Raw genomic sequence first — 384,114 nt, 5'->3', positions numbered from 1 at the left:
ATTACAACTGGGAAAGGCCTCATCAAGGTATTAATGGTAAAAAACCTATTGAAATGTGCACCCTAAACAACAAAAATTAAAACCGCTAATCTGTCATCGAATTACTAAACCCTTACAGCAATGACGTGATGGTTTCTACAAAGTAAACGTAACCTTCGCCAGCATAAACCTGCCCGGGATGCTGTAAGTACTTGAGGTAAATGAGTTTGCCGACAGGTACAGCGCGCTGTAGGTTTTGGTATTGAATAAATTTTGAGCGCTCAACTCTACATCCGCTTTTACTTTTTTGAATTTATAACGGATGCTGGCATCGGCAAACATATACTTCAAATCGTTGGCTTGCTGCTGGTGGGTGTAGTAATGGTCGCCCGAGATGGCGAAAAACACATTATCCGTTGGGTTATAATTAACCGATGCCTGCTGTATCAGCCGCTCGAATTTGCTTTTTGATGCCACCACTGTGGATTTGCTGGTGGTTTGGTCGTATCCTGCCTTATAGCTAAAGTTCACCTTGCTGCTCACTTTGGTATCGGCACCAAAATTTACGCTTTTAGACAGGGTGTTGTAGGGCAGTATAATATTATTCAGGATCTGGTTTAGCTTGGTGGTTTGTATGGCCAGCCCCGCGCTGAAAGTGGTGCGTAAACTAAAGGCATACTTACTGATATTACCCGATAGCCCCCACGAATCGATATTGTTATCATAAGGCAGTACGATGCGTTGCTGAATATTATTGGTTAACACGCTGGATGCAATATTATTGGCATTTTGATGGGTATACGAGGCATTGATGCTGAAAAAAAACAGCTGAATTGCCCTGCGGAAGTTGAACCCAAGGTTGGCCGATTGTGTTTTACGCTCCGTCAGATCCGCGTTATTGGCGTACAGGCTGCGGTAGTTTTTGAGGATATAGCCGTTATACACATCCTGTATGCTACCGATATCGTTACGGAAGCTGTACCCCATGGAAAAGTAATTCTCTATCCCGCTTTGGTATTTTACATACAACCTTGGGTTAAAGTAAAGGCGACTGAGGCTTTTATCGAGGCTGTAGTAACCATCTTTATAGGCAATATTAAGATAGTTTACCGGCAGGTTTATATTCACCTTTAGGATGCTGCCGGGGATATCGTAACCTGCTTCCGCATAAATTTTCCGCCGCTGCCAGGCTAAATTGTTTACCGCGCTATCTGCCACCAGGTTTGTGCTGTTATTCAATTGTGTAACATTTAAATCCGACTTCAGCGTTTGCGATTGCAGGCTGAACCCCGCCTTATAACTTTGCGTAACGTTGTTACCCGGTATTTTGTAACCCACATAGTTGTTGGTGAACCAAGTGGGGATGTCGGCATTTTGGGTAAGTTGCTTATATGCAACGCCGTTATTGAAAATATCAGGGTTCAAACCCGGGTCTATCACACGTTTCTCGGGCTCGGTACTGCGGTTGAGGTAGCTGTACAGCTCGATGATCTTATTGGTTTTAAAGGTTTTCATATAGTTGAACTCGTTGGAGATATCCATCAAATTATCCTTAAAAACCTGGTTAACGGGTATGCCATTGGTTACCAGTGCCGAGTACCCTGTGCTTTTGCTATAATCGGCTATAAAATTATCAGATAAGTAAAACTTGTTCTGATTAATGTTGAGCCCTAACTGCGCATGCATATAATCGGGACGGCGTTTGTTGTTTTGCACCTCGGCGTAGCGGATGGTATCCGCAGGCAAATAAAACTCGCTGAACTTAGTATAGCTCTGCTTCTGGGTATCGTGCAGGTACGACAGGTTGGCACGCAGCTGCACATCGTTTTTCAGGTTAACCAAATTATTGAGGTTGATGATACCTGCCTGATTAAACAGGTAGCGGTTGCGCGGCAGGTCGGGGTCGCCGGCGGTACCTAAAGAGAGCACCGTAGCAGGCTTATCGTTATCCAATCGCGATAAATAGCTCGAATTGTTGTGTGCTACCAAATCGCCGGCCACATCAAAATTGGTATTGTTTACCTTGAGGTAGTTTATTGCTTTGTACTTATCCTTAAACATCATGGCGTTTATATCGGCATAATATTTATCGGGTAAGCCAGCGCCTAAGGTTTCCTGGCCTACTACCTGCATTTTGGCATCCTTTTTCATGCTGAGGTTAAGGGCAACATCCTCGCTCACTACCTTATCCTTCAGCATTTTTATGGGCTGGTGGTTTTCCATCACTTGCACCTTATCTACCACCCCATTGGGGATAGAGCTGGTGGCAATGTTATACTTATCATCCAGCAGGTTATCGCCGCCGATGTAAAGGTTGGATATGGCCTTGCCGTTGTAACTGATCTTGCCATCCTTATCCACCGTTACGCCGGGCAACTTTTTAATTACATCGCCAATTACCCTATCCTGCGGACTGGCAAAATCAGAAACCTTATAATCCAGCGTATCGCCATGCGCCCTAAGCCGTGGATTTTTGTCCTTTATGGTAACGGTTTGCAACTGGTTGGAGGCTCCGGAGAGCTTAAAGTTATAGGGCGCCTCAAACCCATCAACCTTTCTTACCTCTTTTTTAAAGCCAACACAGCTTACCGCCAGTTGCAAACTGGCCTTATCCGCATCGGCGGGCACAGTCAGTGTATAAACACCTTTGGCATTGGTAGTGGTATACGCCAGGATAAGATTACCGCTTTTAAGGTTAACGCTGGCAAAGGAAACTCCCTTCCCCAGGCTATCCGTTACCGTACCCTTTATGCTTTGAGCAAGGCACGCGGCAGAGCATAGCGTACATAAAATGAACACTACACCTATTTGGTATAGCCTTATCATTTCTTTTCGGGTAACTCTAAGGGGTTATTGATCACAGCAGGTGAGCCGTTGTTTACTACAACCGAGCGTACCATTCGGTCGCCACCACCGGGGCCACCGCCTGTAGCCGGCCTTATTGCGCCACCGCCGCCGCCCATAGCGGCCATAAAGGCCTGCGGATCTTTACGCATGGCCTCCTGTAGTTTATTGAACTCTTTTTCTGAGGTTTTTACCGCATTGGCGGGCAGGGCAATCAGATTGGGGTCTGCATTATCATCGGGCCCGCCAAACCTTACCACGCTGGTGCCGGGGGCCGGGGTTGGTTCGGCCGCCTCTACAGGTTTATCAGATGGCACAACCTGCTCCATGCCATCAAATTTAAATTCTACCTCTCTGTTGGTATCATAGGCCTCTACAATAAGGCCGGGCAAGCCGTTCAGCTTCCATGGACCTGCGCGGAAAGGCAGGTCGGGGCAAAACCAGGCGGTATAATCGCGGCCCTTAAAATGCCCGGTTGCTTTTTGGCAAAGCAGGGTGCCAAAACTGGCCGTATCGGCACTTACTTTCCAGGCGATGGCAGGCATTGGCTCTTCTATCAGGTAGGGGGTTATCAGGTTTTCCTTGCGCACTAACTTGTTTGTTGCTGCAAACTGGTAGTATTCTACCCGGGTGGTTGGCTTGCCGCCGGTTACTTTAATATTTACGTTGCCGCTGCCCTTTTGCTCGGCCATTTGCGCCTCTATTTGCTTTTTCATCAGGGCATCCTGCAGTTTGCGGTCGTAGCTTTTGTAGGCGCTTGACGATTGACCCAAAAACAGGATCATGTTTTCGGTATATGGTTTATCCCTTGCCGTAGTATCGCGGATGTGCGAAAACTTGTAGCGAACGGTTGCCTTTGCCATTTCGGGACTTTGGGCTTTAGCGTTAAAAACGATAATACCGAAGGTGAATAGTAGAAATAAGCTTTTCATTTTAATGTGATATGAGTATTAATAATTAAGGTTGAATTCGATTTACAAAACAAACATAACTATTATATTAGTTATTCTACGATAGTTTCGTAGAATTTAACACATTTTAACAGTAGGCATTTCAGTTTGCAGTTAACAGTGGGCAGTTTGCTTTAGGATAATACCGATCGGAGGGTTAAGAAATTGAAGAGATAGTGGTTAAGCGGCTATAGCGCGAAGGGTGGCTGATAATCAGTTACTGGTGCTGCTAACTGCCCACCGCCAACTGAAGTTACCCATCCAGCCTGTCTTTAATAACCAGGGTATCGGCCAGCATATCGTGCAGGCCTTGTTGTTTTTTGGTGAAGAAGATGATGAGATAGCCTACAAAAAACGTGGCTACCGAGAGGATCTTTGCTGCGTTGCGGGCAAATGCCCTTGAAGCGTCTATACGTTCGCCATAGATATCGCACACGCGTATTTTTAGCAATTGCTTGCCGTAGGTTCCCTGTTTGGGGCCGCTTTCCATTATTATGCTGTAAATAAGCCTGGCGGGGATAGTAAGTGCCACGATGCCCCCGGTTATACCTATGCGGATAATTTTATTATCATCGCCGGGGAGTATCAGCAGCAGGAGCAGCATTACCACAAAAGAAGCCACGACAAATACGCCCAAAACAATAAACCAATCTACTACCGAAGCGGTTGCGCGTTGATCGAAACTGCCAAAGTATTGCAGGGGCACCGGCTGCCTGCTAAAGCCAAAAAGTTGCCGTAGTTCGGCAACTTCATGGGCTTCTTTATAATCGTCCATTGCCGGGGTTTTTACAAAATCGCCCGGCTTTACTTTTTTTGCTTTTAATTCGGCTATGCTAAATGGCCCTTCGGGTTTACCGGATACTACCAGCACATATTTATTGGCGGCAGCATTTGGTGAAGTAACAGGGCCGGGAGTTTGCATCATCAAATTTAAACATTAATCATTATACACTCCCGGCCTTGTAAAAATTAGTACCGTTTTACTTCAAAGCCCGATAGGCCCCCTTTTAATTTAATATACATTTTGTTTTTGGCAGCAGCAAAACCAGGGGTTTCGTAGTGGTTGTTACCGTTATCTGTAAAGCCTTCAAAATCGTTTGATGACAAGCCCGAGCTGGTTACAATGCTGCAAGCTGCATCTTTAGGGATTTGGATGGTAACACCTGATACGCCGGTGTTTACTTCTATGTTGGTTGTTGCAAGCGGCTGGCCCATTTTAACTTCGAATGAAGCAGCACCTCCGTTGATGGTCAAATTCTTTATTTTGAATTTGGTCAGATCAAAGTCAAGCGCGCTGGCGCCGGTTTTGATATTGATATCCCACTCAGGCGCAGTATTTAACTTAATTACTGCCGAGTTCATTTTATCGCTGTCCCAATGGAAATCTTTCCCTTTCTGATCGCGCATTTTCAGGTTAGCTACAAAAGTGCCGCTATCCAGGCTGTGGGTGTACTCATATTTATTGTAAAACTCCTTTGTTACGGCGTTAAACAACTCGCCGGTGGTATCTTTTATGGTATACTCTGATGCACCGCCGCTGATGTTTAAACGGGCTGTTTTAATAGCTGCCGCGTATGGCTCGCTGTAGGTGCTGGCACCTTCTACTTTGATAACGCCTCTTGAAGAGGTGGTATCATCATCGTCGTCATCATTATCGAAATCGTGATCGCTAAAATTCCAGTTGCCATTGTGGTGGTTCCAAAAATAGTTGCGGTGGTTTGGCACAAATACCAGCAGGCAAAAACATCCTACTACTACGGCTACTTTTACCGCAGTGGCCCAGGCTTCGCGGTTGTTGGCCAATACCAGGTTTACACCACCCATGATAAGGAACACCGGCCAAAGGGTGAAAACGTTGCCCCAGTGGAAGTTGATAACATTGTAGTTATGTAGTAAAAATAAAGCTCCAAGGAGCACCAGGATAACACCCGGCATTATTTTATTGCTTTTCATGATTATATAGTTGTAGGGTTGTCGGTTGATTGATCGTCGCTTTTCTTAGTCAGGTCGAAGCCTGGTGTTTTCTCGGCAGAATTGCTTTCTGTTGCTGGCTCTGCAGCGGTTGTGTTTGTGGTAGCGCTCCAGTCTTTTTGTTCCCATGGCTGTTTCTTTTGCCCGGCAACCAACAGGGCTGCACCTGCTGCCACGATGATCAGCGGCCAAAGCCTGTCGAAATCCCAATCGGGGATGATATCAAACTCATCTATCAAAAATATGGTACCCATTACTATCAGTATCGCGCCGAAGATCACACCTACATTTGATGCCTTTTTTGGCGGGATGGGCGGGTATGCAAAGGGCTCGCCGAAAGGCTGCATTGGCGGCACGCGGTAATCAACACCCGGTTTAAAATTAGGGTCGTTAAACATGGCGTTGCGTTTTGGCAATACCACCAGTAAGATGATGTATATCAAAAAGCCTGCTCCGTGGCCAAAAAATAATACCAGGAATATAAGGCGTACAATTGTTGGGTCGATGGCAAGGTAATCTGCTATGCCTGCACAAACACCGCCTATCATTTTGCCGTGTTCGTTTCTATAAAGTTTCTTTTCCATTGTGTTTAGTTTTTTAATTGCGTTTAAATAATTAGATCTGTCCAAATTTTGGTGTAACGATCATCTCATCTACATTGGCGCCGGCGCTCATGTTATAAATTGTGATGATAGCTGCTGCGATATCTTCAGGCAATACCATCTTGTTTTTATCCACTTGCATCCCCGCCCATGAGTCTGTCAATGTCGAGCCGGGGATTATTGCTGTTACCTTTACTCCGTGTGGCTGCATTTCGAGTTTCATTACCTTATTAAGACCTAACAACGCATACTTTGTTACGCTATACACCCCCGCCTCGGCTATAGGGTTTATAGCTGCAATGGAGCATATATTGAATATATGCCCTTTACCGACAGAAACCATACTTTTACCGAAGAAACGGTACAGTTCATAGGCCGGCATCAGGTTGGTATCTATCTGTTTTTGGAAGGAATCTTCGCTGTCATCAAGTATAAACGAGTGCTTGTACATACCCACGTTATTCACCAAAATGTCGACGAAACCCATGTTTTTCTCGGTGAATACGGCAAATTTTTTTACATCGTCGCGTTTACTGCAGTCGGCAACCAGGGTAAACACCTGTATACCGGGGGCTATCTGTAATATTTCTTCTTTAAAATCTAATAATTCTTGCTCCTTGCGAGAACAAATAGACAGGTTTATTCCTTGTTTAGCGAAAGCTATGGCCACTGCACGGCCCATGCCTTTTGTTGCCCCGGTTATTAATGCATTTTTCATGATAAGGATGTTTTTTACAGCCATCGCCGCGTAATATTCTTATTAAAAGTAATTCAATTATAACAAGCAATAAAGCTTAAAATTAAAAAATGTATTTTTAACCAGTTTTAATGGCCACTATGTTTTATAGTTTAGGAAAATATATACTCTTACTGCGTTTAAGTTTTAAACGGCCCGAGAAGTTCAGTGTTTACTGGGCCGAGGTAATGCGCGAGATGGTTTCCGTAGGGATTGGCTCGTTGGGCATCATCAGCATTATATCAGTGTTTATTGGCGCGGCAACTACCATACAGGTGGCATTCCAGCTTTCCAGCCCGCTGGTACCGCTTAGTACTGCCGGCAAGATCGCGCGCGACTCTACCATTCTGGAGTTTAGCCCAACCATATCGGCCCTGGTGCTGGCAGGCAGGGTAGGCTCCAGCATCGCATCCCAAATTGGCACTATGCGTGTTACCGAGCAGATAGATGCCCTGGAAATCATGGGTGTAAATGCGCCCGGGTATCTTATTGCACCAAAGATCATCGCCTGTATCACCATGATCCCGATGCTGGTGATCATCTCTATAGCCCTGGGTATTACCGGTGGGTACATTGCTTGCTTATTTGGGGGCGAAGTTACACCGGCAGATTACATCATGGGTTTACGCGATGGCTTTATACCGCTTACCATCCGTGTGGCGTTGGTTAAGGCTTTCTTTTTTGGATTCATAATAGCTTCTATTTGCGCATATCAGGGGTTCTACACTTCAGGCGGTGCGCTGGAGGTGGGGCAATCGGCCACGCGGGGAGTTGTGTTTAGTTGCGTAATGATATTATTTGCCGATTTGGTTATCACCCGTTTAATGCTATGATCGAGATAAAAGACATTTACAAAACATTCGGCGATAATGATGTGCTTAAAGGGATCAGCGCTACCTTTCAAACGGGGAAGAACAACCTCATTATCGGTGGCTCCGGCTCGGGTAAAACTACTTTGCTAAAATGCATTGTGGGCCTGCACGAACCCACCAAGGGTAAAGTGTTTTTTGAAGACGAGAACTTTACCGACATGGATTTTACCGAGCGCGTACCTATCCGTACGCAAATTGGGATGCTTTTCCAGAACTCGGCCCTGTTCGATTCTATGACCGTGGAACAAAACATCATGTTCCCCCTCAACCTGTTTACAAAGCAATCGCTTGCAGAAAAACGCGAGCGCGCCAATTTTTGCCTGGAACGTGTAAACCTGCAAGATAAGAACAAGCTATACCCTGCAGAGCTTTCGGGCGGGATGAAAAAGCGCGTGGGTATTGCCCGGGCTCTATCCATGCAGCCAAAATATTTGTTTGTAGATGAGCCAAACTCAGGCCTCGACCCAAAAACGTCTATCGTAATTGACGACCTGATAAACGACCTCACCAGCGAATACAACATGACTACCATCATCGTAACGCATGATATGAACTCGGTAATGGGAATAGGCGAAAACATCATATTTTTGCACCAGGGCCAAAAATGGTGGGAAGGCAGCAACAAAGAAATTGCCCATACCGATAATAAGGAACTAAACGAATTTGTATTCGCCAGTAAATTTATGCAGGCGGCGAAGGGGAAGCTCTAAAAAGTCGGAAAGTCTGATGTCCGAAAGTTCGAAGGAAGCTACTATCTTTGCGGTAAATACAATCTTCCGGACTTTACTAACTTTCGGTCTTCCGGACTTTGCTGACTTTCGGACTAAATTAAAAAAATGATCCAACTTCTCACACCAACCCACTGGAAAGATTACGAGCTGATTGACTGCGGCGACTTTGAAAAACTGGAACGGTTTGGCAATATTGTACTGATACGCCCCGAGCCGCAAGCCGTTTGGGGCAAAACGCTGAGCGCCGACCAATGGCAAAAGATCCATCACATAAAATTTAAAGGCCGCTCGGCAACGGCGGGCGACTGGGTGAAAAAAGACCCTAAAACACCCGACCGCTGGCACATCGAATACAAGAACAATGATGTGGCTATCAAATTCCGCCTGGGTTTAACCTCGTTTAAACACCTGGGCATTTTCCCCGAGCAGGCCGTTAACTGGGATTTTATATCTGATAATATTAAAAAGTTTAAAACACCTGCCCCCAAGGTGCTTAACCTTTTCGCGTACACAGGCGGGGCTTCTTTAATAGCTAAGGCAGCCGGTGCCGATACCACGCACGTAGATTCGATAAAACAGGTGGTTACCTGGGCAAACGAAAACCAGGAATTATCGGGCCTTAAAGATATCCGCTGGATGGTAGAGGACGCCCTTAAGTTTGTAAAGCGCGAAGTAAAGCGCGGCAAAACTTACAACGGTATCATCCTCGATCCGCCTGCTTATGGCAACGGCCCTAACGGCGAGAAATGGAAACTGGAAGACAGCATCAACGAGATGATGACCGACGTGATCCAACTGCTGGATCCCGAGGAGCATTTCCTGATATTAAACACTTATTCTCTTGGTTTCTCGTCGGTAATTATCGAGAACCTCATCAAAAAAGCTTTCCCCAAAGTAGAGAACCTGGAGATAGGTGAACTGTACCTGCAAGCCACCGCCGGCACCAAGTTGCCGCTGGGGGTATTTGGCAAGTTTTATAAAAATAAATCCTGATAGGGTAAGTATTTCTATCTTTACAAGCATTATATTTAGCTAATTATTAAATAATACGCGGCAATAAGCTGCATAACGTTCCAAACATCGCCACATCTATGAAATTTAAAAGTGTATTGTTCTCTGCCATGTTCGTGCTGTGCACGGCCGTATTTTTCACCAGTTGCACATCCGATGGCGGAAAAGCTGCTGATAAAAAAGCTGATACCGCAGCCAAAAAAGCAGCCGGCGATGAACCGGATACTTTAAGCGTAGTAAAGTCAACCTACCCTCCTACGGATAAGGCGCTGTACGATTCCCTTTTAAAATTCAACGCCCATGGCGATACCAGCGGCAGGTGGCCTGTAAAAAACCAGCCTACCCCACTTGGCGGCGCTATTTTGCCATTTAAACGCGTAGTAGCGTTTTACGGTAACCTATATTCGAAAAAAATGGGAATTTTAGGCGAATTGCCGCCGAAGGAAATGCTTGCCAAGTTAAAAGGCGAAGTAAAAGCCTGGGAAAAAGCAGACCCAAAAACACCGGTACAACCAGCGTTGCATTACATAGCTGTAGTTGCCCAGGGAGCAGCCGGAAAAGACGGCAAGTACCGTTACCGCATGCCGTTTAAACAAATAGACAGCGTTTTAGCCATGGCAAAAACCGCACATGCGCTGGTTTTTTTGGATGTACAGGTATCGTTAAGCACCATACAACAAGAATTACCTTTATTTGAGCCGTATCTAAAAATGCCACAGGTGCATTTTGGTATGGATCCTGAATTTTCTATGAAGGATGGCAGCAAGCCCGGGAAAAAAATCGGCACATATGATGCTTCCGATATCAACTATGTATCGAACTACTTAGCTGGTATTGTTAAAAAGAACGGCTTGCCTCCAAAGATCCTGATCGTACACCGCTTTACCAAAAAGATGGTAACCAACTACCAAAACATCAAACTCCGCCCCGAAGTGCAGGTAGTAATGGATATGGACGGCTGGGGCGAACCCGACCTGAAGACTGGTACCTACCGCTACTTTATTGACCGGGAGCCGGTACAATTCACAGGCTTTAAGTTGTTCTACAAAAACGACATCAAGAAAGCGCCTCACCACCTGCTTACACCAGAGGAAGTATTATCGAGGTATAAACCACAACCTATTTACATACAGTACCAATAATATTTTAGCATTTATATAAATGAAAGCCTTAGGTTGTATAGCAGCCTAAGGCTTTTTTAATTTTGAATTTTTAATTTTGACTTATGATCAAATGGGGCATTATTGGCTGCGGGCGCATTGCGCATCGTTTTATGCTGGGATTAAATTCACTGCCGGGTAATGTGCTGGCGGCGTCATGGTCGCGCAGGGCAGAAACGGTGGATGCCTTTGTGGCCCAATATGGCGGCAATGCCTGCACCAGTGTTGACGAATTGCTTGCAAGCGATATTGATGCCGTTTATATTGCTACGCTTCCCAATAGCCACGCCGAATACTGCATTAAAGCTTTTAATGCCGGCAAAGCGGTGCTTTGCGAAAAGCCGGCAACCCTAAACCTAACTGAACTTGACCAGGTGCTTGCCGTAGCACGTGAGAAAAAGATCCTATTTATGGAGGGGATGAAGCCGCCTTTCTTTCCGCTTTACCGCAAATTGCAGGATTACCTTGAGAAAGACCCCATCGGTCGGGTGGGCTATGTGCGTGCAGGGTCTTCCGTGGCCGATATCGACCGTGACCACCCCAACTTTAGTTACGAACTGGCAGGCGGCAGCCTGATGGGTATTGGCATTTACGAGGCCTATCTCGCCATCAGCTGGCTTGGCGCAACGCAGGAAGTACAGGCCATGGGTTATATCGACGATACGCGGATAGACATGTTCAGCATCTTCCAAACCAAACACCAGCATGGCTATGCGCAGGTTTACTGCGGATTCGACCTGCATGGCAAGGGCGATGCGCTCATCTGCGGCACCCTGGGCCATATCACCATCCACAAAAACTGGTGGAACCCGGCTAAAGCCACTATTGATTACCTCGACGGCAGAAGCGTAGAACTCAGCGAGCCTTTTACCGATGGCGGACTAAATTATGAAACGGCCCACTTTGTGGAGCTCCTCCGCAACGGTGACCTGGAAAGCTCGATACTACCCCACGAAATGTCTCGCGGGATGATAGCGATGATAGATGAAGCAAGGAAGCAGGTGGGGTTGAAGTTTATTGGGGAGTAATAATGACCGTCCCATCACCTAACGTCCTTGCGAGCGATAGCGCGGCAATCATCGGCAAGCAGGTCGGCGAATTTGTTTAAAGGCTAATTAAACTATTCGTTTAGTAAGCCCTCGTATAGGTCGTCCCAGTTGGGATTCATTGCATTAATTAATGCTATCTTCTTTTGGCGATTGCCGGCCTTTATGGATTTCTCTGCGGCTATTGCTTCCTCAATAGTGGAATAGAAACAATAATAAACAAGTTTATCGCAATTATATTTAGCCGAAAAACTATCAGGATAGTGTTTGTTTTTATGCTTCCACGCACGTTCCAGCATCTCAGAGGTAACTCCAGCGTACAAAACAGAATGTTGTTTGTTAGTTGTTATGTAAACGCAGCCGCCCCGTTGAAATACCATAATGCAAAATAAGTATTCGAGATGAATATTTGGCGACCTTATGAAGCTACTCAGCTAACCGATGATTGCCGCGCTATCGCTCGCAAGGACGAGGTGGTGAGCGCGCACAGGTATCGGCATTGAACAATATTCGTCGATCTTCCTACCGATGATTGCCACGCTATCGCTCGCAAGGACGACGTGGATATAAAGAAGGGCTGCTCGTGTGAGCAGCCCTTCTTTATAAATTCTTATTCTATCCCTCTGAACAACCTGCTCCAGCGGATCTTGCTGAAGAAGGACGCATTCTCGTCCCAACTCATCCAGATGAACAGGGCCTTGCCTACAATGTGGTCTTCGGGTACAAAACCCCAGTAGCGCGAATCAGCCGAATCGTGGCGGTTATCGCCCATCATCCAGTAATAATTCATTTTAAAAGTATAGCTGGTAGTTTTCTGGCCATTTATCATGATCTCGCCATTAACAATCTCCAGTTTATTGCCTTCGTACACTTCAATAGCGCGGCCGTAAACGGGTAGTGTAAGGCTGTCTAATTTAACTGTCCAGCCTTTTTTAGGGATAATGATAGGGCCGAAGTTATCTACGTTCCAATTAAAATCCCTGTTCTTAGGGTCGAGCTTATACTTTGGCGTAGCAGCCGGGAACACCGGATTAAACGGATCGGCAGCACCGGGTTGTTTAATATTAGCGGTGATAGATTTGATGTTTGAATAGGTTTTTATTTTGGCAGCCGCTTCCTTCGTCATAGTATGGTTAGGGTTGCCCTCATAATCAGAAACCTTCAGCTCATCCAAAATATCCGGATTTAGGGGCGTCCCGTTGTCTGCAATAATATAATCCAATTGTGAGCCCGGCGGGTTTGGCATGGCTTTGCCATTAACATATACCTGGGCGTGCAGCAATGCAATGGTATCGCCGGGAGCACCCTGGCAGCGTTTAATATAATTCTCGCGCTTATCCACAGGTCGGTTAAGCGGTGCGTCGGCTTCCATCGGGTAGTTAAAAACCACAACATCGCCTTTTTTAACTTCGCTTAAACCCGGCAGGCGGTAATAAGGCAATTCCAGTCCATCCCAGTATGCCTTAGTGCCCAATAATGGCATGGTGTGATGCGCAAACGGGAAGGCTACGGGCGTCATCGGCGTGCGTGCACCGTAGTTCACCTTGCTTACAAACAGGAAGTCGCCTACTAATAACGAACGCTCCATGGATGGCGTGGGGATGGTATAAGCCTCTATAAACAGCGTGCGGATAAGCGTAGCTGCTACAACGGCAAAAATTATAGCTTCGGTCCACTCGCGGCCCGATGATTTTGCCAGTTTCTTTTTATGCTTTTCTTTAAACTCGGCGCTTGCAGATGGGCCCCAATAGGTGGTCTCTTTATCAAAACCCCATTTGGGGAAGAAAACAAACGACAAAACTACGCCGCCAAGTATCTGCCCAAGGCTTAATTTGCCGTACGACTTAACAAAATCGATAGTGATACCAATAGCAACTAAAAAGTTTAATCCCGGTATCAACAATAGCAGCATCCACCAAGTTGGCCGGCCGCTCAATTTCAGCATTATAGATATATCGTATATTGGTATTATCGCCTTCCACCCGGGAACGCCTGCTTTCTCAAATAATTTCCAAAGGCCTATATAGGGCAGTATAATGAGTAAAAAAAACGCAATAAAAAATCCTGCTAAATTCACAATATGTATTGTTAAACGTTAAAATTAAACATGTCTTCTACCGAGTAGAAACCTTTTTTATCCTGCACCCATTCGGCAGCCAATACCGCGCCTAAGGCAAAGCCGTTACGGTTATGGGCGGTGTGCTTAAACTCTATGCTATCCACTTCCGAATCGTATATCACGGTGTGGGTCCCCGGCACGTTTTCAATGCGGTGGCTTTCTATCAGCAGCTGGTCGGCAGTTACCGTGTTGTCTTCTGCGGTTGGTGCGTTGGTTAATAAGTTCACCCATTCTTTTTTGCTTTCCAGGTTATCCAATATCCCTTCGGCAATGGTAATGGCTGTTCCGCTCGGCGAATCGAGTTTTTGCGTGTGATGGATCTCTTCTACCTGCACCTCGTAGTACGGATAGTTGTTCATCAGCTTTGCTAAAATTTTATTTACATGGAAGAAGATGTTCACCCCTACGCTAAAGTTGGTGGCATATAAAAGCGTACTACCGCTTTCTTCGCAATTGGCCTTTACCGAAGCCATCATATTATGCCAGCCCGTGGTACCAACAACAACAGGTACGCCGGCACTAAAGCAGGTGCTTATGTTATCTAAAACGGTACCGGGGGTACTAAATTCTATGGCAACATCGGCTTTTTGCAGGTTTTCTACTGTTAGGTCGTGTTGATTGTCCTTATCTATTTTTAAAACGATTTCGTGTTGGCGGCTAAGGGCTATACCTTCTATAATTTTGCCCATTTTACCATAGCCTAATAATGCGATCTTCATCCGTATAAATTATTGCAGCTTACTATTTAAGCGTAAAGGTAATTTTTATACCCGGAATATACGAACTGTTAAAATTTGATGCATACACCGGCTGGCCGATAAGCCCCGGGGTAACTTTTATGGAAAGATCGTTATCAACCGTGTAAGAGCTGATGAACTTGGCATCGATGTAGGCATCTACAGCCTGTATACCCCAAACCGCTAAAACACCCAAAATGCTCAGGTCGCGGTTACGCAGGTACCCGTCAGATGCATCTGCCAGTGTTTGATAGCCAAAGCCTTTATAAAGCTCGTACTCGGCCTTGTATTTTACATAATCCGGGTAATACTTATCCCCGACTACCGGGACTTGTCCTGTCTTGCTAATATGTGCGAGCGCCAAAAACTGTTTAAAATAGCCCTGGTTGTAGATAACCGCGGCACCCAGCAAGCCTAAACCGCCATAAATAAGCGGCACTTTCCAGTACTTTTTGTTGTACACCTGCCCCCAGCCCGGTACAAATAACGATCGTTTTACGGCAAGGCTGGGTATATGTGTACTATCGGGATGGTACGTTTTTTCTTTTTTTATTTTTGGGGCGAAAGAACTGCGTACTACGGTATCGCGCTTAACAACTGCCGTGGTATCTTTAGTTTTTGCAAGGGTATCGGGCTTTTGTGCTACACATACCGATGCAAAACTCAAAAAAAGTAGAATAACAAACAGTTGCTTTAGCATAATTTACCAATCCAGCATTTCCAGTATACGGCCCAGATCATCTTCTGATAGGAACGGTATTTCTATAGATCCATTGCCCTGGGTATTAACTTTTAGCTTAACCCTTGTGCTGAATTTGGAAGCAAGGTCGTCCTGGATCTTTTGCATCTGGAAAGTGAGCGTTTCGGGCTGCTTGCCTTCGCGTTTGTTGGGGGCGTGCTGCATATCCCTTACCAATTCCTCTACCTTACGTACCGATAGGCCCTGCCTTATAATTTGCTGGTGGATGTATAGCTGCGTAGCCGGGTCTTCTATCGCCAGTAATGCTTTGGCATGCCCCATGCTTATTTCAGCATCGCGCAAGGAGATCTGTATAGATGGCGGCAGCTTTAGTAGCCTTAAGTAATTGGTAACGGTACTGCGGTTTTTGCTTACACGATCGCCCAGCTCTTCCTGCTTCAGTTTCAACTCGTCTATCATCCGCTGAAAGCTGAGGGCAACCTCAATAGCGTTAAGGTCTTCGCGCTGGATGTTCTCTATCAGTGCCATCTCCAGCATTTGCTGGTCGTTTGCACTGCGGATGTATGCCGGTATTTGCGTAAGGCCCGCCAGTTTACTGGCACGCAGCCTGCGCTCGCCCGATATCAGCTGGTAGCTGTGCGAATTGATGCGCCTAACGGTAATAGGCTGTATAAGGCCTTGTAGCTTGATAGATGCACTCAGGTCGGCCAGCGCCTGGTCGTCAAATTCGGTACGGGGCTGAAAAGGGTTTACCTCAACCTCGCTTATCTTTACTTCGCTGATAGACCCAAGGCTGTTAGTTTCGGATACCGAACTGCCCTGCTGGATGGTTGTTTTATTTTGATTTACGCTGGGCGAATCGTTCAATAGCGCGCTTAAACCCTTACCAAGGGCATTTCTTTTCTCTGCACTCATATAGCTTAAGCAGTTTCGATAGTTGCCAGTTGTTCATCCTTCACCAGCCCGTTCTTACGAAGGATCTCGCGGGCAAGGTTAAGGTAATTAACCGCACCCTTACAGTTTGCATCGTGCATAATTACCGATATACCAAAGCTTGGCGCCTCGCTTAAGCGGGTGTTACGCTGTATAATGGTATCAAAAACCATGTCTTCAAAATGCGTTTTCACCTCATCAACCACCTGGTTAGAAAGGCGCAGGCGTACATCATACATGGTTAGCAATATCCCCTCTATTTCCAGGTTGGTATTTAGGCGGGTTTGTACAATTTTAATAGTGTTAAGCAATTTACCCAAACCTTCCAGCGCGAAGTACTCGCATTGTACCGGGATGATCACCGAATCGGCAGCGGTAAGCGCGTTGATGGTTATTAAACCTAATGACGGCGAGCAATCGATAATAATAAAATCGTATTCGTTACGGATGCTTTCCAACACCGCTTTCATTTTATACTCGCGGTTGGTAAGGTTTATCATTTCTATTTCGGCACCTACCAGGTCGATATGTGCAGGCAGCAGGTCGAGGTTTGGTGTTTCGGTTTTTTGGATAGCCTCATGCGGGTCGATATCATTGATGATACATTCGTAGATGCTATTTTTGATATTACGCGGATCGAAGCCGATGCCCGATGTGGAATTTGCCTGCGGGTCGGCATCAAGCAGCAGGGTTTTAAAATCCAATACTGCCAAACTTGCGGCCAGGTTGATAGATGATGTAGTTTTCCCGACGCCACCTTTTTGATTGGCTAAAGCTATAATTTTACCCATTATATATATTCAAAAATTAAATTAAGCGGTTTATTTGAAACGAAAAACAAGTGCAGAAATTTTTATGTTTGCAATGTTTTTTATCCGCGATAAAGATACGCATTAAAATAATTCAGAAATCCACAGCATTTGCCAACTTACAAACAAATTTAAGGTCGAATGAGTGAATGTTGAGGAGGAAATTAGTGAATGAGCGAAGGAGTGAATGAGTGATTTCGCTATCACGCGATAACACTCTCTTTTCTTCATTCATTAACTCACTAACACATTCATTCAAAATTCACTCCTTCGCTCATTCAAAATTAACTGCATGCTCACTATCATATCAGGTACCAACCGCCCAAATAGCTCCACATTTAAATTAGCCAAATACTATCAAAAACGATTAGCCGAAAAAGGGCAGCAATCGAATTTATTTTCGCTTACGGATCTGCCTCCAAATTTAATAGAGACCGACCTGTACGGTAAGCGCAGCCCCGAATTTGAAAAGATACAGCAGATGGTTACCGCTACCGATAAATTCTTATTTGTAATACCCGAGTATAACGGCAGTTTCCCCGGCGTACTAAAAGTTTTTATAGATTGCTGCGATTTCCCGGATAGCTTTTACGAAAAAAAGGCGGCGCTGGTGGGCCTGTCGTCAGGCAAGTATGGCAACATCCGCGGCATCGATCATTTTACCGGCATCTGCAATTACGTGCACCTGCATGTATTGCCGCTAAAGATCCATATCGCGGCCATTAAACAGGAGCTTGATGCCGATGGTAATTTGTTTCTTGCAGATACCCTCAAATTTACCGACGAACAAATAGATAAGTTTATCAAATTCTGACAGCAGCACGCCCTTCTTAGCGCTGATAATAAGTTTTTTTGGTTTATACAATTTGTGTATATTGTTGCCACCAATTATAAACCTAAACTCAAGAATGAGATATCTCTACGCACTCTCCCTGCTTTTCCTTTTTATTTCTTCAACATCATTTGCCCAAAGCTATAAAGATGCTTACGCCATTACACAAAAAGGCGATACGCTGAGAGGCTATATAGACCATAGCGGGCTGGACCGCAACCCCAGTGTAGTTAAATTTAAACAAACCGGAGTTGGCGAGGTGCAAAAACTTCCCATCAGCCAGGTACGCTCATTTGCGTTTACCGGGCTGGAACAATACGAGCGCCATGTGGTAAGCATCAGCCTTGATGAGACCAATGAGCACCGGCTAAACAGCGGGCGCGATACCACTTTTAAAATTGATACCGTATTTTTAGAAGTCCTGCAAACCGGAAAAAATGCAACTCTTTACGTCTACACCGATGATATTAAAAGCAGGTTTTATACCAGTGATGCCATAGATAAAACCCCTGCAGAGCTGATTTTTAAGCTGTATTACCCTGCCGTATCAGGCAGCTATAATCGCGAAACCAAAAGCGAAACTTCCTATAAAAAACAACTCTCGGCGCTGGCGTTAAAAAACAATATGCTTAGCGATGATATGAAAAAAATGATAAATAAGGCCGAATACACGCAAACCGCCATGCAGGAGATAGTGGGTAAAATAAACGGCACCCCAAAAAGTGAAATAACAAAGAAAACAAACAAGCCCATCGGTACTATCGGCCTTGTGGTGATAGGAGTGTTTGTGGTGCTGGCTATTTTAAATGCCGCTTTTTAATGGGGGCCTGGCAACAAAAACTTATCACAATTATCAATACCTGATTATGAAGCTACTTTACCTAACGGTCGCAACTTTATTATTACTCTCATCATTAGCGGTAGCACAAACCCATTTTGAGCCGGGTTATGCAGTTACCTTAAAAGGCGATACTTTATATGGCACAATTGATTCCCGCGATCTGCATGGCAACCCCCGGCAAGTAAAATTTAACACAGCCGCAGGGAATAACGCAATGGTTTTAACGCCGAATAATACGCAGTATTTAGAAGTTAAAGGACGCCAGGCATACCAGCGCTACGCTGGATTTATTACACTTGACCACATTAGTGAACAACAGGTATTAAACGAACGGGATACATCAATGAGGCTTGATACGGTATTTTTAAAAGTGCTGCAAAAGGGAGAAAAGCTCTCCCTCTATTCGTTTAGTGATCATATAAAAAACCGTTTTTATATCACCGAAAAGGATGGTGAAATGCCGGTAGAATTGGGATACCGCCTTTACTATGATTCGGGGAAGGTAAACGTATATACAGGCAAAGGCCGCACGGTAAGCGAAGATACATACATGACGCAATTGTACAACATTGCCCTTAAACACGATTTGATGACACCCGACATTCAACACAAAATAGAATGGTTACGCTATACGAAAAGCTATATCCTTGAAGTGGTAAATAAAATAAACGGTGTAAAAAAGTAAAAAAACAACTACTATCTAATAACCCTAAGCCCCCTTAACTATGACGAAAATTTACTTATCACTATTACCTGTATTTTTATTTACCACGTTCTCTTTTGCACAAAGTAATTTTAAAACCGGCTATGCGGTAACCTTAGCCGGCGACACTGTAAAAGGCGAAATAGACTACCAGGAATGGGGCAGCAACCCTGCAAGCATCCGTTTCAGAACACCGGATAACAAAATCCGCAACTTCACTACAGCCGAAATTAAATATTTCAGCATTGATAAGCTGGATATATACCAGCGCTACAGCGGGCCAATTAGCCATGACGAAACAAATAACAACCGCATACTTGGGGGCCGCGATACCAGCTTTACCGTGGAGAACGTTTTTTTAAAAGTATTGCAAACCGGTAAAGTGATAAACCTTTATTCGTATTTAGACGCTATAAAACCCCGTTATTTCTACAGCGACCCGGGTACCGATAACGCCGTGCACGAGTTGATCTACAGGGTTTATTATAACGGTAATACCAGCGAAATACAAAAAGGCAACACAACCACAGAAGCCACTTATCTGCAGCAGCTTACCGCTGTAGCTTTAAAAGCAAACATACTTGATGACGGCCTGCAGCAAACAATGGATGGTACCGAATATACAAAACCCGATCTGCTGAAAATTGTGACCAAAATGAACGGCTATACAAAAGCACAGGTTGCTTTAACCCAGCCAGGCGGCAGCGACGATAGTTTTGACCTGTATGCCGGGCTTGGACTAAATGCAACTAAAACTACCTCGCGCGACCAGAACGGCAATGCGGCGGGCACGCCATACAATTCCGTTTTACCGAGAGCTGTGTTCGGTTTTAATGCTTACGTTAACCCCAACACACGCAGGCTGGTATTTTCGGTAGAATTGTCGGCGACGGATATTAAGTATAAAAATACCTTTTCCAATACATCATACAGTTTCGATCAGGTGGTAACTTCTTTAACGCCCTCCGTTTCTTACCATATTTATAACGGCGACAACTTTAAATTCTATTTATCATTGGGATACGGCATAAGCAAGTATACTTTCTTCAATAAGAAATTTGTGAAGTATGATGGAACACCATTACCAAACGAGTACCTGCCATTTTTATTCAGTAGTTACAATAATGCCATAACCTATAAAGTTGGGTTTTTGATTCACAAGAAATTTCAGATATATGCCGAACATTTATCCGGCAACCCAATTGCCCGCGATAGTTATTATGGCTTTAAACAAACCAGCAACAACTTTGGCGTAAACTACATCTTAGGGAAACAGAAATAGTTAGCGTACCAACAGCACCCAGCCCGATAGCATTGGGGCGCCGTTCTTCAGGTCAATCACATAATAATAAGTGCCGGCAGGTAGTTGCTTACCTTTAAAGTTACCGGTCCAGGGTTTGGCGTAGCCTATATCGTAATACACCTGCTGGCCGCTTTTATTATAAATGGTGATGGTACTTTGGGCATAGGTTTCCAGGGCCTCAATGTTCCAGATATCATTAGTACCATCATTATTAGGCGTAAATGTATTAGGGATAACTATCTTTTTATAAACCCGTACAAAAACCTGGTCCTGGGCGGTAAAGCAGCTATTTAGCGAGGTAACGGTTAGCGTATAGGTAATATCATCTATTGGATTTGCAGTTGGCGTTGCCGAATGCGGATCGGACAGGTGATCGGCCGGTGTCCACTCATAACTCAATATTTCGCCGTTCCCCTTGCCATCAAGGGTTACCGATTGCCCTTCAAAAATCTTTTTATCTTTCCCGGCGTCGGCAACCGGGCGGTCTACAACCTTTACTTCAACCTGCGCGGTATTGCTGCAATCGTTGGCCCCCACTACCGTTACCGTATATACCGTGGTTTGCTGCGGACTCGCAACCGGGTTCTGCGAATTAGGGTCCGACAAGCCCGTTGCAGGCGACCAGCTATACGAAACCGCACCCGGCGCGTACGCGGATAAGCTTGTACTGGCGCTTTGGCATATCGCAACCGGCGGGCTTATGGTAATAACAGGTTTTGGTTTAACCGTTACCTCTACTGTACCTGGCTGTGGGCAACCTGCCGCAGATGTTACTATCACTTTGTATTGGCCGGCCATAGCCGCTGTTACATTCGGGATAACCAATGGGTTTTGGGTGGTAGCGGGGAGGTTTGGCCCCGTCCAGCTATAGCTTGCGCCGCCACTTGCCGTAAGGGTAAGTACATCACCCTCGCAAACAGAGGCCGGGGGAATGACCGGCACATCCGGGTACTTTGTAACCTCGAGGGTAACCGGGTTAGAATACACCCTGCAATTTAAAGATGCAATGTTATCGCCCTCTGCAACGCCCTGGCGGTATTGGTAATTGCCCAATTGACTGCTCGGGAACGATACATGATACGATGTGCCCGTTGCCCCCGGAATATCTATCCAGCCGTTGCTGCCGTTAAAATTACGCTGCCATTGGTACTGGGGTGCTGTATAGCCTTCGCCCTGGATCGTCGTAATATCGTACTCTGCCGGCTGGCCCTCGCATACATTTTGGCTGGTGACGGATGCCTGCCCGGCAAAGTTTGCCTGTACCACAGGGCCGCAGGCCCTAAAGCTGATATCGTCCAGTAAAAGATCGTTACCGCAACCGCCCGGCGCATTGTTTACCATTCTTACCACTACCTCAGTCACGCCCGCTGGTGTGGTAAAAAAAGTTCCCTTTTTTACCCAGGTAGGCGAGCTGGTTGGGAATATATCCCCGGTGTTAGCATCCGGACCGGGATTTAAAACCCTTCCGTCAACTGTCTCAATTGAGAATGTAATGTTTGGCCTGCTACTTTGTCCACCGCATGTTGGTGGCAAAATAAGGTTGAGTATGTAGGCCGAAAACTCATAGGTTGTGTTTGGGCATAGCGCGCCTATTTGAGTTTGCTGCCTGAAAAACTGCCCCGGGTTGTTTGATGCGTTGATGATCATCATATAACCATTCGGGTTACCCGTATGGTCTTGCAGTACGGTATGCCAGCTATTGCCAAAGCACCCGCTTGTGCCGGTGGCTATGGTGTAACTTCCATCGGGCGGGCAGGTATTGCTGGTATAACTGTAATTGGTAACCGTACCGGGCAAAGCCGGGCCATAACCCGTGCCCGATCCAAAATCCTGGCTAATAACCGCGTCACCCAAACCACCCTTACATTCCTGGGCGTTGCTTTGCGTGGCAGCGAAAATTAAAAACAAGAATAAAAGTACCTTTAGTCTGATTGGTTGCATCTTTACACTGCTGTACAACAGTTATTTGCCAAAAATAATCTTTTTAAGATACCGTGCATGTTTATTATTGCTTAATCTCGCTATAATCTAAAAGCATCTTCATTCCGAAACAAAAACGCGGCACCAAAAGTTAATTTATTTATCCAATAAGATAAAATGAGGTTCAAATTCATATACATCGTATTCACCGCAACAGTTCTATCAGCCTGTTCTCAAAATAAACCCGACCCCACAAAAAAAGACGCTTTGCAAACGCCGGAGAAGCAGGACGTGGCTTTACCTGCCCCCTTCGAAACAAAATCGGTACGGAGCTACTGCAGGGTGATAGGTTGGCCAAAAGGCAAAACACCCGTGGCCCCCGCCGGCTTTAACGTAAGCCTTTTTGCAGATAGCCTTAAAAATCCGCGCAATATTTACATAGCACCCAACGGTGATATATTAGTATCGGAAGCCAACACCGAAATGAAGGGCATAAAAAAACTGGGCGCGAAGATCATCGGCGCAGCCGGTTCACAAAACCTGGGTAAAAGCGCTAACCAAATCACTTTGCTGCGCGATGCGAACGGCGACGGCGCGCCGGAGGTAAAAACAACCTTCCTGGATAAGTTGAACCAGCCTTACGGCATGCTCATCATCGGCAATTGGTTTTACGTAGCCAATACCGACGGGCTTTGGCAATATAATTACAAAGCCGGCCAAACCAAAATTGAAGGCCCCGGCAAAATGATACTGGCGCTCCCCGCCGGTGGATATAATAACCACTGGACCCGTAACCTGCTTGCTAATGCCAACGGCACCAAGATTTACGTATCGGTAGGCTCGGGCAGCAACGTTGCCGAACATGGCATGGAAAACGAGTTGCGCCGCGCCAATATCTTAGAAATAAACCCCGATGGGAGTGGCGAGCGTGTTTACGCTTCGGGTTTGCGCAATCCGGTGGGCATAGATCTGCAACCGGGTACAGGCGTATTGTACACCGTAGTGAACGAGCGCGATGAACTGGGCGACGACCTGGTGCCCGATTACCTCACCAGCGTTAAGGAAGGTGGTTTTTACGGATGGCCCTGGGCATACTTTGGGCAGCACGAGGACCCGCGCTTAGAAGTGAAGCGCCCGGATATGGTGCAGAAGACCATCACGCCCGATTTTGCTTTGGGCGCTCATACGGCATCCTTAGGCATAGCCTTTTACGATGGCAAAAAGTTCCCGGCACGATATAACGGGGGCACCTTTATTGGCCAGCACGGCTCCTGGAACCGCTCGGTATTATCGGGGTATAAGGTTACTTTTCTGCCCTTTATTAATAACAAGCCCGTTGCCAAAATGGAAGATTTTTTAACCGGCTTTATTGCCGATAATGCCAAAAAAGAGGTGTACTGAAGGCCGGTTGGGGTTACCGTTGCCAAAGATGGCTCGCTATTGGTGGCCGATGATGCCAGCAATAAAATATGGCGCGTGGCCGCTAAGTAATATTGTTGTAAATCTTTACCACAGATAGCCCTTTTAGTTTTAAAGGGCTATTTTTGTTTCATACCCGCTATGAATAAATTCTACCTCAGCCTGCTTTCCCTTTTTGTATTAACCGGCAGCGCTATCGCCCAAAATAAAACCCAGCCTAAAGCCGATACTCTAAAGCAACTGCAAACGGTTACCGTAAAAGGTTACCTTACCGGGCAGCCTTTGCTCGGCGTGCCCGCCTCGGTAAGCGTGTTGGGTGCGGCGCAATTAAAACTGCAGCCCGATAATTCCTTTGTAACCGCCTTAAATACCGTACCCGGCATCCGGGCAGAAGAACGCTCGCCGGGTAGCTACCGGCTGTCTATCAGGGGGAGTTTACTGCGATCTCCGTTTGGGGTGAGGGATGTAAAGATTTATTTTGATGAGATCCCATTAACAGACGCCGGTGGCAATACCTACCTGAACGCTATCGATATCGGCAACATCCGCCATATCGAGATCTTAAAAGGGCCCGATGGCAGTTTATTTGGAGCCAATAGCGGCGGCGTGGTTTTGTTGAGCCCGGTAAACCGTTTGGATAGCAGCTACCTATCGGCAGGTGTAAACGGCGGCTCGTATGGCTTATTTCATCAAAAGGTCTCCCTGCAAAAAAGCAGCGGCAATAACCGGTTCAATTTTAATCAATCCTACCAAAACTACGACGGTTATCGCCAAAACAGCCGCATGCACCGCACTTATCTGCAAGCCGGCGATGCCTGGCAGTATGCCAAAAACAGCGAATTACGCGCTACCATACTTTACTCCGATTTGGACTATCAAACACCGGGCGGATTGAACCTTGCCCAGGTAACCGCCAATCCACGTTCGGCCAGGCTGCCAACTGCAACACTACCGGGGGCTATCGATCAAAAGATCCGTATCAATACCAAATTACTTTTGGGCGGCTTAACCAACGATGCTAAAATAGCTGATGGCGTACGTAATGTGCTCACAGTATTTGGTAACCATGTAGATTTTGCCAACCCCTTTATCACCAATTACGAGCAGCGGGACGAAAACACCTACGGCCTGCGTACTTATTTCCAATTCTCGGGCAAGCAAACGGGCAATTTTGATGGCAAGCTGAATGTGGGGTTGGAATGGCAGCAAACCAATTCGCTCATTAGCAATTATGATAACAACAAGGGTGTTAAGGGCAACGTGCAAAAGATAGATAAGATCAACACCAATCAGCACTTCTTTTTTGCGCGGTACGCGGCTGATATTTACAAACGCTTGCACGCCGAAGCTGCCCTCAGCCTAAATTACTACCATTATAAATTCAGGAACACGGCGCCGTTAAACGAGGCTGATTTTACTAACCGCGATTTTGCACCTCAACTGATGCCGAGGTTTGCGCTATCGTACCAGGTCACTAATGATTTTATATGGCGCGCATCGGTTAGTCGCGGTTACTCCACCCCCACCACTGCGGAAGTGAGGCCAACAAATAATATTGTAAATACTGGCCTGCAGGCACAGTTTGGCTGGAACTATGAAACGGGTTTCCGCCTGCGGAATAAAGACGAAAGCATGTTACTGGACGCCTCCGTATTTTACTACCGCATCAACAATGCCATTGTGCGCCAGCTAAACCCAAACGAAACTGAGTATTACGTAAATGCAGGCGGCACCAAACAGCCCGGCTTCGAACTGGCCTTTACCGATTGGCTCATCAGGCAGAATAGCACACATTTTATCCGCGGCCTGCAATTTAATACCTCGGTTAGCATCAGCCGTTTCAACTTTAGGGATTATGATGTGGCCGGGAATAATTACTCGGGCAATAAGTTAACAGGGGTGCCTCGTGAGGTTGTGCTATCATCTTTACAGGCTATATTCCCACAGGGATTTTCGGCTTTTGTACAGCACAATTACACCTCCAGTATCCCATTGAATGACGCGAACACCGTGTATGCAAGCAAATACCTTTTGCTGCAGGCCAAAGCATCGTGGCAGCACAAGCTCGGTAAAACAAGACTGGAAATTTATGCCGGTGCTGATAATTTGCTGAACGAAAAATACAGCCTGGGTAATGATCTGAATGCCATTGGCAACCGGTATTATAATCCATCACCTCCAAGGAACTATTATGCGGGGATGGGTGTCTCGCTTTAATTTAAGATACTAATTTTCTGAAGCACAGGTGTCCCACTTCTGTTTCTTTATGAATTTTTATACCGATTAGCCAGTACTTTATAACCGACTAATTTACAATTATTTGCGGTAGTTAATTAAACAACAGGGGTATCCCAAAGTGTTTCACTAAAATACTGTAATTAATTGATAAACAATATATTGCAAAAAACAGGTGTCCCACTTTTAAAAGTGGGACACCCCTGAAACACTTTGCCTGATTTGAGAAGGGCCTTATACGCTGTGACCCCCTATCTATAAATCAAAAATTTATTAGATTTATAGCAAAATCTCTTGCCATCATGAAATTAAAAACCTTTATCCTTTCTGCGGTTATTGCTGCCGCGGCCTGCGTATCTGCCTGTGTAAGTCCTGCTGCCAAACAATACGAAGAGCCTGCATTGGCCGACTATTTTAAAGACACCACCTCGGGCGTAAAGAACGGCGGCGTGCAAATGGTTACCATCAATACGCCCAAAGGCAAGTTTAAAGTGTGGACGAAAAAGCTGGGCAACAGCCCGACCATGAAACTGTTGCTGCTGAACGGCGGCCCCGGTGCTACGCACGAATATTTTGAATGCATGGAGAGCTTTTTACCCGGCAAAGGCATCGAGCTGATCTATTATGACCAGCTGGGCTGCGGCAATTCTGATAACCCAAAGGACACGTCGATGTGGGACTTGCCGCGTTATGTGGAAGAAGTAGAACAGGTAAGGCAGGCGCTGCATTTAGATAAGGATAATTTTTACCTGCTGGGTCATTCCTGGGGTGGCATTTTGGCTACCGAATACGCTTTGAAATACCAGCAGCACCTTAAAGGGCTTATCATCTCCAACATGATGGTAAGCTGCCCAGATTATGGCAAATACGCCAACGAGGTTTTAGCCAAACAATTCGACCCGAAAGTATTGGCCCGCATCCGTGAGATAGAAGCCAAAGGTGATTTCGCTAACCCGGAATATATGGGTTTACTGATCCCAAACTTTTATGAAAAACACATTTTGCGGATGCCCGCAGCTGAGTGGCCCGAGCCGGTTAACCGTGCAATGGGTAAGATAAACCAGTCGCTATACGTAACCATGCAGGGCCCAAGCGAATTTGGCATATCAGGTAAACTTCTAACGTGGGATCGCAAAAAAGAAATAAAAGGCCTGTCGGTACCAACTTTAAGCATCGGCGGCGAATATGATACCATGGACCCAAAACACATGGAATGGATAGCCACCCAGGTGCAAAACGGCAGCTACCTGTATTGCAAAAACGGCAGCCACATGAGCATGTACGACGACCAGCACACCTACATGCGCGGCCTCACCCGGTTTATCAAAGCGGTTGACGCCGGCGAGAAAAAGGTGGAATTGTAGTTAGTTCGGTTCATAGATCATAGTTGATAGTTCATGGCAGAATAATTCCGCTACTATGAACTATCACCCATGAACTATCAACTACTTAAATTGTCGGCTTCGGATTACTGGCCGGGCCTTCGGCAATGTTGCCGCCCCGCCCTTTTTCATCAAACGCGCGGAATTTTACAACGCCTTTTGCATTTACCGGGGCGGTGTAAACTTTGCTGTTTGCTGTAGGTTCGGTACCATCTGTGGTGTACCTGATGGTTAGCCCGGGGTATTGAATATTGCTGAGGTATTTACCATCCTCTAAAACAACACCCGGTTTTGGTATGCGGAAACTGTAGCCGCCGTTATAATAAGCCAGCCGTGGCAGCTCGCGCTTACCCAGGATATTGAGGAATTTACTCCAGTCTTCATTGTATAAAACACGGGCCTTGGCGGTATCTCTTTCCGTCGTCCAGGATGGGTCCTTCGCCCAGGCACGCTCGGCAAGGCCTATCAGTTTAGGGAAGATCATATAATCCATCCGTTCGGCGCTTTTTACGGTTTCGCCCCATAAGGCACCTTGCAGGCCAATGATATTTTCTTTGCCATAATCGGTGAGCCGTTGCTTGCCCACAAACAGGTTGCGGTTAATGGGGATGCCGTTCTTATCCACGTCGGCATTTTTAAAGTAATCGTAAGGGATAAACGAGAAGAATTTATCGATACCCAAATAAGCGCCCCAATAATAGCCCGGCTCATCAAAAGATTTGTAGTTGGCCATATCAAAATACAAATTGGTAGCGCAGGTAAGCACTACCTTGTAACCACCATTTGCCAGCTTGTAGGCCAGGTCTTCCTGTCCGTCGCCCAGTACGTTGTTCCAAACATCCACCTGCATACCTTCGTTTACAAACTGCGGGTTTGGTACGTAGGTGGCATGCCCGTCTACATTGGTTTTGCGCAGGGCCATTTCTTCCCAGCCCGATAATTTGATATTGCGTTTTTTCAGGATCTCGTTCACTCTGCCGTAAAAGTAGTACCAAAGGTCGCCGGTGTTTTGTATCTCGGGATGGGTAGCTTTCAACGCCAGGTAAGCAGGTGATTTTTCCCAAACGTGCGCCGGCACCTCGTCGCCACCAAAATGGATGGCAGGCAGCGGGGCATTAGCTTCTTTGTAGATGTTCACCAGGTCGCCCACAACGGTTTCGATATAATTGTAGGTTGATGGCAGCGATACATCTATCACGTTATCATTCCAATATTGCACCGAGCGGTAATCAGATTTGTCGTTCAGGTCGCGCAGCAAATTACGCTCCGCACCGGCTTTATCACCGGCGGCTAATAAACGTTCGTAGCGTGCATCCATCGCTTTAATGGAGGCACGCGCATGGCCCGGGGTCTCGATCTCTGGAATAACGGTTACGTGGCGTTCGTTGGCGTATTTCAAGATCTCGATATAGTCGGCTTTGGTATAAAAACCGGTACCGGCTGTATTGCTAAAATCAGGACCTGAGCCATGCGATGCAGGCAGGTTTGTTTTGCTATCCAGCGAGTGACCGCGTTTAGAGCCGATGGCGGTTAACTCGGGTAGCGACGGGATCTCTATTCGCCAGGCTTCATCGTCGGTAAGGTGCATGTGCAGGGTATTCAGTTTATAAACGGCCATCAGGTTTATCAGCTTTAATACCTGTTGTTTACTTTGAAAGTTGCGGGCCACATCCAACATTACGGCGCGGTAAGGAAAACGGGGCGCATCGGTAACCTCAACACAAGGAACGGTTATGGCTGCCTGTGCTTTTGCCCAGGGCGCGGCGCTAAGCGATGTTTTAAACGATTGGATGCCGTAGAACAAACCGGCGGGAGTAGCGGCACTTATGGTCATGCCATCGGGGGTTACATTAAGGTTGTAAGCTTCGGCACCAAGGGAGGCATCTTTTTTAAAGACGATCTTTTTTGTGTTCGATGTACCTTTTAATTTGCTGCCCAGCAATTTTTCCAGCCCATTAATAAAATAGCGCTTCTCGTTCTCAAACAATGGGTCGCTTATTATCGCAACAGTATTGTTGATGATAAAATTGCCGGCATTTTCCTGGTAATTTACGGGCGTTGGGATGATTTTTTGTAACGATGCAGCCGGAATATCCAAAATAGTTTTGTTCTGGTTGTAGATGATCTCGGGGGTTATCAAGCCCTGGTAGGTGGGGTTGTAAGGCTTAATTGTAAAATCGCCCAGGGCGTAGCCTTTTGCAGGTTCGTTATCCCAAACCAGGTACGGGCCTTCAATGGCATCGGTAAAATTTACCACCGGCGATTCACAAACGTATTCAATACGCCCGCTTTCACCGGGTTTTATTTCTTTGAAATTGGAGGTTGGGGTAATGCTGTACAGATCACCGTTTACCTGGGCGATGGTGGCATTACCCGTAGTTGCATTGGGTAAAAAGTTGCGCGAAGAGTTAAAGTAGAACTTCCATCCCGAAGCAGGTAAAGCCGTTTTGCCTTTGTTGGTGATCACAATTGCAGTAAGGGCCTCGCCTTTATTCTGATAGTTATTATCAACAACCTCCCAGCTAATGTGCAGGTTTTGCGGATCCACCTTTGGCTCATCGCCGGTAAGGGCAAATGCTTTTATGCCGACAACAGTAACAAGAAACAGAATGATAAAACGACGCATGGCAATTATATTAGGTTGAGAACCGTAAATATAATTAAAATATCGATTTACAATGTTTGGTAAACTTTTTAAAATAATTTTTAAAGTGCGAATTTTATCCAGCCTTCGCCCTCGTAGCCAAATATAAATTGTTTGGGGTGGATGATCTCCGCCAAGATCTCTACCGAATCAACAATCCTTGGACCGGGGCGGTTAAAGTATTGGTTACCATCGGCAATGTAAACGCGGTTATTTTTCACCGCCTTCATTTCGCTGAAGCCGGGTAGCTGCAGCAAGAGGTCTATTTCGCGCATGGTGCGTTCGATGGAAAAACCGCAAGGCATCAGTAATAGCACCTCAGGGTCCTGCGCCTGTATCTCGGTCCAGTTTACATAGGGCGAGTGCTTGCCCGGCTGCGTAAGGATAGGAACGCCGCCTGCAATAGCAACCAGTTCGGGCACCCAGTTACCCGATAACATCATCGGCTCCAGCCATTCTATACAGGCTACAGTGGGTTTATTGTCCATAAACTTTAGCTTATGGCGAATGATATCTACCCGCTCCTGCAGGTCCTCTAATAACTGATCGCCTGTTTGGGTAACTTCAAGGGCTGACGCAACGGTGGCGATATCTTTGTAAATATCGTCAAGGCTATTGGGCTGCAAGGATACAATTGCCGCGGGTTTATCCAAATAGTTTTCCAAAGCCTGTTCCACTTCCGGCAACGACACCGCGCATACTTCGCATTGTGCCTGGGTTATCACAACATCGGGTTGCAGCTCTTTTATCACTTCGCGTTTTACCGTATAAACCGACAGGGCATCTGCCAGGACCTCCTTCACTTTCACATCAATATCGGCGCTGCTTAAGCCATCGGGAAAGTTCGCTTCTGAACATACCGGCAGGGCTTTTACCGTTTCAGGGTAATCACATTCGTGCGAGCGGCCAACCAGGTTACTTTCGAGGCCGAGCGCGCAAACAATTTCGGTAGCGGCAGGCAATAAGGATACTATTTTACGAGCAGGCATATTTCAGTTTGCTTGGACAGTTGGCTTTTGCAAACCCTCCGTTAAAAATGCAAATATGCGAAATTATGAGTTTGCATTATTCATGATCAGCATCATCGTTATCTCCTGTTTTATTGATAGCTAAAGTATTATCTTTGCCCCCGATGATATTCCTAACCTTACTTGCCGGGGTGATAGCCAATTTTATAGGCTATGTACCGCCAGGAAATGTGAACCTTACACTTGTACAAATAACGATAAACCGCGGTATGAAACAAGCCCTGCAGTTTATCGTGGCATTTTCATGCGTAGAATTTTTCTTCACTTATGTGGTGATGCTGGGCGCCAAATGGCTATCAGAAGAAGTGCGGCTGGATACCATTATAGATTGGGTGATGGTAGTGTTGTTTGGCACAATGGCTGCCATAACCTGGCGCAACCGCAACAACCCGCCAAAAACTACTTACAGCCAGCACGCCAGCATCAAATACGGCATCCTTTTAGGCTTTTTAAACCCCATGCAGATCCCCTTTTGGATGGTGACCGGCACCTACCTCATTACCCACGAATGGATAGACGATAAACCGCTCGACCTGGTATTCTTCAGCATCGGCTCTGCTATGGGCGCTTTTATCGCCCTATTTTTATATGCCAAATTTGCCAGTTACCTGCAAAAGAAATTTGCGTTAAGCACAAAGATCATTGATACCTGTATTGCCATCCTGTTTTTTGGGTTTGCGCTGTACCATGTTTTTAAACAGATCTATTTAGTGTGGTTTAAGCACTAAGCCGAGCCCCCTGAAGGGGGAGCTTTTGAAAAATCGCTTTGCCAAAAAATTCCACTCCCCCTTCAGGGGGTTGGGGGGCTGTTAATATTCCAAATCTTCTCCGCCTTGCGCCCTATCAGCCAAAAAGACAATGCCAGGATAGAAAAGAACAGCGTTTTGTTGGTGCCATCCCAAAAGTATTCGAAGTATTTGGTGTAGAGGAAAATGATGAGGAAGGTAATGCCAAACTCCCGGGCTATTACATCCTTGTTTTTTAAGCCATATAGCAGAAAAGCACCTGCCACTACAGCCGAAATAATACCCCAGTAAAAAAGGCTGATCTGTTTGATGGTCCACCAAACATCCAAACTGCCGTAGTTGCCAAAGATGCTGAGTAGCCAAAGCGACATAAACAGGTATAACATCCCAACCACGTAGGTGAGTTCCCAAAAAAAGCTGAACCATTTTTTGTTTTTAAGGATGTGACAGGCGACAACCGACAGCAGGCCGAACAGCACGAAACGCAGCGGGTAGTTCATCCCCAAAAAGTAAAGCGCCCACTTGGTTTGATAGCCCGTTTCGGTACCGAACCAGCTACCCAGCGATACCAGCGCGAAAAGCCATATCAATCGTGAGCCCATTCGCCAGGCTAAAAAACCGTACACAAATACCGATACTAAAAATAAAAGGGAGTAATGGCCCGAACCATTATCGAATGTTTTGCCCAGGTAAGCTATGCTGCAGGCTGTGGATAACACGCCTGTAAAAATAACAGCCTCGTTGCTGAAGATCTTCTCGGGATATAGTTTTTCGCGCCGGCGGCCAAGGTAGAACAAGCCCACTGCCGCAGCGGCCGAAAGTATAGCAATCACAATATCCGGCGTATCGTACAGACTTTTTAGCCAGTTGATAACCGCGTCATCGACAATAAGCGAGCCTACCGCTACCACCCCGCATATGAGCGCTACCCAAAACGAATATTTGGCCAGCCGCATCCAGTCGAAACCTTTTACTTCATAAGAAGCCCGGAGTTTTTCCGCTTGTTCGCCGTCAACTAAATGATGTTTTTCCCAATGGGAGATGGTGTTGTTTAAAAATTCGCTTTCCTGCCTGTCGAGGTTAAGTTTAGCCATACCGCACGTTACGCCCACTTTAGATTAGAGCAGTACGAATTAAATTAATTAACGCGATATTAACAAGCGGGTATTTAACCTTATCTTAAACATGTTTTGTTGGCAAGCTTGGGGCCTTTAGGTATTAAACTGCGGGTTATCCAAAACCAGCAGCGCCAGCACGTCTTCTTTATCCTTGCCCAATTGTACCACTAATTCGTCCAGAGACGCAAAGCGGATATCCTCGCGCACAAAGTGTAAAAATTCCATGCGGAGTTGTTTGTTGTAGATGTCGGCATTAAAATCGAAGATGTTCACCTCGATGTTCCTGGTCATGCCGTTAACGGTTGGGCGGTGGCCGATGTAGGCCATACCTTTGTATTCCTTGCCTTCTACCTTTACCCTAACCGCGTAAATACCATCAGACGGGATCAGCTTATAGCGCTCTTCCAGCATCAGGTTGGCGGTGGGATAACCCAGCTGACGGCCCAACTGATCGCCGCGGATAACTTTACCGGTAATAAAAAAGGGATAACCCAGGCATTCGTTAGCGATATCTATCTGCCCGTCCAGCAATGCCGTACGGATACGGGTAGAGCTGATGGCCACATCATTGATATCCTGTTCGGGGATCTCCAGTACTTCAAAATCATACTCGGATGCTAATCTTAGCAGGTCGTCCAACCCGCCTTTGCGGTCTTTGCCAAAACGGTGATCGTACCCTATTACAATAGTTTTGATGCCAATCTTTTTCACCAGGATATCGCGGATATATTCCTCGGCAGACTGGTTACTGAAATCGCGGGAGAACGGGGTGATGATCAAATGGTCTACACCCAATTGCTCCATCAGTTCCGCTTTTTCGGCAATGGTGGTAATGAGTTTGATGTTCTCATCTTCGGGATGCAAGATCATCCGCGGATGCGGAAAAAAGGTTAAGATAACCGTTTCACCACCAGCTACTTCGGCCAGTTCTTTTAAACGGGCAATAATTTTACGGTGCCCTATATGTACGCCATCAAAAGTACCGATGGTAACCACGGCATTTTTTAAGGGCGTAAATTCATCTATGTGATGGTAGATCTTCATTTTTAGAATTTCACAAAGGTAAACGTAGAAAGTTCAATGAAAAATCTTTTTGTTACCGCCCCCAATTAATGACCCGTAGTTGATGAATCACCTGCTACGTCTCCGTTTTTAAGATCGCGTATGGTATTCACAAGTTCAAGCACTTCATGCGCATCTTCTATCCGGTAATTGCCGCTACGTGTTCGGCGCAGGCGCGAGAGGTAGGCCCCGTTGTTTAAAGCCGCACCGAAATCATTAACCAGCGAGCGTATGTAAGTACCCTTGCTGCACACTACTCTAAAGTCTACTTCCGGCAATTCTATCCGGGTTATTTCAAACTCGGTGATGGTAACGTTACGCAGGCGCAGCTCCACTTCTTCGCCGCGGCGGGCCTTTTCGTAAAGGCGCTCGCCATCAATTTTTATGGCGGAATGGGCCGGAGGGTATTGCTGTATATCGCCTGTAAACTGTGCGCATGCTGCTTTTATCTGTTCTTCGGTAAGATGGCTGGTTTCAAATTTTGCTTCGGGTTCACTCTCCAGGTCGTAAGTGGGCGTGGTTGCGCCGAGCACCATAGTACCAGTGTACTCCTTCTCCTCGGCCTGGAAGGTATCTATCTGCTTGGTCATTTTACCGGTGCAGATGATGAGCAGCCCGGTAGCCAATGGATCCAACGTGCCGGCATGGCCTACTTTAAGTTTTAAGGGCTTAAAGGCGTTGCGGAGTTTGCCAACCACATCAAAGCTCGTCCACTTGTAGGGTTTGTTTACCAGCAAAAGCTGCCCTTCGGCAAATTGCTGTATATTATTGAAAGATAGTTTGCTCAAAACAAAAATTTAAGGGGCAAAGGTAAGGTTTTTATCAGCGAGTAGTAAGCCCACTAAAAACCCGCCTCTTGCAAACAGAAATAGCGATGGCTTTCGGCGCATCGCTATTTTGTATCGTGTGAAGAATATTGTTTAAATCACCTCCAAATTATGGCCCGTCAGGAATAGGATAATAATAACCCCTCCTACCAAAATTCGGTACCAGCCAAATAACTGGAAGCCCCGTTTCTCTAAAAAGGTAATAAAGGTTTTAATTGCCAATAACGCAACAATAAAAGCAATAACGTTACCTATCGCCAGTAGCTTTATTTCCTCGCCGGTAAAAACGTGACCATCTTTAACAAAATCATACAACTTTTTTGCGGTTGCGGCAAACATGGTTGGTACCGCCAAAAAGAACGAAAATTCCGCCGCAGCCTTGCGGCTTAGCTTTTGCGACATACCGCCCACAATAGTTGCGGCAGAGCGCGAAGTACCGGGTATCATAGATAAGCACTGGAAGAAACCGATCTTAAGCGCCGTAAGGTAGCTGATCTCCTTCTCTTCTTTAGTGTCGGAGTTGTTAAACCATTTATCAACAAATAATAAAATAACACCGCCAATAAATAAGGTGATGCCTACGGTTAGCGCGCTTTCCATCAACTCATCTATCTTTTTGCTGAATAGCAGGCCAAATACCGCAGCCGGTAAAAAGGCAACAAATAGTTTGTAATAAAAATCGAGGGTTTGAAAAAAGCGCTTCCAGTACAACACTACTACCGACAGGATTGCACCCAATTGGATGGCCACGGTAAACAGCTTTACAAAATCGTTGCTTTGGATGCCCATCACCGACGAAGCGATGATCATGTGCCCGGTGGAAGAAATAGGCAAAAACTCGGTGATGCCTTCTATTATCGCCAGGACAATTACTTGTATTAAATTCATACTTTATCGGCCGGCTTTTTCAGGATCGCGTAAAAACCTAAACCAAAGCCTGCCAATACAACTATTGGCGCAATAACAATTTTTGTAGTGCTGTAAATATCAGTAGTGCCGCTCATCAGCACAAAACCAAAAGCTACTACAGCTATGCTGATAATTAACCAACGGTAGTTTTCTTTTCCGAACACAAACTGGGCCGGGGTGGTGGTTTGCAGCGCCGCTGGTTTGGGTGCTGTTTTAACCGGGCCGGCCGGTTTAGATTGCAATGCCATATATTTTACTTATTGAGTTTTTTAATTATTATTTAGTAGATATTACCAATGAACTATTGAACAAATGAACCAGTGAACTACCTATATAAATCGTATATTTTTAAACGTAAGAATTTGTTTACTGCCAGGTAAGTACTCACTGCCGACATGATAACCCCAATACCGATAACACCTAAAAATACGATGCCAAACTCGGTGTAGTTACGCAGGATCACCAAGTCGGGAATTTGCTGGTAGGCCAGGTAAAGGGTACCTATCAGTATCAACACAGCAATTAAGCCGCCTAATAAGCCATGCCAGATGCCGTAAAGCAAAAACGGCTTGCGGATAAAACCCTTGGTAGCCCCAACCAATTGCATCGATTTGATGAGAAACCTTTGCGAGTAGATAGCCAATCTGATGGTATTGTTGATCAACGCTACCGACAGCACCACAAATATGGCGGCGAAGGCGAGGATCACCAATATGATGGATTTAAGGTTCTGGTTCATTTGGTCAACCAGCGATTGCTGGTATTTTACCTCTTTTACCAGTGGGTTTTTCATCAGTTCGGCCTTAAATTTATCGATACCTGAATTATTGGCATAGTCGGCTTTCAGGTATACATCCAGCGATTGTGATAGCGGGTTATACCCCAGGAATTTTACAAAATCCTCGCCCAGGTCTTTTTGCAGATTGCGGGCCGCCAACTCTTTACTCACATACTGGGTTTGCTTAACCATTGGGTTGCCATCCAGCTGTTTTTGAAATTGCAGCACGTCGGTTTCGTGGGCGGCATCGTCCATAAAAATATTAAGCACGATGTTTTCTTTTACATAGCGCGACAGGTTGTTTGCCTTTACTAATATTAGCCCCAGCAGCCCTATCATCAATAAAACCATAGCAATACCAAAAACGGTAGATATGTATATCGTTTTGGTTTTCTTTGCCGATTCGCTTGCTTCAAATTCTTCCATGTGCCCTTCTTAGATATGAGATTTGAGACGTGAGATATGAGATAGCCTCCATCTACATCAATTCTTATAGTTTGCGAAAATAACAAACCTGCCCTAAAGGTAAAAGTTTATGCGGGATAATTAACAATTATTAACTACACGAAGGGAAACGATTGAGCGATTGACAAGAATGAACAGGATTTGGATTGAAGGATTGAACAGTTTTTTTTTTCTGAACCCTGATTTATAGGATTAGAGGATTTCTTGATGCTTTACGAATCACAGAATCCTTCAATCAAGCGAATCATGGTTCAGAATATTATGGCGTTCCCTTCGGGCCAGGCTTTCCGCTCATACTGCACAGGCATTAGCCACAAGGCCGGTATCCGCTGCAATCCTTAACGCTGGAGCCACACCAAATAAATCATTTATCATCTGTCAACAAATTAAAAGTAGCGATGTTAATCATGTATGACAACTCCAGCTAACGACCACGATAAACCCTCCCCATCGGATACGCCTACCAACAGGCCAAACGACGAAGGGCATAAAAGCGTTGTAAAAGACAGCGATAAACAATATCATGCCGACGAGCCGCAGCAGGAAAATGTGGCTAAAAATTATGAAAACCGGGAACAACCTGTGCAGTCTGTTAAAGACGCGCCTAAAGAAGACCAGCCGGATACAGCTGCCAATGATGCCCGCAGGCTGGAATCAAAATAGCTCAAATTGGCTTTGCTATCCCTGCCGAGTTGAATTGAAGATCGTACAGTTTGCGGTAATAGCCATTCTCTATGCGCAGCAACTCCTGGTGGGTGCCGCTTTCCATAATTTCGCCATGATCTAAAACGATGATCTTATCAGCATTTTGTATGGTAGATAAACGATGGGCTATTACAATTGCTGTGCGCCCCTGCATCAGTTTGTTAATGGCGGTTTGTATCAGCAGTTCCGTTTCGGTATCAACCGATGACGTGGCCTCATCCAAAACCAATATCGCCGGGTTATAAACCAGCGCTCTGATAAACGAAATGAGCTGCGCCTGCCCCGCCGACAGCGTAGCACCGCGTTCCATTACATTATAATCATAACCGCCGGGTAAGCGCTCTATAAATTCATGCGCGCCTACATCTTTTGCTGCCGCGATAATTTCCTCACGGGTTATTTCGGTATTGTTGAGGCTGATGTTGTTGCCAATGGTATCGGTAAACAAAAACACATCCTGTATCACCGTTGCAATTTTCGAGCGCAGGTAATCCACCTTGTATTCGCGGATGTCGTGCCCATCCACCGTTACCGTACCTTTACCGATATCGTAAAAACGGTTGAGGATGTTGATAGTCGATGATTTCCCGGCACCCGTTGCCCCTACCAATGCCAGCGTTTCGCCGGGCTTAATGTGGAAGTTGATGTTTTTCAATACCCAGTTCTCGTCGTTATAAGCAAACCAAACGTTCTTAAATTCGATATCGCCTTGTAATGCCGGCGGAGCGAGTTTACCATCGTCTATCGCCACTTCGTCGGTATCCAGCACTTTAAAGATCCTGTCGGCCCCTACCATGCCCATTTGCAGGGTATTGAATTTATCTGCCAGTTGCCGAATGGGGCGGAACAGCATGTTAAGCAGTACGATAAAGCTTGTAATTAGCCCTGGGGTAATGCCACCCTCGGCGGCAGATATGGCATGCATTTGCTGGTCGTTCAGGATCCGTTTACAGCCGTACCAAACCAGTAAAGCCATACAAACGGCAAACAAAATCTCCACCACCGGGAAAAAGATAGAGTAGTACCAGTTAGAGCGAATATTGGCATCGCGGTATTTAAGGTTAACCGCTTTAAACTTGCGCATTTCCTGTTCCTCACGCGAGAAGTACTGGATAATACTTATCCCGCTGATGTGCTCTGCAAGGAAAGTATTTAACTGTGCCACCTGTGTGCGCACCTCCTGGAAGGAAGATTTAATAGCTTCCTTAAACACATAGGTAGAAGCAAACAGGAAGGGCATCGGGATGAGCGTGATGAGTGCCAGTTTCCAGTCCTGCCAAAGCATGTAGCCGATAACGGCGAATACCAGTAACATGTCGCCCATAATGGAGATGAGCCCTTCCGAGAAGATATCGGCAATGGTTTCCAGGTCAGACACCGTACGGGTGATGAGCATCCCGATAGGTGTACGGTCGAAATATTTCAGGCGCAGGCTGGTAATGTGGTTAAAAACATCCTTCCGCAAGTCGCGAATAACCGACTGGCCCAGCGAGTTGGTTAAATAGGTTTGGTAGTACTGCGCAATGGTTTGGATGATGAGCTGCCCGATCATCAGCTCTACCATAAACACCAAGCCATGATAGTTGTTGGCGAGGATGTACTTATCCAGTGTGAGCTGGATCAATATGGGCTGGATCAAAGCAATAACGGCCAAAAAAATAGTGAGGAACGCCGCTATCACGAAAACCGACCTATACGGTTTTACATAATGCATGATCCGCTTAAGCAAATGCCAATCGAAAGCCTTACCGGTAACGGCCGAGCCCCCCCCGCCTCCGTTGGCTAACGGAGGAGCTTTTGAATTGCTATCTTTTGATTCCTTTGCCATTTAGCTAATAATCTATTTAAATTCTGTTCCCCCTTCAGGGGGCTGGGGGGGCTAAGTAACTATACTTCACCTCCGTTAAATATAAGCCGCATGCGGGTACACTTGTGCCGGCCTTACTGCGGTTTTTGCTTTGGATGATGTCGCGGATACCCTCCGGCGGCATTTCGCCTTTGCCTACCGATAAAAGCGTACCTACAATCGCCCTTACCATATTACGTAAAAAGCGGTCGGCAGATATTTTAAATACAATGCCTTTTTCGGTTTGTTCCCAAACCGCTTTTACAATTTTACAATTATTGGTTTTAACCTGCGTATTCGATTTGCTGAAACAGCTAAAATCTGAATATTCCATGATAATAGTTGCAGCCTCGTTCATCAGCTCCAGGTTTGGCCTGTCGCGCAGCAGCCACGAATAACCGTTTAAAAAAGGGTTCTTCTCAAAATGGATATGATATTCGTAAGAGCGCAGTGTGGCATCAAAACGGGCATGAGCCTCCGGGTGCACAGGGATGATGTTTTTGATGGCGACATCGTGCGGAAGCAGGGCGTTTAACCCCCTAACCCCCTGAAGGGCGAACTTTTGATTTGCATTCTCCGCATCATCATCGGGCAATTCCACATCTAAATGCGCAAAATATTCTTTTGCATGTACACCTGTATCGGTTCTGCCGCATCCGGTGGTTTCTATCGGCTGGCGCAATAAAGTGGATAGCGCTTTGTTCAGTAATTCCTGCACACTCACGGCATTTTGCTGCACCTGCCAGCCGTGGTATTTAGTACCATCGTAAGCGAGTTCGAGAAAATAGCGTTGAGTAGTTGCCACGGGGACAAAGGTATAAAACTACTGTTATGTAGGCAGTGCCCGGAGTGATTAACTGCTATGGTTGGTTTTGTTAAATATCAATTTGTTCCGGTAGGCGATGTAAATAGCAACAGCAATTGTAAAAACAATACTGAACAAGGTTACAGTCGTCCAATAAACTAAGTTTGTGCCAGGTGAATTTGCGACTAATAAAAAGGGGCTACCTACTAAAGGGAGAGAAATTAGTACTCCCAGTCCAATAAATCCCCAGGCTACCGGGTTACGCTTAAGCCTATACCCTAAATGCGAGTAAACTAAAAAAGCCACCAATGCTATAAAGCCCATGCCAATGTTTTTATAAATGTAAATATTGTAAAATAAAAAGATGCTGCACAATAAACTATATCAGCATTTATTAAAAGATATATCTTTGCTTCTCTTAATTAAAAAAAATGCTACAAAGAATACAAAGTATATACCTCCTTGCCGCGTCTGTTGTCATGTTCGGGCTGTTCCTGTTCCCGCTTGCCCATAATATTTATGCAGAAGGCAAACTGGTTAATGTAACCGTTACCGGCGTTTATGAAATTGTAAACGGACAAGAAAAACATATCGAAAATTTTACCGCCTTAACTGCCGTAACTGCCATTATAGCCTTAGCTCCGCTGGCTGTTATTTTTATGTATAAGAACCGTAAAAAGCAAATAAATTTCTGCTATATAGCTATACTGGCCTTAATAGGCTACAGCTTCTGGATGGCGCAAACCGTTAAAGCAGTTGTAGGTGCCATTACTCTTGAGTATCAGAATATGGGCGTTGGCCTATTTCTAACTTCACTCAGCATCATCCTCATTATTTTTGCGTTTAAAGCGATACAAAGAGATGAGAAATTGGTGAGGTCGGCTGATAGGCTTCGTTAATTTCGGATTTCGATTTGAGATTTCGGATATCAGTACAAACCGTATTTGGTTCGTATGTCTTCCATAACTTTATAAAGAGGCTTCCCTAATCCGGCTTCTGCCTGTCTGAGGCCTTCGTTAATACGATCCTTCAAAAACTGCGGCATTGTGTCCCATTCTTCCGCATTATTTTTGTTTAAATTAAAATAATCGGTAATGAGCACATTCAAATCTCTTAGTTGGTCGTCATTTGCCTGCCTTATTATATGAAATAGCTCAATCCTTAATCTATCTGCATCCATTATAAAATCCGACTAAATATATATGGGAAACAGAGCGAGCCTTCCAATTGGAAAGCTCGTTCTTCTTATAACATCGCTGGCATTAGCTTATTGCATGGTGGCTAAACCCCTCCCTGCCTTTGCGCTCGTCCCATCTGCACCCCTCCCAAGGGAGGGAATTTTAAAAATCTAAACTTCCGCCAGGCTATCGCCGGTTACGGTTGCTTTAATCTTAACTTCCAGTTCTTCCATCAGTTCCGGGTTATCCAATATCAATTGCTTAACCGCGTCGCGGCCCTGGCCAAGGCGGGTATCGCCATAGCTAAACCATGAGCCTGCCTTTTTGATAATGTTATATTCTACGCCTAAATCGATAATTTCGCCGGCTTTGGAAATACCTTCGCCAAACATAATATCAAACTCGGCTATACGGAATGGCGGAGCTACTTTGTTCTTCACTATCTTCACCTTAACGCGGTTACCAGATACCTCGTCGGTATCTTTAATTTGCGAGATGCGGCGTACATCCAAACGTACCGAAGCGTAGAATTTTAAAGCGTTACCACCTGTAGTTGTTTCGGGGTTACCAAACATAACTCCAATTTTATCGCGCAGCTGGTTGATAAAGATACAGCAACACCCGGTTTTGCTGATGGTACCTGTTAACTTACGCAATGCCTGAGACATTAACCTGGCGTGCAAACCCATTTTAGAGTCGCCCATTTCGCCTTCTATCTCGGCTTTTGGAACCAATGCAGCAACAGAGTCGATCACTAATATATCAATAGCGCCCGAGCGAATCAGGTTATCAGCAATTTCCAGCGCCTGCTCACCATTGTCTGGTTGAGAGATCAGCAGGTTCTCTACATCAACACCCAATTTTTTGGCGTAAAACCTGTCGAAAGCGTGCTCCGCATCAATAAATGCAGCAATGCCGCCTTTCTTTTGCGATTCGGCAATAGCGTGAATGGCCAGGGTTGTTTTACCCGAAGATTCCGGACCGTAAATTTCTATCACCCTGCCTTTTGGCAAGCCGCCTACACCCAAAGCGATATCAAGACCCAATGAGCCTGTTGATATTACTTCTGTTGGCTCGATAGCTTGTTCGCCCAACTTCATAATGGTGCCTTTACCGTAAGATTTTTCCAGCTTATCAAGGGTAAGCTGCAGTGCCTTCATTTTATCTGTATTGCTCATCTCTATTTTTTTCGTGAAACAAATATAAATAACATCTTTATTATTTGCTAATTTTTTTAGTAATTATTTTAATTTATTTTAGGCTTGGTTATTCCCTGTCCGGATTGCTTGAAATTACTTAACTAAGCGTGCCCTATCAAATATCTTTATCAACACTGCGCTTTACCAATTCCTTCACTATCGCCTTCTGTATCTTCTTCTTTTTAGCGTCTTTTGATTTTCGGAATTTTAAGGCTTCGGCTTTTAACAGCGCTGTTTCGGTATTTTGCTGCGCATAGTATTTACAAAACCAGGTAAGCGGGCAGATCTCGCATTTGGGCGTGCGGGCCACGCAGATGTAGCGCCCGTGCAATATTAGCCAGTGGTGCGCTATGGCCAGCGTGTTTTCCGGCAGGTTTTTCACTAATTGTTTTTCAACCGCCAATGGCGTGCTGGCACGAACAAGCCCCAGCCGGTTGGCCACCCTAAAAACGTGGGTATCTACCGCAATCGCTGGCGCATCAAAAACTACCGAGGCAATTACGTTAGCCGTTTTGCGGCCAACTCCCGGCATTTTCTGCAGGTCGTCTAAATCCGAAGGCACCTCGCCGCAGAAGACTTCCGTCAGCATTTTCCCCATGCCTGCCAGGTGTTTTGCCTTATTGTTGGGATAGCTTACACTACGAATGTAAGTGAAAATCTCATCCGCATCAGAAGCAGCTAAAGCCGCAGCATCCGGGAAGCGCTCGAATAACTTAGGCGTAACCTGGTTGATGCGCTTATCGGTGCATTGGGCGGATAATATAACCGCTACCAGCAATTGATACGGGTTGTCGTAATGCAGCTCGGTTACTGCATCGGGCTGGTTCTTAGAAAAATATTCAACGAAATGGCGGTAGCGTTCGGCTTTTAGCATTAGTTCATGGTTGATGGTTCATAGATAATAGTAAGAACCATTTTGGCAAAAATCCATAAATATTCGCAATAGCTAAAATGAATTTCACCATGAACTATCAACTATGACCCATGAACTTCTTTAAAAATAGAAAGGTTCATAAATCAAACTATCGGCCTTGCCAATATGTATGATCTATGAACCAGTTTCGGGGGTGCGTAGTACCTAACGTAAACTCTTGGAGTAATCAAGTATCTGGTGGATGGTTTGTAGTTTTGGCTTCTTTTTCAGAAGATCCAATTCGGCATGGATAGAGTGATAGAATATCACTGAGTCCGCATCCAGATTTTCAAGTGTTCCTGACTCTTTCATCTGAGTTTTGTTAGTGACCGCGTAGAAATTTGTTGTAAAGGTTTCACCCATAAGCTATTTTTTTGTTTAGATAAATAACGACAGTTAAACCCGAATATTTTACGAAGATGAAAATTAAATGAAATTTTTTTCACTTACTTAACCGCCTGATAATGTTTACCTAAGCACACAGTCATTGTGTTTAACCGACACAAATAAAACGCAGTAATTTGCAGGATATTTCACCGTATAAAAAAGAAAAAGCCACCCCTAAACGGAGCGGCTTAAATGCATTTTTCCCTGATCTCTAACCTCTATTCAACCAACCTCTGCCCTAATTCTTCAAACTCAGCTCTTTAGTCTGCATCATTTTGCGCAGATTATTAAGCGCGTAGCGCATACGGCCAAGGGCGGTGTTGATGCTTACATCGGTTACATCGGCAATTTCTTTAAAGCTCATATCGCCAAAGTGGCGCATGATCAATACTTCCTTTTGCTCGGATGGCAGCAGTTGTATTAGGGATTTTAAATCCTTGTGCGTTTGCTCGCGCACCAGGCGGTCTTCCGCGCTTTCGTCGTAGTTACCCAATACTTCAAAAATATCAAAGTCGTCTCCGTTGCTTACCATAGGCGCGCGTTTTTCGCGGCGGAAATGGTCTATCACCAGGTTGTGCCCAATACGGGTTACCCATGGTAAAAACTTGCCCTCCTCATTATACTTGCCGGCTTTTAGCGTATTAATAACCTTAATAAACGTGTCCTGGAAAATATCTTCGGCCAATGCTTCGTCTTTAACGAGCAGGTAAATAGAAGTATAAATTTTTGATTGGTACCTCCGGATGAGCTCAACAAGCCCTGCTTCGTCACCGGCGATATAAAGATGGATTAGATCCTGATCACTTTTCAATTGAAAATCCATAGAAAGCTACTAATAAACTAAATTAAATGTTTTGTCGTTATTACAAGTAGAGTTCTATCTATAGCGTTTCTTTTAGGGGTTAAAAAATGTTACCCTCAAATATAATAATCTTCAAAATAAAAACAAATATTTTTTAGAGGTGGCATTGTCATGCCTGCATCATAAAGTTTACGTGTCAGTATATTGCAAGTATTCATTTATTCTGCCTACTATTCTTAAACCCGCTTGCAAAAAGCTAAATATTTTAGGATTTTTGCGGTTGGGACAGAATCATGGTTCATCCATCATGATTCATAGTCCCGAAAAACTCAGTTAGTGGCTCTTTAGTATTATTGTTTAGACGCTGATTTTCATGATGGTTTAATAGCCCGTCAACTAAATTTCAGCTCTTTTCTATCATCCATGAACCATCAACTATGAACAAATAACAATGATCAAAGAAGCCGAAAAAGATCCGCAGAAACATATCATCATAAAAGGGGCACGGGTACACAACCTAAAAAATATGGATGTGGCCATCCCTAAAAACAAGCTGGTGGTTATCACGGGCATGTCGGGCTCGGGTAAATCCTCGCTGGCTTTTGATACCCTGTATGCTGAAGGGCAGCGCAGGTATGTAGAAAGCCTGAGCAGTTACGCGCGCCAGTTTTTGGGCCGGATGAATAAGCCGGATGTTGACTATATTAAAGGTATAGCCCCGGCGATAGCTATAGAGCAAAAGGTAATTACCAGCAACCCGCGCTCAACCGTGGGTACCAGTACCGAGATCTACGATTACCTTAAACTGCTGTTCTCGCGCATTGGCAAAACCATTTCGCCCATATCGGGCGGTATTGTAAAAAAGGACAGCGTTACCGACGTGATCAATTTCATCATGACTTTGCCGCTGGATACGCAGGTAACCATCCTGTGTCCGCTGCACCCGCATAATAACCGCAGCCTTAAGGAAGAGCTTGCGGTGCTGATGCAAAAAGGTTTTATCCGTGTGGAATATAAAGGCCAGCTATCGCGAATCGAAGCTTTATTGGAGGACGAAACCGTAGATAATAATTTGCTGATAGTAACCGAAGAGGAAGACGTAAAGCCAAAAGCTAAAACCACCAAAAAAGCCAAGGCTGAGGCGGATGCTAAGGCAGAGGCCGACCGGGTACAGGCCGAGAGCGTGGAAACCGCGCGCAATATGTCGCTCACCACGCATAATTTGCCGGTACGCATTGTAATAGACCGGATCACCAAAAACGACGAGGACGAAACCGTGAGCCGCCTGGGCGATAGTATCCAAACCGCGTTTTTTGAAGGTAAAGGCGATTGCTATGTACGGTATAAGCTCCCGGAAGAAGCCTCACCTAAATCCTCTCCAGAGGAGAGGATTTCTGAAAATGTAGAGAACGAACGTTTCTTTTGCGACCGCTTTGAGCTGGACGATATGCGCTTTGAAGAGCCATCACCAAACTTCTTTAGCTTTAATAACCCTTATGGGGCGTGTAAACGTTGCGAGGGTTATGGTAAGGTTATTGGCATTGATGAGGACCTTGTTATCCCGGATAAGAGTAAAACCGTTTACGAGGGCGCTATTGCCCCCTGGCGCGGCGAAAAAATGCGCGAATGGAACGATAAGCTGGTAAAAAGCTCGCTGAAGTTTGATTTCCCTATCCATCGCCAATACAATCAACTCACCGAAGAGCAACAACGCTTGCTTTGGACGGGTAACCAATACTTCCAGGGGTTAGATGCCTTTTTTAAAGAAATGGAGGAGCAAACCTATAAGATCCAGTACCGGGTTCTGCTATCGCGATACAGGGGCAAAACTACCTGTCCGGAGTGTAAGGGCAGCCGTTTGCGTAAAGACGCATCATACGTTAAGGTGGATAGTAAATCCATCACCGATGTGGTGCTGATGCCTTTGGATACCGCGCTGGCATTTTTCAGTAGCCTTAACCTCAACCCTACCGATGTTAAAATAGGTAAACGCCTGCTGTTAGAGATCGTAAACCGCCTGCAATTTTTAAATGATGTGGGCTTAAGTTATTTAACGCTTAACCGTTTATCAAACACCCTTTCGGGCGGTGAATCGCAGCGTATTAACCTGGCTACTTCGTTGGGGAGCAGTTTGGTAGGATCGGTATATGTATTGGATGAGCCCAGCATTGGCTTGCACCCCCGCGATACCCAGCGTTTGGTTGGTGTATTAAAATCGCTTCGTGATGTAGGCAACACCGTTTTGGTGGTAGAGCATGAAGAAGAGATCATGAAAGCTGCCGACCATATCATCGATATCGGCCCCGAAGCCGGTACACATGGCGGTAATTTAATATTCACCGGTACTTATGAGCAAATCATAGTAGACGATAATAGCCTTACCGGGAAATACCTGAGTGGCCGCGAAGCTATCGCCATCCCCGCTCAGCGCCGTAAATGGAACGATTATATTGAAATAAAAGGCGCACGCGAGAATAATCTAAACCATGTGGACGCCAAATTCCCCCTGGGTGTGCTTACCGTAGTAACGGGGGTCTCAGGCTCGGGTAAAACCAGTTTGGTTAAACGGGTGCTTGCTCCTGCTCTGCAGAAAATATTAGGGAACTATAACGGTGAGCAAACCGGCAGCTTTGATAGCATAGAGGGCGATTACGCAAAAATTGAGCAGGTGGAACTGGTGGACCAGAATCCTATCGGCCGCTCGTCGCGCTCTAACCCGGTTACTTATGTAAAAGCCTGGGACGAGATCCGTAACCTGTACGCTGCCTTACCTGTTGCCAAAGCAGCAGGATTAAAACCATCCGCATTCTCCTTTAACGTGGAGGGTGGCCGCTGCGATGTTTGCCAGGGCGAAGGCGAGGTGAAGATAGAGATGCAGTTTATGGCTGATATTTTTCTCACCTGCGAGGCCTGCAACGGCAAACGCTTTAAACAACATATTCTGGACGTTACCTATAATGAAAAGAACGTATCCGAGGTATTAGAGCTCACTATCGATGAGGCTTTGGAGTTCTTCGCCAAAGAGCCTAAGATCCTGGCCAAGATAAAACCATTGGTTGATGTTGGCTTGGGTTATGTGCAGTTGGGGCAATCCAGCAATACCCTATCCGGCGGCGAGGCGCAGCGTATCAAGCTGGCTTCCTTCCTGGTGAAAGGCAACAATACGCATAAAACCCTGTTCATTTTTGATGAACCGACAACCGGCCTGCACTTTGCCGACATTAAAAAGCTCCTGAAATCTTTCGACGCGCTTTTAGACCACGGCAATACCATTATTGTGATTGAACACAATATGGATGTGATAAAATGTGCCGATTGGGTGGTAGATATCGGTCCCGAAGGTGGGAACCGTGGCGGTAACGTGGTATTTGAAGGAATACCGGAAGATTTAATCAAAAAAGCGGATAGCTTTACCGGGGAGTTTTTGAAGGAGCGGTTTGTTTAATATAGACGAATATTATCGTCAGTCGTCATGCTGAAATCTTTTCGGCACCTCATCGTAAAAGTCGCCACATAAACAACAGCTTTGCAAGCTATCCGTCCCATGAATGGGACGGCAATGAAGGTGTTTTAAATGCCAAACTACCTTCATTGCCGTCGGTTTTAACCGACGGTAGGCGGCATGATCTGAAAGGCGAAATATCGGTATGGCGTTATTGTTGAAAAAGACCGGACAAAAAAATTGCCCTTAGCGGGCATCTAAATACTCTGCCAAGCACAGGCAGAAAAAAATAAAAGAATAATCAAGGGTTAATCGCCACCTCCGCCGCAGCCACTGCAACCAGAGGAAGAGCATCCCGAGCAGCCGCTGTGCCCGCTATCTCCCCCATGCCCGCCGTCGTGGCCTCCATGGTGCCCTCCGTGATGAGAGGAGCCAAAGTCGCCGCCGCACCCTGCAGTGCTGCAACCACTGCCGCTTCCATCCTTATTGTCTTTTCCTTTATTAGGGTTCGATTCCCATTTGTAAACACCAAAAACCACAACTGCTACAATACCAAGCATCAGCAACGGTGCACCAAAAGATGCCTGTATAAAAGTAGTGCAGGCCACCAATAGCATCAAAAACGTTAGTCTTGCGGTTGAGATCTTCGGCTTTCTAATCAACCAGTACCGACCAACATTCACCCGCTGAAAATCGATATCCGAGAAACGCTGCTGGTTATTATGCCAGATATCCTCCGGCGGCGCCATACCGAATTTATCAATATAAAGCGTTTGCGATGAGGTGTAAAACCTATCGAACTTCTTCGCTTCCTGAGCGCCGCCTTTGGTAGGGTTGTGATGGATCTCCTTCCCAATGGTGTCCCTGCAAAGATCAACCCAGTAGGAACGGGTAAAGGTTAAGTGCAGGTGCCATACCTGGTCCACCGGGTCGGACGGGGTTACGCCGGTTTCGGTGATGCAGCACATAAAAATAAATTTCTTGTATTCTTCAATCACCCGGAGTGTGTAACCGTGGCTCCAGCCATTCTCCCTGGCGAGCCTGGCAGAAAACTGGAAGCCCGCATCCGGGTCATCCAGCCGGAACGCTTCAATTTTTTGCCATAATGTAATTTCTTCTTTCGTCATTATTGTATGTATAAATTAGCTAAAGCTAATGAGAAAGAAGATAGCTTGGGTGAATTAAATGTTAAGTAATTGTTATTTTTCTACTGGTTAATATTAAGGGAATCTTTGGTAAGAATTTAATTATTCTATCGTGCAATGAGAGCATTGGCATTTGAAAAACTCAATCGTTTTTTCAGACCAAACGTTAGTTTAATCAAGTGAATCGAAGTAATTTTTAATTGCTTTCAAACTCTCGTTATATTGTTGAATGTACCGCTCGATTTCATTTATTTCATCGCTCAATTCGCAGTAATCTTTGCTGTTTTTTTTATACTTGATTTCAAATCCATTATACTCGGGATAGCGCTCGGCAAAAGTATTATCCAAAATTTCAGAAGAAAATATTTTTTGTTGAAATAGCTCCTTTTGCATTAGCTGCCGTTTATTGTAATACGCTGTGTTCTCCTCATGTAATTCATAGTGGAGTATTTTAAATCCTTTCATTCGCCGCGTTTTCAATTCTAAAAGCGATTCCAATCGTTCCCTGGCTCTTTCAATGACAGGCTTTATCTGATGATTCAATTTCTCTATTTCTTGAACAATTGCATTTATATCTCGAATGTATCGAAGACTATTAATATGTTCAATAAACGCTAAACTACCTGAAATTCTATCAGCACGATAAGCAATTAGTTCATCCCCCGAGAGAGTTTTCGTTTCTTTTGCAACGACAAAGTGATAACCGGATGTGATAAATTCGAACGTAGATTTAGTTGCAATACTTTTAAGCCCCTCTACCAACCGACTACACTCTCCAAGTAAATAGTAATTTACAAATCGCGATTCACTTTGCCTAAACATGTTACACGCTGCCTTAACGTAATCTATTGCCTTATACCAATTTTCATTCTGCGGATTATATGTTTGAGTACACCTAATAATTTCCTCTTTGTTAACTATTCTGTATCGAATCCAATGTGTTAAGGGCAATATATCGACTCCTTTATAGCTAAGTTTTATACAAAAGAAAGTAGAATTGCCGAACCCGAAATTGCTAACAAATTCCACGTTGAAATTCGCATCAATTTGATGTGGGAATGTTTTCCAGCCAATCAATCTATGTGAATAAGCAAGTACTCCTTCATCTTGTCTACATTTATGATAGGTATGATGCAATTTATGAGCTAAAATTGCCATTTTCAGATGCTGTACCTTGTCTACATATTTACTGTCAAATATCTGCTCCAGTCGTAATTTTGAATTGTCTTCCTGCCAAGGTTCCCAAAGATTATCGCAGAAACTGCTTCTTGGACCAAAAATTATTTTTAAAACATCGTCATTTAGTATAGTTTCAAAAACAGCTTTTGCCTGGTCCTGTCTTGTATGTCGTAAGATATTTTCAAGTTGCGTTATAGCTTCAGGTATTGGACTTACCAGAGGTTCATAAGTTATGATCAATTCACCGTTATCCTTCTTTCGGAGAACACATAAAGCACTACTATTAATTTGGTTTGGTTGATAAAAGCTCATAAGTAAATGTAGGCTTCACTTTTCAACTAAACAATGAAACCATTACACCATTATCAAAAAAGAAGCAAAAGTATGGATGCCCATCTACTGTACAATTTTCAATAAAAATCAAACTTCTCAACTTAATAAAAAAGCCTCCCCAATTGGGAAGGCTTAATCTAAAATCGTAATTCTAATATCTAAAATTAAGAAGCCATTTGCCTGCGGATGATGTTTAGGGCACCGCCTGCTTTAAACCACTCAATTTGTTGTGCGTTGTAGGTATGGTTCACCTGGAAGCTTTCGCTGGTACCATCCGCGTGGTGCAATACCACGGTTAACTGGTGGCCCGGCGCGAAGGTGGTTAAACCTGTTACGTCGATAACGTCGTCTTCCTGAATTTTATCGTAGTCGTTGCTATCGGCAAAGGTGATGCCCAGCATACCTTGTTTCTTCAGGTTGGTTTCGTGAATACGGGCGAATGATTTCACCAATATAACACGTACACCTAAGTGGCGCGGCTCCATTGCGGCGTGCTCGCGTGATGAACCTTCACCGTAGTTCTCGTCGCCCACTACTATACTGCCTATACCGTTTGCCTTGTAATCGCGCTGGGTAGCAGGTACCGGGCCGTATTCGCCTGTCAGCTGGTTTTTAACGCTATCAGCATTCAGGTTAAAGTAGTTGATGGCACCTATAAGCATATTGTTTGATATATTATCCAGGTGGCCGCGGAATTTCAACCATGGGCCGGCCATCGAAATATGATCGGTAGTACATTTGCCTTTTGCTTTGATCAACAGCTTTAAGCCGGTGATGTCGGTACCTTCCCATGCAGAGAATGGATCTAACAATTGCAAACGTGCAGAAGTTGGACTAACCTTAACTTCTACCTGGCTGCCGTCTTCGGCTGGTGCCTGGTAACCTGCATCTTCTACCGCGTAACCACGTACAGGCATTTCTATACCCAGTGGCTCGTCCAGCATCACCTGCTCGCCATCCTTATTAGTTAAGGTATCGGTAAGCGGGTTAAAGGTAAGGTCACCGGCAATAACCATTGCGGTTACAATTTCCGGCGATGCAACAAACGCGTGTGTGTTAGGGTTACCGTCCTGGCGTTTTGCAAAGTTACGGTTGAACGATGTAATGATTGAGTTTTTGCGGGTTGGATCATCAGTATGACGAGCCCACTGGCCGATACACGGACCGCAGGCATTTGCCAATACCACACCGCCCATGCTCTCGAAGGTACCTAAGTAACCATCGCGCTCTACGGTATAACGCACCAGTTCCGAACCCGGAGTAATGGTGAATTCTGCCTTAGTTTGCAGGTTTTTATCGATAGCCTGTTTGGCGATAGAAGCCGAACGGGTAATATCCTCATAAGATGAGTTGGTACAAGAACCTATCAAGCCAACTTCCAGTTCAACCGGCCAGTTGTTCTCGCGAACAGCGGTAGCGAATTTAGAGATAGGCCATGCCAGATCCGGTGTGAAGGGACCGTTGATATGTGGTTCCAATTCCGATAAGTTGATCTCGATAACCTGGTCGAAATAAGCAGCCGGGTTAGCGTAAACTTCGTCATCACCTGTTAAGTGTTCTTTAACGGCGTTTGCCAGTTCAGCAACTTCTGCACGCGAAGTACCGCTTAAGTAGGTAGCGATCTTTTCGTCGTAACCGAAGATAGATGTGGTTGCACCAATTTCGGCACCCATATTACAGATGGTACCTTTACCGGTAGCAGAAAGTGAACGTGCACCTTCGCCAAAATATTCAACAATAGCGCCGGTACCACCTTTTACAGTAAGGATACCTGCAACTTTCAAAATAACGTCTTTAGCTGAAGCCCAGCCCGATAACTTACCGGTTAATTTAACACCGATGAGTTTAGGGAATTTTAGCTCCCATGGTAAACCTGCCATTACATCGCAGGCATCGGCACCGCCAACACCAATAGCAACCATACCCAAACCACCCGCGTTAGGGGTGTGTGAATCGGTACCTATCATCATACCACCCGGGAAAGCGTAGTTTTCTAACACTACCTGGTGGATGATACCCGCACCGGCTTTCCAGAAACCGATACCATATTTATCAGATACCGAAGAAAGGAAATCGTAAACTTCTTTATTGATATCAACAGCAGTGCTCAGATCTTCAATAGCGCCAACCTTTGCCTGTATCAGGTGATCGCAATGTACGGTTGATGGCACAGCAACCTGCGGGCGACCGGCTTGCATAAACTGCAAAAGGGCCATCTGCGCCGTAGCATCCTGCATGGCTACGCGGTCTGGTGCAAAATCAACGTAGTCGGTACCGCGTTCAAAAGCTTTTTTAGCATCGCCTTCGGAAAGGTGAGCGTATAATATTTTTTCTGTAAGAGTAAGATGTTTACCGGTCGCTGTACGTGCAGCCGCAATACGGGTGCTGTAGCGATCATAAACTTTTTTGATCATGTCTAAATCAAAAGCCATAATGTTTGATTTTTTAGTGGGTAAAACGGGATAACCATTCGTTTCCGCTGGTTAGCGGCGAATTTACAAATTATAAACTTTATTCACAGTCAAGCCATTGTCCAAATGCTATTTAGATGCGATATAAATAAGAGCCCTTATCCTTCAATAATATTGAGCTAAATATCAGCGAACAAAATTGCAGACCTTTGCTAAAAAGTGTAAACCCTCTTATTTAATTAAAATACTGATTATCAAATACTTAAATAAAGTTTACATTGAAAAGTGTAAACTTTTGTAAACTTTTTGCAAACAGCTTGTAACGAAAAAGCGTGATGCAAGGGATTATACTTCGTATCGCTTACTCCTTACTCACTTTGATGATCTTATCTGCTCCCCCGCCATTACTCGTAATAATATAAACCACACCCTGCGGCGATATAGCCACATCGCGCATGCGGCCATAGGTACCTTTATAAAAGGTGTTCACTACCTCAACTTTATCGCCGGCGGCGTTTAATTTGAGTTGCAGCAATTCCGAGTCTTTCAGCACAGCAAGCAGCAGTGAGTTCTTCCATTGTGGGATGGCATCATTATTATAATAGTCTATGCCGGATGGGGCGATGGTAGGCGACCAGGCAAAGATGGGCTCAGCAACATTATTAGCGGCGCAGAAGGTTTGCTCTGAGGAGGTGTTGCAAAAACCCTCGATATTTGGCCAGCCAAAGTTGCGGTTTTTTTGGATGATGTTTATTTCGTCGTCGGTACTCTGGCCGTGTTCGGAGCTATAGAGCCTGTCGCCCACAAACACCAAGCCTTGTGGGTTGCGGTGCCCAAACGTCCAAAGCGAGCTACCTGCTACCGGGTTATCGGCAGGGATGCTGCCATCCAAATTGATGCGCTGGATTTTACCGGCGGGGTTTGTTTTGTCCTGCGCACGTGATGATACCGATGCATCGCCACTGGTGATAAAAAGCTTTTTATCCGGCGATATGGCCAGGCGGGTACCATTATGGATATTTGATGCAGGGATATTATCCAGCAGAACCACGGGGTTAATAAGCGTAGTGCCATTATAGGTAAACTTCACTATCTTTTTGGTGTAGACGCCCGCCTTGTTATAATTATAGGCTACAAATACTTCGGGCGTAGTTGCAAAATCGGGGTGCAGCACCATGCCTAATAAGCCACCTTCGCCATTGGATACTACTTCGCTGATGGTAATTACAGGTGTTACAGAACCGTCTGCCGGGTTAACCCTGCTTATTTTACCACCGCGTTCGGTTATCCAAAGCATGTTATCGGGCCCCCAAAGTATTTCCCATGGGAAGTTGAGGTTCTGGGTAAGCACGACATCGGTAAGTGTAGCGTCGCCCGGCTCAATGGGTGGCGTGGTGGTTGAATTCTTTTTACAGTTAATGAAGCAAAATATGCCCAGGGCAAATATTGCAGCTGCAATCCATTTTCTCATATCCTTGAAAGTTTATACCGGGGCTGGTAACTGAATAACAAGGATTTAGTTGATTTGTTGCAGTAAGCTGAACCCTTTAATTAACAAGCCAGGCGTAAAAGGATTTAAAAGAGGCTTTCCACTGTGCTTCGTTATGTTTACCGCCTTTAATGATCAAAGGTGCCGGCACGTTTTTCCGACTAAAGCCCTTGCTTACCAAAATCGAATCCATTTTAATAACATCACCTGCTTCGTTGTCATCTTTGTCACCTTCCTTATCACCGCAGGATAGGAAATAGCGTTGTTTGGTATTCATTTTTGTGTTCGCCACCAGCGTATATAACTTTGGCGCTATCCAAAACGATGGGGAAAAAACACTGGCCGTACCAAATACATCCGGGTATTTTACAGCAGCATACATGGATATCAGCCCGCCCATCGAGCTGCCTGCTATGGCGGTGTGTTTAGCTTCTCTTTTTGTGCGATAAAGGCTGTCGATATACGGCTTAAGTGTTTTTACAATAAAATCCGCATACGCATCGCCCTCCGGTTTGGCGTACTTGCTTTCGTAAGCGTTGTATTCGGCCATACGGTATTTGCCGCTGTTATCTATGCCTACAATAATTACCTGCTTATTTAAAGGGAAAGTTTTCGCGGTAGAATCTACCAGCCAGCTGCCGGCAAAACTGGTATTACCGGTAAAGATGTTTTGCCCGTCGTGCATGTATAAAACGGGGTATTTTTTATTAGATGAGTTGTAACCGGCAGGCAAGTAAACCCTTATGGTACGCTCCCTGCCCAATTGCGGCATTTTTATGCTGCTTACGATAATGCGGGAAGTGTCTGCATTATCCACCTGCTGCGCCCGTAGGTTTTGGGTGGAAAGCAAGACTAATAAACTCAGTATTATTTTAGATAATTTGTACTGCATGGCGAAAGGTATAAAATAATTGGTGATTTCCTGTCCTCTTGTTCGCGTTCGGCATGTAGCGCGAACAGCCCGAACAAAGTTTAAACACATAAATTCTTTGTGACGAGTTTAATATCGAACACCGAATATCCAATATCGAATAATGAAGTAAAAACTTCGGTGTTGGGCATTCGAAATTCATTATTCGATATTGAAAATATCTGTTTATTACCTTAATGATATTGGGCTTAGGGCACTAAATGTGTACCCCAGCTTACTCCAATGCTCCATTGCCCGCGGTAGTACATACTGCAGCCTGTCGAAAGCTTTTAAACTATCATGAAACACCACTACCGACCCGGCTTCGGTATACTTTAGCACATTTTTAAGGCAGGCTTCGGGTTTAAGGTTTACGTCGAAATCGCCGCTCAGTACATCCCACATCACAATTTCCAGCGCGGGTTGTGTTTGCTTCAGCAATGCTATTTGCGCCCTTTTTATTCTTCCGTATGGAGGACGGAAAAGGTTAGACTGCACCAATTTATCAGCCCGCAGAAAATTATTAAGGTATACTTCATTATCCGTATCCCAGCCTTTTAAATGATTGTAAGTATGGTTCCCGATGGCGTGCCCGGCGTTTTTTACTTCATCAAACACATCGGGGTGTTTGCTGATATTATCGCCAATGCAAAAAAAAGTTGCCCTGGCATTATACTGTTTTAAAATATTTAACACAAATGGTGTAACAATGGGTATAGGGCCGTCGTCAAAAGTCAAATAAATACAGCGGGCACCGGGCGCGGCATCCCATACCAGGTTAGGATATAACCATTTAAGGAGCCGGGGAGTTTTTACCAGGTACATGCGCAAAACAGGTTAGATCGTTCCATATTTTAACAAACAAAAAAGGCTTGCAAAGTAATAGCATTACTTATACATTGTATACCAATATTATGAAACTAAAATTTACAAAAACAAAAGTAACCATTGCTTGCCTCATATTACTTTCTGCCATAAACATAACTGCCAACGCACAGGAAGTTATCACCCTGCAAAAAGCTGTTGACCGCGCGCTGGAACGTAACCTAACCATAAAACAGGCACAATACAGCGAAGCTTTAAGCACCGAAGATTACAACCAAAGCAAAAACAACCGGTTACCGGCCATAAGCGCAAACCCACAAGCCGGTTTCAACTTTGGCCGTAATATCGACCCAACTACCAACCAGTTTATCAACCAACGTACTTTTACCGTAAATGCCGGGATAAATGCACAGGTAACGATCTTCCAGGGCGGGCAATTACGTAACCAGATCATTCAGAACCGTATTTTGGTTGATGTAGATAAAAGCAGCACTGCTAAAATAAAAAATGACCTGGTACTAAGCGTGGTTACCCAATACCTTACCGTATTAACCAACCAGGATTTGGTGACAGCGGCTCAACAGCAAATAGATATTTCGAAAATTGCTTTAGACAGGGCGCAGAAAAACTTCGACGTAGGTAACCAAACCCTTGCCGATCTTTCGCAGGCCAAAGCACAACAATCAACTGCTGATCTTAATTTAACGACCGCGCAAAACCAGTTAGATCTATCGTTACTGGTATTGAAGCAATACATGGAGATGAACCCGCTGGAAAAGATAACAGTGGAGAAGCCCGACATCAGCAAATTTAGCAATGTACGCACCGATTTTGATGGCGCATCCGTGATAACAACCGCCCTTGAAATAAACCCCGATATAAAACTTGCCGAAACCAGGCAGCTTGCAGCGCAACAAGGCATAAAAGTGGCCATGGGCGCCTATTATCCAAGCCTGGTGTTATTTGGTTCGGGAAACTCACGGTACTCAGATGCAAGCGTAAGGTTTAGCAACCCTACCGCCCCCTATACGTTTTTCGATCAGTTTAAAGATAACTTTAACCAGTCAGTCGGCTTGTCGCTCCAGATACCTATCTTCAATCGATTTACAACCCGCACTTCGGTACGTAAAGCCCGGATACAGTTTGAGAATGCCCAGGTAAGCACACAAATTTCAAAAAACAACCTAAGCAAGGTTATCATACAGGCGGTATTGGATGTACAGGCGGCTAATAAAAAACTGGCGAGTAACGAACAAACCTACCAGGCAAACAAAGAAGCCTTTAATGTGATACAACAAAGGTATAACGTAGGGCTGGTGAACGCGCTGGATTACAACACCTCGTTAACAAATCTGAATAAATCTCAGTTCGACCTGATACAGGCCCGTTACGAGTTGATATTTAGAAGTAAGGTAATTGATTATTACCTTGGTAACCCTATAACACTCTAAACTTTAAATAAATAAAATCCTGAAAAAATATCATGGGAAAGACTACTAAATATATCCTTATCAGCTTAGGCGCACTGGCCGTATTGCTTTTTATATTGAAAGCTACGGGCGTAATTGGCAAACCTAAACTAACGCAAGTTGCAGTTGAAAAAGCCGATACGCGCGATATAAACGAAAACGTATCTGCCAGCGGCAAAATAAAACCACACATCGAGGTAAAAATAAGCCCCGAAGTGAGCGGCGAGGTAGTTGAACTACCTATTAAAGAAGGCGACGTGGTGAAAAAAGGCCAGCTGCTTTGTAAGATCCGCCCGGATATCTTAAAATCTGGTTACGACCGTGCGGTTGCTTCTTATAACTCACAAAGGGCAAGTGTTGGTAATTCATCGCAAATGCTTAAACAATCTGAAGCCACTTTTGCCAACCAGGCATCTATATACAAACGCAGCCAGGAACTTTATAAAAATAAAGTACTTACCGCCGCCGAGTTTGAACAGGCAAAAGCAAATTACGAAGGCGCGAAAGCTTCTTTAGAGGCAGCCAAACAAAACGTTATCGGCTCTACCTACGGCCTGGCCCAGTCGTCTGCATCTGTTAAAGAAGCGCAGGATAACCTTGCCAAAACAACTATTTATGCACCGGTTGATGGCGTGGTATCAAAACTTTCCATAGAAATTGGCGAGCGTGTTTTAGGAACCCAGCAGTTTGCCGGTACCGAGATCATGACCATATCCGATCTTAACAAAATGGATGTGAACGTAGATGTAAATGAGAATGATATCAACCGCATAGCTGTTGGTAACCCATCGCAAATAGAAATTGACGCTTTCCTCGGCAAAAAGTTTGAAGGCCAGGTGATAGAGATAGGCAGTTCGGCAAACGTGGTTGGTACCAATGCCGACCAGGTAACAAACTTTACCGTAAAAGTGAGGATCACCGCTCAATCGTACATGGATCTGTTGAAGAAGAATGCTGCAAACCATTCGCCTTTCCGCCCGGGATTAACCGCTACGGTTGATATCCAAACAAACCATGTAAAAGCTTTATCGGTGCCTATACAATCGGTTACTACCCGCGAAGAAAAGAAACCTGCAGCCAATGGCAACGGAACCGACGATGCCAAGAAAACAGCAAGCACACCAATAGCTAAAGAATATGTTTTTGTGCTTGATAAAGCCAACAAAGTAAAACAAGTGCAGGTAACTACCGGCATACAGGATGATAGCTACATACAGATCCTTACCGGCCTTAAAGGCGGCGAAGAAGTAGTATCTGCACCGTTTGCGGCTATCTCTAAAGAACTTAAAGACGCCCAGGTAGTAGAGAAGGTTGACAAAGCCAAACTATTTACAGGCGACGCTAAGAAGAACTAACCTAAGGTAAAAGCTGAAAGGGTAAAGGTGAAAGGTTAAAATCTTTCACCTTTTTTTGTTTTAAACCAATTTCCTAACGGGAGTTACCTTTTACCAGAGAAATCACTTTTAAACAAATTGATGAACAGGAGGCACCTACGGAGCCTTCAGTGCTTTTCTTTTGATGCTATAAACACGGGGCTCCGCTGGAGCCGATTTGCGTTGTCAATAAAAAACCGGACTAAACTATTATTCACAAATTTTGACACTCCGTTAGGAGTATCGTGTTTATAGAAAATAAAGCAATGGGGAAAGCTCCGTAGGTGCCTCCTTTTTAAAAGCGATTCCCCTGCTCCTTTTACTCCTAACCTTTTACCTGTCGCCTTTTTTTCATTTATTTGTACCGCCGGGGAAAACCAATTACCCTGGTAGTACATTATATCTGTAATGCTTAAGCAAATACATAAAATTACCGTTGTTGGCGGCGGAAGCTGGGCCACAGCCAATATTAAGATGCTGACGGATAATGCTGTTGAAAAAGAAATTTTTTGGTGGATGCGGAACGAGCAGGCGGTGGAGCACATCAGCAAATTTCACCATAACCCCAATTATTTAAGTTCTGTAGAAATTAAAGTGCCGGGGGCAAATATATCTGCCGAACTGAAGCCATTGATACAGGTTGCAGATTGTATCCTGCTAAACGTACCGGCTGCCTTTTTAAAGGAAGCATTAGCAGGAATAACGCCGGAAGACCTTGCAGGGAAGAAAATAGTATCGGCCATTAAAGGGATAGTGCCCGATGAGAACCAGATCATCGGCGAGTTTTTGAACGAAAAATACAATGTATCCTTCAGCAATTTTATGGTGATAAGTGGCCCATGCCATGCCGAAGAGGTTGCGCTGGAGAAATTATCCTACCTTACCATAGCATCGCAGGATGTTGACCTGGCCACCGAATTTGCCGCCATGCTGAACACCCGCTACATTAAAACCATCGTATCCGACGATATTTACGGCACCGAATACGGCGCTGTGCTCAAAAACGTTTACGCCATTGCCAGCGGTATTTGCCACGGGGTGGGGTATGGCGATAATTTCCAGTCGGTATTAATATCAAACGCCATACGCGAGCTGGAACGCTTTGTAGACGAGGTGCACCCTATAGACAGGGATATTAAAGAATCGGCCTACCTGGGCGACTTGCTGGTTACCGCCTATTCGCAATTTAGCCGTAACCGTACTTTTGGCAATATGATAGGCAAAGGCTATACCGTAACATCGGCACAACTGGAGATGAATATGATAGCCGAGGGCTACTATGCAGTAAATTGCCTACACCAGGTAAACCGCCAATACAAGGTAGATATGCCTATATGCGAGGCCGTTTATGCAATTTTATACAAAAAAGCTTCCCCTGCAGCAGAAATGCGCAAACTGGCAGAGAAATTGAGTTAGCTGGTATAGTTAATTCAATTAAACACTACCATGAAAAAATTATTCAGCACAGCAATGTTTGCGGCGGCAATGTTTGCAGCCTCTACTACTTTTGCGCAAGATACTACTACCGTAGCCCAGAAAGTTGGCACCACAGTTAAAAAAGGCTGGAAAGCAACCAAAAAAACAGCCAGCAAGGTTGGCAATAAAACCGCCGAGGTTGCATCAAAAGGTGCAGCGGCAGTTGTAGATAAAAAATACGATGGCAAGGTTGGGCCACAGGGGCAAACCATTTACATCGATAAAAACTCTTACTACTATTACGTAAACAAAAAAGGCCGCCACGTTTATGTGAAAGAATCGGCTTTGGTAGCCAAACCATAACTCAAAATACCGTTAAAGTACCTGTTGCAAAGCAGGTACTTTTTTGTTACCTTATCATCATCATGAAAACCTACGCTTTAACATTTATATACCTGGGCTGCGCATGTGTGCTGCTTATAGCCGCCTGCCATAATAATGGCCAGCCCAATAAAAAACTACAGGGCAGCTGGAAATCCAAAGACGGTATCACCAACTTAAAGATCACCGATAAACAGTTTACGCTTGATAACGAGGCCGAAGACTACTTTTTAAAAGGCGATACCATTTTTACATCCTTCGAAGGCAACCTACCCTACACCAAATTTGTGATCCAAAAACTGGATGAGAAGCAGTTGAGCCTGCTGTTCCCGGATTCGGTAGCGGTTGAATTTAGCCGTTAAACAAAAACCTCCCGGATGCTGGTGCAAACGAGAGGCTTTGTAAACAAAACTAAACTAAAACTATGCTTTTGGGTAAACTACCCCCCAAAAGCTCTTATGAAAACTAACTAAATTAGAATCTTCTGCGGCGCTCGGGACGTTCCTCGCGGGGTTTGCCAGAGAAATCACGGAAACCACCGCCACCGGCGCTTTTGTTCCTGTCCCTGTTAAAACCACCTTCGCGTCTTTCGCCACCACCACTTCTTTCACGGTTGAAACCGCCGCCGCCTTCGCGTCTTTGGTAACCACCTTCGCGTCTTTCGCCACCACCTGTACGGGTTGTGCTGGTACCTTCGCCAGATATTTCTATCCTAACTTCGCGGCCTTTAAATTCAACGCCTTTAAAGTTGTTCACTACCTGGTCAACATCGCCGTTGCTTACTTCAAAGAAAGAGTAAACACCTTTAACATCAATTTTACCAACAGTACGGCCGCTTATTTTAGAGTTGTTGCAAATGTAACCCAGCAGATCGCCGCGGTTAAATTCATCAACACTACCTAAATTAATAAACAGGCGTGTATATTCACTTTTGCCACCAGCATCGCGAGCTCCGCGCTCACCCCTTTCGCCGTCTCTGCGGGAATCATCTGCAGGTGCGTTAAGGTCTGGTGCATTTTTATAATAATCTAAAAAGCGGTTAAACTCTAAAGATGCAAAGCGTTTGATCACTTCTTCCTTGGTCAGTTCGGCAAACTCCAGCATTATACGCGGGATGTATTGCTCTATCTGGCTTTCGTTAACCTCTACTTTATGTACTTTATGTACCAATGCAAAAAGTTGTTTTTCGCAAACATCAAAGCCTGTAGGAATTTCGCCCTTAACAAACTTTTTACCAATGGTGCGTTCTATCTGGCGAATTTTGCCAAGCTCTTTGCTGTTGATGATAGCGATAGATACACCTGTTTTACCTGCACGGGCTGTACGGCCGCTACGGTGGGTGTAATTCTCAATCTCATCAGGTAAGCTGTAGTTAATAACGTGTGTAACATCATTAACATCAATACCACGTGCTGCAACATCAGTAGCAATTAACAATTGCAAGCTGCGTTCGCGGTAACGTTTCATTACCTTATCGCGTTGTTGTTGTGATAAGTCGCCGTGTAAAGAATCGGCGTTGTAGCCATCTTTAATAAGCGCTTCGGCAATTTCCTGGGTCTCAATTTTGGTACGGCAAAATACAATACCAAAGATTTCCGGGTTGTTATCAACAATACGTTTAAACGCTGCGTATTTATCACGGGCACGTACAACGTAGTACTCATGGTCGATATTCACATTACCTGTATTTTTCTCGCCCATAGTAAGCTCGAAAGGGTCGGTCATGTATTTTTTAGCGATCCTTCTTACTTCAGAAGGCATGGTGGCCGAGAACAGCCAGGTTTTTTTCTCGTCGGGAGTGGTTGATAAAATACTGTCAATGTCTTCCTGGAAGCCCATGTTGAGCATCTCATCAGCCTCATCCAATACTACAAACCTTACCTGCGAAAAGTCTATCGCCTTACGGTTGATAATGTCGAGCATACGGCCTGGTGTGGCCACAACGATCTGCACGCCGCGTTTGATAACGCGAAGTTGATCCTGAATGCTTGCACCGCCATAAACGGCAACAACATTAACGTTGTTCATTTTTTTGGCGTAGTTCTTAATGTCGTTCGTGATCTGTAAACAAAGTTCACGTGTTGGGCATAAAACAAGCGCCTGCGGATGATTTACTTCGAAATCGAGCAGTTCTAATAGCGGCAGTCCAAAAGCAGCTGTTTTACCGGTCCCTGTTTGGGCTAATCCGACAAAATCGTTGCTGCCTGTTAACAATACCGGAATTGACTGTTCCTGGATTGGTGTAGGATTTTCAAATCCTAACTCAGAGATGGCATTAACAATATCATGACGGATTCCCAGATTGATAAATGGGTTCATGAATTAAAATAACGTATTTGACTACATCGTCAAATCGAGCGCAAAAGTACGTTTTATATTCTATTAATCCAATACCTTTTTGCTTATTTCAAATAATGGCAATTTTAAACATCTGCGAAGCTGTAAAATGCTTAAAATCAATACGTTTTTTATTCTAATTATTAAAATTTGGCAATGGCCACAAAAATCTATACTAAGGGTCGGCTATAAAATTACGCTGAAGCAATAAAACAACGATTAAAAAAATAACGGAATTTTATATCTTTAATGCACAATACCTTAAACCATGAAACACCTGAAAAACCTGCTCGCCATTTTCTTGATAATCTCAACCGGCATAGTTTATGCCCAGCAAAAAGAAACCATTAAGATGGATACGGTTACCTACGGAAAGAATGCCGCAGTAGGTAAATACGCTGATATTCGCGGCTTTAAAATGTATTACGAGGTTTATGGCAAGGGCGAGCCATTGCTGATCATCCATGGCAACGGCGGGTCGATAAAAGATTTCAGGTACCAGATCCCCTACTTCGCCAAAAAATACCAGGTAATATTGGCTGATAGCCGCGCACAAGGCAAATCCAACAACGACAAAGATACCCTCAGTTACGAAATGATGAGCGACGACCTGAACGCGTTGATGGATGTGCTTAAAGTTAAAAACGCCAATGTAATTGGCTGGAGCGATGGCGGGATAGAGGGCTTGCTATTAGCCATGCGCAACCCCGATAAAGTAAAAATGCTTGCCGTAACAGGTGCTAACCTTTGGCCGGATAGTACTGCCGTTTATCCTTACCTACAGGATTTTATACTGAAGCAAAACGTCTTTACCGCCGACTCGTTAAAAAAAATAAAAAATCCTACAAGGCAAATAAAAGACCAGGTATTACTATTGCACCTGCTTAGCTACGAACCGCATATAAAAGCAGAAGCGCTGCACAAGATCAGCTGCCCCACCCTTGTTATAGGTGGCGACCATGATGTTATCCAAACCGAGCACACACTGCTGATAGCGAAAAATATCCCGAGATCGTATTTATGGATATTGCCAAACTCCGGGCATTCCACGCCCATCTATTACCGGGATATGTTTAACCAGGTAATCGGCGATTTTTTTAGCAAGCCTTACCGGAAGATAGAGAATTGGGACGTGTTAAAGTAAGAGGCCGTTAAACTTTAAAAGGCTATTTCCGTAAACGTACGCAAGCATAACAAATTCCAATCAGAGCTCCAAAAAAAGGCTGAGGCCTTTATATTGGCGCATGCTCAACAGATTGTTATTGTGGTAAAGGCGTAGTCGCTCCATTCTGGAACATATGGTTCCAGTACATATAAATAATAACGCCAACCACAATTACGGTTAGCACAATCAGGCCCAATTTGCCTTTGCGCTTATCCTGGCGCATTATCCAAACTAAAAATGCAATAAGCGGCAATACAAAGATCGCCCAAAAAATAAGTGATGCTGGAGTCATAGTGTTACGTTCATGGTTAATAGATCATGGTTCATAGTTCCTGATCTAATTCGTTAAATCTTTGCCCATAGGTTATGGCTCATTCCTATTATTTGGTTATGAACTATGATCCATCAACCATGAACCATTAGCTATCAGCCAAACGGCATCCTCGCCAGTGGCGCTACGTCCTGCCCTACAAATTCGCCTTTTAAATATTTGTAGTACCCGGCAATGGCAATCATAGCGGCATTATCGGTGCAATATTCAAATTTCGGGATAAAACAGTTCCAGCCTTTTTCGGCGCACAGATGGGTAAGCCCTTCGCGCAGGCCGGTGTTGGCAGATACGCCGCCGGCTAAAGCTATATCTTTTATGCCGTACTCTTCGGCGGCACGTTTTAATTTATTAAGTAAAATAGTAGCTATACGTTTTTCTACCGATGCGCAAATATCCGACAGGTTTTCCTGGATAAAGTTGGGATTTTTGGCAACGTTATCCCTAATGAAATACAGGATGGCGGTTTTTACTCCGCTAAAGCTAAAATTATAGCCGGGAATCTGCGGCTCGGGAAATTTATAAGCATCGGGGTTACCGCTGCGGGCATGTTTATCTATCAGCGGCCCGCCGGGATAGGGTAAACCTAAAATTTTGCTGGTTTTATCCATCGCCTCCCCGGCAGCATCATCCAGTGTTTGGCCGATGATCTCCATATCGAAATGATCTTTCACCAGCACTATCTGCGTATGCCCGCCTGATACCGTAAGGCACAGGAAAGGGAACGTTGGTTTATGATCGCCAATAAAATGCGCTAAAATATGCGCCTGCATGTGGTTAATATCAATAAGCGGCAGGTTTTTAGCCAGCGCGAACGCTTTGGCAAACGATACACCAACCAATAAAGAACCTAAAAGGCCTGGCCCGCGCGTAAAAGCTACCGCATCAATATCATTTTTGTTTACTTTTGCGTTCAATAAGGCTTGTTGTACAGCAGGGACAATATTTTGCTGATGAACCCTCGAGGCAAGCTCGGGCACAACACCTCCGTAAGCTTCGTGTATGGTTTGGTTGGCAATAACATTGCTCAATATCTCACCATCTACACAAACCGATGCAGAGGTTTCATCACATGAAGATTCGATTCCTAATATTACTGGCAAAGCTTTTTTTAATTAGTGAGTTAGCGAATGAGTGAATGAGTGAATTTAAGTTCGATAGTCGCAAACCATTCCGTTGTTGAAGCGTATAGGTTGTGGTTTAATCGCTCATTCACTAATTCATTCATTCACTAATTGAAATAAACCGCAAAGTTATTAAAAAACTACTCAAAATAGCGTTAGGCATTGTATTGGTACTGTTGTTGTTTGTCAGCATAGTGTTAATACTGTTCCAGTATAAGCCGGTGCAAACCTGGGCGGCCAAAAAAGCTACCGCTTATTTATCAAAGGAGCTTAAAACTACGGTTGATATAAAAAGCCTTTACATCGTGCCGTTTAAATCGGTGGTGCTGGAGGATTTCTATGTTTTAGATAAGCAGCAGGATACCTTATTAAGCACGCCAAAGCTGGCCGTAGAGCTCAGCGGCTTCTCTATTTTCAGCAGTATTAAAAAACGGGTTATCGATTTTAAGTCCATCCAGCTGGATAACGGCACCTTCTACCTCAAAAAGCAAAAAGACAGCACCACCAATCTTAAGTTTATTATAGATTATTTCAACTCCGGCGGTAGCGACACTACCAAAAAACCTTCGGCAAAACCATGGACGCTCAATTTTGATAAGATCGCGGTAAACAATTTCCATTTTAAATATAAGAATAAGTTGCGTACAGCCGTAATAAGCGGCGTTAACTTCGATGATCTCGACGTAAAGCATTTCAGCATCGTAGTACGCAATATGGACCTGAAAAACCACCTGTTTAAAGCCAATGTAACCGGGCTCACCCTGCAGGAACAAAGCGGCTTTATTGTAAAGAATTTTAATTCCAACGCCACTATTGATACTACCCAGATACTGTTACAAAATCTGGACATCATCACGCCAAATTCTAAAGTGCGCAATTTCTTCCGGATGAAGTTTAAATCTTTTGACGATTTTAACGATTTTGAGAACAAGGTAACCATGGATGCCGATATTAAAACCTCACATCTTTCGTCAAAGGATGTGGCTTATTTCACAACTTCATTAGGTAAAATAAATTTTGAACTTGGCGTAGATGGCCGCATCCGCGGGATGGTAAATAATCTGAAGGCTAAAAACCTTACCGTAACCGCGGCCCAGGCCACTTTTATAAAAGGCGATTTTAATATAAACGGCCTGCCCGATTGGGAGAACACCTTTCTGCAGCTAAAATTTGAGCAGGTAGCCACCAATAAAAAAGACCTGGATTACCTGTATAAAAATTTCACCGGCAAGCCAACAGCCAAACTGCCGGCCATTGTGGGCAAATTCGGTAACGTTAATTTCAGCGGCCGGTTTACCGGTTTGCAGAATGATTTTGTGGCATTCGGCACGTTTAAAACCAAACTGGGCCGCTTTGATCCGGATATCAACCTTAAAATAAACAAAAAGGGCGTGCCAAGTTATAGCGGCAAGCTTACAGCTACAAATTTCGAGTTAGGCACCTTACTGGATAACAAGGATCTTGGCCGTACTACCCTATCGGGCAACCTAAGCGGCAGCGGCGACGACCTGAAGACCCTTGCTATTAAAGGCAGTGCAAAGGTTAAGTATATTGGCTTTAAAGGCTACAATTATAGCAACCTGGTAACCAGCGGCACCTTTATAAAAAAGGTGGCGGCCGGCAAATTATCCATCAACGATAAGAATGTAAAGCTGAACATTGCAGGCAGCGTGAACCTTAACCCAACGTTACCGATTTATGATTTTACCGGCAACGTGGATAATGCCCGCCTGCGCGAATTAAAACTGATAAAAGATACTGTTACCGTTACAACCCAAATGAACACCAATTTTTCGGGCAATAACCTGGAGAATTTGGATGGGCATATCCTGCTTACCTCCATCAGGGTAACAGATCCGCACCACAGCTACGTGGTAGATACCGTGGCTATAAATGCAGACGGCAAAGGCGACGCGCGTACCATATCACTGCACTCTGATATAGCCGATGGCAGCATAAAAGGCAGTTTTAACCTGGCCACCCTGCCATCTTATTTTAAAACGATTGCCAAAAAATATATCCCTTCGTTAAAAACAGAAATTTCTGCACCCAAGCCACAGAATTTCGATTTCAATTTAACCTTAAAAAACCTCGACCCGGTTTTAGCTATCTTCCGGCCCGACCTGAAAATACCAGACCAGGGCACGTTTGTGGGTAAGTTCAATTCCAACGATAAAACCGCGACGCTAAGCGGGTTTATAAAAACCATTAAGCTTGGCAAAATTGTTTTTCATGATTTCATTATAGATGAAAGCACCAGCGACGATATGCTGAGCTTAAACGTATCCTTAAACCGGGTGGATCTTACCGATAGCTTATATATCAAGAATATTAACATTGCCAACTTCCTGAAAAACGACAGCCTTAACTTCAACGTTAAGCTATCTGATAAAAACGCCACCAACCAGCTGGATCTTTACGGCTTGGTTGAGTTTGGGCGCGATACAACCGCCAAGCTTAAGCTGCTGCCATCGGATGTGGTACTGGAAAATCAGAAATGGAAGATCCAGGACCAGGTACGCATCCGGTTGCTTGATGGCAAAACGCAGGTATCGGGCTTCGAGCTTTCCAGTGGCGTGCAAAAGGTAAGAATAAACGGATTTATATCTGATAACCCGGCTGATGAGCTGAAGTTGACTTTCCAAAAATTCAGCATGGCCACGCTTAACCAGCTTACCAAGTCATCCGGTGTGTTTTTGAAAGGGGCGCTTAACGGCGATGTGGTGTTTACATCGGTTATTAAAAAGCCGGGCGTTGATGCCAATTTAACCATCGACTCGTTAACGATGAATAAAACGCTGATAGGCGACGTAAAGATCAAATCGAAACTGGATAACCAGCGCGAGCAGGCCGATGTAAAAATAAACATAACCCACCAGGGCTTAGAAACCATGAACCTGGCGGGCGTTTACACCTTAGGGCACGACGCGGGCGACAACCTGGACTTTGATGTAAAGATGGACCATACCGAAGCTATCATCTTCGAGCCCTTTGTAAAAGGCCTGGTATCCGATCTTAAGGGGACGGTATCTGCCAACCTTAAACTCTCCGGCTCGCCATCCAACCCTCAATTGAACGGCGACCTTACTTTAAATAATACCGGCGTTACCGTTGATTACCTTAAAACCGCTTATACGGTAACGCATAAATTAAGTGTAAACAACAGCGTTATTGGCATAGACAACATGGTGTTGAAGGATTTTAGAGGCGGAACCGGAACCGCTAATGGCAAGGTAGACCTGACCAATATCAGCAACCCTACTATCGATATTACCCTGGAAGCGAAAAACCTGCTGGCGCTAAACTCTACCTTTAAAGATAACCATCTTTATTATGGTACAGCTTACGGCACGGGTACTTTTAAGTTTAACGGCCCTGTGGATAATATGAAGATAGATATTACAGCAAGCACCGAGGCAGGTACCATATTCAACATCCCGCTTAATACCTCATCAACCGCTGCCGACTATGATTTTATAAAATTTGTTGACCATAACGACACCACAAGAAAAGTTGACACCAAGGTAAATGCCTTTAACGGCGTTACCCTAAACTTCGACCTGACTATCGATGAAAAAACCATCGTACGCATCAGTACAGATTACGGCGTATTAGAAGGCACCGGCCAGGCCCGTAACCTAAAGCTGAATATAAACAGCCTGGGCGATTTTGAGATGTTTGGCGATTTCCTCATTACATCGGGTAAGTTTGAGTTTACCGCGAAGGACTTTATCAGTAAAAACTTTGTGGTGAGCCAGGGTGGTACTATCCGCTGGACGGGGAACCCATCCAACGCAGAGATCAATTTGAAGGCCCTGTACGAAGTGCGGACAGATATTGCACCGCTGTATAACGCGGCCGGTTTAACATCGCCCTACGGCGCTAAACAGGTACTGGTGCAGGCCGAATTACTGATAACCAAATCGCTGATACAGCCTACCATCGATTTTAATTTTAATTTCCCGGTAGATCCTTCCATTAAAGACGACCTGAACACCTACCTGGCCGACAATAATAACCGTAGCCAGCAGGCGCTAAGCATCATTGTGCGCCGTGCCTTTGCATCGGGCACGGGCAGCAACATTACCAACCAGGTATTCGGCACTGCTACCGCGGCTGTAAGCGAGTTTGCTTTTAACAAACTGAACAGCTTTATCTCTCAATCCAACATCAAAAACTTCGACCTGAACATCCGCTCGCTTAATGATGCCAGCCTTGGGTTCAGGTTTTTGAATGACCGCCTGTTGCTAAACGGCAGTTTTTACTCCAATACCGGCACCAGTGATATTTTTAATACCAGCAGCAGTTTATTCAATGCCGACTTCAGATCACTTAATAAGGATTTTGAAATTCAGTACCTGATACGTAAAGACGGTAATTTGAGGGGCAGGTACTCCTACCGTGCACTGAACAGCACCACGCTAAACTCGATAAACGACCAATTGGGAGTGCAATATGTTAACGGTATAGGTTTGGTTTACCAACGCGATTTTGACAGTTTTGGCGAATTTATCCGCAACATATTCAGGCAAAGCAGGCGCAATAAAGTGCCAACAACGCCCCTACCAGTTCCGGCTGCCACTATAGCGCCAACGGTAACCAACAGCGCCCCGGATGATCAAAATGGAGAAGATAATTTAGACGATTAGTGTTCGCGCATAATAGCGTGATCCATTTTATCGCGTTTGGTTTTCAGGTAAACCTCGTTGTGCGGGTTTGATGCAATCTCGATAGGAATATTCTCCACAACCTCTAAGCCGTAACCAATAAGGCCTGCACGCTTTTTAGGATTATTGGTCAACAAGCGCATTTTTGAGATACCCAGGCTGCGTAAGATCTGCGCGCCAATACCATAGTCGCGCTGGTCCATACCAAAGCCAAGCTTAATGTTAGCTTCAACAGTATCAAGCCCGTTTTCCTGTAGGTGGTAAGCCTTCAGTTTGTTTACCAGCCCAATACCGCGTCCTTCCTGGTTCATGTAAACAATAACACCTTTACCTTCTTTGCTGATGATCTCCATCGCTTTATGCAATTGCGGGCCGCAATCGCAGCGGCAGGAGCCGAATATATCACCGGTAACGCATGAGCTGTGCACACGCACTAAAACAGGTTCGTTTACACTCCACTCGCCTTTTACAAGTGCCAGGTGGTTTTCGCCGGTATCCAGTTGGGTATAGGCTATCATATCAAAATCGCCCCATTGGGTAGGCATCTTTACAGATACCTCTTTACGCACCAGCGATTCGGTATTTAAGCGGTAAGCTATCAAATCTTTTATGGATACAATAACCATATCAAATTCTTTCGCCATCACCAGTAATTCTGGCAGGCGGGCCATATCGCCATCCTCCTTCATTATCTCGCAGATAACGCCTGCAGGTTCAAAGCCTGCTAAAACAGACAGATCGATAGCCGCTTCGGTATGGCCCGAACGGCGCAATACCCCACCATCCTTAGCTATCAGCGGGAAAATATGCCCCGGGCGGCCTAAGTCCGACGGTTTTATAGCAGGATCTATTAAAGCAATTGTTGTTTTAGAACGATCTGTAGCGGAGATGCCGGTTGTGCAACCGTGCCCCAACAGATCTACCGATACTGTAAAATTTGTTTCGTGCGAGGTTGTGTTATGGCTCACCATGGGCTCCAGCTCCAGTTCGCGGGCGCGTTGTACGGTGATGGGCGCGCAAACCAGTCCACGCCCGTAACGTACCATAAAATTGATAGTTTCGGGTGTTGCGTTGCGGGCGGCGGTTAAAAAATCGCCTTCGTTTTCACGGTCTTCATCATCAACCACAATAATGGTTTTCCCAGCTTTTATGGCTTCTATCGCTTCCGGTATGGTGTTCAGCATTGTATGTGTATTTCGGGGGCCTTTATTTTGTTAAAAACAGGGGATCAAAAGGCACAGCAAATTTAAATGATAATTAAATGAATATGGTCGACATTGTGTAAAACTATACAGGTGGGTTAGCTTTACGTAAGCGGAAACGTTTAAAGTAGCGCTTGTAAATATCCATATCAAATAAGGCCGAATCGGTAGCGGCTTTGTACGTAAGGAAAATCCCTATGGGTAAAAGTACCAAAATAGCTATCCAGGAGCCAACAAGTGGCGACAGATCGCCCTCTTTGGCAGATTTTTCGCCAATGGTGCCAATAATATGATAGATGAGGAAGAAGACAACCGATACCACAACCGGCAGGCCCAGGCCACCTTTACGGATAATTGCACCCAGCGGGGCACCAATTAAAAATAAAACGATACAGGCGGCACCAAGCGTAAATTTCTTTTGGTACTCCATAATATACCTCCGTATACTTTTGGTTGCATCCTTATAGTTATCAGTACGGTTGCGAAGCATATCCTGCACCTGGCGTACCTCGCTTGCCGCATTATTATAGGCGTTCAGCTGGTCGTTAACGCCATGCAGCAGCGCACTATCGGCCCGTATAACCTTTTTAACGGAGGCCGATTTGACCGGTACCGAAAAATATTTGATATAGGGTTTTATCAGGGTGTAATTGGTATTTACAGTACTATCAACATTACGGTTAGCCGAATCTACGTAGTGCTGTATCTGCTTCAGGTTCATCATCATAGATGCGCTCCTGAACTCGTTCTCATCGGTACGATGCACCGAAAGTTCAGAAAGAGGGAACCGCTGTTCGGTTTCCTTAAACCTAAACCGCGTAAGTTTTTGCCGCTGAAAGTAATTATTTTCGCTGGGGTCCTCCTGGTAACGTACCCCATCCTTGAGCTTTAAAATAAGATACAGGTCATCCTTACTCCGGTACATCAGCCCCGATTTGGCAAAGGTGACACTTTGATTTACTTCCAGTGTCTCCCTTTTGTATATCATGATATCATTAAGGGTTTGGCCGTCTTCGCCTTTACTTTTTACACGGATAGAATATCCCGGAAAACGGTTACTGAAAATATTCTCGGGCAAAAAGTCGGCAGATTTTTGCTTACGTACATCATAAAGCAACGAGTAATATTTCAGGTTGGCCCGGGGCAGCATCCAGTCGGAAAAAGCGAATGCAGCGATACTCAAAACAACTACCACAACCATCATAGGGTACATGGCGCGGCGCAGGGAAATACCGGCAGATTTAATGGCCACCAGTTCGTAGTTTTCGCCAAGGCTACCGTACGTCATGATAGAAGAAAGCAGAACCGAAAGCGGCAGCGCCATAGCCACGTTGGTTGCCGAGTTGTACATCATTAACTCTAAAATAACATACCACTGGAAGCCTTTACCAATGAGGTCATCAATGTATTTAAACAAAAACAACATCAGCAGCACAAACATCACTATAAACAAGGTAACGATAAACGGCCTTATAAATGATTTGAGCAGTAAGAGATGTATTTTTTTCATCGGGGCGAATTCGGCAGCGCAACAACTGCATAATGCATAACTGTAATTACCAATGCATATTGTAATTAAGCGCGCAAAAATACAGAAATTAAAATTCGTTTACGCGCCAAGCACGCCAATAAGGTAGTCGATCTGGTTATCCCAAATTTGCTTTCGCTCGGTAATGGTTTCCTCCGTAGCAAAATCGGTAATGCTCAAAGCCACGTCGTTGGTAAGCTCATCCTGGATGATCTCCATCTCAAAATAGGCCTGCGGTTCGTCGTCCAGCCATTTAAAACGCACCAATTTGTTCTCTTTTATGGCTACCAGCTTGGCATTTTGTTTCTCACCATCCCAGGTAAAAGTGTAGATCTGGTCGCGCACGCTCACATCATCGGCAAACCATTGGGTTAAGCCATTGGCCTCATTTAGAAAAGTATACAGTATCCTTGGGGAGGATTTTATCTCGTATTCTATGTTGAATTTCTTCTTCTCGGACATGTGCGGTTTAATCGTTAGCAACCCTTAAGGATGTAAATGTTAACATTTTTTCTAAAGAAAACGAATTTCTGCTATATTTGCAAACCTTTTTCAGGAACCATCAAAATATATCCCGAAAGAGCCGCTCATTTATTTGAGCATTTAAAAACAACAAACCCGGCGGGGTAGCTCAGATGGTTAGAGCGTAGGATTCATAACCCTAAGGTCGGCAGTTCGATCCTGCTCCCCGCTACTTTTCAAATAAAAAGCTTCAAGTCGAAAGATTTGAGGCTTTTTTTTGGGGAATTGCAGATTAATGGTGCAGTGAAAACACCCCCCATAAACAGATAATACCGTTTAAAAGACCATTCTACTTATTGATTTATTTTTTTGATAAACTTTACTTTTGTTACCGGTTTACATTTGCTTTTAAAGCGGGTACTGGTATTAGCAAAGTGAAATATATCTTTGCATTGGGTTCAATTTAATAATCATTAAAATCAATGCACCAAAACCTATTAGCATACATCAACCAACACGCTGCCTCGCCACTTACAAATGATGAAGAAGCGTTAATTGTAGCTGCTTTTCGCCCCAAAAAGCTCAGAAAAAAGCAATACTTTTTGGAAGAAGGCTATGTGTGTAAATACGTTGGTTTTATTGTAAAAGGTGCCATGCGACAATACAGCGTAGATGACAAGGGTGTGGAGCATATTGTACATTTATACATTGAAAATTACTGGGCAAGCGACCGTGAAAGCGCGGTTATGCTCACTCCAACAAGATATAATATTGATGCCTGGGAAGATACCGAACTACTTGTTGCTACAGTAGCAGACATGCTGGATCTGATAGAAAAGGTACCTTCATTTGGACAAATGACAAGATTAATGGACCAAAGAAGTTTTATCGTTTCTCAACGAAGATTGAATTCTACCATTAGTAATTCAGCAGAAAAACGCTATGAAGAATTTGCCGATAACCACCCTCAATTTATTCAACGATTTCCACAACACCTCATTGCTTCTTTTTTGGGCATAACCAAAGAAACTTTAAGCAGAATTAGAAAACAAGCAAGTAAATAACTTCTATCTTAATTTTTGATTTTATAAAAGCGTTGATAAATATCAACGCTTTTTTTTATCATATCTCATCGTTCTAAGGTATGCTATTGCTGCAATTTTACATTATAAAATAAACAAATGGAAAAGCAAACAATAGTAGTAATTGGAGCAACAGGCTCACAAGGTAAGGGTATTGTAAATGCCCTTGTAAACGAAGGCTCTTTTAATGTAAGAGCAATAACCCGTAATCCTGAAAAATATACAGGCAAGGCAGATGAAGCAGTTTATGCAGATCTTTCAGATCTGCGATCATTAAAAGATGCTTTTACAAATGCTTATGGTGTATTTGCGGTAACCAACTTTTGGGAAGGTGCAGACGAAATTGCTCAAGGTAAAAATGCCATTGAAGCGGCAAAAGCAACGGGAGTACAACATTTTATCTGGTCAACACTTCCGGATGTAGAGATCATTAGTAAAGCAGCATTTGAAGTCCCTCATTTTACCGGCAAAGCAAAGGTGGATGACCTGGTGAAAAGTGCGGGGTTTAAATACTCAACATTGGTTCAGCCCCCATTTTATTATCAAAATTTTGTTGGAATGCTGGGTCCACAGCCAAAACAAGATGGCACAACCGGTTGGACATTACCGATTGATCCCACAAAAAAAGCGATCCATATGTCAGACATCAACGACCTGGGAAAAGTAGTTGCCGGTGCATTTTTGCAGCCTGAAAAAGTTGGAAATGGCAGTTACCTTTCAGTTGCCACAGAGTTGAATAGTTTCAATGATATTATTAAGGCATATAAAGCCAATGGCAAAGAGTACACCTTCTCACAGGTACAGGTTGAATTGTTCTCGACTTTTTTTGATGGAGCAAAGGAACTCGCTGAGATGTTTGGGTATTTTGAAAAACACACTTACATGGGGCCAGGTTCAGAATTACGGATTGAATTGGCAAAAGAAATTGCCACAGGCGAATTTGTGTCTCTCCAGGAATGGTTGAGTAAAAACAATTAAGAAAATGAAAAAGAAAACGAGTTTCTCAACAAAAGGCAATAATGCTGCGGTGGGCCCCTTGTCTATCCAGCGGATGTTACCCAATCGGTATGCTAACAAAGTTGGCCCGTTTGTATTTCTGGATTATGTAGTGCCCGTCGTTAAAGAAACCATTACCAGGAACGGTATGGGAGCTCATCCACACAGGGGCATTGCAACTTTAACCTATATTCTTCAGGGCGAAGTAGAGCATTTTGATAGTGCAGGAAATGAGGCGATCATTCGTTCGGGAGGTGCACAATGGATGAAAGCAGGTACTGGCATAATCCACGATGAAAATTTAAATTATGACTCTCAGACAGAGAGCAAATTTATTCAGGGTTTTCAATTTTGGATAAATTTACCTGCCAAAAATAAAGCAGAAAAACCTGCACATATCGCTGTACAAGCTGGCGAAGTCCCCAAAAAAGAATTGCCGGATGAAAGTGGCTGGTTAAAGGTTATTGTTGGGAACTATGAAGAATTGAGTTCGAAGATCCCGAATTATTCCAGGCAGTTTTTGTATCATATTCAATTGAAAGCAGGCAAAAACCTATCGATAGAAATTGAAAACGAAATCGAAGCTGCAGCTTTTCTGCCCACGCAAAATGCGATGCTAAACAACACCGAATTTGAAAAAGGAGAGTTTGTAGAATTTGATAGAAGTGCAGGAGAAATTGAAATAAAAAACACGGCTCAAACAACAATTGATATCCTATTATTTGGTGGCGAAGAATATAAAGAACCTGTGGTAGCCGAAGGCCCTTTTGTGATGAACACACAAGCCGAAATAGCAAACGCTTATCGCGATTTTTATGCAGGGAAATATGGGGAAATAAAATTAGCCGAACCCAAATAAATTAGTTCGGGATGAATATCATCATAAAGCAATAAATGAATTCTATTATGAATAACAACACAAACATCGCCAAAGGCTTTGCCACAACCGCAGGCGAAGGCGAGCGCATTTGGTTTGTCGCCGATACTTTGACGCTTAAGGCGACCGCTGCGAGCACCGGTAAAAGCTATACCGTGGTTGAGTGCCTGACCTCCCCCGGCGGCGGGCCTCCGCCACACATCCACACTAACGAAGATGAATTCTGGTATGTGCTCGACGGGACCTTTGAAATCCATATCGGCGATGAGGTGCATGCCATCGGGCCGGGTGGGTTCGCCTTCGGGCCACGCGGCACGCCGCACCACTTTCGCAACACCGCAACGACCCCGAGCCGGATCCTCCTGGCCTTCACGCCCGGCGGGATCGAGGATTTCTTCCGCGAGTCCGGTCAGCCAGCAATCAACGACGGCCCTGCGCCGTCGGTCGACGAGGCCGAAATTGCCCGCATGACAGCGGCAGCACCGAAGTACGGCATCCAGCGCGCCGCCGCCGAGAACTAAGCATGGGCTCCACTGGCAGAAAGCCCCTTTTTCAAGGGGCTTTTCTTGTGTTGTCTCTTTATTGCAGAGGTTTGCATGCTCATCCACTTTCACGCGGTCTTTTCAAAAGGAGGCATTTGGAAAGTCCCCGCTAAGTGATAGGCATTATAATTAAACATTCACCGGTTTAGCATATGTAACCGGGTACAGCTTGCGGAACATGATGTAAGTTACGCTTATGATGGTGAACGCTATCATCGCATCAATAGTGGCAGGGAAACCGAGCACCGCGATCTTGGAGAAAAAGGCAAAAATAATATCGAAGAAAATCCCCGCGAATACCCATTCTTTTAAACGCAATAGCCTGTTCGGGGTCAGCAGCACAGCCACCCCAGAAAGTTTTGCGACGCCCAGGATATAAATAAAATGCGCCGGATACCCCAGTTTAACGGTGATATCCCAAACTATTGGGTTTTTGGTTAGTTCGCAAAAACCGCTTAAGCCAAACCATAGAGAGATTAATGATGCGCCTGTCCAATAAATTGTTTTTGTTGTTTTCGAGTTCATGATCGTTTTGTTTTTATATGATTATGAATCAAAAATGCGCTGCACAGGCAATTGATAACAGGGATATAAAGCCGAAGCGGGCAAATCGACAAATAAGTTAGACAATAGCCGTGGCGAATATGCAGGGGGCAGTAAACTATTACCCGATGATCTTGACAAAAAAAACCGGCAACTCCTTTAGAAGTTGCCGGCGCCTCTTAATATTGATTATTAGTTCAAAAAGAAATCCAACAAGGCTTTTTGCACCTGGGCGGTTTGTTCCTGTACCACCCAATGGCCCGAATCTTTGATGATGGATTCGTGTACATCTGTTGCAACAAGTTTGGAGTGCCCGGCCAAAAACGAACCGGCAAAATGATCGGAACCCATGGCCAGTAAAGGCATTGTCAATTTTGTCTTAGCAAATTCTATGTTGTCTTTACCATCATTGGCAAATTCGCCGAACCAATGGAAAGCACCAGTGGTTGCACCCGGCACCGAATAGGCCCTGATAAATTCATTTTTTTCTGCCTGGGTGAAAGAGTTATTCTTATATCCTACTGTCGGCCAAAAATCGGTGAAGAACATGCCTACTTTACCAGATACCAACTCACCCGAATGTGGTTGGGCAAAAAAACCAAACCACCAGGCCTGTGCTTTAACCTGGCTCCAAACCGGCTCAATGCCCGGCAGTAGTGCATCCATTAAGGCTATTTTCTTTACATCGGCAGGAAATTGTGCAGCATAAGCATAGGCTACCATCAGGCCAATATCATGCCCGGCAAGGTTGATGTGCTGATAACCCAACTTTTTCATCAGTTCGTGCATATCAACGGCCATGTTTTTCTTGCCATAGCCGCCCGCAGGTTTGCCGGATTCGCCAACGCCGCGCAGATCGGGTGCGATAACGGTAAAGTGTTTAGATAGCTCGGGCAGTAAACGGTTCCACATGTACCAGTTTTGGCCAAAGCCATGTACCAGCAGTAAAGGCTCGCCCTTGCCGCCTATTACGTAGTGGATCTTCACGCCATTAACTGTGGCGTACTGGTTTTTAAAGCCCGCCGGCGGCGCCGCTGGTTTAACAATGGCGGCAAAGCTTACAGTAGTTAGCAATGCGAAAAGGAACATTAATGCGATGTGTTTGATGTTGTTTAGCGTTTTCATGATCGTGATTATTTGTGTGTTGTGATTATTATGTGTTGATTGTGATTATTTTTTCTTGTTATCGCTGATGTCTTTATAGGCATTAGGCAGGTTAAAATTGAAGTGCAGCCAGTTGAACAATACATAGCCCTTATTAAATTCATCCATCTTAACCGCCGCTTTGGTTTGCTCCAGCGTAAGGCCTTTGGCTACTGCGGCTTCTACCTGCTGCTTTAGTGCGCTTACGTAATCAATAGTGTATTTAATACCTGCTTTATTGGTTACCCTGCCATGGCCGGGGATGATGACGGCATCGGCGGGTAAAAAATCATATACCTTTTTTAGGTTATTGGCGGGTTCTAAAAAATACCCGTCGAACAGCCATGGGATAGCCGGGCTTTCGGCAATGAAGGGGTTACCTGCCCAAAAGATCTTCTGGTTTGGCATCCATACAAACAGGTCGGCCGGAGATTGCGCGGTACCTACATTCAAAAACTCTACAACTTTGCCATCACCCATGTCCAGTTTAAGGTTGTTGTTCTTAGGGATAATAATATCCGCAGGGCGGTAAACCGAGCTTTCGATACCCCTGCCAGCTCCGAATAATCCCACCATAAATTGCTTAATGCCTTCGTAGTTTTTTGCCAGGTTTTCCTTTGCAAACTCATTTTGGATGATAAGTGTAGACGCGGGCAACAGGTAATTGCTGAAACAATGGTCGCCATGGTCGCTGGTATTTACGGCATAGATGATCGGTTTATCAGTAACCGAACGGATCAGCGCTACTTCCTGGTCGTACAGGCGCTTGCTCAGCATAACTTCTATCAGCAGCACGCCTTTGCTGCCAACAATAAAGCCACCGGTAGTAGCCTGCGGGATGCCTTGCGTGGTTTCCTTTTCGGCAGTGGTGGGCAGGATGGCGTAGATGCCGTCGCCCAATTTTTGCGATTTTAATTCAACCTTATTGGCATCCCAGATAGGGATCTGCGGTGGTGTTTGCGCGGATGCACCAAGGGAACAGAGCAGCAGTAAAAAAGCAGCTACTATGCTTATTCTTTGAGTTTTCATGATCTGTTGTTTTATGAGTTATTAGTGCTTGAGTTTTATTCTTGATAGCCGCCATAGTATTTTACCGGCGACCAGTTTGGGATAACCTCCTGGATAGCCGGATTTTGCGCAGCGTATTTCCCCGATGCGTAAACGATCTTTCCGTTTACTACGGTAAGTAAGGAATTGATCTGCTTAACTTTTTCCGGGGTGGCGCTGAAGTAATCGGCGGAAAGGATCACCATATCGGCGTACATACCTTTTACCATTTTGCCTTTCACCTTTTGCTCGCCCGAGAACCAGGCGCTGCCGGATGTGTAGAGTTTTAGTGCGGTGTATTTATCCAGCACCTGTTCCTTTGGCCAAAACTGCGCACCACCGATGGTTTTGCCGGTAAGCAGCCAGTGCAGCGCCATCCAGGGATTGTAGGTAGATATCCGTGGCGCATCGGTACCCATCCCCACAGGGATGCCCATGCTCAGCATTTTTTTGATAGGCGGCAATTGCGTTTTTGGCTGGCCGTACATTTTTGTATAAAGTTCGCCCTGGAAATACATGCGGAATTGTACTGCCACGCCACCGCCCAATGCCTTCACTCTTGCCAGTTCAGCATCGGTAATGGTTTCGGCATGGTCAAAGAACCAGCGCAGGCCATTGAAGGGGGTATCTTTATTCACCTTTTCAAAAACATTCAGCATCCTGTCGATAGATTCGCCGTAGGTGGCGTGCAGGCGAAACGGCCACCTGTTTTTCACCAGCAGGCGTATTACGGGCTCCAGGTCGGTTTCCATACTGTCGGATAGTACTATCCTTGGCTCCAGGAAATTCTCGAAATCCGCGCCCGAGGCGATCAGGTTTTCTCCGGCACCTTCCATGGCGTACCCGTTAGCCATCAGGATATGGTCGTTTTTATTGGGATAAGTTTGGGTTATCCATTTTTCATAATCCTGAAACTCACGCCCCTTTTTCTGCGCAAACAAATAATATGCGGTACGTACGGTAAGCTTGCCTGCTTTAGCCAATGCCAGCGATGCCTGGTAATCGGCATCATAATTTTGCGATCCGCCGGCAGCGTCTATCACGCTGGTGATACCGAAGCTATTTATTTCCCTGTAGAAATGTTCGGAGCTGTTTATCCGCTCTTCGGGTGTGAGCGTGCCGGTAAGCGCCAATGTTTTGTAAATGGCCATTGGGGTTTCTTTGGCGTAGAGCAGCCCGGTTGGGTTGCCGTCCTTATCAAGTTCTATTACGCTGCCGGGGTAGCTGGTATGCTTATCGTACCCCAATACTTCAATCCCTTTTTTATTGAGGAAGGCTTTGCCATACAGATAAGTAATAAAAACAGGTTTATCGGGCACCGCGGCATTTATCTCATCAATAGTTGGCTGCCTTTTTTCTTCAAACTGAAACTCGTTCCAGCCGCCTACTACTTTTACCCATGCACCAGGCGGCGTTCTGGCGGCTTGCTCTTTAAGCATTTCCATAGCGCGTTTCAGGGTTTTTACACCATCCCAGCGCAGCTCCATATTGTAGTTGAGTCCTTCGCGCACGGCATGCATATGGCTATCGTTTATGCCGGGGATAACCGTTTTGCCATCGGCGTTAATAAGTTGAGTATTTGTAGCCTTATAAGCCGCCATTACAGCAGCCGATGAGCCCGTGCCCAGGATAATACCATCCTTCATGGCTACCGCTTGTTTAAATTCGCCCGGTTTGGCCATGGTTGCTATTTTGCCGTTATAAATGATCAGATCGGCCTTTTGCTGTGCACGGGAAGTAGCCGCCATAAATACCATTGCCATGATGGTAAATAGCAAGAGCAGATATCTTGCTGCGTTTGTGTTAGTTTTCATGATCTTATTGTGTTTTTGGTTATAGTGTTTTTATCCAGTTTAAAATGTAGGCAGCCTTTTCCTCCCATTCGGGTTGGCCCAGCACAAAGTGATTGGCGTTATCGAATTCCTTATAATCGGTAATGGAATTGCCGTCGCTATATTTTTTGAAGTTGGAATAGTTGAGCGATGCGGGTATAAAATTATCTTTACCCCCGGCCAGGAATAAAAGTGGCGCGTGTGGTTTAGCGAAATCAACTTTGGCGGCGCTGGTGATGGCATCGCGCACTACCAGTTTCGATTCGGGAACCGCCAGGTTGTAATACGCTTCCTTTTGGGCCTCGTATTCCATACCGTTGGTAAAGGCATACTGCCATTCGGTGAACGACATGAGGTAGGATTTTTTAGCAGAGGTAAAAAAGCCCAGCGGCCCCCACCCTGCTTTATAAAAGGAAAACTTAAAGGTCATAACACCCTGCGGCTGCAGCGAATGAACGGCGATACCTGCTTCTGCAAGCCCGCGCTGCAGCAGTATTTGTGTAATAAGGCCGCCCATGGAGTGGCCAACGAGGATAGGTTTTTCGGGCAATTGCCTAACAATAGTGTCGTAATATTCGATAAGATCGGCAAGGCGCTGGCTGGCAATGGCCGCATCCGGATGCCTTTTGCGCAGGGTACATGCCGATGCATTTTTATGTGGCCATGATGGTGCGATGGTGGTGTATCCGGCCGCTTCGAAATAAAGTTTCCATTTATCCCAGCTGGTGTTGCTTACAAAAGCGCCTGTTATAAATAATATGGTTTTGGCGCTTAAACCGTTTGCCTGATTATTTGATGTGTTCATCTGTTGTTAAATTGATATGACCCATTAAAACAATGGCAATACCAATTAATCAAGTAATTGATATACAGCTACTTGAAATTAAAGAGGCAAAACTGGTTACTTTATGTCGTTATCTTACGACGAAAAGCGGCGAGATAAGGTAATGTGGGATTAGCAGTTAAAAGGAGAGCCCTTTTCGTCAAATGGCGATATATCGTCATCAGCTGCGATATACGGTAAACACAGGATGCTCCTATTATATAAAACACTAATAAACAATTGTTTATATTTAAGGCTTGCGTTTTGAACCTTATCGCGCATGGTAGTAACGAGATAATGAATAAGATAACTTACAAGCGGCTTTTAGCATTTTTTGTTCTGTCGTTCGTCTGCCTGCAAGCCTGGTCACAAGCGGCCCAGCCCGCTGCAAAAAGTGAAGGCGACCGCTACATGGCATCTGCCAAAGCCTGGACGTTGAAAAACGACAGCGTTAAGTGCAATGCTGATATACGCACAGCCATATCCATCTATTTAAAAAAAGGGCAGGTAAGAGAAGCCGCCGAAGCCTGGCTTAAAATGGAGGAATACTATCAGTTCTTTCACGGCACCGGCTACGATAAAAGGATCGCTTATTACGAACAGGCCCTTGCTTTATTTACCAGTGCTGGCGCTAACGACAGAGCTGCCGCCACGCTTAACATTCTGGGCGATTTTTACCAGGTTGAAAGCAATTTTCCAAAATCGTTGTCTGCACTAAAAAAGTCGCTGTTATTGTATCAATCTACCAATAAAAAGGACCTGCAAGGGTTATATGATCTAATAGGTAGTGTGAACTCCCGCCTTGGGAACTACGACGAAGCATTGAAATATGGGTTACTTGCTGTGCGTACAGCAGAAGCCGTAGGCGATACTTCCTTAATGCTGTGCACTATTTTTAACCGCCTCGGGGTTACCTATTATACCATCAAGCAATACGATCAATCGCTTATCTATTTTCAAAAATCATTATTAATAGCGCAAAAAAATCACGATGTTAATTCTGTCATCCTACTGGCTTATAATGTTGCCAACACCTTAAAGCTTTTACACAAGCCCCGGGAAGGTTATTTACTGATGAAAGAGATGGAAAGGCAGTACCATCCGAAGGACCTGGAAAACAAGATCTTTGTTAACATATGTTATCTTAATATGCTTGTGGCATTAAAACAGCCTGGCCCGGCAAAAAGGTTTTGTGATACTTTGCTTCGTTTCGCATCGGCGATGAATGAGAACGATAGGAGCCAGGAACTTATTCAACAAACCGCCGCTTTATATTTTATGGCTGCAGCAGATTATAAAAATGCAAAGATACATGCCACCAAATACCAGGAAATAGGCAGAAGAACATCTAATAATGCCGTACTGAGCAACGCTTATAAAACGCTGTACCAAATAGACTCTTTAGCAGGTGACGAAGTAAGCGAGCTAAGGAATTTTAGAAAATATACCGAACTAAGGAACTTGCTCTTTAATGAAAAAACAACCAAGCAGATAGCCCAGTTAGAAATTCAATATAAAACAGAAAAAAAAGACCAAGAGCTTAAATCTAAAGAAAGCAATATCGCCATACTAAAAAAACAGGCTCAGCTACAGGCAACTGCACAAAAACTTTACATTGCCGCCACCATATTGTTGGCCCTGTTGCTCGGCCTCAGCTATAACCGCTATTTGCTTAAGCAGCGGGTTAACCGCAAGTTGCAGGTACAGCAAACCGAGATCAACCTGCAAAACCGATCGCTTACCAACCTGATTGCCGAGAAAGATAACCTGCTCGAGGAAAAGGAGTGGCTGATGAAAGAGATCCATCACCGGGTGAAAAACAACCTCCAGATCGTGATCAGCCTGCTTAATACGCAATCGTCATACCTTAGTGATGATCTTGCCTACAAAGCCATCAGGGAGAGCCGGCACCGGATGCAGTCTATTTCGCTTATCCACCAAAAACTCTATCAATCTGAAAACCTGGCGCTGGTAAATATGCCGGCCTACATTGGCGATCTTGTTCAGTATTTAAGCGATAGCTTTGATACAGCATCAAGAATTAAGTTTGATGTTGATATAGCACCTATAGAATTGGATGTAACTAAATCTGTACCGCTGGGCCTTATCTTGAATGAGGCCATCACCAATTCCATCAAATACGCTTTCCCGCAGGATGCCGACGGTAAGATAAAGATCACTTTAGCGGATCTGGGAGAAGGTAACTACGAATTACAGATAAGCGACAACGGTATTGGCACCACGGCAGCGGCCAGCCTCTCTAAAAGCAAAACCTTAGGTATGAGTTTAATGAGGGGCCTGAGCAAACAGCTCAGCGGCACCTTTACAGTTGAGAATCGCGACGGCCTAACCATCATCATCAAATTTATCAACGAGAAGCTTTCAAAACCTATTAAAAACCACCAATCCTTATCATCATGAGCAAAAAGATACTAATAGTAGAAGACGAGTTTATTGTAGCCAACGATCTATCTATGATGCTGGAAAAAGCCGGTTACGATATTTGCGATATAGCCGATTCGGTTGAAGAGGCCAGGGAGATCATTGCCCGCCAAAAGCCGCAGCTGGTACTGTTGGATATTCACTTAAAAGGTAAACTTACGGGTATAGACCTGGCCAAACAACTGGCCGAAGAGCAGATAGCTTTTGTTTACCTATCGGCCAATTCTAACCAGAAGATATTAGAAGAGGCGAAAGCCACCCAGCCCTATGGCTTTATGGTAAAACCCTTCCGCGAGAAGGATGTACTGGTAAGCCTGGAAATTGCCCAGTATTTGCACGAGCAAAACATGCTGCTAAAGCGAAATAACGAGCAGATGCTGCAAAGCGCCCTGATAGATATCCTTGGCGAAGAAACAGAATGGAGCCAGAAATTCTTAAAGATAGCTAAAACCATACAGCCTTATGTACCTTTTGATTACCTGGCAGTTGGCATGAAAAACCTGGATAGTTTACCCTATGACGGCGTCAGCTTTTTGCGTACCAGCTTTAACGATTACCAAGTAATTGGTTTTGATGAGCTGATGAATATATCCGGCTTAAAAAAGGCCGATCTGCTTAAACTCCAGGAACCATCTACCGATGATACCTTTTCTGCGGTGTACAACGAAGATGATTTTACAGACCGTTGTAAATATAACGTGGCCAAACGATTTGTAGCGAGGACGTTCCAAATGAAATCGAACCTCGTGATGTACGTACCCGTTACCGGCAGGCCCGGCTTTACGTTTTCGTTCTATAGCCGTAAGGATGATATTTACACCAGCAGGCACCTCGCCCTGATCAACAAGCTCCAAAAACCACTGTCGATGGCTATTGATGGCCTTTTTGTAAGCCATAAAAACGCGAAACCAACCTCCCCGGCCATAAAGCCAAATGCGGCGCCCCAACAAAAGCTTCACAAGGGTTTTGATGGTATGATAGGCAGCAGCCACCTTTTGCTTACCGCGCTGGACCACCTTACACTGGTTGCCCCTATGGAAACCTCTGTTTTGATACTTGGCGAAAGCGGTACCGGGAAAGAGCGGTTTGCCAAATCCATCCATTCACGTTCGGCGCGCAGTAAAAAACAGATTATCGTAGTGAATTGCGCGGCCCTGCCCACGCATCTTATCGAATCGGAATTGTTCGGCCACGAAAAAGGGGCCTTTACCGGGGCTGTTGAAAAGCGTGTAGGCAAATTTGAGCAGGCGGCAGGCGGCACTATATTTTTGGATGAGATAGGCGAGCTGCCCTTAGAAGCGCAATCTAAACTGCTGCGGGTATTACAGGAAAAAGAAATAGAACGCCTTGGTGGGAAAGAAACCATCCGCGTAGATGTGCGGATAATAGCCGCAACCAATTGCAACCTGGAGAAAGAAGTGGCCGCAGGCAAATTCCGGCTCGACCTGTATTACCGTTTAAACATCTTCCCGATAGTGCTGCCTGCCCTGCGCGAGCGGAAGGAGGACATACCTGAGCTGGCTGAACATTTTGTTGCAAAATATGCCGAGCGGGCAGGCAAAGCCGGGATGAGTATATCGCCCCAGGCCTTAAATGATCTGGCTCATTACCACTGGCCCGGTAACATACGGGAGCTGGAACACCTAATAGAGCGCAATGTGCTGCTAAACCGGGGCAATGTGATAGAGCGGATAAGCCTGCCTTCGGCAAAACCGGAAACAGATGTTGCCGTTAGCGACGCAAAAGTGAAAACCATTGACGATAATGAACGGGAGTACATATTAACGGTACTTAAAAAATGTAACGGCCGTATTTCGGGACCGGGCGGCGCGGCGGAGCTGCTGGATGTGCCGTCAACCACCTTAAATTCAAAAATGAAACGGCTGGGCATCACCCGTAAACACGTAGGTGGCTGATTGGTAGCCACTTTATATCGTATTTAATGAAGGGTCGAATTACGATATAGCGTAGTTCGACCCTTTTCATTACAAACAAAATACTGTAAATCAATAACTTAAATAAACGGCCTTTGCTTTGGCTATTGTTTTACATGAAAACATTTAGCATAACCCTGGCCATCATCCTGGCATCGCTTACCTGCTTTGCACAAACAGGCGCTTTTAAATCATCACGGTTCGACGAGAACTATGCCTACCTCGCAAAGGATACCACCACCAATTGGTATCATCAGCTTAAATTTAACCCGGTATCGCGCAACAAACAAACATATTTTAGTTTGGGCGGCGAGGTGCGTTATCAATACTTTTATTACAAAAACCCCGACTGGGGCTCCTCGCCTGCCGATAATGATGGCTTTGTGCTTTCCCGTTACCTGGGGCACGTTGATTTTCATGCGGGCAGGCATTTCCGCACATTTGTTCAACTACAAAGCAGTTTAGCCAACGGGCAGGCAGAAGACCCGTCGGCTGTAGATAACAACCCGCTGGACCTTCACCAGGCATTTGCCGACCTCTCCTTTCCTTTCAATAAAAGCAATAGCCTCACCCTAAGGTTTGGCCGCCAGGAATTATCCTACGGCTCGCAAAGGCTGGTTGCCGTACGCGAAGCGCCAAACAACAGGCAATCGTTTGATGGCGCGAAAGTGATGTTTGGCAGCAAGAAAGTAAAACTGGATGTTTTTTACAGCCACTATGTGCAGGCAAAACCCAATATATTTGATGACGCGTTTAACAGCAACGTAAAATTCTGGGGTAGTTACGCGGTGATCAATAAAGTACCAGTGTTGCAAAATGTAGATGTGTATTATCTTGGCATCAATAAAAAAACAGCCTCGTTTGATGATGGCAAAGGCCGCGAGATGAGGCATTCCATTGGTACCCGTATCTGGAAAAATTCGCCAACCTGGCAGTACGATTTAGAGGGTTTATATCAATTTGGAAAGCTTGGCAACAGCACGATAGCTGCCTGGACAGCATCCGCCAATATATCTTACACGTTTGATAAGGCCGCTTTAACACCATTGATAGGCTTAAAAGCCGAAGCCATAAGCGGCGACAAAAACTACAACGATGGCAAACTGAACACCTTTAACCCGCTTTTTCCAAAAGGCTCATACTTCGGGCTCGCCGCCCTGATCGGCCCCTCAAATTTACTGGATGCGCACCCGTATGTGCAGGTATCGCTATCAAAGACGCTAACCCTTTCCGAAGATTACGACCTGTTTTGGCGTATGAGCAAGAACGACGGACTATACGCGGTGAACAGCAAATTACTCTACTCGGGCAAAAACACCCGTTCAAGGAAAATTGGCGGCCAGCTGGGTACGGCCCTTGAATATACGCCAAACAGATATCTGTATTTCAGGCAGGAGATCACCTGGTTTAGCGCCGGCGATTATTTAAAAGAAAGCGGGCCGGGTAAGGATATTATTATGGTTGGCAGTACCATTACGTTTAAATTTTAAATTATGTGCAATAGAATGGGATGTATGCCGATTATACAGAAAGGGCCGTCACTATAAAATAGCGACAGCCCTTTTATTATGCTTTGATTTTTACTTACGATTTAATAAAAGCCAAAAGATCCTTGTTAATAGTTGCAGCCTCGGTGGTAGGCATACCATGCGGGAAACCCGGGTAAGAAATCAGGGTGCCGTTTTTCAAAAGCTTTACTGCCTTTGCTCCCGTAAGCGGGAACGGAACGATCTGATCGTCATCGCCGTGCATTACCAGTACAGGCACATCTACACTTTTAAGATCTTCGGTAAAATCTGTTTCCGAAAAAGCTTTGATACAGTCATAATGTGCCTTTATACCGCCCATCATTCCCTGGCGCCACCAATTGTCTCTAACCCCTTGTGATATTTTAGCTCCTTCGCGGTTATACCCGTAAAAGGGCAAGGTAAAATCCTGGAAATATTGGGGCCTTTGCGATGCCGTACCTTCGCGGATCCCGTCGAATATTTCCAATGGGATACCATCAGGGTTATCCTCGGTTTTCACCATGATAGGCGTAACCGCGCTGATGAGCACAGCTTTGGCTACACGGCCTTTTCCGTACTTAGCTACATAACGTATTACTTCGCCACCACCTGTAGAGTGGCCAATATGCACGGCGTCTTTTAAGTCGAGCGCTTCGGTAAGCTCAGCCACATCGGCCGCGTAGGTGTCCATTTCGTTCCCGGTATCAGTTTGGCTCGATCGCCCGTGCCCGCGGCGGTCATGGGCAATAACCCTAAACCCCTGTGCAAGGAAAAACATCATTTGCGCATCCCAGTCATCGCCGGATAAAGGCCAGCCATGATGAAAAACCAGCGGTTGCCCTGTTCCCCAGTCCTTGTAATAAATTTCGGTTCCGTCTTTTACTGTGATTTTACTCATTGCTTGTGATTTTGATTATTGTGATTCATAAATTAGGGGCAACGTTGTTTGAACAGTGTAACAGTAGATATAATCTCTTTCACGCCATCAGAAAACAACCTTGTAAGCAATCTATCTGCAGGTAGTGCAGAGATCAGCTTTAGAACCAAGGCCGTTTGAAGGACTAAAAATAAGAAATAAAGTGGAGTTGTAAATCTGCCAAATCAAAAAATAGCCGAAATTTAATATTGACGAAACACGCTGATCTGAGGAGATGAGACCGAAAACCTTGATGTCCAGTTATTACCCGCGGAAATAGCAGGCCGAAAAAAAAGCAAGTTTATTTAACATCAATCCATGCAGCATTGCTGATATCTGCATTGCTTACATCCGTAAACCGGTATAGTTTATTACCAGCAACCTGCGGTACCTTAAACCTGTCTATTTCCAGGCCATCAACATCGTTTAAAATTAACGCAGGCCTGTCGTCGCGGGTTTTAGTGGTGAAGGATAAATTAAACAGGCGAAGTCCTTTTACATGCCGGGCAAACAAACCGTAAGCCGGGTTTGGCCCTAACAGGAATGGTTCGGGATAGCCACGTTCCAGTTCGGGGAAGGGCTTTTCGCCTTGCTCTTTTGTACCGCCGCCTTTGTATTCTACCGAGATATTTTGCAATGTGATATTCTCCAGTGGATAACCCGGCGAACCGGTTATTTGGATGCCGCTCATGGCATCGGCACCGGTAACTGAAATGTTGCTGATCAAAATATTTTTGGCTACGCCCATTTTGGTTGTAGCCTTTGGCCCGCGGTTGCGCCGGCCAAGTGTTACGTAGATGGGATAGTGCGAAATATCCATCATGGTGATGTTGGATACGATGATGTTATCCATAATACCGCCGTCAACCTCTTCCAGCGCGAGCCCGTTGCAGGCGCGAAAGGTGCAATTGGTTACCACACAATTACGAAACCCTCCGTTAGATTCGGTACCAAACTTGATGCGCCCGTTAGACCAGCCCGCCTTTTGCGGTATCATGGTGCCATCAAGCAACGTACCTTCCTTAAAACCCGATACCTGGCAGCTAACTATCGTGAGGTTTTCGGTAATAAAAGGCCGGTTTAGGGCATAAGAGCTTTTAGGGCAAATGGCATCGTCATTGGGCGAATTTACCCGGCAGTTGGATACCGTGGTATGGGTGCAGCAATCTATATCAATACCATCGCGGTTAGTATCAATGGTAAGGTTATCCAGCGTTACCATGTTGCAGCCTGTAAGTAAAATGGCAAAATGCCCGCCATGAAAAATGGTAACATCCCTGATGAGGATATTGCTGGATAATTTAATAGCGATAGCTTTATCGCCGGTACCTATTGCACCGCCTGTTGGGTTGCCCATATGCTCGTGGTCTTTACTGGTAAGGCCGCCGCCATTGATCATCCCCCGCCCGGTGATAGAAACATTGGTGAGGTTTTCGCCCCAAATTAAGCTGTTATGAAAATAAGTATGCCCGCCATCCTGGTAAGCGGTATCGGTAAACGGTTCGGCATCGTCATAAGCTTTTAATTCGGGCGGAGCGCCCAAAATGGTAGCACCTGCATCTATAAATAAATTGATGTTACTTTTTAAATGGATACTCCCGCTTAAATAGGTACCGGCCGGCAAATAAACTGTACCGCCGCCCGCCGCCGCACAGACACTAATAGCTTTATCAATTGCTTTGCTATCTAATTGCCTGCCATCTCCTTTGGCACCGTACGCCCTCACATTAAAAAAAGTTTTGAATGACACAGGCATTTGCTGCGCGTTCGCTACCCCACTGAAAGCCAGCAGGCAACATACCAGGTATCTAAAAAAATTCTTCATGGCAATATATTGGTTCCGGTTAACAATGGGTGGGGTATCTAAAATACGATATTAATGATTTTACCGCGCTTACCTGTAATACTTAACGCGCAAAATCTACGCAATCGTTGCCAGCGTTTTGCCATTCCTTAATACTAACCCGGAGAAGTCAATTTTACAATAAACCACTAACGGTACCGGGTTTTGGCAATAATTTCAATTGCTTGTTCGGGCTGTTCGCGTTCGGTATGCGGCGCGAACAGCCCGAACAAGCCCGAACATGGTGATTTTATCAACCTACAACGGCTAAATGAACAAATTTAAAATTCCATCCTTATTTAGACTAATTCTTATTAACTTTGCGTTCCGCTTTATAAGAGCTGCAAATTGTATGAAAAAACTCGTTACATCCGTTTTTCTATGTCTATTTATCATCTCTGCGCAGGCACAGCAGAATAAATTACTGGACCAGGCATTTTGGAAGACCTCGCCTGACGTAAATGCGATAAAAGCCGAAATTGATAAGGGCGCAAGTCCCTCACAGTTTAACGCAAATAGTTTCGACCCGGTGGTGCTGGCCATCAATTCGGGAGCACCAAACGCTGCTATTGAATTTTTGTTAGCCCAGCCCGGCAACGATGTAGCTAAGTTAACACACGATGGCCGCATATATCTGCATTGGGCCGCCTATCGCGGCAATGCCGAAGTAGTAGAATACCTGCTTAATAAAGGGTCGAAAATTGGCATCGAAGATAGTCATGGATATACGCCGGTACTTTTTGCGGCAGGCAGCGCACAGCAAAATACAAAGGTTTACGATCTGTTTATTGCACGCGGCACCGATCTTAAAAAAGAAGTTACCCAGGAAGGCGCAAATGCTTTGCTTTTGGCAATTGCCGGCGATAAAGATTTTGCCCTAACCAACTATTTTGTATCTAAGGGGCTGGATCTGAATAGCACCGATGCTGCCGGTAACAATGCGTTTAGCTATGCAGCCAAGGCCGGGAACATTGAAACATTAAAATTGCTTGTTCAAAAAGGGGTAAAACCTACCGCTAATGCCATGCTCATGACTGCACAGGGTGGCGGTGGCCGCCGTGGCGGGCCAGCCATTGGGTTGCCTGTTTATCAATACCTGGAAAGCCTGGACATTAAGCCAACCGTAACTGATAAAAGCGGCAAAAACGCTTTACATTATATTGTGCGGACACCCAACCAGGGAGAAGTTATACAGTACTTTCTTTCGAAGGGGGTCGATGTAAACCAGGCCGACGAAGATGGCAATACCGTATTGATGAACGCAGCCGCTTCCAACCGCGATACTGCCGTAATTTTAACGCTGTTGCCGAAGGTTAAAAACATTAATCAACCAAATTTAAAAGGGTTAACCGCCTTAGCAATGGCTGTTCGTGGCAACTCGCCCGATGTGGTGCGTTTGCTTATCGCCAAAGGAGCCAACGTAAACGTATTGGATAAAGCGGGTAACAACCTGGCTTATTACGCAGTTGAATCATACCGCCCTCAAACAGGGCCGGGTGGGAATGGCCCGAGGCCGGAAGATTTTGATACCAAGCTTCAGATCCTTAAAGACAAAGGCCTGGATATTACAGCCGCGCAAAAAAACGGCAATACACTTTACCACCTGGCGCTGGCCAAAAATGATATTTCGCTCCTGAAACGTTTAGAGCCTTTGGGCATCGATGTGAACGCTAAAAACAAAGAAGGTATGACGGTATTACACAAGGCTGCTTTAGTAGCCAAAGATGATGCGGTGCTAAAATATCTTTTATCCATAGGTGCCAAAAAGGATGCGGTAACAAATTTTAAAGAAACCGCTTTCGACCTGGCGACCGAGAACGAATCGCTATCAAAAAACAACGTATCTGTTAACTTCCTGAAATAAATATATGTCTAAAATATCTTCAATAGTCTTTTTTGTACTGGCGCTTACCTTTGCCGGTGCATCCGCCTCATTTGCGCAAACCACCAAATATAAATGTATGATCCAGATGACCAATTACATGGGAGAAGGCGCGTACATCTCCATTTCGCTGGTGGATAGCAAAGGCGCTTACGAAAAAACGCTTTACGTACTGGGCTCTGATAAAAAATGGTATAAAACGCTGAAAGAATGGAACAAGTTCTACCTGAAAAATCAGGCTGGTGTTAGTGCCATTACCGGCGCTTCGGTAACCGGCGGCGACCGCAGCGTTAACGTTATCGAGATAGAAAATTCAAAGATAAACACGGGCTATAAACTACGTTTTGAGAGCGCTGTGGAAGACAAAGCCTATAATGTAAAGGACCTGGAGATACCATTAACTACAGAAACCCTTTCGGCCAAGAGCGAGGGTACCGGGTATATCCGCTATGTAAGGTTCAGCGCTAATTAACGTTATTTCTAATTATGACCATTTCGGTATGGAGATACAGCCACTTAGCCCTGGCTGTATCTTCTTTTCTTTTACTTACGCTTGCCTCCGTTACCGGTATCATCCTCGCTTTTCAGCCGGTTGCCGAAAAAATAAAACCTTACCGTGCCGATAGTTTTAATAAAGTAAGCCTCGCCTATACATTACCCGTTCTGCGGCAAACTTACCCGGGTATTACCGAACTTTCGGTAGATGCCAATCATTTTGTGCAGGTTAAAGGCACAGATGCCGAAGGGAAAAAGCTGCTGGCTTACGTTGATCCGCAAACCGGCAAGATCATCGGTACCCCCGGCAAACAAAGTGAATTCTTCCAATGGGTAACCGCGTTACACCGATCCCTTTTCCTGCACGAAGCAGGGCGTTTCTTTATCGGGCTTACGGCATTTTTACTGATGCTGATCACCGTATCGGGCACCATACTCATCATACAGCGGCAACGCGGACTTAAACGTTTTTTCACACGGATCGCGCGGGATAATTTTGCGCAATACTATCATGTAGTATTAGGCCGGCTATCGCTGATACCAATATTTATCGTCGCGCTTAGCGGCACCTACCTTTCTTTAGCCCGGTTCGGGCTGATAGAAACGCCCAAACAATCGCCGAAAATTGATTTTGACGCGATCAGATCCAAACCAGAAAAAAAAGCGGCCGACTTTGCCATCTTTAAGGAAACAAAGCTCTCTGATGTTGAGTCGGTTGAGTTCCCGTTCTCTGAGGATGTAGAAGATTACTACACCCTGAAACTTAAAGCCCGCGAGGTAGCGGTTAACCAGGTTACCGGCGAAATATTGGCAGAAGTAAAATACCCCGTTTCGGTAATGCTTACCAACCTGAGCCTCGACCTGCATACCGGCCGGGCCAGCGGGATTTGGGCAGTTGTGTTAGCTGTAGCTTCGGCAAATATCCTGTTCTTCATCTATTCGGGCTTTGCCATCACTTTAAAACGCAGGGCAAACCGAACCAAAAATAAGTACAAAGCCGGCGAGAGCAACATTATTATACTAGTTGGCTCCGAAAACGGTAACACATTTGGTTTTGCCCAAGCCATCCACCAGTCGTTACTTAAGGCCGGCGAAAAATCGCACATAACGGAGTTGAATAATTATACCGTTTTCCCGGAGGCAAAACATCTCATCGTTGCAACGGCAACCTACGGGCTCGGTGATCCGCCTACAAATGCTACTAAATTTGCCGCGCTTGTTAAAAAGCATCCACAACAAAACCCGGTTCATTATTCGGTATTAGGGTTTGGCTCGCACGCCTACCCCGATTTTTGCAAATTTGCTTACGAGGTGAACAGTCTGCTCTCCCACCAGGAATGGGCAAGCCCGCTTACCGATATTCATACTGTTAACGACAGGTCGCCCCAGGAATTTAGCTTATGGGCCGAAGCGTGGTCGCAACAAGCAGGCATCCCGCTAAACGTATTGCCCCAATTGCAAAATACGCAACCTAAGGATCTGGATACTTTTACCGTAACTGCCACCACATCTGCCACCCGTACCGACGGCACCTTTACCATACAACTGCAGGGGAAACGCAGGCTGCGTGTAAATTCGGGCGATCTGCTGGCTATATACCCAATGAATGATCACCGCGAGCGGCTTTATTCTATCGGTTTGATTGCAGGCCAGGTGAATTTAAGCGTAAGGCTGCAGCCTGATGGGCTGGGTTCCGGTTTTCTACACCGCTTGAAGGTCGGCGAAAAAATTAGCGCGCGCATTGTGGAGAATAAGCACTTCTATTTTCCGCAAGAGGCTAAAGAAGTCATCCTGATATCCAACGGGACGGGAATAGCACCATTTTTGGGTATGATAAGCCAAAACACCAATAAAACACCTTGCCGGTTATATTGCGGGTTTAGGCAACGTTCTTCTTTTGAGATGTATGAAAGTTTGTTGTTGGAAAACCACGCGTCCGGGCAACTCTCTAGCATCCATACCGCGTTTTCGCGCGAGGGGGAAAAACAATACGTTAGCGATCTGATAGAAAGAGACGCCGGGCTTATCTCCGCGGCGCTTGAAGCCGGCAGCGTACTGATGATCTGCGGTTCGCTGGCTATGCAAAAAGATGTAATGGAACTATTGGAGACCATCTGCAGCAAAAAAGCCGGCAAAAGTATCAGCTACTACCAATCGCACAACCAGGTACTGTCTGACTGCTACTAAACGCGTTACTTGTTCAGCCGGAGCTTTTTAAGATGAAGCCCGGGCGATGAAAAGATCCGGCCGGTATCTGTAATAATAATATACCGGTATGCCGGGAATTTTTTAATGAATTTTAAGGCCGCTTCCCTGCCCAGAACCATCATAGATGTGCTGAAACCGTTGGCCTTTTCGGCGCTGGGGCCAAATATCGTCACACTGCACAACCCGGTGGCCGGGTAACCGGTGGCGGGGTTAATAATGTGCGCGTAACGCTTGCCGTTAAACACCACAAATTTTTCATAACTGCCGGATGTTACTACTGATCCCTGCCTCAACGGCACCACGGCGATAATGGTATCTTCTTTAAAGGGGTTGGTTACGCCTATTGTCCAGTCGCGGCCATTGGGTTGTTTGCCCCAGGTGCTCATATCACCCGATCCATTTACAATTCCGGCCTTAATCCCGCTCGAAAGCATCATTTCACGGCACTTGTCGGCAGCATAACCTTCTCCAAGGGCACCAAAGCCTATCTTCATTCCTTTCAACCTTAAATATATAGTGGAGTTTACGCTATCCAGTATAATGTTTTTATAGCCTACCTTCTCTACCGATCTTTCAATAGCCTCAGGTGTGGGCATAGCCGTCATGGAGCCATCAAACTTCCATATCCTATCCATCGCCGCAAAGCTGATATCAAAGGCGCCACCGGTGATGCGCGATAACTGAAGCGCCCGTTTGGTTAGCTCAAACACCTCTTTATCTACTTTAACCGGGCGGATGCCTGCGTTGGCATTCACCTGCGATACCTGTGTTTGGGGTTTCCAGTCGGATATCAGGTATTCGATGCGACTAACCTCGGCTATTACGGTGTCGATGTTCTGCTCAGCGGTAATGGAATCTTTAGCTAAGATGCTTATTTGCCAGCGGCTGCCCATCAACTTGGTTACCCGGTTACGCAATACCTGTGCATTGGCAGTAAATGCCGATAACATAAAAACAACGAGGAGGACTCTCTTCATAAAATTTAAAATTCGCAAAAAAACCGGGCAATAAAGTACCCGGTTTAATTAAATATAGGTTAGTTGTGTTTTTAGAATTTGTATCCTAACGTTGCTGCGAACATGCGCGGCGGGATAGGGTTAAGGCTGTAACGATCATGTACGATATAATTCATGGTATCGAAGATATTGGAAACTTTAGCCAGTACTGATACGTGCTTAAAGCTGTAACCCGCAGAAAGATCGACGGTTGCAAAGCCTTTTAGTGGTAGTAAAGCGTTGTATGATGATGATTTAACATCCACACCCGTTGTTGGGTTTCTTGTAACAGTACTGTTAAGTTCACCAGGATCGTAACCAACCGTATTGTTGTTGCCGCCCATTCTCTTACCGGTATAGAAAGCAGAAGCGCCTAATTTAAAGCCTTTTATGCTACCCTTGTCAAATGTATAAAATATAGAACCATTGGCAGTATGTGCAGGGTTGTTGATCAGGCGCTCGCCTTCAACCTGTGAACCCCGGGCACCCGTGGTGTTGGTATAGCGCATAAAGTTATAACCATAACCCGCAATAAAGTAAAAGTTTTTAGACAATGCTCCGTTAACGTCTACCTCAAAGCCATCGCTGGTGGTTTCGCCGTTTAGCTGCCTAACGTTGGTGTTGGTGTTCGGGTTACCATTCTGATCAACCAATGCGGTTTGGGCCAGGTTACTGTTTTGAATGCGGTAAAGGCTTACATTGGCTGATAAACGGCCGTTCAGGAACTCGTTCTTCATACCCAACTCATATTGGTTGATGTATGATGGTTTAAGGTTATTGCCAAAAATATCCGTGCCTGTATTGATGGTGAAATTGTTGGTATAGCTGGCGTAAACCGAAGTAGTTTGTTGCGGCTGGTAAATTAAAGCCACTTTAGGAGAGAAAGCCTTGTCGGTTTTATCCGCGGCAGTGCCTCTTCTTTCTAACTGCTTATCGTAGTTAAATATGGTAGACTGGATAGCCTTTTGGTACGACCAGCGTACACCGGCCAATACTTTAAATTTACTGGTTAAGCTGATCAGATCCTGGATATAAATGCCGGCACGGTTCTGCGGTGTAATAGTGCGCGCTGTATCAGTAATAGAAGGAATATCGTTACGCACGTTAAACGTCGCCGGATCGTAGATATTGATCTTATCGTAAGCGGTACCTATAACACCGGCAGCCGAGGTATATTTAAAGGTGTTACCCTCGGTTACAATGCGGGTAAAATCTGTTCCGAACAGCAACTGGTGCTGAAAACGGCCCGTTTTGAAGCTTCCGTTTAAATTTAATTGGGCAGAGTAATCTTTTTCACCGGATTTTACCGCGCTAAGTGCCCGGTTCCAATCGCCGTTTGCGGCAATGGTAGTAGGTACGCCCACCCCAAAGCCGTTTACACGGGTATTTTGTATAGCGCCAATAGCGTTCAGTTTCCAGTTATCGTTGAATTTATGGTTCACCGTTAAATAACCGGCGGTTTGTTTTGTGTTGTTATAGGCCCAGTTAGGGTAAATAAAACGGTTACGCGGCTCGTTCGGTACTTCGGTTACGGTGATACGATTGTTGGGTATGCCAACGCCGGCATCGGGCACCAAATCTGATTTCAAGTAATCAAACTGAAAAAGCACATCGGTTTTTTGGCCTATTTTGTAAAGTAATGATGGGTTGATATAAGTACGGTGCGTATTCACTACATCGCGGTAGCTGTTGGCATCTTCATGGGTACCCACCACACGGAAGGCCAGGTTTTTGGTGATAGGGCCATAGATATCCAAAGTTGGCTTGTATTGGTTGTAACTACCAAGCAGCATGGAAACCGATCCGCCCCAGTCGAACCTTGGTTTTTTGGTAACCATATTGATCACCACCCCGCCAGATACGTTACCGTACAGCAACGCAGAACTGCCTTTAAGCACTTCTATCGACTCGAGGGTACTGGCATCAGGGAAACCCTGTGTATTGGATATAATGCCGTTTTTAAAGATGCTGCCACCAGAACCGGCCACACCAATACTGTAGCCACGGGCCGAAAAAGTTTCGGCTACGCCGTTACGTGTTTGTGTAAGCGAAACACCGCTTACGTTCTTAAGCACATCGCCCAGGCGAACCGCTTGCTGATCGGCAATAACCGTGCTGCTGATAACGCCGGTACTTTGCGGCAGATCAAGCGGGCGGATATTAGCTTTACCTAAGGACACCGGTTTGTTGAGTGTTTGCGAGCCGGTAATAACAACTTCGGTAAGCTGAGACGCACTCTCGGTTAAGTTAAAATTCAAGCGGCTGGTGTTACCCGCGGTTACGGTTACGGGGCTTTCCTGTGTTTTTAAGCCGACAAACGAAACTTTGAGGGTGTAGCTGCCGGGTTTAATATTTTTAAGTTCGTATTTACCGTCTTCATCTGCTGTGGTGCCTTTATTAGTACCCGCAAGGCCTACACTTACGTAAGCAGCGGGTTTGCCATCACTGGTTTTTACTGTACCCGCAACATTTCCGGTTTTAGATTGTGCGAGAAGTAGCGGCGCATATAGGTTGATCGAGAGTATAAGCAGTAGAATCGGATAAAGTTTTTTCATGCTGTTTTTATTTAGATTAATTCTAATCAGCCGCAAAAATAAAAACTTCACTTAAATTTCACAATCTTATTTAGAATAATTTTAAATAGCTTTCAAGGCGGGAAATGCCTGGAATTTTAAACAATTGGTTTCAGGAAATAAAGGTACGGGCCCGGGATTATTTTAGTCCGTCGGGGAGAATACTTACAGCCGTCCATCCACCATCTACCAGCAGATTTTGGCCAGTAATTTGCCTGGCTTCGTCGGATACTAAAAACAAAACCGTGTTAGCAATGTCCGAAACAGAGTTGGGGCGACCCATGGGTGTGATGCTTGCCCAGATGCGTTCGTAATCGGGTTCCTGCATGGTACGTTCTGTTACGGTGGCACCCGGCGCAACTGTGTTTACGTTTATTTTGTATTGCGACAACTCAATAACCAGGTTTTTAGCCAGCATTTCTAATGCGGCCTTGGTCATGGCGTAGGCGGCCAAACTTTTAAGAGCCTGGTGCCCCACTGCAGATGACATGAATAAAATTGACCCTCCCGTACCCTGCAGTTTCATTTGTTTTGCAGCAGCCTGCGTCAGGAAGAAAGTACCTGCCAAATTCACGTTCATTACTTTTGAAAAGGCTTCTTCCGAATAGGTGAGGAAATCGCCATACAGCGTTATCCCCGCGTTTGCTATCACAATATCCAAACTGCCATACATGGTAACCGCCGTGTTAACCATTTCATTAATAAAGCCTACATCGCTGCAATCGCCCGGCATTGGGTGGCAATTATTGCCCTTGCTTTGACCGATCAGTGCTGCGGCTTTAACGGCAAGCGCCGGATCAATATCGTTCAGGATAACCTTAGCACCTTTTTCTACCAGCATGCTGCAAATTTCAAACCCAATGCCCTGGCCCGCCCCCGTTACAATGGCTACTTTATTTTTAAAACTCATGATGTATAATTAAGCTTCTTAGGTTTTGCTCCGCCAGTTCATTGCTGTGTGCTGGCTAAGGCTACAGGTTATCCGGCTTCATTGCAGATTAACCTTTTATCAAATGTATCAAACGGGTTGTAAAAAAGCGTAAGGCGGGCCATTTTTTTAAACTGAGGGGCGCAAAAAAACCGGGCACAGGTTTCCCCTGCCCGGTAATATTGCCTGGACTATTTAACCTAACAAAAGATACGCGCTTAATTCGTCAGGCTCATTCTGATGGTATCTGCCTGCATCGCGGCAAATATGCCATAGCCGTTTGTAATATTCCCGGGTGGATTATTCAGTTGCTGCGAATTGGTGTTGGTATTGGTGGTGAGGATATCGCTGTACTCCTTATTTACAGTATACAATATGGCGCTGTACCCCCCGGCGTACCTGAACGGCCTGTACGGCACATCATAATAATCAGCCATTTTGGCATTGACGGTAAAATTCGAGGGAAAGTTACCGCTTCCATTGGCGTAGGTGTTGGCTTCGTCATACTTAAACACCAGTACATGATACAACGAATCGGGGTTATTCCAGCTAAACCTAACCGCGGTTGAATCCGATTCGGCAGGTGTTACGCCCACCCTTATGGCAAATTTGGTACGGGATGCCGCGTAGCCCGAAGTAAAGGCCGGCATTAAACTACTGGCCGTTATCACCGTGTTTTTATAGGTGAATTGCAAGGTGTACGTTTTGCCGGTTTGCAAAAAAGTGGAATCGACATAAGTGTAATTGCCGGTTGTGGTTTCGGTGAGTTGTACGGTTTGCGTCCCGTCAGATAGTGCTAACGCTAAACCGCCTATACGCGGGCCATAAGCCGCGGTATCGCTAAAGGCTTTTTGCTCATACACATTCACTTTAACCGGGTGCCCTATCAGCAGGTAGCTGATCACTACGGGCCGCTCGGCTACGGTGGTGGTGCCATCCTTTTTACAGGATGAAAGTATAGTGCTTATAAAAAACAGGCTATATAGAATTCTTTTTACCATTATTTTAGTTTTAGGCTAAGGGTGATGTTGGGGGTTAGGCCCAGGTACTTCACTGTTGTGGTAACCACCTGGTTGCCGCGGATATAATACTCGTTGTACCAGGTGTTGCGGTGGTTATACACGTTGAACAGCGAAAAGCTAATACTGCCTATTTTGGTGGCATCGGTTTTAAGCAGATCGTAGGTGGCAGAAAGATCCAGCCTGTGGTAGGCCGGTAAACGCTCACCATTTTTTTCGCTTACCGATAGGTAGCTTATTTTATTACCATCCAGCGTGTTGATGTTATAAACCCCGGCAGGCGCGGTATACGGGTGCCCTGTGCTGAATATAAACGTGGCCGCAAAGCTCCAGCGCTGCAGGTGGTACATGTTTACCGATTTAAACTCGTGCCTGATATCCTGCGCGGCCGAAAAATAGCTGCTGCCGTAAGCATCAAACTTATTCTTAGCCTCGGCAAGCGTATAGCTTAGCCAGCCGGTGTAAATGCCTGTTTTCTTTTGCAACAGAAATTCTATCCCTTTTGCATAGCCGCTGCCATTATAAAAATTTTCGGTAATGGTTGTGGTTGCAGCTGCCCCGCCACCGCCCATTGGGGCACCACCACCCATTGGACCACCACCCGTTGCGCCGCCGCCAAGCTGACGGATAGAATACTCAGTAAGCCCATTCAGCCTTTTGTAATAACCTTCTACATCAAATAATAGCTTATCAGTTTCGTAGCTGGTGCCGAAAATAAAGTGGTCTGATACCCCTACCGGGATGTTGCTGTTATTAGCCAGCACCCAAAAATTACGGTCGCCCCCGGCTACGTCTTCGCGTATTACACGGTCGGTAAACTGGTAAAACCTGCCTGTGGCACCTTTCAGGTTAATATGATCGGTAAGGTGATAAATGGCGGATAACCTTGGCTCGTAATAAAGCTTGTTGGTTGGCGAAAAGTAAGTGGTACGGAAACCCGGCTGAATATGCCACCTGCCATTCGGCTCATACTCCAGCTCGGTATAAGCACCCGTGGTTGAGCCAGAGTTATGCTGATTGATGAGCGTTGTAGTGTCGTTTTGGGTGTAGGTGTAATCTATTTTAACATTGGAGTTAAAGCCACCAAACAGCAATTTTAGTTTTGATGCCGCGTTCCACTCCCAGTCAGATTTTATGCCCGCATCTTTTAAACGGTTGTTCTCCAATATCCCGTTATTGATGGTTGTGGTAGTCGCACTATCGGTTATGGTACCGGTGGTACCACGGTCGCGGTCACTAAAGAAGCTGGAATAGCTCAGCACCGTACTACCGAACAGCTTTTGGCTTGGCGTAGTGTTCCATTTCACACTGGTACCTAAGTTGCCATAATGCGTATCATCGGCAATATTTAGCGTACCGCCCGATGAAGTGAGGAATGATGGCAGGGTCATCTCGCGGCTATTATCCAACCTGTCAGCACCTGTGTAAAGGCTCCAGCTAAAAGTATTTTTAGTAGATGGTGCGTAGGTGAACTTGGTATTCAGATCGTAAAAGTACGATGATGGTGTGGTTTGATTATTAAAACCACCACCGCCAAAACCACCGCCACCACCACCAGGGCCGCCCCGGATAGCACCACCACCAGTATTGGCGGCGCTGGAGTTAAATTGCCCAAACAGCTTATTATACAACGGTCCCTGGTACGAACGCCTGATAGCTATTAACGCAGAGGCATTTGAGCCAACAGGTGTTTCGGCATAAACATTGGTACTTAGCAGGCTGATATCGCCTCCAATATTGGCTTCCTTTTTATTGCCATCCTTGCCACGCACCTCGGTAACGCTGGAGAGCCGGCCACCGTATTTGGATGAAAAGCCGCCTTTGTACAGTTCCACATCGCGCACGGCATTACTGTTAAAGGCACTGAAAAAACCGTACAAGTGATCTACCTGGTAAATGGTGAAGCCATCAAACGTAACCAGGTTCTGGTCCGGCGTGCCGCCGCGTACATAGATGCCCGATGATGATTCGTTGGTAGCCGCAACACCCGGCATCAGCTGAAAGGAGCGCATGATATCCTTTTCGCCAATGTTGGGCAATTTATCAAGTAACGCGGGAGTAAGCTGTATTACGCTCACTTTTTTGCTATCGGTATTCAGCACGCCTTTTTTGCGGCCGGTAATTACCACCTGGCTCAGCGAATTTAACGATGGGTAGAGCGAAAAGCTGATGTTGCCCTTCACGCTGTTACTATCCAAACGAAATATATCCGGCTGGTACCCAATGAATGACACATCCACTACCGAGGTATCCGAAGGGATATTAAGGATGGTAAAATTACCGCTGGTGTTGGTGAGGGCACTCAGGTCGGTTCCACGGATGCGCACACTGGCACCTGGCAGCGATTCGCCCGTTTTTTGATCGGTAACGTGCCCGGTTAAAGCAAACATAAAATGTTTGGGTGGGTCGGCAGGTGGAGGCAATATTACCGGCTTAAAGCTCCGGGCGGTTTGGTTAAGCTCGTAGCGTTTTTTGAGGCGGGGCAGGTCATCCGGATTTTGCAGAATGTAGAGGGTACCATCGTTCTCTATCCAGTATTGCAGCCCGTTGGCCTTACAGGCAAATTTTAAAACTTTCCCCAATGGTTCATCAAAAAAGTGCTCGGTAATATCCATCTGCATCAGCGAATCGCGCTCAAAAACAATGGGGATATCGTACGCCGCAGCGAGGGTATCCATCAACTGATCGAGCGTACAGGTAAAAAAGTGATCTACCCGTATTTTTTTAAGTTTCTCACGTGTGCTTTGCTGCCCGTAAGCAACCCCGCTCAGCAAAATAAACAGGAATGTGTAACGTAGTTTTCTATCCATCAAATTAGCATGATGCCGCTAATTTGGATGATGAGAAACGGGCTATCAAATAAAAGAGATGAAGGCTACTTATGTATAGACCAACGCACTATATGTGCAGTAGTTCTTATCGCCGGACGAGGGACTCACCCCGACTTCGCTACGCTGGTCGCCCCTCTCTGCTCCGCAAAGAGGGTGAAGAAAAAGAAAAAAACGAAAACTCCCCTCTTTCCGAAGGAGAGAGGGATTGGGGGTGAGTCAACTCGCGACGCGGACATTTGCGCCACGCCTCGAATATTTTTATTTTAAATAGTCTTCCCCGTCATCCGGCTGATAACTTCGCGGTAATTATCGGTGTAAGGCACTTCGGCATCCTCCAGCTTAATACGGCCCTTGCGTACCGATTGTACGTAACCCAGGTTAACGATGTATGATTTATGCGTACGGAAGAACTGGTGCGCAGGCAGCTGTTCCTCCAATGCCTTTATGGTTATCCGCGATAATACCGGTTTGGCAATTCCGTTGCGGTGCAGTTTTACGTAATCTTTCAGCCCTTCTATATAAGTTATCTCGCCATGATTTATCCTGATGAGGTTGTAATCGGCATAAACGAAAAGGTGGTCGCGGCTGGGCTCCGGCGCAATTGCAGCAGGTTTATTTTCGATATCGTGCAAATGGAGTGCCTTATTACAGGCTTTTAGAAATCGCTCCAGGGGCACGGGTTTTAGCAGGTAATCTACCACGTCCAGCTCAAAGCCGTCCACGGCAAATTCATGGTAGGCGGTTATAAATATCACCATGGGCTTTTGGGCAAGGCTTTTTACAAATTGCAACCCGCTAATGCCCGGCATTTGTATATCGCAGAATACCAGGTCGACCGGCTCGGCATGTAAAACCTGCATAGCCTGTGCTGCCGAGCGGCAACTGGCTACCAATTGCAGGCGTGGCACCTGTTTTATATTATCTGCTAAAAGTTCAAGCGCAAGTGGCTCATCATCAATAATTATACACCGCATATCTACCCGGGCAAGCATTAGGGGCTTCCACTATTCAAAGAAACATCATGTGGCACACATTATTATTTTTTTAACATTATTTAACGCGTTTGGTCTCGTCATTAAGGCCATTGGTCGAGTATTTTTGCACATTATTGCATTTTAAACCTCTTTTGCCACATGAACAAGCCAAGCTATAAACCCTGGGTGTACAATTTGCTACCGGCATTGGTGTGGTTCCTGTTATTGGTGCTGCCGTTTGTAAGCTCGCCGCCCAACATCCCCGAGTGGATGCATCATCGCTTTATAACCAATATTGTTACCTCCAATATCATACTACTGGCGCTGTTTTACATTCATACTTACCTGCTTTACCCCCTATTGCAAAAACGCGGATGGTTAATTTATCTAACATCGCTAACTGCTTTACTGGCTTGCTACTGGCTATACTGGTGGTTTTTTAGAGGAAATCCTCCACGCCCCCCGGCAGGTAGCTTTCCGCGCGACTGGCACGATTCCGTCCCCTACCGGCCTGGCGAAACAAACCACGGTCAGCGGTCATTTGGGTCGCCAATGGGCAGAGGGCCGGGCATATTCATGCCTATCCTTTCACCATTTATCGCACTGCTATGCAGCTTTTGTTACCGCATAATACTGGATAACAATGCCCGGCAGCAACTGCTAAAGGAAAGGGAAACCGTGCACCTGCGCACCGAACTCAACTTTTTACGTTCGCAGATAAACCCGCATTTTTTGTTCAATGTGCTCAATAACCTCACCTCGCTCGCCCGCAAAAAATCCGACCAGGTGGAACCCGCCATCATGAACCTATCGCATCTGATGCGTTACATGCTGTACGAAAGCGACGACAACCGGGTACCGCTGGATAAGGAAATAGCTTACCTGAATAGCTATATCGAACTGCAATTGCTGCGATTTGGCAGCGAATTAAAGGTTGAAGCCGATATGGCAGGCGACTACTCTTCCTACCATATCGGCCCTATGCTGCTTATCGCGCTGGTAGAAAATGCTTTTAAACACGGCACGGATACACTGGGTCAAACCACTATTCACATCGCTTTGAAAATACCAGCATGCGGGCGTAGATTATACTTCAGCATTGTTAACGATATCCAGCAACACGACAATGCATCCCGCCCCGGCGAGGGCATCGGACTAAAAAATGTAAAGCGCAGGCTGGATATACTTTACCCCAACAAACACCAGTTAATTACCACCAACACAGGCACCCTATTCTCTGCGGAATTGAATATAGAACTGGATTAAGCGCTTATTTTAGCTAAAAGCACTGCCAAAACGAACCTTTCTTGTTTTATATTGTGATATCTTTACCGTTAAATATAACACCATGAAACACGATGAAGTTGTTGCCGCACTAAAAGTAATTTCCGAGAAGGGCATGGCGATAAATATAAGCAAGGATGACCTGCAAGACCTAAGATTATACAACCTGATAGAGGTTGCCAAAGGCGCGGAAAAAGAAAGATCGCCGGCCTGTACTTTAACCAAAAAAGGCCGGGTAATGCTTAAGGCCAATTTAAAGCCAAAAGCTTAAACATCTAATCCTTTATAAAACCTACCCCCTGGGCATACTCCGGTTTTTTCAGCTGCTTTTTTAATCCCTGGAAACTCCTGGTGGGGCCCTCTGCGGCAAGCATGTTGATGAGCCAGGCGGGGATGTTCCCTCCGGGATCTACCTGCAGGGTGTACACTACTTTTATCTTATCTTTCTGGAGCGGTGTGATGATCCATTCGCCTTTGGAGGCAGTTATTCTCACGATATCGTCCTTCACCGGTACAAAACCCGGTACGGCAGGGCCATCTACTGTTACCACTTTTGTTTCGGGGTTTTGGTGAACAATGAGGTGGGCAACAAAATCGCGGTTGGTGGCGGGCCAGGGTACATCTATCTCCGAATAATAATACAATTCTGATGGCGATACCTGTTTTAGCAGGGTACAAAGCTTGGTATGAGAAACCCACTCGGTACAGCCTTTTACATCCAGCAGCACTTTTACCAATTGTGCAGCGGTGGCATCCAGATCGGCCTCCACTTTTATGGCTTTAAATTTTGAGCCGGGCACCAAACTGGTAAAAACCTTTATCCCATCCTTATCTGTTTTGGGTGACCATTTATATTGGGCGGAAGTGGTAGATATTTTAAAAATGAATAAAAATAAAAGTAACTTTTTGTACATGGATAAACTTTAATACTGCTAAACGCCGCAAAATAGAAATTATTAAGCTGATGTATTATTCCTGATACAATTATGACAATTTACAGGTAAATCGCCCGTAATGGAGCCGGAACCATACTGCATCAAGTGTCCATACCATTAAATTTCATAGCGTTTACTTATGGATGCGCGCTAATAAAACAGCCTACCCAAACAAGGGGTAGGCTGCCCTCACCACATCACAATTAACATTCTTAATTTATGCCCGCACGTTTAAATTGGTGCCGGAGATCACCACATTGTATTTTTTGAGGGAGTTTACTGCCGGCCCCTGCAACACAGAACCTTCTTTACTGAAACGGCTGCCATGCAGCGGACAAATGTAGATCCCCCCGGCCTGGTTATAATTGATAAAGGTGCCTTCGTGCGTGCAGGCCACCTGTACGGCAGAAAATGCATCCGCGGTGTTACCTGCCGCGGTACGGGCTAAAATTACACCGTTAGATACCTTGGCATCGCCAATGTTAAGCAGCTCGGTATTCAGGTTGGTGGTAAATATATTGCCATCGCTGCCCGGCGTGGGGTCTTCGTTTTTGGGGTTACTGCCGCAAGATACCAAACTGCATCCCGTGCAAACTGCCGCCAGGCCAATGCCCAGCTTCGCTAAAAATTCATGTCTTTCCATGTTGTTGTATTTTTGTAGGGTTAATAAAAATCAGTGTCTTAAACAATGCGTAAATGTCCTCCTGCCGAGTTGACTCACCCCCTGCCCCTCTCTGCTGTGGGGAGGGGTGATTCAAATATGCAAGCGACAAAACGCGACTATTTTAAAAGCTTTGTTAATAAGCTTTTTTTGCTTTTTTATTGAAGCTGAACATTCTCGAAATAGTAAAACCTAAGCGGAACTGCCCCTTGCCCCAATCGCTTTGGCTGGCGCTGAGGTAGCTGGTTTCGGTTATCGCTTTGGCATTGCTGAACACGATGGTGAACACGTGCCCACCGGTTTCAATCTCAATACCTATACCCAGCGGGTCGTAAAAGGCGTTATCCCCGGTTGCGTTGCTGCGGAACGAAGAGAAGGGGTGTGCGTAATCCACCACTATGCCCATCCGCTTGGTAACCTTTAAGCGGCCCGCTATGCCCATGGCAAAAAAGCTGCGCTCGTTCCCCGCCAAAAACGGAAAGGGTGAATTATTGCGCACATAGGTTGGCGTTAACTGCAGGGAAAAGTTGGATGAGAATTTACGGGCGATGATGGCCTGCGCCACGTAGGCAAACCTATCCGCAAAAGTTGGGAACTCGCCCTGGTCGGCATGATAGGCTTTTATGCCTGCCTTGCCTAAAAGCGTTACGGCAAATGGCGTGGCGTTATCTGATGTTTGGTGTACTATGGCGTATTTAAGCCCCAGATCTACCTGCTGCGCGAATTTGCTGCGGCCAAAATCAATATCCAGGTTATCGCTAACACCATATTCAAAACCGATATAGATATCACTGGAGTTATCAAGCCCAAGTAGCGTTTTACCCCCACCTTCCGAACCGCCGATATCGCCGAAGCGGTGGATCACCAAAAAGTTGAGGTTATTCTTTTTAACGGTTTCGGTAGTAGCACCTAAAATTAACCGGGTGGATTTAAAGGTGGCGATAACCGGCTCGGCCTTGGGGGTGCTGTCCATGCTGTTGAGCAGGGAATCGGCCGCGGTCTTACTTTCCGCGGGCTTGGTTTGCGCCCATACGGCGGTACTAATTACAGCGCAGGCTGCAAGGGATATTAGCTTCTTCATGATATAAATTGTTATAGGGTTTTAGCTGCTTTTTACCGCCGTATAAGTTGCCGATACGTTCATTTTGATACTCTCGGCAATCTTCTTGAATACCAGTGTGGGGATGTCGATCTTATGATCGGCACATTTCACCATAAACTCTGATGTCATGCTTACCGTGCCGTTGTTCACCACCACCGTGCCGGTGATAGTGCGGGTTTGCGTAACGCCATGAACGTTCAGTTCGCCGGTTACGTTTACCGGGTAGCTGCCGTTTTTGGTGATGTCCACAGGTTCCTTTATCTTTCCTTTAAAGGTGGCTTTGGGATACTTATCGCTCTCCATATAATTCTCGTTAAAATGCTCCTGCATCAACGATTTTGGGAACTGGAACGAGCGGATACCCACGCTAAAGGCAAGGTCGCCGGTGGCAGGGTTGTAAACCGATGTGCCACTGCCGCTCGAGGCCTGGATATCTTCCAAGGGGGCGCTCGAGAATAAACTGATCTTCGCGTTTTTACAGGCATAGAAATCCTGCCCTGCCTGGTTTTTGATGCTTAACCAGGCAAGTAAAATAATACAGATGTACTTCATGTTACTTTGGTTTGGTGATTGAATTTATGTTCCAGTTGAAGCCAACGGCTACCCCCGCGGTATGCAGGTTTACCTGGCTATACCCCACCGGTTTCAGCGGCAGTTTCATGTACGGCTGTACACTTAAACTGAATTTTGAATTTACCCGGTGCTCGAACGTTGCGTTTAAATTAAGGTTGCTGAATAAATAGTTTTGCGGGTTGGCAACAACATAGTTTGCCGGCCCGTTAGGATATGCCGAACTGTAAGTATATTTATAATTCTCGTGCAGCATAAAGTACGATGACAGCCCCGTACCCAGCGAAAACTTGTTTTTACCTTTCTGATAAACCTGGTAACCAATGTTGAGCGGGATATCCAGCATGCGGCAATCGGCGACAACGTTTGTTGGGTCCTGCTTGAACTGGTAGCCGGTAGTGTAATTGGCAAACGTAGTTGCATACGGTTTAACAGAATAAGTTGCCCCCGTAGTGATCGTCCATTTCTTAATGCTTACCGAAAACATCGCCCCAAAATTGCTGCCCACCTTGCTCTGCTGAAAGGAGTTAACCCCGTTGATATCCGAAGAGGCAATTACGCTTAAGGCATATTGCGGGCGGTTGGCACCAAAAGAACCTGCCTTTACTTTTACCTTCGCGGGTGCTTTGGCGGGTTGTACCTGTGCCACTGCGGTTTGCCCCGCATCTGCAGCAGCGCCGATTTTAGCAGGCGATGTGGTATCCTTCTGTATGGCAACCATATCCGCTTTCGCCGGTGGTACGGTATCCTTCTGCACGGGTGCTACAACCGTATTATTCTTCTGCGGTGTGTTTATCCCGCTTGCGGCCAGTATGGTAGCCCCTGCATTTTCGGTTGAGGTAGTTCCTCTTTCGGCCTCTGCCTTTCTCTTTGGCAGATAATTACCTCCCTGCTTTTTATCTGATGTTGCCGGGGTGACCGCTATATTATTTGCAGGAGCCACTACAGGTGCCTGTGGCTTATTATTGCCGCTGGTATCGCTGTTTACATTATGTGGCACCTGTTTAACTACAACTTGCTGGGTTGGTTTAACCGCTGCCTGGTCGGCTTTAAATAACCACCAGCCTATAAATAATAACAACAGGGCGGCTATGCCGCTTATTATTGGCAGCCAGTAGGCAATAATGGGGCGTTTTTTGCCTTTATCCAGCATTTGTTCAAGGGCATCCCAATCATCCTCGTTGTAAGCGAGGTTGTTCGCCGGGTCGTCCAGGCGCTTTTTAAATATGTTATCTATTTTCTCCTCCCCCTCTTTCATTTCCGGATACCGTTATTAAAAAAAGCGTTTTTGATATCGCTGCCGCATATCGCTACAATGGGGTTGTAATCCATTCCCCGGTTATAGTTTTGGTTGTTGCCAGCATCGTCTGCTTTTAATATCATTGTTTTTAATTTTTGTCGTGCTTTGTGCAAATTCGATTTTGATGTACCCGGGCTGATGTTCAGCATATCGCCTATCTCCTCGTGCGAGTACCCATCTATCGCAAAAAGGTTAAACACGGTACGATAGGCCTGCGGCAATTGCTGCACCATACGCAGCAGGTCTTCATAGTTTAAGTTACGGTCTACCAGTTCGCCATCTGTTAAATGCTCGGCCTTGTCCAGATCGTCGGTATACGCCATTTTAAGGTTGGCGCGATAGTAATCGATAGAAACATTCATCATAATACGGCCCAGCCATGCTTTAAAAGGCCGCGTTGTATCAAACCTGTCTATATGCGTATAAACCTTGTAAAAACCCTGGTTCATTACCTCGGCAGCCTCATCCCGGTTGTTGGCATAGCGCAGGCAAATGCCCATAGAAAAGCCATAAAATGCCTTATACAGCATTTTCTGACATTTCCTGTCCTGCTTTACACAGCCTCGTATCAGTTGATGTAACTCTTCGTCGCCCATGCGGGTTATTAAACTATATGCCTATAAATTTAACCTTATCTTTCTACATCACGTAATTGCAGGTTTAAAGGTTGCCTGTTTATTTAAAAAATATTTTAGCGTTGTTTAAACATTTGATTTTAAAGCATTTAAATTCTTGAAGCAAAATCGTTCAATATTTATTTCTCCTGTGCCTTTACCAGTAGGCAACCCCTGCCCCATTGTAAACGATATAGTATATAACCAGCCACAATTAAAAGGCGGGTTACACCCTATTATTCATCATACAATATCCATAAATGATACCGGTTTCCATCGTAATTATTACCAAAAACGAAGCGGCTATATTGGGCAGATGCCTTAAAATGGCAAGCTTTATCAGCGATGATATCGTAGTGGTAGATAATGGCAGCACCGATGGTACCCTAAAAATTGCCGAAGCTTACGGCTGCCGCGTTTACCATAAAAGCTGGGATGGCTACGGTGCCAATAAAAATAAAGGCGTTGCGCTTGCCCGGTACGAATGGATATTGAGCATAGATGCCGATGAGATAGCCGATGTACAACTCATTAACACCCTGCACGGCTTAACATTTGATAACCCTGATGTGGTGTACGATATCCAATTCCGATCGTACTTTGGGGATAAGCTAATTAAATACGGCACCTGGGGCCGCGACCACCACCGCCGCCTTTTTAACCGCACCCGGGTAAGATGGTCGGAAACGGAGGTGCACGAAACTTTACTGCTGCCGCCCGGCACAACAGTAAAAAAGGTAGGCGGCTATCTGCACCATTACTCGGTACAAAATATAAAAGAGTGCGATAAAAAAGCGATGCATTACGCTCGATTAAGTGCGATTAAATATTTAAACGCGGGCAAAAAGTCTACCTTTTTTAAACTCTACTTTTCCCCTGTGTTTGGCTTTCTTGTTAGCTACCTTTTCCGCCTGGGTTTTTTAGACGGGCTGGAAGGAATGGATATCGCCCTGATGCTTTATAAGAACACCCGGCTTAAATATCATTACTTAAAGCTTTTTGAAGAAGGCAAATACCTACCTTCGGGTAAGTTACCGGCACCCAAAAAACTGGTGGTTGAATATTGATCGTTTTGAAAAGCAAATTATTTCAAAATCTTTCGGCAAATACCCTGCAGCTGGTTATTAATCAACTGGCCGGACTGGTTATTTTTTACCTGCTCTCTACCGGGCTCGATAAAAACAGCTTCGGCCAACTGAACCTCGCGCTGGCTATCCTGATGATGGCCTTTAACCTGCTCTCATTAGGTATCGACCAGGTCTCTATCCGCAAGATCGCTTCAGGCGAAGATACCCGGGAGGTGCTCTCGCTTTACCTTTTCCATGTATTGCTAACCGGTTTGCTGTTTTACGGCGCTTTGCTGCTGGGCAGCTTATTCATCAGCCAAACTAACGGCGTTTACCCGCTGCTTTTACTGGTCGGCGCGGGAAAGCTGATGATCTACTTTTCCACCCCATTTAAACAAGCCGCCAGCGGGCTGGAACGTTTTAAAATGCTGGGTAGCATGCTCGTGGTATCTAACCTAATACGAAGCGTGGCTTTATTAGTGCTGGCTATTATACACGTTATTTCATTGCAAAACGCCGTTATTATTTTTGTAGCCGGAGATGTGCTGGAGCTACTGATCACCGGGGTGATTTTCAGTCGCGGCACTAAGATCTCTTTTAATGTTTTGTGGCACAGGGCTAAATATGCTGCCTTGCTTCGCGAGGCGTTGCCGCAAACCGGGGTTAATATCCTCACTTCTGCCATGGCGAGGTTCGATTGGGTGTTTATCGGTTTTATGGCATCGGCGATAAAACTGGCCGAATACAGCTTTGCTTATAAGGTTTTTGAGATGAGCACACTCCCGTTGCTGGCCATAGCGCCGCTACTGATACCCAAATTCACCAAAATGTTTAAGCAGGATGCGGTGGATATCGCGCCCCTTCAAAACCTGGTACGTGCCGAAATGGGCATCGCCGCTTTTACCGGGCTGGCGCTTAACATCCTCTGGTCGCCAGTTGTGGATGCGATCACCGGCGGCAAATACGGCGCTGTTAATGCCGGCACCGTATTCATCCTTTCGCTTTGCATCCCCTTCCTGTACCTCAATAATTTTTTGTGGACCATCTTTTTTGCCAAAGGCGAAATGAAGTTGATATTGAAAGGGTTCATCATTACGTTTTTGGTAAACGCCGGGCTGGATGTTGTACTGATACCCATTTTTGGCAACGAGGGTGCAGCCGCCGGATTCCTGGCATCGTACCTGGTACAGGCAGTATTTTATTTAAGCCATAATCGCATTAAACCGCTAAATACCATTTGGCAAAACCTGGCGCTGTGTACGGCTTGTGCTTTGGCAAGTGGTGCGGCCATGAAATTTTGCGCAGTTAATTGCTGGCTGGCATTAGCGCTGGGCGCAGCAATTTATGTTATCCTCCTTTACTTAACCCGCCAGCTAAAACTTAGCGACAAGGAAACCGTGGCGGCAGCTTTTTCGGCATAAATTTTTGGTGTTCGAGACTTTAAAATTCGTTTCTGATCGCTCGCAGATTTTACTCACCCCGACATCGCTTCGCTTGTCGACCCTCTCTACCTGCGGTAAAGAGGGTGAGGAAGTGAAGTCCCCCTTCTTTGCCCAATAGAAAAGTTTTCTTTTTTCTTCACCTTCTTTGCGAAGCAGAGAGGGTCGAACAGCGGAGCGCATTCAGGGTGAGTAAAATCGCGACCTAGAAATATCCACGATATTCCAATATAAATATCCTCAACCATCTCTCCCCACAGGCAACCATTCCAAATTCCAAAGCGTAATGTTTTTAGAGAATTAACCCGGACGAATTATAATTCTTTCTGGATAAACGGCCGCTGCCGTTTGCTCCCCAACTCAGCTAAACTATAATACGCAATGGCCATAAGCCCCATCAACATCAAAAAATGGAAGAGTTATGCAGACTGGAAACTGCTTGCCTTGCTCCTGCTGTTTTTAAATGTAAAGCTGGCAATAAAGATCCCTGCCATAGCGCTTATCTACCTCTTACAGTTCGATTTTAAGTTTGGCTTCAGCTTAAAAAATTCGCGGCTGCCATTATTCTACCTGCTTATTATTCCTTTATCGTTTGTTGGCCTGTTCATCGGCAAAGGGTATCAAAACATCAATTACCTTATCGTTTTTGCAACGGGGCTGTTTTTTTGGCTGCTGTGCATCCTGGCTATCCACCAGATAAAGCTCTCGGTAGAAAAGCAAAGCGCCGAAGTACTGCACAACACGCTCCTCCTTTTTTTTGCTATCAATGCAGGCGTATCGGCTATTAATTTGCTCCGCATCATCATCGAAACGCATGCCCTTAACCCCTATACCTATCAGGGCAACTATCAAAAATATTTCATCGGAACGGGCGACTATATCAAGGGCGTAACCTTTGATACCAGCACTACCAATGCCGCCATTAATGCTATGGGCGTTATCTATTTTTTGGTGCGCCAAAAACCACTGATGCTGATAGCCTGCATGGCTACCCTGCTTTTAACAGGCAGCAACTTTATCAATATTGTTTTATTACTGGTCCTCGCCTTGCTGTTCATTTTCAGGAGCACCCGCATGCAGAAAAGCCTGGTGGTTATCTGCCTTATGTTGCTGGTTACTTTTATGGTGAAGGTATCGCCGCAAAACAATACCTATGTTGCCGAAACCATCAAGAACACCCTTGAAAAACCGGCGCGCCGTACTGTTTCGCAAACGGTAGCAATACCCTTAACCCTACGCCCCGATTCGGAACTTAACCCGGAAGAACGGAAGGAGAAATTCGCCAAACTGTACCTGGATAGCCTGAGCAGTGCCGAGTATTTAAAAGACACCAAAGGCAAGTTGCCCGTTGTAAAAAAAGAGGTCATCCGTAATGATGACGGGCGTATATTGTTGCCGCAGGCCAATATCCACTCGGCCAAATACCAAAGCATTAAAGTACCGCAAGCGGCCCAGCAGCCCCTTATCCGGTTTATCAACACGCATGATACGGCGTTGCCCATTTCTGCCAAAACCATCCGGGTACCCACGTTGCCGGGCAAAGCCATCAGCGTTTTACAAACGGCCAAATTCCTGGTACAGCACCCGGCCAAAATACTTACCGGCGATGGCATGGGGAATTTCTCGTCCAAGCTGGCCTTCCGGGCAACCGGGCTGGGTATAGCGGGCGGCTACCCGCATCAATACGCCTACATCAATCACGATTTTTTAGAGAACCACCTGGATGTGTACCTCGATTTTTTTAGCAAGCAAACCGGGCTGCATTCGCTAACCAACAGCCCTTTCTCGGTTTACGACCAGCTATTAGCCGAATACGGCCTCATTGGCTTAGTTCTATTCTTTATCTATTACCTGTGGTTTTTCGCCAGGCATTACCGCAAGCTTACTTACGGGCTGCCCATTTTATTGCTGTTGATGGCGGTGCTGTTTGTCGATTACTGGTTTGAGCAATTATCCATCATGGTGTTTTTTGAGCTGTTGCTGTTCCTCAATATAAAGGAAACTGCCGAACAGAAAGGAGAGCTTACCCATGCCTGAGCCAAAGATCACCGTTTTAATGCCGGCCTATAATGCCGGTAAATATATTCATGAGGCCATCAGTTCGGTATTGGGGCAAACGTTTGGCGATTTTGAGCTGATGATCGTAAATGATGGCTCTACTGATGATACGCTGGATATCATCAGTTCGTTCAACGATGCCCGCATCGTGGTGATCCACCAGGCTAACAAAGGCGTGGCTGCGGCCCTTAACACCGGGTTAAAATATGCACGTGCGCCTTACATCGCCCGTTTTGATGCCGATGATATTTGCTACCCCACCCGGCTGCAGGTGCAGTACGATTTTATCAGCAGCCATCCCGAATACAGCATCATTGGCTCCGAGGCGGATTATATTAATACCGAAGGTGAATTTCTGTTCAAACATCAATTGGCCGGTTACAGCTATGATGAAATTAAACAGTTAGATGTAAGCGTTTGCCCCATGATCCATTCCTGTGTGCTTTACAAAAAGGATGTTATTGTTAACGCCGGCGGGTATAACGAGCACGCCTATACTTTTGAAGATCATTTTTTATGGGCCAACCTGCTTAAAACAGAAATGGCCTGCAATCTGCAGCAGTCGCTGATAAAAGTACGCCTCAACCCCGAATCGGTTACTATTGATGAGAAATGGCATACGCGCAAATTCCGGTTGATAAAGTATACTTCGCTCAAAACCCAGCGCATTACGGCATCCGAAGGGAAAGAATTACATGCGATAGGCAGCACCCAATACTCGCCAAAAAACAAGCAGGGGGCCTACTATGCCCTGTGCGGTAAAAAATTTTTGCTGAACAATTACCAGCCGCAGCGTGCACGGCGCAATATGGTTAAAGCTATTGCGCTGCAACCTTTACGACTGGATAATTACCTGCTTTACACCATAAGCTACCTGCCCGAGCGATTGATAAACTGGCTGCACCTAAACCTGGCAAAATAATGAGAGTAGCGTTTATCACACGGTCGACCTTATATACCGCCCCCGGTGGCGACACGGTACAGGTGTTGCAAACTGCCCGCCATTTGGCGGAGATAGGCGTGGCAGTAGAAATAAAATTATCCTGCGAGACCATCCGCTACGAGGATTTCGACCTGCTGCACTTTTTTAACCTTACCCGCCCGGCGGATATCCTGTACCACAGTCAAAGAGCTAACAAACCTTTCGTGGTATCAACCATCCTGTGCAATTACAGCGAGTACGATAAGTACGAGGCCAAAGGCTTAAGGGCGCTGATGGGTTTCCTGCCGGCAAACAGTATCGATTACATTAAAACCGTTGGCCGCTGGCTGCTCGGTAAGGACCATCTCTCGGGGAAGAGCTACCTATGGATGGGGCAGCGTAAAAGCATCGAAAAAGTATTGCGAAAGGCGGCGCTGATACTGCCCAACTCCCTGTCGGAGTATCATCGCATTATTGCCCAATATACCTGCAGCGCAAAATTCCAGGTGGTTACCAATGGTATCGATCCAAAGCTTTTTACCTGCGATAAGGAACTGAGCAAAAATAAAAACCTGGTGCTTTGCGTGGCACGAATAGAGGGTATTAAAAACCAGCTGAACCTTATTAAAGCACTAAATAATACCGGCTTTACGCTGATGCTGATCGGTTCGCACGCGCCAAACCAATTGGCGTATTACAACCGGTGCAAGGCTATAGCGGCAGATAATATCCGCTTTATAAACCACCTGCCGCAGCACGAACTGGTGGATTATTACGGCCGGGCAAAAGTACATATCCTACCCAGTTGGTTCGAAACCACCGGGCTAAGCTCCATAGAGGCGGCCGCCATGGGTTGCAACATTGTAATAACCGATAAAGGCGATACCCGCGAATATTTTGCAGATGATGCCTTTTACTGCGACCCCGGCCAGCCGCAAAGCATCCTGGCCGCGGTGCAAAAAGCAAGCGAGGCGAATTTCGACGAAGGTTTTCGCCGCAAAATATTAAAACAATTCACCTGGCAACAGGCAGCCATACAAACATACAAAGCATATCAATTAGCATACTCAGCATGAAACTACGAATTGGCATTTTAGGCACGCGCGGCATCCCCAATCATTACGGCGGCTTTGAGCATATCTCCGAATATGTATCAGAAGGGCTGGTGAGAAAGGGGCATTCGGTTACGGTTTATAACTCGCACAACCACCCCTACACCGCCAATAACTGGAACGGCGTAGATATTGTACACTGTTACGACCCCGAATATTTAATAGGCACCGCCGGCCAGTTCGCCTATGATTTTAATTGCCTGGCCGATGCCCGCAAACGAAAGTTCGATGTGGTTTTACTGATGGGTTATACCAGCAGTTCGGTTTGGGGGAAGTTGTACCCAAAGGATAGCGCCATCATTACCAATATGGATGGGCTGGAGTGGAAACGATCCAAATACGCTAAACCCGTGCAGCGCTTTTTAAAATATGCAGAAAAACTGGCGGTAAAACACAGCCAGTATTACATTGCCGATTCGCGGGTAATTAAAGGCTACCTAAAAGATAAATACCATATCGATAGCCGCTACATCCCCTACGGTGCCGACTTATTCTCTGAGCAGGAGCGCGAGCAGTTTGATAAAAGCGAGGCACAAAAAGAAGATTACTTTTTGTTGATGGCCCGCATGGAGCCCGAGAATAATATCGAAAGCATTTTAGAGGGCTTTAATAACAGTACATCGCGTAAAAACTTTAAGGTGCTGGGCGATACCGGCAACCGCTTTGGCAAATTCATCACCCATAAGTTTAAGAACGATGAGCGCATCCAGTTTAAAGGATCAATATTTGATAATACGGCGGTGCGGTCGTTGCAAAATAACTCTTATTTGTATTTCCACGGGCACAGCGTTGGCGGCACTAATCCTTCGCTTTTAGAGGCGATGGCCAGCGAGGCACTCATCGCGGCGCACGATAACCCTTTCAATAAATCGGTACTGAGTTCTGATGCTTTTTATTTTAACAATGCCGCCGAGGTGCGCAACCTGGTGGAGAATGTGCAGCGCCACGATACCGAAAAAACGATGGTAAAAAACAACCTCCACAAAATACAATACCAGTTTAACTGGGAAAAGATAATAGACGAGTACGAAGAATTTATAATGGAATGCCACTATGCCCGCCAAATTGAAAAAATTGTTCCCGGCAGCAGATAGCCTGGCCAACCAGATCAGCTATTACCATTTAATGCTGCTGCTCATCAGCCTGCCGTACGACAGGTTTTACAGCCATTTGATCCTGATCAGCTACATTCTTCACACGCTAATAAACCTGCGGAAGGCAGAGATAAAACCAATGCTTACCATAACCAACATCGTGCTGGCATCGGTGTTTTTTGTTACGGTTGCGGGTACACTATACAGCATAAACAAACCCGAGGCCTTTAACGAATGGGCCAAGCAGATCACTATTTTGCTGTTCCCGCTGGTGTTTTGCCTCAACCCTATCGACATTAAAAAGTACCGCAACAACCTGCTTTTGGTGTTTGCAATAAGCAGTACGGTAGCTATTCTTTTACTTTATCTGCAAGCATTAAGGACCATCCGGTTTTACCATTTCCCATTGTCCGCCCTGTTTTCTGCGGATTTTACCAACCATAATTTTTCGGGGCCGCTGGAGATCCACGCCACTTTCTTTTCCATGCAGATGGCCATAGCCCTGGTGTTTTTAATAACAGAACTGTTAAAAGCCGAAACCGCCCGCTATAAAGCGTTATGCTGGTTTTGCTGCGCGATATTGGCGGCCGGTATTATTCAGCTGGGCTCTAAATCGGTATTTGTTTCGCTGCTGGTTATCATTAATATCGCCATTCCGATTTTTTTATTGAAGGGCGCCGGACGGATAAAATATACCGCCGTAACGCTTTCGCTTTCGGTCCTTATCATCACCGGCATCTACCGGATGGATAATTTGAAGGAACGCTATATTACCGACCTGAAAACCGACCTCGGCAAAGCCAAAGCTGAAGAACTTTTCGACCCTCGACTGGCGCGCTGGCAGGTTGCCTGGAAACTGGCGGTACAGTCGCCCGTTATCGGCCATGGCTCCGGCTCGGAAATTGGGCTGCTGAAGGAGCGTTTTTTCGAGGCCAGGTTCTACCGCTCGTACCTGGCAGGCTTGAACGCCCATAACCAATTCATCAGTTTTTTCATCAAAACAGGTACCATCGGCCTGCTGGTTTACCTGGGCACACTTTACTTCGGTTTTCGGAAAGCGGTATTCAGGAGGGACGTTCTGTTGTTTGCTTTTATGGTGATCATTGCAACCGTTTCCTGCTCCGAGAATTTTTTAGATGTAGATAAAGGCATATTCTTTTACAGCGTTTTCTTTTCGCTGTTCATCTTCTCCGGCAGGGATAAAACAGCAGTTGTTACCGCATAAATAGTTTAAAAACAGGCAACCAAACAGGCTTTTACGCCGTCATCATTATATACAATAGCAGATACGATACCGGCTAAAGCCGGGATAAACAATATCAAAAAGCAACCCGTGTTAACCATCAACAGAAATATCTTAGCCGCCCTCGCATACTTTGATATGTTTGATTATCCCCTTACCTACGGCGAGATCTACCTGTTTTTGGGCGAAAAACATTGCCAGGTTGCGTTTAACGAGGCTATCAATTACCTGGTTGCCGGCAAAATGATCTATCAGTTTGATAAGTTCTACTCCTTAAAAAACGACTACCTCATCATTATCCGCCGTAACAGGGGCAACCAAAAAGCTGCCGAAATGATAGCGAAGGCTAAAGAAGTGGGGCGGTTACTCATCAAATTTCCGTACGTGCGCGGCATTGGCATCTCGGGTTCGTTATCAAAAAATTTCGCGGATGAAAGATCGGATATCGACCTGTTTATCATTACCGCCAAAAACCGCCTTTGGGTGGCGCGTACGCTGATGCACTGTTTTAAAAAGCTCACGTTTTTGGTAAACAAGCAACACAATTACTGCATGAATTATTATATAGATGAGCAGCAACTGCAAATTGCCGAAAAGAACATCTATACCGCCATCGAAACCGATACGCTGATCCCCTTGGAGGGCGATGTGGTGTTTGAGAAATTCTACGCCGCCAACAGCTGGACACGCAACTTTCTGCCTAATAAAACCCTGCGCCTCGCTTCGGCGAAGCCATTAAAAACCCATGCGCTTAAAAAACTGGTAGAATTCCTGCTGAATAACAGGCTGGGCGATATGCTGGATGATGTTTTCCTGAAGATCACTTCTAAACGGTGGAGTAAGAAAACCATGCAGAAAAAGCTGAACCTGCGGGGGATCGTGATGGGCATGTCGGCAGGCAAGCACTTTGCCAAGCCCGACCCGGTTAATTTTCAGCACCGTTTGATAGAGCGCTATAAAAACAAACTCACCTATGTGCTGCGGCATACCGAAGAACGGGTAGCGCAATAATTACAGTTTCTTTTTTAGTGAAATGATGTAGTAGTCGCCCATGTATTTCCAGGGCCATGTGCTTTTCCATTTGTCCTCCAGCCTGCACAGGAATTTATAGGCGGAAGGACGCTTTTCCGCGAAACCTTCTATATACGATGGCGGCACAAGGGTGCATAAACCCTCGACGCTTAAAACATCAAATTCATTTTTCAGCTGTTTAACAACATATGACGGGTTATAATACCAGCACTTAAAATGCACACCCTCCACATGCGCCTTGCGCCCTTTACCGCTAAAAAACCTGCGAAACGCGGTTTTGAACTTTCCTTTAAAAACCAATAAGGTTTCCCATAAACAAAATTTGGGGAGGATAACGAGCGTAGCCACACCGCCCGGTTTTAATAACGCCGAAAACGAGGCCAGTACTTTATCCAGCTCGCCGGTGCAATTTAAGCCCGCAAAATTGGAGAAGATGAGGTCGTATGGGCCTGTGTTTTTTAATTCGCTTAATTGGGTGTATGAGCAAATTTCATTACTGACCTTTTCTGCCATCCCATACAGCTCCGCCTTGCGTTTCAGTTCGGCCTGCATCCCGGCAGAGATGTCGGTAGCATGAACTTTAAAGCCATTCTGCGCGAAGAACAAGGCATCCTCGCCGGTACCACTGTTTAATTCTAAAATGCTGCTGCCGGGTTTGAGGTATTGCAGCACATGATCGCGCACACGCTTTCGCTTGTAATTGATAATGGTATTGCCGGAGTACAGCCCATCAAACACAACCGATTGATTGCTGAAGGCCGCTTCCGCCAATTGCTCATTTGGATAGATCGCTTCCGTCATAACGCGTTCTCCAATCGGTTCAGCTTTAGTTTTTCAATAAAGGTGCGCGGGGTATGATAAAACACCGAGAGCGCTTTCCTCAGCGTATTTCTTGTTATAGCCGAAGGCTCTTTCAGTAGCTTCAAAAGGCTGTTTTTGGCCAGGTGTTTATGATAGTTTTGGTGCACATAACTATGCAGCTGCTTGTAATATGGTGCCGGGAAGGTGTTGGTAAACATCAGCGCCATCTCGTCAGAATCGGCCCAGTTGGTTTTCTTTTTCAGCTCGGCCTTTACCTTTTCGTAAAAACCAGTGCCAGGTAAAGGGTATGATACCGAGATGCCTATCTCAAATGGCAACAGGCGGTTGATCATATCGATGGTAAGCCCGATATCGCTCTTTGTTTCGCCGGGGTAACCAAACTGGATAAAGAACGATGGTTTGATGCCATGCTTTTTCATCAGCCCGGTGGCTGTTGCTATCTGCGCCGTGGTGATACCTTTATCCATGGCATCCAGGATCTTTTGCGAGCCGCTTTCTGCTCCTATCCAAACATTTTCGCAACCCGAGCGGGCGAGGGCGGCAACTAATTCCTCCTCTACCAGCAGGTCGGCGCGGGATTGGATTTTAAATTTTATGCTGATACCCTCTTCCTCCAGTAGGCGCGCAAACTCCAACACCCAACCGGGTTTCAAGCCAAAAATGTCATCGCAAAACCAAATGTGGTCCATCCGGTAATTTTGTTTCAGCAGCTTAATTTCTGCCACCACATTTTGCGGACTGCGAGAATTATAGCGATTGCCGTAAATAGGCTTGGCGCACCAGTTACATTTAAACGGACAACCGCGCGTAGTGCCGATGTTGATAGAGAAATACCCCGCGTGCTGCATCCACATGTCACGGTATCTTTCCATATCTACCAGGTCCCAGGCGGGCAGGGGAAGGCTATCGAGTTCTTTTAATACCGGTCGGACAAGCGTTTTAGTAATTTTATCGCCGTCATAAAAGGCAAGCCCCATGATGCCTGTATAGTTGGTCGACCCGCTTTTGATGTGGTTACATAATTCAAGCAAGGTTTGCTCCGCTTCGCCGATGATTACAAAATCGGCGCCTTCGGCCAGGTATTCGGCATAGTGGTCGGTAGAATCGGAACTGGATACGATAACGGTACAGCCGCGTTCTTTAGCCAGCTTGCACATTCTAAATGCTGCCTCGCGCATGTTGGTGAGGCACATTTTAGTGAGGTAGTTAAAACCATCGTCGTAGATCACAAAAAATTGGGGCACATGCGCTTCAATAGCCGAGATCACCTCATCCGCACTGTGTGCAAACATGGTATCGTATAAACTTGTAGCATATCCATGCTGCCGCATTAGCGCGGCGGCATACAAAGTGCCCAGGGGCGCATAAGGCTGCCCCATCGCCCATTGCTTTGGGTCGAACCGTAAAAAGTAGGAATGAGTGAATAATATGCTGCTCATACAATTATCATTTTCTTATCGCTCTTCCGCTTTCGGAGAGGGTACTCTTCTCTTTATTCTCACCCTCTTTACCGCAGGTAGAGAGGGTCGGGCAGCGGAGCGCACCCGGGGTGAGTCAACTCGCCGGTTTGCATAGTTCGCTATTTAACTCACCCCGACATCGCTATCGCTTGTCGACCCTCTCTGCTCCGCAAAGAGGGGGATTTGATCCTATTTGCGACTTGCAACCCATTTTAATTAAGCCTGGCCAACGGCGATAAATTCAACGAACACACACATTTTACACAGGTTGGGTTGCTGCCCAGGTCCAGTGTTCTGCGGAAGTTTACTGCGGCCTCGCTGTTCAATATTTCCGCCAGCGACGAATCCCTGATATTCCCGGTAGCTTCATGGAAAAAGCAGGGGCGCACGCTGCCGTCCGCTTCGATTACTGCCGACACCCAGGGCGCATTACATTTTTTAAACGGGAAGGCATTCAAGCCATAAAAAGCGGCGTAATATCTATAGATGTCGCGCAGCTTTTCGGGCGATTCCGCAATAAAGTTGTTAGCGAAGTTGTCTTTATCAGCAATTACAGCCTCAACTATTTTCTCCAATTCATTTAACTCGTTTTCGGAAGGCAGTATCTCATGCTGTTTGGGTTCGCTCCAGGCGGTTTGGCGGTTAAAAGCGTGACTGCTTACATCGGCAGGTAAAAAACTTACCTGGTTAATCCCCATGTCTTTTGCCGCGTTTATAATGGCCTGCCAGTTGCGAAAGTTTAAACGATGGATGACCGTGCGAGCGGTAATGGGGTAGACAGGCTCTACCGAGCGAATTTGTTCCACCCCTTCCCTTAATTTTTTAAATGCCCCGGGAATATCGCGGATAGCATCATGCAGGGCCTCATCGCCATCCAGCGACAGGATAAGATCATCCACCCATTGTATAATTTCCAAAGCATGCCTTTTGATGGATAGCCCGGTAGATAACAGCGTGATCTTTATACCCTGTCTTTTCAGGATGCGGCAAAGGCCGAAGAAGTTGGCATTCAGCAAAGCCTCCCCGCCCGACATCAGCACCTGCTGCGTGCCCAATTGTTTTAAATTAGCCAGCAATCCCTCAACATCCCGCTCGGTTAGCTGCTTGAGGTTTTTGTTATCCTTCCATATATCGCACATTACGCAACGGCAATTGCAGGCGCTATGAGGCATTAATATCACCACCGGCAAGGCTGTTATCCTGTGCGTTTGCAGCGTTCGGTAACGCTTAAAAGTATGGTATAAACCCTGCCCTATCATGCCGCGTCTTTATTGATCCGTACCCAATAAAACGGACTGCCTTTAAGCAGTCGGTTTTTGATGCCATTCGGGTTACTTAATATCCGGTGATTAAAGCCCGCCAATTCATCCAGCCGATGGTGGAAATAATGGGCAGCCAATTGGGGGTAGCTAATCTTTTTGTAGTAATCAAAAGTACGCTGCCTGGCCCCCTCTGTCGTTTGCTCTGTATAAAAATTACTGTCGATGATATGGATCTCACCCCCATCTGCCAAGTACCCCTGCATCTTTGTCAGTATATCTTTCAATGGCGAAAAATATTGGATGGATGCCGCAAATACGATAACATCAAACTTTAGCCCCACAAAATATTGATTGCTAAAATCCCCCTCAAAAAATTGCAGGTTGCTTTTTTTGAAAACGCGTTTGGCCTGTTCCAATTCCACGGCGTTTACGTCCAACGCAAATACGCGGGCATCTTTTAGCCCGGCCAGCTTTGCCGCAAGCCAGCCATTGCCGCAGCCTATCTCCAAAATGGCCAGGGATTTTTTCTTTTTGGCGAGATAACTCACCAGCCGCTCTGCTGACCGCTTCCTGATCTGCCATTCTTTATAATGAACATGCGATGGCGCTATCTCCGGCAGTTGCCGCAGTTGCTCATCAGTATAGATGCGTTGCTCCAGCCCGCGTACGGCAAGGTATAGCGACTCGAAATCAGGCACTGTTTCCGCTGTTGGCAATATGTAGGTTTCCTGCTGGATCATGCTCAAAAAAATTAAAACCCTTGTATCTCGGGCTGGCGATAGCGCCAAACTTTTTGCAATAGCTTTATTTCGTACGGGTAATGGTACAGGTCGGTTTTATAGCGTAAACCGGCTATCAGTTTTATCGCCTTGCGCTTTAACCAGTTGAGGCGGATATCGGTTACCGTTGGGTACACACCGTTCAACACAGTTTCAAAATTCCTTATCTTATCAATCATCTCCGGCGTAAGCCATGGCGTAAGCGGATTTTTGCGCAGGTCGAAACTTTCCCAGGCCGGGCTTATCCAGTCTTCCAGTGTTTCGGGGAAGCGGAAACCGCTTGATAAAACCTGTTTATACAGCTCCGAACCTTCGGTAGGTACGGGACTGTAGGTGTATATCACTATCTCGGTTTTGGGGTTTACGGCTTTTACTTTTTTGATGAAATCTATCTCAAAATCTATCTGTGCCTGCACCTGCTGCTGGGTGGGCGCGGGGGTGCCTAACACAAAAGAATACTCAGGGATAATATCGAATTTCTTCAAGCGCTCGGCAAACTCAATGATCTGGTCGCCGGTTTGGGTGCCGCCTTTATCCATTTGTTCCAGTATGGCGTTGTTACCGCTTTCTGCCCCAAAAAAGATGATCTTACAGCCCGATTCGCGAATGGCCTGCAAGGATGAATCTTTAAACTTATGCATGGTATCGATGCGTGCCATGCCCCACCACGTCATGTTCTCCGGTTTGATAAGCCGGGCAAATTCCACGGCGCGCTTTTCTGATACGAAGAAGTTGTTATCATGAAATTCGATGGCATCCGCCCCCCATTTGTCCTTAATGTATTTAACATCATTATAAACTGTTTGGGCCGATTTTGCCTTCCACCTGGCCTCGTAAATAGGCACTACCGCGCAAAATGAACAGGTAAATGGGCAGCCGATGCTGGAGTGGTAGGCCAGTGTTTTCTCGCCCAAATAGGTTTTCCCTAAAAACTTTGGGATAGGGTAAAAATCAGCCAGTTTATCGTAAGGTAATGCGGGCAACGAGTCCTGGTCTATCAGGTCTTCCTTGGCTGTTTTAAAGATGCGGCCATCGGTGGCTTTATAGATCAGGTTTTTAATGAATTCGAAAGGCTGGCCGTTCTCCAGCGCATCTATCAATTGCGGAAAGGCGTGGTCGCCGGGGCCATTGATTATAAAATCTACATAGCCGGAATACAGCACCGCATTGGGCTGATTGGAGGGGAAGTAACCACCCCAGATCATTTTTGTATGCGGGTATTTGGCCTTAACCGATTTGGCAATGGTAATGGCCTGCTTTAACTGCGGCCCGGGCATCACTGTAAAACCAAGGTATTTTATGGTACCGCCGCGCATGTAGCTGTCTATTTTCGCCAGGGGATCGGCCTCGCAATTACCATCTACTATCACCCAGCCATATTTCCCTTCAACCGAGGCTGCAATGTTTAAAATGGAGTTGGGGATCCGGTATTTGTTTATCGAGCTTTTGGGGTTAAATAATAATATCCTGTCCATTAGGGGTTGCCCGGCTTTTACTTACTGCTATCAAAAATCTCCCGGTGATGAGGTTTTACCCTCACCACGTTTAAACCGGGAGATGCCCATATCACAAAAAACTTTTAATCTGTCGGCACTTATCATCCCGCACATTATAAATACGCCGTGCCCGGCCTGCCCGTTGCCTCGGCACATAAATAAAACAGCGCTGGCAACCATTGCAGGCAAATAACCGTAATTATTATTAACCAGGTTTTAACACTCATCAACCGTGATAGCAACGCTTAAAAATTATGTTAAACAGCACCTTTTCCCTTCGGCCATAAAGGAAAAAGATTCGGTTGAGGCGTATGATATCTGGTCGAAAAATTACGATGAGCAGCCGGATAACCTGATGCTTGACCTGGATGAGGCCGTGTTTACCAAGCTATTGGCCAACCTCCCCATCCAAAATAAAAAAGTAGCTGATATTGGCTGCGGAACCGGCAGGCACTGGCAAAAAATACTGAACCTTCGCCCGGCAAAGCTTACGGGTTTTGATGTATCATCGGGCATGCTGCGCCGGCTGGAGCAAAAGTTTCCTGAGGCCCAAACTTACCAGATCACCGATAACCTGTTTAAGGATATCCCCCCGAAAAGTTACGATACCATTGTTTCTACACTTACCGTGGCGCATATCAAAAACATTGAGGAAGCGCTGAAGGCCTGGTGCCGCATCATCAAAAATACCGGCGATATTGTAATAACCGATTTTCACCCCAGTACGCTGGCCTACGGCGGCAAGCGCACTTTTAAGCACGATAATGCTTACATAGCCGTGCAAAATTTTGTGCACCTCACCAGCACCATCAAAGAGATCCTGCTTCAGCACAACTTCCGGCTGATAGCGCAGGAGGAAATGAAGATAGATGAATCGGTAAAGCATTACTACGAAAAGCAGAAGGCCCTGCACGTGTACGAAAGCTATAAAGATTTCCCCATCATTTACGGGATGCATTTTGGGAGGAGAAATGATACTAAATAATGTGCAACTTATTAATGGTGCAACCGTAAGCATCCGCATCAGCGAAGGCAAAATTGCCGCGCTATCTCCCCTGCCTTTGGTAGAAAAAGGGCATCCGGAAGTAATGTTTTCGCAAGCCCGCGCCTTCCCCGGGTTGATCAACTCGCACGATCATCTCGATTTTAACCTCTTTCCCCAATTAGGCAACCTTACCTATAAAAGCTATACCGAATGGGGGGAGCATATCCATAAAACCTATACGGATGAAATTGCCGCGGGGCTTAAGATCCCACTTGCGCTGCGCGAGCAATGGGGGATTTATAAGAACCTGCTTTGCGGCGTTACTACGGTGGTAAACCATGGCGAGCAGCGCGGGCCGGATAACGCCTTGATCAGCATTGTAGAAAACAAGCAGGACCTGCATTCGGTAGCCTTTGAAAAGCAATGGAAAAAGCGGCTGAATAACCCCTTAAAAATAAGGCAGCCGGTTGTGATGCACATAGGCGAGGGCACCAACGCCGCCGCGCACACCGAAATTGATGAACTTATCCGCTGGAATTTCTTGCGTCGCAAACTTATTGGCATCCACGGGGTAGCGCTTAGCCCCGCGCAGGCGAGGTATTTTAAAGCGCTGGTATGGTGCCCGCAGTCGAACTATTTTTTACTGAATGCAACCGCGCCGGTTAACCGCTTAAAAAAGTTCACCCGTATTTTATTCGGTACGGATTCAACCCTTACCAGCGACTGGAACATTTGGGAGCATATTACCATGGCCCGCGAAACGCAGATGCTGAGCGATGAGGAGTTATTCCGTTCTCTTACCAGCGATGCGGCTAATGTTTGGAAACTAAACTGCGGCAGCATCAGTGAAGGCCTGGATGCCGACCTGCTGCTTGTTAAAGATACCGGCAGCAAAGGCCTGGATGCCTTTTTTAATACCAGGCCCGAGGATATTTTGATGGTGATAAGCAAAGGAAACATCCGGCTTTTCGATGAAAGCCTATACCACCAGTTGGGCGATATTCCATTACACCCATTCGGTAAAGTGTATAGCGGGAGGAGTGTTAAATATGTGCAGGGGGATATACATGGGCTGATGAGCCAAATACGGCAGTACAAAGCCGACATTCAATTTCCTGTTTACATACCCTCCAAACCCGCCGCCTGACCATGAGCGTATTAGAAAAAATAATAACCAAAACCAGCCGAAAGGCACGCTACATCCAGGGCGATATCTCACATTTTATCGGAGCGGATAAAAGTTATTACGAAGGTGCCCGCGGCAGTCGCATATTGGCCTATCATGGTATTTGCCAAAATGAGCCCACCAAATTCAACACTCTTTTTGTTACCCGGCAAACTTTTGAGGATCATCTTAGTTATTACAAGAGATACTTCAATTTAGTTTCTATGGACGACTATTACATGCAGCGTTTTTCTGAAACAAAATTTAATATCTGCCTCACTTTCGACGACGGATTTGCAAATAATTACGCCTACGCGCTGCCTCTGCTGCATAAATACCAAATACCCGCAACATTTTTTGTAACCGCCGCCAATGCCGCCGGCTACGATATTTTATGGAACGATATGCTGAGCATTGCCGGCAAATACGGCCCTGCGGCTTTAACGTTTAAAGATCAAACTTATCATAAAAATAACAATCGCCATTACGTAGACGCGGAAGGCATAAGCCTGAATATAAAATTACGGCAATGCGGCTTTTGCGAAAAAGCGGAGCTGATGCGCCTGCTTGATAAACTTTGCCCCTTCCGCAAGAATGGACAACACCAAGACTACTGGCTGCAGATGACGGCAGAACAGATCAAGCAAATGGCGGCATCTCCCTATGTAACCATTGGCTCGCATGGCTATTACCATAACGATTTGGCGGGAATAACCGCTGCCGAAGCCGCGAAAGAGTTGGCACAAAGCAAACAATACCTGGAAAGTGTAACAGGTAAGGCGGTTAACAGTATCGCCTTCCCCTATGGCAGTTATAACCAGGCTGTTGTTAACGCGGCTAAAGCCTGCGGGTATACACAATTGTTGGCCACCGATTATAACAGCCCCGGCGACGGCGCAGAGCCTGCGATGCGGGAACGCCTCACCATCAACCCTTTTATATCAACCCCAAACCAAATGCATGCAAACGTTAGAGGCACATACTGAGGGTAAAACCATAGCAGGCGGGTACCGGGTAGAACGGTTTAACGTAGATAAACTAAATGACCTGGTTTATCTGCACATGGCTGTTTACGACAAGCTGCTGGCCCGCGATTTCTTGTTGAAAAAATACAATACCGCATTTACCGTAGTAACCTACGTGGGCTATCTGGCTTACGACCAAACCGATCTGCCGGTTGCTTTTTATGGAGTACTGCCCTGCTTTGTTGAACATGGCGGGCGTTTAACGCTGGCCGCGCAGTCTGCCGATACGATGACACACCCCGCGCATCGCAATAAGGGGCTGTTTGTCGCACTGGCTGAGCTAACTTACAACTTGTGCCGTGCGGAGGGCATCCGGCTGGTGTTCGGTTTTCCGAATCAAAACTCGCTGCCAGGTTTTATTAATAAGCTTGGCTGGGAGACTGTGGGGTGCCTGGAGCGCTTTACCATCCCCGTAAAAGCCATTCCTTTAGAAAAAATCGCTAAGAAGTTTACCGCGGCAAAACCGGTTTACGACGCGTATTTGAACCTGGTCATACAAACCGAAAAACAGCCGTCGGGCATCTGCAATTCGGTACTGGGCGAGGGTTATGGCGGAGTGTACCGCGACGACGAATTTTTAACCTATAAAGGTTATACATACACCCACACGGTGCAAATTGGGCAGGCCAGGGTATGGTTCAAAATAAAAAACGGACTGATAGTTGGCGATATAACCGGGCTTACCGATAATATGGATGAGGTAATGGCCAAGCTGCGAAAACTTACTCATCGGTTGGGCCTGCAGCAACTGCAATTCCAGGTATGTGCAAAAAGCCGGCTATACACGCTATTGAAAAAATATGCTGAGCCGGCGCCTTCCTTTACCATTGCTATCAAGGATCTGGGCTCGGGCATCCCTGCGGATAAACTGGCTTTTACTTTTGCCGATATTGATATTTTTTAACATGCCCTCTTGATGAGATTTGTTTTTGCAAGCTACGTTTATAGCCCTAACTTTCATGAGCCCGAGGCGTGGCTAAAACGCATAAACGCTTACGCCGGCATACAGGAAGCCCTTAGCCGCACCAACGAGGTAATAAGCATAGAGCAAATAAATTATAGGGGCCGGCATCTTAGCGGCGGGGTTGATTACCGTTTTAAACAATATTGGGCGGTCGCCTTACGGTTTTACCCCCGAAAGTTAAACCGGTTTATTAAAAGCCTGCAGCCCGATGTAGTTGTTATCCAAAGCCTTAATTTCCCTTTACAGGTAATGTTGCTACGCCTTATATTGGGCAGGCGGGTAAAAATTATAGTACAGAACCATGCCGAGCGGCCCGCAACCGGGCTAAAAAAACAACTCCAGCGCTTAGCCGATAACTATATAGATGCTTATGTATTTGCCTCCTACGCCATGGGGGTAGAATGGGTAGCCGCAGGCAACCTGGCATCAGCAGCCAAGATCCACGAGGCGATGGAGGTATCCTCGGTATTTTACCTGGTAAACGCGGAGGTGGCTAAACAGCATACGGGCGTTACAGGCAACCCTGTGTTTTTGTGGATAGGTCGCTTGAATGAAAATAAAGATCCGTTGAATGTGGTGAAGGCGTTTTTGCGGTTTACCCAACAGGAGCCAAACGCCAGGCTTTACATGATCTATCATACCGATGAGTTATTGCCGGCCATCCGGGCGATGCTCGATGCCAATTCCCACCTTGGGCATAACATAGTATTGGTTGGCAAAGTGCCGCATCACGATCTTTTATACTGGTTCAACAGTGCCGACTTTATTATTTCGGGTTCGCATTATGAGGGGAGCGGTGCCGCCATTTGCGAGGCCATGTCCTGCGCATGCGTGCCGGTTGTCACCGATATCCTTTCTTTCCGGATGATCACCAATAATGGTGTTTGTGGCATCCTTTATCCGCCCGGCGATGAGAACGCCTTACTGGAAGCTCTTTATAAAACCAGGCAAATAGATCTTTGGGATAAAAGGAAACGCTCACTGGAATATTTTAAAACGAACCTCTCCTTTGAGGCCATTGCCCGGCAAATAGAGCGGATAGCTCAGTCCCTGTAATTAAATAAGGCCATCATCGCTTTCGCGGAGTTATTGACAGAATAGGGTAACAACGACTGGTACTCCCGCGCGGAATTGTTTAATAATTCCCGTACAATCCCATGCATTTCTTCGGATGTTTTAGCGATATGCCAGTTTGGTATATCGGCATCCATTGCTTTGATGAAGCTAACCACCCCGGCGCCTGCATCAAGCGCTTCCAGGCAAACGGTACTAAAACCTTCGTATTCGGATGGATGCACAAATACCTTTGCATGCTGCATCAGATCCAATACCTGCTGATGCGGCAGCTCCCCTTTTAGTATTAAATTATCGTTCAGTTCATGCTCTGCTGCCAAAGCACGAAGGCGTTCCATTTCGGGGCCGGCCCCGCAGAGGACAGCGCGGATATTTGGATGCTCTTTTTTTAATTCGTTTACCAATTCTACAAACAAATGGTAGCGCTTTAAAGGAATGAGCGAGCCTGCCGCCAGCAGATCTATATCCCTCGTGTCGCCAGTCCCCTTAAAAGGCTGCGGGGAAACACCCACCGGGATCACATGTCCCGGCGTTATCCCATAATTTTGATGATACCGGTCTGCAATAAAATCCGAGATCGCAATGAGTTCGGTGTTTCGTGGTTTTATCCAGCGGGGATATTTGTTTCCTGCTTTTGCATCCTGGCCAAGCAGCCAGCTGTAGTGTTTCAGCTTGTTTAGTTTCGCAAAAAGGCTACCCACAAAAGCTACTTCGCCCAGCCAAAAACTGAGGATGCCAAGGCAATTATGCCGCTCCCTTATCGCCCGCAAACATTGCCACGCTTTAAACCAGATCAGCATCCTGCGCGCGCCACCCTTCCCCTGCCCGCCAAAGGCAATCACCTTTATACCATGCCACACATATTCCTTTTCTTCGAAGGGGTATTGAAAACTCAGGACGATAATTTGAAGCTTTGGATAATTCTCTTTTAGTGCCCTTACAAAAACCTGCTGCGGGGGAATGCAGGTGGTATCCGTTTCATCCGCAGGGAACCCAGGCGTGAGGATGATCAGTGTATCAGGCATAGGCCCCCTCTAAAGAAATTACTTTATTACAAAAGCCGAGGCTTGCCTTATTATGTGTTATCAGGATGATCATTTTACCCTCTTTGGCCAGCTGGTTTAGCTTCGCGAGGATCTCCTGCTCCCCCTTACTGTCCATTTCGCTAAAAGGTTCATCCAATATCAGCAGGTCAAAATCATGGTATAGTGCTCTTGCCAGCATCAGCCGCTGCCTTTGCCCCCCGCTGATGTTCTTGCCGTTCTCGGTTATCATATGATCTATCCCTTCCGGGTATTTTGCCAATAACTCATCCAAGCCACAAAATTCCACAGCATAATCAAGCTTGGCCTGGTCGGCAGTGCTATCGTTTAGTGTAATGTTTCTCTGGATAGAATCGTGAATAAAAAAGGGTTGCTGTTTTACCAGGGAAATATTTTTGCGGTAGGCCTGCAGGCTTTCGCTATCAGCAATACTGTTATTTATACTGATGGAGCCCTTATCGTACTTTAAAAACCCGAGCAGTAAATTGATGATAGTGGTTTTGCCTTTACCCGAGTTTGCAGAGATACCCATCATATCGCCCGATGCTATTTCAAAGCTCAGGTCGTCCAGCACCAATCGGTCCTGGTAAGTAAAACTGATCCTTTCAAATTTAACTTGCCGGATAGTCTTAGCCTTTTCGCATGGTTCAGCGCGTTTTATTTCGTTACCGGCAACCAGGTCCTCCAGGATAAAGGCATAGGTTTTCATTTGCCCGGTACTGTTCATTATTTTAACAATGCCCGGTATTACTTTATAAGCCGCGGCCATAAAAATGCCAATAGTTAAAATACCGATGCCCGGCGCGTTGGTAATATACTTATTAATGGCCACCAGTATTAAAAAGCCCAGTACCGCAAAAACCTCCATTAAACGCCCGGGCAGGCTTTGCCAGGTTTGCTGGGCGGCAATGGTATTATTCAGTTGCTGCTGGTAGCTTAAATACCGGCTGCTGAAGAAATCATCCTTATCATACATATTGCTTTCTACATAGCCGGATAACGATTCGTTCAGATGCTGGATAGTTTTAGCACTGGCAGTTTTGGTTTGATACCGCAGTATTGCCTGCCGTTTGCGGGTATAACGGCCCAATAACCCAACCGGTGGCAGTAGCAGCAACAACATGATCAAAAATAGCGAAGGATGATAAAACAGGATGGCAGCAACGGTAAAAGTGATCAGCAACGTTTGCGATACCAGCTGCTGAAAATTAGTTAGCAGGTAATGACTAAACTCGATAGGCTGATTGCTGATACGGCGTGTTTGTACCGATGAATTGGTATGTACAAATTGCAGGTACCCCCCGCGCAAATAATTACGGATATTCCGTGCGGACAAGCGCGACGCTACCCGGTAAAAAAAATGATGCTGCGCCCTTTGCCCAAAAAAACCCAAAGCATTTTTGCAGGCAAAAAGCAATAAAAACAAGCCGATCAATTTAAGGGAGTTATTATCGCCCAGCCAAACGGGTAAAAAAGCAAGCCTGTTTGCACCGGATACCTGCGTATAAAAATTGATGATCACCAGCAGCAGCGCCAGGAAAGCGATATCCAGCAGGGCTATCAGCACATCAAAAACGATAAGCTTAAACAGCTTACTTTTCTCCTGCTGGATGAGGATGAGGAAAATGCTTTTTAAAATTTGTTTCAATGGCGCGGGGTATCTAAACCAATTACGCTTGGTTACCAATGATGGTTGCCTGCCCGGTACTAAACAAAAAATCCCCCTTTGCAGGAGGATCTTAATTTTAATACCAATGGCGCTTATTTTGTAATGAGGTTATACAGCTCATCCAGTTTCGGCGTTAGCACAATTTCTATACGGCGGTTTTTGGAGAGCGATTCCGGAGTATTTCCGGCATCTATCGGCTGAAACTCGCCTTTGCCTGTCGCGGTAAGCCTTTTAGGGTCTATCATTTCTACCTCGGTTAAATAACTGGTTACCGATGTTGAACGCAGTACGCTCAAATCCCAGTTATCTTTTATCTGGCCAAGGTTCTTTACCTTCTTATTATCGGTGTGGCCTTCTACCGCTATGTTAATATCGGCTTCTTTATTTAAAACGGCCGCAAGCGATTTCAGGGCTTGTTTACCCTTATCGTCAATAACGATACTGCCCGACGGGAACAGCAGCTTATCCGTCAGCGATACATACACCTTGCCATTGCGGATATCTACGCTCAGGCCGCTTTGCTGGAAGCCCAGCAGGGCCTTCTGCAGTTTATCCTTCAGCGCGTTGGTGGCTTCATCGCGTTTGCGTAAAATTTCTTCCACCTCTTTCAGGCGGGCCTCGCGTTTTTGCAGGTCGGACGATAGCTCGCTTACTTTTGTGGAAGTAGCACTGTAGTTCTTATCTAAACTATTGTATTTTTTATCAAGTTCGCTGTAGCTGCCGTTCAGTTTGGCTATCTGGCTATGCAGGCGGGCGGTATCGGTCATCAGCCGTGTTCTTTCATCTTCGAGGCTTACGGCACGGGTAGAGAGCGAATCGCGTTCGGCTAACAGCGCTTTATACTTTTTGGGTGATAATACCACGCAGGAATGCAGTGCCATCATCAGTGTTGCGGCTAATAAGAGGTGTTTAATTTTCATGATATTATTTAATTTAGGTTAACCGATGGCATTCTTCAGAAAAACATTCAGCGGGTAGATCTTACTGCATAGCCCTGCTATATCCTCTGCCGCTGTAGCGCTTTGCACTTCCTTATCGGTAAGCGGGTGAAACACTACAAAGCTTTTCAGCTTTAGCAATTCGATATTCTCGTTATCGGCATTGTAATCGCGCGGAACGGTTTTCAGCTGCTCCTGCTTCCTGAACTCGCCAAACAGCTTTACAAAACCGGGCTCGTCTATTATTTTCTTCAAATCGGCAGCGTTATAATCAATTTCCTGGCGAATAGCTTTTAGGTGCTCAGCTTCGGGCATCCAGTAACCACCGGCGATAAAACATTTGCCGGGCTGGATTTGTAAATAGTACTCTACGCCGCCCAGTTTTAAGCCATGCGATGGGATACTAACGCCAAAATTGTTTTTATAGGGTGTTTTGTTTTTGCTGAAGCGGATGTCGCGGTAAATGCGCATCACACTCTTTTTGGGGTCGAGATCCGCACTAACACCCGGGTCTATCTGGTGTACTTTGCTGATGAGACTGGTAGTAAGTTCGATGAGATTTTCGCGCGCCTTGTCGTACCGTTCTTTATTTGCCTGGAACCACTCGCGGTTATTATTATCTACAAGCTCCTTTAGAAAATCGAGCGTTTGTGCCTGGATCATGCCTTAAAATTAATAATTACTAAACAACGGTGCAGCTGTAGTAAAGTTTAATTTAAGTTGAGCTTCTCGCTGCGCATATCAAGGGCAACATTTTTACGGCGGTATTTTTTATACCAGATGAAACCGCAGGCGGCTACCGCTAAATACGGGGCGGCCAATAAATATAAAATACCGCTGTTTAGCCCCTTGGTTGCGTGGTTACCACTTTTTGAGTTAGACTCTACCGTAGCAGTACACATGGCGCATTGCGCTTTGGCGGGCACTACACTCAAAACCATTAAACCGAATGCTATAGCGAAGAATAAATAAGTAACCCTTTTCATGCTTTTCAAAAAATTAAAAGTGGTAGTAAGGTTTGATCATCAAATATACAACAACTCCGGATACTGTAACGAATAACCATATAGGAAACGCCCATCTTACCAGTTTCTTATGTTTCTCTACCTGCATTTGCAAGCCATAGTTAAAACTGAGCAGTATGAGAGGCAGCACACCCGCTGCTAAAACAATATGCGGAACAAGTATAGACAGGTACAATTTACGCAACCCGCCTACAGCTGTACTTTCATCTAAAGATAATACACCATCTCCGTTGGCATCGCCATAGAACGTATCGGTACGCATCAGGTAATGAAACAAGATGTAAGACACCAGGAAGAGCGACGACAGGCAAAAGGTTAAAATATTAAGCCTTTTATGCATCGTAATATTCCCCTGCTTAATAAAATACAAGGACACCAACAGCAGGATGCTGCAGGTACCGTTAAGCACGGCATTCAGCATAGGTAAATACGGTGTAAACGATGGGGCAACCGCCGGGCCGGGTATAAGGTGGCGATTAAGGATAATTACAACGGCTATTACAAAAACGGTAACGCCTGCAACAAAACGGAATATGAATTTATCTGTCATTTTTAATAAGAGTCAGGAATCAAGACTTCAAGAGCCAAGACTCCAATTATACTATTCGCAAGTCATCTTGATTTCTTGCTTCTATTTCTAATAGAGCGCTTTATCAACCTTACGCAGCTCTTCAGATATCAGTACTTTTATTTCATCCTTCAGCTTCATCACATCAGCGCGCGATGTACCGGAGTAATATCCACGAATGCGTTTCTCCGCATCTACCAGTATCAGCTTATCATCTAAAACAAAACTGCCGTCGCCGGTTTTAAGGGCGTTTACCAACAGGCCATCGTGGGCCAGGTTGTATATGGTTGTGGTATCCCCTGTTAAAAACAGCCACTTATCGCTCGGTTTAAATTTGGCGGCGTATTGCTTCAAAACGGGCTGCGTATCATGCTCGGGGTCCACCGTGATGGAGACAAAATGCACCATCTTGTTTTTGCGGTAGTTGATGTCGAGGCTATCTACAAAACTGTTAACCGTATTGCAAACCTCCGGGCAGCGGGTATAAAAAAAAGCCGCTACAAATACCTTTTTGTCAAAGTTTTTAAACGATACCGGTTTGCCGTTCTGGTCGGTTAGTTTAAAATCATCCAGCTTATGGTAAATGGTATCGGGGATATCCTTACCATGCACACGATGGCTGGTTTTGGCTACCGTTTTACTGCCGTAAAATGGCAGTAGCGTATACCTGTTTTTACCCTTTACGGTTAGCAAATAATATAAAAATCCCGGTAATGCTAATATCATTACCAGGATCACGATTTTTTTTAGAATGCTTGCCTTGCGCATTACAACTTAGGCCGCAGGTCTACCCAATAGTGGCTTTCGTTTGTAAGTACCAATATCAACCCTATAATAAACAGGATAGGCACAATAATAGCCAGGGCTAAGCCTATTTTCTCAAACTTAAGGTGCATAAAGTATGCAACAATATAAAAGGCTTTAAGCAATGTTAAAACGATGTATATCGGGTTAGCCCAATGCAAAGGGATATGGCCTTTAGGCACTAACCAAAGTGCTATAATAAATTCTATTACAGTAATACCCAATAATACTCCAAAGATCTGGATGATCTTTTTCTTGGTCATTCCTTCGTGCTCGCCGTGCTCTGCGTGAGCACCTGTTGGTTCTGATGACATATATTTGATCAGTTAAATTTTTATACTAAATAGAAGAAGGTAAATACAAATACCCATACCAGATCCACAAAGTGCCAGTAAAGGCCTACTTTTTCAACCATTAAATAGCTGCCGCGTTTTGCGTAGGTACCAACCAGCACGTTTATAGTGATGATGATATTGATAACAACACCGCTAAATACGTGGAAACCGTGGAAGCCTGTTATAGTGAAAAACAAGTTTGCGAATTGCTGTGCATAGGTGCCGTAAGTAGCTTCGGTACCGCCTTTAAACAGGTGCTTAAGCTCTTCTGCATTGGGGATGCTTCCCCACCAAAAACCTTCATGGTGTAAATGCGACCACTCTAACGCCTGGCAACCTAAAAAGGTAAAACCACCTATGATAGTTGCTACCATCCACCAAAGCACTTCTTTTTTGGCCATCCGGTGACCGGCCTCAACAGCCAATACCATGGTTACCGAACTAAGGATAAGGATAAAGGTCATTAAGCCCACAAAAACCAAAGGCATGCCGCTGTCATACAACCCCGGTACCGATTGAAATACCAGATCGGGAGCTGGCCAGCTGGCAGAGCTAAAACGCAATGCGCCGTAAGAAATTAATAACGAAGAAAAGGTAAACGCATCCGACAGGAGGAAAAACCACATCATCATTTTACCGTACTCCACGTCAAACGGTGATTTTCCGCCCGACCATGGTGTGGTTTTTACTTCATCAATAGGTGATACTTGTGCACTCATGTGTTTGTTAATATTGGTTCAAAAGTAAAAAAACATACAGATAAATCCATATAATATCGACAAAATGCCAAAAAATAGAGGACATCTGCATTCCAAATAAATTTTTAACCTGCGGCTTGTTCCTGTAAGTACCCCAAAGCGTATTAGCTAAGAGCAAAACACCGGCTAAAATGTGTAATAAATGCATCCATATAAATACATACACAAAAGATTGTGATGCATTTGGGTTGCTGAAATAAATGCCCATGCCGGGCAGCAATACTAACCACGCGTAGGATTGTATAGCGAAAAATGCTACACCCAACAATATGGTTATGGTTAAAAAAAGACGTTGTTTTCCAAATTGAAGCTCGCGCGCGGCCTTGGATGCCAGGTACATGGTAATACTGCTTGCTACTATAACTATAGTGCTGTATGTAAAAATAGCGGGTAATTTAATGTCGATACCTGTACCGTGGCCGCCGCTGTATACGATAAAACCGCTGGTAAGCGCAGCAAAGAACATAAACGATGTGAATACAAATACCCACATATTGAATTTCTTCGGCGCAAACTGGTGTTTATCTTCCTGTTCTATATTAGCCATCATTTTACTTTTCCTATAAAATCAAACAAAAACATTAATTGCACTACCGGCAAATAATAAAAAGAGCCAAACATTAACTTACGGGCGGCTGTAATTTCCAGCGTGCGTAAAAGGTTAAAGGCCTGGTATAAAAACAGCAGGCTCATCGCTAATGATACACCGCCTACGTAATAACCGCCGTAACCATAAATAGTTGGCAGCAAACTCACCGGCACCATTATAATGGCAAATATAAAGGTTATCACCGCACTGGCTTTATCTCTTTTACCCGTAGGCAATAAACGAAAGCCCCCAAGTTTATAATCATCATCCAATACCCAGGCAATGGCCCAGAAGTGAACAAACTGCCAAATGAACTGAATGCTGAATAATATCAGCGCGATTTCGTCGATACGACCGTGTGGCTGCCCTGCTACGTAGCCAATTAAAGCAGGCAACGCGCCAGGAATAGCACCGACAACTACTGCCGTTACACCCGATCTGCGTTTCAACGGCGTATAAACAAACGCGTATAACAGGATAGAGAATACCGACAACAAGCCGGTAAGGATGTTTAAGCTACCCAAAAGATAAGTGCCCAACATGCCCATCCCTAAACCTAAAACCAGGCCTTGGCCGGTAGTCATGCGCCCGGCAGGCATAGGCCTGTCCATGGTGCGTTTCATTAACTTATCCGTTTTAACTTCTATAACCTCGTTAAAGCTGTTTGCTGCCGAGGTTACCAGGAAACCGCCGACAACCAGTTTTACCCAATTGATCCACATGGTGCTGCTGTAAAGCGAGCCCCACGTATCGCCACCATTGGCCTTAACAGCTATAATAAATGATATGGATGCCGAAAACGTTACCAAAAAGGTAAGCCTCAGTTTGATCAGTTTACTAAAATCGCTCCACTTCATCTGCCCGCCCCCTGTAAATTAGCCGAACTGTATAAATTCAGCAGTAAATAAAATTGAGCGCCAAAAACCAAACTTGCCAGTACAATATGTGCCGCCTGCGCGTAAGGCGGTAATGCCCAGTATGATAATACAATCCCTGTAACGATCTGCAGCATCAGCATTAAAAAGGTAAAGCTCATCAGCTGCTGCTGTAGAGAATGCCTGTTAAACGTACGGCGGATCAAGGCGTACAAAACAACGTTCAGTATCAATACCACCATAGCCATATCCCTGTGCTGCGAAAATATTTCGCCTGCGCGGCTTGTCCAGCTGTCGCGGTAACTGCCTTCCAGGTGACTGGCTACAGCGTCTATCTTTTCGCGCACCTCGGTGCCAAAGGTTATCTGCAATATGCTTAAAGCCAGTACCAGTAACGTAAGTATAGCAATGAACGGCTTGGTACTTAATTTATACCGCCCGTTAACCTTTGCCATATGATATGTAGCTATGCTAATAGCCAGTATAGCTAAAGCCAATAACATATGCACCGTAACTATCCAGGCCACCAGGTTGGTTGATACTACGATAGAACCTAACCATCCCTGGAAACCTACCAGCACCAGGTTTAATACACTCAGGATAACTATCAGTTTACTGCTCTTCCAATATTTGAAAGAGTAAATAGCTGTAAGGAATAAAAATATGCCGGTGATAGCGCCTATCAAACGGTTGATATATTCCGTCCAGGTGCGGGCGCTGTTAAATTCCTCGGGCACAAGTATCGATCGGTCGTTACGAATGCGCATAGCCAGCTGGCTGTAACCAAATATGTCCAGCATTTTTGCAAACTTCTGGTTTTTGGCCAGGCGTTTATCAGCATAAACTTGTTTATAATTTGCAGGCAATTCTGATATGCTGGTTGGCGGCACATACTGCCCAAAACATTTCGGCCAATCCGGGCAACCCATACCAGAGCCTGTGCTGCGCACAACCCCACCTGCCAATATCAATACAAACAGCAGGATAATAGTAAGTAAGTTTATTTTTAAAAATCTGTTCCCGGGTGCGTTACTGCTCATTCAAAATATTTCTAACAAATTAGGGTACCTGTTGTGGATTTATAATCCGGCACAGATACCCTAAAAGATCAGATCAGTATAAATTATTTTACTTCTTCGTTGCTTTTTTGAGTGCTGGTCCATTTAGCATGCGCTTCTAACCCGGCTGGATTATCTTCAAAATCATGCGGCAGGTTAGAACTCATGGTTTGCGAAAGCGGAACGGTTTGTGGTATAAAGTCCTCTTCGGCACCAGGCTTGCTGTAATCATATGGCCAACGGTAAACGGTTGGGATCTCCCCATGCCAGTTGCCGTGGAAATGCTCGATAGGTGCTGTCCACTCCAAAGTATTAGCTTCCCATGGGTTTTGTACAGTTTTCTTACCCCAGAACATGGAGTATATAAAGTTAACCAGGAACGCAACCTGTGCACAAGCCGCCATAATAGCCGCCCAGGTGATAAATGTATTTACTGATAACCAGCGTTTCATCGATTCAAACTCGGTGAAAGCATAGTAACGGCGGGGTACGCCATCAAGCCCCATAAAGTGCATCGGGAAAAACACCAGGTACGCACCTATAAAAGTTAACCAGAAGTGCAGGTAACCTAACTTCTCGTTCATCATGCGGCCATACATTTTAGGGAACCAGTGGTATACACCGGCCAACATACCAAATATAGCAGCCGAACCCATTACCAGGTGGAAGTGGGCAACCACAAAGTAAGTATCGTGCAGGTTGATATCCAGTGCGGCGTTACCTAAGAAGATACCGGTTAAACCACCAGAGATGAAGAAAGAAACCATCCCGATAGCAAACAGCATAGCTGATGTAAAGCGGATGTTGCCTCGCCACAAAGTAGCCAGCCAGTTAAATGTTTTTACTGCCGATGGTACCGCGATGATCAACGTGGTGATCATGAACACACCACCCAGGAACGGATTCATACCCGTTACAAACATGTGGTGGCCCCATACTATGAACGACAACACGGTGATACCTATTAAAGAGTAAACCATGGCGTGGTAACCAAAGATTGGTTTACGCGAGTTTACCGACATAACTTCCGATGATATACCCATTGCAGGCATAATTACGATGTACACCTCGGGGTGACCCAGGAACCAGAACAAGTGCTGGAACAATATCGGGCTACCGCCTTCGAATGGCTGTGCGCTACCGCCCAGTACGATCTCTGAAAGGTAGAAACTTGTACCAAAGCTACGGTCGAATATTAATAATACCACACCGGCAACCAGTACCGGGAATGCAAGGATACCAAGGATAGCGGTTAAGAAGAACGCCCAGATAGTTAAAGGCATTTTCCAAAGGTCCATACCTTTTGTACGCATGTTTAATACGGTACTTACGTAGTTGATGGCGCCCATTAATGATGATGCGATAAAGAGCACCATACTGATGAGCCACAAAGTCATACCCATACCAGAACCCGGCATTGCCTTTGGCAGGGCAGATAACGGAGGATAGATTGTCCAGCCACCGCTTGCAGGGCCTTTTTGTACCAGGAATGAAGAGAGCATAACAACACTGGCGGTAAAGAAGAACCAGTATGATAGCATGTTCATAAATGGCGACGCCATATCACGTGCCCCTAATTGGAGTGGTATAAGCAGGTTACTAAAAGTACCGCTTAACCCTGCTGTAAGTACAAAGAATACCATGATGGTACCGTGTATTGTAACCAGCGCCAGGTAAAAATCGGCATTTAAACGGCCACCCGGCGCAAAACGGCCTAATAAGGTTTCCATTAAAGGGAAAGCTTTATCCGGGTAAGCTAACTGGATACGAAATAATATGGATAATATCATCGCGATAACCGCCATAGTAATACCTGTTACCAGGAATTGCTTCGCGATCATCTTATGATCCATGCTAAAAATGTATTTACTCAGGAACGTTTCTTTATGATGATGGTGTCCGTGATCCTCTTCGTGATGTGCTCCTTCGTGACCGTGAACTGATAATGTAGACATACTCGCTAATCTTTTTGAATTAATTGTTTAACGCTAACCTGTTTTGTTTAGCAACTGGCTTTACTTCGGCAAATTTCAGATCTTTTTTGATCTGATCTGTCAGGTAAGGTTTTTGCTGTGCTAACCATGCCTGGTATTCTGATTCTTCAACCACACGTACCACTCGTTGCATGTTGTAATGTGCTGCACCGCATATTTTATTACAGTACACAATGTACTCGAATTTAGGATCGCCCACTTTGCGGCGCATCTCTGCAGTAGTGATGGTTGGCGTAAATTTAAAGTAGGTTGGCAAGCCCGGAACCGCGTTCAACTGAACACGAAAATGTGGCATGTAAACACTATGGATAACGTCTTGCGCGTGGATATTTAATTTGATCGATTTATGAACCGGCAGGTACATGGTATCGGCCTGCAAATCATCGTAGCTAAATTTATCTTTAAAATCAACCCCTACCTTGTTTGAACCACTCACCAATTTGTAGTTGGTTTCGCCTAAACGGCCATCGGTACCAGGGTAACGCAATTCCCAGGCAAACTGGTGGCCGGTTATATCTACGTTAATAGAAGCCTGCTCGCCTTTAGCATCAATAGTGTTGGTAATCTGCTGCCAGGTAAAGAAACCGAAGATAACCAGGATGGTTAAAACGATAGCCGGTGCAATGGTCCAAACTTTCTCGATGGTATTGTTATGCGGCAAAAAGTGCCCGCGGCGTTTCTCTGAATAACGGTAACGGAACAGAAAGCCAAACAGCAAGATCTGGGTAATTACAAATACGATAACGGTAAGTACGGTGGTAGTCCAAAACATCTCGTCTATCTTCACACCATGTGCAGAAGCCGATTCAGGCAAAATCATTGCGCCTTGTACCGCAAAGGACCAGTATGCGCCGTACATACCCACAATAAGGAATATGATACAGCAAATGCCCATTACATTGTGCCAGTTGATAGGCTTTTTGTTTTGGATCTGCTGCGTAAGATCATACACACGCAGTATTTTGCCAACGATGCCTACAACAAAGCATACAATTACAAATAGCAATATATAATAACCCGGGGCAAGCCACACGCTTGGTGTAGCATCGCCACTTGAGGCCGTTGCTGCCGTATCTTTGGTTGCATCCTGGGCCATAAGCATGTTGGTGCCTAAAAGCAGGAATGCAGCTAGAACCGAGAGCATTTTTTTAGAACTAATTAAACTTTTAAATCCCATTTTATTGGTGGTTTTGAATGCTGTATTCTGTTGCAAATTTAATAATTATTATATGTGATGATGCAGGCTCTCTTGCAGGAACGGGTGCTTTTTAGGCACAAGCGATTTGAACTTGCTTAACTGAGTCAGCATCATGAAAGTAAATAAACCTGCAAATCCTAAAAATATACCTATCTCCTCAACACCAAAGCCGCTATGTTCTGAAGGGATAGTGCCCGGCATTGTCATCAAATAATAATCAAGCCAGTGGCCGGTTATAAGTATTATACAGGTCCACATCATGCGATTAGTTAAACGTTTCGCATCACGAGACATCAGTAATAATAGCGGTGCCAAAAAGTTAACTACAATGTTTAACCAGAATAACCATTTAAATTCCGGCTCCCAGCGCCTGAAAAAGTAAACCGATTCCTCGGGGATGTTGGCATACCAGGTAAGGAAGAACTGTGCAAACCATACGTAGGTCCAGAAGATTGAGAACCCGAACATCAATTTACCTAAACTGTGTAAATGGTTTTCTGATAGCCATAAAAAATTGCCTTTCTTTCTTAATAAGATGATCACAAGGGCAATAATGGCCAGCCCGCTTACGTGCATAGCTGCTAAATTGTACCAACCAAACATGGTAGAGAACCAATGTGCTTCTAACGACATGATGGTACCGAAAGCAAATATTGGGAAAGTGAAACCAAAGATCACCAGGAATATGCAGGATAACTTGAAGCTTTTATCGTAGTTGCTCATGCCGCCTACGGTATCTTCATTTTCTGAGGCTTTGGCCAGCGCTAAACCTAAGTAGCTATAAGCGCCAAGCAATACGATAAGCATACCGTAAAAGAAACCTACGTTCAAAAACGCCGACTTCCCTGCGATAACCGCGTTATAATTTTCTTCGCCTACTATGGTTAAACCATGTGTTGCCCATGAAGCATATAAATAAGGTACAACTTGTTTGTGGCCTTCAAACTCAATTTCGTGAGTAGTGAACAAACCTGCGGTTACCACTAAAATTAAAATTAAGCTTGCAAATGGCAATACTTTAGCAAAGGCTTGTGGTATGCGGATCAACGAAGCCGACCAGCCCGCCTGTGCTGCATATTGGTATGCACAAAAGAACACACCCGCTGTACAAACACATACAAAGTAGTACGACATCAGCAGCAAATTGGTAAATGTACGCTGTACATGTACGCCGCCCATCATCAATCCAACTACAATTGCTACCACACCAAGTACAATAGCAATTAAACTAACTGTTTTGGCAGTGCCTGTAAATTCAAATTTTTCTTCTAAACTATTATGAGTCTCCATTAACCTAAGCTTATAATTTTTGTAATTGGTGAACATACATAACTATTTTCCAACGATCTTCAGGTGCTACCTGGGATGCGTATGAACCCATCGAGTTTACTCCATAAGTTATAGTATGATAAATTTTACCGTCTGTAAGATCCTTCATTGCACCACCGCGTGACGACTGCCCTTTAGAATATGACGGCGGCGCAGGATAACCATGCGCTACAATAATACCATCACCCTGGCCGGTTAAACCGTGGCAAGGGGCGCAAAAGGTTGTAAACAACACTTTACCTTCGGCCAAATGCTTTGGGGTTTGTGCAATCAGGCTGGCAACTTCCAGGCTTGCTTTATCATAACCTTCGCGTGTGTTTGGGTAATCAAAGCGTTTAAAACCTACAGGGATTGTACCTGCCGGCGGAAGTTGTGCGGTTTTGCCATCCTTAAACTGACTGTTAGGTTGGTCGGGGTCGTATGCGGTATGTTCGTACATATTGGGAGCATATTCCCAGCCGGTACTGCGTCTATCCTTGCATGATGTGATAACGATCGATGCAGCGATAACGATAGCCGTTGTGCCCAATATTCTAAATTTATTCATAGCTAACATATTTTCTGTTGTTATGCTTTACTTCTACAGCGCCTGCTTCTTTTAACAAATTAGTGATATCCTCGTGTGGAATGTTGCCTTTTGCATTGATGGCGATAACAAAACGGTCATCAGTTGCACGCAGGTCCATTACCCTTGGCGCGCGGCCCGGGAAAAGGTGGGTAGCGGCAAAAAAGGTAAGCGTCATACCAAACGCGGTGAATAATATGGTCCACTCAAAAGTGAACGGTACAAAGTTTGGAATAGCGAAGTTTGGTTTACCACCAACGTTCATTGGCCAATCGTGCACCAGTGTATAATATAATATGCTGAATATAACGCTTGCACCAAGGCAGCCAAAACAAAATGCCGCGTAGCCAAGCCTTGATTCTTTTACGCCCAGTTTATCCTCTATCCCGTGGATAGGCATAGGAGTGTAAACATCGTAGATGGGGATACTGTTCTTTTGCAGCTTTTCTATCCCGTGCATCATGTCATCGGGATCATCAAATAAGCCTAATATAAATTTTGTACTACTCATTTTTATATTTTTTCGTAATCAGACATGTCAACACTATCGTATTTAACTAACGACTCTTTGTAATACTGCACTTCTACAGGATCGAGGTGTCCTTCCTCTATTTCCTTCTTCTTAGATTGCTCACTGGATGTTTTCAGCAATAATTTCACTTCCGCTATAGCTACCGATGGTAACACCCTGATGAATAACAGGAACATGGTGAAGAAGATACCGATAGAACCGATAAACACACTTACGTCAACCCAGGTTGGGTAAAACATCACCCAGCTTGATGGGATATAATCGCGGTGCAGGGAAGTAACGATGATCACGAAACGCTCGAACCACATACCTATGTTCACGATGATAGACAGGAACCAAGAGAATTTGATGCTCCTGCGCAATTTGCTCGACCAGAATAACTGCGGAGAAATTACGTTACAGCTCATCATGCTCCAGTATGCCCACCAGTACGGCCCGGTTGCACGGTTGATAAAGGCGTATTGCTCGTATTCTACACCAGAGTACCAAGCGATAAAGAACTCGGTGATGTAAGCCACACCTACAATAGAACCTGTAAGCATGATGATCTTATTCATCGATTCGATGTGGAACATCGTGATGTAGTTTTCTAAACCTAATACCTTACGGGTAACCAGCAATAGTGTTTGCACCATGGCGAAACCCGAGAAGATAGCACCCGCAACAAAGTATGGCGGGAATATGGTTGTGTGCCATCCCGGTTCGAGGGATGTAGCAAAGTCGAAGGATACGATAGTGTGTACCGAAAGTACCAGCGGTGTAGAGATACCGGCTAATATCAGTGATACAGTCTCAAAACGCTGCCAGGTTTTTACCGAGCCTGTCCATCCAAAAGAAAGGATAGAGTAGATGCGGCGGCGTAAACCGGTAGCACGATCGCGAATAGAAGCGATATCGGGCAGTAAACCTGTGTACCAGAATAACAGTGATACAGAGAAGTAAGTTGATATCGCGAACACGTCCATCATCAGAGCCGAGTTCCAGTTTACCCAAAGTACGTACTGGTTTGGCAGTGGTAGGGTAAAGTATGCTAACCACGGGCGGCCCATGTGCGCCACAATATAGGTGGCCGCGCAAATTACCGCGAAGATGGTCATCGCCTCGGCCGAGCGGTTGATGGAGTTACGCCAGTTTTGGCGGAATATTAAGAGTACCGCAGAGATAAGCGTACCGGCGTGGCCAATACCTACCCACCATACGAAACCGGTGATATCCCAGGCCCAGCCTACTGTTTTGTTTAAGCCCCATGCTCCTAAGCCGAACCAAAAGGTGTAGCTGATAGATACAACCCAAAGTAACGAGCCTAAAGACGCAACGGTAAAGCCTATCCACCAGGCTTTGTTAGGTTTATTTTCAACAGGGTTTAAAACGTCGTTAGTGATCTGAGCATAGGTAATACCTTTGCCCGTAATTAACGGTTCCCTGATTATCGATTCATTGTGAGATGCCATATATTATAAATCTCTTGTAATAATTAAGCCTGTAATTCTGATAATGTGTTCCTTACTTTTACCTGGTAACCAATGCCCGGTTTTACGTTAAGTTCTTCCAACACGTAGTAGGTCCTTTCGCTGTTTAAAGCTTTTGAAACTTCAGAGTTAGGATCGTTACGGTTACCGAATACTATAGCGTTTGCAGAACATGTTTGCTGGCAGGCAACTTTAACCTCACCATCAGCCAACGGGCGTTTCTCTATCTTAGCCTTTAACTTACCGGCCTGGATACGCTGAACGCACATCGAGCATTTTTCCATTACCCCACGGAAACGGGTGGTAACATCAGGGTTCAATACCAATTGTGTGTGTTCGTTGCTTAGGTAGTTGTCAAAGCGGCTATCGTTCCAGTAGTTAAACCAGTTAAAGCGGCGCACTTTGTATGGGCAGTTGTTTGCGCAGTAACGTGTACCAACGCAACGGTTGTAAGCCATTTGGTTTAAGCCTTCGCTTGAGTGTACAGTAGCTAATACCGGGCATACAGTTTCGCAAGGTGCGTGGTCGCAGTGCTGGCAAAGCATAGGCTGGTGAACTACCGATACATTCTCAAAGTCTTTCAACTCATCAATTTCTTTCTCTTTGGTAACGTTAAGTTCGCCTTTACCGTTATCGTAGCTATAATAGCGGTCAATACGGATCCAGTGCATTTCGCGGCGGCGGCCAACTTCGTCTTTACCAACAACAGGAATGTTATTCTCAGCGCTACAAGCTACAACGCAGGCACCGCAACCGGTACAGGCGTTAAGGTCGATAGCCATAACCCAATCGTAAACAGGGCGCGAGTGACTTGCGTCATCTACGCTCTTTTCCCAAAGGTCATATTTTTCGTGCTCTTCGTCTTTACCACTGCCCGCTGCTGCGTTCTTTTTGTATTCGGTAAAGGTTGCTTCGCGGATCACATTACGGCCCTCAAAAGAGTGGTGCGTTTGTGTTTGCGAAAGCGGGAAGATATCGCTTGTTACGTCTACAGATACTGCAGAGGTAGTTTGGAAAGTACCATTAAGCAGATTGTAGAAAGGATAGGCGTTTTTACCAACGTTGTTACCAACAAGGCCAGCTGCAGTACGGCCGTAACCTACGGCTACTGATACGGTGCCCCTTGCCTGGCCCGGCTGTGATAACACCGGTAAGCTTACCGAGTATCCGTTGCCGCTTTTTATCGTTACTACCTGGAACTCATCAAGCCCAAGCTCTTTGATATCAGATGGCGACATGGCCGCAAAGTTATCCCAGGTAACTTTAGTTACCGGATCCGGCAACTCTTGTAACCACGGGTTGTTTGCTTTTTTACCATCGCGCATGGCTGGTGTTTGGTACACCTGTAATTCGTATTTACCACCAGCGGCAATTTTGCTGCTTTGGCTCAATATGGTTTGTGCAACCGCGTTAAGGTCTAAAGCGAAGCTGTAAGTGCCTGCTGCAACTGGCGCAGCGTTTATAAAGCCTTTTTGTAAAAGAGCTTCCCAACCAGCCTGGCCGGCTAAACCGCCTTTGGCTAATAAATTGGTTTCCCAGTTGGCTCTTAAATAAGTGTAGTAAGTTTTAACCGCGTTATCGCTCCATACCAACAGGCTTTCTTCGGCCTGGCGGGTATTGTTAACCGGGTTAATAGTTGGCTGTACTACGGTGTAGTAACCTTCTATCGCGCTATCATCACCCCACGATTCGAGGTAGTGGTGGTTAGGCGCAACCGCGTTACATAAAGCAGCGGTTTCGTCGTCCTTATCTGAGAACGTTACTTTAAGGCGAATCTTTTTAAGGGCAGCCTCAATATCTTTAACGTTATAATAATCGTAAGCAGGGTTTGCATCCAGGAACAAAACCGCATCTACCAAACCAGCTTTAGCATCAGCTACAAACTTGGTCCAGTCGGTATCGTTACCGGCGTACTGGCGGGATGGGTTATCCAGATCGATAGTAGTACCGTAGCTACCCAACAGCGAGTTGATGGCATTCACTAGTGTTTGTACCGATACATCGTTAGAGCCGGCGACAACCAGCGATTTGCCTTTGGCGGCTAAAAGCTCTTTTGCTACCAGTACGATCGCTTTATCAGCATTCGCGTTAGTAAGCTTTTTAGAACCCGGTAAAGTAGTACCTGATAATGCATTGTATAAGTTCATCAGCGCGATACCATCCTCAGAAGGTTTTATCGGCATACGAACATCGGCATTGGTACCTGTCAGGCTCATCCCACTTTCGAACTGGATGTGGCGCGACATTTTCTTTGCTTCCAGGGATTTGTTATTCCTATTTTTAACGTATTGCGATGTAAATTCTTCGCCAGAGATCCATGTTCCAAGGAAATCGGCACCAAAACTTACAATTACGTCTGCTTTATCAAAATAGTAGTGGGGCAATACGGCTTTACCAAAGCTGTTTTTATTTGCCTGGATAATACCTGTGTAAGATACTGCATCATAAGTAACATGGCTTGCAGTAGGGAACGCAGTAATAAAATCAGCAATAACAGCTAAAGTAGATGGGCTGTGTACGGTTGATGATACGATGCTTATTTTTTTACCACCAGCTTTAATAGCTGTAAGCTCATCTTTAACAAATTTATCAAGCTGTGGCCAACCGGTTGGGTTGCCATTTAATTTAGGATCTTTTACGCGGCTGGTATCGTACAGTTCAAGTACCGAAGCCTGCGCCTGTGCACTTAAACCACCTTTTGATAAAAGGTCACCGGGGTTACCTTCAACCTTAATCGGCCTGCCTTCGCGGGTTTTTACAAGTATCGCACTGCCTTCGTATGTTGATGAATAGTAGTTAGCGATACCCGGGGTAATTTCCTCGGGTTTTACAAGGTATGGTATAGATTTGTGTACCGGTACTTTTTGGCAAGCTGCCAAAGTAACCGCACCCACACCAAAGCCAAGCGCCTTTAAAAAGTCGCGGCGTGGTGTTTTTGCAGACAACCCTCCCCCGCTTAAAACCTCTTCAATAGGGATCGGCTCCGCAAACTCGTGTTTATTTTTCTCAACAAATTCTGGCGTTCTGTTTAGTTCCTCTAAACCTTTCCAGTATTTTTTATTGCTATCCATTTAAGTTATATAAACTGTAATGCTAAGTTCTGTTCTGTTTATTAATAATGGCACTTGGCGCACTCAATACCACCCAATACATCAACCGTAGGTTTTTTGCCTTTTTTGATAGCATCGTGCAGGGCAAGTATCTTATCGTAGTAACCGTTTCCTTTGTAGTTAACGTTGGTACGTTTGTGGCACTGTATACACCATTTCATGGTAAGCGGCGAGTATTGGTATACTTCCTGCATTTCCTGTACCTCGCCATGGCATTTCTGGCATTTGATGGCACCTACAACGGTGTGCTGCGAGTGGTTAAAGTATGCCAGGTCTGGCAGGTTGTGGATACGCACCCACTGTATAGGATGTGCTTTTGTAGTATCGTATTTCGCCGTTGCAGGATCGTAACCCAAAGCATCGTAAATTTTGTGGATCTCCGGAGATTCGGTTTTAACGGCCTTGTGGCAATTCATACAAACGTTTAACGATGGAATAGAAGCGTTTTTAGATTTGAACGCGCCGGTGTGGCAGTACTGGCACTCCAACTTCATGGTGCCGGCGTGCAGCTTGTGCGAATATTTAATTGGCTGTACCGGCTGGTATCCCTGATGAACGTTGGTGTTCCACATGGTAACCCAGCTCCAGCTGCCCATTGCTACCGTGCCGCACACGATGATAAAGAATACCAATTTTTTATTCTTCAGCGCTTTTTTAACAACAGCAAATTTATCGCCTTTTACTGCTTCTTCGGTTTCTTCTTCTTCAACCAGTAAACCTTTGTTGCTTAACAACAAACGCTCCAGCGTTGCTATAACCTTGTTTAAAACAAGTATTACAATAAAGGCGATAAGGATAACGCCTATTAAACCAAAGATAACCAGGTTGCTTGGGCCTGCATCGGCAGTAGCGGCTTCACCACCGGCAGGTGCTTTTGCTTTATCAGCCTGAACTTTTTTCCAGTCATCGCGCACATAAGCAATAACGTTGGCAACGTCAGCGTCGGTCAATTCGGTAAAAACCGTCATGCCTGCCTGGTTGTACTCGTTATAAATTTTGAGTGCTTTTTGGTTTTTTGCAGCAATTAATGCCTGGTTGTTCTGGATCCACTTGGTTAGGTAAGCATCATCTGTTTCCTGTGTAAGCTGCGGACCCAAAGCAGGGCCGGTCATGCGCACGTCTATTTTATGACATGCTGTACATTTGGCTTTAAAGATGGCTTCCCCCTTAGCTGGATCGGCTTGTGCATTTGCAGTAAGCCCGCATAGCGCCATGCCTGCTACCAGCAAAACCGACTTAGAGAACTGTTTAAGAATCAATGAGATATTTCTCATAAAGTGTATTTATGCTAAATAATTATGTAGTTAATGTGATAAACTGACGTAAAGAAGTATGTTTTACCCGCTTTTTCAGCCACAAAAGTAAAATTTATTACAGTATGACTGACAAATTAATGACAGTAATATCTAATTTATAATCGTTCTAAACAAATTAAAAAAGGCCTTTAAATAGCTGAAAAGGGCCTTTTTTGAGATTTGGAACGATATTTAAAAAACAAACTTTTTTTGAAATATTTCAAAAATTCGTTATTGTTTTAATATCCAGGCAAAAATAAGTGGTGCAACAATGGTTGCATCAGATTCTACAATGAATTTTGGAGTATTGATATCCAGCTTGCCCCATGTTATTTTTTCGTTTGGTACAGCGCCTGAGTATGAGCCATATGAGGTTGTAGAATCAGAGATCTGGCAGAAATAACTCCAAAACGGAATTTCGGGCATTTCCATATCCTGGTAAAGCATCGGCACTACACATATCGGGAAATCGCCCGCGATACCGCCACCTATCTGGAAAAAGCCAATACCTTTTCCGGTCGAGTTTTCGGGGTACCAGCCGGCAAGCCAGGCCATGTATTCGATACCGCTTTTCATGGTAGTGGCCTTTACTTCGCCTTTTATAACGTAAGATGCAAAGATATTACCCATGGTAGAATCTTCCCATCCCGGTACTACGATATGCAGGTTTGCTTCGGCAGCGGCCAGCATCCAGGAGTTTTTAGGGTCTATCTCGTAGTATTGCTCCAACTCGCCGCTCAGCAAGATCTTGTACATAAACTCATGCGGAAAATAACGCTCGCCTGCGGTATCTGCATCCTTCCATATCTTGTAGATATGCTTCTGTAACCGGCGGAACGCTTCTTCTTCGGGGATACAGGTATCGGTTACGCGGTTGTAATGGTTCTCTAACAGATCCCACTCATCCTGCGGGCTCAGGTCGCGGTAGTTGGGTACGCGCTTGTAGTGCGAGTGCGCTACCAGGTTCATGATATCCTCTTCCAGGTTGGCGCCTGTACAGCTGATAATGTCTATTTTGCCCTGGCGGATCATCTCGGCCAGCGAAATACCAAGCTCGGCAGTACTCATGGCACCACCAAGGGTAACCATCATTTTGCCGCCTTCGGTAAGGTGGGTTTCGTAGCCTTTAGCTGCATCCATTAACGCTGCTGCATTAAAGTGCAGGTAATTTCTTTCGATAAATTGTGATATAGGGCCTCTTTCTGTGCTCATATTTATTTATGCTGATTATTTCGCAAAAGTAGGTATTTTGAGGTTAACAGAATTTTAAATTGAAAATTGGGTAAAACAAATGCTTAAACTTTACCTTTAGCACAGGGAAAAGGCGTTTTAAATAGCAGCGCCGGCAAGATGTATTTTAGCAAATTGATCTGTGTTTCGGGGTATGTTCGCGTTCGGTGCATTGCGCGAACAGCCCGAATAAGCCCGAACAATGTTTAAACATTTATATCCGTTGCTATGAAAAGGCATTTGTAAAATCCTAAAAGCCATTTGCCCGACCTTTAGCATCAAATTACCTTATGAAAAAACTTATCCCTATACTGCTCCTGACAGCGTTTTTACAGCCCGTGTTCGCGCAAAACAGCTTCCTGCCAAAATTTATCCGCAAGATGTATTTTGATAAAGATACCACCAAAAAAAGCAGTTTTGTGATTCTGCCTGTATTAAGCACGGCACCCGAAACCGGCCTGGAGCTCGGCGGAGCCGGCCTGCTTTCTTTTTATACCGATACCACCAGCCGAGGCAATACCCGGGTATCAAACATATTTGCTTACGCTACCATTACCACAAAAGGGCAAAGCCGCTTTAGCCTGAGCACCAATTACTGGACACCGCAAAACAAATACCACTACATCGCGGCCGTCTCTTACATCAATTTCCCCTTCGATTTTTATGGCACAGGTAACAATACGCTAAAAAGCAATGCCGACCGCCTGGGCCTGAAACGATTTAAACTGGCCATGACCGGCGAGAAAAAGATCTCCCAAAACCTGTACATCGGCCTGGTAGCAGGCGGCTTTGATTATCGCTTTACCGATGCAGACAAAACAGGCGTATTTGAAACCGACCCAACTATTGAAGACCGCCACGGCGGAACAACCATTTACGCAGGGCCAACCCTGATATTCGACAGCCGCAACAACAATACCTATACCACCAAAGGCGCGGTGATCACCAGCTACCTCGACCTGATGAAGGGCATTGGCAGCAACAGCGGTTACAGTGGCGGGCTGTTAAATATCGAGTACGCGCAGTTTTTCTCGCTAAGCAAGCGTTTTGTTTTGGGTTTTAACGCGCAGGAACAAAGCCTTACGGGTAGCCAGTCGCCATTTTATTTGATGCCGGCTTTAGGGAGCGACGAGATGATGCGCGGCTACTACAATGGCCGTTTCCGCGACCGCAACCTTATTGCCGCCCAAACCGAACTGCGCTACCGCCTTAGTGACCGCATTGGCATCGTAGGTTTTGTTGGAACCGGCCAGGTTTGGAACAGCACCTTCAGCTTTGATGAACTAAAACCCAACTACGGCGGCGGGCTCCGTTATTTCTTCGATACGGAGAAGGGCCTGAGTATCCGTGTGGATTATGGTGTTGGGGAAAAACGGGCTAATGAGAAAAGGTTGAGTGGGGTATATATTGGGTTGGGAGAGGCGTTTTAGTTAGTTGATGGATGATAGTTCATGGTTCATAGTAGCTTCCTCTTCGGCTATGAACCATCATCCATGAACTATGATCTACCTAAAATCTTATCTTAAAATCTTCCTTCACCCTACCAGTCTTAAAAAACACAAGCCCTATCCAAAACAAATCTACCGTTACGGTTACCTGCGGGTTGGCTTTTATTTGTGCCCAGGCTTGTTTCATGCCTTCGCTCCAGTAGATATCATCAAATATCAGCATGGTGCCTTCGTGCACTTTGGGCAGGCATTGTTCAAAGTAATTTAGGGTTGCCACGCGCTGATGGTTCCCGTCTATGTACACAAAATCCAGCTTTTCGTGTTTGCCTAACACGCCCGCAAGGGTATCGTCGAAATTGCCGGTTACCAGGTTCACATCCTGCAGGCCGGCGCTGTTAAATACTTCTGTGGCTACCTTAGCCGTTTCGGGGCAACCCTCCAATGTATACACTTTTGCATCAGGGGCGGCCTCGTGCAGGTATAGGGTGGTAATGCCCAGGCAGGTGCCTAATTCAACAATATTCCTGGGTTTGGCAAAGGCCGCGAGGCGATAAAGCAACTGCGCCAGCTTTGGCGGTTTTAGCGCATTGATGGTGATATCGCTTATCTTTTTCTGGTTGCTCTTGTTCACCCGGGAGCCGGCACCAAGGTCGGTAACGGTGATCACTCGGTCATCAATCAGGAGGTTATCGCGCTCCTTCTCTATTTTATCGTAGGCGGGTTTGTGCTTGCGGTCGTAAATAACTTCGTCAACCAGTTTGTAAACAAACGGCGAGTGCAAACCATGACGGTTTTTTGACGTAAGCCTGTGAAACAAGAAATCTTTAGTGAACGTTAGATTAGACATTGGTTTAAATTGGTGTAAAAGTATACAAACTTTAGTATTTTAGCGGATAGTGATATGATAAATCCTACAGAAGTAAATTCCCTCATCAGACTGCTGGACGACCCGGACATGGAGATCTACGAGCATGTGCATGAAAAATTACGCTCTTACGGTACCGAAGTTATTGAATATTTGGAAAGCGCCTTCGAGCAGGCTTTTGACGCCATCCAACAGGAGCGGATAGCTAACCTGGTGCACGAGATCCAGTTCGGCACCGTAAAAAACGACCTGCAATTATGGTTCCATGGCGGCGCGTTCGATCTTTTGCAGGGCATCCTCATCATCAACCGCTACCAATACCCCGACCTGGACGAGCAGAAAGTGATTAACCAGGTAGAGGCTATTAAACGCGATATGTGGCTGCAGATGATGAACGAGGCCAGCCCGGTGGAACAGATAAAGCTGATGAACCATGTGTTTTACGCCATCCATGGCTTTAGCGGCAATACCACCAACCACCGCGACCCACAGAACAGCTACATCAGCCAGGTGTTGGAAAGCAAGAAAGGCAACCAGATCTCGCTGGCGATCATCTATTCTATCATTGCCCAAAAACTGGATATCCCGGTTTACGGCGTAAACCTGCCGCAGCACTTTATTTTGGCCTATATGGACGAGAGCCAGGAAACCGAATTTGAAGGCGGCATCCTGTTTTACATCAACGCTTTTAACAAAGGCTTTATATTCGGCAGGCGCGATGTGGATATGTTTTTAAAGCAGCTGAACCTTAAATTCGATAAGCAGTTTTACGAGCCCTGTTCCAATGCCGATATCATTAAACGCGTATTGCGCAACCTCATCAGCGCCTACGAACACGCCGGTGCATCCGAGAAAGTGGATGAGTTGAATGAGCTGCTGGGAATACTGGAAGCGCCAGCCGCCTCCGCTGGTTAGCGAAGGTGCTTTTGATTTGCATATTCGCTGCAATACCCGTGACATGTCCGCTTGGCGAGTCGACTCACCCGGAATGCGCTGCGCTGTTCCACCCTCTCTGCTTCGCAAGGAGGGTGAAGAAAAAAGAAAAAAACTCCCCTCTTTCCGAAGGAGAGAGGGGCAGGGGGTTAGTCAACTCGCGACGCGACATTCAACCCGCAAAGCTCATTCGTCCCACCACATTCCTATTTCGTCCCATTTGTTTTAGCGGTATAATTACCGGGGTTATCTTGCGGCATAATTTAAATCACCATGATCACCCTTATCCAAAAACCTGTCGACCTTAAAAAAATAGAAATCTGGGGAGCCAGCCTTATTTACGGCTTTGTTTTATTGCTGCTGTTGGCACGTGTTGCCGAAAGTAATGTAAACGTAATATGGACGCCGTACCGGTATATGTTTGATGAGTATCACCTGCATTACTCCTACTCCAAATATTTCTTCTTCCCGATGGTGGCGCGGTACACCCTTTACTTCTTTTCATTCTTACTCTGGAATTTTGTCATCATCCCTTCGCTCATAGAAAAACGCAAAACCACCCTGATGATCGTATTGGCGGTTGCCTTATTTGGTGCCATATGGCTGTTTTGCGGCATAACCGATACCTGGTTAAAGGGCTACCTTTTTTACAAACACACACCGGAATATGTAAATAACATCATTTTTAAAACAAACCTTATTTATGCCATATGGGTGACCATGATGCTTACGCTTTACAGCCTGATAAAGCATGCTGCCAATTATTTGCTCAACAATACCGACCGGATCCAATCGGAATATAAGGTACTCACCCGTGATAGCATTATTGCATTAGTGGTTTGGATGTTATTGATCTTTGGATTACTGTTGATAGATGCCAATATTGATGTGATCGCCCTGTTTTTTGTGACGATACCTGTGGCAATAGGCGTATATGGCCTTTCTACCTGTAGCCTTATACCCACCACTCTTGCCAATAAAAAACGTTTTTTAACTTATTGGCTAAAGGTGGTTTGGGTAACCACAGCTGTTTCCATCCCTGTGCTGTTTATTTCGGCAGCGGCTTTACACAGGCACGAGGCTGTAGCAATTATAGCAGGCTTTAGCGCATGTTTCCAGCTTTTGGTGGTGGCGCCATTCTCCTGGATCACCTACAAACGCCGCATGGCAGGCACCGCCGAGATCCTGAACCTGAAAACCGCGCTGGGCACCTCTGCCGCCAATCTCGACTTTCTGCGTTCGCAGATAAACCCACACTTTTTGTTCAATGCGTTAAACACCCTTTACGGCACCGCCCTGCAGGAAAACGCCGATCGCACCGGCGAAGGCATCCAGCGCCTGGGCGATATGATGCGCTTTATGCTGCAGGAAAACATGCACGAAAAGATACTGCTTACCCGGGAAATAGATTACCTGAACAACTACATTGCCCTGCAAAAGCTGCGTACGCAAACCTCGCCGGATATTAATATCGATGTGCAGATAGAAGATCATATCCTGGGGCTGCAAATTGCGCCCATGCTGCTCATCCCTTTTATAGAGAATGCCTTTAAACACGGCATCAGCCTGCGCGAGCCATCGCACATAAAAATAACCCTGCAAACCAAAGAGAATACGCTGTACTTTGATGTACATAACAGCATCCACATCCGGCCCGATAACGACCCCGAAAAAGGCAAGAGCGGCATTGGGCTGGTAAATGTAAAGCAGCGGCTAAAATTGCTTTACAACAACAAGCACGAACTCATCGTCCGCGAAAACGCAAGCGAATTTTTTATACATTTAACCATTAATCTGGCCTGATATTTTGATAACCGCTGTAGCCATAGACGACGAACCTTTAGCCCTTGGAGTGGTGCGCTCCCATGCGGCTAAGGTTCCGTTCGTTGATCTGAAAGCCGAGTTTACCGATGCCTTTAAAGCCATGGAATACCTGCAGCATAGTCCCGTAGACCTGCTGTTCCTCGATATTAAAATGCCCGATATCTCGGGTATCGACCTCCTCGCCTGCCTCAGCAAAAAACCGCTGGTAATTTTCACCACAGCCTACACCGAGCACGCCGTTACCAGCTTTGAGCTGGATGCGGTGGATTATCTATTGAAGCCCTTCTCATTGGCCCGGTTCACTAAAGCGTGTAATAAAGCTTACGAGCTGTACAATTTCCGCAATACCAGAGAAGATAAAAAGGATTACCTGTTCCTGAAAACCGGGTATGAGCAGGTGAAGGTAATGTTTGATGACATCTGCTACCTGGAAGCCACCGGCAACTACGTGAATTTTGAACTAAAAGATAAGCAATTGCTTTCCCGCATGACGATCTCCGAAGTGGAGAACCTGCTCCCTGCCGACCAGTTTATCCGCATCCACCGATCCTTTATCGCTGCAGTAAATAAGGTAGAGAAAATAGAGCGGCACCAGTTGGTGGTAAACGGCGCGGTGCTACCTGTGGGGAGTTCTTATTACCAGAATTTGGCGGCGGTGAAGTAGCACCATTTATTTTAAGCACGCCTGCAATCAGGGTTTACAAAAGTTTACACCTTTCAAAAGTAAAATTCATAAACAATTGATTATAAATTATTTACACACAAACAAGGGTTTACACTTTTTGCCGATATTTAAGTAACTGAAAGCCAAATTGGGTGCCGCTTAATTAAATAATATCAGGAGTTCCGGGCTAAAAAATCCCCATCCACTATCAAAAGCTTCACCCCATTTTTTGAGATAGACCGGTGCGAACTTGCACCATCAGAAACTACATAACTCATCCCTACGGTTAGGGTAAATATCTCGCCCGTTTCCAGCTCGCTTTCAAATTCACCTTCGAGGCAATGTACGATGTGGCCTTTCTGGCACCAATGGTCGGCAAGGTAACCGGCGGAGTATTCTACCAGCCTTATCCTCAAGCCAGGCAATTGCAGCACCTGCCAAAAGGAGGTACCGGAAATACCAGGGTGCTCCTCTTTGGGGATGTTATCCCATTGGATGGTTTGGAATGGAATGCTCACTGCGATTTGATATTAAAAAGTTTTTCGCTGAGTGTATTGATAGTGGATAAAAACCCGTCAATTTCTACTTTATAATTCCAATTAGAAAAATCATTAAAGCAAGATATCGTTGTTTCTCCATTTATCGGTCCGATAAAAACATCATCAATATCAGTACCACGCATGGCAAATCTTAAACCATGTCTTACGCGATAATTATAGACTAAATCCAATAACTCATCTTCTTCGATGCTGTCGCCGTCTAAATCCAAACCTTCATAAAAATTGTGTAAACCTTCAGCAACTGATGATTCTTGCAACGAGAATGGGTACTCTTCAGCAAGCAAATAGACCTGGTTTTCTATAACCCAAGCAACAAGTACCTTAACGTCCCATTGAGTATCAAATATTATCTTTTCAGATTCGCCATCGTCGTTACATATTTCCAATCGCATCCGTGCCCATTGTTCAAACACCGAAGATGGTTCATCAGCATAGGGATGATCAAGTATTTCAATGTTGAAATTTAAAAACATATTTTACTTCTTCAACCACCCATTAGCATCCATCCACGCGGCTGCCCAGTCAAACCATTTCTCTTTGGTGGTTGGGTTTGGCATGCCGAAACCGTGCCCGCCGTTTTGAAACAGGTGCATCTCTACCTTAACCTTTGCATTGGTTAGGGCTTCATACATCATCAGGCTGTTCTCAACAGGTACCGCGCCGTCATCCTGCGCGTGGATCAGAAAAGTTGGTGGAGTATTGGTCGTTACCTGCTTTTCGTTGGAGTATAGGTCGATCATCGCCTGGGACGGATTTTTACCGATCAGGTTATCGCGAGAGCCGGTGTGCGCCTTTGGCCCGAACGTGATCACCGGGTATATCAGCATCATAAAATCCGGGCGAACGCTGATGTTATCTTTATTGTCGATTACTACTTTATCAAAATGTGTACCTGCTGTTGAAGCCAGATGCCCGCCCGCAGAGAAACCGATAATACCTATGCGGTTGGGGTCCACGCCCCATATGGCTGCCCCCTGCCTTACTATTTGTATAGCGCGCTGCGCATCCTGTAAGGGACCGATAGTTTTATCTATCATGATCTCGTCTGTAGGCAATCGGTATTTTACCAAAAAGGCGGTAACCCCGATACTATTGAATGCTTTTGCAATGGCCATCCCCTCGTGGTTGTTGGCCAAACCGCCATAGCCACCACCCGGGAATATTACTATCGCCGCGCCGTTTGCCGTGCCTTTTTCGGGCAGATAAGGCGTTATGGTGGGGATGCTTACTTTGCTTATCCAGTTATTTTTATCGGTTACTTCAACATAAGTAGCCGGTGTTGGTTTGGAGTTGGGTATGCCTTTAGGATACAAAGGCATAGGGCTTTGCTGGCTGTAAGCGGTAAATGTAGCAGTTATCAAAACGAGGGCGATTAAGATGCTTTTCATAAATAGATCAACGCAATTGGTTGCCGCAAGTTACACATCCTGAAATAAAAAACGATGCTGTGTTTGCAGCATCGTTTTTTATAATCAAACCCCGTGACAAGACGGCTGAGTATGTTAGTTCTTCGGCCCGCCAAATTCCATCAGGTACGATTTTAGAAACTCATTCAGGTCGCCATCCAATACGGCGGCGGCGTTGGAGGTTTCATGATCGGTACGCAGATCTTTCACCAGCTTGTACGGGTGCAGCACGTAATTGCGGATCTGCGATCCCCATTCTATTTTCTTCTTGTTGCCCTCTACCGCGCTCGATGCTTCGGCGCGTTTGCGCATCTCGGCCTCGTATAACTGCGATTTTAGCAAGCGGATAGCGTTCTCTTTATTCTGTAATTGCGAACGCGATTCCTGGTTTTTGATGATAATGCCCGATGGCTTGTGGTATAAACGCACCGCGGTTTCTACTTTGTTTACGTTTTGCCCGCCAGCACCACCAGCGCGAAAGGTTTCAAATTCGATATCCGCATCTTTCACTTCTATCTCTATGGTATCATCTACCAACGGATAAACGTATACCGATGCGAACGAGGTATGGCGCTTAGCGTTGGCATCAAACGGCGATACGCGCACCAAACGGTGTACACCATTCTCGCCTTTTAAGTAGCCATAAGCAAAATCGCCCTCCAGCTGCAGGGTAACGGTTTTTACACCGGCTACGTCACCCGGCTGGTAATCCTGCTCGGTAACTTTGTAGCCATTTTTTTCGCCCCACATAATGTACATGCGCATCAGCATACCGGCCCAGTCGCAGCTTTCGGTGCCGCCGGCGCCTGCGGTAATTTGCAGTACGGCGTTAAACTGGTCTTCCTCGGCGCTAAGCATGTTTTTAAATTCCAGCTCTTCCACGGCGGTTGTCGCGGCCTGGTACTGCTCGTTCATCTCTGCCTCGGTGGCATCGCCAGCCTGGAAAAACTCAAACAATACGCCCGTATCTTCCACTACCGATACTACTTTCTGGAAAGCGTCGGTCCATATTTTTTTTGTTTTGATGGAAGCGAGTACCTTTTCGGCCTCTTTAGGATGATCCCAAAAATTGGGGCCTACGGTTATCTCCTGTTCCTTTTGCATCGCATCGAGTTTGGTATCGATGTCAAAGATGCCTCCTCAGGGAAGTTGTTCTATCCCTTAAATCCTGTATATTCTCTTTGGTCATGCGGCAAAGGTAGTTGAAAGGTTGGAATGTTAAAAGGTTGAAACGTTACAGATTAGTAATGAGTGAAAACTTTCAACTTTAAAACTTTTCAACCTTTCAACTTTCGCACAAAAAAAAAGCCTGCATTGATTGAACAATACAGGCCTTATATGTAAGAGTTTAGTTTGTTAAGCTATTTTAAGCTGGGTTAAAAGCATACCCATATCGGCAACATTGCCGCTTATTTTTGATAAAAGGGTATTTAAGGCAAATTCTTTGTTTTGTTCGGTTTTGCTTTGGCGAATTAGCTCCAGCATTACCGGGCGGATAAGTTCGTTGGAAATACGTTTTGCATCGACCGAACTGATATCGTAATATTTATCCAGCTTAATAGCGAATTTATTCACGGCACTATTGATAAGCGGATTATCATATACACCTGCTATTTCAAAATACTTCACCAGGTCTTTTAATTTACCACTCTCCATATGCGCCTTTATTACCTCGATGATAGAACTCGAAGCATCATTCATTACCGCTTCGTGATATTTTGAAGCAATTAAAGGGTTGTTGATAACGGCCGTCCCGGCGTTATTTTTTACGAGCAAAAAGAGTTTTTCGAACATAAAAGTAGTGTTTTAAAAGTAGATTGATGATTTGATGACAAACAACCGATTTATTTACCATCCCAACAAATATATCAAATATTTATTTCGATTTTAAAAAATATTTGATAATTATGTTAAAATAATGACAATTAAAATAGTGTAAATCAAACACTATGCTCAATGTGTTGAAAAGACACAAAATCACATAGTTAAGACATAATTTCAATTTTTATTTATCGCCCTAAATTAACTTGTTACTTTTACCAAAAATTATTCCGTTATGCTGCCATCTACCGACTTTACCGCCACCCAATCGTTTAACTATTTAACAGATCATTACATCGATATCGTATCCAAAAACCTGAAGGATCTTTTTGATGCTGATGCCCAGCGTTTTGAAAAATTCTCGCTGCAGTTTGAGGATATCCTGGTTGATTATTCTAAAAACCGCATCGACGAGGAAACCCTTGCCCTGCTGATACAACTGGCCCGCGAGTGTGGTGTAAATGATGCAATTGCTGCCATGTTTTCTGGCCAGACCATCAACGTTACCGAAGGCCGGCCTGTTTTACACGTTGCCTTACGTAACCGCAGCAATACGCCGATTTTAGTTGATGGTAAAGATGTTATGCCCGACGTGAACCGCGTACTGGATCAGATGAAAGCTTTCAGCGAAGCCATCATCAGCGGTAGCTGGACTGGTTACACAGGCAAAGCAATTACCGATGTGGTGAACATCGGCATCGGCGGGTCGGACCTGGGGCCGGTAATGGTTACCGAGGCATTAAAAGCTTATAAAAACCACCTTAACCTGCACTTTGTATCCAACGTGGATGCAACCCATATTGCGGAGACCTTAAAAACGGTAAACCCGGAAACCACGCTGTTCCTCATCGCCTCTAAAACATTCACTACGCAGGAAACCATGAGCAATGCCCACAGCGCGCGCGATTGGTTTATTAAAAGCGGCGGCAAGGATGAGGATGTGGCCAAACACTTTGCGGCGCTATCTACCAATAGCGAAGGCGTTGCCAAATTCGGTATCGATACCAAAAACATGTTTGAGTTTTGGGATTGGGTTGGCGGCCGCTACTCGCTTTGGAGCGCCATTGGCCTATCCATAAGCCTGAGCATTGGTTTTGATAATTTTATAGAACTGCTGGATGGCGCACACGCGATGGATAACCATTTCCAATCTACCGAACTGGAAGAAAACATCCCGGCCATACTAGCATTATTGGGAATTTGGTATAACAACTTCTTCGAAGCCGAAACGCAGGCTATTTTACCTTACGACCAATATATGCACCGCTTCGCCGCCTACTTCCAGCAAGGCGATATGGAAAGTAACGGCAAACATGTAGGCCGCAACGGCAAACATGTAGATTACAGCACCGGCCCCATCATTTGGGGTGAGCCGGGCACCAATGGGCAGCACGCGTTTTACCAGCTGATACACCAGGGCACCAAACTCATCCCTTGCGATTTTATAGCCCCTGCGCAATCACACAACCCGCTTGGCGAGCATCACAACATGCTACTATCCAACTTCTTTGCACAAACCGAAGCGTTGATGAATGGCAAAACCGAAGAAGTGGTGATTGATGAATTGAAGAAAGCCGGAAAATCTGAAGAAGAAATAACCAAAATAGCGCCCTTTAAAGTATTTGAGGGCAACCGCCCAACAAACTCTATACTGGTTAAAAAAATAACCCCGCGTGCCTTAGGTTCGCTGATTGCCATGTACGAGCATAAGATATTTGTGCAGGGCATTATCTGGAACATCTACAGTTTCGACCAATGGGGTGTTGAGTTAGGCAAGCAACTGGCCGGCAAAATATTACCGGAGTTGAAAGGCGACGAGGAAATCAACTCACACGATTCATCAACCAACGGGCTGATAAACCAGTATAAGGCCTGGAGGTAACGGCAGTGGGAATCTAAAAGGCGGCGGCCCGTGCGATTCCCCTCTTGAGAGGGGTGGAGGGGTGTGTTAGCCATTATCCATTGCGTTAATGCGTAGTGGCTAACACACCCCTGCAGCCGCACTTGCTTTCGCGCCCCCTCTCAAGAAGCATAGCCGCCAACTTAAGGAGTAAAGCAGACGCGTAGCGTCGACCGATTTTGTAGCAACGGATTTTAATCCGTTGTCGCAAAAGAACACCAACGTAAAAAACCGTCGGTTCGGTCGATATAAATCGCAAATAGGGGTCGTACCTACGGCACTCATCAAAACCCTCGGCTGCATCGGCGAGTTAAAACCCGCTGCTACAACATTTATCGAGCCGATGGCTCTTTTAAAATTCAAAACCTTAAGTTGACGGCTATGCCTCTCAAGAGTAATAGCCCATCATAAGACAGATTCCATAAAACGTTCCGCTGGAACGTAAAAATTGCTGTTATTTTTTTCTACCCATAAGACGTTCCTCTGGAACGACTTTGTTTTTCTTCATCCCTTCGGGATGTTTTATGGGTAGAAAATGCCAAAGACCCCTTTTACGTTCCAGCGGAACGTCTTATGAATTACCCGCCTGTCAAGTTATGGGCAGTTACTCTCTCAAGGGGGAAAAGTTATTGCAAACTTCAATACTGCGGGTCTTCGGGGCGGCGGTAGTTGTAGGGTTTGTCGTAAGCTTCGTCTACCTCTTCGTATGGTGCTACTTTGGGGTCCTGGCCATATTGGTTCACACCAACATTCCCTTTTTTAAATATCAGCCAAAAAATGTAGAATGGTATTAGTTGCCACCAGCCGCTTTTATCAATATCATGGCAGCGTTTGGTTCCTTGTGCCAGGGCAAACCATAGCATGGGCACCACCAGCATAACTGCAACGGCACCGCCTCCGCGCCCCTCGTCCATACCCCAGATAAAATAGTAGCACAGTAGATATGCTACGCAGCTAACAGCGTATTCTGCACGCCGGATACGGCCGCCGAACGAGAAGAGATTCCAGAGCATGGCAATTGAATAAGGCACCCTAAATTACAATTTATCTTATTTAAAATCAATATTTTGGATCACCGGCTCCCGGTGGCCCCATTGGCTCTTTATAATTAGGGTAATTGGGATAGTTGTCCCCCTTGGGGTTCTCGCCGTATTGGTTTACGCCTGTTTGGCCATCTGCCAGCAGCATCCAAAAAGTATAAAAGGGTATTAACTGGTACCAGCCGGTGTTGCCCAGGTCGTGGCTCCGTTTAGCGCCCTGTGCAAACCTGAACCAGGCTAAAGGGAAAAGTGCCAGCAGATAAATCTCTTTATGTCTATCGGCCGCCTGCACAATAATAAAAAAGAACACAACCATGTATATCAATAAGCTAAGCCCAAATTCCATCCGCCTGATGCGGCCATAAAATACAAACGGGTTGCTAAACATACTTCTTGATTAAGGTTGCTCTAAAATACAAAATAGTTACTTACATCTACAAATTTGCTTTATAACTCATCAGTACCACACCTGTATCAAATGTGATCTTCCCGGTAAATTGCAAGGCTGTATTGGTTTTAAACAACGCCCTGCCCCTATGTATCACCACCGGGTGTACCCAAAGCCGGTATTCGTCTACCAAATTAAGCTGGGTTAAGGCGGCAACAAGTTTACCGCTGCCATAAACAAGGATATCTTTACCATGCTGCCGCTTTAGTGCCCTTACTTCTTTGGCAACGCTCCGGGCCACGCGGCTGTTTTGCCAGTAAGCGGTTTTCCGGCTACGGGAAAACACCACCTTGGCGCAATGGTTTATCATCGCTGTAAAATCAGAATCTTCCCTCGGGCCTAAGGCGTTGCTGCCTTTGGCCATCCAATAGCCAGCCATGGCCTCATAGGTTATCCGCCCCAATAAAAGGGTATCGGCTTCGCCCAGGTGCAGCGATGTTACCCGCGCCATAGCTTCGTCCCAGCGGCTGTAATGCCAGTCGAGTTCGCCATTTGGCCCGGCCATGCACCCGTTTAGGGTTACATTCATCGATACAATAAGCTTTCGCATGGGCACCTCTTATTTTTCTACAGGATTATAAACCAGCACATTTATCCCGCAGGGGAACGAACGGGTTTCTACCAGTTTCAGGTTCAGCCTGTCTTGCAGATCGTTGTATATCGTCATCCCGCTGCCTATTACCACGGGGTTCACAAAAATATGGTACTCATCAATCAGGTTGTTTTTGATCATGGCCGATGCCAGGCGTGCGCCGCCGTAAACCATAATATCGCCGCCGGGCTGGCTTTTAAGCTTGCTTATTTCTTCTGCAATGTCACCTGTTGCCAACGTAGTGTTTGCCCAGGGATTTTCTGTAAGTGTTTTAGTAAAGACAACCTTATGAGTATTCACCATTTTGTCTGCCCCTTCCTCACCTTCACCGAGAGCCCCGGTCCAATACGGGATAAAGCCTTCAGCCAATACACGTCCCAAAATAATCAGATCCACCGGTTCTGTTATAGCGCCAACATATTCCTTCAGCTCCTCGTCCCAGTTCCAGGTCATCCAATCCATTTCGCCTTCGGGGCCGGCAACGTATCCGTCCAGCGTTACCTGCATCTGAAATTTTATCTTTCTCATCTTTGCTTTATTTACCCATCAAAGGTATACTAACTATTAGCGCCCGCTAAGGTGCGAAAATGACTTTTTAGGGGCGCTTTGCGACTTTACCTTCATTATTTAATATGGCTTGCCTATATTGCGGTACCAAATAAGCCAGCTATTATGAAGCACGTATCAATCCTCATTACCAACGATGCCGTTTTAGCAAGCATTGTAGACCCGCGCATTATATTTACCGGTGTAAACGATTTTTTGGCAGCTGCCGGTAAACCACCTGTGTTTAAGGTGCAGCTGATAGGGCTTGCACCCGAGGTGCGCCTTCATAACGGCCTGTTTTCGGTGCATACCGATGCCTTGCTGAAAGATGTGCCAAAAAGTGATATTGTTATTATACCCGCAATGGGTGGCGATATGCCCGCTGCTATTAAACGCAACGAGGAATTTTTACCCTGGATAGCTAAGCAATACAGCCAGGGCGCCGAGGTAGCCAGTTTATGCGTTGGCGCTTTTTTACTGGCCGCCACGGGTTTGCTTAACGGTAAGGAATGCAGCAGCCACTGGCGTTTTGCCAACCAGTTTAGGGAGATGTTCCCGGAGGTTACTTTGGTAGACGACAGGATTGTTACCGAGCAGCAGGGGCTTTACAGCAGCGGTGGCGCAACCTCTTACTGGAACCTGCTTTTGTACCTGGTAGAGAAACACGCCGGCCGCGAAATGAGCATCCTTGCTGCAAAAATGTTCGCGCTGGAGATCGACAGGAAGAGCCAGTCGCCTTTTATTATGTTCAACGGGCAAAAAACGCATGAGGACGAACCGATAAAAAAAGCGCAGGAGTTTATAGAAGCAAATATTACCGAGCGCATTTCGGTGGAGGACCTTGCCGATAAATATGCTATTGGTAAACGCCATTTTGAGCGCAGGTTTAAAAAGGCTACCAACAATACACCCGTAGAGTATATTCAGCGGGTGAAGATAGAGGCCGCCAAAAAACATTTGGAAAGCAGCCGGAAAAACGTAAACGAGGTAATGTACGATGTAGGTTATTCGGATACCAAATCATTCCGAAGCGTTTTTAAAAAAATAACGGGTCTATCACCGGTAGAGTATCGCAATAAGTACAACGCTATTACGCTTTAAACTAATAGCATAACTATCGTGACCCTCAAAATAATACCAAAAATTTAATTAATTACCCCTGTAACCCTTTTAGGCATGATAATTCATTTGCTTAAAAGAACTTATAAACAGATATTTACCGGCAGCAATATAAAACCCCTAAGGCGACCCATTTGCCCTGATTAAAACATAAACATAAATTGAAAGCGTTTGTAACCAAGTATCCAGTTTCCTGTTTTATCGGGCTTGCGTTTGCTATTTCGCTATTGATAGGCTTCCCATTAAAAAATTTAATACTAAATGATGTTTTTGCCGGTTCGGAGATCGGCATGGGCTATTTGTCTAAGATCCCGGTGGTTTTTGGCCCGGCTATCGCAGCTATTATTGTTACCTATGCAACGTTGGGCGCTGCTGGCCTTAAGGCGCTCTTCAGCAGGCTAACGCCTTATATCGAACACATCATCTGGTGGTTTGGCTTGCCTTTTGCCGGTTTGGCCATTACAGCTATAGCATTTGTTGTGGGTGGCTTTACGTTTGGCGAATTAGTTGCCATGGCCACATCTGTAAGTCCAATGGTGTTAACCATGCACCTGGCCGGCTCCATAGTTATCATAGGCCTGGGCGAGGAACTTGGCTGGCGCGGATGGCTGTTGCCAAAACTGGCACAAACACGCACTTTAAAAAACGCTACAATATTGGTGTTCATCACATGGGCACTATGGCATTTACCCCTCTTTTTTGCAGGCTACCGGGTAGCTATACCGTTTACCGTGATAGTGCTGGCATTATCCATCATATTTACCTGGCTATGGAACCGCGTTGGCGGCAATGTTGTTGTTTTAATAATTGCGCACGCTTCAGTAGATTTTTCGGAAGCGTTTTTTGAGGAGCGCATAGGCCCAAACCACAGCAACCAGGTACTTAATGCCTGGGCCGCATTGAGCGTAATTTACCTTGTAATAGCAGCCGTATTGTTTTTTGCCGACAAGAAAACCTGGAATACCACCCTACAGCCCGACGACGAGCGCCTGGTAGGCACAATATCCCCCCAAGCCGCGAAAGCGCCGGCAGAATAAACCCGGCTTTACTTCTTCACAAACTTTACCTGGAACAACTTATCCCACTTTTTACCGGTTACAAAGATGCGGCCGGTTGCCTTATCATAAGCTATGCCGTTTAACACATCCGCGTTGGCATTGCGGTTTGCTTCGGGGTAAAGGGCTTTCATATCTATCTTTTGTAGCACCGCGCCGGTTTTGGGGTCTATCACTAAAATATCGTCGGTTTGGTAAACGTTGGCGTATAGCTTGCCGTCTATCATTTCCAGTTCGTTCACCTGGTTTATGGCACCTTTATCGTCGTATACATCAATATAGCCAACCTGCTGGTAGGTGTCTTTATTTAAAAAGAAAATGCGGTTGGTTTTATCATCCATGTACAGCTTATTGCCGTCGAAGGTCATCCCCCATCCCTCTATACCCACGTTGTTATCAAATGTGCTGAGCAGCTTAAAAGTATCTTTATCGTATACAAAGCCTTTACGCTCCATGTAGGTAAGCTGTATCAGTTTGTTGCCCACAATGGAGATCCCCTCGGCAAATACCTTCGGGTCTATCATGATCATCCGCTCGGCTTTGCCGGTTTGCAGGTTTACTTTTTTCAGGCGCGATTGGGTTTCCTTCGACTGGCCCGGTGGGGGATCGAGGTAACCGCCGCCGCTTTCGTACAAGGCGCCGTCCTGGTAAAGCAATCCTTCGGTATAGGTTGCCGTATCATGCGGAAACACCTTCTCTACCTTAAAAGTTAATTCTTCGGGAGCTTTGGCAGCCAACAGCACAATGTTGGTGGTAAATTCCTGCGGCTGACCCGCCTGGTAAACCTTGGCGGTTATTACACGCGCACCTAACACCAGCGTATCTGTTTTAAGCGTTACAGCGGTGGAATCTTTAGCCGAGCCTATCCGCATGCCATCCATCAGGTACACTACCGAATCGGGCTTAAGATCCGCCGGGTATTTTACGCTGAAATTTACCGGCTCGCCGGATTTGTAGGTAGTGCCTGCATCGGGACTAACGGTAATGTAATCATCTTTTTTGGTGTCTTTACAGCCATTGCACCCGCAGGCTAATAATGCTACTATGGCAAAGTAGAGTAATCTTTTATTCATTTTAGGTGGCAGAAGGCCAAAAGGCATCTTCAATATGTTTTAAAGTATAATTGTTAGTACGGTTGAACAGGATAGATATTATATCAAAGCGAACTTCGCCCTGGTGGTTCATCAAATAAATGTACTCGTCGGCAGCATCTGCCAGCAAACGCTGCTTGCGGGCGTCCACAAAATCCTCGGGCAAGCCAAAGCCGGTGCCGGTTCGGGTTTTCACTTCGGCGAATATAATAGTTTTGTCTTTATAGGCGATAAGGTCTATCTCGGCTTTGCCGAAAACCCAGTTCTCGTCCATTATCTCGTAGCCGTTGGCTTCGAGGTGGGCTTTGGCTATTGCTTCGCCCTGCCGGCCGAGATCGTTGTGGGTTGCCATTAATTATTTACGGGTGAGTTGAACGGCATAGAATTAATATTTGCATGTACAACCCTTAAAATTATTAAAATAAATAACCCGCCTGCTTACAGATGGATAAACTTTTAAATAAACCACGCAAACTGTATCGCCAATTTTATTGGCATCCGTCACAAGCGAGTTGCCTGTAAATGCCCGCCCTGCAACTGAAAATTGATATTTATAGTCTGCCATTTGATATCTAACGCGCGTGGATTCATTAGTAATGGATGCGTTAGCGCATATACCAAACGACTTAAGAAAAAAATCTTCGGCAAATGGTTTTAATAAAAAGTACAACAAAGTTCCAAAAAACAATATAGCTAAAACACGCTGCTTCATCTTTTTAGTTATATTCAATTATTTTAATATCACAGAACCTAAATAATCTGATATACTTTTCTCCACCTTTTTCATGTGCATATACTGGTTCAGCAAAATATCCTGGTCGGCATCAGAGGTGGCATTCTGGAGCTCGTTGCGCAGGTTTTCCAAGATCTTGCCAACCATGTGCATTTTAAGGTGAAAAATAGCGCCTAAAATAGTGGCTTTCATGTTGGCCTGCTCATCGGTCACTAAAATCTTATGCATCTCGTACCAGTTCTCGCTCAGTGTATATTTAGTGGCCAGCAGGGTAACCACCAGGTCCACAATTCCCTTATCGGGGTGGTGGATAAAATGTTGTTCATCGGGCAATACACCGTTCTCCACCTCTTTTTGATACATCTCTACAAATTGCTTGCAGGCGGGTATCTCAAATTCTACATCGCTCAGTTCGGCTATCATAAAAGGCCCGATGTAGGTATTGGCAATGCCGTCCCAATCGATCATTTTATTGCCATACAACAGCAGCAGGCGAACGATCTCCTTCTCCTGGGTATCAATTACCTTATCTTTCGTCCCGGCTTGCTCTTCGTAATACTGCAGCTCATCCGGTGGTGCCACATCATCGTACTGTTGCTGCTGCCGGTTGCTTTGCTGCTGGCTATCCTTTTTGGCCTTGGCCAGGCGCATCTTATTCAATTCGGAAAGCAACGCGCGCTCATCAATTTGCATGATGTGGCTGCACTCCTTAATGAATACGGAGGCTTTTATCGAATCGGGGATCTTGGCGATGCTTTCTACCACTTCGCGGATCACATCGGCCTTTTTTATCGGGTCGCCGCCTGCATCCTTAAGCAGCAGGGTGGTTTTGTACAGGATAAAATCCTTCTTATTTTCTTCGATGTGCTTTTTAAAAGCATTGGTGCCCAGTTTGCGCACATAGGAATCCGGGTCGTGCCCATCGGGGAAGGAAACCACCTTTACGTTGAGCCCCTGCTCCAATATCATATCCAGCCCGCGTAAGGATGCCTTGATACCCGCCGCATCGCCATCATACAAAATAGTAATGTTTTTGGTGAACCGGCTGATAAGTTTGATCTGCTCCACGGTAAGTGATGTACCGGATGAGGCCACCACATTCTCTATCCCTGCCTGCGAAACCGACAGCACATCGGCATACCCTTCTACCAGGTAACAGTTATCTTCCTCGCGGATGGATTTTTTGGCGAAGTACAGTCCGTAAAGGATATTTGATTTATGGTAGATCTCCGACTCAGGCGAGTTGACGTATTTGGGGACGTTCTTATCCGTCTTCAGCGTACGCCCGCCAAAGGCTATTACTCTGCCGGTGAAGCTATGGATGGGAAACATCACACGCCCGCGATAGCGGTCGTACAGGGTACCGTTCTCCCGCTTTACGGACAGGCCGCTCTCCACCAGAAATTCTTCCTGGTAGCCATTGCGGATAGCGCTGGCAGAGAATGCTTCCCATTGATCGGGCGAGTAGCCCAGCTCGAACTTTTTAATGGTATCATTGGTAAAACCGCGCTCTTTAAAATAGCTCAGGCCGATGCTTTGGCCTTCGTCGGTATCCAATAAACTTTCGTGGAAAAATTTTGCGGCGTAACCCGATACGATCATGAGGCTTTCGCGGCGGTTGTCTTCGGCTTTATCTTCCGCCGACATTTCCGTTTCCTCAACCTCTATTCCGTATTTTTTTGCCAGCCATTTCAGTGCCTCGGGATAGGTGAATTTCTCCAGCTCCATTAAAAAAGTAATGGCGCTGCCGCCTTTGCCGGTAGAGAAATCTTTAAAAATCCCCTTGGCCGGCGATACCGTGAACGATGGCGTGCGCTCATTAGCGAAAGGGGAAAGGCCTACGTAATTGGCGCCCCGCTTTTTTAATTGTACAAATTCGCCAATCACCTCCACAATATCTGTGGCTTCCATTATACGGTCGATGGTGGGTTTGGTGATCATATTTAAAAAAGCGTGAGCCTGCAAAAGTAAGGGTTATGGGCCTTAGTTCTTCTTTAAAGGTAGAAAATTATCATTCAATAATTAGTCGTTGGTTTAAAACTGCGGCGATGACATACTGGCTACCCATAAAATGTTCCTAACGGAACATCGGGAATATGGACGCTCTTTTTCTACCCATAAAATGTTCCTAACGGAACATCGGGAATATGGACGCTCTTTTCTACCCATAAAATGTTCCTAACGGAACATCGGGAATATGGACGCTCTTTTCTACCCATAAAATGTTCCTAACGGAACATCGGGAATATGGACGCTTTTTTTCTACCTATAAAATGTTCCTAACGGAACATCGGGAGGCACCTTTTTGCCCTGCGTTCCAGAGGAACGCCTTATGGGTAGAAAAAGGTTAGAAATATACATATTCCATCGGAACATCTTATGGCCGTCACCATGCTATTCCAGTTCCTTAAAGATATATTGCTCCTCCCATTCGATCTCAAATTTGGTTAGGAACTCGCGGTATTCTTCCAGAAAGGTTCGTTTCTTATGATGTTTTTCCTGATTTTGAATATACCTGATCACATCCGGCACCTGGCTCTTTGCATACGAAAATCCACCGTACCCCTCCTGCCAAGCAAAAGGTACCGAACAAACATTTTGCGCCTTAACCCATTTGCTGCTTTCTGTCTTCACATTTTGAATTAACGCGGATATCGATTGATGAGGCCGCATACCAATAAAAATGTGGATGTGGTCTGGCATCGTATTTATTTGGAGCATCTTGTGGTTGTTCTCCTGGAAAATACCGGTAATAAATCTCATCAACTCATCTTTCCAATCGTTAGCAATTAAGGCAGCACGATATTTCACGGCGAAAACAAATTGGATATGGACTTGGGTATAGGTATTCGGCATAATCTATTGCTTGCTGCAATTTAATTATTTTTTTCATATGAGGGATGAGCGTCAATTATTAAGCCGCTACCTTCGGCTTCAAAAACGTTACCGCAATACCTGCCAGCACAATTACACTCCCGATGATTTCCGTTACAGATAAATGCTCATCCAATAAAAATGCCGCCAAAATACCCGCGAAAACGGTTTGGCTAAGTAAGGCAATGGCTACCCTGGTAGACGGCAGATACCGCAACGAGTAGTTGATAGTGAGCCAGCCGGTAAGCTGGCAAATAATGCCCATACCGATAAAGCAGAGCCACACATTCAAGGAAAAATCCACCATGTTATCGCCGGTAAACACACTTACGGCAAACAGGAAAATAGCCGCGCTCAGCATACTGTAAAACATAAAGGTGAACACATCTATGCCCGCCATCACGTTTTTGGTGATAAGGATATAGCTGGCGTATAAAAAGCTTGCCAACAGCGCCAGAAGGATACCTGCGTTAAACTCAAGATGTATGATATGCTCGTACCCTACCAGCACTATCATACCAATAATGGCAATGAAAGTACCAATCCAAAACAACTTACCCGATTTTGCCTTAAACAGCAAATAGCCTATCAGTCCCACCCAAACAGGCGCCAGGTTGGCAACAAGGGTAGATACCGTAGCGCTGATCTTTAAAAGCGATACATTCCAAACCGCAACATCCGATGCGAAAACGATGCCCGCAGCTATGGAAATAAGAAGCTGCTTCCGTTCTACCTTCAGCTTGTTTTTGATGATGCAATAAGGCAGCAGGCAGGCCCAGGCTATAGCCACCCGGTAAAAAGCAGCGCCAAGCGGCGATACCCCCGCCAGCTTTACAAAAATGGGCGAGAACGAGATACACAATATACCGATAACAAGACTTACCCTTGGATTCATGCCACAAACTTACGGAAGTCCGAATCAGAATTTACAGAATTAAAAGATTCACAGAATTACTTGGCATATGGCAATTCAAACGGCCGAAGGACACGGGAAAGCTGAGGATTAACCCAATCGCGTTGCTTGGCTTTAAATTAACATAATGATAACACACGTTTTAGTTACTTTACTGTAGCACCCCAGGCAATTGCCCGTAATAGATATAAAACGTCACCTATGAAAAAACTTACACTACCCGCCTTAATTATTCTTTGTTTGTTCACCGCCGCATGCTCTAAGCGCAATTGCTGCGTACCGCCTGTTATTGCGCCTTACATTGGAGCCGACAAAAATTCGGTAAAATGGACCGCCGAGGCCACCGCCGAAAAACAGGGAACGGATACATTATTGATAGTTGGCTCGCAAACCGAAGAGCGGCTGATCATGCGCTTAAAGTTCACCGGCAAAGGCACCTATACGCTTCAAAACACGCAGGCTTTTTATTTTACAACTATTGGCGGTGATGTTTTTACAAGCAGATATAACGTTGACAATACCGCCGCGAGTACACTAACCGTTACCAACTACGACGAAGCAACCAAACTGGTTAGCGGCACCTACAGCCTTACGCTTAAAAAAGAGTATCCAAATCCTTCCTCAGCTTACCCTGAAACCGTAAAATTTGCTAACGGCATGTTTCATGTTTACCTGCCCAAATAAATTGGTTGTTGCGCGTAGCCTATAAGCTACGCGTTTAAATTATGCAATTTCGGGTTCATCCAACCGATGATAAATTGTATTTTTGCCGCTCAAATATATATTATATGGGTCAGCGGATTAAAATTAAAGCACTACTGCAAAGCGGTGAAACCGGTACAGAGGTAACAGTAAAAGGATGGGTAAGGGCTTTCCGCCAAAATCGTTTTATTGCTTTAAATGATGGCTCTACCAATAGCAACCTGCAAATTGTGGTTGATTTTGAAAACACCGACCCTGCATTACTTAAACGCATCACTTTTGGCGCGGCGGTAGCTATCACCGGCACCCTTGCACCATCTTTAGGCCAGGGGCAGTCGGTAGAAGTTATAGCAGGCGAGATTGAAATTTTAGGCGATTGCAACCCGGAAGAATTTCCGTTGCAACCCAAAAAGCAAACTTTGGAGTTTTTGCGCGAGAACGCCCACCTGCGTTTTCGTACCAATACATTCGGCGCGATATTCCGTGTGCGGAACACCTTATCGTTTGCGGTGCACCAGTTTTTCCAGGAGAAGGGCTTTGTGTACCTGCATACCCCGGTGATCACCCAATCAGATGCTGAAGGTGCCGGCGAGGCATTCCATGTAACCAATTTCGACCTGAACAATGTACCGCGTACCGATACCGGCGAGGTGGATTATAAGCAGGATTTCTTCGGAAAATCTACCAACCTTACCGTTTCCGGTCAGCTGGAAGGTGAGCTGGGTGCTATGGCCCTGAGCGATATTTATACTTTCGGCCCAACTTTCCGTGCGGAAAACTCCAATACCACCCGTCACCTTGCGGAGTTTTGGATGATTGAGCCGGAGATGGCTTTTTATGATATCCACGATAACGCCAACCTGGCTGAGGAACTGCTGAAATATGTGATCAGCTATGCTTTGGATAAAAACAAAGAAGACCTGGAGTTTTTAACCCAGCGTTTATTAGAGGAAGAAAAGCAAAAGCCACAGAACGAGCGTTCGGAACTTTCTTTGCTGGACAAGCTGCAATTTTGCCTCAACAACGATTTTGAGCGCTTAACTTATACCGAAGCAATCCAAATCCTGCGCGAATCTACCCCGAACAAGAAAAAGAAATTCGTTTATCCTGTTGAGGGTTGGGGTACCGATCTGCAATCGGAGCATGAGCGTTACCTGGTAGAAAAACACTTTAAAAAACCAGTGATCCTGACCGATTACCCTAAAGAGATAAAATCCTTTTACATGCGCCAAAACGATGACGGCAAAACCGTTGCCGCTATGGATATCCTGTTCCCGGGCATCGGCGAAATTATCGGCGGCTCGCAACGCGAAGAACGTTTGGATAAACTGGAAACCCGTATGGACGAACTCGGCATCCCGAAAGATGAGCTTTGGTGGTATTTAGATACCCGGAGGTTCGGTTCTTGTCCGCATGCCGGCTTTGGCCTTGGCTTCGAGCGTTTGGTGCTGTTTGTTACCGGTATGGGTAATATAAGGGATGTGATCCCTTTCCCAAGGTTCCCGAAGAATGCGGAATTTTAATTGACGGGATTACACCGATTTTTAGGATGATTTCACCGATTTGATTTGCCAATCGGTGGAATCATTGTCACTGCTTTATTTTTCCGAATTCGTAGGTATGGCGCTTATCTCTACCCGAATAGCTATTAATTATCTCAAAAGTATTGGGGTCTGCACCCTTTAGAATTGTATTTTCTTGTATTACTTTACTTTTGGTTCTTCCCCAGTCTTTGTCAATGGGCTCAAAATCGCTGATATCTGATAGTTTAATGGTATCATATCCGTGTATTAAAATATCGCCCGCCTTCGACCATGGATATTTAATCAATTGTAACCTCTTTAAATCTATCCCTTTTATCGCACAGTTATTTATGTCGTTATAGAACCCAAAAAAATAAGCTGAATCTTTATCGGCGAATACGTAATTCCCAAGAAACTTAAAACTATGAGGGTCGATGTTTTTCACAGGCACACCATCTATAAATAGATGGTTTTTGTCTTTCCCAAAGTTAAAGTTGCAATCGCATTTAAAACCAATACTTTCGAAAGTCTTGGCATTTGCACTTGGCATAAGCAATTTACCATGCCCAACCGCCTCGTTCCAATATTCATAATATACCTTGTCATTTTCAATTTTATAGCCTTGCCTACAACTGAAAAGAAGACAAAAGGCAGCAAAAACCAATAGAATTTTAACTATTTTCATCATTAAAACGCCGCGTGTGGGAATTTTGCTTTCCCCTTTTATACAAACCAATGCAAGTTAGCATATTAAACTTAAGCCTACTCCTTCTTATAATCCTTATGCACAATCAAAAAACTGGCTCGTTCTTCTTTGTGGAGAGGGATGTCCCAGTTGCCCTGGTAGGTGATTTTGGTGGGGAGCAGTTCGCCGTCGAATTTATTGAGTTCAATGTTCATCTGCACATCAAAATCGAAGAACATGTTACTGTATTTCATATCAATGTAGCGCCCTAAGATCTGGAACGTACGTTCATCAAAAATGGTGGTCATCTCCTGTATCATCACATCATCTACGCTGCTGCTTGGCTTGCGGATCACTTTAAAGCGGTACACCGGGATGGTATCGAGGTACTTACCCCTTGCAAATTCATAACGGTAAAACTGCCGCAGGTCGGGGCCAAATATTTCTGTCTTGCTGCTGATGAACGGGATGCCGCTCACCTTTCGGCCGGGTGTGAATATCAATGTTTTCAGCTTAGCCTTGTAACCTTCATTTTTGGTTTTAGCTTCGCCGGATGCTGGCGGGCCGGCTACAAAATCGGAATTGTAGGCATTCATAAAAATGTAATCGAACATCTCTACGGTATACAGCTGGTACTTGCCGTTCTTCTTTAACACGTTGCCGCTATCCGCTTTAGCAAGGTATTGCAGCTTATGGTCACCGGCTACATTGCTGTGCAGTATCTTCCGGTAGATCTTTCCCTCTATCTTGTTCTTTTTATTATAGGTAAAAACGCGGTTCTCGGCGGTAAAGGCATAGGCTTTCATATTACGGAAAGCGAGGTAAAAACTGGTATCCTGCATCACCGCATCAATAAAATCCTGCGCACGCAAACGGTGCGACCGGATATTCACCGGGGAATCGATAACGATAGTACGGAGCGTATCGGGATTAAACCTGTCGATCTGCTGGGCTTTTAAGCCGAAAGCGGAAAGAATAAAGCAGAAAGCGAGGAGAAATTTTTTCATTAGATATTCTTACACCATGTCATTGCGAGCGCAGCGCGGCAACCGCACGCTATACAGAGCGGCCTGCAAAGTTCGCGATTGCCGCGCTGCGCTCGCAATGACAAGTTTTTTTAATTCCCCAATTGTTTAACAGCCAAATAGGCCATCAAACCGGTGCTTATTTTAAAGGCGTCCTCTTCCACATCAAAGGTTGGAGTATGTACGGATGAGGTGATGCCGCGGGCCTCGTTACGGGTACCTAAACGGTAAAAGCAGCTGTCTGCTGCCTGCGAGTAATAGGCGAAATCTTCTGCAGCCATCCAGATATCCAGGTCGAGCACGTTCTCTTTCCCTAAATAATCTTCGGCATGGCCGCGGGTTGCGGCGGTAAGCACTTCCTCATTGATGAGGAAAGGGTAACCGCGCATAATATTGAATTCGCAGCTGCCGCCCATCGCTTCAGCAATGCCTTCGGCCATTTTCTTGATCTTGATATGTGCTTCGCTGCGCCATTTTTCATCCATGGTGCGGAAGGTACCTTCCAGGTAAACCTCGTTGGGGATAACGTTGGTAGCGCCATTAGCGATCACCTTGCCAAAAGATAGTACCGACGGACTCTTAGGATCGGCAGAACGGCTTACAATAGTTTGCAGGGCCGTTAATATATGAGCGGTAATAATCACCGGGTCAACATTTTGCTGCGGCTGGGCACCATGGCCGCCTTTGCCCCTAACCGTAACGTACAGTTCATCCGTAGAGGCCATATATTTACCTGCGCGGAAACCTACCTTACCAGCATCTATCAGCGGCATTACGTGCTGGCCCAATACGGCCTGCGGTTTTGGATTTTCCAGCACACCTTCTTTGATCATCAGGCTGGCACCGCCCGGCAGCTTTTCTTCTGCAGGTTGAAAGATCAGCTTTATCGTTCCGCCGAACTCGCTTTTTAATTGCGTTAATATTTTGGCGGTACCCAATAACGATGACGTATGCGCATCGTGTCCGCAGGCGTGCATTACGCCCGGGTTTTGCGATTTGTAGGGCACATCGTTAGCTTCCAGTATCGGCAGGGCATCCATATCGGCACGCAGGGCAACCACTCTATCAGATGGCTTATCGCCTTTTATCAGCGCCACCAAACCGGTATCGGCCATTTTATGGTATTCCAGTCCCAGTTCTTCCAGTTTATTGGCAACAAACACAGAGGTTTCCACCTCGTGAAAAGACAGTTCGGGGTGCGAGTGCAGGTGGCGACGGTTGGCCACCACATCGTTAAAAATATCTGCTGATAGCTGCTGGATCTTTTCCTTAATCATTATTGGTAACGGTTTTAGGGGGATTGATTCTTTCTGAAACGATAAACATTGCCGAGAACGTGGATTGCAGCTGCGCTTTCATTTTCTCCGCCTCCAGGCGCGACCGGAAGTCGCCCGCCTTTACTTTAAAGTTGGGTTCGTGGTAACTGATATAAGTACGCATTTCGGGGAATTCGCGGTTGAACCTGGCCTGTGCCGTATAGGCAGCGTTGCGGTTGGAGCCGCTATAGATCTGCAGCCGGTAACCATAGTTAGACACGTACCCGCTACCACCGCCTGACGACGAACCGCCACCCCTGTTAAGCAAAGCGCGCTTGGCCAGCAGGGTATCAAACAATGGGTCGCGCACTACTACAACTTTGCCTTTGCTTTGTGCCGAGGCGGCTGCCGACAAAAGTATCAGCATAAAAAAAGAGCAAAATTTGATGAGGCTTAACTTAGCTTTACTATCAAATATTGCTCTTTTCATTTATCGATGTTTTTAAACCGTCATTGCGAGGCACAAAGCAATCTCCCTATAACATAGCGTTTATGCACAGTTCAGAGATTGCTTCGTTCCTCGCAATGACGCGTTAGGTTTTGCTTCTTAAGCCCTCTCTTTGGAGAGGGTTTGGGTGAGGCCTAATTCTGCCCTACGCCGTGGCAGTTTTTAAACTTTTTGCCACTTCCGCATGGGCATGGGTCGTTCCTGCCTATTTTTTGCTCCACCTTTACAGGGGTAGCTTTTTGTATCTCGCGGGTATCTTCAAACGGCATCCCGTTGTTTTCGCCAACAAGTTCCGGTTTGGAAGTACGCATTTTCTTCAGGTCGAGCTTGGGCTCAGGTTTTGCTTCGCGAACCTGCTCCGGCTCCTGCTGCACGGCAATACCACCACGGAACAGGAAGCTCACCAGCTCTTTGTTCACGTTTGATAACATCTGGCGGAACAGGTTAAAAGCCTCAAACTTATAAACCAACAATGGGTCTTTTTGTTCGTAAACGGCGTTTTGCACCGATTGTTTTAGCTCGTCCATTTCGCGCAGGTGCTCTTTCCAGGCATCATCTATCAGGTAAAGGGTTACGTTTTTCTCGAAAGATTTAAACACCTCGGCACCTTTATTCTCAACCGCCTTTTTCAATGGTACAGCAACCTGTAAGCCATGTACGCCATCGGTAAATGGCACTACAATATTCTCTACATACTGGCCGCGGGTATCAAACACATCTTTTAGTACCGGGTAAGCCTGCTGGGCCACCTGTTCAGATTTGCGTTTGTAAAACTCTATCACCTCGTTAAAGGTTTTATCAACCAATGCATTCAGCGACGTGCCGGTGAATTGCTCTTTGTCGGTGTCCGGATCAACAGAGAACAAGCGGATGATCTCCAGCTGGAAACCATCAAAGTTGTTGGCCTCTTTGTATTCGGTAACCACATCTTCAATTACATCAAAAATGGTGTTGTTCAAATCAACCTCAAGGCGCTCGCCAAACAAAGCGTTCTTACGTTTTGCGTAGATAACGGTACGCTGCGAGTTCATCACATCATCATACTCCAGCAAACGCTTACGGATGCCAAAGTTGTTCTCTTCAACTTTCTTCTGCGCACGCTCGATAGATTTGGAGATCATCGAGTGCTGGATCACTTCGCCCTCTTCGATACCCATGCGTACCATCAGGTTGGAGATTCGCTCGGAACCGAATAAACGCATCAGGTTATCTTCCAGCGACACAAAGAATTGAGAAGAACCCGGGTCGCCCTGACGACCTGCACGACCACGCAACTGCCTGTCAACACGGCGTGATTCGTGGCGCTCGGTACCTACAATGGCCAAACCGCCAGATGCCTGTACACCTGCACCCAATTTTATATCCGTACCACGGCCTGCCATGTTGGTAGCGATGGTAACGGTACCAGCCTGACCAGCTTCAGCCACAATATCGGCCTCTTTCTGGTGCATTTTGGCGTTCAGTACGTTATGTTTAATGCCGCGCAGTTTCAGCATACGGCTCAATAATTCCGAGATCTCTACCGATGTGGTACCCACCAGTACCGGGCGACCGGCCTTTGTAAGTTTTTCAATCTCTTCGGCAACAGCATTATATTTTTCGCGGATAGTACGGTAAACCAAATCCTGCATATCCGAACGTGATGTCGGGGTATTGGTTGGGATCTCTACCACATCCAGCTTATAGATCTGCCAAAACTCGCCTGCTTCGGTAACGGCAGTACCCGTCATACCGCAAAGCTTGTGGTACATCCTGAAGTAGTTTTGCAGCGTAATGGTAGCAAACGTTTGGGTAGCATCTTCTACCTTCACATTTTCTTTTGCCTCTATTGCCTGGTGCAAACCATCGCTGTAACGGCGGCCATCTAAAACACGGCCGGTTTGCTCATCTACAATTTTAACCTTGCCTTCGTCCAGGATGTATTCGGTATCTTTTTCAAATAAGGTGTATGCTTTTAATAATTGGTTAACCGAGTGGATCCGCTCCGATTTAATAGAGAAATCGCGCATCAGCTCATCCTTCTTCGCAATTTTTTCCTCTGCAGCAAGGTCAGATTTCTCAATACGTGCTATCTCGGTACCTACATCAGGCATCACAAAGAAACTTGCATCCTCGCCCGAAGCGGTGATGAGTTCGATACCTTTTTCTGACAATTCTACCGAATTGTTTTTTTCGTCTATAATAAAGAACAGTTCAGAATCTACTTTCGGCATATCCTTGCCCTGATCCTGCATGTAATGATTCTCTGTTTTCAGCAATACAGATTTGTTACCACCTTCGCTCAGGAATTTTATTAAGGCTTTGCTTTTTGGCAAGGCACGGTGCGCACGGAATAAGGCTAAACCACCTTCGTCAACACCTGTCTTGCCATCGTTTATCGCTTTCTTGGCTTCGTTCAATACCGTATTCACATAAGCTTTCTGCGCGTTAACCAAACGTTCGATGCGTGGTTTCAGCTCATAAAACTCGTGCTCGTCGCCGCGTGGGATCGGGCCGGAGATAATCAGCGGTGTACGCGCATCATCAATTAATACCGAATCCACCTCATCCACCATGGCGTAATGCAGCTTACGTTGCACCAACTCTTCGGGACTACGTGTCATGTTGTCACGCAGGTAATCAAAACCGAACTCGTTATTTGTGCCAAAAGTGATATCGGCCAGGTAAGCCTTGCGGCGTTCTTCCGAATTTGGCTCGTGTTTATCAATACAATCTACCGACAGGCCGTGGAACTCGTACAAAGGACCCATCCACTCGCTATCGCGGCGTGCCAGGTAATCATTCACGGTTACAATGTGTACACCCTGCCCGGCAAGCGCGTTTAAGTAAGCAGGCAGCGTGGCTACCAGCGTTTTACCTTCACCTGTTGCCATCTCCGAGATCTTCCCCTGGTGCAAAACGATACCGCCTATCAGCTGCACATCGTAGTGTACCATGTTCCAGGTAACCGGGTTGCCGGCGGCAAGCCAGGTGCTGCTGTGGGTAGCTTTATCGCCCTTGATCACCACATTATTCTTTTTGGCCGCCAGTTCGCGGTCGAAATCGGTTGCGGTAACCTCTATGCTTGGGTTCTCAGCCAAACGTTTCGCAGTTTCTTTAACTACGGCAAACGCGGTGGGGAGAATATTGATCAGGATATCTTCCAGTTCTTTATTGCGGTCTTTCTCCAGCTTATCCAGCTGAGTATAAAGCTCTACCTTTTCACTTACTTCCATATCCAGCTCGTTTTCGGTACGGTCCTTAATGGCCTGTATTTCGCTATCGATGCCGGAAAGGCCTGTGGCGATGGTTTCTTTAAATTCTATGGTTTTAGCCCTAAGCTCGTCGTTGCTCAACCCGCCCAATTTGGCAAATTCAGCCTTTATTTTTTCAACTATAGGCTGTATGCTTTTTACATCCCGTTCTGATTTGCTTCCGAAAAGCTTACTAAAAAAGTCTAACATGTTGTTTGTATATAGTACACTGAACTCAACAATTGCGCCAGTGCAATTTCAAAGTCATTTTGACAGGCAAAGGTACGGATTTGGGCTGAAAGGAGAAAGGTAAAAGGCGAAAGGTGATAGTAGGGCTTTATGATTTAGGGTCATCACTGCCACTTTCGCCACCGCCTGGCGAAAAGCCGATGGATCCATCGTCGGATTCTTGGTGATGCAATTTGCCGTTTCTCTATTCATTCTGTAATCTCCGAACAGGCCTACCGGCTTCAATTTTTCTGTACGTGATTAAACGGACATATTCCGTTATTTCATCCCAATTAATTTGTGAAAGTTTGTTTGTTCGCGGTAAATACACAGTAAGACTTTCCTGATTTTGATTCGGTTCAGGTACATCTTTCAATAAGATATAATATGCCTCCTTTTCACTCTCGATATACTTGACCAACAACACAACTCGTAAGTTATCCCATAGATAGTTGTAGGTCGAAACATTTAAGGATTGTCTTTCGTTACCATTAAGTTCGTTGGAAGCCTGTGAGGCTTTAAGTTGTACAATAAATTCTAAACCCCGATAGCTGCCGTGCTCAGCAATTTCGATATTCATATCTTGACCGTAATCCCTGTCAATAGAATTGACGTTCCAATCCGCGGGTAAATACTGACGAAAAAATACAACTGAGGTTTCTTCGAGTGAATGGTTACCGTGCCTGATTGGATATTTCATTATTTATAATATGACAATGTAAACTTACCAAATCCCATCCAAAAATCATCTGCACATTTGAAATCCGCACACCTGCACATTTATCTCCACATTAAGTATATTCGCCCCATGAATATCCTGATCCTTGGTTCGGGCGGAAGGGAAAGCGCCTTCGCCTGGAAAATTGCCCAAAGCCCCAAATGCGAAAACCTTTTTATTGCTCCCGGCAATGCCGGTACCGGGCAATACGGCACAAATATTAACCTAAAGGTTACCGATTTTGCCGGCATCAAAGCATTTGCATTAAGCAATGCGATCGACATGGTTTTGGTTGGCCCCGAGGAACCGCTGGTAAAAGGCATCCACGATTTCTTTTTGGCGGATGATGAGCTTAAAGGCATCCCGGTTATTGGCCCCCAGGCCGAAGCGGCGCAACTGGAAGGCAGTAAGGATTTTAGCAAGGAGTTTATGCAGCGCAACAACATCCCCACCGCTGCATCAAAAACTTTCACCAAGGATACCCTGCAGGAAGGCTTTGATTACCTGGCAACCGCAGGCCTGCCGGTAGTTTTAAAGGCCGACGGATTGGCCGCAGGCAAGGGCGTTTTAATATGCCTTACCCTGGAAGAAGCCAAACTGGAACTTGCCGAAATGCTTACCGAAGCCAAATTTGGCGATGCCAGCTCCAAAGTGGTGATAGAACAATTTTTAACAGGTATCGAGCTTTCGGTTTTTGTGATGACCGACGGCACCAACTACAAAATACTGCCCGAAGCCAAAGATTACAAACGTATTGGCGAAGGCGATACCGGCTTAAACACTGGTGGTATGGGTTCGGTTTCCCCGGTTCCGTTTGCTGATGCTGAATTTATGGCGAAGGTGGAGCAAAGGGTGATTATCCCAACTGTGGAAGGACTGAAAAAAGAGGGCATTCCCTACAAAGGCTTTATTTTTATCGGCCTGATGAACACTGAGGGCGAACCCTGGGTAATTGAATACAACTGCCGCATGGGCGACCCGGAAACAGAAAGCGTTATGCCACGCATCCAGTCGGACTTTGTGGACCTGCTGGAAGGCGTAGCTCAGGGCAACCTGAACGAGAAAGAGATCATCATCTCTGATAAAGTAGCGGCCACCGTAGTTTGCGTTGCAGGCGGTTACCCGGGCGAGTACTTAAAGAATAAAGCCATCAGCGGGATAGAGAACGTTCGTGGTTCGCATGTATTCCATGCGGGCACTACCTTAAGCGGCGAAGAAGTTTTAGCCACCGGTGGCCGCGTTTTAGCGGTGACAACTTTACAGGATAACATGTTTAATGCGCTACAGCAAGCCACCGCCGATGCCGCCCGTATTTACTACGACGGCGTGTATTTTAGGAAAGATATCGGGTTTGATCTCCTATAGTTCATTAGTTCATTGGTCGCATAGTTTGATATTAATAAAGAAGCCGTATTGCAGATTTGCAATACGGCTTCTTTTATGCGATTAGACTATTGAACTAATGAACCATTGAACAGTTGTGCAAGCTTATCGTTCAAATCGTCGCCCCTGAGGTTTTTGGCGATGATCTTGCCGTTGGGGTCTATCAAAAAGTTTTGGGGGATGCCTTTTACCGCGTACATCGCAGCGGCTTTGCTGTCCCAGAATTTAAGGTCGGAGAGTTGCGTCCAGGTAAGGCCGTCTTTGTGGATGGCTTCCAGCCAGGCTTTTTTGGCGGTTGGCTTATCTAATGATACCCCTACGATGGTGAAGTTTTTGTCTTTATATTGGTTGTATGCTTTTACCACATTTGGGTTTTCGGCACGGCAGGGGCCACACCACGATGCCCAAAAATCTATCAGCACATATTTCCCGCGGAAGGATGACAGGCTCATCATTTTACCGGCAGTATCGGCTTCGGCAAACTCAGGGGCCGTTGCGCCCAGGGCAACAGCTTTTAATTTCGGCATAAGGTCGCCAAATTTTTTACCAGCCACCGACTCTTTGATTACCGGGGTAAGCGATTCGTAAAGCGGTGCAATATCTGCATAATCGGCACTGTAAGCGTACGACTGCAGCGCAGTAAGGCTGATATACGAATCGGGATGATCTTTTATAAATTGCTTATTAATTCCGTTCCACTGATTGGTAAGGGCTTTTTCTTCCTTGCGTATCCCCTTTTTAAACTCCTCGGATTTAGCAGCCTCACCTGCAGCTTTTTCTTTGGCATCCAATGCATCGTAACCATCATCAACCGGTTTTAAAGCTGCGCGGTATAGTTCGTTTTCCTGGTTGGTTTTGGGGCCATCCACTTTGGCGTGGGCCAGCAAATCGGTAGTAGTTACAGTGATTACACCCGGTTCCAGGTAAATTGAATGAGAATCTTCGGCTGCGCCCATACCCGATGCTTTAGGATTAAACCAAAGCCTGGCACTGGTTGGGGTAGCACCCGCATCGCCTTTAAACGCAAACTTACCGTCCTTTAGCGTAACCGAATCGCTTACGGTTTTGCCATCCTTACGGTATTGCAGGTAAACTTTGGCAGGCTTATTCAAGGTGCCAATGTTGCCCTGAATGGTATATTTAGTATCCTGTGCAAAAAGTATGGCAGGTATAAATGCCGCAGCACTTAAAAATAATTTCTTCATAAATTATGAGGTAGCTTTAAAACCCTAAGATGTAATTATCTAGCTTAAAATCAAAGCAGGAGCTTAAACTGTAACACAATACTGACAAAGAAGACCGAAAGTCCGAAAGACAGAAAGTCCGTAAGAAGGGTGCATAGTGCATAATTCTTGCGGACTTCTTTTTTTTGTTGCTTAGTATTTCATCTTTTGGATATCCGTCTTCGGACTTTTCCTCCGTCTTCCGGACTTTCGGCCTTCCCTGACTTCCAGACTTAAATTATATCTTCCCTAACAACTCTTGCAATTTATCATCCAGCGCGTCACCTCGCAGGTTTTTGGCTACGATCTTTCCTTGCGGGTCTATCAGGAAGTTTTGGGGGATGGAGTGCACGCCATAAAGTGTAGCGGCCATGTTGTTCCAGAATTTAAGGTCGGATACCTGGGTCCATTCCAGTCCATCGCTTTTAATAGCTGCCAGCCAGGCATCCTTAGCGGTTTCTTTATCAAGCGATACGCCTAATATGGTGAAGTTTTTGCCTTTGTATTTATGATAAGTACGTACCACGTTAGGGTTTTCCTGGCGGCAGGGGCCGCACCACGATGCCCAAAAATCTATCAATACGTACTTACCCCTAAGCGATGATAGCTGCACCGGCTTGCCGTTCACATCGTTCTGTATAAAATCGGGCGCAATGGAACCTATGGCCGTGATCTTTAAATTATCAAGCGAATATTTTAACTGCCTGCCCTGGTCGGAGTTTTTCAATTCATCCGTCAGCGAATTAAACAGCGGCTCTACCTCGGCCACATCCGGCGAGGGGCCGCTAACGCTGGTTAAAGCCAGCAGGCTAAGGTAACTATCGGGGTTGGCGGAGATAAAGGTTTTCAGCATGTTGCGCTGCTCATCCTGCAGGGCTTTGTATTTAGCCGTCATGCTGTTTTGAAATGCGGCCGATTGCTGCTGCACGGGTGTCGCTGCCTGCGCTTCTTTTGATATGGCCTGCGCTTTTGTAAAAATGGGTTTTAGCTGCGCCTTTAATTTGGCATCATCATCATTTACTTTTGAACCTGTAATTTTTGCCTGCTTAAGCGAATCGGCAGATGTTATGGTCACTACCCCCTTATCAACATAAAATCCCAGGTAATCGGTTGCTTTTGATGGCCCTGTACTTTCGTTAAAGTTTTGCGATACAAATTTATTAAACCCGATGCCTTTCGAATCGATAAACAACGTTGCGTTAAGCGGGTTGGTGATGGTACCGGTAAAAGTAAATTCGCCGTTTACAATAGCGGCCGAATCTGTAACAGTATTGGCGCCTAAACGGTAGGCCAAAAACGCCTGCGCAGGTTTATTGTACTTGCCCACCTTTGCTTTTATGGTAAAAGACTGTGCAGTTTGTGCAAATGCAAGCGCCGGCAAAAGAGCCAGCAGGCATAAAAAAAATCTTTTCATTTATAACAATAGTAAGTTTACATAACGGCAAAAAGGCTAATGAATTGCCAATCAGTTCAATTTTTGGTAGGTGCGCCACCACAGGTCGGGCATATCGCCGGAGCGGGCGGTCTTATAATCCTCGTACCGGCAGGGCACTAAATGGTAGCGCTCGTTCTTCGATCCGCCCGTTGGGTAGGGTACCTGCATCCACCAGCGGTCGCTTTTTTTGCTTTTTACAAATACCAGTTCGTGCTCTTCGTGCTTCAGGCTGGTTTTGTAAATAAGGTATTGCGATTTGGGGTTAAGCGGAAAATCTTTCTTACGGTTATAAAAGCCATCAATAAAATACCAGATCATTTGCGAGAGCAGCATAGCGGTTTGCCCGTTATTATCGTAGGCAGGGTTAAACTCATAAAACCCTATGGAGGTGAGCTTATCGCTGAAACCTGCGTAGCGGCATACCTGGCAGGCATCTTCGCCATAAAAACCGTTTGGCTTGGCATTGGCATTACCCACCGCATCTGATGAGCGGATAGCCCCCATATCAAAGCTCACCATGTTGGCGTTGCGGATAACCGGCTCGGTAACGCTGATGTTGCCCGCCAGTTCGCCCAGGCGGTGTACATCAAAGTACAGCTTATCCATCACCCGTAAACTTTCCTGACTGGCAAAATAGGTTTGATACCCCAGGTTGCTAAAATTGAACAGGTAATTGGGTTCGTGCAGGAAGATCTTATTGAGGTAGGCTATGGAATTGGTTTCGATGCTGGCGCCAAAGCCGTCATCATCCAGGTCGAAATGCGAATCAACCACCAGCACATCCACCTTTTGTTCCAGGTTTTCGTAACCCATATACTGGGCGTAAGTAAGGTCCTGCCCGCCGCCGATAATTACCGGAACGATATCCTTTTTTATCAATTCCTCTACCACGGTTTTTAGCGCGAAGTAGGTATCGGTAACTTTATCGCCGCGTTTAATATTACCAAGGTCAACTATTTTGGTGGTGTAGCCACCCTCGTTTAACTGGTATAGTTTTTCGCGCACATAATCCGGACCCAGAGCGCAGCCCGGGTTGTTTATAGCGTTACGATCTTCCAGCACACCGATGATGGCGATATCGATTTTTTGTTCCAGGTCGGGGAAGGCAACCGAATGATGATCTATCCTGTCGCCCAGCTGGCTAGTATAAAACCCATCTTTAGGCGTTATTTTCTTAAGATCGATAGGGGTGAAAAAATCGGCTAAAGACATGGGGTAATTTGAAAATGGGGTAATTTGAAGATTTGAAAATTCCGATATATGTTAGAAGTGACAAACATATTAATTTTAGTAATTTGAAAATGGTTTGATTTGAAGATTTGAAAATTAAAAATACAGCTTAGCCAAATACAGTTGCAGAAAATCGCGATTTACTCCGTCTAAAATTTACTTTTGCATACATTTTCAAATTAGCACATTTTCAAATCTTCAAATTAAATGATTCTCGTAACCGGTGCAACAGGTTTTTTAGGGGCCGAACTGGCGAAGGAGCTTATCCTGCGCGGTAACAGTATCCGTTGCACTAAACGCGCTACTTCTACTATTCCCGAGATCCTGGTTCCCTACCCTGCCAAAATAGAATGGGTAGAGGCTGATCTAATGGATGCCTTTGCTTTAGAGGCTGCGCTGGATGGTGTAACCCAGGTTTACAATTGCGCCGCATGGGTATCGTTAAAAGCGGCAGATAAAGCGCCGATGATCCGTACCAACGTTACCGGCACCGGCTACCTGGTTGATCTCTGTACCGAAAAAGGCGTCCGCGTGGTGCATACCAGTTCGGTAGCCGCCGTGGGCGAAGCAAAACCCGGCGAGCTTATTACCGAGAACCATCACCTCGACCCAACCCTTGAACAGGACGGCTACGCCATATCAAAACTGGAAAGCGAGATGGAAGTGTGGCGCGGCATTGCCGAAGGGCTTGATGCGGTTATTGTAAACCCGTCTATCATCATTGGCCCAAGTGCGGGTATTGAAGGCAGCGGGCAGATCTTCGAGACCATACTCAAAGGCTTAAAGTTTTATACCAAAGGCACCATGGGTTTTGTAGATGTGCAGGACGTAGCCAAATGCATGATAGCCCTGATGGAAAGCGACATCAGCGGCGAGCGTTACATCATCAATGCCGAAAACCGGCCTTATCAGCAAATATTTACCGAGATAGCCGGCAAGCTTGGCGTACCTGCCCCGGCAAAACTGGCCCAACCCTGGATGATGGAACTCGCCTGGCGCGGCGCATCCCTTTGGGGCGGCCTAACCGGGAAGAGCCCCGCCATTGATAAAACCAGCGCCCGAGCCGCATCGGTAACCCGCGAGTTTGATAACAGCAAAATTAAAAAGGCGATAGGCTTTGAGTTTAAGCCGCTGAGCGAAACGATTGGGGAAGTTTGTAAGGCGTTAAAACAGTAAACAGCCAACTACGGTAGCTATGAGTATTTTCAGAATCTTCGACTTTTTTAGGCTCAATACTGATGCAGCAAAACAGGAAGCGGATACGGCTACCCTATGGGAGGACGATTATTTACAGGTGGAGATAATCCCTTCGGATAACCTTGCCTTCCTGCAACAACAACTCAAAATTTACAGCGCGTTTGGAGAAGCGCACAGGACAGAGGAAGGCTTTTATACTGATATAATGGCAAGGCAGAGCAACCCGGTGCCCACTACTGATAAAGAATTTCGTGCAGATACACTGGAAAACATTTTATCGGGCCATGGGATGCCAAAATACAGGCGCGTAGAATATGGTAACGATTATTTCTTTGAGCAAAAAGAGGTGAAAACAAAAGCTTATGGATTTAAAAGTTTCACCTTATTTTTTGATGTAAAAGGCGAGTTTATTGAAAACATTTGGATAAACATCAAACAGATCACCTCCCCTGCTCAATTAAAGATTATCACATCCACGTTGTACGATTTGGGAGAAAGTTACAATTTGTTACTGGTTGATTGGAATACCGATGAACTGATAGATTTAAAAGACAAACGCCAAATTAGCGCTTATCTCCGGTAACTACAACGGTCACGTCGACTAAATCGACGGCGATGCAGATACCGAACTCACTACCGCAACTTCAGCAATACCACATTCTCCACGTGCTGGGTATGCGGGAACATATCTACCGGTTGAATTTTTACGGTGTCGTATTTCTCCTTTAGCACCAGCAGGTCGCGGGCCTGGGTGGCGGCATTGCAGCTTACGTAAACAATTTTTGGCGCTTCAATTTCCATCAGGCGGGCAACTACATCGGCGTGCATGCCGGCGCGTGGCGGGTCGGTGATGATCACATCGGGTTTGCCATGCTCTGCCACAAAATCGGCTACCAGCACATCCTTCATATCGCCGGCAAAGAATTTGGTATTGGTGATACTGTTGATCTGCGAGTTCACTTTGGCATCCTCAATAGCGGTTGGTACATACTCCACGCCTACAACTTCGCGTACCTGGTCGGCAATAAAATTGGCAATGGTGCCTGCGCCGGTGTAAAGGTCATAAACCAGTTCATTGCCTTTAAACTGGGCAAAATCGCGGGTTATTTCGTAAAGTTTTAAAGCCTGTATGGAGTTGGTTTGATAGAACGATTTCGGACCCACTCTAAAACGGATCACTTTGCCATGCCCGTTTGCCATTTCCTCGTGGATGTATTCCGGGCCTTTCCAGCTCAGCACTTCCTGGTCGAAAATGGTATCGTTCATTTTGGTGTTGAGGATATACAGCAGCGAGGTTATCTGCGGGAAGTTTGCATCCACAAAACCCATCAGCTTGCTCACCTGCTCCTCATCCGCGTGGGCGAAAACCACGATCACCATAATTTCGCCGGTAGATGAGGTACGGATGATCAAGTTACGCAAAGCGCCGGTGTGCTGGCGCACATCGTAGTAACTGATGCCCAGCTCTTTGGCGTATTGGTTGATGCTGTTGCGCAGATCGTTTGATGGTTCGGCCTGCAGGTAGCAATGGTTAATATTTAATATCTTATCAAACCTGCCCGGGATATGGAAACCGAGGGCGTTCATATCCAGCGCTTCATCCTCGCGGTTCTCGCCATCGTACAGCCAGCGTTTGTTGGAGAAGGTGTATTCGAGTTTGTTGCGGTAGTAACGGTCGGCGGGGGATGGCACAATGGCGTCCATGTGCTCCACCTCTATCTTGGCAATACGGGTAAGGGCATCGTGTACGGCCTTTTGTTTGAATTTTAGCTGGGCATCATAAGTCATGTGCTGCCATTTGCAGCCACCGCAGGTACCAAAATGCTCGCAGAAAGCTTCTGTGCGGTATTCTGATGGCTGGATGAGGCGGGTGATCTTGCCTTCGCCAAAATTCTTTTTGCTGCGGTAAACCTCAATATCGGCAATATCGCCCGGGACGGCTTTTTCTATGAACAAAACAAAATCGTCGGCTTTGCCAACACCTTTGCCTTCTTCGGCTATATCAATTACCGTAACGTTCTCAAAAACTTTATTTACCCTTGGTTTACCAGATCTGCCCATAAGGATGCAAAGGTAAGGCTATTTCTGAAATCATAAATTCTTTTACTTGTTTACAATCAATTAAAAGAATATAGATTCCTTTAACTTTTTAAGGCTGTACGCCCTTTGCTCTGTGATCTTTTTTAAGTTCGGATCAGGAGTTTCACTTGCAGGAACTTTTTTTGAAATATATACTCTGTCGCCTTTGCACTTGGTGGTGATAAATTCGCCTTCGGTGTCATAAGTCCCCAGGAATTTTCTGAAGTTGGTAGAATCTGTAAGGTAAACCGAATTGAGGTCAGTGGCCATAAAACTTTGCAATACGAGATAATACTCCCGGTATAACTTCACCGGGCACCCCTTATCGCCATTGTAACGATTAACGCTGACTGTTAAAATATGATGCGTTCTGCTCCAGGGGCTGCAACTGCGGTAACCGCAGAATAATAGCAGCAAAACAACGACGGATACCAAGCAAAAATTTTTCATAACTATTTTCTAGCATTTGCTGAGCATATAAGCTGCTACCCCAAAACAAGAGTACGGAGTAACCTTGTTAAAAGCGTTCCCTACAAAAATATGCTCAACAACTTATCGATATAAACTTCGATGGTGATGTCTTCCATCTCGAATTGCTCATCAATAAGTTCCGAAAACTCCATTAATTCTTCACTCATGGCGGTAAATTTTACTATGCAAACATAGTATTATTATACCAAAAACCAAAACGGTATTTTGATTTTATTTCGGCTTCATTTCCACGATACGCTATTTTGCTGCTCTTCGGTTATCATTTTTATGGTTTTACGGTACTTATATATCATCTTCCGGGTGAAAGAATTAAAGGTATTGCCGCCTGCTTTAAATAAAGTGCGGTGTGCAAACCATACCAGGCAGGATGTTAAAAAGAAGAACGCCTTATAAACAAAGTTTCGCCAGGCTTTCGCGGTATCCGACTTACCCTCATAAATCATCGCCAGCCGCTCGGTTTGGAAGGTAATATGATAAGCCTCATCTATCAATATATCGGTGCAGATGGACTGTAAAAGTTCGCAATCTGTAGCATCTTTTAGTGCCTGGTAAAATATCTGCGCCGTGCTTTCTACCACAATAACAGCCACCGTCCATATTTCCATATTGGTATTGTAGTACCGCACTTTCCTAAACAGCGTATCGCCCCAATCTTTGCTAATACGCGTTTGCCCGATGCCGTCGATATACCGGCCAAGGTTATTGCCGTGTTTTTGCTCCTCCTTTATAAAAAGCTTAACAGCTTCCACATAGTCGGTGTCGCCTATTTTGTTGGCATACTTGGTGGAAGCGGCAATTAAATGTGCCCCTTCCGAGGTTTCGCCCAGTTGCCAGGCCTGCAGCGACGGCAGTATAATTTTCACCTCTTCAGCGGTTAACGATGGAAATAGGTTCCAGTCGATGCGTTTTTCGCGGGCATTTGCCTTGAAATGCCCTATCCAATAATTGCTTGTGTGCATGCTGATTTGGTTTAAAATCCGCCGCATGCATAATTACATGCGACGGATATATGTGGTGAACAGGTTTAGGTGAAAATTTTAATGGCTATCCCAATTGATCTTTCTGGAGAAATACATCAGCGCTGCTACAATAATAAACAGGGCGATACCACCAACTAACAATGAATATTCTTCCAATTGTATAATGATAAAAATGAAACCGTAAAACACCGTGAGGATAAAGGCAAATAATGCAGCGGCTGCCTTATTATTCAACAGCGACGCGGTAAAGAAGGATATGAGCCCAATAGTTGCCGTGGAGGATAGCAGGTAGGCGTAATTAAACCCTATTTGCTCGGCGAAGGACAGTAACAGGATGTAATATACGATCATGGCTGCGCCTATCAGCGTATAGTTGAACAGGTGAATGCGCTGCTTGCGAATCAGCTCGGTTAAAAACAGGGATACAAAAGTGAGCAGAATGATAAGCGTAGAATACTTATTGGTACGCATTACCTTGCGGTATTCATCAATGGGCAATTGCAGCTTTACGCCAAAAGTAGCTTCGGCAAGGGCTTTGGGGCTATTCAAAACACTATCGTCATTGAGCCATTGCTGCGGGAACGGCCTGTTATAATACAGCATATGCCATTTGGCGCTGGAACCACTGGCAGTGGTGTCGCGGGTATCGGGCAGGTAACGGCCATTGTACTTTGGCGTTTTCCAATCGCTGGTGTATTCAACTTCGGTAGTTTTGCCGATATGCAGAAAGTTGATATCATTGCTCCCCTTCAGATCAAGATCGTAACTAAAAGCAATGCTGCCTGTAGCGGGCAAAGTAAAGCCTACCTGCAACGATTTTTCGAAAGGATTTACCTCGCCTGATGTTGGTTCGGGAACGTAGCTTTGCCCCTGCACTTTTACAGATGGATTATTCTTAAGCCCTTTAAGATCGGAGATACTGAAGAGCAACCGCGCTTTATCATACATCACCAACGCCGGGTCGATGCCGAGCTTAACCAGGTTCGGCTGCGAAAAGCTCCCCTGCACCCCAACTTTAGAATTGTATACTGTAACATCAAAAACACCTTGCTTAAACAACTCCGTTTTAAGGTTTGCCTTTATCCTTACATCCTCGGGCAGTACATAAATGTAGCCTAAACTTTCCTTGCCTGCTGCCAGCTGTTTTTTATAGGGTAATATTAATACCGGCCCTTGTACCAGTTGGCTACCCGACCAGCGATCGGAAACCTGGTTGCCCATTTTTATCTGGCTTTCCTGCCGCTCATCTATTAGTCCCTGGATCCAGGACGATGGGATGAGTAATAAAAGGATCAAAAGCGTAATAACGCTTAGTTTCACCAGGATGGAATCCTGATACCATTTTTTGGGTTGTTGTGGGATTTGGTCTATCATGTTTTTAATTAAAAGTTCTTTGTATTTCAAAGTAAATATTTAAAAAATAACGCTGGATCTTTTGCCAGCGGTCATCTCGTCTCTATGTTTAATTATAAAGTACTTTGAATAACAAAGTAAATAAATTGAATTTATCATTCCAAATAATTCTGTTTAATTATTTTGTGAATGAAATGCTTACTACATTTACCTATCGAAACCTTATCAAAAGATGATTAAAAACTTCCTCAAAAAAATATTCAATCCCCAACCCAGAAAAGAAAACTATATAGTTGCGCAATTGAATGATAAAGTAATGCCCATTGACCGCGGCGAAGTGTACGAAGACCCGTTGGATAGCTTTTTAAAAATGAAATACTACGGAGAAGTAACCGGTGGCGGGACATTATTGAGCGAGACCAATGAAATTGAATATTGCGATGTAGAGATTAAAGTAGTCGACAGTAATTTCAATGATCAGAGTGTTAAAGAAATCATTGAAAAGTTGGAGGAATTGGGGGCGCCTAAAGGTTCGAAACTAATCATCGAGCAAACCGGCGAAAAGATAGAATTTGGAAAATTAGAAGGGTTGGCAATTTACCTTGATGGTATTAACCTTTCTGATGAAGTTTATAAAAATTCAGACTCCGAAGCGTTAGCCACCCAAATCAGGGAATTGACCGGCATAAAAAGCGACGTTGTCAGATACCACCAGGGTAATACAGAAACTGCCTTGTACTTTTATGGCACATCGTTTATTGCCATGAAAAACGCTATTGCTGATCTTGTAAATAACCATCCGGAATGCGAGAACGCGAGGATCGTTCAGATTGCCTAAACCAGTATTGCCGCCTTCACCAAATAAGGCAAGATCTCTTTTTGGAAGGATACAAAATTTTTGCGCACGTCGCTATCGCTTACCGAGGTAAAGGCGAAGCTGAATACGATGCTTTTGCTGCATTTAATTAAAAAACGCAGGCGCTGCTGGTAGGTTTCGTGCTTGCGGATGCCCTGCAATTGGGTAAACGACTGCACCAGCAATTCTTCCAGCTCGTTGCTCAAGTTCTTTAAAAAATCCTGGGAGTTGGTGCTTTCGCGGATAAAATCCCAGCCTATAAATTCGTTGCAAACGGTGTAAGAGAGGCGGCAGGTTTTCATGATGAGGTTATTGAGGTGTGCCTCTTCATCCAGTTCGGGTACGTTGGTGTTTATCAGTTCGTCTACACTCAACTTAATATAGTCCATCAGCAGCACGTGCAAAATGGCCTCTTTACTCTCAAAATACTTATAAATAGTGGCCTTGGCTATCTTGGCGCGCTTGGCTATTTCGTTTACACTTGTTTTATGGTAACCGAATTTGCGGAACAGATCCTGCGCTGCCCGCTTAATACTATCTTTAATTTTATCGGCTTCCATGTATCAGTTTGACACAAATATCTCAAAATTACTCACATTTACGGTATAAGCCCGCAGGGATTTTACCGCAGGTGCCTTTACGGGGCTACCGTCTGATAGCGAGAACTTTGCACCGCTGCATGGGTCGGTAGCGGTAAAGCCGGTTGCATCCGGGCTTACAGCGCATAGTTTTTCGGGCTGGTAGCTACTGCACCTGTCGTAACACGAGTATGTGCCATCTGCCTGGCGATAAAGCAACAGCCCGGCCACGCCGTAACCGGATATAACTACCGAACCGCCGGCACTATTAAGCGCCGCCAAACGCGGATCGGTTTTGGATGCCCTGAAATTTACCGGCACACTTGGCACTACACCTTCAATTTTGCCGCAGCCCATAAAAGTTAATGCGGCAAAAATGATGATAAGTGTATTCCTCATATGATCTCTGATTGAAACTGCTTTAAGAAACGGACGTCGTTCTCAGAGAATAAACGCAGATCGCGGATCACATATTTTAGGTTGGCAATTCTTTCCATACCCATGCCAAAGGCAAAGCCGGTGTATTTTTTGCTATCGATACCGCAATTTTCCAAAACGTTAGGGTCAACCATACCGCAGCCCAATATCTCTACCCAACCGCTGTATTTACACATGTTACAGCCCGAACCACCACAAATGGTACAAGAGATATCCATCTCTGCCGATGGCTCCGTAAATGGAAAATACGACGGGCGGAACCTCACTTTGGTGCCTTCGCCGTAAAGCTCCTGCACAAAGTGATAAAGCGTTTGTTTCAGATCGGAGAAGGAAACGTTCTCATCCACATACAAGCCCTCCACCTGGTGGAAAAAGCAATGCGCACGGGCAGAGATAGCCTCGTTGCGGTAAACACGGCCGGGCATAATAGCGCGGAAAGGCGGTTTGCCGTTCTCCATCATACGCACCTGTACCGATGAGGTATGGGTACGCAAAGCAATATCTCCCTGCTCTTTATCGCCCTTGCGGATAAAGAAAGTGTCCTGCATATCGCGCGCGGGATGTTCCTCCGGGAAGTTTAGTGCCGAGAAGTTATGCCAGTCGTCTTCGATCTCCGGCCCCTCGGCTACTACGAACCCAAGACGTTTGAATATATCGATGATCTCGTTACGCACCAGCGAAAGCGGATGGCGCGAGCCTATCTCTAAGCCATCACCCGGCAGCGTCAGGTCGATATCAGATTTGGTATCTACCGTAGCAGAGCCAAGCGATTCTTTGATCTCTTCGTAACGTGCTTCGGTTAGCTGTTTAAACTGGTTCAAAACTTTACCGAAAGTGCGTTTCTCATCGGCACTAACGGTTTTAAATTGTTCAAACAGGTCTTTAATAATCCCTTTTGTACCTAAAAATTTTATACGGAATGCTTCCAGTTCTTCGGCCTTAGCGGCAGTAAACGCTTTTATCTCGTCGGTATATTGATCTATTTTTGATTGCATTATAGTATTGTTCTTAAAAATTGTTCGGCAGTTAATACCGGGATGGTGGATTGCTTGTAATCTTTTATGTTACGGGTGATGATAATGTCGCAGTTGTGTTTAATCGCGATATGATTTTGAATGGCATCTTCAAAATCCGCAAACGGGCTCGATAATGCCCAATCAACCGAATCGCCTTCAAAGGGTAAAATATTTATCAAACTCCTCAGCGTACGTAAGCTTTCCTTTGCTGCCTGGGCTCCATTTTTCTTTGATAAAATGTAGTTCATATTGGCAAAAACTAATGCAGATGTCCGTAATTCCAGTTTACGCTTTTCACTCTCGTGCAATAGCAATTGAGTATAACCAAAAAAGGGAGTTCTTAATAACACCAGATCAAGTAGCACATCACTATCTACGTATAAATATCTATAAGCCATACCTATCTTTTAGGTATTCATATTTCATGTCCTTGTAGTCCATGTCGTCAGGATATTTGCCTTTTAAAACACCCGTTAGGGCTTTAATATCATCAGATAGTTCGATATTCTTTAACCTTTCAAGCAAAGGATCTTCTTTCTTATCTTTTTCCACAATCTCATCAAAAAAATCCTGAACCAATTTAGAAACGCTTGTATGCTTTTCCTTTGCATATTTTTTTATAGCTGGCAAAGAGGCTGACTTAACGCTCAAAGTTAATTTTATGCTTTCCATAATAAATTGATTATACGTACAAATATAAAAAACTTATACGTAACATTTATTTTATCACCGCTAATTCCTTACCTACCTTGGTAAAGGCAGCAATGGCTTTATCCAGATGTTCCCTATCATGTGCGGCAGAGATCTGTACGCGGATCCTTGCTTTGCCTTGCGGCACTACCGGGTAGTAAAAGCCTATCACATAAATACCTTCTTCCAGCATTTTGGCGGCAAATTCCTGTGCAAGCTTGGCATCATAAAGCATCACAGGTACTATCGGGTGTACGCCGGGTTTAATATCGAACCCTGCCGCAGTCATTTTCTCGCGGAAGTATTGGGTGTTGGTTTCCAGTTTATCGCGCAGGTCGGTGGTTTCGCTCAGCATATCCAGTACCGCTATAGATGCCCCTGTAATGGCCGGCGCAAGTGTATTGCTGAATAAATACGGGCGCGAACGCTGGCGCAACATATCGATGATCTCTTTACGGCCGGATGTAAAACCACCCGATGCACCGCCAAGCGCTTTACCTAAGGTACCGGTGATGATATCTATCTTGCCCATTACATTGTGATGCTCGTGCGTACCGCGGCCGGTTTTGCCCATAAAGCCGCTGCAATGGCTCTCGTCTATCATTACCAATGCATTGTACTGCTCTGCCAACGCGCAAATTTTATCTAATTGGGCTATGGTGCCATCCATAGAGAATGCGCCATCAGTAACAATAATGCGGTGGCGGAGGCTTTGTGTTGCTTTGAGTTTTTCTTCCAGGTCGGCCATATCATCGTGTTTGTAGCGCTGGCGCTGTGCCTTACACAAACGCACGCCATCGATGATGGAGGCGTGGTTCAACTCGTCGGATATAATGGCATCCTGCTCGTTAAACAGCGGCTCGAATACGCCACCATTGGCATCAAAAGCTGCCGCGTAAAGAATGGTGTCTTCGGTGCCTAAAAAATCGGCTATCTTCTGCTCAAGCTCTTTATGTATATCCTGCGTACCGCAAATAAATCTAACGGACGACAAGCCATAACCGTGCGTATCCATTGCAGCCTTGGCCGCATCTATCACTTTTTGGTTGCCCGATAAGCCCAGATAATTATTGGCACAAAAGTTTATCACCTCTTTACCGCCCTGCACAGTAATATCTGCCCCCTGTGGCGAAGTAATTATTCTCTCCCGTTTATATAGCCCCGCTTCTTCAATACCGGCAAGTTCCTGCTGTAAAACCGGCTGCAATGTTTTATACATAATATAGCTGTTAAGGCTGCAAAATTAAACATTACCGCCAAATGAACACTTACCTGCAACATTTTTAATATATTACAGCAGTAAACAAACATTTTGGCCTGAAAATTATTATTTGTAAAACCTATGAAAAGATATTTACCCCTTCTTGTTTTTTTACTTACAGCCGTTAGTGCTTCGGCACAGCAATATATTTTATCAGGTAAAATTACCGGGCAACAAAATGAGCCGGTGCCCTTTGCTTCCGTGTATATCCGCAGTTCTACATACGGCACTACGGCCAACGAAGAGGGCATTTACCACTTTAAGCTAAGCCCGGGCACTTACAATGTTGTTTACCGTTTGGCGGGCTACACCGTTCAGTCAGAAACCGTTACCGTTACCGATCATGATGAAGTGCACAACATTCAATTAGCACCCGAAGAATTCAAATTTAGCCAGGTATCCGACAAATGGAGGCGCAACCTGGACCCCGGTGATACTATTATGCGCATGGTGCTTCAAAAGCGCGAAGCACATTTAAACGAATTGAAAGGCTATTCTTGTGCGATATATATCAAAGGTGTACAAAAGCTTTTAAGCACCCCAAAATCGTTACGCAGCAAAGCAGTTACCCGCGCGCTCGACCTCGATTCGCTGGGCCGCGGTATCCTTTATCAATCCGAATCGTTATCAAGCTTTAACTATCAATCGCCGGATAAAATAAAAGAAATAACCATAGCTTCCAGGAATGCGGGTATTAACACCGCATTTGGATACAATAAAGCATCCGATCTGCAGGTTAATTTTTATAATAATGTTTTCACTGTACCCGGGCTAAGTACCCGCGGTTATGTATCGCCGGTAGCATCAAACGCATTTACCTTCTATCGCTATCAGCTTGTAGGCAGCACCATACAAAACGGGCAAACGATATATAAGATACAGGTAATCCCTAAACGCGAGTACGGCCAATATTTTACCGGCAGCATTTATATTGTGGAAGGCGACTGGCGTATCTACAGTGTCGACCTGATGCTTAAAGGGAGATCCAATTCGCTAAACCTGGTTGATACCCTGCAGGTGCGGCAACAATATATCCCTATTACTGATAGTGTATGGATGCCGGTTTCGGTATTGTTCAATTTCAAAGGCTCTGTATTGGGTTTTAAATTTGGCGGATACTACCAGGGTATTTATAACAATTATAAGTTAAACCCCAATTTCCCCGACAAGTATTTTACCGGTGAGATCCTCAAAATTGATACAGCTGCCAATATTAAAACTCCAAATTACTGGGCAGCAAATCGTCCTGTCCCCCTAACGCCGCTGGAAATACGCGATTACGAGAAAAAAGACAGCGTTGCCGCCTACCATAAAACGGAGGCATACCTGGATACCCTTCAGCATACCAAAAATGGCATCAATTATCCCGGTTACTTGATATTTGGCTATAGCGCCAGCGACCGCACCGAACGCGACTCGCTTTATATTTTCCCTTTCCTCCAAACGTTTTACTACAATACGGTAGAAGGTTTTGGTATAAACGCCAAGGTACGCTACACCCGCACTATAGATGATTTCCATTCGCTGGCTATAACACCCGCCCTGCGGTATGGCTTTTCCAATAAATTATTCAGCGCGAATATACTTACCGAATACAAAAACGATCCTTTCCACAACGCAAAATTCTGGGTGAATTTTGGCAGCGACGTGCTGGATCTGAACAACGTAGGTACCCGCTCGCTTTACTTTAATACCCTGAGTACCATCTTGAGCGAAAATAACTACGTAAAATATTACCGCTCCCAATTTGGTGCTTTTGGTTATCAACGCGAGGTTGCCAATGGCGTATTATGGAGCGCAAACCTGAGCTACTCGGGCCGCCGCCAGCTTTATAATACCAATTTAGGGCATTTGGTTGATGTGAAAGACAAGGAGTTCACCTCCAATAACCCATTGGCCCCGGCAGGCACACCGCCGGACGACCGGTCCTTTTTGTTCCCAACACACCAGGCGTTATCTTTTACTACAGCTGCTACCTTTACGTTCGATCAGCAATACATTACACGCCCAACAGGTAAGTTCAACCTGCCATCTAAATACCCAACGCTTACCGTTACCTACCGCAGGGGCTTTGAGGGTGTGCTGGGCTCTGATGTAAATTATGATTTTGCATCCGCAGATATTTCGCAATACAATATGCGTATAGGCCTGTCTGGTTATTCGTCATTTAAATTGACTGCCGGCGGTTACATTAACAACAAGAAACTATACTATATGGATTACTACCACTATTTAGGTAACCAGGGTACCACTTTCGATCCTACCTACATCGGTAGCTTCCACTTCCTGCCTTTTTATACGTATAGCACCAACGGCGGCTTTTTAGAAGCCCATTACCAGCATAATTTCGCAGGTTCTTTACTAAATAAAGTGCCTTACCTGCGCCGCCTGAAACTGGAAGAAGTAATAGGCGCCAACTTTTTAACCACCAAGGGCAACCCTAACTACCGGGAATTTTACGTAGGTGTGCAGCGCCTCATCTTCCGGGTTGATTATGGTATCTCCTACGCCGGCAACAAAAAGTACCTGCAAGGCTTCAGGATCTTTTACGGGATACGATAAGTGTAAATTTTTTTCAGGACGATACAGGGTGTCCCACTTGCAAATGTGGGACACCCTGTTTTTACATATAGTTAACTATCAGTATTTTACATAGAATTAGTGAAACACTTTGGGATACCCCCGTTGTTTAAATAACTACCACAAACTATTGTAAACTAAATGGTTAAATAAATATCAGCTCATTACATAAAATTCAGTGAAACACCTAAGTGGGACACCAAAGCCTCCTTAAAGAAATCGGCGGGTCGCTCCCCTCTCTTTGTATTCGTTATACACGTCAATGCGGCCTTTTACCTTTCCGCTCAAATTCTTATCTTTGCACCTCATTTAACACTGTTTGCAACAGTATCAATGGTTTATGGCAAAATATAATACACTACTGTACTATTGTTATTCAACAATAGCCGATGCGGAGCAATTTGCTGCCGATCATTTAAAATTCTGTAAAAATTTAGGATTAACCGGCCGCATTATTGTTGCCGAAGAAGGTTTGAACGGTACCGTTTCGGGCTCTGTGGAATCCTGCAAAACCTATATGGACACCCTGCACGCCGACGAACGCTTCGCTGGTATCGATTTTAAAATTGATGAGGTGGATGAGCCATCGTTCGTTAAAATGCACTGCCGTTATAAATCGGAGATCGTGCATTCGGGCCTGCGCGATCCAAACATGATCAACCCGCAAAAACAAACCGGCAAACATTTGGAACCCGCGGAGTTTTTGGCCATGAAAGACCGCGACGATGTGGTGGTGCTTGATGTACGGTCTAATTACGAGCACAACCTGGGCAAATTTAAAAACGCGGTTACACTGGATATCGAGAACTTCCGCGATTTCCCGGCCATGATAAACGAGCTGGCCCAGTATAAAGATAAAAAGATATTGACCTATTGCACCGGCGGCATCAAATGCGAAAAAGCATCTGCCCTGCTGTTGCACGAAGGATTTACCGATGTTTACCAGCTACACGGCGGTATCATTAAATACGGCAAAGAAACCGGCGGCGAGGACTTTGAAGGTAAATGCTATGTTTTCGATAACCGCCTTTCGGTTGACGTGAACAGTGTGAACCCGGTAGTAATATCAACCTGCCTTAACTGTGGTAAAACCACGCCGAAGATGATCAACTGCGCCAACCCCGAGTGCAACGAACACTTTACCCAATGCGATGAATGCGGTACCGCCATGGACGGCTGCTGCAGCGACGCCTGTAAAGAACATCCGCGCAAGCGCGTTTACGATGGTACAGGGTATTATGTAAAAGTACCGCAGCCGGTTAATACCGCTAAAAAAGGGAATTTGCAATTAGCTTCTTTAGAACAGGAATAATTTTTGGCTAAGCCAGAATTATTCCTGGTTATCCGCCCCATAAATGGGACGGCAATGAAGGTGGGGTTCTGTGTACTGTGTAGTTCAGCCGGTTTCAGCTGACCAAATATTAGCCACAACATCAGCTTCATTGCATCGCTTTCAACCATTATCCATCCCATAAATGGGACGGCAATGAAGGTGGGGTTCTGAAGAAATAGGTCCGCCTACCCACCTTCATTGCCGTCGGTTTCCAACCGACGGAAGGCGATACAACCCCACCCATAAGCTTATTTCTTTTTATTCAATCCCAAAAATGTATTTTCGTACAAATATTTGGCGGCTACCTATCGCTATCCATCATCCTATGCGTAAATACGTTCTGCTGGCTTCCCTACTGGTTTTTATAAATATTGGCGCTTTCGCGGCCGATATTAAAAGCATAGGGGTGCCTTATGTTCAAAATTATACCAAGGCGCAATACCAGTCGGGCAACCAAAACTGGTCGATAACGCGGGATGAGCATGGCGTAATGTATTTTGGTAACGATGAGGGCCTTCTTTCCTTCGATGGGAAATACTGGCAGCTCAACCGTATGCCTAACGGACTCATTGTACGCTCGGTAGCGGCGGATGGTAAAGGCAAAATATACTCTGGCGGTTTTGGTGAGTTTGGTTACTGGGAAAACCGGAACGGCTTTTTAAAATACCGCTCGCTCATTCACCTGGTGCCCAAAGAATTCCAGCCTATAAACGAGGAAACCTGGAAGATCTACATCGAGAAAGACCGCGTTATATTTCAATCCTTCGGCTCTATATATATTTATGCCAAAGGGCGGGTTGCTGTCATCAAAGCGCCAAAGCCTTTCCTGTTCCTTTTTCGCCCGGGCGGGCGTTATTTTGTAGAGGAGGTTGATGCCGGCCTGTTCGAACTAAAAGGCGATAAGTTAAATTTTATAGAAGGCAGTAATATCCTGGGCAGCCGTGTGCTCTCTGTGCTGCCCTTTCAGCGTGGCAAATATTTAATAGGTACGGCAAAAAACGGCCTGTTTATTTACGATGGCAAGCAAATTACGCCCTGGCAAAACCAGGCGAACGATTTCCTTAAAAATTACCAGCTGAACAACGGCGCGGTTATATCGGGCAAGTACTTTGCCTATGGCACTATTTTAAGCGGAATAGTGGTTGTAGATACCGCAGGCAACGTGGTGCAGCATATCAATAAATCAAGCGGGCTGCAAAACAACACGGTGCTGAGCCTTTATACCGATGCGCAGCAAAACCTTTGGGCGGGGCTCGATAATGGTATCGATCGTATAGAAGTAAATTCCCCATTGTATTTTTATTTCGATAAAACGGGGCGCTTCGGTACGGTATATTCCAGCATCATTTTCAACAATAAAATTTACCTGGGCACCAACCAGGGGCTGTTTTACGCAGATTGGGTAATACCCGGCTCCAAGCATTTATTCCAATCCTTTGATTTCCGGCTGATCCCCGGCTCGCAGGGGCAGGTGTGGGAACTTTCCCTGCAGGATGGGCGCCTGCTTTGCGGCCATAACGATGGCACTTTCCAGGTAAATGGCAGTAGTATCACCAAAATAACCTCGCTCAGCGGTGGATGGACGTTAAAAAAATTCAATACCAACCGGCTAATACAGGGCACATACACCGGGCTTATTATTTACCATAAGGATGCCGCAGGCAATTGGGTGTTCGAAAACAAGGTGGAAGGCTTTGGCGAACCATCGCGGTATGTAGAGCAGGACAGCAAGGGGCAGATCTGGGTGAGCCATGCTTATAAAGGTATTTATAAAGTTACCCTCACGCCCGATTTGAAGCGGGTAGCATCCAAAAAATACTATGATAAAAACTCGGGCCTGCCGGATAGCTACAACATCGGCGTTTTCAATTTAGATAACCGGGTGGTTTTCTCGTCCGAGTCGGGCTTTTACGTGTACGATGATATCACCGACCGATTTTATAAATACACCCAGTTAAACAACAGCCTGCACACCTTCTCCACATCCAATAAGGTGATAGCGGCGGTGGGCAAAAAGTATTGGTTCATCAATCATGGCAAGGTTGCCCTTGCCGATCTGTCGGTACCCGGCAAACTCACTATCGACTCTAACAGGTTCAGTATGCTTGATGGGCAGATGTTGCGCAATTACGAAAACATCAACCTCATTAACAACCAAATTTACCTCATCAGCGTTGATGATGGCTTTGTTATCCTTAATGATGAGGATGCCCGCCAGCAGCAAAGGCAAAAGCTGCCTCTGGTGCTGATAAGGCAGGTAGAAAACATTACGGATAAGGTGTCGGTCATCAGCGATATCAGTACAGATAATAACGATCTCGAGCTCCCCTTCAACCAAAATAATCTTCGTATTTCGTACAGTTTGCCCTATTACCGGCAGGGAAAAATAAAATTTCAGTACTTCTTAGACGGGTACTCCCGCCAATGGTCGGATTGGAGCCTGCAGAGCCAAAAGGAGTTCACCAACTTAAACCAGGGCACTTACATTTTTAAAGTACGCGCCAAAATAAACGACGAGAACGTATCAGAAATAACCGCCTTTACTTTTAAGGTGCTGCCACCATGGTACCTCAGCAACCTGGCCTTTTTATTTTATGTGCTGCTGGTGATACTTGCTTACTATGTCATCAGGCATTATTACCGCCTTAAGCTGAGCCGCCACCAGGCCGAGATACAGGAAAAACTGCAGCGCGAGAAAGAAGAGTTCCTTCGCCGCGAAGCTGTTGCCAACGAACAGCACATCGTCACCATAAAAAACGAACAATTGCAGGCCGACCTGGCCAGCAAGAACCGCGAGCTGGCAAACAGCGCCATGAACATTGTTTACAAAAACGAACTGCTGCAAAAGCTAAGCGATGAGCTGAACAACTTTAAGGATAGCGCCGGCAAAAAAATCTCGGAAGAGCAGCTGAAGAAGATCCATAACGTGATAAACGATGGCATGAGCGATGAACGCGACTGGAATATTTTTGAGCGCAGCTTTAACGAGGCGCACGAGAACTTCTTTAAAAAACTAAAAACCGGCCACCCGGACCTGGTGCCAAACGACCTGAAACTTTGCGCGTACCTGCGCATGAACATGAGCAGTAAAGAAATGGCATCGTTGTTAAATATTTCTTTGCGCGGGGTGGAGATCCGCCGCTACAGGCTCCGCAAGAAGCTCAACCTCGAGCATGATAAGAACCTCGTAGAGTTTCTCATCGAGCTATAACACTACATCATTACCTCTCATAAGCCTTAGTGTATCCCGTACCCCTTTTAAGAAGTTTGTAGTATGTAAAAAATACACTATCTATAATTCAACCATCTAAAATACAGTCGTTTATATTTTTGATGAAATTTTTATGAGAAAGTGTTTTTGGATTGATGTAATAATGTAGAGTTATATTATTTGTTAAAATTGTATTAACTCCGCAATTTCGAGGCTTCAAAAAACCAATTAATCCAAGTACTAACAAATCACTACCCACTATGAAGAGAATTTATACAATCTCAGGGTTACTTCTATTGTTTACTTTTTTCTCAACTTTCGCGTTAGCGCAAAACATTATCGTAAAAGGTAAAGTTAGCGATGCTAAAACAGGCGAGCCGCTTATCGGCGTAACAGTTGGGGTACAGGGTACAACAGCAGGGTCCCAGACAGATGTTAACGGCGCATTCTCAGTAAATGCCGCATCAAACGCAATATTGCAGGTTTCTTACATAGGCTACACTACACAGTCTATCCCCGTAAACGGGCAAACCGCTATCGATATCAAATTACAACCCAGCACAAACGAACTGGCGCAGGTTGTAGTAGTTGGTTACGGTACACAACGCAAGCTGGATGTAACCGGTTCGGTAGCATCAGTAAAAGGTGAGGAGATCTCCAAACAAGCATCGGTAAACCCGGTTTCTGCCCTACAAGGTAAAGTAGCGGGCGTTCAGATCACCAACTCCGGTGCACCGGGTGCTTCTCCCGAAATTAAAATACGTGGTACAGGTACCATCTATGGTAATACCAATGTGTTATACGTTGTTGATGGTGTTTGGTATGATGATATCAGCTTTTTAGCGCCAACCGATATCGAAAATATGAGTATCCTGAAGGATGCATCAAGCACTGCCATCTACGGTATCCGTGCTGCCAACGGCGTTGTATTGGTATCAACCAAACGCGGTAAAGTTGGTACGGCTACAGTTAACTATAATGGTTACGCCGGCTGGCAAACGGTTACCAATCAAATTAAAATGGCAAATGCTACCGAGTATGCTACAGCTATCAACGAGTTAACTGTATCCGCAGGTGCAGCTCCGTTATTTGCAGATCCAAATAGCTTTGGAACCGGTACCAACTGGTACCAGCAAATTTTACGGGATGCATTTGTAACTAACCACAACGTATCTGTTAATGGTGGTACCGATAAATCGAAGTACAACTTCTCTATAGGCATGCTTAACCAGGATGGTAACGTTAAAGGGAACAATTACAAACGTTACACAGCCCGGTTAACCAACGACTACACGCCATTCGCTGCAATTAAACTGGGTTATAACGTAAGCGGCTTGTACAGTAAGTCAATCGATATACCTAACAGTGTCTTTCGCCAAATGTATGCAGCAGGCCCTGTATTGCCCGTATATTATGCTGACGGCACTTACGGCGACCCAAATGACTACAACTTAGGTGGTGGTAATAACTTTAACCCGCAAGCCACACTTGATTTTTACAATCAGCGTTCACAAAACTACCGTTTCACCGGTAACGCGTACGCGGAGGTTAATTTCTTAAAACACTTTAAGATCCGTACAAGCTTTGGTGGCGATATAGGCCAGGCCGAAGCGCGCAATTACAACCCGGTTTACACCGCTACCCTTGCACAGCGTAACGCTTTAAGCGTACTATCGGTAAACCGTACCGAAACCCGCAACTGGATCTGGGAAAACACCCTGACCTATGAAAATACCTTTGCTAAGGATCATAGGGTAACGGTTTTATTGGGCCATACCGCACAGCGTTATAAATCTTATAACTTCAACGCTACCGCACAAAACGTACCTTACAGCAATGGCGATGCCGACCTTTACCTGAAATTGGGTAGTACCACAGGCCGTAATGTAACCGACGGTGGCTCATTAAACACTGCTTTATCATATTTTGCACGTGTAAACTACGCTTTTAAAGATAGGTATTTGTTAAATGCCTCTATCAGGCAGGATGGTGCTTCGCAGTTCTACGGTAACAACGTTTGGGGTTACTTCCCATCAGTTGGTGCTGGCTGGGTTATCAGCAATGAACCTTTCATGAAGGATCAGCACATCTTCGATAACTTAAAACTACGCGGAAGCTGGGGTAAAGTAGGTAACTCAGGCGTGCCGTTCAACCCAACGCAGCTCAACGTTACCCAGGCAGCTTACCTTACCGCTATTTTTGGTGGCCAGCCATACACTGGCGCAAGTGTTAATTCAGTTGTGCCCCCAACAATTGTTTGGGAACGTGGTGTTGGTACCGACATTGGTTTAGAGGCCAGCGTACTAAACAATCGCTTAAGCTTTGAGTTAGACTATTACAGTCGCAAAACACAACAAGCTATATTTGCTATTCCCATCCTAACATCGGTAGGTACGGGTTCGGCGTCCATCGTTGGAAACCAGGCCGACTTCCAAAACAGCGGCTTTGAGTTTTCTGCTACCTGGAGAGGCAAAGCAGGTGCCGACTTTAGTTATACAGTAGGCGGTAATGTTGGCTACAATAAAAACAAAGTATTATCGGTTGTCACAGGTGCCAACCCTATTTACTCAGGTGGTGGTGGTTTAGCTAACGGTGCTTTATCAACCCGTACCGTATTGGGCAGCCCAATAGGCGAGTTTTACGGCTACAAAGTTGATGGCGTTTTCCAAACGGCTGCTGAGGTTGCTGCATCGGCGCAGGCCGCAAGCGCTAAACCGGGCGACTTTAAATATGTGGATCAAAACGGCGACAACCAAATTGATGGTAAGGACCGCATATCGCTTGGCGACCCTAACCCAAGGTATACTTTCGGTTTAAACACTTCCTTCAACTACAAAGGCTTCGATTTGGCGATTGATGCACAGGGCGTAGCAGGTGTAAGCATTTATAATGCAAACATCGCTTACCGCTTCGGTAACGAAAACTTTAGCAAAGATTTTTATGATAACCGCTGGACCGGTGCAAACAGCACCAATACCTACCCTTCGGTAAACGTTGGTTCAACAACCAACTCGGCACCAAACTCTTTTTATGTAGAAAGCGGTGCATACGTAAGGATCAGGAATATTCAATTAGGTTACACCCTGCCATCTCCATTGGCTACAAAGCTTAGGATGCAGCGTGTAAGATTCTTTGCCAATGCCCAAAACCCTATCAACTTCTTTAAATATCGTGGTTTTAGCCCCGAAATTGGTGGAGCACCTTTAAATGCAGGTATCGACAATAACGTATATCCGTTATACGCAACTTATAATTTTGGTGTAACCGTTACTTTTTAAATTGATAAAAGATGAATTTCAAAAAATATTATGTGCAAAAAGTAACAGGGATTGGCCTTTTTGCAGCACTGCTTATTACCGCCCAATCGTGTAAAAAAACGTTCCTCGACGAACCGCAGCAGGCAATACAACCGGCAGTTAACTTTTGGCAAACGCAGGATGATGCTACCAAAGCCGTAAACGCCATGTACGCTAACCTGCGCGAGTGGAAAAATGTATCCTTTGCCCCTTTGGCTATCGAAAGCATCCCATCTGACGATGCCGAAAAAGGAAGCAGCGTAAACGATGCATCGTTCTTTAACAATTTCGACAATTTCACGGCCTCTTCAACTGAAGGCCAACTTAGCGATTTTTGGGCAGGACAATACCAAACTATCAACTTTGCTAACCAGGTTTTGGATAATGTACCAAACATTAACATGGATGGCAACTTAAAAAACAGGTACCTGGCCGAGGCTAAATTTGTGCGCGCTTATGCTTATTTCAGGCTGGTACGCGCTTTTGGCGATGTACCATTGCGCCTTAACGTACCTAAAGATGCCACTGAATACAATATCCCGCGTACGCCGAAAGCCCAGGTGTGGGCTGCTGCAGAGCAGGACCTTACAGATGCTGCCGCCGTTTTGCCTCAAAGCTATGGTGCTGCCGATGTTGGCCGTATAACTAAAGGTGCTGCACTGGCATTACACGCTAAAGTGGCCATGTATCAGCAGAAATGGAGCGATGTATTAACCTATACTAACCAGGTAATGACCTTAGGCTATTCTCTGTTCCCTAATTACGAGCAATTGTTCCGCACCAATAACGAGAACAATTCAGAGTCGGTATTTGAAATACAAAGCGACCTTATTGCCGGTAACCCGGATGCCTCAAACTCCCAGTACTCACAAATACAAGGCGTAAGAGGTTCTAACGGCGGTGGCTGGGGCTTCAATGTACCAACACAGGATCTGGCCAATGCTTTCGAAACAGGCGACCCGCGCCGTGATGCTACCATCATTTTCCGCGGTGAAACTACCCCCGAAGGCGATGCCATCCCTGCTACAGGTGATAACCCAATGTATAATCAAAAATCGTACGTGCCATTTAACATGTGGGTATCTGGCTACAACGAAGGTGTTCAGCAGAATATCCGTGTTATACGTTATGCCGATGTATTGCTGATGAACGCCGAAGCTGCCAACGAAACAGGTAACAGCGCACAGGCAATCGCTTCGCTTGAATTGGTTAGGGCACGTGCCCGCCAGGGTAATGCAGCTATCTTGCCAAAGGTAACTACTACTGATAAAGCTGCTTTACAAGCCGCCATCTGGAAAGAAAGGCGCGTAGAACTCGCCATGGAATACGACCGTTACTTCGATGTTATTCGCCAGGGGCGCGGTACTGCCGTGTTTGGCCCTAAAGGATGGAAAGCTGGTAAAAACGAAGTTTGGCCTATCCCACAGTCAGAAATTGACCTGAGCGCAGGCGTATTAACTCAAAACCCAGGTTACTAATCAAATCACAGAACGTCATGAAAAAAATCACATATAAATTGGTAGCGGTGTCGGCATTAGTGCTTGGGCTATCAGCATGTCAAAAAAAATTCGATCCATCATCTTACGCTCCGCCCTTATCTATAGGCGGGTTCACCAGCACCAAGGAAATAGCACCATCTAATTTGGTGGCTTACTACGCATTCAACGGTAGTGCCATAGATAGCGTATCAAACACAGCGGGTACCGCAACAGGCATTGGCTATAGTGCAGGTATTAAAGGCCAGGCTATGCAAGGTGCTTTAAACGGGTACATTGTGGGCACGCCACCCACTTCGGTAGCCGGCCTTACCAGTTTCACGGTGACAGAGTGGTTTAAAACTCCTGCGCCATCTACAGGTATCATTGGCTTGTTTTCACTTGCAAATACTACCAACTTTTGGGGTAATATTGAATTTTTTATTGAAAACGGCAGTACCAATGATGCCGGCAAGCTCCGTATCCACGTATTCAACGGAACAGATGACAGAACCCTTGAGATAAATAACGCGGTAAATCTGTTTGATAAATGGAACAGTATGGCCGTTACTTACAATCAGGAAAATTCAACCGTTAGCGTATACTTAAACGGATCGCTTTTAAAGGCAGGCACGCTTGGTGGGCTGGCCGGCCCGCTGGCCTTAAAAAACGTTGGCAAGTTTGTATTTGGCACCGTTCAGTTCATGACAAGCCCGAGCCAAACGTCATCTCATAATTCTGAGCCATGGGCAAGTTTCTTAACCGGCCAGCTTGATGAAGTAAGAGTATACAATAAAGCTTTAACTATTGACGAAATAAGCGCCCTCGTTAAACTCGAAGGCAGAGGAAAGTAATATTTGATTGGGGTTGAGGTTGCCTGGCGTAAAGCCGGGCGGCCTTTTTTTATGATTATACAGGCTGTTAGCCAAAAATAAGTTAGATGAGAGATTTGAGAATTTATACTGGGATGTGCTTGTTTTTTTTGCTATTCGCCTGTGGTAAGAGCAAAACGCCGGATCCTGTTCCGCCGGCGCCGCCACCTGCGGCATCCTTCAGTTTTAATGCTTTGAAGGTTGACGGCGTATCCAGCGGGTTTACGTATGTAAATGTAAGCAGTGCTCCTTCAATTAAGCTGTCATTCCTGGCGGCCGTTAACCGCAATTCCGTAACAAATGCGCTTACTATCAGGGACCGCTCGGGTTCGCTCGCCCCTGCTGCTATAACCTACGAGAATAACGACAGCACCATTGTGGTTTCTCCCGGGCTAAACGCCATCCAAAAGTACACCCTGAGCGTTACTACGGCGCTTAAATCTACCAAAGGTGGTAATTTACAGTCGGGGGTAGATGTTACTTTAACCACGGCTATCGATCCTAATGATAAATTCCCGGCCATTTCCGATGATGCCTTGCTTGATCTTATCCAAAAACAAACATTTAAGTACTTTTACGATTTTGGGCACCCAACAAGCGGCCTCGCCCGCGAGCGTAACAGCAGTGCCGATATCGTAACCACCGGCGGATCCGGCTTTGGCATTATGGCCATGGTGGTAGGCGTAAATCGTGGTTTTATTTCACGTGCCGATGGTTTGGCGCGGATGCAGAAGATAGTGGGCTTCCTCAAAACAAAGGCGGCTACCTTCCATGGCGCGTTCCCGCACTGGCTTAATGGTGCAACGGGGGCCGTACAACCCTTCAGCGCACAGGACAACGGTGCCGACCTGGTAGAAACGGCGTACCTCGTACAAGGCCTCCTTACTGCGCGCCAGTACTTCAGCGGCGCAGGTGCCGACGAAACTACACTGAGAGCCGATATCAACACCATTTACAATAACGTGGAATGGGACTGGTTCAGGCAAGGCAATCAAAACGTTTTATACTGGCACTGGAGCCCGAGCAACGCCTGGGCCATCAACATGAAGATCACCGGCTGGAACGAGGCCCTCATCGTGTACGCGCTGGCAGCTTCGTCGCCTACGCACAGCATCCCCAAAGAGGTTTATGATAATGGCTGGGCCATTAATGGCGGCATGAAAAACGGCAACACTTATTACGGTGTTAAATTGCCTTTGGGTATTGCGCAGGGCGGCCCACTGTTTTTTGAGCATTACTCCTTCCTTGGTATAAACCCCACGGGGCTTACCGATGCTTATGCCAATTACGAAGAACAAACCAAAGCGCATACGCTTATCAACTATAACTACTGCGTAGCTAATCCAAATAACAATAACGGCTACAGCGCCAATTGCTGGGGATTAACGGCAAGCGACATTGAGAACGGATACACCGCAAGTTCGCCTACAAACGATGTTGGGGTGATATCGCCAACTGCGGCTATATCATCTTTGCCTTATACGCCCACACAATCTATGGCGGCTATACGCTTCTTTTATTATAAACTGGGCGATAAACTTTGGGGCACTTATGGCTTTTACGATGCCTTTAATTTAACCAACCCATGGTTTGCCAATTCGTACTTAGCGATAGACCAGGGGCCCGAAATTGTGATGATAGAAAATTACCGTACCGGGCTGCTGTGGAACCTGTTTATGAGCTGCCCCGAAATAAAAACCGGCATGAAAGGCCTCGGCTTTACCAGCCCCAACCTATAACAATTTAAACTGATCGAATGAAAAAGATATACTCCCTCTTGCTGTTAGCCCTGATAACAGTAAGCGGTTTTGCACAAAAAACCAGTAAGGCCACCGAAGGTATCAAGCCGGTTGGCATTATCAAAAACCTAAGCGATAGCGCCCTTTTAGATGTGGTGCAGCGCCAAACCTTCCGTTACTTTTGGGATTTTGGGCACCCTACCAGCGGCCTCGCGCGCGAGCGCAGCAACGTGGCCTTTGATTATGGCAACGAGGTGGTTACCGTAGGCGGCTCGGGCTTTGGCATTATGGCGCTGATAGCAGCCGACAGCCGCAAATTTATCCCGCACGACCAGGCGGTAAACCGAATGGTGAAAATAGTAGACTTTTTGTACAAAGCGGATGCTTACCATGGCGTTTTCCCCCATTGGCTAAATGGCGAAACCGGTAAAACTATCCGTTTTGGGCGCAAAGACGATGGCGGCGATCTGGTAGAGACCTCTTATCTGTTCCAGGGATTATTGTGCGCCAAGCAATACTTTACCGCCAATACACCACAAGAGCGCCGCATACGCGATGTAATTAGCTGGCTGTGGGGCGAAGTGGAGTGGAGCTGGTACACACAAGGCGGTCGGGATAACCTTTACTGGCACTGGAGCCCAAACAACGGTTGGGTGATGAATTTCCCTATCCGTGGGTTTAACGAGTGTTTGATAACCTATATCCTTGCCGAATCTGCCGAGCGGTACCCGGTTAGCGCGGATGTTTACCACCGTGGCTGGGCGCAAAGCGATTTCTTTAAAAATGGACAAACCTTTTACGGGTACAAACTGCCGCTCGGTTTTGATTACGGTGGCCCGCTGTTCTTTTCGCAGTACTCGTTCCTCGGCCTTAACCCAACCGGGCTAAAAGACCGCTATGCCGATTACTGGGAGCAGAATTTGAATCATACCCTTATCAACCGCGCTTACTGTATTGATAACCCTAAAAAGTTTAAAGGTTACGGTGAAAACTCGTGGGGACTAACCGCCAGCGACAATTTTGAGGGTTATAACGCCCATTCACCCACTAACGATCTGGGGGTGATCACACCAACCGCGGCTATATCGGCTTTTCCGTATACGCCAAAATATTCGATGCAGGCGCTGCGCCATTTTTATTATGACCTGGGCGACAAGATCTGGGGCGAATATGGTTTTACAGATGCCTTCAGCGAATCGAAGAACTGGTACGGTAAATCGTACCTGGCGATAGACCAGGGACCCGAAGTTGTGATGATCGAAAACTACCGCAGCGGTTTGCTTTGGAACCTGTTTATGAGCTGCCCCGAAGTACAAAAAGGCCTTAAAAAACTGGATTTCCAGAGCCCGTACATCGGCAAAAACTAACTCGGGATAAGGTATCGCGAAGCAAAATATTTTGGGCGGCGTAAATAGAATTTAATTTATTTACGTTTACATAACAACCCAATAGATAACGCTTACCTTAAACTGAAAAAATGACGTTAAAAAAAATACTGATAACAGGAATGCTGGGTACTATGTACCTGGCATTTCCTTTTTTAAGCTTTGCGCAAGTAAATTCCGCTTTCGACAGGGGATCGTTCATCAACAAAACCGATACCCTGCCTTACCGAATCCTGTTCCCCAAAAAGTTTAACCCTACCCAAAAGTACGCGCTGATATTTGTACTGCATGGCGCCGGCGAACGCGGCAACGATAACGATATACAGCTGGCCTACGGCCCCAAATTATTCCTTAACGATACCATTCGCCAAAAATACCCGGCCATTGTTGTATACCCGCAGTGCCCAAAAAACAGCTATTGGAGCAACGTAAAGATAGACACCAATGAAACCGGCAAACGGCAATTCCATTTCCAGGAAGGCGGAGAACCTACCAACGCCATGAGCGCGTTAGTTGCACTGGTAGACCAAATGCTGGATAAACCCTATATCAACAAAAAACAGGTTTACATTGGCGGGCTGTCTATGGGTGGTATGGGTACGTTTGAAATATTAAGGCGCAAGCCAAAGATCTTTGCAGCGGCCTTTAGCATTTGCGGTGGCGATAATACTAATAACGCAAGCACTTATGCCAAAAAAGTGCCGATGTGGATCTTCCACGGCGGCAAGGATAATGTGGTACCGGTAGATCACTCGGATGTGATGGTAGCCGCCCTTAAAGAGGCCGGAGCCGAACCCAAATACACCATTTACCCCAACGATGGGCACAACAGCTGGGACGACGCCTTTGCCGAGCCGGAGCTGATCCCATGGCTATTCTCGCACAGCAAAAAGTAAAAAAGCAAACGGCCCCAAATTGGGGCCTTTTTTTACATATTACTATTCAAAATTAAATCGGTGTTCCTATCGTTTTACCAGCGTTCCTTTAAAAGTGCCGTTCTCTACAAAAGCATCCTTACCTGCCGAATTATGGGCGACAATATAAAATGTACCCTCGGCAGATGTGCTGGTTAAGGCAGTGATCTTAACCTCTCCACCGCCCTTCATACCACCTGTAGCAGGCAGGTCTGTACTATAATTGAGTGCGCCGTCGGCCGGTTTGGTGTAATCTTTAGCCATGATAGCGCCATTGCCACTTGCATTATCTTGCAGCAAATCGAAAGTACCCGTACCGGTAACATTTGGAAGCACAATGGTAATGGATTCGTTACTGCCATCTTTAACAGCTGTGAGCGTCCACAAAGTGCCTACCTGTACAATACCTGCGGCGGTGCTTTTAAAGGTTGTGCCGCTCGTCCCGTCAAAGCCATATAAGCTGGCCTCTACTGTGGCTTTTCCGGAAGCACCTGTATTGTTGGAATCTTTTTTGCAGGAAGATATACCTGTAACTGCCAAAATCATTGCCAGTAAAATTGCCCCTTTGATCTTTTTCATCGCGTTTTGTTTTGGTATTCGTATGAAACAAAATTGGCGAAGAAACAAGCGCGGCACAATCCCGCTATCAAGGCATATATTAGTACGTATTAATACGCAGGCGGCAATGAGTTTTAGATGATCTTACGCTCGTAGGCATATTTAAGCAGCCCTACAACAGATTGGGTGTTTGTTTTGCGGAGGATGTTTTTGCGATGGGTTTCAACCGTGCGCTCGCTGATGAAAAGCATATCGGCTATTTTCTTATTGCCGAAATCCTGCTCTATCATTCTGATGATCTCAATCTCCCTATCCGTAAGGCGCGACTCTTCCTGGCTGCGCTTAAAAGATTTCATCAGCTGCAGGGTAATATCGGGCCCAAAATAATTTTCGCCTATCGATACTTTATACAGGGCCTCTATCAGCTCCTGTTTGCCAGTATTTTTAAGAATATAGCCTGAAATGCCGGCATCTATCATCTCGGCAACTACCTGGCTTTCGCTAAACATGGATAGGGCAAGCACCTTTATCTGCGGGTATTTCTTTTTTACAAGGCGGGTAAATTCTATGCCGCTCATTTCGGGCATGCTCACATCGGTAAGTAATATATCGGGACTTGCGGCGGCCAGCATATCCAGGGCACGTACCGCGCTAGTACTTTCTCCAATAATCTCGAACCCGGGGATGGTGCTTATGATCAGCTTTAGTCCGTCTATCACCATCTGGTGGTCGTCTACAATAAAAATAGTTTTAGTGCTGCCCATAGTTTAAGTTAAAGGTATTAAAATAGCTACCAGTGCCCCCGTCCCCGGCGACGATGAAATATCCACCGTCCCTTTTAAGCACTCCACCCTCCATACAATATTCTTCAGCCCTGTCCCCTCAAACTTCGTCCTGTCGCTGCTGTCGAAACCAACCCCGTTATCCTCAACGGTTACCGATATCTCGTTGCCCTCCATCATCAGCTGTATATCCAGCACCGATGCCCGGGAATGTTTTACCGCATTATTTACCGTTTCCTGTATCACCCGGTAAAGCACCGCCTCAACATTGCTGTCCAGTCGTTTATCCAGTCCGGCGGTTTCCAATACAATTTTCAAGCGCTGCGAATCTATCTTGTTCACAAAATCGCGCAGCGCGGGTACCAGCCCCATTTTCAGCAATACATCCGGCATCATCTGGTGGGCAATGGTGCGTACCTCCCTGCAGCCTTCATCAACCATGGCCATGGTTTTGCAGGTCAGTGCCAGGTTATCCGCATCTGTTTGCTTCAACCGCCCTAATAAAATATCCAGGTTCATCCTCGCGGCTGATAACAATTGCCCAACGCCATCATGCAAACCGGCGGCTGTGCGTTTACGCTCGTTCTCCTCCGCAGCGATGATTGCCTTTGTGACTATATTCTGCTGTTTTATTATCCCGGCTTGTAATGCGGCGACTCGTTTTAATTGGCTATGGTTGTAAGAAAGGCAACCATAGGCGGCCAAGACAATAAATATAATGCAAATTAAAGTAATTGCGAACAGGTTATCCTCTATTTGTAAAGGACGCAGCAATAAAGGGGGGATTATTCTATACATGTTTTAAGCAACACTTTTACGGGCCATGCGACGTGCCTCACCGCATTATGAAACCATTATAAAAGTAAGCCCCGGCATTTTTTTACATATACCGTATTACACGTATTTATTTATACGTAATGTTCGCTATCTAACGCGAGCCGCAAATTAATTTACAACCGGTTCGTCGCCATTGGCATCATCGCTGTTGGTTATACCCCGGTCGGCATTGAGGGCGGTGGATGGTTCAGATTCGCTTAAGGTAGTTTCAATTCCGTCCATATCAGCAACAGCATCATCGGTGTTTACAATTTTGTTTGATTCGTCCGTATTGGTGATCACATCCTGTTCGGCGGCATCTACTTTTGGTTCGCCGGTTGGCTGCTGTGCGGGAGATTTATCTTTTGGATCGCTCATGGGTTCTGTTATTTTTTAGGATAACAGATGGCGGGAGGGGTTGTTTGGACGAAAGCGATGTGGTCAATGTTTCGTTATTAACAGGGAGTGAATCAGGTAATGATATTGCCATACTTATCAAGTTTCGTTTGACATTTTGGGCAGTTTGTTCCACCCCACATGCCCTGTTCGATACTTTTGGGCATTCTAATGATTGGTTGTTTGGTATGGCACACCGGACAAACGACGCGCGTTAAATTAACGCCCCATTGCGATTTATCTTTACTGGCCTTTCTGAACCAAATGATGAGTCCTATTGCTATAATGGCGTAAATAATAACATTTAACATGGCGCGTATATATAAGGTTTGCCCATTAAAGATACGGAATTTACTTCAAAAAGTGCTCAAACGTATCGCTCCTGATCCCCAGCCGAAGAGTTTCCAGCGGGATGATATCCGCGGGTGCGATGTTTCCTAAACTTACGTTTGCGCCGATGAGTTTGATGAACCAAACCTGTTGCGCCTTTTGGGGGGCTTCCCAGATGATGGTTTCTTCGGGGATCTGGGTGAGGATCTCATCTACCAGGCCCTGCCTTACTTCGCCAGAGTCGCGGTAAATGCCCACGTTGCCGCTTTCGCGTGCTTCGGCAATTACCTTCCAGCTTCCTGCTTCAATTTCGGCATTCATCAGCTTGATCCACTTATAAGGGGCAAAGATCTTTTGGATATCTTTTGAACCCACCTCAGATATTACGGTGATCTGTTTGCTCAGCTTGCGGATGTACTCGCATTTTTCGTCGTGCTCCAAGTTGATGGAACCGTCGGATACTTCGCAGTACTCCATCTGGTATTTATCCAGCAGGCGGCAATAATCATCAAACTGTCCGCGCACGATCATCGCCTCGAACAGCGTGCCACCAAAATACACCGGCAAACCGGCATCTTTATACAGCTTCAGCTTGGCATCAAGGTTTGGGGTAACGTAGGAGGTTGCCCAGCCCAGTTTTATAAGATCTGAATACGCCGCACCCATTTCAATAAAATCTTCCACCTGGCGCAGGCTGAGCCCCTTATCCATCACCATGGTAAGGCCTTTATTGCGGGGTTTTGCGGTACGTTCGGGGAGATCGTTTATATGATAGTTCATGTGTAGATGCGCGTTTCGTTATAGCTTATAACTAAAAGTATTAACGCCGCAAAGGTAAGCGAAGATGTGCAGATTTCAAATGTGCAAATTTCAGATGCCGGAACGATGTGCAGATATGCAGCTGGGAGAAATGTTAATGCAAAAAAAATGTGCAGATGATTTTTCATCTGCACATCTGAAATCTGCACACCTAAAATCTATTTAGTGTACCTATTGATAATATCCACGATCACCTTGTTCTCCTGCAGCTGTGGCAGGTAATCAAACAGGATGTAATGTTTCTCCGGATCGGAAGTGAGCGCCATTTCTAAAAAGCTCAACGCCTCGTTGTACTCGCCTTTTGCAAACAAGTAGGCTACCATGCGGTAATAAAGTTCCGCTGCTTCGGGGTTGTTTTTTATGGCCGAGGAGATGATCTCGATAGCGGTAACCAAACGTTGCTGCTCGTAAAGTATCGATGAATAATCCAGCCAGGCATCTACATCAAGCGGGTTCAGCTCCACTACCTTCTCGTAAGCAGATTCCGCTTCGGGCAGGTGGCCCAGCTTATATTCAGCATCGGCAATAGCAAACCAATAATCGGCATTGGCAATATCCAGATCAAGCGCTTTTTTATAAAAGTGCAGGGCCTCAAAATAGCGTTCTTCAAAATCAAGGGTAACGCCGATCCCAAACCAGGCATCTGCCAGTTTAGGATCCATCTTAACCGATTTTTTGTAGAACGACCGTGCCTCGTCCATCTGCTCCAGCTTTTCGTAGCACTCGCCAATAGCGCAATAGGTATCGGCATTAGGTTGCTCGTACTCAAAGGTTTCGCGGTAAACGTCTATCGCTTCGGCATACTTCTCTAAATTAACCAACGCATTACCCTTATTGAAATAGGCGGATGCAAAGCTGTCTTTTATCAATATAGCGTAATCGTAAGCATCAATAGCTTTCTCAAAAAGGCTCAACTTAGTGTAAGCGTTGCCGAGGTTATACCAGGCCGCGTAGCTGTAAGGCTCGTTATCAATATACTGCTGGTAAAACTGTACGCTTTCCTGCTGGTTATCCAAAACATCATAACAAAACGCCAGTTCGTACAGGGCGTCCTGGTTTTCCATATTTTGTTTAAGGCACAGCTTAAGGTAAGTTATAGCCGTATCGTAATCGCCCATATTTTGGTAAACGTAGGCTATATGCAGTAAAATTTCGTCGGTCTCTTCGGCCAGGTCAAGCGCCTTTTCGTAGTTCTCCAAAGCCTCGGCATTGCGTTCCATACTCTCGTACAGGTTACCGCGGATGATGTAGATATCCGCATCGCTGGCTTCCAGCATGGCGGCTTTATCAAGGGCGGCAAATGCCTCGGTCGATCGGTTGGTTACCACCAGCAGCTGCGCCTGTTTTATTAAAAATACAGCCGCGAAGGGGTGTTGGTTACGTGCATATTCTGATACCTGCAAGGCTTTCGCCGGATCGTTCTTTTCGATGTAGTAGTCGATGATGTTTTCAAAAGCCTGCGCATCAAAGAAGTACTGATCATGGTTGCGGATCATCTCTTCGTACCGTTCTACCGAAAACTTTGGATCTTCGGTAAAACCAAATTCAAATTCTTCTTCCATTCAAGTTTATTTGCAGAACACAATCCCCTGGGAGGTTTTAAATCCCGCAAGGCTTAAAACATGTGTTCAAATTACAACAATAAGCAGCTTTAAAACAAATAAGTTTTCAACATACACACATTCTCAACACCCTTTTATACAAGTGCCTGATAATAAATAGGAAGCATTTGAGTGGGTGGGCTGCGGGTTGATTTAATTTGCCCTAAAGATTTTTACCTTTGACAAAAGTAACAATTATGAGCTTAGTAATTTCTGATATCTTAAATCATTTACATATAAACGACATAAACGAGGCCTTTAGTACCGGCAGCAATTGGGGCAGCAGCCCTGATACTGAGGTAAAAGACATCTTTTCACCAACCGACGGAAAAAAGATAGCCTCAGTAAAATTTGCTACCGCTGATGACTATAACAGTGTTGTAGAAACCGCAGCAAAGGCCTTTAAAACCTGGCGCACCATCCCCGCGCCAAAGCGTGGAGAAATTGTAAGGCAGATTGGCGAGCAGCTGCGTGCCAACAAAAAAGAGCTGGGCACCTTAGTATCCTACGAGATGGGCAAAAGCCTGCAGGAAGGCTATGGTGAGGTGCAGGAGATGATAGATATCTGCGATTTCGCCGTGGGTTTAAGCCGCCAGCTATACGGCCTTACCATGCACAGCGAGCGCCCCGAGCACCGCATGTATGAGCAGTATCATCCGCTGGGCATCATAGGCGTTATATCAGCCTTTAACTTCCCGGTGGCGGTTTGGGCCTGGAACGCCATGCTGGCCTGGGTTTGCGGTGATGTGTGCATCTGGAAACCATCCGAAAAAACACCCCTTACGGCCATTGCCTGCCAGCACATAGCACAGGAAGTTTTCAAAGCGAACAATATCGAAGAAGGTGTAAGTTGCCTGATCATCGGCGACCGCGAGGTTGGCGAGTTAATGGCAAATGATAGCCGCGTACCATTAGTATCTGCAACCGGTTCTACCCGTATGGGCAAGGCAGTGAGCGCGGCAGTTGGAGCCCGTTTAGGCAAGAGCCTGCTGGAGCTTGGCGGCAATAACGCTATTATCATTACCGAGAATGCCGACCTGGATATGTCGCTCATTGGGGCAGTCTTTGGCGCGGTGGGCACCGCCGGGCAGCGTTGCACCAGCACCCGCAGGTTAATTATCCATGAGAATGTTTACGAGGCATTTAAACAGAAATTAGTTAGCGCCTACTCGCAAATAAAAATTGGCGATCCGCTAAATGAGAACAACCACATGGGGCCGCTGATTGACCAAGACGCAGTTAATTTATATCTTGATTCGATAGAAAAATGCAAGGCCGAGGGCGGTAAATTTGTAGTTGAAGGCGGCAAGCTGGAAGGCGATGCATATCGCTCCGGCTGTTATGTAAAACCTTGTATTGCCGAGGTGGAGAACCATTACCAGATCGTTCAGCACGAAACCTTTGCGCCGATACTGTACCTCATTAAATACAAAACCATCGAGGAAGCTATCGAACTGCAGAATGGCGTTCCGCAGGGCCTGTCATCGGCCATCATGACTAACAACCTGCGCGAAGCGGAAACATTTTTATCCTACGCCGGTTCCGATTGCGGCATTGCCAACGTAAACATCGGTACATCCGGGGCAGAAATTGGCGGGGCTTTCGGCGGGGAAAAAGAAACCGGCGGCGGCCGCGAATCGGGCTCGGACGCCTGGAAAGTGTACATGAGGCGCCAAACCAATACTATTAACTACTCAAAAACGTTGCCATTAGCACAAGGTATCAAATTCGACCTTTAACATTTTTAACCCAGTATTTTATATATGCACAAATTTGGTAAAATTTTTTCGGGCGCGGTTCTGTGCAGCGCTGTATTAGTCGGCTATAGTGGTTTTGCGCAGGTAGCACCTGTTAGCACCCCCGAACCGCCAAAGGCCTGGCACCTGATGGATCTTAAAACCGATGGTTATTTCGGTATCAGCGCCAAGCAAGCTTACCTGTTTGTTGCCGGCAAAAAAAGCAAACAAGTGGTAGTTGCCACTATTGATAGCGGTATTGATACCGCCCAAAACGATCTGAAACCTGTACTTTGGACTAACACAAAAGAGATCCCGGGCAACGGCATCGACGATGATAAAAACGGTTATGTGGACGATATTCACGGTTGGGATTTCCTGGGCGGCCCGGGCGGTAAATGCGATTTTACCGAAACCACCGAGGAAGTACGCGAGTATAATAAGCTAAAACATAAATACGCGAATTTAGTGAGCCCCCCCGCCGGCAGCGAAAAGGAGTTTGCTTACTGGGAAAAGGTAAAGCTTACTTATGAAACTACCGTAAAAAAATCTAAAGAAGAAATTGAGCAGCTGCAACCTGCCATGAACGCTTTAATGGCCACCAGCGGCTACATCAAACGCGCGCTGAATTTAAAAACGGATGCCTCTTTTACCGCTAAAGACCTTATCCGTATTAAAGCCAGCAACGATACACTAAACCAAAGCAAGTATGTTTGGCAGTCGGTTTTTGACCAGGAAGGCGGTGGCGCTACCAACGCCAAGATCATAGCCGACCTGAGCGAGTACCTCGCCAAGTTAAACAACGATGTTAACCCCGACCTGGATGCCCGTAAACGCATTGTAGGTGATAACCCGGATGTACAGGATGGCAAACCATATGGCAGCAATGTTCTTAAATTTGCCGATGCATCGCATGGTACCGGCGTTGCCAGCTTAATTGGCGCGGTACGTAACAACGGTTACGGTATTAATGGCGTGGCCGATAATGTGCGGATAATGGCTATTAAAGCCGTACCCAATGGCGATGAGTACGACAAGGATATTGCTAACGCGATAAGGTACGCGGTTGATAATGGTGCGCAGGTGATCAACATGAGTTTTGGTAAAAAGCTGTCGCCCCATAAGGATTGGGTAGACGCTGCTTTTAAATACGCGGCATCGAAAGATGTGCTGCTGATACAGGCTTCCGGCAACGACAATCTGGATATGGATGCGAAGCCGGAATACCCCAACGATATTTTTGCAGATGGATCGGGTACAGATGCCGATAACGTGATCAGCGTAGGTGCATCTGCTGCCAAATTTGATGAGAACCTTGCCGGTACCTTCAGCAACTATGGCAAAAAGAATGTGGATGTATTTGCACCCGGCGTAAAAGTTACCATGGTAGATACCGATGCCGAGTTTAATACCGCCGACGGCACCAGCTTTGCCTCGCCAATTACAGCCGGCATTGCAGCGCTTGTTTTGGAATATTACCCCACCCTGAGCGCTAAACAGGTTAAACAGGTTATACTGGAATCGGCAACGCCACTGCCGGGCACTATGGTGCTTAAACCAGGCGAAAAGGTGAAAGTTGATTTCACGTCGCTGTCAAAAACTGGCGGTGTTGTAAATGCTTACAAAGCGTTGGTTATCGCCTCAAAATTAAAAGGCGAAAGAGGGGGGATTTAAACATTATCCATAAATGTTGGGGCGCCGCGTTCGGATCCCAGCGAGATTGCAAAAGCCCACCAAAATCGATGATTTTGGTGGGCTTTTATTTTTATTACCATTTACAAAGGAACAATATTATTTCCCCACAATTTTCTTTCGGTGTACAATTCCCCAATCTGTAAGGTTGGTGATTATGGTTTGTCCCGGTTCATTGTCATGCTTCAATTTTACGCTAACTGGCATAATTACTATATTTTTGATCCGTCTATTTGGGTATCGGGACTATCTCATATTTTAAATTCCATTCTTTAATGTGTTCTAAAATCGGCAAAAAAGCTAAGCCTTTTTCAGACAACTTATATTCTACCCTTGGTGGTAGTTCCTTATAGGCCAATCTTTCCAATAGTCCATCTTCTTCCAACTCTTTTAACTGCTCGGTGAGTACTTTCCTGGAAATGTGAGGTACTATGGCATCCAACTGACCAAAACGAATGGTACGGGTAGCAATTACATTGATAATTATCGGCTTCCATTTATTACCAATAGTGCCAATGGCTCGTGTAAACGGGCAATTCGAATTGCAAAATCTTTCGTCTTTCATATTTAAAAATTTGCAGTTACCTAATGGTAACCAGAATATACTATGATAGTTACAAATATAAACTATTGATAGTACCTTTGCGAAACAAATTTAAATATAAATTAAAAATGAGCAGATTAAAAAATAAAGTAGCCGTGATTACAGGCGGCAACAGTGGTATCGGGTTTGGTATTGCTGAAGCATTTAAAAATGAAGGTACTAAAGGAGTGATTGTCGGTAGGAACCAGGTCACGTTAGATCGTGCTGTGGCTCAACTTGGAGATAACTTTATAGGTATCAATGCAGATGTAACCAATGTTGCCGACCTGGAAAGGTTATTTAAGCAAACAACTGAAAAATTTGGTAAAATAGACGTGATCGTAGCCAATGCGGGTGGCGGAGCCGTAGGAACGGTGGCAACTACCAGCGAAGCCGAATTTGACCAGGCCATTGATCTGAACCTCAAAAGTGTCTACTTCACTGTTCAAAAAGCACTGCCCTATATGAATGATGGCGGTTCTATCATTTTGATCGGGTCAAATGCAGCACACCGGGCTTATGCGAATTTTACGCTATATGGGGCTGCAAAAGCGGCCGTGATCTATTTAGCCAAAGCATTTTCAAGCGACCTTTTAGATCGGAAGATCAGGGCAAATGTGATCACACCAGGGACAACAGATACCCCGGCGTTTGACAAGTTTGTTCCCATAGAACAAATGGAAGCGGTAAAAAAACACTTTGCAGATCAAATGCCGATCGGCAGGATCGGGCAACCTTCCGATATTGGTAAAACAGCGGTTTTCCTGGCTTCCGATGATTCTTCTTTTATGCTTGGCGCCGAACTCCTTGTTGATGGTGGTATGACCTATTTGTCAAAATAATTTAAAAAAAAACAATATGAATAATTCACAAAACCACGTAGCGAGCTACGCCATTATCGGCTTCGGCAAGATCGGGAAGGCCCTGGCCAAAGCATTCGCCCGTAAGGGTATCGAAGTAGCCGTTGCCACCACACGCGACCCGGAAAGTTTTGCATCCGACGCGACCGCGATAGGCCCGGAGATCATTCCCACAACACTGGCAGAAGCCGTTAAGGCGGACGTTATCTTTTTGGCTGTGCGTTTTGAAGCGCACCCGGATGTAGCAAAGGCGCTGGCCAGCTGGCAGGGGAAGATCATCGTAGATGTGACCAATGCCTACGGCGTTCCCCCTGAGAAAATGGAAGGATTGCCTTCTGCAAAGTTCGTAGCGCAGGCATTCACCGGTAGTAAACTGGTTAAGGGCTTCAACCATTTGGGCGCTGCCATTCTTGAACAGGATCCGGCCGTACATGGTGGCAGGAGAGTGGTGTTCCTCGCGAGCGACGACGAGGGCGCAGCAGCGGAGATCGGCGCGCTTGCGGAAAATCTCGGTTTCGCGCCAATCAAACTTGGCGGGCTTTCGGAAGGCGGTCTGCTTGTGCAGGCGCACGGAAATACCTGGGGTAAACTCATCTTTCAGGATTTGTTCAAGTTCGATTGATGAATCGTCATAGCCAATAAGTATATTTTCTTTCAAATCCCTGTTTCCTCCGGAAGCGGGGATTTTTGTGAGTGTCTGAACCTGTGGCAAATCCAACACCTCGTCAATTTTTTTGCCTTTTGTCGTACAGCTTGAGTAAATTGCGAATATTATATACTTGAACGATGTCCAATTTTGAAGTGTTTTTCGATTACATTCAAGAAATATCAGGCAAACTGCTTTCAGAGGATGATAAGCGTTTGTTGATGGCGCATTTCAAACCCAGGAAACTTCGAAAACGACAATACTTTTTACAGGAAGGAGACGTATGCAAGTATATTGGGTTTATTGTAAAAGGATCTGCCAGGACCTTCACGGTAGATGAAAAAGGACATGAACACATACTGAAATTGTCTTTGGAAAACTGGTGGCTGGCCGATTTTGAAAGCTTTTACCTGTTAAAGCCAAGTCGCTTTAATATCGAAGCGCTGGAGGACTTGGAGGTTCTGCAATCAACCAATGCTCAAATTGAGGAGTTTCTTAAGCAGATCCCTGCCTTCTCCGCGATGGCGAACGTAATCAGTCAAAATTATACCATTGCAAACCAGAAAAGAATGCAGGCCGCTATGAGCTATACGGCTGAAGAACGTTACGAGGATTTGATCAGCAATTATCCGCAATTTCTACAACGGTTCCCGCAAAACATGATCGCTTCCTACCTGGGTCTATCTCCGGAAACTTTGAGCAGGATAAGGAAAAACTCTTTTAAATAGATCTTTGTAAAGATCGCCGTTTCGCCCCCCCCCAATCAATATATCTTCCTGAAGCAAAAAAGTCCTCGGCAACTCAAAATATGCCGGTGTGATCTTTCCTGCTTTTTGCTACCCGGATTTTTTTTATTGTCATAAGTTATTGTTTTATAGCTTATTATCTGGATAATTTGATTTAAATCATCATCGTGAATTGACCTATATCAAGTGCATTTAATGATTCATGTCAATACCCAGTCCGTTACGAAACAGCATCTTTGGATACGCTTCAGAACGAAAAAAGCCTGAAGAAATTAAATATCGATAAGTAGGAATCATGAGTAAATTAAAAAACAAGGTAGCGGTAGTTACCGGTGCTTCAAAAGGAATAGGTGCATCTATCGCAAAACGCTTTGCTGCGGAAGGCGCAAAGGTAGTTGTGAACTATGCTTCAAGTAAAGAAGGCGCAGATAGAGTGGTAAAGGAGATAACTGATAATGGAGGCACAGCCATTGCGGTACAGGCGGATGTATCGAATGAAGCCGATGTAACCAGGCTGTTTGAAGAGACGAGGAAGGCCTTCGGCACGTTGGATATTTTAGTAAACAATGCGGTCTTTCAGCAATTTTTGCCTATTGAACAGGCATCGGCAGAAGCTTTTCATCAGCATTTCAACGTCAATGTTTTGGGCCCTGTACTTACTATCCAGGCATCTTTGAAACTGTTTGGTGATAAGGGCGGCAATATCATCAACATCAGTTCGGGTGCAAGCAAATCGCCAATGGCGGGAGTTTCGTTATATTCTGCAACTAAAGCGGCATTAGATGCTATTACGGTCTCCTTGTCGAAAGAACTGGGTGCAAAAAACGTTCGTATCAATTCTATTTTGCCTGGCGCTACGGAAACCGAAGGTGCAACCAGTGCGGGCGTCACAGCCGGCAGTGAATACGAAAAAATGTTTGTCGAAAAAACACCGCTTGGCCGCAGGGGCCAGCCCGAAGATATTGCGAAAGCTGCCGTATTTCTTGCTTCGGATGACGCAGCCTGGATCACGGGAGAGCAAATTTCCGTTTCGGGTGGTATGTATGGTTTTTAAGCTAATTTAGCTGTTACGGAAAGCAAACGGGCCTTCAAAACTAATGATTTGAAGGCCGTTTTTGTTGCCTAAAATATTGCTTCGGCAATCCTTTTTGTTGGGCCAGGATTCCCCATGGTATAAAAGTGCAGTACCGGGGCGCCGAATTTCACCAGCTCTTTGCACTGGTTTATCATCCATTCGATACCGATATCTTTTACGTCTTTTTCCACCTTGCAATCGTGAATAGCATCGCTCAAATCCTCAGGAATGTCGATATGGAAGGTTTTGGAAAGGTTAACCAATTGCTTTGATGTGGTGATGGGTTTTAAGCCCGGTATAATAGGCACATTGATACCGTTTGCACGACAGCTGTTTACAAAATCGAAGTACTTCTGATTGTCAAAAAACATCTGAGTAACAATAAAGCCTGCGCCCATATCTACCTTTTGCTTCAGGTATTTAAAATCGGTCTTCATGTTCGGGGCCTCGAAATGCTTCTCGGGATAACCTGCAACACCAATGCAGAAATTCGTTTTCAGGATACCTTCGTGGTTCTCATGCAGATAAATGCCATTGTTCATGTTCACCACCTGCTGCAGCAGGTCGGTAGCGTAGCAGTGGCCATTGGGCGTTGGTACAAATGAAGCATCGCCACGGCGCGCATCACCGCGCAATACCAATACGTTCTCAATACCGAGGAACTGCAGGTCGATCAAACCGTTCTCAGTCTCATCCTTAGTAAAACCACCGCAAAGCAAATGCGGAACGGTATCTACCTTGTACTTATTCATGATAGCCGCGCAAATGGCTATTGTACCCGGGCGTTTACGGTAGGCTAATTTCTCCAGCAGGCCGGTTTCGTGCTGCTTATAAATATAATCCTCGCGCAGCGAAGTAACATCTATAAACGGCGGCTTAAACTCCATCAGCGGGTCGATAGCGTTATAGATACCCTGGATACTTTCGCCCTTTAAAGGTGGTATCAGTTCAAAAGAGAATAGTGTTTTGCCGTTGGCGTTTGCGATGTGTTCGGTTATTTTCATTACAAATTATGTCTTTCCGTTACGTCATTGCGAGGAACGAAGCAATCTCTAAGCTATGCATTCCGCCCTGCTTATCGGGAGATTGCTTCGTTCCTCGCAATGACGCGTGGTTATTTATTGTCTCTTTCTGTTCTCCCTTCAGGGGGTTAGGGGGCTTCGCCTAATAATTTATGTTCGGCCCCAGCCATCTTTCTACATCTTCCAGCGGCATATTCTTCCTTACCGCATAATCCTCCACCTGGTCCTTACTGATCTTACCAAGCCCGAAATACCTTGCCTGCGGGTGCGCGAAGTAGAACCCGCTTACTGATGCTGCCGGCATCATGGCCAGGCTTTCGGTAAGGTGCATATGGGCGTTATCTTCGGCTTTTAGTATCTCAAACAACGTAGTTTTCTCGGTGTGGTCCGGGCAGGCGGGATAACCCGGTGCCGGGCGGATACCCTGGTATTCTTCTTTAATCAGTTCGTCGGTATCCAATTGCTCGCCTTTGCTGTAGCCCCAGTATTCTTTACGCACAAGTTCGTGCATTTTCTCGGCGAAGGCTTCTGCAAGGCGGTCGGCAAGGGCCTTGGCCATAATGCTGTTGTAATCATCGTGGTCGGCCTCAAATTCGGCAACCAGCTCATCGCAGCCTATACCGGTTGTTACGGCAAAGCCTCCCCAATAGTCAGGCACGCCGCTTTCCTTTGGCGCAATGAAATCTGACAGCGCATAGTAAGGCTCATTCTTAGCCTTCTCCGCCTGCTGGCGAAGCGTATGAATGCGTGTTAGCAAGGTTGTGCGGGTGTCATCGGTATAAATTTCGATATCATCCCCAACGCTGTTTGCCGGCCAAAAACCGATAACGCCATTGGCGTGCAGCAGTTTATTATCTACAATGCGTTTCAACAGCACCCGTGCATCATCGTAAAGCTTTTTGGCTTCGGTACCAACGTACTTGTCGTTGAAGATCTTTGGGTAGCTGCCACGCAGTTCCCAGGTGTGGAAGAAAGGCGTCCAATCGATATAGGGAACCAGTTCTTCCAGCGGGTAATCTTCAAAAACCTTGGTGCCGGTGATTGCTGGTTTTGGCGCCACATCACCATCCAGACTGATCTGGAACTTACCGGCGCGTGCTTCTTCTATGCTGATAAAGCGTTTATCGTTCTTTTTATTGGCGTGCGCTTCGCGGGCCTTTTCATATTCGTCTTTAATGCCCTGGATATAAGCATCGCGGTTGTCGCGGTTCATCAGGCTGCTGCAAACGGTTACGCTGCGCGATGCATCCAAAACGTGGATAGCAGGGCCCGAATAATTTGGCGCTACCTTAACGGCGGCATGGATCCGCGATGTGGTTGCACCACCGATAATGAGCGGAATAGTGAATCCCTGGCGTTCCATCTCTTTGGCAAAATGCACCATCTCATCCAGCGATGGAGTAATCAAACCACTTAGCCCAATAATATCTACATCCTGTTTTTTTGCTTCCTCTATAATGCGTTGGGCGGGCACCATTACCCCAAGGTCTATCACCTCGAAGTTGTTACAGGCCAGCACCACGCCAACAATATTTTTGCCAATATCGTGTACATCGCCTTTTACGGTGGCCATCAACACCTTACCTGCATTGGCGCGACTGCCGCTGCTATCTTCGCCGGCATCAATTACGCGCTGTTTTTCCAGTTCGATGAAGGGTAACAGGTAAGCCACGGCCTTCTTCATCACACGGGCCGATTTAACCACCTGTGGCAGGAACATTTTACCGGCGCCGAATAAGTCGCCCACTACGTTCATGCCGTCCATCAGGGGGCCTTCAATTACTTCCAGCGGCTTGGCGAATTTTTGGCGGGCTTCTTCCACGTCCTCATCCAGGTATTCGATGATCCCTTTTACCAGGGCGTGCGATAAGCGTTCCTCCACCGGGTTCTTGCGCCATTCCTCATCGCGGACGATCTCTTTACCTTTACTTTTGATGGTATCGGCAAATTCAACCAAACGCTCGGTGGCATCGTCGCGACGGTTAAGCAGTACATCCTCTACCAGCTCCAGCAGGTTTTTGGGGATCTGCTCGTAAACTTCCAGCATCCCGGCGTTTACAATACCCATATCCAACCCGGCCTTAATGGCGTGGTAAAGGAATGCCGAGTGCATGGCCTCGCGAACGGTGTTGTTCCCTCTAAAGGAGAAGGAAATATTACTTACCCCGCCGCTAACTTTGGCATAGGGCAGGTTTTGTTTTATCCAGCGGGTAGCCTCAATAAAGTCTACCGCATAGTTATTATGTTCTTCCAAACCGGTTGCTACGGTAAGGATGTTCGGATCGAAAATGATATCCTGTGGCGGGAACCCAACTTCATCTACAAGGATCCGGTAACTGCGTCCGCAGATCTCCTTACGGCGTTCTAAGGAATCGGCCTGGCCTGTTTCGTCAAAGGCCATTACCACGGCAGCGGCACCATAGCTTAAGATCTTGCGGGCGTACTCTTTAAATTTCTCTTCACCTTCTTTCAGCGAGATGGAGTTTACGATACCTTTCCCCTGCAAGCACTTTAAACCAGCTTCAATAACCGTCCATTTACTGGAATCGATCATGATGGGTAGCTTGGCAATATCAGGTTCAGATGCAACGAGGTTCAGGAATTTCACCATCACGGCTTCCGAGTCTATCATCCCCTCATCCATGTTAATGTCGATCACCTGCGCGCCGCCTTCTACCTGCTGCAGGGCAACGGTTAGGGCAGCCTCGTAATCTTCTGCCAGGATAAGTTTGGAGAATTTTGGAGAACCCGTGATATTGGTCCGCTCGCCTATATTTACAAAATTTGTTTCGGGTGTAAGGGTTACAGATTCCAAACCACTAAGGCGCAGAAACGGCGCTATCTCCGGTTTTTTTCGGGGTTTATGTTTGGCAGCCTTATCAGCGATGCACCGGATATGATCCGGCGTGGTGCCGCAACAGCCACCCACGATGTTCACCAACCCGGCTTTAATAAAGTCATCCACCTGGTGGGCGGTTTCGTGCGGGGTTTCGTCGTACGCGCCAAACTCATTTGGCAAACCGGCATTAGGGTAGGCAGAAATATAAACACCAGCCTTTTCGGATAGTTCCTCCAAATGCGGGCGCATTTCGCGGGCACCCAAAGCACAGTTCAAACCAACGGAAAGTAAGTTGGCGTGACTGATAGAATTCCAGAAAGCCTCCACCGTTTGGCCCGAAAGGGTACGGCCTGATGCATCGGTAATAGTACCGGAGATCATCACACCGCCGGTATCTCTGAATGCAGGATAATCCTTACCGGCAGCTTTACATTCGTCTTTATATCGTTGTATGGCAAACAGGGCTGCCTTAGCGTTTAGGGTATCAAATATGGTTTCAACCAGCAGCACGTCCGAACCACCATCAACCAGGCCCCGCACCTGCTCGTAATAAGCTTCGGCCAAATCATCAAACGTAACGGCGCGGTAACCCGGGTCGTTCACATCGGGCGATAAAGATGCGGTACGGTTTGTAGGACCAACAGCACCGGCCACAAAGCGCGGTTTTGCCGGGTTTTTGGCGGTGTATTCGTCCGCTACTTCGCGGGCTATGCGGGCACCTTCGTAGCTCAGTTCGTAATCAAGCTCCTCGAGGTGGTAATCGGCCAGGGAGATCTTTTGTGTACTGAAGGTATTGGTTTCAATAATATCCGCCCCGGCATCCAAATATTCGGCATGGATAGCCTTGATCACATCGGGTCGGGTGATATTCAGCAGGTCGTTATTGCCTTTCAGGTCGCTGGCATGATCGCGGAAACGCTCGCCGCGGAAATCCTCCTCGGTAAGTTCGTACCGCTGTATCATGGTGCCCATTGCCCCATCAATAACCAGGATGCGTTTTTCTAATTCTTTTCTAATATCCATACTATGATTTCACCGATTATTTGATGATTTCACCGATTTCCTTCTTGGATTTCACCGATTATTTTTTGATGATTACACCGATTATTTTCTGCAAAAATCGGTGTAATCTAAAGCTAATCGGTGTAATCAACCAAAATCGGTGTAATCCCAAAAACGTAGCTTATCTCGAAAAGTCAGGGTATAACTAAATGACCTTCGCTTATCTTTCCTAACCGATTTCTCCCGGCTAAGTAGAATGTAGCACCTTGTAAGCACAGGTTGCCAAGACATCGCAGGGTCTAATCCCTCCGCCTTTCTCCATAAGCATTACAAATATGAATATTAATGTTGTAATGTGCAAGGGAATGCGGGTTGGAGGAAAATGAAGTTGTCTTAGGGCAAGATTTAGCCCACTATCGTCGGTTGAAACCGACGGCAATGAAGGTGGGATTCTGGGGCATTGGGTGTATTTTACCGGTTTACTTATCTGCTACCCCACCTTCATTGCCGTCCCATTTATGGGACGAGAGGCAAGCTTAAATAAAAAAAGCCGCACAAGGCGGCTTTTAAAGATCAGTATCAGCTAGTCTCATTATCTCCTGTTGCCGCCAAACACGCGCAGTAACATCAGGAAAAGGTTCACAAAATCAAGATATAAGGTCAGCGCGCCTAAAATGGCCATTTTCTTGGTAGATGCAGCGCCATACTCTAAACCTGCGCCGATGCGTTTCAATTTTTGCACATCATAAGCGGTTAAACCAACAAAAACGGCTACACCTACATAGCTGATGATCAGGTCGAGGCCGCTGCTGCCGATGAAAAAGTTAAGGAAGCTGGCTACGATGATACCTACCAACAGCATGATCATGATAGAACCGAATTTGGTAAGATCCTGGTGGGTGATGTAACCGCCTACTGCCATTACGCCAAATACAATAGAAGACGTTACAAAAACGCCTGATATGGTACCGATAGAGTAGATCAAAAATATGTAGCTGAGGCTTATTCCCATTACCGCCGAAAAAGCGAAGAATAAAAGCACCGCTGTAAAATAGCTCAGTTTATTAAATCCAAAAGAGATCACCATTACAAAGGCAAGTGGCGCAAACATTACCACTGTACCCAAAAGGTTATTTTTACCGGTGATATTATTGCGAAGCATCCCGCTCAACTCGGGCACAAAAGCGAAGGCGTAAGTACACAAGGCAGAAATGCCCAATGCCACAAACATCCACATAAATACGTTTGCTATAAATTTACGAGATGCGTCTGCGTTTTCAATATGGCTGACGTTATCGTAAACGAAGTCTGAAGTTTTAGTTTCCATTTTTTTATAAAAAATTATTTAATACGAATATAGTGATTGTTGAAACGTTTTAAGGTTTAAAAGTTGTAATGTTTAAACGCCGTTTTTATACTGATGTTACGATTGCAACATCATCTCAATTCAATCTTTTCATTAGCTGCTCTTCTACTTTTTTAAACAGCTGCACGGGCTTTAAGGTGCGCCAGTTTAGTTCATCCAACTGCCCGCCAAAGTTGATGTAGTAATCGATGTTGCTGTTCTTGAATTCTTTGATCACGTGTTCCTGAAAATTGACACCGGCTATCCAGCCATCTTCCACATCCTGAAACCATTCTTCGTAATAGCTGTCATCAGAGTGATGGAAGTTTAAAACATTCTCGCCTATCAACACAAATTTGTTGATGCCCTGGTCTATCATCAGCTCCAGGATCTCGCGCTTCAGCAGCATGATATCGTTATTGATGGCATCGTTCCATTCGCCTATCAGTTCGATGATGCTGTAGCCCCTGTCGTAATCAACAAACAAAACTTTTAGATACAGCGTGTTGGAGCCAAAGGAATCCCACTGCGGGTGCAGCAGGTAATTGTATATCTGTTTATCAAATTCAAACTCGTTGTACGTAGTGGCATAAAAAGGCGAGTACTCGTCTTCCGCCGCTATGTAATCATCTCGCCATTTGTAATATGGTTCTATCTCGTGCATTCCCCCTCCAACCTCCCCCTGAAGGGGTGAGGCTTTTTGATTTTTTTGTTCTTATTTCTTTGTTGCTTCTACGGCCTTTCTAACACTACCGTGCTGTTTCAATAACGCTGCTGCGGCTGCATGGCTCAGGCCGGTTTCGCTCATTACCATGCGCGCGCCGCGGTCTACCAGTTTGTTATTGCTTAACTGCATATCCACCATTTTATTACCCTTTACACGGCCCAGCTGTATCATCACGCTTGTGCTCAGCATATTTAAAACCAGCTTTTGGGCGGTGCCTGCCTTCATACGGGTGCTGCCGGTTACAAACTCGGGTCCCACTATTACTTCCACAGGGTACTGCGCTTCTGCAGCAACCGGGCTTTTGGCATTGCATACAATACAGCCGGTGGCAATATTATGGTCGTTGGCTTTTTGCAAACCGCCGATAACATAAGGCGTAGTGCCCGATGCCGCTATGCCTACCACCACGTCCTTTTCGTTAATGTCAAACTCCATCAGGTCTTCCCAGGCCTGTTCGCGGTCGTCTTCGGCAAATTCTACTGCGCGGCGGATAGCATTATCGCCGCCGGCAATGATACCAACCACCAGATCGAAGGGTACTCCAAACGTGGGTGGGCATTCCGATGCATCTACCACGCCCAGCCTGCCGCTGGTGCCGGCGCCAATGTAAAACAACCTGCCGCCAATACGCATTTTTTCGGTAACGATGGTGGCCAGGTCTTCTATCTGCTCCAGCGCTTTCTCAACTGCCAGTGGCACGGTTTTGTCTTCGTTATTGATATTTTGGAGGATCTCTAACAGCGGCATTTTCTCCAGGCTGTTGTATTTCGAATCCTTTTCGGTAGTAATTTCCATTTAGCGCAAAATAATTTTAACAAAATTGAATAAAAAACATCAAAGCAAAGAAGATGCGGCATTATGGTTTAAAATAATCTTCCGCGGGAAGTGCTTATGGAGTCCAAAAAGCGTATAAATACGTAGGTATAATTAGGCATTCGCACTTAGCCTCACCTAAACGGCGAAGCCCTCATGGAATAATCCTCTCCAAAGGAGAGGATTTTAATTTAACGGTTGTTTAAGCCCTTCTCCTTTGGAGAAGGGTTGGGATGAGGCTTCGGCGGAGCTTATTTGAACCAAAGCGTTAACAAAGAAGATGATATAAATTATAGGCTATAAAGCTTATTGATTAAATTTGCAAGGCAATTACTACATGAAACAAACTGCGGGCGTTATTTTCCGGACCATCATCCTCTTGCTTATCGGGGTAACCATCGGCATCATCATTACTGATAATAATTTTGCCGGCCGCCATTTTGGCCTCAGTTTTTCGCGCAGCGATGATAAGATCTCCAAAGTGCTGGCGCTGGTCAATCAAAACTATGTAGATTCGGTGGATGTGGACAGCATAGCGGGTGTTACGGTAAACGATATGCTGCAAAACCTCGATCCGCATTCGGTATATCTGCCGGCGCAACAGGCGCAAACCATTAACGAACGGCTGCAGGGCGGCTTTAACGGCATCGGCCTGGAGTACCAGATACTCCGCGATACCCTTTTTGTTACGCAGGTTTATCCCGGCGGCCCGGCGGCAAAAGCCGGACTGAGCACGGGCGATAAAGTGCTTTTGGTAGATGGCGCACCGTTCTCGGGCACTAAACTTACCCAGCCACGCATCAGCAAGACATTCAGGGGCGAGAAGGATTCGCAGGTAACGCTCACTGTAGAAAAAAACAACGGACTAAAGAAAAACTACCTCATTAAACGCGGGCGGGTAACGCTCAGCAGCTTGGATGCCTACTTCATATCGGGCACTACGGGCTACATCAAAATAAGCAAGTTTGCTTCTACTACCGATAAGGATTTTAGGGAAGCGCTTACCAATTTAAAGCTGGACGGGATGCAAAAACTGGTGTTGGATCTGCGCGGCAACGGCGGCGGCTACCTCAATACCGCAACCGCCATGGCCGATGAATTTTTGCCAAAAGACAAACTGATCGTTTACACCAAAGGCGCCCACGAACCCCGTACAGATTATTTCGCTACCGATTCGGGCAGTTACGAACAGGGTAAGCTCAGCATCCTTATCGATGAATACTCGGCCAGTGCGAGCGAAATATTGGCGGGCGCGTTGCAAGATCTCGACCGCGCTACCATTGTAGGCAGGCGTTCCTTTGGCAAAGGCCTGGTTCAGCAGCAATTCCCGTTTGGGGATGGCACGGCCGTTAACCTTACCGTTGCCAGGTATTACACCCCATCCGGCAGGTCGATACAAAAATCTTATAAAAACGGCATCCGGAGCTATCATGCAGAACTGGCCAACCGGATACGCAAAGGAGAGCTATTATCCGCAGGCAACAGTCTTGCCGATAGCGCCTTTGTTGGCGCATCTACTTATCATACATCCAACGGGCGCAAGGTGTTTAGCTCGGGCGGCATTATGCCCGATGTTTTTGTACCTGCCGATACCACCCGCGATACGCAGTTATTATCGGACCTTGCCGATAAGCAGTTATTTACCGCTTATGTAATAGATAAGATGCAGCCGACGCTAAAAAACTTTAGTACCGAAAAAGACTTTGTAAAACAATTCAACATAACTGATACTGAGTTTAACGCCTTTATCCAGTACTCGGCAAAAAGTTTGGAACAGGTAGACCCGAGGGAACTGCAGCTATCTGCCAACATCATTAAAACCTTGCTTAAGGCCAACACCGCGCGTTTTAAATGGGGCAATAACGCGTACTATCGCGTACTGAACGAGGGCGATAACACCTTTAAAAAAGCTGTGGAACTATAACTGGTTCTGCCCCGTGCCGGTTGGGAAGAATGTATTTACGCTTACGGGTAGTTTGCCGGTTGGCTTAATTTGCCCGGTTATGGCTTTTACCGCCGCACGCTGCATCGCATCATCCTTTTGATATGCCACTAAAATAGCCCCGCTTTTTTCTATCCCCGGCAGGCCGGCAATGGTATAGGCATTGGCAAAAACACTTATTACCGAATTATTTTTAGCGGCCAGCTCGGCAATCAGCAGCTTTACGTCGCTACTGTAGTCCAGCTTGCTTGCGGGGCGCAGGCGGGTATCGTGGATGCCTACAAACACCTGGTCGTACTGCTTTATCGACTCGAGCATTTTGTTTAAGGCTGATACTGGTGTATCCTTGCCAACCAAAAACAACATGCTATTAGGATATTTTTTGGAAAGTTCCTGCTGAAAAACCGTTTGCCCGGTTACGCCGATGCTTACAATGGCTGTTTTCTTAGACGTATCCTGTTTCAGCAGGCGGCTATCGCCTTTTATCAGCGTAATGGCAGCATCGCTTAGTTGCTGTACCAGTTCGGTAGCGGCTGGGCGGTTAAGGTCCTGCAATAAATTTTCGGTAACAACGGGCGTGTAGTTGCTTAATCCGGCCCAGTATTTGGCAGCTAAGATCTTTTTAACCTTCGCCTCAAATTCTTCGGGGGCGATGTGTTTTTTACGCACTTCCTTGCGGATGAGCTTGGCGGCGTTTTTGGAGTTCTCCGATAGTTCTATCAGGTCCATACCAGCCATAAAGGTTTTCAGGTCGGCCTCGCCGTTGGGGAAGTATTTGGTTACGCCTTTCATCTCCATCGCATCAGATGCCACCAGGCCTTTAAACATCAGCGAATCTTTTAATATATCGGTAATAATGGGGCGCGATAAAGTGGACGGGAGGTTCTTAGTGGTATCCAGCGCGGGAATGGCCATATGGGCTATCATTACGCCGCCAATGCCCGCGTTGATGGCTTCGTGAAAGGGGTACATTTCCAGCGAATCCAGCCTTTCGCGTGTAAAGGGCAGCAAAGGCAGATCGAAGTGCGAATCTACATTGGTATCGCCATGCCCCGGGAAATGTTTTGCTATCGCGATGAGGCCGGCATCCTGCATCCCTTTGGCATAAGCTATCCCCTTTCGGGCCACATTGTATTTGTTATCGCCAAACGAACGGTAATTGATCACCGGGTTATTGGGGTTGTTGTTCACATCAAAATCGGGCGCGAAGTTGATCTGCACCCCAAGTCGTTTAAAATCATAGGCTACCGCCTGCCCCATTTTGTAAATAAGGTTATTATCCTGTATGGCACCAAGCGCCATCTGGTATGGGTATGATATGGTAGAATCCAGCCGCATGCCCAGGCCCCATTCGCCATCCATAGCAATAAGCAGGGGGATGCGCGAGATCTGTTGGTATTGGTTAACCAAATTGGCCTGCCTGCCCGGCCCGCCCTGGAAAAACACCAGCCCCCCAACATGTTCTTTTTTGATCACCTTCCCCACCGAATCGGAATAGGCCTGCCCGCGGTTGGTATGGGCGCGCACAAAAAATAGCTGGCCAATGCGCTGCCTGCGGTTCAGTTTATCGTAAACAGAATCTACCCATTGGTTTTGCTGCGCGAGCGAACTGATGAGGCTGGCCTTTTGCGCAAAACTGCTATCGGCTATTAAAACAAGGGCGAAGACGAGGGTATGGCTAAAGTATTTTTTCAACTGCATTGTAATGGTAAATGTAGCTTAAATCTTAAAAACGGGTAATTGTTTTTTTAAGAGGGTAATATTACGGTAACGTGATGCCTCCGGGTTGAAACCTGCGATGTCCGAAACATGGCGCATATGCCGCCTGGCGATTTGACTCACCTGGTCATTGCTACGCTCAACCACCCTCTCTGCTGCGCAAAGAGGGTTCAAAAAAGGTATTTCTTCCTACCCTCGTTACCGAAGGTAGAGAGGGTCGACCAGCGAAGCGTAGTCGGGGTGAGTAAATTCACCGGGCGATTTAGCCGCACTTGTAAAAAAGCCGATACAAACACCGGCCCGCTCATATTTATCGCAACACAAAATAAACCTTAACGAAAAAAATCACTCTATGGAGTATAAAAAATCAACATAACCAGTAAGCGGCGCGGGCAGCTTATGCCTTAACAGCTTCAATAAACATCAAAAAAACATGAAAAAATTACTCTTTTTAGCGATAGGCCTGCTTACCATTGCGGCCTCGGTGAATGCGCAGGATGGCCCCCGCCGTTACCCGCGCCGTGTCGTAAGGCACCTGCCACGCCAGGGACAACCGCAACGCTACCGCCAGGTGGATGATTGGTACAAACCCAAGGTGGGTATTGCCGGTGGTTTAAACATCAGCAATACGGTTGATGCCTACAACGCCGATTTTAGCACCAGCAGCGTAGCAGGCGCGCATATCGGTTTAACATTTGAAGTACCCATTGCTTACCCGCTGTCATTCGCGCCGGAATTTTTATTCTCGCAAAAAGGCTACAAGGCCGAAACACCGGATGGTACCTTCCGCCAGCGCACCAATTTTATCGATATTCCCCTGCTTGCCAAGTTACGTATAACCCGGGGTTTTAACATTGTAGTTGGCCCGCAGCTTACCTTCCAAACATCAACCCGCAATACTTACGATGATGGCTTTAGCACCATTTACCGTGATAATTACGACGGCCTGCGCGACAAAAGTTACCTATCGGGCTTAATTGGTGTTGGTTTCGATCTTAACCGCAACGCCGAGCTCCGTTTCCGCTACGCGCTTGATTTTAACCAGAACCGCGGCGACGCAAACTCCGGCATACCCGATTACCGTAACCAGGTTTTTCAGATTGGTTTAGGGTTTAAGTTCCAATAAAAATAGCAGATCGATAATAGATCAAAGCCATCTGGTTAAAAGGGTGGCTTTTTTTATTTGAATAGCGTTTTAAACCAGCGCTTAATTCTCCGGTTAGGCCTTTTGTTGCGCCTCACACGTTTGGCGATACTCAGGTCCTGGTCCATTGTAAAAAAATCGGCTTGCTTTTCGGGCAGGAAATATTGCGGGTGCGTAAGGCTACCGATTTCTTCAGTCGGGATATTTGCGTTGGGGTTATTCGCGTCGCTGGTATGGGTAGAGTTTGCACCGAAGCCTATATTGCTAATGAGGTTTTGGTTGGGGATGATGCAAAGGCTATTGTTAAAATAATTAAGGAAACCGTATTGGTAATCCCAGGTATCAATTTCGCCGGCCTTTACGCGCTTAAAGGTATTTGTCCAGTCTTCTACCACCATGGGGTGGCTAAATATATTTGCCAGTTGGTGTTCGGCCTCGCTTTCGCTGTACTGGCTTAGCTCCTTATCGTATCCATCCCATACCCTGCGCCAGCCTGCCCAGCCCCACACATGGGTAATGTTAGAGAAATAGTAGCTGGCGGCGCCCCATTTTTTTCCCCGCTGCAAATTGCAGCCGGTGATGTGGCGGATGCGGGTATCATGGCGATAAAGTTCCAGCAATTCGTCGCAAAATTTAAAAAAGCCGTTCACGGGCAGGCAGTCGTCCTCCAGTACTATCCCTTCTTCTTCCTGCTGAAAAAACCAGGTCACGGCAGATGATACTGCCTCTTTGCAACCCAGGTTATTTTCCCGGTAACACGTTTTAACCTCACAGGGCCAATCTATCTTGCTGACTACTTCGCGGGTTTGGCGGCATAGTTCATCCTCTCCTTCGCGGCTATTGCGCGCACCATCTGCTGCAATATATAACTTCGCCGGCTGCGCCTCTTTTATCTTCTCAAAAACCCGCGCAGTAAGCCCCGGGCGGTTAAATACAATAAATAGCACCGGGGATTGGGTATAATATGGCGGATGAATCTCACTCATAAATGCAAAGGTATTTATTTAAGCCGGGAGGCTAATTCAATTAACAGCGGAATATTTTTTCGGAATTGGTACCCTGTCGTGCCAACAACCCTAATCTGTCAATTTCTATATGCCTGTCTTTAACCATTAAAAAACTTTTCATATCCCATTCTATAGGCCGGTTGTTTTCTACCGAGAAATCAATATTGCCAATAGCATCAAGAAACAGCTTTTTTTTCATGTAATAAAAAAAAGTATGATAGCCATTACCTACATAAACATCATTGTCGTTTTTAAACATGCTATCATACTCGTGGTGCAACTGGTGCAGCGTCTCAAAAAAGTACGGTTCTTCAATAACATACTTTCCTGATAACTTTATTATGGAGTCATCGTCAGCCAAAGGAGATTGCTCCAGAAATGCACGCAGATGGTTCATTTCATTTAGCCCTTTGTCACGATAAGGGTTACCCTCCCGGCTGTAAAAGGTATTGTATTTATCCAGGTACGCTTCTTTTTCCGAAAAACACTCCAAAATGGTATAAGTATCAAAAAAGGCAGCATACTTTAAGGCAGCCTCTATCGATTCAACGTACTGTTGTTTCCGCACCCCAAAAGCTTCGGTAATGTTTGCGGTTGTAATGATCAGATGAACCATACTTGAATGGCAATTAGTGTTTAATCGGCGTTAAACGTTTGCATATCTATCAGCTTGCGGTACAGGCCGTTTTGCGCCAATAACTGTTGATGCGTGCCTTCTTCTATCACCTTGCCTGCCTCCAGTACGATGATCTTATCGGCGTTTTGGATGGTGCTTAAACGGTGCGCGATGATAAGCGATGTACGGTTCTTCATCAGGTTATTCAACGCATCCTGCACCAGTTTTTCCGATTCGGTATCCAGGGCCGAAGTGGCCTCGTCCAGCAGCATAATAGGCGGATTGTTGAGCACCGCGCGGGCGATACAAATGCGCTGCCTCTGTCCGCCGGAGAGTTTGGCTCCCCGGTCGCCCACGTTGGTTTGGTAGCCGTTATCCGTTTCCAAAATAAAATGATGGGCATTGGCAATACGGGCTGCAGCCTCCACTTCTTCGGGCGTAACATCTTTTTTGCCAAAGGCGATGTTGTTGTAAACAGTATCGTTAAACAGCAGCGATTCCTGGTTCACCACGCCCATTAAGCCGCGCAGCGAGTTTGCCGTTACCTGTTTAATATCCTGGCCATCCACAGTTATCGTACCCTCCTGCGGATCCATAAAACGGGGGATGAGATCCATCATGGTAGATTTACCACCACCTGAGGGGCCAACCAGGGCTACCGATTTACCTTTGGGGATAGTGATATTTACGTTGGATAAAACCTGTTTTTCCTGGTACGCGAAAGTGACGTTCTCGAATTGGATGGCATCGTTGAAACTGCTTAAGACTACAGCGTTTTTGGCATCGGTAACCGCGGGTTTTTCATCTATCAGTGCCAGCACGCGCTCACCGGCAGCAATGCCCGAGTGGATGTTGCTAAAAGAATCGGTAAGCGCTTTTGCAGGGCGCATCAGCTGCGAAAACAGGGCGATATAGGCCACAAAATGCCCGGGATCAAGCTCGGACGTATTGTTGTAGATCATATAACCGCCATAAAGCATGATAAATGCCACCATGGTGATAGATAAACTCTCAGATACCGGCGACGCCAGTTGCTGGCGCTTAGCTATCGATTTGGATATTTTTGAATACTTTTTATTCTCGTTATCAAACCGGTCCTTAATAAAATCGGTAGCGTTAAAAGCCTTGATGATTTTTATGCCGGATAGTGCTTCATCCAAATAACTGATCATGTTGGCGTAAGATTCCTGCCCTGCCACCGCCTGCGATTTTAGGCGTTTCACAATACGGGAGATAATAAAGCCCGATATAGGGATAACCAGTAGCGAAATGAGCGTTAGTTTTACCGATATTAAAAACAGTGCTACGAGAAAGGCGACCAGTTGCAAAGGCTCTTTAAAAGCAACCTGCAAAGTGCTGGTTACAGAAAATTGCACCACCTGCACGTCTGATGATACCTTGGTAATGATATCGCCTTTACGCTCGTTATTAAAATAAGCCATGTGCAGGTTCATCACGTTATTAAATACGGCGCGGCGCAAATTAAGCAGGGTGTACACACGTAAATTCTCCATAATACGCTGCGAAATATAACGAAAAAGGTTCCCCAGGAACACAGATACCACAATTACGGCGCACACAAATTTGAGGGCCGCCCACCTATCGTAATTGGTTAAAAAATATTGGAGGTAATATTTAAACCAGCCGGAAAGATCAAGCATCGATGGCTTCTTCAAAACTTCTGCAACTGCGTGGACGCTATCTTTACTCACATCAAACAGCGTGTTCATTAACGGCCCCAGCAAAACCAATACGCTGGTACTGAAAATTACGTAAAGTACGGTGGATATGATATAAGGAACAGCAAACCGGGCAATGGGGTTAGCAAAAGAAAGCAGACGAAAATAGGTCTTCATTAAAAATAATATAGAGGTGCAAAGTTAGCAGTAATTAGCCAATTACCCGTATGGTGCATTTACGGGCGCAACAAAGGCTGCATAACCTGCCATGCCATATCAACCGTAACAATACTGATGCAAGGGAAACGCTCCTGCGGTTGGGTTTGGTATATGCAGATCCAGTTGCAGTAGTAGCAGTCCATTTTTTGGTAAACGCAGGCAGGGCCGCCCGCAATACCGGCTGGGTACGGCACAAACCTGTTGAAATGCCCACCGCCGGTAATACAAACCGAAGGCGTATCCACCGAAACAGCCATGTGGATGGCGCTGCTATCATTAGCGATAACTAACGAAGAAACCGCAACCTGTTCTATTAATTGCGGCAGCGTGGTTTTACCGGTGATATCAATTACGTTATCCGACGCAGCCATGTGGCAGATGAGCTGGTTCACGGAGGTTTCATCCGGCCCTCCGGCAATATAAATAGCTGCTGTGGTTTGCTGCCGGATGAGTTTGATCAGGTTGGCAAATTTTTCGGGTTCCCAGCCCCTTTTTTTTAAGCCCGCACCGGGGAAGATCATAATGCCTGTACGGGCCTTGCTTTCAAATGGTATGACGGGCTTTGGAAGCGCTATTGTTTGATGCAGCACGGTTGAAAAATAAAAATTATTGCGATGGAACTCGTGGTAAACACCCGCAGGCAGCAGTAATTTGGTGGTATAGAATTTATCCGTTTTTACTTTGTACTTTTTCGGCATCCCCTCAAAATCGCTTTCGAAACCGATAATTTGCCGGGCGGAAGTTAATCCGGCAAAGCCATCGGCAATAAATGTGCGGGTGCTGGATGGGTTGAGTACGACGGCATAGTTCCGTTTGAACAATGCCCAACCCAGTTTAATAATAGCCAGGGGTTCATACGCTATTTTATTGGGGCTGATGAAGTAGCTGTTAGCTAAATCCTTGCTATCGTAAACCATCGCGAGGCTTTCCCAGGCTGTGTTGCCCAGCAATTCAATCTCGTGATCTTTGTATTTGGCTGTTTTTTTTACCTGCTCAATAAAATTGCGGAACAGGATATAATCGCCAATGGCATCTGCCTTGATAATGAGCAGGCGTTTACCGGGCGTTTTTCTGACCAGCGCCAAAAACCTGAACAGGTAGGGCAGCTTTAATAAAATAAAGCGGGTAAGCCTGAATAAGTTCCGGTTTTGGGCCATTAATAATTATAAAATTAGCTTAGTGAACTAACGATTTTTTCTCTCGCAAAACCGCTAAGGCGCAAAGTCAAAGTTCGAAATCTTCGCGGTTCCGCGTCTTTGCGTGAAATCATTTTTCTTTCTTTAATAGCTTAAATATTTACTTTGCACAAAGAAGGGCAAATATAACAGGATTAACAAAGCCCCGTAAAGCGCATTGGAGAATAAACTGAGCATAATTATTGTTACTTATAATGCCGCTGCAACCCTGCAGGCCTGCCTGGATAGTGTATTTGCGCAAACGTACCCTAACCTGGAACTGGTGGTTATAGATGGCAACAGCAGCGATGGCACACAGGATATATTAAAGGCAAATAGCTTAAGGATTACCTTTTGGAAAAGCGAGCCCGACGATGGCATTTACTACGCCATGAATAAAGCGTTGCAGCATACAACAGGAGATTTTATTTATTTTTTAGGAGCGGATGATGAATTATTACCCGGTTTCTCTGCCATGGCCGAGGAGTTGAAATCTCCTGATACTGTTTACTATGGCTCGGTACTTACACGTGGTTTGCCTCCGCTGGGGCCGGTAAGCCGGTATTATCTGGCCAAGGTGGGTATTATCCAGCAGTCGATATTTTATCCAAAGGTGGTATTCGAGAAATATAGCTACAATTTAAAATACCCTACCTCCGCCGATTTCGCGCTGAACATGCAATGCCTCGGCGATAAGGAGCTTAAATTTGTGTACCGCCATCATACCATCGCCAATTTTGCCTATACCGGAGCATCCGGTCAATCGCTTGATAAAGTTTTCGAGGCGGATAAATCGGCGCTGATATTCAAAAACTTCGGGCTAAAGATTTGGCTGCGGTACCGGTTCCGGCTGTTTAAAGATAGTTTGAGGACCAAAAAAAGGTTAAATTAAGCTACAAGGCCAGGCATTCGCTGTAAAGGGCGAGGTATTGCCGGGCCGTATCATCCCAGTTATATTTTGCCGCGTTGGCCATGGCTTTTTCGGCACCCTGGTTTTCAGCAAAGTGCTTTAAGCCATTTTGCATTACCTGACGCATATCTTCAGCATCGAAACTCTTAAAATAAAACGCCGCATCACCGCCAACTTCAGGCAACGACGTATGGTTAGATAAAAATACGGGCTTGCCAAAATGCATGGCTTCTACCACCGGCAAGCCAAAGCCTTCAGCCAGCGATGGAAAAACGAAAGCTTCGCAATGCTGATAATACCAAGCTTTATCAGCCTCGCTTACCGGGCCTGTTAGCTTCACCCGATCAAGGCAGTTATATTTTTTTGCCTGCGCAAGGATGTCCGCTTCGTATGGGCTTTTAATACCGGATATTATTAGCTCGTAATCATTACCTGCGAGCAAAGCAGGCAATACATGAAAATTCTTTTTTGCCGATAATATGCCCAGCGCAAATAGAAATGGCTTGGCCGGAACGTAGGCCGGCTGGTGGCCGGGTGCAGGGATAAGCTTATCCGCGCCATTATATATAACGCTTAGTTTACTTTCAATATGCGGGAAGTACTGAAGCACATCCTTAGCCGCGAATTTGGAAATAGCTACAATTTTATCGCAGGCAGCTATCCGGCGGCCAAGCTTTTGAAGATAGGCCGCCTTTGCTTTACCGCCGATATCTTCATGCATTTGGTTAAGGTCGTGAATGGTGAGAATTTTTTTACCGTTTACTTTATCAGGACTAAGCCGTGGTATCTGATCTGTAAAGTGGAACAGGTTGATGTTGCTGCTGTTGATGTAAAATAGCTTGTGGTACTTTTTAAGGTATTGCTTCTGCACATTAACGTTGTCAAACTCCGTGGTTGAGGGGTGTAGGAAAAATGTCAGGTCGAACCGATCCTCATTATTCTTCAAAAGCGCACTCCCTAAGCTCTTACCGAAATAGAATAGCCCGGTATTGGGATATCTCATCGAGTCGAATGCAACTAATATGCGTGGTAGGCTCATATCCAACTATTTATTTTATCAGCAACCATCGCTACCGAAATACCGTCCAAATTATCGGTGCCGCTCTCCATATACTCCGCCTTTACACCAACAGGTGCCCATCTCCCGGGATGTATAGGCCGTTCAGACGGGAACAACCCCAGTGCATGCACACTCAATGCCGCCGCCAAATGCAAAGGCCCGGTACCCGATGCCAATAAACCATCAGCCCTGCCGATGAAAGCGATCAGTTCATCAAGCGTCATCTGCCCGGTTAGGTCCATCACGTTCACAGGGAGGGTTTTTACCCAGGGTTTCAATAAAGCTTGTTCTTTATCAGAGCCGGTAATAAATATCTTATAGTTGTTAGCGGGCAGCGTTTCTGCCAGTTCTTTAAATTTATCCAGCCCCCACTCTACCCCGCTGCCGTGCGATTTTGGGTGGAGGATAAGGTTGAATTTTCCCTCATCCAACAGTCCCGCAAATTTTGAAGGCAATTCAACAACAGGCGCAAAATTATTATGCCGTATAACTTCGGCAATCGGCTGCACCTCCTTTAACCCCAGCGGGTTCAAAAGAATTAAATTAAGCTGCGCTTCGTGCAGGGCCGATTTCTTTCGGCTCAGCTTCACCAGTTTATTACAAGTGTACCAATGGAACAGGCGGTTAGTAGTGCCTATACGCGTTTTTATGCCCGCTTTTTTTGCCAGTGCCGCCACATGCTTATTGGGGAACACGTGGATAATGGTATCAATATCCTTCGCGCATAAGTAGCTGGCCTGCTCCTTATCGCTTAGTGATAAAAGTTGGGTGTAATCAATAAATTCATCAACAAATTCGCTGCATTTAATAACCGGCCCCGTATAAGCTTTCCCCAAAAACGACACCTTTGCAGCTGGAAAGAGTTCTTTTAAATATCCTGCCATTGGCAAGGTTAGCACCACATCGCCAATTGCATCTGTACGGTTAATGAGGATATGCTTATTCATATTTGCGATGTGTACTTAAAATATTTCTGCAATACCAGTAAGGCTATTAGTCCTTCCTGTTGCTTGTTTAGAAACTGCTTTACGTATTCGTTTGCATTAACGATTATGGCCTGTGCAGCATCGGCATTAGCAATATAATAGTTTAGTTGTTGTTCCAGGTCGGAGTAATCGTCTTTTATTTCGATGTAATGATAGCCAGGGATAAGGCGCCCTTCCATAAACCAGGTTTCATATTTTGGCTTGGGCATAACTGCAATGGAATTCGTCGACATTATCCACTTCAGGTTGGTTGCTACGTCGTTCCCTTCCAGGCTCAGGATAAATTTGTACTGCAAATGTTCCTGTATGCTGAGCTTGGGTTTACTCCAGGCGGTATTGTACGGCCTTTTATTTACATCTCCCAAATCGCACATTGGGTTACCAAAATACATTTCCATAAACCTTTTGCGGTGTGGTTGGCTTATAACGCCTCGCCCTACAAGAATATCTTTTTTACTGGTGAACGGGATGCTGTCTTCTAAAAAAACAAAATGACGCTTTTTATCCAGTTTTAATAAAACAGCATTTCGGTTATCGCCAAAAATCGGACGGCTTTTTTGTATGGAAGGCTCTTTTGCCACATGGGTTATATCTCCAACCAAAAAGTTGGCCTTGAAATTTTTATCAAAGTAGCGGGTATATTCAAAGGTATCAAAGTTATAAGCTTTGGGGCTTTTGAAAATAGGCATGTTGCCCAGGGTAATTGCCGCTGGCCCTAATTCTGACGCTTTGTCGAGCTTGTTATAATAGTTAACTCTATCTGCAATGGCGCCGGGGTTGTAATTTTTTATAGATCGCAATTTACGGCTTAAGGCCTGCTGGTAAAACAATATGGGAATACCCTGCCTGATGATATTTCTTACATAATACCATAGCTTAGCATTTTTTACCTTATTTAAAATAGTTGCCATTAGGGTTGAAGGTAGCGCCTTAATATAAGCGGCAAATATACTTATCTCTAATTTATCTGCTTGTTTATTAGTCTAACTTCATTTAGATGGTTGCAATAAAAACAAAAAAACCGGGTAAGTCGCAACTTTGCGATTTACCCGGTTTTAGCAAATAATACTAAATCAGTTTTTTGTTAGTATTGAAACGGATAAACTCCGGGTCCGGGATTTGCGGTATACAACTTGAAAAAGCTACCATAATTAGGGCTTTGAACGCCACCTTCTGTCCGGGTGTCGCCTAAAACAACCGTGCTGTTTTGGAACCCATCGGCAATAATTTGTAATGATCCCTGGTTAGTAAGAATCAGCCTTGTGTTTCGAGGGTTTTGACTGCCACATTTAAAATAATAAGTCTGCGATTCAAAAATTGCCGTATTCCCTTGATAAACCACCAAGTTAAGGTCTGATTGTAATTGTAAATGTGTAGCAGCGGTGGTGTATTTGTTACTTGCCCACAACACTTTGCCGGTACTGGTTTTGTACACAACCAGGTTCCCATCGGTTTGATTGTTAAAGTTATAATCACCTGAATACCATATGCCTTTTGGAATTTGGGTAGATGGTATTGCATCTGACGAAGGAAACGTGCCGATTACAGTATAATAACTTGGTGCGTAAGCATTCACGTTCCCTATTTTCGATAGCTGGCAAGAGATACTGTTTAAGGTTTTGCGGCGCTCTGCCTGAATTTGAGTGGCCGCGCTATCGGCGGTGATTGTGTCATTTGCCGTGTTAATTGTTTGAGCGGGATTAACTTTTTGTTCCGCTGTGTTATCAACACGGGTAGGACCTTGATTTTTTGAACAGCCTAAAATTAAAAAAAGTCCGATAAAAAATAGTGTGTGTTTCATAATGATGATGTAAATTACCTTGTGGTTAAGATTTAGATTATTTGCACCCGAATATCGGCAATTAAATTAAACCTATACCTAATTTTTTATTAAATAATAGTTAATTATTTCGTTGCCTCACTATTTTAGTTCCCTTTTATCTTTTAACGATTTGCAATAGTGATTCGTTAAAATCACCCTTGTTCGGGCTTGTTCGGGCTGTTCGCGCCCCATCCCGAACGCGAACAAGCCAAAAAAAGCAATTGAAATTATTGCCAAAATCCGTACTGGTAATGGTTCGGTTTTAAAAGCGACTGCCCCTGCTCATTTTATATAAGCTTGTTTAATTAAATCTATTTTTTGTTACTTTATAGGCAGAGGCAAATGGCAAAACCCAAGCTACATAACAGTATCGATTTCCGAAAGGTAGCGCGCGATCTCACCATTGTGGAGAACAACCTGCCGGGCGCCGTGGAACTATTAAAGCAGTTGCCCTATAATACCACACCCGTAACCGGTATCACCGGGCCGCCGGGTGCAGGCAAAAGCACGCTGGTAAACGCCATCATCAGCGCCTTATTAGCCGAAGGTAAAAAAGTAGCCATTTTAGCTATCGACCCCACATCGCCTTTTAATTTTGGCTCGCTGCTGGGCGACAGGATCCGTATGGCTACGCATTTTAACCACCCGGATGTGTTTATCCGTTCGCTGGCCACACGTGGCTCGCTGGGAGGCTTGTCTGCCAAAACTATCGAGATGGCTGATGTGCTGCGTGCCGCGGGGTTTGATCATATCATTATTGAAACGGTGGGGGTTGGCCAATCGGAGGTAGAAATTGCCGGCCTGGCCGATCAAACCTTTGTGGTGCTGGTACCCGAGGCGGGCGACGAGATCCAAAACATCAAATCGGGCCTGATGGAAATTGCGGATGCCTTCATCATCAACAAGGCCGACAGGGATGGTGCCGACGGGTTCATCAACAACCTTAAAAAGATCATCCACCAAAAAGAAGGCGCGCAGATCCCGGTGCTCCGTGCGGTTGCCACCAACAACGAGGGGATAGCAGAAATAGCCCGAATGATTTTATCCCCGCCCAAAATAACCAACAGCCGCCGCGAACTGCTGCTCACCCAAAAAGCCTACAACCTCATCCAGCAAAACCGTATGGCCGGTGTCGACAAAAAAAAGCTTCAGCAATTACTTGCCGAAGCTTTGAAAGAGGAAGGGTTTAACCTTTATGTATTTATTTCGGATTTCGAACGTTCGATTTCGGATTCAAAGGACCAATAGCAACAAATCCCAAATCGAAATTCCGCGATCCGAAATCTTAACTATTCATTATCTCTTCAATATGCTCTGCCTCCACCGGTATATCTGCCATCAGGTCGATGTTGCCACCCTTGGTAATGAGGACATTATTCTCTAAGCGGATGCCCAAGCCTTCTGCGGGGATGTAGATGCCCGGTTCGCAGGTGAGGATGTTGCCAACCTCGAATGGTTTATAGCGGCTGGCATAATCGTGCACATCCAACCCCAAGTGGTGCGAGGTGCCGTGCATAAAATATTGTTTGTACAAAGGTGCTTTAGGGTCCTGCTTGGCAACGTCCTGCTTATCCAGTAAGCCAAGGCCTATCAGTTCGCTCTCCATTATTTTGCCCACCTCATCGTGGTACTCGTTCCAAATGGTGCCCGCTACTATCATGCTGGTGGCGGCTTTCATTACGCGCAATACCGCATTATAAACATCACGCTGGCGCTGGGTAAAGCGGCCGTTCACCGGGATAGAACGTGTCATATCCGCATTATAGTTGGCGTACTCGGCTCCAAAATCCAGTAATATCACATCGCCATCTTTACAAACCTGGTTATTATCTATGTAATGCAGCACATTAGCGTTGTTACCCGATGCGATGATTGGGTTGTAAGCATGGCCTGTTCCGCGTTGTTTGATAAATTCGTGGATGATCTCGGCCTCAATTTCGTACTCTGCCACACCCGGCTGTACAAATTTTAGTACACGCACAAAAGCATCGCGCGTGAGCCCGCACGCGGTTTTGGTGAGTGCTATCTCGGTATCAGATTTTACTACACGTAAGTCGCGCAGTATCAGTGCCGACCTTTCGTAATGGTGCAGGGGGTACTTCAGCCGCAGGGCTTCGTACATTCGCATATCGCGGTACGGAACGGTATGTGCGTAGCGGTCGTTCTCGTTGGTATTAATGTAAACATTATCAGCATAGTTAATAATACCATGCAAAATAGTGTCATAATCCTGCAGCCAAAAAATGGTTTGAATGCCCGATGCGGCCCTTGCTTCGTCCTTGGTGTACTTATGACCCTCCCAAATAGCTATATGTTCGCTGGTTTGTCTTAAAAACAGTACTTCTTTGTATAACGGATTAGGACAATCGGGAAACAAAACCAGGATACTTTGCTCCTGATCGATACCCGAGAGGTAAAAAAAATCAGGATTTTGCTTAAATATAAAGTTTTGGTCGCCGCTACGCAGAAACTCATCATTTGAGTGGAAAATAGCTATAGAACGAGGCTTAAGTCGCGAAACGAAATTTTTTCTATTAATTGTAAATAGTCGCTCATTTACAGGTAGATATTTCATAAAACAGGAATATATGTTTTAATAAAAACAATTTATTTTTATTATTTGTAGTAGTTATTATCAATTTTGGAACAAAGTTTGGTAATCGTTTCAAACATAATTACTAATTTTGAAAAAAAATCACAATTAAATCGTTTAATCTTAAAACTATGAATTATTCTACATTAAAGAAAACAGCTGCCTTGTCGTTTGCTGCTTTGTTGACTGCTGGGATGGTTAGTGCGCAAGACACCACTAAAACCGTTACCACTACAACAACAGTTTCAGACACTACAATGTCATCTGGCACAACCACCGCCAAGGTATTTGGTGGTAGGGGACAGTACAAAACTTTTAGCATCGGTATCAACGGTGGTGTTACATCACCATTTGTTGCAATCGGCGGTGTTAACGACTGGGAAAAAGCACAATTAGGTATCGGCTACGGTATTTCTTTGCGTTCTCAGTTAGCTCACTCATTCGGCTTACAATTAGATTTACACGGCGGACAAGTTAAAGGCAGAAATGACGATAACGGTAACCCACAACAAATCGGCAGCAGAACTGCTTTCGCAACTAAATTTTACTCTGCTACTTTAAGTGGTGTTGTTAACGTTGCTACTATCGATTACATCCGTCGTAAAAACGCAATTAACTTCTTCATCACCGGTGGTGCTGGTTTAGCTTTCTACAAACCAAGCTACGCAGAAACTGTTGCTCAGTACAATGCAGGTACAGGCGCTTACAATTTCTACTTAAACGATGCTAACGGTAACCCAACTACTCCTGGCCAACCAGGTAGCGGCACCTCTAAAAGGACTGTTAAGGAATTAATTATCCCTATCGGTGCTGGTGTTAAATTTAAATTAACCGATGCGGTTGCCCTTAACTTAGGTTACACCATGAACTTTATTGATGGTTACAACTTTGATGGTACTGCTACTCAGCGCGATACAAGAGATAAATTCTCTTACGGTTACGCTGGTTTAGAGTTCACTTTAGGTGGCAAAGGCAAACCAAACTTAGACTGGGTTAACCCTGTAGCTATGATGTACGACGAATTGTACGACGAACAACTGCGCAGAGAAGTTGAAGCTCTTAAAACTCGTGTAACTAACGTTGAAAACGCTGTTACTGATTTGAAGAAAGATTCTGACGGTGACGGTGTTGCTGATCAATTCGACAAATGCCCTAACACTCCTGCCGGTAGCGTAGTTGATGGTTCTGGTTGCGTTATCGTGTTCCCAGCTGCTGCTGCTCCGATAGATTCAGCTAAAGGTACTGCTTACTCAAACATCCAGTTTGAATTTGACAGCTCAGTATTACGTACTTCATCTTACCCTGCATTAGATGCAACTTCAGCTGACTTACGTGCTTCTGGTGCAACTGTACAGGTAAACGGTTACGCTTCATCTGAAGGTACTGCTGCTCACAACATGTCGTTATCACGTGACCGTGCTAACTCTGTAAAAACTTACTTAGTTAACTCTGGTGTTACTGCATCTAAAGTAAAAGTTAAAGCTTACGGCGAAACCAGCCCAATTGCTGATAACTCAACTGAAGAAGGCCGCGTACTTAACCGTCGTGTGTCATTCACCAAAAAATAATATTCCTTTAGAATAATATTATTAAGCGAAAGCCCCGGATAACCCGGGGCTTTCTTTTTTTTGTTAAATTTGCACTATGTACTTCTTCCGAAAAAAGGACCCTAACCGGCCTACCAGTTTTAACCTTAAGGTGATGCATATTATCAATGCTATTGCTATCAGCATGTTTTTGCTGGGCATCATCTATAAGCTTATCTATTGGTTTATTCTGAAGAAATAATCTTTTACCTAACCCGCGCTTTTAATAATTATCCTAATGAAAACGATCATCAATACTAAAAATGCCCCGGCCCCTATTGGCCCATACAGCCAGGCAGTAGCCGCAGGCGGTTTGCTTTTTGTATCCGGGCAGATCCCCATGAACCCAGCCACCGGCGAAATTGTAACCACCGGCATAACCGATGAAGCAAAACTGGTTATGGAGAATTTGAAAGGCATATTAGATGAAGCCGGCGTTGGTTTCGACAACATTATTAAAACAACCATTTTTTTAACCGATATGCAAACCTTTGCGCAGGTGAATGAGGTGTACGGCTCGTACTTTACCGCAAACTTCCCCGCCCGCGAAACCGTGCAGGTAGCTGGCTTGCCAAAAGGTGTTAATGTAGAGATCTCGGTAATTGCGTTAAAGCCCTGAATTAGTAAAAATTGAACAGTCAAGCTTTTCAAACACCCATCGAGTATTTAAAAGGTGTAGGCCTTGCCCGAGCGGAGGTGCTTAAAAAAGAGCTGCAAATTTTTACGTTTGAGGATCTGCTCAAACACTTTCCGTATAAGTATATAGACCGTACACGGTTTTATAAGATAAAGGATATCCAGCCGGATATGCCTTATGTGCAGGTGCTGGCACGGCTGGCCTCGAAAGAGATCATAGGCGAAAAGCACACTAAACGCCTGGTGGCACAAGCCAAGGACGATACCGGCATTATAGAGCTGGTGTGGTTCCAAAGCATTAAATGGGTAGAGAAAAACCTCATCCCCGGTAAGGTATATGTACTGTTTGGCAAGCCCGGCTTTTTTAACGGCAAGGCTCAGATGGCTCATCCCGAAATGGAGCTTTACAACTCTGGTGCAACCCAGCAGCGCGGTGCACTTACCCTGCAACCCGCTTACAACTCTACCAAAAACCTTGAGCAATTTACTTTAGACAGTAAAGGGCTGCAAAAACTCATTGCGGGCTTGCTGGATCAGTGCGCGAAAGACATTCAGGAGAACCTCCCTGCCTACCTGTTAAACCGCTTTAAGCTGGCGCCCCGTGCCGATAGCTATCGTAATATTCACTTCCCGGATAATGCCGCTCAGCTGAATGAAGCTATCCATCGCTTAAAATTCGAGGAGCTATTTTTCCTGCAATTAAAACTGCTGAAAAACAAACTTACGAGGGCATCAAAGTTCAAGGGCAATATTTTTGGAACGGTAGGCAATTACTTTAACGAGTTTTATCACCATAAACTACCTTTTGAGCTTACCAATTCGCAAAAACGTGTTTTAAAAGAGATCCGTATAGATACGCAGCGCGGCGTGCAAATGAACCGCCTGCTGCAGGGCGATGTAGGCAGTGGCAAAACGGTGGTAGCGCTGATGAGCATGCTCATCGCCATAGATAATGGCTTTCAAACCTGCATTATGGCGCCTACGGAGATACTGGCCAACCAGCATTATCAAACCATTAAAAGCCTGGTGGGCGATGACTTTGTGGAAGTGGCGCTGCTTACCGGCTCGGTACCGCAAAAAAAACGCAGGGTTATTCACGAAAAGCTGGAAGATGGCAGCCTTAAAATACTGATAGGCACCCACGCCCTTATAGAAGATAAAGTACAATACCAAAACCTGGGCTTGGTGGTGATAGACGAGCAGCACCGTTTTGGTGTGGAACAGCGCGCAAAGCTTTGGCGCAAGAACATCATCCCCCCACATGTGCTGGTGATGACCGCTACCCCCATCCCCCGTACCCTGGCCATGACATTGTACGGCGACCTGGATGTATCCGTAATTGATGAATTACCTGCCGGGCGTAAGCCGATAGAGACTAAACACTTTTACGAGGCACAGCGCCTGCGCATGTTTGGTTTTATGAAACAGGAGATAGCCAAAGGCCGCCAGGTGTACGTAGTATACCCCCTGATACAGGAAAGCGAAAAACTGGATCTGAAAAACCTGATGGATGGCACGGAAACTATGAGTCGCGAGTTTCCTTTACCGCAATTCCGCATCAGCGTTGTGCATGGAAAAATGGCCGCAGCAGATAAAGATTTTGAAATGCAGCGTTTCATTAAAGGCGAAACGCAGATAATGGTGGCCACCACTGTGATAGAAGTTGGCGTAAATGTGCCCAATGCATCGGTAATGATCATAGAAAATGCAGAGCGCTTCGGGCTGTCGCAATTACACCAGCTCCGGGGGCGTGTAGGGCGAGGCGCCGAGCAATCGTACTGTATCCTGATGACCAGCCCAAAACTCAGTAACGATGGCCGCGTACGCATCAACACCATGGTAAAAACCAATAATGGTTTTGAGATAGCGGAGATAGATATGCAGCTGCGCGGCCCCGGCAACATCGAAGGCACCCAGCAAAGCGGCGTGCTCGACCTGAAAGTTGCCAACCTCGCTACCGACCAGGAACTGTTGATAAAAGCCCGCAAATGCGTAGAAGGTATCCTGGAGAAAGACCCTCAGCTTGCCCTCCCCGAAAACCTGCTGCTCAACCAGCCCTTCCAAACAAAAAATGAAGGATTAAGCTGGGATAAGATCTCGTAACTGAGGTTTTTCCAATACAAATACTATTTTTGTTCAAACACTCTTTTCCATGAAGAAATCCATACTGCTCCTCTCTTTATTTTTTGCCGCTACCACTGTAAAAGCACAGGACTCGTTAATGATACGCAAACTGTATGACGAGGCCCTTGTAAACGGCCAATGCTACGAAAACCTGCGTTACCTGTGTAAAAGCATCGGGCAGCGCTTAAGCGGCTCCGCTGGTGCAGAAAAATCTGTAACGTGGAGTAAAAAGCTGATGGATAGCTATGGCTTTGATAAGGTTTACCTGCAGGAAGTAATGGTGCCGCACTGGGTTCGTGGCGCAAAGGAGGAAGGCTTTATTATTGATGGCAAAACACGCATTAAGGTGCCCATAGCGGCGCTGGGCATGTCGGTTGGTACGCCTTCGGCTGGTATCACCGCCAACATTGTTGAGGTGAAAAGTCTAAAAGAGCTTGATGCTCTTGGCGAAAGCGTGGTAAAAGGCAAGATCGTTTTTTTTAACGGCCCCTTTGATCCGCGTTTTATAGAAACAGGTGCAGGTTACGGCGCAGCGGGGATTCAACGCTTTGCGGGCCCATCGGCAGCTGCTAAATACGGCGCTGTTGGCGCCATCGTACGCTCCATAACCCCCGCGCTTGACGATTACCCGCACACAGGCGGCACCGTGTATGCCGAAGGCGGCCGTAAGATCCCAGCAGCGGCTATCTCTACCCTGGCGGCAAACAAACTTAGCGCTATGTTAAAATTACGCAAGTTGCCTTTGATAAAATTCTATTTTAAACAAAGCTGCCAAACCTTGCCCGATGTAAAATCATACAACGTTATCGGCGAAATTACCGGCAGCGAAAACCCCAATAAATTTATCACCGTTGGCGGCCACCTCGATTCGTGGGACCTGGCCGAGGGCGCGCATGATGATGGTACCGGCGTAATGCAATCTGTAGAGGTACTGCGCATATTTAAAGCCGTTGGTTACAAACCCAAAAACTCGGTACGTGCGGTGTTTTTTATGAACGAGGAGAATGGCCACAAAGGCGGCCTTAAATACGCCGAAGTTGCCGCCCAAAACAAAGAAGAGCACATTGCCGCTATAGAGACCGACGAAGGTGGTTTCACCCCGCGCGGTTTCAGCTTCCAGGCAATCCCGGCGGCACAGTTAAAGGCTATTAATGATAAATACAAAGCGCTTTTTGAACCCTACGAAGCCGACAGGCTGGTAGCCGGCGGCGGCGGCACCGATATAGGCCCGCTGAAGGAAACCATACCATCCATCGTCCTGATCGGTTTCCGGCCCGATTCGCAACGGTATTTCGATATCCACCATACGCCAAACGATGTGTTTGAGAACGTAAACAAACGCGAACTTGAACTGGGTGCAGGCGCCATAGCAGCCCTGGTTTATTTGATAGACCAGCACGGCTTATAAACAAAGCATACGAGGCGCGGCATACACCGCGCCTTTTTTGTTAAATTAAAGCCACAATACCATTACAATTACCATAATAAAACACAGGTTTGTAAATTGCAGGCCTCAACACAAATACCTCATAAATGCCCGAAGAAGATAGTACAAGCCCCCGGATAGAAACTTTTGCAGCACTACGATACAAGGATTTCAGATCTTATATCGGCATGCGTTTTTGCTTCACTTTTGCTTACCAGATGCAGGCCGTTATCATCGGCTTTTATATTTACCATCTCACTAAAGACCCCTTCGCCCTTGGCCTTGTTGGGCTTTGCGAAGCTATCCCCGCGGTTGGTATAGCGCTTTACGGCGGCTACATAGCCGATAAATCCGAAAAGCGTAAAATGCTGTTGCTGATATTCATCGGTGTGTTTATCTCTTCGCTGGTGATGTTTTTAATTACATTAAAGGGCGCAGGCAATTACATCCACACAAGCTGGGTGGTGCCAACCATTTATGTAATGATATTTTTTAACGGTGTTGCGCGTGCATTTTACGGCCCGGCCACCTTTGTTATTTACACGCAAAGCGTGCCTAAAGAAATTTACACCAACTCCGCTACCTGGAGCAGCAGTACCTGGCAGATTGCATCAATTTTGGGGCCGGCCGCGGGCGGGCTTATTTACGGCTACCTGGGTATCTCGGTCACGTTTGCGGTTATCCTTGTTTTCCTGGCTATATCGCTGGTGCTTATTTACCTGCTTAGATCTTACCCGCCTATTTTTGTGCCCAAGGAAAATATTTGGAAAAGCCTGTCGGAAGGGATAAAGTTTGTATTCAACAGCAAAATGATGATAGGCGCCATGAGCCTGGATCTGTTCTCGGTATTTTTTGGTGGCGCTGTCGCGCTTCTGCCCGTTTTTGCCAACGAGATATTAAAGGTTGGTGCCGAGGGCCTGGGCATTATGCGCGCCACCACATCGCTGGGCGCGGTATTAACCATGCTGGCTATGGCCAGGTTTTCGCCTATGGGCAGGCCATGGCGCAATTTGCTTATTGCGGTAACCGGCTTTGGCCTTTCCATCATTTGCTTTGGTTTATCACGCAGTTTTTACTTGTCGCTTATCTTTTTATTTACCGAGGGCGCTTTTGATAGCGTAAGCGTAATTATCCGTGGCACCATTATGCAGCTGTTAACGCCCGATCATATGCGTGGCCGGGTATCGGCAGTAAACGCAATGTTCATCGGTTCGTCTAACGAAATAGGTGCTTTTGAATCGGGCACGGCGGCGCGATTGCTGGGCACTATTCCGGCGGTAATATTTGGCGGCAGTATGACTTTGGCCATCGTAACTATCACCTACCTCAAAACCAAAAGCCTCATACCGCTATCGTTAAATCAAATACAAACACCCGCTGCGGCTAAGGAAGCGTAATATTAAACCATTCTTAATTATAGGTTTAAACAATTGCTAAAATGCCTAATAATTAGAAATCGATTGAATTTCCAGTTTCGGGAGGGCCGTAAAATGCTTATATTTAGTTGCTCAACTGAACTACACATTGACCCCTAAATGTTTAAATAGATCAAAAGGCGCTCTGCTGGTATTGGCATTGTTTTTTGCCGCGCTTTCTCTATCCGGTTTCAAAGCTGCCGTTCAAAATAAACCATCAGCCTACATACCTGGCCTGTTTGCCCCCATCAAAAACCTGCCCGAAAATAAACGGGTTGACGAGGCGCGCCTGCGCTACAAGATCAATTGCCGTAATATGGCCGAACAGGACGCCATGAAAAGCCTGGACAACCTTACCGGCATAGCCAAAGAACTGGCCGATCTGCCGCTGGAGTGTGCCATATTTGATATGCGTGCCGATTACTATTCGGTAAACCGCAGATATAATCCATTAAGTAATTCATATTACGAGAAAGCCATATTATTTGCCGAGGAACATGCACTGCCTCTTGAAACCGCCATATATATGCACCGCAAAGCGGTTTACTTGTTCATCTACAAACAAAACATCTCCGCCTGCCGGTACTTTTTATTCTCGCAGGAAAAATTCCGCGAAATTGGTTTTGACAAGGTGCCGGATATGGGCGCCTACTTTTCTGAAGTAGCCGATTTTTACTACGCCATTGGCGATTATGATAACGCCCGCGAAAACCTGAAACAGACCTTAAAGTATCAGCAGCCGTCGTCCCGATCGCGCATAAACACTTTAAACACCATGGGCCTTACCTACCGGAGTACGCAGCAGTTTAAAACCGCAATGCAGTACTTTGATGAGGCTTTAAGTATGGCGAAGGCCGCGCACGATACGGTATGGGTAGGCATCACTACAGGCAACATAGGGTCGATATATTTTATGCAGAGCCAGTACAAAAAGGCTCTGCCACTTATCCAAACAGATTACAAAGTATCGTTACAATACAACCAAATTATTAATGCAGCTACGGCAATGCTACGCCTGGTAAAAATAAGCCTGGAGGCCGACAGCCTTGGCCGGGCATCGCAACAGCTTGCCCTGGCCTACGATCTGCTGAACCAATCGCGCGAGGATGTGTTGCGATACCGCGTTACCTATTACGGGTTGAAGGCATCGTTGTATGAAAAACTTGGCCAAATGGCCCAATCTAACCTGTTCAATAAAAAATATAGCGCGGCCAAGGATAGCCTGGAAAACCGCGATAACCTTGCCGAGGTTGAGCGCGTGCGTTTGCAATGGGAGCTGGATAAAAGCAAGGCCCAACTAAACAAATTAAAGATAAACGGTGAAATTGGCGCGTACAAACGGAACACTGTTATTATTGTGCTATTGCTTTTGATGGTGATCAGTATCCTCATTTACAACAGGCAGCGGCTAAAAGCCAAAAAGGATCAGGAGCTACTGACATCAGAAAAGTTACGGCTTGATGAGGAGCTGAACAACGCCGCGCTTGCCCTGCATGGCTACACCGAAAACCTGATGCAGAAGAATCTATTGATAGAGGAGTTTAAAACCGAGGTGGAGAAACTGCAACTAAAATTCAGCAGCGAAGGCGACGCACGAGAGCTGGATAATATGATGAAGGCCCATATCATGACGGATGAAAACTGGGGCGAATTTAAAAAGCTTTTTACCAAAGTGCACCCTGCGTTTTTTTATCGCCTGCGCAACAAATACCCGCACCTTACCGGGACCGACACCCGGCTGATGGCCCTTATAAAACTTAACCTTAATAACCGCGAAATGGCCGGCATGCTGGGCATTACCACCGATGGGATAAAGAAAGCCAAACAGCGCTTGCGCAAAAAAATGGAGCTGGAGGCCGGTAACGAAATTGAAGATACCATAGCAAAATTATAAAGTCGCTTTACTTGGGGCGTCTCTATTTGTCCTGATTTTGTCCACCCCTCAAATTTTCGTTTTAGTTACATTAAACCCATATTTGGTTTCTAACCGGTAGTAAAATTCGCTTTTTGCACTGCTATAAATTAATTAAAATACCGGTTAACTAATACGCAATAAAACTGTATCTTTATCGTATAAATAACAACTCCCGGCTGCACTCACCGCACAAGGAGTTGGGTATCACTAATACGGTTTTGCAAGTTACTGCGATTACGCACGGGCTGCAAAATATTAAACGAGTGCTGGTTTCCATTGGGAAAAGCATCGTTTTAACGGCGAAGAGCAGGGCTATGGCCTTGCCCGATATATCTATCGCCATCTGCACTCCATTTATTTTTCTGTTGTATGCAAACGTGCTGCAACGTATCGAAGCAGGCTACTACCTGTAAAACAATTTCTTTTTAATTGCTACGAGGCAATGCGGTACTACTAAGCCCATTGCAAGACGTTGGCAACTGGTGATAATAATTAAAGTTTAACGTTTACAAAGACCCCTTATGGAAACAAAGAACAACAAGATCAAATGCCCCAAATGCACCGTGGGCATCCTAAACCGAAGGGCAAAGAGGCCGTTTTGGATGAAAACATTGCTTTTTTTTCTACCTGTAAAGCGGTACGAATGCGGCAGCTGTTACAAGCGCTCGTACGTGTTAGGCTCATACGGCACGCGCAACGTATTGGGAGTGTAGGTTTTTACATGGCTCTTAGCCTTACCGGCGAAGCATTGGCATAGGCTTTATACAGCACGTAACGCGCGGCCCCGCCCTGCTGCGCAACCGGCACAACCATACTTGTTTTAGTGCCCTGGCTTACCTTTACTTTTTTCCAGCCTGCGGGTACATACGTTTTAAGGGTAAGCGGCAGGTTGTACATAGCTTTATTTAACGGGTGGCTAAGGCTTACCGTTATGCTGCCATTATTGCCAAAGGATTTAACGCTTGCACTCTGCCGTTCGCGGATATAACGCGTTGCATCGCCAAATGTGGCTACCCATAGTTTATCTTTGGCCTTAATGTAGCTAAAGTACTCGTCAAGCTGTTGGTGGGTTAACGCTTCCCAGCCAATGCCGTCAACGCCGTGGAAGGTAAGCACCAGCCAGGTATTATCTTTATTTGCGGTGGTATCTACCCAGGCCTTCATCATGGGCATGGGTGTTTTGGTAGTTGCCCCGCGCTGAAACTGGATATATTTTTTATCGGTACTACCCGGGTTACTGCGGTTGCCCCGGCTGATCTCCTTTAACCAGGGCTCGGGCATCCGGTTACGTAAGGCGGGGTAAACCTTGTACAGGTATTGCATCACCCGCTCGTTCTCGGTACCAAAAGGGCCTTCGGCAGAAAAGGTGTACCGCGCGCCCAATTCCCTCAAAATGTCCAGGCGGCTGCTTTGCATTTCGTAAAGCATATTAGCTTCATCAAGCGCGGCCAGGCGGGGATGAGTTACCATGTGGCTGGCAAACTCGTGCCCCTGCTTAGCGTACCGGCGTATATCTGCCCAGGTTGTGCCATGGGCATCAATATACTCGGTATTATGCTGAACGCCGGGCTTAAATTCGTTGTTACGTACTTTTTGGTACAGCTCATCCATCACCGTATAAGCTTCGGTTAGCTTACCGGCATCTACCAGCGAGCCGGCCTTGTAATGGTAATCGAGCGGGCCTATCAAACCCAGGTAGCCCGCCGCCGAGGCACGTTCATAAAAATTATCCTTATCGGTTGGCACTGTGGCAGTTTCGGCAATAATGGTTTTTACGGGGCGGCCAATAAACTTACCGGCGTACCTGGATCCGGGTATCTGCCCCGTAATAATAAAAAAGGTGGCCTTCAGGTTTAACCTGTTCAGCACGGGTAAAGCCTGCTTAAACTGGTTTACAGAACCATCATCAAAGGTGATAGACACAGCGCCTTTCTTATCATCCGGCCAGCGGGTGATGATAGTTTCGCCGGGCGACTGCGCTTTTGCAAGGCCTGCAAATAATACAAGCACGATGGCTGGTAATAATAGGTGTTTCATTTAAGGTTGATGGTTAGCGGTTTATAAAGCTAATATAAGGCGAAAGTTTAAAGCAAAGTACAAACCCGGGTAATTGTTACAAAACTACTTCTACATTTTATTTGATATTTCATACCGTGTTTTCACCCTAAAAAAAGGGTGAAAATCGGGTACTTCTACGTATTTTTTATTAGCCAAACGTAGCTTATCTTTATTGCGCCCCTAAACCTTATCACAATCAATAGATAGCCCGCGTTGGTTATCCGTGATACTTAATTTAAAATGATCATCCGTATTTTAATCGCTCTCATTTTACTTTTATCAGTTTTAAATATTGTTGGCCAACCAGCCCATACCCGCCACCCCGGCAAGGCAGCACAACAAGCCACGATACAACAAACACCTCCCAGCCTCAGCCCTATTATTGAAATACTATCTGCGCTAACCGTTTTATTGCTCTGCCAAAATTACCTTAACCGGCAGCTAAATAAAATTAAAGCCTCGGCGCTTAAAGCCAAATTAAGCAGGCGGCTTTTCAATCACCGCATAAATCCCGGCGTCTCGCTTTACGGCAATTCTTTACAGCAGGTGTAATTCATCTTTTCTTATCCTTATTTATCAAAAAGGTTAAAATATATTTTATAAATAAATGAATATTCATTTATATTTGTAGCGTATTAAACACCGTATGCGTACAAGAGATAATAGTAAAGAACAACTTGTTAGAGAAACCGCGATAGAGATGATCGTAAAAAGCGGCATGGAGGGCTTCAGCATGAATAAACTGGCCAAAGCCTGCGGCATATCGGTAGCTACCCTTTACATTTATTATAAGGATAGGGATGACCTGATCATCAACATAGCATCAGATGGCGGCAAGCTTTTTAGCGACGCCCTTATTAAAGGTTTCGACCCGGACGCATCATTTGAAGAGGGCCTTCGCGTGCAATGGAAAAACCGTTACCGGTTTATGAAAGAGCAACCCAACCTGAGTATGTTTTTTGATCAGCTGCGCAGCTCCAGCTACCAGGAAAGGTTCCTTGCCGGTTTTTTGAAGGAATTTAAACAAATGATGGGCAAGTTTATGCATAACGTAATAGAACGCGGTGAGATAGAAAAGGTGCCTTTTGAAACCTATTGGTCGGTAGCGTTTTCGCCGCTTTACGCGCTGGCCCGGTTTGATTATGAAGGCCAAAGCCTGGGCGGGATGCCATTTAAACTAACCGATGAGGTGTTGTGGAAAACCTTCGACCTGGTGGTGAAGGCTTTAAAAAAATAAAATTGCCCGGTTGTCCAATGTTTTGCGGTCTCAATCGTCAACACAAACAGCGGGCCTGCAAAAAAGATAAAATGGAAGATTTTAATCACATATTGCTTTTTAAAACCAACATCAGCCAGGATGCAGATAAGGCCCTGGTATGTGCCATGCTAAGCAATACGCCGGGAGTAGAAAAATGGAGCGTTGATACCGAGGATGAAGATTGCGTGCTGCGGGTGATATCGCGCAACCTTTGCCACACTCAAATTATAGAACTGATAAATTATCACGGCTACGAATGCTGTGAACTAACATAACCAAACATGCAAGCACGACAACCTGCGGTACCGTTTAGCGGCTACCAAAAATTCGTTATATTTATTTTAGCCATTACCCAGTTTACGGTGATACTTGATTTTATGGTGATGTCGCCGCTGGGCGATATGCTGATGAAATCGCTCAGTCTTAAACCACAGGCTTTTGGCTTCGCGGTATCGGCCTACGCATTCAGCGCCGGGATCTCGGGCCTGCTTACTGCCGGTTTCGCCGACAGGTTCGACCGTAAAAAACTGCTGCTGTTCTTCTACTGCGGCTTTATCCTCGGTACCATCTTTTGTGGCATGGCACAATCGTACGCCGTATTGGTAGCGGCACGTATCATCACCGGTTTATTCGGCGGGGTTATCGGCTCTATCTCTATGGCTATTATTACCGATATGTTTGCACTGCAGCAACGCGGCCGGGTAATGGGTTTTATACAGATGGGTTTCGGCGGGAGCCAAGTTTTGGGGGTACCTATCGGCCTGTACCTTGCCAACCTTTGGAGCTGGGAAGCACCGTTTTGGATGGTGGCGGGCCTGAGTGTTGCCATTGCCATCGCGATAGCCTTATACTTGAAACCTATCACCGCTCACCTGGCGGTACAGCGCGACAAATCGGCCTTTGAACACCTGCTTCACACCGTTGCTAAGGCCGATTACCGGGTTGGTTTTACCGCCACGGCCCTGCTATCCATAGGTGGTTTTATGATGATGCCCTTCGGGAGCGCGTTTGCTATTAATAACCTGGGGATAACCAATCACCAGTTGCCTATGCTGTTTATGGTATCGGGCGTAAGTTCGCTGTTTATTATGCCGTTAATTGGCAAGCTGAGCGATAAGATAGATAAGTTTAAGATCTTCGCCGTAGCATCGGTTTGGATGATGGTAATGTGCGTAGTATATACCAACCTTACCGTTACCCCGCTTTGGCTGGTGATGGCGCTCAACATCCTGATGATGATGGGCATCATGAGCCGCATGATCCCATCCAGCGCCCTTACCAGCGCCATCCCCGAGATGGCCGACCGTGGCGCTTTCATGAGTATTAACGCATCGCTGCAGCAAATAGCCGGTGGTATAGCCGCGGCCGTTGCCGGGACCATCGTATCGCAGCCATCAAAAGGCGCGCCGCTGGTAAATTACAACGTAGTAGGTTACGTAATTGTAGGCATCTCAATGCTCAGCATCTTCACCCTCTGGCGGGTAGATCAGCTCACTAAAAAACGAATGGAAAATAAAAAGGTAGTGATACCGGAGGGCGAAGCGGTCTTGAGTGAGGGGTTTTAAGAAACCGCAAAGTATATTAGTCTGTTAAACCCCTTTCGGCGCATGCCAGAGAGGGGTTTAATAATTTACCCGATACCAATTCGTATCTAATTTTGCAAAGCCTTTGTGTTTGCCGGAAGTTATCCTTTCTTGTACTGACTTCATTTTTTCAGGATCGTTGGTGTATAGAAATGCAGAGTAATGATCAAGAAGTCCGGGGTTAATGAAAAACGTAACTGATACTGTTTTATCGATTAGCTTTTCTACAACTATGTTGTTGCCACCGTTAGAAATTGGCGGAAAATAACCGTCGTTTAAATGCCCTCCGCTACGTTTTTCATCTTTCACCTGCTTAACTATTTGATCCCTCGTCCCTCTTCTTAAAGTCCAGTCGAGGTATTCAATCACATCTTCACTAAGCAACGTGGCAATACCCAATATAATCCCAGTGATGCAACCTATCTTAATGAACAGCGTATTTGATTCCTTATGATTTAGTTTTACGAAAAGGTAAACTGACAACAAAAACCCGGCTAACATGTACGGATACAAAGTCAAAAATCCACCAAAGCCATTGGCATAGTAATATATCAACGGCCCCTGTAGCAGGGCCATAACAAGAATCAGGCTGGTGATAATGGTTTTAGTTAGTCTCATTTGGTTTCTGAAGATAGGGTTTATCCCAACAACACTACCTCCCCATCATCGCCCTCACATCCTCCGCTGTCCCTTTAAACGGCCCGGCGTTCTCTATCTTTAATCCTGCCATGGCAGAGGCGAATTTGCCGGCCTCGTACACATCGTCGCCTTTAATGCGGCGGTACAGGTAGCCGGCCATGTAGGTGTCGCCGCAGCCGGTGGCATCAACCACTTCAGTAGGTTTATAGGCGGGGATCTCGTAAAAGGTACGGTCGTAAAAAATTACCGAGCCCATGCTGCCGAGGGTGATCACCACTTCTTTTACACCCCATTCGTTCAGGATCTGCGCACCTTCAACAATATCTGCGGTGCCGGTAAGCACCTCCAATTCGTGCTCGTTTACTTTTAATACGTCAATATATTGCAGGGCTTCTTTTTTATCCGCCCAGTCGATAGCGTGTACGCCTTTTTCAATAACCTCGCGTAAATAACCCTGTGCATCACAGGAAACATTGCCCCGGCCAAACAGGTTTTTAATAAGCTCGGTAGGGATATCATCTGCCAGTAAAGGGCCAAGGTGGAAGATAATGGCTTCGGTATCGGCCAGGTCGGCAACGCTAAAAGCATCCGCTTTTTGCAGCACGCGCTGGGTACGGTTGTCCTGGTTCTCGCCGTAAATATTTTCGAAATAAACGGTGTGTTTGCTTGGCAGGGCCTTTACTTCAATGCCCAATTCCTGTAAGTCGGTAACGCTTTGCATTTCGGTTTTGGCAAGGGCGGTAACCAGGCTATACTTCACATCCATATTACGCATAGCATGCGAAAAGTAAAAAGCGGTACCGCCGGCCATGTGCATCACCGCGCGTGGGGTTACAACTTTATCGAGCGTAATGTGGCCTATACAACAGATATCGAGCATAAAATATTATTGAGGGGGTAAAGATAAGGTTGTCAAGCATTTGTTACTATACCCAAAAGTAAATCCTGCGCCATAATTCTTAAATTAGCCAGCAGTATCTCACATCTGCCTTATAATGAACATCAATATCTCTCAAAAAATCAGGATTTTATCCGCATTTATTGCCCTCTTTGTTTTTTTACAGGTTAATACGGCATTTGCCCAGGCCGTTGCCGATGACCCGTATATGGGCATCATTCCCGCTCCGGCTTCGCTAAAAAAAGCAGCGGGCATGTTCCGCTTCAATGCATCAACGCAAATAAAAGCAGATAAACCTACCGATAAAACCATTTTGTTCCTGAAGGATTTCCTGAAAAACAACCGGCACTTTACTAACAAGATCTCCAAATACAACCGTAAAGCAAAAACGGCTACAGGGCTTATACTAACTTCAGTTGGTGCCGATAAACTGCCTGCCGAGGGTTATAAACTCAGCATCACCCCAAAAAAGATAACGATTATTGGCAAGGGTGCGGGCTTGTTCTACGGCGTACAAACGCTGATACAGTTACTCCCCGCAGAAACCTCGCCTACCGAATCGCTGCCTTGCGTAACCATTGAGGATGCCCCAAGGTTTGGCTACCGTGGCATGATGCTGGATGTATCACGACATTTTTTTAACGTAGCGCAGGTGAAGGAGGTGATAGAATTGCTGGCCGCTTATAAGCTCAACACCTTCCACTGGCATTTGGTAGACGGGCAGGGCTGGCGCATCCAGATCAAAAAGTATCCCAAACTAACCGAGGTTGGCGGCTACCGCCAGCAAACCATGTATGGCAACAACCGCGACTGGCCCGACAGCCTGAGCTACGGCGGTTTTTACACACAAGACGAGATTCGCGATGTGGTTAAATTTGCCGCCGACCGCTACATCAACGTGATCCCCGAAATTGAAATGCCTGCCCACTCAGATGCGGCATTGCGCGCTTACCCCGAGCTACGCTGCGAACCGGCTGACCTTAAGAATCCGGCGCGCAGCATCAACGGAATCTACTGCCCTACCGAAGAAACTTTTACCTTTTTAGAGAATGTGCTTACCGAGGTGATGGCGCTGTTCCCGAGTAAATATATCCACGTGGGTGGCGATGAGGCCAATAAACAGCCCTGGAAAGAATCGGCATTTGTGCAGAATTTGATGAAGGAGAAAAGCCTGAAGGATGAGAAGGAGGTGCAAAGCTACTTTATCCAGCGGATGGAGAAATTCATTAACGGCAAAGGCCGCACCATGATAGGCTGGGACGAGATCCTGGAGGGCGGACTTGCCCCAAATGCCGTAGTAATGAGCTGGCAGGGCGAAGAAGGTGGCATTGGGGCAGCACGCCAGCATCACAACGTGATCATGACGCCGCAAACCACCGGCAATTATTTCGACCATTACCAAAGCGGCTCGCCGCAGGAGCCGGTGTCGTTCGGCAGGTACGCCGTGCTGAAAGAAACCTACGAGTACGACCCGGTTTCTAAACAGCTCACGCCCGATGAGCAGAAATATGTAATGGGCACCCAGGGCAACCTGTGGACGGAGTATGTACCCACCATGGCCAAGCTGCAGTACCAAATCCTGCCGAGGCTGTTTGCCTTATCCGAGGTAGCATGGACCAAACCGGAGAATAAGAATTACGACAACTTTGCCGATGTACGCCTGGCCAATCATTTTGCCCGGTTGGATGCTAAGGGTTATAATTACCGCGTGCCCACACCTTTTGCCGTGATAGATACCATCCTCTTCGGCCCTAAATTTACTTATACGCCAACATCAGTTGTGCCGGGCGCTAAAATATATTACACCCTCAACGGCCGCGACCCGCTGGATACCGACCTGGAGTACGTTTCCCCGGTAACCATCATTATCCCTGCCAACGAGAAGCGGGAGTTTAAGGCGCGTGTTATAACGCCGACCGGCAGGCGCAGCATTGCTACCCGTGTGCTGATGTACAATCGCCCGTTGATACCTGCTACCACCTATGCCAACGGCAAACCGGGCCTCAAGTACAAACTGGTAAAAGGCCGTTTTACCTCGCCGGACCAGCTGGATTATGTTATGTTAACAGATTCGGCAACGGTGGATAAACTAAACGCAGAGACCTTTAAGAAGGATAACCCATACTTCGGTATTGTGTATGATGGCTATATCGATATCCCCGAAGATGGCAGCTACAATTTTTCGCAGGCATCCTACACCGATACGCAGCTATTTATCGACGGCGAAAAACTTACCGAAACCGAATACATGCTGCCGCTGGCCGAAGGCCTCCACAAAATAAAGGTGAAATATATTTACCAGGCACCAGTACAAACGCCGGGCAGCAGGGTAAAGCAAACACCATTACGGATATATATGACCGAGCCGGGCGATGCCGCCAAAGGTGAAATTGAAGCTACAAGTTTGTTTTATTGAGACAGACATCCCGCGTTTTTCGCGGCAAACGCGTTTAAAATTAGGGTGAAAAAGTTTACAAAAGTTTACACAATTCACATGTTAACTTTATAAATATCTATAAATCAATTAGTTGCTTTTTTACAGGGTTTACATAAAAAACGCCTTTTTAAGCAGTTGATGTGCCGGGAAACACAAACCAGGATAAGACGCCCTGAGCGTTCGGGACGGCTTTTTACCGGGCCTTTTTATTCAGGGCCAGCAAGGCTTCATAAACGGCATTGTGCAAAATGGTGAGATGATCCTCTTTAGGGAGATAGCTATAGGTGGACTTTAAATCCCTGTCGGCCTTTAATATTTGAGAGAGCTTCTTAGCGTCCCCTATCATTTGCGGGCCTTCGCTACCTACGGCCAGGTACGCTTTGATGCCTTTGTAGGAATGCGAGCGGCGCATGGCAACAGCGCCGTTCAGCAGGGTTTCGGTATCCCACCAAAGGCTTGGCCTTACAATGATGTATTGGTTGAACAGCGATGGTTTCTTTAGTAGCACCTCTGTTGCCAGTAAGCCGCCGAGGGATTGCCCGATGAGGGTTTTACTGCTGCTTACCTTATAAAACTTTTGGATATGCGGCTGCAGTTCGGTCTCTAAAAAAATCATGAACTTTGCCGAACCGCCAGATGTGGGCACCAATTTCACGTCGGCCTTGCTGGTAGATGGGTAGGTAAAATCGCGCTTGCGGTCTACATTGGCTATGCCCACTACAATGCTATTGGGCATGGCTTGTATCATGGTTAAAAACTGTACAACGCCAACCACATGGATAAAATCCTCGTCCTTAGAGCCGTCCAGCAAATAAATTACCGGGTATTTAGTGGTGGTGTCTTTATCGTAACCATCGGGCAGGTAAATATTAAGCGTACGGCCTTCATTAAGCACCGCCGATTGCACATGATCAATAATACCAATATTAAGCGGGTAACGCTCGCCCTTGGCAATGGAAGCAACCTGGGCATTTAATAAGTTGCAGGTAAACAATACGGCAAACAACAGCAGCAATTTTCTCATATTCAAAAATAAAACAATCAGCTTAAAACCACGCCATTTTTAAGTGCCTCATCATAGCGTTCCTTATCAAAGCTGTACAAATGCGGCGAACGGTGCGGACCAATGCTGCGCTTTTCGTCGAGCTTGATCAGCAGCCCAAGCGCTATTAATTTCTTGGGAAAATTGCTGATATCGAGTTTTTTACCCAGCAGGGTTTCGTACAGCGCGTGGATCTCGGTCAGCGTGAATTTCTCTGGGAGCATATTGTAACCGATGGGGTAATGGTACAGGTGTATGCGCATGGTGTGCAGGGCTTCGCGTACCATCTCGTCGTGGTCGAATTCCAGCGCAGGCAGGTTATCTATGTCAAACCATTCGCAATCTATGCTCATCATATCGGGCTGTAAAACCGTCCGCGAAAAATCGGTTATCGAATAAAAACCAACGGAGATGGTTTGGTCTATCAGCCAGTTGTTGCGGCTCACTTTTACGCCTAAAATTTGCCCCCACTTTTCCTCGTCAAATTCATCAAATTTAGCGCGGTTTGGGTCGCCAAAGGTTTTAAACTGCTGCAAAAAAAGGTTATCCACGCCGGTGCGTTCCTTCACGTTTCGGGCGGCGGCCTCTACCAGTTTCTCGGTGCGTTTAATATAGCCGCCGGGCAGGCACCAGCCGAATACAGCTTTGTGTTTTATCAGCAACAGTTTTAGCTGCTGTTCGTGGTAACCAAAAATCGCGCAATCTAACGATACATGCGGAACGTACTCCTTATGCCCGTTCAGTATAAAATCTTCTATCTGCTCCTGCGTAACCATGCGCTAAATTAACATTCCTCCGGTTTAAATTTGGCTTAAAATTTATTTAGTAAATTTCACTAAATAATAAAATATTGTATCTACCTTCATTTTTATAAACCTACTAACCAGTAAGCCAACATCATGAAAACCAACCGCAGAGACTTTATCAGGCAAACCGCTATGGGCGCGGCCGGCCTTGGCCTGGCAGCCACCCTGCCCGAATATTTGTATGCCAATACCAGCAAAGAACTGTTCTTTAAGATTGCCGTTTCGCAATTCTCCTTCGCCAGCCAGTTTTGGACAGGGAAATTAAAACCGTTGGATTTTGCGGCAAAGGCAAAAGAGCTGGGTATACCCGGTTTAGATTACTGCTCGATGTTCTTCGCCAATAAAGCAACGGACGCGCAATACCTGGCCGACCTGAAACAACGCGCCGCGGATAATGGCAGCTATAACCTGCGCATTATGATAGATGGCGAAGGCGTACTGGGCGATCTGAACGAAACAGTCCGTTTAAAGGCCGTTGAGAACCACTATAAATGGATAGATGCAGCCGCCACCTTAGGCTGCCCCATGATCCGTGTAAATGTGGAAGGCGATGGCAACCCTGCCGATGTTGCTAAAGCAGCAGTAGACAGTTTAGGCAAGCTAATAGAGTACGGCAAAAAAAGCAAGATAGATGTTATTGTAGAGAACCACGTGGGCATCTCCTGCAATGGCGCCTGGCTGGCAGATGTAATGAAACAGGTGAACAGCAAGCACTGTGGCGTGTTAGCTGATTTTGGCAATTTCTGCATCAACCGCACCAAACCAAAAACCAACGACATTGCCGGATACATGGAAACCAAGTGCCTGGAAGAATACGATAAATACAAAGGCATAACCGAACTGATGCCCTACGCAAAAGGCGTACATGCCAAATCGCACTTTTTTGAGGCGGATGGTAACGACCCCGAAACCGATTTTTACAAGATGTTTAAGATCATCAAGCAATCGGGCTTTAAGGGCTGGGTGAGCATTGAGTACGAAGGTGGCCTGCTGAAAATGTACAGCAAAGACGCTAAGTATCCAGACGATTACGCAGGTACAACCGCAACCAAAAACCTGGTTGAAAAAGCAGGGCGCATGGCATAAGTATTATTTGGGGAATACGGTTTTACAAGCATTTTCAAAAAAAACGCCCGGCATAAGCCAGGCGCTTTTGTATAAAATGTTATTGCTTTATTTAGAACGCGTAGCGCAAGCCAAACTGCATCTGCCAGCGCGAAGCAAACAGGTCTACAGAATATGGCACACCCGGATCGCTGAAGGTGTACTTAGGATATGTTGACGCTACCGAACCAAAGGCCGGTGTTGTTTTAGGCGTTAAGCCCACACTCGCAGTTGAGTTGAACGTATTGGCCGAGAAGTAATATTGTCCCCAGTTTTTGTTCAGCAGGTTGGTTAAGTTCACAATATCGTAAGTAAAGGTGATCACCTGCTTACGTTTACCTTTCCCGAATTTAAAGTCCTGTGAGAAACGGAAATCAAGGTTATTGTTCCACGGCGTAAACGCAGCGTTACGCTGGGTGAACTGCCCACGGCGGGTAGACAGGTATTTATCCTTATCTATAAAGGCATCAAACGCAGCTGCCTGTTGCACCGCGGTTTGGCCACCGGCAACGTCGCTAAAGAAGTTGACCGTTTCGCCTGTTTTAGGGATGTAGGCTAAGCTAACCTGCTGGCCAGTACCGTCTATAGCACTTGGCAGGAAGCCGTACGAATACGGGTTACCCGATTGCGCACTCAGGAAGAAGGTAAAGTTGGCGGTTAAGTTTTGATTGCCACCCCAGTTAACCATATAGTTAAGGGTTGATACGATGCGGTTACGGATATCGAAATTAGAGTTGGCTAACACAGGGCTGTTTGGATTAAGCGCCTGATTCAGCTGCCAGTTGCTTTCCATGGAGTTACGGATACCGTTGGTGATATCTTTAGAGTGTCCGTAAGTATAAGCTACCGATGCATTCAAGCCAAAAGGGAATGTTTTGGCTACCTGCGCAGTTAAGCTGTAACGGTAACCCTGGTTGGTGTTTGATAACAGGTAGGCATTGGTGTACGATGGGTTAACGCCTTTGTTCACAAATATCGGCTGCTGTTTATCTACGTCATACGGGTAGTAAGTTACCTGGTCGGTAATGTTTACCTGCTGGAATTTCAAATCGCGGATAACTTTGGTGTAGATCCCTTCCACCGTAAATTTCCATTTATCGGCAGTGGTATAATCGTAAGCTAAGTTAGTACGCCATACCTGCGGCATTTTAAAGTTATTGTCAATTAAGTCAACCTGGGTTGGGCCGGTGGCGCTTACGTTTGGTGCCGGGTTGGTTTGTTGTGTTACATAACCTAAGCCGCCATTAACCGGTGCCTGTACAGGGTTGGTACCCGGGGTAATGGGTGCTGCTGCGGTTGGCTTTTTATCGTAAGCGCCGTAAGTATCGCCATTGTTATAAAACGCGTAACCAAACCAAGCGAATGGTACACGGCCGGTAAAGAAGCCTGTGCCACCACGCAATATAGCTGTTTGGTCGCCATTGATATCATAGTTAAAAGATACCCTTGGGTTTATTTGCACGTTGCCCAAGTAGTTGTTTTTAATATCAGCAGGTTTTGTATAGGTAAAAGTGTTGCCGTAATTTACATCAACTGGTGCATTGGTTGTTTTGGTGCTTAGCGGCTGTGTGTTTGGCACATCGGCATAGTCAAAACGGATACCCGCGGTAAGCTTAAAGTTATCGGTAAGGTGTATCTCGTCCTGGCCGTAAAGGCTAAGCAGGTTTACTTTAAACCTTGCCGATGGGTTGGCCATAATATAATCGCGGGTGTTGTTTATGTAATTATAATTGGCACGTGTACGTGAAGGGTTATTGGCCAGGAAGTTAGCGATGCTGCTGTAAGCGATACGGCCGTTCCAGGCGTTTACAAAATTGTAGGTGATATCGTAAAACTCGTTGTGTGTACCAAAGGTAAAGGTGTGCTTTCCCTTTATTAAGGTAAGGTTATCGGTAAACTCGGTAGTTTTTTGGCGCATATCAAATATGGCAGCCTCACGGTCGGTACCCAAAAAGATGGTGGTACCCGGTGTGTTACCGGTAATTTCTATCTGCGGCAAAGCGGGGTTAGAGTTCGGGTCGCGGTAGTCATGCACGTTTGAGTAACCCAATACTAAACTGTTGCTTACATTGTTGCTAAAACGAGATTTCAATTCGGCAACAGTTGAGCTGGAGTTGTTATGCGATGTATAGTCGATGCCGCCGAAACGGAAGTTCTGCTGATCGCGCTCTAAGTTAGTAGCGGTTGACGAGATAGTGTTGTTACGTAGGGTTAACTGGTTTTTATCGTTGATGTTCCAGTCGATACGGTTAAAGTATTTGTTGCTGCGCGAGAAGATAGATGTGTTGTTATACGTTCCCGGGTCAATGCCATTTGGATGGGCAGCATCGGTAGTAAATGCTTTAAATGCAGTAACAATTTTATCACCATCAGCCTGGCTTAATATATTAGCTGAACCGTTGTGATCAAGGCCCCTGATAACGGGATCCTGCCGGCGGGCAATTTCTTCGTTGGTGAAGAAGAATAATTTATTTTTGATCAGCGGGAAACCTAAGCGGATCCCGGTTTGATAATCGTGGAAAGACGATGGCAGGCTTGAGCCATCGCCACCCAATGCAACTTTAGAATTGTTTGGGCCTACCAGGAAGGCACCGCGGCCATAGCCGTAAATAGAACCGGTGACATCGTTTGTACCGCTGCGGGTTACCGCGTTGATACTGCCGCCCAAAACGTTACCAATTTTTATGTCATATGGGGCTACCAGCACCTGTATATCCTGTATCGCATCTAACGATACCGGACTGGTACGGGTACTGCTGCCCACCTGGCCCGAAGCGTTAGACTGGCCGCCTAATGACGGGCTAAAGCCTATCGCATCGTTGTTAATGGCTCCATCAAGCGTTACGTTATTGTAACGGTAGTTGGCACCCTGGAACGAGTTGTTATTGCTTTGCGGTGTAGTACGGGTAAGATCCTGCAGGCTGCGGTTGATGGTAGGCAGGTTGCGGATCTGATTTGCGCTGATGCGTGTGCTTGCGCCTGTTTTGCTTGCACCGTTTGTGGCAACAACCTTTACTTCTTTAAGCGAAGTGGTTTCATCTACCAGTAAAAAGTTGAAAGTAGCACTGCCCAATTGTAAGTTGATATCGGTGCGTTCATCCTTTTTGTAACCGATAAAGGTAGCACTAATGGTGTAGGGGCCACCCGCGTTTAAGTTGGGGATGGTGTAGCGCCCTTCGGCATTTGTTTGTGAGCCGTAGCGTGTGCCCGTGCTGGTGTTTATAACCGAGATAGATACACCCGGTAAAGAAATTCCTTTTTGATCTACCACCTTACCGCTGATAACGGCAGTAGTTATTTGTGCGTTTGCGGCTGTGGCAAAAAGTAAAGTGATCAGTATAAAGTATAGCTTTTTCATTTGTGTTATTTTAACACCACAAAGGTTCGGCTACAATGTTAACCCAATGTTATGGGAGGATTATATTTAACTACGCTGTGTACATGCGTGATCCGTTCTTTTATTAATTCAATGTTAACAAAAGATGGGTCTAAAGTGAATTACTGTTCTTTTCAAGCAGTTCCCTTACTCAATTTATGTTCTGCATCCCTTAATTCATCAACATCGAGGTAAAGTGCTTTGGCAAGCAATGGTAACCTATCTGTATTCAGCTCTTTTTTCCCTGTCTCTATCCGGCTGAGCAGGGCGCGGTCTATGTTTATTTTTGCTGCGAGGGTTGCCTGCGAGAGGTTCAGCTCCAGTCGATGATCTTTGATATAAGCACCAAAATTGGTAAAATTCATTAAATCCGACGGACGGGCTACCGCCTGGGATGGGTTTGCGTTTGCCGGATCCTCACCCGGCAAGGCGTTTTGCTCAAAGAACGTACTAAAGTTGGCCGACATTTGCCCGAACAGCTTTTCGTCGATACAATAAGTTACCTCGGCTTTTACGGTTTTGGCTTTGATGATGCCCAGCCCGCGCAATTCCTGTATGTGCTTGTTTATGGTTTTTGTATTAAAGGCGGTGGTATAAAAAGCCTGCTTGCTTAGGCTGTTGCCGTTCTCGGCTATCATCCGCAGGATAAAAACGCGTATAGGCAAAGCAATGGCCCTCGCAAACTGCGATATCTGGGTATCTATCTCACTAAAATGTACATGTAAAAAACTCATCTATTCAACTGCGCTATCTTTTATTTAAGTAAAAAAGCTGCCTCATATGATGAGGCAGTCTTTTTGTGATATTTTATTGCGATTATTTTACAGCACCCGGAGGTGGTGTAGGGCATAACCTGTGGGTTAAAGTTAGTCTAAACGATATTACAAATCAATTTGGTTAACTAATGAAACAGCAGCCATCCACCAACGGCCAATATTGTGTGTAAACATCTATAAGTCTTCAATATAAGTGAGCGCTAATCTACTTGCATATCATAAGTATCAGAAAAATCAGAAATGGCCGTGTTGCTATCTGAAATAATTTTTAACGACACATTTTCAAATGTATGAGCATTAGGAGCATGTAAAGTTAAGTATGGCGTAAAATCTAAAAATGCGTGCCCTGTGTTTGGAACCCCTGTGGCTACAACGCCTTTAAATACCCCACTTTGGTAAACTTGTATAGTAACAGTAGTCGTAGCGACTAAGTCTTTATTCCAATACATGTCGGTTGACCAATCACTTCCATTGTATCTCATAGAATGATCCCAACTCGTAAACCAATGACTATAATCTATAAAACAAGAACCGTTTGCATTAGCCTGCGCTTGTCCATTAGCATTAATCTCATTTTGAGCCTTCTGATCGGCATCCGCTTGAGTGGTTGAGTTGTATTTATTTGCAGGTACGCTATATGCAACACTGGTTCCCGTGTACCCTGTACCGCAATTATTTTTCGTAAAAAACTGTGTTTTAGCAACGTTATAGAAAATTGCCGCCTTAGGCTTTACATTAACGGTAAACGTCAACTTTTTTGAAGGTATGCCTGGGCCACTTACATTAAAAGAAAATGTAACCTGCATATTTATAGTGTTTACGTTAGTTACTTTAAATGTAAATTGGGTTTTGCTCGCAGGAACTTGGTATTGCATAAACAGATTGGTTTGACCAATGCCATCAGCAGTTAAATAATTAGTACCATTGAATGTTGGCGAAGTGTTGTCTGTTCTGGGGTATGAAATATTATTTAAATACGCAGAGTTAGTTTCGCCATTCACTGTGATAGTGTAATAGGTGTCCGACTCAAACGTTGAAGCTGACGGAGATAAAGTCTGCGCAAAGCTACCTGCGTAACAGATTAGTAAAGCAAAGAGTGATAAGATTTTTTTCATGGTTATATTTAAATATTTAGTCAAACTTAATGTTTAAACAATTCGCTTTTCATTAAAATTAATAACATAACAATTAATTAATATTATTAACCTTTAAAATTAATCCCACGATAATATATCGATTTAATCCGGCGAATTTTGCGGTTTGCACGTAATTAGCGCCAACATAATTACTGTAATATTTAAATGAATTGAAGATGTCGTACCCTCTTAACCAAATGGTGCCGCGCTTTTTAAGTATGTTCATATTAACATCACTATTTAATGCCCACGTAAAAGATTTATTAATCCCAGCGTTATAATTGAAATTTGATACGGGGTATAAATTAAGCTGCAAGCTTTTAAAAGAAAAAGAGAATTTATCGCTATAGATAATCGTCAATATTTTGGAGCCGCCGTTTTGATATGTATAGTTATTAAAAGTAATATTCAGATTTGGCGCAATATAAACGTACTTTTTAATTATTGTAAAGGATGTAGTAATGCTTTGACCTATATATTTATTTTTATTGCTATAGCGCTGCTGATTTACGATAACCGGCAATTCCTCATAGCCTACTTTGGTTGTGTAGCTGTAAGCACCAATCGTTTTAAAGGTCTTATTCCATGTAACCGATAGCTGACTGGATATTGAATTCCCAATATTGTCAACAAATCCAATCTGATAAGTATTGGGTTTAATTATCACATTATCGCCGAACTTAGCGCTATAATGCTCAACAAAACCGCTAATACTCAGGTTCAGCGAATCCGATTTCCTCGCATTGTATGCGATATTAAAGCTGCTCTTCAACTCAGGCTTAATGCCGGCGTTCCCTTGCCGCTGGCTGATCAGATCAAAACTATTTCCAATACCTGTTAGTTGATTAACCTCTGGGTAAACAGGGGCTACTCCAACGTTAACAACAAAATCGTTCTTCTTATTTATTTTGTAGTTAGCCTTAACGTCGATAACCGGGTGTGCAAAATGATATTCCCGGGTTGCAATGAATTCCTTAACAACCCGGCTGTTAAAGCTCCCACTTATCAACGCATCAATTGTAATAACATTAAATATTTTATAAAATTTAATCCCCGATTTGTAAATATTATTAAGAATATTTGTAGGAAACTCGTTACTTATTTTTATTGTATCCGAATCTAAATTAGTAGTAAAATTTAACCGTTCGGTTTTAAATGCCGCAGAGAATTGCAGCGAGCCATCTTCTAAAACAGGATGATGGTAATCAATATTACCGGCAAACCCCAGTGTGCTTAATTGCCTTTTTCCTTGCACGTAGTATGTATCCATTCCCTGGCCAAGTAAAGCAAATACCCGGCTATTTTCGTTAACGGTATTACGCTCACTGTTGTAACCTATACCTAAACCTATAAAGCGTCCTTTTGCACTTATAAACTGCTTTTGATATTTTAGGTCACCCGTTAATGCATACCCGTAAGTTGCTCTGTTTTTATTTAATATTGATAAGCTTTGTGTGTTGTTAGCGTCAATTAAATACTGCGATGAATCTATTTGTCGATTGTCGTTATACGTAAAATTTTGGCTATAGCTTAAATTACTGCTTTCATTTATCTTATAATTAATTATTGCCCCAGCCCGCTGTATATCAAATTGTTTAAAGTTTGAAACAACGCTTGTGGAAGACACCTGATCGATCAGTTCATCTCGTCGTTCAGTTTTAAGGTCAGAAGTTCTATTCTGCATTACCCCTTTTGCAGAAAACCTGAATTCAATTTTCTTCCGGATAAAATTTCTGTAGCTAAGGTCTAAAAAGTTTGTTTTAGAATCGCTACCATTAGCCGTAAAACTTACATTCCGGTCTAAAAGCGTGTTATCAACCAGGTTAATATTATTAGCATTCGCTGCTAAAGATATTTGCTCATTCCCATTATATTTAAATAATTCCGCATAACCGAGGTATCTATCTGATGTTCCGACCCCAGCGCTTAGATCGCCAAAAACCGCGCTTCTATATTTTTCTTTCAACTTTAAATCCACTTTAATTATGGGATTTAAAACCGTTGCGTTAGTTAAACTATCAATGTTTGTTTCTGTGATCTCGATATTACCAATTACCAACGCAGGTAACGTTTTATATACATCCAAATTCTTTTTCCCAAAAAACTCACCTCCGTTTACGCTTATATCGCTTACTATCTTACCGTTATAATACAATGTGCCGTTACTGCTACTAAATCCACTCTTACCGGCAAATATCTCATTTACCATAGTAAATCTCTCGAACTTTTCCTTTGAAAAATCGATTCTAACCGTATCTCGATACCTCTTTGTTGCCTTAATAACAACCTCTTTCAGCGCAGTTACTTTAGGCGATAGGTTAATAAATTTAAAATCCAATGTGTCACTTTTTAACCTACTGGGTTTTATCCTTTTGTACTGGTAACCGTTTACCCTAAATTCGAATTGAGTAAAATGGTCGGAACTTACGTTTGAAACAAATTTGCCTTGGCCGTCAGTTCTTAAACTTATCAATTTGCCATTTATATCAACATTAAAATATTCCTTAGCAATAACTTTATCATTAGTAGAATCTCTAAGCGTACCTTGTATTAGTAATTTCTTATCATTTTGTGCAAAAACAGTACTTACGTTAATCAACCATAATAAAACAAAAAGCCACTTGTGCATAAGTATTTATAATATAAATATTAATAAATAAAAATGGCCTCCCGGATTGGAAAGCCATTTTTATCAATTTTAAATTTCTACTATTATTTTACAGCACCAGGGGTGGTGTAAGGCATAACCTGTGGGTTAAAGTTAGTCCAGCCGGCAGTCCAGTCGGTATCACCAACAGCACCACGGAAAGTAACTTTATCAAAGAATGCGATATTAACTTTTGCATTAGTAAATAATGCACCTGAAGCCGATGGCGAACCCGCTACATCCTTAAAATCCGGAGTGCCTGCGTTAGCAAAGTCAGATGAGAATTTAAACGGCGATGTGATCAATGCATCAGCAAATGAAGTTGCAAGGAAAGTGTTGTTAGCTCTCAAAGTTGCTTCGAAGATGGCTTTTTGAACAGCGTTGTCGCCTTTTACTTCATTGCTCTTCCTGTTACTACCGTAGATCAGGTTGTTTTCGAACACTAAACGACCAGCAGTATAGTTGGTTGAAGTTGAACCAGCAGTTGTTACTTTGGAATCGTCAATGTAGATACCTTCCATAAAACCTGCGAATACAGAGTTTAAGATGCTCTCTGCAGTGTTACGGCGAAGCTGTGCACCATGCTGAAAGTTAGCACTGATGTTTGAAGGAGTTGCAGCACCTGATGCTGGGCCTAATAAGGTCATGTTTGAGAAAACAGCCGAAGTTTGTGGTACTTTATCAGAACCAGAACCATCATTATCCGACTCGAACGCGTTTGAACCAGAGTTATCAGCGATAGAAGGGTAACGCTGAGCGATACCAAACTGCACCTTACCCGAGTAACCAAAATCGGTATCAAAATCATCATCTAAAGCACCGATAGATAATAAGTGTTTAGCGTTTACCGAGCCACCAAACCACTCAAATGAATCATCGCCCGAGCGGTAGATCTGGATATAATCAAGTGTTGTACCTGAGCCAACACCACCCATTGTAAGGCCGTTGATCTCATTATCTGGTGAAAAAGGGATACCTGCGTACTCAATACGCACATATTTTAAAGTACCTGAGTTGTCAGCAGCATCAGTACCGCCGTACTGGATGTATTTGGCAGCGTCGCCTTTTGCATCCAAACCACCTTCGATAGGCGTGTTATCGCTCTGGTTAACCGGCGCTTTACCCAACAGGATGATACCACCCCAATCACCAGATGAACGAGTGCCCACAGCAAATGATGAAGTAAATACAATTGGTTTATCAACAGTACCAATAGCGCTGATCTTTGCGCCGCGGGTAATGATCAAAGTACCTTTGCTTGCTTTATCGCCTTTAACAATTGTACCGGCTTCTATAGTAAGTGTTGCGCCGTTTGTAACGTACACAAAACCTTTAAGTGTATAAATTTTGTCAGCGGTCCAGGTAGTGCTGGTAGCAATGTCGCCAGTTACTTCAACAGCGGTTGTTGGAACAACTACAATGGGAGGATCCGGATCGATAACTGCTTCTTTTTTACTGCACGATGCCATCAATATGGTGGTGCCAAGTACTAAAAATAATAATGATTTTTTCATAACTGAACTCTTTCGATTTTTAACAAAGTAATAGATATGGTGTTAACACTGTGTTAACTAAATAATAACAAATGGCTTATTATTAAAACGTGTAATTAAATGATAATGAGTAACTTGTGCCTGGCGTGTACCTTTTGAAAGTGGAGCCCGTTCCAGAGAAATTATATGGCTTTCCATCCAGTTGGTATTGGAAATTATACTTCGCATTCAGCAGGTCGCTACCGCCTAATTTAATCTCTCCTTTGCTTTTCAGAACCTTGTAACCCACCTGGAAATCGAGCACGCTTCTTGGTAACTCGTACACGCTGCTAAACCTGGTTCCGCCTGCATAAAATATCCTTTTGCCTAACCTGTTGAACAGGAGATTGAATGATAATTTGTTATCCAATTCGGTATGGGTTAAACCAGCATTAATCACGTAAGGCGATTGGCCAACCAGGGCACGCTTTGTTTCTAAACGCGGCACGCCATCATTTGGGTTTGTTACTCTTGACTTGGTGAACGACGCATTTACATACGCTGTACTGTTTTTAAAGAAATTGCTGCCATCAATAAAATCAAGCGCTTTACGTGCCTCTAATTCAACACCATATACATAGGCCGATTTGGAGTTGAAGTAGCTAATGGTAGTTGATGAATTCTCATCCGAAATTAAGGGCTCTATTGCGTTTTGGAATTTTTTATAGAACGCCGATACCGAGAATATTTGGCCGGCAGAAGGATAAAACTCATACCTCAAGTCGGCATTGTCAATTACAGTACGTTTTAAGTTTGGATTACCCTGTACCGAAGCCAGCATCTCGTAATCGTAATAAGAGAATAAAGAAAGCTCCCTAAACTCCGGCCTTGCAACTGAACGGTAATATGATGCTCGGAAGTTTGCCTTTTTAGTAAGCGCGTAAGTAAAGTTTACCGATGGCAGGAAATCGGTGTTATCCAATTTCACTTTCGGCTGGTTAGGGTCTTCTGTCTCTACATTCAGGTTAAACTTCTCTACCCTTAAACCGTAAACTACGCGTACATTCTCTCCAATTTTGCTATCCAACATGGCATAACCAGCATTGGTTAGGCTGTTTGCAGTGTACCTATCGGTAAGATTGGGGATCTCATCCAAATTATAAAGGCCCGCTTTGATCAAATTAGGGCCAAACAGCGTTTGGATAGGCCTTTGCAAAATAGCGTTGATATCGTAATTGTCGTTATTCTCGTCTATTACTAAACCTATAAACCTGGCATCGAATTTCCTGTCGCGGTATTGGGAGCTGACACCTATTTTCAAGTTACTTTGTTTAAACAAGCTCACCGGCAGGTTGTAATCTACCTTGCCCGAATAAATATTTTCTGTTAAGTGAGAGAACAAACGGGCGTTCTCTTTAGCCAGGCTGCTCACTGTAGCATAATACGGTTCGCCCGGGTTGCCTTGCTTGTAGTTTATTTTTTTCTGATCGGGCTGATCATTCAGTATGTTACTGAAGCCCAGGTTCCATTTAATTTTAGAGGTTTTTGCGCCCAGGCCGTGCTCGCCTTCCAGGGTTGTTTTAAACAAGCCTTTCTCCAAAAGATCGAAAGCGTAGAATTTATTATCAGACGATGTGGTTCCCGAGTTCGAACCTGTACGGTAAGTGAACTGGTCGTCTAATATACGATTGTACAAGTTTTTAAAGGTGATCTTGTTTTTACCGAAGCTGTAAGCGAAGTTGGCTAATGCCCCAATATTGGTTGAAAACTTGTTTTGTTCGCTATGATAATCGTAGTTATCAAATTGTTGCTGCAAATCCGGAATAATGGTTTGGCTGTTGCGGTATGTTAAAGCAACGGTAGTACCAAAACGGTTTTTGTTTTTGCCTATCTCGGCAACGTTACCCCAGGTTATCTGGTAGTTTTGGCCCGGTAAAGCTTTGCTTTTATAAATACTGAAATCGTTATTAAGGCTTTGGATAGCTTGTATGTTGCGGGGCTTACTTACCTGATTGTTTAATATTTCGGTGCTGGTGGGGAAATTGCTTACCAGCTTACGGGTACCATCATCAAAAGCGAAATAATCGCTTGTGCTACGGAAACCGGCCTGAAAATCTTTAAAAGTGCTTTGGGTATTGTATGAATAGCCAATGCCTACGGTTAAAAAGTTATTATCGGGGATGTCTTTGGTCAGGATCTGTACGTTACCGCCAGCAAAATCGCCTGGAAGATCCGGGCTGGCTGTTTTGCTGATGATGATATTATCTATCAGGCTGGATGGCACGATATCAAACGAAAACGCTTTACGGTTTGGCTCGGTGCTTGGCAGCGGCGCGCCATCTAACGATGCACTGTTGTAACGATCGCTTAAGCCGCGCACTACCACAAATTTATTATCCTGTATGGTGGTGCCGCTTACGCGTTTTAATACATCGCTGGTGTTTCTGTCCGGCGATCTGCGGATCAGTTCCGAAGAAATACCATCAGATATGGATACACTGTTTTTTTGAATAGCGTACAGCGCGTTCACCGATTCCTGGCGGTAGGTAGCTTTAATAACGACCTCGCTTAGGGCCGTTGTTGCCGATGGGGCAAGAGTAACATCAAGCGGGGTGGCAACGTTTGCCTTCACTTCGATATCAGAAATAGATTTTGTGGAGTACCCCATGTAACGTACTAATATGGTGTAGCGGCCTGGAGCTATGCCACCCAAAGAGTAATGGCCGTCCACATCAGTAGCAGCACCTTTGGTGGTGCCTTCTATACTTACGGTAGCGCCTATTAAGGTTTCGCTTGTTTTTTGGTCAATTACCTTACCCACAATTTTGCCGGTGTTTTGAGCCAGCAAAGTGGTTGCAGAAAATGTGGCAAGGACGAATAGAACTGTTGCGTATATAATTTTTTTCACGTGACTTAATTTATCGTAACAAAAGTATTACGTCCGTGTTAGCCCAGTGTTACCAGTGTATTACCATAACAAAGCGTTTATGTTACCCCTGTGTTAAGTACCCCGATTTATCCTAACACAACAACCAACTATACAGCGGTTAATACATTTTTGCCGGCTAACGCATCAACGTCATCAAAATAGGTTGCCGCCAGTTCATCCCAACTAAATTTACTGCTATACTGTAGCCCCTCCTCAATAAACTGGGCCCGCATGGCATCGCTGGCCAATAACAGGCGTATTTTGCCGGCGTATTCCTTGGCATTATAGGGCTGGCATTTAAAGCCATTTACGCCCTGGTCAATAAAATCTTTAGAGCCCCCTCCATCGGCTATTACGCAGGGCAGGCCCGAAGCCATGGCCTCCAGCACTACGTTTCCGTAAGTTTCGGATACAGAGGGGAACAGAAAAACATCCGCAGAGGCGTACAATACCGCCAGCTGGTTATGATTAACCTTGCCGGTAAAAATGGCCTTGGGCATCCGGGCTTTACAGGCCTTTAAAGCTGCGCCGTCGCCCGCAATTATAAAATTTACAGGTGGGCCCTGGGCTTGCAGTTCGTCGTATATTTCAAACAGGGTTTCCAAATTCTTTTCCCAAACCAGCCTGCTGGCAAACAAAATACCGGGGTTGCCGTTCCCGGTAAGTTTATGCAAGGTGTTCTTGTTTTTTTTATAGGGCGAAAATAATTTTGTATCGATGCCGCGTTTCCACAACTGCATCCGCTGCGGTGCTATACCTATGGCGCTTAGTTCTGCTTCGATACTTTCAGAGGGAACGTAAACCTTGTGGCATTGGTTATAAAACGCCTTATGGTTGGCCGCCAGCAGCTGCTTCATGCTGTTTATTAAAAACGGGGCACGTTTAAAGTAATAATCTATATAGGAGATAAAGTGGGTGTGATAGATGGAAATTACCGGCAGTTTGTGTTGCACCGCGTAATTCAAACCAAAAGTACCCAACAGCGATGGCGTTGCAATATGCACTACATCGGGCGCGAATTGCTGCAATGCATCCCTCAACCTGCTTTGCGCGAAAACAGGCAGCGCCATAGAATACCCCGCATTTATGGGCAGGTTTAGGGTGGGTACCTTAATGCTCTCAAATCCGCGGATGTTTGCTGGCCCATCGCCATAAACAAACAAAAACTCAAACCTTCCCCGGTCAATACGGTCGACAAGCTGATACATGGTACGTATGGCACCATCCAGTCCCTCCGTTAATATCTCCGCAAAAAAAACCACCCTAACCTTGCGTTCGATAACGGCCGGCTCAAAATCCGCGTATTGGCTCATCATCGCTTACTCAATAAGGAACCGGGTGACCGCGACGGCTTTTGCGTTTTATTTTATACTGAAGTTTCTCTTCTTTTGATATGCTTTCCCTTTTTGGCGTGCGCATGGCTACCCAAATCACAAATGCTGCTATAGCCAGCATCACCAGGTCAATTGTGCTGTATCCCGCTTCCATAGTTTTCTTTTTTGATACTATAAAGCTACGGCCTTAGTTTAACCGGTATGTTAAGTTGTTATTATGATACGGCTTTATCAAAAAGCGCCATTAATACGGGCGGGCGCTGCTGCCGGGCAATACTTTTTGGCGATGCACCGGCCTTGTTCTCCTGGTTAGGATCTGCGCCGTATTTCAGTAGCAGTTCAATAATTTTTGGCGGATATTTCCTTTTTACCGCCTGATGCAGGCAGGTATTACCGTCCTTATCTGCGGTATTGGCATTCGCTCCGTTTTTTAAGAACCATTCGGCTACCGCAAATTTTTTCCAGTTAATAGCGGCCATTACCGGCGTTTCGCCGATAGAGGCATCATCAATATCAGCCCCATGATATTTAAACAGCTCCGCAGCCTCCGCATCATCATACCAGGCTATGGCAAACATACAGTTACCCGGGTTGGCGCCATTATTTAAAAGCCAGGTGTAGAGCGTTTTGTTGCGCCCGCGTGTATAGGCATACCAAAGCGGCGTAGCGGGGAAATAGCCGCAGCCATCCTTTATCCGGTGAATGGCATTAATATCCATGCCGTTCTCTACAAATAGCCGAAGTATTTGTAAGCTCGCTTCCTCCTTACCCGGGCGGCTGGCAATAACAACGCCGCCTAAATAATGCAAGGCATTTTTACCATCCTCTTCTGCCCAGGTAAGCCATTGTGGCTCCTTCGTCAGCAACCTTTCAATAGCTTCAATGTCGATATTTTTTATGGCGGTGATGAATTTGTTCATGATCAAACATTTGTAGCTTTAACAAACAGCGGTCAGTTTATGGAGGTCGGTAACCCGTTAGGGCATTAAAACAGGTTTTGTTTCATCATCCGCTTATTTAAGGTACATCATACCAATAGCTACCCGGTGGTAAACCCTTCGGCAACTCTTATATAATATCCGTTGATATCTACAAATGCAAACTCTTTTAAGCCGTAAGGGTGCTGTTTCAATTCATCGGCTAATACAATACCTCTTTGTTTAAACTCCGCATAAATATCTTCAATATCCTCCACAAACCACATCAGCGGCAGCCGGTGCGTCGCGTTGTTTATGTCTGCTGTAAAGTTAGGGTCCTCGGCAAAAAGCAGCCGCATCTCATCGCGCCGGACGCCGCCATCCTTATCGCCAAAGCTCCATTCATCGTAAAAGCCCAGCACATCGCGATACCAGGCGATGGTTTCGCCCAGGTTTTTTACCGGCAGGTGCGGCCCGTTGCGAATAAACTTTTTTACCTTCATATAACCAGTGCATATAAAATGGCTGTATAAAAGTAAATACAAAGTAGCTATTAATAAAATAGCACCTGAACAATAAGCTATTAGCAGCCTTTTGCAATAGAAATAAATTTGGGGGAGAAATTTTATTTTACCAGGGCCAGGGGGAATTTGCCGCTGATGTTGATTTATTGATCATTCCGGCAGCCGTGCCAGGTAATCAATAAATCGGTTGTAAAAGTTAATCTTCGGGGGATGAGATCAACCTGCCAGGCAATGGCGCTCTCTTGTTGCTAAGCTGTTCAACTTGTCTTTTAAAATGGCACGGGCACGGTGCAGTGTGGTGCGCGATAATAATTCAGACATACCCAAACTGCTGCCTATTTCCTGGTGCGAGTAACCTTCAATTGCGTACATATTAAATACAGAGCGGTAGGTTTTTGGCAGCTCCTGTACCATTTGCATCAATTCCTGCGCTTCTAAACCATTTGCGTTGTAGCTGTTACTCACCGGGATGTTCTGCTCGGCAAAGTCATCAACCAATACCATAGTTTTTGCTTTGCGGTAGCGTGATATAGCGCTGTGTACCATAATACGGCGGATCCACCCTTCCAGGCTGCCTTCGCCGCGGTAGTTTTTCATGTTTTTAAACATTTTTATAAATCCTTCCTGCAGGATATCCTGGGCCTCATCTTTATCTTTTGCATAGCGCATACATACGGCCAGCATTTTAGGAGCAAGCATTTTATACAACTGTTCCTGTTGCTTTCTGTCGTTCTGTAAGCATCCTTCCCAAAGGGTGCTTAATTTTGTGTCGGTGTTCGGTGTCATAGTGATATTGTCGTGATTCGGTATATGCCAAAACTCAACCATTTTTGCAAGTTGTTGAATTTCAGCTAATTAATTTTATAAGCGATTTTAAACTGTTCGCTTCCGTACAGTTAGCGTTCTTTAGCGTACGTTATTTTTTTGTGTACCCTTCACACTAAGTAAACAGCCTTACGGAAGCGAAAATAATTGTGATACAATGGCGCGTTAAAAAATTGTAAAGTGGGTGTTTTCACGGTGTAATGTCCCGCCAAAACACCTTAAATACGCTTGAAATACGCTTGGAAAATGCATGACTAAAGCAAACTGCCCGCTGCAAACTGCCAACCGAAAAAACTATCTTTGCAGCATCCGGGATAAAAACCCGGCGAAAACCATGATAAAAGAAGCAGAAATTGTTTGCCCGCCCGGGCAGCAGGAAGACGAGGCGGTTTTAACAGCCCTTGCATCGGCAGCCATTAATATCCCGCAGAAAAGAATAAAGGGCATTAAGGTGCTCAAGCGCTCAATAGATGCGCGCGGTCGCAAGGTATTATACCGGATGCAGCTGAGTATTTATATCGACGAGCCGTACTTGCCCGAGATCTACAATCATCAATATAAAAATGTAAAGGATGCCAAACCGGTTATTATAGTAGGCGCAGGCCCGGCTGGTTTGTTTGCTGCGCTGCAGTGTATAGAACAAGGTTTAAAACCCATCATATTAGAACGCGGTAAGGATGTTAAACAGCGCCGCCGCGACCTGGCCAATATCAACAAGCAAGGCCTGGTAAATCCCGAATCGAACTATTGCTTTGGTGAGGGCGGCGCGGGCACTTATTCCGACGGAAAGCTTTATACCCGCAGTACCAAGCGCGGCGATGTTACAGGCGTGCTAAAAACCTTTGTGGCTCATGGCGCTACCGAAGATATTTTGGTGGATGCCCGCCCGCACATCGGCACCAACAAACTTCCGCAGATCATCACCGCCATGCGCGAAAGCATTTTGAATGCAGGCGGCGAGGTATTGTTTGATACTAAAGTAACTTCTTTATTGGTATCGTTCGGAAAGATACAAGGCGTGCAACTGGCCAATGGCGAAAAGTTAATGGCTGATGCGGTGATACTGGCTACCGGCCACTCCGCGCACGATGTTTTCCGGATGTTACATGCGCAGAATATTTTGATAGAGGCCAAACCCTTCGCCCTTGGTGTGCGGATAGAACACCCACAAGAAATTATCGACCGCGCCCAATACCATTGCGAATACCGCGGACCAGACCTGCCGCCTTCTTATTATAATTTAGTAGAGCAGGTAGACGACCGTGGCGTATTCTCCTTTTGCATGTGCCCGGGAGGTATCATAGCCCCATGCGCTACCGCTGCCGACGAGATAGTAGTAAATGGCTGGAGCCCAAGCAAACGAAACAATCCTTTTGCCAACTCGGGCACCGTGGTACAGATCAATATGGAAGATGTAAAAGGCGATATGGCCGACCCGTTCCGCATGCTGGACTTTCAGCAGCGGGCGGAGCACCTGGCCTTTAAAGCAGGCGGCGGCAACCTGGTGGCACCGGCTCAGCGTATGGTTGATTTTGTGGAACGACGTGTATCTGCCGATCTGCCCATAAACTCTTACTTGCCTGGCTGTAAAAGTGTAGATTTAATTGAGGTACTGCCAGATTGGATCCACGCGCGCCTACGCAAAGCCCTCCCCGCCTTTGGCCGCAAAATGAAGGGCTACTATACCAATGAGGCTATTTTGGTGGGTGTAGAATCGCGCACCTCATCGCCCATAAAAGTACCGAGGGACAGGGAAACCTACCAGCATCCGCAAGTTGCCGGCTTATTCCCATGCGGAGAAGGCGCGGGTTATGCCGGGGGGATTATTTCTGCCGCGATAGATGGGGTGAACTGCGCTAATGGGGTGCGGAAGTATCTTGATGTTTAGAGAGCGTTACGTGATACAGTTAATCAAGCCTCCGGCAAACTTAACCTGATATACATACGTTTAACCAACCATGAGCACTTCCCAAAAACTAAACGCATCGCTGCAAAGCATCCTCAGCGGCGACCCATGGTACGGGCCAAACACGTATGACATTATTGATAACATCTCCTTTGAGGCCACCTATGAAACGCCGCCGGGCTCTGTGCATAATATAGCAGGCATAATCCTGCACATGCTGGGCTGGACTTTAGAAACCACCGCCCGAATGCAGGGGCAGCTTGCCGGCGAACCCGCAGGCGGCGACTGGCCAAACCCGGGCACGCCCGACGAACGAAAATGGCAGCAGCTTATCAACAGCTTTAAACTGGCCAACGTTACTTTAGGCGGCGTGATAGAAGATTTTCCGGAAGATAAATGGGATGCGCCTACCAATGATAAACGCAACCGCGAACTGGGTACAGGCGTCAGTTATCGCGCGCTTATAGAAGGATTGATACAACACCACGTTTACCACAGCGGGCAACTGGCTCTGCTGAACAGGATAGCGGGCTGAGGAAGTTGGCAGTTTGCAGATAGCAACAGGCAGTAAAAGAGAAGACTGCAAGTTTTAAGCCGATATTGGTAGCCTCACCCTGCCCTCTCCAAAGGAGAGGGCTCAAATCTACAGATGCATCTCAAAGTCCTCTCCAAAGGAGAGGATATTTCATGACGGCTTCGCCGTTTAGGTGAGGCTCTTACCGCAGTTTCAAACCAGCTCCTCGCAGCTAAAGCCCGCCATCCTCAGTATGTGTTTAATGGTTTGTGGTTCGATTCGGCTACTTACGATGCGAGCACGCGGTCGCAGTCTTCCAGATCGAACGTGTATCTTTTAATATCCGACAGTGCGCTTAACAGCGGCTGTAGGCGGCTTGCCTGCCCCGGCGTAGCAACACTCGTTTTAAATATCAGCACATCCATAGGTTTGTTGTTTTACTTTAAATTATGCCGAACTTGTTTTAGTACCCCAACTGGTAAGCACTACGCATGCCTGTAGCCGGCATACAATGGGGTGCCAAACAAGTTCGGCATAACGGATTGTTTATTTAGCCTCTTCTTTAAAATCAGCCTCCGGTTTATCGCCCTTGATATCATTTTTACCCATCCAGCCTTCGCCTTTTCTTCCCCAGCCACAGCGGTCTTTCCATTGAGCTTTAAAATGGTCTCGTTCTTCGGGGGTCATACCTTTAAAGCGTTCTTCCATCATTTGCTTGCGGCGCATCCATGGGGGCCCACCGCCGGGGCCGCCTTTTCCGCCAAAACCAAAGAGTATTTTACTCAGTATAAATATACCCATGGCCTGCCAAAAGGTAATAGTGCCTACGTGCAGTATCCCTGGCAGCAAGTGGTTCCACAGCTGCATTACTACATAACTTACAAGGGCTAATATCGCCGCTATTCCCAATGGAATTAAGAATAGTTTATTTCTATATTTTATATTCATTTCAATAGTTTTTATCAATAATCATTAATTTCATCATACAATTGCTTTAAACGCCCGCGTAAATGCAGCACCGCATATCGCTTGCGCGACACCAGCGTGTTGATGTTTTCGCCTGTACGCTTAGCAATTTCTTCGAAGGGAACACTATCCAGTTCGTGCCAGATGAATACCTGCCGCTGCAGCTCGGGCAATTCATCAAGCGCTAAAAAGAGTTGTTCCCAAAACAGGTTGCGTATGTACTCCGTCTCGGGCGTGCGGGCCTCGGTGAGCAGGATGTCGCTAAAGTCCGGCGCGTCATCGTCATCCCCGGCATCGTTGCCCAGCATATCGTCCAAAAGGGTTTCGGTATGCTTTTTATGCTTATCCGTTATTTTGTTGCGTGCAACACGGTACAGCCATGCGCTTGTTTGCTCTATCGGCTCCGAGTTTACCACATTGCTAAACTGGTACCAAACATCCTGCAGAATGTCTTCGGCATCGGCATCGCTTTTCACCCGCTTACGAATAAACCCCAACAGACTTTTACCATACGCTTTAATAGTGTGTATGATGTGGCTGTTTTTATCCTGGGGCATTACTACGCTTTGCAATTGTATGAGTGTTTAAATATAAAGACGACTGTGCCCGAAAAACATTTTAAACTATTTTTTATTTTTTTTGATGGCAAGAAAGTGCAATCCATATTAAATGCATTTTTCGCCCTCGTCAGCGGCTACACTGGCTGCACATTACGTGGTATTTTATTACTTTTATATCATTAATATGGAAAATATGGCTTTATTTCATGGTGTTATAGTTTATGATATTATCGTCGATAATATGCGAGTGCTAATATTGAGCGGAATATATGCAAGTTCAGATGATTTTAAAATCAGTAATGAAATTGCAAAAAGAGGACCTCTCAAGGAAGGAGAAAAGGATATTGAAGGACACTATAAATCCAGGTATATTGAGACAATTGGAGAACCCGAGAAGGCGATAGAATGTGATTTAATAATTACTGAAAATAAAAATCATGAAGCATACGAATTTGAATGGAAAAACACTGATGGCTTACATCAGACTGGCATCGGAATAAAAATAAATAGTAAACAAATTGCGGTATCTTATATTAACGTGTAGCAAATATATTGCTTAACGTTCAAACTGAGACACTACCGAAAATATCCAAGTAATAAAAAACAAAAGGGATAAGCTATCTAAAGCCTATCCCTTTAAAGCCATGTTTCGCAACAAGGCCTGAATGTTTTATTTAATATTTATCGTAAGGCGCGGTAATAGGTACAGCTATCTCTACCTTAGGCTCGGCTGCCTTTTTTGTGAATTTACTAAATAGTGCTTTGGCTTTACCCCAAATCCCGGTAACGGAATCTTCGCTAATATAGTGTGATGCTTTTTGCGATAAAATCCCCACCAGCGTTTTCACCAAAAAGTTCGAATGCTTAAATATGGTTTTGTTTAACGTTAATGGCAATGCTATCCTGGAGATGAGCCCTAAAAAATCCTGGCTAAAAAAGCTTTCGCTTTTAACCCCGTCAACCGTCGGAGATTTTGGAAACAGCGACATGGCTGTGGAAAAAATAGCTGCCGGGCTGCTGAAGCGTGCCTTTAAAGCAACAGCCTGGTCAACCTCCAGATTTTTCAATCTTGCTATCTCCACCTTCAGGTCGTTTACATTTTGTATCAGGATGTCCATATCTTATTTAAATAGCTTTCTTACCAATATGTTAACAATAGGGCGCTCAATTGGTTTTTTAGCCACCATTAAAATCACTGCAATAAGCAGATATAACAGCGCCACCAAACCAAACCCTTTCCAGTTGGAATGGAACACGTCGCCAAGGAACAGCGCCAGCGTAAAACTTGCGAACAAAAATGTAAGCACAAGAGTAACAACAACGATAAGCTCTACAACAACGTTAGCTATTATTGATGTGCTGCGTTCAATCACTTCTAACTTTAAAAGCTTTAAGCGCGTGTCAACGTATTCTGTCGCCTGTTCAATAATCGGGCGAGCCTGTTCTTTCTTTGTTTCCATAGATCGGGATAATGTTTAGGGCCTAAATTTTAACCCGCAAAGGTAATTATGCGTGCTCCAGGTCGTCCTGGTACTCTTCTTCGGTAGATTTTACTTTGCTTTTAATGTTCTCTACCACGGTATCTTTCAGGTTCAGCAACCTGTCAAGCTCGTTAGAGGCGGTTTCTTTTATGGTATCGCCCAGGTTCTTTAATGAGTCTGAAAGTTTGTCACGGGTCTCTGTACCTCTTTCGGGTGCAAATAAAATTCCAAGTGCCGCTCCTGCTGCTAATCCTGCCAGCAGCGCGACAACTACTTTTGTGTTATCGTTCATATTGTATTAATTTTTAAGTTGAATATTTGTTTTATTAATTATCAAATTTATTTGCTGCGATAGTTTAAAACGCATTTTTTGCAATATACTAATAACGTTCAACAGCTATATATTGTTACGTGTCCACCCCGGTTCTTATTCGCTCCAGCCTGTCGGCAGCAAGTCTGTTGGTTTCGTATATCTCCAGCAATAATAAGAAATAAGACAGCAACACAGGCCCAAAAACCAGGCCAAGTATTCCAAAAAGTGGCAATCCGATAAATACTCCTATCACCGAGATAATAGGGTGCGTATTACCCACCCTCTTGTTGATGATAACGCGCAGTACATTATCTACGTTGCCTATAAACAACAGGCCATAAGCCAGCAGCAGTACTCCTTTTAAGTTATGCCCGTCTGCAAAAAATATGATACTGGCGGGTATACACATAGTGGGTGCGCCAACAACCGGTAAAAACGAGAGGAATACACCTATTACACCCCAAAAAATAGCATCGGGGATCTCAAAGGCGTAAAAACCCATAGCCAGCAATACGCCCTGTGTTATAGCGATGATACCCTGCCCCAATACGTTGGAGAAGGTAGAATCGCGCAGGGCCTGGGCAAATTTAAGCGCGTGTTGTTCGCGAAAGGGAGCATATTTAAGCAGCCCGGTTTCAAATGCGCGCATTTGAGTAAACATAAAGTACATTAAAAAGTACATTACCAATAAGGTAAGTATAATGCTCACGGCGCTGCCCAATATCGATGGGAACAGATCGGCACCGTAAGCGCCCAGTTTTTGCAGGGTCTCCTCGGCAAAATGCGGCTGGTTTAAATTGGCGCCGGTAAAGGCATCTATCTTAGCGGTCCATTGGTCGATATGGATAGCATCTTTATTGATGCTGCCTATCTTCCCTATCACCATAATACTTAACGAGAGGAAAGGGATTACAATAACAATAAGCGAGATGAAGATAATGATAAGCGCCGCGAATGTGGCATTGAGGTTCTTCTTCTCCACCATCCACAAAAAAAACGGGCGGAAGATGGTGAACAGCACAATGGCTCCCAGGATAGAACTGAACAATTCGCTTAAAGCGTAAAGCAAAAAGCAGCCAAGCACAATGATGCTTACCAATACGATGTTATTGCGCTGCTTATAGTTAAAGATGGACATGCCCGTGAAAAGCCTTAAGTGTGCTATATAAACAAACAAAGCCTAAAAAGTTTTAGTAGTGAGGGCCTATTTGAAATTAAATATCTGTTTGTATAATATCCAGCAGCTTATCAATCTTTTGGGCCGATGATAACATGCTTTGGATATACAGGCCGGTATCGCCATCCAGGTCCTCAACCTCATAACGTAAACCCTCTATTGCCAGGTGGATGTTAGATAGTTGATTTTTGATATCGTGCTTCAGCATCAAAAGCGTATCAGCATCGGGCGTGTTACCGGTAGAGGCTGCCATAAATATTATTTAAGGTTGATGGCCTTCATTTTATTGTAGAGCGTTTTACGGTCGATGTTTAAGATCTCGGCAGCCTTTGTTTTATTAAAGTTCACTTCGCGCAGCACTTTTAATATGGTATCGTGCTCGGCACCAAGCGCCGCGTTTTTAAGGTCGTGCTTAGGCGCCTCCTTTACATCGGGCTGTGGCTGTGCCGACGCCCCATTGCCATAGCCGTTATTCCCCTGAGATTCGTAAGCGGTAACTTTAAAGTTAGAGATCTCCAGCGGGAGGGTTTTCATCCCCACTTCAGTTCCCTCTGTTAATAAAGTTGCACGGCGCACTACGTTCTTCAGTTCGCGTATGTTGCCCTGCCAGCGGTAGTTCATAAAGCACTCTATCACCTCGGGCGAAAAAGTGGTTACGTTCCTGTCCAGTTCGCGGTTAGCTATTTTCAGGAAGTACTCGGCCAGCATCATAATGTCGTTACCACGATCGCGCAGCGGCGGCATCTGAATACTAAATTCGTTAAAACGATGGTACAGGTCCTCGCGGAACCTGCCCTTGGCAATGCCATCCTGTAAATTCTCGTTGGTGGCTATTATAATGCGCACATCCAAATCTATCTCTTTTGTGCTGCCTATGCGTTTTACCTTGCGCTCCTGTACGGTACGTAATAAAGCAGCCTGTATCTCGTAAGAAAGATTACCCACTTCATCTAAAAAAAGCGTGCCGCCATTGGCCATTTCAAAGTGGCCTATCTTAGTTGCAAAAGCGCCGGTGAACGAGCCCTTTTCGTGCCCGAAGAACTCACTCGCGGCAAGCTCTTTGGTGAGCGAGCCGCAATCCATCGCTATAAATGGTTGGTTGGCGCGCAGGCTGTTTAAGTGGATACTCTTGGCAACAGACTCTTTCCCTGTACCGCTTTCACCCAATATAATAACGCTGTAATTGGTTGGCGCAACCAGTTCTATCTGTTTTAATAATTCTTTAGAAGCACGACTGGTACCCACAACAAACTCGCCGGATAATATTTGTTTCTTGCTTTCCTTTTGAGGCTTATCGCTGCTGTAATCGTTACCTGCCATTTCCTGCAACGCATATTGCGTTTCGATGGCTTTGTTAATCGTGTTTAAGATCTCGTCGGGGTAGAGGGGCTTGGTGATATAATCGTAGGCCCCCATTTTAATAAGCTCTACCGCCATTTTAATATCCGAGTAGCCGGTGATGATAACTACGCCTGTTTTTGGATACAGCGCTTTGATGTTTTTGAGCATTTCGCGCCCATCGGTATCCTCCAGCCTAAAATCGCAAAGCACCAGATTGTATTCTTTGTTCTTCAGGCACTCCATTCCGCTACCGCCGTTGGTGGCAGTATCTACATCGAAACCGTTGCGTTTTAAGAACTTAGAAAGCAACAGCCCTACATTAACCTCGTCATCAATGATGAGAATCGTCTTCATATCGGAAAAAACAGTTGTTAGGTAGCGTAATAGGTAGGTAAGGTACAAATAATTGTTAATTTTTTCGAAATAATTAAATGTTGCCGAAAAAAAATTGGAATAAGTTTAATAGCGAAAGCCCCCTAAAGGCCGTTCACAATCATCCCTGTAAAAGCTTCCTTATTGCCTTTCAGTTAAAACCCATAGGCTACACACCGCCCCAGGAAGCCATACTTGCTTGCGGGGTCCTCCGCATCGTATTTACCGGTTGCCCGGTACCGGATGCCCGGGCCTATAAAGTTTTTTGCTCCTGCCGCAAATAATACCCCCATTTGCGGCGAATAAGTAAACCTGCTGGAGTAGGTGTAACTAAGATCGGCCCTGTTCAAGATGATGGCAACACCGGCATCTCCCTGGATATAAAAATTGGGCTCTAAAAAATACCGGAGATCGGCCTTTATTGGAAGCACCTGCAGATCGGCAGATGTAGCATACGATGGCGCATCCTTTAAACCAGTAAAAACAAAAAACGGGGAAGCTGTTGAGCCTCCCCGTTTTTATTGTTTTTCGGTGATAGTAAATGTAGGGCGATATTAGAAACCGTAAGCTAAGCGTACACCTACAAAGTTTACTTTGCTGGCATCAAATGCACTGCTGTATTTGGTGGTACCTTCGTAACGGATACCGGCATCAATAAAATTGCCATTTGCACTTACCGGGAACTGTACACCAATTTGCGGAGCGTAAACAAATGCTACAGATTTATCGTTGTAGAAATCTGATTTGTTAAGCAAAAATGCCGCGCCGGCTTCGCCCTGGATGTAGAAATTAGCTACCGGGAAGAATTTTAAACCGGCTTTAACAGGCAGTAATTGCAGGTTTGGAACCTCTACAGTGCTCGACGGGCCTCCAACTAAACCTGTGATGGTTTCGCCGAATACGTTGTTGTAGCCCGCATTAATGGTTACAAATAACTGGTTTGCCACAGGGATATCCGCCTGTACCGAACCGCCTAAGTTCCATTTAAAAGCGTCGTTGAATTTGCCCGTTGGGACACCGGCATCAACGCCAATGCTGTAGCGTATGCCGCCCGAAGTTGTTGTTGAAGTTGTGGTAGATGTTTGTGCTTTTGCAGCAAATGATAATCCGGCGAAAGCTAATGCAAGTGTTGTGATTTTTAATGCGTTTTTCATGATCTTATAAATTTAAACCTGTGCTTTTTTGTTTGGCACAGGGCAAAGTAAGGAATGAAAACATATACGATTTTTCATCCTATTGTAAGGTTAACCCAATCGTTTGATTAACAATAATTTATTTTTTGACCCAATGGAGCAAATGGTCAGGATAGTGTAAAGAAGAGATGGAACGGTTGTTTTTGGGTAATATTTATGAGGGGTACAATTAAACTGTTGGGACGCGCTTTGGGGTGAAAAATGCGTAAAAAAGGCTACTGGCTATTTATTTTGGTTTGAATAACTATGAATCTGCCTTCTGTAAGCAGCTTACTTAAAAGCAAAAGCCCGCATGCAGCCCCAGGAAACTTACTTTAACTGCATTATTTGCTTTGGGGAGAGTGGATTGGTAGCGTAGTGATGCTATAATGCGATGGCTGCCTGCAGGCAACTCCACTCCAATTTGAGGCGAATACACAAAAGCCGTTCCCGCTTCGTACGATGTGCGCGGGGTGCCGGAAAAGAAAGCTGCCCCTGCTTCGCCCTGTACAAACCATATCGAACTGAGATAATACTTTAACCCTAGCTTTGCCGGCACCGACTTTACACCGATATAATTTACCTCCGGAATGTTTGGCGGTTGTGCCTCGGATTGCCTTTTGCCCAAAAAGTAATTATAACCACCATCAATAGTAAAATAAAGCCTTCTGTTGAGCGGCAACCCTACCTGCACCGAACCGCCAAACATTGCAGTATGGGTATTGGCAAGCGTGCCTGTTACTACACCAACATCGGGCCCGATGCTGAATTGTACTTTGCTGGTGAATTGCGCACATGCTGCACCTGGCTCCATACACAAAAAGGACATTATCGCAAGCACCGCAGCGATTGAGCGAAACATCTTATAGTTTAAAATTAGCCGGTAATCTTGCATCAGGTTCTTACTTTCCTTTAAATTCGGGTTTGCGTTTGCCTATAAATGCTGCAACCCCTTCGGTAAAATCTTCGGTGCCGAAGCAATTGGCAAACTCGGCTATCTCTACTTCAAAACCGTTAACACCATCTATCGATGCCGCGTTTACGGCCTTTATAGCCGACGCCAACGCCAGGGGTGCGCGGGCAAGTATTTTATTAAGAATTTCTTCTGCTTTGGGCAGCAGATCGTCCTGAAAAACGACGTGGTTCACTAAGCCTGATTGTAATGCTTCGGCAGCGGTTATCATATCCGCCGTCATGATCATCTCCAGTGCTTTGCCGCGGCCAACCAGTTGGGTTAAACGCTGTGTACCGCCGTAACCGGGGATCAAACCCAGAGTAACTTCGGGCAGGCCCATTTTGGCGTTATCGCTTGCTATACGGATGTGGCATGCCATGGCCAGTTCCAAACCTCCGCCCAAGGCGAAACCATTTACAGCGGCAATTACCGGCTTGTTCCCATTGGCAATTACATCAAACACACTGGTTTGCCCATCTTGCGCTATTGCACGGCCGCCCTCAATATTTACACCGGCAAATTCGGCGATATCTGCACCAGCAACAAAGGCCTTTGGGCCGGCACCGGTGATGATAATGCCACCTACTTCAGCATCATTAAAAGCAGCCGTAAACGCAGCGTGCAGTTCCTGAAGGGTTTGTTTATTGAGGGCGTTGAGTTTGCTTTCGCGGTTGATGGTGATGTATTGGATGCGCCCTTTGGTTGTTATCAGTAGATTTTGGTAGTCCATGTTGGTGGTATTAAAAGTTACGGTTGGCGTGTACCCAGTTTGTAATGTATTTTACAATATCTGCCGTGCTGGTGCCTGGCGGGAAGAGTTCGCCTACGCCCAATTTCTTTAGTTCGGCCATATCATCGGCAGGGATAATGCCGCCGCCTGTGAGCAGTACATCGTCCATCCCTTTTTGTTTAATGAGCGCCAGCACTTTGGGAAAAACTGTCATGTGTGCACCGGAGAGGATGCTGATGCCGATGGCGTCCACATCTTCCTGCAGGGCGGTGTTCACCACCATTTCCGGTGTCTGGCGCAGACCGGTGTAGATCACTTCCATGCCGGCATCGCGCAGGGTGGTAGCGATAATGCGGGCACCGCGGTCGTGCCCATCCAGCCCTACTTTGGCTACTAAAACACGAATGGGGCGGTTAAATTGGGTATCGCTCATGGTAAACGGCGGTTGGTTGGTGTAAAAGTAAGAAATTGTTTCTGTTTACATCATTGGCTATAAACGCGTTTTTTAACCACAGAGGGCACAGAGAAGGCGCAGAGAGGCACAGAGCTTTGCAGGTTCTTTTGTCTGAAACGTGATTTACAGGATGAAGGGATTTTCGTGATTTTAAAAACTAAAGAATCATGAAATCCTTTCATCCTGTAAATCATGGTTCAGACAATCAACGAAATCATTTAATCAGTAAAATCAACGGTTCAGAAAAAATGCGATAGGGATAGGAGCGGAAACCCCGGAATGGAGAGTTGCTTCTATCAGCAACGCGAAATGAGGAGTTGCAGCGCATAGCCCGGGCCGCAGGCATCGCCATCATAGTCAGAACCGGGATTAAGCGGATTTTCGGATGTATCAGATTTTGAATATCTCCAATACCAAAAATCCAACTAATCGCACAAATCGGTTAAATCCCGGTTCAGACATATCCGCAGCTTTATCTGCACATCTGAAATCTGCACATCTGCACATCGCTTTCCGAAATTCTCCGTACTTTTGCAGCCTGTTTGATACACCATGAGCGAAGAAAGATCACTGAATTTTATAGAGGAAATTGTTGAGGGCGATATTGCCGAAGGTAAGAACGGCGGCAGGGTTTTAACCCGTTTCCCGCCCGAGCCTAATGGCTATTTGCATATCGGGCACGCCAAATCGATATGCCTTAACTTTGGGCTTGCCCAGCGTTACGGCGGCAAAACCAACCTGCGTTTCGACGATACCAACCCTGTAAAAGAGGATGTGGAATATGTTGACAGTATTAAGGAAGATGTAAAATGGCTGGGCTTCGACTGGGCCGAAGAACTTTATGCATCTGACTATTTTGATAAACTATACGACTTGGCCGTCGAGCTAATTAAACAAGGCCTTGCCTACGTGGACGATAGCACCGCCGAGGAAATTGCCGTACAAAAAGGCACCCCTACCGAACCAGGCGTAGGTAACGAATACCGCAACCGCAGCGTGGAAGAGAACCTGCAGCTGTTTGCCGATATGAAGGCCGGTAAATACCCCGATGGCGCGAAAGTGTTGCGTGCCAAGGTTGACCTTGCCGCACCAAACATGCAACTGCGCGACCCATTGATGTACCGCATTAAGCATGCCCACCATCACCGCACGGGCGATGCCTGGTGCATTTACCCGATGTACGATTTTGCACACGGGCAAAGCGATGCCATTGAAGAAATTACGCACTCTATTTGCACGGTGGAGTTTATCCCCCACCGCCCGCTGTACGAGTGGTTTATAGAGAAACTGAACCTGTTCCCGAGCAAGCAATACGAGTTTGCCCGTTTGAACCTGAACTATACGGTAATGAGCAAGCGCAAGCTGCTGCAACTGGTAGAGGATGGCCATGTAGACGGTTGGGACGACCCGCGTATGCCTACCATAAGCGGTTTGCGGCGCCGTGGTTACACGCCTGCCAGCATCCGCGAGTTTTGCGAGCGTATTGGCGTTGCTAAGCGCGAGAACATGATTGACGTGGGCCTGCTGGAGTTCTGCATCCGCGAGGATTTGAACAAAACCGCCTGGCGCCGTATGGCCGTTTTAGACCCGGTGAAGCTGGTAATTACCAACTATCCCGAAGGGCAAACCGAAACCTTCCACGGCGAGAATAATCCCGAGGCAGAAGGTGGCGACGGCAGCCGTGAGTTTCCGTTCGGCGGAGAGATCTGGATTGAGCGCGAGGACTTTATGGAAGTGCCTGCCAAGAAATATTTCCGCCTGAGTATTGGCGGGATGGTGCGCCTCAAAAACGCTTACATCATAAAAGGCGAAAGTGTGGTGAAGGATGCGGATGGCAATATTACCGAGATCCATTGCTCGTACATCCCCGAATCGCAAAGTGGTAACGATACCAGCGGTATCAACGTTAAAGGTACCATCCATTGGGTGAGCGTAGAACACGGCAAAACTGCCGAAGTGCGCCTGTACGACCGCCTTTTCCAGGTAGAAGACCCGAGCAGCGAGGACGGCGATTTTAAAGATTATATTAACCCCAACAGCCTGCAGGTATTAACCACGGCCTATATAGAACCCGACCTGGCCAACGCCAAAATTGGCACCCCGGTGCAGTTTATGCGTAAAGGTTATTTCACGCTGGATAAAAATTCAACCGCCGATAAACTGGTATTTAACCGTACGGTTACGCTGAAGGATGGGTGGGTGAAGAAATAAGGTGAAAGCTTAAAGGTAAAAGGCGAAAGGTTTGAGGACTTTTCGCCTTTTTTGTTTTACAAGACCCGAAGCTACCTTTAACCTTTCGGCTTTTACCTTCCGTCTCAGTACTTCCTATACACATTATACAACACATCCATATCGCAGCAACTTAGCACAGGCAGATCATCCGTTTGTACAAAATGGCGTTTAAAGGCGCTGATGGCGGCGGGGAGGTTGCTGGTATCGTACCCGATGAGGCGCAGGGCGGTAACGTAATCAAACCCTTCGGGAGCGGGTTGCTGCTCCACATCTGCCCATTGGCCGAAACCTTTTTTGGCCAGCAAAGCCCATGGGAACAGGATGCCTGGGTCGGGTTTGCGGGGAGGGGCAATGTCGGCGTGACCGATGAAGTTAGCTGCGGGAATATTGTAGGTTTTCTTCAGCTGCGCCAATAGCACCAGCAGGCTGTTCATTTGCGCCTTCGCGAAGGGTTCTTTACCCGTATTGTCAAGTTCTATCCCTATCGAGCAGCTGTTCATATCGGTAACGCTGCCCCATTTGCTGATGCCGGCATGCCAGGCGCGCAGGTAATCGTTCAGCATGTGTACAATTTTGCCGTCTTTACTGATCACATAATGGGCGCTCACCTGCGGCTTTACCAGCGTGAAGGTTTTTAGCGTTTGTGCCAGCGAATCCTGCGCGGTATAGTGGATGATGACGTAGTTGGGTTTGCGCAGGTTAAAATTCACGGTGGCCACCCACTCGCTGGCGATGGGTTTGCCCAGGCTATCCAGCAGGGCAACCGTGTCTTGCTTTTGCACTACGGCTATCAGGCTGTCGGTAGTGGTAGCGTAAACTTTGTTGGTAGCCTCGAAGGGTTTGATAACCTTGGGCGAACAGGACGACAGGATAATAGCGGCGAGAAGGAGGAAGTAAGTGTTTTTCATGCACGGTAAAAATAGGGAAATATGGTTAGTAACATACAATGCCGGTTTCTGTTCGCGGAGCGCTAAAAACAGGGTTGGGTGGCGCGCCGGGCCCGGACAAAAAGTTTACAAAAGTTTACACATTTTCATGTTAACTTTTATTAACTATTTAAAAATCAATTATTTATAAAAAATGAGGGTTTACACAAAACCGGCTTGTTTAGTTGCCGGCTTTAACGTCGCCGCAGGGTCTCTCGCAGAGGACCCTGCGCTTCAGGACGGCCGCTTATTGGGCAAGAACGAGATCACGCTCCGCAGGGTCCTTTTCAAGAGACCCTGCGGGGACGGCAAAAAAAGCGGAGTGGATGTGCCCTCCCACGTCATGCCGAATTTATTTCGGCACCCCACAGGACAGGTTGTCGGCATGCAAAGCGGATAAGCATTTGGCTACTTTTATGATGGGGTGTTGAAACAAGTCCAACATGACGGTTACATAATTTGATCATTTTCGTGGCACCACGAAAATGATTTGGCCGTTCCCCTACTTATTCTTTTTTACAAAATCCTCCAGTTCGCGTTTGCTGGCTTCGTCGCCAAAGAGGTCTTGTATTTTGTCGTACTTTTTATAGTTTACGGTGTAGGCAAAGGCAAACTTGGCACAGGTTAATTTGCCTTCGTCTGCCGAGAACTGGTTGAGCAACAGCATGAGTTGCTCTACCGTGATGCCCTTATCCTTTACCCCCGCCTTTAGCGCCTCTACCTTTTCGGCGTCGCTGCCTTTTTGCTGCATGTCGGCAAGGATGGCCTTTGCCTGCGCATCCGTCATGGCTTGTTTGGGATGCTGTATCTTTTGCGAAAAGGCAAGGGTGGATACGCTTAGCAGCAGAGCGACGATGCAAAATAGTTTTTTCATGGCAAACCGGGATTGGTTAATGCTAAAGTAAGGAATTTACCATGTAAATGGTTTTACCTTTTTTATGATGGCCATAAATCCGGTTAAATTGAATTTTGCATTCGGTGCTTCGTTGGTGTATTCGATAGATTCGAACTCGTGCCAGGTGTGGTCTAATTGGTTATTCCATGTGGAGAAGTGGAGATCGGGCAGTTGCCATTGGTCTACGTAGAAATAGGTACTATCGATGATTTTGGATTGGATAAGCTCCTCTAAAGCTGATAACTCTACATTATCGGGATCGGCGAAAATAACCCAGCTATGATTTTTATAGTTTCCGGCATCACGGTACCGGTAGGAGAATTTAACATTTGGCATAAGGCTAAATTAGCCGGATGTGGGGAGGTGGGCAATCGGAGATAAGTGAAGTTTTAACCAATAGCCAATTTCCCGCTTTCTTTCCAAATGTATGCTGGCATCGGTTCTTTTAATTCCCATTCGATATTCATTGGCTTTGATCCACTCGATTTTATATAGTCCGCCGCACCTAAAAACACATAGGGCATTGTAAAGCCGTATTCATCATCATTCTGCTCGCGAACAAATAGCAATATAACTTTATGCTGAGAGCAATGATTAATATATGAAAGCCCTTTAGGCGACTCAGGTGCGGTTGCATTTTGCGATTGCCAATGAAATAGCTTTTCGTTAATGGCATAATCATCGTACAAGGTAGATGGCGAATATTCTTTTTCAGATTTTTTAAGCGTGATAAATAAAGACTCTATGTTCAACGCTTTATTTGCTGCAACTCCTTCTCTGTTAGATGATGCTTTATCAAATGTATGCAAGCCCGTTGCCACTAATATTTCACTTCTATTATATCTGCTATGGATTTTTAATGGCAACTTGAAAGTCAAGTTAACCGACTTTTCTATGAAGTCAATTTTTGAGATTAAATAGTTTATCACTTCCAAAAGCTCTGATAAGACTACTGGATTTTGGGCAATTTGATCCATGCTTTCATTTATAGACTCTAAGTCCAATTGAGATCCAGCTTTTTGCCAAACATCATAATGAAACATCAATAACATTAAATCCTCTTCTTCATTTAATGCGTTTATTCTGAAATTATTTTCAATCAAATTCTTTAAAAATCTCAGATAGCTAATTGAATTGCATCTCAACAACCTTTTGATACATCCAGTAATTTCAGTTTCATTTGGTTCGATGAAATTATTAATCATCCCAGCTTCTACACATAGCCTGTTCCAATTATCCTTTTTATAGATTAATTGAACGTCAATATTTTGAAATTCAATAAAGTTTTTGAGCGATAACGACAGCGTTGATTGATGTTTAAAGTTTTGAATTTTATTGACTAATTGCCTTCTATTAAATCCAATTGCCGCCCTTATGTTTTTTAGGATTACTTCTTTTGCCTTCTTTTCTAAAACAATTGAGCACCCCAGCGGCAAGTGCGGGAATTCGTCTTCAATTTCTTTAATTATAGATGTTTGAGTCTTTCCAACTAAAGCTCTAAACTTATGCTCAAAGTCATATTCTGGTCGTGCGTTGCCTACAAAGTCAAGCACCGTTAAACAATCTTTATTGGGAGCGAGGCGAAGACCTCTACCTAATTGTTGTAAAAAAATAGTTAAACTTTCTGTAGGGCGGAGGAATAACACCGTATCAATTTCGGGGATATCAACACCTTCATTAAAGATATCCCTAACAAATAAATAATTGATTTCTTTAGTACGTAGTCTCTCCCGTATCTCGGCACGATTAATAGAGTTTTCACTTGTTAAATAATCGGCTTTTAATCCTGCAACAGTAAATTGTTCAGCCATATATCGTGCGTGATCTATACTGACACAAAACCCTAAAGCTCTAACGTCATGAACATCTGTTAAGTACTTATCACAATTAGCTAAGATGTCGCCTATTCGCCTGTCATCTTCTGTATAAAGCCGCGATAGTTCATTGATTTCATACCGTCCATTTTTCCAAGATAATTTTGATAAATCGACACTATCCGACAACGCAAAGTATTGAAAAGGAGAAAGCAATTTTCTATTCAGTGCTTCGGGTAGCCGAATCTCCGCTGCTATTACGCCGCAAAAGTCTTTCAAAATATCTTCGCCGTCACCACGCTCTGGAGTTGCTGTTAAGCCCAGCAAAATTTGAGGTTCAAATTGGGCAAGAATAGGGCGATAACTTGATGCTGCAATGTGATGAACCTCATCGATAATTATAAAATCATAAAATGCGGGTGATAATTTAAGCTTACTGATTTGATTAGTTAATGTTTGAACAGACGCAAAAACAAAGTCGTAGTTTGTAGGCTCTTGGCCGTCAACCCATAATTCTCCAAAATTTGCATTCTTTAATACATGCTGAAAAGTGTTCTGAGCCTGTTCGAGTATCTCTTTACGATGTGCAACAAACAGCAGCCTTGCCCTTGAATGATTGTTCTTAAAATTCCGGTAGTCAAATGCGGATATAACAGTTTTACCCGTTCCTGTAGCTGCTACCAGCAAATTTTTAAACCTATCGTGCACTATCCTTTCAGATTGTAGTTTTTCTAAAATTTCCTCTTGATAAGGAAATGGCTTTAAGTCGAAAAAAGTGGTTATGCTTTGCTTATCAGAAGAACGCTGCTGTTTTAGCGCCGCGGTTAACCGTGGCTTATCTTCTCCAAATACATAATTTTCAAAATCTTTATCTACCCAATAGGTTTCAAATGTCTTTTTGAATTTATCAATGATGTGATTTATCTCTCGAGATGTTACTTTTAAATTCCATTCCAAGCCATTGGTTAATGCCGATCTTGAAATATTAGAAGAGCCTATGTAACCAGTCGTAAATCCAGTATTTCTTATGAATAAATATGCTTTTGCATGCAGCCGCTCGTGGTCAGAGTTATAAGATACTTTTATCTGAGTATTTTTCAGGTTTGAAAGAAATTCAATCGCTTTTACATCAGTAGCCCCCATATAAGAAGTGGTTATAATTCTCAATTTTCTACCACTATTAGTAAATTCCTCCAGTTCTTCCTTAAAAATACGAATGCCAGAATACTTAATAAATGAAACCAGCCAACAGATCTCATCGGACGAAAGAATTTCTTTTTTAATTTCACTTTCCAACGAAATCCCTACATTATTCCCTGTAAAAAGCTCACTTTGGCTTAGCCGGGTATATGGGGTGATTTCTTTGATTCTATTGTTAAAGTCGGCAAAGGGAGAGTCTAATTTTGAAAAAACAGCGTCTAATATTTTGCCCTCATTATCAATTAAATTATCAGAAAGATTAACGCCCGGGAGTTCGTTAATCAATAGCTGAATAATTTTATTAGATAATTCGATTTGCTTAAGCGTTTTATCATCGTCCTTTATTTCATTCAATGCGAACTTTATCGTTTCGGACAAATACAGACTTAAATATCTTGCGGCCTCCTCTTTATCAAGCATAGTGCTTTTTATAAAAAAGGATTCGGTGCTTAACAGGCTTAATTTATTTGCAATAAGTTTGTTAATTAATTGCTCGTAAAGCCCTAACTCAACTTTTGGCATTTATAAGGTTTAAGTAGTGGTGTAAAATTGGAATATCGGCTTCCGCCCAATCCAAATCTAACAATTCATTTTTATGAAGCCATTTAAATTGAGCATGCTCTTTTAAAATTAATTCGCCGCTAACATAATTACAAACAAAAGGAATAAGCGCTATCGCAAAGGTGGGATAATTGTGGATATTGGTAGGTAAGTCTTTCACAATCTTTATTGTGATGTTAAGTTCTTCAAAAATCTCTCTAATCAAACATTCTTGTGTTGTTTCGTCGGGTTCAATCTTACCTCCGGGAAACTCCCACTTTAAAGGCAAGTTCATACTTTCACTACGCTGAGCAGCAAATAAACGATTTTGATCGTCTACAATTAATGCACAAGTTACTTGTATCACATTCCTAATGTACAAATATTCTTATAGCGTTTCTAATTCAGAAACAGTGTATGCCGGGTCTATGCCTAAGGTTCGCTCACATAACGCCTTTACCCCTCTCAATACTGCCCAATACTCAGCAGCACCAGCGTACAGGCATAGTCGGTAGCAATGCCGTGCTCGTGTGCCATGCGGCGGAGGTCGGCGTTTTCGGTACCGGGGTTAAATATGATGCGTTTGGGTTTGGTGTTGAGGATATAATCGTACAGGGGCGGCTGATTTTGCGGGCCGACGTACAGGGTTATGGTATCAATATCGGTGTGGATGGTTTCGGGCTTCTCGATGGGGACGCCGGCTACTTCGCCGGTTTTGATGCCTACGTTTACAATGCTGTGGCCGCGGCTTACCAGTCGGTTAGCGGCCAGGTAAGCGTATCGGCTTGCGTCGGGCGTGGCGCCCAGTATCAATGTTTTTTTATCGGCCATGGTGGTATAACGTGCAAGGTAGGGATTTGGTTTTTCAGTAGCGATGGGTGGTTGGCTTTTTACAGGGGGTTGACTGAGGGGCTTGAATGGGTTTATGCTTAAATGAAAGGATCGGCCCGCTCATTCGCCGCGGGAGGGCTGTTACTTTTTTCTTGATAAAAAAGTAACCAAAAAATCAAGACAGCAGAGAGGCTTCTTTGCCGCACGGGCCTTTGCCCTGCAAATCGGGCAGAACTCACGGGCTGCAAAATCTTGCCCTGCTGTCGCGCCCCGCTTGCCCCACCCTTCTGCGAGTATTGCTATGCCCTTCCCGCCCACTGTCCACCACGTTCTGCCCGCTTTCGCCCGAAGCTTTTCTGCTGCCATTGTCTGAACCGGGATTTATGAGATTTATACGATTAATCGGATTTGATTTGCACGAGTAATATAAACAGGCCCAACAAAGCCCGCAAAAAAACCGGCCTCGGGAACGCACGGGTGGCACAGGCACTGCAAAATCACTAACTTTCATAGGGCGGAACCAAGCCGGGAGTTTATTCACGGTTGTTTATTTTTAAGGTGTTCATGAGGTCGCTGCGCTAAGTTTCTTTTGGTTACTTTTCTTTTGCGGAAAAAAAGAACGGCGAAGCCCTCTTGAGCGCTTTAAAAAATAAACAACCGCGAAAAACGTAACATCCACAGGCTTGGCATAAACCACACTCCGCTCCTAACAGCGCACTACAGAACCTTAACCCATTATTTTTTTTATTTTTGCCTCTTTATGGGAAAAGACAAAATTAGGCGCTTTGCCGAAATAGATACGTTTAGCAATGTACTACAGTTAGACGCCGGCAAACCTTACCAGGGTAAATGGGCTGCCGACTTCTTTAAAAACCAAAACCCCGTGGTGCTGGAGCTGGCCTGCGGTAAAGGCGAATACACGGTAAACCTGGCGCAACTGTTCCCGGATAAGAACTTCATCGGGGTGGATTATAAGGGCAACCGCATTTGGCGTGGTGCCAAAACCGCGCTGGAGGATGGCGTACCCAACGTGGCTTTCCTGCGCATACAGATAGAGAACCTGAGCGATTACTTCGCTCCCGGCGAAGTGGACGAGATCTGGATCACCTTCCCCGATCCGCAACCACAGCTAAGTCGCGAAAAGAAAAGGCTGACTTCCCCACGCTTTTTGGATAAATACCGCGTGCTGCTAAAACCCGGCGGCTGCGTAAACCTTAAAACCGATAACGACGGCCTGCACGCTTACACTGCCGATAAGATTGTGGAACTAAACCTTCCCCTCCATGCCAGAACCGAGGACCTGTACCATTCGGAATTTGCGGATGAGGTGCTCTCCATTAAAACCTATTACGAGAAAAAATATTTAAAGCATAACAAAAACATTAACTACCTTAAGTTCTCGTTTTAAACCCAACAGATGCCCGATTATACCTTTTACGATAACGTGTACGATGTAGTACGGCTGATACCCAAAGGCAGGGTAACCTCCTACGGTGCTATAGCGGCGTATTTGGGCAGCAAGCAATCATCAAGAATTGTGGGCTACGCCATGATGGCCTGCGGAACTGCAAACCCGCCGGTACCCGCGCACAGGGTGGTAAACAGGCAGGGGTTGTTAACAGGCAAGTTCCACTTTGGTGGCGATACCATGGAGCAGATGCTGGCAAACGAAGGCATAACGGTAATAGATAACCAGGTGCAAAACTTTAAAGCGCTGTATTGGGACCCGGCAATCGAGCTGAGCCTTTAAGCCTCCTGGCTACTTTGCTTTCCGATCCGGTGTAATCCGTCACCAAAAAAAGCACCAGCAGCAATACGGCGTAGGTAAGGAAGAAAGCGCGTGCGCGGTCGTCGTACTTAAAAATGGTGTAGCTGATGGTCACCAAAATTATGCTTACAGAAAATTTTATCAGCCCGTGCAACGGCATGGAAAAAAACCTGAATATGCCTGAGGTGGTATTGGTACAAACTGTTAAAGCCAAATGTGCTATCCCCAACAAGTAGGCAAAACGCCCCAGGTCATCGGGCAATACAAAAAATGTTGGGGCCGACCACAGGAACAGCACCATGAGGTAATCTGCAGTTCCATGCATTGCCGGGGTAAGTATTTTCATAACCTTTAAAGGAAAAGCAAGGTACTAAAGTTTTAGCGCTTGGTGTAATTCCTACAACTATAAGTGGTTATATTATTTGCAGCAGCTCCATGCGGTTGCCAAACGGGTCGATAAAGGCAAAGCGGGTTCTGCCGGGGATGATGGGCTCCTCCACTATCTCCACGCCATTGCTTTCCAGCTGCACCCTTGCTGCCGCGATATCTGTAACCTCCATAGCCACATGGCGAATGGTGCGCGGCAAAGCCGGTTCCACCCCAATATGCAGCTGCACACTGCCAATATTAAACCAATACCCTGCGGAAGAAAACAGGTCATCGGGCCGGTAGATCATCTCCAGCCCGATAACTTCGGTGTAAAATAAGCGTGCTTCCTCCAGCCTTTCGGGCGGTACACAAACGTGAAAATGGTCGAGCCGTTTAAAGGTTATCATTCCGCTTCGTCTTCGGCAAAGGTTAATACGTAGCTATTATTATCGAGGATGGAGAACTCGGTAGCGCCGTAAAAGGTTTTCTCCAGGCCTTTCAGTACGGTAACCTTTTCTTTAATATCCTCAAAAAAGGCACGGATACCGCTCAGTTTGATGTACAACAGCAGCGAGCCGCCGTCGGTACGCTTTATTTGGGGCAGTTCCTCGCCCAGGCTTTCCATGCTTTGGAACATCATGGTAACATTGCCTTTCACCATCATAGCCCACACCAGGCCGGGCCCGGTTTCGGGTACGCTCATGGCCACTCCAAAGCCTAAAAGGGTGTAAAACTCAATGGTTTTGTTAATGTCGGTTACAAAAATGTTTGGGGATAAGCTTTCCATAAAATAATTGATATTAAAATAAATAATTAAACCCTGCCTGGTATGCACTCATGGAGAAAGCAACATTCGTACTTGCAGACAATTCCGATTTAGTTACATAACCTAAGTTAAGTTCGAAATGCTTATTTATCACAACACCGGTTTTCAAAAGAATATGCACGGATGATTTTTCAAAGGTAAGATAAGGGCGTTTTTCTTTTACCGGCGGGTTGTTAGAATAGGTATAAATGTCGTAGTTATTATAATTATAATAGTTATACAAAAAGCCGGCATCTATAAACACCTTCAATTTATCCTTCGAGTACACATTGTATATAATTTGTGGCTGTAACGATATTGCTTTTTGATTGATATAATAGGCCAGCGACGAAAACGAATTTTCTGCAATGGTAAAGTTATACTTATTCTCGCTGTAGCCGGCTTCTATCCTAAAAAACACTTTCTGGGTGTTTTTATTGAAGATCAGGTCGATACCTGCGCCAATTTTAGGCGCCGAATGTTTGAGTGTATTTTCATTAAACGGGTTTGCAAAACTGTAACCTAATGCGCTGTTTACAAAACTTAAGCCCACGAAAAACCGGGTGGTAAACAATTTCTCTGCAGTAAAAGTGGCTCCTTTTTCCTGGTTGATAGTACGCACAATGCCTACCAGATCGTTTTGTTCGTACTGTGCATTTTGAATTTTGTTCGTAAGCGAAGCATTGTCCATTTTAGCATTTTGGGCTAAATATTGCAATTGCGTTTTGTACCGGGTTACTTTTTTCAGAAAGCTTACGTTCTGGTCGGTGTAAACATGGTAAACCAATTCCTCTGCATGTTTAGCAGCATTATCCTGTAGAAAGTACCGGGTTTTAATAAGGTCGGTATAGCTGTACAAGTTAGCAACATTACCAGTTGTTAATACTTTCAGAAACACGGTACGAACAACGCTGGTATCTTTTAAAAGCGCTGATGCTTTTGTCACATCAACATAATCTAAACTTACCGGCACTTCAACTTTTTCGAAATAAGCATTGCCTGCTACGCCAAATGCTTTGATATCAGCAACCGCATAGGTTTTTTCCTGGTTATCATTAGCCGACCTGAAAATAACAGTGGCCGGGTTAATATCCCACTCGCGGGAATCAACAGAGCCCCTAATAGTATCCCCTTTCAAATCGACTATATACCCGGGTTTAAAGTTGCTTTGTGCGTAAGTAGCCGCAGATGATGTAAAGATTAATAGTAAAAGCAGGTAAAAATATTTCATGTTTATGATTTAGGTTTGTATAACGGTAAAGGTAAAAATTTCCGCTAAAACACACTTTTGTTTTTATACTTTATAACCATCTATGGGACAATTAATAAACGATTTTGAAGCCTATCGCACCAAAATGAACGATAGGATAATGGAAACAGCCAATACCAATATCAAGCGGTTCTTCGCGCTTGATACCACCACTTATGCCGATGGCGCGCTGGACGTAAAAACCAAGGAAATGCTGGGCCTGGTAGCCAGTATGGTGCTACGTTGCGACGATTGCATTAAATACCACCTGGGCAAATGCCACGAAGCCGGCGTAAAGCACGATGAAATGAACGAGGTATTTATGATAGCCAACCTGGTTGGCGGCTCGATAGTGATACCTCATTATCGCAGGGCTGTGGAGTATTGGGATGAGTTGAAGTCAGTTGGCGGTTTGAAACAATAACAATTAATGTATCTTAGTATATGCTCATTAAACTCTTGTTCGGCATTCTCATAGCTTTTGTACTGCTTGTAGTTGGTTACGTTGCTTTTTTTAATGCGTTTGCAGATGGCTTTGCCGGGCATAATTCAGATTTGAGAGACCCAAGCTGCGGTATCCACGAAAAAGGGCGTATTTTTTTTAATCGGGAAAAAGGCCTCGATTTGCAGAGAATGATTGACTCATTTAAGGTTTTGCATCCAAAATATGTTATTGCAAAAGAGTCCTCTTCATTTACCGACCTTGGTAATGTAGATAAATGTTCTTGCTGTTGCATAGATGAGGGCGAGGACATTTTATTTACTCAGAGCCCAGTAGAGATTTACAGGATAAATATCCAGAGGTATCGGTACCATGCGGGCTTTGAAGGTCAATATAACGGGGATATCGGCTACATTGATATTGTTTCGACTTTAAATAATGGCAAATGGCGATGCGCTGTTACGTCTAAATTGGATAGCCTTGAAAAGAGAAGAGTTATAAAGAGATTTAATACAGAGGTTCTATTACGATTACCCATAGTCCGAGACACATCCTCCCATAATGATGAACTAAAACTTTAATACGCTACATGACAATCGACTTACACCGCTGCAGCTGGTGCGGAACCGACCCTCTTTACATGGAATACCACGATAAAGAATGGGGAAAAACCACACACGATGACAAGATACTCTTCGAATTCCTCACCCTCGAAGCGGCCCAGGCCGGTTTAAGCTGGATAACTATTTTGCGCAGGCGCGAGAATTACCGCAAGGCCTTCGCAGATTTTGATGTGCACAAAGTAGCGGCTTTTACCGTTGCTGATAAAGAACGCCTGATGAACGATGCAGGTATCATCCGCAACAAGCTAAAAATAACCGCTGCTATCCGCAACGCGCAGCTTTTTATAGATGTGCAAAAGGAGTTCGGCTCGTTTAATAATTACCTGTACAGTTTTATGCCGGATGGAAAGCCTATCGACAACCATCTTAAAAACGGCCCGCAAGCCACCTCGCCCGAATCTGACGCAATAAGCAAGGACATGAAAAAACGCGGCTTTAACTTTTTTGGCAGCACAATTTGCTACGCGCACATGCAAGCCACCGGCATGGTGAACGATCATACGATGGAATGTAGTTTTAGATGATTACACCGATTATTATGGGATTACATCGATTGGAGGAGGATTACACCGATTAAAAAATGATTGTTTAGATTTTGGCTGGAGGGAAACATTAATTGTATTTTTGAAAACACACATCGGCAACCAATCTGTGAAATCATTTTTAATCAGTGTAATCACAATCAATAATCGGTGTAATCAAATATTATGAAGAAGCTTTTTCTATTGGATGGCATGGCCCTTATTTACCGGGCGCATTTTGCATTAAGTAAATCGCCGCGCTTTACGTCGGGCGGCTTAAATACCTCTGCCGTAATGGGCTTTACCAATACCCTGCTGGATGTATTGAAGAAGGAAAAACCCACCCATATGGCCGTGGTTTTTGATACCGATGCCCCAACCGAACGCCACGTAGAATATGAAAAATACAAGGCCCACCGCGAAAGCATGCCCGAGGACCTGAGCAAGGCCCTTCCCTATATATTTAAGGTAGTACTTGGATTCAACATCCCGCTCATCACATCTGATGGTTACGAAGCAGATGATATCATAGGTACTCTCGCCAAAAAAGCCGAGCAGAAGGGCTTCCAGGTTTACTGTATGACACCCGATAAAGATTTCGCGCAGCTGGTATCAGAAAATATCCGCATCTACAAACCGGCCCGTATGGGTAACGACATGGAGATATTGGGCGTAAAGGAAGTGCTCGCCAAATGGGAAATAGAGCGCCCCGAACAAGTGATAGATATACTTGGCCTCTGGGGCGATGCGGTAGACGGCATTCCCGGCATCCCGGGCGTTGGCGAAAAAACCGCAAAGACACTTATCAAACAATACGGCTCAGTTGAAGAGATCATAGCCCACAGTCACGAACTGAAAGGCAAGCTGCGCGAGAATGTGGAAGCGTTTGCAGAGCAGGGACTGATGTCGAAACGTTTGGCTACCATCAACCTGAACTCTCCTGTTGAACTGGACGAGGCCGGACTGGAAATGTGCGCCCCAAGCAAAGACTTATTAGAACCGCTTTTTGCCGAACTGGAGTTCCGTACCCTTGGTCGTCGCGTTTTTGGCGATGACTTCAGCATTACCGAAACCCGCGCCGTATCGGTACAAACCGACCTGTTTGGCGAGCCGGTCGCCGGTGCCCGCACCACGCTAACCGTAGAGACGCAAGATATTTACGAAGCGCCTAACCAGCCAGAGGTAAAAAACATTAACACCGTACCCCACGAGTATATCCTGGCCGACACCCTCGAAAAACGTGCCGAACTGATCAGGATCCTGAGCGAACAAAAAACTTTTTGTTTTGATACCGAAACCACCGGCACCGATGCTAACCAGTGCGAACTGGTGGGACTGTCCTTCGCGATAAAACACAACCATGGCTGGTATGTGCCGGTACCTGCAGATGAGCAGGAAATCATGAAAATAGTAGCTGAATTTAAGCCGGTTTTTGAGGATGAGAAAATTGGCAAAACAGGGCAGAACCTGAAGTTTGATATCCTGATGCTGAAGTGGTACAACGTGGAGATGAAGGGCGACCTTTTTGATACCATGATGGCCCATTACGTGATAGACCCGGATACCCGCCACGGGATGGATATCCTGTCGGAAAATTACCTGAATTACAAACCGGTATCCATTACCGAGCTCATCGGCCCCAAGGGTAAAAACCAGGGCAATATGCGCGATGTGGAGATAGAAAAAATAAAAGATTACGCCGCCGAAGATGCCGATGTTACGCTACAGCTGAAAACCATCTTCGAGCCGAAGATAAAAGAAGTAGGTGCCGAAAACCTGCTGCACCAGATAGAGAATCCGCTGATATATGTACTGGCTGATGTGGAGCATGAAGGCGTACGAATAGACCATGAAACCCTGAAGGAATTCAGTAAAGAACTGGAAGTTGATATTGCCAAGCTGGAGAAAGTAGTTTTTGAAAAAGCCGGCGTAAGGTTTAACATCGCATCGCCAAAACAACTGGGCGAGGTGCTTTTTGAAAAACTCCTGCTTGACCCTAAAGCCAAAAAAACAAAAACCGGCCAATACCAAACCGGCGAGGATGTGCTGTTATCCCTTGCTGCCAAAAGCGATATTGTTAGGGATATCCTGGATTTCCGCCAGCTGCAAAAGTTGAAGTCTACCTATGTAGATGCTTTACCAACCATGGTGAATGCCAAAACCGGGCGTATCCATACCAGCTATAACCAGGCGGTGGCAGCAACCGGGCGTTTAAGCTCCAACAACCCCAACCTGCAAAATATCCCTATCCGCACCGAGCGGGGCAGGGAGGTAAGGAAAGCCTTTATCCCGCGCGATGAGAATCACGTAATTGTATCTGCGGATTATTCGCAGATAGAACTGCGCATTATCGCCGAGATCAGCAAAGACCCTAACATGCGCCAGGCCTTTGTTGATAATATTGATATCCACACGGCCACGGCAGCCAAAGTGTATGGTATCGGTTTGGATGAGGTAGACAGCACCCAGCGCCGCAATGCCAAGGCGGTGAATTTTGGTATTATTTACGGCCAATCGGCATTTGGGCTTTCGCAGAATTTAGGCATCCCGAGGAAGGAAGCTGCCGAGATCATCGAAAACTACTTTGCCCAATACCCGGGCATCAAGCAATACATGGCCGATACCATGAACTTCGCCCGCGAAAATGGCTACGTAACCACCCTGATGGGCCGCCGCCGTTACCTGCGCGATATCAACTCTGCCAACCAAACCGTACGCGGCTTTGCCGAACGAAATGCCATTAACGCCCCTATCCAGGGTTCGGCTGCGGATATGATCAAAATAGCCATGATCAACATTCACCGAGAGTTTAAGGCCCTAAAGCTGGATGCCCGCATGACCATGCAGGTGCATGATGAGTTGGTTTTTGATGTACCGCATTACGAAGTGGAAATTGTGAAGCCCATCATTTTAGAGAACATGAAGAACGCCATTAAAACCGAAGTACCTATTATGGTAGAAATTGGCACGGGGGTGAATTGGCTGGAAGCGCATTGATAGGATAATTTGCTTTAGGATAGTAGTGGAAACCCCGGAATGAAGCGCCGCTTCTATCAGCGGCGCGAAATAAGGAGTTGTAACAGATATAGCCCGGCCCGCTGGTAAGCGGGAACGCCCAAAGTAAACCCATGGAAGAAATAGCAAGCAATAATTCAGATTGGTTTGACGAATTAAGCGAATTGCAACAACAAGATATTTTGGAGGGAATTGCCGAAGCGGACAGAGGCGAGGTATTTCTGCACGCTGAGGTTGTGAAAATTTTCGAAAAGTGGGGATTAAAATAATTCCCCCATAATGGTTTAATTATTGCAATCGTTATATTTGTGTAAAGCGCTTTGTTAAAAGGTTATGGATGAAAAGCATAAATATCAACAGGTAATACCAGAGATACCGCGTACAGCGGTAGATATTTACCGCATGTTGCCGGAAGGTACGCGCTGTGAAGTGATTTTTAACGAATTGATTATGTCGCCAGCACCATCCCGGGAACATCAGCTTCTTGTAATTAAACTTACTTCTTTGCTATTTCAGTTTTTGCAGGATAACCCGGTTGGAACGTTATTAAGTGCGCCTTTTGATGTTTATATCGGAGAGCAGCAATCTGTGGTTCAGCCTGATCTGTTCGTGGTTTTAAATGATGAAAAGGAAATCATGCAAACAAATGGTGTTCATGGTGCGCCCGCGCTGATCATCGCAATCCTTTCTTCGAATCGCGCATACGACACCAAACGCAAGCGTGCCTTATACGAGAAAGCAGGGGTTAAGGAATACTTCATGATAGACCCTGAAAACAAAAACACAACCCTGCTTACGCTTGATGCATCCGGCGTTTACCAGCAAACTTACGAGCAAACCGGCGTACTAAAATCGGCGCTGCTTGCCTGCGATATTTCTTTTTAAGCAGGCATTTTTAAAAACGCCATCCCCCCAATATAGCTTCATTATCAAAATCGCAACAAAGGCGTTCGTCTATTTCAGATAAATACCGAAATGGTAATCAACAGCGTGTTTTAATTAAATAATAACACCATTTCAAACACATTTTTCAAATTATATGTTTGTTCTTTTGAGGAAATGTTTAGTACCTTAACCAAACATAATCCCGAATGAGAATCTTCCACCTGAGTGCCGAATGCTATCCTGTTGCCAAAGTTGGCGGGCTTGCAGATGTTGTTGGTGCATTGCCTAAGTATCAAAACCAGGCAGGGCAAAACGCAGCTGTAGTAATGCCCTTTTACAACCGAAAGTTTGTTCACGAAAACACTTTTGACATGGTTTTCCAGGGCACCACGCTATTGGGCACCCGCCGGATCTATTTTGAGGTACTAAAAGAAACCACCGATAAGCTGGGCTTCGAGCTTTTTTTAATAAAGATACCGGGCTTGCTGGATAGGGAAAACATTTACAGTTACCCCGATGAGCAGGACCAGTTCATGGCCTTCCAGATCTGCTTTTTGGATTGGATAAACTGGAGCGGCCAAACACCCGACCTGGTACATTGCCACGATCATCACTCGGGCTTGGTGCCATTTATGATGTACCACTCGGCTTTATATACCCGGCTGGCACACATCCCCACCATATTTACTATCCACAACGGGCAATACCACGGTGCTTTTGGCTGGGAACGGTTAAACCTGTTACCCGAAATTGACTTTTATAAAACCGGCCTGCTGGACTGGAACGGCGGCATCAACCCGCTTGCATCGGCTGTAAAATGCTGCTGGCGGTTTACCACGGTATCGCCCAATTACTTAAGAGAGTTATCCATCAACTCCAACGGGCTGGAGTACCTTTTCTATGTAGAGAGACATAAAGGCTACGGCATCATCAATGGCATAGATACCGAGGTTTGGGATGCCAATGCCGATCCGATGGTGCCTAACAAATTCACCGCTGCCACGGTAAATAAGGGCAAGCAAAAGAATAAAGAATTACTGTGTACACGATTCCATCTTTCGGCTGATAAACCGCTTATTGTGTTCATTGGCCGTTTAGTTGTAGAAAAAGGTGCCGATGTACTGCCCGCAGCCATCGAGCGCAGCATACAGCGGCATGGCGATAATGTTAACTTTTTGATACTGGGCACCGGCGATACCGTAACCGAAATGGCCCTGCAAAAGCTGAAAGATCTTTACCCGCAAAACTGTAACGTATTTATCGGGTACGATGAATCGCTGGCGCATTTGATATACGCCGGGGCAGATTTCCTGCTGATGCCATCGCGCGTGGAGCCTTGCGGCTTAAACCAATTGTATGCCATCCGTTACGGTACTATCCCGGTGGTACGTACCACGGGTGGCCTGGCCGATACTGTAATTGATTTTGGCGATGAAGATGGCTACGGCATCCGATTTAATAATGTTAGTGTGGATGATATCAGCAATTCGATAACCCGCGCTGTTGAATTATACAGCGACGCTAAAAAAATGCTTTTACTGCGTAAGCGCATGATGGGCCTCGATTTTTCGTGGTACCGGTCGGCAAAAGAATATATTGACCTTTACGAAAGTTTAACTCCTACGATATGACATCAAAAGTAATCAGCATTGTACTTGGCGGCGGCCAGGGTAGCCGTTTAGCACCGCTAACCCAAACACGTTCGAAACCGGCAGTGCCTATTGCTGGCAAATACCGATTGGTTGACATCCCCATCTCCAACTGTTTACACTCGGGTATCGACAGGATATTCGTGTTAACACAGTTTAACTCGGCATCGTTAAACAAGCACATCAAAAACACCTACCACTTCAGTACGTTCAGTACCGCTTTTGTGGATATTTTGGCTGCCGAGCAAACCCCTACCAGCGCCGGTTGGTTCCAGGGGACAGCAGATGCGGTTAGGCAAAGCCTGCATCATTTGGGCGTACACGATTTTGAGTACGTGCTTATCCTCTCGGGCGATCAGCTGTATCAGATGGATTTTGATGAAATGATAAAACAGCACATCGAGAAAAAGGCGGATATCTCTATCGCTACCATCCCGGTGCATGTGAATGATGTTCCCGGTTTCGGCATCCTGAAAACGGATGACGAGAACCTGATCACCTCGTTCATAGAAAAACCAAAAACAGGTTTCGAGAACTGGGTATCGGAAGTTAGCCCCGAGATGAAAGCCCAGGGCAGGATTTACCTCGCTTCAATGGGCATTTACATCTTCAACCGTAAACTTTTATACGACCTTTTAGAAGGTAACGACCATACCGATTTTGGTAAAGAAATTATCCCGCAATCGATAGAGGGCCATAAGGTAGTAAGCTATCAGTACGAAGGGTACTGGACAGATATTGGTACCATCCCATCTTTCTTCGACGCCAACTTGGGCCTTACAGATGATATCCCGCAGTTTAACCTGTTCGATAAAAACCACATCTACACCCGTGCGCGCATGTTGCCGCCTACCAAAATATCGGGCACCCATTTGGATAGATCGATCATTGCTGATGGCTGTATCATCAACGCGAGCTTAATAACTCGTTCTATCGTTGGTATCCGTACCCGTATCGGGCTTTACACCACCATAGATAGCTGCTACATTATGGGTAGCGATAATTACCAAACACTGGATGAAATAGCCGCCGCCAAAGCAAACGGCGAACCAATTATGGGTATAGGCGACAGGTGTACCCTGCGAAACGCGATCATAGATAAGAATACCTACATCGGCGATGATGTGAAGATCAACTGCGGGGGCAATTTACCTGATGGAGATTTCCCAACCTATACCGTTGTTGATGGTATTGTTATCGTGAAGAAACGCGCGATTATCCCGGCCGGAACAGTGATCTAAGCAAACAGTATGATAAAAGAACGGCCCCGAAAATTTCGGGGCCGTTTTGGTTTTACAGATCTAAGCTTTCGCCTATGGCAGGCAACTTAAGGTTAAGCCCTGCTTTAATAAATTTCTCTTTAACTTCTTCCTTATCTATCTTAATAACCGGGAACGAATCGTAATGGATGCCGATAATGTTTTTACAGTTGATGAATGCTGCTGCTTTTATGGCATCATCCGCACCCATGGTGTAGTTATCGCCAATAGGTAAAAACGCCCAGTCGAGGTTTTCATCCTCCAGCAGTTTCATATCGTAGGTAAGCGCGGTATCGCCGGCGAAGTAGATCTTCTTTCCTTCCGAGGATATCAGAAACCCTGCGGGGTTTCCGCCGTTGCTGCCATCAGGCAAAGCGCTGGAGTGTACCGCGTTCACCATCTTCACCCGGCCAAACTCGAAGTTGAAGCCGCCGCCGATGTTCATGCCGTGTACATTATCAATATCCTGCTTACCAAGCCAGCCAGCAATTTCGGCAATGCAAATAACTTTTGCACCGCTTTGTTTTTGCACCTGTACCAGGTCGGCAACATGGTCGCCGTGCCCGTGCGATACCAGGATGTAATCGGGTTTAAGGCTTGCAACATCAACAATGCCTTTGGCCAGATCGTTATAGGTGATAAACGGATCGAATAATAATTTTTTTCCGGCAGCCTCCAGCTCAATGGTCGACTGGCCTAAATAGGTAACTTTCATAAGCGATCAAATTAAGTGCTCAAATTACAAAATAACCGGGTAGATGTTTAAACGTGCAACCTATTTAACGGTAATATTACATACCCGCAATACTATTTGCCAAATAAGCCTCCCATGCCGCCAAACATAGCGCTGGTCATGGCAGCCATTTCACTTTGGCTTACGTTGTCGGCCTGCTCCATGGCTTTGTTGATGGCAATAACCAACAGCTCCTCCAGTTCCTCTTTATCAGCTTCCTTCAAAAAAGCCTCATCAATAGTCACCGATTGAACCACCTTATTACCATTAGCCTGCACGGTTATTTTACCACCTTCGGCAGTGCCGGTTACACTGATCGCGTCCAGCCTTTGCTTTACTTCACCAGCCTTTTGCTGGGCTTCCATTAGTTTATCGAACATATGTTTTTGATGTGCGGATTTCAGATTTCAGATGTGCAGATGAATTGCAAATCTGAAATCGGCATCCAATTAAACTTATCTGTTATTATTTTTGTATTTCCTATTTGAAATTCCTCATTTGCATATCTGCACACCTGAAATCTGCACATCCATTAGTCCTCCTCCGTATCACCGGCACCATTGTAGGCACCTTTGCGCACTACGGGCATACCGGTCATTTTATACAGATCGTCCAGGTGCAGCAGGCTGCCATTTACCATATTCCCTAACAAAACAATGGTTACATCGTTTTTCAAATCGCGCAAATAAATATGGCGGAAACCGTGCCACCATCCGGTATGGTAAACCACATCCTGCCCCGGCGCTTCAAATATACGCCAGCCGTAGCCATAACTAAAATGGCCACGCACCATTGGGTTGCGCGGTGTGTAGGCCGAATCCTGAGTGGCGGGTTTTATCAAACGCCCGGCCCTAAGCGCCTGGTCGAAAATGTACAGATCGCCAACGGTGCTGTAAATACCTTTATCGCCAACCGGACCATCTAAAAAATTCTGCGCTACTGAGTACCGCCAGCTGTTACGATCGTGCCCTACTACATCAACGGGTATTTTATCATAAACCGCTTTAGAATATACTGCGGTATGCGTCATCCCGGCAGGCTTGAAAATATTCTCCATCATATAATCGGCATAACTTTTACCGGTAATTTTTTCTATGATGGCACCAAGCACCATAAAGTTGGAGTTGTTGTAGTGGAATTTTTTATCGGGAGCTATATAGCGCGCGGGTTTATACTGGGCTATCATGGCCATAGCGCCGGCGTTGGTTAACCCTTTCTTTTGGTCGCGGTGCTCGGCGCGGTAAATGCCATCTACAAAATACACGTAGTTCATCATGCCCGAACGGTGCGTAAGCAGCAGGCGGATGGTAATTCCTTCGTAGGGAAAATCAGGAAAAAATTCTTTAACGTTCTGGTCGAGCTTGAGTTTGCCGCGTTCCCAAAGCTGCATAATGGCGGTACCGGTCATGGTTTTGGTTACCGATGCCAGTTCAAATTGCGAACCAATTTTCAGGCTGTCGCGGGTAAGGTGATTAGCCCAGCCCAGCGCGTTCTCGTAAATTATTTTACCTTTTTTGGCAACCAGTATATTGCCGTTAAAACCGCTAACCTTATGCAGGTGCTGCATAAATTCATCAATTTTTTTATCGGCGTCTTTGGGGTTATATTTTAGTAATCCGGTAGGATCAAAGGGCTTCATGGGGTCGGCAGCGGCGTTTTTTTTATCGGTCGGGCCAGACGAACAGGCGGAAAATAAGAACAAGGAAGCCGCACAGGCAGCTTTGAGCACAAAATTCATAGGTAAAAAATTCTTCTTTAAACGAAAGCGAAAATGAGAAATTATATAGAAGGTATAAGATAAAAGTTGAAATAATGTTTCAACATAATTAAAAACGGGTTAAATTATCCGCACGGACATCCATTTTCCCTTGTGCTTTATTTAAAAAAAAGTTTGTGGAATTGCCTCCCTTCTGGCATCTTATTGTTAATATTAACAATATAAACCTTACACAATGAAACCTCTTTACAAAACCTTACTACTGCTTGCTTTTATTACCACTTCGGGGACGGCTTATAGCCAGGGTACCGACAAGTTAAAAGAATTGGTAAAGCAAGGTGTTACCTTAAATGATGAGGGTAAATATGACGATGCCCTTGCCAAATACCGGGAAGCTTTAAAAATAGACCCCAACTTTTACAACGCCGTTTACGAAACGGCGTACACCCTGCAAGCGCAGGGTAAACCGCTTGATGCCATCCCTTACCTGGAGAGCGCCATTAAACTTAAGCCCGAAAGCGGCGACGCCTATAACATGATAGGCAATATTTACGATGACAATAAACAACCCGATAAGGCACTGGAATACTATAAAAGTGGAATAGCCGCCGCGCCCGACTACCAGCGCCTGTACTTTAATATCGCTATTACTTATTATGGCCAAAAGCAATATGCCGATGCCGAAGCTAATGCCATAACAGCTATTAAGCTTGACCCTAAACATGCAAGCAGCCAACGCGTATTTGCCATGGCTGCTAACCGCCAAAATAAATTGGGCCAATCGTTATTAGGCTGGTGCAATTTCTTATTGATAGAGCCGCAAACAAAACGTTCGCCAGAAGCCATCGCCTATGTTAAAGCCATCATTAATAATGGGGTGAAGAAAACCGGAGAAAAAAGTGTAACCATAACCATCAATGAAAAAGACCTTAGTTCATCCAACTTGCTGATGCCATTGACGGTTACCAATGCCACATCCGACAAAAAAAATCTCAGTGCAACCGACTCACTAACTTTACAACTCACCGCGCTTTTTGAAATTGCACATGTTATTACCGGCGATAAAGACAACCCCTTCGTTGCCTCCTATTACTCGGATTTTTTTGAGAAGCTTGCAAAATCAGGCAATATGGCCGCATTTACACGTTATATAACCTTAAGCGCCTACAAGGACGAAAACCTTGCCTGGTTTAAAGAACACGACAAGGAATTAAACGAATTTGATGCCTGGTTGAAGGCAACCAAACGGGAATTTTAAAACATGCGGTTTTACTTTAAGATCATCCTTTTTATTTGTGCTTTGGGCCCCGGCTTTGATGCGCTGGCCCAAAGCGATAATAGCGTGGCCGGCCTCATCAAACAAGGCGTAGAGTTAAACAATCAAAAGAAATACACGGAAGCAGCTGACAGCTACAAAGCGGCTTTGACCCTTGAGCCAGAAAACGTACAGGCTAACTACCAGATGGCGTTCACGCTTTTTTCTGCCGGTAAAAACACGGAAGCCCTGCCATTTATAGAGAAAGCAACCACGGGCACCAACGCCAAATTTACGGCGGCGGCTTACAGCCTGATGGGTAGCATTTACCAGGGGACGGGGCAATTGCCGAACGCGGTTGCCGCTTATCAAAACGCTATTAAGGCCGACCCAGGCAACCAGCGCATCTATTACAATTTGGGGATTGCCTATTTTAAAGCGAAGCAATATGGCGAGGCCGAATATACATTTGCCAATGCCATGGCGCTGGATAGCAGCGATGCCGGCAGTACCCGAATGTACGCGCTATCCGCCTTCCATCAAAATAAGCGGGCCGAAGCAACCTTTGGCTTTTGCCGCTTCTTAATGCTGGAGCCCGCTACTACCCGTAGCGCCGAAGCTTATGGCAACTTACAGAATATTTTGGAGGGCGGTGTTTTAAAACCCGAGCCGGGTTATCGTGCATCACGTTTAGTCAGTTCCGCAGACCCCGGTAATAAAATATTAACAAAGGCACTTGCAGGTTTGGCGAACCGAAAATATGCTACGCCGGCTGATCTGATGGCAGCTCAACTTAAAGCGATCTTCAATTCAATTGGTGATATCCCTGTTGAAAAATATGCGTTTTGGCAATCATCGGCTACTTATTTTAAAGCGCTGGCATCAACGGATAACATGCCCGCCTTTGCCCGTTACATTAGCCAACGCGCTAAGCCGGAAAGTGTGAAATGGTTGAAAAACAACCCCGATAAACTAAGCGCGCTGCAAAGTTGGATGGCTACGCATAAACCTAAATTTTTATAATGAGGATACGCATAAGCGAAAGGGCGATTTCAATTTCATTGGTAGCACTTGCTATCCTGACGCTGTTGTTTGCATATGGCTATGTTAATAGCATGGTAAGTTACAAGTATGAAGTGCAGGATTTTCAGCAAGCAGGTAAAGAAGCATCGTTTGGATTAGATGCGCATCAGCTTTATATTCTGCACGGTATAACTTTTTGTAAATACGCGGCCATCAGTTGTTTCGCGCTATTGATACTGGGTTTAATAATAAACGAACGCGAACCGACCTTTAACGGGCGGATTTCTTATACAAGCAAAATCAGAGATTAACTCACCCCTCCCCTGTACCAAAAAGATTACTTCATCTCTTCGGCATACTCCATTTAAAACCCTAAATTTGCCCCGCAAAACATATATATCGATATGAGTTTCAGAACCGAATATGATACCATGGGCGCGGTACAGGTACCGGCCGATAAATACTGGGGCGCGCAAACCGAACGCAGCCGTAACAATTTTAAAATTGGCCCCGAGGCATCCATGCCGAAGGAAATAATAGAGGCCTTTGCTTATTTAAAGAAAGCTGCCGCCTACACCAATACCGATTGCGGTGTACTCCCTGCCGAAAAACGCGACATGATAGCCGCCGTTTGCGATGAGATCTTAGCTGGCAAACTGGATGGCGAGTTCCCGCTGGTGATCTGGCAAACAGGTTCGGGCACGCAATCCAACATGAACGTGAACGAGGTGGTAGCTAACCGCAGCCACGTGTTACAGGGCAATGTTTTAGGCGAAGGCAAAACCTTTATCCACCCAAATGATGATGTAAACAAGTCGCAATCATCAAACGATACCTACCCTACGGCAATGCATATTGCTGCTTACAAGATATTGATAGACGTTACTATCCCCGGGATAGAAAAACTGCGCGATACCCTGCAGGCAAAAAGCGAAGCTTTTAAAGCCGTTGTAAAGATAGGCCGCACCCACCTGATGGATGCCACCCCGCTTACTTTGGGCCAGGAGTTTTCGGGCTATGTATCGCAGTTGAACCATGGCCTGAAGGCTTTGAGAAACACCTTTGAGCACCTGAGCGAACTGGCCCTTGGCGGTACCGCGGTAGGCACGGGCATCAACACCCCAAAGGGTTATGATGTAAAAGTTGCCGAATACATTGCCCAGTTCACCAACCTGCCATTCATCACTGCCGAAAATAAGTTTGAAGCGCTGGCCGCACACGATGCTATTGTAGAAAGCCACGGTGCCTTAAAACAGATCGCGGTATCGTTAATGAAAATAGCAAACGATATCCGCATGCTGGCATCGGGCCCACGCTCGGGTATCGGCGAGATCCATATCCCGGATAACGAACCGGGTTCGTCTATTATGCCGGGCAAGGTTAACCCAACCCAAAACGAGGCAGTTACCATGGTAGCGGCACAGGTAATGGGTAATGATGTTGCCATCTCTATAGGCGGCAGCAACGGGCATTATGAATTGAATGTATTTAAACCGGTTATGGCGGCTAACTTTTTACAGTCGGCCCGCTTAATTGGCGATGCCTGCGTATCGTTTAACGACCACTGCGCCGTTGGCATCGAGCCAAATTACGAAGGCATAAAAAAACACCTCGAAAATTCGCTGATGCTGGTAACCGCGCTTAACCCGCACATCGGTTACGATGCAGCGGCAAAAATTGCCAAAACCGCGCTGAAGGAAAACAAATCACTTCGCGAAACCGCCGTTGGTCTGGGTTACCTTACCAACGAGCAATTCGACCAATGGGTACGCCCCGAAGATATGATAGGCGGATTAAAATAGTAAGCCTCACCCCAACCCCTCTCCAATGGAGAGGGGCTTTTTAATGTTTTATGCGGAAAAGCCACATCCTTTATCTTTTGTCCTTCGTCTTTATACTGGCGTCAAGCTGCCGCTTTAATCCCGATATGCAAGGATCCGGCGAAGCTGCTTTGCAGGGCGAATGGCAGCAGGATACCGCGGCTTTGCAAAAAAAGCTGGTTAACTATTCGCTTTACCATTTTAAGTTCAGTTGCGATTCGTTCTTCGTGAGCGTAAAGTCCTTCAGCAAAGCCAACGGCGGCTACCCGGATAGCTGCGTGCAAAACGGGCAATGGAGCGAATATGCCAAAGGCGTTTACGACCAAAAACACGATACCCTGCGTTTAAAAGGCCTGTTTACTAATGCCGATCTTACCTACAAGGTAGAGGGCGGCTGTTTTCGATCAGGCAAGTACGAGGAGACCTTTAAACTCGTAAAAAAAGCCGATTCTGTTATTCAATTTTTTCCAACATCAAGCGTTATCCCGTTCGATGCGCGCTTAATTAAACGAAGTACCTGCATCCCCAAACCATTATAATATGAAAAACTTATTCAAAAAGCTGCTAATAGCAGCAGCCTTATTTTACTTCCCAACGCAATCTATGGCATGGGGCACCAACGGGCACCGCATTGTTGGCCAGATAGCCGATAGCTACCTCAATGCCAAAGCACGGGCAGCTATCAAAGCTATCCTTGGCGATGAATCGATAGCCATGGCCAGTAACTGGGCCGATTTTATTAAATCCGACCCGGCCTACGGCTATCTGTACAACTGGCATTTTATCAATTTTGATAAAACACTTACGTACCCCGAAATGCAGGCTTATTTAAAGGCAGATACAGCTACCGATGCTTACACCAAAATAAATTTTTTAATTGGCCAGCTAAAAAACAAAAAACTGCCAAAGGCGAGCAAACTGCTTTACCTGCGCGTACTGATACATGTGGTAGAGGATGTGCACCAGCCGATGCATACCGGCCACCTAACAGATAAAGGCGGTAACGACGTTAAGATCACCTGGAACAATAACCCGGTGCCTACCAACCTGCACTCTATCTGGGATTCGCAACTGATAGATATGCAGCAATTAAGCTATACCGAATATGCTGCCGCCATTAATCATACTACGGCAGCCCAGCGTACAGCCTTGCAAAAGGCACCAATAAGCCAGTGGCTGTTCGAATCGAACCAGTTGGCAGACAAAATTTATGCTGACGCTGCAGGCAAGGATAAAGTAAGCGGCTACAACTACAATTTTAAATTTATTGATACCTTGAACAGCCAAATGCTAAAAGGTGGTGTAAGGCTGGCCGGGGTTTTGAATGAGATATTTGGATAATGAGGTGAAAGGCAAAAGGACCAAGGTAAAAGCCGAACAACTCCTAACCTTTATCCTTTTACCTTTTAGCTTTTACCTTTTAGCTTTTACCTTTTAGCTTTAACCTCTAAAAATGAAGATACTAATGGTATGCCTGGGCAATATTTGCCGTTCGCCGCTGGCGGAGGGGATAATGCAGCACCTGGCTGATAAGGAAGGCTTGGATTGGGAAATAGATTCGGCAGGTACGGGCAACTGGCATGTCGGCTCCCCGCCCGACAGGCGCTCCATCCGTGCCGCTGCGGATGAAGGCGTAGATATCAGCAGGCAGGTATGCCGTTTATTCCGCGTGAGCGATTTTGACGAGTTCGACCTGATATTGGTGATGGATAAAAGTAACCTGAACGACATTTTAGCCAAGGCACGCAATAACCAGGATAGAAATAAAGTTAAGATGCTACTGGGCGATAAAATAGTGCCCGACCCTTACTATGACGACATGCAATTCGCCCCGGCATTTAAACTGATCGAAGCGGGTTGTAAAGAAATCATCAGGGAATATAAAAGCAAGTAACTAATCAATATATGAAAACACTTTTTTTAACCATCATCCTCGCGCTGAGCATCGTAAGCACTAATGCACAGCAGATAAACAGCGTTGATAAACTAACGGCATCATACATTGGTGTAAAAGATGCTTTAGTAAGCAGCAATGCCGAATTAACAAAAAGCCGCTCGAAGGAATTGCTTGGGGCCTTAACCGCTTTCCCGGTAAAAACATTGCAGCCAAAGCAACAAAAAACATATGCTGCTTACCTAAATAAGTTAAAATACGATAGCCGCCATATCAGCGAGACCACTGTTATTGATCACCAGCGCGAGCATTTCCAAAGCCTGTCTAAAAATATGTTCGCCCTGTTATCCGGCTTAAATGCAAACAATTCGCCGCTTTACCAACAATATTGCCCCATGAAAAAGGCCTATTGGTTAAGCGAATCTACCGAGATCCGCAACCCGTACTACGGTGAGGATATGCTGGAATGCGGTAAGGTAACAGCTACACTGAAGGTGGCTGCCAAATAGCAACCCTCGACAGGAGATTCTGTCTTGCTTATCGGACTGTCCTATAGAGGATTGCCGCGCTTCGCTTGCAAAGATGAACTCATATTAAAGCAGAAAAGCCTCCATTTTGGAGGCTTTTCTGCTTTAAATACTTTTGGAAATTATGCGCCAATATATACCGCGATAATTTTATTAGCTTCTTCCTTGTTTTTGGCAGAGCTCCATTTTTCTTTTACAGATTGATCGCCAAGGTCGAATAACCGTTGGTACAGTCGTTTACCGTCTTTTTTGTCTGCCAGTTTAATGGAGCTGTTCTTAGCGAAAACGTTATCCCATACCGCGCGAACATCCGTCCAGTAAGCTTGCTGGCTGGCCCACCAGGTTTTGGCGTAAGCAAATTTGCTTTCATCTGCTTTGGTGAACTCCTCATAGCCTTTTTCCTGGGCAACCAGTTTATCGCCTTCGGCCGAGCGCACTATTTTCTTATTGTCCTGCTCAAACATCCAGCCCTCAGGTGTTAAGTAGATACGGTTACCGCGGCGCAGTACATTATAGTCGTTACGTTTGGTATACTCTCTGCGTGGCAGCGGCGAATCGGTTTCACCATACCACTGGTGGCGCCCATCCACATGCACCCAGGTGCCGATGCTTTCGTAACGAGGACTATCATCAACCTGCAATACTTTCTGCACCCATCTGCCTTTTGTTTCGGCTGGCGAAAGGGCAACCTTTTTCCAGGCGTTATCTTTATCGTAAGCCAAAATAGAGGGCTGCTCGTAAACCCAGTCTTCGCGCCAGTGTTTAATAACTGTGGTATCGTCAACAGCCAGCAAGTGCTGAATTACAATTTTCTTTGGAGAATCTTCTACCACAACAGCCCATTCGTAACCCCACGAATGGTAACGGGGATGGAATTTATAAGCGGTATCTGTTGCGAAGGTTTCGGCATAATTGAAGGTTACTTTGTAATAGCCTGCCAACGATTTAATGGCTTGCCTGTCTTGCTCGAGTTTGGTTTGCGAAAACGCAGCTAAAGTAATTAAGCAAATAGTTAGGGATAGGATCAGTTTTTTCATCGTCTATTTAGATTTAATCTAAATACAAAGAACGGATATAGATTTGAAAATTTCAATACTTATTTGCAAAAATTTGTATTTGTAATCAGTTAGTTAAACACTACTTTTGTAATATGATAAAAAAGCAGGGAGCATTGCTATTAGCGTTACTGTACACCGTTACAGTAGCCGGCTTTGCGCTGAACCTGCATTACTGCGGCAGCCATGTTGCAGATGTACAGATAAATGCCCCGGCAAAATCCTGCACAACTCCCATGGCAAAAAGCAAAATGAATTGCTGCAAGGATAGCAAGCTGGATGTAAAGGTGAAAGATGATCATCAGAAAGAGTCCACCTCGTTTTTCTCCCGATTATTTGCCTTTGAGTTGCCGAAATTCCCGCTGGCTGATTTCCTGTTATCAGCGCAACAATCTGTATTAGAAAAACTTTTCGACCGCGGCCCGCCGGATGTTCCATCTGAGGGGATCGCCGTTTTCCTTAAAAATTGTATTTTCAGAATTTGATAACCTCTATTTAATCACCGTATTATTAAAGTTATCCATTCAAAATTCAATTTTTAAAACACATGAAAACGTTAAAAATATATATCATCCTTTTTATAGCAACCGTAACCGTTGCAAAAGCCCAATTTACCAAAGCCGAACTGCAGGTTAGCGGCCTCACTTGCTCCCTTTGTGCAAAATCTACCGAGAAAGCGATCAAAGCATTACCCTTTGTAAGCGAAATTAAACCCGACCTGATCCGCAACATCTACAATATCACCTTTAAAGAAGGCGTACCGGTAGATTTTGAGCAGATCAGCAAGAAAATAAAAAGCGCTGGTTTTTTTGTGAACTACTTTAAAACCACCTACAATTTCGCCAATACCACCGTTGCTGAAAATGCCTTTACTTACGGCGGCGATACCTACAAACTGTTAAATGCCGATAAACCGCTAAGCGGCGAGGTATCTTTAACCATTGTAGATAAGGGCTTCGCGCCAAATTCGGTATCTAAAAAGTACCTGGGCAAAACCCCGGAGGCGCCTGCGGCATCAGGCAAAACTTATCACGTAGCAATTTAAGGGGCTTTCTAAAAATTCATTATTTATGAAAGCTATTTTATTGGCGTTTTGCCTTATGGCATTTGCGTGCACCGCATTTGGCCAGGAATTATACGTAAATACCGAACCGGCCAGCAATATGGCGGCCCACTCCTTAGGCATCCGTTTAGAGAACCAGGGCTTCACTTCGCCGGAGTTTAAAAACCGCAGCACGCTGGAAATGATGTATGGTGCCACCGGCAAACTGATGGTGCACGGCTCGGCCTACGTATCCGATTTTTACCGGCAAAGCCAGCACCTTGAAGGCGGCAGCGTTTACGCCAAGTACCGGTTTTTATCCGTTGATACCGTTCAAGCGCACTTTCGTGGGGCGGTGTTTGGCAAGGCATCTATCAGCAGCAACCCATTCAATACGCAGGAAATTGCTTTGGAGGGCGATAACAGTGGCTTGCAGGGCGGCGTTATCTTCACCAAGCTTATCCATAAGCTGGCCTTATCGGGTTCGGCAAGTTATCTGCGGGCATTTGATAACAGCGGAACCGCCCCGCCCATCATGGGTGCGAAAAATGCAGTGGCTTACAGCCTGTCTGCCGGTTACCTGCTGCTGCCAAAGCGTTACAGCAATTACAACCAGGTTAACGTAAACGTATACGCCGAACTGCTTGGCAAAAGCAACCCCGGTTATGCACAAAGCTACCTGGATGTGGCCCCTGCTGTGCAATTCATTTTCAACAGCGTTTGCCGGCTGGACTTTTCCTACCGTGCTCCTCTTTTTAATTCGATGGAGCGTTTCAGCAAGAACATGTACCTGGTTCGCTTCGAGTATAACTTCTTCAATTTATAATAATTAAGGCGCGAAGTATCGCGCCTTATAAAAGAGTTTCTACCATGAAAAAATATATTTTAATAATAGCAATGCTTTTTGCGGCGCTGGCAACACATGCCCAGGATATAGGCCATATGCAGCATATGCAAAAAGATACCGCCGCCAAAAAACCCATGAAACATGATCATGCCGCCATGATGAAAAACATGCAACATGATACCACGCACAAAATGGGTGTGATGACCAGCCAGTTCTCACTCGACCTGCCCATGAACCGCGACGGCTCGGGTACCTCCTGGGTGCCGGATGAAACACCGATGTATATGTATATGATCCATGGTAAAAAATGGATGCACATGGTACACGGCAGCGTGTTTTTACGCTACAACAAGCAGGACGTGTTTAACCAAGGCAGTCGTGGCGACAAACAGTTTGATGCGCCAAACTGGCTGATGTATATGGCGCAACGTAAGGTTGGCAAAAACGGGCTGTTTGCCATCAACACCATGTTTTCGCTCGATCCCTTTACCGTTGGTGCCGGCGGTTACCCGCTGCTTTACCAAACGGGCGAATCGTACAAGGGCAATAAACTGGTAGACCGCCAGCACCCGCATGATCTTTTTGCGGAACTGAGCATTACCTACACGCAACGGGTTGCAAAAAACACCGACGTATCGCTCTCCGTTGGCTATCCCGGCGAACCTGCATTGGGCCCGCCTGTGTTTATGCACCGCCTGTCAGCTATGAACAACCCGGATGCTCCGTTGAGTCACCACTATGCCGATGCCACACATATCACCTTTGGTACGGCTACCCTGGGTGTTCGTTATAAAAATGTAAAGCTGGAGGGATCAGTATTTACGGGGCGCGAGCCGGACGAGCACCGTTATGATTTTGATAAAGCGAAATTCGATTCGTACTCCGTTCGGCTATCTGTTAATCCATCAAAAGAATGGGCACTGCAGGTTTCTAACGGCTGGCTGAAAAGCCCCGAGGAAGCCGAACCCCTGGAAAATATCCGGCGCTTCACAGCCTCGGCCATTCATACCAAAATGCTGGGCGACGACAGTTATGTGGCAACTACGCTGGTATTCGGGCAGAATCACCATAACAGCAGCGGCGCAAACGAACCCGCTATTCTGCTGGAACACGCCTACCAGTTCAGCAAAAATGCTTTGTATGGCAGGTACGAATATGTACAAAAAGATGCCCACGAACTGGATCTGGAAGCCCAATACCCTACCGACCCGCGCTTCAACATCAACGCATTCACACTGGGGTATAACCGCATATTCGCCAATTTTAAGCAAACCAACTTAACCGCCGGCCTGCAGGCTACGGCAAATTTCTCTCCAGCGGCGCTCAAGTCTTTGTACGGCAGCACACCAATTGGCTTCCAGGTTTATTTAAGGGTAACACCGGCGTTGATGAAGATGGGCGGGAAACATAAGATGGATAAGAGGATGGATATGTAGGTTCTCTATCATAGCGATGGGTTGGAAAATTGAGTGGTCGAAACATGGCGACCGTGTCCGCATCGCGAGTTAACTCACCCCCCGCCCCCTCTCTGCTGCGCAAAGAAGGGGAGAAATTGGGGCTATTTATTTTTCCTCACCCTCTTTTTCACAGAAAGAGAGGGTCGGGCAGCGACAGCGTACCCGGGGTGAGTCAAATATGCGAGCGATAAGAAGCGAATTATAAGGGTTTCGAGCAGTTTAAAACCCATTGCTATGTTTTTAAAATTTTGCTGCGTTAAGGATTGGCGCGGATACCGGCCCTGAGCCTAACGCCTTGTGCGCGTATGAGCAGAAAGCCTGGCCCGCTGATAAGCGGGAACGCCCTAAAACTTCTTTATCGTTTCTGTTAAATGCGCCAAATGGTGCCTGCCATGCCAGGCGTACAAGGCCAGCGCTTTTTTCAAGGTAACCGTATCGCCCGACCCGGGGTGGTAAAAAGTTTTATCCCATTGGTCTTCGGTGAAGCTTTCTAAGAGGGCAACTATGTGGATGTGAATCCCCTCCAGCATCCTAAGAGATGGTTCTACGGGTAAGCGGTAGTCCGGCAGCAGTGCCCAGTCGGCTTCTTCGTATGGTTTTATGGTGGGGTTATCTTCGGTAAGTGCCAGCTTAAAACGCAGCAGCAAATTCATGTGGCTATCGGCCAGGTGGTGCACCACCTGCCTTAAGGTCCAGCCGCCGGTGCGGTATTGGGTGTCGAGCTGCTGATCGGTTAGCGGCATAATAGCGTTCCTAACTTTGCCGGGCAGGTTACGCAGTTCGCTTATCCATTTACGTTTATCTTCAATGATGTAGGATACCGGGGCAACAAAATTCCCGATAGGGTAACGCATCTGCTCGTCTGTCATGGCTCTTAGTTTATCTGGCGAATATATTTTGATGTATCCATAAGGATTTGCCCTAAATTAGCGTTTTGTACTTGTTTTGTAAACTGATGATAAAAAAATTATTAACGCTACTGTTCGTACTCCTTTCCGCGGCAGCTTATGCCGATACCATTAAAACCGATGTACTGGTAGTTGGCGGCGGCGCAAGCGGAGTTGCAGCAGCCATACAAAGCGCCCGCAGTAACGTAAAAACGATGCTGATAGAGCAGGGACCCTGGCTCGGTGGCGCCATGACGGCGGGCGGCGTTTGTATTTTAGAAGCTAACCGCAATCTGCCCAACGGTTTTTACGGCGAGTTTAGAGAGCGCATTAAAAACTTTTACAAAGTAAGGCTGGGCTACGATACTACCTTTAACGCCGTACTTAACTTCGAGCCTTCGGTTGGTGCATCCATCCTTAAAAAACTAACAGACACGGTAAAAAACCTCACTGTAAAACTGAATACCCCTTTTACAACTATCAAAAAAGACGGCACCGGCTGGGAGGTGAGCATCACCGTGAACGGCAAAACGGATGTGATAAAAGCCAAGGCTGTGGTTGATGCAACCGAATATGCCGACGTGGCCACTAAGGCCGGCGCTATATTTAATACCGGTTTCGATAGCAAAAAAGAAACCGGGGAGGCCCAGGCACCCAATGACCCCACCAACCAGATCCAGGATATTAGCTGGGTGGCGATACTGAAAGATTATGGCCGAACGGCGGACAAAACCATTGCCCGGCCTGACAATTACGAGCCCGGCCAATATGCCTGCCTTAAGCGGATCGATATAAAAAAAATGCTGAAGGCCGGCGCACTCATCAATGATAAATACATGATGAACTGGAACGATTGCGCCAACCAGTATTCTGTAACGTCAGACGATCTCTCGCCCGAAAACCGCGCCGAAACCTTTCGCAAAGCGCGGCTGCATACCCTGGGGCTTATCTACTACCTGCAAACCGAATTGGGTTACAAAAACATAGGCCTTGCCGATGAATTCCCCACCAAAGATAAACTGCCGCTGATACCTTACGTACGCGAGAACAAGCGCGCTTATGGCGAAGTGCGGATGGTACTGGATGATATTTATACACCCTATACCCGCGGGTCGAGGTTGTACCGTACAGCCATCGGTATTGGCGATGCCATACCCGGCCAGCATTACATTATCCCCGGCGCGCCAAAAATAAAGTACCCGCCGTTTCCGCCCTATTCTGTCCCACTGGGTAGCATTGTTGTTAAAGATGCCGTTAATTTGTTTGTAACAGAGAAGGCCATGTCGGTAACGCATTTGGTTAATGGCAGCATTACCAACCCGGCTGTGCAAATGGCGCTTGGGCAGGGCGTTGGCGCTTCGGCAGCATGGTGCGCGTTCTATGGCAAAACCACCCGTGAACTGGATGTCCGCCATATACAGGATGAGATACTGATCTACGGTGGTGCCATCATGCCTTTTAACGATATCCCAAAATCCGACCCCGCCTATCGCGCGGTACAGCAAGTTGGTGCAACCGGTATGCTCAACGGTTTCCGCTCGGTTAACGGAACAACTGCCCAAATGCTTTTTAAGCCCGATACAACGGTGTATACCGACGAGGTGAAACCCTATCTCAACGAGACCTTTGCACGCTCGTTCTTGTGGTTTAACAAAACCCAGCCGGGTGATAATTTTACGGTGGGTAACCTGTTATCCTACATCAGCGAAATGTCGCTTACCGACCCGGAAACACTCGAGCGCATCATGCGTGCCAACTGGAAAACCAAGTACAACTTTACCGTGGCCTTTGATACCCGCCGCCCGGTTACACGCCGCGAGTTTGTGGTGCTGGCCAACAAGTACCTGAACCCGTTTTCAAGGAAGGTAGATCTGGCTGGGAAGATCATTAATTAGAGGTTAGAGGTTGGAGATTAGAGGTTAGTTGCTTGGCGACTACCTTGCATGCGAGCCACACGTATTCGTGAAATTCGCCTAATTCGTGAAATTCGTACCCATTAATTCGCCTTAATTCGTGAAATTCGTGTCACTTATGGAGACCATCAACTGGAACGATTTTGAAAAGGTAGAATTGCGTGCAGGTACTATCCTCGAGGTATTTGATTTCCCGGAAGCACGCAAACCGGCGTATAAGCTTAAGGTTGATTTTGGGCCGCTGGGCATCAAACAATCAAGCGCACAGATCACCAAACATTACACCAAAGAGGAATTGCCGGGCAGGCAGATCATGGGGGTAGTGAATTTTCCAAAGAAGCAGATCGGCAAATTCATGTCGGAATTTTTGGTTACCGGCTTTGCCGATGATAACGGTGATATTGTTTTGGCCGCTATAGATAAACCCGTGCCTAACGGCAGTAAACTGGTATAAATGAAATATTTTACTTTTGGCGACGAGCCAGCCATATCGCCCGACGAGTTTTTTATGAACGAAGCCCTGAAAGAGGCGCGTTTAGCCCTAAAGGAGGATGAGATCCCCATTGGCGCGGTGGTGGTGTGCAAAGGGCAGATCATTGGTCGCGGCCATAACCTTACCGAGCGGCTGAACGATGTATCGGCCCATGCCGAAATGCAGGCGTTAACCGCAGCAACAAACTATATGGGCGGCAAATACCTGCCCGAATGTACGCTGTACGTTACGTTAGAGCCTTGTGTAATGTGCGCCGGTGCATCTTATTGGTTCCAGGTGGGGAGAGTTGTTTTTGGGGCATACGATGCTAAACGCGGTTTCGGCAGGCTCAACCAAACCATCACCCACCCTAAAACGGTGATCACCGGAGGCATCTTCGAAAATGAATGCGCGCAGCTGGTGAAGGATTTTTTTAAAAGGAAGAGATAGTTTTTTGGTTCATGGGTAATAGTTAATGGATTATTGCAGAAAATATTGATGTTGATGGTTGATAGACTTAACGGCTGCTACCATGTACCATTGGCCATGAACTATGAACCATCACCTATGAACTACCAATAAATGACATTCATTTAGAACAAAAAGCCAATTCCAAGCTTATATTTGCTCATCACAACTTGTAAAACTTAAAAACTGAATATTATGGCATTTACACTACCGGCGTTATCTTACGCTACCGATGCACTGGAACCGCATATTGATAAAGCTACTATGGAAATTCACCATGGCAAGCACCACCAGGCTTATGTTACCAACTTAAACAAAGCTTTGGAAGGTAAACCAGAGGCTGATGCTAAAATTGAAGACATCATTAAAAATATCTCCAAGTTCGCGCCTGCTGTACGTAACAACGGTGGCGGCCACTACAACCACAGCCTGTTCTGGACACTATTATCGCCAAGCGGCGGCGGCGAGCCAACAGGTGCATTAGCAGCAGCTATCACCAGTACTTTCGGTTCATTTGCCGATTTTAAAACAAAAGTACAGGAAGCCGGTGCAACCCGTTTTGGTTCGGGCTGGGCATGGTTAATTGTTACTGCCGATAAAAAACTGGCGGTAACCTCAACCCCTAACCAGGATAACCCATTAATGGACATTGCCGAAGTAAAAGGCACACCAGTTTTGGGTATCGATGTTTGGGAGCACGCTTATTACTTAAAATACCAAAACCGCCGCCCTGATTATTTGGCGGCAATTTGGAATGTAATTAACTGGGCGCATGTGTCTGAGTTATACACCAAAGCGATAGCTTAAACCCCACCCAACCCTCCCCTGAAGGGGAGGGCTTGATAATATTGAGCGGCAGCATTAGAAACAATTGTGCCGCTCTTTTATTTAATATGAAACCGCCGCGTCGTTGATGAACGCGGCATTAACCACCACGTCATTGCGAGCGAAGCGCGGCAACCATCGGTAAGCAAAGCGGCTCTGCAAATCCGCTTTGCTTACCGAGGATTGCTTCGTCGTACCTCCTCGCAATGACGATTGTTTAACACCCTATGAAAGCCATCGTCCTCGAATCCGCAGAAAACCCCATCGCATACAAAGATTTGGAAAAGCCAACCGCCGGGCCGGGCGAAGTGCTGGTGCAGATAAAAGCAGCAGCGCTAAACCGCCGCGACTACTGGATCACCATTGGCAAATACGCCGGGTTAAAATATCCAACCATTTTGGGTGCCGATGGTGCAGGTATTGTAGCTGAAGCCGGTGACGGCGCAGAGGAATGGCTGAATAAGCCGGTGATCATCAATCCATCACACAACTGGGGCGAACACCCGGAATTTCAATCTAAAGAATTTAAAATACTGGGGCTGCCAGAGGATGGTACTTTAGCCGAATACGTAAAGGTAAAAGCCGAATACCTCTACCCCAAACCAGCCCACTTAACATTTGAGCAGGCGGCAGCGATACCTTTAGCGGGTTTGACAGCTTACCGGGCGCTATTCACCAAAGCCCATCTTAAAAAAGGCGATAAGGTGTTGATAGTAGGCGTTGGCGCGGGTACAGGCACATTCCTGCTGCAATGGGCGGTTGCCGCCGGTGCGCAGGTGTTTGTAACATCGGGCAGTGGCGAGAAAATCCAGCGGGCCAAACAGTTAGGTGCCGCAGCCGGCGTAAACTACAAAGCGCAGGACTGGGCCGAAGAATTGAAGCATTTTTCGGGTGGTGGCTTTGATATTGTGGTGGACAGCGCCCTTGGTCCTGATTTTAATAAGATCCCCGACCTGTGTAACCCGGGAGGGCGTATTGTATTCTTTGGAGGTACCGCCGGTAATATCCCCGAAATGAATGCCCGCCCCATCTTCTGGAAGCAATTGCAGGTACTGGGTACTACCATGGGCACGCAGGAAGAGTTTAAAGCTATGCTTGCCTTTGTAGACGAGCATAAGATAGTGCCGGTGATAGATGAGGTTTTCCCGCTGGTAGATGCAAAGAAAGCATTTGCTAAAATGGGCGCATCGGCGCAGTTTGGCAAGCTGGTTGTAACCACGGGGAGATCTCCCGCTTTTTGCTCAGCAAAATAAAAGTGGGCGATGTCCTTACGGCAGTTAATCCGGCGGGTGTATTCACAGTTGGCAATTACGGAGCAGAAAAAGATCTTGTCTATTTCGCCGCCGGGAGTGGTATTACACCTGTACTGTCGCATCTCAAATACATTCTCAACAGGCAGGGCAAGAGCAAATTACACCTACTCTACAGCAATCGCGATCAGCACTCCATTTTGTTTTATAACGAACTGAATGAGCTTGTTACGAAATACCCCGATAGGTTAAATATCACCAACCTGCTCAGCAGCGAGGCCAACCGGCTGAATAATTATAAGGTTGAGCAGTTGGTAAAGCAGCAACTGCAGTTCAGCGCCGCAAGGGCCGAATTCTACCTTTGCGGTCCGTTTGCTTACATGCGGATGATCAGCCTAACCCTTTTGTATATGGGGATAGAAGCCAGGCAGATCCATAAGGAAAACTTTGTGCTGGAGACCGTACCGGTTACGGGCACGCTTAAAACATACCCGCCGCAAAATATCCGCATCAACTTTGGCGGCGAATGGCACGATATTCAGGTTGGAGAGAATCAATCCATCCTGCAAGCGGCTTTGCAAAACAATATCCCGCTGCCGTACAGTTGCCGCCATGGCATTTGCTCGGCCTGCATTGCCAATTGCAAATATGGCAAAGTGGAGATGACAAAAAACGAGGTGCTCACCGATGCCGACCTTACCGATGGCCGTATCCTCACCTGCACCGGCCACGCCATCACCGATGGGGTGGAGATCACTTTTCCCTGAATTAAGATTTTTGTTCCGTGTTTTCCAAAAGCCAAAAACCGAGCAGAAATTAACGCAAAAAGGGCAGTAAAACTGCCCTAAAAAACCGAAAAATTAGCAGATCCACGGAGATTTTAGCAAATAATTTTGGCTAAATCTGATGCAGTTGGTGTTTTTGCGCCCTCCGGTGGGTCACCAATCGTTCCTTTTTCGGCTTGTTTTTTTTGCGTTTTCCCAACCAAATAATGAATCCGGTAACCGGCAAACTGGCGCAAATTAAACTGGCCAAAAACGCGATGATTTTTGTCGTAAACCCGAAGATCTGCCCTACGTGGATATCATAGTTCATCTCTATCAGTTTTAAGCCGGGGCTCTTTTTATCGTAAATATAGCTCTTCAGCAATTTGCCATTGTATTTATCAAACTCGAAACCTGTAGCATGCGAATAATGCATCGATTTGGCATAAGCGCCAACGCCAATAGCACCCGAAACTGCGGGGTCGTTGTGGATGAGGAACATTTCGGCTTGCGGGGCCTGTTTCCGTGCATAGGCAAAGGCCTGGTCTATTACCGGCTGTTTGGCCAGGCCCGAGCGTTTTAGCGAATCGGACTTAGGCTCGGTTACTTCCTGCTGATAGGTTATATCTTTACCCAGGTTGGCGGTGTTGTAGATGGCCTTGCTCACCGGTTCGAAGGCTATGGCCAGGCCAGTGATGGATAAGATGATGGCGATAGAAGTAGCATAAAAGCCCAGCACGTTATGCAGATCGTAATTAACCCTGCGCCAGCGGCCGCCCCATTTAATGGTAAAGCTACGTTTGCGGTCGCTTTTACGTTTTGGCCACCAGAGGATGAGTCCCGTGACCATGATCACCATAAAAATGATAACCGATACGCCCACCACCCACTTGCCAATAGCCGGCGGCAGCAGCAGGTACAGGTGAATATATTCTACAATAATAAAGAAGTTGGTCTGCGGTTTTTCGTGATAAGTAATCTTACCGGTGTACGGGTTCAGGAAAACGTACTCAAAGCCGTCTTTACCCGTATTAGCCAATACCCCGGCAGGCCTTTCGGTACCGAAATAATAAATGTAATCGGGGCTTGCCATGGGGAATGCCTTTTTTACTGTTGCCACCAGCTGCGATGGCTGTACATAAGGCTTCCCTGTGTTTTGCACGGTGCGGTAGCTGTGCATGGCATCTTGAATCTCATCCTGAAAGCAAAAGACACAGCCGGTGATACTCACTATAAACACCACAAGCCCGGAGATGAATCCGAGCCAGCGGTGGCAAAAAAGTATGACCTTTTTGAATTTTGTCATGCTTTAAAATTTGTAATTGGCGCTTAAAACCACCTGGCGTAAACGCTGTGGGTTAATAGTGGTATAACCTGTATAGTAACGTTTGTTGGCCAGGTTATTTACGGCTAAGCCAAAGCGGTATTTTGCTTTATCGTAAAACAGGTTGCTGTTGAGGATAGTGTAGGCAGGCAACGAGAAAGTACCTTCTGCAGCGCTGTTGATGATCTTGTTTTTGCTTACATAATTGCCACCGAAACCGATACCCAAACCTTTAATGGCGCTCTCGGGCAGGCGGTAGCTCACGTAAAAGTTAGCCATGTAAGGCGAACCTGCCGTATTTGGACGGTAGCCGATGATAGAAGCGTCGCCGCCTGTGTACTTAGAATCGTTGTAAGCAAAACCGGCTACGATGTTCACAGAGAGGATAGGATTAGCAATTACTTCAGCCTCGAAGCCTTTGCTCACCTGGGTACCATCCTGCACCTGGGCAAAGTACGGTAAGCCCGCTATAGAACGTAGGGTGTTGGTAACCTTTATGCGGTAGTAGCTCAGCGTACTGTTCAATTTACCGTCAAACAAAGAAAGTTTAACACCACCTTCTGCCTGGTTGGCGTTTTGCAGCTTTGCTATTACGGATTCGTTGCTAGCGTTGGTGAATAAACCCGGGTTAGAGAAACCGTTTTGGTAGTTGGCAAACAACGATACCTGGTCTTTAACCGGCTGAAATATCAGGCCGAATTTTGGCGAAAATGCTGTTTGATTAAACGGCTTTGATGATTGCGTACCATCCAGCAGGTAAGAACCTTTATTTTGGTAGTTATCTACACGGGCACCTATCGAAGCGATCAAGGTTTCGGTTAGATTGATAACATCTGATGCGTAGGCACTGTAAGTATTAGTACGGTAGATGTAGGGATAGGTATTTGCATTGGTAAGCGGGTTAGCCGCTACAGTAGCATCAACCAATTGTTTGTTAAACGCGCCGTAATCAAACGACGGGTCGTTAATCGGCGCTATACCGTATTGGTTGCCGTAATAGATCTGGCGTGAGTTTTGGCGCTGGAAATCTAAACCAACCACAAAACGGTGGCGCATACCGCCAATGTTAAAGTCGCCGTTGATATTTTCCTGGATCTCGGTAGCCGCGAATTTACTGTCGGCGGTAGACTGGTCGTTACGGAAAATGTAGTTATTGTTACCCGGCAAATTTGGTTTAGACGGATCAAGCGCAACAGCTGTTTCATCTGTAATTAGGTAATAATAAGGGCTTGGGCCGTTAGAAAAACTGTGGGTATTTGAAAAAACAGTTTGTGACGTAAGCTTATCAGAGAACTTGTACTTAGCTTCCGCATAGTAGTTTGAGCTGCGGGAGTAAGATGTGATGTTATCGTTTGAGTATGCGTTCTTGTAATCGATATTGAGCTGACTAACATCGGTTATGCCCATATCCTTCGGGGTATTATAAAAGAAGAAGAAAGGTTTGGCAGAGTTACGGCCGGCATACACTTCTGCCTCTAATAAGAAAGATAATTTATCGTTTGCTTTAATGGCCAGGCTTGGCATAGCAGCAAAAGAGCGGCTTTTACCATAGTTTTGAAAGCTGCCTTCGTAATTATAAGCGGTATTTAAACGGAAAGAAACGTTTGAGCCGAGCGGCGTGTTCAAATCAATAGAGGTACGGCTAAGATCATAGTTACCTACCGTGTGGCCAATTTCTAAGCCAAAGCTTTCGTAAGGTTTTTTAGTTACCCTGTTTATTAAACCGCCGTATGAAGATACTACACTGCCAAATAAAGTAGCAGAAGGGCCCTTTATTACTTCCAGTTTTTCGATGTTAATGGCATCTATACCGCTGGTTACCAAACCGGCAATACCGTTGCGCAAACGGGTTTGGGTAACAAAGCCACGTAAGGTAAAGTAGCCGCCGCCATCGCCTGCGCGGTTGGTAGCATCCCACATTTTTTGTATGCCCGATACATTACGCAAAGCATCCTCTACGTTGTAAACCTGCTGCTCTTTAAGCAATTCGCTGGTGATGGTGCTGTAGCTTTGTGCATTCTCTAAGTTGGCCAGCGGGATCTTTGCAGCATCCACGCTTATTTTACGGGTAAAACGGTTAGCGCGGTTTGCAATAACGTTCACCTCGCTCAATTGCGAAAGGCTGGCATTGATAGTTATTTGCGGAACGGTAGTTGTTTGGCCTGCCACAACGGTAACCGGCACCTCTATGCGCTGAACGCCCACGTAAGAAATAATTAAGGTATAGGTACCTGCCGCGGCTTTAAAAGAAAACTCGCCTGCATTGTTGGTGGTGCCACCAAAGCCCGTGCCTATTAAACCTACAGATACGTTTTCGGCCAAATCGCCTTTTGAGGTTAACACTTTGCCTGTAACGCTGCCGCGGCGTGCTTGCTGAGCCGATGTATTTAGAGGATTTATTAAAGCTGCTATGAGAGCTATGGCTATGAAAAGTTTAAAATAGATAGGTCGGGATTGCATCATTTTATTAAGACTAATTATAAATAATGCGTCAAAAGTACACCATGCTGACTGTAGTTCCAAATTATTTAGAATAATTATAAATAATAATGGGGTTATTTGGACGAACTTTTTACCCGTGAGGCATTATCCTTCACAAAGGTATCCCAGCCCGAATAAGATTTTTTGCTTTTACCGCCCGATATGGGTACGCGCTGAAAGGAGTGGCACACGGCTACGGCCAAACCATCCGTTGCATCTAAAAAATCGGGAGTTTCTTTAAACTTCAGCAGGGTTTGCAGCATGGCGGCAACCTGCTCTTTGGTAGCGTTACCGTTGCCGGTGATTGATTGTTTTATTTTACGGGGTGCGTATTCGGTAATTACGATGTTACGGGAGAGCGCCGCAGCTATGGCCATTCCCTGGGCGCGGCCCAGCTTAAGCATCACCTGGATGTTTTTCCCGTAAAAGGGCGCTTCGATGGCCAGGCAGTCGGGTTTGTAATTATCTATAAGCGCCACTGTTTTCTCGAAGATGCGCTGCAGCTTCAGCATGTGGTCGTCTATCTTTTCCATCTTCACCACGCCAAGGCTTATCAGTTCTATTTTGGGGCCTTTCTCCAGCACCAGCCCGTAACCCATTACGGCGGTGCCCGGGTCTATCCCTAAAATTATACGTTCCTTGTTGTTAGGTTCATCCATCTGCGCTACAAAACTAAGCTTTAGGCAATGGATTTATGCAGCATGCTGATATATTCTTCGCGGCTTATCATGGCGGCGCCCATGCTTTCGAGGTGTTCTGTATAAACCTGGCAGTCTATCAGCTTGTATTTTCCTGTTTGGCACAACCAGATGAGCGCTGTTTTTGAGGCATTGCTTACCCGGCTAAACATGCTTTCGCCGCAGAACACATTACCTGCTTTGATGCCATAGAGGCCGCCAACCAGTTCTCCGCCCTGCCAAACTTCTACCGAGTGGGCATACCCCTGCCGGTGCAGTTTTATGTAAGCGGCTTTCATATCGGCGGTTATCCAGGTACCGTCCTGCCCCTCGCGGCTGGCTGACGAACATGCGGCTATCACATCAGCAAAGCATTTATTAGTGGTAACGGTAAACGTTCCGGCATTCAGCACCTTGCGCATAGATTTGGAGATCTTTAACCTATCGGGGAAAAGCACAAAGCGCTGGTGCGGCGAAAACCACAGAATGGGTTCATCCTCACTATACCAGGGAAATATACCATTGGCATAAGCTTGCAATAATCGTTCGGTAGAAAGGTCGCCACCTACAGCCAGCAGGCCATCCTCTTCGGCAAGTGCAGGGTCGGGAAATAGTATGCGCTCATCAAGCCTGAAAATCATTGCGGCAAATTTATGCCTTCTTGCGTATTACCAGCTTTTTATTTTGCGCCTTGGCTACGGCATCCATATAAACCTGCATTTCGTTGTACTTGGCCGCGGGCACTACCTGGCTGGTTAAATTAAACTTCGCGGTGCTTACCACCTGGTTCTTTGCAGCATCGTAAACATAATTCACCTCGTAATTGCCGTAGCTGAATTTTAATGATTGATTAGTTGGCAGGGTTTCTACCTCAAAACCAGCGGGCAGGTCTATCGTGGTAACGCAGGATTTTTGCAAAGGATGATCAAAATAGAAATCAGTTTTGCGTTTCTCTAAAACGGGCACGGTAAGGCGCCAAAGATCGAACACCCGCGGGCGGTAGAAATTTTTGTTCCCCGCGGCTATGTCGCAAAACTTCTCGTAGACAAGCTCTATATCAACTTCCTTTACGCCGTCCTTATCATCGGCAGGTACCAATTCCAAAGCAGACGGCTGCTTCATATTGAGCAAACGGATCAGGTATTCCTTCTGGTCATCAAGTTTCATGGCGGCAATGCCTATGTACTGCGAGCGGTATTCACCGGTGTTAAAAAGCTTTAGTTTTGCTTTGGCACCGCCATCGGCATTTAGCACAATATGCACCTCGCTTTTAAACTGGTGATCGGCGCCTGTACTTTTAGGTGTATTTACAAGTTTACCGCCCTCTTCGGTAACGAGCAGGGCGTTGCGGTTTTCGGTAAAAGGGCCCAGCTTGCCAAAAGGGGCGGTGCTGCTTGTGCACTCCAGCCAGGTGGTATCGCCCTTAAATGGTATGCAGAGGATCTCGTGGTTAAACTGGTTTACGGGGAAAGATACATCTGCAGGTTGCTCATTTTCGCCTCCTTTGATAATGGCATGATAGGACTGTATGTTAACCGCCTTTAGCAGCGTGTACATATAGTTGGAGAGCGCCTTGCAATCGCCATACTTTTTTTCATCTACAAAAGCAGCCGGGAATGGCTTTAAACCTCCAATACCCAGTTGGATGCTTACATAACGCATATTGCGCTGCATATACTCGTACAAAAACTTTGCTTTTTCCTTATCTGTTTTCAGGCCTTCGGTCATTTTTTGTATTTCGGCAACCCGCGCCGGGCTCAGCGTGCTTACGTCGGCATAAAGGGCCTGGATCCATTTGCCGAAGTTTTGCCAGGTGCTGATATTTCCCGGCATGCCGTAATACTCAAAATCACTTGTAGCGAAGGAGATGGCGGGTAATACCTGCCAGCTCTCGGCCCCATCTTCTAATTTGATCGCCTTTAGGTTGGATGCCTGCCACAAGTAGCTATCGGTAACGCCTGCCGAGGTTTTAACGGGTTTAATGGTGGTATTTTTAGTTAGATACCTAAAACCGGCGTTATTGGCAATGGATACCCGGTAGTATGAATTTTGTACGGATTGCTCGTCGTGCTGAATGGTCCACTGGCCAAGGTCCATCAGGCTTTTATAATCCTCATCATAAATAAACTCTACCGTTGTGGGGTAGGATGCCACCGTGTGCGACATAACGAGCAAGCGGTCATCGCTTACAATTGTTTCGCCGGAAACCGCGGAATGATCGTACATCTCGCTTTTTTTGTACTTCTTTATCATCACGCCAGCCGCGTTGTAAACCTTCATTTCGAACGACCCAACCGAGCTGAACTTTTTATTGTACGATAGTACTTCCTCTGCTTCGTTATTAGCCTTTTCGTTCAATATAGTGATGATGGAGTGCACCTGCATGGTAGCCTTGCCGGGGCCTTTCACAATCATTTCTTCCATATAATACCGCACTACCGAATTGGCGTCTTCCTTTAACGAATCGGGAATGGTGGAAGCAACATACAGTTCTGCCGGGATCTTTTTATCCTGCGCTATGGCAAAACCATTAAAGCCAAACCCCAATACCAGCAGGGCCAACAAATGTTTAAAGATCTTCATGTTTAAGATTTTTTTAAAACGATCTGTTCATTCATCATTTCGTACATGCGCTTATAAAACTCATGAAAATCGGGATAGTCTTCCTTAAAAAAAATCGATTTTTTGCTATCTATCACGTAACGTACCGCTATCGTGCCATCTTGTTCTGCAATTATCCGCCTAAAAGTTATGCTGGCATCGGGCATAGCCATGCTGGCACTTTTTGGCAGCGATTCTACCTTGTATCCGGCAGGTATTTTATATCTGCCAACCAGCGTAAAACCATTGCGATAACCAAAGTCGATATCGGTAAAGCGGTTTGTACTTAAAAAGGGACTGGTTTTGGCGGCACCCAACACATTGGGGTTTAAGTAAATGTAGTTATCGTCAGACCCGGTAAGATCCAGGTTAAAATCCATGGATTGTTTCAACGGCAGCGTATCAATATCCATATCTTCCATCTTGATATTTGATATTTTCAGGCTGTTGTTATCATCCCTTAAATAGTCTATATATTTTTTTTCTCCGGCGGTTTTATACTTTTCTACAGCATTTACTTTTTTATAGCCATAGTTAACAAGGCTGGCAGTACCGGTTACCTTACTATCGGGTTTTATCTCCGCATTAACCAAAACAAACTGCTTTATTGGGTTTTCATTTTGCAGAAAGATCATCTCGTAACTGTTGGCATCCTTATTCATTGCCAGCCCGAAAGTATTGAGCAGGTTAGCGGGCACCTGGTTATATAAATTGTATTTATTGCTGGCATCCAGCACATATTGTTTTGTGCTATCAACCGGGATGTATGCTACAACATTATTGAATTGGTAACTGTTTGGATAGCCCGGGTTTACCTTCCCGTTGCTTCGTGTACTGGTTAACATGGGGTACACCTTAACGCCCGCTTTTTTCAGCAAATGGCAAACCATCATATTCATCTCGCCCGATGAACCGGTTTTCTTTTCCCATGCTTTACTTACACCATCTTCGGCGTACTTTTCATAGCGCTCGTTCCACTTCATGGTGTTTTTTACTTCAGCAAATATGTAGGCTATCTTTTCGTCATCGGTTTTCATGGCCTTAGCCTTGGCTATAATAACTTCTTCGCCGGTTAATTTTTTACCCAGTTGGCCCCCGAGCTCCTCATCATCCATCATATCGGCGCCTACTTTAGCCCAGGTATCCGAAAAGTTTTGCGAAAATCCTCCTTTTATACTAAGCAGTTGAAAAAGTAACCGTTGCGCGTTATCAGCCTTTGTAGTCATAAAAGGTTCATCAGGGATAGACGGTATATTGGCAATGGCCCGGGTCCTGGTGTTGCTGCCATCGGTTTTATCTACCGCGTAGGGCTGCACTCTGTTTTCGAGGTTTTTAAAATAGAGCAACTCGTGTATGTTAGTTTTTAGCTCACTGTAGCGGTTAGGCAGATCGCCTTGAAAATACCAATCCGGAAAGTTCCAGAATCTTTGATCGGTAACGGTATATTTATACTCCAGTACCGAGCCGGGCTGTACGTTAGGGAAGGAAAAAACAAGCGCCGAATGGTTTTTGTCGACCACTTCGGTAAATATTTGCTTTTTATCAACTTTTATAATCTCTATATTTCCGTTATTCAGGTTGATGGTTTGGGCCTGCAAACCGGTAATGTATTGCATGCGGTTTGCGCTATAGTATTCTATGCGGACGTTGCCTTCATCTTTTGCGTTGGTATTAAATATTTTTGTGCGCCTGTGCCGGTTAGATACAATGTTGGCTTGCTGGTCATAATAAACCTCGGCTTTATTGAAAAGGATCATCGCGTTTGCGTCCTTCTCAAAATCACATGATTTTAGTTCGAGGTCGGCTTTATCAATTTTGCCGAAAGGTTGGGTTGCCGGGGTGGTTTGCGCTTTAACAGTAAAGGTAATTGCACAAGCCAGAATGAGGGTAAAGGTTTTGATCATATAGCTAATTAGGATTAGGCCACACGAATATAACACGCGCTTTTGATACTTTTACAGCTCGAACGTTTTTTAATTAAAATAAATTAAACCCTATCGGCCCCCACTTGTCATAAGTACATGGTAAGCAATATAAAGCATATCCGGCATTTATACGCCCGGGCGAGTTTCGGCATTCGTTTTGAGGAGTTGAAGCAGGCAGAAAACTTATCTGTTAAGGAGGCCGTAGCCGGTTTGTTTAAGGCATCCGAAGATATCAGCCCCGCCAATATTATAGCAGGAAACATTAGCTATAAGAATTTCCTGCTGGCAAACGAAGGCACCAAAAAGATGTTTTTACAGGAGCAGCGGCAGCAGGAAAAAGCCCTCAATATCGATTGGGTAAACAAGATGAGTACCAGCGATGCCCAGCTCAGGGAGAAGATGACGTTATTTTGGCATAACCATTTTGCTTGCCGTACTCCAAATGCCTGGTATGCACAGCAGCTGAATAATATTCAGCGCAGTAATGCTATTGGCAATTTTAAAACGCTGCTGATGGGGGTATCCAAAGCCCCGGCTATGCTACAGTTTTTAAATAACCAGCAAAACCAGAAAAACCACCCTAACGAAAATTTCGCGCGCGAGCTGATGGAGCTTTTTACTATTGGCCGCGGCAATTATACCGAACAAGATGTAAAAGAATCGGCAAGGGCCTTTACGGGCTGGGGCTTTAATAAGGAAGGCAGCTTTGTTGCCCGGCCTGCTTTGCACGATACCGGGCAAAAAACCTTTTTAGGCAATACCGGCAATTTCGGCGGCGAGGATATCATCAACATATTGCTAACTAAGAAAGAGACGGCCCGTTTCATTTGCACTAAATTGTACAAATACTTTGTAAACGAAGTGCCGGATGCTTTGCATATAAACGCAATGGCCGATGTGTTTTACAGCAACAATTATGAGATAAAGCCACTGTTGGAGTTTGTTTTTACCGCCGATTGGTTTTATGCCGATAAAAATACCGGCAACCTGATAAAAGCCCCCGTTGAATTCATTGTGGGGCTTAACAGGCAGTTTTATATCACCTATCAAAATCCCGATGTGGTTTTACAATTTGAGCGGGCATTAGGCCAGGTACTATTTTATCCGCCAAACGTAGCTGGCTGGCCTGGCGGCAAAAATTGGATAGACAGCTCATCGCTGATGTATCGCATCAAGATCCCGTCAACCGTGTTAAACGGCGGCGTAATTGAGTTTAGTGGCAAGGTTGACCCCGAAGACGAGGCGTTTATAGCCACCACGCGCAATCAAAAACAAGCGGTAACCACAAAAGTACAAGCAGAAGTGGATTGGGACAGATTTTTTAAAAGCATCCCTAAAAGCGCAAGCAAAACAACCATTGCGCAAACGATACTGGCGCCTGCGCTAACAAGCAGCGTTACGGAGATCATAAATAAAACCAATGATACAAAAGCATTGGTAATAGAACTGGTATCAACGCCTGAGTATCAACTGTGCTGAGCAATGAGTGAGGGAACGAATGAGTGAAGGAGCGAATGATTGAAGCAATGAATGTTACATCCGACATTCGCTCATTCACTCATTCAAAATTAAAACATTACTATGAAACGCAGAGATTTTTTAAGGAGTTCGGCACTGGCATCGGGGGCATTTTTGATCCCCTCGTTTTTGAAACCATTGGAAGCAATGGCCATGGGCGATATGTCTGGCTATAAAAACATGGTTATTATACAGCTGTCCGGCGGAAACGACGGTCTCAATACAATTGTGCCTTATGGTAATGATATCTACTATCAAAAACGCAAAACCATCGCCATGCAACAGCCCGACATTATAAAGCTTACAGATATGCAGGGGCTTAATCCCAACCTATCGGCGCTAAAAGAAATTTACGACCAGGGCTGGATGGGCGTTATCAATTCGGTAGGGTACCCAAACCCGGATAGGTCGCATTTTCGTTCGATGGATATATGGCAAACAGGCAGCGATGCCAACCAGTTTTTAACCACCGGCTGGATAGGCCGTTATCTCGATTCGACCTGCAGCACTTGTAAAGACCCCTACACGGCTATTGAGGTGGACGACACCCTCTCATTAGCTATGAAAGGCACTAAAATGAAAGGCATTGCTGTGGAAAATCCGGCCAAATTATACCAGGCCACGCGCGACCCCTTCTTTAAACAATTGGTACATCAGCATGATAGCGCTAACCTTAATGAGGACAACTTAGGCTATCTGTATAAAACCATGATAGAAACCTATTCATCAGCAGATTATATTCAGCAAACATCAAAAACATATAACACCACTGCCCCCTATCCGCAAACTGCATTCGCCAACCAGCTTAAAAGTGTTGCCAAGTTTATCAACTCCGGTTTAAAAACACGGGTGTATTATGTATCGTTAAGTGGGTTTGATACCCACACCGGCCAACAAAACCAGCAGGGCCGGCAGTTGAAAATTTATGGTGATGCAGTTGCTGCCTTTGTAAAAGACCTGAAGCAAGCCAATAAACTGGATGACACGCTGGTGATGACGTTCTCGGAATTTGGCCGCCGTGTAGAGCAAAACGCCAGCAACGGTACCGATCATGGCACCGCTAACAACGTAATGATCTTTGGCGGCAATCTAAAAAAGCAGGGCATTTATAATAATGCGCCAAACCTTGCCAAATTGGATAATGGCGACCTGAAATACGAGATAGATTTTAGGGACGTTTACGCCACCCTGCTTGATAAATGGCTTAACGTAAACAACAGCCAGGTACTCAACAAGAATTTCGCCGGCTTGAATTTTATATAAGCCACACAGGCGAACATTTAAGTCCACTTGTCGTTTACTCCCCTTAAAGGGACTTCTTTGCACAAAAACACCATTCCTGTAAGTACTTTTCATTAATTAACGGTATTGTTGTATTTTACATAGAATTAAATTGCCGCTACGAGCCCTTGCGAACTGATGGAGAATATCTACAAAATTATTCTTGAAGAAACCCTTGCCGGATATTGGGATTACCAGGTTAAAGAAAATACGGTAGTGCTAAGCCCGGCGTTTAAGGCCATATTTGGCTACCAGGACCATGAGCTGGCCAATTCAACAGATACCTGGGCTAAACTCATTGTAGAAGAGGACCGCCCGCGTATGGATAAATGTGTAACCGAACATTATTTAAGCCATGGCTTAAAGCCATACAATATTGATGTTAGGTACAAGCACAAAAATGGATCGATAGTTTGGGTAAATACCACCGGCCGGGTAATAGAATGGGATGGCGACGAACCCGTGCGCATGGTGGGCTGCCATTTAGACATCAGCAAAAAAAAGAAGACCGAACTGAGCCTTGAAATTAGCGAAGAAACTTTCAGGAACGCCTTTGAGCATTCATCTATCGGCATGGTGCTGGTATCTACCGAAGGGAAATTCCTTAAAGTAAATAAAAGCATCTGCGCTATGCTGGGTTATACGGCGGAAGAACTGATAACCAAAACATTCCAGGAAATAACCCACCCCGACGACCTGGAAGCCGACCTCAGCCTGCTGCAAAAAACGCTGAACAAAGAGATAAAAAATTACCAGATGGAAAAACGCTATTTTACCAAAAGCGGGAAAGTTATCTGGATAGTTTTGAATGTATCACTGGTACGGGACGAGGAGGAGGAGCCGCTGTATTTTGTATCGCAGATAAAGGATATTACCGAACGTAAAAAAGCAGAGGAAGCGTTGCGCGAAAGTGAGCGCCGCTGGGCATTCGCATCCGAAGGCTCGGGCGGGGGCCTTTGGGATTGGGATATAAAAAACAGGACCATATTCCATTCGGAGCAATGCCTGCGCATGATAGGTATGGAGAACGATAATTTTGGCGCGGTACTGGGCGATTGGACCAGCAGGGTACATCCCGCTGATAAGGGAAAATACCTTGCCGACCTTAAAAAACACCTAAGGGGCGAAACCGAGATCTATACAAACCAGCACCGGGTTTTATGTAAGGACAACACCTACAAGTGGATACTCGACCGCGGTAAGATAATGGAGTATGACGAAAACGACAAGCCTTTACGCGTTATAGGCACCCACACCGATATCACCGAGCAAAAAAACAAAGAAGAACAGCTGCGCGAGTCCCTGGATATGGTTAGCGGCCAAAATAACCGGCTGCTTAATTTCGCTTACATCGTATCACACAACCTGCGCACACACGCCAGCAATTTTAAAATGATAATGGATGTGTTGAGCGACCCGCAAACAAACGATGAAGAAAAGGCAGAGCTGTCTGGCCATTTGATAAATGTATCACAACAGCTAAACGATACTATCACCAATTTAAACGAGGTAGTTTCTATCCAAACCAATATAGATATTCACACGATAGAGCTGAACTTACATAGTTATGTGGAGAAGGCAATAGAATTGCTAAGCAATGATATTGCTATATGGAACGTAGAAATAAATAATCGTATTCCCAAAGATCGCACGCTTATTTATAGCCCGGCTTATCTGGAAAGCATTATGCTTAACTTACTCAGCAATGGCATTAAATACCGGTCGTTAACCAGTGCCCCAAGAATAACCATTGAGTATTTTGAGGAGCAAAATGGAGGACATGGTTTTATTGTTGCTGATAATGGTATCGGCATCGACCTTAAGAAACATGGCGAAGAATTGTTTGGCATGTACAAAACCTTCCATGGCAACCGCGACGCCAAAGGTATGGGGCTGTTCATCACCAAAAACCAGGTAGAATCCTTCGGCGGAAAAATAGAGGTAAGCAGCGAATTGGGTAAAGGAACAACCTTTAAAGTATACCTGGCTTAACTTAACTAATCAGCCTGCTTACTATATCCCCGGCAGATAATTTTTCCTGCACACCGCTTTCCATATTTTTAAAAGCAAGTAAGCCGCTTTGCATTTCGTCGCTGCCTATTAGTACGGTATAGGGGATCTGCTTACTATTGGCGTAATCCATTTGCTTTTTGATTTTGGCACCTGCCGGATACAACTCGGCATTCACACTGCTATTGCGCAGCTTTTGCAGCAATGGCAACGCGTAAATTTCGGCCTGGGTATCAAAGGCTATAATAAGCACCTGGGTACTTTGCTCGGCAGATGCCGGGAAAAGGTTAAGTTCTTCCAGTACATCGTAGATCCGGTCGGCCCCGAAAGAGATGCCTGCGCCGGTTAAACCCTTTAAACCGAACATACCGGTAAGGTCATCGTACCGGCCGCCGCCGCCGATGCTGCCCATCGCAACCTCGTTGGTCTTCACCTCGAAAATGGCGCCGGTATAATAATTAAGCCCACGGGCAAGGGTGATATCTAATTCCAATACTGCCTTTTTAAGCGGGGTGTATTTTAAATAGTTAAATACCGTTTCCAATTCTTCGCAACCCTGCAGGCCGATCTCAGAAGTTTTTAAAGCTTCGCGGAGTTTTTGTAATTTCTCTTCGTTGCTGCCTTCCAGCAAGATAACGGGCTTTAGTTTATCAATATCCGCATCGGTAAAACCGCGTTCCAAAAGCTCTTTTATAACACCATCCAGCCCTATTTTGTCAAGCTTATCAATAGCTACAGTGAGGTCAATAATACTATCGTATTTATCTATAACTTGCGCTATTCCTGATAGGATTTTTCTATTATTAATTTTTATAGTGAAATCCTTTAATCCTAAAAGGCTTAAGGCTTCGTCATATATCATCACAAATTCGGCCTCGTTCAATAAAGAAGCAGAGCCTACCACATCCGCATCGCACTGGTAAAACTCGCGATAGCGGCCCTTCTGCGGCCTGTCGGCACGCCAAACCGGCTGCACCTGGAAGCGTTTGAACGGAAAGGTGATTTCGTTTTGGTGCTGCACTACGTACCGGGCGAATGGCACGGTGAGATCGTAGCGGAGGGCTTTTTCGGAGATGGAGCTGGTTAGCAGATTGGAGTTGCGTTCATCAATTTGCTTATTATCGGCCTTGGCCAAATAATCGCCACTATTCAGCACCTTAAATATTAGTTTATCCCCTTCATCGCCATATTTCCCGGTAAGGGTGCTTAGGTTCTCCATCGTAGGCGTTTCTATTTGCTGATAGCCATATTTGCGGAATACGCCTTTAATGGTATCGAAAATAAAATTACGTTTTGCCATTTCGGCCGGAGAAAAATCGCGGGTGCCCTTGGGTACAGATGGTTTGATGGATGCCATGCCGCAAAGGTACAAAAAACAAACTTCACGTAAACCCGCCTGCTATTGGTTATTCCCCTAAGTTAGCATCCTTGCCCCGTTAGGGGCTACCTGTTTGTAGATCCCAATAGTTCCCATTTTGTGCGCCGTAGGTGCTACCCATAACTATTCAAGTCGGGGGTAGCACCTACGGCGCAAAATTTCCTGTTTTCCATTCTTCTACAAGCAGGTAGCGCCTACGGCGCATTGAGGAATCTGCAAAGTTATTTAGCTACGCGGCCAAACAATGAGTTTCAAAATAAGTCTCAATTTCAAAATGGGAATCGCTTAAAACAACAAAGCCCTCCCGAATAATCGGGAGGGCTTTGGAAACTATTAACTGATCTCTGTTATTTTATACTTATTGTGCGCTGCGGGCCTGGTTTTTCATCTGCTCGTTCGCAACAATTACAATTTCTACACGGCGGTTTTGTGAGCGACCGTCAACTGTAGTATTATCGGCAATTGGTTCGGTTTCGCCTTTACCAGATGTGGATAACCTTGAGTTGGCAACATTTCCAGCTGCTATGAATGATTTCACAGCTTCTGCCCTGCGGATAGAAAGATCCATATTGTGTGCGTCAGAACCGGTGTTATCGGTATGGCCTACAATTAAAATATTTGTTTGCGGGTTGTTTACCAATGATGCAGCAAGGTTTTGCAAGTTGGTACGCGCAGCAGTCTTAAGCGCCGATTTATCAGTATCAAATAAAATACCCGAATCGAATTTCACCAAAATACCTTCGCCTTCGCGGATAACGGTAGCACCCGGTACGGTTTGCTTAATTTCGGCAGCTTGCCTATCCATATTACGGCCAATAAAAGCACCTGCAGTACCACCAACGGCACCACCTATAATAGCGCCCAATGCGGTATTACCTGCTGCTTTACCAATTATAGCCCCTATAGTACCACCGGCACCTGCGCCAATAGCCGCGCCTTTTTGTGTTTTAGTAAGTGAATTACAGCCTGCGCCTAAAACGCCTAATGTAGCTAATGCAATACCGAACGTAGCTATCTTTAATTTTAAAGTCTTCATGTTATTTAGTTGATATGTTTTATACGGAAGTAATTGCAAAGTGGGTGCCAAATAAGACAGATGTTATGTAATAACGGATAATCGGCGGCAGTCTTAAAAAATAATAGTGTAACAACATTTTTTTAATATTTAGGAAAACAAATGTGAAAGATTGGCAGACACAGAGACTGACGTATTTTTTGGCTGACTGCATTTTAGTACAATTATTGGCGCAATAATTATTGCTTCACCAACTTTGCAGGGACAATAAGGGTGAAAGTGCTGCCCACATTCTGCTCGGAGCGTACCTGTAGTTCGATATCGTGAAAAGCGGCTATCGATTTTACAATAGGTAACCCTAAACCAAAGCTATCCTGCTTAAGCGATTGCTTTATTTTTTTAAACCGGTTAAAAATATACGGCAGCTCGTCGGCAGCGATGCCAATGCCGGTATCATTTATATTGATGACATAATAATTTTTCATCTGCTCGCCAGTAACGATGATAGAGCCATCGGGTTTATTGTATTTAATGGCATTGTTCACCAGGTTAAATAGCAGGTTGAACAGCAAAAACTTGTTTACATTGATGAGTGTTACATCCTGCGAGAGCGCCAGCGCATAACCGATGTTCTTTTCCTGCAGGCGGATGGAGATCTCTTCGTACAGGTCCTGCAGCATATCAGTCAGCGAGATCTCATCTTCCTTTAAAAACTGCTCATTCTCTATCTGCGATATAAGCAGTAATGTTTTGGTAATACTTTTTAGCCGGTTGAGGATCTTCTGCATCTCCAGCATTCGCACCTTCATTTCATCGGCAATATCTTCCTGCTCAAACATGTTCTCTATCTTCGATTGCAGGATAGATATCGGCGTCATCAGCTCGTGCGACGCGTTGGAGATAAACTCCCGCTCCTTTTGAAAAGCGTGTTCGATGGTCTCTATCATCCTGTGGATGCTCAAATCGAGATGCTGAAAATCTGATGTGCTGGTTTTAACCTGCGCATAAGACGTAAAACTCGGGAACTTGGTGCCCACCAGTTTTGTACGGATGATGCGACTTAGGGGTGCAAGGATATAGTTGGAATACACCTGGTCGGCAATAATGGTTAGCAATATCATCCCCAACAATATCAGGAAGGCGATATTCTGCAAAGGGCCGGTGGTATCATCAATGGTTTCGGTGCTTTTACCTATCTCCAGCAGATAGTTCTTCTTCCCTACCTTAAAGGTGTGGCTCAGGATGCGGTAATCTATGGTGTCGCGCTCAACAGACCGCTTTTCGTTTTGGATGGTATCGGCGTAGTAGTCGGGTTCTACCTCATCCAAACCAATATACTCTTCCTTAAGCGGAAGGTAGCTACCATAACTTTGCCCGTCTTCTATATAGGTTTGTATCCCTTTCTCTTTTACAATCTGTAGCAGCTTATCCTTCTGTTTGATGAGGCGCTCGTCGGTATAGTTACGGTTTATACTTTCAATGATGGATGGCAGCAACAACACAAAAAGGGTTACAATAACCAATTTTGAGATGGCATTAAACAGCGTAAGTTTGGTTTTAAGTTTCAAATACTTAAACGTTTGTTTTTATCCGGTAGCCCAGCCCCCTCACGGTTTCCAGCCAGTCGGTGCCGGCAAAAACACTTAACTTTTTGCGTATGTTTTTGATGTGGGCATCAATAAAGTTCGAGTCGTAATCATCATTCACCACACTCCCCCAAATATGCTCGCTTAATTGCGCCCGGGTTAAGGTTCGGTTTTTATGCAAAATGAGGTATGCTATCAGGTCGAACTCTTTTTTTGTTATGGTACTCACCGTGTTGCTTAGATAGGTTATGGTACGGTCGGTAAGGTTTACCAGGAAGCCATCCAGGTCTACCGTTTGGTTTACCAGCCCAAATTTGCGGCGGGTGATGGCTTGCATCCGGCTTTGCAGCTCCAGTAAGGAGAATGGTTTTGCCAGGTAATCGTCGGCACCAAGGTCCAGCCCTTTTATGCGGTCGGTAACCTCCGCGCGGGCGGTGAGGATGATACAGGCAGCCTCGGGGCGGCTTTTTTTGGCCTCGCTCAACAGGTCGAGCCCTTCATAATCGGGCAAGCCAAGATCTATCAGGATAAAATCGTAAAGGTTTACCGCTATCTTTTCGGATGCGGAAGTGCCGTTGAAGCATACCTCGCAGATGTAGTTGTTTTTTGATAAAAACAGTTCCAGTTCGTAGGCAAGCGCCTTTTCATCTTCAATAATTAAAACATTCATCAGGCATCAATAAAAAACGTAATAAAATGTTAAGTTATAAAAAGATTCGCGCCGGTTAAGCAGTGCGCCCTCCACATTCACTGGGATTGAATAACGGTAAGAGAACTCCAAAGTATAATGCGGCCTGTTGTAGGATATCGGCATCTTAAAACTATAGTTCAACATGTTAAACTTTGCGTTGGCCCTGGCACCCAGCCCGTTCTCGTTCCTGATATAAATATTATTGGCCTCCAGCCGGTATTTGTGGTCGATGGAATAACGCTGTACAAAATTCTGCGTACCCACAATAAAGTTGATAGAGGGGTTTATAGAGAGGTAATCCTGATCGTCAAAAATACTCCAGCTGCTTTCCCAATATTTAGAATTGCTTACCGTTGCGAATATATCATACGATTTCCCAAACAAGTAATCGCCTATAATACTGGTTTTAAACGGTCCCCAATCGTAGGAGTTTTTAAAGTTGATATCGTTGGATGATGCCGATTTGATGATCTCCGATTCCTTATTAAAAATAAACCGGGTGTAACTTATTGTACCCGTAAACTTTTTGGATAGCCGGTAATAATATCCGCCGCCCACATCAATCTCGTCTACTGCATGGTTATAGCCAAGCACCTTTAATGCAGAGCCATACACAAAAAACCCGGATTGATAATTGATCACCACATCCGCAGCCATAAAGGGGTATTTGGTTGGGCCGGTACGACCAAAAAAAAGCGCATCGCTGCCGTAGTTGATGCCTGCCGAAAGCGAGTTCTTCTTTACCGGTTTAGTGGTATCGGCTGGTGCCTTTAAAACCGTATCTGTGTCGGCAGCCAAACGCGGTTGCAGGGCTGTAAAAAGCAAAGGTTTTGCCACTGCAGCGCTCAATGCGTTACAACTCACTAAAAAAACCAATATGCCGAAGTATCTCATTAATAATATGCCGTAAACTTAACACTAATTATTATTTCTTCTTGGTATCTCAGGCGGCCGCTCCATACCATCTGGCCGGCGCTGCCGTTTAGGTTTAGCTTTGGGCTTACCCGTTGCCGGGTCTATCTCCTCCACCTTTTCGGGCTTGGGTTGTTTTTTTGCCTTAGCTACTTCTTTAATTTTCTTTTTATCCTCCTCCTGCTGGCGCTGCCTGGCCTTGGCGGTTGTATCCTTTTGTAACGCAGGGGCAATACCCATACGTATAGTGTAGCCGGTAAAAGTTTTATGATTAACAGTGTTGGTGCTTGCAGATAAAAGGCGTGGTGCGCATATCATTAAGAGTACAATATACAAAAACCACTTTATCATTTCAGGAGGCAAACAAAAGCTTTATTACTATACACAACAAAAGCTATAAGGCAATGCATGCATAGTAACCGTTTGGGGTAAAAATTTTCTTATAAAGGCTTGGTTGTAATATTGGTAAATATATAAATAGCCATATAAGCAGCAAAGTGCTTATACGGTTAATTTGATATCTTTTGATGTGTAAACGCGGGCATGGTCGTCAATAATAATGCAGGCCATTTGGTTTAGCTTGTTTATCAGATACAAACCTGCGTTTATGCCCATTGCTATAATTGGCGTTGCCATAGCATCGGCCAGTTCTGCGCCGGGGGTTATGATGCTTACGCTCTTAATTTTGCTAACCGGGAAACCGCTCTCCGGGTCGATAATCCCGGCAGGTTTAGCACTGGTTATAGCAGGCATTTTTTCTGAATTAAAAGAAGTAGCAATAGCCATATTACTGATGTTTACATCTGCAAAAGGCTGGGTTGCCTGTGACGGGTCGGCAGTGCCGATGGTCCATGGAGTATTATCGGGCTGCAGGCCCCAGCTTAGCAGATCGCCGCCGGCATTGATAACACCGCTGCTTACGCCCTGCATTTGTAAAATATATTTTGCCCTGTCGGCAGCGTAGCCACGGCTAATGGCACCCAGGCCAATGCGCATCCCTTTGTTCTTTAAAAACACGGTTTGCTTTGCAGCATCCAGTAAAACATTTTTATAGTTGGTAAGGCTTATTTTGCGTTTAGCGGCTTTGGTATCGGCATCAACAATTTGGGTTGCGGGGTAGGTGATATCAAAGGTACCGTGGGTAAGGTCTGATATCTGCAGCGCCCTGTCAACCAATTTAAAAATTTCGGCATCAACGTGTACGGGCCTAATGCCTGCATTGCGGTTTATCTCGTTCAGTTTGCTTTCGTCAGTAAAAGTACTCAACAGTTTTTCAACGCGATTGATCTCGTTTACCGCGTCGCTTATGCGCTCGTCGGCCCAGGCGGCATCATTAGCCACTAAACTTATCCCAAACCTGTTGCCCATTAAGCGCACTTCGCGTGCAAAAACCGAATTTGTACCTGTTAAATTTTTTACTGCCAGCATATGCATCAAGATTACGTACAGTTAAAATAAGTTACAGCAACCGCAAATTATTGCAAGCGCAGAACTTAACACTGCTAAATTAACCGGGCATTATGAAATTGAGATGAAAAGGCCATTATTTGATATTAAATTATTATTTTGCGGGTTGCATATATATAAATATTTCAATATATGTAATATATCCTAATCAACTTAAACATTAACGCAGCTCGCTACCGCGCACCATCATTTCATGAAAAAACTAGCACTGATAGTTACGTTACTATTTTCTTTTACTGGCTTGATGGCCCAAAGCAATAATAAATTAGAGCTTAGTGGCTTGTATGGGTTAAGCACTTTCACGGCGGAATTTTATAAAACCCCGGGGCACCTCGCCGGCGCCGAAGCAGCCTATCATTTTGATATGGGAAATAATAAGGCCCCCTACATCCGCTTATTAAATGTACAGGCTATTGACGTGGTTGCCGGCTTCCGCAGTTTTAATAATGTAAGCGTAATAGATAGCAATAATGTGGTAACCCAGCCTATAGGCCGTGTTTACTCTTTATTAGGGCGATTAGAATTCCCTATCATCAAGGCTGGTGGCACCCGCGTGGTATTTGCGCCCGCGCTTGGTTTTGCGTACGCCACGGGTACCTATTTCACCAATGGTAATCCCCTTATTGGCAGCCACATCAACTTAGCTACACAGGCGGGCTTGTTTATTACTACGCCTTTAAGCCAAACAATAACACTAAAAGGAGGGATAGATATTTTTCATTACTCCAACGGTGCTGTACGGGTACCCAATAATGGGATAAACACGGTGGAAACATCATTAGGGCTTATTAAAACTCTAAATGCACCGGGGCCGCAAACCAGCAGCAAAGCCTTCAGCACATTCTATAAGCACTCGTTTGAGATAGGCTTTGATGTGGGCCGCAGGGGCGTGCAAAAAGCCGAAGGGGGGTTGTATAAAACAGGATTTTCGGCAGCTTACAATTACCGGCTAAGCCCCGTATTAAGCTTAAAAGCCGGCGGCGATGCTGTGTATTATTATACGATTTACCATCCCGATAACGACCCCAAAACAAACCTGGAGCCTTCTTATCAATACCATGGCACTTCGTTCGACAGGTGGCGCTATGGCCTTAGCGTTGGTGCCGACCTATGGCTGGGCCGCCTGGCTATCATGGCCAATTATGGCTATTACCTGCACTACAAAAGCACAACCGAAATTAATAAATACTGGACACCGGGCGTAAAATATTACATGCTGCCGTGGATGGCCCTGCAAGTAAAGGCTTACATCCACAACAGCGATTGCGATTACCTGGGTGGCGGCTTAATTTTCCGTGCGCATTAAGCGGCGGTGCCTTCTTTTAATCTTTCGGCGTTCTCTGCAAATTGCAAAGCTTCCATTATTTCCTGCAGGTCGCCGTTCATTACGCCGGTAAGGTTATAGATGGTTAAGCCTATACGGTGTTCGGTTAAGCGCCCTTGCGGGTAGTTATAGGTACGTACTTTGGCGCTTCTGTCGCCGGTAGCAACCATCGTTTTACGCCTTTTAGAGGTTTCCTCGAGGTGTTTTTGCAGCTCCATTTCGTATACACGCGAGCGAAGTACACCCAGCGCCTTATCGTAATTCTTTAACTGAGATTTCTGATCCTGGCACTGCGCCACAATACCGGTTGGGATGTGGGTTAAACGCACCGCAGAGTAGGTAGTATTTACCGACTGGCCACCCGGACCAGAGGCGCAGAACAGATCCTTACGGATATCGCTCACCTGCAAATCGATATCAAACTCATCCACCTCGGGCAATACCACTACCGAAGCAGCTGAAGTATGCACGCGGCCTTGTGTTTCGGTATCGGGCACACGTTGTACACGGTGCACGCCGCTTTCGTATTTAAAGTTGCCGTAAGCATCCTCGGCGTTTACGTTGAAAACGATCTCTTTATAACCACCAGCAGTACCTTCGGTATAGTCAACCAGTTCGGTTTTCCAGCCGCGGCGCTCACAATAACGCATATACATACGGTACATATCGCCTGCAAACAATGCGGCCTCGTCACCGCCCGTACCGCCACGGATCTCAATAATAGCATTCTTAGAATCCTCAGGATCTTTTGGTATCAGCATCAAACGGATAACTTCTTCCATTTCATCCTGTTTGGTCAACAGTTCGTCCAGCTCCATCTTAGCCATCTCGCGGAACTCTTCGTCCTTCTCGGTAGCCAAAATTTCTTTATTGGTATCTATGTTGCTCATAATGTTTTTGTAAACATTGTACTGATCAACAATTTTTGCAAGGTCTTTATATTCTTTGTTCAGCTGGGCAAAACGCTTCATATCGCTCATTGCATCCGGGCTGCTTAGCTCTGCTTCTACCGCTTTCCAGCGTTGAAATATTAATTCTAATTTCTCTAACATCTTATTTCGAAAATCAAGTGCAGCGCTAATTGGTTATACCAGCCCCGCTTTTTATTACAAGCCTTTTTGCCCTTTCCCGCACCCACCCAAAGGCTTTCCATGCCAATCGGGTTTAGTTTACGCAGTGTAGTGCAAAAAACATGCAAAAATACAGAAATTAAGGGATATAATTTATTCAGCCGATTGTAAATAGATTTGGAGCCCTCAATACTATATAAAAGCCGTCGTTTTATGAACAAGAAAGGTAATTGTATCCCACCGGGAAAGATCACTATTCACCCGTTTTCGATGCATGCGCACCCGCATTCAGCGCTAAAAAAGTTTACACATTTTCACATGTTAACTTTTTAAATGACTAATAATCAACTATTTATATTTTAGCAAGGTTAACGCCATATGCGCTCTTTTACCGGTACCTTTTTGCCTATAACCTGATCTTAAAACGTGTAGCCATTTAATAAAGAACCTTGGTGACAAAACCCATTGATGAAGAATTACTGTTTGGGTGGAACTTCTGCATCCGGCTCCTTATAATACTTCAGTTGCAGGGCATCCTCGTCAAAAACGGCATAGGTAAAATAACTTACCCAATCGCCCAGGTTTACGTATCTGCTTTTGCCGGTTAGCTGTATATCCATTGGCTTATGCCGGTGCCCATACACCATATAATCAAAGTATTGGGTTTGTAAAACTTCGTTAGAATAGATCTCTATCCACTCCTTTGGGTGTAGTTTTTCTTCACCTATTTTGGCGTTAACCAACTTACTGTTATGCGACCAGGCATTGGCAATGCCAATCCCTAAATTGGGATGCAGCCTGGCAAAAAGCCATTGGCACAGCTTGCTGCGGAAGATCTTTTTGAGGAATTTGTATTTGTTATCGCCGGGGCCCAGGCCATCCCCGTGGTGCAGGTAAAACTTTTTACCATTGCGCTCTATCACCAGTTCGTTGGAGATAATAGTGGCGTTAAATTCGGTTACAAAGTATTCAAACATCCACATATCGTGGTTGCCTTTAAACAGGTACAGCTTTACGCCGGCATCGGTTAACTGGGCCAGCTTGCCCAAAAAACGCACATACCCTTTTGGCACAACCGTTTTGTATTCGAACCAAAAATCGAAAACATCCCCCATCAGGAACAGCTCGGCAACATCATCTTTGATCATATCCAGCCAGCGGATGAAGCGATCCTCGCGTTGGCGTGAGGAGGCGTGCCCGCCCGCGCCTAAATGGATATCTGATGCGAAATAAAGATTTTTACCGGTTGGCATACAACACCAAAAATACGGCAATAATCTAAAGCAACAAATACGATTTTAGTAGGCCCCCGCATTCACCGGCGGCATGTTCTCTATTCGCTTGGCAAAGTAAACGTCCCAGCTGTGCTGCTGTTGCTTATTGGTACTATGTTCGGTGTCGTCATCGTAATCAATATTCAGCTGTTTGTATTTGGCATCTATCCGGTTAAAAATAGCCATGGCCTCGTTTTGATAATTAGCCGAAAAGCGCGTACGATTCACCTCTCTCAGCACTTCCTGCTGCTCCATATAGGCTATGTTATAATGCCCCTGCTCGTGCTTTAAGATCTCTGCAAAAACCAATTGCGACTTTATTTTGGAGCGATCTATCCACGACCGGCTGCTGTTCAGATCCAGCCGTACGGTAAAATGGAGAATGTATTCGCCATCGCGGTTTGATGCCTGGAAACGGAAATTGATGGTGCAATTAGTGTAAGCCACCACACCTCGGTTATTGAAGCGCGGGGTTCCCTGGAAATCGCCCGCCGTTAGTTGCCTGAAGGGCTGGGCAAACAGGGAAGTAGAAGCAAGCAGCAACAACACAGATACAGTGCCTGCACGTAATAGTTTAAATATCATTAAGAAGCCATTAAAAGTAATTTTTACTTTTTGACTTTATCGGGCTGCAAAAGGTTTAATGCCATCATTTCTTTCATGGTATGCTCCATTCCGGCGGTAGAGCCATCAAGGAAGATAACGTTGCCCTTAGAGTTTTCGGCGAAGTGTTTGATAGATTCCGTCCACATGGTAAACAGGATCACCGAAGTATCCATATTAGCGCCCTGCATTTCTTTGGCGGCCATGGTCATACCCTTGGCCACCTCCTCGCGGAACAATGCGATACCCTGCCCGCGTAGCTGGGCCGCCTGGCGCTCGGCCTCGGCAGAAATTTTGATGGCATTACCGTCAGCTTCGGCAGCTTTTGTTTTAGTGATCAATAGCGCCTGGCCCTCGTTTTCGGCAGCGGCTTTCAAGTTATTTGAGGCCACTACCTGGCTCATCGATTTCATGATGACATCATCAAAGGTGATATCGTTCAGCTGCAGATCCTGCAGGTGGTAACCCCAGCCCTCCAATACGGTATCCAGTTGCTCTTTTACGTGCTCCACAATATCGCGGCGTAATATCAACACCTCGCTTTGGCGTTTGGTAGCTACAAAGGCGCGGATAGAGCCCTCTACGGTGCGGATAAGCGCCTGCATCAGGTTGCGCTCGTCCACAAATTTAAAAGCTACGTTTTTTATCGCCTCTTCCGATTGATCCAGCACCGAATACAGCAGCATTGCTTTAAAATAAACATTCGCCTGATCGAAGGTTACGGCCTGGAACTCCAGCTCTACCGAGCGGTTTTGGATCGAGATCTTGGAATAGATGCTCTCTATCAACGGGATCTTAAAATTTAGCCCCGGCGTTAATATGCGGCGGTACTTGCCGAAGATGGTAATTACGGCAATTGTACCTTGCTTAACCGTTACAAACGACGAAAAAACAACGATGACTGCAAAAAATACAAGCAGGTAAGCTATAATTGAAGAGGTTGGCATAAGGGTTATAATTTGAAATAAATATAGGCTTATTTATTTGAGGCGCAAGCGGTCGGTAGAATCTTATGGATAATAGATGTTACCCGTCATATAAATAGTGACTTATAAATGTAACTTAGTAATAAGTTATTAGGCGTTATGGAAACACGAATTGAATTATATAATAAAAGGGAAAGGGTTAGCTCTATTATAACAGTGAAACAACTTGCCGAAAACACATTTCAGATGATCGAAAACGATCTTGCTAACTGTACACTTACAAAAGGAACGGAATTCGAGACCAAAATCAATAAAGGTAGTCAACATGAAGTAAGGCGGATTTTGACACGGTCTTCGTTTATCACCCGTAGATTTATCCTGCCGCCTAACTATCGAATTGCAGATTATTTAATGTTAGGAGATGAACTTGACGCCCGCGGAGGATTTTGGCAAGTTGATTTTGGCTGCTTTTTAACGGTCAATATCCCCAAAGATTTCCCATTCAATGTAGACTCCGTTATAAAAGAATTCGATCTCAATTTAGAGGAAGTTGATTAAACAACCTCTGAACATAGATGCTTTTCTGATTTTAGATTAACCCCAAGTATCTATTCCGCCAGCCAAATCGCATCCACAAACCAACCCTTGCTATCAAAAAACTGGTGCAATGGCTTAAATCCCGTTGATTTTGCCATGCTGTTTACCTGCTCTACTGTAAACTTCTGCGAGATCTCCATATAGATGTATTCATTCTTAGCAAAACTTACCAGCTGGCCGTTAATATTCACCTGTTGCTCCTGCAAGCTAACCAAATAGCTGCGGCAGGCACCGCTCTCCGGGTCATAGGTGGCATAGTGGTCGAATTGGGGAATGCTAAAGCTGCCGTTCAGTTCGCGGTTGATGCGTTCCAGCAGATTGAGATTAAAGCGCTTGGTGATGCCCCTTTTATCGTTATAAGCGGCTAAAACGGTGTGCGGATTCTTCTTCAGGTCGATCCCTATCAGCACCATATCGCCGGGCGAAAGGTGATCGCGCAGCACTTTGCAAAACGCTTCGGCGTCCTTCACCTGCATGTTGCCGATATTGGAGCCCAGGAACATCACCACCTTACGTTTATCAGATATGGCCGCGGCTTTTTTCAGCATATTAAAATATTCGCCTTGCAGGCCGGTAATCTTAATCCCCGGCAAAGTAACCGGAAGCGTGATGTTGAGGTAGGATATTACATTTTCGGAGATATCTATCGGCAGATAAGTAAAATCGGCTTTCTCATCAATGAGGTATTTTAACAGATGCGACGATTTAGTGGCATCCCCCGCACCCAGTTCTATCAGGTCGAAGGCGTCACCATCTGCAATGATGGATCTTGCCAATTCAGCGGTTTTTTGTGTAAAGATCTCCAACTCGCAATTGGTGGGATAATATTCTTCACAATTCATCAGCTCCTGGAAGATCTTATCGCCCTGAGCATCATAAAAATATTTGGAGTCGAGGCGCTTAGGTGTGCCGCTTAAGCCCTTTACAACGTCTTTATAGAATTGCGTGTCGCTTATTACAGATGGCTGCGGCATTGCTATAGTATTGGTATTTTCCATTGGTGTTTGTACAGGTACGTATTATTTTGCCAGGCGGATGCCTGTAAATTGCCAGCGTAATTCCGGCTGAAAAAAGTTGCGGTAAGTAATGCGGCTATGGCCGGGAGAAGTAACCTCCGAAGCTCCCCTCAAAACCTTTTGCCCCACCATAAATTTGCCATTGTACTCGCCAATGGCACCCGGCGCTTTGGCAAAGCCGGGGTATGGCAGGTACGAGCTTTCGGTCCACTCCCAGCGGCTGCCCCATTTAAATTGCGTGGCTGCAGCCTCCCATTCAAATTCAGTTGGCAGGCGCATGCCTTTCCAGGAGGCATAGGCGTAAGCTTCGTAATAGCTGATATGGCACAGCGTTTCGTGCAGGTTTAGCGGCTCCAAACCGTGATAGGTATAGTAATGCCATTCGCCATCTATCTGGTGCCAGTACATGGGCGCTTCTACCTTGTTGGTGTTTACCCAATCCCAGCCCGCAGCATGCCAGTGGCGAAAATCGTGGTAGCCGCCGGCATCTATAAATTCCAAATATTCGGCATTGGTAACCAGCACAGGACTTATCTCAAAAGTATTCAAATAAACTTTGTGGCGGTTCAATTCATTATCAAAAGCAAAGCCTTCGCCTGCAAAACCAACTTCGTAAACGCCTTCATTAAGTTTAATGAATTCTGTACCTACAGCTCCTTCTAACTTTGGCTTTACATATTCATGCGAGTAAGCCGGGAACAGCGGGTTATTGCCTAAGATAAATTTGATATCCGTCAGCAAAAGTTCCTGGTGCTGCTCCTCGTGGTTAAAACCCAATATCAGCAGTTCTTTTACTTCCGCGCTTAATTCGTCCGCGGCAATAAAGTTTTGCATGGCATCATCCACATATTTGCGGTACAGCTGGATATCGATAACGGTGGGCCGGCTCAAATTACCCCTATCCGTACGGATAACGCGGTTGCCAACGGTTTCGTAATAGCTATTGAAAACGTAATTGTAATTGGGGTCGTACTCCTGGTAGCCCATAAAATAAGGCTTCAGGATAAAAGTTTCGAAGAACCAGGTGGTGTGCCCAATGTGCCATTTAGGTGGACTAACATCCACCACGGGCTGCACCACGTAATCTTCGGTTTGCAGCGGGGCACATATAGCTTCGGTCCGTGCGCGTACTTTTTTATATACTTCTGCTAAATCCATTGGTATTATTTGCTATCCAAATATCGTTTGAGGTTAGAAATTGTTTTGATATGTAACTCATTTGCCTGTTTTTCGCGCATCATTAAAGCATAGGCATTATTAAACCCGATGGGCTTAAGCCACTTCAGCTGATAACGCTTTTCAAACTCGCGTGCAACATAATTGTAGGTACTATCCTTGCTGGTTTGCAGTTGCGTTACGGTTTTTGGCGCCGCCTGCAGTATGGCCAGCAAGCCCGTGCCGGTGTATTCGGGGTAAAAGTCTATCTGGTCGTTTGTTAGCGCGTCGAAGACTATTTTGGTGCCGCCGAGCCCGGTTTTGGTAGCCACATTGTAGTTGGTGTAACCCTTTATCAACATGGTGTACATGCTGGCTAAAATGTATTGCTCGCCAAATATTTTGGAGCCGATGCGCACCACGCCTTCCTTGCCGCCTTTATCGGCCCGGTATAATTTCTTCGCCACCAAAAAGTCTTTGGCAACCCGCTCGGGTGATTGGTGCAGGTAGTCGGTTTTGTAGTTCAGCTCTGTCATGATGGAATCGGTGATGAAACCGGCTAACAAATTCAGCGTTTTCTCCAGTTCGGGGAATTTCCTTAACGCATCTTCGCGTACCACAGGTGCTGCATAGTAGGGCGGGAAGATCTTTTTATCGTCATCCAAAACAATGAGGTTGTAGGCTTTCAGGCGCCCGTCGGTAGAGTAACCGCTGATCACATCCAGTTCCTTCTCCTGCGCGGCCTTGTACATCACCGCATCGCTGATAACGATGGTATGGATCTTCAATCCGTATTTGCTTTGCAGCCCCAGGTTGCCATCCTGCCGGCCCATAAACTCGGGCGTAAAACCGGCGGTTAATTTGCCGCCATAGGCTGATGGAATAAAGTACAAACAGGAAAGCACCAGCAACAGAACCGGTGCAATTTTAACCGCGCCTTTTATCTTTTTAAAGTTGAGCTTTTGCACCAGCGAGAGCAGGAAATCGAAGATAATGGCCAGCAAGGCTGCGGGTATCGCGCCCGCCAATATCATATTGGTATTGTTGAGCGAGATGCCGCCGAAGATAAACTCGCCTAAGCCACCCGCAGCAATGTAAGACGCCAGCGTGGCCACCCCAACATTGATGACCGTGGCTGTACGGATGCCCGCCAGTATTACCGGCATCGCCAGCGGAAGCTCTACCTTAAACAGTACCTGCCATTTGCTCATGCCCATGGCTACAGCAGCTTCTTTCACCGTGGCATCTACCCCGGTTATGCCGGTATAGGTATTGCGGATGATAGGCAACAGGGCATAAAGCAGCAGGGCGACGATGGCGGGTTTTGCACCGATGCCCAGCAAAGGGATCATAAAACCGAGTAAGGCGATACTGGGGATGGTTTGCAGAATGCCGGCAATGCCCAGCACCAAACCCGAAAGGCTTTTTTTTCGGGTGATGTAAATGCCCAATGGCAAACCTATGAGCACTGCGATGAACAGCGAAATAAATGTAAGCCCAATGTGCTGCAGCGTTTGCACACCCAACTTATCGGCCTGCTGGCCCATAAAATCCCAAAGGGTTTGCTGTGGCTCAATCATGCGGCTGCAGGTGTTTATATTGTGAATAAGCAGCCATCAACGCTTCAAAACTGATGTTTTTTATTTCTTTACTCTGCTGATTAAGGATGTTGAGGTTCTCACCCTTAATAAACTTAAACTGCTCCAACGCCGACCAAAAATCCGCATCGGCAGATAGGGATGATGTGTTTGTTTTACGGCCACCTTCGGGCAGGTGCTCCCACAGATCGGTTATTTTAATAGCTTTAAATTCCAGTTGCAGGCGCTGCTCGTTTAAAAAGCCGCTTACAAATTCATTTGCAGGTTTGAACAGCAATTCGGCCGGCCTACCTATCTGTACTATTTTGCCTTTGTCCATCAGGGCGATGCGATCGGCCAGTTCAAAGGCTTCCTGTACATCGTGCGTTACCAGGATAATGGTTTTACGTTTCAGCTCGTCCAGCGCCTTAAACTCGCTGTGGATCTTAGAGCGGGTAACGTTGTCCAGCGCGCCGAAAGGCTCATCCATCAGCAATACGGGCGGATCTGCAACCAGGGCCCTTGCCAAACCTATGCGTTGTTGCTGGCCTCCGCTTAGCTCGTTTGGGTAAGCTTTAAGGTGTTCTTTACCGAGGTGCAGCTTGTCCAGTAATTCGCTTACGCGTTTATCGGTTTTTACTTTATCCCATTTCAACAGTTGGGGCACAATGGCAATATTCTCGGCAACGGTGTAGTGGGGAAACAGTCCGTTGTTTTGCAGCACGTAGCCAATGCCGCGGCGCAAGGTTTCGGGGGGGGCTTCTAAAATATTTTTATTGTTAATGGAGATGGTGCCGCTATCGGGTTCTATTAAGCGGTTCAGCATTTTTAGCGTAGTGGTTTTGCCGCAGCCACTGGTGCCCAGCAAAGCCAACGTCTCGCCTTCGGCCACTTCAAAAGAAATACCGTCAACAGCTTTTGTTGTACAGAATGTTTTTACGAGGCGCTCAACTTTTATCATAGGGGTTGGTTAGTCCTCCAGAGTCATAAAAAGGTTGTTCAGCGATTCGGAGTACGTTGGGTGGGCAAATACGCAATAGCGGATCCTGTCGTAAGTAATGCCGCCCTCCATGGCCATTTGCAGTACCGACATAATTTCGCCGCCTTCTGTGCCGACAACGGCTACGCCCAATATTTTTTTGGTATCGGCGTCCACAACGGCTTTCATCAGCCCGCGGGTATCGCCGGTTTCTAAAGCTCTCGCTACGTGCGACATCGGCAATTTGGCCACTTTTATATTCAGTCCCTGCTTTTTTGCCTCCGTTTCGGTAATCCCCACGCGGCCAAGTTCCGGGTCGGTAAACATACAGTATGGAATGGGCCTGTCGTTAATGTTGAGGTCCTGCTTTTCGATAAGGTTACGGTAAACGATGGTGTAATCGTTATAAGAAACATGCGTAAACGCCGGCCCGCCCTTTATATCGCCCAGCGCATAAATACCCTTTTCGCTGGTTTCCAGTTTTTCATTTACCTTGATGTAGCCTTTGTCGTCAAGTTTTACACCCGTCTTATCCAGCGCGAGCCTGGCCGTTTGTGGTGAGCGCCCAACGGCAACCAGCACATGGCTGCATTTTATTTTGCTTTCTTTATCGCCGGTTTTTACTGTTGCGGTGATTTTGTTTTTCCCTTTATTCTTAAATTTGATAGCCTTAGTATTGGCAAGCACTTTTATACCCTCCTCTTCCAGTATGCGGGTTATTTCTATCGAAATATCTTCATCCTCCCTGGAGATCAACCTATCGGATCTTTCCAAAATAGTAACCTTACTGCCAAACCGCCTAAACATCTGCCCAAACTCCAGGCCGATGTAATTGCCGCCGATGATCAATAAATGCTCCGGAACTTTCTCCAATTCGAGAATGGTAGTTGAAGTGAGATAATCGATATCATCCAAGCCCTCAATATCTTTTGGAATGATGGTTTTGCAGCCGGCGTTAATAAAGATCTGGTCGGCAGTAAATTGCCTTGCCTTGCCTGTTTTCGGGTTTACAGAAATGGATTTGTTTCCTGTAAAGGTAGCTTCGCCAAAAAGCAAGTCGAGGTTTTTGGTTTTCTCCATCGCCGCCTGGCTCCCCGTCCGCGATTTCATGACGATACCCTGTGCGCGTTTTTTCACCTGTTTCAGATCTACCGTATAGCCTTTTATGGCGATGCCCATATCGTTGCATTTGCCTGCCAAATAAGCAAGCTTTGCACTGGCCACCATGGTTTTAGTGGGTGTGCAGCCATCGTTTACGCAGGTGCCGCCAATAAAGCGCTTCTCTATAAGCAGCGTTTTTTTACCGGCGTTCGCTAATTTTTTGGAAAGCGGCGAGCCTGCCTGCCCCGATCCTATAATAATTGCGTCGTAGTGTTTCATATCAGTTGGTTACTTTCACTCCTTTCCAAAAAGCCACGTGGTTGGCAATATTGGCAGCGGCCGGTTTGGGTTCGGGGTAATACCAGGCGGCGGCGGGGTTTTGTTTTCCGTCTACCTCGAGCGTATAGTACGATGCCAGCCCCTTCCAGGGGCAAGTGGTTTGCGTATCGCAAGCTTTAAAATATTCCTGCTTAATGCTCTCTTTAGGGAAATAGTGGTTGTTTTCAACAACAATAGTGTTATCGCTCTCTGCAATTACCTGGTTGTTCCAGATGGCTTTCATATCAGGTTGATTTATTTATAAAGATACCGCAACAGCATTGGAATTATAAAGTACCAAAGGTAATTTTTGTTTGCCCGGCACTAAAATGATATCCATTCCATAATGGAGTCGCGATAGCGCCGAAAACCTTACAGCAATTTTTTTTAAATTTTATTTTTATTTTGTTTTGGAAAGCATATCTTTGCAATCCCAAAATAAGGGAAACGAAATTTAAAAACTTAGGTTTCGCAACCGAAAAATGGCCCGTTCGTCTAGGGGTTAGGACGTTAGATTTTCATTCTAGAAACAGGGGTTCGATTCCCCTACGGGCTACTTGAGGGGAAAGGTTATTAAAAGATAACTTTTCCCCTTTTTTTATGCCATTTAAGTTGCTGTTTACCAGCAAGATAAGCGAAAGTGCATTATTCAAATAAGGGGTTCGATGTCCTGTACCGTCAAAACATAGATTTTGAGGGTACATCGAACCGATTAGTTTCCGTTTATCGGAAATGTTAGCGTTTTTATAATGCTTCTGTATGTTGGAATACTTTTCAATAACGATGTCCAGCAACCCTTCCACTGATTTTAGACTGTCAAGCTTATTCGGCATATCAGTAAGTTTTGCTTCTAAGATTCTCAACGCCTCATTGCATTCCAGCTTAATAGCTTTGAAATCATCCGCATCTATTTCATCTGTCATATATCGCTTCCTGGCATTGGATAATATCTTTTCCTGTTCATCTATCTTACCGGCCAGATGCTTGCGTTCATCTAATCCAGTGCGATTCTGCGATTGGAAAATATCCATCACAACAGTTTTATAAAGCTTCCCGACGGCAGGTGTAAGCTCAAAATTCAGCAGTTCTTTCTCAAAGTATTCATTCACTGTATTGGCCTTAAAACGACATTTGCATTTATCGGAGCAGTGATAATAATGGTAGTAGTTACCATGCCTTCCTTTTGATGCACTGCCAGTTAGCATACGGTGGCAATCAGGGCACTCTAAAAAGCCCCTTAAAGGCAATGCATCCATAGAAACAACCTTTGTTGCAACTTTTTTCCTATTGCCGTTTAAAACGTCCTGAACTTCGTAAAATAGGCTCTCGGAAATAATTGGCTCATGCAATGCTTTTACAAACTGTATCTCTTCATTCTCATAAGGTGGAACAACTACAACGCCGCAATAAATAGGATTTCTAATGATCTTCCAAAAGTTATTTCTTTCACACTTCAACCCGCGTGAATATGCCATTTTGCGCACCTGTTCCGCGTTGTAAAACCCTTTAGCCAACTCTTGGAATACCCATTGCATTAAACTGGCTTCGGGTTGACGGGGAGCGATATATTTCCGCCCGTCAGGATAAGATAGGTTTTGATAGCCTTTAGGTGCAGTTGAAATCCATCGGCCCGCTTTCTTTGCCCTACGCATACCTGCCATTGTATTCAGTGCCCGCCTACCGTTCTCTGCTTCAGGTATAGACAGGTAGACTGCAAGCATTACCGTACTTTCAGGTATAGTAAAATCAATTGGCTGATCAATGGCCATTGCCTGAACGCCGATGCCTCTCAATATACCAATCATTTGATAAGCATACTCAATATTTCGGCTAAAGCGATCCCATTTGATAAAGAGGACATTTTCGGCATCTTTCTTTTTTCGTGTTTTAAGCGTACTGAGCAGTTTGCCCCATTCGGGCCGATTAAAATTCTTGGCGGAATAGTCCTCGCGAAATATGCCTTTAACTTCGATGTTATTTTGCTCGCAGTGGCGCAATAGGCGCTCTTCCTGCTCAGGAAGTGAATATCCCTTTCTCTTTTGTTCATCTGTGCTGACACGCACGTACAAATAAGCAGAATTCATAATAAACAGTTGTTAGTGGATGTTGATTTACTGTCTTTAACCACGTCCTTAAAATAGTGATCTACAGACAATTTACCTAAAAAATACAAGAAATCCAAAATTATTTCAGCTTCTTTTTGATTTACTACATAGCCATTTTGGTTTAGGATCTTCATGGCTTGTTCGGGAGTGACACTCCTTTTGTTGGAAAGTGCGGCCTTCATTATGAGGAAATGAGAGGGTGCAACTGATCGGGAACACTGGTCACCTGTAAACACTCCAGGAGGGCGGACCGACGAATAAGATGGCTATCAATTATACTGTTAATACCGCATAATCAAGCCCTGTTATTCTTAAACGCATTTAAATACAGTTTGTTACAGTAAAGGTAAAAATCAGGCCATACCAAGTCACTGCACCGCTTAAACAACTGGTAGCGGAAAGCCGGAAAAATGTCAAGGGTGGCGCATCCGTAGGAAAACAATTAACAATGCGCCATTAATGTACCCTTTACTTTTTTCCGGCGTTGCTAATTTTGTGGTGACGGTGTGATGGATAAATAATGCCATGCAAACCAAACGGATAAATAATAACAGTTATACAGTCTTATAAGTGAATTAAGGGCAATAGGAAAGGCAGTGGTGTTGTGAGGTACGAATAACATTACTGCCGTGGGTGCAAAGGCTAATTGCGAAATGAAGCCCGGAGCGGATGCGTGTGGCGCAATGTAGCAATTTGCCTTTGCTATGGCATTTACACCTAATCCATAATAGTTACATGGGTGATGTTAGAAATCCTTTCAGATATAGGGATGATTATTGCTGACCTGATGGTGTTGGCAGTGATATATGTTTACCAAGGGCACTTAAAAGTTCACACGGATCAACGTTTATTGACAAAGCAATTTTGTACAATTCATCAACGGTTAATTTTGTCGATTTATTATTTGATAATTGTGTTAACCTGGCTTTACTTATTCCGGTTCGCCTTGAAATTTCGGCCTTGTTAACTGACTTTTTTGTTAGATATAGCCCTAATTCCGTCATTGATTTAGAAAGTCAATACATTTATTTAGAGTTAAGCTACATCTGTTTAATTTATTAGCCCAATAATTGGAATTTTGGATATTTATTCTATATACTTGTATATAATATCTAAACACGCTGAACTAATTGGATAGATAGATATTTAGAAATTGAAATAATGCGGGTCATATCTTTTACACACTCGCATTGAAGTCTCACTTTAGAAGAGTAGAAATTTTTTAATGAAAATTGGATAATTGTTGCTTCGTGCAGAAACATGAGTTCCCACACATCTACAAGCCCTAAAGTGATACGTTGGTTTCACACCTTCGGCAATTGGGGAATTCACTTGTAAATACTCTGATTGCCATTGGTCAAAAGAGTATGAAATGGCTTCGGAAAATGAACATCAGCTTTTAATCAACCAACTACGGCAAGATAACCAACTGGCTTTTACGCAGCTTTATGACCTTTACAGCCACAGGCTCTACAGGAATATCCTGCGTATGGTCAAAGATGATCATATCGCCCAGGAGCTGTTACAAGACCTCTTTCTGAAAATATGGGAGAAACGGCATAGTATAAACGCCGAAAGTTCATTCAAATCCTATCTATACAAGATCGCTGAAAATTTAGTGTACGGCCATTTTCGCGGAATGGCAAAGGACAAGCGTTTAATAGAACGCCTGATTCTATCGTCCACTGCTTTTGATACATATGCAGAAGAAGCTATTATTACCAAA

General features: G+C 45.5%; 342 protein-coding genes, 2 tRNA genes, 1 pseudogene and 1 riboswitch. Of the genes and pseudogenes, 134 read left to right on the top strand and 211 right to left on the bottom strand.

All coding sequences use genetic code 11. The features are described 5' to 3' along the window. Positions 1–135 precede the first annotated feature (135 nt). From IDJ77_RS14320 to IDJ77_RS14295, 6 genes are all read right to left on the bottom strand, one after another. A complete protein-coding gene (locus IDJ77_RS14320) occupies positions 136–2,805 on the bottom strand; it encodes a TonB-dependent receptor (protein ID WP_191189641.1) in 2,670 nt (889 codons plus the stop codon). Next, entirely contained in the window at positions 2,802–3,755 is a 954-nt protein-coding gene (locus tag IDJ77_RS14315) for a GLPGLI family protein (RefSeq protein ID WP_191189640.1), read from the bottom strand. Before IDJ77_RS14315 ends, IDJ77_RS14320 begins: the two co-directional genes overlap by 4 nt. Before the next feature lie 271 nt (positions 3,756–4,026). After that, complete coding sequence (locus IDJ77_RS14310; RefSeq protein ID WP_224751098.1) at positions 4,027–4,698, bottom strand: RDD family protein; 672 nt, start codon at positions 4,696–4,698, stop codon at positions 4,027–4,029. Between the two features lie 44 nt (positions 4,699–4,742). Beyond that, positions 4,743–5,726, bottom strand: a complete 984-nt coding sequence (locus tag IDJ77_RS14305; RefSeq protein ID WP_191189639.1) for a LiaI-LiaF-like domain-containing protein — start codon at positions 5,724–5,726, stop codon at positions 4,743–4,745. Positions 5,727–5,728: 2 nt separating this feature from the next. Then, the gene (locus IDJ77_RS14300) at positions 5,729–6,328 is read right to left on the bottom strand and encodes a PspC domain-containing protein (RefSeq protein ID WP_191189638.1); all 600 of its coding nucleotides are present in this window, start codon (positions 6,326–6,328) and stop codon (positions 5,729–5,731) included. Positions 6,329–6,359: 31 nt separating this feature from the next. After that, a complete protein-coding gene (locus tag IDJ77_RS14295; RefSeq protein ID WP_191189637.1) occupies positions 6,360–7,064 on the bottom strand; it encodes an SDR family oxidoreductase in 705 nt (234 codons plus the stop codon). 119 nt (positions 7,065–7,183) lie between these two features. On the opposite strand from IDJ77_RS14295, the gene IDJ77_RS14290 reads away from it, so the two are divergent. The 5 genes from IDJ77_RS14290 to IDJ77_RS14270 all read left to right on the top strand — a co-directional run bounded on the left by IDJ77_RS14290 (position 7,184) and on the right by IDJ77_RS14270 (position 11,884). Beyond that, the gene (locus IDJ77_RS14290) at positions 7,184–7,915 is read left to right on the top strand and encodes an MlaE family ABC transporter permease (RefSeq protein WP_191189657.1); all 732 of its coding nucleotides are present in this window, start codon (positions 7,184–7,186) and stop codon (positions 7,913–7,915) included. Continuing rightward, the gene (locus IDJ77_RS14285; RefSeq protein ID WP_191189636.1) at positions 7,912–8,664 is read left to right on the top strand and encodes an ABC transporter ATP-binding protein; all 753 of its coding nucleotides are present in this window, start codon (positions 7,912–7,914) and stop codon (positions 8,662–8,664) included. Before IDJ77_RS14290 ends, IDJ77_RS14285 begins: the two co-directional genes overlap by 4 nt. A gap of 126 nt (positions 8,665–8,790) precedes the next feature. Beyond that, positions 8,791–9,678 (top strand): class I SAM-dependent methyltransferase, encoded by an 888-nt coding sequence (locus IDJ77_RS14280; protein ID WP_191189635.1) that lies wholly within the window; start codon positions 8,791–8,793, stop codon positions 9,676–9,678. Between the two features lie 98 nt (positions 9,679–9,776). Next, complete coding sequence (locus IDJ77_RS14275) at positions 9,777–10,838, top strand: hypothetical protein (RefSeq protein ID WP_224751097.1); 1,062 nt, start codon at positions 9,777–9,779, stop codon at positions 10,836–10,838. A gap of 83 nt (positions 10,839–10,921) precedes the next feature. Next, positions 10,922–11,884: a Gfo/Idh/MocA family protein gene (locus IDJ77_RS14270; protein WP_191189634.1), complete on the top strand. Its 963-nt coding sequence runs from the start codon at positions 10,922–10,924 to the stop codon at positions 11,882–11,884. Positions 11,885–11,976: 92 nt separating this feature from the next. On the opposite strand, the gene IDJ77_RS14265 is transcribed toward IDJ77_RS14270, so the two are convergent. From IDJ77_RS14265 to IDJ77_RS14240, 6 genes are all read right to left on the bottom strand, one after another. Next, the gene (locus IDJ77_RS14265; protein ID WP_191189633.1) at positions 11,977–12,282 is read right to left on the bottom strand and encodes a GIY-YIG nuclease family protein; all 306 of its coding nucleotides are present in this window, start codon (positions 12,280–12,282) and stop codon (positions 11,977–11,979) included. A gap of 230 nt (positions 12,283–12,512) precedes the next feature. Continuing rightward, positions 12,513–13,979 (bottom strand): signal peptidase I, encoded by a 1,467-nt coding sequence (gene lepB, locus IDJ77_RS14260; RefSeq protein WP_317174342.1) that lies wholly within the window; start codon positions 13,977–13,979, stop codon positions 12,513–12,515. An 11-nt stretch (positions 13,980–13,990) separates the two neighbouring features. Further along, positions 13,991–14,740: a 4-hydroxy-tetrahydrodipicolinate reductase gene (gene dapB / locus IDJ77_RS14255; RefSeq protein ID WP_191189632.1), complete on the bottom strand. Its 750-nt coding sequence runs from the start codon at positions 14,738–14,740 to the stop codon at positions 13,991–13,993. 22 nt (positions 14,741–14,762) lie between these two features. Further along, positions 14,763–15,458, bottom strand: a complete 696-nt coding sequence (locus tag IDJ77_RS14250) for a DUF5683 domain-containing protein (protein ID WP_191189631.1) — start codon at positions 15,456–15,458, stop codon at positions 14,763–14,765. A 3-nt stretch (positions 15,459–15,461) separates the two neighbouring features. Then, positions 15,462–16,373, bottom strand: coding sequence for a ParB/RepB/Spo0J family partition protein (locus IDJ77_RS14245; RefSeq protein ID WP_191189630.1), 912 nt, complete (start codon positions 16,371–16,373; stop codon positions 15,462–15,464). A gap of 5 nt (positions 16,374–16,378) precedes the next feature. After that, positions 16,379–17,182 carry a ParA family protein gene (locus tag IDJ77_RS14240; protein ID WP_191189629.1) on the bottom strand — a complete coding sequence of 268 codons (804 nt, stop codon included), beginning with the start codon at positions 17,180–17,182 and terminating at the stop codon, positions 16,379–16,381. A gap of 310 nt (positions 17,183–17,492) precedes the next feature. Between IDJ77_RS14240 and IDJ77_RS14235 the strand changes: the two genes are divergently transcribed. From IDJ77_RS14235 to IDJ77_RS14220, 4 genes are all read left to right on the top strand, one after another. Further along, positions 17,493–18,014, top strand: a complete 522-nt coding sequence (locus tag IDJ77_RS14235; protein ID WP_191189628.1) for an NADPH-dependent FMN reductase — start codon at positions 17,493–17,495, stop codon at positions 18,012–18,014. Between the two features lie 94 nt (positions 18,015–18,108). Further along, positions 18,109–18,852, top strand: a complete 744-nt coding sequence (locus IDJ77_RS14230) for a hypothetical protein (protein ID WP_191189627.1) — start codon at positions 18,109–18,111, stop codon at positions 18,850–18,852. A 46-nt stretch (positions 18,853–18,898) separates the two neighbouring features. Then, complete coding sequence (locus IDJ77_RS14225; RefSeq protein WP_191189626.1) at positions 18,899–19,558, top strand: hypothetical protein; 660 nt, start codon at positions 18,899–18,901, stop codon at positions 19,556–19,558. 40 nt (positions 19,559–19,598) lie between these two features. Next, positions 19,599–20,858 carry an outer membrane beta-barrel protein gene (locus tag IDJ77_RS14220; RefSeq protein WP_191189625.1) on the top strand — a complete coding sequence of 420 codons (1,260 nt, stop codon included), beginning with the start codon at positions 19,599–19,601 and terminating at the stop codon, positions 20,856–20,858. Here the strand turns inward: IDJ77_RS14220 and IDJ77_RS14215 are convergent, their stop codons facing one another. Further along, a complete protein-coding gene (locus tag IDJ77_RS14215) occupies positions 20,859–22,787 on the bottom strand; it encodes a gliding motility-associated C-terminal domain-containing protein (protein WP_191189624.1) in 1,929 nt (642 codons plus the stop codon). 189 nt (positions 22,788–22,976) lie between these two features. Here IDJ77_RS14215 and IDJ77_RS14210 point away from each other — a divergent pair, with 189 nt between their 5' ends. The 4 genes and pseudogenes from IDJ77_RS14210 to IDJ77_RS14200 all read left to right on the top strand — a co-directional run bounded on the left by IDJ77_RS14210 (position 22,977) and on the right by IDJ77_RS14200 (position 27,817). Then, complete coding sequence (locus IDJ77_RS14210; RefSeq protein WP_224751096.1) at positions 22,977–24,200, top strand: PQQ-dependent sugar dehydrogenase; 1,224 nt, start codon at positions 22,977–22,979, stop codon at positions 24,198–24,200. Positions 24,201–24,206: 6 nt separating this feature from the next. After that, positions 24,207–24,290: pseudogene (locus IDJ77_RS27945) on the top strand (hypothetical protein); the annotation flags it as partial. 69 nt (positions 24,291–24,359) lie between these two features. Further along, a complete protein-coding gene (locus IDJ77_RS14205; RefSeq protein ID WP_191189623.1) occupies positions 24,360–26,435 on the top strand; it encodes a TonB-dependent receptor in 2,076 nt (691 codons plus the stop codon). A 320-nt stretch (positions 26,436–26,755) separates the two neighbouring features. Next, positions 26,756–27,817, top strand: coding sequence for a proline iminopeptidase-family hydrolase (locus tag IDJ77_RS14200; protein WP_191189622.1), 1,062 nt, complete (start codon positions 26,756–26,758; stop codon positions 27,815–27,817). A gap of 85 nt (positions 27,818–27,902) precedes the next feature. Here IDJ77_RS14200 and IDJ77_RS14195 read toward each other — a convergent pair whose 3' ends face one another. Beyond that, positions 27,903–30,461 carry a family 20 glycosylhydrolase gene (locus IDJ77_RS14195; protein WP_191189621.1) on the bottom strand — a complete coding sequence of 853 codons (2,559 nt, stop codon included), beginning with the start codon at positions 30,459–30,461 and terminating at the stop codon, positions 27,903–27,905. Positions 30,462–30,541: 80 nt separating this feature from the next. Beyond that, entirely contained in the window at positions 30,542–31,468 is a 927-nt protein-coding gene (locus tag IDJ77_RS14190) for a cobalamin-binding protein (RefSeq protein ID WP_191189620.1), read from the bottom strand. A 143-nt stretch (positions 31,469–31,611) separates the two neighbouring features. On the opposite strand from IDJ77_RS14190, the gene IDJ77_RS14185 reads away from it, so the two are divergent. After that, a complete protein-coding gene (locus tag IDJ77_RS14185) occupies positions 31,612–32,235 on the top strand; it encodes a LysE family translocator (protein WP_191189619.1) in 624 nt (207 codons plus the stop codon). 62 nt (positions 32,236–32,297) lie between these two features. Here the strand turns inward: IDJ77_RS14185 and IDJ77_RS14180 are convergent, their stop codons facing one another. The 6 genes from IDJ77_RS14180 to IDJ77_RS14155 form a co-directional block, all read right to left on the bottom strand. Beyond that, positions 32,298–33,347, bottom strand: coding sequence for a DUF2157 domain-containing protein (locus tag IDJ77_RS14180; protein WP_191189618.1), 1,050 nt, complete (start codon positions 33,345–33,347; stop codon positions 32,298–32,300). A gap of 117 nt (positions 33,348–33,464) precedes the next feature. After that, a complete protein-coding gene (locus IDJ77_RS14175) occupies positions 33,465–34,415 on the bottom strand; it encodes a bifunctional riboflavin kinase/FAD synthetase (protein WP_191189617.1) in 951 nt (316 codons plus the stop codon). Positions 34,416–34,480: 65 nt separating this feature from the next. After that, positions 34,481–35,221 (bottom strand): tRNA pseudouridine(55) synthase TruB, encoded by a 741-nt coding sequence (gene truB, locus IDJ77_RS14170; RefSeq protein ID WP_191189616.1) that lies wholly within the window; start codon positions 35,219–35,221, stop codon positions 34,481–34,483. 132 nt (positions 35,222–35,353) lie between these two features. Next, the gene (locus tag IDJ77_RS14165; protein WP_191189615.1) at positions 35,354–36,148 is read right to left on the bottom strand and encodes an undecaprenyl-diphosphate phosphatase; all 795 of its coding nucleotides are present in this window, start codon (positions 36,146–36,148) and stop codon (positions 35,354–35,356) included. Beyond that, positions 36,145–36,417, bottom strand: coding sequence for a DUF3098 domain-containing protein (locus IDJ77_RS14160; protein ID WP_191189614.1), 273 nt, complete (start codon positions 36,415–36,417; stop codon positions 36,145–36,147). The genes IDJ77_RS14165 and IDJ77_RS14160 overlap by 4 nt, the downstream gene beginning before the upstream one ends. Positions 36,418–36,494: 77 nt before the next feature. Continuing rightward, positions 36,495–37,373 (bottom strand): cell division protein FtsX, encoded by an 879-nt coding sequence (locus tag IDJ77_RS14155; protein ID WP_191189613.1) that lies wholly within the window; start codon positions 37,371–37,373, stop codon positions 36,495–36,497. 450 nt (positions 37,374–37,823) lie between these two features. On the opposite strand from IDJ77_RS14155, the gene IDJ77_RS14150 reads away from it, so the two are divergent. After that, complete coding sequence (locus IDJ77_RS14150; RefSeq protein ID WP_191189612.1) at positions 37,824–38,075, top strand: hypothetical protein; 252 nt, start codon at positions 37,824–37,826, stop codon at positions 38,073–38,075. Between the two features lies 1 nt (position 38,076). Here IDJ77_RS14150 and IDJ77_RS14145 read toward each other — a convergent pair whose 3' ends face one another. Both IDJ77_RS14145 and truA read right to left on the bottom strand, forming a co-directional pair. Beyond that, complete coding sequence (locus IDJ77_RS14145) at positions 38,077–39,831, bottom strand: ABC transporter ATP-binding protein (RefSeq protein ID WP_224751102.1); 1,755 nt, start codon at positions 39,829–39,831, stop codon at positions 38,077–38,079. Positions 39,832–39,979: 148 nt separating this feature from the next. Next, the gene (truA, locus tag IDJ77_RS14140; protein ID WP_191189610.1) at positions 39,980–40,768 is read right to left on the bottom strand and encodes a tRNA pseudouridine(38-40) synthase TruA; all 789 of its coding nucleotides are present in this window, start codon (positions 40,766–40,768) and stop codon (positions 39,980–39,982) included. 431 nt (positions 40,769–41,199) lie between these two features. Between truA and IDJ77_RS14135 the strand changes: the two genes are divergently transcribed. Further along, positions 41,200–41,667, top strand: coding sequence for a DUF4293 domain-containing protein (locus IDJ77_RS14135; RefSeq protein ID WP_191189609.1), 468 nt, complete (start codon positions 41,200–41,202; stop codon positions 41,665–41,667). Positions 41,668–41,696: 29 nt separating this feature from the next. Here IDJ77_RS14135 and IDJ77_RS14130 read toward each other — a convergent pair whose 3' ends face one another. The 4 genes from IDJ77_RS14130 to IDJ77_RS14115 all read right to left on the bottom strand — a co-directional run bounded on the left by IDJ77_RS14130 (position 41,697) and on the right by IDJ77_RS14115 (position 45,268). Continuing rightward, a complete protein-coding gene (locus tag IDJ77_RS14130; RefSeq protein ID WP_191189608.1) occupies positions 41,697–41,948 on the bottom strand; it encodes a hypothetical protein in 252 nt (83 codons plus the stop codon). A 168-nt stretch (positions 41,949–42,116) separates the two neighbouring features. Continuing rightward, positions 42,117–43,124, bottom strand: coding sequence for a recombinase RecA (gene recA / locus IDJ77_RS14125; RefSeq protein WP_191189607.1), 1,008 nt, complete (start codon positions 43,122–43,124; stop codon positions 42,117–42,119). Positions 43,125–43,260: 136 nt separating this feature from the next. Then, positions 43,261–44,019, bottom strand: coding sequence for an endonuclease III (nth, locus tag IDJ77_RS14120; RefSeq protein ID WP_191189606.1), 759 nt, complete (start codon positions 44,017–44,019; stop codon positions 43,261–43,263). A gap of 664 nt (positions 44,020–44,683) precedes the next feature. Then, positions 44,684–45,268: an RNA polymerase sigma factor gene (locus IDJ77_RS14115; RefSeq protein ID WP_128532494.1), complete on the bottom strand. Its 585-nt coding sequence runs from the start codon at positions 45,266–45,268 to the stop codon at positions 44,684–44,686. Positions 45,269–45,698: 430 nt separating this feature from the next. Here IDJ77_RS14115 and uvrA point away from each other — a divergent pair, with 430 nt between their 5' ends. Then, positions 45,699–48,692 carry an excinuclease ABC subunit UvrA gene (gene uvrA, locus IDJ77_RS14110; RefSeq protein WP_191189605.1) on the top strand — a complete coding sequence of 998 codons (2,994 nt, stop codon included), beginning with the start codon at positions 45,699–45,701 and terminating at the stop codon, positions 48,690–48,692. 305 nt (positions 48,693–48,997) lie between these two features. Here the strand turns inward: uvrA and IDJ77_RS14105 are convergent, their stop codons facing one another. From IDJ77_RS14105 to IDJ77_RS14080, 6 genes are all read right to left on the bottom strand, one after another. After that, positions 48,998–49,816, bottom strand: coding sequence for a glycine-rich domain-containing protein (locus IDJ77_RS14105; RefSeq protein ID WP_191189604.1), 819 nt, complete (start codon positions 49,814–49,816; stop codon positions 48,998–49,000). A gap of 189 nt (positions 49,817–50,005) precedes the next feature. Continuing rightward, positions 50,006–51,325 (bottom strand): V-type ATP synthase subunit I domain-containing protein, encoded by a 1,320-nt coding sequence (locus IDJ77_RS14100; RefSeq protein WP_191189603.1) that lies wholly within the window; start codon positions 51,323–51,325, stop codon positions 50,006–50,008. A gap of 185 nt (positions 51,326–51,510) precedes the next feature. Continuing rightward, positions 51,511–53,778, bottom strand: coding sequence for an aconitate hydratase (locus tag IDJ77_RS14095; RefSeq protein WP_191189602.1), 2,268 nt, complete (start codon positions 53,776–53,778; stop codon positions 51,511–51,513). Positions 53,779–54,118: 340 nt separating this feature from the next. Beyond that, entirely contained in the window at positions 54,119–55,228 is a 1,110-nt protein-coding gene (locus tag IDJ77_RS14090; protein WP_191189601.1) for a PQQ-dependent sugar dehydrogenase, read from the bottom strand. 76 nt (positions 55,229–55,304) lie between these two features. Beyond that, on the bottom strand, positions 55,305–56,138 hold the full coding sequence (locus IDJ77_RS14085; protein WP_191189600.1) for an alpha/beta hydrolase: 834 nt from the start codon (positions 56,136–56,138) through the stop codon (positions 55,305–55,307). Between the two features lie 207 nt (positions 56,139–56,345). Further along, positions 56,346–56,981, bottom strand: coding sequence for a polysaccharide deacetylase family protein (locus IDJ77_RS14080; RefSeq protein ID WP_191189599.1), 636 nt, complete (start codon positions 56,979–56,981; stop codon positions 56,346–56,348). 89 nt (positions 56,982–57,070) lie between these two features. Between IDJ77_RS14080 and IDJ77_RS14075 the strand changes: the two genes are divergently transcribed. The 5 genes from IDJ77_RS14075 (at position 57,071) to IDJ77_RS14055 (ending at position 61,982) form a co-directional block, all read left to right on the top strand. Continuing rightward, entirely contained in the window at positions 57,071–58,432 is a 1,362-nt protein-coding gene (locus tag IDJ77_RS14075; RefSeq protein ID WP_191189598.1) for a TolC family protein, read from the top strand. 32 nt (positions 58,433–58,464) lie between these two features. Further along, on the top strand, positions 58,465–59,805 hold the full coding sequence (locus IDJ77_RS14070; RefSeq protein WP_191189597.1) for an efflux RND transporter periplasmic adaptor subunit: 1,341 nt from the start codon (positions 58,465–58,467) through the stop codon (positions 59,803–59,805). A gap of 426 nt (positions 59,806–60,231) precedes the next feature. After that, positions 60,232–61,239 (top strand): NAD(P)H-dependent glycerol-3-phosphate dehydrogenase, encoded by a 1,008-nt coding sequence (locus IDJ77_RS14065; RefSeq protein WP_191189596.1) that lies wholly within the window; start codon positions 60,232–60,234, stop codon positions 61,237–61,239. Between the two features lie 30 nt (positions 61,240–61,269). Then, positions 61,270–61,602, top strand: a complete 333-nt coding sequence (locus tag IDJ77_RS14060; RefSeq protein WP_191189595.1) for a hypothetical protein — start codon at positions 61,270–61,272, stop codon at positions 61,600–61,602. Between the two features lie 62 nt (positions 61,603–61,664). Next, a complete protein-coding gene (locus tag IDJ77_RS14055) occupies positions 61,665–61,982 on the top strand; it encodes a hypothetical protein (RefSeq protein ID WP_191189594.1) in 318 nt (105 codons plus the stop codon). A gap of 112 nt (positions 61,983–62,094) precedes the next feature. Here the strand turns inward: IDJ77_RS14055 and IDJ77_RS14050 are convergent, their stop codons facing one another. Continuing rightward, a complete protein-coding gene (locus tag IDJ77_RS14050; RefSeq protein WP_191189593.1) occupies positions 62,095–63,939 on the bottom strand; it encodes a DEAD/DEAH box helicase in 1,845 nt (614 codons plus the stop codon). A gap of 286 nt (positions 63,940–64,225) precedes the next feature. Here IDJ77_RS14050 and IDJ77_RS14045 point away from each other — a divergent pair, with 286 nt between their 5' ends. Beyond that, on the top strand, positions 64,226–65,101 hold the full coding sequence (locus tag IDJ77_RS14045) for an alpha/beta fold hydrolase (protein ID WP_191189592.1): 876 nt from the start codon (positions 64,226–64,228) through the stop codon (positions 65,099–65,101). Between the two features lie 115 nt (positions 65,102–65,216). On the opposite strand, the gene IDJ77_RS14040 is transcribed toward IDJ77_RS14045, so the two are convergent. Next, positions 65,217–65,414, bottom strand: a complete 198-nt coding sequence (locus tag IDJ77_RS14040) for a hypothetical protein (RefSeq protein WP_191189591.1) — start codon at positions 65,412–65,414, stop codon at positions 65,217–65,219. Positions 65,415–65,548: 134 nt separating this feature from the next. Next, complete coding sequence (gene tsaD / locus IDJ77_RS14035; RefSeq protein WP_191189590.1) at positions 65,549–66,553, bottom strand: tRNA (adenosine(37)-N6)-threonylcarbamoyltransferase complex transferase subunit TsaD; 1,005 nt, start codon at positions 66,551–66,553, stop codon at positions 65,549–65,551. 215 nt (positions 66,554–66,768) lie between these two features. On the opposite strand from tsaD, the gene IDJ77_RS14030 reads away from it, so the two are divergent. Further along, positions 66,769–71,223, top strand: coding sequence for a translocation/assembly module TamB domain-containing protein (locus IDJ77_RS14030; protein ID WP_191189589.1), 4,455 nt, complete (start codon positions 66,769–66,771; stop codon positions 71,221–71,223). Here IDJ77_RS14030 and IDJ77_RS14025 read toward each other — a convergent pair. From IDJ77_RS14025 to IDJ77_RS14015, 3 genes are all read right to left on the bottom strand, one after another. Beyond that, entirely contained in the window at positions 71,220–72,425 is a 1,206-nt protein-coding gene (locus tag IDJ77_RS14025; protein ID WP_191189588.1) for a bifunctional 3,4-dihydroxy-2-butanone-4-phosphate synthase/GTP cyclohydrolase II, read from the bottom strand. The two genes, IDJ77_RS14030 and IDJ77_RS14025, sit on opposite strands and share 4 nt — an antisense overlap. 103 nt (positions 72,426–72,528) lie before the next feature. Beyond that, positions 72,529–73,953: an LptF/LptG family permease gene (locus IDJ77_RS14020; RefSeq protein ID WP_191189587.1), complete on the bottom strand. Its 1,425-nt coding sequence runs from the start codon at positions 73,951–73,953 to the stop codon at positions 72,529–72,531. A 99-nt stretch (positions 73,954–74,052) separates the two neighbouring features. Further along, positions 74,053–74,433 carry an START-like domain-containing protein gene (locus IDJ77_RS14015; RefSeq protein WP_191189586.1) on the bottom strand — a complete coding sequence of 127 codons (381 nt, stop codon included), beginning with the start codon at positions 74,431–74,433 and terminating at the stop codon, positions 74,053–74,055. Between the two features lie 158 nt (positions 74,434–74,591). On the opposite strand from IDJ77_RS14015, the gene IDJ77_RS14010 reads away from it, so the two are divergent. From IDJ77_RS14010 to IDJ77_RS13990, 5 genes are all read left to right on the top strand, one after another. Beyond that, positions 74,592–74,665, top strand: a tRNA-Met gene (locus IDJ77_RS14010). A gap of 250 nt (positions 74,666–74,915) precedes the next feature. Then, entirely contained in the window at positions 74,916–75,497 is a 582-nt protein-coding gene (locus tag IDJ77_RS14005) for a Crp/Fnr family transcriptional regulator (RefSeq protein WP_191189585.1), read from the top strand. Between the two features lie 117 nt (positions 75,498–75,614). Next, positions 75,615–76,493, top strand: a complete 879-nt coding sequence (locus tag IDJ77_RS14000) for an NmrA/HSCARG family protein (protein ID WP_191189584.1) — start codon at positions 75,615–75,617, stop codon at positions 76,491–76,493. 4 nt (positions 76,494–76,497) lie between these two features. Then, positions 76,498–77,370 carry a pirin family protein gene (locus IDJ77_RS13995; RefSeq protein ID WP_191189583.1) on the top strand — a complete coding sequence of 291 codons (873 nt, stop codon included), beginning with the start codon at positions 76,498–76,500 and terminating at the stop codon, positions 77,368–77,370. A 47-nt stretch (positions 77,371–77,417) separates the two neighbouring features. Further along, positions 77,418–77,909: a quercetin 2,3-dioxygenase gene (locus IDJ77_RS13990; RefSeq protein WP_191189582.1), complete on the top strand. Its 492-nt coding sequence runs from the start codon at positions 77,418–77,420 to the stop codon at positions 77,907–77,909. A 150-nt stretch (positions 77,910–78,059) separates the two neighbouring features. Here IDJ77_RS13990 and IDJ77_RS13985 read toward each other — a convergent pair whose 3' ends face one another. The 5 genes from IDJ77_RS13985 to IDJ77_RS13965 form a co-directional block, all read right to left on the bottom strand. Next, positions 78,060–78,455, bottom strand: coding sequence for a DoxX family protein (locus tag IDJ77_RS13985; protein WP_191189581.1), 396 nt, complete (start codon positions 78,453–78,455; stop codon positions 78,060–78,062). 210 nt (positions 78,456–78,665) lie between these two features. Then, entirely contained in the window at positions 78,666–79,598 is a 933-nt protein-coding gene (locus tag IDJ77_RS13980; RefSeq protein WP_224751095.1) for an alpha/beta fold hydrolase, read from the bottom strand. 45 nt (positions 79,599–79,643) lie between these two features. Beyond that, entirely contained in the window at positions 79,644–80,645 is a 1,002-nt protein-coding gene (locus IDJ77_RS13975) for an MBL fold metallo-hydrolase (protein ID WP_191189580.1), read from the bottom strand. A gap of 35 nt (positions 80,646–80,680) precedes the next feature. After that, entirely contained in the window at positions 80,681–82,477 is a 1,797-nt protein-coding gene (locus tag IDJ77_RS13970) for an amidohydrolase (RefSeq protein WP_224751094.1), read from the bottom strand. A 19-nt stretch (positions 82,478–82,496) separates the two neighbouring features. Beyond that, positions 82,497–83,300: an alpha/beta hydrolase gene (locus IDJ77_RS13965; RefSeq protein WP_191189579.1), complete on the bottom strand. Its 804-nt coding sequence runs from the start codon at positions 83,298–83,300 to the stop codon at positions 82,497–82,499. Between the two features lie 315 nt (positions 83,301–83,615). Between IDJ77_RS13965 and IDJ77_RS13960 the strand changes: the two genes are divergently transcribed. From IDJ77_RS13960 to IDJ77_RS13950, 3 genes are all read left to right on the top strand, one after another. Further along, positions 83,616–85,739 (top strand): histidine kinase dimerization/phosphoacceptor domain -containing protein, encoded by a 2,124-nt coding sequence (locus IDJ77_RS13960; RefSeq protein WP_191189578.1) that lies wholly within the window; start codon positions 83,616–83,618, stop codon positions 85,737–85,739. After that, entirely contained in the window at positions 85,736–87,676 is a 1,941-nt protein-coding gene (locus IDJ77_RS13955) for a sigma 54-interacting transcriptional regulator (protein ID WP_191189577.1), read from the top strand. Before IDJ77_RS13960 ends, IDJ77_RS13955 begins: the two co-directional genes overlap by 4 nt. Before the next feature lie 134 nt (positions 87,677–87,810). Continuing rightward, positions 87,811–89,184, top strand: a complete 1,374-nt coding sequence (locus IDJ77_RS13950) for an alginate export family protein (RefSeq protein WP_191189576.1) — start codon at positions 87,811–87,813, stop codon at positions 89,182–89,184. Between the two features lie 94 nt (positions 89,185–89,278). Here the strand turns inward: IDJ77_RS13950 and IDJ77_RS13945 are convergent, their stop codons facing one another. Both IDJ77_RS13945 and IDJ77_RS13940 read right to left on the bottom strand, forming a co-directional pair. Continuing rightward, on the bottom strand, positions 89,279–90,100 hold the full coding sequence (locus IDJ77_RS13945; protein WP_191189575.1) for an alpha/beta fold hydrolase: 822 nt from the start codon (positions 90,098–90,100) through the stop codon (positions 89,279–89,281). A gap of 319 nt (positions 90,101–90,419) precedes the next feature. After that, positions 90,420–91,943: a rhamnogalacturonidase gene (locus tag IDJ77_RS13940; RefSeq protein WP_191189574.1), complete on the bottom strand. Its 1,524-nt coding sequence runs from the start codon at positions 91,941–91,943 to the stop codon at positions 90,420–90,422. A gap of 370 nt (positions 91,944–92,313) precedes the next feature. Between IDJ77_RS13940 and IDJ77_RS13935 the strand changes: the two genes are divergently transcribed. The 3 genes from IDJ77_RS13935 to IDJ77_RS13925 are packed head-to-tail and all read left to right on the top strand — an operon-like array spanning position 92,314 to position 96,525. Then, a complete protein-coding gene (locus tag IDJ77_RS13935; RefSeq protein WP_191189573.1) occupies positions 92,314–93,825 on the top strand; it encodes an ankyrin repeat domain-containing protein in 1,512 nt (503 codons plus the stop codon). A gap of 4 nt (positions 93,826–93,829) precedes the next feature. Beyond that, positions 93,830–94,315, top strand: coding sequence for a DUF2271 domain-containing protein (locus tag IDJ77_RS13930; RefSeq protein WP_191189572.1), 486 nt, complete (start codon positions 93,830–93,832; stop codon positions 94,313–94,315). Between the two features lie 14 nt (positions 94,316–94,329). Continuing rightward, entirely contained in the window at positions 94,330–96,525 is a 2,196-nt protein-coding gene (locus IDJ77_RS13925; RefSeq protein WP_191189571.1) for a PepSY domain-containing protein, read from the top strand. 5 nt (positions 96,526–96,530) lie between these two features. On the opposite strand, the gene IDJ77_RS13920 is transcribed toward IDJ77_RS13925, so the two are convergent. The 6 genes from IDJ77_RS13920 to IDJ77_RS13895 all read right to left on the bottom strand — a co-directional run bounded on the left by IDJ77_RS13920 (position 96,531) and on the right by IDJ77_RS13895 (position 105,866). Then, the gene (locus tag IDJ77_RS13920) at positions 96,531–97,523 is read right to left on the bottom strand and encodes an FAD:protein FMN transferase (RefSeq protein ID WP_191189570.1); all 993 of its coding nucleotides are present in this window, start codon (positions 97,521–97,523) and stop codon (positions 96,531–96,533) included. Between the two features lie 71 nt (positions 97,524–97,594). Further along, on the bottom strand, positions 97,595–100,096 hold the full coding sequence (locus IDJ77_RS13915) for a TonB-dependent receptor (protein ID WP_191189569.1): 2,502 nt from the start codon (positions 100,094–100,096) through the stop codon (positions 97,595–97,597). Positions 100,097–100,253: 157 nt separating this feature from the next. Then, on the bottom strand, positions 100,254–101,024 hold the full coding sequence (locus tag IDJ77_RS13910) for an SDR family NAD(P)-dependent oxidoreductase (protein WP_191189568.1): 771 nt from the start codon (positions 101,022–101,024) through the stop codon (positions 100,254–100,256). A gap of 236 nt (positions 101,025–101,260) precedes the next feature. Next, positions 101,261–102,043, bottom strand: a complete 783-nt coding sequence (locus tag IDJ77_RS13905; protein ID WP_191189567.1) for a DUF4249 family protein — start codon at positions 102,041–102,043, stop codon at positions 101,261–101,263. Beyond that, the gene (locus tag IDJ77_RS13900) at positions 102,043–104,871 is read right to left on the bottom strand and encodes a TonB-dependent receptor domain-containing protein (protein ID WP_191189566.1); all 2,829 of its coding nucleotides are present in this window, start codon (positions 104,869–104,871) and stop codon (positions 102,043–102,045) included. The genes IDJ77_RS13905 and IDJ77_RS13900 overlap by 1 nt, the downstream gene beginning before the upstream one ends. 284 nt (positions 104,872–105,155) lie before the next feature. Then, positions 105,156–105,866 carry a LytR/AlgR family response regulator transcription factor gene (locus IDJ77_RS13895; RefSeq protein ID WP_191189565.1) on the bottom strand — a complete coding sequence of 237 codons (711 nt, stop codon included), beginning with the start codon at positions 105,864–105,866 and terminating at the stop codon, positions 105,156–105,158. A 159-nt stretch (positions 105,867–106,025) separates the two neighbouring features. Here IDJ77_RS13895 and IDJ77_RS13890 point away from each other — a divergent pair, with 159 nt between their 5' ends. Together IDJ77_RS13890 and IDJ77_RS13885 are read left to right on the top strand one after the other, a co-directional pair. Further along, entirely contained in the window at positions 106,026–107,132 is a 1,107-nt protein-coding gene (locus IDJ77_RS13890; protein ID WP_191189564.1) for a sensor histidine kinase, read from the top strand. Between the two features lie 82 nt (positions 107,133–107,214). After that, positions 107,215–107,421, top strand: coding sequence for a hypothetical protein (locus tag IDJ77_RS13885; protein WP_191189563.1), 207 nt, complete (start codon positions 107,215–107,217; stop codon positions 107,419–107,421). 4 nt (positions 107,422–107,425) lie between these two features. Here the strand turns inward: IDJ77_RS13885 and IDJ77_RS13880 are convergent, their stop codons facing one another. The 6 genes from IDJ77_RS13880 to IDJ77_RS13855 form a co-directional block, all read right to left on the bottom strand. Then, the gene (locus IDJ77_RS13880) at positions 107,426–108,064 is read right to left on the bottom strand and encodes an START domain-containing protein (RefSeq protein WP_191189562.1); all 639 of its coding nucleotides are present in this window, start codon (positions 108,062–108,064) and stop codon (positions 107,426–107,428) included. A 238-nt stretch (positions 108,065–108,302) separates the two neighbouring features. Continuing rightward, positions 108,303–108,728 (bottom strand): QcrA and Rieske domain-containing protein, encoded by a 426-nt coding sequence (locus IDJ77_RS13875; RefSeq protein WP_191189561.1) that lies wholly within the window; start codon positions 108,726–108,728, stop codon positions 108,303–108,305. 154 nt (positions 108,729–108,882) lie between these two features. Then, entirely contained in the window at positions 108,883–109,827 is a 945-nt protein-coding gene (locus IDJ77_RS13870) for a DUF5777 family beta-barrel protein (protein ID WP_191189560.1), read from the bottom strand. 21 nt (positions 109,828–109,848) lie between these two features. Continuing rightward, positions 109,849–110,400, bottom strand: a complete 552-nt coding sequence (locus IDJ77_RS13865; RefSeq protein WP_191189559.1) for a YceI family protein — start codon at positions 110,398–110,400, stop codon at positions 109,849–109,851. Between the two features lies 1 nt (position 110,401). Beyond that, entirely contained in the window at positions 110,402–111,676 is a 1,275-nt protein-coding gene (locus IDJ77_RS13860) for a hypothetical protein (protein WP_191189558.1), read from the bottom strand. Then, positions 111,673–112,314 carry an RNA polymerase sigma factor gene (locus tag IDJ77_RS13855; protein WP_191189557.1) on the bottom strand — a complete coding sequence of 214 codons (642 nt, stop codon included), beginning with the start codon at positions 112,312–112,314 and terminating at the stop codon, positions 111,673–111,675. Before IDJ77_RS13855 ends, IDJ77_RS13860 begins: the two co-directional genes overlap by 4 nt. A gap of 278 nt (positions 112,315–112,592) precedes the next feature. On the opposite strand from IDJ77_RS13855, the gene IDJ77_RS13850 reads away from it, so the two are divergent. From IDJ77_RS13850 to IDJ77_RS13815, 8 genes are all read left to right on the top strand, one after another. Then, positions 112,593–113,399, top strand: a complete 807-nt coding sequence (locus IDJ77_RS13850; protein WP_191189556.1) for a glycosyltransferase family 2 protein — start codon at positions 112,593–112,595, stop codon at positions 113,397–113,399. A gap of 5 nt (positions 113,400–113,404) precedes the next feature. After that, the gene (locus IDJ77_RS13845) at positions 113,405–114,820 is read left to right on the top strand and encodes an oligosaccharide flippase family protein (RefSeq protein ID WP_191189555.1); all 1,416 of its coding nucleotides are present in this window, start codon (positions 113,405–113,407) and stop codon (positions 114,818–114,820) included. 399 nt (positions 114,821–115,219) lie between these two features. Further along, complete coding sequence (locus tag IDJ77_RS13840; protein ID WP_191189554.1) at positions 115,220–116,875, top strand: hypothetical protein; 1,656 nt, start codon at positions 115,220–115,222, stop codon at positions 116,873–116,875. Further along, complete coding sequence (locus tag IDJ77_RS13835; protein WP_191189553.1) at positions 116,868–117,818, top strand: glycosyltransferase family 2 protein; 951 nt, start codon at positions 116,868–116,870, stop codon at positions 117,816–117,818. Before IDJ77_RS13840 ends, IDJ77_RS13835 begins: the two co-directional genes overlap by 8 nt. Beyond that, a complete protein-coding gene (locus IDJ77_RS13830) occupies positions 117,818–118,894 on the top strand; it encodes a glycosyltransferase family 4 protein (protein ID WP_191189552.1) in 1,077 nt (358 codons plus the stop codon). Before IDJ77_RS13835 ends, IDJ77_RS13830 begins: the two co-directional genes overlap by 1 nt. Further along, positions 118,891–120,024 (top strand): DUF1972 domain-containing protein, encoded by a 1,134-nt coding sequence (locus IDJ77_RS13825; protein WP_191189551.1) that lies wholly within the window; start codon positions 118,891–118,893, stop codon positions 120,022–120,024. The genes IDJ77_RS13830 and IDJ77_RS13825 overlap by 4 nt, the downstream gene beginning before the upstream one ends. Continuing rightward, a complete protein-coding gene (locus IDJ77_RS13820; protein WP_191189550.1) occupies positions 119,984–121,249 on the top strand; it encodes an O-antigen ligase family protein in 1,266 nt (421 codons plus the stop codon). The genes IDJ77_RS13825 and IDJ77_RS13820 overlap by 41 nt, the downstream gene beginning before the upstream one ends. Positions 121,250–121,357: 108 nt before the next feature. Further along, the gene (locus IDJ77_RS13815) at positions 121,358–122,278 is read left to right on the top strand and encodes a hypothetical protein (RefSeq protein WP_191189549.1); all 921 of its coding nucleotides are present in this window, start codon (positions 121,358–121,360) and stop codon (positions 122,276–122,278) included. Here the strand turns inward: IDJ77_RS13815 and IDJ77_RS13810 are convergent, their stop codons facing one another. From IDJ77_RS13810 to IDJ77_RS13790, 5 genes are all read right to left on the bottom strand, one after another. After that, complete coding sequence (locus IDJ77_RS13810) at positions 122,279–123,100, bottom strand: SAM-dependent methyltransferase (protein ID WP_191189548.1); 822 nt, start codon at positions 123,098–123,100, stop codon at positions 122,279–122,281. After that, positions 123,097–124,560, bottom strand: a complete 1,464-nt coding sequence (locus IDJ77_RS13805) for a B12-binding domain-containing radical SAM protein (RefSeq protein WP_191189547.1) — start codon at positions 124,558–124,560, stop codon at positions 123,097–123,099. The genes IDJ77_RS13810 and IDJ77_RS13805 overlap by 4 nt, the downstream gene beginning before the upstream one ends. 233 nt (positions 124,561–124,793) lie before the next feature. After that, positions 124,794–125,840, bottom strand: a complete 1,047-nt coding sequence (locus tag IDJ77_RS13800; protein WP_191189546.1) for a radical SAM protein — start codon at positions 125,838–125,840, stop codon at positions 124,794–124,796. Beyond that, positions 125,837–126,583 (bottom strand): class I SAM-dependent methyltransferase, encoded by a 747-nt coding sequence (locus IDJ77_RS13795; RefSeq protein ID WP_191189545.1) that lies wholly within the window; start codon positions 126,581–126,583, stop codon positions 125,837–125,839. Before IDJ77_RS13795 ends, IDJ77_RS13800 begins: the two co-directional genes overlap by 4 nt. Positions 126,584–126,594: 11 nt before the next feature. Then, on the bottom strand, positions 126,595–128,097 hold the full coding sequence (locus IDJ77_RS13790) for a B12-binding domain-containing radical SAM protein (protein WP_191189544.1): 1,503 nt from the start codon (positions 128,095–128,097) through the stop codon (positions 126,595–126,597). Positions 128,098–128,350: 253 nt separating this feature from the next. Between IDJ77_RS13790 and IDJ77_RS13785 the strand changes: the two genes are divergently transcribed. The 5 genes from IDJ77_RS13785 to IDJ77_RS13765 are packed head-to-tail and all read left to right on the top strand — an operon-like array spanning position 128,351 to position 133,313. Then, complete coding sequence (locus IDJ77_RS13785) at positions 128,351–129,103, top strand: class I SAM-dependent methyltransferase (RefSeq protein WP_191189543.1); 753 nt, start codon at positions 128,351–128,353, stop codon at positions 129,101–129,103. Beyond that, on the top strand, positions 129,090–130,250 hold the full coding sequence (locus IDJ77_RS13780; RefSeq protein ID WP_191189542.1) for an amidohydrolase family protein: 1,161 nt from the start codon (positions 129,090–129,092) through the stop codon (positions 130,248–130,250). Before IDJ77_RS13785 ends, IDJ77_RS13780 begins: the two co-directional genes overlap by 14 nt. A gap of 2 nt (positions 130,251–130,252) precedes the next feature. Beyond that, positions 130,253–131,254 (top strand): polysaccharide deacetylase family protein, encoded by a 1,002-nt coding sequence (locus IDJ77_RS13775; RefSeq protein ID WP_191189541.1) that lies wholly within the window; start codon positions 130,253–130,255, stop codon positions 131,252–131,254. Further along, positions 131,229–132,197: a GNAT family N-acetyltransferase gene (locus IDJ77_RS13770; protein WP_191189540.1), complete on the top strand. Its 969-nt coding sequence runs from the start codon at positions 131,229–131,231 to the stop codon at positions 132,195–132,197. The genes IDJ77_RS13775 and IDJ77_RS13770 overlap by 26 nt, the downstream gene beginning before the upstream one ends. 12 nt (positions 132,198–132,209) lie before the next feature. Beyond that, complete coding sequence (locus IDJ77_RS13765; protein ID WP_191189539.1) at positions 132,210–133,313, top strand: glycosyltransferase family 4 protein; 1,104 nt, start codon at positions 132,210–132,212, stop codon at positions 133,311–133,313. On the opposite strand, the gene IDJ77_RS13760 is transcribed toward IDJ77_RS13765, so the two are convergent. From IDJ77_RS13760 to IDJ77_RS13660, 21 genes are all read right to left on the bottom strand, one after another. Then, positions 133,301–134,356 (bottom strand): glycosyltransferase family 4 protein, encoded by a 1,056-nt coding sequence (locus IDJ77_RS13760; protein WP_191189538.1) that lies wholly within the window; start codon positions 134,354–134,356, stop codon positions 133,301–133,303. The genes IDJ77_RS13765 and IDJ77_RS13760 overlap by 13 nt on opposite strands. After that, positions 134,349–136,022 carry an ATP-binding cassette domain-containing protein gene (locus tag IDJ77_RS13755; RefSeq protein ID WP_191189537.1) on the bottom strand — a complete coding sequence of 558 codons (1,674 nt, stop codon included), beginning with the start codon at positions 136,020–136,022 and terminating at the stop codon, positions 134,349–134,351. The genes IDJ77_RS13760 and IDJ77_RS13755 overlap by 8 nt, the downstream gene beginning before the upstream one ends. A 113-nt stretch (positions 136,023–136,135) precedes the next feature. Beyond that, positions 136,136–136,963: an OmpA/MotB family protein gene (locus IDJ77_RS13750; RefSeq protein WP_191189536.1), complete on the bottom strand. Its 828-nt coding sequence runs from the start codon at positions 136,961–136,963 to the stop codon at positions 136,136–136,138. An 18-nt stretch (positions 136,964–136,981) separates the two neighbouring features. Then, positions 136,982–137,644: a DUF2461 domain-containing protein gene (locus IDJ77_RS13745; RefSeq protein WP_191189535.1), complete on the bottom strand. Its 663-nt coding sequence runs from the start codon at positions 137,642–137,644 to the stop codon at positions 136,982–136,984. A 47-nt stretch (positions 137,645–137,691) separates the two neighbouring features. Beyond that, the gene (locus tag IDJ77_RS13740; RefSeq protein WP_191189534.1) at positions 137,692–137,967 is read right to left on the bottom strand and encodes a hypothetical protein; all 276 of its coding nucleotides are present in this window, start codon (positions 137,965–137,967) and stop codon (positions 137,692–137,694) included. Positions 137,968–137,980: 13 nt separating this feature from the next. Continuing rightward, positions 137,981–138,556, bottom strand: a complete 576-nt coding sequence (locus IDJ77_RS13735) for a DUF420 domain-containing protein (RefSeq protein WP_191189533.1) — start codon at positions 138,554–138,556, stop codon at positions 137,981–137,983. Between the two features lie 87 nt (positions 138,557–138,643). Then, the gene (locus tag IDJ77_RS13730) at positions 138,644–139,300 is read right to left on the bottom strand and encodes an SCO family protein (protein WP_224751093.1); all 657 of its coding nucleotides are present in this window, start codon (positions 139,298–139,300) and stop codon (positions 138,644–138,646) included. Between the two features lie 41 nt (positions 139,301–139,341). Beyond that, positions 139,342–139,692 (bottom strand): cytochrome C oxidase subunit IV family protein, encoded by a 351-nt coding sequence (locus tag IDJ77_RS13725; protein WP_191189531.1) that lies wholly within the window; start codon positions 139,690–139,692, stop codon positions 139,342–139,344. 20 nt (positions 139,693–139,712) lie between these two features. Next, the gene (locus IDJ77_RS13720; protein ID WP_191189530.1) at positions 139,713–140,432 is read right to left on the bottom strand and encodes a cytochrome c oxidase subunit 3; all 720 of its coding nucleotides are present in this window, start codon (positions 140,430–140,432) and stop codon (positions 139,713–139,715) included. Positions 140,433–140,439: 7 nt separating this feature from the next. Beyond that, positions 140,440–141,021 (bottom strand): cytochrome c oxidase subunit 3, encoded by a 582-nt coding sequence (locus IDJ77_RS13715; protein ID WP_224751092.1) that lies wholly within the window; start codon positions 141,019–141,021, stop codon positions 140,440–140,442. Next, positions 141,018–141,917 carry a heme o synthase gene (cyoE, locus tag IDJ77_RS13710; RefSeq protein WP_191189529.1) on the bottom strand — a complete coding sequence of 300 codons (900 nt, stop codon included), beginning with the start codon at positions 141,915–141,917 and terminating at the stop codon, positions 141,018–141,020. The genes IDJ77_RS13715 and cyoE overlap by 4 nt, the downstream gene beginning before the upstream one ends. Continuing rightward, entirely contained in the window at positions 141,914–142,975 is a 1,062-nt protein-coding gene (locus IDJ77_RS13705; RefSeq protein WP_191189528.1) for a COX15/CtaA family protein, read from the bottom strand. Before IDJ77_RS13705 ends, cyoE begins: the two co-directional genes overlap by 4 nt. A gap of 83 nt (positions 142,976–143,058) precedes the next feature. Next, positions 143,059–144,948 (bottom strand): cytochrome c oxidase subunit I, encoded by a 1,890-nt coding sequence (locus IDJ77_RS13700; RefSeq protein WP_191189527.1) that lies wholly within the window; start codon positions 144,946–144,948, stop codon positions 143,059–143,061. A gap of 19 nt (positions 144,949–144,967) precedes the next feature. Beyond that, complete coding sequence (locus IDJ77_RS13695; RefSeq protein ID WP_224751091.1) at positions 144,968–146,131, bottom strand: cytochrome c oxidase subunit II; 1,164 nt, start codon at positions 146,129–146,131, stop codon at positions 144,968–144,970. An 81-nt stretch (positions 146,132–146,212) separates the two neighbouring features. Continuing rightward, a complete protein-coding gene (locus IDJ77_RS13690; RefSeq protein ID WP_191189525.1) occupies positions 146,213–147,475 on the bottom strand; it encodes a quinol:cytochrome C oxidoreductase in 1,263 nt (420 codons plus the stop codon). 10 nt (positions 147,476–147,485) lie between these two features. Beyond that, on the bottom strand, positions 147,486–148,061 hold the full coding sequence (locus tag IDJ77_RS13685) for a c-type cytochrome (RefSeq protein WP_317174341.1): 576 nt from the start codon (positions 148,059–148,061) through the stop codon (positions 147,486–147,488). Next, positions 148,054–148,590, bottom strand: a complete 537-nt coding sequence (locus IDJ77_RS13680) for a DUF3341 domain-containing protein (protein WP_191189523.1) — start codon at positions 148,588–148,590, stop codon at positions 148,054–148,056. The genes IDJ77_RS13685 and IDJ77_RS13680 overlap by 8 nt, the downstream gene beginning before the upstream one ends. Positions 148,591–148,592: 2 nt before the next feature. Next, the gene (nrfD, locus tag IDJ77_RS13675) at positions 148,593–150,062 is read right to left on the bottom strand and encodes an NrfD/PsrC family molybdoenzyme membrane anchor subunit (RefSeq protein WP_191189522.1); all 1,470 of its coding nucleotides are present in this window, start codon (positions 150,060–150,062) and stop codon (positions 148,593–148,595) included. Positions 150,063–150,085: 23 nt separating this feature from the next. Further along, positions 150,086–153,151, bottom strand: a complete 3,066-nt coding sequence (locus IDJ77_RS13670) for a TAT-variant-translocated molybdopterin oxidoreductase (RefSeq protein WP_191189521.1) — start codon at positions 153,149–153,151, stop codon at positions 150,086–150,088. A gap of 41 nt (positions 153,152–153,192) precedes the next feature. Further along, the gene (locus IDJ77_RS13665; protein WP_191189520.1) at positions 153,193–154,464 is read right to left on the bottom strand and encodes a c-type cytochrome; all 1,272 of its coding nucleotides are present in this window, start codon (positions 154,462–154,464) and stop codon (positions 153,193–153,195) included. 252 nt (positions 154,465–154,716) lie between these two features. Next, positions 154,717–155,697: a deoxyhypusine synthase family protein gene (locus IDJ77_RS13660; RefSeq protein WP_191189519.1), complete on the bottom strand. Its 981-nt coding sequence runs from the start codon at positions 155,695–155,697 to the stop codon at positions 154,717–154,719. Positions 155,698–156,005: 308 nt separating this feature from the next. Here IDJ77_RS13660 and IDJ77_RS13655 point away from each other — a divergent pair, with 308 nt between their 5' ends. Next, on the top strand, positions 156,006–157,145 hold the full coding sequence (locus tag IDJ77_RS13655) for a BamA/TamA family outer membrane protein (RefSeq protein WP_191189518.1): 1,140 nt from the start codon (positions 156,006–156,008) through the stop codon (positions 157,143–157,145). Positions 157,146–157,224: 79 nt separating this feature from the next. On the opposite strand, the gene IDJ77_RS13650 is transcribed toward IDJ77_RS13655, so the two are convergent. Next, positions 157,225–158,010 carry an O-methyltransferase gene (locus tag IDJ77_RS13650; protein WP_191189517.1) on the bottom strand — a complete coding sequence of 262 codons (786 nt, stop codon included), beginning with the start codon at positions 158,008–158,010 and terminating at the stop codon, positions 157,225–157,227. Positions 158,011–158,064: 54 nt separating this feature from the next. Here IDJ77_RS13650 and IDJ77_RS13645 point away from each other — a divergent pair, with 54 nt between their 5' ends. From IDJ77_RS13645 to IDJ77_RS13635, 3 genes are all read left to right on the top strand, one after another. After that, positions 158,065–158,943, top strand: coding sequence for a transglutaminase-like domain-containing protein (locus IDJ77_RS13645; protein ID WP_191189516.1), 879 nt, complete (start codon positions 158,065–158,067; stop codon positions 158,941–158,943). Positions 158,944–159,234: 291 nt separating this feature from the next. Beyond that, complete coding sequence (locus IDJ77_RS13640; RefSeq protein ID WP_224751090.1) at positions 159,235–160,764, top strand: sensor histidine kinase; 1,530 nt, start codon at positions 159,235–159,237, stop codon at positions 160,762–160,764. 4 nt (positions 160,765–160,768) lie between these two features. Continuing rightward, positions 160,769–161,449 (top strand): LytR/AlgR family response regulator transcription factor, encoded by a 681-nt coding sequence (locus tag IDJ77_RS13635; protein WP_224751089.1) that lies wholly within the window; start codon positions 160,769–160,771, stop codon positions 161,447–161,449. 173 nt (positions 161,450–161,622) lie between these two features. Here IDJ77_RS13635 and IDJ77_RS13630 read toward each other — a convergent pair whose 3' ends face one another. From IDJ77_RS13630 to IDJ77_RS13610, 5 genes are all read right to left on the bottom strand, one after another. Further along, complete coding sequence (locus IDJ77_RS13630) at positions 161,623–161,967, bottom strand: DHCW motif cupin fold protein (protein ID WP_317174340.1); 345 nt, start codon at positions 161,965–161,967, stop codon at positions 161,623–161,625. After that, entirely contained in the window at positions 161,964–162,482 is a 519-nt protein-coding gene (locus tag IDJ77_RS13625; RefSeq protein WP_191189515.1) for a hypothetical protein, read from the bottom strand. The genes IDJ77_RS13630 and IDJ77_RS13625 overlap by 4 nt, the downstream gene beginning before the upstream one ends. Positions 162,483–162,485: 3 nt before the next feature. Continuing rightward, the gene (locus tag IDJ77_RS13620; RefSeq protein WP_191189514.1) at positions 162,486–163,397 is read right to left on the bottom strand and encodes an alpha/beta hydrolase; all 912 of its coding nucleotides are present in this window, start codon (positions 163,395–163,397) and stop codon (positions 162,486–162,488) included. Positions 163,398–163,511: 114 nt separating this feature from the next. Beyond that, positions 163,512–164,604, bottom strand: a protein-coding gene (gene prfB, locus IDJ77_RS13615) for a peptide chain release factor 2 (protein WP_224751088.1) whose coding sequence is annotated in 2 segments (ribosomal slippage) — positions 163,512–164,543 and positions 164,545–164,604 — 1,092 coding nt in all. Because the reading frame shifts where the segments join, the coding sequence is not laid out codon by codon here. A gap of 167 nt (positions 164,605–164,771) precedes the next feature. Beyond that, entirely contained in the window at positions 164,772–165,209 is a 438-nt protein-coding gene (locus IDJ77_RS13610) for a hypothetical protein (RefSeq protein WP_191189512.1), read from the bottom strand. Between the two features lie 262 nt (positions 165,210–165,471). Here IDJ77_RS13610 and pgi point away from each other — a divergent pair, with 262 nt between their 5' ends. Then, complete coding sequence (gene pgi / locus IDJ77_RS13605; protein ID WP_191189511.1) at positions 165,472–167,118, top strand: glucose-6-phosphate isomerase; 1,647 nt, start codon at positions 165,472–165,474, stop codon at positions 167,116–167,118. A gap of 656 nt (positions 167,119–167,774) precedes the next feature. Here the strand turns inward: pgi and IDJ77_RS13600 are convergent. The 4 genes from IDJ77_RS13600 to IDJ77_RS13585 are packed head-to-tail and all read right to left on the bottom strand — an operon-like array spanning position 167,775 to position 169,744. After that, positions 167,775–168,149: a DUF805 domain-containing protein gene (locus IDJ77_RS13600; RefSeq protein WP_191189510.1), complete on the bottom strand. Its 375-nt coding sequence runs from the start codon at positions 168,147–168,149 to the stop codon at positions 167,775–167,777. 46 nt (positions 168,150–168,195) lie between these two features. After that, positions 168,196–168,564: a DUF805 domain-containing protein gene (locus tag IDJ77_RS13595; protein WP_191189509.1), complete on the bottom strand. Its 369-nt coding sequence runs from the start codon at positions 168,562–168,564 to the stop codon at positions 168,196–168,198. Positions 168,565–168,610: 46 nt separating this feature from the next. Further along, entirely contained in the window at positions 168,611–169,174 is a 564-nt protein-coding gene (locus IDJ77_RS13590) for a dihydrofolate reductase family protein (RefSeq protein WP_191189508.1), read from the bottom strand. A 9-nt stretch (positions 169,175–169,183) separates the two neighbouring features. Next, positions 169,184–169,744 (bottom strand): dihydrofolate reductase family protein, encoded by a 561-nt coding sequence (locus IDJ77_RS13585; protein WP_191189507.1) that lies wholly within the window; start codon positions 169,742–169,744, stop codon positions 169,184–169,186. A gap of 144 nt (positions 169,745–169,888) precedes the next feature. Here IDJ77_RS13585 and IDJ77_RS13580 point away from each other — a divergent pair, with 144 nt between their 5' ends. Continuing rightward, positions 169,889–170,863, top strand: coding sequence for a GlxA family transcriptional regulator (locus tag IDJ77_RS13580; protein WP_191189506.1), 975 nt, complete (start codon positions 169,889–169,891; stop codon positions 170,861–170,863). A 179-nt stretch (positions 170,864–171,042) separates the two neighbouring features. Then, the gene (locus IDJ77_RS13575) at positions 171,043–171,918 is read left to right on the top strand and encodes a CPBP family intramembrane glutamic endopeptidase (protein WP_191189505.1); all 876 of its coding nucleotides are present in this window, start codon (positions 171,043–171,045) and stop codon (positions 171,916–171,918) included. Positions 171,919–171,926: 8 nt separating this feature from the next. On the opposite strand, the gene IDJ77_RS13570 is transcribed toward IDJ77_RS13575, so the two are convergent. The 6 genes from IDJ77_RS13570 to IDJ77_RS13545 form a co-directional block, all read right to left on the bottom strand. Further along, positions 171,927–173,009 carry a glutaminyl-peptide cyclotransferase gene (locus IDJ77_RS13570; RefSeq protein WP_191189504.1) on the bottom strand — a complete coding sequence of 361 codons (1,083 nt, stop codon included), beginning with the start codon at positions 173,007–173,009 and terminating at the stop codon, positions 171,927–171,929. A gap of 1 nt (position 173,010) precedes the next feature. After that, the gene (locus IDJ77_RS13565; RefSeq protein WP_191189503.1) at positions 173,011–173,379 is read right to left on the bottom strand and encodes a YraN family protein; all 369 of its coding nucleotides are present in this window, start codon (positions 173,377–173,379) and stop codon (positions 173,011–173,013) included. Between the two features lie 33 nt (positions 173,380–173,412). Next, complete coding sequence (locus IDJ77_RS13560; RefSeq protein WP_191189502.1) at positions 173,413–173,739, bottom strand: hypothetical protein; 327 nt, start codon at positions 173,737–173,739, stop codon at positions 173,413–173,415. 18 nt (positions 173,740–173,757) lie between these two features. Then, positions 173,758–175,701 (bottom strand): DNA primase, encoded by a 1,944-nt coding sequence (dnaG, locus tag IDJ77_RS13555; protein ID WP_191189501.1) that lies wholly within the window; start codon positions 175,699–175,701, stop codon positions 173,758–173,760. Positions 175,702–176,154: 453 nt separating this feature from the next. After that, positions 176,155–176,616 (bottom strand): IS200/IS605 family transposase, encoded by a 462-nt coding sequence (tnpA, locus tag IDJ77_RS13550; protein WP_191189500.1) that lies wholly within the window; start codon positions 176,614–176,616, stop codon positions 176,155–176,157. Between the two features lie 58 nt (positions 176,617–176,674). Then, positions 176,675–177,529 (bottom strand): DMT family transporter, encoded by an 855-nt coding sequence (locus IDJ77_RS13545; RefSeq protein WP_191189499.1) that lies wholly within the window; start codon positions 177,527–177,529, stop codon positions 176,675–176,677. Positions 177,530–177,748: 219 nt separating this feature from the next. Here IDJ77_RS13545 and IDJ77_RS13540 point away from each other — a divergent pair, with 219 nt between their 5' ends. Both IDJ77_RS13540 and asnS read left to right on the top strand, forming a co-directional pair. Further along, positions 177,749–178,231: a DUF6252 family protein gene (locus IDJ77_RS13540; protein WP_191189498.1), complete on the top strand. Its 483-nt coding sequence runs from the start codon at positions 177,749–177,751 to the stop codon at positions 178,229–178,231. A gap of 104 nt (positions 178,232–178,335) precedes the next feature. Continuing rightward, entirely contained in the window at positions 178,336–179,772 is a 1,437-nt protein-coding gene (asnS, locus tag IDJ77_RS13535) for an asparagine--tRNA ligase (protein ID WP_191189497.1), read from the top strand. Positions 179,773–179,839: 67 nt separating this feature from the next. Here asnS and IDJ77_RS13530 read toward each other — a convergent pair whose 3' ends face one another. From IDJ77_RS13530 to IDJ77_RS13505, 6 genes are all read right to left on the bottom strand, one after another. Next, positions 179,840–180,460: a DKNYY domain-containing protein gene (locus tag IDJ77_RS13530; RefSeq protein ID WP_191189496.1), complete on the bottom strand. Its 621-nt coding sequence runs from the start codon at positions 180,458–180,460 to the stop codon at positions 179,840–179,842. A 74-nt stretch (positions 180,461–180,534) separates the two neighbouring features. Then, positions 180,535–181,464 (bottom strand): hypothetical protein, encoded by a 930-nt coding sequence (locus tag IDJ77_RS13525; RefSeq protein ID WP_191189495.1) that lies wholly within the window; start codon positions 181,462–181,464, stop codon positions 180,535–180,537. A gap of 110 nt (positions 181,465–181,574) precedes the next feature. After that, positions 181,575–182,759, bottom strand: a complete 1,185-nt coding sequence (locus IDJ77_RS13520) for a M20 metallopeptidase family protein (RefSeq protein ID WP_191189494.1) — start codon at positions 182,757–182,759, stop codon at positions 181,575–181,577. Further along, positions 182,752–183,228 (bottom strand): SPOR domain-containing protein, encoded by a 477-nt coding sequence (locus tag IDJ77_RS13515; RefSeq protein ID WP_191189493.1) that lies wholly within the window; start codon positions 183,226–183,228, stop codon positions 182,752–182,754. The genes IDJ77_RS13520 and IDJ77_RS13515 overlap by 8 nt, the downstream gene beginning before the upstream one ends. A gap of 152 nt (positions 183,229–183,380) precedes the next feature. After that, positions 183,381–186,689, bottom strand: a complete 3,309-nt coding sequence (gene secA / locus IDJ77_RS13510; protein ID WP_191189492.1) for a preprotein translocase subunit SecA — start codon at positions 186,687–186,689, stop codon at positions 183,381–183,383. 223 nt (positions 186,690–186,912) lie between these two features. Continuing rightward, entirely contained in the window at positions 186,913–187,407 is a 495-nt protein-coding gene (locus tag IDJ77_RS13505; RefSeq protein ID WP_191189491.1) for a DUF4365 domain-containing protein, read from the bottom strand. A gap of 108 nt (positions 187,408–187,515) precedes the next feature. Between IDJ77_RS13505 and purD the strand changes: the two genes are divergently transcribed. Further along, positions 187,516–188,790 (top strand): phosphoribosylamine--glycine ligase, encoded by a 1,275-nt coding sequence (purD, locus tag IDJ77_RS13500; protein ID WP_191189490.1) that lies wholly within the window; start codon positions 187,516–187,518, stop codon positions 188,788–188,790. 86 nt (positions 188,791–188,876) lie between these two features. On the opposite strand, the gene IDJ77_RS13495 is transcribed toward purD, so the two are convergent. The 3 genes from IDJ77_RS13495 to IDJ77_RS13485 all read right to left on the bottom strand — a co-directional run bounded on the left by IDJ77_RS13495 (position 188,877) and on the right by IDJ77_RS13485 (position 192,678). Then, entirely contained in the window at positions 188,877–190,013 is a 1,137-nt protein-coding gene (locus tag IDJ77_RS13495; RefSeq protein ID WP_191189489.1) for a TlpA disulfide reductase family protein, read from the bottom strand. A gap of 256 nt (positions 190,014–190,269) precedes the next feature. Beyond that, complete coding sequence (locus IDJ77_RS13490; protein ID WP_191189488.1) at positions 190,270–191,445, bottom strand: TlpA disulfide reductase family protein; 1,176 nt, start codon at positions 191,443–191,445, stop codon at positions 190,270–190,272. A 51-nt stretch (positions 191,446–191,496) separates the two neighbouring features. Next, on the bottom strand, positions 191,497–192,678 hold the full coding sequence (locus IDJ77_RS13485; RefSeq protein ID WP_191189487.1) for a formimidoylglutamase: 1,182 nt from the start codon (positions 192,676–192,678) through the stop codon (positions 191,497–191,499). Between the two features lie 225 nt (positions 192,679–192,903). Between IDJ77_RS13485 and IDJ77_RS13480 the strand changes: the two genes are divergently transcribed. Beyond that, complete coding sequence (locus IDJ77_RS13480) at positions 192,904–193,872, top strand: NAD-dependent epimerase/dehydratase family protein (protein ID WP_191189486.1); 969 nt, start codon at positions 192,904–192,906, stop codon at positions 193,870–193,872. Positions 193,873–193,891: 19 nt separating this feature from the next. After that, positions 193,892–194,476, top strand: a complete 585-nt coding sequence (locus tag IDJ77_RS13475) for a hypothetical protein (protein WP_191189485.1) — start codon at positions 193,892–193,894, stop codon at positions 194,474–194,476. Between the two features lie 50 nt (positions 194,477–194,526). Here IDJ77_RS13475 and rlmD read toward each other — a convergent pair whose 3' ends face one another. The 4 genes from rlmD to creD all read right to left on the bottom strand — a co-directional run bounded on the left by rlmD (position 194,527) and on the right by creD (position 198,818). Next, positions 194,527–195,954 (bottom strand): 23S rRNA (uracil(1939)-C(5))-methyltransferase RlmD, encoded by a 1,428-nt coding sequence (rlmD, locus tag IDJ77_RS13470; RefSeq protein WP_191189484.1) that lies wholly within the window; start codon positions 195,952–195,954, stop codon positions 194,527–194,529. 60 nt (positions 195,955–196,014) lie between these two features. Next, the gene (locus IDJ77_RS13465; RefSeq protein ID WP_191189483.1) at positions 196,015–196,422 is read right to left on the bottom strand and encodes a hypothetical protein; all 408 of its coding nucleotides are present in this window, start codon (positions 196,420–196,422) and stop codon (positions 196,015–196,017) included. Positions 196,423–196,685: 263 nt separating this feature from the next. Further along, on the bottom strand, positions 196,686–197,423 hold the full coding sequence (locus tag IDJ77_RS13460; protein WP_191189482.1) for a ferritin-like domain-containing protein: 738 nt from the start codon (positions 197,421–197,423) through the stop codon (positions 196,686–196,688). Positions 197,424–197,501: 78 nt separating this feature from the next. Continuing rightward, positions 197,502–198,818, bottom strand: coding sequence for a cell envelope integrity protein CreD (gene creD / locus IDJ77_RS13455; protein ID WP_191189481.1), 1,317 nt, complete (start codon positions 198,816–198,818; stop codon positions 197,502–197,504). Between the two features lie 211 nt (positions 198,819–199,029). Here creD and IDJ77_RS13450 point away from each other — a divergent pair, with 211 nt between their 5' ends. Continuing rightward, positions 199,030–199,635 carry a hypothetical protein gene (locus IDJ77_RS13450; RefSeq protein WP_191189480.1) on the top strand — a complete coding sequence of 202 codons (606 nt, stop codon included), beginning with the start codon at positions 199,030–199,032 and terminating at the stop codon, positions 199,633–199,635. Here the strand turns inward: IDJ77_RS13450 and IDJ77_RS13445 are convergent. Genes IDJ77_RS13445 through kbl form a run of 6 tightly spaced genes read right to left on the bottom strand, consistent with a single transcriptional unit; the run spans position 199,632 to position 203,594 of the window. Next, positions 199,632–200,213: a TetR/AcrR family transcriptional regulator gene (locus IDJ77_RS13445; protein ID WP_191189479.1), complete on the bottom strand. Its 582-nt coding sequence runs from the start codon at positions 200,211–200,213 to the stop codon at positions 199,632–199,634. The two genes, IDJ77_RS13450 and IDJ77_RS13445, sit on opposite strands and share 4 nt — an antisense overlap. Before the next feature lie 3 nt (positions 200,214–200,216). Continuing rightward, positions 200,217–200,630: a Rieske (2Fe-2S) protein gene (locus IDJ77_RS13440; protein WP_191189478.1), complete on the bottom strand. Its 414-nt coding sequence runs from the start codon at positions 200,628–200,630 to the stop codon at positions 200,217–200,219. Then, the gene (gene pheS / locus IDJ77_RS13435) at positions 200,627–201,664 is read right to left on the bottom strand and encodes a phenylalanine--tRNA ligase subunit alpha (RefSeq protein WP_191189477.1); all 1,038 of its coding nucleotides are present in this window, start codon (positions 201,662–201,664) and stop codon (positions 200,627–200,629) included. Before pheS ends, IDJ77_RS13440 begins: the two co-directional genes overlap by 4 nt. After that, positions 201,664–202,083, bottom strand: a complete 420-nt coding sequence (locus IDJ77_RS13430; protein WP_191189476.1) for a PIN domain-containing protein — start codon at positions 202,081–202,083, stop codon at positions 201,664–201,666. Before IDJ77_RS13430 ends, pheS begins: the two co-directional genes overlap by 1 nt. Beyond that, a complete protein-coding gene (locus IDJ77_RS13425) occupies positions 202,073–202,357 on the bottom strand; it encodes a DUF6364 family protein (RefSeq protein WP_191189475.1) in 285 nt (94 codons plus the stop codon). The genes IDJ77_RS13430 and IDJ77_RS13425 overlap by 11 nt, the downstream gene beginning before the upstream one ends. A gap of 46 nt (positions 202,358–202,403) precedes the next feature. Beyond that, positions 202,404–203,594, bottom strand: coding sequence for a glycine C-acetyltransferase (gene kbl, locus IDJ77_RS13420; protein WP_191189474.1), 1,191 nt, complete (start codon positions 203,592–203,594; stop codon positions 202,404–202,406). Between the two features lie 123 nt (positions 203,595–203,717). On the opposite strand from kbl, the gene IDJ77_RS13415 reads away from it, so the two are divergent. The 9 genes from IDJ77_RS13415 to IDJ77_RS13375 all read left to right on the top strand — a co-directional run bounded on the left by IDJ77_RS13415 (position 203,718) and on the right by IDJ77_RS13375 (position 220,423). Then, positions 203,718–206,198 carry a DUF5686 family protein gene (locus tag IDJ77_RS13415; RefSeq protein ID WP_191189473.1) on the top strand — a complete coding sequence of 827 codons (2,481 nt, stop codon included), beginning with the start codon at positions 203,718–203,720 and terminating at the stop codon, positions 206,196–206,198. 358 nt (positions 206,199–206,556) lie between these two features. Next, a complete protein-coding gene (trhO, locus tag IDJ77_RS13410; RefSeq protein ID WP_191189472.1) occupies positions 206,557–207,528 on the top strand; it encodes an oxygen-dependent tRNA uridine(34) hydroxylase TrhO in 972 nt (323 codons plus the stop codon). Positions 207,529–207,874: 346 nt separating this feature from the next. Beyond that, positions 207,875–210,760 carry a triple tyrosine motif-containing protein gene (locus IDJ77_RS13405; protein WP_191189471.1) on the top strand — a complete coding sequence of 962 codons (2,886 nt, stop codon included), beginning with the start codon at positions 207,875–207,877 and terminating at the stop codon, positions 210,758–210,760. 260 nt (positions 210,761–211,020) lie between these two features. Then, positions 211,021–214,038 carry a SusC/RagA family TonB-linked outer membrane protein gene (locus IDJ77_RS13400; RefSeq protein WP_191189470.1) on the top strand — a complete coding sequence of 1,006 codons (3,018 nt, stop codon included), beginning with the start codon at positions 211,021–211,023 and terminating at the stop codon, positions 214,036–214,038. Between the two features lie 11 nt (positions 214,039–214,049). Beyond that, the gene (locus IDJ77_RS13395; protein WP_191189469.1) at positions 214,050–215,534 is read left to right on the top strand and encodes a RagB/SusD family nutrient uptake outer membrane protein; all 1,485 of its coding nucleotides are present in this window, start codon (positions 214,050–214,052) and stop codon (positions 215,532–215,534) included. Positions 215,535–215,551: 17 nt separating this feature from the next. Next, a complete protein-coding gene (locus tag IDJ77_RS13390) occupies positions 215,552–216,385 on the top strand; it encodes a LamG domain-containing protein (RefSeq protein ID WP_191189468.1) in 834 nt (277 codons plus the stop codon). Between the two features lie 86 nt (positions 216,386–216,471). Next, positions 216,472–218,142 carry a glucoamylase family protein gene (locus tag IDJ77_RS13385; RefSeq protein WP_191189467.1) on the top strand — a complete coding sequence of 557 codons (1,671 nt, stop codon included), beginning with the start codon at positions 216,472–216,474 and terminating at the stop codon, positions 218,140–218,142. Between the two features lie 17 nt (positions 218,143–218,159). Further along, positions 218,160–219,509: a glucoamylase family protein gene (locus IDJ77_RS13380; protein ID WP_191189466.1), complete on the top strand. Its 1,350-nt coding sequence runs from the start codon at positions 218,160–218,162 to the stop codon at positions 219,507–219,509. 110 nt (positions 219,510–219,619) lie between these two features. Continuing rightward, positions 219,620–220,423, top strand: coding sequence for a carboxylesterase family protein (locus IDJ77_RS13375; protein ID WP_224751087.1), 804 nt, complete (start codon positions 219,620–219,622; stop codon positions 220,421–220,423). A gap of 66 nt (positions 220,424–220,489) precedes the next feature. Here IDJ77_RS13375 and IDJ77_RS13370 read toward each other — a convergent pair whose 3' ends face one another. The 6 genes from IDJ77_RS13370 to IDJ77_RS13345 all read right to left on the bottom strand — a co-directional run bounded on the left by IDJ77_RS13370 (position 220,490) and on the right by IDJ77_RS13345 (position 225,704). Then, positions 220,490–221,020, bottom strand: coding sequence for a hypothetical protein (locus IDJ77_RS13370; protein WP_191189465.1), 531 nt, complete (start codon positions 221,018–221,020; stop codon positions 220,490–220,492). A gap of 113 nt (positions 221,021–221,133) precedes the next feature. Further along, positions 221,134–221,763: a response regulator gene (locus IDJ77_RS13365; protein WP_191189464.1), complete on the bottom strand. Its 630-nt coding sequence runs from the start codon at positions 221,761–221,763 to the stop codon at positions 221,134–221,136. Between the two features lie 3 nt (positions 221,764–221,766). Then, positions 221,767–222,579, bottom strand: coding sequence for a sensor histidine kinase (locus IDJ77_RS13360; RefSeq protein ID WP_191189463.1), 813 nt, complete (start codon positions 222,577–222,579; stop codon positions 221,767–221,769). A gap of 147 nt (positions 222,580–222,726) precedes the next feature. Beyond that, positions 222,727–222,975: a hypothetical protein gene (locus tag IDJ77_RS13355; protein WP_191189462.1), complete on the bottom strand. Its 249-nt coding sequence runs from the start codon at positions 222,973–222,975 to the stop codon at positions 222,727–222,729. A gap of 369 nt (positions 222,976–223,344) precedes the next feature. Further along, the gene (locus IDJ77_RS13350; RefSeq protein ID WP_191189461.1) at positions 223,345–224,103 is read right to left on the bottom strand and encodes a phosphosulfolactate synthase; all 759 of its coding nucleotides are present in this window, start codon (positions 224,101–224,103) and stop codon (positions 223,345–223,347) included. Positions 224,104–224,300: 197 nt separating this feature from the next. After that, complete coding sequence (locus tag IDJ77_RS13345) at positions 224,301–225,704, bottom strand: tetratricopeptide repeat protein (RefSeq protein ID WP_191189460.1); 1,404 nt, start codon at positions 225,702–225,704, stop codon at positions 224,301–224,303. A 236-nt stretch (positions 225,705–225,940) separates the two neighbouring features. On the opposite strand from IDJ77_RS13345, the gene amaB reads away from it, so the two are divergent. Together amaB and IDJ77_RS13335 are read left to right on the top strand one after the other, a co-directional pair. After that, entirely contained in the window at positions 225,941–227,482 is a 1,542-nt protein-coding gene (gene amaB, locus IDJ77_RS13340) for an L-piperidine-6-carboxylate dehydrogenase (RefSeq protein WP_191189459.1), read from the top strand. A 24-nt stretch (positions 227,483–227,506) separates the two neighbouring features. Continuing rightward, complete coding sequence (locus tag IDJ77_RS13335; RefSeq protein WP_191189458.1) at positions 227,507–229,153, top strand: S8 family serine peptidase; 1,647 nt, start codon at positions 227,507–227,509, stop codon at positions 229,151–229,153. Positions 229,154–229,400: 247 nt separating this feature from the next. On the opposite strand, the gene IDJ77_RS13330 is transcribed toward IDJ77_RS13335, so the two are convergent. Continuing rightward, on the bottom strand, positions 229,401–229,736 hold the full coding sequence (locus IDJ77_RS13330; protein WP_191189457.1) for a winged helix-turn-helix transcriptional regulator: 336 nt from the start codon (positions 229,734–229,736) through the stop codon (positions 229,401–229,403). A 107-nt stretch (positions 229,737–229,843) separates the two neighbouring features. Here IDJ77_RS13330 and IDJ77_RS13325 point away from each other — a divergent pair, with 107 nt between their 5' ends. The 4 genes from IDJ77_RS13325 (at position 229,844) to IDJ77_RS13310 (ending at position 233,060) form a co-directional block, all read left to right on the top strand. Further along, positions 229,844–230,596 carry an SDR family NAD(P)-dependent oxidoreductase gene (locus IDJ77_RS13325; protein ID WP_191189456.1) on the top strand — a complete coding sequence of 251 codons (753 nt, stop codon included), beginning with the start codon at positions 229,844–229,846 and terminating at the stop codon, positions 230,594–230,596. A gap of 16 nt (positions 230,597–230,612) precedes the next feature. After that, positions 230,613–231,236, top strand: coding sequence for an NADPH-dependent F420 reductase (locus tag IDJ77_RS13320; protein WP_191189455.1), 624 nt, complete (start codon positions 230,613–230,615; stop codon positions 231,234–231,236). 164 nt (positions 231,237–231,400) lie between these two features. Continuing rightward, positions 231,401–231,988 carry a Crp/Fnr family transcriptional regulator gene (locus tag IDJ77_RS13315; protein WP_191189454.1) on the top strand — a complete coding sequence of 196 codons (588 nt, stop codon included), beginning with the start codon at positions 231,401–231,403 and terminating at the stop codon, positions 231,986–231,988. 313 nt (positions 231,989–232,301) lie between these two features. Then, on the top strand, positions 232,302–233,060 hold the full coding sequence (locus IDJ77_RS13310) for an SDR family NAD(P)-dependent oxidoreductase (protein WP_191189453.1): 759 nt from the start codon (positions 232,302–232,304) through the stop codon (positions 233,058–233,060). 68 nt (positions 233,061–233,128) lie between these two features. On the opposite strand, the gene metF is transcribed toward IDJ77_RS13310, so the two are convergent. The 5 genes from metF to murQ form a co-directional block, all read right to left on the bottom strand. Continuing rightward, positions 233,129–234,085, bottom strand: coding sequence for a methylenetetrahydrofolate reductase [NAD(P)H] (metF, locus tag IDJ77_RS13305; RefSeq protein WP_191189452.1), 957 nt, complete (start codon positions 234,083–234,085; stop codon positions 233,129–233,131). 160 nt (positions 234,086–234,245) lie between these two features. Beyond that, positions 234,246–237,965 carry a methionine synthase gene (metH, locus tag IDJ77_RS13300; RefSeq protein WP_191189451.1) on the bottom strand — a complete coding sequence of 1,240 codons (3,720 nt, stop codon included), beginning with the start codon at positions 237,963–237,965 and terminating at the stop codon, positions 234,246–234,248. A 196-nt stretch (positions 237,966–238,161) separates the two neighbouring features. Next, positions 238,162–238,271: riboswitch (SAM riboswitch) on the bottom strand. 265 nt (positions 238,272–238,536) lie between these two features. After that, complete coding sequence (locus IDJ77_RS13295) at positions 238,537–239,271, bottom strand: Bax inhibitor-1/YccA family protein (RefSeq protein ID WP_191189450.1); 735 nt, start codon at positions 239,269–239,271, stop codon at positions 238,537–238,539. A 115-nt stretch (positions 239,272–239,386) separates the two neighbouring features. Beyond that, positions 239,387–239,953: a hypothetical protein gene (locus tag IDJ77_RS13290; RefSeq protein ID WP_191189449.1), complete on the bottom strand. Its 567-nt coding sequence runs from the start codon at positions 239,951–239,953 to the stop codon at positions 239,387–239,389. 51 nt (positions 239,954–240,004) lie between these two features. Beyond that, complete coding sequence (gene murQ, locus IDJ77_RS13285; protein WP_191189448.1) at positions 240,005–240,811, bottom strand: N-acetylmuramic acid 6-phosphate etherase; 807 nt, start codon at positions 240,809–240,811, stop codon at positions 240,005–240,007. A gap of 355 nt (positions 240,812–241,166) precedes the next feature. Here murQ and IDJ77_RS13280 point away from each other — a divergent pair, with 355 nt between their 5' ends. Continuing rightward, the gene (locus IDJ77_RS13280; RefSeq protein WP_191189447.1) at positions 241,167–242,753 is read left to right on the top strand and encodes a S41 family peptidase; all 1,587 of its coding nucleotides are present in this window, start codon (positions 241,167–241,169) and stop codon (positions 242,751–242,753) included. Here the strand turns inward: IDJ77_RS13280 and IDJ77_RS13275 are convergent. Next, positions 242,748–244,472 (bottom strand): glycoside hydrolase family 3 protein, encoded by a 1,725-nt coding sequence (locus tag IDJ77_RS13275; protein WP_191189446.1) that lies wholly within the window; start codon positions 244,470–244,472, stop codon positions 242,748–242,750. The two genes, IDJ77_RS13280 and IDJ77_RS13275, sit on opposite strands and share 6 nt — an antisense overlap. A gap of 451 nt (positions 244,473–244,923) precedes the next feature. Here IDJ77_RS13275 and IDJ77_RS13270 point away from each other — a divergent pair, with 451 nt between their 5' ends. Further along, positions 244,924–245,616, top strand: a complete 693-nt coding sequence (locus IDJ77_RS13270) for a porin family protein (protein ID WP_191189445.1) — start codon at positions 244,924–244,926, stop codon at positions 245,614–245,616. A 53-nt stretch (positions 245,617–245,669) separates the two neighbouring features. Here IDJ77_RS13270 and IDJ77_RS13265 read toward each other — a convergent pair whose 3' ends face one another. From IDJ77_RS13265 to IDJ77_RS13250, 4 genes are read right to left on the bottom strand one after another with little or no spacing between them, the layout of a single operon-like run. Beyond that, positions 245,670–246,620, bottom strand: a complete 951-nt coding sequence (locus IDJ77_RS13265) for a nucleotide-diphospho-sugar transferase (RefSeq protein WP_191189444.1) — start codon at positions 246,618–246,620, stop codon at positions 245,670–245,672. 40 nt (positions 246,621–246,660) lie between these two features. Continuing rightward, positions 246,661–247,257 (bottom strand): hypothetical protein, encoded by a 597-nt coding sequence (locus tag IDJ77_RS13260; RefSeq protein WP_191189443.1) that lies wholly within the window; start codon positions 247,255–247,257, stop codon positions 246,661–246,663. A gap of 20 nt (positions 247,258–247,277) precedes the next feature. Then, positions 247,278–249,113: an ABC transporter ATP-binding protein gene (locus IDJ77_RS13255; RefSeq protein ID WP_191189442.1), complete on the bottom strand. Its 1,836-nt coding sequence runs from the start codon at positions 249,111–249,113 to the stop codon at positions 247,278–247,280. Positions 249,114–249,172: 59 nt separating this feature from the next. Next, positions 249,173–250,312: a glycosyltransferase family 9 protein gene (locus IDJ77_RS13250; protein ID WP_191189441.1), complete on the bottom strand. Its 1,140-nt coding sequence runs from the start codon at positions 250,310–250,312 to the stop codon at positions 249,173–249,175. A gap of 196 nt (positions 250,313–250,508) precedes the next feature. On the opposite strand from IDJ77_RS13250, the gene IDJ77_RS13245 reads away from it, so the two are divergent. Continuing rightward, complete coding sequence (locus IDJ77_RS13245; RefSeq protein ID WP_191189440.1) at positions 250,509–251,222, top strand: glycosyltransferase family 2 protein; 714 nt, start codon at positions 250,509–250,511, stop codon at positions 251,220–251,222. A 1-nt stretch (position 251,223) separates the two neighbouring features. On the opposite strand, the gene IDJ77_RS13240 is transcribed toward IDJ77_RS13245, so the two are convergent. The 4 genes from IDJ77_RS13240 to IDJ77_RS13225 form a co-directional block, all read right to left on the bottom strand. Next, a complete protein-coding gene (locus tag IDJ77_RS13240; RefSeq protein ID WP_191189439.1) occupies positions 251,224–252,279 on the bottom strand; it encodes a glycosyltransferase family 4 protein in 1,056 nt (351 codons plus the stop codon). Then, entirely contained in the window at positions 252,276–253,247 is a 972-nt protein-coding gene (locus IDJ77_RS13235; protein WP_191189438.1) for a glycosyltransferase family 9 protein, read from the bottom strand. Before IDJ77_RS13235 ends, IDJ77_RS13240 begins: the two co-directional genes overlap by 4 nt. Continuing rightward, positions 253,244–254,197 carry a glycosyl transferase family 90 gene (locus IDJ77_RS13230; RefSeq protein WP_191189437.1) on the bottom strand — a complete coding sequence of 318 codons (954 nt, stop codon included), beginning with the start codon at positions 254,195–254,197 and terminating at the stop codon, positions 253,244–253,246. The genes IDJ77_RS13235 and IDJ77_RS13230 overlap by 4 nt, the downstream gene beginning before the upstream one ends. 173 nt (positions 254,198–254,370) lie before the next feature. Next, positions 254,371–255,087 (bottom strand): hypothetical protein, encoded by a 717-nt coding sequence (locus tag IDJ77_RS13225; RefSeq protein WP_191189436.1) that lies wholly within the window; start codon positions 255,085–255,087, stop codon positions 254,371–254,373. Between the two features lie 363 nt (positions 255,088–255,450). Here IDJ77_RS13225 and meaB point away from each other — a divergent pair, with 363 nt between their 5' ends. Continuing rightward, a complete protein-coding gene (gene meaB / locus IDJ77_RS13220) occupies positions 255,451–256,356 on the top strand; it encodes a methylmalonyl Co-A mutase-associated GTPase MeaB (protein ID WP_191189435.1) in 906 nt (301 codons plus the stop codon). 37 nt (positions 256,357–256,393) lie between these two features. Here meaB and IDJ77_RS13215 read toward each other — a convergent pair whose 3' ends face one another. Further along, complete coding sequence (locus IDJ77_RS13215) at positions 256,394–257,683, bottom strand: aminopeptidase P family protein (protein ID WP_191189434.1); 1,290 nt, start codon at positions 257,681–257,683, stop codon at positions 256,394–256,396. A gap of 149 nt (positions 257,684–257,832) precedes the next feature. On the opposite strand from IDJ77_RS13215, the gene IDJ77_RS13210 reads away from it, so the two are divergent. The 8 genes from IDJ77_RS13210 to IDJ77_RS13175 all read left to right on the top strand — a co-directional run bounded on the left by IDJ77_RS13210 (position 257,833) and on the right by IDJ77_RS13175 (position 267,216). After that, positions 257,833–259,269 (top strand): OmpA family protein, encoded by a 1,437-nt coding sequence (locus tag IDJ77_RS13210; RefSeq protein ID WP_191189433.1) that lies wholly within the window; start codon positions 257,833–257,835, stop codon positions 259,267–259,269. A gap of 76 nt (positions 259,270–259,345) precedes the next feature. Next, positions 259,346–259,489, top strand: coding sequence for a DUF6728 family protein (locus IDJ77_RS13205; RefSeq protein WP_166727636.1), 144 nt, complete (start codon positions 259,346–259,348; stop codon positions 259,487–259,489). 36 nt (positions 259,490–259,525) lie between these two features. After that, positions 259,526–259,906, top strand: coding sequence for a RidA family protein (locus IDJ77_RS13200; RefSeq protein WP_191189432.1), 381 nt, complete (start codon positions 259,526–259,528; stop codon positions 259,904–259,906). 11 nt (positions 259,907–259,917) lie between these two features. Continuing rightward, positions 259,918–262,026 (top strand): ATP-dependent DNA helicase RecG, encoded by a 2,109-nt coding sequence (recG, locus tag IDJ77_RS13195; RefSeq protein WP_191189431.1) that lies wholly within the window; start codon positions 259,918–259,920, stop codon positions 262,024–262,026. 49 nt (positions 262,027–262,075) lie between these two features. Then, the gene (locus tag IDJ77_RS13190) at positions 262,076–263,455 is read left to right on the top strand and encodes a M20/M25/M40 family metallo-hydrolase (protein ID WP_191189430.1); all 1,380 of its coding nucleotides are present in this window, start codon (positions 262,076–262,078) and stop codon (positions 263,453–263,455) included. Between the two features lie 125 nt (positions 263,456–263,580). Then, positions 263,581–264,870, top strand: a complete 1,290-nt coding sequence (locus IDJ77_RS13185; protein ID WP_191189429.1) for an MFS transporter — start codon at positions 263,581–263,583, stop codon at positions 264,868–264,870. A 127-nt stretch (positions 264,871–264,997) separates the two neighbouring features. Continuing rightward, a complete protein-coding gene (locus IDJ77_RS13180) occupies positions 264,998–266,782 on the top strand; it encodes a tetratricopeptide repeat protein (protein ID WP_191189428.1) in 1,785 nt (594 codons plus the stop codon). Between the two features lie 239 nt (positions 266,783–267,021). Further along, positions 267,022–267,216 carry a hypothetical protein gene (locus IDJ77_RS13175; protein WP_191189427.1) on the top strand — a complete coding sequence of 65 codons (195 nt, stop codon included), beginning with the start codon at positions 267,022–267,024 and terminating at the stop codon, positions 267,214–267,216. Between the two features lie 304 nt (positions 267,217–267,520). Here the strand turns inward: IDJ77_RS13175 and IDJ77_RS13170 are convergent, their stop codons facing one another. Continuing rightward, positions 267,521–268,840: a polysaccharide deacetylase family protein gene (locus IDJ77_RS13170; RefSeq protein ID WP_191189426.1), complete on the bottom strand. Its 1,320-nt coding sequence runs from the start codon at positions 268,838–268,840 to the stop codon at positions 267,521–267,523. A 667-nt stretch (positions 268,841–269,507) separates the two neighbouring features. Here IDJ77_RS13170 and IDJ77_RS13165 point away from each other — a divergent pair. The 3 genes from IDJ77_RS13165 to IDJ77_RS13155 all read left to right on the top strand — a co-directional run bounded on the left by IDJ77_RS13165 (position 269,508) and on the right by IDJ77_RS13155 (position 271,684). Beyond that, positions 269,508–270,098 (top strand): TetR/AcrR family transcriptional regulator, encoded by a 591-nt coding sequence (locus tag IDJ77_RS13165; protein ID WP_191189425.1) that lies wholly within the window; start codon positions 269,508–269,510, stop codon positions 270,096–270,098. Between the two features lie 71 nt (positions 270,099–270,169). Beyond that, positions 270,170–270,394 carry a hypothetical protein gene (locus IDJ77_RS13160; RefSeq protein ID WP_191189424.1) on the top strand — a complete coding sequence of 75 codons (225 nt, stop codon included), beginning with the start codon at positions 270,170–270,172 and terminating at the stop codon, positions 270,392–270,394. A gap of 6 nt (positions 270,395–270,400) precedes the next feature. Then, positions 270,401–271,684 carry an MFS transporter gene (locus IDJ77_RS13155; protein ID WP_191189423.1) on the top strand — a complete coding sequence of 428 codons (1,284 nt, stop codon included), beginning with the start codon at positions 270,401–270,403 and terminating at the stop codon, positions 271,682–271,684. A 57-nt stretch (positions 271,685–271,741) separates the two neighbouring features. On the opposite strand, the gene IDJ77_RS13150 is transcribed toward IDJ77_RS13155, so the two are convergent. Then, positions 271,742–272,320 carry a hypothetical protein gene (locus IDJ77_RS13150; protein ID WP_191189422.1) on the bottom strand — a complete coding sequence of 193 codons (579 nt, stop codon included), beginning with the start codon at positions 272,318–272,320 and terminating at the stop codon, positions 271,742–271,744. 34 nt (positions 272,321–272,354) lie between these two features. Then, positions 272,355–273,221 (bottom strand): PfkB family carbohydrate kinase, encoded by an 867-nt coding sequence (locus IDJ77_RS13145; protein WP_191189421.1) that lies wholly within the window; start codon positions 273,219–273,221, stop codon positions 272,355–272,357. A 115-nt stretch (positions 273,222–273,336) separates the two neighbouring features. Between IDJ77_RS13145 and IDJ77_RS13140 the strand changes: the two genes are divergently transcribed. After that, positions 273,337–275,655 carry a family 20 glycosylhydrolase gene (locus IDJ77_RS13140; protein WP_191189420.1) on the top strand — a complete coding sequence of 773 codons (2,319 nt, stop codon included), beginning with the start codon at positions 273,337–273,339 and terminating at the stop codon, positions 275,653–275,655. Positions 275,656–275,869: 214 nt separating this feature from the next. Here IDJ77_RS13140 and IDJ77_RS13135 read toward each other — a convergent pair whose 3' ends face one another. Beyond that, entirely contained in the window at positions 275,870–276,700 is an 831-nt protein-coding gene (locus tag IDJ77_RS13135) for an alpha/beta hydrolase (RefSeq protein ID WP_191189419.1), read from the bottom strand. Between the two features lie 17 nt (positions 276,701–276,717). Then, the gene (locus tag IDJ77_RS13130; RefSeq protein WP_191189418.1) at positions 276,718–277,494 is read right to left on the bottom strand and encodes an NUDIX hydrolase; all 777 of its coding nucleotides are present in this window, start codon (positions 277,492–277,494) and stop codon (positions 276,718–276,720) included. A gap of 123 nt (positions 277,495–277,617) precedes the next feature. Between IDJ77_RS13130 and IDJ77_RS13125 the strand changes: the two genes are divergently transcribed. Continuing rightward, entirely contained in the window at positions 277,618–278,610 is a 993-nt protein-coding gene (locus IDJ77_RS13125; protein WP_191189417.1) for a TIM barrel protein, read from the top strand. Between the two features lie 91 nt (positions 278,611–278,701). On the opposite strand, the gene IDJ77_RS13120 is transcribed toward IDJ77_RS13125, so the two are convergent. From IDJ77_RS13120 to IDJ77_RS13070, 11 genes are all read right to left on the bottom strand, one after another. Beyond that, the gene (locus IDJ77_RS13120) at positions 278,702–281,986 is read right to left on the bottom strand and encodes a TonB-dependent receptor (RefSeq protein ID WP_191189416.1); all 3,285 of its coding nucleotides are present in this window, start codon (positions 281,984–281,986) and stop codon (positions 278,702–278,704) included. 152 nt (positions 281,987–282,138) lie between these two features. Beyond that, a complete protein-coding gene (locus IDJ77_RS13115) occupies positions 282,139–282,738 on the bottom strand; it encodes a helix-turn-helix domain-containing protein (RefSeq protein WP_191189415.1) in 600 nt (199 codons plus the stop codon). A 242-nt stretch (positions 282,739–282,980) separates the two neighbouring features. Next, entirely contained in the window at positions 282,981–283,895 is a 915-nt protein-coding gene (locus IDJ77_RS13110) for a DUF5977 domain-containing protein (RefSeq protein ID WP_191189414.1), read from the bottom strand. Positions 283,896–283,968: 73 nt separating this feature from the next. Beyond that, entirely contained in the window at positions 283,969–286,545 is a 2,577-nt protein-coding gene (locus IDJ77_RS13105; RefSeq protein WP_191189413.1) for an outer membrane beta-barrel protein, read from the bottom strand. Between the two features lie 83 nt (positions 286,546–286,628). Beyond that, complete coding sequence (locus IDJ77_RS13100; RefSeq protein ID WP_191189412.1) at positions 286,629–288,077, bottom strand: hypothetical protein; 1,449 nt, start codon at positions 288,075–288,077, stop codon at positions 286,629–286,631. Between the two features lie 82 nt (positions 288,078–288,159). Further along, on the bottom strand, positions 288,160–290,943 hold the full coding sequence (locus IDJ77_RS13095; protein ID WP_317174338.1) for a TonB-dependent receptor: 2,784 nt from the start codon (positions 290,941–290,943) through the stop codon (positions 288,160–288,162). Between the two features lie 128 nt (positions 290,944–291,071). Continuing rightward, complete coding sequence (locus tag IDJ77_RS13090) at positions 291,072–292,280, bottom strand: glycosyltransferase family 4 protein (protein WP_224751086.1); 1,209 nt, start codon at positions 292,278–292,280, stop codon at positions 291,072–291,074. Between the two features lie 7 nt (positions 292,281–292,287). Beyond that, the gene (locus IDJ77_RS13085) at positions 292,288–292,452 is read right to left on the bottom strand and encodes a hypothetical protein (protein ID WP_191189411.1); all 165 of its coding nucleotides are present in this window, start codon (positions 292,450–292,452) and stop codon (positions 292,288–292,290) included. Positions 292,453–292,513: 61 nt separating this feature from the next. Next, complete coding sequence (locus IDJ77_RS13080) at positions 292,514–293,218, bottom strand: ankyrin repeat domain-containing protein (RefSeq protein WP_191189410.1); 705 nt, start codon at positions 293,216–293,218, stop codon at positions 292,514–292,516. 119 nt (positions 293,219–293,337) lie between these two features. Beyond that, a complete protein-coding gene (locus IDJ77_RS13075; RefSeq protein WP_191189409.1) occupies positions 293,338–293,718 on the bottom strand; it encodes a VOC family protein in 381 nt (126 codons plus the stop codon). 237 nt (positions 293,719–293,955) lie between these two features. Then, complete coding sequence (locus tag IDJ77_RS13070) at positions 293,956–294,525, bottom strand: RNA polymerase sigma factor (RefSeq protein WP_191189408.1); 570 nt, start codon at positions 294,523–294,525, stop codon at positions 293,956–293,958. A gap of 373 nt (positions 294,526–294,898) precedes the next feature. On the opposite strand from IDJ77_RS13070, the gene IDJ77_RS13065 reads away from it, so the two are divergent. Further along, positions 294,899–296,452, top strand: a complete 1,554-nt coding sequence (locus tag IDJ77_RS13065; RefSeq protein ID WP_191189646.1) for an NAD(P)/FAD-dependent oxidoreductase — start codon at positions 294,899–294,901, stop codon at positions 296,450–296,452. Between the two features lie 70 nt (positions 296,453–296,522). Beyond that, a complete protein-coding gene (locus tag IDJ77_RS13060) occupies positions 296,523–297,005 on the top strand; it encodes a DinB family protein (RefSeq protein WP_191189407.1) in 483 nt (160 codons plus the stop codon). A gap of 266 nt (positions 297,006–297,271) precedes the next feature. Here the strand turns inward: IDJ77_RS13060 and IDJ77_RS13055 are convergent, their stop codons facing one another. From IDJ77_RS13055 to IDJ77_RS13045, 3 genes are all read right to left on the bottom strand, one after another. Next, positions 297,272–297,409, bottom strand: a complete 138-nt coding sequence (locus IDJ77_RS13055) for a hypothetical protein (protein ID WP_191189406.1) — start codon at positions 297,407–297,409, stop codon at positions 297,272–297,274. A gap of 121 nt (positions 297,410–297,530) precedes the next feature. After that, positions 297,531–297,932, bottom strand: a complete 402-nt coding sequence (locus tag IDJ77_RS13050; RefSeq protein ID WP_191189405.1) for a hypothetical protein — start codon at positions 297,930–297,932, stop codon at positions 297,531–297,533. 14 nt (positions 297,933–297,946) lie between these two features. Beyond that, positions 297,947–298,522 (bottom strand): RNA polymerase sigma factor, encoded by a 576-nt coding sequence (locus IDJ77_RS13045; RefSeq protein ID WP_224751085.1) that lies wholly within the window; start codon positions 298,520–298,522, stop codon positions 297,947–297,949. Positions 298,523–298,694: 172 nt separating this feature from the next. Between IDJ77_RS13045 and IDJ77_RS13040 the strand changes: the two genes are divergently transcribed. Next, positions 298,695–299,054 carry a hypothetical protein gene (locus tag IDJ77_RS13040; RefSeq protein ID WP_191189404.1) on the top strand — a complete coding sequence of 120 codons (360 nt, stop codon included), beginning with the start codon at positions 298,695–298,697 and terminating at the stop codon, positions 299,052–299,054. A 130-nt stretch (positions 299,055–299,184) separates the two neighbouring features. Here IDJ77_RS13040 and IDJ77_RS13035 read toward each other — a convergent pair whose 3' ends face one another. From IDJ77_RS13035 to IDJ77_RS12985, 11 genes are all read right to left on the bottom strand, one after another. After that, entirely contained in the window at positions 299,185–299,628 is a 444-nt protein-coding gene (locus IDJ77_RS13035) for a hypothetical protein (protein WP_191189403.1), read from the bottom strand. Positions 299,629–299,631: 3 nt separating this feature from the next. Beyond that, a complete protein-coding gene (locus IDJ77_RS13030) occupies positions 299,632–299,970 on the bottom strand; it encodes a phage holin family protein (protein ID WP_191189402.1) in 339 nt (112 codons plus the stop codon). Positions 299,971–300,016: 46 nt separating this feature from the next. Beyond that, positions 300,017–300,283, bottom strand: coding sequence for a YtxH domain-containing protein (locus tag IDJ77_RS13025; RefSeq protein WP_191189401.1), 267 nt, complete (start codon positions 300,281–300,283; stop codon positions 300,017–300,019). 115 nt (positions 300,284–300,398) lie between these two features. Beyond that, positions 300,399–301,442 carry an AI-2E family transporter gene (locus IDJ77_RS13020; protein WP_191189400.1) on the bottom strand — a complete coding sequence of 348 codons (1,044 nt, stop codon included), beginning with the start codon at positions 301,440–301,442 and terminating at the stop codon, positions 300,399–300,401. A gap of 76 nt (positions 301,443–301,518) precedes the next feature. Beyond that, the gene (locus IDJ77_RS13015) at positions 301,519–301,734 is read right to left on the bottom strand and encodes a hypothetical protein (RefSeq protein ID WP_191189399.1); all 216 of its coding nucleotides are present in this window, start codon (positions 301,732–301,734) and stop codon (positions 301,519–301,521) included. A 5-nt stretch (positions 301,735–301,739) separates the two neighbouring features. Continuing rightward, on the bottom strand, positions 301,740–303,176 hold the full coding sequence (locus tag IDJ77_RS13010) for a sigma-54-dependent transcriptional regulator (RefSeq protein WP_191189398.1): 1,437 nt from the start codon (positions 303,174–303,176) through the stop codon (positions 301,740–301,742). A 173-nt stretch (positions 303,177–303,349) separates the two neighbouring features. Then, positions 303,350–303,625 (bottom strand): hypothetical protein, encoded by a 276-nt coding sequence (locus IDJ77_RS13005; RefSeq protein WP_191189397.1) that lies wholly within the window; start codon positions 303,623–303,625, stop codon positions 303,350–303,352. Positions 303,626–303,748: 123 nt separating this feature from the next. Continuing rightward, the gene (locus IDJ77_RS13000; protein ID WP_191189396.1) at positions 303,749–304,348 is read right to left on the bottom strand and encodes a hypothetical protein; all 600 of its coding nucleotides are present in this window, start codon (positions 304,346–304,348) and stop codon (positions 303,749–303,751) included. Between the two features lie 313 nt (positions 304,349–304,661). Beyond that, on the bottom strand, positions 304,662–305,228 hold the full coding sequence (locus IDJ77_RS12995; RefSeq protein WP_191189395.1) for a porin family protein: 567 nt from the start codon (positions 305,226–305,228) through the stop codon (positions 304,662–304,664). 40 nt (positions 305,229–305,268) lie between these two features. Further along, on the bottom strand, positions 305,269–306,051 hold the full coding sequence (locus tag IDJ77_RS12990) for an enoyl-CoA hydratase/isomerase family protein (protein ID WP_191189394.1): 783 nt from the start codon (positions 306,049–306,051) through the stop codon (positions 305,269–305,271). A 10-nt stretch (positions 306,052–306,061) separates the two neighbouring features. Further along, positions 306,062–306,484, bottom strand: a complete 423-nt coding sequence (locus IDJ77_RS12985; protein WP_191189393.1) for a cobalamin B12-binding domain-containing protein — start codon at positions 306,482–306,484, stop codon at positions 306,062–306,064. Positions 306,485–307,057: 573 nt separating this feature from the next. On the opposite strand from IDJ77_RS12985, the gene IDJ77_RS12980 reads away from it, so the two are divergent. Then, positions 307,058–308,716 carry a glutamine--tRNA ligase/YqeY domain fusion protein gene (locus IDJ77_RS12980; protein WP_191189392.1) on the top strand — a complete coding sequence of 553 codons (1,659 nt, stop codon included), beginning with the start codon at positions 307,058–307,060 and terminating at the stop codon, positions 308,714–308,716. A 104-nt stretch (positions 308,717–308,820) separates the two neighbouring features. Here the strand turns inward: IDJ77_RS12980 and IDJ77_RS12975 are convergent, their stop codons facing one another. From IDJ77_RS12975 to IDJ77_RS12950, 6 genes are all read right to left on the bottom strand, one after another. Further along, on the bottom strand, positions 308,821–309,645 hold the full coding sequence (locus IDJ77_RS12975; RefSeq protein WP_191189391.1) for an N-acetylmuramoyl-L-alanine amidase: 825 nt from the start codon (positions 309,643–309,645) through the stop codon (positions 308,821–308,823). A gap of 520 nt (positions 309,646–310,165) precedes the next feature. Continuing rightward, the gene (locus IDJ77_RS12970) at positions 310,166–310,537 is read right to left on the bottom strand and encodes a DUF4476 domain-containing protein (protein ID WP_191189390.1); all 372 of its coding nucleotides are present in this window, start codon (positions 310,535–310,537) and stop codon (positions 310,166–310,168) included. Between the two features lie 36 nt (positions 310,538–310,573). Beyond that, the gene (locus IDJ77_RS12965) at positions 310,574–310,894 is read right to left on the bottom strand and encodes a hypothetical protein (protein ID WP_191189389.1); all 321 of its coding nucleotides are present in this window, start codon (positions 310,892–310,894) and stop codon (positions 310,574–310,576) included. A 53-nt stretch (positions 310,895–310,947) separates the two neighbouring features. Next, entirely contained in the window at positions 310,948–314,094 is a 3,147-nt protein-coding gene (locus tag IDJ77_RS12960) for a DEAD/DEAH box helicase (RefSeq protein WP_191189388.1), read from the bottom strand. After that, positions 314,081–314,479, bottom strand: coding sequence for a (deoxy)nucleoside triphosphate pyrophosphohydrolase (locus IDJ77_RS12955; protein ID WP_191189387.1), 399 nt, complete (start codon positions 314,477–314,479; stop codon positions 314,081–314,083). Before IDJ77_RS12955 ends, IDJ77_RS12960 begins: the two co-directional genes overlap by 14 nt. Before the next feature lie 98 nt (positions 314,480–314,577). Continuing rightward, entirely contained in the window at positions 314,578–314,943 is a 366-nt protein-coding gene (locus IDJ77_RS12950) for a CoA-binding protein (RefSeq protein ID WP_191189386.1), read from the bottom strand. Between the two features lie 760 nt (positions 314,944–315,703). Between IDJ77_RS12950 and trmB the strand changes: the two genes are divergently transcribed. Next, complete coding sequence (gene trmB / locus IDJ77_RS12945) at positions 315,704–316,351, top strand: tRNA (guanosine(46)-N7)-methyltransferase TrmB (protein ID WP_191189385.1); 648 nt, start codon at positions 315,704–315,706, stop codon at positions 316,349–316,351. Between the two features lie 9 nt (positions 316,352–316,360). Continuing rightward, the gene (locus tag IDJ77_RS12940; protein WP_191189384.1) at positions 316,361–316,693 is read left to right on the top strand and encodes an MGMT family protein; all 333 of its coding nucleotides are present in this window, start codon (positions 316,361–316,363) and stop codon (positions 316,691–316,693) included. Here IDJ77_RS12940 and IDJ77_RS12935 read toward each other — a convergent pair. The 4 genes from IDJ77_RS12935 to IDJ77_RS12920 form a co-directional block, all read right to left on the bottom strand. Continuing rightward, positions 316,650–317,057: a hypothetical protein gene (locus tag IDJ77_RS12935; RefSeq protein WP_191189383.1), complete on the bottom strand. Its 408-nt coding sequence runs from the start codon at positions 317,055–317,057 to the stop codon at positions 316,650–316,652. The two genes, IDJ77_RS12940 and IDJ77_RS12935, sit on opposite strands and share 44 nt — an antisense overlap. A 67-nt stretch (positions 317,058–317,124) precedes the next feature. After that, positions 317,125–317,487, bottom strand: a complete 363-nt coding sequence (locus IDJ77_RS12930; protein ID WP_191189382.1) for a VOC family protein — start codon at positions 317,485–317,487, stop codon at positions 317,125–317,127. Further along, complete coding sequence (locus IDJ77_RS12925) at positions 317,484–317,867, bottom strand: VOC family protein (protein WP_191189381.1); 384 nt, start codon at positions 317,865–317,867, stop codon at positions 317,484–317,486. The genes IDJ77_RS12930 and IDJ77_RS12925 overlap by 4 nt, the downstream gene beginning before the upstream one ends. A gap of 13 nt (positions 317,868–317,880) precedes the next feature. Then, complete coding sequence (locus IDJ77_RS12920; protein ID WP_191189380.1) at positions 317,881–319,116, bottom strand: outer membrane beta-barrel protein; 1,236 nt, start codon at positions 319,114–319,116, stop codon at positions 317,881–317,883. Positions 319,117–319,198: 82 nt separating this feature from the next. Here IDJ77_RS12920 and IDJ77_RS12915 point away from each other — a divergent pair, with 82 nt between their 5' ends. The 8 genes from IDJ77_RS12915 to IDJ77_RS12880 all read left to right on the top strand — a co-directional run bounded on the left by IDJ77_RS12915 (position 319,199) and on the right by IDJ77_RS12880 (position 327,510). Further along, positions 319,199–319,558 (top strand): carboxymuconolactone decarboxylase family protein, encoded by a 360-nt coding sequence (locus IDJ77_RS12915; RefSeq protein WP_191189379.1) that lies wholly within the window; start codon positions 319,199–319,201, stop codon positions 319,556–319,558. Between the two features lie 20 nt (positions 319,559–319,578). Continuing rightward, positions 319,579–320,157 (top strand): hypothetical protein, encoded by a 579-nt coding sequence (locus IDJ77_RS12910; protein WP_191189378.1) that lies wholly within the window; start codon positions 319,579–319,581, stop codon positions 320,155–320,157. Between the two features lie 8 nt (positions 320,158–320,165). After that, positions 320,166–320,723 carry a DNA-3-methyladenine glycosylase I gene (locus IDJ77_RS12905; RefSeq protein WP_191189377.1) on the top strand — a complete coding sequence of 186 codons (558 nt, stop codon included), beginning with the start codon at positions 320,166–320,168 and terminating at the stop codon, positions 320,721–320,723. A gap of 183 nt (positions 320,724–320,906) precedes the next feature. Further along, the gene (gene polA, locus IDJ77_RS12900; RefSeq protein WP_191189376.1) at positions 320,907–323,717 is read left to right on the top strand and encodes a DNA polymerase I; all 2,811 of its coding nucleotides are present in this window, start codon (positions 320,907–320,909) and stop codon (positions 323,715–323,717) included. A 131-nt stretch (positions 323,718–323,848) separates the two neighbouring features. After that, the gene (locus IDJ77_RS12895) at positions 323,849–324,004 is read left to right on the top strand and encodes a hypothetical protein (protein ID WP_191189375.1); all 156 of its coding nucleotides are present in this window, start codon (positions 323,849–323,851) and stop codon (positions 324,002–324,004) included. A gap of 64 nt (positions 324,005–324,068) precedes the next feature. Further along, positions 324,069–324,620, top strand: a complete 552-nt coding sequence (locus tag IDJ77_RS12890; RefSeq protein ID WP_191189374.1) for a Uma2 family endonuclease — start codon at positions 324,069–324,071, stop codon at positions 324,618–324,620. Positions 324,621–324,826: 206 nt separating this feature from the next. After that, a complete protein-coding gene (locus tag IDJ77_RS12885) occupies positions 324,827–326,251 on the top strand; it encodes a glycogen synthase (protein WP_191189373.1) in 1,425 nt (474 codons plus the stop codon). Next, positions 326,248–327,510, top strand: a complete 1,263-nt coding sequence (locus IDJ77_RS12880) for a glucose-1-phosphate adenylyltransferase (protein WP_191189372.1) — start codon at positions 326,248–326,250, stop codon at positions 327,508–327,510. The genes IDJ77_RS12885 and IDJ77_RS12880 overlap by 4 nt, the downstream gene beginning before the upstream one ends. 52 nt (positions 327,511–327,562) lie before the next feature. Here the strand turns inward: IDJ77_RS12880 and IDJ77_RS12875 are convergent, their stop codons facing one another. From IDJ77_RS12875 to IDJ77_RS12865, 3 genes are all read right to left on the bottom strand, one after another. After that, a complete protein-coding gene (locus tag IDJ77_RS12875; RefSeq protein WP_191189371.1) occupies positions 327,563–328,243 on the bottom strand; it encodes a metal-dependent hydrolase in 681 nt (226 codons plus the stop codon). A 92-nt stretch (positions 328,244–328,335) separates the two neighbouring features. Next, positions 328,336–328,641, bottom strand: a complete 306-nt coding sequence (locus IDJ77_RS12870) for a YbaB/EbfC family nucleoid-associated protein (protein WP_133235214.1) — start codon at positions 328,639–328,641, stop codon at positions 328,336–328,338. Positions 328,642–328,793: 152 nt separating this feature from the next. Then, positions 328,794–329,999, bottom strand: a complete 1,206-nt coding sequence (locus IDJ77_RS12865; RefSeq protein ID WP_191189370.1) for a serine hydrolase domain-containing protein — start codon at positions 329,997–329,999, stop codon at positions 328,794–328,796. A 214-nt stretch (positions 330,000–330,213) separates the two neighbouring features. Between IDJ77_RS12865 and IDJ77_RS12860 the strand changes: the two genes are divergently transcribed. The 8 genes from IDJ77_RS12860 (at position 330,214) to IDJ77_RS12825 (ending at position 336,479) form a co-directional block, all read left to right on the top strand. After that, a complete protein-coding gene (locus tag IDJ77_RS12860; protein ID WP_191189369.1) occupies positions 330,214–331,236 on the top strand; it encodes a tetratricopeptide repeat protein in 1,023 nt (340 codons plus the stop codon). Positions 331,237–331,239: 3 nt separating this feature from the next. Next, positions 331,240–332,256 carry a tetratricopeptide repeat protein gene (locus tag IDJ77_RS12855; protein ID WP_191189368.1) on the top strand — a complete coding sequence of 339 codons (1,017 nt, stop codon included), beginning with the start codon at positions 331,240–331,242 and terminating at the stop codon, positions 332,254–332,256. Beyond that, on the top strand, positions 332,256–332,567 hold the full coding sequence (locus tag IDJ77_RS12850) for a hypothetical protein (RefSeq protein WP_191189367.1): 312 nt from the start codon (positions 332,256–332,258) through the stop codon (positions 332,565–332,567). Before IDJ77_RS12855 ends, IDJ77_RS12850 begins: the two co-directional genes overlap by 1 nt. Positions 332,568–332,660: 93 nt before the next feature. Further along, a complete protein-coding gene (fumC, locus tag IDJ77_RS12845; RefSeq protein WP_191189366.1) occupies positions 332,661–334,058 on the top strand; it encodes a class II fumarate hydratase in 1,398 nt (465 codons plus the stop codon). 125 nt (positions 334,059–334,183) lie between these two features. Further along, complete coding sequence (locus tag IDJ77_RS12840; protein WP_191189365.1) at positions 334,184–334,615, top strand: fumarate hydratase; 432 nt, start codon at positions 334,184–334,186, stop codon at positions 334,613–334,615. 1 nt (position 334,616) lies between these two features. Continuing rightward, a complete protein-coding gene (locus IDJ77_RS12835) occupies positions 334,617–335,417 on the top strand; it encodes a S1/P1 nuclease (protein ID WP_191189364.1) in 801 nt (266 codons plus the stop codon). A gap of 112 nt (positions 335,418–335,529) precedes the next feature. Beyond that, entirely contained in the window at positions 335,530–335,970 is a 441-nt protein-coding gene (locus IDJ77_RS12830; RefSeq protein WP_191189363.1) for a low molecular weight protein-tyrosine-phosphatase, read from the top strand. An 11-nt stretch (positions 335,971–335,981) separates the two neighbouring features. Beyond that, positions 335,982–336,479, top strand: a complete 498-nt coding sequence (locus tag IDJ77_RS12825) for a DUF3347 domain-containing protein (RefSeq protein WP_191189362.1) — start codon at positions 335,982–335,984, stop codon at positions 336,477–336,479. 140 nt (positions 336,480–336,619) lie between these two features. Here the strand turns inward: IDJ77_RS12825 and IDJ77_RS12820 are convergent, their stop codons facing one another. After that, the gene (locus tag IDJ77_RS12820; protein ID WP_191189361.1) at positions 336,620–337,534 is read right to left on the bottom strand and encodes a DUF6607 family protein; all 915 of its coding nucleotides are present in this window, start codon (positions 337,532–337,534) and stop codon (positions 336,620–336,622) included. 113 nt (positions 337,535–337,647) lie between these two features. On the opposite strand from IDJ77_RS12820, the gene IDJ77_RS12815 reads away from it, so the two are divergent. From IDJ77_RS12815 to IDJ77_RS12800, 4 genes are all read left to right on the top strand, one after another. Continuing rightward, positions 337,648–338,037 carry an HYC_CC_PP family protein gene (locus IDJ77_RS12815; RefSeq protein ID WP_191189360.1) on the top strand — a complete coding sequence of 130 codons (390 nt, stop codon included), beginning with the start codon at positions 337,648–337,650 and terminating at the stop codon, positions 338,035–338,037. Positions 338,038–338,099: 62 nt separating this feature from the next. Next, positions 338,100–338,597, top strand: coding sequence for a heavy-metal-associated domain-containing protein (locus tag IDJ77_RS12810; RefSeq protein WP_191189359.1), 498 nt, complete (start codon positions 338,100–338,102; stop codon positions 338,595–338,597). A 25-nt stretch (positions 338,598–338,622) separates the two neighbouring features. Further along, positions 338,623–339,420 carry a hypothetical protein gene (locus tag IDJ77_RS12805; protein WP_191189358.1) on the top strand — a complete coding sequence of 266 codons (798 nt, stop codon included), beginning with the start codon at positions 338,623–338,625 and terminating at the stop codon, positions 339,418–339,420. Between the two features lie 44 nt (positions 339,421–339,464). Continuing rightward, positions 339,465–340,877, top strand: a complete 1,413-nt coding sequence (locus IDJ77_RS12800; RefSeq protein WP_191189357.1) for a hypothetical protein — start codon at positions 339,465–339,467, stop codon at positions 340,875–340,877. 365 nt (positions 340,878–341,242) lie between these two features. Here the strand turns inward: IDJ77_RS12800 and IDJ77_RS12795 are convergent, their stop codons facing one another. After that, entirely contained in the window at positions 341,243–341,767 is a 525-nt protein-coding gene (locus tag IDJ77_RS12795) for a YfiT family bacillithiol transferase (protein WP_191189356.1), read from the bottom strand. An 86-nt stretch (positions 341,768–341,853) separates the two neighbouring features. Between IDJ77_RS12795 and IDJ77_RS12790 the strand changes: the two genes are divergently transcribed. The 6 genes from IDJ77_RS12790 to IDJ77_RS12765 all read left to right on the top strand — a co-directional run bounded on the left by IDJ77_RS12790 (position 341,854) and on the right by IDJ77_RS12765 (position 347,480). After that, entirely contained in the window at positions 341,854–343,680 is a 1,827-nt protein-coding gene (locus IDJ77_RS12790) for an FAD-dependent oxidoreductase (protein ID WP_191189355.1), read from the top strand. Positions 343,681–343,816: 136 nt separating this feature from the next. After that, positions 343,817–344,152 carry a tRNA-binding protein gene (locus IDJ77_RS12785; RefSeq protein WP_191189354.1) on the top strand — a complete coding sequence of 112 codons (336 nt, stop codon included), beginning with the start codon at positions 343,817–343,819 and terminating at the stop codon, positions 344,150–344,152. Continuing rightward, on the top strand, positions 344,153–344,620 hold the full coding sequence (locus tag IDJ77_RS12780) for a nucleoside deaminase (RefSeq protein WP_191189353.1): 468 nt from the start codon (positions 344,153–344,155) through the stop codon (positions 344,618–344,620). It abuts the gene before it with no gap. Positions 344,621–344,833: 213 nt separating this feature from the next. Beyond that, complete coding sequence (locus IDJ77_RS12775) at positions 344,834–345,445, top strand: superoxide dismutase (RefSeq protein ID WP_128532990.1); 612 nt, start codon at positions 344,834–344,836, stop codon at positions 345,443–345,445. A 245-nt stretch (positions 345,446–345,690) separates the two neighbouring features. Continuing rightward, the gene (locus IDJ77_RS12770) at positions 345,691–346,716 is read left to right on the top strand and encodes a zinc-binding dehydrogenase (protein ID WP_191189352.1); all 1,026 of its coding nucleotides are present in this window, start codon (positions 345,691–345,693) and stop codon (positions 346,714–346,716) included. Further along, positions 346,701–347,480 (top strand): flavin reductase family protein, encoded by a 780-nt coding sequence (locus tag IDJ77_RS12765; protein WP_191189351.1) that lies wholly within the window; start codon positions 346,701–346,703, stop codon positions 347,478–347,480. The genes IDJ77_RS12770 and IDJ77_RS12765 overlap by 16 nt, the downstream gene beginning before the upstream one ends. Positions 347,481–347,610: 130 nt before the next feature. On the opposite strand, the gene IDJ77_RS12760 is transcribed toward IDJ77_RS12765, so the two are convergent. The 6 genes from IDJ77_RS12760 to IDJ77_RS12735 all read right to left on the bottom strand — a co-directional run bounded on the left by IDJ77_RS12760 (position 347,611) and on the right by IDJ77_RS12735 (position 356,464). Next, positions 347,611–348,783, bottom strand: a complete 1,173-nt coding sequence (locus IDJ77_RS12760; protein ID WP_191189350.1) for a PepSY-associated TM helix domain-containing protein — start codon at positions 348,781–348,783, stop codon at positions 347,611–347,613. A 3-nt stretch (positions 348,784–348,786) separates the two neighbouring features. Then, entirely contained in the window at positions 348,787–351,264 is a 2,478-nt protein-coding gene (locus IDJ77_RS12755; protein WP_224751083.1) for a TonB-dependent receptor, read from the bottom strand. A gap of 92 nt (positions 351,265–351,356) precedes the next feature. Further along, on the bottom strand, positions 351,357–351,941 hold the full coding sequence (gene ruvC, locus IDJ77_RS12750) for a crossover junction endodeoxyribonuclease RuvC (RefSeq protein ID WP_191189349.1): 585 nt from the start codon (positions 351,939–351,941) through the stop codon (positions 351,357–351,359). Positions 351,942–351,961: 20 nt separating this feature from the next. Further along, on the bottom strand, positions 351,962–352,600 hold the full coding sequence (gene aat, locus IDJ77_RS12745; protein ID WP_191189348.1) for a leucyl/phenylalanyl-tRNA--protein transferase: 639 nt from the start codon (positions 352,598–352,600) through the stop codon (positions 351,962–351,964). A gap of 10 nt (positions 352,601–352,610) precedes the next feature. Then, a complete protein-coding gene (locus tag IDJ77_RS12740; protein WP_191189347.1) occupies positions 352,611–354,542 on the bottom strand; it encodes a DUF3857 domain-containing protein in 1,932 nt (643 codons plus the stop codon). A 2-nt stretch (positions 354,543–354,544) separates the two neighbouring features. Beyond that, positions 354,545–356,464: a DUF3857 domain-containing protein gene (locus IDJ77_RS12735; protein ID WP_191189346.1), complete on the bottom strand. Its 1,920-nt coding sequence runs from the start codon at positions 356,462–356,464 to the stop codon at positions 354,545–354,547. Between the two features lie 117 nt (positions 356,465–356,581). Here IDJ77_RS12735 and IDJ77_RS12730 point away from each other — a divergent pair, with 117 nt between their 5' ends. The 3 genes from IDJ77_RS12730 to IDJ77_RS12720 all read left to right on the top strand — a co-directional run bounded on the left by IDJ77_RS12730 (position 356,582) and on the right by IDJ77_RS12720 (position 361,276). After that, positions 356,582–357,964, top strand: coding sequence for a DUF1800 domain-containing protein (locus tag IDJ77_RS12730; protein ID WP_191189345.1), 1,383 nt, complete (start codon positions 356,582–356,584; stop codon positions 357,962–357,964). A gap of 102 nt (positions 357,965–358,066) precedes the next feature. Further along, complete coding sequence (locus tag IDJ77_RS12725; RefSeq protein WP_191189344.1) at positions 358,067–359,266, top strand: DUF1501 domain-containing protein; 1,200 nt, start codon at positions 358,067–358,069, stop codon at positions 359,264–359,266. A 156-nt stretch (positions 359,267–359,422) separates the two neighbouring features. Continuing rightward, on the top strand, positions 359,423–361,276 hold the full coding sequence (locus IDJ77_RS12720; protein WP_191189343.1) for a sensor histidine kinase: 1,854 nt from the start codon (positions 359,423–359,425) through the stop codon (positions 361,274–361,276). Position 361,277: 1 nt separating this feature from the next. On the opposite strand, the gene hisS is transcribed toward IDJ77_RS12720, so the two are convergent. The 7 genes from hisS to IDJ77_RS12685 form a co-directional block, all read right to left on the bottom strand. Further along, the gene (hisS, locus tag IDJ77_RS12715) at positions 361,278–362,651 is read right to left on the bottom strand and encodes a histidine--tRNA ligase (RefSeq protein ID WP_191189342.1); all 1,374 of its coding nucleotides are present in this window, start codon (positions 362,649–362,651) and stop codon (positions 361,278–361,280) included. A gap of 379 nt (positions 362,652–363,030) precedes the next feature. Then, on the bottom strand, positions 363,031–363,708 hold the full coding sequence (locus IDJ77_RS12710) for an OmpA family protein (protein ID WP_191189341.1): 678 nt from the start codon (positions 363,706–363,708) through the stop codon (positions 363,031–363,033). A 218-nt stretch (positions 363,709–363,926) separates the two neighbouring features. Next, positions 363,927–365,255 carry a sensor histidine kinase gene (locus IDJ77_RS12705; protein WP_191189340.1) on the bottom strand — a complete coding sequence of 443 codons (1,329 nt, stop codon included), beginning with the start codon at positions 365,253–365,255 and terminating at the stop codon, positions 363,927–363,929. A gap of 4 nt (positions 365,256–365,259) precedes the next feature. Next, on the bottom strand, positions 365,260–365,943 hold the full coding sequence (locus tag IDJ77_RS12700; protein ID WP_191189339.1) for a response regulator transcription factor: 684 nt from the start codon (positions 365,941–365,943) through the stop codon (positions 365,260–365,262). A 6-nt stretch (positions 365,944–365,949) separates the two neighbouring features. Then, a complete protein-coding gene (locus IDJ77_RS12695) occupies positions 365,950–366,858 on the bottom strand; it encodes a hypothetical protein (RefSeq protein ID WP_191189338.1) in 909 nt (302 codons plus the stop codon). 24 nt (positions 366,859–366,882) lie between these two features. Further along, on the bottom strand, positions 366,883–367,227 hold the full coding sequence (locus tag IDJ77_RS12690; protein WP_191189337.1) for a hypothetical protein: 345 nt from the start codon (positions 367,225–367,227) through the stop codon (positions 366,883–366,885). A gap of 150 nt (positions 367,228–367,377) precedes the next feature. Beyond that, positions 367,378–368,304, bottom strand: a complete 927-nt coding sequence (locus IDJ77_RS12685; RefSeq protein ID WP_191189336.1) for an FAD:protein FMN transferase — start codon at positions 368,302–368,304, stop codon at positions 367,378–367,380. A gap of 232 nt (positions 368,305–368,536) precedes the next feature. On the opposite strand from IDJ77_RS12685, the gene IDJ77_RS12680 reads away from it, so the two are divergent. Next, on the top strand, positions 368,537–369,649 hold the full coding sequence (locus IDJ77_RS12680) for an acyloxyacyl hydrolase (protein ID WP_191189335.1): 1,113 nt from the start codon (positions 368,537–368,539) through the stop codon (positions 369,647–369,649). Here IDJ77_RS12680 and prfA read toward each other — a convergent pair. The 4 genes from prfA to IDJ77_RS12660 all read right to left on the bottom strand — a co-directional run bounded on the left by prfA (position 369,646) and on the right by IDJ77_RS12660 (position 373,561). Further along, positions 369,646–370,719 carry a peptide chain release factor 1 gene (gene prfA, locus IDJ77_RS12675; protein ID WP_191189334.1) on the bottom strand — a complete coding sequence of 358 codons (1,074 nt, stop codon included), beginning with the start codon at positions 370,717–370,719 and terminating at the stop codon, positions 369,646–369,648. The two genes, IDJ77_RS12680 and prfA, sit on opposite strands and share 4 nt — an antisense overlap. Positions 370,720–371,213: 494 nt before the next feature. Beyond that, entirely contained in the window at positions 371,214–371,990 is a 777-nt protein-coding gene (locus tag IDJ77_RS12670) for a UDP-2,3-diacylglucosamine diphosphatase (protein WP_191189333.1), read from the bottom strand. Between the two features lie 45 nt (positions 371,991–372,035). Beyond that, positions 372,036–372,596, bottom strand: a complete 561-nt coding sequence (locus IDJ77_RS12665; protein ID WP_191189332.1) for a DUF922 domain-containing protein — start codon at positions 372,594–372,596, stop codon at positions 372,036–372,038. A 23-nt stretch (positions 372,597–372,619) separates the two neighbouring features. Beyond that, positions 372,620–373,561, bottom strand: coding sequence for an SPFH domain-containing protein (locus IDJ77_RS12660; RefSeq protein ID WP_191189331.1), 942 nt, complete (start codon positions 373,559–373,561; stop codon positions 372,620–372,622). A gap of 138 nt (positions 373,562–373,699) precedes the next feature. Here IDJ77_RS12660 and IDJ77_RS12655 point away from each other — a divergent pair, with 138 nt between their 5' ends. Then, complete coding sequence (locus tag IDJ77_RS12655; RefSeq protein WP_191189330.1) at positions 373,700–374,098, top strand: hypothetical protein; 399 nt, start codon at positions 373,700–373,702, stop codon at positions 374,096–374,098. A gap of 50 nt (positions 374,099–374,148) precedes the next feature. On the opposite strand, the gene IDJ77_RS12650 is transcribed toward IDJ77_RS12655, so the two are convergent. The 6 genes from IDJ77_RS12650 to IDJ77_RS12625 are packed head-to-tail and all read right to left on the bottom strand — an operon-like array spanning position 374,149 to position 380,527. Continuing rightward, a complete protein-coding gene (locus IDJ77_RS12650) occupies positions 374,149–375,135 on the bottom strand; it encodes an L-histidine N(alpha)-methyltransferase (protein WP_224751082.1) in 987 nt (328 codons plus the stop codon). 21 nt (positions 375,136–375,156) lie between these two features. Next, positions 375,157–376,311: an ergothioneine biosynthesis protein EgtB gene (gene egtB / locus IDJ77_RS12645; RefSeq protein WP_191189329.1), complete on the bottom strand. Its 1,155-nt coding sequence runs from the start codon at positions 376,309–376,311 to the stop codon at positions 375,157–375,159. Positions 376,312–376,316: 5 nt separating this feature from the next. After that, on the bottom strand, positions 376,317–377,888 hold the full coding sequence (locus IDJ77_RS12640; protein WP_191189328.1) for an ABC transporter permease/substrate-binding protein: 1,572 nt from the start codon (positions 377,886–377,888) through the stop codon (positions 376,317–376,319). Beyond that, on the bottom strand, positions 377,881–378,846 hold the full coding sequence (locus IDJ77_RS12635) for an ABC transporter ATP-binding protein (RefSeq protein ID WP_191189327.1): 966 nt from the start codon (positions 378,844–378,846) through the stop codon (positions 377,881–377,883). The genes IDJ77_RS12640 and IDJ77_RS12635 overlap by 8 nt, the downstream gene beginning before the upstream one ends. A 9-nt stretch (positions 378,847–378,855) precedes the next feature. Then, a complete protein-coding gene (locus IDJ77_RS12630) occupies positions 378,856–380,244 on the bottom strand; it encodes a mercuric reductase (RefSeq protein WP_191189326.1) in 1,389 nt (462 codons plus the stop codon). 1 nt (position 380,245) lies between these two features. Continuing rightward, positions 380,246–380,527, bottom strand: coding sequence for a DUF427 domain-containing protein (locus IDJ77_RS12625; RefSeq protein ID WP_191189325.1), 282 nt, complete (start codon positions 380,525–380,527; stop codon positions 380,246–380,248). Positions 380,528–380,767: 240 nt separating this feature from the next. On the opposite strand from IDJ77_RS12625, the gene IDJ77_RS12620 reads away from it, so the two are divergent. Continuing rightward, positions 380,768–380,839: transfer RNA gene (locus IDJ77_RS12620), tRNA-Glu, on the top strand. Here the strand turns inward: IDJ77_RS12620 and IDJ77_RS12615 are convergent. Both IDJ77_RS12615 and IDJ77_RS12610 read right to left on the bottom strand, forming a co-directional pair. After that, positions 380,802–382,367, bottom strand: a complete 1,566-nt coding sequence (locus IDJ77_RS12615; protein WP_191189642.1) for a recombinase family protein — start codon at positions 382,365–382,367, stop codon at positions 380,802–380,804. The two genes, IDJ77_RS12620 and IDJ77_RS12615, sit on opposite strands and share 38 nt — an antisense overlap. Positions 382,368–383,161: 794 nt before the next feature. Continuing rightward, complete coding sequence (locus tag IDJ77_RS12610) at positions 383,162–383,392, bottom strand: helix-turn-helix domain-containing protein (protein WP_133228699.1); 231 nt, start codon at positions 383,390–383,392, stop codon at positions 383,162–383,164. 368 nt (positions 383,393–383,760) lie between these two features. On the opposite strand from IDJ77_RS12610, the gene IDJ77_RS12605 reads away from it, so the two are divergent. Beyond that, positions 383,761–384,114: RNA polymerase sigma factor (locus IDJ77_RS12605; RefSeq protein ID WP_191189324.1), on the top strand; the 354-nt coding region annotated here is incomplete at its 3' end.

Origin of the sequence: Mucilaginibacter pankratovii (genome assembly GCF_014773265.1) — a bacterium.
Lineage (GTDB): Bacteria > Bacteroidota > Bacteroidia > Sphingobacteriales > Sphingobacteriaceae > Mucilaginibacter > Mucilaginibacter pankratovii.
This window is presented reverse-complemented; position numbering and strand designations above follow the sequence as displayed.

Bases quoted from the DNA above. Each gene is read 5' to 3' on its own strand.
- IDJ77_RS14320 (WP_191189641.1), bottom strand. From the start codon at position 2,805: ATGATAAGGCTATACCAAATAGGTGTAGTGTTCATTTTATGTACGCTA.
- IDJ77_RS14315 (WP_191189640.1), bottom strand. From the start codon at position 3,755: ATGAAAAGCTTATTTCTACTATTCACCTTCGGTATTATCGTTTTTAAC.
- IDJ77_RS14310 (WP_224751098.1), bottom strand. From the start codon at position 4,698: ATGATGCAAACTCCCGGCCCTGTTACTTCACCAAATGCTGCCGCCAAT.
- IDJ77_RS14305 (WP_191189639.1), bottom strand. From the start codon at position 5,726: ATGAAAAGCAATAAAATAATGCCGGGTGTTATCCTGGTGCTCCTTGGA.
- IDJ77_RS14300 (WP_191189638.1), bottom strand. From the start codon at position 6,328: ATGGAAAAGAAACTTTATAGAAACGAACACGGCAAAATGATAGGCGGT.
- IDJ77_RS14295 (WP_191189637.1), bottom strand. From the start codon at position 7,064: ATGAAAAATGCATTAATAACCGGGGCAACAAAAGGCATGGGCCGTGCA.
- IDJ77_RS14290 (WP_191189657.1), top strand. From the start codon at position 7,184: ATGTTTTATAGTTTAGGAAAATATATACTCTTACTGCGTTTAAGTTTT.
- IDJ77_RS14285 (WP_191189636.1), top strand. From the start codon at position 7,912: ATGATCGAGATAAAAGACATTTACAAAACATTCGGCGATAATGATGTG.
- IDJ77_RS14280 (WP_191189635.1), top strand. From the start codon at position 8,791: ATGATCCAACTTCTCACACCAACCCACTGGAAAGATTACGAGCTGATT.
- IDJ77_RS14275 (WP_224751097.1), top strand. From the start codon at position 9,777: ATGAAATTTAAAAGTGTATTGTTCTCTGCCATGTTCGTGCTGTGCACG.
- IDJ77_RS14270 (WP_191189634.1), top strand. From the start codon at position 10,922: ATGATCAAATGGGGCATTATTGGCTGCGGGCGCATTGCGCATCGTTTT.
- IDJ77_RS14265 (WP_191189633.1), bottom strand. From the start codon at position 12,282: ATGGTATTTCAACGGGGCGGCTGCGTTTACATAACAACTAACAAACAA.
- dapB (WP_191189632.1), bottom strand. From the start codon at position 14,740: ATGAAGATCGCATTATTAGGCTATGGTAAAATGGGCAAAATTATAGAA.
- IDJ77_RS14250 (WP_191189631.1), bottom strand. From the start codon at position 15,458: ATGCTAAAGCAACTGTTTGTTATTCTACTTTTTTTGAGTTTTGCATCG.
- IDJ77_RS14245 (WP_191189630.1), bottom strand. From the start codon at position 16,373: ATGAGTGCAGAGAAAAGAAATGCCCTTGGTAAGGGTTTAAGCGCGCTA.
- IDJ77_RS14240 (WP_191189629.1), bottom strand. From the start codon at position 17,182: ATGGGTAAAATTATAGCTTTAGCCAATCAAAAAGGTGGCGTCGGGAAA.
- IDJ77_RS14235 (WP_191189628.1), top strand. From the start codon at position 17,493: ATGCTCACTATCATATCAGGTACCAACCGCCCAAATAGCTCCACATTT.
- IDJ77_RS14230 (WP_191189627.1), top strand. From the start codon at position 18,109: ATGAGATATCTCTACGCACTCTCCCTGCTTTTCCTTTTTATTTCTTCA.
- IDJ77_RS14225 (WP_191189626.1), top strand. From the start codon at position 18,899: ATGAAGCTACTTTACCTAACGGTCGCAACTTTATTATTACTCTCATCA.
- IDJ77_RS14220 (WP_191189625.1), top strand. From the start codon at position 19,599: ATGACGAAAATTTACTTATCACTATTACCTGTATTTTTATTTACCACG.
- IDJ77_RS14210 (WP_224751096.1), top strand. From the start codon at position 22,977: ATGAGGTTCAAATTCATATACATCGTATTCACCGCAACAGTTCTATCA.
- IDJ77_RS14205 (WP_191189623.1), top strand. From the start codon at position 24,360: ATGAATAAATTCTACCTCAGCCTGCTTTCCCTTTTTGTATTAACCGGC.
- IDJ77_RS14200 (WP_191189622.1), top strand. From the start codon at position 26,756: ATGAAATTAAAAACCTTTATCCTTTCTGCGGTTATTGCTGCCGCGGCC.
- IDJ77_RS14195 (WP_191189621.1), bottom strand. From the start codon at position 30,461: ATGCGTCGTTTTATCATTCTGTTTCTTGTTACTGTTGTCGGCATAAAA.
- IDJ77_RS14190 (WP_191189620.1), bottom strand. From the start codon at position 31,468: ATGCCTGCTCGTAAAATAGTATCCTTATTGCCTGCCGCTACCGAAATT.
- IDJ77_RS14185 (WP_191189619.1), top strand. From the start codon at position 31,612: ATGATATTCCTAACCTTACTTGCCGGGGTGATAGCCAATTTTATAGGC.
- IDJ77_RS14180 (WP_191189618.1), bottom strand. From the start codon at position 33,347: ATGGCTAAACTTAACCTCGACAGGCAGGAAAGCGAATTTTTAAACAAC.
- IDJ77_RS14175 (WP_191189617.1), bottom strand. From the start codon at position 34,415: ATGAAGATCTACCATCACATAGATGAATTTACGCCCTTAAAAAATGCC.
- IDJ77_RS14165 (WP_191189615.1), bottom strand. From the start codon at position 36,148: ATGAATTTAATACAAGTAATTGTCCTGGCGATAATAGAAGGCATCACC.
- IDJ77_RS14160 (WP_191189614.1), bottom strand. From the start codon at position 36,417: ATGGCATTGCAATCTAAACCGGCCGGCCCGGTTAAAACAGCACCCAAA.
- IDJ77_RS14155 (WP_191189613.1), bottom strand. From the start codon at position 37,373: ATGGAAGAATTTGAAGCAAGCGAATCGGCAAAGAAAACCAAAACGATA.
- IDJ77_RS14150 (WP_191189612.1), top strand. From the start codon at position 37,824: ATGACAACTCCAGCTAACGACCACGATAAACCCTCCCCATCGGATACG.
- IDJ77_RS14145 (WP_224751102.1), bottom strand. From the start codon at position 39,831: ATGCATTATGTAAAACCGTATAGGTCGGTTTTCGTGATAGCGGCGTTC.
- IDJ77_RS14135 (WP_191189609.1), top strand. From the start codon at position 41,200: ATGCTACAAAGAATACAAAGTATATACCTCCTTGCCGCGTCTGTTGTC.
- IDJ77_RS14130 (WP_191189608.1), bottom strand. From the start codon at position 41,948: ATGGATGCAGATAGATTAAGGATTGAGCTATTTCATATAATAAGGCAG.
- recA (WP_191189607.1), bottom strand. From the start codon at position 43,124: ATGAGCAATACAGATAAAATGAAGGCACTGCAGCTTACCCTTGATAAG.
- nth (WP_191189606.1), bottom strand. From the start codon at position 44,019: ATGCTAAAAGCCGAACGCTACCGCCATTTCGTTGAATATTTTTCTAAG.
- IDJ77_RS14115 (WP_128532494.1), bottom strand. From the start codon at position 45,268: ATGGATTTTCAATTGAAAAGTGATCAGGATCTAATCCATCTTTATATC.
- uvrA (WP_191189605.1), top strand. From the start codon at position 45,699: ATGATCAAAGAAGCCGAAAAAGATCCGCAGAAACATATCATCATAAAA.
- IDJ77_RS14105 (WP_191189604.1), bottom strand. From the start codon at position 49,816: ATGACGAAAGAAGAAATTACATTATGGCAAAAAATTGAAGCGTTCCGG.
- IDJ77_RS14100 (WP_191189603.1), bottom strand. From the start codon at position 51,325: ATGAGCTTTTATCAACCAAACCAAATTAATAGTAGTGCTTTATGTGTT.
- IDJ77_RS14095 (WP_191189602.1), bottom strand. From the start codon at position 53,778: ATGGCTTTTGATTTAGACATGATCAAAAAAGTTTATGATCGCTACAGC.
- IDJ77_RS14090 (WP_191189601.1), bottom strand. From the start codon at position 55,228: ATGAGAAAATGGATTGCAGCTGCAATATTTGCCCTGGGCATATTTTGC.
- IDJ77_RS14085 (WP_191189600.1), bottom strand. From the start codon at position 56,138: ATGCAGTACAAATTATCTAAAATAATACTGAGTTTATTAGTCTTGCTT.
- IDJ77_RS14080 (WP_191189599.1), bottom strand. From the start codon at position 56,981: ATGTACCTGGTAAAAACTCCCCGGCTCCTTAAATGGTTATATCCTAAC.
- IDJ77_RS14075 (WP_191189598.1), top strand. From the start codon at position 57,071: ATGAAACTAAAATTTACAAAAACAAAAGTAACCATTGCTTGCCTCATA.
- IDJ77_RS14070 (WP_191189597.1), top strand. From the start codon at position 58,465: ATGGGAAAGACTACTAAATATATCCTTATCAGCTTAGGCGCACTGGCC.
- IDJ77_RS14065 (WP_191189596.1), top strand. From the start codon at position 60,232: ATGCTTAAGCAAATACATAAAATTACCGTTGTTGGCGGCGGAAGCTGG.
- IDJ77_RS14060 (WP_191189595.1), top strand. From the start codon at position 61,270: ATGAAAAAATTATTCAGCACAGCAATGTTTGCGGCGGCAATGTTTGCA.
- IDJ77_RS14055 (WP_191189594.1), top strand. From the start codon at position 61,665: ATGAAAACCTACGCTTTAACATTTATATACCTGGGCTGCGCATGTGTG.
- IDJ77_RS14050 (WP_191189593.1), bottom strand. From the start codon at position 63,939: ATGAACCCATTTATCAATCTGGGAATCCGTCATGATATTGTTAATGCC.
- IDJ77_RS14045 (WP_191189592.1), top strand. From the start codon at position 64,226: ATGAAACACCTGAAAAACCTGCTCGCCATTTTCTTGATAATCTCAACC.
- IDJ77_RS14040 (WP_191189591.1), bottom strand. From the start codon at position 65,414: ATGACTCCAGCATCACTTATTTTTTGGGCGATCTTTGTATTGCCGCTT.
- IDJ77_RS14025 (WP_191189588.1), bottom strand. From the start codon at position 72,425: ATGCTGAACACCATACCGGAAGCGATAGAAGCCATAAAAGCTGGGAAA.
- IDJ77_RS14020 (WP_191189587.1), bottom strand. From the start codon at position 73,953: ATGAAAAAAATACATCTCTTACTGCTCAAATCATTTATAAGGCCGTTT.
- IDJ77_RS14015 (WP_191189586.1), bottom strand. From the start codon at position 74,433: ATGTCCGAGAAGAAGAAATTCAACATAGAATACGAGATAAAATCCTCC.
- IDJ77_RS14005 (WP_191189585.1), top strand. From the start codon at position 74,916: ATGCACCAAAACCTATTAGCATACATCAACCAACACGCTGCCTCGCCA.
- IDJ77_RS14000 (WP_191189584.1), top strand. From the start codon at position 75,615: ATGGAAAAGCAAACAATAGTAGTAATTGGAGCAACAGGCTCACAAGGT.
- IDJ77_RS13995 (WP_191189583.1), top strand. From the start codon at position 76,498: ATGAAAAAGAAAACGAGTTTCTCAACAAAAGGCAATAATGCTGCGGTG.
- IDJ77_RS13990 (WP_191189582.1), top strand. From the start codon at position 77,418: ATGAATAACAACACAAACATCGCCAAAGGCTTTGCCACAACCGCAGGC.
- IDJ77_RS13985 (WP_191189581.1), bottom strand. From the start codon at position 78,455: ATGAACTCGAAAACAACAAAAACAATTTATTGGACAGGCGCATCATTA.
- IDJ77_RS13980 (WP_224751095.1), bottom strand. From the start codon at position 79,598: ATGAAAACGCTAAACAACATCAAACACATCGCATTAATGTTCCTTTTC.
- IDJ77_RS13975 (WP_191189580.1), bottom strand. From the start codon at position 80,645: ATGAAAACTCAAAGAATAAGCATAGTAGCTGCTTTTTTACTGCTGCTC.
- IDJ77_RS13970 (WP_224751094.1), bottom strand. From the start codon at position 82,477: ATGAAAACTAACACAAACGCAGCAAGATATCTGCTCTTGCTATTTACC.
- IDJ77_RS13965 (WP_191189579.1), bottom strand. From the start codon at position 83,300: ATGAACACATCAAATAATCAGGCAAACGGTTTAAGCGCCAAAACCATA.
- IDJ77_RS13960 (WP_191189578.1), top strand. From the start codon at position 83,616: ATGAATAAGATAACTTACAAGCGGCTTTTAGCATTTTTTGTTCTGTCG.
- IDJ77_RS13955 (WP_191189577.1), top strand. From the start codon at position 85,736: ATGAGCAAAAAGATACTAATAGTAGAAGACGAGTTTATTGTAGCCAAC.
- IDJ77_RS13950 (WP_191189576.1), top strand. From the start codon at position 87,811: ATGAAAACATTTAGCATAACCCTGGCCATCATCCTGGCATCGCTTACC.
- IDJ77_RS13945 (WP_191189575.1), bottom strand. From the start codon at position 90,100: ATGAGTAAAATCACAGTAAAAGACGGAACCGAAATTTATTACAAGGAC.
- IDJ77_RS13940 (WP_191189574.1), bottom strand. From the start codon at position 91,943: ATGAAGAATTTTTTTAGATACCTGGTATGTTGCCTGCTGGCTTTCAGT.
- IDJ77_RS13935 (WP_191189573.1), top strand. From the start codon at position 92,314: ATGAAAAAACTCGTTACATCCGTTTTTCTATGTCTATTTATCATCTCT.
- IDJ77_RS13930 (WP_191189572.1), top strand. From the start codon at position 93,830: ATGTCTAAAATATCTTCAATAGTCTTTTTTGTACTGGCGCTTACCTTT.
- IDJ77_RS13925 (WP_191189571.1), top strand. From the start codon at position 94,330: ATGACCATTTCGGTATGGAGATACAGCCACTTAGCCCTGGCTGTATCT.
- IDJ77_RS13920 (WP_191189570.1), bottom strand. From the start codon at position 97,523: ATGAAGAGAGTCCTCCTCGTTGTTTTTATGTTATCGGCATTTACTGCC.
- IDJ77_RS13915 (WP_191189569.1), bottom strand. From the start codon at position 100,096: ATGAAAAAACTTTATCCGATTCTACTGCTTATACTCTCGATCAACCTA.
- IDJ77_RS13910 (WP_191189568.1), bottom strand. From the start codon at position 101,024: ATGAGTTTTAAAAATAAAGTAGCCATTGTAACGGGGGCGGGCCAGGGC.
- IDJ77_RS13905 (WP_191189567.1), bottom strand. From the start codon at position 102,043: ATGGTAAAAAGAATTCTATATAGCCTGTTTTTTATAAGCACTATACTT.
- IDJ77_RS13900 (WP_191189566.1), bottom strand. From the start codon at position 104,871: ATGGATAGAAAACTACGTTACACATTCCTGTTTATTTTGCTGAGCGGG.
- IDJ77_RS13895 (WP_191189565.1), bottom strand. From the start codon at position 105,866: ATGCGGTGTATAATTATTGATGATGAGCCACTTGCGCTTGAACTTTTA.
- IDJ77_RS13890 (WP_191189564.1), top strand. From the start codon at position 106,026: ATGAACAAGCCAAGCTATAAACCCTGGGTGTACAATTTGCTACCGGCA.
- IDJ77_RS13885 (WP_191189563.1), top strand. From the start codon at position 107,215: ATGAAACACGATGAAGTTGTTGCCGCACTAAAAGTAATTTCCGAGAAG.
- IDJ77_RS13880 (WP_191189562.1), bottom strand. From the start codon at position 108,064: ATGTACAAAAAGTTACTTTTATTTTTATTCATTTTTAAAATATCTACC.
- IDJ77_RS13875 (WP_191189561.1), bottom strand. From the start codon at position 108,728: ATGGAAAGACATGAATTTTTAGCGAAGCTGGGCATTGGCCTGGCGGCA.
- IDJ77_RS13870 (WP_191189560.1), bottom strand. From the start codon at position 109,827: ATGAAGAAGCTAATATCCCTTGCAGCCTGCGCTGTAATTAGTACCGCC.
- IDJ77_RS13865 (WP_191189559.1), bottom strand. From the start codon at position 110,400: ATGAAGTACATCTGTATTATTTTACTTGCCTGGTTAAGCATCAAAAAC.
- IDJ77_RS13860 (WP_191189558.1), bottom strand. From the start codon at position 111,676: ATGAAAGAGGGGGAGGAGAAAATAGATAACATATTTAAAAAGCGCCTG.
- IDJ77_RS13855 (WP_191189557.1), bottom strand. From the start codon at position 112,314: ATGGGCGACGAAGAGTTACATCAACTGATACGAGGCTGTGTAAAGCAG.
- IDJ77_RS13850 (WP_191189556.1), top strand. From the start codon at position 112,593: ATGATACCGGTTTCCATCGTAATTATTACCAAAAACGAAGCGGCTATA.
- IDJ77_RS13840 (WP_191189554.1), top strand. From the start codon at position 115,220: ATGGCCATAAGCCCCATCAACATCAAAAAATGGAAGAGTTATGCAGAC.
- IDJ77_RS13835 (WP_191189553.1), top strand. From the start codon at position 116,868: ATGCCTGAGCCAAAGATCACCGTTTTAATGCCGGCCTATAATGCCGGT.
- IDJ77_RS13830 (WP_191189552.1), top strand. From the start codon at position 117,818: ATGAGAGTAGCGTTTATCACACGGTCGACCTTATATACCGCCCCCGGT.
- IDJ77_RS13825 (WP_191189551.1), top strand. From the start codon at position 118,891: ATGAAACTACGAATTGGCATTTTAGGCACGCGCGGCATCCCCAATCAT.
- IDJ77_RS13820 (WP_191189550.1), top strand. From the start codon at position 119,984: ATGCCCGCCAAATTGAAAAAATTGTTCCCGGCAGCAGATAGCCTGGCC.
- IDJ77_RS13810 (WP_191189548.1), bottom strand. From the start codon at position 123,100: ATGACGGAAGCGATCTATCCAAATGAGCAATTGGCGGAAGCGGCCTTC.
- IDJ77_RS13805 (WP_191189547.1), bottom strand. From the start codon at position 124,560: ATGAGCAGCATATTATTCACTCATTCCTACTTTTTACGGTTCGACCCA.
- IDJ77_RS13800 (WP_191189546.1), bottom strand. From the start codon at position 125,840: ATGATAGGGCAGGGTTTATACCATACTTTTAAGCGTTACCGAACGCTG.
- IDJ77_RS13795 (WP_191189545.1), bottom strand. From the start codon at position 126,583: ATGATCCAGCAGGAAACCTACATATTGCCAACAGCGGAAACAGTGCCT.
- IDJ77_RS13790 (WP_191189544.1), bottom strand. From the start codon at position 128,097: ATGGACAGGATATTATTATTTAACCCCAAAAGCTCGATAAACAAATAC.
- IDJ77_RS13780 (WP_191189542.1), top strand. From the start codon at position 129,090: ATGATACTAAATAATGTGCAACTTATTAATGGTGCAACCGTAAGCATC.
- IDJ77_RS13775 (WP_191189541.1), top strand. From the start codon at position 130,253: ATGAGCGTATTAGAAAAAATAATAACCAAAACCAGCCGAAAGGCACGC.
- IDJ77_RS13770 (WP_191189540.1), top strand. From the start codon at position 131,229: ATGCAAACGTTAGAGGCACATACTGAGGGTAAAACCATAGCAGGCGGG.
- IDJ77_RS13765 (WP_191189539.1), top strand. From the start codon at position 132,210: ATGAGATTTGTTTTTGCAAGCTACGTTTATAGCCCTAACTTTCATGAG.
- IDJ77_RS13760 (WP_191189538.1), bottom strand. From the start codon at position 134,356: ATGCCTGATACACTGATCATCCTCACGCCTGGGTTCCCTGCGGATGAA.
- IDJ77_RS13750 (WP_191189536.1), bottom strand. From the start codon at position 136,963: ATGAAAATTAAACACCTCTTATTAGCCGCAACACTGATGATGGCACTG.
- IDJ77_RS13745 (WP_191189535.1), bottom strand. From the start codon at position 137,644: ATGATCCAGGCACAAACGCTCGATTTTCTAAAGGAGCTTGTAGATAAT.
- IDJ77_RS13740 (WP_191189534.1), bottom strand. From the start codon at position 137,967: ATGAAAAGGGTTACTTATTTATTCTTCGCTATAGCATTCGGTTTAATG.
- IDJ77_RS13735 (WP_191189533.1), bottom strand. From the start codon at position 138,556: ATGACAGATAAATTCATATTCCGTTTTGTTGCAGGCGTTACCGTTTTT.
- IDJ77_RS13730 (WP_224751093.1), bottom strand. From the start codon at position 139,300: ATGATATTAGCATTACCGGGATTTTTATATTATTTGCTAACCGTAAAG.
- IDJ77_RS13725 (WP_191189531.1), bottom strand. From the start codon at position 139,692: ATGTCATCAGAACCAACAGGTGCTCACGCAGAGCACGGCGAGCACGAA.
- IDJ77_RS13720 (WP_191189530.1), bottom strand. From the start codon at position 140,432: ATGAGTGCACAAGTATCACCTATTGATGAAGTAAAAACCACACCATGG.
- IDJ77_RS13715 (WP_224751092.1), bottom strand. From the start codon at position 141,021: ATGATGGCTAATATAGAACAGGAAGATAAACACCAGTTTGCGCCGAAG.
- cyoE (WP_191189529.1), bottom strand. From the start codon at position 141,917: ATGAAGTGGAGCGATTTTAGTAAACTGATCAAACTGAGGCTTACCTTT.
- IDJ77_RS13705 (WP_191189528.1), bottom strand. From the start codon at position 142,975: ATGAGCAGTAACGCACCCGGGAACAGATTTTTAAAAATAAACTTACTT.
- IDJ77_RS13700 (WP_191189527.1), bottom strand. From the start codon at position 144,948: ATGTCTACATTATCAGTTCACGGTCACGAAGGAGCACATCACGAAGAG.
- IDJ77_RS13695 (WP_224751091.1), bottom strand. From the start codon at position 146,131: ATGCTCTCGGTTCTAGCTGCATTCCTGCTTTTAGGCACCAACATGCTT.
- IDJ77_RS13690 (WP_191189525.1), bottom strand. From the start codon at position 147,475: ATGGAGACTCATAATAGTTTAGAAGAAAAATTTGAATTTACAGGCACT.
- IDJ77_RS13685 (WP_317174341.1), bottom strand. From the start codon at position 148,061: ATGAATAAATTTAGAATATTGGGCACAACGGCTATCGTTATCGCTGCA.
- IDJ77_RS13680 (WP_191189523.1), bottom strand. From the start codon at position 148,590: ATGAGTAGTACAAAATTTATATTAGGCTTATTTGATGATCCCGATGAC.
- nrfD (WP_191189522.1), bottom strand. From the start codon at position 150,062: ATGGCATCTCACAATGAATCGATAATCAGGGAACCGTTAATTACGGGC.
- IDJ77_RS13670 (WP_191189521.1), bottom strand. From the start codon at position 153,151: ATGGATAGCAATAAAAAATACTGGAAAGGTTTAGAGGAACTAAACAGA.
- IDJ77_RS13665 (WP_191189520.1), bottom strand. From the start codon at position 154,464: ATGAGAAATATCTCATTGATTCTTAAACAGTTCTCTAAGTCGGTTTTG.
- IDJ77_RS13660 (WP_191189519.1), bottom strand. From the start codon at position 155,697: ATGAGCACAGAAAGAGGCCCTATATCACAATTTATCGAAAGAAATTAC.
- IDJ77_RS13655 (WP_191189518.1), top strand. From the start codon at position 156,006: ATGAAAAAACTTATCCCTATACTGCTCCTGACAGCGTTTTTACAGCCC.
- IDJ77_RS13650 (WP_191189517.1), bottom strand. From the start codon at position 158,010: ATGTCTAATCTAACGTTCACTAAAGATTTCTTGTTTCACAGGCTTACG.
- IDJ77_RS13645 (WP_191189516.1), top strand. From the start codon at position 158,065: ATGATAAATCCTACAGAAGTAAATTCCCTCATCAGACTGCTGGACGAC.
- IDJ77_RS13640 (WP_224751090.1), top strand. From the start codon at position 159,235: ATGATCACCCTTATCCAAAAACCTGTCGACCTTAAAAAAATAGAAATC.
- IDJ77_RS13625 (WP_191189515.1), bottom strand. From the start codon at position 162,482: ATGTTTTTAAATTTCAACATTGAAATACTTGATCATCCCTATGCTGAT.
- IDJ77_RS13620 (WP_191189514.1), bottom strand. From the start codon at position 163,397: ATGAAAAGCATCTTAATCGCCCTCGTTTTGATAACTGCTACATTTACC.
- IDJ77_RS13610 (WP_191189512.1), bottom strand. From the start codon at position 165,209: ATGTTCGAAAAACTCTTTTTGCTCGTAAAAAATAACGCCGGGACGGCC.
- pgi (WP_191189511.1), top strand. From the start codon at position 165,472: ATGCTGCCATCTACCGACTTTACCGCCACCCAATCGTTTAACTATTTA.
- IDJ77_RS13600 (WP_191189510.1), bottom strand. From the start codon at position 168,149: ATGCTCTGGAATCTCTTCTCGTTCGGCGGCCGTATCCGGCGTGCAGAA.
- IDJ77_RS13595 (WP_191189509.1), bottom strand. From the start codon at position 168,564: ATGTTTAGCAACCCGTTTGTATTTTATGGCCGCATCAGGCGGATGGAA.
- IDJ77_RS13590 (WP_191189508.1), bottom strand. From the start codon at position 169,174: ATGCGAAAGCTTATTGTATCGATGAATGTAACCCTAAACGGGTGCATG.
- IDJ77_RS13585 (WP_191189507.1), bottom strand. From the start codon at position 169,744: ATGAGAAAGATAAAATTTCAGATGCAGGTAACGCTGGACGGATACGTT.
- IDJ77_RS13580 (WP_191189506.1), top strand. From the start codon at position 169,889: ATGAAGCACGTATCAATCCTCATTACCAACGATGCCGTTTTAGCAAGC.
- IDJ77_RS13570 (WP_191189504.1), bottom strand. From the start codon at position 173,009: ATGAATAAAAGATTACTCTACTTTGCCATAGTAGCATTATTAGCCTGC.
- IDJ77_RS13565 (WP_191189503.1), bottom strand. From the start codon at position 173,379: ATGGCAACCCACAACGATCTCGGCCGGCAGGGCGAAGCAATAGCCAAA.
- IDJ77_RS13560 (WP_191189502.1), bottom strand. From the start codon at position 173,739: ATGAAGCAGCGTGTTTTAGCTATATTGTTTTTTGGAACTTTGTTGTAC.
- dnaG (WP_191189501.1), bottom strand. From the start codon at position 175,701: ATGATCACCAAACCCACCATCGACCGTATAATGGAAGCCACAGATATT.
- tnpA (WP_191189500.1), bottom strand. From the start codon at position 176,616: ATGCCGAATACCTATACCCAAGTCCATATCCAATTTGTTTTCGCCGTG.
- IDJ77_RS13545 (WP_191189499.1), bottom strand. From the start codon at position 177,529: ATGAATCCAAGGGTAAGTCTTGTTATCGGTATATTGTGTATCTCGTTC.
- IDJ77_RS13540 (WP_191189498.1), top strand. From the start codon at position 177,749: ATGAAAAAACTTACACTACCCGCCTTAATTATTCTTTGTTTGTTCACC.
- asnS (WP_191189497.1), top strand. From the start codon at position 178,336: ATGGGTCAGCGGATTAAAATTAAAGCACTACTGCAAAGCGGTGAAACC.
- IDJ77_RS13530 (WP_191189496.1), bottom strand. From the start codon at position 180,460: ATGATGAAAATAGTTAAAATTCTATTGGTTTTTGCTGCCTTTTGTCTT.
- IDJ77_RS13525 (WP_191189495.1), bottom strand. From the start codon at position 181,464: ATGAAAAAATTTCTCCTCGCTTTCTGCTTTATTCTTTCCGCTTTCGGC.
- IDJ77_RS13520 (WP_191189494.1), bottom strand. From the start codon at position 182,759: ATGATTAAGGAAAAGATCCAGCAGCTATCAGCAGATATTTTTAACGAT.
- IDJ77_RS13515 (WP_191189493.1), bottom strand. From the start codon at position 183,228: ATGAAAAGAGCAATATTTGATAGTAAAGCTAAGTTAAGCCTCATCAAA.
- secA (WP_191189492.1), bottom strand. From the start codon at position 186,689: ATGTTAGACTTTTTTAGTAAGCTTTTCGGAAGCAAATCAGAACGGGAT.
- IDJ77_RS13505 (WP_191189491.1), bottom strand. From the start codon at position 187,407: ATGAAATATCCAATCAGGCACGGTAACCATTCACTCGAAGAAACCTCA.
- purD (WP_191189490.1), top strand. From the start codon at position 187,516: ATGAATATCCTGATCCTTGGTTCGGGCGGAAGGGAAAGCGCCTTCGCC.
- IDJ77_RS13495 (WP_191189489.1), bottom strand. From the start codon at position 190,013: ATGAAGAAATTATTTTTAAGTGCTGCGGCATTTATACCTGCCATACTT.
- IDJ77_RS13490 (WP_191189488.1), bottom strand. From the start codon at position 191,445: ATGAAAAGATTTTTTTTATGCCTGCTGGCTCTTTTGCCGGCGCTTGCA.
- IDJ77_RS13485 (WP_191189487.1), bottom strand. From the start codon at position 192,678: ATGTCTTTAGCCGATTTTTTCACCCCTATCGATCTTAAGAAAATAACG.
- IDJ77_RS13480 (WP_191189486.1), top strand. From the start codon at position 192,904: ATGATTCTCGTAACCGGTGCAACAGGTTTTTTAGGGGCCGAACTGGCG.
- IDJ77_RS13475 (WP_191189485.1), top strand. From the start codon at position 193,892: ATGAGTATTTTCAGAATCTTCGACTTTTTTAGGCTCAATACTGATGCA.
- rlmD (WP_191189484.1), bottom strand. From the start codon at position 195,954: ATGGGCAGATCTGGTAAACCAAGGGTAAATAAAGTTTTTGAGAACGTT.
- IDJ77_RS13465 (WP_191189483.1), bottom strand. From the start codon at position 196,422: ATGAAAAATTTTTGCTTGGTATCCGTCGTTGTTTTGCTGCTATTATTC.
- IDJ77_RS13460 (WP_191189482.1), bottom strand. From the start codon at position 197,423: ATGCACACAAGCAATTATTGGATAGGGCATTTCAAGGCAAATGCCCGC.
- creD (WP_191189481.1), bottom strand. From the start codon at position 198,818: ATGATAGACCAAATCCCACAACAACCCAAAAAATGGTATCAGGATTCC.
- IDJ77_RS13450 (WP_191189480.1), top strand. From the start codon at position 199,030: ATGATTAAAAACTTCCTCAAAAAAATATTCAATCCCCAACCCAGAAAA.
- IDJ77_RS13445 (WP_191189479.1), bottom strand. From the start codon at position 200,213: ATGGAAGCCGATAAAATTAAAGATAGTATTAAGCGGGCAGCGCAGGAT.
- IDJ77_RS13440 (WP_191189478.1), bottom strand. From the start codon at position 200,630: ATGAGGAATACACTTATCATCATTTTTGCCGCATTAACTTTTATGGGC.
- pheS (WP_191189477.1), bottom strand. From the start codon at position 201,664: ATGCAATCAAAAATAGATCAATATACCGACGAGATAAAAGCGTTTACT.
- IDJ77_RS13430 (WP_191189476.1), bottom strand. From the start codon at position 202,083: ATGGCTTATAGATATTTATACGTAGATAGTGATGTGCTACTTGATCTG.
- IDJ77_RS13425 (WP_191189475.1), bottom strand. From the start codon at position 202,357: ATGGAAAGCATAAAATTAACTTTGAGCGTTAAGTCAGCCTCTTTGCCA.
- kbl (WP_191189474.1), bottom strand. From the start codon at position 203,594: ATGTATAAAACATTGCAGCCGGTTTTACAGCAGGAACTTGCCGGTATT.
- IDJ77_RS13415 (WP_191189473.1), top strand. From the start codon at position 203,718: ATGAAAAGATATTTACCCCTTCTTGTTTTTTTACTTACAGCCGTTAGT.
- trhO (WP_191189472.1), top strand. From the start codon at position 206,557: ATGGCAAAATATAATACACTACTGTACTATTGTTATTCAACAATAGCC.
- IDJ77_RS13405 (WP_191189471.1), top strand. From the start codon at position 207,875: ATGCGTAAATACGTTCTGCTGGCTTCCCTACTGGTTTTTATAAATATT.
- IDJ77_RS13400 (WP_191189470.1), top strand. From the start codon at position 211,021: ATGAAGAGAATTTATACAATCTCAGGGTTACTTCTATTGTTTACTTTT.
- IDJ77_RS13395 (WP_191189469.1), top strand. From the start codon at position 214,050: ATGAATTTCAAAAAATATTATGTGCAAAAAGTAACAGGGATTGGCCTT.
- IDJ77_RS13390 (WP_191189468.1), top strand. From the start codon at position 215,552: ATGAAAAAAATCACATATAAATTGGTAGCGGTGTCGGCATTAGTGCTT.
- IDJ77_RS13385 (WP_191189467.1), top strand. From the start codon at position 216,472: ATGAGAGATTTGAGAATTTATACTGGGATGTGCTTGTTTTTTTTGCTA.
- IDJ77_RS13380 (WP_191189466.1), top strand. From the start codon at position 218,160: ATGAAAAAGATATACTCCCTCTTGCTGTTAGCCCTGATAACAGTAAGC.
- IDJ77_RS13375 (WP_224751087.1), top strand. From the start codon at position 219,620: ATGACGTTAAAAAAAATACTGATAACAGGAATGCTGGGTACTATGTAC.
- IDJ77_RS13370 (WP_191189465.1), bottom strand. From the start codon at position 221,020: ATGAAAAAGATCAAAGGGGCAATTTTACTGGCAATGATTTTGGCAGTT.
- IDJ77_RS13365 (WP_191189464.1), bottom strand. From the start codon at position 221,763: ATGGGCAGCACTAAAACTATTTTTATTGTAGACGACCACCAGATGGTG.
- IDJ77_RS13360 (WP_191189463.1), bottom strand. From the start codon at position 222,579: ATGTATAGAATAATCCCCCCTTTATTGCTGCGTCCTTTACAAATAGAG.
- IDJ77_RS13355 (WP_191189462.1), bottom strand. From the start codon at position 222,975: ATGAGCGATCCAAAAGATAAATCTCCCGCACAGCAGCCAACCGGCGAA.
- IDJ77_RS13350 (WP_191189461.1), bottom strand. From the start codon at position 224,103: ATGAACTATCATATAAACGATCTCCCCGAACGTACCGCAAAACCCCGC.
- IDJ77_RS13345 (WP_191189460.1), bottom strand. From the start codon at position 225,704: ATGGAAGAAGAATTTGAATTTGGTTTTACCGAAGATCCAAAGTTTTCG.
- amaB (WP_191189459.1), top strand. From the start codon at position 225,941: ATGAGCTTAGTAATTTCTGATATCTTAAATCATTTACATATAAACGAC.
- IDJ77_RS13335 (WP_191189458.1), top strand. From the start codon at position 227,507: ATGCACAAATTTGGTAAAATTTTTTCGGGCGCGGTTCTGTGCAGCGCT.
- IDJ77_RS13330 (WP_191189457.1), bottom strand. From the start codon at position 229,736: ATGAAAGACGAAAGATTTTGCAATTCGAATTGCCCGTTTACACGAGCC.
- IDJ77_RS13325 (WP_191189456.1), top strand. From the start codon at position 229,844: ATGAGCAGATTAAAAAATAAAGTAGCCGTGATTACAGGCGGCAACAGT.
- IDJ77_RS13320 (WP_191189455.1), top strand. From the start codon at position 230,613: ATGAATAATTCACAAAACCACGTAGCGAGCTACGCCATTATCGGCTTC.
- IDJ77_RS13315 (WP_191189454.1), top strand. From the start codon at position 231,401: ATGTCCAATTTTGAAGTGTTTTTCGATTACATTCAAGAAATATCAGGC.
- IDJ77_RS13310 (WP_191189453.1), top strand. From the start codon at position 232,302: ATGAGTAAATTAAAAAACAAGGTAGCGGTAGTTACCGGTGCTTCAAAA.
- metF (WP_191189452.1), bottom strand. From the start codon at position 234,085: ATGAAAATAACCGAACACATCGCAAACGCCAACGGCAAAACACTATTC.
- metH (WP_191189451.1), bottom strand. From the start codon at position 237,965: ATGGATATTAGAAAAGAATTAGAAAAACGCATCCTGGTTATTGATGGG.
- IDJ77_RS13295 (WP_191189450.1), bottom strand. From the start codon at position 239,271: ATGGAAACTAAAACTTCAGACTTCGTTTACGATAACGTCAGCCATATT.
- IDJ77_RS13290 (WP_191189449.1), bottom strand. From the start codon at position 239,953: ATGCACGAGATAGAACCATATTACAAATGGCGAGATGATTACATAGCG.
- murQ (WP_191189448.1), bottom strand. From the start codon at position 240,811: ATGGAAATTACTACCGAAAAGGATTCGAAATACAACAGCCTGGAGAAA.
- IDJ77_RS13280 (WP_191189447.1), top strand. From the start codon at position 241,167: ATGAAACAAACTGCGGGCGTTATTTTCCGGACCATCATCCTCTTGCTT.
- IDJ77_RS13275 (WP_191189446.1), bottom strand. From the start codon at position 244,472: ATGCAGTTGAAAAAATACTTTAGCCATACCCTCGTCTTCGCCCTTGTT.
- IDJ77_RS13270 (WP_191189445.1), top strand. From the start codon at position 244,924: ATGAAAAAATTACTCTTTTTAGCGATAGGCCTGCTTACCATTGCGGCC.
- IDJ77_RS13265 (WP_191189444.1), bottom strand. From the start codon at position 246,620: ATGAGTGAGATTCATCCGCCATATTATACCCAATCCCCGGTGCTATTT.
- IDJ77_RS13260 (WP_191189443.1), bottom strand. From the start codon at position 247,257: ATGGTTCATCTGATCATTACAACCGCAAACATTACCGAAGCTTTTGGG.
- IDJ77_RS13255 (WP_191189442.1), bottom strand. From the start codon at position 249,113: ATGAAGACCTATTTTCGTCTGCTTTCTTTTGCTAACCCCATTGCCCGG.
- IDJ77_RS13250 (WP_191189441.1), bottom strand. From the start codon at position 250,312: ATGGCCCAAAACCGGAACTTATTCAGGCTTACCCGCTTTATTTTATTA.
- IDJ77_RS13240 (WP_191189439.1), bottom strand. From the start codon at position 252,279: ATGAGCCTACCACGCATATTAGTTGCATTCGACTCGATGAGATATCCC.
- IDJ77_RS13235 (WP_191189438.1), bottom strand. From the start codon at position 253,247: ATGAATAAGCATATCCTCATTAACCGTACAGATGCAATTGGCGATGTG.
- IDJ77_RS13230 (WP_191189437.1), bottom strand. From the start codon at position 254,197: ATGGCAACTATTTTAAATAAGGTAAAAAATGCTAAGCTATGGTATTAT.
- IDJ77_RS13225 (WP_191189436.1), bottom strand. From the start codon at position 255,087: ATGAAACACACACTATTTTTTATCGGACTTTTTTTAATTTTAGGCTGT.
- meaB (WP_191189435.1), top strand. From the start codon at position 255,451: ATGGCAAAACCCAAGCTACATAACAGTATCGATTTCCGAAAGGTAGCG.
- IDJ77_RS13215 (WP_191189434.1), bottom strand. From the start codon at position 257,683: ATGAAATATCTACCTGTAAATGAGCGACTATTTACAATTAATAGAAAA.
- IDJ77_RS13210 (WP_191189433.1), top strand. From the start codon at position 257,833: ATGAATTATTCTACATTAAAGAAAACAGCTGCCTTGTCGTTTGCTGCT.
- IDJ77_RS13205 (WP_166727636.1), top strand. From the start codon at position 259,346: ATGTACTTCTTCCGAAAAAAGGACCCTAACCGGCCTACCAGTTTTAAC.
- IDJ77_RS13200 (WP_191189432.1), top strand. From the start codon at position 259,526: ATGAAAACGATCATCAATACTAAAAATGCCCCGGCCCCTATTGGCCCA.
- IDJ77_RS13190 (WP_191189430.1), top strand. From the start codon at position 262,076: ATGAAGAAATCCATACTGCTCCTCTCTTTATTTTTTGCCGCTACCACT.
- IDJ77_RS13185 (WP_191189429.1), top strand. From the start codon at position 263,581: ATGCCCGAAGAAGATAGTACAAGCCCCCGGATAGAAACTTTTGCAGCA.
- IDJ77_RS13170 (WP_191189426.1), bottom strand. From the start codon at position 268,840: ATGAAACACCTATTATTACCAGCCATCGTGCTTGTATTATTTGCAGGC.
- IDJ77_RS13165 (WP_191189425.1), top strand. From the start codon at position 269,508: ATGCGTACAAGAGATAATAGTAAAGAACAACTTGTTAGAGAAACCGCG.
- IDJ77_RS13160 (WP_191189424.1), top strand. From the start codon at position 270,170: ATGGAAGATTTTAATCACATATTGCTTTTTAAAACCAACATCAGCCAG.
- IDJ77_RS13155 (WP_191189423.1), top strand. From the start codon at position 270,401: ATGCAAGCACGACAACCTGCGGTACCGTTTAGCGGCTACCAAAAATTC.
- IDJ77_RS13150 (WP_191189422.1), bottom strand. From the start codon at position 272,320: ATGAGACTAACTAAAACCATTATCACCAGCCTGATTCTTGTTATGGCC.
- IDJ77_RS13145 (WP_191189421.1), bottom strand. From the start codon at position 273,221: ATGCTCGATATCTGTTGTATAGGCCACATTACGCTCGATAAAGTTGTA.
- IDJ77_RS13140 (WP_191189420.1), top strand. From the start codon at position 273,337: ATGAACATCAATATCTCTCAAAAAATCAGGATTTTATCCGCATTTATT.
- IDJ77_RS13135 (WP_191189419.1), bottom strand. From the start codon at position 276,700: ATGAGAAAATTGCTGCTGTTGTTTGCCGTATTGTTTACCTGCAACTTA.
- IDJ77_RS13130 (WP_191189418.1), bottom strand. From the start codon at position 277,494: ATGGTTACGCAGGAGCAGATAGAAGATTTTATACTGAACGGGCATAAG.
- IDJ77_RS13125 (WP_191189417.1), top strand. From the start codon at position 277,618: ATGAAAACCAACCGCAGAGACTTTATCAGGCAAACCGCTATGGGCGCG.
- IDJ77_RS13120 (WP_191189416.1), bottom strand. From the start codon at position 281,986: ATGAAAAAGCTATACTTTATACTGATCACTTTACTTTTTGCCACAGCC.
- IDJ77_RS13115 (WP_191189415.1), bottom strand. From the start codon at position 282,738: ATGAGTTTTTTACATGTACATTTTAGTGAGATAGATACCCAGATATCG.
- IDJ77_RS13110 (WP_191189414.1), bottom strand. From the start codon at position 283,895: ATGAAAAAAATCTTATCACTCTTTGCTTTACTAATCTGTTACGCAGGT.
- IDJ77_RS13105 (WP_191189413.1), bottom strand. From the start codon at position 286,545: ATGCACAAGTGGCTTTTTGTTTTATTATGGTTGATTAACGTAAGTACT.
- IDJ77_RS13100 (WP_191189412.1), bottom strand. From the start codon at position 288,077: ATGAAAAAATCATTATTATTTTTAGTACTTGGCACCACCATATTGATG.
- IDJ77_RS13090 (WP_224751086.1), bottom strand. From the start codon at position 292,280: ATGATGAGCCAATACGCGGATTTTGAGCCGGCCGTTATCGAACGCAAG.
- IDJ77_RS13085 (WP_191189411.1), bottom strand. From the start codon at position 292,452: ATGGAAGCGGGATACAGCACAATTGACCTGGTGATGCTGGCTATAGCA.
- IDJ77_RS13080 (WP_191189410.1), bottom strand. From the start codon at position 293,218: ATGAACAAATTCATCACCGCCATAAAAAATATCGACATTGAAGCTATT.
- IDJ77_RS13075 (WP_191189409.1), bottom strand. From the start codon at position 293,718: ATGAAGGTAAAAAAGTTTATTCGCAACGGGCCGCACCTGCCGGTAAAA.
- IDJ77_RS13070 (WP_191189408.1), bottom strand. From the start codon at position 294,525: ATGACACCGAACACCGACACAAAATTAAGCACCCTTTGGGAAGGATGC.
- IDJ77_RS13065 (WP_191189646.1), top strand. From the start codon at position 294,899: ATGATAAAAGAAGCAGAAATTGTTTGCCCGCCCGGGCAGCAGGAAGAC.
- IDJ77_RS13060 (WP_191189407.1), top strand. From the start codon at position 296,523: ATGAGCACTTCCCAAAAACTAAACGCATCGCTGCAAAGCATCCTCAGC.
- IDJ77_RS13055 (WP_191189406.1), bottom strand. From the start codon at position 297,409: ATGGATGTGCTGATATTTAAAACGAGTGTTGCTACGCCGGGGCAGGCA.
- IDJ77_RS13050 (WP_191189405.1), bottom strand. From the start codon at position 297,932: ATGAATATAAAATATAGAAATAAACTATTCTTAATTCCATTGGGAATA.
- IDJ77_RS13040 (WP_191189404.1), top strand. From the start codon at position 298,695: ATGGAAAATATGGCTTTATTTCATGGTGTTATAGTTTATGATATTATC.
- IDJ77_RS13035 (WP_191189403.1), bottom strand. From the start codon at position 299,628: ATGGACATCCTGATACAAAATGTAAACGACCTGAAGGTGGAGATAGCA.
- IDJ77_RS13030 (WP_191189402.1), bottom strand. From the start codon at position 299,970: ATGGAAACAAAGAAAGAACAGGCTCGCCCGATTATTGAACAGGCGACA.
- IDJ77_RS13025 (WP_191189401.1), bottom strand. From the start codon at position 300,283: ATGAACGATAACACAAAAGTAGTTGTCGCGCTGCTGGCAGGATTAGCA.
- IDJ77_RS13020 (WP_191189400.1), bottom strand. From the start codon at position 301,442: ATGTCCATCTTTAACTATAAGCAGCGCAATAACATCGTATTGGTAAGC.
- IDJ77_RS13015 (WP_191189399.1), bottom strand. From the start codon at position 301,734: ATGGCAGCCTCTACCGGTAACACGCCCGATGCTGATACGCTTTTGATG.
- IDJ77_RS13010 (WP_191189398.1), bottom strand. From the start codon at position 303,176: ATGAAGACGATTCTCATCATTGATGACGAGGTTAATGTAGGGCTGTTG.
- IDJ77_RS13000 (WP_191189396.1), bottom strand. From the start codon at position 304,348: ATGAAAAACGCATTAAAAATCACAACACTTGCATTAGCTTTCGCCGGA.
- IDJ77_RS12995 (WP_191189395.1), bottom strand. From the start codon at position 305,228: ATGTTTCGCTCAATCGCTGCGGTGCTTGCGATAATGTCCTTTTTGTGT.
- IDJ77_RS12990 (WP_191189394.1), bottom strand. From the start codon at position 306,051: ATGGACTACCAAAATCTACTGATAACAACCAAAGGGCGCATCCAATAC.
- IDJ77_RS12985 (WP_191189393.1), bottom strand. From the start codon at position 306,484: ATGAGCGATACCCAATTTAACCGCCCCATTCGTGTTTTAGTAGCCAAA.
- IDJ77_RS12980 (WP_191189392.1), top strand. From the start codon at position 307,058: ATGAGCGAAGAAAGATCACTGAATTTTATAGAGGAAATTGTTGAGGGC.
- IDJ77_RS12975 (WP_191189391.1), bottom strand. From the start codon at position 309,645: ATGAAAAACACTTACTTCCTCCTTCTCGCCGCTATTATCCTGTCGTCC.
- IDJ77_RS12970 (WP_191189390.1), bottom strand. From the start codon at position 310,537: ATGAAAAAACTATTTTGCATCGTCGCTCTGCTGCTAAGCGTATCCACC.
- IDJ77_RS12965 (WP_191189389.1), bottom strand. From the start codon at position 310,894: ATGCCAAATGTTAAATTCTCCTACCGGTACCGTGATGCCGGAAACTAT.
- IDJ77_RS12960 (WP_191189388.1), bottom strand. From the start codon at position 314,094: ATGCCAAAAGTTGAGTTAGGGCTTTACGAGCAATTAATTAACAAACTT.
- IDJ77_RS12950 (WP_191189386.1), bottom strand. From the start codon at position 314,943: ATGGCCGATAAAAAAACATTGATACTGGGCGCCACGCCCGACGCAAGC.
- trmB (WP_191189385.1), top strand. From the start codon at position 315,704: ATGGGAAAAGACAAAATTAGGCGCTTTGCCGAAATAGATACGTTTAGC.
- IDJ77_RS12940 (WP_191189384.1), top strand. From the start codon at position 316,361: ATGCCCGATTATACCTTTTACGATAACGTGTACGATGTAGTACGGCTG.
- IDJ77_RS12935 (WP_191189383.1), bottom strand. From the start codon at position 317,057: ATGAAAATACTTACCCCGGCAATGCATGGAACTGCAGATTACCTCATG.
- IDJ77_RS12930 (WP_191189382.1), bottom strand. From the start codon at position 317,487: ATGATAACCTTTAAACGGCTCGACCATTTTCACGTTTGTGTACCGCCC.
- IDJ77_RS12925 (WP_191189381.1), bottom strand. From the start codon at position 317,867: ATGGAAAGCTTATCCCCAAACATTTTTGTAACCGACATTAACAAAACC.
- IDJ77_RS12920 (WP_191189380.1), bottom strand. From the start codon at position 319,116: ATGAAATATTTTTACCTGCTTTTACTATTAATCTTTACATCATCTGCG.
- IDJ77_RS12915 (WP_191189379.1), top strand. From the start codon at position 319,199: ATGGGACAATTAATAAACGATTTTGAAGCCTATCGCACCAAAATGAAC.
- IDJ77_RS12910 (WP_191189378.1), top strand. From the start codon at position 319,579: ATGCTCATTAAACTCTTGTTCGGCATTCTCATAGCTTTTGTACTGCTT.
- IDJ77_RS12905 (WP_191189377.1), top strand. From the start codon at position 320,166: ATGACAATCGACTTACACCGCTGCAGCTGGTGCGGAACCGACCCTCTT.
- polA (WP_191189376.1), top strand. From the start codon at position 320,907: ATGAAGAAGCTTTTTCTATTGGATGGCATGGCCCTTATTTACCGGGCG.
- IDJ77_RS12895 (WP_191189375.1), top strand. From the start codon at position 323,849: ATGGAAGAAATAGCAAGCAATAATTCAGATTGGTTTGACGAATTAAGC.
- IDJ77_RS12890 (WP_191189374.1), top strand. From the start codon at position 324,069: ATGGATGAAAAGCATAAATATCAACAGGTAATACCAGAGATACCGCGT.
- IDJ77_RS12885 (WP_191189373.1), top strand. From the start codon at position 324,827: ATGAGAATCTTCCACCTGAGTGCCGAATGCTATCCTGTTGCCAAAGTT.
- IDJ77_RS12880 (WP_191189372.1), top strand. From the start codon at position 326,248: ATGACATCAAAAGTAATCAGCATTGTACTTGGCGGCGGCCAGGGTAGC.
- IDJ77_RS12875 (WP_191189371.1), bottom strand. From the start codon at position 328,243: ATGAAAGTTACCTATTTAGGCCAGTCGACCATTGAGCTGGAGGCTGCC.
- IDJ77_RS12870 (WP_133235214.1), bottom strand. From the start codon at position 328,641: ATGTTCGATAAACTAATGGAAGCCCAGCAAAAGGCTGGTGAAGTAAAG.
- IDJ77_RS12865 (WP_191189370.1), bottom strand. From the start codon at position 329,999: ATGAATTTTGTGCTCAAAGCTGCCTGTGCGGCTTCCTTGTTCTTATTT.
- IDJ77_RS12860 (WP_191189369.1), top strand. From the start codon at position 330,214: ATGAAACCTCTTTACAAAACCTTACTACTGCTTGCTTTTATTACCACT.
- IDJ77_RS12855 (WP_191189368.1), top strand. From the start codon at position 331,240: ATGCGGTTTTACTTTAAGATCATCCTTTTTATTTGTGCTTTGGGCCCC.
- IDJ77_RS12850 (WP_191189367.1), top strand. From the start codon at position 332,256: ATGAGGATACGCATAAGCGAAAGGGCGATTTCAATTTCATTGGTAGCA.
- fumC (WP_191189366.1), top strand. From the start codon at position 332,661: ATGAGTTTCAGAACCGAATATGATACCATGGGCGCGGTACAGGTACCG.
- IDJ77_RS12840 (WP_191189365.1), top strand. From the start codon at position 334,184: ATGCAAGGATCCGGCGAAGCTGCTTTGCAGGGCGAATGGCAGCAGGAT.
- IDJ77_RS12835 (WP_191189364.1), top strand. From the start codon at position 334,617: ATGAAAAACTTATTCAAAAAGCTGCTAATAGCAGCAGCCTTATTTTAC.
- IDJ77_RS12830 (WP_191189363.1), top strand. From the start codon at position 335,530: ATGAAGATACTAATGGTATGCCTGGGCAATATTTGCCGTTCGCCGCTG.
- IDJ77_RS12825 (WP_191189362.1), top strand. From the start codon at position 335,982: ATGAAAACACTTTTTTTAACCATCATCCTCGCGCTGAGCATCGTAAGC.
- IDJ77_RS12820 (WP_191189361.1), bottom strand. From the start codon at position 337,534: ATGAAAAAACTGATCCTATCCCTAACTATTTGCTTAATTACTTTAGCT.
- IDJ77_RS12815 (WP_191189360.1), top strand. From the start codon at position 337,648: ATGATAAAAAAGCAGGGAGCATTGCTATTAGCGTTACTGTACACCGTT.
- IDJ77_RS12810 (WP_191189359.1), top strand. From the start codon at position 338,100: ATGAAAACGTTAAAAATATATATCATCCTTTTTATAGCAACCGTAACC.
- IDJ77_RS12805 (WP_191189358.1), top strand. From the start codon at position 338,623: ATGAAAGCTATTTTATTGGCGTTTTGCCTTATGGCATTTGCGTGCACC.
- IDJ77_RS12800 (WP_191189357.1), top strand. From the start codon at position 339,465: ATGAAAAAATATATTTTAATAATAGCAATGCTTTTTGCGGCGCTGGCA.
- IDJ77_RS12795 (WP_191189356.1), bottom strand. From the start codon at position 341,767: ATGACAGACGAGCAGATGCGTTACCCTATCGGGAATTTTGTTGCCCCG.
- IDJ77_RS12790 (WP_191189355.1), top strand. From the start codon at position 341,854: ATGATAAAAAAATTATTAACGCTACTGTTCGTACTCCTTTCCGCGGCA.
- IDJ77_RS12785 (WP_191189354.1), top strand. From the start codon at position 343,817: ATGGAGACCATCAACTGGAACGATTTTGAAAAGGTAGAATTGCGTGCA.
- IDJ77_RS12780 (WP_191189353.1), top strand. From the start codon at position 344,153: ATGAAATATTTTACTTTTGGCGACGAGCCAGCCATATCGCCCGACGAG.
- IDJ77_RS12775 (WP_128532990.1), top strand. From the start codon at position 344,834: ATGGCATTTACACTACCGGCGTTATCTTACGCTACCGATGCACTGGAA.
- IDJ77_RS12770 (WP_191189352.1), top strand. From the start codon at position 345,691: ATGAAAGCCATCGTCCTCGAATCCGCAGAAAACCCCATCGCATACAAA.
- IDJ77_RS12760 (WP_191189350.1), bottom strand. From the start codon at position 348,783: ATGACAAAATTCAAAAAGGTCATACTTTTTTGCCACCGCTGGCTCGGA.
- IDJ77_RS12755 (WP_224751083.1), bottom strand. From the start codon at position 351,264: ATGATGCAATCCCGACCTATCTATTTTAAACTTTTCATAGCCATAGCT.
- ruvC (WP_191189349.1), bottom strand. From the start codon at position 351,941: ATGGATGAACCTAACAACAAGGAACGTATAATTTTAGGGATAGACCCG.
- aat (WP_191189348.1), bottom strand. From the start codon at position 352,600: ATGATTTTCAGGCTTGATGAGCGCATACTATTTCCCGACCCTGCACTT.
- IDJ77_RS12740 (WP_191189347.1), bottom strand. From the start codon at position 354,542: ATGAAGATCTTTAAACATTTGTTGGCCCTGCTGGTATTGGGGTTTGGC.
- IDJ77_RS12735 (WP_191189346.1), bottom strand. From the start codon at position 356,464: ATGATCAAAACCTTTACCCTCATTCTGGCTTGTGCAATTACCTTTACT.
- IDJ77_RS12730 (WP_191189345.1), top strand. From the start codon at position 356,582: ATGGTAAGCAATATAAAGCATATCCGGCATTTATACGCCCGGGCGAGT.
- IDJ77_RS12725 (WP_191189344.1), top strand. From the start codon at position 358,067: ATGAAACGCAGAGATTTTTTAAGGAGTTCGGCACTGGCATCGGGGGCA.
- IDJ77_RS12720 (WP_191189343.1), top strand. From the start codon at position 359,423: ATGGAGAATATCTACAAAATTATTCTTGAAGAAACCCTTGCCGGATAT.
- hisS (WP_191189342.1), bottom strand. From the start codon at position 362,651: ATGGCATCCATCAAACCATCTGTACCCAAGGGCACCCGCGATTTTTCT.
- IDJ77_RS12710 (WP_191189341.1), bottom strand. From the start codon at position 363,708: ATGAAGACTTTAAAATTAAAGATAGCTACGTTCGGTATTGCATTAGCT.
- IDJ77_RS12700 (WP_191189339.1), bottom strand. From the start codon at position 365,943: ATGAATGTTTTAATTATTGAAGATGAAAAGGCGCTTGCCTACGAACTG.
- IDJ77_RS12695 (WP_191189338.1), bottom strand. From the start codon at position 366,858: ATGAGATACTTCGGCATATTGGTTTTTTTAGTGAGTTGTAACGCATTG.
- IDJ77_RS12690 (WP_191189337.1), bottom strand. From the start codon at position 367,227: ATGATAAAGTGGTTTTTGTATATTGTACTCTTAATGATATGCGCACCA.
- IDJ77_RS12685 (WP_191189336.1), bottom strand. From the start codon at position 368,304: ATGCTGGCAGTAAAAAATTTAACAGGTACAAATTCGGTTTTTGCACGC.
- IDJ77_RS12680 (WP_191189335.1), top strand. From the start codon at position 368,537: ATGAAAAAACTAGCACTGATAGTTACGTTACTATTTTCTTTTACTGGC.
- prfA (WP_191189334.1), bottom strand. From the start codon at position 370,719: ATGTTAGAGAAATTAGAATTAATATTTCAACGCTGGAAAGCGGTAGAA.
- IDJ77_RS12670 (WP_191189333.1), bottom strand. From the start codon at position 371,990: ATGCCAACCGGTAAAAATCTTTATTTCGCATCAGATATCCATTTAGGC.
- IDJ77_RS12665 (WP_191189332.1), bottom strand. From the start codon at position 372,596: ATGATATTTAAACTATTACGTGCAGGCACTGTATCTGTGTTGTTGCTG.
- IDJ77_RS12660 (WP_191189331.1), bottom strand. From the start codon at position 373,561: ATGCCAACCTCTTCAATTATAGCTTACCTGCTTGTATTTTTTGCAGTC.
- IDJ77_RS12655 (WP_191189330.1), top strand. From the start codon at position 373,700: ATGGAAACACGAATTGAATTATATAATAAAAGGGAAAGGGTTAGCTCT.
- IDJ77_RS12650 (WP_224751082.1), bottom strand. From the start codon at position 375,135: ATGGAAAATACCAATACTATAGCAATGCCGCAGCCATCTGTAATAAGC.
- egtB (WP_191189329.1), bottom strand. From the start codon at position 376,311: ATGGATTTAGCAGAAGTATATAAAAAAGTACGCGCACGGACCGAAGCT.
- IDJ77_RS12640 (WP_191189328.1), bottom strand. From the start codon at position 377,888: ATGATTGAGCCACAGCAAACCCTTTGGGATTTTATGGGCCAGCAGGCC.
- IDJ77_RS12635 (WP_191189327.1), bottom strand. From the start codon at position 378,846: ATGATAAAAGTTGAGCGCCTCGTAAAAACATTCTGTACAACAAAAGCT.
- IDJ77_RS12630 (WP_191189326.1), bottom strand. From the start codon at position 380,244: ATGAAACACTACGACGCAATTATTATAGGATCGGGGCAGGCAGGCTCG.
- IDJ77_RS12625 (WP_191189325.1), bottom strand. From the start codon at position 380,527: ATGAAAGCCATCTGGAACAACCAGGTAATTGCAGAGAGCGATAACACT.
- IDJ77_RS12615 (WP_191189642.1), bottom strand. From the start codon at position 382,367: ATGAATTCTGCTTATTTGTACGTGCGTGTCAGCACAGATGAACAAAAG.
- IDJ77_RS12610 (WP_133228699.1), bottom strand. From the start codon at position 383,392: ATGACGGAATTAGGGCTATATCTAACAAAAAAGTCAGTTAACAAGGCC.